The organism is Streptomyces melanosporofaciens (assembly GCF_900105695.1).
GTDB lineage: Bacteria > Actinomycetota > Actinomycetes > Streptomycetales > Streptomycetaceae > Streptomyces > Streptomyces antimycoticus.
This window is the reverse complement of record NZ_FNST01000002.1, coordinates 4,566,100-5,027,472: the sequence shown is the minus strand read 5'-3', so window position 1 is coordinate 5,027,472 and position 461,373 is coordinate 4,566,100. Positions and strand designations below refer to the sequence as shown.

Here is a 461,373-nt window from a genome sequence, read left to right as displayed (position 1 = left end):
CGTATGCGCGGATCGGCACGAGCCCGCTGGAGCTCACGCGCACGGTCGAGGCCGAGATCCGCCATCTGCACACCCCGTCGCTGAGCGACAAGCTGCCCGCGGTCGACCAGTTCTATCTGCATGCCGCGGTGGACGATCTGCGCCCCGGGACGACCTATTACTACGGGGTCGGTCACGCGGACCGCGACCCGGCCGAGCCGCGGCACTTCTCGTCCGTGGGCACCTTCCGCACCGCGCCGGAGCGGCCGGGGACGTTCGTCTTCACCGCCTTCGGCGACCAGGGGGTGAGCTATGACGCGCTCGCCAACGATCAGCTCATCCTTGGCCAGAACCCGTCGTTCCATCTGCACGCCGGGGACCTGTGCTACGCGGACACCACCGGCCACGGGAAGAAGACCGACCTGTACGACGCCCGGGTCTGGGACTCCTTCCTCGCCCAGACCGACTCGGTCGCGGCGAGCGTGCCGTGGATGGTGACGACCGGCAACCACGACATGGAGGCGTGGTACTCCCCCGACGGCTACGGCGGCCAGCTCGCCCGCTGGTCCCTGCCGGACAACGGCCCGGACCCGCGCAAGGCGCCCGGTGTCTATTCGTTCGTCTACGGGAACGTGGGCGTGGTCGCCCTGGACGCCAATGACGTCTCGTACGAGATCAGCCCCAACAAGGGGTACACCGACGGGGCGCAGACCCGCTGGCTGGACCGGCGCCTGGGGCAGCTGCGCAAGCGGCCCGGCATCGACTTCCTGGTGGTCTTCTTCCACCACTGCGCCTACTCCACGACCAGCGCCCACGCCTCGGACGGCGGGGTGCGCGACAGCTGGGTGCCGCTGCTCGAGAAGCACCAGGTGGACCTGGTCATCAACGGCCACAACCACGTCTACGAGCGGACCGACGCGATCCGGGGCGGCAAGGTCGCCCGCCGGGTCCCCATCGAGGGAAGCGCCGACGCGGTGCGCGACGGGATCGTCTATGTGACGGCGGGCGGGGCGGGCGCGAAGCTCTACGAGTTCCCGGTGCCCGACAGCTACGAGGGGCACATCAAGGACCTCGACGAGGTGAAGACCTACCACTGGACGAAGGACGGGGAGAAGAACCGTGACAGTGCCGACTGGTCCCGGGTCCGCTACACCGGCTTCTCCTTCCTCGCCGTGGAGGTGGAGCCGGGCCCCCGCCCCAGGCTCACGGTCACGGCCCTGGCGGAGTCGGGCGAGCGGGTGGACCGCTTCGAGGTCACCCGGCCCCGGCGTCAGTGACCGGTGGAGCCGCCGTTGTCACGGCGGTCGAGGGCGCGCTGCAGTGCGGCGGCGGCCTTCTTGCGGTCGGTGTCGTCGGTCTTGCGGCGGATCCTGCGGACAGTCGTCTCGGCCATGATCACATCTCCTCTGCTGAACCCCGGTGGACCGGGAGGAAGGAAAACTCCCCGAGAAGGTGGCTGCCGGAAGGGGCGGGGGCCTGGGTGCGGCAGGGGTCACCTGCGCCTGTGCACGGGCCACGGCCGCCATCGCTGGATGCAGCGAGACGTTCGGCTTCCACAAAAGTAGGGCAGCGGAGCGTCAGTGTCTGCACAATTAGTCGGACGTCCTACTATCTGAGACGCGAACAGGGTGACATCGGCCACTGACCCAGGGTGATCAAGTCTCCGCACCGTGCCGATAGTCGAGGCCGACCCCCGTCCGACCTCGACCACGGCGGCCGATCGCAGGTCGTCGCGGGCGATCCCGCGCCTGGTTACCCACGTAAACTGCGGTAAATAGTGCCTACTTGACTGCTTGACGCTAGCACCGCCGCGCGTCGGGCGTCCACAGATTTCCCCCTCCGCGCCCCGGAGCGCACGCCGCCCCCGAACCGCACTGAAGCGGTCCGGGGGCGGGGTCACGGGGCGGGCGGGCTCGGCCCGTCCGCTCGGGCGGTCAGCCCATGTGCGGGTAGCGGTAGTCGGTCGGCGGGACCAGGGTCTCCTTGATCGAGCGGGTGGAGGTCCAGCGCATCAGGTTCTGCTTGGCGCCCGCCTTGTCGTTGGTGCCGGACGCGCGGCCACCACCGAAGGGCTGCTGGCCGACGACGGCACCGGTCGGCTTGTCGTTGATGTAGAAGTTGCCGGCCGCGAAGCGCAGCGCCTCGCAGGTGGCGGCGGCCGCCGCGCGGTCCTGGGCGATGACGGCGCCGGTCAGCCCGTAGGGGGCGGCCGACTCCATCTGCTGGAGCATCGCGTCGTACTGATCGTCCTCGTAGACGAAGACCCCGAGGATGGGGCCGAAGTACTCGTCCTTGAAGATCTCGTTCTCCGGGTCGGTGGAGGCCAGCACGGTCGGGCGGACGAACCAGCCCTCGCCGTCGTCGTAGCTGCCGCCCGCGACGACCTCGACCGTCGGGTCGGACTTCGCCCGGTCGATCGCGGCCTTGTTCTTGGCGAAGGCGCGCTCGTCGATGACCGCGCCCATGAAGTTGCCGAGGTCGGTGACATCGCCCATGGTCAGCCCGTTGACCTCGGTGGCGAACTCCTCCTTGAGGCCGTTCTCCCACAGCGAGCGCGGGACATAGGCACGGGAGGCCGCGGAGCACTTCTGGCCCTGGAACTCGAAGGCGCCACGGGTCATCGCCGTCTTGAGCACCGCCGGGTCGGCGGACGGGTGGGCGACGATGAAGTCCTTGCCGCCGGTCTCACCGACCAGCCGCGGATACGTCTTGTAGTTCTCGATGTTGTTGCCGACCGTCTTCCACAGGTACTGGAAGGTCTTGGTCGAACCGGTGAAGTGGATGCCCGCGAGGTCCGGGTGGGCCAGGGCCACCTCGGAGACGTCCTTGCCGTCGCCCGTGACCAGGTTGATCACGCCCTTGGGCAGCCCGGCCTCCTCCAGAACCTCCATCAGCAGCACGGCGGCGTGCGTCTGGGTCGGGGACGGCTTCCAGACCACCACATTGCCCATCAGGGCGGGGGCGGTGGGGAGGTTGCCCGCGATGGCGGAGAAGTTGAAGGGGGTGATCGCGTAGACGAACCCCTCCAGCGGCCGGTGGTCGCTGCGGTTCCAGACGCCGGGCGAGTTGGTCACCGGCTGCTCGGCCAGGATCTGGCGAGCGAAGTGGACGTTGAACCGCCAGAAGTCGATCAGCTCACAGGGAGTGTCGATCTCGGCCTGCTGCGCGGTCTTCGACTGGCCCAGCATGGTGGAGGCCGCGAGCGTCTCCCGCCAGGGGCCGGAGAGCAGGTCGGCGGCCTTGAGGATGACCGCGGCACGGTCGTCGAAGCTGAGCGCGCGCCACGCCGGGGCCGCGGCCAGGGCGGCGTCGATCGCGTCCTGCGCGTCCGCTTGAGTGGCGTTGGCGTAGGTGCCCAGGCGGGCGGAGTGCTTATGCGGCTGGACGACGTCGAAGCGCGCCCCCGCTCCCATCCGCTTCACGCCGCCGATGGTCATCGGCAGGTCGATGGGGTTCTCGCCGAGCTCCTTGAGCTTGGTCTCGAGGCGGGCACGCTCCGGGGTGCCGGGCGCGTAGGTGTGCACCGGCTCGTTCACCGGCACGGGGACCTGGGTGACGGCGTCCATGATGGCCGTTGTCTCCTTCGATCGTCGGGTTGCGAGGTCTGCGATGCCGAGAGCGGTCAGCGACGGCCGACCAGCGAGCGCAGGAAGAATGTGAGGTTGGCGGGGCGCTCCGCGAGGCGGCGCATGAAGTACCCATACCAGTCTGTGCCATACGGGACGTAAACCCGCATACGGTGACCTTCCGCCACCAGCCGCTCCTGCTCGGCCACGCGGATCCCGTACAGCATCTGGAATTCGTACTCGTCCAGCTTGCGCCCGAGCCGGTGCGCCAGATCCTGGGCGATGGCCACCATCCGCGGATCGTGCGAGCCGATCATGGGATAGCCCTCACCGGCCATGAGGATCTTCAGGCAGCGCACATAGGAGCGGTCCACCTCGCGCTTGTCCTGGTAGGCGACGCTCGCCGGCTCGTTGTACGCGCCCTTCACCAGCCGCACCCGGGAGCCTTCCCCGGCCAGCGCCCGGCAGTCGTCCTCGGTCCGGAAGAGATAGGACTGGACGACGGCGCCGGTCTGCGGGAAGCGGGTGCGCAGCTCGCCGAGGATGGCGAGGGTGGAGTCCACGGTGGTGTGGTCCTCCATGTCGAGCGTGACCGTCGTGCCCGCCGCGGCGGCGGCCTCCACGACCGGGGTCACATTGGCCAGCGCCAGATCGTGCCCCCCGGGCAGCGCCTGTCCGAAGGCGGAGAGCTTCACGGACATCTCCGCGCGCCCGGCGAGCCCCTCGGCGGCCAGCGCCTCGGTCAGCGCCAGATAGGCGTCACGGCTGCGCAGCGCCTCGACCCGGTCGGTCACGTCCTCGCCCAGATGGTCCAGGGTGACGTCCAGGCCACGGGCGGTCAGCGACCGCACCGAACCCAAGGACTCGGTCAGCCGCTCCCCGGCGATGAAACGGTCCACCATCGGGCGGGTGACCGGCGCGGCCGAGACGAGACGGCGGATGGCGGCACTGCGCGAAGCGGCGAGCAGCACGGGTCCCAGCACGGGGCACCTCCACGATGACGGCCGACGAACGGCATCAACAACTCACCGTGAAACTTAAGGATGGCTCGGATCCCGGACCATCGACAGCTGTCACGCATCCGTGGCCGGGATCTCAGACATCTGTATGAGAATGTGAGGGGTGAAACCGGGAAGAGGCGGGACCCATGCGCGACGACTACCAGCAGCTGGTGGACGAGATCACGGCGGTGCTCCGGGCCCCCGCGACCCTGGAGAACCGCGACTTCGCACTGATCGCCTTCGGCGCCCAGGACAGCGAGGACCGCGATGACACGGAGGAGCCGGCGCTCGACCCGGTCCGCACCCGCTCGATCCTCCAGCGCCGCTCGACGGCGGCGGTCCGGGCCTGGTTCGAGGCGTTCGGGATCGCACGGGCGCAGGCGCCGCTGCGGATTCCGCCCGACCCGGCGGCCGGGGTGTTCATGGGCCGTATCTGCCTGCCCGTCCGGCACCGCGGAGTGGTGCACGGCTATGTCTGGCTGCTGGACGACGGCCATCTCTCCGATCTGGAGCTGGGCGGACCCCTGCGCACGCCGGACCCCCGGCTGGCCCGCGCGATGGAGACCGCGGACCGCATCGGGGCGCTGCTGGCGGCCGAGGCGCGGGCCGGGGAGGAGCTCGGCGAACTGCTGCGCGATGTGCTGACCGGGCCGCCGGCCGGCCGGGACGCCGCCCGCGCCGGGCTGCGGACCGCGCTGCGCGGAGCGGGCGACGGGCCGCTGGCACTGGTGGCGGTGGTGCCGTGGACGCCGGGGACCGGCGAGGACGCGGACCATCCCGGGCTCCCCCACCTGCCGAGCATCGTGGCCGCGTGCGCGCTGCCCGGGACCGCGGCGGCCGGGGCGGGGCTGGCGACGCTGGTCCGGCTGCGCGCGGCCACCGCCCTGGACCCGGCCCGTACGACGGCCGAACAGCTATTGCGCTCCCCCCGGGCCACCACCGGCTCTCCGGACGGGGCGCAGCCCAGGCCGGCCGCGGGGGTCAGCGCTCCCCGGCGCGGGCTGGAAGAGCTGCCCGCCGCCTGGCAGGAGGCCCTGGCCGCCGCGCGGGCGGCCCACGCCGATACGCGCCTGGGACCGGTCGCGGAGTGGTCCGCCATCGGCCCGTACCGTCTGCTGGCCGCGCTGCCCGAGCTGCGGCCCGACGCCGCCGTACGCCCGCTGCTGGAGCCCGCTCACGCCGAACTCGCCCGCACCGCCGAGACCTTCCTCGACTGCGCGGGCCAGGCCGGGCGCACCGCCGCGCGGCTGGGCATCCACCGGCAGACGCTCTACTACCGCCTGTCCCGGGTGCGGCAGCTCACCGGTCTCGACCTGGACGCGGGCGAGGACCGGCTGCTGCTCCATATGACCCTCAAGGCCGCCCGTCTCGGGCCGCCGCGGCGCTGACCCCCTCAGCCCGCGGGGGACGCGGGGGCGTCGGGCGCCGGGAGTGCGTCGGGGCCCGCGGGGACGTCGCCGACGATCCGCCGCATCGCCTCGACGAGGTCATGGGCGCCGGGCATGAGCTCGGGGTCGATGGCCATCTGGACGATCATGCCGCTCACCAGCGTCATATAGAACGAGCCCATGACCCGCGAGGTCTCCTCGTCGACGTCGCGCTCGTCGATGCCGTGGATCAGCCCCACCAGCCCCTGGCGTCCCTCCGGTTGGGCCCGGCCGAAGGCCGCGCGCAGCTCGGGGTCGTGCCGAACCTGGAGGATGGCCTCCAACTGGGACTGCCACATCGCCTGGTGCTTGCCGAACAGTTCGAGCACCCGGGTCCAGCGGGTCTCGAACCGCTCTCGCAGCGCGGTGTCCTGATCGCCGCCCGCCGGGTCGTCCACCTCCAGGGACCGCTGGACGTCATCGGCCCAGTCGCCCATCGCCGCGAAGAGCGCCTCCCGCATCAGGGCGTCCTTCGAGCCGTAGTGGTAGCCGATGGAGGCCAGGTTGGCGCCCGAGGCGGCCACGATGTCCCGCGCCGTCGTACGGGACCAGCCCTTCTCCTCAAGGCAGCGCTTGGCCCCGGCGAGCAGATCCTCTCGATGTCCCATGGCGCCAGGGTATCCCGATCCCATACGACCGTCCTAGACACCTGTATTACACGGCCGTACTAGACAGGCGTTTAAGACGCTCGTATATTCACCGCCATGACCTCGACCTCCACCGGCCCGCGCGCCGGGCGCAAGGAATGGACCGCCTTCGTGGTCCTGATGCTTCCGCTCCTCCTGGTCTCCATGGATGTGTCGGTGCTGTACTTCGCGGTGCCGGCCATCAGCCGGGAGCTGCACCCCAGTTCCACCCAGCAGCTATGGATCTTCGACATCTACGCCTTCGCCCTCGCCGGGCTGCTCATCACCATGGGAGCGCTGGGCGACCGCTTCGGACGGCGGAAGCTGCTGCTGTTCGGGGCCGCGGCCTTCGGCGCCGCGTCCGTCGCGGCGGCGTACGCACAGAGCGCCGAGATGCTCATCGCCGCACGGGCGGTGCTCGGGATCGGCGGCGCGACGCTGATGCCGTCGACGATGGCGCTGATCCGCAATCTCTTCCTTGACGAGAAGCAGCGGGCCACGGCGATCGCGATCTGGTCGTCGGCCATGGCGGGCGGCATCGCGCTGGGCTCGGTGCTGAGCGGGGTGATGATCGAGCACTTCTGGTGGGGCTCGGTCTTCCTGATCAACGTCCCGGCGATGGTGCTGCTGCTGGCGCTGGTGCCGCTCCTGGTGCCGGAGTTCAAGGACCCGAAGCCCGGGGCGTTCGATCTGCCGAGCGTGCCGCTGTCGCTGGCCGCCGTGCTTCCGGTGATCTACGGACTGAAGAAGATGGCCGCCGACAACGGCGTCAGCCCGATCCCGCTGCTGTGCATCGTGGCCGGTCTCGCCATCGGCGCCGTCTTCCTACGGCGTCAGCGCACCCGCCGCGACGCGATGATCAGCCCGGAGCTGTTCCACCACCGCGGCTTCGGCCCGTCGATCGCGCTCAACACGCTGGCCACCTTCGCCATGATGGGCTCGGCCTACTTCACCACCCAGTATCTGCAGTCGGTGCTCGGCAAGGGCCCGCTGGAGGCGGCGCTGTGGAGCCTGGCCCCGTCCGTCTGCGTCGGCATCGCCGGACCGGCGGCGGCCGCGGCGGTCCAGCGCGGCGCCAACCGGGCCCATGTGATCGGCGCCGGCTTCGTGACCGGGGCCCTCGGCTACGGGATTCTGGCCCTGGCCGGCACGGACGCGCTGTGGACGGTGCTGATCGGCGCCGCCGTCCTGGCCAGCGGGATCGTCATGGTGATGTCGCTGGTCACCGACATGGCGATCGGCACCGTCCCGCCGAAGCGGGCCGGTTCTGCGGCCGCGCTGCTGGAGACGGGCCAGGAGTTCGGCGGCGCGATGGGCATGGCGGTGCTCGGCAGCGTCGGCACCGCCGTCTACCGGAGCGATGTCAAGGACTCGCTGGGCGGCGGGCTGTCCAGCGGCGCGCTCGACCAGGTGCACGAGACGCTGGGCGCCGCCGTCGCGGTGGCGGGCAAGCTGAAGGGGCGGACCGGGGAGCAGATGCTGGACGCGGCGCGCGAGGCGTTCACCCACGGGATGCGGATCGCGTGCGGGGCCGGGGCGGTGGTCCTGGTGGCGGCCGCGGTGCTGGCCCTGGTGACGTTGCGTCGGCTGGAGGCGGCGGGGCCCGTGACTGGCGGCGCGGCCACGGCCGGGGATGTGCCCTCGACCGGCACGGATGTGCCCTCGACCGGCTCGGGTGTGCCCTCGACCGGCTCGGGTGTGCCCTCGACCGGCACGGGTGTGCCCTCGACCGGCACGGACGAGACGGCGGACCGCGGCGAGACAGCGGATCGCCGCGAGACGGTGAGCGAGGCGAGACGGTGAGCGAGGCGGCGGCGCCGGGGCGCTGAGCCGTGGCCCGCCGGAGGGAACCTCGCCGAGGTGGGGTCCCCTCCGGCGTTCCGCGCGAGGCGCGTTGACCGTTACGCGCGGCGCGTGACGGCCGTACGCCTCGAATCCGTATCGAACACGACGGCAACCATCTCCCGCCCGGCGGCAACCAGAGGACGGCGGCGGGACGACACGGCCGCCCGAGGGCTGAGCAGCCCCACGCGAGAGGAGTGACGCACCGTGCGCATCACCAGAGCGTTAGCGGCGGCCGGACTCGCCGCCGCCTTCCTGATCGGCGCGGCCCACACACCGCGGGCCGTCGCGGGCGAACTTCCGGGCGCCACACGGTTCTTCAACGACCCGGACGCGCTCGTCAACAAGTGGGTCGCCGCCAATCCGGCCGACTCCCGCCAGCCGCGCATCGCCTCGCGGATCGCCAGTCAGCCGCAGGCCCTGTGGTTCTCCCGGTACTCCCCCGGCACCGTCACCGCGGATGTCCGCAAGGTCACCTCCGCCGGGTCCGCCAAGGGCGAGACCCCTGTCCTGGTGACGTATCAGATCCCCAACCGCGACTGCGGCGGGGCCTCGGCGGGCGGTGCGCCCGACCTCGCGAGCTATGACGCATGGGTGCGCGCCTTCGCCGCCGGGCTGGGCAGCGGGCCCGCGATCGTCATCCTCGAACCCGACTCGATAGCGCTCATCAGCTGCCTCTCCCCCTCCGAGCTGAGCGGCCGCTATGCGTCACTCGGCCGCGCGGCGACCGCCATCCACGCCGCGAACCCCAACGCCCGGGTGTACTTCGACGCCGGGCACTCGGCCTGGAACAGCGCCGCCGTCCAGGCATCGCGGCTTCGCTCGGCCGGGGTGCTGACCAGCGGCGACGGCATCTACAGCAATGTCTCCAACTTCCGCCGCACCGCCGATGAGGTGGCCTTCACCAAGAGCGTGCTCGCCCAGCTCGGCACCTCCTCGGGGCTCACCGCCGTCATCGACACCAGCCGCAACGGCAACGGCCCCGCCCCCGACAACACCTGGTGCGACCCCCACGGCCGCAAGGTCGGCGAGAACCCGACGGCGAACACCGGCGATCCGGCCATCGACGCCTATCTATGGATCAAGCCGCCGGGCGAACTGGACGGCTGCGCGGGCGCGGCGGGCACTTTCTCACCGGACTACGCATACGAGCTGGCGGGCTGAGCGCACCCGACCTCGGTCACAGGTGGTCGATCTCGGTGAGGTCGATGTCGATGGTGAACGGGACCGAAACCTTCAGCTGGTCATGGTGGATGCTGGTGGGCACGTAGGTGCGGGTCACCGGGTCCAGCTCGAAGACATGGACCACCGGACGGCGCCCGTCGCCCTTCTCGACCAGCCAGAAGTGCCGAATCCCCGCCTCGGCGTAGAGCTGCGGCTTGCGCTTGCGGTCACGGTCCTCGGACTCCGGGGACACGACCTCCACCGCGAGCACGGCATCGGCCGCGTCATAGCCCGTCTCGTCCGCCTCCGCCGATACGGCCTCCGCGCGCAGGATGGAGATGTCGGGCTCGGGCCGGTTGCGCTTGTCGAGGGCGATGGTCATCTCGCGACGCACCCGCAGCGACCTTGGTGCCAAGGCTCGGAGAGCGGGGACCAACAGGTCCATGACCAGCGTGTGAAAACTCCTCTGCGGGCTCACGAAGACAAGGCTCCCGTCGATCAGCTCAGTGTGCGGCGGGAGCTCCGGCATGCGGTCAAGATCATCTGCAGTGAATCCGCCCGGGGGCGGAAAAGCCCAGGCCGGAAGCGGTTCAGCAGTCATGGTTCCTCCCATGGACGGGATTCTGGCCGCGTGACCAAGGGTAGCGGGCAGGAACGCAGGAGACGCCACCCACACGAGTGGGGCGGCGCTCACCGTTGACCCGTGCCGACTATGCGCCCAGCCCGCGCAGGAACACCTCGAGCCCCCCGAAGAACTCCCGCTCCACCCCCACGCTCCGCGCCTGGCGCGCCGTTTCGGCCATATACGGGAACGCGTCGGGCGGCAGCTCGGCGATCGCGACCGTGCCCGCGCCGGACAGCGGCCCGAGGTGTTCGAGCTGGATCGCCCCGATCACATAGCCGAGCAGGGCGCGCAGGGCGAGGACCCGCCGTTCGCCGTCCAGGCCCGCCTCGGTGAGGATCGCCAGCGCCGTCTCCGACCAGCGCAGTCCGCTGGGGGAACGGTGCCGGTGGGTGAGCGTCAGCGGGAGGACCGCGGGGTGGGCGATGATCGTGTCGCGCAGCCGCCCGACCATGATCCGGAGCCGGTCGTCCCAGGGGGCTCCGGGCTCCGGCGGCGTGGTGTCGACGGCGCTGAGGACGCGCTCGACCAGCAGCCCTTCGAGCTCCTCGCGGTCGTCGACATAGCGATAGAGCGCCATCGTGCTCATCCCGAGTTCCTTGGCGACGGCACGCATCGAGAGCCCGGCGAGCCCCTCGCGGTCGAGGACGGAGAGGGCGGCCGAGGCGAGCTGATCGGGGGTGAGGGAGCGGGGACGTGGCATGGCGGTTGACAGCGTACGGCATACGCTTACGCTGGTAGGCGTATGCCGTACGCTTACGAAAGGGGGCTCCCGTGGAGCCCGGTTCCGTCGTCGCAGCCCGCACCCTCACCCCCGTGACCGGCCCGGACGTCGCCGTCCCCGACTCCGGCCGGCTGATCCACCTTCAGTTCCGGCGCTTCGCCGGATGCCCCGTATGCAATCTCCATCTGCGGTCGATCGTGCGGCGCCATCAGGAGATCGAGGCGGCCGGAGTCCGGGAGGTGGTGGTCTTCCACTCCCCCGCCAAGGAGTTGCGGGAGCATACGGACGAGCTGCCGTTCGCCGTCGTCGCCGACCCCGGGAAGCGGCTCTACCGGGAGTTCGGGGTGGAGCAGGCGCCCAGGGCCCTGCTCAGCCCGCGCGCCTGGGGGCCGATCGCGCGGGCGCTGCTGACCGGCGTATGGGCGGTGGTCCGGGGCCGGGAGAAGCTCCCCGCGCCCAGCCAGCCCGGGGGCCGACTGGGGCTGCCCGCGGACTTCCTGATCGGCGGGGACGGCCGCGTCATCGCCGCCAAGCACGGCGAACACGCCTATGACCAGTGGTCGGTGGACGAGCTGCTGGCGCTGGCCGCCCGCGCACCGCGCCCCGATCCGGCCCCCTGACCCACCACCGCCGCAGGCCCTCCGCTCCGGGGGTGGAGCGAAGGGCCCGCGGGAGGCGAGGCACCGTCAGCCCAGGTGCGCGGGGAGCGGGGTGGCGCCTTCGGCACCCGGCTCCCGCACGGGACGCGGGGTGTTCATCAGCAGCGCGACGACCACCGCGGCGCCCACGAGAATCGCGGAGGAGACGACGAAGGCGTGCGAGAAGCCCTCCACCAGACCGGCCTTGGCGGTCCGCGGTGTCATCCGCGCGGCGTGCGAGGCCATGTAGTCGGAGGTCGCGCTGGTGGCGATGGTGTTGAGCATCGCCGTGCCGATCGAACCGCCGATCTGCTGGGCGGTGTTGACGGTGGCGGAGGCGACGCCCGCGTCCCCCTCCCCCACCCCATGGGTCGCGTAGTTCATCGAGGGCGCCATCACCAGGCCCATCCCGAAGCCGACCAGGAGCTCGGCGGGCAGCACCCCCGCCGCGTACGAGCTGTCGACGTCCAGGGGCACCAGCAGCGCGACACCGGTGGCCGCGATCAGCAGACCGGGCGCCACCAGCAGGCGCGGCGGCACCTTGGGGATGAGGCGGGAGGCGACACCGCCCGCGCCGACCAACACCGCCCCGGTCATCGGCAGGAACGCCACACCGGTGAGCAGCGCCGAGTACCCCTTGACGAGCTGCATGTAGTACGTGAGGAAGAGGAACATCGCGAACATGCCGACCACCGAGAGGCCGACCGCCAGATAGGCGCTGCCACGGGTGCGGTCCCCCACCACGCGCGGCGGCAGCAGCGGCCGCGCCACGCTCCGCTCCACCAGGACGAAGGCGAGGAGCAGCACCGCGCCCACGATGAGCAGTCCGGTCACCAGCCGGGAGTCCCAGCCCTCGGACTCGGCCTCGCTGCATCCGTAGACCACGGCCACCAGCCCGCACACCGCCAGCAGCACACCGGGGATGTCGAAGCGGGCCCGGCCCTCGGCGCGGGTGTCGGTGGGCAGCACGGACCAGCTGAAGGCGGCGACGACGGCGATCGGCACATTGACGTACAGGCACCAGCGCCAGTCCAGGTACTCGGTCAGCAGCCCACCGAGGACCAGCCCGATCGCACCACCGCCCGCCGCGATCGCGCCGAAGATGCCGAACGCCTTGGCGCGTTCACGGGGCTCGGTGAAGTTCACCGCGAGCAGCGACAGCGCCGAGGGGGCGAGCAGCGCGGCGAACGCGCCCTGGAGGGCGCGGGCCGAGAGCAGCGTCTCGAACCCGGAGGCGGCGCCGCCGAGCGCGGAGGCCCCGGCGAACCCCAGCAGGCCGATGAGGAAGGTGCGCTTACGGCCGGTGTAGTCCGCGATCCGGCCGCCGAGCAGCAGCAGACTGCCGAACGCCAGGGTGTAGGCGGTGATGACCCACTGCCGGTCGCCGTCGGAGATGCCGAGGTCCTTCTGGGCCGACGGCAGGGCGATGTTCACGACGGTGATGTCGAGGACGATCATCAGCTGGGCCAGGCCGATGAAGACGAGTGCGAGCCAGCGCCGGGGGTTCGCCTCGGGTGGCGTCTTTGAGGGCTGGGACATGACCATGCCTTTCTGGTCGTGGCGAAGGCGAACGGAACGGGAGATCAGTCGGCGTCGGAGTCGCCGGAGTGGTCGGAGCGCGCGGCGCGGGCGTCGTCGATCACTCGCTCCCGGAGGAGCTTGAACGCCGCGGCGTCGACGGCCGGGCCGCCGAGCGGGGTGGTGGGCCGCGGGGAGCCGGTGGGGCGCAACCCGTCGATATAGACATCCAGTTGGCGATGGGCGAGGGCGTCATCGGCGGCGAACCGGCCGCCGCCGGGCAGCGGCCGCGACAGCCGCATGATCATCATCGTGATGTCGCCGAAGACGACATCGAGCCGGATCAGTCCCTCGGCCTGGGCGCGCAGTAGCAGCGCGTCGATCGGGTCGACGACATCGCCGGGGACGCCGTCGAGGATCTCGGCGACGGTGAAACGGCCCAGCAGCGCCGGCATCACCGAGCCGATCTTGAGATCCAGGGCGGCGTGCATGAAGCGGCGCAGCGCGAGATGGGCGTCGTCCTCCTCGGCGGCGGCCCGGCTCCCGGCCTCGACCAGCGCGCTCAGCACCTCGATGGCGACCCCTCGATGCAGATCGTCGCGGTGCGGAAACCGGCGGTAGAGGGTCGCGATGCCGACCCCGGCGCGCCGGGCTATCTCATCCAGCGGGGCATCGGGCCCTTGATCGGCGAAGACCTCGCGGGCGGCGCGCAGGATCTGCTCCCGGTTGCGCCGCGCGTCGGCGCGCATGGGCGGGACGTCGGCAAGGGCGTCGGCGTCGGTGTATGCGGACACGGGGCTCTCCTGACAGCGCATACGAAAGCTATGTGGAGAAATTTTCTCCACATAGCTGTGAGCGTAGCGAGCCGACCCGCATTATTCAACACGCGATGAAAAAGATCCGGAACCCCTCCGGCAGGCCCTGCCGCCAGGGCCGCACAACGATCTGGGCCCGGCCCCCGCCGAAGCGGGGACCGGGCCCAGATGGGTGACTGACTATGCGGCTCAGACCAGATTGACCGAGCGGGCCGAGGAGGCGCCGATCTCCTCGGCGATCTCGGTGAGCACCGGCTGCGGAATGGTGTCGTCCACCGTGAGCGCCACCAGCGCGGCACCGCCCGCCGCCGCTCGCGAGACCTGCATCCCGGCGATGTTGATACCCGCCTCGCCCAGGATCCGGCCGAGCGTGCCGACCACACCCGGGCGGTCGGTGTAGCGGAGGAAGGCCATGTGGTCGGCGAGCGCCAGATCCACGTCGTACTCCCCGACCGCGACGATCTTCTGCTGGTGCTTGGGACCGGCCAGCGTGCCGGAGATCGAGACCTCCTCGCCATCCGACAGGGTGCCGCGCACGGTCACCACATTGCGGTGCTCGCTCGACTCCGAGCTGGTGGTCAGCCGCACCTCGACCCCGCGCTCCTGCGCGAACAGCGGGGCGTTCACATACGACACGGTCTCGTCGACGATGTCCTCGAAGACACCCTTGAGCGCCGACAGCTCCAGCACCTTGACGTCGTGCTGGGTGATCTCGCCGTACACCTCGACATCGAGGCGGACCGCGACCTCGCCCGCGAGTGCGGTGAAGATCCGCCCCAGCTTCTCGGCCAGCGGCAGCCCGGGGCGCACGTCCTCGGCGATGACGCCACCCTGGACGTTCACCGCGTCCGGGACCAGCTCGCCGGCCAGCGCCAGCCGCACCGAGCGGGCGACCGCGATGCCCGCCTTCTCCTGGGCCTCACCGGTGGAGGCGCCCAGATGCGGGGTGACCACCACATTGTCGAACTCGAACAGCGGGGACTCGGTGCACGGCTCCTGGGAGAAGACGTCCAGCCCGGCCCCGGCCACCCGGCCCTCCTTGAGGGCGGCGGCCAGCGCCACCTCGTCCACGATCCCGCCGCGCGCGGCGTTGACGATCCGGAGCTCCGGCTTGACCTTGTGCAGCGCCTCGTCGCCGATCAGGCCGACCGTCTCGGGGGTCTTGGGGAGGTGGACGGAGATGAAGTCGGAGACCTCGAGCAGCTCGTCCAGCGAGAGCAGCTTCACGCCCATCTGCGCGGCCCGCGCGGGCTGCACATACGGGTCGTACGCGACGACCTTCATGCCGAAGGCGGACATCCGCTGGGCCACCAGGACGCCGATACGGCCGAGGCCGACGACGCCGAGGGTCTTCTCGCTCAGCTCCACACCGGTGTACTTGCTGCGCTTCCACTCGCCGTTCTTCAGCGCGGCACTGGCCTGCGGGATGTTGCGGGCCGTGGCCACCAGCAGACCGCAGGCGAGCTCGGCGGCGGTGACGATGTTGGACGTCGGCGCGTTGACGACCATGACGCCGGCCTTGGTGGCGGCCGAGACGTCCACATTGTCCAGGCCGACGCCCGCGCGAGCGACCACCTTCAGCTTCTTCGCCGCGGCGATGGCCTCGGCGTCGACCTTGGTCGCGCTGCGGACGAGGATCGCGTCCACACCGGCGATGGCGGGAAGGAGCTCGGCTCGGTCCGCCCCGTTGCAGTGCCGGATCTCGAAGTCCGGGCCCAGGGCGTCGACCGTCGCCGGAGAGAGCTCTTCGGCGATGAGTACGACAGGTTTACCAGTGGAAGCAGTGCTCACGTGGTCTTCAGTCCTCACTAGTCCTCAGCGGACGGCCGTCCCGACGGCCGCTGGCGGTGAAGGGGTCAGCCGCGTGGAAGACGCACGACGCTGTGAGCCTGACGCGCTTGCTGTTGTTGAGTGTAGTGGCGGTCGGGCCTACGTCATGTGCCGTTGCGGCAGGATCACCCGCACGTGGTGGTGCGCGGTGGACAAAGCGCGAACCGGGTGCGGCGGGGGTTCAGGGAACCCCCGCCGCACCCGGGGCACGGCCGCCGCGCCGCCAGGCGCGGTTACGCCTCCTCGTCCACCCAGCTCATGAGCTTGCGCAGCTCCTTGCCGGTGGTCTCCAGCAGGTGGTTCTCGTCGGCCTTCTTCAGCTCGTTGTACTTCGGCAGACCGGCGTTGTACTCCGCCATCCAGTTCTTGGCGAAGGTGCCGTCCTGGATCTCACCGAGGAGCTTCTTCATCTCGGCCTTGGTGGAGTCGTTGATGATCCGCGGACCGGAGACGTAGTCGCCCCACTCGGCGGTCTCGGAGATCGACCAGCGCATCTTCTCCAGGCCGCCCTCGTACATGAGGTCCACGATCAGCTTGAGCTCGTGGAGGCACTCGAAGTACGCGATCTCCGGCTGGTAGCCGGCCTCGACCAGGGTCTCGAACCCGGCCTTGACCAGCGCCGAGGTGCCGCCGCACAGGACCGCCTGCTCACCGAAGAGGTCGGTCTCGGTCTCCTCGGTGAAGGTGGTCTTGATGACGCCGGCGCGGGTGCCGCCGATGCCCTTGGCGTACGAGAGGGCCAGCTCGAAGCCGTTTCCGGTGGCGTCCTGCTCGACGGCCGCGATACACGGCACGCCGCGGCCCTCCTCGTACTGGCGGCGGACCAGGTGGCCCGGGCCCTTGGGGGCGACCATGCAGACGTCCACATTGGCCGGGGGCTTGATGAAGTCGAAGCGGATGTTGAGGCCGTGCCCGAAGAACAGCGCGTCGCCGTCCTTCAGGTTGTCCTTCACCGACTCCTCGTAGACCTTCGCCTGGATCGGGTCCGGGACCAGGATCATGATCACGTCGGCCTCGGCGGACGCCTCGGCGGGGGTGACCACGCGCAGGCCCTGCTCCTCGGCCTTCGCCTTGGACTTGGAGCCCTCGTGCAGACCGACCCGGACATCGACGCCCGAGTCGCGCAGCGACAACGCGTGCGCGTGCCCCTGGCTGCCGTAGCCGAGGATTGCGACCTTACGGCCCTGGATGATGGACAGGTCGGCGTCGTCGTCGTAGAACAGCTCGGCCACTTCGGGAACTCCTAGCGTGTGGGTTGTGCTTCCCACCGTATGACGGGCGGGCGGGGGAAGGTTTCGGGGTCTCGCCATACGGTCCGGCGCGCGGTGCGCGCCGGACCATGATCCCCGCTGGTGGGGCGGGTCAGGCGGACCGGTCGAGCGCGCGCAGGCTCCGGTCGGTGATGGAGCGGGCGCCGCGCCCTATGGCGATGGTGCCGGACTGGACCAGCTCCTTGATGCCGTACGGTTCCAGCATCCTGAGCATGGCCTCGAGCTTGTCGCTGCTGCCGGTGGCCTCGATGGTGACGGCCTCCGGGGAGACGTCCACGGTCTTGGCGCGGAAGAGCTGGACGATCTCGACGATCTGGGAGCGGGTCTCGTTGTCGGCGCGGACCTTCACCAGGACCAGCTCCCGCTGAATCGCCTGGCCGTCCTCCAGCTCGACGATCTTCAGCACATTGACCAGCTTGTTGAGCTGCTTGGTGACCTGCTCCAGCGGCAGCTCCTCGACATTGACCACGATGGTGATCCGGGAGATGTCGGGGTGCTCGGTGACGCCGACGGCCAGTGAGTCGATATTGAAGCCGCGGCGGGAGAACAGTGCGGCGATCCGGGCGAGGATGCCGGGGGTGTTCTCCACCAGGACGGAGAGCGTGTGCTTGGACATGGGCTCGGTCTCTCTTCTTCTCTCGGTCCTGATCTCAGTCGTCGTCGCCGTCGCCGAAGTCCGGGCGGGTGTCGCGCGCCGCCAGGATCTCGTCATTGGAGGTGCCGGCCGCGACCATCGGCCAGACCATGGCGTCCTCGTGGACGATGAAGTCCACGACCACCGGGCGGTCGTTGATCGCGTTGGCCTTCTCGATCACGGCGTCGAGGTCGGCCGGGTCCTCGCAGCGCAGCCCGACGCAGCCCATGGCCTCGGAGAGCTTCACGAAGTCGGGGACGCGGGTGCCCAGGCTCTGCTGGGCGGGGGCGTCGGGGCCGGAGTGCAGGACCGTGTTGGAGTAGCGCTGGTTGTAGAAGAGCGTCTGCCACTGGCGGACCATGCCCAGCGCGCCGTTGTTGATGATCGCGACCTTGATCGGGATGTTGTTCAGCGCGCAGGTGACCAGCTCCTGGTTGGTCATCTGGAAGCAGCCGTCACCGTCGATCGCCCAGACCGTACGGCCCTCGCCGGCGCCGGCCTTGGCGCCCATGGCGGCCGGGACGGCGTAGCCCATCGTCCCGGCGCCGCCCGAGTTCAGCCAGGTCGCGGGGGTCTCGTAGTCGATGAAGTGGGCGGCCCACATCTGGTGCTGGCCGACGCCCGCGGCGAAGATCGTGCCCTCCGGCGCCAGCTGCCCGATCCGCTGGATGACCTGCTGCGGGGAGAGGCTGCCGTCGGTGGGCTGGTCGTAGCCGAGCGGGTAGGTCTCCCGCCACCGGTTCAGGTCCTCCCACCAGCCGCTGTAGTCACCGGCGTGGCCCGCGTCGTGCTCGGCCTGGACGGCGACGACCAGGTCCGCGATGACCTCGCGGGCGTCTCCGACGATGGGCACGTCGGCGGCGCGGTTCTTACCGATCTCGGCCGGGTCGATATCCGCGTGGACGATCTTGGCGTACGGGGCGAAGGAGTCCAGCTTGCCGGTGACGCGGTCGTCGAACCGGGCGCCGAGCGCCACGATCAGATCGGCCTTCTGCAGGGCGGTCACGGCGGCGACGGTGCCGTGCATGCCCGGCATGCCCAGGTGGAGGTGGTGGGTGTCGGGGAAGGCACCCAGCGCCATCAGGGTGGTGGTGACCGGCGCCCCGGTCAGCTCGGCCAGCACCTTCAGCTCGGCGGTGGCCTGGGCCTTGATCACGCCGCCGCCGACATACAGCACCGGGCGCTCGGCCTGGGTGATCAGGCGGGCGGCCTCGCGGATCTGCTTGGCGTGCGGCTTGGTGACCGGGCGGTAGCCGGGCAGCTCGATCTGCGGCGGCCAGGAGAAGGTGGTCCGCGCCTGGAGCACGTCCTTGGGGATGTCGACCAGGACCGGGCCGGGACGGCCGGTGGAGGCGATGTGGAACGCCTCGGCGATCGTGCGGGGGATGTCCTCGGCCTTGGTGACCAGGAAGTTGTGCTTGGTGATCGGCATGGTGATGCCGCAGATGTCCGCCTCCTGGAAGGCGTCCGTACCGATGGCCTTGGACGCCACCTGGCCGGTGATCGCGACGATCGGGACCGAGTCCATATGGGCGTCGCCGATGGGGGTGACCAGGTTGGTCGCTCCGGGGCCCGAGGTCGCCATGCAGACGCCGACCTTGCCGGTGGCCTGGGCATAGCCGGTGGCCGCGTGGCCCGCACCCTGCTCATGGCGGACGAGCACATGCCGGACCTTTGAGGAGTCCATCATCGGGTCATAGGCGGGGAGGATCGTGCCACCGGGGATGCCGAAGACGGTGTCGGCACCCACTTCCTCGAGGGAACGGATGAGGGACTGCGCGCCCGTGACGTGCTCGACGGGGGCGGACTGCGGTCCGCCGCTACGGGGCCGAGGCTGGGGGTGATGGGACCCGGGGGCCTGCTCGGTCATCGGCATTCTCTTCTCGAAGATGAGGTTCGGTGCGGGAGGGTGAGGGCGGGCGGTGCACCGGGTGCCGGTGCAACAAAAAACCCCTCGTGCCGTAAGGCAAGCGAGGGGAGCGCGCCGGTGAGGGTCCGCAGGGCTTCAACGGGCCCTGCTCAGCCGACGCGCTGTCCAAGTACGAGAATTCGGGTGCGCATGGCTCCGACCCTCCCCCCGGCGCATATCGAGTGTCAAGTGGGTGGGACGGGCGTCTCAGTATTTGAGCGGGTCGGCGGATGGGTGTGCGGCTCCGTGCGGCGCGGACCATGGGATCCGCCATGGCCGGTGTGACCGCCGTATCGGATCGGCAGGGCGCCGCCGACGAGCAGCGGCGGCTCCGAGCGGGGGACGGGATAGCCGCCGCGCAGCAGGGCCCGGCGCAGCCGGTGCTCGTCCAGCGGTCCGCTGAAGGCCGCCCCTTGGGCGTGGGTGCATCCCATACCGCGCAGGGTGACGATCTGCTCGGGCAACTCCACCCCCTCTGCGATGGACTGCATTCCGAGATCTCCGGCGATCCTCAGCAGCCCAGCGGTGATCTTGTGGAGCCGTGAGGACTCGACCACGCCCTCGACCAGCCCGGGGTCCAGTTTCAGCACATCGATGGGGAGCCTGCGCAGCGCCCTGATCGCGGCATAGCCGCTGCCGAAGCCGTCCAGGGCGATCCGCACCCCCAGGCGGCGCAGCGCGCCGAGGCGGTGCTCGAGCTCGTCGAGCGGCACCCGTGGATCGCTGTCGGTCAGCTCCAGGATCAGCGCGCCGGAGGGCAGCCCATGGCGGGCCAGCAGGGTCTCCACGGCCTTGGGCGGCAACGACTTGTCGACCAGCCGGCTCGCGGGGAGCCGTACGCAGACCGGGACCGGATGGCCGTCGCGGCGCCGCTGGGCGGCCTGCTCGACGGCCGCCTCCAGCATCCAGCGGGACAGCTCTGCGGTGCGGGCCGTGTCCTCACCTCCTCCACGGCCGTTGTCGGCGACCCGGAGGAACTCGGCGGGGGTGAACAGGATCCCCTGGGCCGAGCGCCAGCGGGCCTGCGCCGCGACCGCGGTGATCCGGCCGCTGGTCAGCTCGACGACGGGCTGGTGCAGCAGCACGAACTCCCCGTCGTGCAGGGCGGCGCGGAGTCTGGTGGCGACCTCGGCGCGGCGCGCCACCTCGGCCTGCATCTGCGGTGCGTACAGCTCGACGCGGTTCTTGCCCGCGGCCTTGGCGCGGTACATCGCCAGGTCGGCGTTGCGCATCAGGGCGCCGGGGCTGGTGCCGGGCTCGGCGAAGGCGACGCCGATGCTGGCGGCCACGCGGACCTCGGTGCCGCCCTCGACCCGGTAGGGCTGGGAGAGCCGGACCCGCAGCCGGTCGGCGATCTCCATGATGCGCTGCTCGCGGGCGCCCACGTCCCCCGCGCCGTCGCCGTCGCCGATGATGAGGGCGGCGAACTCGTCGCCCCCGAGCCGGGCCGCGCAGTCGCCGGACCCGGACCGCACGGACTCCTGGAGCCGGCGGGCGGCCTGGACCAGCAGCTCGTCACCGGCGTGGTGGCCGACGGTGTCGTTGACCGCCTTGAAGCCGTCGAGGTCGATGAAGAACACGGCGGTGCCGGCGTCCGTACGGCGGCGGCCTCCGACGGCGTGCCGGACCCGCCGGGTGAACAGGGCGCGGTTGGGCAGATCGGTGAGCGGGTCGTGCTCGGCGTTGTGCTGCAGCTGGGCCTGGAGCCGGACCCGCTCGGTGACATCGCGGCTGTTGAAGATCAGCCCGCCGTGGTGGCGGTTGACCGTGGACTCCACGTTGAGCCAGTCGCCGGAGCCGGAGCGGAAGCGGCACTCGATGCGCGTCGTGGGCTCCTGGCCCGGTGAGGCGGCCAGGAAACGGCGGACCTCGTGGACCACCGACCCGAGGTCCTCGGGGTGGATGAGGGAGGCCAGCTCGGAGCCGACCATCTCGTCCGCGTCGCGGCCGTAGACGCCGGTGGCGGCCGGGCTGACGTAGCGGAGGATCCCGGTGGGTGCGGCGATCATGATCACATCGCTGGAGCTCTGCACCAGGGAGCGGAAGTGGTTCTCCTTCTCGGCGAGCTCCTGGGTGAGCCTGATGTTGTCCATCAGCATGATCGCTTGTCGGACGACGAGCGCGAGCACGACCGCGCAGGCGGTGGAGAGCACCACCCCGTCGATCGGCCGGCCGTCCATCACGTTGAACAGGACCCCCAGGGTGCAGACGGCGGCGGCGAGATACGGCGCGAGTGCGGCGAGCGAGCCCGCGATGGGGACGCTCTGCTGCGCGGGACGGCGCGCCGACGGCGGCTCCTGGGCGGCCTCGCGGCGGGCCACCCACGGGGCGTAGGCCAGCAGCGCGGAACCGGCGAACCATCCGGCGTCGAGTATCTGCCCGGAGCGGTAGTGCTCGCGCAGCAGCGGTGAGGTGAACAGCGCGTCGCACAGCACGGTGAGCGCGAAGGCGGCGATCGCGGTGTTGACCGCGGAGCGGTTGCCCGTCGAGCGCCGGAAGTGGAGCACGATCACCATGCTGACGAGCACGATGTCCAGCAGCGGATAGGCGAGCGCCAGGGCCCCGCGGGCCACGGAGGCGCCGTCCCCGCCGAACTGCCCGGTGTGGGCGAGCGCGAGGCTCCAGGAGAGGGTCACCAGCGATCCGGCGATCAGCCAGGCGTCCAGCCCCAGGCAGATCCACCGGGCCCGGCTGGTGGGGCGCTTGGCGAGCACCAGCATCCCGACGATGGCGGGCGGGGCGAAGAGCAGGAAGCAGAAGTCGGCGGCGGACGGGGTCGGCACGGGGTGGCCGAGCACCACCTCGTACCAGCCCCATACGGCGTTCCCCAGCGCGGCCATGGCCGAGGAGGCGGCGAACAGCAGCCAGGCCGGGCGCAGTCGGCCGGCGTGCCGGCGGCCGTGCCACAGACAGGACAGCGCGGCGGCGAGCGCTGCCGCGCTCAGTCCGAAGTCACCCATGACAAGGGAGAGTTGGGTCGATCCCCAGCCGAGGATCGCACCCGCCGCATACCCGCCGCAGACCAGGGCGAGGACCACTTGCGGTAACAGCCCGGCACCGCCGCCGGAGACCGACGGCCGCGCGAGCACCGCTCCCGTGGCGCTCACTGGACTGCCATCCACTGCGTGGCGGACCACTGGCGCCGCGGGGACCCCGGGAGCGGTATCCCCGTGGGGCTCATCGAGTTGGAGATCCGCGCGGCTGCGCGGAAATGTCGCGGTCGACGCCTGAGCTGCGTCGGGTTGTCGGTCCATCGGCCATACATCGCCCGTCGCCCCCCTCGAGTTCCGGTCCATCGCTGACGCCGTCAGGTCAGTGGCGCAGCCCCCGCTCGGGACGATACACCAGACTGGTCACTCAGGGACATAGGCCATCTACGGTCCGTAACCGACTACAGCGTTGTATATACGCAGTGGAGTCAATCGGTGCCTGTATGTGCTGCCAGAGGCATGTCTACCCCGTCGTGGCGACGAGATGTGCCAGCGACTCGCCGCGTGCGAAGCGGTTCAGCTGATCCCTCAACAGCCGCTTGGCGCGCGGGAGGAAGGCGGACGTGGGGCCGCCCACATGCGGGGAGATGAGCACCCCTGGAGCGTGCCACAGCGGATGCCCGGCGGGCAGTGGTTCGGGGTCGGTCACATCGAGCGCGGCCCGCAGCCGGCCCGACTCCACCTCGGTGAGCAGGGCTTTGGTGTCCACGACCCCGCCTCGGGAGACGTTCACCAACAGCGCCCCGTCCTTCATCCGCGACAGGAACTCCGCCCCGGCCAGGCCGCGGGTGGCCTCGGTGAGCGGGGTCACCAGCACCACCACATCGGCTTCCGGAAGCAATCGGGGCAGTTCGTCGATCGGATGCACCGGGCCGCGCTCGGTCGTGCGCGGGGAGCGCGCGACGCGCGCCACCCGCTCGCACTCAAAGGGCACAAGCCGGTCCTCGATCGCGCTACCGATGGCCCCGTAGCCGACGATCAATACGGACTTGTCGGCGAGCGCCGGGCGGAAGCCGGAGCGCCACTCCTCGGCGTCCTGGCCCCGGACGAAGTCGGGGATACCGCGCAGCGAGGCCAGGATGAGGGTGAGGGCGAGCTCGGCGGTGCTCGCGTCGTGCACCCCGCGTGCGTTGCAGAGCCGCACCCCGGGCGCGAGATCCGCCAGCGCGGGTTTGATGTGGTCTATTCCGGCGGTGAGGGTCTGCACCACCCGCAGGTTGGTCATGGCCGGCAGCGGGCGGGTGCACACCTGCGGCGGCTTCATGTACGGGACGCAGTAGAACGCGCAGCGCGCCGGGTCGGTGGGGAAGTCGGGGCCGCCGTCCCAGTGGGCGTATTCGAGGGTGTCGGGCAGGCCGTCGATCTCCTCGGGCGGGATGGGCAGCCACACCAGGTCGCGCGCTTCGGATGAACCCTGAGTCGCATCGTGCTGGCGGAACGTATCGCTGTGATCTGCACTCATGCCAGGAGGCTATGCGATCACCGGCAGCCTGCAGAGGTTAGTTTGGGGTCCGAGGGAACGGGAGGGGTCAGGCGAGGTGAAGCGCAGGAAAATCGGAGCGGCGGCGCTCGAAGTGGGTGCGATCGGCCTGGGGTGCATGCCGATGAGCTGGGCGTACACCGCTTCGCAGCGCAGTGGCGAGACTTCGGTGCGCGCCGTGCACACCGCGCTCGACTCGGGCGCGAGCCTGCTGGACACCGCGGACATGTACGGCCCCTTCACCAATGAGCTGCTGGTGGGGCGGGTGCTCAAGGAGCGGCGGGGGGACGCCTTCGTGTCCACCAAATGCGGGCTGCTGGTGGGCGAGCAGCACATCGTGGCCAACGGGCGGCCCGGCTATGTGAAACGGGCCTGCGACGCCTCGCTGCGCCGGCTGCAGACCGATGTGATCGACCTCTACCAACTGCACCGGGCCGACCCGGAGGTGCCCATAGAGGAGACCTGGGGCGCGATGGCGGAGCTGGTCGCGGCCGGGAAGGTGCGGGCGCTGGGGCTGTGCGCCGTGGGTGCGCGGGCGCAGCGGAGGTCGGGCGCGCGGATGCACGACGCCACGGTGCGCCAACTGGAGCGGGTCCAGCAGGTCTTTCCGGTCAGCTGTGTACAGGCGGAGCTGTCGGTGTGGTCGCCCGATGCGCTGGAGGCGCTGGTGCCGTGGTGCGCCTCGCGCGGGGTGGGCTTCCTGGCGGCGATGCCGCTCGGCAACGGCTTCCTGAGCGGGACGCTGACCCCGGGGCAGGGCTTCGAGCCGGACGACATGCGGGCCCGGCATCCGCGGTTCACGGCGGAGATGATGGCCGCGAACCAGCCGATCGTGGCCGGTCTGCGACGGGTCGCCCAGCGGCACGGGGACGAGGTGACCCCGGCGCAGGTGGCCCTGGCCTGGCTGCTGGCGCAGGGGCCGCATGTGGTGCCGGTGCCGGGGACGAAGCGGGAGCGGTGGGCGGCGGAGAACTGCGCTGCGGCCGATGTGCCGCTCTCGCACGAGGACCTCGCGGAGATCGCGGAGCTGCCGCCGGCGCGGGGGTCGTGGGACTGAGGTGCCGCGGGCGGGCGGCCGGGGTGGGTGGGCGCCTGGTCCGGGTGCGCGCCTGGTCCGGGCCCGGTTCGGAGATGGGAACCCGGCGCGGGGCAGCGGTGTATAAGAATCAGTGCCGTGCCGCGGCACACGTGCCCATGGAGAGGAATCCGACCGTGCGACGTCCTCGCGTGACCTCTGTACTCGCCGCCGCTGCCGCCGTGTTGCTCGTGGCGGGCTGCTCGTCCGACGGCGACAGCATCACCAGACCGGGCGGCCGCTCGTCCGCGCCCTCGAAGCCGGGCGGCGGGGGCTCCTCGGGCGCGCCGTCGCCGACGGAGTCCGCGGCGCCCGCGAAGGGCTCGGTGAAGGTGGTGCGCACGCTCACCACGAAGCTGGACTCCCCCTGGGGGCTCGCACCGCTGCCCGGCGGGGATCTGCTGGTCTCCTCGCGGGACACCGGGAAGATCTTCAAGGTCTCGGCGGACACGGGGAAAAAGACCGAGGTGGGGTCCGTCCCGGGCGTCTCCGCCGCCGGTGAGGGCGGGCTGCTGGGGCTGGCGGTCTCCTCCGATTTCGGCGCGGACCACATGGTCTACGCGTACTTCACCACCGACTCGGACAACCGCATCGTCCGCATGGTGTACGACGACAAGCGCCCCGCGGGCGATCAGCTGGGCGCCCCGGACACGATCTTCAAGGGCATCCCCAAGGGCGCGATCCACAATGGCGGCCGTATCGCCTTCGGCCCGGACAAGATGCTCTACGCGGGCACGGGAGAGAGCGGTGACCGCGGGCTCGCCCAGGACATGGACTCCTTCGGCGGCAAGATCCTGCGGATGACCCCGGACGGCGAGCCCGCGCCCCGCAATCCGGACGCCCAATCGGTCGTCTACTCCTGGGGTCACCGCAATGTGCAGGGCCTGGCCTGGGATGCGGACAAGCGGCTGTGGGCCTCCGAGTTCGGCCAGGACACCTGGGACGAGCTCAATCCGATCGAGCCGGGCAAGAACTACGGCTGGCCGGAGGTCGAGGGCCAGGCCGGTAAGAAGGGCTTTGTCGATCCGGTCGAGCAGTGGAAGCCCGAGGACGCCTCGCCGAGCGGAATCGCCTTCGCCAAGGGCTCGATCTGGATGGCGGGGCTGCGCGGTGAGCGGCTGTGGCGTATTCCGCTGAAGGGCGACAAGCCGGTGGCGAAGCCGCAGTCGTTCCTGGACGGGAAGTACGGACGGCTGCGCAGCGTGGTGGCGGCGGACGACGGGGGGCTGTGGCTGACGACGAGCAATACCGATGGGCGCGGCAAACCGGGCAAGGAGGACGACCGGATCCTGCGGCTGGAGGTCCGCTGAGCGGAGAGAGTCCGCTGAGCGGGCGGCGAACCGGCCGATCCTGCCACCGAGTTCGGGCGGACATGTCGCGGCGTGCCCGTTCTGTGAGCGGTCTGCCTACACTGGCAGCAGCCGCATGCCTACGGGGGTCGTCATGTTCAACCTCATCGAGGAGCTGTTCGCGCCCGGCCGCAAGCACACCGAGGAAGAGCGCAACCGGCTGGAGTACACGCTCGACGAGACGGGCAGCAGCGACCCGGGGAAGGGCCCTGTGGACCTCGACTCCGGCCGGGTGGTGATCCGCCCCCGCAAAGAGGGCTGACCCGGCGAGGGTCAGCGCGCAGCGCGGGCTGTGAGCGCCCGTCCGGTCAGCGCGCGCGTCCGGTCAACGCCCAGTGCGTCCTGTTAGCGCGCATCCCATCAAGCGTGCGCATCCCGTCAGCACCTCCGTGCGTCCGGTCAACGCCCCGCGAATCCCGTCAGGGCGCCGTCCCGTCGGCCCGCGCGTCCCGGCGCCCCGCGCCTCCTGTCACGCGCTCAGCGCGCCGCCGCGCCGTCGGTCAGGCCGTCCACCAGCCGCAGCCGATGGGCCACGGCGGCCGCCTCGCCCCGGCCCGAGACGCCCAGCTTGGCCAGGATGTTGGAGACATGGACGCTCGCCGTCTTGGGCGAGATGAAGAGCTCCTCGGCGATCTGGCGATTGCTGCGCCCCGCGGCGACCAGCCGCAGCACATCCCGCTCCCGGGGTGTCAGCCCCAGCTCCTCGGCCGGATCGGCGGGCTCGGTGGGCTCGGTGGGCTCGGCGGCAGGGACCGGGGTGCCAGGGGCCTGGGCACCCGGGACCGAAGAACCAGCAGCCAGGGAGCCCGGGGCCGGGGGCAGCGCGGGGGTGCGGGGCAGGGACGGGTCGAGCGCGGGGCGGGTCGCGGCGGACGCCAGGGGCAGCCGGGCACGCCGGGCCAGCAGCTCGATCTCCTCGCGCAGCGGGCGGGCGCCCAGCCAGTCGGCCACGGCATGCGCCTGGACGAGCAGTTCGGCGGCGTGCTCGCGATCGGCCTGGGCCGGGGCGCCCTGGGCCGGGGCGCCCTGGCCCGGGGCGCCCTGGCCCAGGGCGAGCAGCGCCTCCGCCCAGCGGTGACGGGCGCGGGCCAGCGGATACGGGCGGTCCAGCGCGGCGAAGGCGTCCGTGGCCTCGGCCCACAGGTCGGGCCGGTCCCGGCCCTCGGCGCGCTCCAGTTCGGCCTGGAGCATCGCCGCGTAGGCCCGCCATACCGGCACGGGCTGCGCCACCCGCTTCGCGGCGGCCCGGAGGCGGGCCAGCGCCTCGCCCCGGCCCGGCCCGGCCGTGGGCAGTCCGCGCGCGGCCGACTCGGCCGCGGCGGCCGTGTACAGCAGCGGCCAGGCGTAGCGCTGCATCCCGGTCGGGAAACCGGCCTCCACGACCTGGTCCAGCACGGCCCGGACCTCCAGTATCCGGCCGCGCGCCGCCGCGAGTTCGATGGCCCGGCCCGCGGCCTGGAGGGTGTACTGCGGTTCGGGGTCGTGGGCGCCGTAGTGCTCACGGGCGGCGGCCAGCTCGCGCTCGGCGGTGTCCCATTCGCCGCGCGCCAGCGCCAGTTGGGCGAGCCGGTTGGCGGCGGTGCCGCGCGGCTTGGTGCCGAGGGCGAGCCGCCGGGTCTTCAGGGCCGCCACCTGCGCCTCGTCCCAGCGGCCCAGGGAGAACAGCGACTCGGCCAGATTCCCGTACACCCAGGCACGGGAGTCCACCAGGCCGACGCGGTCCAGGATCCGGGCGCCCTCCTCGGCGGTCTCCACCGCCTCGGCCGACCGACCGGCCCCCTCCAGCGCCGAGGCGAGATTGACATAGCACCGCCCCAGGACGCTGATGTCGCCGAGGGCCACGGCCCGCCGGCAGACCTCGCGCATCTCGGCCAGCCCGCGCTCGGTGTCGCCGGAGTCACCGGTGAAGTAGCCCAGCGTCAGCCGGGCGTTCAGCTCCGTGCTCTCGGCGCCGACCATCCGGGCCAGCTCCACCGCCCGTTCGGCGGCCGCCAGGCCCTCCGGCCCGGGCCGATGCGTCATCGTCCAGCCCGCCACCTGCGCCATGACGTCGGCGTGCACGGGGGACGGCGGCAGCCCCCGCACCAGCTCCTGGGCGCGGCTCAGCTCCGCCCAGCCGTCCCCGCGTGCCAGGCCCTCCATCAGCTTGGCCTGCTGGGTCCAGAACCAGGCGGCCCGCAAAGGGTCACGACCGCTTCCGTCCAGCGCCCGCAGTGCCCGCTTGGCGACGGCCAGCGCCCGCTCCCGCTGCCCGGACATATGCGCGGCCACCACCACCTCGGCGAGCAGATCGAGCTGGCGCAGCGCCTGGTCCTCACAGCCGCAGGCGGGGTACACCTCGGCGTAGTCCACGGGCCGCTGCGCCTCCCGTATCTCCTCGGGGGCGTCCTCCCACAGCTCCATGGCCCGCTCCAGCAGCCGCAGCTGCTCCGCGTGGGCGTACCGCCGCCGGGCCTCGACGGACGCCTGGAGCACGGCGGGCAGGGCCTTGGCGGGGTCGTGTGCGTGGTACCAGTAGCTGGCCAGCCTGGCTGCCCGCTCATCGGCCCGCACCAGCGCGGGCTCGGCCTCCAGGGCCTGTGCGAAGCGCCGGTTGAGCCGGGAGCGCTCCCCGGGCAGCAGATCGTCGACGACGGCTTCGCGCACCAGCGCGTGCCGGAAGCGGTAGCCGCTGTCGTCGGCCGTGGGGCGCAGGATGTTCGCCCCGACCGCGGCCCTTAGCGCGTCGATCAGCTCGTCCTCGCCCAGCCGGGCGACCGCCCGCAGCAGTTCGTACTCCACGGAGGAGCCGCCTTCGGCGAGGATCCGCACCACCCCCTGGGCCTCCTCGGGCAGCGCCTCGACCCGCACCAGCAGCAGATCGCGCAGGGATTCGCTGAGCCCGGTGCTACAGCCCTCGTTGAGGGAACGGGCGATCTCCTCCACGAAGAAGGCGTTGCCGTCGCTGCGCTTGAAGATCCGGTCGACCAGGTCGCGCTCCGGCTCGGCGCCGTTGATCCCGGTGAGCTGGGCGTGCACCTCGCCCCGGGTGAAGCGGGACACCTCGATGCGCCGCACCTCGCGCATCCGGTCCACCTCGGCGAGGAAGGGGCGCAGCGGATGGCGGCGGTGGATGTCGTCGGAGCGGTAAGTGGCCACGACCAGCAGCCGGGCGCTGAGCAGCGAGCGGAAGAGATAGCCGAGGAGTTCGCGGGTGGAACGGTCGGCCCAGTGGAGATCCTCGATGGCGACGACGAGGGTGCGCTCCGCGGCCAGCCGCTCCAGCAGCCTTACGGTGAGCTCGAACAGCCGGGCGCGGCCGTCCTCGTCGTGGGACGCGCGGTCGGTCTCGCCCAACTCGGGCAGCAGCCGGGCCAGTTCGCCCTCCTGCCCGGCGGCGGCCCCGTCCAGCTCGGTGCCCAGTTTGCGGCGCAGTGAGCGCAGCACGGTGGACACCGGCGCGAACGGCAGCCCGTCGGCCCCCATTTCCACACAGCCGCCGACCGCCGCGACGGCTCCGGCGGCCACTGCCGAGGCCAGGAACTCGTCGATAAGCCGGGTCTTGCCGACCCCCGCCTCCCCACCGACCAGCAGCACCTGCGGCTCGCCCGCGGTGGCGCGGGCCAGCGCGTCCTCGAGGGTGGCCAACTCCTGGGCGCGACCGACGAACACCGGGCTGACAGACGTGGTGAACACGTCGTCGAGCATCGCACAGGGCCCTGACACCGCGGCACCGGCTTTTCCGGCCCCCGCCGCCCCGGCGCCCGCTACCTCAGCTCCCGCTACCTCGGCCCCCGCCCCGGCACCTGCCGCCTCGGCCCCCGCCCCGGCGCCCATGACGAGCCGCATGGCCCGGCCCTCCCTCAGGCCGCCGTGCGGTACGACCGTGGTGAGCGATGGCCGCGCCACCGCCGGACCGGCCTCACCCGCCCTCCGGACTCACGCTCGGCCGACCGGCCGCCGGTCTCCTCCACCGCCTCGCGGACCATCCGGTGAGCGGCGGCCTCCCGCAGCAGCTCGGCCTCGCGGATCCGGTGCAACTCGTAGTGCAGCATGATGTTCTCCCTGGTGACGAGGGTTTCGTGGAATGCGTCCACTCTCGTCGCCCAGGAGGGTCCGGCGCATCGGGAGGCTGCCCGATCTTCGCTCCGCCCAGGGCCTTAGGCACCCTGCCCGCACGGCTGAGGAAGCCTGAGGAAGGGCCTTAGTGCGGAAGAGGGTCCTTAGGGCAGAGGAGGCGCTCCTTAGGGCACAGGGAGGTCCTTAGGGCACAGGGAGGTCCTTAGGGCACAGGGAGGTCCTTAGGGCGCAGGGAGATCCTTAGGGAACCGGCGACCGTTCCGTACCGGCCCGCGCCGCCCCGCTCCCCGACTGTCCCGGCAGCGACACGGGCACCGGCACCGGTCCGGACGCCCGTCCCTCGCCGCCGCCCTCCGCCTCGATGCTGATCTTCGGCAGCAGCCGCTCCAGCCAGCTCGGCAGCCACCAGTTGGCGCCCCCGAGCAGATGCATCAGCGCGGGCACCAGGAGCGTACGGAGGACGAAGGCGTCCAGGGCGACCGCGGCCGCCAGCCCGATGCCGAACATGGCGATGATCCGGTCATCGCTGAGCACGAACGCCGAGAAGACCGCGATCATGATGACGGCCGCGGAGTTGATGACCCGGCTGGTCTCGGCGAGCCCCACCCGGACCGCGGTGCGGTTGTCGCGGGTGCGCCGCCACTCCTCGTACATCCGGCTGACCAGGAAGACCTGGTAGTCCATGGAGAGCCCGAAGAGTACCGACACCATGATCACGGGCAGGAAGGGCTCGATGGGGCCCGCCCTGCCCAGCCCCAGCAGTTCGCTCCCCCAGCCCCATTGGAAGATCGCGACCACCACGCCGAAGGACGACGCGACGGCGGCCACATTCATGACCGCCGCCTTGATCGGGATGCCGATGCTGCGGAACGCGAGCAGCAACAGCACACATCCCAGCGCCACCACCACCCCCACGAACAGCGGCAGCTTGCCGACGATCACCGCGGCGAAGTCGTCGTAGCCCGCGGTCAGCCCGCCGACGTACACCCGCAGCGAGCTGCCCTCCTCGGCCCGGGGCAGCACCTCGGCGCGCAGCCGTCCGACGAGGTCGGAGGTGGCCCGCGACTGCGGTGCCGTCTCGGGGACGACCGTGATGACGCCGGTGTCGCCGCTCCCGCCCAGGTCGGCGGCGCTCACCGAGGCGACCCCGTCGATGGTGCGCAGGACCTTGGGCAGTTGGGTGAAGGCCATACGGTCGTCGGCCCCGTCGATGCTGCCCATCAGCGTCAACGGCCCGTTGAAACCTGGCCCGAACCCGTCGGCCAGCAGGTCGTACGCCCGTCGCGTGGTCGAGGCCGAGGGGCCGTTGCCCTGATCCGAGGTGCCCAGGTGGAGCGAGAAGGTGGGGAGGGCGAGCAGCGCGATGAGGGCGGCCGCGGTCGCGCCCAGCAGCTTGGGGCGGCGTTCGACACAGATCGCCCAGCGGGCGCACAGGCCCTTGGTCGCCGTGGATTCCGGCCCCCGCTCGGCCAGCCGTCTGCGCTCCCGCCGGCTCAGGGCCCGCATGCCGATCAGGCCGAGCAGCGCGGGCAGCAGGGTGAGCGAGGCGGCGACCGTAAGGGCGACGGTGAGCGCCGCCGCGACCGCCACCCCGTTGAGGAAGGACAGTCGCAGGACCAGCATGCCGAGGAGCGCGAGACAGACGGTCGCCCCCGCGAACACCACCGCGCGCCCCGAAGTGACCACCGCGCGCTGTGCGGCCTGTTCGATCGACAGCCCCCGCCGCAGCCCCCTGCGGTGCCGGGTGACGATGAACAGCGCGTAGTCGATCCCCACACCGAGGCCGATCAGCATGCCGAGCATGGGCGCGAAGTCGGCGATGGTCATGGCGTGGCCGAGCAGTCGGATGGCCGCGTACGCGGTGCCGACGCCGATGAGCGCGGTGGCGATCGGCAGCAGTGTCGCCACGAGCGAGCCGAAGGCGAGGAAGAGGACCACAGCGGCCACGCCGACCCCGATGGCCTCGCTCAGATGGGCGGATCCGGTCCGCTCGGTGAGCCCGGCGCCCGCACCTCCCATCTCGACCTCCAGGCCCCGGGCCCCCAGGGCCGCGGAGCGCGCCGTGTCCAGCACCCGGCGCACCTCCGCCTCGCCCAGGTCGGCGGCGGGTTTACGGAAGACCACGGTGGCGTAGGCGGTGTGCTGGTCGGCGCTGATCCGGCTGGTGTCGCCGGAGCCGTAGGGGCCGGTCACGGAGGCGACGCCGGGCAGGTCCGCGACCTGCCTCAGCGCCGCCGTCATCCGCCGCTCGACCCCCGGCGCGCGTACAGTGCCCGCGCCGTCCTTGGTGTGCCAGACGATGGTGTCGCTGTCCCCCGCCCGGTCCGGCAGCCGCCGCTCCAGCAGGGCGGAGGCCTTGGAGGAGTCGGTGCCGGGGATGTCGTAGTCGTTGGAGTACGCGGACCCGGTCACGGCCGCCGCCGCGGCGACCCCCGCGAAGGCGGCCAGCCACAGCGCGATGACGATGGCGCGGCGCCTGAGACACCAGCGGGCGAGTGCGGCCATCGCTGCCTTCCGGTTCGGGCGCCAGGGGCGGCGTGATGTGGTTGTGACCTGAGCACTCTGTCAGGCGGATAAGATCCTTTGTCCCCTTTGTGGGCTTCACCACATGAATGAGCGGGAAGTCGGAGAGCATGACTCCTGCCGCGTCCCGAGGCCGCCGCCCGCGTATCGGCATCGGCGGTATGCACATCGAGTCCAGCACCTTCAGCCCGCACCGCGCCGGCTACGACGACTTCCGTGTCACCCGCGACGCGGAACTGCTGGACCGTTACGCCTGGGCCCGGTCGGACGGCGATCTGGCCGGGCGCGCCGAGTGGGTGCCCTTGCTCCACGCCGTCGCGCTCCCCGGCGGCCCGGTCGAGCGCGAGACCTACGACCGGATCAAGGGCGAGCTGATCGAGCGGCTGCGCCGGGCCGGTCCGCTCGACGGGCTGGTGTACGACATCCACGGCGCGATGAGCGTGGTGGGCCTGGAGGACGCCGAGGGCGATCTCACCGAGGCCGTACGGGAAGCGATCGGGCCCGACGCGCTGATCTCCGCCGCCATGGACCCGCACGGCAATGTCTCCCGCCGCTTCGCCGGCCGGCTCGATCTGCTCACCGCCCACCGTCTCGCCCCGCACGAGGACGCCTGGGAGACCCGCGAGCGCGCCGCCCGCAAGCTGGTGGAGCGCCTCGACTCCGGCCGGGGCCGCCCGCATCTCGCCTGGGTGCAGATCCCGGTGCTGCTGCCCGGTGAGCGCACCAGCACCCGTCTGGAGCCCGCCAAGTCGCTGTACGAGCGGCTGGCCGCCGTGGAGGCGATGGACGGCGTCGTGGACGCGGCCATCTGGGTGGGCTACGCCTGGGCGGACGAGCCGCGCTGCCGGGCGGCCGTGGTGGTGACCGGCGACGACCCCGTGCTCGCGGTCGAGCAGACCCGCTCCCTGGCCCGCGAGTACTGGGATGTGCGCCGCGACTTCGCCTTCGTCGGCCCCACCGGCGGCGCCGACGCATGCATCGCCGAGGCCGTCGCCTCCTCCGCCCGCCCCTTCCTGATCAGCGACTCCGGCGACAATCCCACGGCCGGAGGCGCCGGGGACCTCGCCTATATGCTCGGCCGGCTGCTGGCCAACGAGGATCTGGCCGCCGGCCGCGCCACCGCCCTGCACCCCGGGATCACCGATCCGGCGGCGGTCGCGGCGTGCTTCGCCGCCGGGCCGGGCGCGACGGTCCGGCTCCGCGTCGGCGGCGGGATCAGCCGGGGGACGGCGGACCATGCCGAGCCCTACGAGCTGACCGGCGAGGTGGTCGCCCTGCGCCGGGACGACCCGGTCGGCGGGGATCTCGCGGCGGTGCGGCACGGGGGCGTCACGGTGGTCCTGGTCAGCCGCCGCAAACCGTTCCACACCCTGGCCGACTTCGGCGAGCTGGACCCGCGCGGCCATGACCTCGTCGTCGTCAAGATCGGCTACCTGGAACCCGAGCTGTACGACCTGGCGGCGGACTGGCGGCTCGCGCTCACTCCCGGCGGCGTCGACCAGGATCTGACCCGCCTGGGCCACCGGCGCCTCGCGCGGCCGCTGTACCCGTTCGACGACGAGGGGTTCGAGGTCCCCCATCTGGAGCCGCTGCTGCTCTAGGGGTGTCCGGCGGATCGTGGCGCCTGCGGCGGGTCGCGCGGCGGAGCCGCATATCGATACTTCCCGCTACCCGCCCCTTCCCACCGCCTGACAATCTGCGGCTCCGCCGCGTGCGGGGCTCCGCCCCAGACCCCGCGGCCGGACACCCCGGAGGTGCGCGGGCATCCGCCCGGTCATCCGCCGCGTCGGCGCGCCGACCGCGATCAACTCGCCGATGCAGGGGTTCATGGCGCGACGGTCGGCATGTCGCCCCCGGGGTCCGGGGCGAAGCCCCTGGTAGCGGGAAGGGGCGGGAGGGGAAAGACCCACCGGACAGCGCGGAAGGGCGCATACGACGGCGGCGGGGTGCGCCCTCGCGCACCCCGCCGCCGTCACGGACCAAGAGACGAACGTCAGCCTTCGACGCCCAGCTTCTCCAGGATCAGCTCACGCACCCGCGCCGCGTCCGCCTGGCCGCGCGTGGCCTTCATGACCGCGCCGACCAGCGCACCCGCCGCCGCGACCTTGCCGCCGCGGATCTTGTCGGCGATGGCCGCGTTGGCCGCGATCGCCTCGTCCACGGCGGTGCCGAGCGCACCCTCGTCCGAGACGACCTTCAGCCCGCGCTTGGTGACGACCTCGTCCGGGCCGCCCTCACCCGCGAGGACGCCCTCGATCGTCTGGCGGGCCAGCTTGTCGTTGAGCGAACCCTCCTTGACCAGTGCGCACACCCGGGCGACCTGCGCCGGAGTGATCGGCAGCGCCGCGAGCTCCACACCGTCCTCGTTGGCGCGGCGGGCCAGCTCGCCCATCCACCACTTACGGGCCTGGTCGGCCGGGGCGCCCTCGTCGATGGTGGCGGTGATCAGGTCGATCGCGCCCGCGTTGAGCACCGACTGCATCTCGTGCCGGGACAGGCCCCACTCCTCGCGCAGCCGGTTGCGGTACACCCGCGGCAGCTCGGGAAGCCCGCCGCGCAGCTCCTCCACCCAGGCACGGGTGGGGGCGACCGGCACCAGGTCGGGCTCGGGGAAGTAGCGGTAGTCCTCCGCCTCCTCCTTGACCCGGCCGGAGGTGGTGGAGCCGTCCTCCTCGTGGAAGTGACGGGTCTCCTGGATGATCGTGCCACCGTCGCCCAGCACCGCGGCATGGCGCTGGACCTCGAAGCGCACCGCCCGCTCGACCGACCGCAGCGAGTTGACGTTCTTGGTCTCGGAGCGGGTGCCGAACTTCTCGACGCCGTGCGGGCGCAGCGACAGGTTCACATCGCAGCGCATCTGGCCCATTTCCATCCGCGCCTCGGAGACCCCGAGCGACTTGATGAGCTCGCGCAGCTCGGTCACGTACGCCTTGGCGACCTCCGGGGCCTTCTCCCCGGCGCCGACGATCGGCTTGGTGACGATCTCGATCAGCGGGATACCGGCCCGGTTGTAGTCGAGCAGGGAGTGCTGGGCACCGTGGATACGGCCGGTCGCGCCACCCACATGGGTGGACTTGCCGGTGTCCTCCTCCATATGGGCGCGCTCGATCTCGACGCGGAAGACCTCCCCGTCGACATCGACGTCCAGATAGCCGTTGTAGGCGATCGGCTCGTCGTACTGCGACGTCTGGAAGTTCTTCGGCATGTCCGGATAGAAGTAATTCTTCCGGGCGAAGCGGCACCATTCGGCGATCTCGCAGTTGAGCGCGAGCCCGATCTTGATGGCGGACTCGACGCCGGTCGCGTTGACCACCGGGAGCGAGCCGGGCAGGCCGAGGCAGGTGGGGCAGGTCTGCGTGTTGGGCTCGGCGCCCAGCGCCGTGGAGCACCCGCAGAACATCTTGGTCTTGGTGCCGAGCTCGACATGCACCTCGAGCCCCATCACGGGGTCGTAGGCGGCCAGGGCGTCCTCGTACGACACCAGTTCAGTGACGGTCACGGAAAAACTAACCTCTCAGTCCGCGAGGACGTCGTCGTCGCCCATGCGCTTGAGCTCGCGGACGAGCAGGGCGACGCCGGTGACGATGGCGGCGGCCGAGACCACCGCGTCGGCCAGCTGCAGCTTGTCGTTCTCGAAGCGGGCCTTCTTGACCTGCTTCGCCACGCTGACCGCGCCGAACAGCGAGCCCGCGATGGACAGGTAGGTGCCGGGCCGGGACTTCTTGAAGCCCTTGGCCTTCTTGATCGCACTCATAGTGACGGTGCCTCCTCGATCAGCGGATGGCCCCACTTGTCGGCGAGCGCGGCCTCGACCGCGGCGCCGACCTTGTAGAGCCGGTCATCGGCCATGGCGGGGGCGATGATCTGCAGTCCGACCGGCAGACCGTCCTCCGGCGCCAGACCGCAGGGCAGTGACATGGCCGCGTTCCCCGCGAGGTTCGTGGGAATCGTGCACAGGTCGGCCAGATACATCGCCATCGGGTCGTCGACGCGCTCTCCGATCGGGAAGGCGGTGGTCGGGGTGGTCGGCGAGATCAGCACGTCGACCCGCTCGAACGCCTTCTCGAAGTCACGCTTGATCAGCGTACGGACCTTCTGCGCGGAGCCGTAGTACGCGTCGTAGTAGCCGGAGCTGAGCGCATAGGTGCCGAGCATGATCCGGCGCTTGACCTCCGCGCCGAAGCCCTCCGCACGGGTGAGCGCGGTGACCTCCTCCGCGGACTTGGTGCCGTCGTCGCCCACCCGCAGGCCGTAGCGCATGGCGTCGAAGCGGGCCAGGTTGGACGAGCACTCGGACGGCGCGATCAGGTAGTACGCGGCCAGCGCCTTGTCGAAGGACGGGCAGGAGATCTCCTCGATCTCGGCGCCCAGCTCCCGCAGCAGCTCCACCGACTCGTTGAAGCGCTGCATGACGCCGGCCTGGTAGCCCTCGCCCGCGAACTCCTTGACGACGCCGATGCGCATGCCGCGCACGCTTCCGTTGCGCGCGGCCTCGACGACGGCCGGGACCGGCTCGTCGATGGAGGTCGAGTCCATCGGGTCGTGCCCGGCGATGACCTCGTGCAGCAGCGCCGCGTCCAGCACGGTGCGGGCGCAGGGGCCGCCCTGGTCGAGCGAGGACGAGAAGGCCACCATGCCGTAGCGGGAGACCCCGCCGTACGTCGGCTTGACCCCGACCGTGCCGGTGACGGCGGCCGGCTGGCGGATCGAGCCGCCGGTGTCGGTGCCGATGGCGAGCGGGGCCTGGAAGGAGGCAAGCGAGGCGGAGGAGCCGCCGCCGGAGCCGCCGGGGATACGGGTGAGGTCCCAGGGGTTGCCGGTGTGGCCGAAGGCGCTGTTCTCGGTCGAGGACCCCATGGCGAACTCGTCCATGTTGGTCTTGCCGAGGATGACCACGTCCGCGTCCCGCAGCCGCTGGGTCACCGTCGCGTCGTACGGCGGGATCCACCCTTCGAGGATCTTGGAACCGACCGTGGTCGGGATTCCCTTGGTGGTGAAGATGTCCTTGAGCGCGAGCGGGACACCGGCCAGCGGGCCCAGCTCCTCACCGCGCTCCCGCTTCGCGTCGACGGCGCGCGCCTGGGCGAGCGCCCCCTCACGGTCCACGTGCAGGAAGGCGTGCACCTTCTCGTCGACGGCCTCGATACGGGCCAGATGCGCCTCGGTCACCTCGACGGCGGTGACCTCGCCGGAGGCGATCCTGGCGGCGATCTCGGCCGCGGTGAGCCTGGTCAGGTCGGTCACGGTGGTCACTCCTCCCCCAGGATCTGCGGCACCTTGAAACGCTGCTGCTCCTGGGCCGGGGCGCAGGCCAGGGCCTGCTGCGGGGTCAGGGACGGACGGACCTCGTCCGCGCGCATGACGTTGGTCAGCGGCAGCGGGTGGGAGGTCGGCGGTACGTCTTGGTCGGCGACCTCGGAGACGCGGGCGACCGCGCCGATGATGTCGTCCAGCTGTCCGGCGAAGTGGTCCAGCTCTTCGGCCTTCAGCTCCAGACGCGCCAGCCGGGCGAGGTGGGCGACCTCCTCGCGCGTGATGCCAGGCATGCAGCGATCCTCAAAGTGAGTGTGGAGTGTTTCGGCCCCAATCCTATGGCTCTCCACACACGGCGCGCGAAAGGCTTTGGTGCACCCGCGTCACGGGCGCTCCCTCAGCGGGGAGGAACGGGTGGGCACAACGCACCCACCGGCCCGCGGCCGACGACGTAACGCCCGGGGGCGCCCGGGGGCGGCGCCCTCATGTCACTGGCTGATCCGCGTCTTCCTCCGCGGGAGCCTGCGCCTGGTCCGACGGCTCCGCCGTCTCGCGATGCCAGCCGCCCTCGCCCCGCGCCCGCAGCCACGCCGTCGTCTCGTCCGGCGGCATCGCGGCGGCCACCAGCCAGCCCTGCACGGCGTCGCAGCCCAGATCCCGCAGCCGCTCCCAGGTCTCGTCGTCCTCGACGCCCTCGGCCACCACGAGCAGGCCCAGCGAGTGGGCGAGGTCGACCGTACAGCGGACGATCTCGGCGTCCTCGTTGTCCACGGCCAGCCGGGCCACGAAGGAACGGTCGATCTTGAGCTCGCTCACCGGCAGCCGCCGCAGATGGACCAGCGAGGAATAGCCCGTCCCGAAGTCGTCGAGCGACATCTTCACGCCGTGGCCGGTGAGCCCGGCCAGGGTGTCGGCGGCCCGCTGCGGGTCCTCCAGCAGGACGTGCTCGGTTATCTCCAGCTGCAGGGCGCCCGCGGGGACGCCGTGCCGGGCCAGCCGCCCGGCGACCGCGCCCGCGAAGCCGGGGGTGTGGACATCGCGCGGCGAGACATTGACCGCGACCGGCACCTCGAGGCCGTCGGCGCGCCAGCGCGCGACCTGGCCCAGCGCCGTCTCCAGGACGTACTCGGTCAGCCGGGGCATCAGCCCGGAGCTCTCGGCCATGGAGATGAACTCGTCCGGCGGCACCCTGCCCCGGTCCGGGTGGACCCAGCGCACCAGCGCCTCCAGGCCCGCCACATGCCCGTCGAAGCCGACCTTGGGCTGGTAGTGCAGCTCGACGTCGCCCGCGTCCAGGGCGCGCCGCAGATCGCCGAGCAGACCGAGCCGGTCGGGGGTGTTGCCGTCCCGCCGGGCCTCGTAGAGCTCGACTCCGCTGCGGTCCCGCTTGGCCTGGTACATCGCGACGTCGGCGCGGCGCAGCAGCCCCTCGGCGTCCAGTGCGTGGTCGGGGTAGACGGCGACCCCGGCGCTGGCCTCCAGCACCAGGGTCAGCCCGTCCAGGTCGAGGGGGGAGCCGAGGTCGCCGACGAGGACGCGGGCGCTGCGCTGGGCACTGGTGAGCGAGTCGGTGGTGGGCAGCAGCACCGCGAACTCGTCGCCGCCGAGCCGCGCCACCTCCGCCCCGCGGGGCAGAGCGAGCCGCAGCCGCTCGGCGATCTGCAGCAGCAGCCGGTCACCGGCCAGATGGCCCAGGGTGTCGTTGACCGAACGGAAGCGGTCGAGGTCCAGCAGGACCAGCGCGGTGCGGGTGCCGGCCCGCTCGGACTCGTCCAGCGCGGTCCAGGTGCGCTCCAGCAGCCACTGGCGGTTGGGCAGCCCGGTGAGCGGGTCGCGCAACTGCTCCTCGGCGCGGACCCGGGCGATCCACAGCGTGGAGTCCAGGGCGACCAGCGGCACCGCGAACAGCGGGAGCAGCAGCGGGGTGTCCCCGGCGACGACCACGATGAGCGGGGCGATGCCGAGGAGTGCGATGCCGACGAGGGCCTGCCGGAAGAGGGCGGTGCGGGCGACGGTGGGCAACCCGGCGCCGGGCGGGGCGAGGGAGCACCACAGCAGGGCGCGGGTCACCGCGAGATAGACGAAGGCGGCCAGGGCCGTCTGGGGGATGGCGGAGACGTCCCAGGTGTCGGTGCGCCAGGGGTGTTCCACCGAGGGGGTGGTGCCGAAGGCGGCGAGGGTGAGGGCGGCCGCGCCGACCCCGAGAATGTCGACCGCGCCGTGCAGGGCGGCCTGCCGCCATCGGTGCCGGCGGGCGGCGCCGACCAGGACGACCACGGCGAGGCTGACCAGCACGGCCGGGATCCAGCCGTAGAGCAGCAGCGCGGCCAGGGTTAACGCGGCCCCGGAACCGGTGCCGCCCCACCAGCGGTCGCGCCCGAGGGCGACCAGATGGCCGACGATGATTCCGGTGAGCACGGCGAGCGACCAGCCCACGGTGCCGTCGGGAAAGAGCGCATTGCCCGCGTCGAGCACTCGGAATACCCCGATGCCGAGTGCGAAAGCCGCCATGGCGACCGCCGCGGCCGGCAGCGCGGGCAGCACGGCCCGGCGCAGCCGCGACGCCGGGGCGGCGCTTTCGGTCGGTTTCATACCCGTCCCTCTCACAGCCGGCGGTGCCAGCGCCACGGCGGGCACACACCTCAACAGTAGGCGGCAGAAGGGGAAGACGGGCGGCGATCGGCGACGGTTCCCCGAATGCCGCCCGACGATCCATGACCTTCTGCTATGCGCTGTAAGGGTGATGCCCGCCGGCTGTACCCGGGAAGTGCTCCCAGTCGTAATCCGGCCAGCTTTGCACCCACCGGGCGGACAAGATGGCCGGACCACTGCGCCGGATGGGTGGAGCGGCTACTCCAACCGCCGCTCCACGGGCCATCCGTGCTACTCCGCGGACTCTTCCGGAGGCGTCATCGCGACCTCTCTCGCCGCGTCCGGTCCCTGTTCGAGGAGGACGCCAAATCCGTCCTCATCGAGCACGGGAACCTTCACCTGCATGGCTTTGTCGTACTTGGAGCCCGGATTGTCGCCGACTACTACGAAATCGGTCTTTTTCGAAACCGATCCGGTGACTTTGGCACCACGGCTCTGCAGCGCCTCTTTGGCCCCATCTCGGGTGTACGACTGGAGTGTTCCGGTGACGACGACGGTGAGGCTCTCCAGCGGACGAGGGCCTTCGTCCTCGCCGCCCTCCTCCTCCAGCCGGACCCCGGCCCGCCGCCATTTCTCGAGGATCTCGCGGTGCCAGTCGACCGCGAACCACTCCTTGACCGAGGCGGCGATGGTCGGCCCCACCCCCTCCACGGCCGCCAGCTCCTCCTCGCCCGCCTCGGCGATCCGGTCCAGCGAGCGGAATTCACGGGCCAGTGCGGTGGCGGCGACGGGGCCGACATGACGGATCGAAAGGCCGGTGATGATCCGGGCCAGCGGGCGCTCCTTGGCCGCCTCGATATTGGCCAGCATCGCCAGGGCGTTCTTCTTCGCCTCGCCCTTCTGGGTGGCGAAGAAGGTGACGACCTTCTCCTCGCCGGTCTCCGGATCGCGCTTGGGCAGTCCGCTGTCCGGGTCCAGTACATACGACCGAATGGGCAGCAATTGTTCGATCTTCAGGTCGAACAGATCACCCTCGTCCTTCACCGGCGGATCGGTCGGTTCCAGCGGCTGAGTGAGGGCGGCGGCGGCGACATAGCCGAGGTTCTCGATGTCCAGCGATTTCCGCCCGGCGAGATAGAAAATCCGCTCGCGCAGCTGCGCCGGGCAGGACCGGCTGTTGGGACACCGCAGATCGACATCGCCCTCCTTGGCGGGCTGCAGCGGTGTATCGCACTCGGGACAGGCGGCCGGCATCACGAATTCCCGCTCGCTGCCGTCCCGCAGATCGACGACCGGACCCAGGATTTCCGGAATGACGTCGCCCGCTTTGCGCAGCACCACGGTGTCACCGATCAGCACACCTTTGGCCTTGACGACATCCTGGTTGTGCAGCGTCGCGAATTCGACCTCCGAACCCGCGACCGTGATCGGCTCGACCACCGCATAAGGCGTCACCCGCCCCGTGCGCCCCACGCCCACCCGGATGTCGACCAGCTTGGTGTTGACCTCCTCGGGCGGGAACTTCCAGGCGATCGCCCAGCGCGGCGCCCGCGAGGTGGAGCCCAGCCGGCCCTGCAGCGGGATCTCGTCCAGCTTGACGACCGCGCCGTCGATCTCGTGCTCCACCGAGTGCCGGTGCTCGCTGTCCCCGTAGTACGCGATGTACTCGCGCACGGCCTCGATCGTGTCCACCACTTTGAAGTGGGCGGCGGTGGGCAGCCCCCACTCGTGCAGCAGCTCGTACGCCTGCGACAGCCGGTCGATGTCGAAGCCCTCGCGCGCTCCGATGCCGTGCACCACCATGTCCAGCGGCCGGGACGCGGTGACCTTCGGGTCCTTCTGGCGCAGCGAACCCGCCGCCGCGTTCCGGGGGTTGGCGAACGGCGGCTTGCCCGCCTCGACCAGCCCGGCGTTGAGCTCCTCGAACCGCTCGCGGGCCAGGAAGACCTCGCCGCGCACCTCCACCAGCGCCGGGATCCGGTCGCCCGTCAGCCGGTTGGGGATCTTGGCGATCGTGCGCACATTGGGGGTGATGTCCTCGCCGGTGCGGCCGTCACCACGGGTCGCGGCACGGGTCAGCCGCCCGTGCTCATAGGTGAGGTTGACCGCGAGGCCGTCCACCTTCAGCTCGCACAGGAAGTGGTACGCGCCGCTGCCCAACTCCTTGGCGATGCGATCCGCCCAGGTGGCCAGCTCATCGTCGTCGAACGCGTTGTCCAGGCTGAGCATCCGCTCGCGGTGCTCGACCTCGGTGAACTCCGTTTCGTACGCGCCCGCGACCTTCTGGGTCGGCGAATCGGGCGTACGGAGCGCGGGGGTCTCCTCCTCCAGCGCCTCCAGCTCGCGCAGGAGCTTGTCGAACTCCGCGTCGCTGACGACGGGCGCGTCCTTCACGTAGTACCGGAAGCGGTGCTCCTCGATCTGCTCAGCGAGCCTGGCATGCCTCTCCCGCACCTCGGCGGGGACCTTCGACTGCTGTTCGCCGGCCACCGTGTCGTCCTCCCGTTACTCAGGGTTGTCCGCGAGCGATCTCGCCGCCTGAACGCAGTGGGCCAGCGCGGCGCGGGCGTACCCGGGCGAGGCGCCCGCGAGCCCGCACGACGGGGTGATCACCACGGATTCCGCGAGAGTCTCCGGTGACAGCCCCAGCCTGCGCCACAGCGTCCTGACACCACTGACGCTACCGGCAGGGTCCGACAATGGGGCATCGGTGCCCGGTACCGCGCCGATGAGCAGCGCCGTACCACCTTCCACAGCCTCCCCGATCGCCTCCTCCTCACTCTCCGTGAGTAGCGACAGAGGAAAGGAGATCCCCTCGACGCCCGCGCGGCGCAGCAGCCCGAACGGCACGGCAGGCGCGCACGAGTGCACCACCACCGGCCCGCCGGCCGCCTCCACCAGAGTCCGCAGCGCCCCCTCGACCACGCCCCGGTCCACGGCGGCGTGGGTGCGGTAGCCACTGGCGCTGCGGATGCTCCCGCGCAGTACCGAGGTCAGCGACGGCTCGTCGAGCTGCAGCACCACCTCGGCGCCCGGCACCCGGCGGCGCACCTCGGCGAGATGGGCGCGGCACCCTTCGGCGAGCGAGGCCGTCAGATCGCGGCAGGCGCCCGGGTCGCTCAGCGCGACCTCGCCGCCGCGCAGTTCGAGGGAGGCGGCCAGGGTCCAGGGGCCCACGGCCGACACCTTGAGCGCCCCCTGGTACCCCTGGGTGAACTCCTCCAGCGCATCGAGGTCCTCGCCCATCCAGGCGCGGGCCCGCCGGGTGTCGCGGCCGGGCCGGTCGCTGATCCGCCAGCCGCTCGGCTCCACATGCGCGTACAGCTCGACCAGCATCCCGGCGGTGCGCCCGATCATGTCCGCGCCGGGCCCCCGCGCGGGCAGCTCCGGGAGATACGGCAGGGCCTCCAGCGACCCGGTGACGGTCTTCACTGCCTCCCGCGCGTCGCCGCCCGGCATCGACCCGACGCCGCTCGCGGCCCCCGGGCCCCAGTGGTGCGTGTTGCTGCTCTTGTCGCTCACCCGCGAAGCCTAAGCGCTCCGCTGGGGGTGCCCCGAAGTGCCGTCGGTCGTCTGCGGCGTCGTTGTGGCTGGTCGCGCCCCCGCGGCGGAGCCGCATATCGACACAGCCCCGCGCCCCTTCGGGCGCTTAGCTGCGGGGGCGGACCTGAATGTCGGTGATTTCGGCGTCGCGCGGCAGATCGAGTGCGGTCAGGATGGTCGTCGCCACGGTCCCGGGCTCCATCCAGCGCTCCGCGTCGTACTCCTTGCCCTCCTGCTGGTGCACCTTCACCTGCATCGGGGTGGCCGTACGCCCCGGGTAGACCGTGGTCACCCGCAGGCCGTTGCCGCTCTCCTCCCAGCGCAGCGCGTCGGCCAGCGCCTTGAGTCCGTGCTTGCTGGCGGCGTACGCGGCCCACTGGGCGTTGGCACGCAGCCCGGCGCCGGAGTTGACGAAGATGACATGCCCCTGGGCCAGCCGCAGTTGCGGCAGCAGCAGGCGGGTCAGCTCGGCGGGGGCCACGAGGTTGGCGTTGAGCTGGCGGGTCCACGCCTTCGGGGTCAGCTCACCGACCTCGCCCAGGTCGACCACCCCGGCGATGTGCAGCAGCGAGTCGAGGCGGTCGGGCAGCGTCTGGTGGCCCAGCGCCCAGGAGAGCCGGTCCGGGTCCGCCAAGTCGCCGACGACCGTCCGCACCCCCGGGAACCGCTCCGTCAGCTCCTTCGCCCGCCCGGCGTCCCGCGCCAGCAGCCACAGCTCCTCGCCACGCTCGGCCAGCCGCTCGGTGATCGCCGCGCCGATGCCCGAGCCTGCCCCAGTGATCAGATGCGTTCCCATGCTCCCCAGCTTGCCTCACCGCCGGACGCGCCCCGACAACGGTCCCGGCTTGGCGCGATCCCATGCCCGAAACCCTGGCGGACTTCCCGCCGGGCGCCCCCGTCCTGTAACGGGACCGGTAATGGCACCGCGGCTCAGACGGATTCCAGATACGTCATGACCTCGGCCCCGCTCTCCGCGAAGAAGACGAGCTCACTGAGCGGAATCGGCAGGAACCGCTCCTCCTCCATCCGCTGGAACTGCTGCTTCAGCCCGTCGTAGAACCCCGCCGCGTTGAGCAGCACCACCGGCTTGATGTGCAGCCCGTGCTTCTTCAGCTCCAGGATCTCGGTCGCCTCGTCCAGCGTCCCGGTGCCACCGACCATGACCACGACCGCGTCGGCTCGGGCCAGCAACTCCGCCTTGCGCTCGGCGAGGTCCTTGGTGATCACCATCTCGTCGGCGCCCTCCCGGGCCTTGGCGGCGAGGAACTCGACCGAGATCCCGACCAGCCGCCCCCCGTGCTCCTGCACCCCGTCCGCCATCACCTTCATCAGCCCGACATCGGACCCACCCCAGACCAGCGTGTGGCCGCCCTTGCCGATCAGCTCGGCGAATTCGCGGGCGGGGACGGTATAGCGGTCATCGAGGTCGGCGGCGGAGCAGAAGACGCAGATGTTCATGCCCGCCACTCTACGAGCCGGGTCGGACACCCTCAGCCGCCCCGCGCCACGGGTCGCGCCGTGCGGCGGATCTTTCCCCTCCCCGCCCCTTCCCGAAACTGGGGCTCTGCCCCAGACCCGAAATCCGGGCTCCGCCCCTTCCCGCAGCATCGGTATGCGGCTGCGCCGCGTGGCAGGGGCTTGGCCCCCGGGCCACGGGGTCCAGGGGCGGAGCCCCTGGTTACGGGAAAGGGCGGGGAGGGGAGCAGCACGCCGCAGGCGTCAAGACCCGCACGGCCCCCCCTCGACGCTCTGTCGCCGCGTCCGGCCTCATACCCCGTGGACGGAGCCCACGTAGGCAAGCACCGCCGCCGCGCCATCCTCCGCGCCGATCGCGTCGGCGAGCTCGGCCGCCCGGCGCCGGAGGGCGGGCTCGGTCAGGCAGGTCGTGATCGCCGCGCCGAGGGATTCGGCGGTCAGCGCGTCGAGCGGCAGCGGCCGGGGGGCCACGCCGAGCCGGTGCAGCCGCGCCGCCCAGAACGGCTGGTCGGCCATGGCGGGCACCGGCACCGCGGGCACCCCGGCGCGCAGTCCGGCCGCGGTGGTGCCCGCTCCGGCGTGGTGGACGACGGCGGCCGTGCGCGGGAACAGCCAGTCGTGCGGGAGGTCGCCGACCGTAAGGACGTCATCGCCCGCCGCGGCGAGCCCGGCCCAGCCCGTCTGCACCACCGCGCGCACGCCCGCCCGGGCCACCGCCGCCGTCACCAGCTCGCCCAGCCGCTCCCCCTCGCCCGGCGCCATGCTGCCGAACCCGATGAACACCGGCGGCGGACCGGCCCGCAGGAAGTCGACCAGTTCGGCCGGGGGCCGCCAGTCGCGCGGCCGGGCGGGCCACCAGTAGCCGGCCACCTCGACCTGGGACGGCCAGTCCGCCGGGCGCGGTACGACCAGCGGGCTGAAGCCGTGGAAGACCGGCCGGATGTCCGCTCCCGTCGGCTGCGAGGTGACGGTCGGCAGCCCGAGCCGGGCGCGCAGCCCCGCCACAGCCCCCGCCTGGAGCGCCCCGGCATCCGCCAGCAGCCTCATGCCCGCCGCCAGGTTGCCGTCCGGGCCCAGGTCGTCGCCGCCCTCCGCGCCGGCCGGCGGGAACTCCCGCGTGGCACAGGCCGGTGCGAGATAGGTGCCGATGACGGGGATGCCGTACGCCTCACCGGCCGTCCGGCTGAGCGCCGCCGGGCCGAACGCGGTGAGCACCAGGTCGGCCCCGTCCGCCGCGGCCACCACCCCGTCGGCGAGCCGGTCCAGGAACGCCGCCATCGCCGCCCGCGTCTCCTCCCACGACGCGGCCCGGGCCCTGGTGCGGATCAGCTCCCGCGGGTCGCCCGGCAGCGGCCGGTGGTCCAGGCCGCATCCACCGACGAGCCCGGCGAAGGGCGGATGGGCGGCCACGGCCACCTCGTGACCGGCCGCCAGCAGGCGCCGCCCCAGGCCCGTATACGGGGCGACGTCGCCTCGCGAACCGGCGGTCACGATCAGAATCCGCATGGATGATCCTCCTCGGCGAGTGCCGCCCCGCGCATACTCGGACGGCGGCGTTCGCCACGGACGCTAAGGGCTCCTGCGCGGGGGAGGTTCAAGCGGCGGTGACGGGCGGCACGCACGGCGGGAACACGGGCGCCACACAAGGCGGGAACACGGGCGGCACGCACGGGGGGAACACGATGGGCATCGGCGAGTTGGCCGGGCGCACCGGACTGCCGGTGAAGACCATCCGCTACTACTCGGACATCGGGCTGCTGCCCGAGAGCGCACGCACCCCGGGCGGCCACCGCAGATACGCCGCGGACGCGCTGCCCAGGCTCCGGCTGATCCAGCGCCTCCGTGCGCTCGGCACCCCCATCGCCGCGATCGCCCCGGTCATGGCGGGGGAACGCTCACTGGCCGAACTCGTCGTGCGCGAACTGGACGCGGTCCAGGAACAGTTGCGGGAGGCGACATGGCGCCGGGAGGTGCTCCGCGCGCTGGACGACTGCCCCGCGCCGGAACGGCCGCGCCGCCTCACCCTGCTCGCCGGGGTGGGCAGCCCGGACGACGCCCACGATCGGCTGGTGCGGTACTGGCGCTGGGCGCTCCCGGCTGGTCTGCCGCGCCGCTTGGCCCAGGCCGTCATCGACGGCGCGGTGCCCGCGCCACCGGCCGACCCGACCGCCGCGACCGTGCTCGCCCACGCCGAACTCCACGCCCTGGCCACCGCGGCCGACCGGCGCCGGCAACCGCAGCCGCACCAGGTCGGCGACGTCGCGTCGTTCTACGCCGGCCTGCTGGACGCCTGCGCGCTGGCGGGCGAGGCCCTGGTCTCCGGCTGTCCGGAGCGGCGCGCCGAAGCGCTCGGCCACTTCGTGCGCACCTACGCCCGCATCGACGGCCATGACGACACACCGGCGTTCCGCGCGCATCTGCGCGCCCTGTTCCGTCGCGGCACGCGCGCCGGTTCGTTCTCGCTGCGCTACTGGCGACAGGCCCTCGCCGTCACCGGCGAGGCTCCGTCGCCGTCCGCGGCCTCCGGCCAGGGACACCTCGCGGCACCGCTCGCCGCCCTGCACCAGCAGGTCTCGGGCCTCTCCCTGACCGCGAACACCGGGTGAGCGCCCGGGGGTGGCCGGTGGCGGGGCGGGCCCGCCACGCCGGCCACCCGGCGGGGATCAGCGGGTGAAGTGGAAGATGCCCCAGGTCACATGGCGGTTTGTGCCGCCGTCGACCCAGTTGCTGAGGCCCTTCTTCATATGGGTGAGGTAGTCGGCGCTGACGTGTTCCGTCAGGCCGTCGGCCTCCTGGCGGCGGGTTTCTTCCAGCACCCGCGCGTAGTGGGTGATCAGTTGCTCGCGGTGCTCCTGGAAGCCGCCGGCGACCTCGGTGAAGCCGAGCCGCGCCAGTTCATGGCGGTAGAACTCGGGCGACCCCATGGTCTCCAGATGGATGCGGTCCAGGATGGGACGGAGGGTTTCGGCGGGGCAGCCGTCGGCGGCCATGGGGTCGGTGAAGATGAGGTGACCTCCGGGGCGCAGGACGCGGGCGGCCTCCTCCAGGGGGCGGGCCCGGTTGCCGCTGTGCAGGAACGCGTCCTGGGACCAGACGACGTCGACGCTGTTGTCCGGCAGCGGGATCCGCTCGAAGGAGCCGTCCAGCACCTCGATGGCCTCGGTCAGCCCCCGCTCGGCGTTGAGCGCGCGATGGCGCTCGTTCTCCACCTCGCTGAGGTTGAGCGCGACGACACGGCAGCCGTACGTCTCCGCCAGATAGCGTGCGGAGCCGCCGAAGCCCGCCCCGAGGTCGAGGACGACGGATGACTCGGTCAGGTCGAGCTTCCCGGCCATCCGGGCCACGGTGCGCCTGCTGGCCTCGGCGATCGGCTCGTCGGGCCGGTCGTAGATGCCGATGTGGATGTCCTCGCCGCCCCAGACATGCCAGTAGAAGGCGTCGGCGTCCGAGGAGTTGTAGTAGTCGCGGGCGGTGCCGACGGCTCCCGCGTACTCCCCCTCGCCGGTGGCCGGAGCGGCCGGTCCGGCCGGCTCGTCCGTCGCGATGTATTCCTTCTCCGCGACGTGGATGAAGAAGTCGGGGCGCTCCGTCCGGTAGGTGTGCTGGAAGTCGCCGTACGTCTCGATCCGCTGGAAGCCGACCTCCTGCATCAGCCTGCGCGTGTAGTCCTTGCGCAGCGGAAACATGTTGAGGTGGTAGACGGATTCGTCGGGGAAGCTGTAGCGCATGCGCACCAGCCCCTCGTCCACGTACTCCGGTTCGACGGCGACGTCTTCTCCGCAGTAGTAGTAGACGTGCTTGCTGCTGTAGCCGCGATCGAGGATCGCGTCGTAGTTGCGCTGGTCCAGGACCAGGATTCCGTCGTGCTTGAGCATGGCGTAGAACTCCGCGAGCGCCTTGCGCCGGTCGCGCTCGGAGAACAGATGTGTGAAGGAGTTCCCGAGGCAGACGATGGCGTCGTACTCGCCGTGGGCGTCGCGGTTGAGCCAGCGCCAGTCGGCCTGGACGACGCGGAGAATGTGGTCACCGTGCTTGAGCCCGTTGGCGAACGCCTGGGCGAGCATCTCGCCGCTGCCGTCGGCGCTCACGGTCTCGAATCCGGCCTCGAGCAGCCGGACCGAATGGAAGCCGGTCCCCGTGGCCACGTCGAGGACCTTCTTGACGCCGCGCTCGCGCAGCAGGTCGATGAAGAACGTACCCTCGCTCTCCGACCTTCGGTCCCAGTCGATCAGCGAGTCCCACTTTTCGACGAAGCTGGGTACGTACTCCTCTGTGTAGTGATCAGTGTCCCTGACATCAACTGGATTGTTGCCAAATTTCTGTACAGGTTGCGCAGAAATAACGGAACCTCCGGTGCTGAGACAGCGGACCACGGCACCCGTGTCCGCGTGGCGCATTCCCAGATTCACGTGGCGCATGCCACCGGAATGGCCGAACGCACGTTAATTTCAGAGAAACTGATTGCGCCAAACGGAGATAATCCACCCCATCCTGACTTTCGGCTTCTTTCTTGCCAAAAGCGGATATTCTCCCTTGTTGAAAGGGGATATCCTCCGGGGCCCGGCGGCCCCTCTAGGAGGCGACCACCTGGGCGCGCTCGGTCGTGGCGATGGTGGCGGAGCCCACCACCCGGGTGTCGTCGTAGAGCACGATCGCCTGCCCCGGGGCCACGCCCCGCACCGGCTCGGCGAACGTCACCCGCAGCCCGGATACCCCGATCGGCTCGGCTGTCACCTCGGTCTCGCCGCCATGGGCGCGCAGCTGGGCGGTGTAGCTGCCGGGGCCCACCGGAGGGGCTCCGCACCAGCGCGGCTTGATGGCGGTCAGGGCGGCCACGTCCAGGGCCTCGACCGGGCCGACCGTGACCCTGTTGTCCACCGGGGAGATGTCCAGGACATAGCGCGGCTTCCCGTCGGGCGCCGGGTGGCCGATGCGCAGCCCCCGGCGCTGGCCGATGGTGAAGCCGTACGCGCCCTCGTGGGTGCCCAGCTTGTGCCCGTCCTCGTCGACGATGTCGCCCTCGGCGGTGCCGAGATGACCGGCCAGGAAGCCCTGGGTGTCGCCGTCGGCGATGAAGCAGATGTCATGACTGTCGGGCTTCTTGGCGACCGCCAGGCCCCGCCGCTCGGCCTCAGCGCGGATCTCGTCCTTGGTGGTCAGGGTGTCGCCGAGGGGGAACATCGCGTGGGCGAGCTGGCGCTCGTCGAGCACGCCGAGCACATAGGACTGGTCCTTGGCCATATCGCTGGCGCGGTGCAGCTCACGCGAGCCGTCCGCACGCTCCACGATCGTGGCGTAGTGCCCGGTGCAGACGGCGTCGAAGCCGAGCGCGAGCGCCTTGTCCAGCAGCGCGGCGAACTTGATCTTCTCGTTGCAGCGCAGACACGGATTGGGGGTACGGCCCGCCTCGTACTCGGCGATGAAGTCCTCGACCACGTCCTCACGAAAGCGCTCGGCGAGGTCCCACACATAGAAGGGGATGCCGATCACATCGGCGGCGCGCCGGGCGTCCCGCGAGTCCTCGATGGTGCAACAGCCGCGGGCGCCGGTGCGGAACGACTGCGGGTTGGCGGAGAGCGCGAGATGGACGCCGGTCACATCGTGGCCCGCCTCGGCCGCCCGCGCGGCGGCGACCGCGGAGTCCACACCGCCGGACATGGCGGCGAGAACGCGCAGCCGACGGCCGTCGCGGGGACCTGTGGGCGCACCGGGGAAGTCAGTCATAACCCGACCAGCATAAGTCGCTCCCTGTCCAGCGACTAAATGGGTAAGTAGCCGGTCGGCCACCGCCCCCGCTCAGCTCGCGCGGGCCCCCTCCAGCACCCGCTGGACGAGGTCCAGGGTCTGGTCGGCGTCCTTCCCGAGATAGATCAGATCGACGAAGGCGTGCTGGATGCCCGCCTCCCGCCCGGCCCGGACCAAGGTCGTCGCGATGTCGTCCACGGAGGCGCCGGCGCTGGGATTGACGCGCAGGATCGCGTCGAACGCCGCCGGGTCCCGGCCCTCCCGCTCGACCGCTTCCCGCACCCCGCCCAGCCCCTCGGCGAGGGTGGCGATGGGGTCGGGGGCGCCGGGCGCCGCCGGGACGACCGCGATGGGCAGCCAGCCGTCGGCGCGCCGGGCCACCCGGCGCATGGCCGCGGGCGCGAAGGCGGCGAGGTAGACGGGCGGATGGGGGCGGGAGGCCGGTTTGAGGTCGACATGGGAGGCGGGCACGGTCCAGTGGTCCCCGCGGTACTCGACCGGGTTCCGGGTCCACCAGGCGTCCAGCGCGTCGAGGCATTCGTCGAGGCGCCGGCCGCGCTCGGCCATGGGGACGTCGACCGCCTCGTACTCCTCGGGGGACCAGCCGGTGCCGAGACCGACCAGCAGCCGGCCCGCGCTCAGCACGTCGATGGTGGTCAGGGTGCGGGCGAGCACCGCGGGCGGGTACCAGGGGGCGTTGATGACATCGGTGCCGAGCTGAACCCGCTCGGTGGCCGCGGCGGCGGTGGCCAGCACGGTGAAGGGATCCAGCGCGGCGCGGAATTCCGGCGGGATCACATCGGTGCCCGCGTAGCCGACGATCGGGTCCACCGGGGCGAGCAGGCGGTCCCCGACCCACAGGCTGTCCGCGCCGAGCTCCTCGGCCCGGCGGGCGAACCGCGCGATGTCCTCGGGGTGGTGGGCCAGCGGCCCGAACTGGGGAAGGGCGAATCCGATGCGCATACCGTCAGCTCCTCGTCGAGCGGATGGACACATTCCAGTGGATACGTTCCGGTGGACACATTCCGGTGGATGCGTTCCGAGGTACGGAGCCCCGGAAACAGCGATACCTCAGAGACAGTTCAACGTTCATCTACCCGGACGGCCAGAGGGCCGTCGCTCGGAACGAAGGCTTCTGGCCATGATCCCGGCGGCCGGAACCGGATGCCCTCCCCCGCGCGTTGAGCGTTCCGTGAGCGAGAGCACCACCGGCGGTGGACGCCGCGTCAGCAGGCGCACCCTCCTGATCGGGGGCTCGGCGGCCGGGCTCGGCGCGGCCGGGGTCGCGGGCTATGCCGCGCGGGACGAGCTGTCCCGAATGTGGTGGCGGCTGCCCGGGATCGAAAAGCCGCGCAAGGCGGGCGCGGTCGACCAGCCGGGCGCGGAGTGGATCGCGGCCTCGGGCGCGAACTGGCGGTGGGCCGACCGGCCGGACGACTACCCCATCGACCGGGTGGTGATCCATGTGGTCCAGGGCAGCTACGACGACGCGGTACGGGTCTTCCGGGACCCCGGACACCGCGCCGCGGCGCACTATGTGGTGCGCCGCGACGGGCATATCGCTCAGATGGTGCGCGAGCTGGATGTGGCGTTCCACGCGGGCAACCGCCCGTACAACGAGCGCAGCATCGGCATCGAGCACGAGGGGTTCGTGAGCGAGCCGAGCTCCTTCACGGACGCGATGTACCGCGCCTCGGCACGGCTGACCGCCTCGATCTGCGAGCGGTACGGCATACCGCGGGACCGTGAGCACATCGTCGGCCATGTGGAGGTGCCGGGCACCGATCACACCGACCCGGGCCGCCACTGGGACTGGGACCGCTATATACGGGCGGTGCGAGCGGTGCGCCTGCCACGGACGCCGACGTAGGACGCCCGCGAACGGCGGCTCAGGCGCCGTGGACCGCTCGGGCCCCGTGGAGGGCTCAGGCGCCGAAGACGACGGCGAGCGGACGGCCCGCGCCGTCGCCGCTGGCGGGCCTGCTCGCCCGGTTGTCGCCGATGTAGAGCTTCTTACCGGTGTAGATCATGGTGCAGTCCCCGTAGACGTCCATGCCGGACTCCGCGTCCTTCATGTCGTCCGGATGGGTCTGGAGCGTCTCCATCTCGAAGGTCTTGGGGTCGACGCGCACGACCCCGCCGGCCTCGCTGTACATGGAGCCCAGATAGGCGATGAGGGCGCCGTCGTCATCGGTCCGGATGGGGATCAGCGACCTGCTCTCCGCCATCTTCGTCTTCCCGGTCTCCTTGCCGGTCTTCAGGTTCAGGCCGCTGATCCGCTCGCCCGGGCCGCCGTGGTCCACGTCCACCTCGGAGGAGAGGTAGAGGGTGCTGCTCGCCTTGTCGAGGGCGAGCTCGGCGCAGCCCTCCACGCTCGTGGCCGGGCAGTTGGGCTGGTATCCCTTGGCCAGGACGTCGATCGTGCTGAGCAGCTTGCCCTGCTTGCCGCTGTCGTCGATGGTCAGGATGTCCGTGGTGCCCGTCCCGGCGTCCGAGTCGCCGGTGTCGACGGCCACGACGAGCGGCGCGGTGGAGATCACATGCGCGTATTCGACCTTCTCGTCCAGCTTGTAGGACGAGGTCACCTCGCGGGTCTTCGGGTCCACCGTCTGGACCTCCAGCCGCTCGGTGCTGGAGTCCTCGCTGTCACAGCCGCGGATCGCGACGATCTTGTCATCGCCGCCCGCGTAGCCGTTGTCGTCGCAGTCCGCGAGGTAGGCCGGCTTCCACAGCGGCTTGCCGTCCAGCGACCAGGCTCCCCCGCCGCCGGTGCCGCCCGCGGCGACGGTGCCGCCGCCGATGGTGACCTCGTCGAACTGCACCCCGGCGTTGCCCTCGCTGTCCGACCCCTCCTTCTGCCAGACCAGCTTGCCCTTCTTCAGGTCGACCAGCCCGACCCGGGTGCACAGCGCGTCCTCGCCCGCGCCGTCCCGGAACAGGACCGCGGTCTGCCCCTCCTTGGTCATATGCGGAGAGGCCCAGCAGAGCTGCCCGCCGAGCGGGATCTCCCACCGCGACTTGGCGCCGTCGAGCGAGTAGCCGACGATCTTGTTGACGTCGCCCTTCACAAAGGTCGTGTCCGTGACCCAGGTGCCCATGGTGTTGGTCTCCTTGCCGACCTTCGGCATGGCGACCTTGCCCAGCGTCTTCGCCTGGGCGCCCTGGGACGACCCGCCGTTCTTACCGCCGTCGTCATCGTCTCCGGACCCGCAGCCGGTCACCAGGGCGACGGCGAGGGCTCCGCCCACGATCAGCTTCAGGGCGGGCTTGGCACGCCGCCCCCGCGACGGCGGCCGCTGCGCCCCCTGCGACTGCGGGGGCTGGTGCGACGGGTGGTGCGGCGGCAGCGAAGGCTGCGACATCGATGAACTCCTGGATTTCCCCGTGAAGAAAACCTGTGCGCTTTCCGCGCATGCCAGGTCCGTTGACGGGGAAATCCTTTCCCACGGCTCTCCGCCATTTCAAGCGGAGAAGAGTGTTCCGTAGGTTATGTGAAATGGCCGCCAGAACAATTCGAATTCCGTGGTTATGATGTGGCGGTCCGAGGGGCGGAGACATCGGCCGATGCCCCGCCCCGTCAGCTGAGCCCCGCCCCGCGCGCCCGCTCCACCGCCGGGCCGATCGCCTCCGCGACGGCCTCGACATCGGCCTTGGTCGAGGTGTGGCCGAGCGAGAAGCGCAGGGTGCCGCGGGCCAGGTCGGAGTCGCTGCCGGTGGCCAGGACCACATGGCTGGGCTGGGCGACACCGGCCGTGCAGGCCGAGCCCGTCGAGCATTCGATGCCCTGCGCGTCCAGCAGCAGAAGCAGCGAATCGCCCTCGCAGCCGGGAAAGGAGAAGTGGGCATTGGCGGGGAGCCGGCCCTCCGGATCGGGGTCGCCGCCGAGAACCGCGTCGGGCACCGCCGTACGGACGGCGGTGATCAGCGCGTCGCGCAGCGCGCCGATCTCGCGCGCGAAATCCTCGCGGTGCTCGGTGGCATACGCACCGGCGACGGCGAAGGCGGCGATGGCCGGGGTGTCGAGGGTCCCGGAGCGCACCTGACGCTCCTGGCCGCCGCCGTGCAGCACGGGCACCGGCGTGTGCTCACGGCCGAGCAGCAGCGCGCCGATGCCGTAGGGGCCGCCTATCTTGTGACCGCTGACGGTCATCGCGGCCAGCCCCGAGGCGGCGAAGTCGACCTCGATCTGACCGAACGCCTGGACCGCGTCGGCATGCAGCGGAACGCCGAATTCGGCGGCGACCGCGGCGAGTTCACGGACCGGCTGGACGGTGCCGATCTCGTTGTTGGCCCACATGACGGTGGCGAGGGCGACGTCCGAGGGGTCGCGGGCGATCGCCTCGCGCAGCGCGTCGGGGTGGACCCGCCCGAGGGGGTCGACCGGCAGCCATTCGACCCGGGCGCCCTCGTGCTCCGCGAGCCAGTCGACCGCGTCGAGCACGGCGTGGTGCTCCACGGGGCTGGAGAGGACGCGGACGCGGGCCGGATCGGCGTCCCTGCGGGACCAGTAGAGCCCCTTGATCGCGAGGTTGTCGGCCTCGGTCCCGCCGGCGGTGAAGACGACCTCGCTCGGGCGGGCACCCAGCGAGGCGGCCAGGGATTCACGCGACTCCTCGACGGTACGACGGGCACGCCGGCCGGCGGCGTGCAGCGAGGAGGCGTTGCCCGTGACGGCGAGCTGGGCGGTCATCGCCTGCACCGCCTCCGGGAGCATCGGAGTGGTGGCGGCGTGGTCGAGATAAACCATGGTGGCCTCGATTCTACGAGGCGTTGGGGGGTGCGTAGCGGGTGCGCGTGCGGACGGTCTTCTCGCGGCCTGTATCGCACCGCATCGCGCGGCCCCTCGACAGCGACGGTAAGGACCGTCTACGTTTTTACTCATGACAGCCACTGAGTGGAAAACCGAGTGGACGCTGGACCGCACCTACCGCAGCTCCTCCGGCGAGGTCCGCTGGGCCGCGCTCGGCGCGCCGGACGCGCCGCCGGTCGTGCTGCTGCACGGCACGCCGTTCTCGTCGTTCGTGTGGCGCGGCGTGGCCCGTGCGCTGGCCGACCGGCACCGGGTGTTCGTCTGGGACATGCCGGGCTACGGGGCCTCCGAGAAGCGGGCGGACCAGGACGTCTCGCTGGCCGCCCAGGGCCGGGTCTTCGGCGAGCTGCTCGACGCGTGGGGGCTGACCGGGGCCGGGGCGGAACCGGCCGTCGTCGCCCATGACTTCGGCGGATGCGTCGCGCTCCGTGCGCATCTGCTGCACGGTGCGCGGTATCGCCGGTTGGCGCTGGTGGACGTGGTGGCGTTGGCGCCTTGGGGGTCGCCTACGTACCGGCTGCTCGGCGCTCATCATGAGGTCTTCGGGCAACTGCCGCCCGAGCTGCACCGGGGTCTGGTGCGCGAGTACGTCCGCTCGGGAAGCGCCACGGGCCTCCCCCCGCAGGTGCTGGAGCGGATCGTGGAGGGCTGGTGCGGCCCGGAGGGCCGGCCCGCGTTCTACCGGCAGATCACGCAGAACGATCAGCGGTTCACGGATGAGATCGAGGGCCGTTACGGCGAGATCCGCCTGCCCGTGCTGGTCTGCTGGGGTGCGGAGGACGCCTGGATTCCGGTGGAGCGGGGGCGGGAGCTTGCCTCTCGCATCCCGGGGGCGCGGTTTCGGCTGATCGAGGGTGCGGGGCATCTGGTGCAGGAGGATGCGCCTGCCGAGCTGGCGGTTGCGCTGAGCGGGTTCCTCGGCGACGGCTGAGGTTGCGCCTACGGCGATTGCTCCCCTGCCCCGCCCCTTCCCGATACGCGGCTCCGCCGCGTGTGGGGCTCCGCCCCGGACCCCGGTCCTCGAACGCCGGACGGGCTGGGTTTCAGCCACTCACCCGGAGAAGTTCGGCGGCCAGGAGGCCGATGTGGTGGCGCCAGGCTGTTTGGGCTTCGGTGCGTTCCGCTTCCGCGTCCGCCGGGCCGGTCTGGGTCAGGATGAGGCGGGCGCCGTGGCCGGTGCCCTGGGTGAGCTCCCAGCGGACCGTTCCGGCGGGGCGGCCGTCGCGCTCCCAGGCGTAGGCGAGCACCCGGGGCGGATGCGCCTCGGTGATCGGGCCCGCCGGGACCGCGTCCGTACGGAAGCCGAAGGGGACCGGCGCCCCGGCGGCCGGTTCGGGGATGTCGTCGGCCGGGCCGGTCAGCGTCCGCCAGACCGTCTCGGCGGGGCGGACCAGCTGGCGCTCGAAGCGCAGCCGCCAGCCGCCGTCCTCGGTGGTCTCCACCGCTCCCTCGGCCAGGCCGAACGCCTCGACGTACTTCTCGTGCAGCTCGGCCATGTCGCCGTGGGCGATCTCCTCGCCGCCCAGCAGGGCCGCAAGACCGGTGATGCAGGCGTGCCAGCCGGAGGCGAAGCTGGCCGCGCCGAAGCGGTCGCCGAAGGTGTGGGTGAGGGTCAGCACACAGCCGTCGCCCTCGGGGCGCAGCTCCCAGCGGAGCTCGTCCTCGCCCCAGGTGAAGGCGAAGACGTGGGGCGGGTCGAGCTCGGTGACGAGGCCGTCCATGTCCGGGGCCTCGCGCCCGGGGAAGACGAAGCCCATCCGGCCGCCGGTCTTGAGCTCGACCTGGACCTCGGAGGGGAACCAGTGGACGAGCTGGGCGGGGTCGGTCAGCGCTCGCCAGACCTTCTCCGGGGGATGGGCGAGCCGGCGCTCCAGGCGCAGGGCCGAGCGGCCGCCGCCGGTCTGGGCAAGGGTGTCCTTCATGGCGCTTCTCCGTCGAGTGCGTCGGGTACGGCGGGTGCGGCGGGTTCGCCGGTCGCGTCGGGGGAATCCGGCATCGTGTCCAGATGTCGTTCGAGCGCGTCGAGACGGTCGGTCCACAGCCGACGGTACGGCGCGAGCCAGGCGTCCACCTCGGCGAGCGGCTCCGGGCAGAGCTCGTACCAGCGGCGCTGGGCGTCCCGGCGGACCCGCACCAGACCCGCCTCGCGCAGCACCCGGAGGTGCTTGGAGGTGCCCGGCTGGGTGAGCCCGAGATGCTCGGTCAGCTCACCGACCAGGCGGGGCCGCTCCAGCAGGAGGTCCAGGATCTGCCGACGGCTCGGCTCCGCGAGCACATCGAACGGTATGGCCATGACCTCAACATAACGACCCGGCTATATAACCGCAAGGGCATTCACACTGGGTGCGGCCCGCGCCCCGATCCCCTCAGCTCTCCTCCGTCGCCGTACTGCGCCGGTTCCACGCCCGCGGCGCCCGCCAGCCGAACCGCATCGCCAGCAGCCGCACCACAAACGTCACGGCGGCCGCGAGCGCACTCGTGGCCGCCGTGAGGGCGTCGAAGTGGAGCAGCAGCGCCGCTATCGAGGAGCCGAGGATGGCCGGGACGGCGTACAGGTCCCGGTCCCAGCGCAGCAGCGAGGGCACCTCATGGGCGAGCAGGTCGCGGATCACACCGCCGCCGACCGCCGTGGCCATGCCGAGGGTGACGGACGCGGTGACGCCGAGCCCGAAGTCGTGCGCCTTCATCGTGCCCTCGACGCAGAACAACCCGAGGCCCGCCGCGTCGAAGACCCCCACCGCCGCGGTGATCCGCTCGACCTCGGGGTGGAGGAAGAAGACGATGCCGGTGGCCACGAGCGGGGTGAGGAAGTACCCGAGATCGGTGAAGGCGATGGGCGGCACCGCGCCGATCACCAGGTCGCGGAAGATCCCGCCGCCCAGCGCGGTGGCCTCGGCGAGCACCGCCATACCGAAGACATCGAAGTTCTTCCGCACGGCGAGCAGCGCGCCGGACATCGCGAAGACGAAGATCCCGGCGACTTCGAGCGCGTGCTGGACGGACGGGGTGAACAGTTCGATGAGCACCCGACATTGTTATCCGCGGATGCCCCCGGTCCCGTCCGGGCCCCGTCCCGTCTCAGCCTTCGGTCTTCTTCGTCACCTTCCGTGCCGCCTCGGCACCGGGCTTCTCCTGCGGCGCCTGATCGGCAGCGTTCTCCGGGTGGTGGCAGGCCACCTGGTGGCCGGTGGCCAGCGTCACCAGCGGCGGCTCCTGGCTCTTGCACACCTCGGTCGCCTTCCAGCACCGGGTGTGGAAGCGGCAGCCGGACGGCGGGGAGATCGGCGAGGGCACATCGCCCTTGAGCAGGATCCGCTCCCGCTTGGCGCGCCGCTTGGGGTCCGGCACCGGCACCGCGGACAGCAGCGCCTTGGTGTACGGGTGCATGGGACGCTCGTAAAGGTCCTTGCGGTCCGCCAGCTCGACGATCTTCCCGAGGTACATCACCGCGATCCGGTCCGAGACATGGCGGATGACCGAGAGATCATGCGCGATGATCACGTACGTCAGGCCCAGCTCGTCCTGGAGGTCGTCCAGCAGGTTGACCACCTGCGCCTGGATCGACACGTCCAGCGCCGAGACCGGTTCGTCGGCGACGACCAGCTTGGGCTTGAGGGCCAGCGCCCGGGCGATGCCGATGCGCTGCCGCTGACCGCCGGAGAACTCGTGCGGATAGCGGTTGTAGTGCTCGGGGTTGAGCCCGACCAGCGCCAGCAGCCGCTGGACCTCCGCCTTGACGCCGCCCTCCGGGGTGACGCCCTGCAGCCGGAAGGGCGCGCTGACGATCGCGCCGACGGTGTGCCGGGGGTTCAGCGACGAGTACGGGTCCTGGAAGATCATCTGGACGTCACGGCGCATCGGCCGCATCTGAGCGGTGTTCAGATGCGTGATGTCCTTGCCCTCGAACTCGATCTTGCCCGAGGTGGGTTCCAGCAGCCGGGTGACCAGCCGCCCCATGGTGGACTTGCCGCAGCCCGACTCGCCCACCACGCCCAGGGTCTCCCCCGGCCGGACGTCGAAGTCGAGCCCGTCGACCGCCTGCACCGCACCGCCCTGCCGCTGCAGCAGCCCCTTCTTGATGGGGAAATGCTTGACCAGACCCGACACCTTGAGCAGGGGCTCGGGCGACGTCGTCGCCTTCTCCGGGACCGTCATCTTCGGATCCTTCGTGTCGGTCACAGCTTCGGCGCAATCTCTTCGGTCCAGATCCGGGTGCGCTCCTCCTGCGACATATGGCACGCGGAGAAGTGCCCGCCGCCCGCACCCTTCCCGCGCAGCTCCCTGAGCTCCGGCCGCTCGGTGCGCGTGATGTTGTCCTTCGGCACATCGGCGTACGGGCAGCGCGGGTGGAAGGCGCAGCCGGACGGCACATTGATGAGGCTGGGCGGGGAGCCCTTGACCGGGATCAGCCGCTCGGTCTGGTCGCGGTCGATACGGGGCATCGAGCCCAGCAGCCCCCAGGTGTACGGATGCTGGGGCTCGTAGAAGACCTTCTCGGCCGGGCCCCGCTCGACACAGCGGCCGCCGTACATCACCAGCAGATCGTCGGCGAGCTCGGCGACCACGCCCAGGTCATGGGTGATGACGATGACCGCGGAGCCGAACTCCTTCTGCAGATCCCGGATGAGGTCCAGGATCTGCGCCTGGACGGTGACGTCCAGGGCGGTGGTCGGCTCATCCGCGATCAGGAGCTCGGGGTTGTTGACCAGTGCCATCGCGATCATGGCGCGCTGGCGCATACCGCCGGAGAACTCGTGCGGATAGCTGTCCACGCGCTTGTCGGGCTGCGGGATGCCGACGCGGTCCAGCAGCTCGACCGCGCGCTTGCGGGCCACCTCCTTGGTGACCTCGTTGTGCACCCGGTACGCCTCGATGATCTGGCGGCCGATGGTGTAGTACGGGTGCAGCGCGGACAGCGGATCCTGGAAGATCATCGACATCTCGCGGCCGCGCAGCTTGCGCACCTCGTCGGGGTCGGCGCCCAGCAGCTCCTGGCCGTTGAGCCAGATCTCACCGGAGATCCGCGCCTTGCGGCGACCGTACTGCCCGGCGGTGTGCAGCCCCATGATGCCGAGCGAGGTGACGGACTTGCCGGAGCCGGACTCGCCGACGATGCCGAGGGTCTTGCCCTTCTCCAGCCGGAAGCTGAGCCCGTCCACGGACTTCACCAGACCGTCGTCGGTCGGGAAGTGGACGTGCAGATCGCGCACCTCGAGGAAGGCGGTGGGGGCGGGCGAGCCCGCCGCGGCCACCTCGCCCACGGCGGCGGTGCCGGTGGCCGGCAGATCGCCGTTCCCGGGCTGTCCGGAGGGCTTGGTCAGGTCGGTCATCCGAGCCTCACTCGCGGGTCGATGACGGCGTACAGGAGGTCCACGACGAGGTTGGCGATCACGATGAAGACGGCCGCGATCAAGGTGACGCCGAGGATGACCGGCAGGTCCTTCTCGGTGATCGCGTTCACCGCGAGCCGCCCGAGGCCGGGCAGGTTGTAGGTGGTCTCGGTGAGGACCGCGCCGCCCAGCAGCGCGCCCAGGTCGAGACCGAGCAGGGTGAGGATCGGGGTCCAGGTCGAGCGCATCGCGTGCCGGCCGATGACCACCCGTTCTCGCAGGCCCTTGGCGCGGGCGGTGCGGATGTAGTCCTCTCCCATGATCTCCAGCATGGTGGCCCGGGTGAGCCGGGCGTACATCGCCGCGTAGAGGAAGGCGAGCGTGATCCACGGAAGGATCAGGCTCTCGAACCACATCGCCGGATCGTCACCGAGCCCCTTGTAGTCCACGTTGACCCACTTCAGCGAGTAGCTGAAGATCGCCAGCGAGAGCAGACCGGTGAAGTAGATCGGCAGCGAGACACCGGCCAGCGCGACCGTCATCGCCGAGCGGTCCCACAGGGTGCCCCGGCGCAGCGCGGAGACGACACCGGTGGTGATGCCGCCGACCAGCCACAGCAGGCAGGCGCCCGCGGCGAGCGAGAGGGTCACCGGCATGGCGTCGGTGAGCTGCGGCCACACCGCCTGCTCGGTGCGGAAGGAGTAGCCGAAGCAGGGCGCCGGGCAGTGGGTGACGTCGGTACCGCTGGCGTAGTCCCGGCCGACGAAGAGGCCCTGGACGAAGTGCCAGAACTGCACGAGGACCGGATCACCGAGGCTGAGCTTCTGCCGGATGCCCTCGATGGCCGCGGGGTCGGCCTGCTTGCCGACGAACAGCAGCGCGGGATCGGAACCGGCCCACTTCGGGATCACGAAGAAGATGGCGAAGGTCGTGAGGGTGACGACCAACAGCATCACGACGACGGCGAACAAGCGCCGGATGAGATAAGCAAGCACTGTGCGCGGCCCGGGGGTGGCCCGTGATCCCGGTTGAGGGGGATCACGGGCCACCACCCGCGGCCATCACCTGCCCTTCGGGCCTATCGGGTGCGGCGATGGTGGGGTGTGCGACGGGTCAGGTGACCTGTCGTCACTTGACGACGCCCAGCTGGGAGTAGTCGTAGCGGCCGTTGTAGGCCGCCGACGAGAAGGCGTTCGTCAGCCGCGAGCTGCGCCAGGTGATGTTCTTCTCGTAGATGAACGGCATCTGCACGGCCAGGTCGCTGACCTTGTGGTTCATCTTCTGGTAGATCGCGCCCGCCTTGTTGGGGTCGGTCTCCTTGAGCGCGTCGTCGAAGTACTGGTTGATCTCCGCGTTGTTGGTCTCGGAGACGTTGTAGTTACCGGTCTGCTCGATGAAGCGGCCGTCGATCAGCGGCTGGGAGAAGCCCTGGCCGGTCGGGAAGTCGGGGCCCCAGCCGGTCATGGACAGGCCGTAGCCGCGCTTCTTCATCACCGACGGCGAACCGGTGATGCTCGCGGAGGTGCTGCCCTGGATCGGCTCCACGTTGAGGCTGATGCCGACCTTCTTCAGCGACGCCTGGAGCGCCTCGGCGGCCTCGACCTCGGCGGGCTGGTCGTTGCGGGCCACGATGCTGGTCGAGAAGCCGCCCGGCTTGCCGCACTGCTTGAGCTCGTCCTTGGCCTTGGCCGGGTCCGCCTTGCCGCCGCGCTTGAGGATGCCGTACGGGTCGTAGTCGTCCGCGCCCTTCACGCTCTTGGGGAGCATGTTGGTGGCGATGTCACCACCGGCCTGCGGGCCACCGCGGGTGGTCTGGAGCGACTTGTAGTCGGTGCCGTAGATGACCGCCTTGCGGCAGTGGATGTTGTTGAACGGCGCGACCTTGGTGGTGAAGTCGACGTACCGGACGAAGCTGGTGGTGATGTTGTCGACGTTGCCCTTGTGCTGCTTGAGGGCGTCGTTACGACCCGAGGGGGTCATACCGGTGGCACTGAGGAAGACGTCGTAGTCGCCCTTGATCAGCAGCCGGTCTATCGCCTCGAGGTTGGAGTTGAAGGTGACCGAGATCTTGTCCGGCAGGGCCGGGCGGATCGGGTCGGACGCCTTCTTCCAGCTGGTGTTGCGGACCAGGGACAGGCTCTTGCCCGGGCTGTACGACTGGACCTTGTACGGACCGGAGGAGAACGGCCGGTTGGTGTACTTGGCGCCGGTGTCCTTGTCCGCCTTCACCGGGGAACCGGTCGGCATCGCGAGCATCTGCTCGAAGTCACCGTTGGGCTTGGCGAGGTTGAAGACAATGGTCTTGTCGTCCGGCGTCTGGATCGCCTTCAGGCCCAGCTTGTCCTTGGACTTGTCCTTGTACGGGCCCTTGTACTCGCTCTTGGGGTCCAGGACCTGGCGCAGATAGCCGGGGCCGCCGGAGACGACGTCCTTGGCCCAGATGCGCTCGATGCCGTACTTGACGTCCTTGGACGTGATCGGGGAGCCGTCCTCCCAGGTGATCCCGTCGCGCAGGGTGTAGGTGTAGGTCTTACCACCGTTTGTGATCTTGCCGGTGGAGGTGGCGAGATCCGGGACCAGCTCGTTCGCGGCGTTGCCCGGCTTCGGCGCGTAGGAGATCAGTTGGCGCGCGTAGAAGCGGGAGAAGTCCCAGGCGAACCCGTAGTACTGACGCTGCGGGTCGAGGGAGTCGAACTCCTGCTTGTTGATGAACTTGAGGGTGCCGCCCTTCTTGGCGGACTTGGCTGCGACACCCTTCACCGCGGCGTTGAACCCGGCGCCCGAGCCCTCGTCGTCGGAACCGCCGCCACCGCAGCCGGCGGTGGCCAGCAGGGCGCCGACGACAGCCGCCGCTCCGGCGATCCGCCTGCTTCTCGAGAGCCGTTTCATAGTTGCTGCAACCTCCGGGTTAGCGGTCCTAGGCATGGCGCCGCGGAATACCTTGGGGAGCCTTCTGCCGGATGCGGCAGGGGCTGCTGATGCGTTCGAGTACGGCCGGGCGGCCGTGTGCCGCACCGTCATCGGGTGCCCTTCGGATCCAGTGCGTCGCGGACGCCGTCGCCGAAGAGGTTGAAGGCCAGCACCGTGACGAAGATCGCCACACCCGGGATGATCATGAACATCGGGTCGTCCTCATAGGTGCCGACCGCCTTGGAGAGCATCTGCCCCCAGGAGGCGGTGGGCGGCTTCACGCCCGCGCCGAGGAAGCTGAGCGCGGCCTCCGTGAGGATGTTGGTGGGGATCATCAGCGTCGCGTAGACGGTGATCGGCGCCACCAGGTTGGGCAGCAGCTCGCGGAAGAGGATGTAGCGCCGGCCGGCGCCCAGGCTCCGCGCGGCCTCGATGTACTCCTTCTCGCGCAGCGACAGCGTCTGGCCGCGCACGATGCGACCGACGTACGGCCAGCCGAAGAAGCCGATGACCGAGACCAGGATGGCGATGCGCACCCCGCTGCCGGTCAGTCCCAGCAGGTCGTTGGGGAGCACCGAGACCAGGGAGATGATGAAGAGCAGCTGCGGGAAGGCCAGCAGCATGTCCATCACCCGGCTGATCACCGAGTCCACCCAGCCGCCGAAGTACCCGGCGATGATGCCGAAGATGGTGCCGAGGACCACCGCGACCACCGCCGCGAGGAAGGCCACCAGCAGCGAGATCCGGGCGCCGTAGACGACGCGGCTGAAGACGTCGCGGCCGTTGGACGGCTCCACGCCGAAGAGGAAGTCCGAGCTGATACCGCCCATGGACCCCTTCGGGGTGCCGAACAGCGGGTCGATCTTCTCCTGGTGGAACTCATTGGGCGGATGCCCGAGCAGGCTCACGATCAGTGGAGCGAAGATCGCCACCAGAACCAGGAAGACGACAACGATGCCACCCGCCAGCGCGAGCTTGTCCCGCTTCAGGCGTGTCCAGGCGATCTGCCGCAGCGATCTGCCTTCGACGGACGCTTTGACCACATCCGCCGCTACATCGGCAGTCGCCACCGGATCGCTGTCCGTGCTCGTGCCGTGCAATGGTGCCGTCATCGTGGTGGAGACCCCTCTCGACCGGTGGTGACCGGCCCACGACTCGCCGCTGTGGCGGCTTCGTTCACAACCCGGGTGAAAGTCGCGTTCTGGTACGGAACCTTCTCGGAAGGGGTCGTACGCAGGAACCGCACCCCTTGGAGCGGGAGTCTTCAACGCGTTTGTGATCACCCGCCAGTACTCCCGGGCAATGGATGCCTAACCGTGATGTGAGGAGTACCGCTCCGCTATACGGACGGTCGCGACACGAGAACGCAGCAGTAACCTCGCGCCCGCTATGGGATGTTCGGCCCCAAAGGCCCGGAAGGCCGGGTGGGCAATCCCGTCAATCGGTGCGCGGAGCAGCGGGTCGGTGGCGGATCGGCGGATCGGCGGGTCGGAACGGAGGGATCGGTACCGGCTCGCCGAGGCTGCGGATCAGTAGGCGGGACGCGGCGGCGGGTAGCCGTAGCCGTAGGACGGCGCGGCGGGGGCGGTGCCATAGGCGTCGCGGTCGAAGAAGGGCCGGGCGTTGGCCCGCATCCACAGGGCGACGGGGTCGTACTCGTCGGAGAGCGCGACCGTGGAGACCGGCAGCCCGTCCGGCACGGCGGTGATCGACTGCTCCATCATCACCCGCACCGACTGCACCGCCGGTGGGCTGCTGTCGTAAAGATCCAGCCCGATGGCCAGATACGGAGCGCCCAGCGCGGGCTGCACCCAGACCCGCCGCAGCGACCGCACGGCGGTGGTGCGATGCGCGTTCTGCCCCAGCAGGGCGTAGAACTGCGGGATGTCGATGGCGGGTTCGCTCAGCCGCAGCGGCCCGGCGGGCAGCCGGTCCAGACCGCCCGCGATCCGGCGCAGATCCGGCCACGGGATGCCCACTCCGCCGCCGCGGGCGTGGGGGTTGAGCCAGAGGCCATAGCGGTCGCGGTAGAGCGAGTCGGCGATGAGGCGTCCGTCGACCACCTCATGCGCACGGTTCCAGCCACTGGCGGCCAGTTCCTGTGCGGAGGTCACGCACGGGGCGTAACCGAGGCCGTCCACATCCATGTTCCCGTACTGGGCCTCGGGCGTGCCGGGCGCACCGTGCCACAGCAGCATCCAGACCTGGCCCTCGCCGATGGCCTGCAGCAGCGCCTCGTAGGCGTCGTACCGGCCGGGAGCGACCTGCTGCAACGCTCGCTCAACCTGGCCGGCCGCCGCCCCCCAATCCGCGCCCGCGCTCACCTGGGTCCGCCCCTTCTCTCGCCCTTGTCCCGCACCTCACCGGGGAGCGTGCTCGCACCCCTCCTGGTCATCAAACCAGCTTACGGGCCCCCGTAGCGGACCCTGGGGTGAGTCACAGATCACGGTCGTAGAACGGCCGTACGCGCCCCATCATCCAGTCGACCACCGGATCCCCCTGCGCCACGTCCAGCAGCACCAGCTGGACCTTCCACCGCACGGGCACCACGCCGAGGGCGCGGCCCAGCGCGTCCACCGCCCGCGCCTGGCCCTCGGGGCCGGGGGCGTCCAACTGCACGCCGACGAAGAGCGCCGGCTCGTCGCCCTCGACGCTGGCCAGCGCGCGCCGGGCGGTCCGCACCCCGGTGCCCTTGGCGAACTCGATCCCGGCGGCGGCCAGGAAGTCCACCGGCTCGTCCTGCCAGTCCGGTTCGAAGAGCCGCACCCGCCCACCTGTCGCCGGGCCGTCGAGCTCGCTACGGCCGGCACGGCACAGCTCCCGGACGGCGGGCGGAGGCAGCGGTACGACCACCGCACCACCGGGGTTCACCGCGATGCCGAGCTGGGGCGGCAGGCCGCGGGCGAACTCCACGGCCGGGGCGATGGTGAAGGACATATGGGAGCCGACGAGCTGCAGGAACTGCTGCTCGGAGCTGAACACCGGGACATACGCGGCGCCCTCGATCTCCACCGTGGGCAGATCGAGGCTCGGGCTGCCCGGGCCACCGCCGTTGGGCAGCGGAACCCAGACATGGCTGCGGGAGAGTGTCTCGACGATGCGCGCTCCGACCCCGGGGACGTCGATCGAGGCGGCCATCACCTCTTCGAGCTCATTGCCGGGAAACGCCGGAAACGCGGTCTGCGCGCCGTCGGGGAATCCTCCGTGAGCCGGGGCCATGCCGTACTGCTCCGGGAAGCTCATCTTCGTCCAACCGCCATCTCGTCCTACCTGCCCAAAGCACCCTAGCGGCTGGGCGGCCCGGGGCCGGCGGGGGCGGCGTCATCTCCACAGCACTTCCCCACCTCGCCCGGCCCCGCGCCGCCGTCACACTGGGTGATGCCCCGGTGGCCGATTTCCGGCCAAGGTCACCCGGCGTTTTCCCCTCGCCCCCGGGGAGGGGGAACACCCGTCTCCTCCGGTGCGGGGCCCGCTTCCGGTGCGGGGCCCGCTTCCGGTACGGGGCCCGCTTCCGGTGCGGGGCTCACTCGAAGGAGATGCAGCGCAGCTCGCTCGCGGTCGAGCGGTCCAGCAGCACCGCCGAGGCGCACCCCTCCGGGGCCGCCCCTCCTCCATCCCCTCGATGAGCCGCCGCATCGCGCGCCGATGCCGGCCGAAGGCATAGCCGGAGACCCCGCGACCTCGGGCGGCCTGGCCCTCCAGGGCCACCGTGGCGTCCACGTCCAGCAGCACCATATGGAGGCTGCGGCCCCGGCGCCGCGCGTCCCGGGCCAGCCAGCGGCGGACCCACGGCAGCGCGCCGCAGTCGTGCACCACGACGCTCACATCCGAGCGCAGTGCCCGGCGCAGCCCGGCGTAGTGGGCGTACCGGACCAGCGGGCGGTAGAGCGCGTACGGCAGCCAGCCGGGCATCCGGCGCTCCCACGCCTCCCGGGTGTTCTGCGAGTCCACCCGGATGACGACCGCGCCCGTCCCGTCCAGGAGGGGCACCGTCCGATTGATCAGCGTGCTCTTGCCGGCTCCCGGCAGCCCGGAGGCGACCAGCACGTCCCCCACCGGGAAGCGCAGCTCACGCCGGTCCGCACCGCCGCCTCGCACCGGGCCGCGCAGATCGTGCACCGCGATGCGCCGGCCGGGGATGGCCGTCGACCCGGAGGGCATGCGGCCACGCCGTGCCGGCAGGAGCCTTTGTGCGGTCTCGTATGTTCCCTGCCCATGCACCGTGATCGTCCTCCCAGGTCGGTCAACGCTGCTCGTACCCGCAGAGTGTCAAGAAAAGGTAATGTCCATCAAGGCTGCCTCTGCCCGATCCGGCCGGAGCCGCCCCGATCGGGGCTTCCTTTCTCGGCCACGCATGCGATGATGTGCGCGCAACTCCATACCGGCCGCTTGAATCCGCGCGGGAGAGTCCTTGGTCACCGGCAATGAGCCGGGTGCCCGGGGCGCCGAAGGAGCAAGTCCTCCCTTGAATCTCTCAGGCCCCGATACCGCGTGGACGAGGCAGATCTGAAAAGCGAGCCGCGGGCGCGGCTCCACCCAAGGTGCAAGCCGGGCCCCTTACGGGCGTCACGGCGAACCTCTCAGGTTCCGATGACAGATGGGGAGGACGCACGCGTCCTTGCCGTCCGTCCTCGCCGTCGCGCGACCCCGATCTCCTGGAGCCTGAATCGTGACCGACGCCCCGCCCACCCCACGCCGTACCGCGCTGGACGCACGGCACCGTGCGCTCGGCGCCACCATGACCGACTTCGCCGGCTGGGACATGCCGCTGCGCTACGGCAGTGAGCGCGACGAGCACACCGCGGTGCGCACCCGCGCCGGGCTCTTCGATCTCTCCCATATGGGTGAGATCTCTCTCATCGGTTCGCAGGCCGGGCAGGCCCTGGATCACGCACTGGTCGGCCGGCTGTCCGCGCTCGCCGTGGGCCGCGCCCGCTACACGATGATCTGCGACGACGAGGGCGGCATCCTGGACGACCTGATCGTCTACCGCCTCGGGGACGAGGAGTTCCTGGTCGTGGCCAACGCCTCCAACGCCCAGGTGGTGCTGGACGCGCTGACCGAGCGGGCCGGCGGTTTCGAGGCGACCGTAAGGGACGACCGCGACGCGTATGCGCTGATCGCAGTCCAGGGGCCCGAGTCCCCCGGGATCCTGGGGAGCCTGACCGACGCCGACCTGGAGGGGCTCAAGTACTACGCCGGGCTGCCGGGCACCGTCGCGGGCGTCCCCGCCATGATCGCCCGCACCGGCTACACGGGCGAGGACGGCTTCGAGCTGTTCCTGGCGCCGGACGACGCCGAGCGGGTCTGGGATGCGCTGACCGAGGCGGGCGCCCCGGTGGGCCTGGTGCCCTGCGGTCTGTCCTGCCGGGACACCCTGCGTCTCGAGGCGGGGATGCCGCTGTACGGGAACGAGCTGACCACCGACACCACCCCCTTCGACGCGGGGCTCGGCCGGGTGGTGAAGTTCGACAAGCCCGGCGACTTCGTCGGCCGCCGGGCCCTGGAGGCCGCGTCCCGTGAGGCGGACACCGTCAGCCCGCGCACCCTGGTCGGCCTGGTCGCCGAGGGCCGCCGGGTGCCGCGCGCCGGATACGCCGTGGTGGCCGCCGACGGCTCACAGATCGGCCGGGTCACCTCCGGCGCGCCCTCGCCGACGCTGGGCAAGCCGATCGCGATGGCGTACGTGGACCCGGAGTACGCGAAGCCCGGCACCGAGGGGGTCTCGGTGGACATCCGGGGCACCCGGGAGCCGTACGAGGTCGTGGCGCTCCCCTTCTACCGGCGCGAGCGCTGAGCGGTTCCGCCGCAACGCGTCGCGCCCCACCGGCGTCCTCCCATGGACCGGCACCGAGACCGTCGGCTGGACCGGCACCGAGTCCCTCGGCGCCGCATCCACCGGCGTCACGTCGCGCTGACACCGCACCCACCGGTGTCACACCGCGCAGGCACGCACCCCCCGGCGCCGCACCCCCCGGCACCGCACCCACCGGCGTCGCGTCCCACCAGCTAAGACCCGTTTCCCAAGCACTCCCCCGTATCCAGGAGAATCGGACCATGAGCAACCCCCAGCAGCTGCGCTACAGCAAGGAGCACGAGTGGCTGTCGGCCGCCGACGAGGACGGCGTGTCGACGATCGGCATCACCGAATTCGCGGCCAACGCGCTCGGCGATGTCGTCTATGTCCAGCTCCCGGACCTCGGCTCGACCGTCACCGCCGGTGAAACCTGCGGAGAGCTGGAGTCCACCAAGTCGGTCAGCGACCTGTACTCGCCGGTCTCCGGTGAGGTCACCGAGATCAACGAGGACGTGGTGAACGACCCGGCGCTGGTGAATTCCGCTCCCTTCGAGGGCGGCTGGCTGTTCAAGGTGCGGGTGACGGGCGAGCCGGAGGAGCTGCTCTCCGCCGACGCGTACACCGCCTTCGCCGAAAACTGACCCTCCTCTTCCGATCGGGACCCTGATGTCGCTTCTCAACAGCTCCCTGCACGAGCTCGACCCGGACGTCGCCGCCGCCGTCGACGCCGAACTCCACCGCCAGCAGTCCACCCTGGAGATGATCGCCTCGGAGAACTTCGCCCCGGCGGCGGTCATGGAGGCCCAGGGCTCGGTCCTGACCAACAAGTACGCCGAGGGCTACCCCGGCCGCCGCTACTACGGCGGCTGTGAGCATGTCGATGTGGTCGAGCAGATCGCCATCGACCGGGTGAAGGAGCTCTTCGGCGCCGAGGCGGCGAACGTCCAGCCGCATTCGGGCGCCCAGGCCAACGCGGCCGCGATGTTCGCCCTGCTCTCCCCCGGCGACACCATCCTGGGGCTGAACCTGGCGCACGGCGGTCATCTGACCCACGGCATGAAGATCAACTTCTCCGGCAAGCTCTACAACGTGGTGCCCTACCACGTGGACGCCGAGACCGGTCTGGTCGACATGGACGAGGTCGAGCGGCTGGCCAAGGAGCACCGCCCCAAGCTGGTGATCGCGGGCTGGTCGGCCTACCCCCGCCAGCTCGACTTCGCGGCCTTCCGGCGGATCGCGGACGAGGTCGGTGCGTACCTGATGGTCGACATGGCCCACTTCGCGGGTCTGGTGGCGGCCGGGCTGCACCCCTCGCCCGTACCGCACGCCCATGTGGTGACCACCACCACCCACAAGACCCTGGGCGGTCCGCGCGGTGGCGTGATCCTCTCCACCGCCGATCTGGCCAAGAAGATCAACTCGGCGGTCTTCCCGGGTCAGCAGGGCGGCCCGCTGGAGCATGTCATCGCGGCGAAGGCGGTCTCCTTCAAGGTCGCCGCGGGTTCGGCCTTCAAGGAGCGCCAGGAGCGCACGCTGGAGGGCGCCCGGATCCTCGCCGAGCGCCTGGCCCAGCCCGATGTGCGGGAGGTGGGCGTCGCCGTCCTGTCCGGCGGCACCGACGTCCATCTGGTCCTGGTCGATCTGCGCGACTCCGAACTGGACGGGAGGCAGGCCGAGGACCGGCTCCACGAGGTCGGCATCACGGTCAACCGCAACGCGATCCCGAACGACCCGCGGCCCCCGATGGTCACCTCGGGTCTGCGGATCGGCACCCCGGCGCTGGCCACGCGCGGTTTCGCCGCGGACGACTTCCGCGAGGTCGCCGACGTGATCGCGCAGACGCTCAAGCCGTCCTACGACGCGGAGGCGCTGAAGGCCCGGGTCACCGCCCTGGCCGACAAGCACCCGCTGTACACCCATCTGTCCGAGTAACCCCGGACACGGGGGCGCGCCCGCCCTGGCGCGCCCCCGCCGCACCACCCCCGCACGGCCCGCACGCCTCCCCCGCGTGCAGACGAAGGAGTCCCCCGGTGGCCATCTCCGTATTCGACCTCTTCTCGATCGGCATCGGCCCGTCCAGCTCGCACACCGTCGGCCCGATGCGGGCCGCGCGGATGTTCGTCCGCCGGCTGAAGAACGAGGGCCTGCTGGCCCACACCGCCTCCGTGCGCGCCGAGCTCTTCGGATCGCTGGGCGCCACCGGTCATGGCCATGGCACGCCGAAGGCCGTGCTGCTGGGTCTGGAGGGCAACTCCCCGCGCACCGTCGACGTCGAGGCGGCCGACGGTGAGGTGGAGCGCATTCGCACCACCAAGCGGCTGCGGCTGCTCGGCGCCGAGATCGGGTCCGGTCAGGAGATCGACTTCGACGCGTCGACCCAGCTGATCCTGCACCGCCGCCGCTCCCTGCCGTACCACGCCAACGGCATGACGCTGCTCGCGTACGACGCCGAGGGCCATCCGCTGCTGGAGAAGACCTACTACTCGGTCGGCGGCGGCTTCGTGGTGGACGAGGACGCGGTCGGCGAGGAGCGCATCAAGCTCGACGACACCGTCCTCACCCACCCCTTCCGCACCGGCGACGAACTGCTGCGGCTCTCCCAGGAGACGGGGCTGTCCATCTCGGCCCTGATGCTGGAGAACGAGAAGGCGTGGCGCACGGAGAAGGAGATCCGGGACGGCCTCCTGGAGATCTGGCACGTCATGGAGGCGTGCGTGGCGCGCGGCATGTCCCAGGAGGGCATCCTCCCCGGCGGCCTCAAGGTCCGCCGCCGCGCCGCCACCGCCGCCCGCGCCCTGCGCTCCGAGGGCGACCCGGCCGCCCGCGCCATGGAGTGGATCACCCTCTACGCCATGGCGGTCAACGAGGAGAACGCGGCGGGCGGACGCGTGGTCACCGCCCCCACCAACGGCGCGGCGGGCATCATCCCCGCCGTCCTGCACTACTACACGCGCTTCGTGCCGGGCGCCGACGAGGACGGCGTCATCCGCTTCCTCCTCGCGGCGGGCGCCATCGGCATGCTCTTCAAGGAGAACGCCTCGATCTCCGGCGCCGAGGTCGGCTGCCAGGGCGAGGTCGGCTCCGCCTGCTCCATGGCCGCCGGCGGCCTCGCCGAGGTCCTCGGCGGCTCCACCGAACAGGTGGAGAACGCCGCCGAGATCGGCATGGAACACAACCTCGGCCTCACCTGCGACCCCATCGGCGGCCTGGTCCAGATCCCCTGCATCGAGCGCAACGGCATGGCCTCGGTCAAGGCGGTCACCGCCGCGCGGATGGCCCTGCGCGGCGACGGCCGCCACCATGTCTCACTCGACAAGGTCATCAAGACGATGAAGCAGACGGGCGCCGATATGAAGGTCAAGTACAAGGAGACGGCGCGGGGCGGGCTCGCGGTGAACGTCATCGAGTGCTGAGGGCGGCGGCTCCGGCCGGGTCCGGCCGCTTCGGATGAGTGCCCGTCGGATGTCACACTCCGGCGCGCTGCTCTGTCGCACCTGCGGAAGGTCATTCGACCCCAGCCGCGACACGATGGAGAAGCCCGCCATGGCCCGTATCTCGCTCGCTCCGCCCAGCACGCTGCTCAACCGCATCGGCGCCTGGTACTCCCGGCGCACCTACGGCAAGGTGCTCGACCCCGGCCTGGCCATCGGTCACAACGGGCGGGTGCTGCTCACCTACGTCCGGCAGGAGCGCTCTGCCGCCAAGTGGAACCGCCTCGACCCGGGCCTCAAGCACCTCGCGGTCATGGCCGCGGCGGCCAGGATCAACTGCTCGTGGTGCATGGACTTCGGCCACTGGGAGGGCGACGCCCTCGGCCTCCCGATGGACAAGATCTCCAAGGTCCCGCAGTGGCGCGAGCACCAGGACGCCTTCACCGAACGGGAACTGCTCGTCCTGGACTACGCCGAAGCGATGACCGAAACCGAACCCCGCGTCACCGACGAGCTCGCGGCCACCCTGATCGAGCGGCTCGGCGAGGCCGCCTTCGTCGAACTCACCGCCATGGTCGCCCTGGAGAACTACCGCTCGCGCATCAACAGCGCCTTCGGCCTGACCAGCCAGGGCTTCTCGGACGCCTGCGAGGTACCGTCACGGACGTGATCGACGCGACCACCTTCGAACGCCACCGGCGGATGCTGTTCGGCATCGCCTACCGCATGCTCGGCAGCGTCGCCGATGCCGAGGACATGGTGCAGGACACCTGGCTGCGCTGCAGTCAGGTGACCACCCCTGTGGACAATCCGGTGGGCTATCTGGCCCGTACGGTCACCAACCTCGCGCTCAACCGGCTCACGTCCGCCGCCGCCACCCGCGAGCAGTACGTCGGCCCCTGGCTGCCCGAACCGCTGGTCACCCAGCCCGACGCCGGCGAGGAGGTGGAGCTGGCCGAGTCGGTCTCGCTCGCCCTGCTCGTCGTCCTCGAAACCCTCTCGCCGTTGGAGCGGGCGGTCTTCGTGCTCAAGGAGGTCTTCGGCTTCTCGTTCAAGGAGATCGCCGGAATGCTGGAGCGCGGCGAGGCGTCCGTACGCCAGGTGGGCCACCGGGCCAGATCACATGTCCAGGCCCGCCGACCGCGCTACGACACACCGGCCGAGGTGCGGCGCCAGGTCACCGATGAGTTCCTGGCCGCCTGCCTCGGCGGCGATCTCAACCGGATGATGGAGCTGCTCGCCCCCGACGTCACGGCGTGGAGCGACGGCGGCGGCAAGGTGAAGGCCGCCCTCCGCCCGCAGCAGGGCGCCGACAAGGTCGCCCGCTTCCTCGCCGCCGTCGTCAACCAGCCGATGGACGACCCCCAGGTGCACACGGTCGACGTCAACGGCCTCCCGGGATTGCTCATCACCGCCGCGGGCCGCCCGGACACCGTCGCCTGCGCCGAGGTCGAGGACGGGCGCATCACGGAGATCCGCATCATCCGCAACCCGGACAAGCTGCGGCATCTGCCGCCGCCGTAGTGCGCTGGGGGCGCCGCACACCGGCGAACAGGTCGTCCTCGGGAATCGCGACGTCGATGTCGACGTCCACGTCCACGTCCACGTGGGACCGGGCCAGGTGATAGTCCTCAGTGGGCCAGACCTCGCGCTCGATGTCACGATCATGAAGCATGAACCCGGCGTTCGGGTCGATCTGCGTGGCGTGCGCGAGCAGCGCCCGGTCCCTGGTCGCGAAGTACTCCGCGCACGGCACCCGCGTGGTGATCTCCAGCCCGGCCGCGGGCAGTCCGGCCAGCACCTCCCGCATGCCCGAGTCCATGCCCCGCGCGGTCATGGCGTCGTGCAAGGCCCGGAACCAGGGCCGCGACAAGCCGCCCTGGTAGTACAGCTTCAGTGGCCGCCAGGGCGAGCCCGCCTCGGGATGGCTGCCCGCCTCCCCCGCCGCGTCGAAGGCGGCGACCGTCACCTGATGGGTCCTGATGTGGTCCGGGTGCGGATAGCCGCCGGTCTCGTCGTACGTGACGACCACATGCGGGCGGAAGCTCCGCATCAGCCCCACCAGGCGCCCGGCCGCCTCCTCCAAGGACGCGAGCGCGAAGCAGCCCTCGGGCAGCGGCTCGCCCGGCCCCGGGAGCCCCGAGTCGACGAACCCCAGGAAGTGCTGCCGCACCCCCAGGATCCGGCGGGCCTCGGCCATCTCGACCCGCCGGATCGCGGCGAGGTCCTCCCGCACACCGGGCCGGTCCATGGCGGGGTTGAGCACATCGCCACGCTCCCCTCCGGTGCACGTGACCACCAGCACCTCCACCCCCTCGGCGGCGTACTTGGCCAGCGTGGCCGCGCCCTTGCTGGACTCGTCGTCGGGGTGGGCGTGCACGCTCATCAGACGCAGGTTCAAGCGCACTCCTCGGATGGTTCGTGGTGACTGACACACCGAAAACTAGCCCGAACCAAAACTTAGGTCAATCATAAATTTAGCCCCGTCCATGCGAGGATGGGGCCATGACAGCAGGACTGCGTGAGCTGAAGAAGCGGCAGACGCGCCAGATGATCTCCGACACCGCGACCCGGCTCTTCATGGAGCACGGCTTCGAGGCGGTGACCATCGCCGAGATCGCGACGGCCGCCCAGGTGGCCAAGATGACGGTCACGAACTACTTCCCGCGCAAGGAAGATTTGGCCCTCGACTACCACGAGACCATCACCACCGCCCTGGCCCGGACCGTCGCGGACCGCCCGACCGGCGCATCGGCCCTGACCGCGCTGCGCCGCGCATATCTGGCCGCGGCCGAGCGTCACGACCCCGTCGTCGGCTTCTCCAGCCCGGAGTTCGCCCGCATGCTCGCCGACAGCCCCACCCTGACCGCGAGACTCCGCGAACTGCACGACCAACGCGAAGAGGCCCTGGCCGAAGTCCTCACCACCGAAACCGCCACCACCCCCGACGACCCCACCCCCCGAGCCGCCGCCGCCCTCCTCACCGCCGCCCACCGCACCCTGTTCCACCACGTCCAGGCCCTGACCCGGGCAGGCCACCCCAACGAGGAGATCGCCACCGCGACAACCCGCTCAGCCGAGAAGGTCTTCGACCTGCTGGAGCCGTCGTTGGGCGACTACGCGGTGCGCTGAGAGCGCTCCGCCGACCCGGCCGAACCCCGACTCAGCGCACATCCGAGGTCTGAGCCGTCAGAGCTGACCGAGGTCGATCCGCACCGGAAACGGAGCCGCGACCTTCACCACACCGGTGAACACGTCTCCCTCCCGATAGGTCTTCGTCGCGGGGTCGAGGACGTAGGTGTAGACGAGCGGGACGCCGGTCGCCGCCTGCTCGATCCGCCAGTAGAAGGCGATGTCCGCCTTGGCGTACTGGTCCACCTTCACAATGCGGTCGGTGGTCTCCGAACCGGGCACGCGCGGGACAACGGCAGCACCATCGAGCTGGGTTCGCTCCTGCTGTTCGCGTCGGCCACGCCACTGGCCCTGATGGCGGCGGTGCTCTACCGGCGGCTGCGAGCGCTCGGCATCACCGCACCGGGCTCGGCGATCACGCTGGTGGGCGGGGTGCTGGCGGCCGCGGCGCTGAGCGGCAGCGCGCTGTTCGGCTGGGCCGGCGGCCGTCTGCCCATGGACGCCGATCCGGCCCTGGCCCGCGCACTCGCCGACCTGTCGTTCCTGTCCGGTGGCGTCGCCTACTCGGTGACGTTCGCGATGCTCGTCTCCGGCCTCTCAGTGACCGGGCTGATGACCCTCCTGCTGCCTCGCCCGCTCACCTGGACCGGGCTGGCGCTGGCCGCCGCGGGCATGGTCTCGCTGCTTTCGCTGATCGCCGACCCGTTCGGCTACCTGCTGCCGGTCGTCCGCTTCGGCGGGCTCATCTGGCTGGTCATCACCGCGTTCCTGCTGCCCCGCACCCGCCCGTCCCGGCACCAGTGAGCGTCACCAGTGAGCGTCGGACGCGCGGACCCGCCGACGACACGCACAGAGCGCCGGTCCAGAGGCCACATGACCATGAACTCCCTTGTACGTGACCGCTGTTCGACTTAGCGTGACGGATCACTGGCAACGTTGAGGGGGCTCGGGGCGTGGCGTTCTGGATGGCTGCGACGTCGGTATGGGCTGTGTTGCAGCTGTTGTTGCTGTCCTGGCCGGTGCGGACCGTGCGGTGGCCGACGGTGCTGCTCGCCTTCGGAGTGGGGGCGTACGGCTGCGGCGTGCTGTCGATGGCACTGGAACTCGTGGTGGCGCGGCAGTTGGCGACCGCGCGGGAGAAATCGCTGTCGGGCGTCATGGATGTGGTGTCGTGGACGACGGCTCCGGTGGTGGAGGAGCTGATCAAGATCGCGCCGCTCCTGGTCGCGGGGTGGGCACTGCGCAGGCGGATGCAGTGGGGTCTGGCGGACTTCGTGGTGCTGGGCGGCGCCGCCGGGGCGGGGTTCGGTCTGCTGGAAAAGCTGCTGATGTACGCCGAGTCCGCGGGTAAGGCCGTTCCCACGGATGACGGGGGCTGGCAGATCGCGGGGGGACTGTTCGACCCCCCGTACGTTCCCGGCCTCGGACAGATCCTCGGCAGTTGGTTCCCCTCATCGACCGGCACCGTCGAAGTCGGGGGTCCGGCACTCCCCTACGAGGTACACATCTTCGCCAGCGCGCTCGGCGGGCTGGCGGTGGGCCTGCTGTGGTGTGGTGCCCGCGTCCTGACCCGGATCGCGGCCCTGGTGCCGCTGGCCGGGGCGGTGGCGATCCACTGGGTGACCAATTACGCCGCGGCCTTCCCGGGCGACGAGACCGCGATGGAGTGGCGGGAGCGGCTGGCCGGGGACTGGGGCCTGTGGATCATCCTGGGATGCCTTGCCGTCGCGTGGATCTGGGATCTGCGCCGGTCCCGCCTGGGCCGGCGGCACCAGCCTGATGTGGTGCTGGCTGCCGAACGCCAGGGCCAGGCCGCCCTCGAAGCTCTCCTCGGGTACGCCCTGCTGCGCCTTCCGGCCACCTGGATCATCGCCCTGGGCTACGCCCGGCAGCGCCGAGCGCTGCTGTACGCCGCGGCCCACCCCCGCAGCCGCCCGGAGAAGCTGGAGCCGCTGCGCGAGTCCGTCGCCCAGCAGACCCACCGTATGGACGCGACCCACAGCCAGGAGGCATGGCGTGGCGTGACCTTACGGCAGCTGTGGCGCCGGGCCCGGGAGCAGCGCCCCCGCCGGCCGCGCCACGAGAAGGTTCTTCTGGTGCTCAGCCTGTTGCTGGCCGTCCCCTCCCTGCTGTATATGGCGGTGGGCTCCTTCCCGTCCACGAAGGATCTGCAGGAGTACTTCACCGGGGGGACCGGACTACGGATTCTGGTCGGTGTCGGCCTGGCCGGGCTGGCCCTGACCCTGTGGCGCCTGATCTCCGCCGTAAGCGGCTACCGGGCCGCAAGCGCGTCTCCGCTGGGCGAGGCCGTCGCCCTGGTCCAGTTCCGGATCGCCGTCTGCGCGGGCTCGCTCGTCGTCGGCGTCCTGTTGCTGTCCCGCTGGTCGGCGATCGCCGACGGCGAGGCCCCTCTGGCGGGCTACCGCATCCTGGGCACCGATCGCTTCCTCCTGGAAAAGCTCCTCGAAACCGGCCTCCCTCTCCTCCTCACCCTCGCCATGTTCGCCATGCCGTACGCGCTGCCGCTGGAAGTCGCCATGGGCGGCGGGCTGGCGGAGACCCTGCTGGTGGGCCTCGCCCCGCGCGCCCTGGCCCCGGTCGCCTCACGCATCGGGGCGAGGCTGGCGGCGCGTGAGGCGACGCAATGGGCGCGCGGCGCTCTCCGGAGCCGTGGCCGGGGGTTCTTCTCCCGAACCTGGGACCGGGTGCGGCACGGCCGTACCGATCCGGTGGATGTGGCGACCGGGCGGATGTTCCTGCCGCAGACGGATGTGGAGCTGCCGGGTGTGCTGCCCCTGGTGTTCTCCCGCCGGGTGGACTCCGGATACCGCGCCGGGCGGTGGTTCGGCCCGACCTGGGCCTCGACGGCGGACCAGCGACTGGAGTTCGACGAGCAGGGCGTGGTCTTCTTCACCGAGGACGGTCTGCTGCTGGCCTATCCGCATCCGGTGCCGGGCGGCGCCGCGGTCCTGCCCGCGGAGGGGCCGCGCTGGCCGCTGGCACGGACGGCGGACGGCGGTACGTACACCCTCACCGAACCGGATGCCGGGCTCGTCCGCACCTTCACCCCGTACCGCGACGAGGCGCTCGCGCTCCTGAGGGAGATCACCGACCGCAACGGCAACCGCGTCACCTTCACCTACGACGCTTCCGGCACCCCCCTCGAAATCCTCCACAGCGGTGGCTACCGGCTGCGGCTGACGTCGGAGCACGAGCGGATCACCGGCCTGTGGGTGGGGGACGTACGGGTGAGGGGCTACGGCTACACCGACGGCCATCTCACCGAAGTGACGGGCTCCTCGGGGCTGCCGCTGCGTTTCGTCTACGACCGGGCCGGGCGGGTCACGTCCTGGATCGACACCAACAATCGCTGGTACTCCTACGCCTACGACGAGCACGACCGGGTCACCGCCGAGGGCGGCGAGGGCGGCCACTACACCCTCCGCATCGGCTACGACGAGGTCGACCCGGACTTCCCCGGTCTGAAGGTCACGACCCTGACCTCACCGGACGGCGCCGTCACCCGCTATCTGATCGACGAGGCGCACCAGGTCGTCGGTGAGATCGAAGGGGCCGGCGCGGTCAGCCGCACCATGTACGACGAAGCGGGCCGTACGGTAGCCGAGACCGACCCGCTGGGCCGCACCACCGGCTTCCGCTACGACGAGCACGGGCATCTGACGGCCGTGATCCGGCCGGACGGCAGCGAGATCGGCGCGGTGCTCGACGCACAGGGCAACCTGGCGCAGATCACCGATCCGGGCGGCGCGATATGGCGGCAGACCTTCGACGCGGCGGGCAACCGCACCACGCTCACCGACCCGCTCGCCGCCACCACCCGCCACCTCTACGACGAGCGCGGGGGCCTGCTCGCCGTCACCGACGCGCTGGGCGCGACGACCCGGGTGCGCTGTGACGCGGCCGGGCTCCCCGTCGAGATCACCGACCCGCTGGGAGCCACGACCTGCTACCAGCGGGACGCGTTCGGCCGCGTCGTGGCCGAGACGGACCCGCTGGGCGCGGTGACCCGCTACGAGTGGAGCCCGGAGGGCAACCTCCTGCGCCGCACCGGGCCGGATGGCTCGGCGGAGTCCTGGACGTACGACGGCGAGGGCAACCGCACCACCCACACCGACCCCGTCGGCGGCACGACGGTGTACGAGTACACCCACTTCGACCTGCTGTCGGCCCGCACGGGCCCGGATGGCGTTCGCTACGAGTTCGAGCATGACGCGGCGCTGCGGCTGACGAGGGTCACCAATCCTCAGGGCCTGAGATGGAGTTATGAGTACGACCTGGCTGGCCGCCTGGTTGCGGAGACGGACTTCGACGACCGCGAAGTGCGGTACGCCTACGACGCAACGGGCCATCTCACAGCCCGGACTGACCCGTTGGGCCGGATCATCACGTATGAGTACGACCTGCTCGGCCGCCTGATACGCAAAGCGTCCGTCGACCGCACCACAACCTTCACCTACGACCCCGCCGGACTCCTCACCTCAGCTGCCGACCCGGACGCGGAGGTCGTCTACCAGCGCGACCGCCTGGGCCGGGTGACCTCCGAAATGGTGAACGGCCGCGTCCTGACGCACAGCTACGACCCCCTGGGCCGCCGCACCCGCCGCACCACGCCCACGGGCGCCATCACGACCTACGCCTACGACGCGGCGGGCAACCGCACCGCCCTGACCGCCGGGAACCACACCCTCGCCTCGGCACACGACGCGGCGGGCCGCGAGACCACGCGCCGCGTCGGCGACGCCCTCACCCTCACCCACACTTGGGACCCGCTCGGCCGCCTGACCACGCAATCGCTGACCGGAGCCTCCGGCAATATCCACCACCGGGCGTACACCTATCGAGCCGACGGCCACCTGATCGGAGTGGACGACCACCGGTCGGGCCGACGCACTTTCGGCCTGGACGCGGCGGGCCGGGTGACGACCGTCCACGCCCACGACTGGACCGAGACCTACGCCTACGACGAGGCGGGCAACCAAACGCACGCGGCCTGGCCGAGCACGCAACCCGCCCAGGAGGCGACGGGCCCCCGCACCTACATCGGCACGCGCATCACCGGCGCGGGCTCGATCCGCTACGAACACGACGCGGCTGGCCGCCTCACCCTCCGCCAAAAGACCCGCCTGTCGAAGAAGCCCGACACCTGGCGCTACACCTGGGACGCAGAAGACCGCCTGGTATCGGTCACCACGCCCGCCGGCACGGTCTGGCGCTACCGCTACGACCCCTTCGGCCGCCGCACCACCAAACAACGCCTCGCGGCCGACGGCGAAACCGTCCTGGAGCAGACGGATTTCACCTGGGACGGCCCCACCCTCATAGAACAGACCACCACCACCCCGGACGTCCCCCACCCCGTCACCCTCACCTGGGACCACGAGGGCTTTCACCCCGTAGCCCAGACCGAGCGCATCACCGAAGCCACCACCCAACGCGAAATCGACACCCGATTCTTCGCGATCGTCACCGACCTGGTGGGCACTCCCACCGAACTCATCGACGAATCAGGCACCATCGCCTGGCGCACCCGCTCCACCCTCTGGGGCACCACCACTTGGGCCGCCGACAGCACGGCCTACACCCCACTCCGCTTCCCGGGCCAATACTTCGACCCCGAAACCGGCCTCCACTACAATTTCCACCGCTATTACGACCCGGATTCCGCCCGCTACCTCTCCCCCGACCCTCTGGGCCTATCCCCCGCCCCCAACCCGGCAACCTACACCCAGAACCCCCACACCTGGTTTGATCCCCTAGGACTATCCCCATGCCCAGGCGGGAACCATAATTGGGCCGGCAACCCCGCTGAACACGCTCGACTCAAGCGCTTTTACGAACAAGCCCAGAAATACGGGAAGGCCGGCTTCAGGGAACTAGAAAACGGAAGATTCCGCTTCTACGGAAAGATAACGCCCGCAGCGAAGGAAGGCGAAATAATGGGACGCCGACTCGTCCGAGAGTGGGATCCCGCAACTGACTCCACTCGCATTTGGCACGAATCACTGGATCACAGCGGAAGGGTGCGCATCACAAGGCCCGACGTGAAATTCACAGGCGGCAAAAAGGTGCATTACCTGTTCGACGACACCGGAAAGCTCATAGGAACATTCTAGGAATCCCATGAACCTGAGGAATGAAATCATCGAAAGACTAACGGCACTTACCGAAGGCACCAGCCCCCCGGAGGACGTTTCCGAATGGGCGACTTCCACAATGGAGGGCGACGCCCCGGACCTACTGGACGCCGATATCTGGCAAGCGCTTGACCGTCTGAGCGGGGCAGACCTCAAGTCTGACCCGACAACCTACCTGCACAGCACAGAAGACTACTCGGAGTGGCTGCGCGAGTTCAGGGAACAATAGAAGGGAAGGGTGGGAATTCACCGGTTCGCAGAGCGGTCGTGAACGTGTCCCACGCCTCCACCGGGAAGACGAGGGCGGGGCCTGCCGGGTGTTTGCTGTCGCGGACGGGGACGACACCGGCAGTGGTGGCTATGGAGGGCGCGAACTCCACGCACTGGCCTTCGTCTCCGCTGCTGTAGCTGGACTTGACCCATTCAGCACCGGACAGGTCGAGGGCGGTGTTCATCGTGTGTAGTCCTCCATCAGTCTGCTGATCACGGCCAGCGAATCGTCCGGCGACAAAGCCGAAGCCCTGATTCGGTCGTACCTGGCAGTCGCGAGGTCCACTTCTGCCGGTGAATCGATCGTCTGGCCTGCCATGGCTGTATCTGCGTACACAATGCTCGGTCCATCGTCGAACGTCAGAAGGGTGAAGCTCCCCGGCACCGGAGGTGCTCCTGCCGAGAACGGCAGCAACTGAAGTGTGATGTGCGGAGACTCTGCTACAGCTAGGAGATGGGCGAGTTGGGCCCGCGCCACTTCCCTTCCTCCCACCCCAGCACGCAGACACGCCTCACTCAGGACGCACCACAGCAACGGGGGCGCATCCCGCTCCATCACCTCTCTTCGCTGCAATCGTCTGGCCACCCTTGCGTCGATCTGGTCGGCGGTATCCCGAGGATGTGCGGACCGGAACACCGCTCGCGCGTACTCGGGCGTCTGCAACATGCCCATGATGAGCGTCGCCGAGTAATCCAGGACGCTGACCGCCTGCCGCTCCAACTGCACGTACGGCACGAACCAGTCCGGATAGCCATGCTGGCTGGCCCGCTTCCGCAGGCGCGCGAACAGGCCCGGCGTGCCGAAGACCCGATCGCACGCGTCGGCGAACTCGGGGCTGGCCAAGCGCTCACCCGCCTCCACCTTGGCCACATATTGCTGCCCGTAGTTGGCCTTCAAGCCCAACTCCCGTTGGCTCAGCTCCGCCTGCATCCGCCAGGTCCGCACCTCGGCTCCGAGGAACGCCGCCCCGCTGGACGGTTCCTGGCCTTCTTTGGCCTCACTCACCTGTGGTTCTCCCCTCACCCCAAACCTCTTGGTGTGCCCCGATCCCTGTTGCGCGCGGCCCCGCACGGCAACGCTTGCCGAGGCGCTCGCGGAGCGCCTCGGCGTTTCTCAGGAGCAGTAGCCCTCGCGCAGCAGCGCGTTGATTCGCTTGCCGTTGGCCACGGTCACTTTGTGCTGGGCGGTGCTGAAGCGGCGTGCCGCTGTCTCGTCGGGGTTCGCGGCCTTTCGGCGGAGGTCGAAGCACTGTTCTCCGGCCTTCTTGATATCCGACGCGGCCCCGAGCGCGGGGTCGATGTCGCGTAGGGCGCTTTGGAGTTCAAGGGCGCGGAGGCCCAGCATGTCCTCCTTGGCCTGGTCGCCGGCGTCCGACGGGACCTCCACCGGAAGCCTGTGGTCGGTGGGCGGAGCCGAGGGGGTGGCGGGGCTCGTAGAAGCCTTGGGGGTTGGGGGGCTCGGGGTCGCCGATGTCATGGCCGGGCTCGGCTTGTCCGAGGACGCCTCGGGTCGCTCGCCATCGGTGCCGCATCCCGTCAGCAGCAGCACGGTGGCCGCGCCGAGGGCGGCGGAGGCAGCGAGCGTGTCGCGCCGTCGGGTGGAGGGCTTCCCGCGCATGGCTTGGCTCCCGTGGGTGGAGCTGAGGGCCTTCCTCAGCGGGATCAAGCTGGCACGTCCCGTGCGGGACCGGTCCCGGGGTGCCCGGACGGATCTCGTCACTTCCTCCGCGGGCTGTCGACTCCGGACGCCGCCGAGTCGTGGTCGCTCGGCCCCTCGACGGGCGGCTGGAGGACCGGGTGGGCGAGGGGCGCGAGCGGAAACCGAAGCTCGTCGTGCCCAGTTGGGCGGCATCACAGGGCCCGGGGGATGGCCGAACCCTCGGGTCCGCCGATCTTCTCGCCCGCTCCCCCGGCGTGGGCCCCCGAACGGCTGCGGACCGAGATCCCGTCCCAGTAGGGTCCTCCGTACGAGAGGGGGAATAACACCCGTGTATTCACTCGTTCTTGACCCGAGGTAGGCGCCATGCTGCACGGCATCGACGTGAGTTCGTACCAGTCCACCTTCGACCCGGACGGGCTGGCCTTCGTCTTCATCAAGGCCACCGAAGGACGGTCGTACATCAACCCGAAGCAGACCTCGCAGGCGTCCCGGGCGCGGAAGGCGGGATGCGTCGTCGGCTTCTACCACTTCCTGTGGCCGGGCAACATCACCGCGCAGGCGCAGTACTTCGTCGAGAAGTGCGCGTCCCAGAAGCACGATCTGCTCGCCGTGGACTGGGAGACCACCGGTTCCGGCACCCGCGCCAGCAACGCTGAGAAGGACCGGTTCATCCGCGAGGTCAAGAAGCTGCGTCCCACGCACCGCGTGATGCTCTACTGCAACCGGAGCTTCTGGCTCAACTACGACACCACGTCCTACGCCGGAGACGGCCTGTGGATAGCGGACTATGTGACGGCGGGCAAGCCGCGCATCAAGGCGAAGTGGCGGATCCACCAGTACACCGACCGCCCGCTGGACAAGGACGTGGCGAACTTCTCCAGCAAGGCCGCGCTGCAGGCCTGGGCCGATCCCAGCCGGGCGGCGCTCACCGCGGAGGAGACGGAGGACGCCGAAGACGTCCACCTCACGGAGGGTGTGGGCGACACGGGCGAGGCCGAAGGTGGCGAGGAGGCGCGGGAGGGCGGGGCCTGACCGGGCCCTCGGGGTGTTGTCGGTGGGTGCGCCTACGCTGCCCGGTATGAGTTACGCAGACCTGCGCGAACTCCGCAGCGCGCTCACCACCGCGTCGGACATCGCCTTCTCGCTGGACGCCGCGCCCTCCGGGCCGGAGACCGAGCTGCTCACCGACGCCCTGCGCCGGGCGCTCGCCGCCGCGGGGTCGCTGACCGCCGAGCGCGGTGCCACGGGCTGCCCGGAGCATCCGCGCGGGGCCGTCGATCCGCTGTACGGGGATCCGGAGGACCCGCTGCCGCCCGGCTACGGCCGCTGTCTGCTGTGCAACGACCGCAGACGGCGGGCGAGCGCACAGCGGCGCGGCTGGCGCTGACGCGCCGGCCGTGCCGCCATGCGGCCCGTTGCCGCCGTGCGGCTGCCGTGCGGCTCGTTGCCTTGCCGCCGTGCGGCCCGGTCAGGCGGTCTTGCTGCCGTCCTTGTTCTGAGCCGCCCAGAACTCGTCGAAGGTGAGCAGCCCGTCACCGTTGCCGTCGTGGGCGTTGATGACGGCCTGGGCGACGGGTTCCGTGACGTACGGGTCCCCCAGCTGCGCCATCACGCTCTTGTACTCGGCCGCGGTGATCTGGCCGTCACCGTTGAGGTCATACCGCTCGAACGCCTTGCGCGCCGCCTCGATATCCGCCACCTGTTCCGCCCCTTCCGTGCGTGTGCTTGACCCGCACAGATTAGCGGTCGGCGGCGGCCGGCCCATCGGCCGCGTCACGATGTACACGACATAAGCGGCGCGCGCGGCGTCCGGTTGGTTCGCCGGGTTCGCTACCTTCGCCAGGTTCGCGGCGCGGAGGCTTTGTTGACCAGGGACATATAGCGGTCCCAGTCCCACAGCGGGCCGGGGTCGGTGTGGTCGGCTCCGGGGACCTCCACATGGCCGATGATGTGGTCGCGGTTCTTGGGGATGCCGAAGCGGTCGCAGACGGCCGAGGCAAGGGCGGCGGACGAGGCGTACATCTCGTCCGTGAACCACTTGGGGTCGTCCACCCAGCCCTCGTGCTCGATGCCGATGCTGCGGTTGTTGTAGTCCTTGTTGCCGGCGTGCCAGGCGACGTCCTTCTCCCGGACGAACTGCCCGATGTAGCCGTCGGCCGAGGCGACCATGTAGTGCGTGGAGACCTGCTTGGCCGGGTCCTGGAAGATCTTCATCGCGTCCGGGAAGGTCTCCTGCGTCACATGGATGACGATGAAGTCGATCGGATACGAGGTCGGGCGGCTGGAGACGCGGTAGTTGGATGGGGAGGCCGGGATCCAGTGGGTGGGGGGATAGGCGGCCGCGCGGCGGCGACGTCTGTCGTCGGCGTGGGCGGCGGTGGCGGTAGCGGCGGTGGCGGTGAGTCCGGTGGCGGCGGTGGCGAGATAGGCGCCCGAGCGGAGCAGGGCGCGCCGGGTGGAGGTGCGGCCGTGCGCTTCCATGGGGGATCTCCCGAATGGCGTAGCCGGGACAAAGGGGGGTGAAACGTGGGGGTGTGACGCGCGTAGCGCTGTTCCATGGTGCGTGCTGGGCAGGGCCATGCCAAGAACCGACGGGCAAAGAAAGATTTCGTGTCACGGTCTGGACCACTGGAGATTCATCAGAAAGAGGTCGACAACAAAGGAAAATTGCGCCCCTACCCGCCATTAGCAAGGCAAGTGTTACAGCTCACCTTGGATCGGCTTGGAAGTGATCTACCGTCTCTGCGATAGTCGGGGCCGCGACCCCATTGACCCGAGCGAGGTCGCTTCCCCCGAATGCCATGACGAACACCCCTTTCGTGCCATGGCCGGGGACGAAAAGAGGTCCCCGTGTCGTCGGCGTACGACGACGCGGGGACCCTTTTCACACGCTGGGCGCCCCACTCGCTCGGCGCCGAGGTCCGCACCCGCGCTCATCCGGTCAGTTTTCGGCCACCCGCATCTCGAACCAGGTCGTCTTGCCGCACGGCAGCAGATCGACCCCCCACCGCTGGGAGAGCTGGTCGACCAGCGTCAGCCCGCGCCCGCTGGTGTCGAGCTCCCCCACCGGCAGCAGACACGGCAGCCCCCGGGAGGGATCGCGGACCTCGACCCGCAGCCAGCCGCGCCGCCGCAGCATCCGCAGCCCGAAGGTGCGGGCGCCGGTATGCCGTACGGCGTTGCCCACCAGTTCGGAGACGAGCAGCACGGTGTGCTCGGCGAGCTGAAGACCCAGCCCCCAGTCGCGCGCCACCACGAATTCGGCCAGCCGGCGGGCGGTCGCCGCGGACTCGGGACGGGAGGGCAGCCGCACCTCCTCGGCCGCGGGGTTACCAAAGAGGTCAAGCGCCCTGCGGGCCCGCTCGTCCTCGACGGACGGCACCCCCCGCACCGCAGCCGTACCAGTGCGCTGCTGCGGCTGCTCCATTCCCTCCAAGCCCGCCATGCCCCCCATCATGGCCGCCCAAAAGGTCATCCGGGGCGGAACCGTGGGATCCCGAACACCGGAGCCCCAGGCTCCACAAAACCGATCCGACATATGCCAACGGCAGTTGGGGCACCACAACACCCCGGCTGACCAGCGATGTCACCGCGCGTACGCGTGATCACCCAGCGTACCGGAACGGGGCATACAGAGGCCGACCGTTGGCGAAGAAAATTCGCTCGCACGGGGCATACCCGGCTCCGTGACCCGGCCGAGACGATCGGAACCGGTCGGATGTCAGCGGAACGTGGCCTTACCCGGCCCGTCCTCGACAAAGCTGCGCATCCCGATCTCCCGGTCCTCGGTGGCGAACAGCCCGGCGAACCAGGTCCGTTCGATGGCGAGGCCGCTGTCGAGATCCGTCTCCAGCCCCCGGTCCACCGACTCCTTGGCCGCGCGCAGCGCGATCGCCGGGCCCCGGGCCAGCCGCGCCGCCCAGGCGTGGGCCTGCTCGTAGACCTCCTCGGCCGGTACGATCCGGTCCACCAGGCCGATGGTGAGCGCCTCGTCGGCCTTGACCTGGCGGCCCGTGAAGATGAGGTCCTTGGCCTTGGCCGGGCCGACCAGCCGGGCCAGCCGCTGAGTGCCGCCCGCGCCCGGGATCAGGCCGAGCAGGATCTCGGGCTGGCCCAGCTTGGCGTTCTCCGCGGCGATCCGGAAGTCGGCGCACAGCGCCAGCTCGCAGCCGCCGCCGAGGGCGTAGCCGGTGACGGCGGCGACCACGGGCTTGGGGATCCGGGCCACGGCGGTGAAGGACTCCTGCAGATCACCGGAGCGGGCCACCATCGCGGCGTGGTCCATCTCCCGCATCTCCTTGATGTCCGCGCCGGCCGCGAACACCTTCTCGCCGCCCCAGATGACCACGGCGCGCACATCGTCGCGGTGGGTCACCTCGGCGGCGAGCTCCCGCAGCCGGTCCTGGGTGGCGGTGTCGAGCGCGTTCATCGGGGGGCGGTCAAGGCGGAAGGTGGCAACGCCGTCGGCAACCTCGAGATTCACAGTCATGAGCGCAGGTTAGCGTCCGCTAACACGGGAGCGGAGGGCCGGGGGCGGTGCCATAACGCGGGGACGCAGGGACGCTTGGGGGCCGGAGCCGGGGCACCAGGGCGCCCCGGCTCCGGCGCGGGGTCATGCCTTCCACTTCTCCCAGGACATGTTCCAGCCGTTGAGCCCGTTGTCCGGCTGGACGGTCTCGTCATGCGAGTTCTTCACGATGACCACATCGCCGATGATCGATTTGCGGAAGAACCAGGACGCCGGGGTGGCGGAGTCCCCGCCGCCGCGCTGGTCGAACAGGCCCACACAGCCGTGGCTGACATTGGACGAGCCGAACGTGGCCTGGCCCGCCCAGTAGTTGCCGTGGATGAAGGTGCCGGAGGTCGACAGGCGCATCGCATGCGGCACGTCCTTGATGTCGTACTCCCCGTCGAAACCGACCGTGGCGCCGTCCATCCGCGTCACCGGATGCTTCTCGCTGATCACCATTTTGCCGTTGTAGGTCTCATGGCCGGGCGCGCCCGAGGTGATGGGGATGGTCTTGATGGTCTTGCCGTCCCGCTTGACCGTCATCTTCTTGGACTTGGCGTCGACGACCGAGATCTGGCTGCGGCCGATGGTGAACGTCACCGACTTCCGCTGCTCGCCGTACACCCCCGGCCTGCCCTCGACTCCGTCCAGATCCAGACTGAGCGTCACCTTGGTGCCGGGCTTCCAGTACTTCTCCGGGCGGAAGTCCAGCCGGTCGTTGCCGAACCAGTGGCTCGCGAGCGGCACCGAGGGCGAGGCGCTGACCTTTATCCCCTTCTCCACGGCCGCCGGGTGGGTGATACCGCGGTTGAAGTGGAGCGAGACGGGCATGCCGACGCCGACCGTCGAGCCGTCCTCCGGGGTGTAGATGCCCACGAAGGTGTTCTTGGGGCGCAGGGTGGTGAAGGTCGCGTGCCGGGTCGTGGTCAGGCCATGGGTGTCCTTGGCGACCGCGTCCACGGTGTAGGTGGTGTCCGAGCGGAGATGGGCGGCGGGCAGCCAGCTCTTTCCGTCCCCGCCGACCTTCCCCTCGACCGCGGCGCCCTTGGCGTCCTTGACCTTGACCGAGGACAGGGTGCCCCGCGCCGAGGTGACCTTCAGCGCACCGCTGGTGTCCACGCCCTTCGCGCCGTCCTCGGGCGCGATCGTCACCACGGCCCGCGAGGTCTTGGGCCGGCTGTCGCCCTTGCCGTCCTTGCCCTTCCTGCCGTCGTCGGAGCCACCGCCTCCGCCGCACGCGGCCACTGCCATGAGCAATGCCCCGAGCAGCAGCGCGAGAAGCCCCTTGCGGCCGCCGCGCGCCGCCCCCGGTATCCACCGCACCGTCACCACAGCTCTCCCTCCCCCGGAGCCGCGCCCCGCGGCAAGCCCGATCACGCGCAGGGCGCGCCTGGCGATAGGTAATCACACGCCACCGACAGTGGACTTCCCCTCGTTGGTCACGGTTCAGTCGCAGGCAGGAGCCGGTCACGGGACGATCGGCCCGTGCCGGGCAGCGGTGGAGTGCGGGGAAACGTGCGAGTCGGCGCGATTGCGGGCAGAACAGGTGGGAGAGCGTGGGCCAGGGTCCGTGCGGTACGGGACACCGCGGGGCCCGCCGGCCCGCCATGAGGTGCTGCCCGCCTTCCCTCCGTCGGGGCGGGGGCGGTTGGCCACGAGCCGCGGAGGCCGATGTGTCCAGTGCAGCCGGGCAGGAGACACGCGACGGCGTCCCCGGACGCCCCTCGGCGACGGCGGTGGGCCGTCTCGTCGGCCACCGCCCCACGGCGCTCGCCCCGCGGCCCGACCGGAGCGCCGCCCCGGCGGCGGGCCCCGCCGTCCGGCCGGGCAGCCCGGAGCCGCTCGGCGCCCGCCCCTGCCGGGGGCCGGACGGGGTGTGGGGCACCAACTTCGCGCTGTGGGCGGGCGGTGCGGAGGCCGTCGACCTGTGTCTGTTCGACGACGACGGCCACGAGCTGCGCTGTCCGCTCACCGAGCTCACCCATGAGGTCTGGCACGGCTTCGTGCCCGGTGTGCTGCCCGGCCGGCGGTACGGCTACCGCGTGCACGGCCGCTGGGACCCCTGGACCGGCGCCCGCTGGAATCCGGCGAAGCTGCTGCTGGATCCGTACGCCCGCGCCGTGGACGGGGACTTCGCGCTGCCCGCGGAGGTCTACGGACATATGCGGGACTGGCCGCAGCAGCATGTGGCGGACACCGTCCGGGACGACCGCGACTCCGCCCCGTACGTCCCCAAGGGCGTGGTCGTCGGCGACGACACGGCGGACGGCGCGCCCGACGAGTGGACGGAGGACCGGCGGCCCAAGACGCCCTGGGCCGAGTCGGTGATCTACGAACTCCATGTGCGCGGCTTCACCATGCGCCACCCCGGGGTGCCGCCCGAACTGCGCGGCACCTACGCGGGGCTGGCGCATCCGGCGGCGATCGAGCACCTGACCCGGCTCGGGGTCACGGCGGTCGAGCTGCTGCCGGTGCATCAGTTCGCCCACGAGGACCATCTGCTGCGACGGGGCTTACGCAACTACTGGGGCTACAACTCGATCGGCTACTTCGCGCCGCACGCCGGATACGCGGCCGGCGGCACGCGGGGCCAGCAGGTCGGGGAGTTCCGGCGGATGGTGCGCGCCCTGCACGCCGCCGGGATCGAGGTGATCCTCGACGTCGTCTACAACCACACCGCCGAGGCCAATGAGCTGGGCCCCACCCTCTCGCTGCGCGGTGTCGACAACCGCGGCTACTACCGCCTGCAGCAAGATCCCCGCCGCTACGCCGACTTCACCGGCTGCGGCAACACCCTGCACGTCCTGCAGCCACAGGTGCTGCGGCTGATCACCGACTCGCTGCGCTACTGGGTCACCGAGATGGGGGTGGACGGCTTCCGCTTCGACCTGGCCAGCGCGCTCGCCCGCGCCACGCACGGCGTGGACATGCTCTCGCCCTTCCTGGCCGTGATCGCGCAGGATCCCGTACTGCGCCGGGTGAAGCTGATCGCGGAGCCATGGGACGTGGGCTCCGGCGGCTATCAGGTGGGCGCCTTCCCGCCGCTGTGGGCGGAGTGGAACGACCGCTACCGCGACGCGGTGCGGGACTTCTGGCGCGGGGCGCTGCCCGACGCCCGCGATCTGGGCTACCGGCTCTCGGGCTCCAGCGATCTGTACGCGTGGAGCGGCCGCCGCCCGTACGCCTCGGTCAACTTCATCACCGCGCACGACGGGTTCACCCTGCGCGACCTGGTCTCCTACGAGCACAAGCACAACGAGGCCAACGGGGAGGGCAATCGCGACGGCACCCCCGACAACCGCGCCTGGAACTGCGGCGCCGAGGGCGAGACCGACGCCCCGGAGATACGGGCGCTGCGCCGCCGCCAGCTGCGCAATCTGCTGGCCACCCTGCTGCTGTCCACCGGGGTGCCGATGCTGGTCGCGGGCGATGAGCTGGGCCGCACCCAGGGCGGCAACAACAATGCGTACTGCCAGGACAACGAGACCGGCTGGCTCGACTGGTCGCTGCTGGAAGACCCCGGCTGGCGCGCCCTTACCGAGCTCACCGCCCGGCTGATACGGCTGCGCCGGGCCCATCCGGTGCTGCGCCGCCCGGCCTTCTTCTCCGGCCTGGCCCGGCCCCCGGAGGGACTGCGCGATCTGGCGTGGTTCACCCCACACGGCACCGAGATGGCCGAATCCGACTGGTACGCGCCGACGACCGCCCTCGGGGCCTATCTTTCGGGCCGCGATCTGCCCCAGCGCGATCCGCACGGCGCCCCGGTCACGGACGACAGCTTCCTGGCCCTGCTGCACGCGGGCCCGCGGCCGCTCTCCTTCACCCTGCCCGGACCGCCCTGGGCCCGGGGGTACGAGCTCCTCCTGGACACCTCCCGTGAGGACCAGGAGGCACCCCCGGGCACACGGCTCGCGGCGGGCGCCCCCATCGAGCTTCCGGCGCGCTCGGTCCTGCTGCTGCGCGCCCTCGACGCCACGGACCTACGCCAAAAAACCGAGTGAGCACTGTCGGTGGCGGACCGTAGTCTCCCCACTGATGGCTGTGACGAGTGAACCCCGCGCCCAAGAAGGCGGTGCCGCCCCGCGGCACCGCTCAGCCACGCGTTCGCTCCTGCGGCTGTGGCCCTATGTGCGGCCGGTGCGGGTGCGGCTGTTCGGCGCGGCCGGGGTGGCGGTCGTCGCCTCCTGTCTGGGGCTGGTCATCCCGCTGGTCCTGAAGTGGATGGTGGACGGGCCGGTGGCCCACCGGGACCCGGGCGGAGTCTGGCTGGGCGGTGCGCTGCTGCTCGCCCTGGGCACGGCCGAGGCCGGGCTCTTCGGCCTGCGGCGCTGGCTGGTGGGGCGGCCCCTGGCCTCCGTCGAGGCCGCGATGCGCGCCGATCTCTACCGCCATCTGCAGCGGCTGCCGGTCTCCTTCCACGACCGCTGGGCCTCCGGCCAGCTGCTGTCGCGGGCCACGACCGATCTGATGCTGCTGCGGATGTTCCTGGCCTTCCCGCTCACCTTCCTGGTGGTGAACGGGGTCACCATCCTGGCCGGATTCGCCATCCTGCTGTCGCAGGAGTGGACGCTGGGCCTGGTCCTGGTGATCCCGGCGGTGCCGCTGGTGATCCTCTGCTCGCTGTTCGAGACGCGGTACGCGACGGTGGCCCGCACCGTGCAGGACCAGACCGGCGATCTGACGACGGTCGTCGAGGAGGGCGTGCTCGGTGTCCGCATCGTCAAGGGCTTCGGCCGCCACCGCAGCCAGGCCCGCGCCTTCCGTGTCCTGTCGGAGCAGGTCCGCTCCACCGAGCTCCACAAGGCGCGGCTGCTGGCCACGCTCTGGGCACTGATCATGACCCTGCCGGAGCTGGCGATCGGCGCGGCGCTGGTGCTCGGCACGATGCGGGTGGCCGACGGGGATCTGTCGGCGGGCACGCTGGTCGCCTTCCTCTCCACCGCCCTGACGCTGCGCTGGCCCGTGGAGTCCCTGGGCTTCCTCCTCGCGATGAGCCAGGACGCGGCGACGGCCACCGACCGCTATTTCGACGTCATGGACGCGGAACCGGCCACCGCGGCCGACCGGCGGCCCGCAGGGGCGGTGCGGCGCGGCGAGGACGGCGAAGGCAGCGAGGGCGGCCAGGACCGCGAGGGCGGGCTCCGGTTCGAGGGGGTGGAGTTCGCCTACGCGGACGCGCCGCCGGAGGAGCCGCCCGTGCTGCGCGGGGTCGATCTCCACATCCGGCCCGGCGAGACCATGGCGCTGGTCGGGGCGACCGGATCCGGAAAGACCACCCTTACCGCTCTCGTCCCCCGGCTGCAGGAGATCACGCGCGGGCGGATCACCCTCGACGGCCGGGACATCACCGCCCTCCCCCGGGAGGAGCTGCGCGCCCTGGTGGCCGTCGCGTTCGAGGAGCCCACGCTGTTCTCCGCCACCGCCGGTGAGAACGTCCTCATGGGCGCGAGCGACGCGGGCCGGGAGGAGCTGCTGCGAGCCCTGAAGGTGGCGCAGGCCGATTTCGTGCACACCCTGCCGGAGGGCACCGACACCGAGGTCGGCGAGCAGGGGCTGAGCCTGTCCGGCGGTCAGCGGCAGCGGCTCGCGCTGGCGCGGGCCGTCGTGGGCAGCCCGCGGTTCCTGGTGCTCGACGATCCGCTGTCCGCCCTCGATGTGCACACCGAGGCGCTGGTGGAGGCGGCACTGCGGCAGGTGCTGGCGGCCACGACCGCGCTGGTCGTCGCGCACCGGCCGTCCACCGTGCTGCTCGCCGACCGGGTCGCGCTGCTGTCGGAGGGCCGGATCACCGCCGTCGGCACCCATCAGCGGCTGCTGCGGGAGAGCGCGGAGTACCGGTCGCTGATGTCCGGGCAGGAACGCGAGGAGGGGGAGAGCAGACCATGACGACGGTCGAGGAGGAGCGGGAGAGCACGGACGACGAGGGCTGGGGCGAGGACAGCGACGAGGGCCGGGCGCCGTCGTCCGACCCGTTCGACCGCGATGTCCTGCCGGTGCCCAAGGGCGCGTCGCCGGCTCTGCTGCGTTCGCTGCTCTCGCCGCGCCGGCGGCGGGTCTGGCTGGCGGCCGTCCTGCTGCTGCTCCAGCAGGCCGCCGTGCAGGCGGGTCCGCTGCTCGTCGCGTACGCCATCGACCATGCCGTGCCCGCCCTCCGCGACGGCGCCCACGGCCCGCTGATCGCCGTCGGCGCGGTCTATCTGGGCTGTGCGCTCGCCTCCGGGACGCTGCAGTACGCGTTCATCCGCTTCTCCGCCCGGATCGGCCAGGACGTGCTGCTGGATCTGCGCGGCCGGATCTTCCGCCATGCCCAGGCGCTGAGCGTGGACTTCCACGAGCGCTACACCTCCGGCCGGCTGATCTCCCGCGCCACGACCGATGTCGAGTCCCTGCGCGAGTTGCTCAGCGAGGGGCTGGAGGAGCTGCTCGGGGTCGCGCTGTCGGTCGTCTACATCTCCGTCACGCTGCTCTATCTCGACTGGGGGCTGGGCGGGGCGGCCGTGCTCTCCTTCTGGCCGCTGTATCTGCTGATCCGCTCCTTCCAGCGGCGCTCCATGCGGGTGTACCGCAAGCGGTCGACGGCGATCGCGGCGGTGATCGTGACGTTCACCGAGACCATGAACGGCATCCGCCCCGTGCAGGCGTTCCGCCGCGAGCGCGCCAACGACACGCGCTTCCGCGAGCTGAACCACCGCCATGAGCGCGCCAACGGGGACGCGATCCTGGAGATGGCCCGCTATGTGGTCAGCTCCCGGCTGGTCGCCAACGCGGCGGTGGCCGCCCTCGTGCTCTGGGGCGCCTACCGGGTGGCCTCCGGTTCGCTCGCACTCGGGGTGCTCGCCGCGGCCGCGCTGTATCTGCGCAGGCTGTACGACCCGATCGACCGGCTGGGGATGTTCCTCAACTCCTACCAGTCGGCGGCCGCCTCGCTGGAGAAGATCGCGGGCCTGCTGGCCCAGCGCCCCTCCGTCCCCGAGCCCGCCGGCCCCAAGCCACTGCCGCCGCGCCCGGCGAAGGCCCCCGGCCGGGAGGTGGTCTTCGACGGGGTGCGCTTCGCCTATCGCACCGGCGGCGAGGTGCTGCCCCGCTTCGACCTCACGCTGCCCGCCGGGCAGACCCTCGCGGTGGTCGGGGCGACCGGGGCGGGCAAATCCACCCTCGCCAAGCTGCTGGCCCGCTTCTACGACCCCAGCGAAGGGCGGGTGCTGCTCGACGGGGTGGACCTGCGCGATCTGGCCATGCCCGAACTGCGGCGCGGTGTGGTCATGGTGACGCAGGAGGCGTTCCTGTTCTCCGGCACGATCGCCGAGAACATCGCCATCGGCCGTCCCGACGCCACCCGCGCCGAGATCGAGCAGGCGGCCAAGGCGATCGGCGCACACGACTTCGTCGCCGCCCTGCCCGACGGCTACGACACGGATGTGCGCAAGCGCGGCGGCCGGATCTCGGCCGGCCAGCGCCAACTGGTCGCGTTCGCCCGCGCGCTGCTCGCCGACCCGTCGGTCCTCATCCTCGACGAGGCCACCTCCTCCCTCGACATCCCGGGCGAGCAGGCGGTGCAGCGCGCCATGGACACGGTGCTGCGCGGCCGTACGGCGGTCATCATCGCCCACCGCCTGTCGACCGTCGAGACGGCCGACCGGGTGCTGGTCATGGCCGACGGCCGGATCGTCGAGGACGGCTCACCGGACCGCCTGATCGCGGGCGAGGGTCGGTTCGCGGCGCTGCATCAGGCGTGGCGGGACAGCCTGGTGTGACGAGCCGGCCGGCCTGGAAGCGTTGACGTACGCACGCCGGATCGCGGCCAGGACAGAGGTTCGTCGAGTCCACGACGGAACAGGTCGCAGCGCTACTTGCGCGTGCGCGACGCCTGTGAGAGCGCGTCGACGGTTACCCCCACGATGGCCAGGAGCTGCGCCGGGCTCGCCCCGGCTCTGCTCATGACGGCGAGAGACTGGTTCACGGCGGCCACGTGTTCAGCGAAGGTATCGGCGTCCCGGTCGGTCAATCGGCCTGCCTTCAGTGCGGCGCGTAGACGCAAGCGCTGGAAGCCCAGTGCCTCCTTCGCGCGAGCCGCGACACTCCGGCTCAGCACCGGAATCGCCATGGCCGATTGGGCGACCAGGCATCCGTCCGGCAGTTCGGGATCGGCGATGCGCGCGAGGGTGACGTCGAAGAACGCACGAACGGCTGTAAGAGGCTCGGAGGCCGCACACGACAGGGCGGCGTCGTACTTGTCGCCATAGCGCGCGGCATAGCGATCCAAGCAGCGCAGGAAGAGCGTGTCCTTGTCGCCGAGCGAGGAGTAGATGGAGCTGCGGTTCAGGCCGGTTGCCCGGGACAGATCGTCCACTGAGGTGTCGGCGTAGCCCGCGCGCCAGAACTGGATCATCGCGGCGTCGAGTGCCGTGTCCATGTCGAATTGCTTCTTGCCTGCCACGTGGCACTTCCTTGCCGGTGTGTCGATGTTCCGTGTCGCGCCGCACCATTCTATCTTGAACCAATCGGTTCAAGATGTGTTAGCGTCCAAGCACGGTCATGGCCGGGCGTCCCCCACAGCGCGACATTGTTCGTCCAGCCCGGGCTCGTCGTCCCTGTCCTGCTCCTGGGCCTCACCGATCAGGCCGTCGGGCCCCGGACGTCGAGCAGCGCGCCGGCCGCTCCCGGCATCCGCACTGCGCTCGTGGGCCCAACCCTCGGGCGAAGCTCCGAACCAGAACACCCGACCCCGACGGAGGATCCCCGTGACTGACCCTGCGACCAGCGCCCGGCCCGTCCGCGAAAGTAACCCTGTCCCCGATCTGCCCCTGCACGACCTGGCGGGATTCACTCACTGCTGGGTTGACGCCGACGGCGTCCGCCTTCATGCCGTCGAAGGGGGCCGGCCGACCGGCCCGGCCATTGTCCTGCTCGCCGGATTCCCGCAAACCTGGTGGGCATGGCGAAAGGTCATGCCCAGCCTCGCCGGCCGGTTCCACGTCATCGCGATCGACCTGCCGGGTCAGGGCCACTCCGAGCGCCCGGAGCGCAGCTACGACACGCACACGGTCGCCGCGCACGTCCACGCCGCCGTGAAGTCTCTCGGAGTGTCGACTTACTGGCTGGTCGCCCACGACATCGGCGCCTGGGTCGCTTTCTCCCTCGCACTCCGATTCGAGAGCCAACTGCGCGGGGTCGCTTTGCTCGACGCCGGGATTCCCGGCATCACCCTCCCCGAAGCGATTCCCACCGACCCGGATCGGGCGTGGAAGACCTGGCATTTCGCGTTCCACCTTGTGCCCGACCTGCCCGAGACGCTGCTTGCCGGCCGCGAACGGGACTACGTCGGCTGGTTCCTGACAGTGAAGGCCCTCTCTCCCGACACATTCGAGGACGCCGAACTCGACCACTACGCAGCGGCCGTCGCCGCCGACGGTGGCCTCCGCGCTTCCCTCGCCTACTACCGGGACGCCGCCGAGTCGGCGCGCAAGAACCACGAGGCGCTCAAGCGGCAGCACCTGACGGTGCCCATCCTCGGAATCTCCAGCAGCCACGGCTCCATCCCGGACATGGCGGCCTCCGTCAGCCCCTGGGCCGACGACGTCACCGGAATCGTCGTGCCCGACGCTGGACACTTCATCCCCGATGAGCAGCCCGAAGCCGTCGCCGCCGCTGTAGCCGATTTCATCCTCGACGGCGACTGACACCGGTCAAAACTCCGGCCCGGCGACGTCCAGCCCTGCGAGGGATCCCTTACGGACGCGCAGCCGCCGGGCGGAAGCCTTACGGCTGTTCAGGTTCAGCCGCCGTACGCGTACGAGGCGAGCAGTCCGACGGCGAGTACCGGGTCCACGACCGGGACGCCCAGCCGCTCCTCCAGCAGCGGGCGGATGCCGATGGTGTTGAGGCCGGTGCAGGCGAGGAGCAGGGTGTCGGCGCCCGACGCGACGAGCCCGGCCGCGGCCTCCAGCACCGCCGCGGGCCCCTCCGGGGCGAGCAGGTCGGTGGTGCGGTGGACGCCGTCGGGGCGGGCGGAGGCGGCGAAGTGGTCGCCGAGCACGGCGCGCACGGCGGGCGGTGCCTCGTCCCGGATACCCAGCACCCCGACCCGGCGGCCGAGGCCCAGGGCTACGGCGGCGGCCGCCGAGCCCGCGCCGATGACGGGGATGCCGACGGCTTGGCGGGTCTTCTGGAGCGCCGGATCGGCGGCGCAGCTGATGATCAGCGTTTGCGCCCCGGCATCGGCCAGCTCCCGCGCGAGGTCCACGATCTTGGGTTCGGCGCGGGCCTCGGAGTCGTCGTCATGGACGCCGTGGGGCTGGCCGGGGATGCACCGCGAGACGGTCGGCAGACCGTAGCGCTCCTCGATGGCCGTGCCGTGGGTGGCGACGGCGGCAGGGTCCTCGCTGGTGAGGACGCGGATCACCCCGATGGGCCGGGCGGCGGCAGATGCGGACGCGGGCACGGGTACGGACACGGGCGAGGGCGTGGACACGGTGGACCTCCGGTGGGTGGGGCGCTGCGGGGCGGGCGGAGGGTGCGGGTGGGCGTGCGGAGGCGTTACGGGGTGGGCGGGTACGCGGAAGCCTTACGGGGCGCGGGTGCCCCGAGGCGTTACGGTGGCGGCTGAGTGCGCGGAAGCCTTACGGGGCGCGGGTGCCCGGAAGCGTTACGGGGCGGCAGGCTACGCGGAAGCCTTACGGGGCCGCCGGTGCCCCGAGGCGGTATGGGGCCGACGGCGTGCGGCCGGGTGTGCGGCGGCGGCCCGGCGCTCGTCACGCCGAGGCCGCCACCACCTCTGCCGCCATGCGGACGGCGATGGCACGGGCCAGCAGCACGGGGCGGCCCGCGGCCCGCACGGCGGCGGTGCGCATCTGTTCCGTGTAGCCGATGCAGTCCAGAACGAGCCAGGAGCTGCCGCGGTCGGCGAGGGTGCGCGTGGCGGCGGCGATGTCGTCCAGGACGCGCTCGGCGGGGCCGTACGGATCGGCGGTCGCGGCCTGGACCCGGCCGGGCAGCAGCTCCGCCCAGCGGCGGGAGACATCCTCGGCCTGGGCGGGGTGCGGGCAGACGATGCCCACGGGGTCGGTGCCCACGGTCGCGGCGACGGCCTGCTGCACCAGCGGTTCGGCGAACAGCAGCGGCTGCCGGGCCCGCACCGCGGGAAAGCGGCCGGTGCACAGCAGCAGGGTCGCGGCGGCGCCGTCCCGCTCCGCGCGGGCGACCGCGTCCGTGATGCGCGGGACGATCGCCCCGTGCCCGAGCAGTACCGAACGGCCGTCGCGCAGCCGGGAGATCAGCGGCGCCTCGCCGTCCTCGGGGGCCAGCAGCCGGCGGGTCGCCGCCTCGGCGTCGCCGTCGAACCGTTCGGCGTCGAGTGCGCCGTGCTCGACCAGGCGCACCCCGGGCAGCAGCGGTTCGGCGTCCGGGCGGAGGTCGGCGCGCGGGGCCTGGCCGATGGTGACGAGGCCGAGGGCCGGGGCGCCCGCCGGGTGTTCGGGGCCCACGGTCTCCACGGTCTCCCTGGTCTCCCTGGTGTCCACAGCGTGTACGTCCTTTCTCACTGAGCCTTTCTCACTGGGCCTTTCTCCTTGGGCCTTCCTCACGCACCTTCCTCAGGGCCTTCCTCACAGGGCCTTGGTGAGCTGGCCCACGTCGTTGAGGGAGCTACCGGCGACGAGTCCGGCGCCGACCAGCGACAGGTCGTTCTCGGCCTGCTCGTCGGACTCCTTGCGCGCCTCCGCGTCGGCGATCCCGCGCCGCCGCCACAGGGTGTAGAGCTGACGGACGACCAGGGCGCCGAGGACCATCCAGCCGGCCTGGGGCGTGGCCACCAGAAGTCCGGTGGCCAGCAGGACGCCCATCTGCCGGGAGGGTCCGCCGAGGAGCTGGACGAGCGCGCCGGGGATCGCCCACAGCAGCATGGTGGTCATGGTGCCGGGTTCGAGGCCGGTCTTGATGGTGGTGACGTAGACCTCGGCGACCGGCGGCACCTTGCCGTCGGAGAAGAAGGTCTTCCAGGCGACGGCGACGACGACCAGCGCGACGCCGAAGCCGACGAGCTGGGCGAGGTACTGCTGGCGCCGCCCCTCGATCTCGAAGGGGCGCCAGGGTGCGGCGTCCCGGCGCAGCAGCCAGCCCGCCTTGAAGTCGTAGCCGAGGTCGGCGAAGGCGGGGCCGGTGGAGGCCGTATAGCCGACCAGCAGGGCGAGCGGCACGGTCGGGATGTGCAGCACCAGACCGATGATCAAGAAGATCAGGGTGACGGCGAAGGCCGGGAACCAGCCGGAGTGCATCGCCGCCAGCCCCACGATCAGCTGGTGGACGATGGCGGCGACACCGGCCAGCAGCACCCAGCCGACCAGGGCGGGCAGGGAGAGCCCGCCCACCACACCGCCCGCGATCGCGACCACGATCGCGCCGCAGACGAAGAGGCCCATGCCCTCCAGCAGTCCCCTGCGCAGCTGGGGGGCCTGGACCGTAAGACCGCCGTCGGCATCCGGACCGTCGACGGCCGAGCCGTCGGAGACCGGACCGTCGGCGGCCGCCTTCGCCCCGCCCTTCCGTGTCCGCATCAGCAGCAGCGCCTGCGCCAGGGCGACGAGCCCCGCGCCGATCATCAGCCCGTGCGGCACATGGCGCGCGCCCAGGTCGAAGCCGAACTCGGGGGCGTACTGCCCCACGGTCAACCCGACGCCGAACATGGCGAGCGCCCAGATGTTGCCCAGGAACCCCACACCCGCGGCGCTGGTCGGCAGCTTGAACAGCGCGCCGACGAAGCCGATCACCGCGCCCGCGCCCAGGATCGCGGCCTTGCGCCCACCGGTGTCCCCGGCCTTGATCGTCTCGGCCGCCGCGATCCCGGCCGGCCACGACCCGGTGGCGGGCAGCAGCTTGGAGTCGAACACCCGGTACAGCACCCAGCTGTCGACGGCCAGGCCGATGACGGCCCCGCCGAGCATGGGCCACACCAGGTCGTTACGCCCCAGCGCGAACGGCACCGCGATCGGGGTGAGCAGCGAGTTGGCCGCGGCGAAGGTGGAGCCGGAGATCGCCGACTGCACCAGGTTCTGCCGGTGCTTGGAGCGCATCCGGGTCAGCACGCCGACCGGGATACGGCCGATGAGCATCGCCACCAGGGCGCCGATCACGGCCGTGTTGGGCGACACCCCGAGCGAGGTGATCAGCACGATGCCGATCAGGGCGCCGAGGACCGACAGCACGATGGTGAGGACGAGGGTGACCGGCTCGAAGGCTCTCGGGTGCGATCGCGGTGGGGCGTCCGCGGCCGCGGCGTCGGCGCCGGCCTGGGGGTTCGGGTTCATGGGGACTCCTGCGGGGTCCGGTGGGGACGGGTCGGTCACCCGACCGCTGGGGACGGGTCGGTCACCCCGCCGGGGTGAGGGCCTGGAGGTGGGTCATGGGTCCGTACAGCTCGACCAGGCGCGCGAACTCCTCGGGGTCCAGGAAGCGGGCGACGCCGCGTCCGAACTCCTTCGCGGTCTCGACCGCGAACCGGGCCGCGACCGCGATGTCGGTCTCGTGGCTGGCGCCGGTGGCGCATCCGGCCACCGCCGAGCCCGCCGTGATCGCGAGGCCGACGACGGGGGCGGTGGTGGCGACGGCGGGCTGGAGGATGGAGTTGAGGTGGTGCACTCCGTTGCCGTACGGGGTGATGTCCTGCGTGGTGATCGGCAGGATGCGCGCCGACTCGCCGGTCACGCTCTCCAGGACGGCCACCAGATCCTCGCTGACCCGCAGGATCCAGCCCTGGCAGACCGTCGGCGACAGGGCGACGCCGCGGTGGTTGAGCAGCCGGTTGCCCTTGGTGGTGTCGATGGAGACGACCGCGTCCATCGCGGGCGAGATCTCCTCGCGGTTGCACGTCAGCGTGTCCACCGGGGAGTCCATGAAGGGCACGGGGTCGTGTGGCTGGGTGGGGGCCCAGCCGGAGACGTGGGTGGAGAGCGTGACATCGCCGTCCAGGACGTCGCCGCGGGCGTGCATGTCCAGCAGCTTGGCCGCGGCGGACAGCGCCGCCACCGCCCCGTCGGCGTCCGAGACCAGCCCGATCCGCTCCGGGCGGGCCCCGACTCCGCCGAGCCGGCCGAGGATGCCCAGGGTCGGGGCGTCGCCGCCGCCCAGCTTGCCGCGGCGGCCGGGGACGGTGACGGAGACGAAGTCCGTGCTGCCCTTGTCGCCCTCGACGGTGCGCACCTCGACCTGGGGCGCCGTCTGCGGGTCGGCTCCGGCCGCGGCCTGGACCGCGCGCAGATGGTCGGCGAGGAGGGCGCCGCTGGTCTGCGGCCGGTCGAGGAGTTCGATGATGTCAAGGACGTGTTTGAGCACGGCTGGCCTCTCACGGCGGGGTGATGCGGTTGGTGATGTGGTGGGAGATGCGGTCGGTAAGGCGGTCACGGACGCCGTCGGCGATGTGATCGGCAGATGCGGTCGGTAAGGCCGTCGGCGATGCCGTCGGTGAGGCGATCGGTCATGCCTCGGTGAGGCGATCGGTGACGTCGGTGGCCCGACCGGACGAGCGGGGGAAGCGGCGCGCGGGGCGGGCACTGCCACCGGGCACCGGCCTGGCCGGGGATCCGCCCGGCCGTCGGCTCCGCCAGGGTCCGCCCGGCGTCGCGCTGTGCGCAATGTTTTCTCGATATCCGAGAATGTTTACTCTTTCGTCATGCCTGAACAGAAGCCCGTAACCGGCGCCCCGCCCCTCCAGACCGCGGACCGCGTGCTGAACGTGCTGCTCGCCTTCGACCGCGAGCGCCCCGAGTGGGGCGTCACCGAGATCGCCGAGGAGTTCGGGCTGGACAAGTCGGTGGCCCAGCGGCTGCTGGCCGCGCTGGCCTACCGGGGCTTCCTGGTCTCCGACAAGCGCTCACGCCGCTATCGGCTGGGCCCGGCGGTGTGGCATCTGTCCTGGGTGTGGGAGCGGGGCGGCGGCATGGCCAGCCTGGCCCGGCCGATCCTGGAGGCGCTGGCCGAGGCGGTCGGGGTGAACACACTGTTCGCGGTCCCGGACGGGGTGCACATGCGCTGCGTCGCGGCGGTGGACGGGGCCACCGGCCCGCTGCGCTACTACGTGCTGGCGGGCGAGCTGTACCCGGCACACGCCGGCGCCACCTCCCGCGCCTACTTCGGTATGCTCCCGCCCGGTGACCGGGCCGTGCTGCTGTACGGCCGCCCGATGGCGCGCTTCAGCGAGCACACACCGACCGATCCGGTGCGGCTCGAAGAGCGCTTCTCCCAGGTGCGGCGCGACGGCTACGCCTACTCCGAGGGCGAGTACGATCCGGACAGCGCGGCGCTCGCGGCGCCGGTTCTGGTGGGCAGACGTCCGGTGGGCACCCTGACTCTGGCCGCCGCGCCCGAGGTGCTGCGCCCCCGCCGGGAGCAGCTCATCGCGCCGCTGCTGCAGGGCGCCGCCGATCTGGGCAGGCTGCTGACGCCGACCCGGCCGCGACGCGCTCCGCGACGCTAGCGGCGCCGAGCGGCGCCCCTCCGCGCGGCGTACCGCCCACTCCGACAATTCGCCCCAAATCCCCCACTTCCCCTCACCGCCCCGGCCCTCCGTACCGCCGTTCCACTGTTCCGCCGTTCCGCCGTTCCGCCGTTCCGCCAGAAAGGCCCCCTCATGCAGTTGCTGCTGCTGTCGAACTCCGCCGCGCCCGGCCGCGGCTACCTGGACCACGCACTCGAGGAGATCGCCTCGGCACTGGACGGCGCGCGCCGGCTCGTCTTCGTGCCGTACGCGCTGGCCGACCACGACGGCTACACCGCCAAGGTGGCCACGGCCCTGGAGCCGCTGGGCGTGGAGGTCACCGGTGCGCACACCGCCGACGACCCGGCCGGGCTGGTGCGCGGGGCGCAGGCGGTGTTCGTCGGCGGCGGCAACAGCTTCCGGCTGCTCAAGGCGTTGCACGAGCGCGATCTGGTCCGGGCGATACGGGAACGGGTAACCGCGGGCGCGGTCTACATGGGCTCCAGCGCGGGCACCAACATGGCCTGCCCGACCCTGCGCACCTCCAATGACATGCCCATCGTCCAGCCGCCCACCTTCGAGGCGCTGGGGCTGCTGCCGTTCCAGATCAACCCGCACTACCTCGACGCCGAGCCGGACACCGCCCATATGGGCGAGAGTCGGGCCCTGCGGCTCGAGCAGTTCCTGGAGGAGAACGACGTCCCCGTGGTCGGGCTGCGCGAGGGCACCTGGCTGCGCCGGGACGCGGACCGGCTGACGCTGGGCGGCATCGACGCCGGGGCGATCCTCTTCCGCAGGGATGAGGACCCGGCGGAGCTGCGCCCCGGTGCCGATCTGAGCGCGCTGCTGCGGGAGGAGTCGCGCTTCGACTCCGCCGCGCACTCCTCCTGACCGCGGGGCCGGGCGTCTCACTCACCGACCGAGCCGTCGGCCAACTCCCGTACGACATCGAGCTGTCCGGCGTGGCGGGCGTACTCCTGGAGCAGGTGGAAGAGGATCCAGCCGAGCGTCGGGGCCTCGGCCTCGGTGGCGAACCGCCCGCCGGTGGCCGCCCGCCGCTCCAGCGGTACGCCCGCGACGGTCGCCCGCGACCAGGCGCACTGCTCCTCGTACCGCGCCCGCACCTCGGCGGACTTCACGCCCTCGGGGACATGCCATCGGTCCTCGGGGCCGCGGTCGCCCCAGGGGTCGTCCACCGCCTCGCCCAGGAATCCCCAGCGCAGCCAGCGCCGTTCGACATGGGTCAGATGGTGGAGCAGTTCCAACGGGGTCCAGCCGGACGGCAGTCGGCTGGTGCGCAGCTCGTGCTCCGAGAGGCCATCGAGCTTGTTGGGCACGAGGGAGCGGAAGTAGTCGAGATAGGCGCAGAGCATGTGGTGAGGCCCGGTCAGCGCATGCGGAGGCTCGTCGATCGGGTTCACGGGGCCGGACATGGGGGCGATGCTACGGAACGCCACCGACATCGGGCATTGCCGAATTTGACCGTAAATCACCGTCATACGAACACGGCATAGCTGTCAACGGACGCTTTCCGGACAAGTTCTTGTCGCGATCCTGACAGGTCAAGTCCAGTGGTGCCACTCTTCCCTCGGCCGGGGGCGCAGCACATTCCCACAGCGTGACGCCGCTCTCCCGCCGTACCCCCAGCCCCCGGTCGCACCGCGGCCGCGCCCCGTCGTTCGTCTGCGGCAGGGCGCACCCGGTAACGCCAGGGGACGGTAAACCCGCTCTGCCCCGCTCTGCCCTGCCCTGCCCGGACGGCGACCCAGCCGCCCGGTCGTCCCGGCCGTGCCACCGTGCGGCCAGCGCAGAAGGAGTCAGCGTGAGATCCCTCCCCCAACGGCACCTCAGACCCAGCACCCGCAGATCCGGTCGCACCCCAGGTCAGCGAGGAGTGGCGACCGGCGCGCTGGTCGTCGCGGCGGCGATGATCGGCGTCGGCTTCCAGAGCGGCACCGCCGCCGCCCGCCAGGACGGCGCCGCGGACCGCCCCGCCGCCCGCACGATATCCGGCGCCCCCGACCCCGGCGCCCTCCCCGTCAAGCTCTCCCCCGCCCAGCGCGCCGAGCTGATCCGGAAGGCCGACGCCGCCAAGGGCACGGCCGCCAAGGGGCTCGGGCTCGGCGCCAAGGAGAAGCTGGTCGTCAAGGACGTCATCAAGGACGCCGACGGCACCACCCACACCCGCTACGAGCGCACCTACGCCGGACTGCCCGTCCTCGGCGGCGATCTGGTCGTCGACCGGGCGAAGAGCGGTGCGCGGCTGACCGTCGCCAAGGCGACCAAGGCCCGGCTGACCGTGCCGACCACCACCGCCGCCGTCGCGCCCGCCACCGCCGAGAAGGCCGCCGTGAAGGCGGCGAACGCGCAGGGTTCGCGGAAGACCGAGGCCCAGCGGGCGCCCCGCAAGGTGATCTGGGCCGCGAAGGGCACCCCGACCCTCGCCTATGAGACGGTCGTCGGCGGCCTCCAGGAGGACGGCGCCCCGAACGAGCTGCACGTCATCACCGACGCGGCCACCGGCACGAAGCTGTTCGAGTTCCAGGGTGTCAAGAAGGGCACCGGGAACAGCCAGTACAGCGGCCAGGTGACCCTCGGCACCTCGGGCAGCGCGGGCTCGTACAACCTCACCGACTCCGGTCGCGGCAACCACAAGACGTACAACCTCAACCGCGGCACCTCGGGCACCGGCACGCTCTTCACCGACGCCGACGACGTCTGGGGCAGCGGCACCACCTCCGACGCCGCGACCGCCGGCGTGGACGCGCACTACGGCGCCGCCGAGACCTGGGACTACTACAAGAACGTCCACGGCCGCACCGGCATCAGGGGCGACGGCGTCGGGGCGTACTCCCGGGTCCACTACAGCAGCGGCTATGTCAACGCCTTCTGGCAGGACGCCTGCTTCTGCATGACGTACGGCGACGGCTCGGGCAATGCCAAGCCGCTGACCTCCATCGATGTCGCCGCCCACGAGATGAGCCACGGGGTCACCGCGGCCACCGCCAACCTCACCTACAGCGGTGAGTCCGGCGGGCTCAACGAGGGCACCTCCGACATCTTCGCCGCCGCCGTCGAGTTCTACGCGAACAACGCGAGCGACCCCGGGGACTACCTCGTCGGCGAGAAGATCGACATCAACGGCAACGGCACCCCGCTGCGCTACATGGACAAGCCCAGCAAGGACGGGGCCTCCAAGGACAGCTGGTACTCCGGTGTCGGCAATGTGGACGTCCACTACTCGTCCGGCATCGCCAACCACTTCTTCTACCTGCTCTCCGAGGGCAGCGGCACCAAGGTCATCAACGGCGTCAGCTACGACAGCCCGACCTACGACAACCTCCCGGTCGCCGGCATCGGACGGGGCAACGCGGAGAAGATCTGGTTCAAGGCCCTGAGCCAGCGGATGACCTCCAACACCAACTACGCGGGCGCCCGTGACGCCACGCTGTGGGCGGCGGGCGAGCTCTTCGGCCAGGGCAGCGCGCAGTACAACGCGGTGGCGGGCGCCTGGGCCGGGGTCAACGTCGGCACCCGGATCGCCGACGGTGTCACCGTCACCCCGCCCGGCGCCCAGACCAGCATCGTCAACCAGGCCACCAGCCTGCAGATCACCGCGACCAGCTCCAACCCGGGCGCGCTCTCCTACGCGGCCAATGGACTGCCCGCGGGCCTGTCGATCAACTCCTCGACCGGCCTGATCTCCGGGACCCCGACCACCGTCGGGTCGAGCCAGGTGACGGTCACGGTGACCGACTCGGCCGGCAAGACCGGCACGGCGGCCTTCACCTGGACCGTGAACACCAGTGGCGGCAATGTCTTCGAGAACACCGCGGACATCGCCATCCCGGACGCGGGTGCGCCGATCACCTCGCCGATCGCGGTGAGCCGGGCCGGCAACGCGCCGTCCAACCTCCAGGTGGGCGTGGACATCGTGCACAGCTACCGCGGCGACCTGGCGATCGACCTGATCGCCCCGGACGGTACGGCCTACCCGCTGAAGAGCGCCAGCCTCTTCGACTCGGCGGACGACGTGCGGACCACGTACACCGTGAACGCGTCCTCGGAGACCGCGGTCGGCACCTGGAAGCTGCGGGTCCAGGACATGTACGCGCAGGACACCGGCTACATCAACAGCTGGAAGCTGACCTTCTGACCGAGCCGTGAGGCTCCCTCAGGACAGGCGCCGCCAGGGGTCGACCCGACTCCCCCTGGCGGCGCCTCTTTTAGTTTCAAACACTGAAGTCGAGCTGTCCGGATTCCGAAGGTTGATCAGCATTCAACGAACATTTTCCCTTCGACCTGTCGTGAAACCCGTGACATGTCCCGGACTTGTGTGACAGTCTGCCCAACGCATTACGCATCAGTACCTCTTGTTCAGCACCGGGCCGCACTTCCCCGCAGCCCGGCGCTGACCCCCCACAGCAACGAGGAGATCGCGTGCGCAAGACCTTCAGCATGCCCATATCCGGTGCCGGCAAGCGGCGTTCGGTGATCGCGGCCGGTACCGTGGTCGCCGCGGCGGCCCTGCTCGCCTCGGGAATGACCACCGGCACCGCGGGTGCCGCACCGGCCAAGTCCGGTGGCCAGCCCACGGCGCTCACCGCCTCGGCCCGCGCCGAGCTGCTCCGCGAGGCCAACGCGACCAAGGCGGACACCGCCTCGTCGCTCGGCCTCGGCGCCAAGGAGAAGCTGGTCGTCAAGGACGTCATCAAGGACGCCGACGGCACCACCCACACCCGCTACGACCGCACCTACGACGGTCTGCCCGTCCTCGGCGGCGACCTGATCGTCCACCAGGCCAAGGGCGGTGACGTCAAGAGCGTCACCAAGGCCACCAAGGCCACCGTCAAGGTCGCCTCGACCGCGGCCGGGATCGCCCCGAGCACCGCGGCCAAGGCCGCCGTCAAGCTGGCCAAGGCCGACGACACCACCCAGGCGGCGGCCGACCAGGCTCCGCGCAAGGTGATCTGGGCCGCCACCGGCAAGCCCGTGCTGGCCTACGAGACCGTCGTCGGCGGGGTGCAGAAGGACGGCACCCCGAACCAGCTGCACGTCATCACCGACGCCGCCACCGGCAAGAAGCTCTACGAGTACCAGGGCATCGAGACCGGCAAGGGCGAGAGCGAGTACAGCGGCTCGGTCGAGCTCGGCACCAGCAAGGAAGGCAGCGGTTACACCCTGACCGACGCCGACCGCGGCGGCCACAAGACCACCAACCTGGAGAACGGCGAGGAGGGCGAGGGCAAGGCGTTCACCGACGACGACGACAACTGGGGCACCGGCAAGCCGGACGACCCCCAGACCGCCGCCGTCGACGCCCACTACGGCGCCGCCGCCACCTGGGACTACTACAAGAACGTGCACGGCCGCGACGGCATCGCCGGCGACGGCAAGGGCGCCTACTCCCGCGTGCACTACGGCGACAACTACGTCAACGCCTTCTGGGACGACAGCTGCTTCTGCATGACCTACGGCGACGGCGAGGGCAACAAGGCGCCGCTGACCGCGCTCGACGTGGCGGGTCACGAGATGAGCCACGGCGTCACCTCCAAGACCGCGGGCCTGGAGTACAGCGGCGAGTCGGGCGGCCTCAACGAGGCCACCTCCGACATCTTCGGCACCTCGGTGGAGTTCAACGTCAAGAACTCCACCGACGTCGGTGACTACCTCATCGGCGAGGCGATCGACATCAACGGCGACGGCACCCCGCTGCGCTACATGGACAAGCCCAGCAAGGACGGGCAGTCCGCGGACGAGTGGTCCGACGGCGTGGGCGACACGGATGTGCACTACTCCTCCGGTGTCGCCAACCACTTCTTCTACCTGCTGTCCGAGGGCAGCGGCGCGAAGGAGATCAACGGTGTGAAGTACGACAGCCCCACCTCCGACGGCTCCAAGGTCGAGGGCATCGGGCGGGACAAGGCCGAGAAGATCTGGTACAAGGCCCTGACCACGTACATGACCTCCAACACCGACTACCACGCCGCCCGTGAGGCCACGCTGAAGGCCGCCACGGACCTCTTCGGTGCCGACAGCGCCGAGTACAAGGGCGTGGACGCCGCCTGGGCCGGGGTCAACGTCAAGTAGGACCAACCCAGTTCGTCGCACGACACTTTGCCGGTGCCCGGGGCCTCAGGCCCCGGGCACCGGTATGTTTTTATCCACGGCAAAGCGGCATCTTTGTCGCGTTGGGTGGAACCTTCGCCCAACTCCCCATCACAACTGGAGATACGCGTGGATTCACGTTCGACGTCAGCGATATCCGGCATATCACGTCTCAGACGCTCGCGCACCGCCCTCGCCGCCGGAGCGGCGACCCTGGCCGCCTCCCTGCTCGCCGCCGGCGCCACCGCCGGTTCCGCGAACGCGGCCGCCCCCTCGGCCTCTTCGGCGTCCTCCGCCTCCCGGGCCGACGCCTCCGCCGTCTCGCTCTCCCCCTCCGTCCGCGCCGAGCTGCTGCGCGAGGCGGGGGCGACCGCGGTCTCCACCGCGAAGTCGCTGGGGCTCGGGGCCAAGGAGAAGCTGGTCGTCAAGGACGTCATCAAGGACGCCGACGGCACCACCCACACCCGCTACGAGCGCACCTACGCCGGATTGCCCGTCCTCGGCGGCGATCTGATCGCCCATGAGTCCGCGAGCGGAGCCTCCCAGGGTGTCGACAAGGCGACCGACGCCGATATCGAGGTCGCCGACACCAGCGCCGCCGTCGCCCCCTCCGGCGCCCAGCGGTCCGCCCTGAGCGCCGCGCAGGCCGCGGGCGACAAGGAGACCGGTGCCAAGGCCGCACCGCGCAAGGTGATCTGGGCCGCCACCGGCAAGCCCACACTCGCCTACGAGACGGTCGTCAGCGGGGTCCAGAAGGACGGTACGCCCAGTAAGCTGCACGTCATCACCGACGCCGACACCGGCAAGAAGCTGTATGAGTTCCAGGCCGTCGAGAACGGCACCGGCACCGGTCAGCACAACGGCAAGGTCACCGTCGGCAGCGTCCGCAGCGGCAGCCAGTGGATGCTGAAGGACGCCCCGCGCGGTGGCCACCAGACGTACAACCTCAAGCACGCGTGGGAAGACACCAAGAAGGGGTCGGCGTTCTACGACGCCGACAACGTCTGGGGCAACGGCAAGCCCACCATCGCGCAGACCGCCGCCGTGGACGTCCACTACGGCGCGGCCATGACCTGGGACTACTACAAGTACGTCCTCGGCCGGAACGGCATCAAGGGCAACGGCAAGGCCGCGTACTCCCGCGTCCACTACGGCGACGCGTACGAGAACGCCTTCTGGGACGACGACTGCTTCTGCATGACCTACGGCGACGGCGCGGGCAACAAGAAGCCCCTCACCGCGCTCGACGTCGCGGGCCACGAGATGAGCCACGGGCTCACCTCGGCCACCGCCAACCTGGAGTACAGCGGCGAGTCCGGCGGGCTCAACGAGGCCACCTCCGACATCTTCGGCACCGCCGTGGAGTTCTACGCCAAGAACGCCAAGGACCCCGGTGACTACCTCATCGGCGAGAAGATCGACATCAACGGCGACGGCACGCCGCTGCGCTACATGGACAAGCCCAGCAAGGACGGCCTGTCCTACGACTACTGGAAGAGCGGTGTGGGCAACGACGACCCGCACTTCACCTCCGGTATCGCCAACCACTTCTTCTACCTGCTGGCCGAGGGCAGCGGCCGTAAGGTCATCGGCGGGGTGACCTACAACAGCCCGACCAAGGACGGCCGCACCGTCAAGGGCATCGGCCGGGCCAAGGCCGAGAAGATCTGGTACAAGGCCCTGTCCTCGTACATGACCTCGACCACCAACTACGCCAAGGCGCGCACCGCGACCCTCAAGGCCGCGAAGGCCCTGTACGGCGCGAGCAGCGCCGAGTACAAGGCGGTCGACAACGCCTGGGGCGGCGTCAACGTGAAGTAAGCCCCTCCGGTCGGCCGGGCGGGGGCTCCATGCCCGCCCGGCCGACCGGTGACCCCGCCTGCGCCCCCTACCGCCCGCCGACCGCCAGCTGACACGCCCGCTGGTTCTCCGCGGCGGAGCAGGGCAGATGACCGTGCTTCTCGACGAGGTTGCGCCCGGTGTCGCCCGCCAGATAGTCGAGGAATTTCGAGGTCAGGGAGTTCGGGGGCGGCGCGGTGTAGGTGTAGGCGTACTCCGGCTCCCAGAAGGAGTACGTCCGCTCCCGCACCGCGTCGATGGAGGGCTTGCGTCCCTCCAGGGCCACCAGATGGAGGGCCCCCTTGCGGGCGCTCTCCTCGGCGGAATGCAGCTCGGCGTATCCGATCGCGCCGGGTGTGCTCGCCACCGTCTTCAACACCTCGCCCGTGCTGTCGAGTTCACAGCGGATGACATGGTCCCTGGCGAATTTCGGGATCCGGCAGTTGTCGGACGTCCGGGAGATCTCATTGCCGCCCAGCACCCGGTTCTCGAACACCCCGCGCGTTCCGGATTTCGCGTCCCGGCTCACCAGCCGCACCGGCAGATCGGGGCCGCCGTGCAGCTGATTCCAGTTGGTGATCCGGCCGGAGTAGAGCCCGCGGAGATCCTCGAGGGAGAGATCCGTTACCCGGACGTCCTTGTTCACCACCACGCCGAAGACGGACAGCGCCACCAGATGCTCCTTGAGCCGGGAGTTCCCGTCTCCGTCCGGGCCGTCGGAGAAGGCCAGATACGCCGGGAATCCGTCCTTCGCCGCCTCCCCGGCATCGATCAGCGTTTTCGTACCGCGTCCACTGCCCTGCGCCTCCACGGTGACCTGGGCGCCGCGGCAGTCGCTCTGATATGCCGCGCCCACATCCTGGGTGACCGGCTTGAACGCGGTCGAACCGACGATCGTCAGATTCCCCTCCGCACATCCGCGCGGCAGCGGATCGTCCCGCAACAGCTGTGTGCCGAAGGGCTGGAGGATCAGCAGCGCCAGCAGGCTGCCGATCAGCCCGAGCACCCGGTTGCTGGGCCGCCGGAACTTCTCGTTGTTCCGGATCCTGCCTTCCTTGATCCGCCCGCCCACATGCGGCGGCTTGTCGGTCCCGGCACCCGTCAGCAGCACCAGCAGCTTGAAGTGATCCCCCTTGTTCAGCGGCACCCTGGGCAGCGAGATCTCATTGCCCTCACAGACCAGCCCGGGGTTCTCAGGGGTCCCGTGCTGCGGAAGGTGGCGCAGCAGATCCGGATGGCTGGGCTCGGTGACCGCCACATCCCGCACGATCCGATTGGGAAAGGTCGCGGTGAGCCCGCGGTGGTTCGTCGCGGGTGCGGTGATGTAGTCGTCGGCGTCAAGGCTGCGGAATCCGTCGTTCTCGATCCGCAGCAGGACGAGTGAGGCCCCGGCCAGATCCGGGGTGTTCTCCAGCATCCGCAGCCGCTGATGAACCGGCCCGTCCTGAGTACTGTCGTCTATCAACGTGTCCATCTGCACGCGATAGCCGATACGCTTCCGCCCGGGAATCAGCCGCTCGTACGAGAGCCCCCCGAGCGTGACGATCACGCCGAGAAGCGCCAGCAGATTCTCGGGCGCCGTCAGCTGTTCCAGCCACTTCACGATTTCCCCCCGTGCATGCCATGGCTTCAGGGGGGCGAATGTACGCTCCAAGAACGCTTATGGGGCCGATGTGGCCCACCTCTCATGCAATGTTCGTCCCGCGTTCAACGACCCTTGCCGCGGGGGCCCGAACGGCCCGACGGCACCGCGCGGCAAGCTCGTCCCCCAGCCGCACGGCACCGCTGCCTGACGCGACGTCAGAGATCGTCCGGCAGGCGGAGGATGGGATCGAAGGGACGCTTCTGGAAACCGGTCCGTAGATTGCGGCAGTTCGGCGCCTTGCACATGAAGACGTCCTCGACGCTCTTCCGGCGCGTCTGGTTCTTCACCCAAGCCTTCTCGCTGGCAGTGAGACGCCGGTGCAGCTCATCAGTTCCACAGGTGTAGCAGTACATCTTCTGGTCTCGCACAACACCTCCTGAAACGGGCGGACAGCCAATCCGCGAGCCTATAAGACACGTTGGGCGACGGACAGCACCGAACAGGACAACTCGGACCGGGGAGGGGTCCCGAGGCAGGCGCGAGACCATCCCGGCTGGTGGCCGAGGCGTCCCGGCCCCATGACCCACGGCGGAAGCGGGATGACATGCACGACGAGAGCACCTATCGCCAACGCCGAACCGCCTGGTGGGCGAGCGGCATCGGCGCGGCCGCGCTGGTCGCCGTGGCCGCCCTCGGCGGTTGCTCGTCGTCGCCTCCCGGGCTGGTCGAGAGTGCCGACAAGAAGTGCGACACCATCACCGACCGTTTCACCGGGGACCTGGCCTACGGCAAGACGCTCGGCTCGGATGACCTGACGAAGATCCGCAAGCGGAACACTCTGATCAGGGACCTGCGGAAGGAAATCAAAGAGCTGCCCCAACCCGATTCCACGGCCGACCGGACCGCGCTGAACACCTGGCTGGGCAAGCTGGACGCGTACGCGAAAGAGCTGTACACGATGCACAGCACAATTCCGAACCTCAAACCCGGCGTGGAACTGCTGCTCGCCATGACCGCCAACATCGTGAAGGACAGCGCGGAGGAGGCCGGGGCGGCAGCCAAGAAGGCCGGTTTGCACAGCTGTGCCCACGTCAAGCGGTGGGAGTACCTGGTACCGGACTGATCCCTTCAGCATTGCCAACGGGGCAGGGAATCTCGGGGCGCAGACGGTGCGGACTGCACGCGATCAGGCACACGGACAGGAACCTCTGTCCCGTGAGATACCAGCCGCCGACCACGTCCTCACCGCTCGCCACTCGTTCGCCGGCGCGGGCAACCGCCTCTGAGAGCCGGATGGCGTCCCGTTCACGCTCCGACGCGAACGCCGCTGCGGAAGCGCGCACTTGCTGACCGGACCACGAGGCTGCCTGCTGTGCATCGCTCCAAGTCCCCTGGACGAAGGAGGCCGGTTTGAGCAGCCAGTGGGCACATTCCAAGGGAACGACTTTGCTGGATCTGAACTCCGGGTGCAAGGGACGCCGGGGACCGTCCCTGAGCAATTCATGTGCGGACCCCAGCCAGATGTAACCGTGGTGATGCATGCGCTCGCTCTCTCGGTGAGAGCAGCCCCCACAAGGGGTGAGGGCCGCTCGCCTACATCACGCGGCTACTGCCGACCGCAGCCGTCCCCGTCACCACATCCGCCTTGCTGGCCACCCTCGGTCGGCCCGTCGTCCTCCGGGTCCTGTCGGACGGCGGCCTTGAATCCGCGTAAGCGCATGGAGATGATTCCCTTCGGTGCTGTCGACGCGGGGACTCTCCTCGCGCCGTCGTGCACATGCACCCGTTCCGCGCTGGGCTCGACCTGCCAGGGCTCCGGTCCAGCCGGGACGGGGGTCTTCAGTAAGGCCTCACCTCACGGCGGCCTTCTTGGTCTGTTCCTCCAGGGCGGCACGCATGAGGATTTCCGCGAGCCGGTTCGCACTGTCGAGCGGAATACGGCCGAGGGCGACCGTGGGGTGACCCGAGACCGTCACCTCGCCCCGCAGGACCGGCCAAAAAGGGCGTCGCCCTTTTCACCGTGGGGCATGGCCACGTCCGGGGTGAAGCCGAGACGGCCCAGAGCCCTCCGGAGCAGTTCAGCGACGGCTCTCGCGTCCTCCCCGGCCGCTCGGTGACGCTCGGAACGCATGGCGTCGATGGCCTCTTCGGTGATTCTCATGGCTGCCAACTTCTCCGCACGAGTGGGTGACGGAGACGCTATGGAGCGCACTCATGGCTGCTCAACGCGATTGCTCGAAGTTGCTCGACGATCTCGCGCGAGCCGGAGATTGGCTTCCTCTCAAGGGAGCGCAGAGCAACACGCACGGGTGAATGATCGTCGCAATCCCGCGCAATCACCTGTCCCTTCGACGTTATCCACGACATTCTGATGACCTGATCGACCACCCAAGGGAGGGGAAACGCTATGGCGTTAAGGTTCCTCGGCACGACGTCCGAGCACGGCAACTGCCCAACGCTCTACGAAATCGAAGAAACCGGCGATCTTATCGTCCAGGGAGATCTGCTCACCGACCCCAAACACCTTGCCCAGCTCCGAGACGTCAAGGAGTCAGAGGCATTCGTCGTCATCCCACGCGAGTTGCTGACTCGTTACGCACCCAAGGAGTAGAAAACGTGCCCGACCTCGTTCCCTTCGAAGATGTCTCCCACTTCTTCGAGGACTTCAAGCACACTGCATGGCGGCTGGAAACACAGCGGGGTTACGCCTCCGACCTCGCCAGCCCCAACTGGCCGCGCTTCCAGTGCGGGGAGACCCTCGGCTACAACCCGGACAGCCCCTGGCACGTCAACGTCCGCGAACAGACCATGCAGGGCAAGCGCTTCGAGCGAGTGCGGCTGGTGGACCAGCCCCCCACAGAGGGGCAACGGTTCCTGCTCGCGTCCGGGCTCGGCAACGTCGAGGCCGGAGAGGACATCCGGAACCTCTACCGGTCGGACGCGCAGCGTATCGGCTTGCCGGACTACGACTTCTGGCTGTTCGATTCCCGCTCCGTCATCAAGTTCGTCATCGACAGCGAGGGAACGACCCTGGGCGTGCACGTCCTGGAGGACGCCGAATCAGTGGTCCGCGCGTGTCAGATCCGTGACGCCGCATGGCACCACGCCGTGCCCACGAGGGAGTTTGAAGCACAGGTACCGTCGTCCGTGTGAGCACTGACTTCCAGGCCGGCCGTATCGCCCTCGGTGCGCGGCTACGTGAGCTGCGCACCGAGGCCGGTCTCAATGGCAAGGAGCTGGCGGCCCGACTCGGCTGGCAACGTTCGAAGGTCTCAAGGCTGGAGAACGGCAGACAGACCGCTACCGTCATAGACCTCGAAGCATGGGCCGATGCGGTTGGCGCTCGGACTCAAGCCGGGGACCTGAAGGCGCGCCTCCGCGGCCTCGAATCACAGCAGCGATCGTGGCGGCGCCAGCTCGCCTCTGGCCATCGCGGCGTACAAGAGAAATACGTCGTCGAGTACCGCCGAACGTCGACCGTTCAGGGCTATGAGGCCACCGTCATCCCGGGCTTGTTCCAGATTCCGGAGTACGCACGGTGCCTGCTGCTACAGAACGCCGAGCTGATGCGGACGCCTCGGGACACCGAGGAGGCGGTACGTGCACGCGTCAAGCGTCAGGAGGTTCTCTACGAGCCGGGCAAGCACTTTGACATCCTCATCTGGGAGGGCGTATTGCACGCCCTGATCTGCCCCCACGACGTGATGGCGGCACAGCTTGACCGGCTCGTCGGCCTCATCGGAATGAGCAGCGTCTCATTCGGCATCGTCCCTCTCGGTGCACCTCTCAAACTCACGCCCAAGCACGGTTTCTGGATCTTCGACGACGAGCGCGTGATCGTCGAGACGATCAACACCGAGCTCCATCTTGAGTCGGCAGACGATGTCGCCCTGTACAAGCGCGTCTGGGAACGGCTGAGCGAGACCGCCGCCTACGGAGCCCAAGCGCACCGTCTCATCGCACGTGCGAGGGCCTGTCTGACTCGCCCGTAGATCCCCATCCGCACCGAGTCATCAGGAACGGAGAGCGCGGGGGGGCAAGGTCCATGGCCTCGCTCGGCCCCGATGTGGCCGTCTAGCCATCCTGGCCTCCGCGCCATGTGGCCCGGACCCGGCGCCACGCCTCGATGACGGCGGGGACTTTGGACAGGAGCTCGGCTGCCATGGTGAGTATCAGCCCGGCCAGGCCGAATGCGGCCAGCACGAGCAGGGTGACGGTGTCCCAGTCCACCAGTTCTCACACCCCTCAGTCGGGTGGTCGAACCGATGGCCCGGCAGGCTCAGCCCGACCACCTCGTACGGTGGTCAGCTGAGGTCCTGCCGACGTCCAAGATCTCAATACGTGCAGACGGAGAGCGTCGCTCTCCGGGACCGTCGGCAATTCCGGCCGCCACGCGGGCGGCGGCCGGCTCTTTTCGTGCACCCCGAGACGTCGGACATGGGGCGACACTTTCCCCCGTGCCGGACGGTCCACGGTCAGTTTAGCCGCCGAAGGCTCAGCGCATCAGGACTCCCGCCGCCTCGGTCACGGAGTCGCAAGGCAGTGCGGTGAGGCCCAACTCGGGGGTGGAGGCCAGGAGGTGGTGGGTGGGGAGGATGCGGACCGTGTAGCCGAAGGGGCCGGTACGGTCCAGGGCGAGGGGGCCTTCGTAGAGGCGGCGGCCCTCGGCGTCGGGGCCTGTGGTGGGTTTGAGGGGGACGTGGGTGGCGTCGGTGATGTGGTCGGTGTCGTCCACGCGGCCCGCCACCGCCTGGACCTCCACGTCCGCCGGGGCCAGTCCGGCCAGGCGCACCCGGACCCGCAGGGAGAGTGTCGAGCCGAGTTCGGCGGCGCCGGCGGAGGCGGGTGGGGTGAGGTGGGCCTCGACGTGGTCGACGGCGACGCCCGGCCAGGCGTCGCGGATGCGGGACTTCCAGGTGGCCAGTTCGGCGGCCGCCACCGGGTCCAGCGCGCGGTGGGAGCGGGCGGCCGGGGCGTAGAGCCGCTCGACGTATTCGCGCACCATGCGGCCGGCGAGGACCTTGGGGCCGAGGGTGGTGAGGGTGCGGCGGACCATGTCGATCCAGCGGCCGGGGAGGCCATCCGGGCCGCGATCGTAGAAGCGCGGGGCGATCCGCCGTTCCAGCAGGTCGTAGAGGGCGGTGGCCTCCAGGTCGTCGCGGCGGGTCTCGTCGATGGCGTCGCCGTCGGCGGTGGGGATGGCCCAGCCGAAGTCCGGGTCGTACCACTCGTCCCACCAGCCGTCGAGGACGGAGAGGTTGAGACAGCCGTTCAGGGCGGCCTTCATGCCGCTGGTGCCGCATGCCTCCAGCGGGCGCAGCGGGTTGTTGAGCCAGACGTCGCAGCCGGGGTAGAGCTGCTGGGCCATGCCCATGCCGTAGTCGGGCAGGAAGACCAGGCGGTGGCGGACCCGGGGGTCGTCGGCGAAGCGGACGAGTTCCTGGACCAGGCGCTTGCCGCTGTCGTCGGCCGGATGGGCCTTGCCCGCGACGACGATCTGGATCGGCCGCTCGGGGTGGAGCAGCAGCTCCATCAGCCGCTCCGGGTCGCGCAGCATCAGGGTGAGCCGCTTGTAGGAGGGGACGCGGCGGGCGAAGCCGACGGTGAGGACGTCGGGGTCGAGCACCCCGTCGATCCAGCCGAGCTCGGCGGTGCCCGCGCCGCGCTGCCGCCAGGAGTCGTACAGCCGCTGCCGGGCCTCGGCGACCAGCCGCTTGCGCAGGGTGCGGCGCAGCTCCCACAGCTCGGCGTCGGGCAGATGGCCGAACTGGCGGGCGCCGAGCCGGGTGACCTCGGGGGCCGTCCAGGTGGGTGCGTGCACCCCGTTGGTGATGGAGGTGATGGGCACCTCCTCGGGGTCGAACCCGGGCCAGAGCCCGGCGAACATCTCCCGGCTGACGCGGCCGTGCAGCGTGGACACCCCGTTGGCGCGCTGGGCCAGGCGCAGCCCCATCACCGCCATGTTGAAGAGGTTGGGCTCACCGCCGGGGTAGGTCTCCATGCCGAGCGCGAGGACCCGCTCGACCTCGATCCCCGGCAGCTCGGCATCGTCGCCGAAGTGGCGGGCGACCAGCTCGCGGTCGAAGCGGTCGATGCCGGCGGGGACGGGGGTGTGGGTGGTGAAGACGGTCCCGGCCCGCACCGCCTCATGGGCGGTGCCGAAGTCGGCCCCGTCGGCGATCAGTTCGCGGATGCGCTCCAGGCCCTGGAATCCGGCGTGGCCCTCGTTGGTGTGGAACACCTCGGGGTCGGGGTGGCCGGTGAGCCTGCAGTACGCGCGCACGGCGCGGACGCCGCCGATGCCCAGCAGCATCTCCTGCAGCAGCCGGTGCTCACTGCCGCCGCCGTAGAGCCGGTCGGTGACATCGCGCTCACCGTGGCCGTTCTCCTCCACGTCGGAGTCGAGCAGCAGCAGCGGCACCCTGCCCACCTGAACGTGCCAGACGCGGGCGTGGAGCGGACGGCCGCCGGGCAGGGTGAGCGGGATCCGCACGGGCCGGCCGTCCGCCCCGCTCAGCGGGGTGAGCGGCAGTTCGTTGGGGTCCAGGACCGGATAGTGCTCCTGCTGCCAGCCCTCGCGGGAGAGCGACTGCCGGAAGTAGCCGTGACGGTAGAGCAGTCCGACGCCCATCAGGGGCACGCCGAGGTCGCTGGCGGCCTTGAGGTGGTCACCGGCGAGGATGCCCAGGCCGCCGGAGTACTGGGGCAGGGCGGCGGTGATCCCGAACTCCGGCGAGAAGTAGGCGATCGCGGCGGGCAGTCCGGAGGGTGCGGATGCGCCTGGGGGTACGGACGGTACGGATGCGCCTGGGGGCGCGGACCCATCGGAAGGCACGCTCTCGCCGGGTCCCGGCCCCGCGCGGTCCTCCGCGGCGGTCCGCCCCTGGTACCAGCGCGGGCCGGTCAGATAGTCGTGCAGATCGTCCGCGGCCGCCGTAAGACGCCGCAGAAAGGAGCGGTCCTCGGCGAGGTCCGCCAACCGGGAGACGGGCACGGTGCCCAGCAGCCGTACCGGGTCCCCGCCCGACTCCCGCCATCCCTCGGGGTCCACGGACTCGAAGAGCTCGCGGGTCTCGGGATGCCAGGACCAGCGCAGATTGCGCGCCAGCCGGTGGAGCGGTCGCAGGGGCTCCGGAAGCACCGGGCGCACGCTGAATCGACGAATGGCCTTCACCCTTCGACGGTAGCGGCCGACGAGTCCCTGTTTCGGCTGTTTCGCCCCGCTCCCGAGAAGTCGGCCCGAAGGCGGCAACCTTTCCGGCCAAGGGGGCGACTAGGGGGCACACCTTCCCCCCATGCCTTGGAGGACCACGTGCGCTCTCGGGACAGTTCGCACACTCCACCCCCCGCCCATCCGCCCGGATCCGCCCCACCGACGAGCCGGAAGGGGCTGACCCGCGGCCGGATGGTGGCCGCCGCCTGCGTGGCGGGTGCGCTGACCGTCACCACCCTGACGGGCGTCTCGGGGGCCGCCGAGACCGCGGGAGCCCCGAAAGCCGGGGCCGGAACCAAGGCGGCGGCCCAGCTGGAGAAGCTGGACCGGGGGCTGGTGAGCGTGCACACCGGCAATGACAACCTGGTGAGCTGGCGCTGGCTGGCCACCGATCCGGATGACGTGACGTTCAACCTCTACCGGGGCGCCGTCAAGGTCAACTCCTCCCCCGTCACCACCACCAACTACCTCCACAAGGACGCCCCCAACAGCGCGGACTACACCGTGCGGGCCATCGTGGGCGGGGTCGAGCAGCCCGCCTCGCCGAGCGCGATGCAGTTCCGCCCGGGGTACTACGACGTGCCGATCTCACCGCCGACGGGCGGTTCCGGCTACACCTACGAGGCCAATGACGCCTCGGTCGGCGACCTCGACGGCGACGGCGATCTGGACTTCGTCCTCAAATGGCAGCCGACCAACGCCAAGGACAACTCGCAGTCGGGCGTCACCGGCAACACCGTCGTGGACGGCTACACCCTGCAGGGGCAGCGGCTGTGGCGGATCGACCTGGGCCGCAACATCCGCTCGGGCGCGCACTACACCCAGTTCCAGGTGTACGACTACGACGGCGACGGCCAGGCCGAGGTCGCGATGAAGACCGCGGACGGCACGGTCGACGGCGCGGGGAAGACCATCGGCAGCGCCTCGGCCGACTACCGCAATTCCGGCGGCTATGTGCTCAGCGGGCCCGAATATCTGACGATTTTCAACGGGCGCACGGGCGCCGCGATGAGCACGGTGGACTACGTCCCGCCGCGCGGCACCGTCTCCTCGTGGGGCGATGACTACGGCAACCGCGTGGACCGCTTCCTGGCCGGGACGGCGTATCTCAACGGCTCCACCCCCTCGCTGATCGAAGCGCGCGGCTATTACACCCGCACGGTGATCTCCGCCTGGAGGTTCAGCGGAGGGCAGCTCACCCGTCAGTGGACGTTCGACACCAACAGCTCCACCAACACCGGCAAGGGCTACGACGGCCAGGGCAACCACGCGCTGGCGACCGGGGACGTGGACGGCGACGGCAGGGACGAGATCGTCTACGGCTCGATGGCCGTGGACGACAACGGCTCGGCGCTGTGGACCAACAGACACGGCCACGGCGACGCCGCCCACCTCGGCGACCTCGACCCCGCGCGGCCGGGCCTGGAGTACTTCAAGGTGGACGAGGACTCCTCGAAGCCGGGCTCGTACTTCGCCGACGCCCGCACCGGCCAGGTGCTGTGGTCCACCGCGTCGGGCGGCGACAACGGGCGCGGCGCGGCCGACGACATCTGGGCGGGCAACGACGGCGCCGAGATGTGGTCCGCGCGGGACGACCAGATCCGCGACGAGGGCGGCGGCGCCAAGGGCCGCAAACCGTCCTCGATCAACTTCCTGGCCTGGTGGGACGGCGATCCGGTGCGCGAGCTGCTGGACGGCACGCATATCGACAAGTACGGCACCGGCAGTGACACCCGGCTGCTCACCGGCGCCGGGGTGCACTCCAACAACGGCACCAAGGCCACCCCGTCGCTGTCCGGCGACATCCTCGGCGACTGGCGCGAGGAGGTGGTCTGGCCGACCGGCGACAACAAGGCGTTGCGGATCTACTCCACGCCGTACGAGACCGACCGGAAGATCACCACGCTGCTGCACGACCGGCAGTACCGCGAGGCGCTGGCCTGGCAGAACACCGCCTACAACCAGCCCCCGCACCCCAGCTTCTTCCTCGGCAACAAGATGGCGACCCCGCCGCGGCCGGCCATCACCACCCCCTGAACCCCCTGAGCCCCCTGAACCCCTTTCCCCCGCACACCCCGACAAGGAGATCCGACATGGCTGAACAACGCACCAGGCACCGCGCGATAGCCGGCGTCCTCGGCGCCGTCACCCTCACCGCGGGCGCGATCACCACCGGGCTGACCCTGCCCACGGCCTCCGCCGCCACCTGGCCCACCCCCAGCGGCACCCCGCAGGCGGTCTCCAAGACCATCAGCGTCAGCGGGACCACCGACGGCGGTATGAAGCGCTACTACGGCTCCGGCGACCTCGGCGGCGACGGCCAGGAGGAGGACCAGGGCCCGCTCTTCGAGCTGAAGGACGGCGCCACCCTGAAGAACGTCATCATCGGCGCCCCGGCCGCCGACGGCGTCCACTGCGAGGGGAGCTGCACCCTGCAGAACGTCTGGTGGGAGGACGTCGGCGAGGACGCCGCCACCTTCCGCGGCACCGGCAAGACGTTCAACGTGATCGGTGGCGGCGCCCGCAAGGCCGCGGACAAGATCTTCCAGTTCAACGGCGGCGGCACGCTCACCATCTCGAACTTCGCCGGCCAGGACTTCTCCACCTTCGTCCGGTCCTGCGGCAACTGCTCCTCGCAGTACAAGCGCACCATCAATGTGAGCAACTCCGAGATCACCGCCCCGGGCAAGGTCATCGGCGGGATCAACACCAACTACGGCGACTCGCTGACCCTGCGCGGCATCACCATCGTCGGGGACAGCAGCAAGAAGATCGTCCCGTGCCAGAAGTACATCGGGAACAACACGGGCGACGAGCCGAGCAAGAACGGCAGCGGCCCCGACGGCACCTACTGCAAGTACAGCTCCTCCGACATCACCTACCGGTGATCGCCGCCTGGCCACGAACCGCCGCGCGCCGTGCCTGACCCTCACAGGGACAGGCACGGCGCGTGCCCATGCCGGACACTGGGGGCATGGACGCACCTGCCGAGCTGGGAAGTTTTCTGCGCACCCGCCGCGCCGGGCTGCGCCCCGAGGACGTCGGCCTGGTCGCGTACGGGACCCGGCGCCGCGTCCCGGGGCTGCGCCGCGAGGAGCTGGCGCAGCTGGCCGGGGTGAGCGTGGCGTACTACACCCGGCTGGAGCAGGGCCAGTCCACCGGCGCCTCGGACGGGGTGCTGGACGCCGTCGCCCGCGCGCTGCGGCTGAGCCCGGACGAGCGGGCGCACTTGAGCAATCTGGCCCGTCCGCCGCGCGCCGCGCGCCGTTCCGCGCCACGCGCCGGCTCCGCGCGCCCGGCGACCCGGCGGCTGATCGCCGCGATGGACGGGGTACCGGCCGTGGTCCTCGACCGCCGCTTCGACGTGCTGGCGTGGAACCCGCTGGGGCACGCCCTGATCGCCGGGCATCTGCCCGCAGGCGCGCCCGAGCGGCCCGCCGCCCGGCCCAACACCCAGCGGATGCTCTTCCTCGATCCGCACACCCGTGAGCTGTATCCGGACTGGCAGGGCGAGGCGCGGCGGGCGGTCTCCTCGCTGCGGGTGGCGGCGGGCGCGCACCCCGACGACCTGCGGCTCGCCGAGCTGATCGGCGAACTGTCCATGAAGAGCGCGGAGTTCGCGGCGTTGTGGTCGCGCCATCCGGTGCGCCGGTGCGCGTTCGGCACCAAGTCCTTCCACCACCCCCTGGTGGGGCCGCTGGAGCTGGACTTCGAGATGACCCGGCTGCCGGACTCGGGGGGCCAGGGACTGCTGATGTACGGGGCGGAGCCGGGTTCGCCGTCGGAGGCGGCGCTGCGGCTGCTGGCGCGGGAGGCCGTCACGTTTTACGCCCCCTGATGCGCCCTTGTCGGGATCTTTCCTCTCACGCGAGGCTTGCGCCGTCGAGTTGGGGAGGGGATCGCTCCATGGCATGCGCATCTGCGGGCCGTCGGCGCAGGGTGGGGGCGTCGGCCGCCGTCGTCGCGGTGGTCCTGGTGGCCCTGTCGCCCACCCAGACCGTTCCCGCCCAGGGGGTCCAGGCCACGGGCGGGGCCGGGACCCACGGCTATATCGTCGCCCTGAAGCGGGGCGCGGGAGCGCCCGCGGCGGCGTCCGGGGCGGGCCGGGCGCTGGTCGAGCGGTACGGGGCGCGGGTGCGCCGGGTCTACGGCTCGGCGCTCAACGGCTATGCGGTACGGGCGAACGCGGCGCAGGCCGGGCGGCTGGCGGCCGATCGGCGCATCGCCTCGGTGACCCGGGACGAGCGGGTGTCCCTGCGCTGGACCCGGTTGCGGCTGCCGGCCCCGCCCCGCCGCCAGGCGCGGCCGCCGTGGGGCCTGGACCGGATCGACCAGCCGGACCGGCCGCTGGACGGGGCGTACACCGCGCCCGGCGGCGGCGGGCGCGGCACCACGATCTATGTCATCGACTCCGGGGTCCGCGCCTCCCATAAGGACTTCGCCGGTCGGGCCCGCTCCGGCTGGGACTTCGTGGACGACGATTCGGTGGCCGAGGACGGCAACGGGCATGGCACCCATGTGGCCGCCACGGCGGCGGGCACCCGTTATGGCGTGGCGAAGAAGGCCGCGATCGTGGCCGTCCGGGTGCTGGACGACCGGGGCGAGGGCACCATCGCCCAGGTGCTGGCCGGTATGGACTGGGTGCTGCGACACGCCAGGCGGCCCGCGGTGGTCAATCTGAGCCTGGGCTCGGCGGCGGCCACCCCGCTGCCCGAATGGGACGCGGCGGTGCGGACGGGGATCGCCGCCGGTCTGGTCTTCACCGTGGCGGCGGGCAATCAGGACCGGCCCGCCGCCGCCTTCTCCCCGGGCCGGGTGGCGGGGGCGCTCACGGTGGGCTCGACCGACCGCGCCGACCGGCGCTCGGGCTTCTCCAACTGGGGCCCCGGAGTTGACCTGTTCGCGCCCGGCGACCGGATCGTCTCGGCGTCGAACGCGAGCGATACGGCGACCAGGACGCTGTCGGGCACCTCGATGGCCGCCCCGCATGTCGCGGGCGCCGCCGCGCTGTATCTGGCCGGCCACCGCTTGGCCACTCCGGCCCAGGTCGGCGCGGCGCTGATAGCCGGGGCGAGCAGGGGCCGGGTACGCGGCGCGGGGGCGGGCTCACCGAACCGTCTGCTGTGGGTGGCCAACTGACGTAGCAACAGAACGCGTCGGGTGGACGGCCCCGCCTACGGGCGGGGTCGATTCACGCACCCGGCGTTACGGACCGGTAGTTCACGGGAACCCGGATTGTCTCCCCGTTCCACAGGGGAAGGCTTTCCCCGCGCGCCCCCCATGGCCGACCTCATCCGCCCACCAGAGTGAACGCGGACAGGAGCTGTCATGCCCGCAACCCATCGCCCGGCGGCAAAACCGATACAAAGGACAAAAGCCGCCCTAGCGTCTCCATCCGCAACGCCGTCAGGTGATCCTATGATCGGTCGCATTCCCATTCTGGATATCCGCCCGCTGATCGACTGCGGCCGCCGCCCCGCCAAGGCGGTGGTGGACGAGACCTTCGAGGTCAGCGCCACCGTGTTCCGGGAGGGCCATGACGCGGTCAACGCCAATGTGGTCCTCCGCGATCCGTCCGGGCGCTCGGGCCCCTGGACCCCGATGCGCGAACTCGCCCCCGGCACCGACCGCTGGGGCGCCGAGGTCACCCCCGGCGCGCCCGGCCGCTGGACGTACACGGTCGAGGCATGGAGCGATCCGATCGCCACCTGGCGCCACCACGCCCGGATCAAGATCCCGGCCGGGATCGACACCGATCTGGTCCTGGAGGAGGGGGCCCGGCTGCATGAGCGGGCCGCCACCGGAGTGCCCAAGAACGACGGCCGGGAGGCGGTCCTGGCGGCCGTCGACGGGCTGCGCGACGAGCGCCGCCCGGTGGCCGACCGGCTCGCCGCGGCGCTCGCGCCCGATGTGACCGCGGCCCTCGACCGCCACCCGCTGCGGGAGTTGGTCACCTCCTCGCGCCCGATGCCGCTGCAGGTGGACCGGGAGCGTGCGCTGTTCGGCTCCTGGTACGAGCTCTTCCCGCGCTCGGAGGGGGCCAGGGTGGCCGAGGGGCGGCGGCCGGTCAGCGGCACCCTGCGCACCGCCGCCGAACGGCTGCCCGCCCTGGCCGCCGCGGGCTTCGACGTCGTCTATCTGCCGCCGATCCACCCCATCGGCACCGCCTTCCGCAAGGGCCCCAACAACACGCTCTCCGCCGGCCCCTTCGACGTGGGCTCCCCGTGGGCCATCGGCTCGGCCGACGGCGGCCATGACGCGATCCACCCGGACCTCGGCACCCTGGAGGACTTCGACCATTTCGTGGCCCGCGCCCGGGAGCTGCGCATGGAGGTCGCGCTGGACTTCGCGCTCCAGTGCTCCCCGGACCACCCCTGGGTCACCGAGCACCCCGAGTGGTTCCACCAGCGCGCCGACGGCACCGTCGCGTACGCCGAGAACCCGCCCAAGAAGTACCAGGACATCTATCCGATCGCCTTCGACCGGGACTTCCACGGCCTGGTCCGGGAGACCGAGCGGGTGCTGCGCTTCTGGATGGAGCACGGGGTGCGGATCTTCCGGGTGGACAATCCGCACACCAAGCCGGTGGTCTTCTGGGAGAAGGTGCTCGGCGACATCCACCGCACCCACCCCGATGTCCTCTTCCTCGCCGAGGCGTTCACCCGCCCGGCGATGATGAACACCCTCGGCGCGGTCGGCTTCCACCAGTCGTACACCTACTTCACCTGGCGGAACACCAAACAGGAGCTCACCGACTACCTCACCGAGCTGGCCGGGGACGCGGCCGCCTGGATGCGGCCCAACTTCTTCGTCAACACCCCCGACATCCTCCACGCCCACCTCCAGGAGGGCGGCCGCCCCGCGTTCGAGGCGCGGGCCGTGCTCGCCGCCACCCTCTCCCCCACCTGGGGCGTCTACGCGGGCTACGAACTGTGCGAGAACACCCCGGTGCGCGCGGGCAGCGAGGAGTACCTGGACTCGGAGAAGTACCAGCTACGGCCGCGCGACTGGGCGGCGGCCGAGCGCGAGGGCAGAACGATCACCCCGCTGCTCACCCGGCTGAACCGGCTGCGCCGCCGCCATCCCGCCCTGCGGCGGCTGCGCAACCTCAGATTTCACCACGCCGACAACGATTCCGTCATCGTCTACTCCAAGCGCGCGGGCGACTCGTGTGTGGTCACGGTCGTCAACCTGGACCCTCACCACACCCAGGAGGCGACGGTCTCGTTGAACATGCCGGAACTCGGCCTCGAGTGGCATGAGTCCGTCCCGGTGCGCGACGAGCTCACCGGCGAGACCTATCACTGGGGCAGGGACAACTATGTGCGCCTGGAGCCGGGGCGTGAGGTGGCTCCGGCACATGTGCTGTCCCTGCGACCGTCCTCACCGATCGGAGGGTCACCCACAACATGATCGTCAATGAGCCCGTACCGGACACATTCGAGGACACGCCCGCGAAGGACCGTGATCCCGACTGGTTCAAGCGCGCCGTCTTCTACGAGGTCCTGGTCCGCTCCTTCCAGGACAGCAACGGGGACGGCGTCGGCGACCTCAAGGGCCTGACGGCCAAGCTGGACTACCTGCAGTGGCTGGGCGTGGACTGCTTGTGGCTGCCGCCGTTCTTCGCCTCACCGCTGCGCGACGGCGGCTATGACGTCTCGGACTACACCGCCGTGCTGCCGGAGTTCGGGGACCTCGCGGACTTCGTGGAGTTCGTCGACGCCGCGCATCAGCGCGGGATGCGCGTGATCATCGACTTTGTCATGAACCACACGAGCGACCAGCATCCGTGGTTCCAGGAGTCCCGCAGCGACCCGGACGGACCGTACGGCGAGTACTACGTATGGGCCGACGACGACAAGCAGTACCAGGACGCGCGGATCATCTTCGTCGACACCGAGGCGTCCAACTGGACCTTTGATCCGGTACGCAAGCAGTACTACTGGCACCGCTTCTTCTCGCACCAGCCGGACCTCAACTTCGAGAACCCGGCCGTCCAGGAGGAAGTACTGGCCGCCCTGCGCTTCTGGCTGGACCTGGGCATCGACGGATTCCGGCTCGACGCCGTCCCGTATCTGTATGCCGAGGAGGGCACCAACTGCGAGAACCTCCCCCGCACCCATGAGCTGCTCAAGCGCGTCCGGGCCGAGATCGACGCCCACTACCCCGACACCGTGCTGCTGGCCGAGGCCAATCAGTGGCCGGAGGACGTCGTCGACTACTTCGGCGACTTCACGGCGGGCGGCGACGAATGCCATATGGCCTTCCACTTCCCGGTGATGCCGCGCATCTTCATGGCGGTGCGGCGCGAGTCCCGCTATCCGGTCTCGGAGATCCTCGCCAAGACCCCGGCCATCCCCTCCGGCTGCCAGTGGGGCATCTTCCTGCGCAACCACGACGAGCTGACGCTGGAGATGGTCACCGACGAAGAGCGCGACTACATGTACGCGGAGTACGCCAAGGACCCCAGAATGCGGGCCAACATCGGCATTCGCAGGCGACTGGCCCCCCTGCTGGACAACGACCGCAACCAGATCGAGCTGTTCACCGCGCTGCTGCTGTCCCTGCCCGGCTCCCCGATCCTCTACTACGGCGACGAGATCGGCATGGGCGACAACATCTGGCTCGGCGACCGCGACGCCGTGCGCACCCCCATGCAGTGGACCCCCGACCGCAACGCGGGCTTCTCCTCCTGCGATCCGGGACGGCTGTTCCTGCCGACCATCATGGACCCGGTCTACGGCTATCAGGTCACCAATGTCGAGGCGGCCATGAGCAGCCCGTCCTCGCTGCTGCACTGGACCCGCCGGATGATCGAGATCCGGAAGCAGAACCCCGCCTTCGGGCTCGGCTCCTTCACCGAGCTGCCGTCCTCCAACCCGGCGGTCCTCGCCTTCCTGCGCGAGGCCCCCTCCACCCGGGACGGCGAGGACGACCTGGTGCTGTGCGTGAACAACTTCTCGCGCTTCGCCCAGCCCACCGAGCTGGATCTGCAGTCCTTCGCCGGCCGCCATCCGGTCGAGCTGATCGGCGGGGTCCGCTTCCCGGCCATCGGGGAGCTGCCGTATCTGCTGACCATGGCCGGCCACGGCTTCTACTGGTTCCGGCTGCGGCGCAACGAGGCGATGGGGCACTGGACCGACTGAGGCGCCCCGAAGGGGCGCGGGGCACCGGGGCTCCGCCCCTGTGCCCCGGGGTCTGGGGCGGAAGCCCCGCCTTCCAGCCCCTCCGGCGTTTGAGGAGCGGGGTCTGGGGCGGAGCCCCAGTTGTGGGAAGGGGCGGGGAGGGGACAGCCCGCCGCAGGCGCCAAGACCGCCGTGTGGTTTCGGCCGGGCACGGCATCCGCTCCTCCGTACACGTCCATCTCGGGCGCGTACGGGCGTTTTCGACCCCCCGTCATGGGCACTCTGTACTCACACGCGCCACCGGCGGACCCGATCGCGTACACCGAGCTCGCCGTACGGACGATCCTCGCCCGACACGTCCCGCACCGTCGCACAGTCAATGCCGCAATCCGGGACACTTTGCCCTGATCTGTCGTGTGCCCGGGGAAAGGACGCGACGCCATGCCGGAAGCTCCGCTCTCCCGGGGGGCACAACACCCGCCGCCCGCCGTACCGCGGGACCAGCCCCCGACGTCCGCCACCCGCACCGCCACGGCCGCGGGCCCGTCCGGGCTGCTCGCCTCGCTCGCGCCGCTGCTCGCCGAGTGGCTGCCCCGCCAGCGCTGGTTCGCGGGCAAGGGCCGTCCCGTCACCGGCTTCGCGCTGGTCTCCGCGACCGAGCTGCTGCCGTGGCGGGCGGGCGGCGGCATGCCCGGGCTGCTCCATCTGCTGATCCGCGCCCAGCAGCCGGAGCCGCCCGGCCACCGGCACGGCTTCGGCTGCGGCCACCGGCGCGGGGCGGCGGCCAGCGACTGCTACCAGCTCCTGCTCGGGGCGCGCCCCACCCTTCCGCCGCCGCTCGCCCCCGCGCTCATCGGCCGGCCCAGTGGCGGGCCGCTGGACGGGCAGACGGTGTACGAGGCGCTGTTCGACCCCCGGCTCACCACGCTGCTGCTGGAGCGGCTGCGGATGCCCGGGCGGCTCGGCCCGCTGCGCTTCGTACGGGAGCCGTCCAGCGCGATCCCCTCCGCGCTGCCGCCCCGGGTGATGACCGCCGAGCAGTCCAACTCCTCGGTGATCTATGGCGATACGTTTATTCTCAAACTTTTCCGCCGGGTCAGCCCCGGCACCAACCCCGACCTCGAACTCCCCCTCGCGCTCGCCCACACCGGCTGCACCCGAGTGCCCGCGCCCGCCGCCTGGTTCGAGGCCGAGCCGCCGGCCGAGGGCGCCCTGCCCCCGCCGGAGCCCGTCACCCTGGGGGTGCTGCAGCCCTTCCTGACCGGTTCCCGGGACGGCTGGCAGCTCGCGCTCGACGCCCTGGCCGCCGACGGCGACTTCACCGGGGCCGCCCACGCACTGGGGCAGGCGACCGCCGAGGTCCATCTGGCGATGGCCCGCGCCCTGCCCACCTCCGTGCTGCGCCGCCCGCAGATCGACCATCTCGCCGCCGCCATGAGCGAGCGCCTGGACTCGGCCGCCGCCGCGGTGCCCGCCCTCCAGCCGTACCGCGCCGAGCTGCACGGCGCGTACGAGGACCTGGCCGCGCTGGGGCGCGCGGGCCGCACCTGGGCGGCCCAGCGCATCCACGGCGATCTGCATCTGGGGCAGGCGCTGCTGACCGGGGACGGCGGCGGTGGCGGAGGCGGGCGGTGGTCGCTGATCGACTTCGAGGGCGAGCCGTCCCGTCCGCTGGCCGAGCGGCGCCGCCCGCAGCCGCCGGTGCGCGATATCGCGGGCATGCTGCGGTCCTTCGACTACGCGGCGGCCGTGGGACGCCATGAGCGCCCGCAGGAGTGGGCCGGCCGCACCCGCGCCGCGTACTGCGCGGGCTATGCGGAGGCGTCCGGCACCGATCCGCGCGACGAGCCGGAGCTGCTGCGCGCCCATGAGACCGACAAGGCCGTCTACGAAGTGCTCTACGAGGCGCGGCACCGCCCCGACTGGCTGTCCGTGCCGATGACCGCGATCCGCCGCCTCGCCACCGCCCGCGCCTGACCCATGGGGCCACGGGCGGCACCGGCCCCGGCCCGGCCCCGGGCCCCGGCTCCCACGGACCGCCGCCGCACGGTCCCCGCCCGCTCCCCCGCTTCCGACCGTCCGACGCCCGACACCTCCGGGAGGACCACCCCGTGACCGCACGACCGCCCTCCGGCCAGCACCCGTCCGACGAGGGACCGGGCCACCCACCCGCCGCCACGACCGGTCCGGCGGTCCCGGGAGTCCCCCCGACGTTCCTCCCCGGCCACACCGGCCCCCGTCCGCAGCCCGAGCGCCGCGCCGCGCGCCCGGCCCCCGAGGACGCCCCGGGGCGGGCCCCGTCCCCCCGGGAGGACCCCGCGTCCGCCGAGTCGGCGGGCATCAAGCCCGCGCCCCACCGGGAATCCCCCGACGCGGCCGCCGCGACGGCGAACCGGCAGGAGGCCGCCGACCGCGGCCACCCCGGCCGCGAGGCGCGGGTGTCCTACGGTGCCGCGCCCGTGCCCCGCGCGCCGCGCGCGGACCAGGCGCGGCACGACGAGTCCGACGGCGCGGCCGAGCCGTCGCGCGTCGCCGGGCGGCCCGTGGCCGGGGGCGGCGGGCAGGCTGACGAGGTGTACGACGAGCACGGGGTGCGGCCCGCGCCCGCACTCGGGGACGAGGAGCGGCGGCGGCTGCTGACCGGGGCGCACCACGCACCGCACGACCTGCTCGGCGCCCACCCCGTGCGCGGCGGTGTGCTCTTCCGCTGCCTGCGCCCGTACGCCCGGTCGGTGACCGTCGCGGCCGCCGGGCTGCGCGCCCGGCTGCGGGCCGAGGGGGACGGGCTGTTCTCCGGGGTGCTGCCGCTGCGGGAGATCCCGGAGTACCGGCTGCTGGTGACGTACGAGGACGCCGAGCTGGAGCTGCACGACCCGTACCGCTTCCTGCCCACCCTCGGCGAGCTCGATCTGCACCTCATCGGCGAGGGCCGCCACGAGGAGCTGTGGCGGGCGCTCGGCGCGCATCCGATGACCCACCAGGGCGTGTCCGGCACCCGCTTCACCGTATGGGCGCCCAATGCCCTCGGGGTGCGGCTGACCGGCGACTTCACCTACTGGGACGGCACCGCGCTGCCGATGCGCTCACTCGGCGGCAGCGGCGTGTGGGAGCTGTTCCTGCCCGGTGTCGGCGAGGGCGCGCTCTACAAGTTCGAGATCACCCGGCCAGACGGCGGCCACTCCCTGCGCGCCGACCCGATGGCGCGGCGCACCGAGTGCCCGCCCGCCACCGCCTCCGTCGTCCATGCCTCGCACCACCGCTGGGGGATGACGCGTGGCTGGCGAGCCGGGAGGGCGGGCGCGTCCATGAGCTGCCGTTCTCCGTCTATGAGGTGCATCTGCCTTCCTGGCGGCCGGGGCTGACCTATCGGCAGCTCGCGGAGCAGCTCCCGGCGTACGTGAAGGACCTCGGCTTCACCCATGTCGAGCTGATGCCGGTGGCCGAGCACCCCTTCGGCGGCTCCTGGGGCTACCAGGTCACCGGTTTCTACGCGCCCACGGCCCGGCTGGGCACCCCCGACGACTTCAAGCACCTGGTGGACACGTTGCACCAGGCGGGCATCGGGGTGCTGGTGGACTGGGTGCCCGCGCACTTCCCCAAGGACGCCTGGGCACTGGCCGAGTTCGACGGCCGTCCGCTGTACGAGCCCGCGGATCCGCTGCGGGCCGCGCATCCCGACTGGGGCACGCTGGAGTTCGACTACGGGCGCACGGAGGTCCGCAACTTCCTGGTGGCGAACGCCGTCTACTGGTGCGAGGAGTTCCATATCGACGGTCTGCGGGTGGACGCCGTCGCCTCCATGCTCTACCTCGACTACTCCCGCGAGCCCGGCCAGTGGACGCCCAACGCGCACGGCGGCCGGGAGAACCTGGACGCGGTCGCCTTCCTGCAGGAGATGAACGCGACCGTCTACCGTCGCTGCCCGGGTGTGATCACCATCGCCGAGGAGTCGACCGCCTGGGACGGGGTCACCCGGGCCACCCACCATGCGGGCCCCAGCGGCTTCGGCGGCCTCGGCTTCGGGCTGAAGTGGAACATGGGGTGGATGCACGACTCGCTGGCCTATCTCGCGCATGAGCCGGTGCACCGCGCCTACCACCACCATGAGATGACCTTCTCGATGGTGTACGCGTACAGCGAGAACTACGTGCTGCCGATCTCGCACGACGAGGTGGTGCACGGCAAACGGGCCCTGGTGTCCAAGATGCCCGGCGACTGGTGGCAGCAGCGCGCCAACCACCGCGCGTACCTCGGCTTCATGTGGGCCCATCCGGGCAAGCAACTGCTCTTCATGGGGCAGGAGTTCGCCCAGGGCGCCGAGTGGTCGGAGGCCCACGGGCCCGACTGGTGGCTGCTGGATCCGTCGTACTCCGCCGAGCCCGACCACCGGGGCGTCCGCGATCTGGTCCGCGATCTGAACCAGGTGTACGCGGCCACGCCCGCGCTGTGGCAGCGGGACACCGACCCCGAGGGCTTCTCCTGGATCGAGGGCGATGCCCGCGAGGACAATGTCTTCGCCTTCCTCCGCTTCGACGCCGACGGCTTCCCGCTGCTGGCCATCAGCAACTTCTCCCCGGTGGTCCGCCAGGACTACCGCATCGGGACGCCGGAGGCGGTGCCGGTGTGGCGCGAGGTGCTGAACACCGACGACGGGCGGTACGGCGGCAGCGGTGTGGCCAACGCCGAGCCGCTGAAGGCCGAGCCCACGGGGTGGCACGGGCGTCCGGCCTCCATCCTGCCGGTGCTGCCGCCGCTGGCCACGATCTGGCTGCGGCCCGCCTGAGCCGCACGCCGCCTGAGCCGCCCCGCCCGATCCCTACGTCCCGTCAGCCGTCGGCCCGCCCAGCCGGGTGAGCCCGTCCCGGAGCCGCTGGGCGTCGGGGTGGCCGAGGGCGTCGAAACGAGTCAGGGCCCGCTGCCAGCTGTCGCGGGCCCCGGCCCGGTCCCCGGCGGCCAGCTGCGCGCTGCCGAGCCGGTGCAGGGACTCGGCCTCCCGGACCCGCTCGCCCCGGCCGCGCCGCAGCTCCACGGCGTGCCGGTAGCACCTGATGGCCTGCTGGTGGTCGCCGATGTGCTGATAGGCGTAGCCGAGGCTGTCCCAGGCCGCGGACTCCCCACGCCTGTCCCCCACCTCCCGCATCATGGTCAGCGCCTTCTCGCAGTGGACGAGGGTCTGCTGGAAGTCGCCCAGCATGGCGTAGGCCCAGCCGACGTTGTTCATGGCGTACGCCTCGCCGCTGCGCCGGCCCGCCGCCCGGTACAGCTTCAGGGCGCGCAGCGCGTGGTGCAGCCCCTCGTCATGGCGGCCTTCCCGCTCACCGGCGAAGTTGAGCGCGCCATGGGCCAGGGCCTGGCCGACGGCGTTACCGGTCTCGCGGTGCAGGTTCAGGGCGCGCACCAGATGGCCGCGGGCCCGGTCGTAGCGTCCCATCCGCAGATCGGCGAGGCCCAGGCCGTAGCAGGCGTGGGCCTGGCCGGTGAGGTCGCGGATGCGGTGGGCCGAGCCCAGGGCACTCCGGTGGACGGTGCGCTGATCGTGCCAGTGGCCGCGCTGGTCCAGGAACTCCATCAGCGACCAGGCCAGTTGCCAGGCGTGGGTCTCGAATCCGGTCTCGGCGGCCTGCTGCAGCGCCGCGATCAGCGCCGGATAGGTGAGGCTGAACCAGAGCAGTGCCTGGGCGTGCCCCGCGAACTCCCCGACGCTGACCCCGGGCCGGACCGGCTCGACCTCGATGGGCTCCCGGTGCGGGGTGAACGCCGCCCCGGCGGCCACGGCGGTGTGCAGATAGTGGTCGAGCAGCCGGTGCAGCGCGGTGTGGCGCTCCTCCTGCCCGTCGTACGCCCGGGTGAGCTCCACGGCGTAGGCGCGCAGCAGATCGTGGAAGCCGTACTGGCCGGGGGCGCGTTCGGTGATCAGATGCGCCCGGGTGAGCTGGACCAGCAGCCGGCGCGCCTGCGGAACCGGGACCCCCACCAGGCTGGCGGCCGCGGGGGCCGCGATGTCGGGGCCCGGGTGGACGCCGAGCAGCCGGAAGAGCCGGGCGGCGTCGGGGCCCAGGGTGTGGTACGACCAGGAGAAGACGGCCCGGACATCGGTGGTGGCGTCCCCGCCCTCGAACGCGTCGAGGCTGCCGCGGGCGTCGCGCAGCTCCCCGGCGAGCGCCTCCAGGCCGAAGCGGGGGTGGGCGGCGGCGCGGGCGGCCACGATGGCGAGCGCGAGCGGCAGCCCGGCGCACACCGTGATCACCTCCGCCACGGCCTCGGGTTCGGCGGCCACCCGCTCGGCACCGACCCGGCTGATCAGCAGCTCGCGCGCCTCGGCGCGGTCGAGCAGATCCAGCGGCAGCGGCTGGGCCTGCTCCGCGACGACCAGGCTGGTGAGCTCGTTACGGCTGGTCAGCACCACCAGACAGCCGGGGGAACCGGGCAGCAGGGGCCGCACCTGCTCGGCGTCCCGGGCGTTGTCGAGCAGGATCAGCATCCGGCGGTCGGCCACCAGGCTCCGGTACAGGGCGGTCTGCGCCTCGACGGTCGCGGGGATCCGGTGGGCGGGCACCTGGAAGGCGTCCAGGAGGCCCCGTACGGCCTCGGCGACGGTCATGGCCGAGTCGGTGGGGCCGAAACCGCGCAGGTTCAGATAGAGCTGACCGTCGGGGAACCGGTCGCGGACGCGGTGGGCCCAGTGCACCGCGAGGGTCGTCTTGCCGAGGCCGCCGCTGCCCGCGATCACGGTGATCAGCGCGGCCGTGGGCGCCCGCCCGCCGCCCTCGCCCGAGCCCGCCCGCAGCAGGGCGTCCAGCCCGGCCAGTTCGCGCTCCCGGCCGGTGAAGTGGGCGACGTCGGAGGGGAGTTGCTGCGGCACGGCGGTGACGACGGAGATGGGCTCGGCGGCGGAGGCGGGTGGAGCGGTGGGCGGATCGGCGGAGGCGGGTGGGGAGGCGAGTTCGGCGGCGGGCCCGGCAACGAGCTCGGGCGCCTCGTCGGCGGCCGGGGCACCCTCCGCGGCGGGGGCCGGGGCGGGCGCCGCGTCGGACGGCGGCGCCGCCGCGGGAGCGCTCCCGTACGATCCGGGCGGGCCCGCCCAATCCCCGGACCGGCTGTCACGACCGTCCCGGCCGTCTCGACCGTCCCGGCTGTCCTCAAGCGCCTCCCGGTGCAGCCGCTGCAGCTCGTCGCCGGGCTCGATGCCCAGCTCCTCCACATACCTCCGGCGGGTGGAGCGGAACAGCGCGAGGGCGTCGGCCCGCCTGCCGCCACGCCGCAGCGCCTCCATCAGCAGCGCCACCGAGCGCTCCCGCAACGGGTGTTCGGCCACCAGGGCGGACAGTTCCGTGGCGGCCTCGTGGTGCCGACCGGAGCGCAGATCGATCGCGGCGAGCTCCTCGACCGCCGTACGCCGCTCCTCCTCCAGCCCGGCGCCCAGGGTGTCGGGGAGCCAGCCGCCCGCGACATCCGCCAGCGCGGGCCCGCGCCACAGCTGCAGTGCGGCGCGCAGCAGTTCCCCGGCCCGGTCCTCGGCGCTCTCGGCGAACCCGGCGGTCGACCCGGCGGCCCCGGCGACCGACCCGATGGCCCCGGCGGCCCCGCTGTCCTTGGGAGCCTCCCGGGCGGCCCGTACCAGATCGCGGAACCGGTGCAGATCGACCTGCTCACGCGCGGCGGTCAGCGAATAGCCCTTCGCCGAGGTCGTCAACTCGGCCCCGGGCAAGGCGGAAAGGATCCGCCGCAGCTTGGAGATTTGCACCTGTACGGCGTTTCGCGCGGACCCCGGCGGGTCCTCGCCCCATACTGCCAACACCAGCCTGTCGACGGACACCACGCGGCCGGAGGCCATCAGCAGCATCGCCAGAACAGACCGCTGCTGCGCGGCGGTCGGCCCCAGGAGACGCTCGCCCTGCCATATTCCGACCGGTCCCAACAGGCGAAACTCGGTCCCATCCACACACTGCCCCCGTTGGTACCAGAGATTTCACTGTGACCATGTGGAAGCCTACCCACGGGTTCGGGTCAGCGAGGCATCAGCGGGATATCAGCGGCTCGTAGCACCCTACGGTCATCGAGGGCCCCATGGGCATCAGAAGCTCACCCGGTCACCGCGGCGGCGGCGACCGAACCGGAAGTGTCCGGTCCGGGGCCCTCATCCACCAATGAACGGGGGACAGCATGGCAGTGAGGTGCCGAGGAGGCGGCTCATGACCACGGCTGAAGGAACACGAAGCACACCTCGGATCGGCGAGCTTGTCTACGACCTCGAACGCGAGGCCATGGGCCGCGTCGCCTACGTCGACACCGGCGGCAACGTCGCCTGGGTCAAACCCCTGCATGAGGGCCCCGAATGGACGGCCCTCCCGGAACAGCTGCGCCGCGCGCCGGACGGCGAGCGCTGAGGCGCCTTCGGCGCCGAATGGACCGCCAAAGGGCAGTGGCGGCGTAGCAATGGCGGCGTCTCGCGTCTTCCAACGGGGGGAAGACGCGGGGCGCCATTCGCCGTGTATACGCAACGCGCGGGTGCGCACCGCGTGGGTGCGCACCGTATGCGCTCGTAAAACGCCCGCGGCCCTGCCCCGATTCAGGAGGGCAGGGCCGCGGCGCGCGCAGGGTGTCAGGCGGGCACGTGCTCCTTCGCCGTGTCACCGTCACGCCGCTCGGGGAGGGTCTTGCCCTCGGCCCCGTCGGAGTCCTCGGCGGCCGGGCCGTGGCCGCCGCCGTGGCGCGCGAAGCCCTCGGCGTCGAACGGCAGCCGTCCGCCCAGGACTTCGTTCATCCGCTCCTTGTCGATCTCCTTGGTCCAGGTGCCGACCAGGACGGTCGCCACCGCGTTGCCCGCGAAGTTGGTGAGGGCGCGGGCCTCGCTCATGAAGCGGTCGATGCCGACGATGAGGCCGACGCCGTCGACCAGTTCGGGCCGGTGCGACTGCAGACCGCCCGCCAGCGTCGCCATGCCCGCGCCGGTCACACCGGCGGCGCCCTTCGACGCGACGATCATGAAGACGAGGAGGGATATCTGCTGGCCTATGGAGAGCGGGTCGCCCATGGCCTCGGCGATGAACAGCGAGGCCATCGTCAGGTAGATGGCGGTGCCGTCCAGGTTGAAGGAGTACCCGGTGGGGACGGTGATACCGGCCACCGGCTTGCTGACGCCCGCGTGCTCCATCTTCGCGATGAGCAGCGGCAGTGCCGACTCGGAGGACGACGTCGACAGGATCAGCAGGAACTCGCGCGCCAGGTACTTCAGCAGCAGGAAGATGTTCACGCCCGCGACCAGCCGCAGGATCGTCCCGAGGACGAGGAACACGAACAGCGCGCAGGTCACATAGAAGCCGATCATGATGACCGCGAGCGCCTTGAGCGCGTCCAGACCGGTCTCGCCGACCACGGCGGCCATCGCGCCGAAGGCGCCCACCGGAGCGGCCCACATGACCATCGACAGCAGCTTGAAGACGAGCTGCTGTATGTGGCCTATGCCGCGCAGCACCGGCTCGCCCGCCTTGCCCATCGCCTGGAGGGCGAAGCCCGCGAGGAGGGCCACGAACAGGGTCTGCAGCACCTCGCCCTCGGTGAAGGCGGAGACCAGCGTCTTCGGGATGATCCCGAGCAGGAAGTCCGCCGTCGACTCGGAGGCGCCCTCGGCCTGGCTCTGCCCGGCCTCGGCCGCGTCATGGCTCATGTGCAGGCCGCTGCCCGGCTCCAGGAAGTTGCCGACGACCAGGCCGATGGCGAGGGCCACGGTCGACATCACCATGAAGTAGCCGAGCGCGAGACCGCCGACCGCGCCGACCTTCGCGGCCTTGCGCACCGAGCCGACCCCGAGCACGATCGTGCAGAAGATGATCGGCGAGATCAGCATCTTGATCAGGTTGACGAAACCTTCGCCGATCGGCTTGAGCTCCACCGCCGTATCGGGGGCCGCGAAGCCCACGAGGATGCCGAGCGCCACCGCGCCGATGACGGCGAGGTAGAGGTAGTGAATCCTTTCTTTCTTCGGCTTCGTCCCGTCCGGCTCCGTACGCCCTGATGCGGGCGGCGTGGTGTCCGCAGCCACGGTGCTGCCTCCTTCTCATCTGCCGTCCAACTGTCCCGGCGCTGTACTGTGTGCGGCTCGCACACCGCCTTGAACGGTCCCGGCGACTATGCCCCACGCTGTGATGGGGGTCACCCTTCCGTTCATTTCGTTCATACAAAGATCCGTGTGCAGACTGATGGCCATGCGCATCCCCCACCCACGGAGCCTGGCCGGCCAGCTCTTCGCGATGCAGGTCGTGCTGGTCGCCGCCCTGGTGGCCGGATGCGCCGTCTTCGCCTACGTCACCGACCGCGAGCAGGCGGTGGTGGCCGCGCGGCAGCGGGCGACGGCCGCCGCGGTGGCCGTCGCCGACTCCCCGTCGGTCGCCGAGGCCGCACGGTCCGAGGACCCCACCGCCCGGCTCCAGCCGTATGCGGAGAAGGTGCGCCGGCATACCGGCGTCACCTTCGTCACGATCATGGATACCCACGGTGTGCGCTGGGCGCACCCCGATCCGCGCCAGATCGGCGCCACCTACCTCGGCCACATCAAGCCCGCGCTGCGCGGCCGGATCTTCGACGAGACGTATACGGGCACGCTCGGCTCCTCGGTGCGCGTGGTCGCCCCGGTGCGCGACGACCGCGCCGGCGGCCGGATCACCGCGCTGGTCAGCGCGGGCATCACCGTGGACACCATCAGCGCCCAGGTGCGCCGCCAGCTCCTCGCGCTGCTCGGTGTGGCGGCCGCCGCGCTCGCGATCGGCGGCCTGTGCGCGTATGTCATCAACGCCCGGCTGCGCCGCCATACGCACGGGATGAACGCGGACGAGCTGAGCCGGATGCACGACTACCACCAGGCCGCGCTGCACGCCGTGCGCGAGGGGCTGCTGATGCTCGACGGCGGGCGGCGGATCGCGCTGATCAACGACGGCGGGCGGGAGCTGCTCGGCCTGCCCGAGGACTCCGTCGGCCGCTACGTCTCCGACCTGGGCCTGCCGCCCGCGCTGACCGGAGCCCTGCTGGCCACCGAGCCGCGCGTGGACGAACTGCATCTGACCGCGGAACGGGTCGTGGTCCTCAACACCTCCCCGGTGAGCAGTGGGGAACAGCGCGGCACGGTCGTCACCCTGCGCGACCACACCGAGCTCCAGGCGCTCTCCGGCGAGCTGGACTCGGTGCGCGGCTTCGCGGAGGCGCTGCGCTCCCAGGCCCATGAGGCCGCGAATCGGCTGCATGCCGTCGTCTCGCTGATCGAACTGGGCCGGGAGGACGAGGCGGTCGACTTCGCCACCGCCGAGCTGGAGCTGGCCCAGGCGCTGACCGACCAGGTGGTGGGCGCGGTCGCCGAACCGGTGCTGGCCGCGCTGCTGCTGGGCAAGGCGGCACAGGCCAACGAGCGCGGCGTCGAGCTCGTCCTCGCCCCCGACAGCCGCATCGACGACGGCGTCCTCCCGCCCGGCCTGCCCGCCCGCGACCTGGTGACCATCCTCGGCAACCTCATCGACAACGCCACGGACGCGGCCGCCGAGGGCGTCGGCCACGGCGGGGCACCCCGCAGCGCCCGCGTCACGGTCACCGCCCGAGCGGACGGGGGCGAGCTGACGCTGCGCGTCGCGGACACCGGCGCCGGGCTGGACCCGGCGGCGGCCGAGGAGGTCTTCCGCCGCGGCTGGAGCACGAAGTCCCCGGGCCGCGGCCTGGGCCTGGCCCTGGTCCGCCAGGCGGCCCGCCGCAACGCGGGCACGGTGGAGGTATCGGCCGCCCCGGGCGGCGGCGCCGCATTCACGATCCGCCTGCCTTTGGCGACTCCGGCCACCACACCGTGACCCCCTTCACGGCCCGGCACTGCCCTCCGGTCGACCAGCCCGCGGCCAGGGGCCACATTCAGCCGCCCGCGGGCGGGAAATCGGGGCGCCGAAGGCCCGTGGCACGGGCGGCAGGGGAATCATCACCGTAGAGATCTGGCCACCCGCGGTTACCCTCCGTAAATTGGAGCCCTAAGCCTTCCGCGCACCCCACCGCGCTGCACCGCACTGCGCCCCGCACCCGAGAGGAATCCGTCCATGAGCCCGCCGCAGGCGAAACCGGGGGATCCGGCGCCGATCCGGGTTCTCGTCGTCGAAGACGACCCCGTCGCGGCGGACGCGCACCGGATGTACGTCGACCGCGTCCCCGGCTTCGCCGTCGTCGGGACCGCGCGGAGCGGCGGGGACGCCCAGCGGCTGCTGGAGCGCACGCCCGCCGATCTGCTGCTGCTGGACCTCTACCTCCCGGACGGGCACGGCCTCCAGCTCGTACGGGCGCTGCGCGCGGCCGGGAACGGGGCGGATGTGATCGCGGTCACCTCGGCCCGGGACCTGGCGATGGTCCGCGACGGGGTCTCCCTCGGGGTCGTGCAGTACGTGCTGAAACCGTTCACCTTCTCCACCCTCCGGGACCGTCTCCTCCGGTACGCCGAGTTCCGGGCGACCGCGGGCGAGGCCAGCGGGCAGGACGAGGTGGACCGCGCACTGGCCGCGCTCCGGGCGCCGCAGCCCGCCGCGATGCCCAAGGGGCTGACCCAGGCCACCCTGCACGCGGTCACCGAGGCGCTGCGCGGCGCGGAGGAGGGGATCTCGGCCGCGGCCACCGCCGAGACCGTGGGCATCTCCCGGATCACCGCCCGCCGCTATCTGGAACACCTGGTGGAGGCGGGACGAGCCGCCCGCGCCCCGCACTACGGGCAGATCGGCCGCCCCGAGCTGCTCTACCGCTGGCTCAGCGAGCACTAAGGGCGGCCGTCTCCGGTCGCGATCGCGGCTTCGTACGCCTGCTGCAACCGCTCCGAAGCAGTGGGGCTCTTCGGGCTTTCGCGCGTGACGCCGAGGTGGATCTCGCGCAGTTCGTCCATGAGCTCATCGACGAGGTGCGGGGAGCCTTCCGCGAGGAGGCGGGCACGCACCGCCAGTTCCGGGGTCGTGGGGCGGTGCCGCAACCCCCACGCGCCGAGGGCGACCATCACCGGGAGAGTCTGGATGCCGGCTTCGGTGAGGGTGTAGGTCGCTTTCTGGCCACGCGTGGCACCGTCCCGGCTGAGCAGCCCTCCCTCGACGAGCTTGCGCAGCCGGCCGGCGAGGATGTTGGACGCGATGCCCTCCTCGCTCCGGGTCAGCAGATCGCGGAAGTGACGACGTCCACCGAAGATCACGTCGCGCAGCACGATCAGCGTCCACGGGTCTCCCAGGACCTCCACCGCGGCGTTGATCGCACAACCCGAACGCGGCTCCTCACGCATCGCGTCCCCACCTCCTGACTGATTGCAACCCGCAACTCCTCCATCGTAGAGTTCATCAACCAGTTGCAGTTCGCAATCACTCATCGGAGGTAGGCCGCATGGCCAGGGCCCGAGTGCACAACTTCTTCGTCTCCCTCGACGGCTACAGCGCGGGCGGGACCATCACGATCGACCAACCCATCGGGGATGCGGAGAGGCTCTTCGCGCGCTTCGACGGGCGGTTCATCCACGGCGTGGACGTCGCGGATGAACCGATCACCCTCGATCGCGCCCTCACGAGCACCTGGGGGCAAGGCATCGGGGCCGAGATCATGGGCCGGGGCAAGTTCGGCCCGCAGACCGGCGAGTGGACCGACGACGACTGGCGAGGCTGGTGGGGCGACGCACCCCCCTTCCGCACGCCCGTGGTGGTACTCACCCACCATCGACGTGACCCCATCCACTTCGACAACGGGACGAGCTTCCACTTTCTCGACGCCACTCCCGAGGACGCACTCGCCTACGCCCAGGACCTCGCCGACGGCCGGGACGTTCGCATCGGCGGCGGCCCCTCCACCGTCCGGCAGTTTCTGACGGCCGACCTCATCGACTTCATGCACCTGGTCACCGTGCCCATCACCCTCGGCACCGGGGTCTCGCTGTGGGACGGGAAGGCCGAGGTGCAGGACCGCTTCACCATCGAGTCGGCGACCTCGGCCAGCGGCCTCACCCACCACTTCTGGAACCGGACCACCACCGGCTAGCCCGGCCCGGCTCCGCCGAGCCCCTGGGTGCCGGGAAGGGCTGTGCGGTCGAATCTCGCCCGATAGGAAAGTTTCCTATCCGACATCTTGTCGCGGCCATGCCGCCTCGCTAGGTTCAGCCTCGCCAGATTGCGCCTCGCTCGACCCCCTCCCACCCCCCACCAGGAGGCTCTGTCAGCCATGCCTCGAACCCGGCATCACCGCAGACTCGCCCTCGCCGCCGCCGTCGGCATGCTCGCCGCGGGCGTCACCACGGCGGCCACCGCGCAAGCGGCGCCGCAGCACACCGCCACCGCCGCCGCGCCCAGCGGGCTCAACGGGCCCTACCTCTACCTGGGCTGGGGCTCCCCGCCCAAGGCCACGGACGTCATGTCGGCGACCGGCACCACGCAGTTCACGATGGCGTTCATGCTCTCCGACGGCGGCTGCAACCCCAAGTGGGACGGCTCCCGCGCACTCACCGGCGGCAACGACCAGTCGACGATCAACTCCATCCGCTCGGCGGGCGGCGATGTCACCGTCTCCTTCGGTGGCTGGAGCGGTAACAAGCTGGGCGAGAAGTGCTCCTCCGCCTCCGCGCTCGCCGGCGCGTACCAGAAGGTCATCGACGCCTACCAGCTCAAGTCGATCGACATCGACATCGAAGCGAGCGAGTTCGAGAACGCGACGGTCCGCCAGCGCGTGGTCGACGCGCTCAAGACGGTCAAGCAGAAGAACAGCGGCATCAAGGTGTACGTCACCTTCGGCACCACCACGACCGGCCCCGACGCCAACGGCAAGGACCTGGTCAAGCGCGGCGCCACCGCCGGGCTCGACGTGGACGGCTGGGCGGTCATGCCGTTCGACTTCGGCCAGGGCTCCCTCGACATGGCGGGGGCCACCAAGTCGGCGGTGGACGGTCTGAAGAACACCGTGGCGAGCGCGTACGGCCTCTCCTCCGACGCCGCCTACCGCAAGGTCGGCTTCTCCTCGATGAACGGCAAGACCGACGTCGCGGGCGAGACCATATCCCTGAACAACTTCAAGGACATGGTGTCCTACGCCAAGAGCCACCACCTGGCCCGCGTCAGCTTCTGGTCGCTCAACCGCGACCGCAAGTGCGGCTCCGGCACCGACGGCGACGCCTGCAGCGGGATCGACCAGGGCACGTACGACTTCACCAAGGTGCTCGCGGGGTACAACGGCTGAGTCCGGCTGCCACCGGCTGAGCCACGCCCCCGTACGCCCGGGGCGTACGGGGGCGTACACCCGCGGCGGCGTTCGATCAAGTGACGATCCAGGTCACGGGGATTGACCTTCCGTTGAAGCCGACCTTACGGTCAGCGCGCAGCCCACAGAGGCCAGCAAGGAGGTCGTGCCCGTGCGCCCCACCGCCCCACTGATCCTCGCCGCCACCCTCGCCGCCACCGCAGGACTCACATCCTGCGGTGGCGGTTCGGGCAGCGACCCGGACACCGTCAAGGTCGTCTACAACCGCTCCACGGACAACAAGATCCGCTTCAAGGACAACCATCTGGCCGAGGTGAAGAAGCAGTTCGAGAAGGCCAACCCCGGCAAGAAGGTCAAGCTGGTTCCGATCCAGGCGCAGGACAACGACTACGCCACCAAGGTCCAGCAGATGATGCGGTCCCCAAGACCGCACCCGACCTGGTCTACGAGGACACCTTCCGGATCAACTCGGACATCAAGGCGGGCTATCTGCGCCCCCTCGATACCTATCTGGCCAAGTGGAAGACCTGGGACCAGTTCGTCGACACCGCGAAGGCGGCGGCCAAGGCCGAGGACGGCAAGACGTACGGCGTCCCGGACGGCACCGACACCCGCGGCCTCTGGTTCAACAAGAAGATCTTCGCCAAGGCCGGACTGCCGGCCGACTGGTCGCCCAAGAACTGGGACGACATCCTCAAGGCGGCGCGCACGATCAAGCAGAAGGTCCCCGGCGTCACCCCGCTCAACACCTACACCGGCAAGGCCCCGGGCGAGACCTCCGTGATGCAGAGCTTCGAGATGCTGCTGTACGGCACCGGCGAGGCGGGCGGGCACCCGCTCTACGACCCCGGCGCCAAGAAGTGGGTCACCGGCGGCAAGGGTTTCCAGGACGCGCTGAGCTTCCTCAAGACCGTCTACTCCGAGAAGCTCGGCCCGGACATCTCCGACGCCCTCGATCCCAACGTCGGCACGACCGTCTTCAGCGAATGGCTCCCCGAGGGCAAGCTGGCCATCGCCCTCGACGGCTCCTGGCTGGGCCAGAACTGGCTGAAGACCGGCGGCAAGCCGTGGCCCGAGTGGTCCAAGACGCTCGGCCAGGCCCCGATGCCCACCCAGAACGGGCAGGCGCCCGGCAAGGTCAGCATGTCCGGCGGCTGGACGTGGGCGATCACCGCCAAGTCCAAGAACCCCGATCTGGCCTGGAAGTTCATCCAGCAGCTCCAGACCAAGGACAACGCGGTCACCTGGGACATCGTCGACGCCCAGATCGCGGTCCGTAAGGACGTCGCGCAGGACCCGAAGTACACCTCCTCCATGCCCGGGATCACCTTCTTCACGGGCCTGGTGAAGTACACCCACTACCGCCCCACCACCCCCGTCTATCCCCAGGTCTCCACGGCGATCGGCGAGGCCATGGAGGCGGCGACCACGGGCGACGCCTCACCGGAGAAGGCCGCGAAGTCCTACGACGACCAGCTCACATCCATCGCCGACGGCGCCACGGTGGCGGCGAGCGGCCAGGGCTGAGGGCCCCGATGGCAACCGTGACCAAAGTGGCGGCGGCCCCGACGGAGACCCCGGCCCGCCCGGGCCCCCGTCGCGGCCGCCCCCTGCGCTGGCTCCCGCTCGCCCCCGCCACCGTCATGCTGCTGCTCTTCCTCGGTGGCCCCATCGCGTACTGCGTCTATATCGCCTTCACCAATATGCAGCTCACGGGCGCGTCCTCCACGGACTTCGTGGGGCTGGACAACTTCCGGCGCGCCTTCGGGGACGACGACTTCCGCAACGCCGTCGTCCTCACCCTCGTCTTCACCCTGCTCTCCTCCCTCGTCGGCCAGAACACCCTGGGCCTGGCCCTCGCCGCTCTGATGCAGCGCGCCTCCCGCCCGGTGCGGACCCTGACCGGCGCGATCGTCATCGCGGCCTGGGTCGTCCCCGAGATCGTGGCGGGCTTCCTGCTGTACGCGTTCTTCCGCCGCGAGGGCACGCTCAACGCCCTGCTGGACTGGCTGGGCCTGCCGTCCCAGAACTGGCTCTACACCCTGCCCATCCTCGCCGTGTCCTTCGCCAACGTCTGGCGCGGCACGGCCTTCTCGATGCTCGTCTACTCCGCCGCCCTGTCCGAGATCCCCAAGGAGATCACCGAGGCGGCGGAGGTCGACGGCGCCGGCGGGCTGAGCCGCTTCTGGCACATCACCCTGCCGATGATCCGCCGCTCCATCGGCACCAATCTGATGCTGAACACCTTGCAGACGCTGTCGGTGTTCGGCCTCATCTGGGCGATGACCCGAGGCGGCCCGGGAAACCGCAGCCAGACGCTCCCGGTCTTCATGTACGACCAGGCGTTCAACAAGTCCCTCATCGGTTACGGCACGGCGGTGGCGCTGCTGTTGCTGCTGGTGGGAGCCCTGTTCTCGCTGGTGTATCTGAGGCTGATGCGCGAGGAGGTCTGAGCCCTCACTCTGAACTCCGTCCCGAACCCCGCCGGGGCGATGGACCCGGCCGGATCCCCAGGGGCGGTTTCCACGCCGGTGGGGGCTTCCGCCTCGGTGGCCACGCCTTCCGTCCGCACGCCGAGGCCGGACCCGGGGGCCGCGAGCGCGGCCCCCGTCAGCACCGCCGCGACCAGCAGGGCGCACACCGCCGCCGCGGCGCTCATCGACGGTCCGGTGCCCGACGCCGGGCTGATGTCCCTGTCTGTGATCACACCCTCAACTGTCCGCGGAGACGGCCGCGTTCCCATGACGTACGTCACCCCGCCGCCTCCGCGTCCGATCGGCCACGGACAGGCGGTCGGCCACGGACAGCCGGTCGTCCACGGGCAGGCGGTCAGCCGCTGGTGCGCGTGCGCCGGCGGTGGGCCTTCTGCCGGCACGCCGCCCCGCAGAACCGCGCGGGGCGGCCCGCGCGGCTGATTGCGGTCGCCGGGCAGCGGGCCACGCTCACCGTCCTTGTGGGAGGTGGCCCTCGGCGAGGGCGGCATGGAAGTCCGCCCAGGTGGCGGGGGTGAACCTGAGTATCGGACCGGCGGGGTTCTTGGAGTCACGTATCGCTACGACGCCCTGCACGTTCGTGGCTACCTCAACACACTCCTGCGTTCCATTGCTGTAGCTCGACTTGCGGAAATCGAAGGTCGTCATGAGCTCACAGTTTCTTGATCAGCGCCCCGATGAAGGTGCGGGACTGGGCCTCGGAGAGCGCAATCTTCGCAGTCTCATCGAACAGTTTTGCGTGCTGCGCGGCGCCATCGCCACCCTCCACCCACATTTCGGATAGCGGCAGCTCCATGTAGACCACGTCCATGGCTCCGGGCTCGGCGAATGAGAGGACGTTGAAGGAGCCCGTGAGCCCCGCGACGAGTCCGGCACTGAACGGGAGTACCTGGATGGTGACGTTCGGCCGCTCGCCCCAGTCGAGGAGGGCCGACAACTGCTCACGCGCCATCTCGGGTTCGGCGCCGGGAATGCGCAGCGCCGCTTCCGGAACGATGGCCCAGAGGGAGAGTGGCGACTCACCCGAAAGCCTGCGCTGCCGCGCGGCTCGGGCGGCAGCGAACTCCTCCACGCGGTCCGGATGCTCATCCGGCACGGTCACTCGGCGCACTGATCGTGCGTAGCCAACGGTCTGGAGCAGGCCCGGGATGAAAGAAACCTGCCACGCCTTGATCGCGGTGGCAGCATTCTCCAGCGGCACGTACTCCTTCATCGTGCCGGTGAACGCGGCCTCGTTCCACCAACCCTTCGCCTTACGGCGTTCCCGGTCGATGCGCGCCAGTTCCAGCAGCGCGCCCACCGTCGCAGGGTCGTTGGCGCCGTACAACGCGCACAGGGCGCGGATGTCCGGGTCCCGGACGGGAACCCACCCGCCCTCCATCTTGGCGACCTTGCCCGTCGAAGCGCTGAGCGCCTTCGCCGCATGCGTCTGCGTCAGGCCCGCTCGGGCCCGGAGGCTCATCAGCTCGGCGCCCAGTCTCCTCCCCAAGACGCTTGATGTGCTGTTCCCTTGGGTGGACTGACCCTCTGTCACCGCTTACCTCTCCTCCGTGATGTGACGCCAGTCTGGAGCGTAGCGAAGCACCCCGCAAGGCAGATCGGTTGAATTTTCCTCAGTGGAGTTGAACCGATCACACCGACGGGGCTACGGTCCGTAATGAACCGCTCACACAGGGACGTCAGTTGGCGGACGGACTCCGCCCTGCCCTGCCCACTGGAGGTACGCGATGGCATTCGCGCCCCAAGACCCCCGGATCCCGGACCCCAGCGACCCCGTCGTCGACGAGGGCCGCGTCGACTACGTCCCGACACCGATAAGCGTGACCAGGGCCCGCCGGCACGCCACCCGACTGATCTCCGAGTGGGGGCACCCCGCATTCGCCGACGACGCCGCGCTCATCGTGTCCGAGCTGGCCACCAACGCCGTGCGGCACGCCCGCATCCCCGGGCGGCTGTTCCGGGTCCAGCTCACCCTCACCAAGACCCGCTTACGCATCGCCGTATCCGACCCCCGGGGCGAGCGACTCCCCCGCCCCCGCCATCCGTCGCCCCGCGACAGGCACGGCCGTGGCCTGCCCATCGTCCGTACGCTCGCCGCACGTTGGGGCGTGCGGGAGCGGACCGTAGGCAAGGAGATCTGGGCCGAGCTCGACCTGACCGGCTCACCGACCCAAACCGAGCCCTAACAAAAGCTGCGTGCCCCGCAGATTTGCGGAGCGCGCAAAAATTGCTACTCTCATCGCATGGGACTGCGAGAGCGCAAGAAGGCCCAGACGCACGCGGCGCTGAGCTGGGCCGCGATCCGGCTGACCGTGGAGCGGGGGTTCGACAAGGTCAAGGTGGAGGACATCGCCGAGGCGGCCGGTGTCTCGCCGCGTACGTTCAACAACTACTTCTCGAGCAAGGCCGAGGCGATCGCGTTCCGCCATCTCGATCGCTTTCTGCGCATCGCGGAGGCGCTGCGCGAGCGGCCGGACGAGCCGCTGTGGGACGCGATCACCGACTCCGTACTGCTGCAGTTCGCTGCGGACGCGGAGTCGGTGGCCCATCCCCCCGCCGCCGACGTGGCGCAGTGGACGGCCGGTGTGCGCGTGATGGTCGCCGAACCGGCCCTGCGTGGCGAGATGCTCCGCGCCGGAGCGATCGCCGAGGCCGAGATCGCGGCGGCCATCGCCGAACGCACCGGCGGCGACCTCGATCAGGACCTGTACCCGCACCTCGTCGCGTCGGCGGTGGTGGCCGCCGTACACACCGCCATCGCCCACCATCTCCGCACCAATCCGCCCGTGCCGGTGCGCCCCCTGCTCATGGACGCCCTCGCCCGGTTCGCGACGGGCCTGTCCACCCCATAAACCATCTGCCCCGAAGGGGAATTCATGATCGAGGTCGTCATCGCAGGCGCGGGGCCCAACGGCCTGATGCTCGCCTGCGAACTCGCCCTGGCCGGTGTGCGCCCGGTCGTCCTGGAACGCCTCACCGAACCCACCGACACACAGCGTGCGAACGGCCTCGTGGGCCAGGTCATCCGCATGCTCGACCGGCGCGGGCTGTACGAGCGGCTGGCCACACCCGGCACCACGCCCACACCGGCGCCCCGTTTCACCTTCGGCGCGTTCCCGCTCGACCTGAGCGATCTGCCGGACAACCCGCTGTACACACTGCTGGTGCCACAGCTCCGGATCGAGCGGATGCTCACCGAGCGCGCGGCGGAGCTGGGCGTCGACATCCGGCGCGGCCACGAGGTCATCGGGCTGACGCAGGGCGAGAAGTCGGTGACGGTCGAGCTGCGCGAGGGGGTGCCGATCGAGGCGGAGTTCCTGGTCGGCGCGGACGGCGGGCGCAGCACGGTCCGCAAGCTCACGGGCATCGACTTTCCCGGCGTGACCAGCGACGACTCGGTGTCGCGCACCGGACATGTGAGCGTGCCCGCAGACCTGATCGGCCCGGACGGCAGCCTCACCGTGCCCGGTTTCGGCGCCATCCCGCCGTTCCAGCATCTGCGCACCGAGCACGGGCTGATCGCCTGGGCACCGTCCCCGGACGGCGACCCGAAGCTGACCACCGTGGAATGGGGGCAGCCCCCCGAGGGCGAGGCATCGCTGGACGAACTGCGGGCCGGCGCCCGCCGGGTGCTCGGCACGGACATCACCCTCGACCCGCCGACCGGGCCGGGACCACACCTGATGCGGCGGCTGTTCGGCGGCAACACCAGGATCGCCGAGCGCTACCGCGCGGGCCGTGTCCTGCTGCTCGGCGACGCCGCGCATGTGCACTCGGCGATCGGCGGCCCGGGGCTCAACCTGGGCCTCCAGGACGCGGTCAACCTCGGCTGGAAGCTGGCGGCGGAAGTCCGCGGCCACGCGGCGGAGGGGCTACTCGACACATACGAGTCGGAACGACATCCGGCGGCGCGGCGAGTCGCCATGCACACGCAGGCGCAGTCGCTGCTGATCCAGCCGGGCGGCGAGGTGACGGCGCTGCGCGAACTGTTCGGCGAACTGCTCGACCAGCCCGCGACCCGGCAGCACATCGCGGGGCTGCTCGCCGGCGCGGACATCACGTACGACATGGGCCCGGCGACCGGCCCGCTCGTCGGCCACTGGGCCCCGGACCTCCCGGGCCTGCGCGACCTGACCCGCACCGCGCGCCCTCTCCTCCTGGACCCCACCGCCACTCTCGACCCGGGCCCCTGGTCACCCCACGTGGACACCGCGCCCGCCCCCGGCCTGGACACCGCCCTACTCCTGCGGCCCGACTGCTACATCGCCTGGCAGGGCACGACGAACGACGGCTTGCACGAGGCCCTGGCGACCTGGTTCCGGGCCGCCTGAGCGACGGGCCGCGGTGGCTGCCAGGGCGCGTGCCGAATCGACACGCGCCAAGGGCCACAAAGAACCGCGCGGGCGCCAGGGCATCAGCCTGGCGCCCGCACACGCGGTACTCAGTTCGCGTGCGGCCGACCGTCTCGGACCCATGTCACCACGACCAGAGCCGCGGTGACGTACATCAGGACGCTGAAGGTGCCTACGGATTCGACGTACTGCTCGTAGCCGTCTGCGCGCAGCTGAAGCGCGAGGGAACCGAGCGCGGTCCCAAGCGCTGCCGTAGTGGCGGCCATGGCGACGAACGGGGCCTTCGTCATGGGTACTTCCTCCAAGCCACGAGACGATTGATCAATGCTGAGGCTACACGCATGTGCGATATCACTGCCGGAAGCGGTTGTGGACGGCCGGGCGTCCGAACTCCCGACGAGGGCGCCGCGCAACCACCCGTCGGCTATGCCTCCGCCACCACCACGTACAGCGTCGCCGAGGCGAAGAACGGGCGGTGGGCGAGGTGGTGCAGCCAGACGGCCGCCTGGTACTCGCTGAGGTAACCGGCCTCGACGGCGCGGCGGGTGGTGCGCTCGAATCCGAAGACCCGGTCCGCCGCGCGGACATCGCGGAAGACCTGGGTGACCGGAATGACCTCCGGCACGCGGAACCCGGCGTCGGTGGCGAGACGGGCGAGCTGGCGGCCGATGGCGGCGTTGCGGATCACCTGCTCGGTGATATGGCGGGTGTAGGCGCGGGAGAGCGACGGGTGGGGGTGGTCGACGGCGAGGGTGTCCCAGTCGGGCTCGCCCATCACCAGCCGCCCGCCCGGCCGCAGCACCCGGTGGAACTCGGCCAGGGCCCGCGCCGGGTCGTCCACATGCTGCAGCACCCGGTCGGTGCAGGCACGGTCCACCGCGGCGTCGTCCAGGGGGAGGGCGTGGACATCGCCCCGCCGCAGCTCGACGCACCGATGCGCGGCGGTGCGCGCCGCCGCCGCGTCCAGCATCTCCTGGTCGCGATCGACCCCGATGACCGTACCGCCGGGGCCGACCGCCTCGGTGAGGGCGGGAAGATCGGCGCCGGGGCCGCAGCCCGCGTCCAGGACGGCCAGCCCGGCCCGCAGATCGAGCGCGTCCAGCAGCCGCCCCTTGTAGTCGCGTCCGGCGTCGCTCGCGGCGAACCGGATGAGGTAGTCGGCGGACGCGGGCCTGGTGGTCTCGAAGACGGACGCATCGGCAGAGGTCATGGGCGTCAGTCAAGCAGAGCCGCCTCGCGGAGGCGGCCGCTTCCGAGCGCGCACCACGGATCCCACTACGTGATGCGGCGGCGCGGCGGAGGGCGACCCGGGAATTCTTATCCATTCGCGCTGCATCGCCGGACCCGCTCCGCGCCCCGCAACTACCGTGCGACCAACCATGTTTGAGGGCAACCGGTCGAAAAAACGCCAGGAATCCAGCCATGTGGCCCGAGGGGGCCGGCACAAGCGGTCCCGTGACCCGCGCGCGCACTGGCTGCTTCTGCTCCTCGTCCTTCCCGTCATGTTCGGCCTGCTGATGTTCCAGGGCTGGACCACCCATGAGGTCGACGCGGCGAAGGCGCGGCGCCCCTGCGCCAGCCCGGTGCCCCGGGCCCTGGCCGACGGTGGGCCGGTGGTGCAGATCAACGGCGATCAGGTGCGGACCGTGGGCATGCCCGCCGGAACCGTCGCGCTCACCTACGACGGCGGGCCCGACCCCGCCCAGACCCCCCGTCTGCTGGACCTGCTGCGCAGATACGACGCGCGGGCCACGTTCTTCGTCTCCGGCGCCAAGGCCGCGCAGTACCCCGACCTCGTACGCCGGATCCGCGCCGAGGGCCATGAGCTCGGGTCGAACACCTACACCGGCGCCGACATGGGCACCGCCTCCCCCGGCCGCTCCCGGATGGAGCTGTCCCTCACCGAGTCGGCGCTGGCGGGTTCCGTGGGGGTCCAGCCGAGGCTGCTGCGGCTGCCGCTGACCACCGATGTGGACACGCTGTGCGGCGACGAGTGGCAGGCCGCGCGGCGGGTCGCCGCGGAGGGGTACGCGCTGGTGGCCGCCGACCGGTCGGCCAAGAAGCCCGCGCAGGGGGTGGTCCGGCAGTTCAGCCAGACCGACACCGCGTATCAGGAGACCGAGAAGCTGCTGAAGGACCCACGGGCGAAGAGGTTCACCACGGTGACCGGCGGGCTCGGCGTGCCCCCGGTCGACGTGCCGGTCTCCGGCCTCGAACGCTGGGAGGGCAAGGCGCTGATCCGGGTCGCGGCCATCGGCCGTGGCTTTGTGTCCACCATGACCTGGGTGCTGGGGATCGCCGGGGCGCTGGGGGTGCTGCGGCTGCTGATGCTCGTGTTGTTCGCCCGCACCCATGTCCGGCGGCTCACCCGCTTCCGGCCCGGCGCGCCCTGGCTGCGCGAGGTCAACGAGCCGGTGACGGTGCTCATCCCCGCGTACAACGAGGAGGCGGGCATCGAGGCCACCATCCGGTCGCTGCTGGCCTCCACCCATCAGCGCCTGCAGATCGTCGTGATCGACGACGGCTCGACGGACCGTACGGCCGATATCGCCGCGAGCGTCGACGACCCCCGGGTGCTGGTGGTCCGCCGGCCCAACGCGGGCAAGGCCGCCGCCCTCAACACCGGGCTGGCCCACACCCGGCACGACATCGTGGTGATGGTCGACGCCGACACCGTCTTCGAACCGGACGCCGTCCACCAGCTCATCCAGCCCCTCGCCCACCCGGCCATCGGCGCGGTCAGCGGCAACACCAAGGTCGGCAACCGGCGCAGTCTGCTGGGCCGGTGGCAGCATCTGGAGTACGTCTTCGGGTTCAACCTCGACCGGCGGATGTTCGAGGTGCTGGAGTGCATGCCCACCGTGCCCGGCGCGATCGGGGCCTTCCGGCGGGACGCGCTGATGGGCGTCGGCGGCGTCAGCGAGGACACCCTCGCCGAGGACACCGACCTGACGATGGCGCTGTGGCGGGCGGGCTGGCGGGTGGTGTACGAGGAAACCGCCGTCGCCTGGACCGAGGTGCCCACCTCCCTGCGCCAGCTCTGGCGCCAGCGCTACCGCTGGGGATACGGCACCCTCCAGGCCATGTGGAAGCACCGCCGCGCGGTGGTCTCCCTGGGCTCGGTCGGGCGGTTCGGCCGCCGGGGGCTCAGCTATCTCACGCTCTTCCAGGTGCTGCTGCCCCTGCTGGCGCCCGTGATCGACCTCTTCGCGCTGTACGGTGCGCTCTTCCTGGACCCGGGGCAGGCGGCCGGGGTGTGGTTGGGCTATCTCGCGATCCAGATGGTCTGCGCCGGGTACGCGCTGCGGCTGGACGGTGAGCGGATGCGGGCGCTGTGGTCGCTGCCGTTCCAGCTCTTCGTCTACCGGCAGTTGATGTATCTGGTGGTCATCCAGTCCGTGGTGGCCCTTCTGCTCGGGACGCGGCTGCGGTGGCACCGCATCCAGCGTTCGGGAACGGCCGCCCAGGCGCTGGGCGAGGCGCCGGCGTACCGGAGCCTGACATCGAAGTGACGTACGGCGACCGGGTCCGCGTTCAACGCCGGACCGAAGTTGTCATAGCTCTATGAAGCGACGGCGGGCGCCTCCGGCCGCTGGGCAGACTGCGCCCATGAGCGATCGGTTGGACGGGTGGGCCGCCGCGAACCGGCCGTCGGGGCGGGCCTGGGACATCTCCACGGCGGAGACGCAGAGCATCCCCGTGCAGGGCACCCCCGGGCAGGGCACTCCCGTGCAGGGGGCCACCCAGGGCATGCCCGCGCAGGGAGCCCCAGGCGTCCCGACGAAACCCGCCCCGTACCGCAGGGGCGAGGAGACCCTGGCCACCCCCGCACTCACCCCCACACCCGAACCCGACCCCACCCTCACCTCCACCCCCACCGTCCGGCGCCGCGCCCCCAAGGAGCCGCTCAGCCGGCGCCGCCGGATCACCCGGCTGGCCATCGTGACCGCCTCCGCGCTGCTCCTCGCCTCCGGCAGCGCCTACGTCTGGGCCGACACCCAGCTCAACCGCGAGGTCGACCTCGGCAAATCACCGGACCGCCCACCGCCCGGCAAGGGCACCAACTACCTCATCGTGGGGTCCGACAGCCGGGAGGGCCTCTCCGAGCAGGCCAGGAAGAACCTGCGCACCGGCTCGGCCGAGGGCCGCCGCACCGACTCGATGATGGTGCTGCACACCGGCTCCAACGGCACCACGATGATGAGCCTGCCGCGCGACTCCTGGGTGACCGTCCCGGGGTTCCTCCGCCCCGACACCGGCAAGACCTTCGCCCCGTCCCGGAACAAGCTGAACGCGGCGTACTCGATGGGCGGCCCCGATCTCCTCGTCTCGACCATCGAGCGCAACACGGGGCTGCGCATCGACCACTACGCGGAGATCGGCTTCTCCGGGTTCGTGGATGTCGTGGACGCGGTCGGCGGCGTACGGATGTGCGTGGACCGCGACATCAAGGACCCCAAATCCGGGCTGGACCTGCAAAAGGGCTGCCACACCCTCGACGGCGCCAAGGCGCTCGCCTTCGTCCGCCAGCGCAAGCAGGAGGCCAAGGGCGACCTGGGCCGCACCCAGAACCAGCAGAAGTTCCTGGCAGCCCTCGCCGACAAGGCCGCCACACCGGGCGTCCTGGCCAACCCGTTCGCGGCCTTCCCGACCGTACGCGCGGGCCTGGACACGCTCATCGTCGACAAGGACATGGGCCTGCGGAACCTGATGTCCCTGTTCGAGGCGATGAAGGGCGTCACCTCGGGCAACGGCAGGCAGCTCAACGTCCCGGTGTCCAACCCCAACCTCCGGACCTCCAAGGGCAGCGCCGTGCAGTGGAACGAGACGCAGGCGAGGCGCCTCTTCGACCAGCTACGGAACGACCAGCCGGTGACGATCGCCCCGCCGGCACCGTAAGGAGACGCCGCAAGCACACACACGCCGTAAGCACACGCCGTAGGTCGAGCGAACCGCGCACGCGTCTTCCCCAACACGAGCCGCAACCGGTTTCATGGACGGCACGCTGATCGACTGCGCTCGCAAGCGCGCGAGGAGGTCCGAGGTTGTCCACGCTCTCCGCCCGCCCCGCCCGCCCATGGCCCGGCTCCGCCACGTCCCGCCCGCGCCCCCGCTGGTCCCCGAGCAGGCGCCGCCGACTGGCCGCCGACGCCGCGCTGCTGCTCATCGCGGCCGCGTTTCTGCTCCCGCTCGCCTGGCTGGTCCTGGCCTCCATCGACAGCGACGCCACCCTGCGGGTCTCGGCGCCCGGCTCGCCCACGCTGGACAACTTCTCGGCGGTGTGGACGGACGAGATCACCTTCACGCCGATGCTCAACAGCCTGCTCCTGTGCGGCGGCGCCACCATCCTGACCGTCGCCTGCGCCGCGCTGGCCGCCTATCCCCTCTCCCGCTTCCGCTCCCGCGTCGTGCGCCCGTATCTGCTGGCGGTGCTCTTCACCACCTGTCTGCCGATCACCGCGATCATGGTTCCGGTCTACGGACTCTTCGTCCAGGTGGACCTCATCGACACCATGTCCGGCACGGCGCTCTTCCTCGCCGCCTCCCAGCTCCCCTTCGCCGTCTGGCTGATGAAGAACTTCATGGACGGCGTGCCGGTGATCCTGGAAGAGGCCGCCTGGACCGACGGCGCCTCCTGGCTGCAGAGCCTGACCCGGGTCATCCTGCCGCTGATGGGCCCGGGCATCACGGTGGTGATGATCTACAGCTTCATCATGATGTGGGGCAACTTCTTCGTCCCCTTCATGCTCCTGCTCTCCCCCGAACAACTCCCCGCCTCAGTCTCGATCTTCACCTTCTTCGGCAACTACGGCCAGGTCGTCTACGGCCAGCTGGCCGCCTTCTCGATCCTCTACTCCACGCCCGTGCTCCTGCTCTACGTCCTGATCTCCCGCCGCCTGGGCGGCGGCTTCGCCCTGGGCGGCGCCGTCAAGGGATGACGGCGGCGCCGCGGCTACGGGGTGCCCGGCGGTACGTCTTCCCCTCCCCGCCCCTTCCCGATACCAGAGGCTCCGCCCCTGGACCCCAGAAGCGGAGCCCGCCACGCGGCGGAGCCGCCATATCGATGCCCCGGCAAGGGGTGGGGAGCCGAGATGCCCGCCCGCCCATTCCCGCTACCGGAGGGGGCTGGGGCAGAGCCTCAGTTACGGGGAAGGGCTCGGAAGAGACCCCAGGCGCGGAGCCCGCCACACGACGGAACCGCCATATCGATGCCCCCGGCAGGGGGCAGGAGGCCAGATGCCCGCCCATTCCCGCCACCGGGGGGCTGAGGCAGAGCCCCAGGCACGGGAAAAGGCGCGGAGGGACCCCCAGAGGCGGAACCCGCCACGCGGCCGAGCCGCCACATCGACGCCCCGGCAACGGGCAAGGAGGCCAGATGCCCGCCCATTCCCGCCACCGGGAGCTGAGGCAGAGCCCCAGGCACGGGAAAAGGCGGCGAGGGACCCCCAGAGGCGGAACCCGCCACGCGGCCGAGCCGCCACATCGACGCCCCGGCAACGGGCAAGGAGGCCAGATGCCCGCCCATTCCCGCCACCGGGAGCTGAGGCAGAGCCCCAGGCACGGGAAAAGGCGGCGAGGGACCCCCAGAGGCGGAACCCGCCACGCGGCCGAGCCGCCACATCGACGCCCCGGCAACGGGCAGGAAGGCCAGATGCCCGCCCATTCCCGCTACCGGAGGCCTGAGGCAGAGCCCCAGGCACGGGAAAGGGCGCGGAGGGACCTCAGAGGCGGAGCCCGCCACGCGGCGGAGCCGCCGTGTCGATGCCCCGGCAACGGGCAGGGAGGCCAGATGCCGCCCGCCCGTTCCCGCCCCGGGGGCTGGGGCGGAGCCCCAGTTGCGGGAAGGGGCGGGGAGGGGAACAGCCCGCCGCAGGCGGCACAGTCCGCCGGACGTCCCCGATCCGACCCCGTGGTTCAGCCCTTGGGCAGGCTCGGCGCCGCGCAGCCATGGTGTTGGGCCGAGGCGGTGGCGAAAGCCGCCAGGGCTGCGCGTTCGTAGGCGAGGTCGGGGCGGCGGCGGGTTTCGCCGTCGGCGTCGGCGGCGCGGATGAGGTAGAGGGCGGACTCGGCGCCGCGCGGGCAGGTGGCGCCGGCCCAGTAGGCGCTCTGGCCGAGCCGCCCGGCGGGCTTTTCGGCGGGGGTCACGTTCTCGTAGTCGTAGTCCCGGGTGTACTGGGAGCGGGCGTCCTCCGCGTACGGGCCGTAGTACGCCTCAAGGCGGTAGAGCGGTGAGCCTTCCCGCGTGCCGAGGACGCAGCTCTCGCGCGGTGCGCGGTCGCGGGCGGTCTCGCGGGCCGTGGAGACGGCGGAGCGGGAGGCGGTGGGGACGGCCGCGCAGGTGCCCTTGGCGCCGAGCAGCGGTTCGTACTCGTCCTCGTTCACCGGCAGGCCGACGCTGCGGAGGGGTGTGCCCAGGCGGGCGCCGCAGCCCCAGTGGTCGTTGGCCGCCTCGGCGGTGGCGGTGGCGGTGCGGACGAAGTCGGGGCGGGTGGCGGGGTCGTCGAGGGTGGTGGCGCCGCGCAACGCGGTCTCGACGGTGATCAGCAGGCTGTCGCCGCGCCGGGCGCAGTCGAGGAACACGGCGGTGGTGGCCGTACCGTCCTCGGCGTCGCCCAGCCGTGCGGTGTCGGTGGCGAAGAGGCCGGACCAGCCGTTGCCGAGGGGGACGGGAAGCGTGTGGCTCGCGGGTACGGCGGCGTAGAGCTCGCCGTATCCGTACTCTGCGCGGGGGCGGGGCGAGCCCGCGATGGTGACGGCGATGTGGCCGGTGCCCTCGGCGGCGATCCGGCAGCGGACGGTCAGGCTGTTGGCCCGCTTGCCGCCGCTTTTGGCTGTCTTGTCGCCGCTTTTGGCCGCCTTGTCGCCGAAGGCGCCCTCGGTGCGGTTGGTCACGTCCAGTGCGGCGTCCTCGCCGAGCACCGCGCGGACCTCGCCGACCGGAAGCACCCCGTCGCACGCCCCGTCCAGCGCCCGGTCCTCGCTGCCCGCGAACCAGACGATCGCTCCGGTGAGGGCGGCCAGCGCCACCACGACGGCCGCCAGGGCCCGGACCCGGCGCCGGGTGAGTGTGGGTCGGGTCAGTGCCACTGCTCCACCTCCCCGAGCACCTTGGTGTCACGGCAGTCCGCCGACGCGGGCCAGCCGTCCTCGGCGTCGAGATAGCGGTCGAGGACCGTACGGGCGGTGGCGGAGAGCCTGGTGCGGTCCTTGCCGCTGATGACAGCGGTCTCGCCGTCCCCGAGCTGGATCTCGGGGAGGACGGCGACCCGGTGGTAGGTGCTGCGGCCGCCGCACACCGACCTTGCCCACAGGGCGAGTTGGGGCCGTCCGGCGTAGGAGGAGACGCGGTCCTCCTGCCGCAGCACACCACGATCGGCGTCCGCCTCGGAACCGGCTTCCGAGGGGCTTTCGCCCTCCTGCGCTCCCCACCCGGGCACATGGCCCTCGCGTTCATAGGAGTTGTAGGCGGACCGGCCGAGGACGCCCGACCAGCTCGCCGCCTCGACCTCGGTGACCTGCCACTCCTTCGGGCGCGGGCGCCGGCCGGCGTTCTTCTCCACGTCCCACTCCCCGGCGCAGGCGCTCAGGCCGGTGGACTCCTGCAGATCGCCGAGGGTGGTCCAGGCGCCGGAGGCGATGCCAGGGAGCGAGGAGCCGTCGATCCACTCGCATTTGCGCAACGCCCGGCCGGGCGCGCCATGGGTCTCGTCCGTGTCCACCACGGTTTTCGGCATCGTGAGCGGGCCGGAGCCGCAGTGCTGGGCCTTGGTGAGGACGTTGGCGACCTGTACGGCGGTACGGAAGCCGAGGAGCGCGGTGGCGCGGTCCGGCTTGCCGCTCCGCGACGTCGCCTCGTCGGAGTCGTCCGCCTCGTCGGCCCCGTTGGTCCCGTCCGTCACCCGGGCCGTCACATACAGATCGGTCGTGGGCCGGACCCGGCCGCCGAGCCCGCCCAGGCAGTCGGTCACCAGCCAGGCTCCCCGCTTCCCGTACTGGCCGGTGGTGCCCGGTGCCACGAAGGTGCCGCGGCCACCGGCCGGTTCCAGGAGGTCCCGGGTCTCGACGGCCTGGGGGACATCGGACACCAGCGCCTCGGCATGGACCGTGACCCCGTAGCCGTCTCCCCACGACAGCGAGCAGTCCAGCAACGAACGGCTCTCCTGCCCCGGGGCGAGCATCGTGCCGTGCTCTCTGAGCTTGCCCGGCCGCTCGTCCCGCACCAGCCGTTCGAGGTCCCCGTACGGCAGGGTGCCGTCACACGCCTTCCTCAACTGGGCCTGGTTGGCGGCGAGATGGCCGCCGCCGCTGTCCCGGGTCGCGAGGACGGTTCCCGCGATCCCCACTACCGCCATCAGTACGACGAGGGGCGTGCGGCGCTGCCACACACGGCCCCATAAACCACGCATCCCGCCCTTAACTCCTTACATCCCCTGACCAGTTCCCCCTTGATCAGGCGGGGACAGTATCAGAGAGGCGGGGGCACGGCGGCGGCGCGGCTATCCCTTCGCGCCGGAGGGCTCCTTCTTCGCCCCGGAGGGCTCCTTCTTCGCCCCGGAGGGCTCCTCTTTCGCCCCGGAGGGCTCCTTCTTCGGCCCGGAAGGCTCCTCCTTCACCCCCGAGCCCACCGGGTCGAAGCGGAAGACCTGTCCCGGGGCGCCGGACCGGCACGGCAGTTGGACCACATGGGCCCAGCGCCGGGTCGTGCCGTCGGGCAGCCCCAGACACTGGCCGGTGTGCGCGGGCCGCAGCCGGAATCCCTTGGTGGGCCGATCGACGGCCTCCAGCCGGAACTCCTCGCCCGCTCCCCTGCTCTCGCAGTAGTCGTCGCCCAGCCAGGCGCCCTCGGCCTTGCTCTGGCCCATGATTCCGGAGCAGCCCAGGCCGTGCTCGGGGTGCAGGGTGGCGATCCGCCACAGCCCGTCGTCCAGGCGCTTGAGCGAGAACGAGGGAAAAACCTCCTCGCACGGCGCCTGATAGACCCAGGCGATCTTGTCCTGGGGACGTTCGGACAGACACAGCGAGGAGTGGACGGCCCGGATCCGGTACTTCCCGGGCGCGGGCGCGGGCGCCGGACCGTCCGAGGAGACCGCCGCGGACCCGCCCTTGCGGCCCAGTCCGTCGCCCTCGCCGCCGCCGTCGTCGTCGCTCGCCCGCCAGACGAGCACGGCCGCCGTCGCGGCCACGGCGGCCGTCGCGGCCACGGCGGCCGTCAGCGCGAGCACGGCACTCGGCATCCGCGTACGGGAGCGCCGGGGGCTCGCCTCGGGCGTACGGGAGGCGGTGGGCACGGTCGGCGGCGCCGGTGAACCGTGCTCAAGTGGCTCGACCGAGGCGGCATCCGCCGCGGCCTCCGCGAGGGGGCCCGCCCCCGGTTCGGCGGCGCGCGTCGCGAGGTCCTTACGGACGGCCAGCCAGACGGTGAGCTCCGCCGGCCCCGCGCCACAGGCCCGTACGAAGGCCGCGACCAGTTCCTCGCGGGGCAGCGTGGTGCGCCCGAGCATATTGGCGATGGTGCTGCGCGGCAGGATGTCCCCGACCGCGTCGGCCCGCGCGGCCAACTCCCGGTAGGTCAGCCGGGACCAGTCCTTGAGCGCCTGCAGCGCGGCGATGAACTCGCGGGCGCTCTGTGCCCGCCGTGGATCCGGAGCCCTGTCGGCATCGGCCATCTACGGTTCTCTCCCCCGCCCCTGTGTCCCGCCCCTGTGTCCCGGGCCTGTCCGGGACTGCTCCGGGGCATGTCCCGGACAAGGGACAGCCTTGTTCACTCCGGCGGTTCGTTCAAGAGTGAACCTCGCCAACGGCGCACGGCCACGGCGGACTTGATCTTCCACGGGGGGATGATCAAGGCCGCCACGGCCGACGAGAGAGCCGACGAGAGGCGAGAGCGCCCTCAACCAGCAGAAGCAAGCAAGCGCCTGACGGCTCAGAAGACCGACTCGGCCTCGTCCATCCGGTCGACCGGAACGGTCTTGAGCTCGGTGACCGCGTTGGCGATCGGCACCATCGTGATGTCCGTGCCGCGCAGCGCGGTCATCATGCCGAAGTCGCCGCGGTGCGCCGCCTCCACGGCGTGCCAGCCGAAGCGGGTGGCCAGCACGCGGTCGTACGCGGTGGGCGTGCCACCGCGCTGCACATGGCCCAGGATGACCGGGCGGGCCTCCTTGCCCAGGCGCCGCTCCAGCTCGGCCGCGAGGCGGTTGCCGATACCGGTGAACCGCTCATGGCCGTACTGGTCGATCGCGCCCTTCTGGTACTCCATGGAGCCCTCGGCCGGGTGCGCGCCCTCGGCGACGCAGATGACGGCGAACTTCTTGCCGCGGGAGAACCGCTCCTCGACCATCTTCACCAGCCCGTCGACCTCGAAGGGCCGCTCCGGCAGGCAGATGCCGTGGGCGCCGCCGGCCATCCCGGACTCCAGCGCGATCCAGCCCGCGTGGCGTCCCATGACCTCGACGACCATGACCCGCTGATGCGATTCGGCGGTGGTCTTCAGCCGGTCCATCGCCTCGGTGGCGACGCCGACGGCGGTGTCGAAGCCGAAGGTGCGGTCGGTGGAGGAGATGTCGTTGTCGATCGTCTTCGGGACGCCGACGATCGGCAGGCCCGCGTCGGAGAGCATCCGCGCGGCGGTCAGGGTGCCCTCGCCGCCGATCGGGATCAGCACGTCTATCCCGTAGTCGCGCGCGTGGTCCTTCGAGGTCTCGCACGCCTCGCGCAGCCGGGCGCGCTCCAGCCGTGAGGAGCCGAGGATGGTGCCACCGCGGGCGAGGATGCCGCTGACGGCGTCGAGGTCCAGCTTGCGGTGACGGCCGTCGAGAAGTCCCTTGAAGCCGTCCTCGAACCCGATCACCTCGTCTCCGTGGCCGGCGACCGCGCGGTGCACCACCGACCGGATCACAGCGTTGAGGCCGGGGCAGTCGCCGCCTGCGGTGAGAACTCCGATGCGCATCGTGCTGTGTCTCCTGCTCCCTACGGGTAGATGTGAGCCAGTCCGATTGTTTCATGGGCGAGGTAGTGCTGTATCCCCCGAGCGGCCAGCGCCTTAATCACGGTCGCAGGTATTGTCAAGAGGACCGGGCCGTTCAATGTGGCCAATTTGTGTCCCATGGGCGCACAAACGGAAAACACCCAAGAACGCCAGAGGAACGGAGAGTGCGCGTGACACGCAGCGTGTACGTGACCGGAGTCGAGCGTGGCGACGGACGCCAGGTCGTGGAGCTGGGGGTGATGGAGCTCCTGACCCGTCATGTCGACCGGGTCGGGGTCTTCCGCCCCCTGGTGCACGACGGCCCCGATCGCCTCTTCGACCTGCTGCGGGCGCGCTACCGGCTCAGCCAGTCGCCGGAGTCGGTCTTCGGCATGACGTATCACGAGGCGGCCACGCTCCAGGCCGAGCGGGGCGCCGACGAGCTGGTCTCGCAGCTCGTCGGCCGCTTCCACGAGGTCGCCGACGCGTATGACTACGTCCTGGTGCTGGGCAGCGACTACGCGGCCACCAGCCTCCCCGACGAGCTGGGGCTGAACGCACGGCTCGCCAATGAATTCGGCGCCTCGGTGATCACGGTCGTCGGCGGGCAGCGGCAGACCGCCGAGTCGGCCGGCGCGGAGGCCCACAACGCCTACCGCGCCTATGAGGCGCAGGGCTGCGATGTGGTCGCGGTGGTCGTCAACCGGGTGGTGCCCGGGGACCGCGAGGCCATCGCCGAGCGGCTGGCCGCCAAGCTGCCGGTCCCCAGCTATGTGCTGCCCGAGGACCCGTCGCTGTCCGCGCCCACCGTCTCCCAGATCGTCCGCACGCTGGGCGCGGAGGTGCTGCTCGGCGATCAGACCGGGCTCTCCCGGGATGTGCGGGACTTCGTCTTCGGCGGCGCGATGCTGCCGAGCTTCCTGCCCGCGCTGACCGAGGGCTGCCTGGTGGTGACGCCCGGGGACCGCGCGGACCTGATCGTGGGCGCGCTGGCCGCGCACAGCGCCGGCTCCCCGCCGATCGCCGGGGTGCTGCTCACCCTGGACGAGCGGCCGGGCCCGGACATCCTGGCGCTGGCCTCGCGGCTGGCCCCGGGGACCCCGGTGGTGTCGGTGGCGGGCGGGTCCTTCCCGACGGCGGCCGAGCTGTTCGCCATCGAGGGCAAGCTCACGGCGAGCGCGCCGCGCAAGGCGGAGACGGCGCTCGGCCTCTTCGAACGGCATGTGGACACCGCCGCGCTGACCGAGCGCATCTCGGTGGGCCGCTCGGCCCGGGTCACCCCGATGATGTTCGAGCGCGAGCTGATCGAGCGGTCCCGGTCCCGGCGCCGCCGGGTGGTGCTGCCCGAGGGCGCGGAGGAGCGGGTGCTGCGCGCCGCCGACGTACTGCTCCGCCGCGATGTGTGCGATCTCACACTGCTGGGCGAGGAGGACGCGATCCGCAAGCGCGCGGCCGAGCTCGGCATCCAGCTCGCCGAGGCGCAGATCGTCGATCCGCAGACCTCCCCGCTGCGCGAGCGCTTCGCCGAGGGGTACGCGAAGCTGCGCGCCCACAAGGGCGTCTCCTACGAGCTGGCGTACGACGTGGTGGCCGACGTCTCCTACTTCGGCACCCTGATGGTCCAGGAGGGCCTGGCCGACGGCATGGTCTCGGGCGCGGTGCACTCCACCGCCGCCACCATCCGGCCCGCCTTCGAGATCATCAAGACCGCCCCGGGCGCCGAGATCGTCTCCTCGGTCTTCTTCATGTGCCTGGCCGACCGGGTGCTGGTCTACGGCGACTGCGCGGTCAACCCGGACCCGGACGCCGAGCAGCTCGCGGACATCGCCATCCAGTCGGCGACGACGGCCGCCCGGTTCGGGGTGGAGCCGAGGATCGCGATGCTGTCGTACTCGACCGGCACCTCGGGCTCCGGCGCGGATGTGGACAAGGTCCGCAAGGCGACCGAGCTGGTCCGCGAGCGCCGCCCCGATCTGCTGGTGGAGGGCCCGATCCAGTACGACGCGGCGGTGGACGCCGCCGTCGCGGCGACCAAACTGCCCGACTCCGAGGTGGCGGGCAACGCCACCGTGCTGATCTTCCCGGACCTGAACACCGGCAACAACACCTACAAGGCCGTGCAGCGCTCGGCGGGCGCCGTCGCGGTCGGCCCGGTGCTGCAGGGTCTGCGCAAGCCGGTGAACGACCTGTCCCGCGGGGCACTCGTCCAGGACATCGTCAACACCGTCTCGATCACCGCCATCCAGGCCCAGTCCCCGGCATCCCCCGCAGAGAAGGCGCAGTCCGCGTGAACGGCTCCCGAGTCCTCGTCCTCAACTCCGGCTCCTCGTCCGTGAAGTACCAGCTTCTGGACATGGCCGACGGGTCCCGGCCCGCCTCCGGCATCGTGGAGCGGATCGGTGAGGGTCCCGTCGCCGACCATGCGGCGGCCCTCAAGCAGGTCGCCGACGAACTGGCGGCCCAGGGGCTGGGCCTCGACTCGCCCGAGCTGGCGGCGGTCGGCCACCGGGTGGTGCACGGCGGCACCCGGTTCACCGAGCCGACCCTGATCACCGATGAGGTGGTCGAGGAGATCGAGAAGCTGATCCCGCTGGCCCCGCTGCACAACCCGGCCAATGTCACCGGGATCAAGGTGGCCCGCGCGCTGCGCCCGGATCTGCCGCAGGTCGCGGTCTTCGACACGGCGTTCCACTCGACCATCCCGGAGGCGGCGGCGCGCTACGCGATCGACGTGGCGACCGCCGACCGATGGGGGGTGCGGCGCTACGGCTTCCACGGCACCTCGCACGCGTATGTCTCCCGGGCCACCGCCGCCCTGCTGGGCAAGGACCCGGCCGAGGTCAACACGATCGTGCTGCACCTGGGCAACGGGGCCAGTGCCTCGGCGGTGCGCGGCGGCGTCTGCGTGGAGACCTCGATGGGGCTGACTCCGCTGGAGGGCCTGGTGATGGGTACCCGCTCGGGCGACATCGACCCGGCGGCGATCTTCCATCTGTCCCGGGTGGGCGGCATGTCGACCGATGAGATCGACACGCTGCTCAACAAGCGCAGCGGGCTGGCCGGGCTGTGCGGGGACAACGACATGCGCGAGATCGGCCGCCGGATGGGCGAGGGCGACCAGGCCGCGCAGCTCGCCTTCGACATCTACATCCACCGACTGCGGAAGTATGTGGGCGCGTACACCGCGGTACTCGGGCGGGTGGACGCCATCGCGTTCACCGCCGGTGTGGGGGAGAACTCCGCGGCGGTACGGGAGGCGGCGATGCGCGACCTCACCGCGTTCGGCATCGAGGTGGACGGCGTCCGCAACGCACTGCGCTCCGCCACGGCGCGGCTGATCTCCACGGAGTCCAGCCGGGTCGCGGTGGCCGTGGTGCCCACCGATGAGGAGCTGGAGATCGCCAGCCAGACGTTCGACCTGGTCAGCGCCTAGCCTCCGGTTCCGGCACCGCTGTGCCCAAGACTGAAAAATTCCGCTCCGAAACAAACCGATAGGATCTGCCTCATGCGCCGTTCCAAAATCGTCTGCACTCTGGGCCCCGCTGTCGACTCCTACGACCAGCTGAAGTCCCTCATCGAGGCCGGGATGAACGTGGCCCGGTTCAACATGAGCCACGGAACCCACCCGGAGCATGAGGAGCGGTACCACCGCGTCCGCAAGGCATCCGAGGAGACCGGGCACGCGGTCGGCGTCCTCGCCGACCTCCAGGGCCCCAAGATCCGTCTGGAGACCTTCAAGGACGGACCCGTGGAGCTGGTCCGCGGGGATGAGTTCATCATCACCACCGAGGACGTGGAAGGTGACCGCACCATCTGCGGCACCACCTACAAGGGGCTGCCGGGCGATGTGTCCAAGGGCGACCAGGTCCTGATCAACGACGGCAATGTCGAGCTGCGGGTCACCGCCGTCGAGGGCTCCCGGGTCCGGACCATCGTCATCGAGGGCGGGGTGATCTCCGACCACAAGGGGATCAACCTGCCGGGTGCGGCGGTCAATGTGCCCGCGCTGTCCGAGAAGGACATCGAGGACCTGAAGTTCGCCCTGCGGATGGGGTGCGACATGGTCGCCCTGTCCTTCGTCCGGGACGCGTCCGACGTCCGGGACGTCCACCGCGTCATGGACGAGGTGGGCCGCCGGGTGCCGGTGATCGCCAAGGTGGAGAAGCCGCAGGCGGTCGCCAATATGACGGACGTCGTCGCGGCCTTCGACGGGGTCATGGTGGCCCGTGGCGACCTCGCGGTGGAGTATCCGCTGGAGAAGGTCCCCATGGTGCAGAAGCGGCTGATCGAGCTCTGCCGCCGCAACGCCAAGCCGGTGATCGTCGCGACCCAGATGATGGAGTCGATGATCACCAACTCCCGGCCGACCCGCGCCGAGGCGTCCGACGTCGCCAACGCGATCCTGGACGGCGCGGACGCCGTGATGCTCTCCGCCGAGTCCTCGGTCGGCTCGTACCCGATCGAGACGGTCAAGACGATGTCCCGGATCGTCCAGGCCGCCGAGCAGGAGCTGCTCTCGCGCGGTCTCCAGCCGCTGGTGCCCGGCAAGAAGCCGCGCACCCAGGGGGGCTCGGTGGCCCGCGCGGCGTGCGAGATCGCCGACTTCCTGGGCGCCAAGTCGCTGGTGGCCTTCACCCAGTCCGGTGACACCGCCCGCCGGCTCTCCCGCTACCGCGCCCAGCAGCCGATTGTGGCCTTCACCACGGACGCGTCCACCCGCAACCAGCTCACCCTGAGCTGGGGCGTGGAGTCCTTCGTGGTGCCCTATGTCGAGCACACCGACGCGATGGTCGACCTGGTCGACGCCGAGCTGCTGAAGCTGGGCCGCTACTCCGCGGGCGACACCATGATCATGACCGCCGGTTCGCCTCCCGGCGTCCCCGGCACCACCAACATGGTCCGGGTGCACCACCTGGGCGGCGCGAGCCGGTAACGCGCCGAACACGACCGTGGGCACCGTCTCCGAGTGGAGGCGGTGCCCACGGTCGTTTCCCTCCCGGAGGAGGGGCGTGCGGCTCCCGAACGGGCCGGTGATCTCGCCGGGTCACTCCCCGGTCTTGAACAGATGCATGCCCGGTACGGTCAGGTCGCCACCGAACTGGCCGGCCTGCGTGACCGTGACATCGGTGAAGAACACCTCGGGGATGTTGACCGGCGGCGGGCTCTTGGGGCTGAAGGTGATCGGGATGAGTCCCAGCAGGTTCCCCTTCAGCTCCTCGGTGTACATGGTCACCGTGCCGTTGCGGATGGTCGAGGTGGACCCTTCGCGCGCCTGCACATGGGTCGTGGTCCCGGCCGGGCCCACCACCAGCTGGTGCAGATCCTTGATGTCCACACCCGAGGCGGTGAACTTCAGGACCTTCTTGACCTGGCCGCCCTGCGTCTTGACCTCCACGATGCCCTTGTAGTCCAGGCCGTGCAGGCTCAGCAGGGTGCTCCTGAGGGTCCAGGGGTCCTCGGGCAGCAGGCTCGAGGTCGGCTCGGTCTCGGCGTTCTCGTACGCGTCGGCGTCGAACTCGGGGCAGGGGAACGCCTCCTTGCCGTTCGCGTCCTTCGAGGCGGACGAGGAGGGCTTCGGAAGGGCCTTGTCCGCCGTGTCCTTGGCGTCCTCGACGGTCTTCCCCACCCCGTCCACGGTGTCCTTGACGCCCTTGCCCACCTTGTCCACCGTGTCCTTGACCGGATCGGTGAGCTTGTCGGAGCCCTTGGACTTCGACGGGGAGGGCGACGGCGACGAGCTGGGCTCCTCGCTCGACGAAGGGCTCGGCGAGGCGCTCGGCTCGGCCGACTCCTTGGCCTTCTCCTCGGGCGTCAGGATGTCGTGGAGCGCGTCCCCGAGACCCAGCGGGTCCAGGGGGTTCTTGGACTTCGACGGGCTCGGCGAGGCCGACGGCTCCTCGTCCCCGGCACCGGACGACGGCGCGGAGGAGGAACGGGACGGAGACGGCGTGGAGGTGGCCTTGTCGTCGTCCGAGCCCGCCTTGCCGTCCGAGGAGTCCTCAGAGCTCTTGGAGCCGTCCTGGGAGCCCTTCTCGGGCGAACCCTTCGCGTCCGCGCCCTTGTCGTCCTTGGAGTCCTTGTCAGCCTTGTCGTCGCTTTGCGAGTCCGAGGCGTCCTTGCCGCCCTTGGAGTCGTCCTTGTCCGCCTCGTCCGGCTGGGACACACACGGCCCGGCCTTGTACCGGTCCTCGGGCCGCGGGTTGGCCGAGGCGAGCTGCGGAGTGAGCCCCATGCCCATCAGCACGGCCGTCGGCATCGCGGCCAGCGCTATGGCCTTGCCGGCGGGCACCTGAAGGCGGGTGAGTACCGACTTCTTCGGTGCCGCGTGCCGCGGGCCCGTTCTGACCCGGCGCGGGCTCACTCCCTCCGGCTGCTCGGGTCGGTCTTCACCCCGCACGGTGCCTCCCATTCCTGGCTTCCTGGTCCGGTGCGGACCCGGCCCCGGCCGGTTCCGGCACGTTGTCACCGTTCCCGTCGTCCTGCGGCGCCGCTCCCGGCCCCTCGGCCGGCTGCGCGGAGGGAGTCTCACCCGGTGCCCAGGAGATGCTCATGCCGCCGCCGAACAGCGCGAGCAGGAATCCCATCAGGAAGCCGCCGAAGTTCGAAACGGGGATCGACACCAGGCCGAGCAGGATCGTGGCGACTCCGGCGAACACCCGCACCATGGGCTGGAACCACATGGTCAGGCCCAGGACCACCAACAGCACCCCGATGATCAGCGAGGCCGATCCGGCGGTGGTGGACATGTTGATGGTGAATCCGCCCGCGTTGACGTCGTTGTACGGGAAGTACATGATCGGCAGACCCGCGAGCAGGCTCAACAGCCCGGCCCAGAACGGGCGCTGCCAGCGCCACGCCCTGAAGGACTCCCGCCAACGGCTGATACGGTCACTCGCCCCCGGCGACTCGGCACTCATCGAAAACAGCTCCCTGGGGCTGGCGATCGGTGTGATCGCGGTTGTTCTACAGCAGTACTAGCGTGGCGCATACGCGCTGCTGGTCGATGCCCGGGTGAGGGGCAGCGCCGCGGCCCCTCACCCTCAGCTCAACGGATCAGAAGCACTCGTTCTTGCCCTTGCTGACCTTCATCGAAAGGCCGGAGAGCTTGAACGTGCCCGCACTGGTCGCCCAGGCGGTCTGCTTCACACCGACCAGCGTCGCCGAATCCGACTGCTGGCCGAACGAACCGGGATCGGCCGCATCGCCCTTGTTGATGCCAGGGCCCTTGTGCGCGTCACCCGCCGCCACACCGATGTCGATCCCGCGGAACGTGGCGTCCGCGTTGAGCTGATCGAGATCGATGAAGAGGTTCTTGGCCTCGACCTGCTTGCTGCCGTTGCCTGCCGTCAGCTTCAGCGACACATCGCCGAAGACGGGAACCGGGATCACGACGGACTGGCACAGGCCCTTGAGCTTCGCGCTCTTGAACGCCGACACCGCGACGGGGATCTTCTTGCCCCCGTGCTGGGTGTCCAGCGCGCCGTACTGCGCGAACCCGGTGCCGTCGAGCCGGTCGACCGAGACCTTGAACTGCTGACCGGACACGTTGAACGAGGCCGCGAGCGCACCCTGGGACAGGGCGACGCCGATCGCGGCCGTGGCAGCAACGCTCGGCACCATGACAACGGCGAACCGCTTCCATCTGGTGCCGCCACGAGCCACGGACTCCATGACTTTCCTCCTTCTCGGACGTACATCTCCGGCCGGGGCGAACCCCGGACCTGGGATGGGAGAAGTGCTACGTCCTCGGGAAGGAGAGCGCCCACGTCTCACAGGCGCACACCGCACCCGCAACACCGGCGATCACCCCCGAGCGACAACCACTGGCCACGCAATCTCGCGCAACCTCCTGGACAGGCCCTGCCTTTTGGGCAGAGACCCCCCTGTCCACGGCCGACGCCACTGCCGTCGGCCTGCCCGGTGGGGACCCAACCACACCGACGCGCCGACCGGATGCCGAGCTACGGGGGGATGGACCGAGCTTGGCCGATCGTGGTCCATTCCCGGCCCGGGCACAAGGGGTTCGTTACTAGCGAGTAACGGACGGATAACCGAACTGCGGCAGGACGGTCGAGATCGGGCACGCAGGGTTGCCGGACTGTGACCGGAAAGAGAGGGAGATTTACTCCAAGACCGGACAAAGCCCGAGCCCGCATTTACTGGCAGTAACAGCGACCGCGTTTACCAAGTTTTGGTAAAGAGCGGCCGCTGTGTTGTTTGAGGAGCCCGAGGTCAGAACAGCACGCGCGCCAACGCGCCGCGCGCCGCCACCACTCGGGGGTCCTCACCGCCGATCACCTCGAACAGACTCAGGAGATGAACGCGGGCCGCGTCCCGATCGTCCCCGGCGGTGCGACGCACCGTGTCCACCAACCGCCCGAAGGCGTCTTCCACATGACCGCCCACCAAGTCCAGGTCGGCCGCCGTGATCTGGGCCTTGGCATCCGCGGGGTTCTCCGCGGCCGCCTTGCGCGCCTGCGTGGCGTCCACTCCCTGAACGCGCTCCAGCAACTGGGCCTGGGCCAGGCCCAGCTTCGCCTCGTCGTTGGCCGGGTCGTCGGCGAGCACGCTCTGGTACGCCCGCACCGCACCGCCCAGGTCCCCGGCGTCCAGCGCCTGATGGGCCGCGCCGAGCGCGGTCTCCTGCGGCGACTCGGGGACCTCCGGGGCGGCCTCCTCCGCACCCTCGTCCTGGGCGCCGGGTTCAACAGGTGTACCCACGATGCCGAACTGCTGCTCCGCCGCCTGGATGAGCTGGTCCAGCACCTGGCGGATCTGCGCCTCGGGCGCGGCACCCTGGAAGAGCGGCACCGGCTGGCCCGCGATCACCGCGAAGACCGCGGGGATGCCCTGGACGCCGAACTGCTGGAAGAGCATCTGGTTGGCGTCGACGTCGATCTTGGCGAGGACGAACTGCCCGGCGTACTCCGTCGCCAGCCGCTCCAGGATGGGACCGAGCTGCTTGCACGGCTCGCACCACTCGGCCCAGAAGTCGATGACGACCGGCACTTCGGTGGAGCGCTGCAGGACGTCCTGCTGAAAACCCGCTTCGTCGACATTGAAGATCAGACGGGCGGGCGCCGCGGCGCCCCCGGAGCGGGCCGCCTGGGCCCGCGCCTTCTCCGCCTTCTGCTTCGCTTCTCCGGCCGCCTTCACCGCGGCGAGGTCGACCACTCCACTCATGGACATGTTCCGTGGCTGCATGGTCCTATCCTCCCCTCTTCCCCCGGTGAAGGGAAAAGCGCATCGGCCGATGGCCCGGCCGTGGCACACCCTTACGCTACGAGCCGTAGCGTAACTCACCCGGGACGGTGTGCGGTACTGGCGGGTAGGGTGCCGCGCATGAGCCCGTCCGCACGCCGCACCGGGCGCCCGCGCAGCGCCGAGGCCGACCGAGCCATCCTGGGCGCCACCCGTGCCGCCCTGGTGGAACTGGGCTGGGCGAAGTTGACGCTGGGCGATGTGGCGGCCCGTGCCGGGGTCGCCAAGACGACCCTCTACCGCCGCTGGGCGAGCAAGTGCGAGCTGGTGGTGGACGCCATCGCGGCGGTCTTCGACGAACACCTGGAGGCGACCGACCGCGGCAGTCTGCACGCCGATGTGGAGGCCGTGGTGATCCGGCTGGGGGCGCTGCTGGAGCGCCCCGAGACGGGCACCGCGCTGATGGCCGTCATCGCGGAGGCCATGCACGACGAGACGCTGCGCTGCCGGGTCCGCTCGGCGATCGTGGACCGGCAGAAGCGGCTGGTCATGGTCGGCCGGGAGCGCGCCCGGCTCCGCGGTGAGCTGCCGCGCGAGGAGGACCCGGAGGAGTCGGCACGCCACGCGGACCTGATCTTCGACACGGTCGCCGGGGCGGTGCTCCACCGGCTGATGATCAGCGCGGAGCCGGTGGACCCGCGGTGGGCGCGGGACTTCACCGACCTGCTGCTGTACGGACTGACCGGGGCGGATCCCGGCGGCGCCGCGGCCGGCCCCGCCCCGGACGGGGCTCAGAAGCCGGCCGGCTCCGTATAGATTCCCCACTCCTCGCGGAGGGCGTCGCAGATCTCACCGAGGCTCGCCTCGGCGCGCACCGCCTTCAACATCGGCTCGATCGTGTTGGAGCCCTCGCGGGCGGCGGCGACCAGCGCCTTCAGCCCCTCGGCGAGCTCGGCCTCGTCCCGGCCGGCCTTACGGGCGCCCAGCACCCGCACCTGCTCGCGCTCGACCTCGTGGCTGACCCGCAGGATCTCCAGATCACCGGTGACCGAGCCCTCGTGGCAGTTGACGCCGACGACCTTCTTGTCCCCCTTCTCCAGGGACCGCTGGTAGCGGAAGGCCGATTCGGCGATCTCGCCGGTGAACCAGCCGTCCTCGATGCCCTGGAGGATGCCGGCGGTGATCGGCCACTGGGGCTGCTGCCCGTCCGGCACCGTGCGGCGGCCGCGCTCCTTGATCTGCTCGAAGATCTTCTCGGCGTCGGCCTCGATCCGGTCGGTCAGCGCCTCGATGTACCAGGAACCGCCCAGCGGATCGGCCACATTGAGGACCCCGGTCTCCTCCATCAGCACCTGCTGGGTGCGCAGGGCGATCTCGGCGGCCTGCTCACTGGGCAGCGCCAGGGTCTCGTCCAGGGCGTTGGTGTGCAGCGAGTTGGTGCCGCCGAGGACCGCCGCGAGGGCCTCCACCGCTGTCCGCACCACGTTGTTGTACGGCTGCTGGGCGGTGAGCGAGACCCCGGCGGTCTGGGTGTGGAACCGCAGCCACTGCGCCTTCTCGGTTTTCGCCCCGTAGACATCGCGCATCCAGCGGGCCCAGATCCGGCGGGCGGCTCGGAATTTGGCGATCTCCTCGAAGAAGTCGACATGCGCGTCGAAGAAGAAGGACAGCCCGGGCGCGAAGGTGTCGACGTCCAGCCCGCGGGAGAGGCCGAGCTCCACATAGCCGAAGCCGTCGGCGAGGGTGTACGCCAGCTCCTGCGCGGCCGTCGCCCCGGCCTCGCGGATGTGGTACCCGGAGACCGACAGCGGCTTGTACGCCGGGATGCCCTCGGAGCAGTACTCCATCAGGTCGCCGATCAGCTTCAGATGCGGCTCGGGCGGGAAGAGCCACTCCTTCTGCGCGATGTACTCCTTGAAGATGTCCGTCTGGAGGGTGCCGTTGAGCCGCGAGATGTCCACGCCCTGGCGCTCGGCGGCGACCAGGTACATACAGAAGACGGGGACGGCGGGACCGCTGATGGTCATCGAGGTGGTGACGTCGCCGAGCGGGATGTCCTTGAAGAGGATCTCCATATCGGCGGCGGAGTCGATGGCGACACCGCAGTGGCCGACCTCGCCGAGCGCGTGCGGATCGTCGGAGTCGCGGCCCATCAGGGTCGGCATGTCGAAGGCGACCGACAGCCCGCCGCCGCCCGCCTCGAGGATCATCTTGTAGCGCTCATTGGTCTGCTCGGCATTGCCGAACCCGGCGAACTGGCGGATGGTCCAGGCCCGGCCCCGGTAGCCGGTGGCGTAGAGGCCACGGGTGTACGGGAACTCGCCGGGCCAGCCGATCCGCTCGAACCCCTCCACGGTGTCGCCCGGGGCGGGTCCGTAGACCGGCTCGACGGGGTCCCCGGACAGCGTGGTGCGCGTCCAATCCCTTGGGGGCTTCGCCCCCGAACCCCCGGCCGCGTCGCGCTTGTGTGCCGCGTCGTACCGGGCCTGCCACCGTCGGCGGCCCGCCTCAATGCCTTCGGCGTCCATGCTTCAAAAGTACTAGGACGTCCTAGTAATTGTCGACGCCAACGCGCCACAGTGGGCCGATCGGGGGTACTCCACTCCCCGGCCGCGCGCCTCATCCGACCCCGGACGGGACGCGCGGAAGGGACGCGCGGAAGGGCTGCAAACCGCCGGTCAGACCTGCGCGGGCGCGGGCTCGGCGCCGCTGACCAGCGGCTCCACCTCGCGGGTGACCTTACGCTCGACGAAGAACGCGGCCGTCGGGATGGTGCCCGCGACCAGGACCCACAGCAGCTTGCCGAACGGCCATTTGGCCTTGGAGCCGAGGTCGAAGGCGAAGACCAGGTAGATGATGTAGAGCACGCCGTGGATCTGGGAGACCACGAGCGTGAGGTCCTCGCCCGTGTCGAAGCCGTACTTGAACACCATGCAGGTGCAGAGCACGAGCAGCATCACTGCGGTGACGTAAGCCATGACCCGGTAGCGGGTCAGCACGCTGCGTTTCATGCCCTGAGCGTAACCGCCCGTTCCGGGGCGATCTTCGCCGCCCCCGGGTCTTGGTCAGCCGTCCTCGAAGTCCTCCGCGGCGACCCTCAGCGGGCGCAGCATCTCGAAGATCTTGCCGCAGTCCTCGGCGTCGTAGACCCCGAGCCCGAATTCCATCGCCATCAGATCGCGGGTGGCCGATTCGACCACCTCACGGCCCCGGTCGGTGATCGAGGCCAGGGTGCCGCGGCCGTCGTTGGGGTTCGGCCGCTTGTCGACCAGACCCGATGTGACCAGGCGGTCCACCGTATTGGTGACCGAGGTCGGGTGGACCATCAGCCGCTCGCCGATCTTGGACATCGGCAGCTCGCCGGACTTGGAGAAGGTGAGCAGCACCAGCGCCTCATAGCGGGCGAAGGTCAGTCCGTACGGTCTGACGACCGCGTCGACCTGGCTGAGCAGAATCTGGTGGGCCCGCATGATCGAAGTGATCGCGCCCATGGAGGGCACGGACCCCCACCGCTGCTTCCAGAGCTCATCGGCACGGGCGATGGGGTCGAACGACAGGCTGAGCGGCTTCGGCACACCACCGACCCTACCGGCCGGTCATATCGTGGTCAGCCCCATCTCACACTTCGGGCCGGGCGGGCCCGGGGACGGTGCGCCGCACCTCCAGCGCCACCAGCAGCGAGCACAGCGCCCCGCAGCCACCCGCCGTCGCGGCGACGACATGGACCGGTACGAACTCGGCGACCGCGCCGGAGACCGCCATGCCAAGACCCTGCGCGGTCATCAGCCCGGCCGTCAGCACCGTCATCGCCCGGCCGCGCAGTTCGTCCGGTACGGCCGCGAGAAACCACTGGTCGAGGCCGAGGCTGTAGGCGATACCGCAGCCGGTCAGCATCTGCAGGGCCAGCGCCCAGCCGAACGAGGGACGGACGGCGTACCCCAGGGCGGGCAGCATCGCCAGGACGCCGACCGGCAGCGTCAGCCGGGCCCGGGCCCGCGGCCCCAGCAGCGAGCCCACCAGCGCCTCACTGGCGATCGCGCCGACCGGCATCCCGCACATCAGCAGCCCGAGCCCGACCGAGCCGAGTCCCAGCCCATCGGAGTACGGCGTCAGCAGGACTTCGGGCATCACCACGAACATCGGCGGCACCCACGACAGCAGCATCAGCGCCCGGATCCTGCGGTCCGCGAACAGCCGCCGCATCCCGCTCAGCGAGTCCCCGAACAGGGGGCACCTCCCAGCGGTAGCTGGGGGAGCCCCGCCGCCGACCACCTGCCGGGCGGGGCGGCGGCGGGTGCCGAAGCGGAGCACCAGCGCCGAGCCGACGAGCGCCACCGCCGTGAGCGCCAGCGCGGCCCGCGGCGAGACGGCGGCCAGCAGCAGCCCGCCGACCCCGAACCCGGCGAGCTGCGCGGTCTGGTTGGTGATCCGGATGACCGAGCGGCCCAGGACGAAGGCGTCGCCCTCGCCGAGGATGTCGCCGAGCGTCGCCGACCGGGTCCCGCTGAACACCGGCGAGATCGCGGCGGGCACACAGCGCAGCGCCAGCAGCGCGGCCACCGGCATCCCCGGCACCACCATGGCGGCCACGCATCCGGCGTGCACCAGATCGCAGACCACCAGCACCCGGCGGGCCGGGAAGCGGTCGGCGACGGAGGACAGCAGGGCGCCGCCGATCACATACGGCAGCATCGAGGTGGCGAACGTCAGGGCGCTGAGCAGCGGCGATCCGGTGAGCCGGAAGACCAGCACGGAGAGCGCGAGCTGGCCGACCACCTCGCCGAGCATGGAGACCAGATGCGCGGCGAAGACGGCCCGGAACTCCCGGACCGCGAACACCGCCCCATAGCCAACGCTCCCCGGACCCCGCGGCGGCCCCTGGTCGTCACCGGGCGCGAGCTCGGGTCGGGAGGCGTGCGCGTCGGGGCGCGACTCGGCAGGGCCCGTCGTACCGGGCCCGGGGGGCGTTGACATGCCGGAAGCGTGCCCGTATGGGCGGGGCGGGCTCTAGTGTTTCGGCCAGAGCCGAATCTTCGCGATCGGGGGGGCGGGACCATGCCACTGCATATGCATTTCGGCGCCGCCGATCTGCTGCGCTGCCGGTTCGCGATCTCGCCCCTGTGCCAGACGCACGAGGCGGTGCGCACGCTGCGCCGGACCGAGCGGCACGGCTACCATCTGCCCTGGCTGCGGCGGGTGCGCAAGGCGGTGACCGGGCTCGATCTGTCGGAGCTGTGGCTGCTGATGCCCGGGCGGGGCGGCTACACCCCGGACTTCCTGGGCCCGCCGCCGGAGGTGCCGTACGCGCCGTTCGAGGACGAGCTGGCGCGGATGCGGGCCACGGACCCCGCCGCCGCCCACCGGGAGCTGGTCCTGTCGCTGGCGTGCACCCCGGGGGCCGCCGAGTCCCCGCGGGGCCGGGCGATGCTGGCCGATCCGGCGCGGGCCGTGCAGCGGCTGGCCGATGTGACCGAACGGGCCTGGCGGGCCCTGGTCGCCCCGGACTGGCCCCGGCTGCGGGCCCTGCTGGAGGCCGATATCGGCTATCGCTCCCGGCAGTTGGCCGACGGCGGCCTGGAGCGGCTGTTCGCCGATCTGCGCCCCGCGCTGCGGTGGAGCGACGGCACGCTCACCATCCGTACCTCCGCGCTCCCCGCCCGGACGCAGGACCTCGACGGCCGCGGGGTGCTGCTGATGCCCAGCGTCTTCGTCTGGCCGGATGTGGTGAGCGGCTTCGCCCCGCCGTGGCAGCCCACGGTGATCTATCCGGCGCGCGGGGTCGGCGGGCTGTGGCGGGAGCCGGACGCGGAGGGCAGGGACGCGCTCGTACGCCTCCTGGGCGCGGGCCGCGCGGCGGTCCTCGCCGCTCTGGAGGAACCCGCCTCCACCTCGGCCCTGGCCGCCCGCCTCGGCCTCGCGCCCTCGTCGGTCTCGGCGCATCTCGCGGTGCTGCGCGCCGCCGGACTGCTCAGCTCACGGCGCCAGGGCCATCAGGTGCTGTACGAACGCACGCCGCTGGGCATGGCCCTGGTGGGCGGGGGCTGAGCGGCCCCGAGGCGGTCAGTCGGTCTCGGTCAGTGAGTCAGTCGGACAGATGGCGCTCGACCGTCTCGACCTTGGAGGTCAGACCGTCCGTGACGCCCGGGCGGATATCGGCCTTGAGGACCACCGAAACCCGGGGCGCCCGCGCCTCCACCACGGCGACGGCGCGCTTGACGACGTCCATGACCTCGTCCCACTCGCCCTCGACCGAGGTGAACATCGCGTCCGTACGGTTCGGCAGCCCCGACTCACGGACCACCCGCACCGCGTCGGCGACGTACTCCCCCACATCCTCACCGACGCCCAGCGGCGTCACCGAAAAGGCGACGATCATGCGTTGACCACGCCCTCCTTACGGGCGCGGGCCGCGATCACACCGGCCTCGGTCTCCCGCTTGAGCTTGCGCTCGGCGAAGAAGCCGCCGGTGGGCAGGACGGAGAGGACGAAGTACAGGGCCGCGGTCTGCCACTTCCACTTGGCGCGGTTCCAGGCGTCCGCCCAGAAGACCACGTAGAGGATGAAGAGCACGCCGTGCACCATGCCCATCACCGGCACCGCGTTGAAGTCCGAGGTGCGCTTGAGCACCGAGCAGATGAGCAGCAGCAGGAACGACACGGCCTCGGGCGCGGAGACCAGGCGGAGCCGGCGCAGCGCGGTGGCGGTCTTGAAGTCCACGAGAGCACCTTCGTGTGAAGAGGGGTACGGCAGAACACAGACCGGCTTGTGAATCTATGCACAAGCCTGCGCCCATTGTCGCAGCTTCGCGGGCGATCATGGCCCGGGGGGCACCCCATGCCCCCGGCGCTCCCTGTCCGCCGACGTCAGAGCCCGCTACCGTCGGCTCCGTGGCTCAGTTTCGGCTCCAGGGAAGCAGGGTGCTCGCGGTCGACCTGACCGGCGACTCCGTGAAGGCCAAGAACGGCGCGATGGTCGCCTACGAGGGGGATATGACCTTCAAGAAGAAGACCGGCGGCGGGGAGGGGCTGCGCGGGATGGTGACCCGGCGGCTCACCGGAGAGCAGATGGCGGTCATGGAGGTGAAGGGGCACGGCACCTGCTACTTCGCCGACCGGGCGAGCGAGATCAACCTGGTGTCGCTGCACGGCGAGAAGCTCTATGTGGAGTCCAGCAATCTGCTGTGCACGGACTCCGCGCTGCGCACCGGCGCCTCCTTCACCGGGCTGCGCGGCTCCGCCCAGGGCAACGGCCTGTTCACCACGACCGTCGAGGGCACCGGCCAGGCCGCGCTCGTCTCGGCCGGCACGGCGATCGTGCTGCGCGTCACCCCGCAGACCCCGCTGCAGGTGGACCCGGGCGCGTACCTCGCCCACACCGGCGGTCTCAAGCAGCACTTCCAGACGGGGGTGAACTTCCGGGCGCTGATAGGCGAGAGCGGCGGGGAGTCCTTCCAGATCCGCTTCGAGGGCGACGGACTGGTCTACGTCCAGCCCAGCGAACGCAACACGATCGGGGGTGAGCTCTGATGCCGTTCACCTTGCTCACCTCCCGCATGGTCGAGGCCCAGGTGCTCCCCGGGCAGACCCTGTTCAGCCAGCGCGGCGCGATGCTCGCGTACCGCGGGGACGTACGGTTCACCCCCAGCATCACCGGCGGGCAGCGCGGGGTGCGGGGGATGATCGGGCGGCGGATCGCCGACGAGGACACCCCGCTGATGACCGTCGAGGGCCAGGGCACGGTGATGTTCGGGCACGGCGGCCATCACGTCCAGGTGATCGACCTGGCCGGCGACACCCTCTACGTGGAGTCGGACCGGCTGCTGGCCTTCGACGGCTCGCTGCGCCAGGGCACGATGTTCATGGGCTCCCAGGGCGGCGTGATGGGCATGGTGCGCGGCCAGGTCACCGGACAGGGGCTGTTCACCACCACCCTGGAGGGGCACGGCTCCGCGGCGGTCATGGCGCACGGCGGGGTCCTGGAGCTACCGATCGGCCCGGGACGTCCGGTGCATGTCGATCCGCAAGCCTATGTCGCCCACCGGGGTGATGTTCGCAATAAGCTCTCGACGGCGATCGGCTGGCGCGAAATGGTGGGCCGCGGCTCGGGGGAGGCGTTCCAACTGGAGCTGTCCGGCACCGGCATGGTCTATGTCCAGGCATCGGAGGAGAAGCTGTGAACGGCCCCGTCATCCACGACGCCTGGACGCTGCCCGTCGACGACAACATCAATCCGTACGCCTTCAGCGTGGACCTGAACGGCCAGTGGTTCCTGCAGAAGGGGAAGATGGTCGCCTACTACGGGCAGATCGACTTCCATGGCGTCGGTCTCGGCCACCTCGACCACCTCATCGCGTACAGCTTCCACTCCCCACTGCACGCGGCGGACTGGGTGGTGGCCGAGGGTCAGGGAAAGATGGTGCTCGCCGACCGCGCCTTCGACGTCAACTCCTATGACCTGGACGACGGCAACCTCTCCATCCGGTCCGGCAATCTGCTGGCCTTCCAGCCGTCGCTGTCCCTGAAGCAGTCCATCGTCCCGGGCTTTCTCACCCTCATCGGCACCGGGAAGTTCGTGGCCGCGTCCAATGGGCCCGTGGTCTTCATGGAGCCGCCGATCCGGGTGGATCCGCAGGCCCTGGTGGGCTGGGCGGACTGCCCGACACCGTGCCACCACTACGACCACCAGTATCTGCGCGGGTTCCTCGGGGCCGTCAGATCGCGCACGGGGATCGGGGGCGCCTCGGGCGAGGAGCACCAGTTCGAGTTCGTGGGCGCGGGGACCGTACTGCTGCAGTCCACGGAGCAGGTCGTCGCCGAGATATCGGTCGGCGAGACAGGGGGTACCGGTTCGTGAGCGCGAACATGCGGAGTGTAACGTCGAACAGGTGACCTCTAGCCCGATACATCCATTGGTTCGGAATTCAACTTCTATAGGTAGAATACATCCCATGGAGACCGAGAACGGCACGCGCTGGCTCAGCGATGAGGAACAGCGCGCGTGGCGCACCCACCTGGATGTCAGCCGGCTGCTGACCTACCAGCTCGAAAAAGACCTGCAGCCGTTCGGCCTGACCATGAACGACTACGAGATCCTGGTCAACCTCTCGGAGTCGGAGGACCGCCGGATGCGGATGAGCGATCTCGCCTCCGCGACCCTGCAGTCCAAGAGCCGGCTGTCCCACCAGATCACCCGGATGGAGAACGCCGGCCTGGTCCGCCGCGAGAACTGCGAGTCCGACCGACGGGGGCTGTACGCCGTGCTGACCGAGCACGGCTGGGAAACCATGCGCAAGGTCGCACCCCACCATGTGGCGTCCGTGCGCAGCCACTTCATCGATCTGCTCGCGCCGGAGGACCTCAAGGCGCTGTACGGATCGCTGGTGCCCGTCGCCGAGCATCTGCGCGCCCAGCGGGGCCGGGTCTAGGTAGGAACCCGCAGCTCGAACAGGGCACCGCCCTCGGGTGCCGCCCGGACGGCCAGGGTGCCGCCGTGGCGCACCGCCACGTCCCGCGCGATGGCGAGGCCGAGCCCGGCCCCGCCATCGTCGCGGCTGCGGGCGTCGTCGAGCCGTACGAACCGCTCGAAGATCCGCTCCCGCTCGCCCTCGGGCACCCCCTGGCCGTCGTCCGCGACCTCCAGCACGGCCCACCGGCCCTCCTCGCGCACCGCCACCCGCACCCCGCCCCGGGCGTGCCGCTGCGCGTTGTCGACCAGATTGCCCAGCACCCGGGCCAACTGCCCGCGTGACCCCGGCACCGCCACCGGCGCCACCTCCATACGCACCGGCACCCGGTCCCCCGGCCGCTGGGCCAGCTCCTCGCGCACCAGCGCGTCCAGCGCCACCGGCGCATGGGCGGGCCGCTCCCCCGCGTCCAGCCGGGCCAGCAGCAGCAGATCGGCCGCCAGCCGCTGCAGCCGCACCACGTCCTCCACCGCGCCGTCCAGATCCAGCAGCTCCGGATGGGCGGCGCCCACCTCAAGCTGGGTGCGGAGCGAGGCCACCGGGGAGCGCAGCTCATGGGAGGCGTCCGCCACGAAGGCCCGCTGCCGCTCGACCGACGCCTGAAGCGCCGTGAGCGTCTCGTTGGTGGTCCGGGCCAGCCGCGCCACCTCGTCGTACGACCCCGGCACGGGGACCCGCCGGGACAGATCCGTACTCGCGGTGATGGCGGCCATCTCCCGCCGGATGCCCTCCACGGGCCGCAGCGCCCGCCGGGTCACCAGCCAGGTCACCCCGGCCACGACCACCAGCAGCAGCGGCAGCCCGATCAGCATCGCCTCCCGCACGGTGCCCACCGCGCCCTGCTCGGTGGCCAGCGGCGCGCCCGCGTAGACCGTGACGTCCTCACCACGGGCGTCGGTGACCTCCAGGGCAGCCCAGCGGTACTCCGCGGTCTCGCCGTCGATCCGGGCCGTACCGGCGCTGTACTCCGGCGTCGAGGAGACCTCCCCCGCGCCGTCGTCGTCATGGTCCTCCCCGGCCGCCGCGACCGGCCGCACCGAGGAACTGCCGGTGCCCGTCACGGCCTGGAGATCGTCACTGACCGCGCGCACCCGGTGGTCCTCGTCCACGATCTGCACCGGGGTGTCGTCCCCCAGGTCCAGCTCCCGGTACGCCACCCCACCGGCGACCTTCGAGGCGACCGCCCGGGCAGTAGCCCCCGCATCCACCTCGGCCCGGTCCGCCAGATTGCTCCGCAACACCCCGAGCACCGCGAGCCCCGCGGCCACCAGCGCCACCGCGACCACCACGGTCGCCCCCAGCGCCGCCCGCGCCCGTACGGAACCGAAGACCTTACCCACGGAGCCGATACCCCGCTCCCCGCACGGTCTCGATCAACCCGGCGCCCAGCTTCCGGCGCAGGGCGCTGATGTACACCTCGACGATATTGGGGTCGCCGTCGTACGCGAAGTCCCAGACGTGCTCCAGGATCTCGGCCTTGGAGACCACGTCCCCGGGCCGCAACGCCAACTGCTCCAGCACGGAGAACTCCTTCGCGGTCAGCGCGATCTCACCCCCACCCCGCTCCACCCGGCGCGCACCCCGGTCCACCGACAGCTCCCCGACCCGCACCACCGGCGACGCCCCGGCCCCACGCCGCCGCAGCAGCGCCCGCACCCGGGCCACCAGCACCACATACGAGAACGGCTTGGTCAGATAGTCGTCGGCGCCGGTATCGAGCCCCTCGGCCTCGTCGTACTCGCCGTCCTTGGCGGTGAGCATCAGGATCGGCACATCGCTCCCGGCCGCCCGGAGCGCCCCGCACACGTGGTAGCCGTTCATCCCCGGCAGCATGATGTCGAGAACGATCAGGTCGTAGTCGCCCTCCCGCGCACGGTGCAGCCCCTCGCGCCCGTCGTGGACGACATCCACGGCGAACCCCTCGGCCTGCAACCCCTTGGCCAGCGACAGGGCCAGCCGCCGCTCGTCCTCCACGATCAGCAAACGCATACCGACCAGCCTCCCAAAGCGAACCTGAAGATCTCTTCAGGTGGCTTCAGCTCAGCTTCAGCATCACTCCCCGATGGTGGTTGACGTCCGAACACGACCCGGGGAGGAACCCTCATGAAGCGCAACATCGTCATCGCATCGGTCACCGCGGCCGCCCTGCTCACGGGCGGCACGGCGGTCGCCGTGGCGGGCACCGGGGCGAACGGCGCGCAGACGTCGTCCACCGAGGCGACGACCCACGCCACCGACGCGTCCGGGGCCACCCACGCGTCCTTCTCCGACGCCGCACGAGCCGCCCTGAAGGCGGTCCCGGGCACGCTGGACTCCCTCGACCGGGACCACGGCGCCCGGACCACCTGGGACGCGGAGATCCTCGGCAAGGACGGCAAGTGGCACGAGGTCACGCTGGACGCGTCGACCGGCAAGGTCCTGAACCAGCACATCGACAGGGACACCGACGCCGAGGACGCCGCCGAGGCCAAGGCCCTGCGGAACGCCGACGTCTCGGCCACCGAGGCGGCCCGGAAGGCCGCGTCCAGGGGCACGGTGACCTCCGTGGAGTTCGACGGCGACCGCACCCAGGTGTGGGAGGTCGAGACCGTCAAGAACCACAAGGAGCGTGACCTGAACGTGAACGCCCAGTCGGGCAAGGTCACCCAGGCCCCGTCCGACGACGACGGCGACGACGACTAGGGGCAGCCGCCGACGAGACGGGAGGGGTGGGGAGCACCGAGTGCGGGCATATGCGGCTCCGCCGCGTGGGGGCTCCGCCCCCTCACCCCCGCCGGGGCTCCGCCCCGGACCCCGCTCCTCAAACGCCGGAGGGGCTGAATTCACGCCCCCCGGGCGGACAGGCGCCCGGTGCCACCGGCGGCTAGCCGCGAGACGGTGGGAGGGGGCGGGGTCGCAGGGGTGGTGTCCTGGACGCTTACGTGTATCTGTGGCGCCAGCCCCCGGGGCAACCCGGCTCCGTCACCCCTGCTCCGTCACCCCCGCCACCAGCTCATCCGCCGCCGTATACGGATCCAGCTCACCGGCCACGACCCGCTCCGCCAGCGCCCCAACCGCCGATCCCCGTGCAGATCGCCGATCCGCTCCCGCAGCGCCGTCACCGCGATCGTCTCGACCTCGCCCGCAGCCCGCCGCATCCGGCGCTCCGCGAGCACACCATGCTCCTCCATCCACGCACGGTGCTTCTCCAGCGCCTCGACGACCTCGTCGATCCCCTCGCCCCGCGCCGCCACGGTCTTCACGATCGGCGGCCGCCAGTCCCCCGGCGCCCGCCCCTCGCCCAGGCCCAGCATGTGGTTGAGCTCGCGAGCCGTGGCATCGGCCCCTTCCCGGTCGGCCTTGTTGACCACGTACACATCGCCGATCTCCAGGATCCCGGCCTTGGCCGCCTGGATCCCGTCCCCCATCCCCGGCGCGAGCAGCAACACACTGGTATCGGCCTGGGCGGCGATCTCGACCTCGGACTGACCGACGCCCACCGTCTCCACCAGCACCACATCGCACCCGGCCGCGTCCAGCACCCGGATGGCCTGCGGGGCCGCCCAGGCGAGCCCGCCGAGGTGACCGCGCGTGGCCATGGAGCGGATGTAGACGCCGAGGTCGGAGGCATGCTCCGACATCCGTACGCGGTCGCCGAGGAGCGCCCCGCCGGAGAACGGCGAGGAGGGGTCGACGGCGAGGACGCCCACCCGCTTGCCGATCCGCCGGTAGGCGGAGACGAGCGCGGAGGTCGAGGTGGACTTGCCGACGCCCGGCGAGCCGGTCACCCCGACCACATACGCGCCCCCGGCCAGCGGAGCGAGCGCGGCCATCACCTCGCGCAGTTGCGGCGAGGCGCCCTCGACCAGCGAGATGAGCCGGGCGACCGCACGCGGCCGCCCCTGCCGCGCCTGCTCCACCAGCGTGGGCACATCAGCCATGGGTGCCGTATCTCCTTATCGCTGCATCACAACGGAAACCGTGGCCCTGCGAGGGCAAACCGCCGGCAGGCGATCTGCCTACAACCGCCTACTCCCCCGTCGGCACCCGCAGGATCAACGCGTCTCCCTGCCCACCCCCACCACACAACGCCGCCGCCCCGGTCCCGCCCCCACGCCGCCGCAGCTCCAGCGCGAGATGCAGCGCGATCCGCGCACCGGACATCCCGATGGGGTGGCCGAGGGCAATCGCGCCCCCATTCACATTCACCCTTTCGGGGGAAACACCTAGATCCTTCATGGACTGCACGGCGACCGCGGCGAACGCCTCGTTGATCTCGATGAGGTCGAGATCGTCGACCGTCAGCCCCTCCTTGCCCAGGGCGTGCGCGATCGCGTTGGACGGCTGCGACTGGAGGGAGTTGTCGGGTCCCGCCACATTCCCGTGGGCGCCGATCTCGGCGATCCACTCCAGCCCCAGCTCCTCGGCCTTGGCCTTGCTCATCACGACGACCGCGGCGGCCCCGTCCGAGATCTGCGACGACGTGCCCGCCGTGATCGTCCCGTCCTTGGCGAACGCGGGCCGCAGCCGGCCCAGCAGCTCGGCGGTGGTCTCGCCGCGGATGCCCTCGTCCTTGTCGAAGACCACCGGCTCGCCCTTGCGCTGCGGGATCTGCACGGGGGTGATCTCGGCGTCGAAGAGGCCGTTCTTCTGCGCGGCCGCGGCCCGCTGGTGGGACTGGGCGGCGAACTCGTCCTGCTCGGGGCGCTGAATGCCCAGCCGGGTGTTGTGCTTCTCGGTGGACTCGCCCATGGCGATGGACTCGAAGGCGTCGGTCAGTCCGTCGTGCGCCATCGCGTCGAGCATCTCGATCGCGCCGTACTTGTAGCCCTCACGGGACTTGGGGAGCAGATGGGGGGCGTTGGTCATGGACTCCTGCCCGCCCGCGACCACGATGTCGAACTCGCCCGCGCGAATGAGCTGGTCGGCCAGGGCGATCGCGTCCAGCCCGGAGAGGCAGACCTTGTTGATCGTGAGGGCGGGCACGCTCATCGGGATGCCGGCCTTGACCGCCGCCTGCCGGGCCGGAATCTGCCCGGCGCCCGCCTGGAGCACCTGCCCCATGATCACGTACTGCACCTGCTCCGCGCCGACCCCGGCCCGCTCCAGCGCGGCCTTGATCGCGATTCCGCCCAGGTCCGCGCCTTCGAGCGAGCGCAGGCCGCCGAGCAGCCGTCCCATGGGCGTCCGGGCGCCCGCCACCATCACAGAGGTCGTACGAGTCATTGGTGCGTCCCCTTCACGAGGAGAAGGAAGTTAACGAGGGTTATCGTCAATGTACTGACGAGTACCCGCGCGGTCACCGGCCCATCGGTGTGATCGCGCGCACGTTGCGTAACCGGCTGTGCGGCGGTGCACTGTTCCCATGCTGACGAGAATCGACCACATCGGGATCGCCTGCTTCGACCTCGACAAGACTGTTGAGTTCTACCGTGCCACGTACGGCTTCGAGGTGTTCCACTCCGAGATCAACGAGGAGCAGGGCGTCCGCGAGGCCATGCTCAAGATCAATGAGACCTCCGACGGCGGGGCCTCGTACCTGCAGCTCCTCGAGCCGATCCGGGAGGACTCCGCGGTCGGCAAGTGGATGGCCAAGAACGGTGAGGGCGTCCACCACATCGCCTTCGGCACCGCCGATGTCGACACCGACTCCGAGGCCATCCGCGACAAGGGCGTCCGGGTCCTCTACGAACAGCCCCGCCGTGGCTCGATGGACTCCCGGATCACCTTCCTCCACCCCAAGGACTGTCACGGTGTGCTGACCGAGCTCGTCACCGCCGCGGACCCCGCCGCCCACAAGGGCGAAGAGGATCACTGAAGCGGACCACTGACCTACCCCTTCCCCGGCCGGTAGAGTGCAGCATCGGCCGGGGTACGGAATCGGAAAGGGATCGGGGTCCGGCCCGGGCTACGCCGATGATCTGACACCATTTCTTCGGAAGGGCCAGCTCCGGTCCGACCCGGCACGCACTTCGCCTGGTCGATACCGCAAGGGAACCGTCGAGGAACCCCTGGGCACCGCAAGGGACCACGGGGGACCACGAGGGTGACGGAGCCGGCCGCCAACGCGACCAGGGGACGGATGGGACCGCGCAGTGCGGGGCTACGACCGCTACGAGCCTGACGATCAGCTCTCCAAGTTCGAAGCCGAGATGGAGCGGCTGAAGACCGAGCGTGAGAAGGCCGTCCAGCACGCCGACGACCTCGGCTACCAAGTCGAGGTGCTGCGCGCCAAGCTGCATGAGGCGCGCCGTAACCTGGCGGCCCGCCCCGCCTACGACAGCGCCAACGTCGGCTACCAGGCAGAGCAGTTGCTGCGGGACGCCCAGCTCCAGGCGGACCAGTTGCGCGCCAACGCCGAGCGTGAGCTGCGCGAAACCCGGGCGCAGACCCAGCGGCTGCTCCAGGAGCAGGCCGAGCGGCAGGCCCGGCTGGAGGCCGAGCTGCACGCCGAGGCCGTGGCCCGGCGCCAGCGGCTGGACCAGGAGCTGGCCGAGCGCCGCGCCACCGTCGAGTCGCATGTCAACGAGAACGTGGCCTGGGCCGAGCAGCTGCGGGCCCGTACCGAGGCGCAGGCCCGCCGACTCATGGACGAGTCCCGGACGGAGGCCGAGCAGGCCCTGGCCGAGGCGCGCGCCGAAGCGCAGCGCATGACCGAGCAGGCCCGTCAGCGGCTGGGCTCCGAGGCGGAGGCCGCCCGTGCCGAGGCCGAGGCGATTTTGCGCCGGGCCCGTAACGACGCCGAGCGGCTGCTGACCAACGCGGGCACCCAGGCCCAGGAGGCCACCGACCACGCGGAGCAGCTGCGCACCACCACCGCCACCGAGGCGGACCAGGCCCGTCGTAACGCGGCCGAGCAGACCCGCGCCGCCGAGCAGCGGATGCAGGTGGCCGAGCAGGCGCTGCGCGAGGCGCGCAGCGAGGCCGAGAAGGTCGTCACCGAGGCCAAGGACGCGGCGGCCAAGCGGCTCGCGGCCGCCGAGTCGGACAACGAGCAGCGCACCCGTACCGCCAAGGCGGAGGTCGCCCGGCTGGTCGGCGAGGCCACCAAGGAGGCCGAGCGGCTGCGGGCCGAGGCCGAGCAACTTCGGGACGACGCCCGCGCCGAGGCCGAGCGGATGGTCGCCGAGGCGGGCGACGACGCCCGGGCCAGGGCGGCCGAGGACTCGGCGGCCCAGCTCGCCAAGGCGGCCCGGAGCGCCGAGGAGGTGCTGACCCGCGCCTCGGAGCAGGCGCAGGCCACCACCAAGGCGGCCAGCGACGAGGCCGAGCGGATCCGGGGCGAGGCCGAGGAAGAGGCGGACCGGCTGCGGGCCGAGGCGCACGACACGGCCGAGCAGCTCAAGGGCACGGCGAAGGACGACACCAAGGAGTACCGCGCCAAGACCGTCGAGCTGCAGGAGGAGGCCCGCCGGCTGCGCGGCGAGGCCGAGCAGCTCCGGTCGGAGGCGGTCGCCGAGGGCGAGCGGATCCGCACCGAGGCGCGCCGGGAGGCGGTCCAGCAGATCGAGGAGGCGGCCAGCACCGCCGAGGACCTGCTGACCAAGGCGAAGGCCGACGCGGAGGAGACCCGCTCGGGTGCCACCGCCGAGAGCGAGCGGGTGCGCACCGAGGCCATCGAGCGGGCCAACGCGCTGCGCCGGCAGGCCGATGAGCTGCTGAAGCGGGCCCGCACCGAGGCCGAGGAGCTGGTGACCTCGGCCGAGGAGCAGGCCGAGCGGGTCAAGTCGGAGGCGTCCACCGCGGCCGAGGAGCTGCGCGAGGAGGCCGAGCGGGCCGCCGAGGACCGCCGTTCCGAGGCCGAGGGCGAGCTGAACCGGCTGCACCAGGAGGCCGAGCAGCGGCTCTCCTCCGCCGACGAGGCGCTGCGGGACGCCCGCACCGAGGCGGAGCGGCTGCGCAAGGAGACCGCCGAGGAGATCGAGCGGCAGCGCACGGAGTCCGCCGAACGGCTGAACGCGCTGCGCCAGCAGGCGGAGGACGAGGCCGTACGGCTGCGCGACGAGGCAGCAGCGGACGCGTCCAACGCGCGCGCCGAGGGCGAGTCGGTGGCCGTACGGCTGCGCGGCGAGGCCGCCGCGGAGGCCGAGCGGCTGCGCTCCGAGGCCCAGGAGACGGCCGACCGGGTGCGGGCGGAGGCGGCGAGCGCCGCCGAGCGGATCGGCGCCGAGGCCGCGGAGGCCCTGGCCGCCGCCCAGGAGGAGGCGGCCCGCCGCCGCCGCGAGGCCGAGGAGCTGCTCGCCGACGCCCGCGAGGAGGCGCAGGAGGAGCGGACGGCGGCGCGGGAGCAGAGCGAGGAGCTGCTGGCCGCCGCCCGGAACCGGGTCTCCGAGGCGCAGACCGAGGCGCAGCGGCTGGTCGAGGAGGCCGAGCGGCGCTCGGCCGATCTGGTGGCCGCCGCCGAGCAGACCGCGCAGCAGGTGCGGGACGCGGTCGCGGGGCTGCACGAGCAGGCCGAGCAGGACATCACGGCGCTGCGTACGGCCGCGGAGCACGCCGCGGAGCGGATGCGCGGCGAGGCGCAGGGCGAGGCCGACCGGGTCCGCGCGGACGCCCAGGCGGAGCGGGAGCGCGCCTCGCAGGACGCCACGCGGGTGCGGCGGGAGGCCCAGGAGGAGTCCGAGGCCGCCAAGTCGCTCGCGGAGCGCACGGTCGCCGAGGCGATCGCCGAGTCGGAGCGGCTGACCGAGCAGGCCCGCGAGGAGGCCGGCAGGCGCCGCGCCGAGGCGGCCGAGCAGGCGGACCGGCTGGTCACCGAGGCCACCCACGAGGCCGAGCGGCTGCGCGCGGAGGCCAACGAAACGCTCGACGAGGCGCGCCGTTCGGCCCACAAGTCCCGTGCCGAGGCGGCCGAGCAGGCCGATACGCTGGTCGGCGGCGCGACCGAGGAGGCCCAGCGGCTGGTCTCGGAGGCCACCATGCGGGCGCAGGCGCTGCGTACCGAGGCGTCCGACGCCCGGGCGACGGCGGAGCAGGACGCGGCCCGCACCCGGGCCCAGGCCCGCGGCGACGCCAACAACATCCGCTCGGAGGCGGCCGAGCAGGCCGACCGGCTGGTCGCCGAGGCCCGCAACGAGGCCGAGCGGCTGCATGCGGAGGCCAGCGGCGAGGCGGAGCGGCTGCGCACCGAGGCCGCGGAGACCGTGGGTTCGGCGCAGCAGCACGCGGCGCGTACCCGCGCCGAGGCCGAGCGGATCGAGACCGAGGCGGCGGCCGAGGCGGAGCGGATCCGCAACGAGGCGCAGGCCGAGGCCGACCGGCTGGTCGACAGGGCACGCGAGGACGCCAACAAGCGGCGCTCCGACGCCGCCGAGCAGGCCGACCGGCTGGTCACCGAGTCCTCGGCGGAGGCCGAGCGGCTCACCTCCGAGGCGCAGGAGGCCGCGCTGCGCACGGCGACCGCGGCCGAGGAGCAGGCGGACACCATGGTGGGCGCGGCCCGCCAGGAGGCCGACCGGCTGATCGCCGAGTCCACGGCCGAGGCCAACGCCATGGTGGAGAAGGCCCGTACGGACTCCGACACGATGCTCGGCGAGGCCCGGGGCGACGCCACGGCCATCCGGGAGCGCGCCGAGGAGTTGCGCACCCGTACCGAGGCCGAGGTCGAGGAGTTGCACGAGCGGGCCCGCCGGGAGTCCGCGGAGCAGATGAAGGCCACCGGCGAGCGGGTCGACAAGCTGGTCGCGGCGGCCACCGCGCAGCTCATGAAGGCGGAGGAGAAGGCCAAGTCGCTGGTCGCGGAGGCGGAGAGCGAAGCGAGCCGGGTGCGGATCGCGGCGGTGAAGAAGGCCGAGGGTCTGCTCAAGGAGGCCGAGCAGAAGAAGACCGAGGCCGAGCGGGAGGCGGAGCGGCTCCGTCACCAGGCCACGGACGAGGCACAGCAGATCGTGGACGAGGGCAAGCGCGAGCTGGAGTTGCTCAAGCGACGCCGCGAGGACATCAACGCGGAGATCTCCCGTGTCCAGGACGTGCTAGAGGCGTTGGAATCCTTCGAGACCCCCGCGTCGGGTGGCGCGGGCGGCAAGGAGAACAACGGAGTCAAGACAGCGGCGGGCGCGGGTGCGACGAGGAGTGGAAAGCGGTCGGAGGGGTAACCGTAGGCGGGGGACGAGGGTCGGCTGTGCCCGTCCGCGTCAATTTCGCGTAACTCTCGCGTCAGTCTGCGTCCATCACGGCATGTCCGTATCATCCCGACGAGTGACGAGGTCTCCGTCTTACTGCCACTCAAAAGGCTGGACATTCTGCAGATCAAACCGACGTTGACTCGATGACACGCCGCTCGGACCCCTAGGATTCCCTCTATCACCTCACCGGTCTCTTTCGACAGGAACCCCATGAGCGACACTTCCTCCCCCTTCGGCTTCGAGCTCGTGCGGCGTGGGTACGACCGCGGTCAGGTGGACGACCGCATTTCCAAGCTCGTCGCCGACCGTGACAGTGCACTGGCCCGTATCACCTCTCTGGAAAAGCGCATCGAGGAGCTGCACCTCGAGACGCAGAACGCTCAGGCCCAGATCAACGATTCGGAGCCGTCCTACGCGGGGCTCGGCGCCCGGGTCGAGAAGATCCTTCGTCTCGCCGAGGAAGAGGCGAAGGATCTGCGCGAAGAGGCTCGGCGCGCCGCCGAACAGCACCGTGAGCTGGCCGAGTCGGCCGCCCAGCAGGTCCGCAACGACGCCGAGTCGTTCGCCGCCGAGCGCAAGGCGAAGGCCGAGGACGAGGGCGCGCGGATCGTCGAGAAGGCGAAGGGCGAGGCGACCACGCTGCGCCAGGAGGCGCAGAAGGACGCCCAGTCCAAGCGCGAGGAGGCGGACTCCCTCTTCGAGGAGACCCGCGCCAAGGCCGCGCAGGCCGCCGCCGACTTCGAGACCAACCTCGCCAAGCGCCGCGAGCAGTCCGAGCGCGACCTGGCCTCCCGTCAGGCCAAGGCCGAGAAGCGGCTCGCGGAGATCGAGCACCGCGCCGAGCAGCTGCGCCTCGAGGCCGAGAAGCTGCGCACCGACGCCGAGCGCCGCGCCCGCCAGACGGTGGAGACCGCGCAGCGCCAGGCCGAGGACATCGTGGCCGACGCCAACGCCAAGGCCGACCGGATCCGCAGCGAATCCGAGCGCGAGCTCGCGGCCCTCACCAACCGCCGCGACAGCATCAACGCCCAGCTGACCAACGTCCGCGAGATGCTGGCCACGCTGACCGGCGCCGCCGTGGCCGCGGCCGGTGCCCCGGGCGAGGACGAGGCGGCCACCCGCGGCGTCCCGGCCCAGCAGTCCCGGTGACCCTAGGTCCCAACGGAGCGTACGATGCCCCGCGCCGCCACGAGCGGCGCGGGGCACGCGCATGTCTGGGGAAAGCAACCCGAGTTCGGCCCGCACCGCGCCCGACCCCGCGCACAGTACCGGCCGCACCGCGCCCGACCCCGCGCGTCACCCAGCCCCTCCGGCGCGGACATTCCAGCCCCTCCGGCGCTTGAGGAGCGGGGGTCCGGGGGCGGAGCCCCCGCACAGGCCCAGGGCGGAGCCCGGGCAACCCGGCCCCTTCGGCGCGTGGGAAAACCCAGCCTGTCCGGCGCTTGAGGAGCGGGGTCCAGGGGCGGAGCCCCGGCCGGGGCCGGGCCGGGGCCCGGTTTCGGGAAGGGGCGGGGCGGGGGAGACACCCCTCCGTGACCGACCGCACCCTCCCCACCCTCGGCTACACCGACATCCCCGCCAAACACCCCCTCACCTACCCCGGCCGCCCCATCACCCGCCCCACCCTCCTCACCGCAGGCGAGCTATGGGAGCTCACCCCCACAACACGGGGCGACCGCCTGGGCACCTGGACAGTCGATACAAGCCCCGGCGGAGCGCCGAAAGAAGACCGGGAGCCCCTCGACGCCATCCTCACCGCCCTCGGCCACCCCCCAACCGCCACCCGCCACCCCCTCATCGCGGTCGGCTCCAACGCCTCCCCCGCCCAGCTGCACCACAAGCTGTCCCGCCCCGGCCACCCGGCCACCGTCCCCATGGTCCCGGTCGACGTGCACGGCATCGCGGTCGGCTGCTCGGCCCATATCGCCCGGTACGGCTACGTGGCCTCCGCCCCGTACACGGCGCCGGGAGCCCGTACCCCCCTGGTCATCAGCTGGCTGGACACCGAGCAGCTGGCAGCCGTGGACGCGACCGAGTACCCCAACTACCGCCGCGTCCTGCTGTCCGGCACGGAGTACCCGATGGTGATGCCGTCCGGCGAGCGCCTCGGCGGCGCGTATCTCTACGTCGGCGAGCGCGGAGTGCTGATGTCCCCGGACGGCACCGAACGTCCCCTCCCCGGCGGAGGCGACCAGAGCGCCCTGCTCACCCGCCTGCTCGCCGGTTCGCCGCGGCTGCGCGAACTCCTCGGGCCCGACCCCGGCACCTGGGTCGCCCGCGCGGGCGCCGACCCCGCCGTACGGAAGTCCGGCACCCGGATCTTCGAGGAGGAGGGCTGGGCGCTGCCGCAGCCCGACCTCCTCCGCTGCCCGGAGGACGAGCCCGACGCCCCCGGCGCCCCCAGAGACCCCGCAAACCTCACAAGCACCACAGACCCCACAAGCACCACAGACCCCGAAGCCTCCGCAGGCTCCGCAGGCCCCAAGAGTTACGGTGCGCTCACATCTCCCGAATAGTGGGAACCGTCAACACCCCGGCTATCCTCCTAACCCTCACCGGGGGCGAGCACGCCCGACCCATGCTCATGAGGGGCGGAGAATGATCGAGGCAGTCGGTCTGACGAAGCGCTACGGCGCCAAGACGGCCGTGTACAACCTGTCCTTCCAGGTGCGGCCCGGCGCCGTCACCGGATTCCTCGGGCCCAACGGGTCGGGCAAGTCCACCACGATGCGGATGATCCTGGGCCTCGACGAGCCCACCGCAGGCCATGTCACGGTCGGCGGCTACCCGTTCCGCAAGCTGCCCAACGCCCCCCGCCAGGTCGGCGCGCTCCTGGACGCCAAGGCGGTGCACGGCGGTCGCAGCGCACGTCACCATCTGCTCTGCCTGGCCCAGCTGTCCGGGATCCCGGCCCGCCGGGTCGACGAAGTGCTGGGCGTGGTGGGATTGCAGAACGTGGCGCGCAAGCGCTCCAAGGGCTTCTCGCTCGGCATGGGCCAGCGTCTGGGCATCGCGGCCGCCCTCCTCGGCGACCCGCAGGTGCTGCTCTTCGACGAGCCGGTCAACGGCCTGGACCCCGAAGGCATCCTCTGGGTCCGCAACTTCATGAAGCAGCTGGCCTCCGAGGGCCGCACCGTCTTCGTCTCCAGCCATCTGATGAGCGAGATGGCGCTCACCGCCGACCATCTGATCGTGATCGGGCGCGGTCAGCTGCTCGCCGACATGAACGTCAAGGACTTCATCTCCTACAACTCGGCGGACTTCGCACGCGTCCGCACCCCCGAGGGCGACCCGGGGCAGCGCGAGAAGCTGACCGCCGCGCTGAGCGAGGCGGGCGGCCAGGTGCTCCCCGAGCAGGACGGCGCGCTGCGGGTGACCGGGCTGCCGCTGCCGCGCATCAGCGATCTGGCGCATGGGGCGGACGTCCGGCTGTGGGAGCTCTCCCCGCACCAGGCGTCGCTGGAAGAGGCGTACATGCGGATGACGCAGGGCGCGGTGGACTACCGCTCGACCGTCGACGAGCGCGCCGCCCTGCAGCAGCAGATGCCCGGCGCGGTGCCGCAGGGCGCGCCGTACGGCTATGCGCCGGGCGCTCCGGGAGCGCAGGGCGCGCCGATGGGCTTCCCGCCGGGAACCGTGCTGCCGGGGTACGCCGAACCGCCGGCCCCGCCGCAGTCGCAGCCGCACGCTCCGGGCATGGCCATGTCCGGAGCCCCTGCCGCTCCGGCCGCCCCCGCAACACCGCCCCCGGCTCCCCCCGCTCCCCCGGCTCAGCCGCCCGCGGCGCCCCCCGCCCCCGCCGATCTGACCAAGAGCGACAACGAGGACGACGCCCGATGACGACCCCGTACCAGCACCAGTCCCAGGCGCCCGTCCCCCCGCAGGCCCCCCAGGGCCCTCCGCAGGGTCCTCCCCAGACCGCCCCGCAGGCAGCCCCGCAGATGCCGCCGCAGGCCCCGCACCAAGCGGCCCCGCACCACCACGCTCCCCAGGCGTACCAGCAGCCGGTGCCGTCCGGGCCCCCGTCGCAGCCGTACGCCGGTATGGGCCCGTACACCTCGCCAATCCCGGTCCGGCGCACCCACCTCGGCAACGCCCTCGCCTCCGAGTGGACCAAGATCAAGTCGGTGCGCTCCACGATCTGGACGCTCGGCGTCATGGTCGCGCTGGTGCTCGGCATCGGACTCCTGGTGTCGGCGACCACGAACGACGCCGACTACCGCACCCTCCCGACCACCCTCCCCGGGTTCTTCGGCACTCTGCTCGGCCAGCTGTGCATCGTCACCCTCGGGGTGCTCGTGATCACCTCCGAGTACGGCACCGGGATGATCCGGACCACCCTCACCGCCTCCCCGCAGCGCTCACGGGTGCTCACCGCCAAGGCGCTGGTCTTCTTCGCGCTCTCGTTCACCACCACGACCGTCTCGCTCGCGCTGGTGGCCTACGCGAGCATGGGGATGCACAGCGGGCCCGAGGTCACGGAGCCGACGAGCGACCAGATCCTGGGCGCGACCGTCGGCGCGGGGCTCTATGTGTCGCTGCTGGGGCTGCTCTCGCTGGCCGTCGGAGCCATCCTGCGGCACTCCGCGGGCGCGATCACCACGATGCTCGGTGTGGTGCTGCTGCCGGCCATCCTCCCCGCGTTCCTGATGATGTCGGACAGCCTGCGCGACCTGGGAAAGAAGATGCTGGAGTACTCCTCGCCCCAGTCGCTGGCCTCCCTCTTCCGCATCGACGAGGGCCTGAACAGCGGCTGGCCCCAGCTTTCGGCGCTGGCCGTGATCACGGCGGCGGCGATGATCGCCGCGTATGCGCTGCTGGAGAAGCGCGATGTGTAGCGCTCCGTAATCCTTGTAGAGCTCGAGGCCCGAGTCAGTATCGCGGTGCGTTACGGGACCGCTGGAGCTTGGCGCTCCGGCGGTCCCGTGCGCTCCAGCACGCCTTGTGCCAGTGGCGCCGGTCGTCCGCGCCCATGTGCTGCTGCCAGGCGACCACATGCGCCACCCCCGGTGGAATCTCCTGGTCACAGCCCGGGCAGCGGTAGTGCTTGGCGGCCGCCCCACCCCCGACCTGCCGGACCACCCACTCCTCGCCCTGCCAGGTCTCCATGCGATCGAGGCCGTAGCGATTCGCACTCTCGTGGCCGACGGGCTTCTCGCCGCCTCGGGGGCGGTTTCGGCGTGGAGACACGGGGCACCTCGACAGAACTGTGACTAACGGACTGTGACCAGCGTACGCGCTACGGTCACCGTCCTGGAAAGTCGTCGTCCACACTCATCCTCTGATCATCATGAAAAATTCATGCCCGGCCGTGCCCTTGGCACGTGTCAGGCGTTAATGCCTACAAGGGGGATGCCCGCGCCGGCACATCAGCCGCGACAAGGAGGCAGGGATCACGATGGATGTGGGGGCTTTCATCCTGGCCGCTCAATTCCCAGGCCAGGGACAGGAGGAGGCGCTGCACCGGGCGGTGCGGTCGGCCGAGCTCTCCGAGGAGGCGGGGCTGGACGCGGTCTGGGTCGCCGAGCACCACTTCGTTCCGTACGGGGTCTGCCCGTCCGCGGTCACCCTCGCCGCGCTCCTGCTGGGACGTACCCGCCGGATCGGCGTCGGTACGGCGGTGAGCGTACTGCCGACCGCGCATCCCGTCGCGCTGGGTGAGCAGGCGGCACTGCTCCATCTCCTCTCCGGTGGCCGGTTCACGCTCGGAGTCGGCCGTGGCGGCCCCTGGGTGGACCTCGAGGTCTTCGGCTCGGGGCTGCGGGCGTACGAGCGGGGGTTCCCCGAATCACTCGATCTGCTGTTGCGCTGGCTGCGCGAGCCACGGGTGGGGGCGGACGGTGAGCGGTTCGCCTTCCGCGAGGTGGCGGTGGTGCCGCGCTCCGACGACGCCCTCGCCGGGCCGGCCGTGGACGCCCCGCCGGTGGTCGTCGCCTCCACCTCGCCCGCCAGCGTGCGGCTGGCCGCCGAGCGCGGGCTGCCCATGCTGCTCGGCATGCACTGCGGGGACGAGGAGAAGGCCGAGGTGGTGGGCCTGTGGCGGAAGTCCGCGCTGGAGGCGGGCCGTTCACCGGAGGACGTCGAGGCGGTGGCGGCGCGCCATGTCTCGGCCGGGGTGGTGCAGATCGCGGACGACCGCTCCGCGGCGGCCGAGATCCTCACCAAGGCGATGCCCGGGTGGTTGCGGCAGGGTCTTGAGGCGCACGTGACGGTCGACGGCCGGGAGCGCCGGATGCGCGACCCGGTCGCCTATGCGGAGCTGCTGTGCGAGCTGCATCCGGTGGGATCGCCGAGGCTGTGCGCCGACCGGCTGGCGGCGACCGCGGAGCGTACCGGGATCCGCCGGTTCGCGCTGCTGGTCGAGGGGTCGGGCGATCTGATCGCCACGGAGGAGAACGTACGACGGCTCGGAGGTGAGGTGCTGCCGCTCCTGCGCTGATACACCTCCCCCTGGTGGAGCGGCAGCGGACATCCCGTCAGCAGTCGCGGAGTTCGGGTGACTGGTTGAGCAGCTGCCCCCGGACCGAGGTGAAACGGGCGAGGCGTTCGTCGGCGGATGCGTCCATCGGGAAGACGGCCACCCGGTGACAGTTCTGGAAGGCCAGCCGCACCCCGAAGTGGCGCTGCAGCGCGCCGCGTATCGCGTCACTGGCGAGTGCGCGAAGCAGTTGACCGCGTGCCTGCTCATCGGGCGGCGGCGTCTGGTTGTCGGCGAACTCCCCGCCGTCCACCTTCAGCTGGGCCACCAGCGAGCTGATCATCTCCCATGCGTAGGGTAGGGAGTTCCGGACGCAGTCGACGAAGGCTGCTTCGTCGACCTCGCCTCGCTCGGCCTGTTCGAGCAGGGCCGGTGAGACGTCGAGCGACATGGGTTCTCCTCTCGCGACCCCGCGAGCGGGGTCTCAGGGATGGGAAGGGCGGACGGCGACGCAGCGTACCCGTCCGACGACCGCCCGCTTCAACGGTAATTCGGCCACTCCGCCCGCACCAGGAGAATGGGCACACAACCAGCCATCCCCGAAGGGGTCCATCGCCGGACGAATCGCGTCGGGCGGCGGTGGTCGAGTAGCGTTGCCGACCATGCGTCTCGTCATCGCCCGGTGCTCCGTGGACTACGCCGGCCGCCTCACCGCCCACCTCCCCTCGGCACCCCGCCTGATCCTCGTCAAGGCCGACGGCAGTGTGTCCATCCACGCGGACGACAGGGCCTACAAACCCCTCAACTGGATGTCTCCGCCGTGCACGCTGAAGGAAGGCGACGACGATGTGTGGACGGTCGTGAACAAGGCGGGCGAGAAGCTCATCATCACCATGGAGGAGGTCCTCCATGACTCCTCGCATGAGCTCGGCGTCGACCCTGGCCTGATCAAGGACGGTGTGGAGGCCCATCTGCAGGAGCTGCTCGCCGATCGGATCGAGACACTGGGCGATGGCTGGACACTTATTCGGCGTGAATACCCCACTGCTATTGGTCCCGTGGACATTCTCTGCCGCGACGCGGACGGGACGACGGTCGCCGTGGAGATCAAACGCCGTGGTGAGATCGACGGTGTCGAGCAGCTCACCCGCTATCTCGAACTCCTCAACCGGGACCCGCATCTCGCCCCGGTGAAGGGCATCTTCGCCGCCCAGGAGATCAAGCCCCAGGCCCGCGTCCTCGCCACGGACCGGAGCATCGGCTGCGTGGTGCTGGACTACGACGCGCTGCGGGGCATCGAGGACGACAAGCTCCGGCTGTTCTGACACGGGGCTGACGCGGGGGCGCCGGGGCCGTCGGGCCCCGGCGCCCTTCTGTCGTACGGGGGCGACGAGATCACGCCACGGGGGCGGGGCGCCGTCTGGCGTGATGGCGCCCATGGCCCGCGGCCCCCGCGGCCCGTGCCCCCGTACAGCGCTCCCGGCTAGGCGACCGGAGAGGCGGTGCCCGGCGCCGTGTGGGTCGTGGGCGCGCTCGCCGTCGTGGAGGTGTCGCCGGTGGGGGTCTGCGTCGGGGCGGAGGTCGTGGGCGTCGGCTTGGTGGGCTCGCCGGTCGGCGTCGGCGGCTTGCTCGTCGGCGGCTTGGTCGTCGGCCGCGGACCGCCGGTCGTGGGGTCCGACGACGGCGGCGAGGGCGGCTCCTCGGTGTCGGAGGGCGAGCCGCTGGTGGACGACGGGTCGCCCGACGCCGTGGTGCCGCTGGGCGAGCCACTGCTGCTCGGCGCGGTCGGGGAGGTGGATGCCTTGGGTGTCCCGCTGAGGCCGGGCTGGGGGCCCTGGCCGGTGCCGTGGGTGGGCTCGTCGGCGGTCAGGCCCTTGTCGTCGTCCTGCTGAGAGGCCGACCGGTCCGGCTTGACCTTGTCGGAGGGGCTGTCGGAGTCGTCGCCCGACGTGGCGCCCAGGGTCACGACGGTGCCGAGCACGGCCACCAGCAGCACGCCCGCGGACGCCGCGACCACATTGCGCCGGGCACCCTGCACCGCCAGCCGGCGCAGACCCCGCGGCTCGTCGCCCGAGGGCCCGGCGGAGGCGGGGGCCGAAGCGGAGGCCAGGGGCGCGGGAGTGGCGGAGGCGGCCACCGTGGTGCGGGAGACGGCCGGGACCACCGCCGTCACCGCCTTTGCCGGGGCCGGGGTGCCCGTGGCAGGCATCGGTGTCGTCGTGGCCGCCTTCGGGGTGACGATCGTGGTCTCGGTGTCGCCCGGTGCGGCGCCCGCGGCCGGAGGCGTCACGTCCTCGCCCTTACGGCTTCCGCCGCCCGCCCCGAACGCCCCGGCCATGGCCGATCCGGGCGAGCGGTCGGCGACCAGCGCCAGCGCGCGCCGGCCCGCGACCGTGCCCCGCTTGTCCGCGAGGACGCCCCGCAGCCCGATGGACGCCTCCAGCTCGGCGCGGGCCCGGTCCGGATGGCCCGTGCACAGCGCGAGGACGCCCAGCTCATGGTGGAAGTACGCCTCGTCCGCGACCTGTCCGGCCAGCCGCGCGGCCTCCTGGCCGTGCCGCACCGCGCGCTCCCAGGCGCCCCAGTGCAGCGCCGCCGCGAAGGCGGGCGCGGCGGCGCGGGCTAGGAGGACGGCGGCGTCCGCGTGGCCCGCCTCGCGGCTGCCGATGAGCGCGGTCATCGCCGCGAGGATCGCGTCGGCCTCGGCGGCGACGCGCTCGGGGGCCACCGAGGGGTGCCCGGCCCACCAGGCGTAGTGCCCGGCGACGGCATGGGCGCGCCCGGCGTCCGCGTCGGCGTAGCCCTCCTCCGCGAGCTGGGCGGTGACGCGCGCCGCCAGCCGGTGGTGCGCCCCGGCCGCGGTGACGAGGCCGCAGCCGAGCAGTTCGCCGAGGGCGGCGTCCGCGTGGGTGTCCGCGGACAGCGCGCGCAGATGCACCTGGTGCGGGCATTCGCCGCCGAGCGCGACCGCGAACCGCAGGGCGTCGTGGGCCGCCTCGCTCAGCCGTCCGGCGAGCAGCGCGGCGGGGGACGCCGCCTCGGCGATCGAGGGCAGCGGGACGTCATGGCCCCCGCCGGCCTCGCGCGCCGAGGGGTCGTCGCGCAGGGCGTCGCGCTGTCGCAGCAGCGCGCCCGCCTGGACGAAGCGCAGCGGCAGCCCCTCGGACTCGAACCACAGGTCGGCCGCCCAGCTCGCCTCGTCCTCCTCCAGGGGCCGTCGTGCGGCCCGCGCCAGCAGGTCGAGACCGGCCGTACGGCTGAGCCCGGAGAGGAAGACCTCTTCGAGGTGGGATTCGGCGGAGGGCGCCGGGACATCGGGGGTGGCGGAGATCAGGAACGCGCATTCGGGGGTCGCGTCGAGGAACTCGTCCAGCGCGGTGCCGCCGAACTCGATGTCGTCGAGGACGACGACCGCGCCGACCCCCTGGACCGCCTCCAGCAGCTCCGCGCGCTCGGGCCGGTACAGCGGGGCGCTGAAGACGGCGGCGTAGAGGTCGTGGAGGAGGTCGGCGGGGGTGCGGTGGTAGCCGGAGAGGCGTACGACACCGTCGGGCGCGAGCCGCTCGCAGTCGGCGGCGACGGCCTCCAGCAGGGTGCTGCGGCCCGAACCGGAGGGCCCGGTGACCCGCACCGAGCGGCCGCGGGCGAGCAGCCGGGCGAGCCGCTCCCGCTCCTCGTCGCGCTCCAGCATCGGCAGGTCGGGCAGGACGGTGCCGGAAGGACGCGGCGCGGCGGCGGCGTGGCGCAGCTCGGCCCGCTCGTCGGGGCCGTGGCGCTCGGGCCGGGCGGGGCGCTCTCCGGGCGGGCAGGGTTCTATCTCGCTGCCGTCGACGGGGTTGACGGTGAGCAGGTAGTCACCGGTGACGATGCGCGCGGTGCGGGCGGGAGGCGCAGAAGGATCAGAGGAAACGGAGGATACGGAGGAGGCGGAGGAGCCGGGCACCGGGCTGCCCGGCGGAGGCGTCGGTATATCCCCCGGCAGCCCCGGCGCGGGCGGGCGCGACGGCGAGCCGGCGCCGGGAGTCTCCGCGGCAGGCGGCGCACCGGACGCCGCACCCGGCCCGGACTCGTCCCAGCCGTGCTCCTGCGATCCGCGGTTCTTCGGGTCCATGGTCCTTGCCCCCCAGATGCGTGGCGTGCTGTAAGGCTCCCCGGCCTGCCTTCGCTTCTGGTCCGGTGCCGCCGTAGGGAATGTGTCCGGCATCCACCGAACCCCGGGCCGTATCACACGGCCTGGACCTGCTCACAGTATCCACCGCGCGGGAGGGGGCCCACGCCGCCCCGGGTAACCCAGCACCCCCGGATATCCGGCCCGCACGGCTCACACTCGCGGCAGTGACTCCGCCTCCAGCCCGCCTTCGATCGCCAGGATGCGATGCAGCCGGGTGGCCACCAGCAGCCGCTGCATCTGGGGCGGCACCCCGCGCAGCACCAGCCGTCTGCCCACCCGGCCCGCGCGGCGGTGCGCGCCCATGATCACCCCGAGCCCGGTGGCATCCCAGGAGTCCAGTTCGGTCAGGTCGAGAACGAGATCCCCGCCGCCGGCGTCGACGGCGGTGTGCAGGGCCGTACGGGCGTCCGCCGCGCTCCGGACGTCCAGTCGGCCCCCGACGACCAGCTCGGCGTGGTCGCCCCTGATGTGCATATGCGCTCCCCTATACGGTGCGTCGTGTCGTCAATGCGCCATTTCTGTCTACAGAACTGACTGCCTCTCACACGCGGAAGTTGCCGTCTGTAAGCGAACCGATACCGAATTCACCCAGGAGGGTGAGTTCCGGGCCTGGCGCCGCACCAGGGCCCTCAGTAGCGGTAGAAGCCCTCGCCGCTCTTACGGCCGATGTCCCCCGCGTCGACCATCCGGCGCATGACCTCCGGCGGTGCGAACTTCTCGTCCTGCGACTCGGTGTAGATGTTGTCGGTGGCGTGCAGCAGAATGTCCACGCCGGTCAGGTCGGCCGTCGCGAGGGGCCCCATCGCATGGCCGAAGCCCAGCTTGCAGGCCGTGTCGATGTCCTCGGCCGTGGCGACCCCCGACTCGTACAGCTTCGCCGCTTCCACGACGAGTGCGGAGATCAGCCGGGTGGTGACAAAGCCCGCGACATCGCGGTTGACGACGATACAGGTCTTGCCGACGCCCTCCGCGAACTCCCGTGCGGCGGCCAGGGTTTCGTCACTCGTCTTGTGACCGCGGACCAGCTCGCACAGCTGCATCATCGGCACGGGCGAGAAGAAGTGGGTGCCGACCACCCGCTCCGGGTTCCGGGTGGCCGCGGCGATCTTGGTGATCGGGATGGCGGAGGTGTTCGAGGCCAGGATCGTGTCGTCCTTGACCAGTTCGTCGAGGGTACGGAAGATCTCCCGCTTGACCTCGACCTTCTCGAAGACCGCCTCCACCACGACATCCGCGTCGGCGGCCGCGTCGAGGTCGGTCGTGGTGGTGATCCGGCCCAGCGCCCGCTCGGCCTCCTCGGCCGCCAGCTTGCCCTTGGAGACGAACTTCTCGTACGAGGCCCTGATGCCGTCGGTGCCGCGGCGCAGCGCCTCATCGGTCACATCGCGCAGCACCACGTCCCAGCCGGCCTGGGCCGAGACCTGCGCGATACCGGACCCCATGAGTCCGGCTCCGATGACCGCGAGCTTCTTGGCCACGACACACACCCCTCTGTTCCATCTGATCTGGTCAACAGTCCGATGTGCCGGACCTTAACGCCCGTTCACCCCTGCGGGCAGCCCCTCGTAACGCGCGTCACGGTGTGTTCTTCACCGCATAGTTGAGCACCGTGTCGCTGAGAAGCGATTCCATGACATCGACGTTGCGGAGGGCGTCCTCGGCGACCTCGTCCACGCCGCCACCCTCCGCGAGCCCGCGGATGATGGAGCGCAGGACGGCGTTCTGCAACCCGATGAGCTGGTGCGCGATGAACTCGGGCGTCGGGTCCCGCGGGTCGGCGGTGGCCTCCTCGCGCAGGGTGGCACCGAGCTGGTGGACCGTCCGGCCCTGGATGGCGAAGAGTCTGGCCATCAGCGTCGGGGACTCCACGATGACCTGACGGAACTGCTCATAGCCCTCGGTCAGCCCGACGTAGGCGTGCCGTTCGCGGATGTCCTGGCGCAACTGGTCCATCAGCGCCTGCGCCGCCGACCGTCCGGCCGCGCGCTCGCGGACGAGCCGGGAGGGGCGGTCGACGACCTCCTCCTCGCGGTCGACGAAGAGGTCCTCCTTGGCCGGGAAGTAGTTGTAGACCGTGTTGACGGAGACCTCGGCCGCCTCGGCGATCTCCGCGATCGTGACCGCGTCGAAGCCGCGCTCCATGAACAGCCCGGTCGCGACGTCCGAGATGTGCTGCCTGGTCTGCCGCTTCTTCCGCTCCCTGAGTCCTTCCGCCATGACTTCATCCTAGCTTCGCTGGTGCTGCTTGATTTTTGGGGTCGTTGCAAAATTAGTGAGTCTCTGTTTTTCTGAACCGCATGGCAGTCATCACGACGAACGGCCTCACCCACACCTTCCGGACCAAGCGCGGCCCCGTGACCGCCGTGCGCGGTATCGACCTGACCGTCGAGCGCGGTGAGATCCTCGGCTTCCTCGGGCCCAACGGGGCGGGCAAGACCACCACGCTGCGCATGCTCACCACGCTGCTCCCGCCCACCGGCGGCAGCGCCACCGTCGCCGGGCGCGACCTCGCCCGCGATCCGGCGGGGGTGCGCCGGCGGATCGGATACGTGGCGCAGGCCGGCGGGGTCGATCCGACCGTCTCCGTACGGGAGGAGCTGGTCACCCAGGGGCGGCTCTACCGGATGAGCAAGGCCGAGGCGACCGCCCGCGCCGGGGAGCTGGCCCGGGACCTGGGCCTCGCCGACCTGCTGGCCCGCCCCTGTGCCGCGCTCTCCGGCGGGCAGCGGCGGCGGCTGGACATCGCCCTCGGCCTGGTCCACCGGCCCGAGATCCTCTTCCTGGACGAGCCGACCACCGGCCTCGACCCCGGCAGCCGCGCCGATCTGTGGGAGCTGATCCGCAGGCTGCGCTCCGAGCACGGCATGACGGTCTTCCTGACCACCCACTACCTGGACGAGGCGGAGGCGCTGGCCGACCGTCTGGTCATCGTCGACCAGGGCCTGGTGGCCGCCGAGGGAACGGCGGAGCGGCTCAAGGCCGAGTACGGCGGCTCACCGGACGCCACCCTCCAGGAGGCCTTCATCGCCATCACCGGGCGCGGCACGGCCCCGCAGAGCCCCGCCCCGCTCGCCGTCTGACGCGCGGTCACCCAGAGCGCCCCAAGCCCCGCGAGAAGCCCCCAAGGAAGGCCCCATGCCCCACGTCGTCTCCGACACGGCCCTGATCTTCGGCCGCTACGCCCGCCAGACGCTGCGCTCCAAGCCCGCCCTGATCTTCGGGATGGTCCAGCCGCTGCTCTTCCTCGTCTTCTTCGGCCCGCTGCTCACCGATCTGCCGCTGGGCGGCCGGGCCGGCTCCTGGCAGACCGTCGTCCCCGGAATCCTCGTCCAACTCGGCCTGTTCAGCGCCTCGTTCACCGGAATCGGGCTGATCCTCGAACGGCGCACGGGCGTCATGGAGCGGATGCGGGTCACCCCGGTCAGCCGGCTGGCGCTGCTCATGGGCCGGGTGCTCAAGGACGTCGCCCTGCTGCTGGTGCAGTCCCTGCTGCTGGTGTGCGTCGCCGTGGTGCTCGGGCTGCGCGCCCCGGTGCTGGGCGTGGCGATCGGCTTCGTCTTCGTCGGCGTGCTGACCGTCTCGCTCGCCTCGCTCTCCTACGCGCTGGCGATGCGGGTGGCGTCCCCCCAGGGCTTCGCGCCGGTCATCAACTCCATCACCCTGCCCGCGATGCTGCTGTCCGGGATTCTGCTGCCGATGTCGCTCGGGCCCCGCTGGCTCGACATCGCCTCGCACTTCGTGCCGTTCCGCTATCTCGTGGACGGGGTGCGGGCCGCCTTCGCGGGCGAGTACGGGGACGGGAAGATCGCGCTGGCCTCGCTGGTCGCCTCCGGGCTCGCGGTGGTGGCCGTCACCCTCGGCGCACGGCTCTTCCGGCAGGCCGGGGCGTAGTCCCGCCGCGTAGGCTCGGACCCATGGTCAATCTCACCCGCATCTATACGCGTACCGGGGACACGGGCACCACCGCCCTCGGCGATATGAGCCGCACCGCCAAGACCGATGCGCGGATCGCCGCGTACGCCGACGCGAACGAGGCGAACGCCGCGATCGGGGTGGCCATCGCGCTGGGCCAGTTGCCCGCCGAGATCGTCAAGGTGCTGGTCCGCGTCCAGAACGACCTGTTCGACGTGGGCGCGGACCTGTGCACCCCCGTGGTGGAGAACCCGGAACACCCCGCGCTCCGCGTCGAGCAGGGCTATATCGACAAGCTGGAGGCGGACTGCGACGGCTTCCTGGAGGGTCTGGAGAAGCTGCGCAGCTTCATCCTCCCGGGCGGCGCCCCCGGCGCCGCGCTGCTGCACCAGGCGTGCACGGTGGCGCGCCGCGCCGAGCGCTCCACCTGGGCGGCGCTCGCCGAGCACGGGGAGTCGATGAACGCGCTCACCGCCACCTATCTCAACCGGCTCTCGGACCTGCTGTTCATCCTGGCCCGCGCGGCCAACAAGGAGGTCGGCGACGTCCTGTGGGTCCCGGGCGAGAACCGCTGAAACCCCCGGTCCCGTCGGCCCCGGCGCTACGCGGATGCGCGGCCGGGGCCGACGGGGCGGGGGCGGGGCTCGGTGACCTGCCCGCTACGGGGGTTAGCGGGCAGAGGAAGCCGAGCGCTCCCGCTTGGGAAAGAGTGTGTAGCTGAGCGCGATGGCCACGTTGATGCCGATCAGGAACAGCATCTTGATCTGCCAGTCGCGCAGCGAGCCGATCTCGCCGTCGTCGCCGACGTACCAGATCGCGCCCTGGAGCAGGGCGATGGCGATGACCGCCGCCAGCACCCAGCGGCCGGCCGTCTTCCACTCGTGCAGCGTCTTCGCCGCGCCGTACTTGGCCGGCTTGACCGGCGGCGGGCCGCCGAAGAAGCGGTGGGCCACCCGGGCGTCGACCCATTTGATCGTCGAATGGCCGAGCGCGGCCGAGTATCCGATGTAGACCGCGGCGAGGCCGTGCTTCCAGTCCGGTTCGGCGCCGTTCCGCAGGTCGATCACGGTCGTCACGAACAGCACCAGCTCCAGCAGCGGCTCGCACAGCAGCACCGCGGTGCTGGCCTTCGGCATCTTCGCCACGTACCGCAGCAGCAGCCCGATGGCCAGCAGCACCCAGAAGCCGACCTCACAGGCGATGATCAACGCGACAACCACGATGTTTCCTCTCTCGCTCTGCCTTGGCCCCAACCCTCTCCCGACGATCAGGGCGCCCGCGTCGTCGTCGGCGATGAAACCCGGCTGCATCCTTCGATGTACGCCGCCGGGCGGCGGCCCCGGACCCAAGGGGGAGGCCCACCCGGCGCGCCACATGGTGTGATGGGTGCCATGCCGTCCCGTCCCCACCTCCCTCGCCCCCACCGGCATGACGTCCTGATCGGCCTCTGTGGACTGCTCGGCGGGGCCCTGATGTGGGCGGTGGGGGTGCACAACAACCAATCGTTCTTCCACACGCCCCGATGGCTGGGGCTGATCGCGCTGGTCGTGATCTCGGCGGCCGTGCTGCTGCGCCGCTCCAGGCCCCTCATCGGTCTGGGTGTGGGGACCGCCGCGCTCGGCGTCGACATCCTCAGCGGCGGGCTGGCCGTGACGTTCCTGATCTACACCGACCTGGTGTACGCGGCCGTCATGTACTCCGGTCCCCTTGCCGCCCGGCGCATCCCCCAGATCTGCGGGCTGCTCACGGGGCTGGCGACCGTGGTGCCGCTGGCCATCTTCGGCGACCCGGTGGCGCTGCTGGTCGGCCCGTTCGTCGCGCTGCTCACCCTCACCCCGGCGTGGACCGGGACGGTGGTCCGCAACCACCGCGAGGAGGCCGCGGCGGCCCGTCTGGAGGCGGAACGCGTCGCCCTGCTGGCAGAGTTGGACCGGCGGGAGGCGGTCGCCTCCGAGCGCTCCCGGATGGCGCGCGAACTCCACGACATGGTGGCGAACCACCTGTCGGCCATCGCCATCCACTCCAGCGCCGCGCTCTCCCTGAAGGACCCCGCCGCGACCGACGAGGCGCTCGGCGTCATCAGGGAGAACAGCGTGCGGGGCCTGGCCGAGATGCGCCGGCTGATCGGGCTGCTGCGGGACCCGGGGGACACCGCGGAACCGGTCGCCATCTCCACGCTCGACGCGCTCGACACCCTGCTGGACCAGGCCCGCGCCAACGCCCGCCCCGGCGGGCAGGACATCGTCCTGAGCGACGAGCGGCCGGCCGGCGCCGACCCGCTGCCCGCCCCGGTCGAGCTCGCCGCGTACCGCATCGTCCAGGAGTCGCTCACCAACGCCCTCAAGCACGCCGCCCCCGGCCGGGTGGACGTGACGCTGGCGCATCGCGCGGACGGCCCGCTCGAAGTCAGCGTCATCAGCCCCTACGGCGACCGCTCGGGCCCCCGGGCACCCGGCTCCGGCACCGGGCTGATCGGGATGCGCGAGCGGGTGAACCTGCTCGGCGGCACCCTCGACGCCGGACCCGTCACCGGGCCCCGGGGCATGGTGTGGCAGGTGCGGGCCGCGCTGCCCCGGGGTGACGAGAGCGCGCAGAGTGTGCCATGACCCTTCGACGACCAGGAGCCACCGTGACCCCGCCCGCCCCGCCCTCCGGCACCGCGTCCGAGCCGATCCGGGTTCTGGTCGCCGAGGACCAGAGCGCGGTGCGTTCCGGGCTGGTGCTGATCCTGCGGTCCGCCCCCGATGTCGAGGTGGTCGGCGAGGCGGTCGACGGCCTCCAGGCGGTGGAGATGGCCCGGGCGCTGCGCCCCGATGTGGTGCTGATGGACGTCCAGATGCCACGGCTGGACGGGGTGTCGGCGACCCGCCAGGTGGTCGCCGAACAGCTCGCCGATGTGCTGGTGCTCACCACGTTCGACCTCGACGAATATGTCTTCGGGGCGCTGCGCGCGGGCGCCTCCGGGTTTCTGCTCAAGGACAGCGAGGCGGCCGATCTGATCGAGGCGGTCCGTACGGTGGGGCGTGGCGAGGGGATGATCGCCACGGCGGTGACCCGGCGCCTGATCGCGGAGTTCGCCCGGCCCCAGGCCGCCCCCTCCCCCACCGCGCCCAGCCCCGCGGCGCTCGCCTCGCTCACCCCACGGGAGCGGGAGGTGCTGGCCTGTCTCGGTCAGGGGCTGTCGAACGCGCAGATCGCGGCGCGGCTCAGCATGGCGGAGGCGACGGTGAAGACGCATGTCAGCCGGCTGCTGAACAAGCTGGAGCTGCGCAGCCGGGTCCAGGCCGCGGTGCTGGCCCAGGAACTGGGTGTGCGGTAGCGAGTAGGGGGCCGCGGGTGATGAGGTGGCTAGGCGACGTTGACGCGCTGGCCGGGGGGCGCTGCCTCCAGCCAGGCCAGGAAGCCGGTCAGGGCGTCCTCGCTCATGGCCAGCTCCAGCCGGGTGCCGCCGTGCCGGCAGGCGAGCACCACCGCGTCGGAGAGCAGCGCCAGCTCCTCCTCGCCCTTGGGAGTGCGCCGCTCCAGTACCTCGATCGAGGCGCGCTCCAGCACCCGCCGGGGCCTGGGCGCGTAGGAGAAGACCCGGAACCACTCGACGCGGTCGCCGTTGTAGCGGGCGACCCCGTACACCCAGCCCTTGCCGCTGGTCTCGGATTCGCTTGCGGGTGGGTCCCAGCGCAGGGAACAGTCGAAGGTTCCGCCGGACCGCTGGATCAGCCGCCGCCGGAGACCGAAGACGAAGAGTCCCACCACCACCAGCGCGACGACCACGCCGCCTACAAGCAGAGCGAGGACCATCTTCACCGACCTCCTCGCGTCATCCGGAAAAACCGCACCTGCATCGCCTCAGCCGCGGACCGCTGAAAGGGCTCCAGCGAGGTCCGCGGCTGAGGTTTTCCGACCGTACGTGACAGGCTCAGTGCGCTCCCGCCACCGCGCGCAGCCGGACGTCGGCGCGCCGCTCGGCGGCGGCGTCCGCCTCCGACTTGGCACGCTCCAGCGCCCGCTCCGCGCGCTTGACATCGATCTCGTCGGACAGCTCCGCGACCTCGGCCAGCAGTGAGAGCTTGTCGTCCGCGAACGAGATGAACCCACCGTGCACCGCGGCCACGACCGTCCCGCCGTCGACCGAACGGATGGTAACCGGGCCGGACTCCAGCACACCGAGCAGCGGCTGGTGGCCGGGCATGACGCCGATGTCACCCGATGTGGTGCGCGCGATGACCAAGGTGGCCACACCGGACCACACACTACGGTCCGCCGCGACCATCTCGACCTGCAGCTCAGCAGCCAACGTGGCTCCTCGGGTCTCTCCCCGCCGGGTCGGGCAGGGCTTTCGTCAAAGAATAACGGGCGTACGGAGAGGGGTGGGACCGGGCCCACCCCTCTCGCGGAGCTACGGGGCTCAGGAGACGCCCAGCTCCTTGGCCTTGGCCTTGAGGTCGTCCAGGCCACCGCACATGAAGAACGCCTGCTCGGGGAAGTGGTCGAACTCACCATCGGCGATCGCGTTGAACGCGGCGATGGACTCGTCCAGCGGCACATCCGATCCGTCGAGGCCGGTGAACTGCTTCGCCGCGTGGGTGTTCTGCGACAGGAAGCGCTCGATACGGCGGGCGCGGAAGACGGTGAGCTTGTCCTCCTCGCCGAGCTCGTCGATGCCCAGAATGTTGATGATGTCCTGGAGGTCCTTGTACTTCTGCAGGATCGACTTCACGCGCGAGGCGCAGTCGTAGTGATCCTGCGAGATGTAGCGCGGGTCCAGGATCCGGGACGTCGAGTCCAGCGGGTCCACCGCCGGGTAGATGCCCTTCTCCGAGATCGGCCGGGAGAGCACCGTGGTCGCGTCGAGGTGCGCGAAGGTGGTCGCCGGGGCCGGGTCGGTCAGGTCGTCCGCAGGGACGTAGATCGCCTGCATCGAGGTGATCGAGTGACCACGGGTCGAGGTGATGCGCTCCTGCAGGATGCCCATCTCGTCGGCCAGGTTCGGCTGGTAGCCCACCGCGGAGGGCATCCGGCCGAGCAGGGTCGAGACCTCGGAACCGGCCTGGGTGAAGCGGAAGATGTTGTCGATGAAGAACAGCACGTCCTGCTTCTGCACATCGCGGAAGTACTCCGCCATGGTCAGACCGGCCAGGGCGACGCGCAGACGGGTGCCCGGGGGCTCGTCCATCTGGCCGAAGACCAGCGCGGTCTGCGGGAGCACGCCGGACTCGGCCATCTCCTCGATCAGGTCGTTGCCCTCACGGGTGCGCTCGCCGACACCGGCGAACACGGAAACGCCCTCGTGCAGCTTGGCCACACGCATGATCATTTCCTGGATGAGCACGGTCTTGCCGACGCCCGCGCCGCCGAACAGGCCGATCTTGCCGCCCTTGACGTACGGGGTCAGCAGGTCGACGACCTTCAGGCCGGTCTCGAACATCTCGGTCTTGGACTCGAGCTGGTCGAAGGCCGGGGCCTTGCGGTGGATGGACCAGCGCTCGGTGACCTCGGACTCGGCCTCGGGCTCGTTGAGGATCTTGCCGAGGGTGTTGAACACCCGGCCCTTGGTGACATCGCCGACCGGCACCGTGATGCCGTCGCCGGTGTCGGTCACCGCGGCCTGGCGGACCAGACCGTCGGTGGGCTCCATGGAGATGGCGCGGACCAGGCCCTCGCCGAGGTGCTGGGCGACCTCGAGGGTCAGGGTCTTCTTCGCCCCCTCCTGGGAGGGGTCGGCGACCTCGACCTGCAGCGCGTTGTAGATCTCCGGCATCGAGTCGACGGGGAACTCCACGTCGACGACCGGGCCGATGACCCGCGCGACGCGGCCGGAGGCCACAGCGGTTGGCTCAACAGTGGTGGTCATAGTGTCAGTCACTCCCCGCAGAGGCGTCGGCCAGGGCACTCGCGCCACCGACGATCTCGCTGATTTCCTGGGTGATGTCGGCCTGGCGGGCCGCGTTGGCAAGTCGCGTGAGCGACTTGATGAGCTCTTCGGCGTTGTCGGTCGCCGACTTCATCGCCCGCCGGGTGGCCGCGTGCTTGGAGGCGGCGGCCTGCAGCAGGGCGTTGTAGATACGCGACTCGACGTACCGCGGCAGCAGGGCGTCGAGGACGTCCTCCGCCGACGGCTCGAAGTCGAACAGCGGAAGGATCTCGCCCTTCGCCTTCTGCTCGTCCGCCTTCTCCTCGAGGCTGAGCGGCAGCAGCCGGTCGGTGACCGGCGTCTGCGTCAGCATCGAGACGAACTCCGTGAACACGATGTGCAGCTCGTCCACGCCGCCGTCGGCCGTGTCCTTGAGGACAGCGTCGATCAGCGGGCCCGCGATCTTCTTGGCGTCCGCGTAGGTCGGGTTGTCGGTGAAGCCGGTCCACGACTCCGTGACCTTGCGCTCACGGAAGCCGTAGTAGGCGACGCCCTTACGGCCGACGATGTAGGCGTCGACCTCCTTGCCCTCGCCGGTGAGCCGCTCGGTGAGCTGCTCGGCCGCCTTGATGACGTTGGACGAGTAGCCGCCGGCCAGACCACGGTCGCTCGTGATGAGCAGCAGCGCGGCCCGCGTCGGGTTCGTCGCCTCGGTGGTGAGCGGGTGCTGGGTGGTGGAACCGGTGGCAACCGCACCCACCGCCCGGGTGAGCTCACTGGCGTACGGACTCGACGCGGCCACCCGGCGCTGCGCCTTGACGACGCGCGAGGCGGCGATCATCTCCATCGCCTTGGTGATCTTCTTGGTCGCAGAGATGGACTTGATCCGCCTCTTGTAGACCCGGAGCTGGGCACCCATGCTCAGCCCTCGCCCAGCAGCTTGCCGTCCGAGGTCTCGAACTGCCGCTTGAAGCCGTCGACCGCCTCGCCGAGCGCCGCGATCGTGTCGTCGGACATCTTGCCGCCCTCGACGATGCTGGTCAGCAGCGACTTGTGCTCACGGTGGAGGTAGTCCAGCAGCTCGCGCTCGAAGCGGCGGATGTCCTCGACCGGGACGTCGTCCATCTTGCCCGTGGTGCCGGCCCAGATGGAGACGATCTCGTCCTCGGTGGAGAACGGGGCGTACTGCGACTGCTTCAGCAGCTCGACCATGCGCGCACCGCGCTCCAGCGACGCCTTGGAGGCCGCGTCCAGGTCGGAGCCGAAGGCGGCGAACGCCTCGAGCTCGCGGTACTGGGCGAGGTCCACGCGGAGCCGGCCGGAGACCTGCCGCATGGCCCGGTGCTGGGCGGAGCCACCGACACGGGAGACCGAGATACCGACGTTCAGCGCCGGGCGCTGACCGGCGTTGAACAGGTCCGACTCCAGGAAGCACTGGCCGTCGGTGATGGAGATGACGTTGGTCGGAATGAAGGCCGACACGTCATTCGCCTTGGTCTCGACGATCGGCAGACCGGTCATCGAACCGGAGCCCATCTCGTCGGAGAGCTTGGCGCAGCGCTCCAGCAGCCGGGAGTGCAGGTAGAAGACGTCACCCGGGTAGGCCTCACGGCCCGGCGGGCGGCGCAGCAGCAGGGACACGGCGCGGTAGGCGTCGGCCTGCTTGGACAGGTCGTCGAAGACGATCAGGACGTGCTTGCCCTGGTACATCCAGTGCTGGCCGATGGCCGAGCCCGTGTAGGGGGCGAGGTACTTGAAGCCCGCCGGGTCGGACGCCGGGGCGGCGACGATGGTGGTGTACTCCAGGGCACCGGCCTCCTCCAGCGCTCCGCGCACGGAAGCGATGGTGGAGCCCTTCTGGCCGATGGCGACGTAGATGCAGCGGACCTGCTTCTTGGGGTCGCCGGAGCGCCAGTTGTCGCGCTGGTTGATGATCGTGTCGACGCACAGCGCGGTCTTGCCGGTCTGCCGGTCGCCGATGATCAGCTGGCGCTGGCCGCGGCCGATCGGGGTCATGGCGTCGACGGCCTTGTAGCCCGTCTCCATCGGCTCGTGCACCGACTTACGGTCCATGACCGTGGGGGCCTGCAGCTCAAGGGCGCGGCGGCCCTCGGTCTCGATCTCGCCGAGGCCGTCGATCGGGGCACCCAGCGGGTCGACCACGCGGCCGAGGTAGCCCTCGCCGACGGCGACCGAGAGAACCTCGCCGGTGCGGTGCACCTGCTGGCCCTCCTCGATGCCGCTGAACTCTCCGAGGACGACCGCGCCGATCTCGCGCTCCTCGAGGTTGAGGGCGAGGCCGAGGGTGCCGTCCTCGAACTTCAGCAGTTCGTTCGCCATGGCCGAGGGAAGACCCTCGACCCTCGCGATGCCGTCGCCGGCAACGCTGACCGTCCCGACCTCCTCGCGCGAGGCCGCGTCCGGCTGGTACGCCTGGACAAAGTTCTCCAGCGCGTCCCGGATCTCCTCCGGCCGGATCGTGAGCTCCGCCATCTGGGTTCCCTGCTCTCCTTGTTGGGCCCGAAGTGTCTGACCACGGCCCAACTCGGGCCGCTTACATGCTTGTTGAGTTGGTGGCTGTGTCAGCCGGCCATCCGGCGGGTCGCCTCGTCGAGGCGGTCCGCGATGGTCCCGTTGATGATCTCGTCGCCGATGCGCACCGAGATCCCGCCGAGGACCTCCGGGTCCACGTCGAGGTTGAGGTGCATCTTCCGTCCGTACAGCTTCCCCAGTGCCTCGCCGAGCCGCTGCTTCTGCCGGTCGCTGAGCGGCACCGCGGAGGTGACGACCGCGACCGTACGGTCCCGGCGCGCCGCCGCCAGCTTGGACAGCTCGTCGAGACCTGCCTCCAGGCTACGACCCCGCGGGTGGGTCACCAGACGGATCACCAGCCGCTCGGTCACCCGGTCGGCCCGGCCGCCGAGCAGCTCGCGGACCAGCCCGGCCTTGGCCGAGACGCTCGCGCGCCGGTCGGTGAGCGCGCCCCGGAGCTCGGACGAGGAGGAGACGATCCGGCCGAACCGGAACAGCTCGTCCTCGACGTTGTCGAGGGCACCCGTCCGCTCGGCCGCCACCAGGTCGGCGGCGCTGGCCAGCTGCTCCAGCGCGTCCACCAGGTCACGCGAGCGCGACCAGCGGGAACGGACCAGGCCGGAGATCAGGTCGATGGACTCGCCGCCGACCTGTCCGCCCAGCACCCGCGCGGCCAGCTCGGCCTTGGCCTCGCCGGGCTGCGCCGGGTCGGTGAGGACCCGGCGCAGCGAGACCTCGCGGTCGAGCAGCGCGGTGACGGCGGCCAGCTCCTCGGCGAGCTTCGACGCGTCGACGGAGGTGTTGTCCGTCAGGGCGTCGAAGCGCTCGCGCGCGGCTGCCAGTGCCTCCCGGCTCGCTCCGTTCATCGGCCGGCCTCGGCCTTCGAGCCGTCGTTCGTCCTGGAAGCCTTGTCATCGAGTTCGTCGAGGAACCGGTCGATGGTGCGGCTCTGCCGGGCCACATCCTCGAGCGACTCGCCGACGATCCGGCCGGCCAGGTCGGTGGCGAGCCTGCCCACGTCCTGGCGCAGGGTCTGAGCGGCCTGCTTCCGATCGGCCTCGATCTGGGCGTGACCGGCGGCGATGATCTCCTCACGCTGCCGCTGGCCCTCCGCGCGCATCTCGGCGATGAGCGCGGCGCCCTGCTCCTGCGCCTCCTGGCGCAGTCGCGCGGCCTCGTGACGGGCGTCGGCGAGCTGGGCTCGGTAGTCCTCGAGGACCTGCTGGGCTTCGGCCTGAGTGGCCTCGGCCTTCTCCATACCGCCTTCGATCGCCTCACGGCGCTCGTCCAGAACCCGGTTGATGTTCGGGAGGAGCTTCTTGGCGAGGAAGAAGAAGACGATGGCAAAGGCGATCAGGCCGATGACCAGCTCCGGGATCGGCGGGACGAGAGGGTTCTCACTCTCCTCGGCCGCCACCTGTACCAGGGCGTTCACATCAGTGCCTTCCGTCGAAAAGGGCAATCAGTAAGTGGAGATCACTTACCGAACACGAACGGCATGACGATGCCGATCAGGGCCAGCGCCTCACAGAAGGCGAAGCCGAGAATCTGGTTGGCACGGATCAGGCCGGCGGCCTCGGGCTGACGGGCCAGGGCCTGGGTGCCGTTACCGAAGATGATGCCGACGCCGACGCCGGGGCCGATGGCCGCGAGGCCATAACCGATGGAGCCGAGGGAGCCGGAAACACCTGCGGCGAGGTCCACAGCGGACATGCTGTTTCTTCCTTCTCTTTCGCGGACCGGTGGGGGTTGGCCACCGGACGTCTCTTGGACGAGGGGAGCGGGACGCTCAGTGGTGCTCGGCGAGCGCGCCCTGGATGTAGGTGCAGGCCAGAAGCACGAAGACGTACGCCTGAACGGCCTGGATGAACAGCTCGAAGGCGGTCATGACGATGGTCATCACGAACGAGACACCGGCGTAGGCGATGCCGATGCCGTTCAGCAGGTACCAGCTCGCGACGGTGAACATCACGATCAGCAGGTGGCCCGCGAACATGTTGGCGAAGAGCCGGACCGCGTGGGTGAACGGCCGCACCAGCACGTTCGAGAAGAACTCGATCGTCATGGCGAGCGGCAGCACCGCTCCCAGCGACTTGTCATAGCCGGTGATGTTCTTGAAGCCGCCGACGAAGCCGTGCTTCCGGAACGTCAGGCTCATCCACAGGATGTAGACGATCGCGGCGAGCCCGGCCGGGTAGGCGATGATCGACGTCACCGGGAACTGGGCGACCGGAATGACCGACCAGAGGTTCATGATCCAGACGAAGAAGAAGATCGAGACCATGAGAGGGACATACTTCTCGCCCTCCTTCTTGCCGAGCGCCTCGTAGACGATCCCTCGGCGTACGAAGTCGTAGCCCGCCTCACCGACCATCTGCAGCTTGCCCGGGACCACCTTGGCCCGGCCGAAGGCCGCCCAGAAGAACCAGACGATGGCGATGGAACCGAGCAGGGCGAGCAGCATCGGCTTGTTGAAGTCGATGCCGCCGACCGTGAAGAGCGGCTCGAACTTGAACGAATGTTGTCCGGGTGCCGGGAAGCCGCACCCATCGAAGATGTGGCAGTTCGTCTCGAAGGCGAGCGTCTGGTCAGAACTCACCGCGAGCTCCTTCAGCGTGGCGCATGGGTACGGCAACCTCGTTGTGTCGGCGCGGCGCACGGCCACGGAGCGGCACTGGACTGGTCATACGGATGTCGAAGCGAATGGTCGGCACATGGCCGAGTGGTGTGTCGGGCATCAGCTGCATGGGCCGCCGATTCCGTCCCGTGGAATCCGGGGGTTCAGCTACCTGCGCCTGCTGTGCCTCAGATGGCACCGGACGATAGCAGGTGAGCGCACATGCTCTTATCCCGGCCCTACTTCTCACGATGGAGACCCGGCGGGAGCGGACTTCTTCGCCCCCTCGGGCTTACGTTCGTCCTCGGATTCGGGCTCCACGTAGAGGATCTTGGCCTTCATATGCGCGCGGGTCTGGGCGCCGATCCATACCAGGGTCGCGGCGAGCAACGCGAAGGCGAACGCTTTGGTGCTGAACAGCGTGGTGTTCTTGAACACCCGAGGATGACCGCCACCAGCAGGAACTGGGTCATGTAGAGCACCAGGCCCATTGCCTGGAAGAGGTGCGGGAGGTACTTCGCGGTGCGCTGCAGCACGATCAGGCCCATCGCCATGACCGCGCCGGCGACCACCGCTCCGAAACCCGCACCGATCGCGCCCTTGCCTCCGGCGAGCACAGAACCGACAGCGGCGGCGACCACCCCGACAACGGCGGTGGGCACGGCGCAACTCAGGAGCGTTCTGGCGTCGTTGGACTGCATGAAGGGTTTCTCCGGCAAGTGTCGGAAGCAACGATTCGTCGTGGACGAGCGTATCCCCGGGGACAGAGGAGACCTCACGACGAAGAGCCGTCGCCCTACGGCCCCTCGGGTCTAAGCACCGGGTTTAGTGAACGGTATCACAAACTATTTGATGAGGTCTTTACCCTTCTGATGTGCTGCACGTCACACGGGAGAGTTATCGGCTGGGTACCGTGCTGACGCCGTCCTGTGATCTTCGGCGCTCTCTCCGGACCGTTCCCGCCGGCACTTTCTGGGGGAATTACCAGCGCGGTTACTGGGGTGAGCCGATCCTGCGGCGGTGGGTGAAGCGGGACCGGTCGCCGATCGCGGTGGCGCCGTTCACACCGCCGTTCGCCCCGCCGCTCGCGCTGCCGTTCACACCGCCGTTCACCCCGGAGCCCACCGGCTCGGGCGCGGCCATCTCCGGATCCGACGGTGCCAACCCGGCACCGGCCACGGCCGCCACCGGCTCCGCGGGCACCTCGGCGCCCTGCTCGGCCCGCGCGATCCGGTTGGCACGGCGGTAGCGCGGCGGAACGAATGCCTCGGCCCAGCGCGGAACCCGCGGGGTGAACCGAGGCAGCAGCAACAGCACCAGCCCGACCCCGCTCAGCGCGACGATCGCGAGGACGAACCACACACCGGCCGAGTTCACCGAGTACGCCACGGCGCCGAAGGCGATCAGCGCCGACCAGAAGTACATGATCAGGACGGCCCGGCTGTGCGAGTGGCCGATCTCCAGCAGCCGGTGGTGCAGATGGCCGCGGTCCGCGGCGAACGGCGACTGGCCCCGCCAGGTGCGCCGGACGATGGCCAGCACCAGGTCGGCGAAGGGCACCGCGATGACGGTCAGCGGCAGCAGCAGCGGGATGTAGACCGGGACGGTGGCGTGCACCGCGGCCTGCTCGGACCCCTCGAACAGCTTCATCGCGTCCGGGTCGACCTGGCCGGTGATGGAGATCGCGCCCGCCGCCAGCACCAGCCCGATCAGCATCGAGCCCGAGTCGCCCATGAAGATCCGCGCGGGGTGCGCGTTGTGCGGCAGGAAGCCCAGGCACATCCCCATGAGGACGGCGGCGAACAGGGTGGCGGGCGCGGCCGCCTCCAGGCCGTAGCCGTACCAGATGCGGTAGGCGTACATGAAGAACGCGGCGGCGGCGATGCACACCATTCCCGACGCCAAACCATCAAGCCCGTCAACGAAGTTGACCGCGTTGATGGTGATGACGACCAGGGCGACGGTCAGCAGCGTGCCCTGCCAGGGCGTCAGCGACACCGGCCCCACACCGGGCACCGGAAGCCACAGGATGGTCAGACCCTGGAGCACCATCACACCGGCGGCGATCATCTGGCCGCCGAGCTTGATCAGCGCGTCCACGCCCCACTTGTCGTCCAGCACGCCCAGCAGCCAGATCAGCCCGGCACCGGACAGCAGCGCCCGTGGCTCGTTGGAGACCTCGAAGACGTCCTTGAGGTTGGTCAGATGGGCGGCGACCAGCAGCCCCGCGCACAGCCCGCCGAACATGGCGATGCCACCGAGCCGCGGAGTGGGCTCGCGATGCACATCACGGGCGCGGATCTCCGGCATCGCACCGGCCGCGATGGCGAATTTCCGCACCGGCCCGGTCAGCAGATAGGTGACCGCGGCCGTGATGCACAGAGTCAGCAGGTATTCACGCACAGGCTGCCCCAGAGGTATCGCTGGCCATCACAGCCTCACACCTTATGCGTGTCGGACGCCTCGCGGTGAACGTACTTACAGACGTCCTACACCTTCGGATGGTTGCATGATTCGGACCTCGTCCGGATAGGGCGGAAATCTCCCGGCCAGTTCCGCCACCTTTTCCCGTACCACGCCCTCGTCCCGCAACACGGTTCCCATCAGGGCCGCTATCCGCTCCATTTCCGGCGCTCCCATTCCCTGGGTGGTCACCGCGGCGGTGCCCAGCCGGATCCCCTTGACGCATCCCCGGGGCTCGGTGGCGGACGCCAGCGCGCAGGTGTCCAGGACGATCCCGGCGGCCGCGCAGCGGGCCTTCGCGGTCCGTCCGTCCAGGCCCAGCGGGGCCGTGTCGGCGGTGATCATATGGGTGTCGGTGCCGCCCGTGGCGATCGCCAGACCCTCCGCGACCAGGGCGTCCGCGAGCACCCGGGCATTGGCCACCACCCGCCGCGCATAGGCGGTGAAGGCGGGCGCCGCGGCCTCGCCGAACGCCACCGCCTTGGCCGCGACGGTGTGCATCTGGGCGCCGCCCTGGGTGAACGGGAACACCGCCCGGTCGACCCGCTCGGCGAGCTCCGCACCGCACAGCAGCATTCCGCCGCGCGGCCCGCGCAGCACCTTGTGTGTCGTTGCGCACACCACATCCGCGTACGGCACCGGGGACGGCGCCGCCTTTCCCGCGACCAGACCGATCGCATGGGCGGCGTCGGCGATGAGATACGCGCCCACCTCGTCGGCGACGGCACGGAAGGCGGCGTAGTCCAGATGGCGCGGATAGGAGATGGAACCGCAGACGATCGCCTTCGGCCGGTGGGCGTGGGCGAGCGCGCGGAGCTGCTCGTAGTCGATCAGGCCGGTCGCCGGATCGACGCCGTAGCCGATGAAGTCGAACCAGCGGCCGGAGAAATTGGCGGGTGAGCCATGGGTGAGATGGCCGCCGTGCGGCAGCGCCATCGCCAGCACCGTGTCCCCGGGCCGCAGCAGCGCGGCGTAGGCGGCCAGCACCGCCGAGGATCCCGAATGCGGCTGCACATTGGCGTGCTCGGCGCCGAACAGGGCCTTCGCCCGGTCCTGGGCGACCCGTTCGGCGATGTCCACGATCTCGCAGCCGCCGTGGTGGCGGGCGCCGGGATAGCCCTCGGCGTACTTGTTGGCCAGTGGTGAGGCGAGCGCCGCCAGCACGGCCGGCGAGGTGAAGTTCTCGGCCGCGATCAGCTGGAGGCCGCAGGAGACGCGGTCGATCTCGCTCAGGATGATCCCCGCCAGCTCCGGGTCCTGGCGGGCGAGCGCTCCGAAATCGGGGCCCCGGGGAGTGACGGCCATGGCGTGCTCACAGCCTTGGGAGGGGACGGCGGGTCGTCGAAGGTGGTCACCCCCAATGTAGGCCCCGCGAGCCCTCGTGGCGCGCCGTGAGCCCCGGAAAACCCCCGCCCGCGCGCCATCGGCCCCGCCGGGGGGCTACGCGGGGGCGGGGACCCCCGTCAGGGCCGTGACGACCGGGTCCAGGGCCTGGTTGATCTCGTCCCCGATGGAGCGGAAGAAGGTGATCGGCGCCCCGTACGGATCGTGCACCTCGTCCGCGTCCTCGGTGGGCGCCAGCAGCCAGCCGCGCAGCGCGGCCGCCGCCTGCACCAGGGCGCGGGCGCGCTCCACCACACCGCCCGCCTCCTCCGGATCGGGCAGCGTCGCGGGGTCTATGGCCCGCACCAGCCGGGTGAACTCCTTGAGCGTGAAGGTGCGCAAGCCCGCCGAATGCCCCATCGAGATGACCTGCGCCCGGTGGTCGCGGGTGGCGGTCAGGACCAGGTCGGCGCGGATGACGTGCTCGTCCAGCAGCTCACGGCCGAGGAAGCCCGCCGGGTCGGCGCCGAAGTCGGTCAGGACCGTCGCGGCGTGCGCCTCCATGGGCGCGCCCTCATGGCCCCAGGTGCCGGCGCTCTCCACGATCAGACCGCGGGTGCGGACGGTGCCGAGGCGGTGCGTGAGGGCATGCCGGGTCAGCCGCTCGGTGATCGGTGAGCGGCACACATTGCCGGTGCTGACGTGGAGGATGCGGAAGGTGGCCTCGGGCTTCTTCTCACGGTGTTCCGCTATGCCACGCCCCTCAGGGGCTGTCAATTCGCCACCTCGAGGTCGGGTACGACCTCGCGGAGCTGCTCGGCGGAGAGCGCGCCCGCCCGGAGCAGCACCGGCACCTTGCCGGTGACGTCGACGATCGAGGAGGGCACGGCGGCCGGGGTCGGCCCGCCGTCGAGGTACACCGAGACGGAGTCCCCCAGCATGTCCTGCGCGGCGTCGCAGTCCTGCGGAGAGGGGTGTCCGGTCAGATTGGCGCTGGAGACCGCCATCGGGCCGAAGTCCGTCAGCAGCTCGATCGCGACCGGGTGCAGCGGCATCCGCACCGCGACGGTGCCCCGGGTCTCCCCCAGGTCCCAGGTGAGCGAGGGCTGGTGCCGGGCGACGAGGGTGAGCGCACCGGGCCAGAAGGCGTCGACCAGCTCCCAGGCCATCTCGGAGAAGTCCGTGACCAGGCCGTGCAGGGTGTTCGGGGAACCGACCAGCACCGGGGTGGGCATATTGCGGCCGCGGCCCTTGGCCTCGAGCAGATCGCCGACCGCCTCGGCGTTGAAGGCGTCCGCGCCGATCCCGTAGACGGTGTCGGTGGGCAGCACGACCAGTTCGCCGCGGCGGACGGCGGAGGCGGCCTCGCGCAGGCCGGTCTTGCGGTCGGTCGCGTCCCCGCAGTCGTATCGCCGTGCCATCTTTAACGGACCTCCTCGTACGTGGCCAATGTGTGGTGCGGTGCCGCCGTCACGGCATGGCCTTCCGCGCGGTGGCGAACCGGGGCCGGTTGTTCAGGTCGGGGTGGTCGGCGGCGTCCGCCCAGCCACGCTCCTCCGTGAAGATCCACGGCACCTGGCCGCCCTGGGTGTCTGCGTGCTCGATGACCACCACGCCCCCGGGGCGCAGCAGCCGGTGGGCGGTGCGCTCCAGGCCACGGATCACATCGAGGCCGTCCTCTCCGGAGAAGAGCGCGAGCTGGGGGTCGTGGTCGCGGGCCTCCGGCGCCACGTACTCCCACTCGGTCAGCGGGATGTACGGCGGGTTGCTGATGACGAGGTCCACCTGTCCGTCGAGCTCGGGCAGGGCCGTCAACGCGTCCGCGTGATGGAGAACGACGCGGGACCCCTCGACGTTCTTGCGGGCCCAGCGCAGGGCGCCCTCGTCCAGCTCCACGGCGTGCACCCGGGAGCGCGGCACCTCCTGGGCGAGCGCCAGGGCGATGGCCCCGGAACCGGCGCACAGATCGACGATGAGCGGTTCGACCACGTCCATCGCCCGGACCGCGTCTATCGCCCAGCCGACCACCGACTCGGTCTCCGGCCGGGGCACGAAGACCCCGGGGCCCACCTGGAGTTCCAGGTAGCGGAAGAAGGCGCGGCCGGTGATGTGCTGAAGGGGCTCGCGGGCCTCGCGACGGGCGACCGCCTCCCAGTAGCGGGCGTCGAAGTCGGCGTCGGGCACGCCGTGCAGCTCTCCCCGCTTGACGCTGTGCACAAAGGCGGCGAGCTCCTCCGCGTCGAAGCGCGGTGAGGGCACGCCCGCGTCGGCCAGCCGCTGAGTGGCCTGCGCCACCTCGGCGAGCAGCACGTTCACTGAATTCCTCCAGCCGGTCCGGACAAGAGCACGAAGCCTACGACGGTGGGTGGCTCAGCCCGCGGCCGCCAGCTTGGCGGCCGCGTCGGCGTCGACGCACGCCTGGATGACCGGTTCGAGTTCACCGTCGAGCACCTGGTCCAAGTTGTACGCCTTGAAACCGACTCGATGGTCCGAGATCCGGTTTTCCGGGAAGTTGTACGTACGGATGCGCTCGGACCGGTCGACGGTGCGGACCTGGCTGCGGCGGGCGTCCGACGCCTCCCGCTCGGCCTCCTCCTGGGCCGCGGCCAGCAGCCGCGAGCGCAGGATGCGCAGCGCCTGCTCCTTGTTCTGGAGCTGGCTCTTCTCGTTCTGGCAGGAGACGACGATGCCGGTGGGCAGGTGGGTGATGCGCACCGCGGAGTCGGTGGTGTTGACCGACTGGCCGCCGGGGCCGGAGGAGCGGTAGACGTCGATCCGCAGGTCGTTGGGGCCGATCTCGACCTCGACCTCCTCGGCCTCGGGCGTGACCAGCACACCGGCCGCGGAGGTGTGGATCCGGCCCTGGGACTCGGTGGCGGGCACCCGCTGCACCCGGTGCACCCCGCCCTCGTACTTCAGCCGGGCCCAGACGCCCTGGCCGGGCTCGGTGGCGCCGTTCCCGCCCTTGGTCTTCACCGCGACCTGGACGTCCTTGTAGCCGCCGAGGTCGGACTCGTTGGCGTCGAGGATCTCGGTCTTCCAGCCGACGCGCTCGGCGTACCGCAGATACATCCGCAGCAGGTCGCCGGCGAACAGCGCGGACTCCTCGCCGCCCTCTCCGGCCTTGACCTCCAGGATGACGTCCTTGTCGTCGCTCGGGTCGCGGGGGACGAGCAGCAGCCGCAGCCGGTCCGTCAGCTCCTCGCGGGACAGCTCCAGCTCCTTGGCCTCGTCCACGAAGTCGGGGTCGTCCTGGGCCAGCTCCCGGGCGGTCTCGATGTCCTCCCCGGCCTGCTTCCAGGCGCGGTAGGCGGCGATCACCGGGGTCAGCTCGGCGTAGCGCTTGTTGAGCCGACGCGCCTCCCGCTGGTCTGCGTGGACCGCGGGGTCGGCGAGCCGCTTTTCGAGGTCGGCGTGTTCGCCGATCAGTTCCTCGACCGCCTCGAACATCGGGGGGCTCCCTGGGTGGTCTGCGTGGGGGTGGTGCGGAGAAGAGGTGCCGGAAGGGCCGGTGACGACAAAACGCCGGTCCGGTCGCCCCAGGGAAGGGGCGACCGAAGACCGGCGCCGTGCGGGTCGCTACTTCTTGGCGGACCCGGCGTTCTTGCCGAAGCGGGCCTCGAACCGCGCCACGCGGCCACCGGTGTCGAGGATCTTCTGCTTGCCCGTGTAGAACGGGTGGCACTCGGAGCAGATGTCGGCACGGATGGCGCCGCCGCTCACGGTGCTACGGGTGGTGAAGGAGGCGCCACAGGTGCAGCTGACCTGCGTCTCGACGTACTCCGGGTGGATGTCGCGCTTCAAGGGAATCTCCTAGGTTCGGGAGGGCACCGGGTCGACGGGCGGGATGCCTGTCGTGAACCGGGACCGACGATCCAGTTTGCCAGTACTGGCCGCATCTCCCAAAACCGGGGGTCGGGCCGGGATATTCCCGACCCCTCCCGGGAGGCTATTCGACGACCTTGCCCGCGTCGGTGGCGTCGCCCGCGGAGCCCTTGGTGGCCGAGGCGGGGACCGGCTGGTCGTTGCGGAGCGCCGTCCATATGAGCTTGGCCTTGCGCTCCATGGGCAGCACCCGGGCCGGGTTCTGCGGGTCGTACTCGACGGGCAGCGTGGTCATCTTCATGTCGCCCGAGCCGATGCCCTTCATGGATTCGGCGAAGCCCTTCAGCTTGCTCACCGAGGCCAGCTCGGAGTCGGTGGTGAGCGCCTTGGTGGAGGTGTCCGCGAGGTCGTAGAGCTTCTTCGGGTTGCCGAACACGTCGACGTGCTTGACCTGGTCCAGCAGCGCCTTGACGAACGCCTGCTGGAGCTTGATCCGGCCCAGGTCACTGCCGTCGCCCACGCCGTGCCGGGTGCGCACCAGGCCCAGGGACTGCTCCCCGTCCAGCGTGTGCGGGCCGGGCTCCAGGTCGAGGTGGCTCTTCGGGTCGTGAATCGGGGCGGTGGTGGTGAGGTTGACGCCGCCGAGGTCGTTGATGAGCTGCTTGAAGCCGGAGAAGTCGACCTCGAGGAAGTGGTCCATGCGTATGCCGGTCATGGACTCGATGGTCTTGATGGTGCAGGCCGGGCCGCCGGCCTCGTACGCGCTGTTGAACATCGCCGCCTGCACGGCGGGCGTCTCCTGCCCGCCCTTGGTGGTGCAGGACGGCCGCTGTATGAGGGTGTCGCGCGGGATGCTGATGACGCTGGCCTTCTTGTGGCCCTTGTAGACGTGGACGATCATCGCCGTGTCGGAGCGCGATGTGCCCTCGTCCGTGCCGTACTTCGCGTTCTTGCCGGCCCGGGAGTCGGAGCCGAGGACGAGGATGTCCATCGAGCCGTTGTCGACGTTCTTGGGGCGGTCGGCACCGAGGGCGGCGTTGACGTCGACGCCGGTGAGGTTCCCGTTCAGCTTGTAGTAGAGGTAGCCGAGTCCGGCACCGCCCAGGACCAGCACGGCGGCCAACGTCCACACCGTGTAGAGCACGGCCCTGCGGCGCGTGCTGGGCCGCTTGCGGCGGCGGCCCGACGTCGCGCCGCGGGCGCGGTGGCGGCCCGGCGTCACCGGTGCGTTGCTGCTGTCCTCGGCCATGTGCTCCTCAGTCCTCTATGTGCTGCCCGAGTACCCCCTGCCGTCACGGTCAGGCGTGGCGTCGCGGTTTCGCGGTGGAGCCTGCCTGTGTTCCGGCCCCGTATTCCGACCTGACAGATGGAAGGCCGTGCGCCAGGGTTGCATACGTGCCATGGCCGGTTTTCGCGCGGGCCGCCGGGCGCTCCGTTCGTCCCCTTCGTCCGCCTTACCGCTCTGACCTGCACTTTCGCGGGCGATAACATGATCAGGACCGGTCCGTGGCCCGGCTTGCCGCTGTGGCTCACCTCTCACCGAACGCGGCGAGGCCCCCGCGGTGCGGGGGGCCTCGTCTACGGAGCGTTCCGGAAGATACTCGCTCAGTCGCCGTTGTTGCCCGGAGTGGGCGTGGTCTTGGCGATCTGCATCAGGAACTCGGCGTTGGACTTCGTCTGCTTCATCTTGTCCAGCAGCAGCTCGATCGCCTGCTGGGAGTCGAGCGCGTGCAGCACCCGGCGCAGCTTCCAGACGATGTTCAGCTCCTCCGGCGCCAGCAGGATCTCTTCCTTACGGGTGCTGGACGGGTCGACGTCCACCGCCGGGAAGATGCGCTTGTCGGCGAGCTTCCGGTCGAGCTTGAGCTCCATGTTGCCGGTGCCCTTGAACTCCTCGAAGATCACCTCGTCCATCCGCGAGCCGGTCTCGACCAGCGCGGTGGCCAGGATGGTCAGCGAGCCGCCGTCCTCGATGTTGCGCGCGGCGCCGAAGAACTTCTTCGGCGGGTAGAGCGCGGTCGAGTCGACACCACCGGACAGGATGCGGCCGGAGGCGGGCGCCGCCAGGTTGTAGGCACGGCCCAGGCGGGTGATCGAGTCCAGCAGGACGACCACGTCATGGCCCAGCTCGACCAGGCGCTTGGCCCGCTCGATCGCCAGCTCCGCGACGGTGGTGTGGTCCTCGGCCGGGCGGTCGAAGGTCGAGGAGATGACCTCGCCCTTGACCGACCGCTGCATGTCGGTGACCTCTTCCGGCCGCTCGTCGACGAGGACGACCATCAGATGGCACTCGGGGCTGTTGCGGGTGATCGCGTTGGCGATCGCCTGCATGATCATGGTCTTACCGGTCTTCGGCGGGGCCACGATCAGACCGCGCTGCCCCTTGCCGATCGGCGCGACCAGGTCGATGATCCGGGTCGTCAGCCCGCCGGCCTCGGTCTCCAGACGCAGCCGGTCCTGCGGGTAAAGCGGCGTCAGCTTGCCGAACTCCGGCCGCCCGCGCCCGGTTTCGGGCGCCATGCCGTTGACCGAGTCCAGCCGCACCAGCGCGTTGAACTTCTCGCGGCGCTCGCCCTCGCGCGGCTGACGGACCGCACCGGTGACGTGGTCGCCCTTGCGCAGACCGTTCTTGCGGACCTGGGCGAGCGAGACGTAGACGTCGTTCGGGCCCGGGAGGTAGCCGGAGGTCCGGATGAACGCGTAGTTGTCGAGGATGTCGAGGATGCCCGCGACCGGGATCAGGACGTCGTCCTCTGACACCTGCGGCTCGTTGCCGAAGTCGTCGCGGCCACGGCGGCCACGGCGGTCCCGGTAGCGCCCGCGGCGGCCGCGGCGGCCGCCGTCGAAGTCGTCATCGCTCTCGTCGGGGCGCTGCTGGGCCTGGCCGCGCCCGTCGCGCTGCTGGCGGCCGCCGCCCTGCTGGCCGTCGTCGCCCTTGCCGCGGCGGTCGCCGCGGTCCCCGCGGTCGCGCTGACGCTCCCGGCGGTCGCCCTTCTGGCCGCGCTCCTGGCGGTCACCGCCCCTGGCGCCCTTGCCCTCGGCGGTGTCGACGGCGGCCTCGGCCTTCCCGTCGCCCTTGGGCTCGGTCCTGGTCTCGGTCTTGGCGGAGGCGTCCGTACGAGTCTCCGTCTTGGTCTCGACAGCGGTGGCCGTGCCCCCGGCGTCAGGGGTGGTGGCGGGCGCGGTGGCGCGGCGACGGCGGCGCTCACCGGCCGGCTGCTCATCGCCCGCGGGCTCACCGGGCTGGCCCGGGATCTCGATCTGCTGCTGGGCGACGGCCTTCTCCTCGGCGTCGGCCTTGTCGGCCTTCTCCGCCTTCCCGGCGGACTTCGAGGACTTGGCGCCGCCGGCCTTCTCCTCGGCGTCATCGCCCGTGCGGGTCCGCGAGGTGGCGCGGCGCTTGGGCTTGGTCGCGCCTTCCGCGGCGGACGGGGTGCTCTCGGCGCCCTCGGCGGAGCCGGAGCCCGCGGCCTGCTTCTCCTTGATGACCTCGATCAGCTGGCCTTTGCGCATCCGTGCGGTGCCCTTGATGCCAAGGCTCGAGGCGAGCTGCTGCAGCTCGGCCAGGACCATGGCGTCAAGGCCGGTGCCCGAGCGGCGTCGCCGCGGGGCAGCGCCAGTGGCAGCACCGGTGGCGGGCGCGGAAGCGTCCGTGGCGGGCGCGTTGTTGCCGACACCGCTGTCGGAGGTGCCGGAGGCGTTCACGCCCATCAGATCGGTGGTGTCGCTCACGAAGGGTCCTTCCCTGGAGCGGGCGTCGGCCTGTCTGGCTCGGCGACCGGTTGTGCTGTCCGGCTGTGGTCCTTCCGTAACGGACCGGGCCGGGGCGGTGGTCCGCCGGGGTACGGCGGAGAGATCAATTCATGGTTCCGACGCGGTGGAGGGTTCACTGAGATCCGCCACGCCGATTCCGGAGCGTGCTCGCTACTGCTCAGGCAGGCTGCTCAGGCAGTGGGGGAGGCTCCCGGAAGAAGGGTGGTCCCGGATGGGGACACTGAGCACCTCGCCTCCGAATAGATCCAAGAGGCATCAAGTGCTGACTTGAGGTTAACACTACCGGATCCAACAAACATTCCCCCTTTCCAAGACCGGCTATCAAGTATTCCCGGGTCCGGGACTCCCCGGACCGGGGTGTCAGGTGAGCGGCAGGACGCTCGCCCCCCCGGCGTCGAGAGCCAGCCGGTTGGCCGCCCACCCCTCGCCCGCCAGTCGTGCGACCTTGTCGGCCGCACCGTCCTCGACCAGCGCGAGCACCGTGGGGCCCGCACCGGAGATGACCGCGGGGACGCCGTCCGTCCGCAGTCGGTTCACCAGGCTCACGCTCTCGGGCATCGCCGGAGCACGGTATTCCTGGTGCAGCCGGTCCTCCGTCGCCGCCAGCAGCAGCTCGGGACGCCTGGTCAGGGCCTCGACGAGCAGTGCGGCCCGGCCCGCGTTCACCGCCGCGTCCACATGCGGGACGGTGCGCGGCAGCAGCCCGCGGGCGGTCTCGGTGAGCACCGGCCGGCCAGGGACGAAGACCACCGGAACGATGGAATCCGCAGGGTCCATCCTGATCGCCCGGGCGGACCCCGCATCCGTCCAGGCAAGGGTGAAGCCGCCGAGCAGACAGGCGGCGACATTGTCGGGGTGGCCCTCGATCTCGGTGGCCAGCTCCAGCACCGCCTCGTTGTCGAGCCGCTCGGCGCCACCTATGGTCACCGCGCGCGCGGCGACGATCCCGGCGCAGATGGCGGCGGAGGAGGAGCCCAGGCCCCGGCCGTGCGGGATGCGGTTGGCGCAGACCACCTCGAGGCCGCGGGGCTGCCCGCCCAGCAGGTCGAAGGTGGTGCGCAAGGAGCGTACGAGCAGATGGCTCTCGTCGCGCGGCAGCGTCTCCGCGCCCTCGCCGGCGATGTCGACGTGCAGACCGGAGTCGGCCACCCGGACCACCACGTCGTCGTAGAGGCCCAGGGCCAGGCCGAGGGCGTCGAAGCCGGGACCGAGGTTGGCGCTCGATGCGGGGACGCGCACTCGGACGGCGGCGGCGCGGAACGCTGGACCGGCCATCGCTCGATGACTCTCCTTGTGGTTACGTGCGATTGCTCGAAGAGGTACGGAACACCGCGGGGGCCGCGACACGTACGGCGACGCCGCGCAGAGGCGAGCGCTCTGCGTCGGGGCGGATTCAGTACAGCCTATCGAAGGAAGGTTCTGTGGCGACATAGGGCGCACGGGAGGCGCACGATGCGTGTCGCGCTCCCTGCAACCATCCGCGACCACTCTACTGGGTCGCCGCGCGCGCCCTCGCGCTGCTCTGCCACCACTTGAGTGGATCTTTGGAGAACGACCTGGAGGAGGCCCGGCGAGCCGCGCGACGGCGGCCCGCCGAAACCCTCATGGCCCCAGGTCGCGGCCCCGATCGGGCCGGGCAGGACCACGCCGTGCCGAGACCCGCGCGGGGCCGGATCAGACCAGCCCGAGCCGTACGGCCGCGGCGTCCGCGTCCACCGGGACCACGACCGGCTGCGGCGCTCCCGCCACCGCCCAGTCCGGGTCCTTGAGCCCGTTTCCGGTCACCGTGCAGACAATGCGCTGGCCCGGGTCGACCAGCCCCTGCTCGGCCGCCTTCAGCAGACCCGCCACGCTCGCCGCGGAGGCCGGCTCCACGAAGACGCCCTCCTGCGCGGCGAGCAGCCGGTAGGCGGCGAGGATCTGACGGTCGGTCACCTCGTCGATGAAGCCGCCCGACTCGTCGCGTGCCTGCTCGGCAAAGGTCCACGAGGCCGGGTTGCCGATGCGGATGGCGGTGGCGATGGTGCTCGGCTCCTTGACCGGCTCACCGCGCACGATCGGCGCCGAGCCGGACGCCTGGAAGCCCCACATCCGGGGCGTACGGGAGGCGCGCGGCTCGCTGTCGGCGAACGGCGCCGCGTACTCCTTGTAGCCCTTCCAGTAGGCGGTGATGTTGCCCGCGTTGCCCACCGGCAGCACATGGATGTCGGGCGCGTCCCCGAGCATGTCCACGATCTCGAAGGCGGCGGTCTTCTGCCCCTGGATCCGGGCCGGGTTGACCGAATTGACCAGCGCCACCGGGTACTTCTCCGACAGCCCGCGCGCCAGCGTCAGGCAGTCGTCGAAGTTGCCGTCGACCTGGAGGATCTTCGCGCCGTGGACGAGCGCCTGGCCCATCTTGCCCAGCGCGATCTTGCCCTGCGGGACCAGCACCGCGCAGACCATCCCGGCCCGTACGGCATACGCCGCGGCCGAGGCCGAGGTGTTGCCGGTGGAGGCGCAGATGACGGCCTTGGCGCCGGCCTCCTTGGCCGCGCTGATGGCCATCGTCATCCCGCGGTCCTTGAACGACCCGGTGGGGTTGGCACCCTCGACCTTGAGGTGGACCTCGCAGCCGGTGCGCTCGGAGAGCACCTGCGCGGGAACCAGCGGCGTACCGCCCTCGCGCAGGGTGACGACGGGCGTCGTCCCGCTCACCGGGAGACGGTCGCGGTACTCCTCGATGATGCCCCGCCAGCCGTGCCACTGGCGGGTGCCGGACATTCGAGGCCCGGCGTCGGCGATTGCGTTCATGATTTCCCTTACTCTCCGCTCACCCTCTGTTCGGCCTCAGCGCGGCCGCTACCCGGCCTCTACTCGCCCTCGACCCGCATGATGCTCGCGACATCGCGGACGGTGTCGAGCCGGCGAAGCGCCTCCACGGTCGACGACAGCGCGGCGTCGCTCGCGCGGTGGGTCACGACGACGAGGGACGCCTCGCCGTCCTTCCCCTGCTGGCGGACCGTATCGATGGACACGCCATGCTCGGCGAAGACTGTGGCGACCTGTGCGAGAACTCCCGGTTTGTCGGCGACGTCCAGGCTGATGTGGTAGCGAGTGATCACATCGCCCATCGGGCTCACCGGAAGCCTGCTGTACGCGGACTCCCCCGGTCCGGTGGCCTCCGCCAGCTTGTTGCGGCAGGCGGCGACGAGGTCGCCGAGGACGGCCGAGGCGGTCGGCGAACCGCCCGCGCCCGGTCCGTAGAACATCAGCTGCCCCGCGGCGTCGGCCTCCACGAAGACCGCGTTGTACGCCTCGCGGACGGAGGCGAGGGGGTGGCTCAGCGGAATCATCGCCGGATGCACCCGCGCGGTGACCGAGCGGCCGTCGGCGGCCCGCTCGCAGATCGCGAGCAGCTTGACGGTGCAGCCCATGCGCTTGGCGGAGGCGATGTCGGCGGCGGTCACCTCGGTGATGCCCTCGCGGTGCACATCGTCGAGGGTGACCCGGGTGTGGAAGGCGATCCCGGCGAGGATCGCGGCCTTCGCGGCGGCGTCGAAGCCCTCGACATCCGCGGTCGGGTCGGCCTCGGCGTAGCCCAGGGCCGTGGCCTCGTCCAGCGCCTCGCTGTAGCCGGCGCCGCTGCCGTCCATCCGGTCCAGGATGAAGTTGGTGGTGCCGTTGACGATGCCGAGGACGCGGTTGACCTTGTCGCCGGCGAGCGACTCGCGCAGCGGCCGCACCAGCGGGATCGCCCCCGCGACCGCGGCCTCGTAGTAGAGGTCCGCACGGCGCTGCTCGGCCGCGGCGTGCAGCGCGGCGCCGTCCTGGGCGACCAGCGCCTTGTTGGCCGACACCACGCTCGCGCCGTGGTCGAAGGCGGTGGTGATGAGGGTGCGGGCGGGCTCGATCCCGCCGATGACCTCGACCACCACATCGATGTCCCCGCGCTTGACCAGGGCCGTGGCATCGGTGGTCACCAGCTCCGCCGGCACCCCTTCCCGGACCCGGCCGGGGCGCCGCACGGCGATCCCGGCCAGCTCGACCGGGGCCCCGATGCGCGCCGCGAGATCGTCCGCCTGCGTCGTCATGATGCGCGCCACCTCTGAGCCGACCACTCCACAGCCCAGCAGCGCCACTTTCAGCGGACGCGTACGCATCATCCGACCTCGTTTCTCATCCATCGCGTTCATGCATCAGCGCGTTAGTGCACCAGTCTCAGGCACTGGACGGGATTTCCTGTCCCAGGTCCAGTATCCGAGATCCTTTTCTCGCTAGCCGACATCGAGCCGCAGGAGATCTTCCTCCGTCTCGCGCCGGACGATCTCGCGCGCCTGCCCGTCCCGTACGGCGACGACGGGCGGCCGGAGCGCGTGGTTGTAGTTGCTCGCCATCGAGCGGCAGTACGCGCCGGTGGCGGGGACGGCGATCAGGTCGCCGGGCGCCAGATCGGCGGGCAGGAAGGCGTCCCGTACGACGATGTCGCCTGACTCGCAGTGCTTGCCGACGACGCGGGAGAGCATCGGCTCGGCGGTGGAGGCGCGGGAGACCAGCGCCACGGAGTACTCCGCGTCGTAGAGCGCGGTACGGATGTTGTCGGACATCCCGCCGTCGACGCTGACGTACGTCCGCAGCCCCGGCAGCTCCTTGACCGTGCCCACCTCGTAGAGCGTGAACGCGGTCGGCCCGACGATCGCCCGCCCCGGCTCGACCGACAGCCGCGGCACCGCGAGCCCGGCCGCGTCGCACTCCCGGTGGACGATGTCGCGCAGCGCCTTGGCGATCTCATGCGGCTCGCGGGGATCGTCCTCCGAGGTGTACGCGATGCCGAGGCCGCCGCCGAGGTCGATCTCGGGCAGCTCGACACCGTGCTCGTCCCGGATCTCCCCCAGCAGCCCGACGACGCGGTGGGCGGCCACCTCGAAGCCCGAGGTGTCGAAGATCTGCGATCCGATGTGCGAGTGGATCCCGATGAGCTCCAGCCCGTCGAGCTTGAGCGCCCGCCGTACGGCCTCGGCGGCCAGCCCGCCCGCGAGCGGAATGCCGAACTTCTGGTCCTCGTGCGCGGTCGCGATGAACTCGTGGGTATGCGCCTCCACACCCACGGTGATCCGGATCTGCACCCGCTGGCGCTTCCCGAGCCGGTGGGCGATGTGCGCGACCCGCGCGATCTCCTGGAACGAGTCGAGCACGATCCGCCCGACGCCCGCCTCGACGGCCCGCTCGATCTCACCGGTGGACTTGTTGTTCCCGTGCAGCGCGATCCGCTCGGCGGGCATCCCGGCGGCGAGCGCGGTCGCCAGCTCCCCGGCGGAGCACACGTCGAGGTTGAGCCCCTCCTCGGTCAGCCAGCGCACGACGGCGCGGGAGAGGAAGGCCTTCCCGGCGTAGAACACGTCGGCGTCCTCCCCTTCTCCCTTCTCCCCCTTCTCCCCCTTGAACGCCTCCCGCCAGGCCCGGCAGCGGGCCCGGAAGTCGGCCTCGTCGAGGAAGTAGCCGGGGGTCCCGAACTCCTCCGCGAGCGTCTTGACGTCGATCCCGCCGACGGTGGCGACGCCGTCGGCGTTCCGGCCGACGGTACGGGACCACACGCGGGGGTCGAGCTGATTGAGATCGGCGGGCGGCGCGGCGTAGTGCCCCTCGGGAAGGACATCGGCGTGGCGGGGCCCGGCGGGGTGGGCGGAACGGCTCATGCTGTCTCTGCTGTCTCTCTCAGGTCTTACAGATGCAGGTCTTACAGATGTTCGGGTGCGCTGATGCCGAGCAGATGCAGGCCGCCGGCGAGCACCGCCCCGGCGGCGTCGGCGAGGGCCAGCCGGGAACGGTGGACGGCCGAGGGTTTGCGCCCGCCTGCGGGAAGCGCCGGGCAGGCGTCATGGAACCGGAAGAAGCCATCGGCGAGGGCGACGAGCTGCCGCGCGAGCCGATCGGGCGCACGGTGCCGGGCGGCGGCCTCGAGGGTGCGGGGGTAGTCGGCGAGGAGAGCGAGCAGGGCGGTCGCGGCGGGGTGGCGGTAGGCGCCGGGCTCGGCGGGGGCGTCGTGGGACTCGGACTGGGGCTCGGGGATGATGCCGAACTGGCTGGCGTTCCGCATCAGGGCCCGGGTGCGGGCGTGGGCGTACTGAACCCGGAAGAGGGCGTTGTCCTCGCGCTGGGAGAGCAGGTGGGCGGGGTCGAGATCGGGCAGATCATGCCCGGCAGGCCGGAGCAGCGCCCAACGGGCGGCATCGGGCCCGAGGCGGGTGAGCAGATCACGCCCGGAGACCGGAACGGCCCGCACGACGGGCCCGTCACCAGGAACAACGACTCCCCCGGTGGCGTGGACGAGCCCCCGCACCACATGAGCGACGAGCGCGGCCCGCACCTCATCACCGGCCCCAAGCGGAACCGACACCCCGGCGAGCGCATCTCCGTGCCCGTAGCGGAGCCCCTGGGAAAGGACGGCCCGCACGAGCTGAGCATGAGAAGTGCCCTCAAGAGTGATGTTGAGGAAACCAGGGTCGGCGATATCAACGCGGGCGATCCCGGGAGCGCGCACAAGCCGCCGCCGCAAAACCTCGGCGATAACGAGCGCATCCCCCTCACCCCTGGCCAACAGCAGGGCGACATTGGTGGCGTAATCCCCACACCCGGGCCGAGGAGGAGTCCGCACCTTCACCCGCTCCGGCACGGCAACGCACAGCTCGTCGTCCTCAACGGCACGACGCACGGTGTGCAGCACAGTGCGGGAGAGCTGGGCGGGAGTCACGGGACCAGCGTATGGGAGGAGGGGGGTACGAAAGCGAACCGGTTTCGCCCATCGGACGAGCGCACGGGGCGCACCGACACGAGCCAGAGCCGAGACCCTCAGCCCGCCAGCGACGGGTCGGCCCTGGGGCCCACCACTACCCGGTGGGCCCCACAACCGGCTCGGCATCACCAGGAGCCGCCGCACCGGCCGCCCCCTGCCGCATCAGCCTCCGCACGAGCTCGACAAGATCGACGGGCTCGAAGGGTTTCGCGAGGAAGGCATCGACGCCCAGTGCCTTCCCGCTATCCATCTCGTACTGCGTACACGCACTGATGATCGCGACGGGCACATGACACGTTCGAGCATCAGCGCGCAGCCTCGACGCCGTATGCAGCCCATCGAGTCTGGGCATCACAACATCGAGAGTGATCACATCGGGCCGCACCTGGTGAACGATCTCCAGGCACTCGGCACCATCGGCCGCGGTCACGACCTCGAAGCCCTCCAGCTCGAGGTTGACCCTGATCAGCTGCCGGATGACCTTGTTGTCGTCGACGACAAGGACCCGGCCGGACAAGCCAGGCACACCCTGAAGAGTAGGCGCGCAGCCACGACCGCGTCCGGGTTTTCCCCACTTCCGCCCCGTGCGGGGGACCTTTCCCCAAGACCCCTGCACCCCCACCTCCACATGCGGTATACGCCCCTCCGCTCCCCCTCCCACCAGCTCCCGATAACCGTTCATGACCACCCTCTGCGAGCTGATAGTGTTCTACCTGTCGCCGCGAGACAGCAGCGACAAGGCCCCCGTAGCTCAGGGGATAGAGCAACGGCCTCCGGAGCCGTGTGCGCAGGTTCGAATCCTGCCGGGGGCACTCAGGGGATGGGAATGAATGCGACGGTTATGTCGCGTTTGTCCACCCCGGGTGTCATGATCGGGTGCCAGCACTTCGCTGCGGGCGCCCGATTTTTTGTTCCACGGGTCCAGCTCACGGGTGACGGCCACCAGTCCATCAAGCAGATGCCCCGGGATCGTCACCCGTAGGGTCACTTCTTCGCGGGGCCGGCTGTAGCGGACCTCCAGCCCGAAAGCGTCGTAGAGCCGCCGCTGGATCTCCTCCGGGACCAGGGCGAGGTCGATGTCGAGGTGCGGGAGCGCGTCCAGCAGGGCAGCGCTGTCGACGGAACGCACCTCCGGCTTCGGGGCTTCCAGACGGGCCAGCTGCTCGGCGAGCACTGCACCTCAGCCACACGCATCTGAGGCGCGAGCGCACCCCGCACCCGAGCCATCACCGAGCCAGTACCGGTCCACCTCGGCGGTACGGACGCACACAGGAGCAGGTGCTCCAAGATCCTCGGGCGCGCTCCCCCACATCGGGTACACGACCGCGACCACCGCGGGGCACGGGGTACACCCCGAGAGCACCGCTCCCGCCCGCCCAAACCCCGTGGTATCGGCCGCCAGGCCGACAGGACACCCGAACTCGGCCCGCGACCACACGCACCGGCGCGGGCGCACAGCACCCCGCTCGCACCCCAGGAGCCGCCCCGAAGAAGCCAGAAGCGAGGTGCTCCTGACCCGCACCTCACCAGCCCGCCACGGGACCCGTACAGAACCCACGCTGCACATGAATCCCGCAGGGAGAAGGCATCCACCACAGCTCAGCAGCCGAGCAGCCAGCAACACGCGATCCGCGCAAGCCCGGCCGCGCTGACCAGTAGATCGGGATGCTTCGCTTTACCGATATACAGTCGCCCTCGCCAGCAGCCGGCTCGTCAACAGCCTGGCCTGCGGTGATGCCCGGCACGGGGGTGTCGCATCCAAGGACGGCCCCGGACACGCCGATGGAAACGACGGGGAAACGCCAGCGGGCCACCTCCGGTCAACCCACTCGCCGACGCCTCAACCACGCACCTCATTGCCTAAAACAGCCCTCCCCACTGGCCGGCAGAGGCAAGGCGATCCAGGCTGCCGTCGCGCCCCGCAACCGGCGGAACCCCCAGGCCTCGCTGGTGAGTTCATGCACGATATGCAACCCCCGCCCGCGCTCTGACAACAACGCGCACAGCGCCTCCAGACCGCCGCCCCGGTCTTCCTCCACCGGCACAAACAGAGCACCCACCGCAAAGGACGGGATCTCGGGCATCCTCGGATCGTGATTCACTACTTCGCAGATGACATGCGACGCCGCCCCCGCACCCGCAGCTCATACGGCCCCACCGCGTGCTCGACGGCGTTCGCCACCAACTCCGATACGGCCAGCACGGCATCGCTCACCGCCCTGCCGACATACCCCAGACCGCCCAGGGGATACCCCAAAACGGCCCGGGCACGAGCCGGAGCCCCTGGCTCGCCATCACGCCAACGCCACAACACGACCGGTGCGCCATCCGACATGCCCGACGGACTCATCGCTGCCCGCGCCGAGCCGCGTGACACCCACGCCGGACACGGCGATGTCGCCCCGCACCGGGCCGTATGACGGTCCAAACCCCGGGCTGCCTCCGGGTCCCCCACTGTGCTCACCGCCGATCCCGAGAACCTCACGGCACTGTGCATCGCACACGTCACCATCATCAAGATCTCACGACGCGCCCCTCGAGCCCCGTCGCGCGTACCTCACGCGCACGGCGAGCCAACACGATGCCGGTCGTCCGGCACACCGCTGGTGTCCACACAGGGCACGGTGATCCCCACCCGTGTAGTCCACAGGGACGACGGACACGTCCGGCCGCGCTCGGGGGCCCGGCGAACCAAGTAGTAAGGGGCGCAGGGCTACCCACTCACGGACCCTGCTTTACCCCGGCCGGAACCAGGCTGGCCAGCATGGCCCGAGTCTCGGGATCGGTTGAGTAGAGTACGGCGCCGGCCAGTCCTCGGGTGAGCAGTACTTTGTATGTGTTGCGTATGAGGCGGTCGAAAGCTTCGGGCGTTGCCTTTTTCACGGTGTGGTCCTTGCTCTCTCCACGAACAGCACGCCACCCATCGCCGCGCCACACCAGGTCGGGACCGAAGATCACGCCATTCCAGGCGTACTCGAATCCTTGAGCCGTATAAATGCAGCCGATTTGCCCGAAGCCTGACGAATCTGTGGCCCACAGCGAGGAGGCGGGCGCCCCACCTAGGGGTTGCTCACTTCTGAGGTTCCAGGGCCTGCGCCATGCGCCAATGACCACGTCGTCGACCAAGCTGCCGTCAGTTCCCGGGTCGCTCCATGGCCAGCAGAATCCCGCTGTCATACGAGAGGTGTAGCCGGAATCTTGTCGGCAGCGGAGGTAGCTCTCCATCTCTTGGGGCGATTCGGCGGCGAGCAACTCGAAGTTGTCCTCGGGCTGCCACTGAATCGGGCCACCGGGCTCAAGGCCGAGGAGGCGGAGGACCCAGTTTTCGTAGGCGCGGCTCCCGCCGCACCGGAACTGGCTGTTGAGATCGACATGGCGCACAACACACCCGCGCGCGTGAGCAGCCTCGTCGATGGTCTTGATACTTCCCATCTCGCCCGGCCTGACCACCTGATGCTCGTCGAGCAAGAAGACCGGGACCCTGGCTGCGTCGATGAGTTCCTCAACTTGCCTTCGATCGCTCCGATGCCCGGCGTACGTGTCCTGTCTTGCCGACCGCTGTCGAATGCGATGGGCTTCGTCACAGATCAAGACGTCCAGCCCGTTTTGTTCAGCATCTGTGAAGTCGAAGAAGTACCGGAAGAGCTTTGGGATGCGGTCGTTCTTAGTGCCGAGGACGTGCCGGAGAGTGGTGGTGAAAGACTTGGATCCGGTGGCGTGGAAAGCGCTTCGCCCGTTCCTGAAGAGGTGCCCCATTAGGTGCAACGCAATGATGCTCTTACCCGAACCAGGCCCCCCGGTTATCACTATCACTTCCTTCTGGTTTGACTGCCGTGACAGGTTCGCTGCCCGCTTGACCAAACGAGCCGCTACCTCTTGCTCATCCATCAAGAGGAACTGGCCGCCGTCGACTATCTCGGCAGCAGCGGCACGCATCAACTGACGACCGGGAGCCTGAGGGCTGGCCAGGAGAGCATCGCCCTCTGGGGAACCGTCCAAGCCTGAAAGACAGGTTTGGAGATACTGAATAAATTCGCCGCGGGATGTGTCTGTGAAAAGTTGCGCCCTCGCGTCGGGCAATCTGAATAGTTCACTGACACCCTGATCGACTGCGTTGTGCAGATAGGCCACGCCCGCGACGGCGTCCTCCTGATCACTCAGCACATTGGTGAAGTCCTGAAGGTAGTCGCAGTAGCGGCGTACCTGGGCCACGGGATGTAGGGCGGGGCGGTTGCCCATTCCCTTGACCAAGCAGAGGTTGTCAGTGCCAGGAACGAGGCGCGCTTCACTCCACTGCTTGAGCTCGACGATGACATAGGACGGTCTGCCCGTCGTGGGGTGTGAGCCAGCAAGGACAACGTCTGCACGCAGGCTGGTAAGGGGCAATTGGTGCTCGATCAGCACCTCGACGTCATCAAGCCCCGCATCGCACAGAACTTCCGCCAGGGCTGGGAGGCTGTTCTCCCACGAGCAGCGTTCGCTGTCCGACGGGTTCTGGAAGAGTAGGGAGCGGTACTTCTGCGCGAGCCGCTCGAAGAGGGCTCCGTCATTGCACCGCTCGAACAGTGCACGTGCGGACATGCGAAGAAGAGGCACGGACGATCTCCGTAAGGGCGGTGGACACGACGGCGAGAGGGACTCGCGGTGGGGGCTCCTGGAACCCCCTGAAGGTGCATCCCGGCAATCAGGCGAGCGGCAGTCGGTACTCGAAGCTGCGCGGCCTCAGGTCCTCGTCAGCCGGCGCCCAGTCATGGAGGTGCAACACCCTGCCGCCACTCGTCGTGTAGTCGCCGGCCCGAATGTCCACCTTGATGTCGCTGACCACAAACAGGTCCACGGTGTTCTGCGGATTCCGGGCGTGCTCGACCTCGTTGATCGTCAGGTCGACGCTCGTAGCCGCTCCTGTCGTCCCCTTCACCTCAACACGGCGCTCTGCCCCGTGACGAGTGCAGTGGAGGTCGTACGGCTTGCCAAGGCGTTCCACTGTCCAGCCCTCCCCCTCGTAGTGAGCGACTGCCATGTCCTCTGCATGCAGTTCGATGGCTTTACGCTTCTTGGGATCGGAGACGAAGCCCGCTCCGCTGGAGCCTGACTTCGATGGCTTGGGCGGTTTCACCTGCTCTGCTGTGAAGCCGGAGGTGCGGTTCAGAGCCACCGTCTGCTGTTCGGACCAGTTCGTGGGGATCCCGGCCAGATCGAGCAATGGCTGCGGATCCATGTCGACGAGCATGCCTATGCCTTGCTGAGTCCCTGAAACACGTATGGCGTCACTGGCGGCCAGTCCAAGCGGCCCGTCCTCGTCGAGGCGGACTGCGCGGAGTACAGCCAATGGCTCGATGCCGAAGCGCACCGGGTACTTGATGGCGTTCTCGGCTTCCTCGTCCGGCCAGTGAGGAGCTTCTGCCTCGTAGAAGTTCTCACGCACCTCGAAGAGGTACAGAGTGATCTTCTTGGTGCTCCACTTGTCGAGCTGTACCCGCGGCCCCACTCCCGTGGCCAGCACGGCGAAGCGTGGCCGCGCGGACCGGTACTCGGGCTTCCACCGAGGAAACCCCCAGGACCGGGTTTCGATCCCGTGCTGCAGGTTGCGCCTCGTTTCGGGCTTTTGGCCGACGTGGACCATCACGAAGGAGGCCGTCTGCGACAGACGGTGGAGGGGGGCAGGAACGTCGTTGCTGCTGTCCTGATGCCTCGACAAGTGCCTATCTCCGTGATCGCCTGCCGCTGCGCCGATCCCCACGATCGACTGAGCTCCATGACCATTCCGCATGGCAATCAGATTTTCATATAAGTGAGGCCATCAGTTGGCGACTTGCCGATACAAACCAGATGCGCCCCTGGGGGCGGCGAGCACGGTGGCGCCGCCTCGACCCCCAGCACCTCACAGCCCTGTGCGGCGGACACGTCACCCTCATCAAAGCCGGACGGCGTGCCCCTCGCGCCCTGCCGGACGCACCACACGCGCACGGCGAGAGCCGACACGATGCGGGTCGTCCAGTCCGCCGCTGGTGTCCGCGCGCTGAAGGTCTGCGCGTAATCCATGGGGACGGCGGACGCGGCGGACCACGCTCGGAGGCCTCGGTGAACCAAGTCGGTGGCGAGGCAGCCTGGTTCCTTCACCACCCAGCGGCCCCACCACAGCAGAGCCGCCGGGCCGCGACAGGGGCCGCGAAGGGCGGCCCCGTGCGCAGCGGCCGAAGCGCCGGTCGTCTACTTGCCCCTTCGATTCACCGGGACGGTCGTCTGGATCACCAGCTCACCGCCCAACAACGGCTCGGTTCGTCCTCATTTACCGCGCCCCCGCCCCTCCCTCCACTCCGTCGCGGGGTTGGTCGCCGGTCACCCCAAGTGGTGGTCGCAGTCGCACTTCGGCGCGGTCGCCCGCCGGGTCGACCAGATCGCGGTGATGTCCTACGACACGGCGCTGCCGCTGGAGAGCCTGTACGGGGCTATGTGGCCCAGCAGACGCGACTGGCCCTGGAGGCGACCCCGCGCGGCACCGACCTGCTGATGGGCCGCCCGGCCTTCCACACCGACGACATGGGCCACCATGAATCGGCCGAAACGGTGGCCGCCGCCGCCCGGGGCGCCCGCCTCGGCCTGAGCCGCGAGGACGCTCACCGCGAGCGGTTCGGCGTCGCGCTGTACGGGGACTTCGCGGCGACGCCGGGTGACTGGGCCGCGTACCGGAGGAACTGGGGCGCGCCGAACTGACAGTGCCGGGATGCGTTCACAAAGGTCCAACACATTGGTAATGCGCTGGTCACTCGGTAAGCCCAAGTCCTTCGGGGAGACCCAGGAGAACTTGCCGACGATCCTCATCCCCGGCTTCTTCACCCATCTGGGTAATGATCGAGATCAGTTCCGCTCCTTCACTGCCTGATCTGCCCCTTCGACGAATTATCCGACGCCTATCCCATGGATTCGCCCGGTCGCGATCACGCGCGCCAGAAGCGCGGCACCGCTCACGGGACTACTGTTCGCTCCATCGTGCGATCTCGCCACCCGGCATGCATACCACTCGACTCCCGTTCGGCCCCACAAGCCCCCAAGCCTCGTAATCGGAATTCGGAGCTACAGCCAATTCCGCACCGCTCCCGAACGAGATAAGCAGATCCCCATTGCTTCGCGCCTTAGCCGAGATAACCGTATCGTGCATGAGGCTCACCAATCGGGCAGCAGTAGCACCTGGGGATTCCGGATCAAACAGGACAAGATCCCCACCGGGCGCCTGGACGCTTGCGTCTGTCTCCACACGCACCTCGTAATCCTCACTGGTGAGGAGCGTGAGAGCCGCGTCGAAACAGATATGGGTGACTGATTGGCCTCGGAGGTTCAGGTCCATGCCCACCGTCCTGCTGGCCCCACCGTTGCCTTCAGCCCTTGTCCGCAGAGATGAACGTCACCGTGAGCGATTCACCGGACGCGGCAACAATGCGGGATCCTCCCTCAAATTGGAGCTCAACTTGGACCAGATCTCCATACTCATTGAGCTGTTTCTCCACAGCATTAATTTTGCCGAGGGTTTCTGAGGAAAGGGCCGGAACATCACGATAGGCCCATTCATCGGGGGGATAACACCACTTGGGGAGCTCTGGCCAGTCACCTTTTTCGATACGCAGAGTCCAGTCTGTCCCACAGGTCAGGTCCAGCGAACCGGATTCCTTGAAAATCAGCTCAATGGCCTCCGGGGACGCTGTCGCATCGCTCTCCTCAGGGAGGTAATAGATACCCTTGACCGCCACGACCGTGTAATCAGTAAGGGAGTCAAGCCGCATAGGCCATCACCCTCCTTCCCCGTGAACCACGTCCGCATTCGCGAACCATCCATTCGGCCTATCCTGCGGGAACATTGTAACGAATTCCCCGTCGGCCTTAGTGACCAGAAGGTCTTTCCCCTTCCGGTAGAAGAGGTAGTCTTCGCCTCCTCCGCTCTGGGGGTTCCATGAACCTTGCCGGACCTCGTCCGGGTCGTTGTGGATGGCGCTCATTCGGTCGCGGAACCATGTCCTGGAGCTTCCGTCAGCAGGATCCAGGCTGTAGTCCTGAGCGTGCTTACCCCACTTCTTACCGAACTGCTTTTCGTTTACGCTGAGATTGGGACGCTTCGTGCACGACAGCCCTTGAGCGTCGAACCACGCCATCGGATTGACCACATATCCGTGGTGATTAGGGGCAGGGTCCAGGCCCAGCGGGTCGGGGGTGACGTAGCGGGCCGTTTCGGGGTCGTAGTGGCGGAAGTAGTTGTAGTGCAGGCCCGTTTCGGGGTCGGCGTATTGGCCGGGGAAGCGGAGGGGGCAGTCGACCGTTGATCCGCTCGCCCCGGTGGGGAAATCTGTGCCCCAGAGGGTGGTGCGGCGTTGCCAGGCCAGGTCACCGGCCGCGGTGACCAACTCCGTTGGGGTGCCGACCAGGTCCGTGATGATGGCGTGGAAGCGTGGTGTGGTGTCGTCGTCGGCGCCGGTGAATTTCTCTATGAGGGATTCGCCGGGCTCACGCACCAGTGACGTGTGGTCGGTTTGGGTCAGGGGGCGGTGGGTGTCCGGGGCGTAGTCCCAGGTGGTGTGGTTGCCCTCTGGTGTGGATTGTTCGGCGAGGCGGGTGTCTTCCCATGCGAAGGTCACCGATTCCGCGACCGTGCCGTCATCCGCCAGGCGCTGTTTCGATATGCGGCGGCCGAGGGGGTCATACGTGTAGTGCCAGTGGTCGCCGTCCGGGGTTGTCGCGTCCGTCAGGCGGTCTTCGGCGTTCCAGGTGTAGGTCCAGGTCCGGGTCTGGCCGTTGAGGAGTTTGCGGGTGCGGCGGGTGAGACGGCCCTGGGCGTCGTGTTCGTACGTCGTGCGGCCCGCTCGGTGGATCACCGTGCCGGTGAACTCGCGGTCGCCGGGGGACGCGTGGTCAGGGGCCGTGGCCTGCGTCAGGTTGCCCGCCGTGTCGTAGGCGTACGTCTCGGTCCAGCCGTGCGCGTGGACCGCCGTCACGCGGCCGGACGGGTCGAGGTCGAAGCGGCGCGTGCCCGAGGTGAGTTCGCGGATCTCGGTGAGGTAGCCGTCCGGGCGGTAGGCGTAGGAGCGGTGTTGGAGGATCCGGTTCGCCTCGTTGCCACGGCCCTCGGCGATTGTCTGGGTCGTCAGGCGGTCTGACCTGTCCCAGGTCTGGGTCAGTCGCACCGCCTCGCCGATGCGGCGTTCCGTCTCCCGGCCCGCCTCGTCGTACGTGAGGGTCAGGGTCCCCGCCGTCCCGGTGCGCAACGCGGCGGGGCGGCCCGCCTCGTCGTAGGTCCAGACGCTCCTCAGGCCCGAGGGCGTCATGCGTTCGGTGCGGCGGCCCACGGCGTCATACGCGTACGTCGTCGTCCGACCGTTGACCGTCTCCGACCGGACCCGGCCCAGCGCGTCCCGTTCCAGGGTCAGCTCGACGTCCGGATTCGCCGCTCGCGTCAGGGCGCCCTGCGCGTCGTAGGCATACGTCGTCCGTGCGCCCGCCTCGTCGCGTTGTTCCGTCGTGCGACCCAGTGCGTCCCGGGTGAAGTGCAGCGTTTCGCCCGCGCCGTTAGTGCGGGTCAGCAGGTCGCCCGCCGGGTCGTGGGTGTAGGCCACGGTACGGCCGTTGAAGTCGGTCTCGGAGGTGAGCCGGCCCGCCGGGTCGTAGCTGTAGGTCCAGGTCAGACCCTGGGGATTGGTGACCTTGGTCAGCCGCAGCTCGGTGTCGTAGGAGAAGGCGTACCTCGCACCGTCCGGCTCCGTACGCGTCGCGGGGACGTCGAAGTGGGTGGACGTCTGGTGGGTGGTGTGACCCGCCGGGTCCGTGTGGGTGAGGAGGTTCCCCTCGCCGTCCCAGGTCCAGCTCTCCCGGGCGCCGTCCGGCTCCTCCCGCCACGCTGGCTTGCCCTCGGTCGTCCAGCCCATACGGGTCGTATGGCCCAGCGGATCCGTCGCCTCCACCACCCGGCCGAAGAGGTCCCGGCGGACGCTCGTGGTGTGGCCCAACGGGTCCGTTACGGCGATGGGGAGCCCGGCCGGGTCCGGGGTCAGGCGCGTGGTGTTACCCAGCGCGTCCATCACCTCGGCCAGGTGGCCCCGCTCGGTGTAGCCGTAGGCCGTGGTCGCCCCCACGGGGTCGGTCGTCGAGAGGAGGTTCCCCGTGTCGTCGTACGTGTGGCGCCATGTCCCGCCGCCCGGCTCGGTCACCTCCACCGGCAGGCACAGCGCGTTGTACGTGGCCCGGGCCTCGCTGCCGTCCGGCAGGGTGACGCCGGTCAGGTTGCCGTCCTCGTCGTACGCGTAGTGGGTGGAACGGCCCAGGGGATCCGTCACCGCGATCCTGCGGTCGCCGCGCGCGTCCCACTCCGTCAGCGTGGTGTGGCCCAGCGGATCGGTCTCCTCGATCAGCTGCCCGTCGGCGTTGTAGCGGTAGGTCGTGCGGTGGCCCAGCGAATCCGTGTAAACCGTCGTCCGCGCCTCGTCGTCATACTCCAGGCCGCCGTTGAAGACACCGTCGCTGCCCTCGGTGCGCACCACCCTCCCGTCCGGCCCGTACACATACCGGAACGACGTGCCATTGCGGTCCGTCCAGGATGTCACCCGCCCCTCGCCGTCGTAGGTGAACCGCAGCGGCTCGCCACTCGAGTTGATGACCTCGGTGAGGTTGCCCGCTTCGTCGTAGCCGTAGCGCATCACCACCGTGCCGCCCTCTCGGGTCTGCTCGGGCGCGTAGACCGACGGCGGCTCGTCGAAGAGCCGCAGCGCGGTGACCCGCTGGCCCTCGGTGTCGACGACCAGGTAGTAGCCGCCGGAGTGGCGGACGGCCAGCGGGGCGCCGCTCAGGGCGCGTTCGATGTCGATGCGGGCGCCGTTGCGGTCCTGGAGGCTCTCCAGGGCCAGGTAGACCGCGCCCGGCTCCTCCGTGGCGGCGGGACGGACGAACGTCCGCACCACACCCGTCTCCGGATCGGTGACCGTCATGACGCCGTCCGGTTTGCCGTCCCACTCCAGCGGCCACCGCGCGCCCTTCGCGGGCAGCGTCGGCACGCCCGGCTCCGGTACCGGATACACCAGCCGCATCCCGTCCGCGGCGGCGAACACCACGCCCTCCGCGTCCAGTTGGATCCGCTCGTCCAGCAGGCTGGCCCAGGTCGGGCCGAACCACACCCCGCCCCGGTACGAGGACACATGAGTACGCTCGAACACCAGCGACAGCGAACCGGGCAGCGTCAGATCGGTATGCTCCATCAACATCGCACCCGTCGCGATGTCGATCGGCTCACCCGTGCACGGGCACTTCTTGGCCGGGCGGGCGGCCGGGCCCTCCTCGACCAGGTTCGGGCGCAGCGAGGGCACCTTCGGCGGCTTGAGCAGGTCCGGGTCGCCGGTGAGCTTCGGCATCACACCGGGCTTGAGCACCCCCAGCCCGGCCCCGAAGATCCCGCCGTCGATCATGCCGTCCCTGGCGGCCTGATTGACCTCGTCCAGGCTGAAGCCCTTCTGCTGCCCCAGGGCGATCTTCACCGGCTGGGCCACCGCCGCGTCGATCGTCACCGACAGCACACTGGTGAAGACCGCGCCCGTCAGCATCTCCGCCGCGATGACGGCGACCGCCTCCTCCACGGCGACGCCCAGGCCGGCGGCCATGGCGATGATCTCCGCCGCTACTCCATCGGAGGCGCCCCCAGTGACGATGGTCAGCAGCCCGCCGCCAACGAGCGCGACGGCATCGATGCTGATCTGAGTCCACAGCTTCTCGATCGCGTCATCGACCGTGTCGGCGAACTTGTCCAGCGCCTTGGCCATGTTCCGGGCCGACTTGGCGAGGTTGCTCAGCCAGCCCTCGTCCTTGCCCTTGGCGTAACGCCCCCAGAAGATCTCGAAGGCATCGATCGCCTCACCCTTGTTGTGGTGGATGAGCGTCGTGGCCGCCTTGTCGGTCGCGACCCGCACATCGTCCACGCTGTCGGCGAACGTCCGCCAGGCGTCGGCCGCGTGGCGCAGCGTGCCGGAATTGGCGTCCGGCCACCACATGCCCAGCTTCATGAGGAGGGCCTTCGCCTTGTCCTCGATATCGCTCCCGAAACTCACCGATGACCGCCCGCGCCCGGACCCTGGTCATGACCCGAGTCGTGCTTGGCCTTGGTGAACATGCCCTCGACGAGCTTGTCGTTGTCGACATGGCCATCAGCCATGTCGTTCATCGCCTCATAGATGCTGGTCAGCCCGAGGACGAGAATGCCGGCCGCCGACTCGATGTGCTTCTGGTTCGGCTTGTACTGCTTGCCGAAGTCGTTACCGGGCTTGTCATCCCCCCACGGTTCCCCATAGCCGTCCAGCGTCGTGATCAGCTTGGTCAGCGCCTCACTCAACTTCACCGACTGGTGGTGGAACGTCGGCGCGACGGACTTGATGTCCGCCACCTTGATGTCCAGAACTTTGCCGCCGCCTCCGGTGCCCATGCGACGTCCCCCCTCGGCCGAACGAACGTGTGGCAAAAGGTTCATCATATGAAGGTGTGAACGAGGCTCGGCCAATCAGAGGTATGGCATGTGCAAAGCCGTCGTCATATGTGTCAGCCAGGTCGAGCGCTCGCTGTCTGCTGCCATGAGGTCAGGGGTAGGTTCAATTCCTGTCGTCCCGAGATGTGATCAGCGGGTTTGCCCGAAACAGCAGGCGCGCTGGTGATATTCGGGTGCCCCGTGGCGGCGAACGTGATGACCCAGCTCTTCGGTCGATCTCCTCAGACGGACGCTCGAATAACGCGGACGGGTCAGCCTCCCAGGCACGGGCCATGTCTGCCTCCGGTCGAGGTGGTCCGAGCACGCTGTGGCTACACAGTGCAGCCAGGGCCGTACCCGACGGTGAGAGGGTTGCCTCACGGCCAAGCCGCCTGGTGGTGGCGTGGGAGCCGCCTGAGGTGGCTCCCACGCGGTGCGGGCGGAGCGCCGGTCGGTTACGTGCGCGCTCGGTGCACCGGCACCGGGAAGGCCGTCTGGATCACCACCTCACCGCCCACCAATGGGTCGGTTCGTCCCCATTTACCGGGTCCCGCGCCGGGGGCACCTTGAAGAAGGTGCCAGCAGACCCCGCCATCAGCCCAGAGGCTGAGTGCGGGGTCTTCGCGTATGTGCGGCCGGATGCCACCGAACGCAGCCTTCTGCCAGTGATCACGTTGTAATGACGTGTTGATCTTCGGCGGCTCCCCAGCACGTCAACGCACCGCGCCCCCTCACCGCGTGGTTCTGCAGCCCCGACGCAGCAACAACAGCGCACCCGCCTCGTCGAAGTGCCGCGCGACATCGGCACAGGAAGACGAGATTCTGGGGCTACTGGACGGTGAAGGCGTCGGCCAACGTCACGGCTTCCCTCAACACCACCAACCGCGTCCAGGCATCATGTACCGATGGATCAGGGTCTGGCTGCGGTGCTGGGGGCAACGGTTGGCGTGGTAGGCACGCTGGGCACGGCCTGCCTCACATACTTGACCGCTAGACATCAGGCGCGCGACCAGGGACGCGTAGCCCATGCCCAGACGGTCAGGGACGAACGTCGAGCGACATATCTTGAAGTGCTGACCGCAGGTGAAATTCTGGCATCCGAGTGCGCTAAATCCTGGAAGTGGATAACCGAAACAGAACCCAATCGCGTAATTTCGGACACACTGAAAGCGCACACGCAATTAGAAGCCGCGATGCGAAACCTTGAAAAGGCCGCTAATCGCGTTAAACTTGCAGGACCCGTCGATGCGATCCATCGAATGGACCTTCTCCTCATGGCAGCAGGCCGAGAGATGTGGGCCGTAAGGGATAGATTGGAGTCCGGTGGCGGAGGCATGCCGCACTCCAATGAATATCTCGAGAGCAAGGCCGAACGCGAAGAGGAAACGAGGCAACTTGTCATCTGGGCGAGAACGGAGCTAGACAAGGTCCCGCATTAGTACGTCGTCGCGGCCCCCTCCGCCATGGATATCTCTGCAGCTCAAAGCAGACTGAGGACCGCACCAGTGTCTTCAGCCGGCGAGAAGCAGGATGCACAGGAAAGCTGGCTGAGGGCTACGGAGGACCAAGTTAATAAGGCCAGAGACATTCGATCAGGCCCCCAATGCGAGTTATGCGTCAGCATTCATCCTTCAGCCAGCGCCTAGGTACACCGCCTCTTCCCACCGGTTGGCATGGAGGTGAAGGGACCCCCGGATTTCCTCCGAGGGTCCCCTCACCTGGTTATGGAGTAGCAGGCCCTGTCAAAGGAAGGATGGATCCGTCTCCAGCTCCCCTTCTACAAGTCCTTTCATGATCCGGTCGTTCATCTCGGCCTCCTGGCCATCGATGCACTTGGCGTAGATCTTGAGCAGCACGTCCACCGAGTAGCCGGCCCGCGCTGCGACCTCCGGGGCGGAAACCCCGGAGTTGAGCCACTGGGACACGCATGCGTGCCACAGCGACGGCCGTGCGCACAGCCCCCGAGCAAGCCGGGGATACTGGTCTGATTCAGGTGGAAGCCCGTGGCGGTGGCGGTCCGAGACCTCGAAGATCTCAGCTGGATGGGGCTGTTGGAGGTCAAGGGTGAGCACCTGGCCATCACGCCGCGCGGAAGGGCAGCGCACTTCGAAGCCGAGTGCGCCGCGCTCTCGGCGCGCCTGGCCGAGGTAAGCGTCTTCGCCGACACCCTCCAGCAACGCACACCCTCACTCGGTGCAGAACTGCACGCGCTCCGCCAGCTCGCCGACGGGGCATGGAGCGTGACGGAGGCAGTGGCGTACGTGGAGCGTTGTGCCCGCTGACCAGGCACTACGCCTCCTCGCCGGCCTCGGGGAGTACGACTCCGCGGTGGGGTTTGCGGGCCTTGTCGGAGACCGGCAGGATGCCGACCTTCTCAAGGTCGATTGTAGTAATCGTGGGAGCGGCGAGGACGCGGTCCAGCAGGTCCTGCTGAGCGGGCGCGAGGTCAACTAGTCGGCGCAGCACGGAGAGCAGTTCTCTGAGCTCCCGTGACCAGTCGGCTGGCCAGGACTCGACATGCAGGTCGCCCAGGGGGCTGGTCTTGCGGCTGCTGGAGTTGGCTTTTCGGTAGCCGAACCATTTCTTGATGATCTGCATGCCACCGACGTCATAGTTCCATACCTCGGCGGGGACAGGGCTGACGTGCCCGCCGCCCAAGTGCAGGGCGTGATGCCCTGAACCCACACAGCTACAGCCTTTTCGGGAAGGTCCAGACGTCTGCCCCGGCCTGGCCGGTGCGCGCCCTATTCCTGACTTCGGTTTCTTGCTCTCCTGGAAGAGCGACCGTCTCGCTGGTCGGAGGGGGAGGGTGAGGCGTGGGTACGTCATCGCGGTGGCCAGGTCCCGGCGGCCGTACGGGCATGGCGGCTGAGTGGAGTCGCGCGAGCGGACGTGTCTCGGCCTGGCGGCCGGGCCCTGATGCCGTGGCGAGGCTGGACGACATCGCCGCGGAGCACGTGGCGGTGCTCCACAGGACCCTTCGGGAGGAGCCGACGGCCTTCGGTCTTTACGAGGCGGCCTGCGCAGCCGGGGAGCGGCTGACCACCGCCGTGGACGCCTGGGCAGTGAGCCGGGACGGCGATGAATTCGCCGCCCGCTTCACCGCCACCGTGGGAGGCGAAGGCGGCACCGTGACGGACGCCGCCGTACGACGGGCCGCCGCGGCATCCGCCCGTCGCCTCCTGGAGCGGCATCCCGAGGCCGGTAAGCCCGGCGACAACGGTTTGTCCGGCGAGGTGTTCTGCCTCCTCTACCGAGGCTTCTTCGCCGGTGTCGTGTCTGAGTTCCTGCGTACCGCGATCGCCGAAAAGGTCAAAATCACGGTCCCACTGCTGCCCGCGCTCGATCCCGAGGACCATCTCGCCGACTGGATAGCCGAGCACGTACTGCGTCTGCTGCCGGACCCGTGCGAAGAAGCCGAACAGTTAACAGAGTCGGAGGAGAAGACGGATCAGGTCGCGTCGGCGGTCGGGGATCCGATCGGTTCCCTGCGGCTCGTTGCGCATGGACTCGTTCCCCGAGCGGCCGGCCGGGCGCTGGGTCTGCTTTCCGGCGGACCGAACGGGGATACGGACGGCACACCGTACGAGGGGGAATCCGCCGCATGACCGAAGCGCACACCCGGCTCTTCTGGCTCTCCCGTCCAGACGCCGAAGCACCGCCGATGCACTGGCAGCCCCTTCACGACGCCATGTACTGGGAACGCCCGTCACGCGGGCCGGACCGACGACCGTTGTTCGCCCCCGCCCCGGACTGGGCGGATGATCTCCAGCGGGTGGCACGCGCCGTCTTCGCGGCGGACCGGTACGCCCGCCGCGCCAAAAGCTTCGACCACTGGACCCGCCGCATCACCCTCTCCGTGCCCGTCGCCCGTCCCGAGCGATGGGACCGGGCCCTGGCCTCCCTGACGGCCGTTCTGGAGACCGTGACGGGCGACCTGTGGGAGGTCGTCTTCCGGCCCTTGCACGGGAAGTCGGTTCGGGAAGGGCCCCTCACCTTCACCGACGAGGACTACGCGCACGATGTGGCCCTGTTCTCCGGCGGTCTCGACTCCCTCGGTTGGGCAGCCCAGCAGGCCGCCCTGCCCTTTGCCCGCGCCCTGCTCCTCGTCACCTTCGAGGAACGGAACTTCGAGGCGCTGCAGGATCAGGTGTACGAGGCCGTACGCGGGCTGCGGCGACGCCCGGTACGGCGTCTCACCCAGAGCCAGACGGTACGCAAACCACGCGGCAGCGGCATCGAGCTGGAACTCACCACCCGCTCGCGCGGCCTGCTATACGCGGCGACCGCCGTGCACGCGGCCGCAGCGGAGCACGTCCCCGTAGTCCACCTTCCGGAGAACGGCCAACTCGCCCTCAACCCACCGCTGTCCGCCGCCCGGGCCGGAGCCTGCTCGACCCGCTCGGTGCACCCCTGGACACTTCACCACCTCAACCGGGTGATCTCCGAGGTCGCGGAGCCCGGATCCGCGATACGCGTCGAGAATCCCTTCGCGACGCTCACCAAAGGTGACGTCTGTGCGGCAGCCCATGACGCGGGTATGTCGCAGCGGGTGCTGGAGGCAACTCTGAGCTGCGGCGCTCCCCCCGACCGCCGACCCGCTGGGCCCGCACTCGCACACTGCGGCCTTTGCTACCCGTGCCTGGTGCGCCGCTCGGGCCTGCTACACGCGTTCGGCGAGGACCGCACGCCGTACGCGGCTGATCCCTGGGACCCTGCCCTGCCCGCTTCCCGTACCGGCAACTGGCAGGCCCTGCGGCGGTGGCTGGACACCGAGTGGAGCATGCTCGATCTGGTGGCCGACGCCCCACTACCGCCCGATACGCAGCCTGCCTCACTCATGGAGGTGGTCGAGCGGGGCAGGGAGGAACTGCGGGCGCTGATCGCATGGGCGGGCAAGAGGACGCCGCGGAAAGCGTCGTGATCCGTACCCGTTTCACGTTCGGCCCGGGCCGACCTCGTCCGGCTCCAGTCGCTCCCCTCACGTCCGAGTGCCGGCTTCTGCGCTGCGGGCGAGGACGTAGCCGGTTTCGGGGTCGTCCGGCTTGCTCACAGCACCACGTGAATCGAGCCAGGTCGACTGGAGCACACTCAAGATGCCACAGGGAGCATGCGCTGTAGCATAAAGGGCATGAGTGAGCCTACACAGAAGTATTCGATCACGATGCCGCGGGACATCGCAGAAGCCGCTCGCGCACGCAGCGGGCCGTCCGGCCTGTCCGCCTACGTCGCCGCGGCCGTGGCCCGCCAGATCGAGCGGGACAACCTCAACGAACTCATCGCGGTCGCCGAGGCCGAGCACGGGCCCATCACCGACGAGGAAGTCCAGGCACTCCGAGACCAACTCCAACAGGCCCATAGGAAGCAGGCGCACGACGGAGCGAACGCCGCGTGACGCGCTCCGCTGCCGTACCCGGCGGCACCCTGGTCCTCGACAGCGAAGGACTCGCCAAGGCCGTACTACGAGACCGCGCGGTCACCGGATGGCTCGCCCTGGCCCGCGCCGACGACATGCGGGTGATCACCAGCGCCGCCACCCTCGTGGAAGTGGTCCACCCCCGGATCAACCGGCCGGCGTTGGAGTGGACGCTCTCCCGCATCGTCGTCGAGCCGATCACCGAGATCCTCGCTCGCCACGCCGCTGCCCTCCTGGCCGACACCGGCCTGCACGGACACAAGTACGCCATCGACGCCATGCTCAGCGCCACCGCCCTCGCCGCCCCCGGGCCCGCCACAGTGCTCACCTCCGATCCCGAGGACCTCATGGCGCTGTGCGGCGGACGCGTCACCGTCATCAAGATCTGACGGCGCGCTCCCCGCGCCTGCCGGACGTGCGCCGCACGCGTGGGACCCGTGAGGCGCCCCCGTAGGCCGCCGCAGGCCGAAGCGCCGATCGTCTACTTGCCCGCCCGACGCACCGGGACGACCGTCTGGATCACCAGCTCATCGCCCACCAACGGCTCGGTTCGTCCCCATGTACTGCGTCCCCCGCCGGGGCCACCTCGCACGAGGTGCCAGCAGACCCCGCCATCAGCCGAGACGCTGAGTGCGGGGTCTTCGCATATGTGCAGCCGGGGACGACTACAGGCGAAGAGCCCCCCAATTCGCCATGATCTGCATGGCGCCCCACTACGGCCTACGGCGTGGCCGCCGGGCATCGCAGCGGGTCGATGCGACGCCCGGCGGCTCTCAGGCATCAGGCCTTGCGCTTGAGGGTCTCCCGGATCCAGTCCGCGTAGGCGGGCACATTGGTGTAGAGGCCCGGCCCGGCCGAGCACGCGACTCCCGGGGCGCCTGGGCCCGAGGTGGCTCCGACGAGCTCCCACCGCCCGTGCCGGCCCCTCTGGAGTTGCGGCCCACCGGAGTCCCCGAAGCACGCCATGGCCTCGGGCACGCGGCTGATCGTGCACAGCCGGGTCCGGTCCGCGTAGCCGGGGGCGCATTCGGCGTCGGCGCCCCTGCGCGTCTCGAGCTCCCGCAACCGCTCCGCGAACTTGAGTTCGGTGTCGACGGTGGTGCCGAATCCCAGGATCCGGGTCGGGGTGCCGGGCTGTCCGGCCCGCTCCGCGATCCGGATGGGCTTCTCGGCGACCGGGCGGTCCAGACGGACCAGCGCGATGTCGTGCTGGTTGGCGGCCTTCCCGTCACCGTTTACATAGCCGGGGTGGATGACGGTCCGCTCGATCGCCCGGACGGTTCCCCCGGACTTCCGCTCCTCGCTGCCGATCCGGACGATGCCGTCCAGCTCAAGGCCGTCGCCCTGTACGCAGTGGGCCGCCGTCAGCACCCACTGCGGATCGATCAGCGACGCCCCGCAGGTACCGTCGTACAGCCCGTGCTTCGGGGCCGACTCCGGGATCGTCGCCATGAACGGGTACTGCTCCGTGGGATCGGTCCCGTTGACGATCGCTCCGGCGCTGCCGGTCATCAGGGTGGCGCACGCCGCGACGGCGAGAACGCCGACGGCGGTGATCCGCGCCCCACGGCGGCGGACCGACTTCAAGCTGAACATCCAGAGTTTCCTTCGCTCGTAGATCCGGATGCGTCCACCCTGCTTGGTCAAGGTCCACCGGGCCATCCGGGTAGCGAGCCCGAACACGGTAGGGATAACCCCCCGTCCGTCCCCATCCCCGTCCTGGGACGGCACATCTCGCTGGACGGACGGTTCGGCCGACCGCGCGGGGGGGCAGCTCGGTCGTGGCGGCCGAGGACGAGGGACTGCGGGCGGGCCAGGGTGCTGGTTTCGCCCGAATCGGGAGCAGAGCCATGTTTCCGGCGCTATCCTGCCCGCCAGCTAAAGCGCTCAGACTCGCCTACTACGGCGCTCAGTCACAGGCCGTTGGCCTGCGGGAAGCACACAACCGCACGTTTCCTGGCGAGCGCTGCTGACGACCGGAGGAACGCACCCCCATGAACGACCAAGTTGCGTCAGCGCTGATATCTGGGCTGGTCGCGTTAGTTGTGGGCGGGACCACCGGTGCCCTGACGTGGTTTCAAACCCGCAGAGATCAGAACAAGTGGCGCGTCGACCTCAAGTCCGCATGGGCACTCGAACTCCATAAGGCCTGCCTGGCGTCGGCCACGCCGTCACCCCGGGCCCACGGGTGCGCCCAGCAGCTCCCGCATCGACTCCGCCGCACGGACGGCCGCGTCGGCGCAGCAGTTGTTGAACAGGACGTGGACCTCGTCGGCCCGTTCTGCCATTCCGCGGAGGCGCGGGACCCACTCCGTCAGTTCGTCCGTGGCGTAGGTGTGGCGAAACCGCTCTTCCTTGCTGCCGGAGCCCCAGGCGTCGTTGCGGCCGTGGAAGCGGGCCACCGCGAGGCGGGGTGAGGTGACCGGAGTGACCGGGGGTATGGAGGCGGGCAGCTTCTGGGTCATGTCCACGGCCACGGCGGACATGTCCCAGTCCTTGAGCAATGCCTCGGTCTCGGCCCGCTCGTCCTCCTGCCACCAGCCGGGGTGACGGAACTCCACGGCGACGGGCCAGTCCGCCATGCGCTGTGCGCATTGGGCGAGGAACGGCTTCGCCTGTGCGTCGTCCGGGGCGAACCAGGGTGGGAATTGGAAGAGCAGGGTGCCGAGGCGCCCTGCCTTCTTCAACGGTTCGAGCGCTCCGCTGAAGCGCTGCCACACCTCGTCGAGCAGCCCCGGATCGATGGCTGCGGGCCTCGGGCGGCCACCCCTTCGTCCGGCCAGTGCGGGGCGCAGGTCGGCGGGCAGGGCATTCGGGGTCGTCGGGTGCCCCGTGAGCAGGGAGAACGCCTTGACGTCGAAGCGGAATCCGTCCGGGGTGCGCTCGGTCCATAGGGCGCTGTTACGGGCGCTGGGCAGGGAGTAGTACGTGGCGTCGACCTCCACCACCGGGAACTGGGCGGCGTAGTGCCGCAGCCTCCCCTCCGCGTCGCGCAGCCCCGGCGGGTACCAGCCGCTGGACACCAGCGCGCGGTCCGTCCATGAACAGGTGCCGACCAGAATCTCGCCCATCCCTGCCGACTACCCCGGGTCGGGGCGGGCGGCACTGCCAGGGAGGAGGTCAACCGGTTTCGGGTTCTGGGCAGTTCGGGGCCGGTCGGCGCTTCGGGTGGGGTGTTGCCGCCGCGGCTCCAGGTTTCGAGGTCTTGTCGTCCGGGAAGCAGCCATCTTGGGAGCGCTCCCACCCATCCCAATCACTCCCCCGAGGACGATGGAGGAAGATCGCGAAATGATTTGTCATGAACGCGGCAATTCCTTACGTTGGGCGTCTCGCGCCCTTGGCCTGCTGGCCGCGGCGCTGCTGTGCCTGATCCCGTGGTCCACCACCGCGAGCGCCCATGGATCGGTCGTCGACCCGGCCTCCCGCAACTACGGCTGCTGGCTGCGCTGGGGCGACGACTTCCAGAACCCTGAGATGGCGCAGTTGGACCCCATGTGCTGGCAGGCCTGGCAGGACAACCCGAACGCCATGTGGAACTGGAACGGGCTGTACCGCAATGGCTCCGCCGGTAACTTCCCGGCGGTGATCCCGGACGGGCAGCTGTGCAGCGGTGGCCACACCGAGGGCGGCCGCTACAACTCGCTGGACACGCCCGGCGCCTGGCAGACGACGAACATCGGCGGCAAGTTCACCGTCAAGCTGTACGACCAGGCCAGCCACGGTGCGGACTACTTCAAGGTGTATGTGTCCCGCCAGGGGTACGATCCCACCACCCAGCCGCTCAAGTGGAGTGACCTGCAACTGGTCACCACGACCGGCAAGTACGCCCCCAGCCAGAACTACGCGATCGACGTCAGCACCTCCGGTTACACCGGTCGCCACGTCGTCTACACGATCTGGCAGGCGTCGCACATGGACCAGACGTACTTCCTGTGCAGTGACGTGAACTTCGGCTGAGCGGCCCCCTTAACGCTCAGGCTCCAGCACCACGACCCCGCCGGATGCACGGACGCGCCCCGTCCGGCGGGGTCAGCTCGGCCGGATCAACTGCCGTGCGACGTAGTTCATGTGCTGGAGATGGCCGACCTGAATCCACTTCTCGGCGTTGCCTGAGCCGGCCGAGCCGTCGCCGTAGGCGCAGGTGTGGAGCCAGCGTTCACCGTCGCTCGATGTGGTGTCCTCGATGCCACGGAAGGAGTCGGACGTCACCATCCGACGGGCCATCGCCCGGACCCGGGCGGCACGGTCGGGACCCCTGAGGGGCGCCCGGGCGATGAGGAAGTCGTGTGCGGCAGTGTAGCGGAGCAGACCGTACGGGGGGCCGTAGGGCCGGGCGGAGACGTTCGCGCTGTGCGCGTGTTCCACGGAGTAGTCGCCGTAGATCAGTGGGCCCGGGAATTCCGGGCGGGAGGCGCGGACCGACTGGTGGATTTGCCAGTCGTGGCGCCGGGAGATGCGCGTCGGCCGCCCATCCGGGTGGTCCCGGTCGCGGGGGAAGGCTCCTCCGGTGAGGACGACCGTGCGCCAGGGGACCAGGGTGGCAAGGACGTCTACGCCGACGAGGGCGAGTTTGGCCGCTTCGGCGGCGTCCGCGACCATGCCGATGTCCAGAAGGAGGTCGAGCCGCGACGGGGGCAGACGGAGTTGGCCGACCAGGGCCAGGAGGTCCTCGGAGCGCGATTCGTCCCGCGCGGCGTCGAGCAATACGCGTATGCCGATGCCTCGTCCGCTGAGGGAGGCGAGGTCGGCGGCATGGCGCTGGAGGGCGGGGGCTCGCTCCGGGCCGGTGACCAGGCGTAGCTCGCTTCTGGTCGCCACGTGCCACAAGCCGATGGCCGACGCCTCGACGTGCCGCTCGATGTGAACGGGGTCCACCCAACCGGCGAGCCCGCCCATCGCCTTGATGAGGTTGTCCATGCGTGCGGTGAACCAACGGCCCAGCTCCGGCGAGTCGGTGTCCGGGTCCGTTGCGAGGCTCGCCCCTCTGGTGCGCTCCGGCCCGACGCGCGGAACGACCGTCCACAGCGGTGCGACACGTCGTCGTACTTCTGTCGCCAGGCCCGCGTAGGCGTCCCATGAGCTCCGGCGCGTCGGCAGTACGGGTACGTAGATCGGCTCGACCATCGCGGATCCCCCCTCGACCCCGCTGAATCGCTCCTGGTTGAAGGATGAAGAGGGAGGGCCCGGTATCGGAAGGGCGCAATTGCGGCAGAGCGCAGTTCCGGCCGGTGATCGGCTCCGTCACGCGGAGCAGATCACACTGGAGGTTCTTGTGAGCCGTATGAGTCCTGTGACGGCCCCGATCACAAATGGCCGAAATGGCACAGGAAAGCAAGTAGTCAAACACTCAAATAATTGCTCTCCGTGACCGGGACCCCTACAATCCGTTGCCGTGCATGCCTGGGCCGTCGCGGCGCCAGCGGGAGTCAGGGCGGAAAGGTCTACGGGAGGCGGATGATGGCTCGTCGTTCATGGGATGCGGACCCGTCCGCGTCATTCGTGCGTCGGTTAGGGAAGTCACCGAGCGAACTGGGCACTACCGGCGACCACGACGACTGCCCCGATATCTGGCAGCTCGACAACGGAGATATCGCCGTCATCGGACGAGACCTCACCGATGCGTATCGGTCTCGTCTGCCCGTGGATGTCCGCATCGCCATGGATGAGCGGCTCGTCGTGATTCCGGGAAATACATTGAGCGCGGCGAAGGCGGAGATTCCTGATGCTTAGCCTTGAGCTTCCTGTTCTCGATGTCTCGCAGGGTGATCGGCTGTCACGGGACGCCTACAGGGCCGACTTCCGCGAGCGTGTGTGGGATGACGAGGGCCATGACTCGTGGAAGCTGGAGCGGCAACAGCATTTCCAGGAGCCCGGCAGCGACAGCTGGAAAGCTTTTTCGCAGGGCGATTGGGAAGGCGCTCTGCGGCTCATTGAGCAACGACGTGACGGACTGCTGCAATACATGGGCGAGGCGGCCAAGCGGAACTTCAGCCTCTATCGGGTGCGGGTCGTGGAGGAGCCGATCGTTCCCTACCTCCATTGGGAACTGCACCTCTTGCGACTGCGGGCCGAGTGCGGCGAGCGGATCAGGGTGGTCGGCCCTGAGCACATCAAGGGGTTCGAGGAGAGCGGGCCGCTGCCGGAGCTGGTTTCGCTGGGTGGCCGGACGCTGTACAAGGTCGTTTATGACAGTCGGGGAATCAGCGATGGTGCGGTGCGCTTCGTTGATCCGGACGTGCTGACACGGTGGGAGGAGTTCATCGAGGGGCTTTATGAAGCCGGTGAAGAGATGAGTTCTTACTTTGAGCGCAAGGTGGCCCCTTTGCCGCCCCCGACAGCTGCGGAGTAGACGATCAACGAGGACAGAGAGCGGGAAGGCGCCCAGGAAGAATCCCCGCAAGCGCCGGAATCCCCGCAAGCGCCGCAGTCCCAGGGGCCGCATGGGACGCAGTCGCAGCTGTCGGGGTCCGCGGGTGTGTGACCGCGCCGGGGAGGCGAGGCTTCTGGAGAGCCTGGGCATGGCCTGCCGGCAGTCGCACCGTCCGGCGGAGGCGGCGCGGTACCACGAGGGCGCCCTGGCGGTGCGTCGTGAGCTGGGTGACCGGCTGGGGGAAGCACTGTCGCTGAACGCGCTCGGGCTGGTCCATGTGCGGACACGGCAGTTGGAGGCGGCGAAGCAGCGTTTCACCGAGGCGCTGGCCCTCTTCCGGGAGCTCGGAGCGTCCGAGTGGGAGCCCACGCTGCTCGCCAATATCGCCACGGTGGGCTACGAGGCGGGTCGGCTCGAGGAGGCCTCTCGGGTCGTTCACGAGGCGTTGACCACGATGCGGGAGCGGGGCGACAAGGGCGGTGAGGGCAACGCCCTGCGGATTCTGAGCGCCGTACAGCGGGAGCAGTGCGCCATACGGGACGCCCTGGAGTCCGCCGGGAGCGCCGTCGAGATCGCCCGTCGGCATCGCAATCATGTCTGGGAGGGGTATTGGCTGCTGGACCTCGGGCAGGCCGAGGTGGCCGACGGCCGCCCCGAGGACGCCTTGGTCTCATATCAGCGGGCCACAGTGCTGCATCGGCAGCTCGGGGACCGATCGCGGGAGGCGCGTGCCTGGAACGCCGCCGGTGAGGCGTACGGCCGACTGGGCCGATTCGAGGAGGCGGCCGCGTTCCACCGGCGGGCGGCCGCGGCCCATCGCGAGCTCGACGACCACTGGCAGTTGGCACTCGCACTCGACGGCCTGGCCAGTGCGCTGCGCGGATCCGGGGGTAGTGGCGCGGAAGAGGAAGCACGGCGGCACTGGGAGGAGGCGTCGTGCACGCTGGCGGCGTACGACGATGCGCGGGCGGTCGAACTGCGGAGCCGGATCGATGCTGCCTTGGGGGCGTCTCAGCCCTGAGGCCGCCGAGCCCCGGGCCCGGGCCCTCGGGCGGGTGCGCGTCAGGCCATGGGGCACGGAAGGTCCGGGGCCCAGTGGTTCGGGGAGCACGTCACCAGGGCCAGGGAGAGGAATGAGGTGCGGCCCAGGTAGAAGCCGAAGGAGACGTCTGTGCCGTGGGTCAGGCGGTCGGCGGCCGTGGTGACCAGGCGGGCCAGGCGGGCGGTGTCGGCTTCCTGGTGGGAGAGGAAGCCGGGGGCGTGTTCGGTCAGTTCGCGGCCCAGCCAGGCCGCCGCGTCCTTGGGCTCCTCGAACGTGGCGCGGATGAGGGCCGGGGACTTCAGGAGCCAGAGGGACGTTTCCAGTGGGGGGAGTTCCGAGTGGCGGAAGGTTTCCAGGAGGGTGCTGTAGCGCTCCTTGTCCTCGCGGACGTACGCCTCGTCCTCCCCCGTGACCGGCGGGTGGGGGCGGTCGGGTGGGCGGCGGAGGGCCTCCCGGTCGAACAGCTCCTTCTCACCCAGCCACGAGTACGCGTGGATGTGCACGCGTCAGGGGTTCCCTCCGGGGGGTTCCCGGAAGGCCCCTGATGGGGTGATCCCTGCTGTGGCGGCTGTGGCCCCCCTGCCGCGTCGGCTGTGGTCGCCGCCGTGCCGCCTTTGGCTTCGGTTTTCTACTCCGATATCTCGATCTTCGCGACCGCGTCGTAGAACGACAGATGGTCCTTGATCTCCGCCACCTTCTCGATCGGCTGCGGGTACGCCCACACCACGTCCGGCCGGGGCTCCGCCTCGTCGCCTGCCGCGCCGCGGTAGGTCCAGTACGCGGCCTCGCCCTTGAAGGGGCAGGTGGTGTGGGAGTCGGTCGGCTGGAAGAGGGTCAGGTCCACGTCCTCCGGGGGGAGGTAGTAGCGGACCGGGAGACCGGTCTCGTGGACGAGCAGGGGGCGAGTCGACTCGGCGACGACGCGGCCGTCGATCGTGACCGTGACGTGCTGGGAGCCGCGCTCCACGTCTACGCGGTGTCCGCCGGTGCCGGTGGTCTGCGGGTGGGAAGCGGGGGTGGTCATCTCTTCCTGGCCTCCTCGGTATGCGGTTCGGTTCCGGGTGGGTGGGACACTTCTTCGGGTGTCTCCCGGGTGGGGTGACGCCTGCCGCGTTTTCCGGGTGGCACCTTCCGGTGTTTTCCGGGTGGCAGCTTCCGGTGCTTTCCGGGTCGCACCCTCCGGTGTCTCCCGGGTCGCACCTTCCGGTGCTTTCCGGGTCGCACCCTCCGGTGTCTCCCGGCTGCTGCCCGGTGTGACAGGCGTCATGTCTCCTGTGTGCGGCAACGTCCTCGGCGCCGCCGTCATTCCGGAGGCGTTACCCGTCATTCCGGAGGGCGTTACGCCTCGCCCGGCTCGCGGGGCCAGACCCGGCCCTCCTGGCGCTCCACCTCGCGGTTGAAGCGGGTGAGGACGTCCTCGAGGCGGGCCACCTCATCGGAGGGCCACGACTCCAGCAGCCGGGACAGGTCGGTCTGCCGGCACGTCCGTTCCGACGCCATGCGGTCGGCGCCCTGCGGGGTGATGCGGAGCTTGCGGGCCAGGCCGCCGTCCGGGTCCGGGATGCGTTCGACGAGGCCGGCCCGGAGCAGGGCGCCGGTCTGGCGGTTGACGGTCGAGACGTCGAGCTGGAACGCGTCGGCCAGCTGGCCGATGGACATCGCGCCCTCGGCGTCGAGGCGGGAGAGGAGCAGATAGCCGGAGCGGTCCAGGCGGGTGGGGACGGCGCAGGGCTCGTCGGTGCAGCGATCCGGGTGGGGCTCCTTGAGGGCCGCCGGGCCGGTGTTCGGCTGTGCCGGGGCGTCCTGGGCCTCCGTCGCCTGGCCCTTTCGTTCGCGAGGTGTCAGGACTGAACACCTGGCCACCAGCATGAGCTCGCGCTCCAGCCGCTCCAGCCGCCGATCCGGCACGATTCCTCCTCGCCTCCCCCGCGCCCCTCATTGGAAGTGTGCACGATACACGTCGTGTGTAGGATACACATCTCTCATCGTTCCACTTTTCGCACATCTCTCGAAATCTCTTTGGAGGCGGCATTCGCATGCCCCAGTCAGCCCCACCTCGCGTCGCGGAACGTCTGAGCGCCGCGCCGTCCGGCACGCCGCTCCCGCGGGAGGTCGGCGGTGGCTTCGTGGCGGTGCTCGCGTTCTGCGGTATCGCCGTGTCCGTCATGCAGACGCTGGTCGTTCCGCTCGTCACCGAGCTGCCCCAGCTGCTGCACACCACCAGCTCCAACGCGTCCTGGGTGGTCACCGCCACCTTGCTCGCCGGCGCCGTCTCCACTCCGGTCATGGGCCGGCTCGGGGACATGTTCGGCAAGCGCCGGATGCTGATGGTCGCGTTGGCGCTGATGGTCATCGGCTCGCTGACCTGCGCCGTCACCTCCGACCTGGTGGTGATGGTGATCGGCCGGGCCATCCAGGGCGGGGCCATGGGGGCCATTCCGCTCGGCATCAGCATCATGCGGGACGAGCTGCCGCCGCAGAAGCTGGGCTCGGCGATGGCTCTGATGAGCTCGTCGCTGGGCATCGGCGGTGCGCTGGGGCTGCCCGCCGCCGCGTTCGTGGCCCAGCACACCAGCTGGCATGTGCTGTTCTACGGGGCCGCGGGGCTGGGCCTGATATCGATCGCCCTGGTGCTCTCCGTCATCCCGGAGTCCTCCGTCCGCACCCCCAGCCGCTTCGACGTCATCGGGGCGCTCGGGCTGACGGCCGGACTCGTCTGTCTGCTGCTGCCCATCACCAAGGGCGGTGACTGGGGTTGGACGAGCGGCACCACGCTCGGGCTGTTCGGCGCGGCCGTCGCGATCCTGCTGCTGTGGGGCGTCTTCGAGCTGCGCACCGCCGAGCCGCTGGTCGATCTGCGGACCACGGCGCGGCGTCAGGTGCTGCTGACCAACCTCACCTCGATCATGGTCGGCTTCTCGTTCTACGCGATGTCGCTGATCCTTCCGCAGCTGCTGCAGCTCCCGAAGGCCACCGGTTACGGCCTGGGCCAGTCGATGGTCATGGCGGGGCTCTACTTCGCCCCGATGGGCGTGGCGATGATGCTGGTCTCGCCGCTGTCCGCGCGGATCAACGCCGCGAAGGGGCCGAAGGTCTCGCTGGTCCTCGGGCTGATCGTGATCGGCGCGACGTACGGCGCGGGCCTGGTGATGATGGACTACATCTGGCAGATCGTGGTGCTGTCCACCGCGCTCGGCATCGGCATCGGCATCGCGTACTCGGCGATGCCCACGCTCATCGTCAGCGCCGTTCCGGCCGCCGAGACGGGGGCGGCGAACGGGCTCAACACCCTTATGCGGTCCATCGGCATGTCCACCTCCAGCGCGGTGGTGGGTGTGATCCTGGCGCATCAGACGACCGATTTCGGCGGGGTGGCGCTGCCGAGCAAGGACGGGTTCCAGACGTCGTTCCTGGTGGCGTGTGCGGCCTCGGTCGGCGGTCTGCTGATCGCCGTGTTCCTGCCGGCGCGGCGGCGCGCCGGGCTGGCGGGCTCGGCTCCCGTGGCCGCCTCGGCGCCCGCGCCCGCGACGGACTCCGCCCCGGTCGCCGACTCCGCACCCGTTGCCGCCCCCGCGCTCGTGGGCGCCCCGGCCGCCGCAGCCACCTCGGCCGCCCCGGCCGCGACGGAGACCGCGACAGAGGTTGCGGCAGGGGCCGGGGACCTCGCCTACGCCGAGTACGCGGCGGAGGACGTGTCCGCCCTCACCGGCGGCGTCATCCACGGCCGGGTCCTCGGCCCCGGCGGCACCCCGCTCGCCGACGCCGCCATCACCCTCATCGACACCGGCGGCCGTCAGCTCGGCCGTACGGTCACCGGCCGCGACGGCCGGTACCGCGTGCCCGCCCCGGACACCGCGAGCGTCGTCCTCATCGGCTCGGCCACCGGGTACCAGCCGCAGGCCGCCACGCTGCTGGTGACGGACCTGCCCGTGGTCTGCGATCTGCGGTTGTCCGGCGGGGGCGGGCTGACCGGATCCGTACGGGCCGTCGGCGGGGAGCCGCTGGCCGGTGCGACCGCCACGGCCACCGGGCCCGAGGGCGAGGTGGCGGCGACGGCGACCGCCGACGAGAAGGGCGAGTTCGCGCTGCCGGAGCTGACCCCGGGGACGTACACGCTGACCGTGGCCGCCGCCGGGCACCGGCCGTACGCCACCCAGGTGGAGCTCACCATCGGTGAGCCGGTGCGGGTGAACGCGGAGCTGCCGCCGGCGGCCCGGGTCCGGGGCACCGTACGGGACCGGGGCGGCCGGCCGCTCGGGGACACCCGGGTCTCGCTGCTGGACGCGTCCGGTGATGTGGTCGGCCAGGTCATCACCGGCGGCGACGGGTCCTTCGGCTTCGAGGCGCTCACCGGCGATCACTACACGGTGGTGGCCAGCGGCTACGCCCCGGCCACCCGCCAGATCACGGTCGGCGGCGCGGCGGGCACCGAGCGGCGGGATGTGGACTTCCTGCTGGGTCACGGCGAGGAGTGAGACGGGCCGCTCCCGAGCCCGGAGCTTGGGGCGGCCCCGTATGCAAGCCCGGAGCTTGAGGCGGCCCTGTCGTCTCACGCTCCGGGGCCGCCGCTGAAGGCTCTACGACGAGGGCAGGCCCGTCGGGCGAGGGCAGGCCCGTCGGGTCAGCGGTGAGGAGCAGCGCCCCCGGGCGCTGCTCCTTCTCATTCCTCCTCCTCGGGGAGGCTCTCCCACGCCTCGCCCTTCCGGTACAGCTCGTAGCCCTCCTCATCCGCGATGGACTCCGCCTGGGCGCGGCTGCGCACGGAGATCTCATACGTGTGGCTGTCGACGGTCGCGTGGACGCCCGAGCCGTCGGTGACCGTCTCGATCGCATGCGTCTCGTAGATGACGCGTCCCGGCTCGCATTTGCTCCAGACCACATGCATGCTCACTGCCATCGGACCCACTCCCGCGCAGACGAGTCCCCTGGTTTCAGGGTCTCACCTGAGCGCCTGGTCCACATGGCTTGACGTGGCCCCATGCCCCGACGAGGCCCCCGTCCGGCCGGAAGCGGCGACGGTCCCCCGGCTGCCGAAGAGCGCCATGGTCGCCAGGGCGAGGACCACCAGCGCGCCCCCGAACCACATCACACTGGGGACCGCGATCCCGTCCGCCGCCCGGCCGCCGAGCAGCGCGCCCAGCGCTATCGCCACGTTGAAGACCCCGACGAACAGCGCCGACGCCGCCTCCCGCGCGTCGGGCGCCGCGTGCAGCACCCAGGTCTGGCAGGTCACCGACACCCCGCCGTACGCCAGGCCCCACACCAGCAGCAGTACGGCCGCCCCGGCCGTCGTGGAACCGGCGACCGGGATGAGCAGCTCGGCCGCCGCGAGCAGGGTGAAGATGACCATGAGGGTGCGGCGCGGATCGCGGTCGGCGGTGGTGCCGGCCAGGAAGTTCCCGGCGATGCCCGCCACGCCGTACGCCAGCAGCAGGGTGCTGATCAGGCTCGTTCCGACCCCGGCGACGTCCTCGAGCACCGGGCGGACGTAGGTGTACGCCCCGAAGTGGCCGGTGACCAGCAGCAGTGTGGTGATGAGGCCGGTTCGCAGCCGGACGTTGCGGAACAGCCCGGGCACCTCGCGCAGCCGGATCGTCCCGGCCGTGGGCAGCGGCGGCAGGGTGACGGCCATGGCGGCGGCCACGGCCAGCGACAGGGCGGCGATGGCGGCGAACGCGATCCGCCAGTGGACCAGATCGCCGATGAGCGTCCCGATCGGCACCCCGAGCACCGAGGCCACCGCGATACCGCTGAAGATCAGCGTGGTGGCGTGGCCCACGGACCGCTCGGGCACCAGCCGCACCGCGAGCCCGCCCGCGATCGACCACACCCCGCCGATGCTCACCCCGACCAGCACCCGGGCGAACAGCAGGACGGCGAAGCCGGGCGCGAGCGCGGACAGCAGATTGGCGACGGCCAGCAGCCCCATCAGACCGCACAGCACCAGCCGCCGGTCGAAGCGGCCGACGGTGACGGTGAGCAGCGGGGCGGCGAACGCGGCGACCAGACCGGGCACGGTCATGGCCAGGCCCGCCGTACCGTCCGAGACGCCGAGCGCGGAGCCGATCGAGGTCAGCAGGCCGACCGGCAGCATCTCGGTGGTGACCACCGAGAAGGTGCCGACCGCGACGGCGACGACGGCGAGCCAGACCCTGAGCGGCGAGCGCAGCACCGGAGGTGACCCGGATGTGCCTGCCGGAGCGGTGAGTTCCGTGCCAGTGGACATGTCTTCAGCGAACAGCCGTGCCCCTGCGGGAACAACGCCGAAGTTCTCAGACTTCAATGAGCGAGGCTCATCAATGCGGGTCAGCACGAGCCGCATTCACGCGATGCGCGTTAAGTGCGATGCGCGTCGGCACGAGCGCGATCCACGGGGGAGGCCATGTCCGGGTTGGAGATCCGCGAGCTGGAGTGCTTTCTCGCGCTGGGCGAGGAGCTGCACTTCGGGCGCGCGGCGAAGCGGTTGTACATCTCGCAGAGCAGAGTGAGCCAGCTGCTGCGGTCCCTGGAGCGCCGGATCGGCGCCCGCCTGCTGGAGCGCACCAGCCGCCGGGCGCGGCTGACCCCGCTCGGTGAGCGGTTCCTGGCCGATCTCCGGCCCGCCTACGAGGCGCTGTACGGGGCCGTCGAGAGCGCCCGCGGGGCGGCGCGCGGGGTGGAGGGCGTGCTGCGAATCGGGTTCCAGGGGGCCGCGGATGAACGGGTGACGGCGGCCATCGCCGCCTTCCGGGACCGCCACCCCGGCTGTGAGACGACGACCGTGGAGGTCCCGCTGGCCGATCCGTTCGGCGCGGTGCGGGCCGGTGAGGTGGACGCCGCGATCGTGTGTCTGCCGGTCGCCGAGCCCGATCTGGTCCTCGGCCCGGTCTTCTCCAAGCAGCCCCAGACGGTGGTGGTCTCCGCCCGCCATCCGTTCGCGGGCCGCGCCCGGGTGGACGCCGAGGCGCTGGCCGACTGCCCGCTGATCGGCCCGTCCGCTCCCGCGCCGCGCTACTGGCACGACGCGATGGCGCCCGCCGCCACGCCGGGCGGGCGGCCCATCCCGCGCGGGCCGCGGGTGCACACGCTCCAGGAGGGGCTGGCGGCGGTCGCGGCGGGCCGGGGCGGGATGCTGCTGTGCGCCCCGACGGCGGAGTATCACCGCCGCCGGGACATCACCTTCGTACCGGTCGAGGGGGTGCCGGACTCGATGCTCGGCCTGGTGTGGCGGCGGGCGGACGAGACGGCGCGGATACGGGCGTTCGGGCGGGCGGTGGAGGAGCTGTGCGCTTAGGCGGCGGCCTCTGCCACCTCCGAGCCGTCCCCCCTGCCGGGCGCCGTGGTCCTCCTGGGCCCTCCCCGTGCCGGGCCCCGGCCCGCGCCAGGTCCGCGTATCGGCTAAGCGCTCCGCGGGAAGTGCCGCGAGGTGCGATCGTTCATCCGCGGCCGTGTCGTGGCCGGTCGCGCCGCGCGGCCGAGCCGCATATCGACACAGCCCCGCGCCCCTTCGGGGCGCACCCGAACCGCACCGGACTTCATCGAGGCCGCTCAGCCCACATCCCTGCGCATGCACACCCGTGGCCAGCGGTCCAGCCCATGGCCCGCCTCGCAGCGCCGGATCTCCCGCAGGCCAGGAGTCAGCTCGGCCTCGGTCAGGGTCCGGAAGCCGCACCGTGCGGCGTAGTACGGGGCGTTCCAGGCCACGTCCACGAAGGTGGTCAGGGTGAGCGCGGGGACGCCGTCGCCGGCGGCCCGCACCGCGATGTGGTCGATCAGGGCCCGTCCCACACCACGGCGGGCACTGTCGGGGTGGACCGAGATCTGCTCGATGTGGACGTTTCCGTCGACGGGGTCGGTGATCAGGTAGGCCATCGCCCGGTCGGCGTCGTCCACCGCGACCCAGGCCCGTCCGGCCCGCTGGTAGCGGCTCAGCTCCTCCAGGCTCAGGGGCTCGTCATCGGCGACTTCGTCCATCCCGATGTCCCGGAAGCAGAGTCCGGCGGCGCGCTCTATGTCCTGGAGGACGGGGAGTTCTTCACTGGTGCTCGTTCGAATCCGCACCCCACCATCATCCTCCGGAACGCCGGAACAAAGGTGTGCCCCCCACCGCCGTGGAGAGCACCCTTCGGCCGTTCCTTCATATGAAGGCATATGAACGCCACCGGACCGAGGACACCCCAATGACCTCGGCCTTCTCCGCTGGCGGTGATCAAGAACCTACCAAGGACGCTGGTTCGAGGGGAGGTTGCGGGGGCCACGAAGTCTCGCATCGGCTCACGCGGCCCCATGTGGCCTCATGCCTCGGCCGCGCCCTCGGCGATCGCCTCCTCGACCTCGCCCGTGCGCGCCGCCTCCTCCGCCGCGAAGCGTCGTTGGTCCAGCCGCTCGGCGAGTTCCTCGTCCTGGCTCATCAGCAGGTCGAGGTTGCTGTCGCCCAGCTCCAGCACGCCCATGTCGACATACGCCCGCTGGAGCCGCTCGCCCCACAGCCCGATGTCCTTCACACAGGGGACGATCCGGCTGAACAGCAGCTTGCGGAACATGTGCAGGAACGGCGACTGCTCGCAGTACTCCTCGGCCTCGGCCTTGGGGATGCCGAAGTTCTCCAGGACCTCCACCCCGCGCAGCCGGTCGCGCATCAGGTAGCAGCCCTCGATGACGAACTCCTCGCGCTCCCGCAGCTCCGCGTCGCTGAGCTGCCGGTAGTAGTCGCGCAGGGCCATCCGGCCGAAGGCGACATGGCGGGCCTCGTCCTGCATGACGTAGGCGAGGATCTGCTGGGGCAGCGGCTTGTCGGTGGTGTCGCGGATGAGGCCGAACGCGGCGAGCGCGAGGCCCTCGATGAGCACCTGCATGCCCAGATAGGCCATGTCCCAGCGGGAGTCGCGGAGGGTGTCGCCGAGGAGGGTCCGCAGATCGGTGTTGATGGGGTAGAACGTGCCGAGCTTGTCGTGCAGGAAGCGGCTGTAGAGCTCGGCATGGCGCGCCTCGTCCATGGTCTGGGTGGCGGAGTAGAACTTCGCGTCGAGGTCGGGCGCGGCCTCGACGATCCGGGCCGCGCACACCATCGCGCCCTGTTCGCCGTGGAGGAACTGGCTGAACTGCCAGGCGGCGACGTGATGCCGCAGCTCGCCCTTGTCCCGCTCGGTCATCCGGTCCCAGTGGCGGGTGCCGTAGAGGGCGAGCGACTCATCGGGGGTGCCCAGGGGATCGTACGGATCCACCTCCAGGCCCCAGTCGATCCGCTTGACCGCGTCCCACTGCTTGTCCTTGCCCTTCTGGTAGAGGGCGAGCAGCCGGGCCCGGTGGTCGTCGTACTCCCAGTTGAATCGGGCGGCGCCACCGGCGGGCACCTGCCACAGGGGGTCCCCGGGATCCATCGCGTAGAGCTCTTGCGTCGACACCGACGCCTCCTTCGCCTCGCTCCCCCGTGAACGGATGCGTACTCGGCAGGCTCACATGACCGTTACTCGCCGGTCAATAAGACCTCCCCAAGGGATTGACGCCCTTGCTGACGCAGAGTCTCATAAGAGATATCCACCGGTAACCCATCCCATCGGCGTTTGTCCGAGCCACCAGTGAGGTGCCCTCAGCGATGACCACCACGACCGAACCGCCCGCGCTCCGGGACGCGCTCGGGCTCATCAAGGACCGCGAACGGGTCGCGGAGCGACTGCTCGAATCCTCCGCCAAGCACTCCTTCGACCCCGACACCGAACTCGACTGGGACGCGCCGTTCGAGCCCGGCAAGTGGTTCTGGCCACCGGAGCTGGTCTCGCTCTACGACACACCCATGTGGCGGCGGATGTCCGAGGAGCAGCGGCAACTGCTGGCCCGGCACGAGGCGGCGGCGCTCGCCTCGCTGGGCATATGGTTCGAGATCATCCTGATCCAGCTCATGACCCGGCACATCTACGACAAGCCCGCGACCAGCGCTCATGTGCGGTACGCGCTCACCGAGATCGCCGACGAGTGCCGCCACTCCAAGATGTTCGCGCGGCTGATCACCAAGAGCGGCACCCCGGCCTATCCGGTCACCCGGCTCCACCACAACCTGGGCCGGATCTTCAAGGCGATCTCCACCACGCCCGGTTCGTTCACCGCGACCCTCCTCGGCGAGGAGATCCTGGACTGGATGCAGCGGCTGACCTTCCCCGACGAGCGCGTGCAGCCGCTGGTGCGCGGGGTGACCCGGATCCATGTGGTCGAGGAGGCGCGCCATGTGCGGTACGCACGCGAGGAGCTGCGCCGCCAGATGCTGCGGGCGCCGCGCTGGGAGGCGGAGCTGACCCGGATCGGTTCGGGCGAGTTCTCCCGGATCTTCTCGCAGGCGTTCATCAACCCCAAGGTCTATTCGGATGTGGGGCTCGACCGGCGCGCGGCCGTCGCTCAAGTGCAGGCCAGCGCCCATCGCCGTGAGGTGATGCGCAGCGGCGCCAGTAAGCTGACCGAATTCCTCGACGACGTCGGGGTGATGCGGGGTGTGGGCCGCCGACTGTGGAAGAGCTCGGGGCTGCTGGCCTAGGGGCGGGACCAAAGGGCGCGGGACCGGGACCAAGGGGGCATCCGCTTCGTCACCCTGGCCGGTTACGCTGCCAGGCATGACGACAGGCAGCGGCACCGCTTCGGCGCCCCCGGAGGCGACACCCCCGGCGGAGGCGAGCGCCGCCGTGCGCCCGGCGGCGGAATCCCCGGCCACCGCCCGCCCGCCGGCCGCCCGGCGGGGGAGCTACCGCAGGCTGAGCGTCGAGGCCCGGCGGGCCGAACTCCTCACCGCCGCGCTCGGACTCTTCGCCCATCGCGCGCCCGAGGACGTGTCGCTGGACGATGTGGCCCTGGCCGCCGGTGCCTCCCGTCCGCTGGTCTACCGCTACTTCCCGGGCGGTAAGCAGCAGTTGTACGAGGCGGCGCTGCGCAGCGCCGCCGATGAGCTCGAACGGTGCTTCGAGGAGCCCAGGAGCGGTCCGCTCAGCGGCCGGCTGAGCCGGGTGCTGGACCGCTATCTGGCCTTCGTGGACGAACACGACGCGGGGTTCAGCGCGCTGTTGCAGAGCGGCAGCGTGGTCGAGACCTCGCGGACGAACGCGATCGTGGACGAAGTGCGGCGGGCGGCCGCCGAGGAGATCCTGCTCCATCTGGCGGTCAAGGGGCCCGGTGCGCGGCTGCGGATGATGGTGCGCACCTGGATCACGGCCGTCGAGGCGGCCTCGTTGATCTGGCTGGACGAGGGGAAGCAGCCGCCGGTGGAGGAGCTGCGCGACTGGCTGGTGGACCAGTTCGTGGCGATGCTGACCGCCACCGCGACCACCGATCCGCAGGCGGCCCGGGTGATGCGGGCCGCGCTCATCATGGAGCCCGCCGAGGGCCCGGTCGGGCGGCTGGCCCGCCGTGTTGTGCCCGCGCTGGGCGAGGCGTCGCATCTGCTGTGACGAGTGCGATCGGTGACGGGTGCGATCGATGACTGCCGTGGCGGGCGCGGCCGGTGACGGCCGGGGCGCGGGCGATGCTGTGAGACTGGTGCGGTGAGAAGCGAGGAGACGCCCTTTGTGGGCGGGCCGCTGGACGGCCGGGTGCTGCCGGTGCTGGTCGGCCTCACCGGCCAGCCGCCGAAGACCTACGAGGTGCCGGTGGAGAACGAGGCGGACGAACCGCCGACGGTGTATGTCTACCGCAGGGTTCCGGCCGCCACCTCCAAGCGGCTGGGCCTGGTCCGGGGCTGGGCCTATGAGTACGACCCGGAGGGAAAACCGGGCGGCGGGCTGAAGTGGCCGTGGTCCAAGCCGAGCTGACGGCCCGCCGGACGGGTGACCATATTCGCCCGACTCGCCCACAATTCTCCTGAAGATACGAACGTCATGCCACGATCCTGCTGAGCTGGACGCCGAACAGAGGCGTCAGTGAGCCGGAGGTGATCACGTGTCAGGACGGATCGTGGGCTCGGTCTGCGCGGCGGCGATCACGGCGACCGCCGCGCTGGTGCCCGCCGTTCCGGCGGCCACGGCGACGGCCGCCCCCTCCCGCCCCGCCGACCGGTCCGTGTCCGAGCTGCTGACGCAGCTCAAGACGCTGTACCGGAAGGCCGAGGAGGCGACGGAGACGTACAACGCGACCGAGGAGAAGCTGCGCAAGCAGCGCACCAGAACCAGAGAGCTCACGGCCGAGCTCGTGCACGCCCGTACGGAGCTCGCCGACAGCCACGACGACGCGGGACGGCTGGCCCGTCAGCAGTACCAGGGCCACAGCACGCTCTCCTCCTACGCCTTTCTGCTGACCCTGCTCACCCCCCATCCGGAGAGCGCCGCCGACGAGGCGCGTGAGCTGGAGCGGGCGGCCGGCCGCGAGGCCGCCCTGATGCAGCGGCTGACCAGGGGCGAGCGGCGCGCCGACACCATCGCCACCCGGGCACGGACCGCGCTGGACAAACAGCTCTCCCTGACGGCGAAGCGGAAGAAACAGCGGGACAAGGTGGAGAAACAGCTCCGCTCCATCGAGAAGCTGCTCGCCGCGCTGAGCGCCCGCCAGATCGCCCAGGTGGCGCAGCGCGAACGCGAGGAGACCGCGAAGGCACAGCGCAAACTGCTCGACTCCGGGGCGCTCGGCCCCGCGAAAAGCGCCTCGCCGCCCGCCCCCGCCCCAGGGGGCGGCACCCGCACCACCCCGGCCCCCGGGCCCAGCCGGGCCACCCCGGCGGGCACCCCCTCCCCGGTCGCCACCGTCACCGCGCCCCGCCCCCGCCGGGCCCCCGGCCGCCCCGGAATGGCGACCGCGGAGGCCGGGAAGCGGGCGCTCGCCTACGCGCTGAACCAGATCGGCAAGCCGTACGTCTGGGGCGCCGAGGGACCGAACTCCTTCGACTGCTCGGGGCTGACCTCCTCCGCCTGGGCGCATGCCGGGCGGCTCATTCCGCGCACCAGCCAGGAGCAGTGGCGCCGGCTGCCGCGGGTGCCGCTCAACAAGCTGCGTCCCGGCGATCTGGTGATCTACTACAAGGGCGCGAGCCATGTGGCGATGTACGCGGGCAACGGCCAGGTGGTCCAGGCGCCGCGCCCCGGCCAGCGGGTGAAGCTCTCCCCGCTCGCCTCCAATCCGCTGCACGGCGCGGTGCGCCCGGGTCCGGCCACCGTGGCCAAGCGCTGAGCGCCCCGGCGACGCCGGTGTCAGCCGACGTACCGAATGGCCCCGGCCTCGACCCCCGCCCGGTCGGCGGCCCCGGCCTCCTCACAGAGCTCAGCCTCCTCACAGACCTCAGCCTCGGCTTCGGCCTCCGCGGACTCGGCCTCTTTCCTGACCGCGTCCAGATAGGCGGCCGTCTTCTCCGGCTCGTAGAAGAAGTTCTCGAAGTCGGAGGGGTCGTCGAAGCCGTTGGCGATGCGGTGGGCGACGGCGGGGAAGGCGGCCCCCGCCCCGAGGAGGTTCACAAGGTGCTCCGGCGGCGGGCCCAGCATGGCGTTGGTCCACTTGGTGACGTGCCGCGCGGTCTCCCAGTAGCGGTCGAAGGTCGCCCGCATCCACTCCTCGTCGAACGGCCGGTCGCCGTGCTCGACGATGCTCTCCAGATAGGCCGCCGCGCATTTGGCCGCCGAATTGGAGCCCTGCCCGGTGATCGGGTCGTTGGCCACCACCACATCGGCGACGCCCAGGACCAGCCCGCCGCCCGGCAGCCGCCCGACCGGGTTGCGCACGGTCGGGGCGTACCCCCCGGACAGCGTGCCGCCCGCGTCCGTCAGCTCGACCTTGGTGGCACGCGCGTACTCCCACGGCGTGAACCGCTCCATCAGCTCCAGGACGCGCGCCAGATGCTCCGAGGGGTCGGTGATGCCCTGGAAGACGTCGGCCGGACCGCCCGGGACGCCCTCCCAGAAGAGGATGTCGGCGCGGCCGGTGGTGGTGAGCGCGGGCATCACGAAGAGCTCGCCGACACCGGGGACGAGATTGCAGCGCACCGCCTCGAGGCCGGGGTGCTCGGGGCGCGGGCCGAGGCCATGCACATAGGCGACCGCGAGGGCGCGCCGCGGGGTGTCGTGCGGGGAGCGGGCGGTGTCCCGGCCGAAGAGCGAGACCAGTTCGCCCTTGCCCGCGGCCACCAGCGCCAGGTCGTACTTCCTGTCGAGGACGTCCAGGTCGGAGACGGCGGCGCCGTGGATGACCACCTGGCCGCCGCGCTGCTCGAACGTCTCCATCCAGCCGGCCATCTTGATCCGCTGGTCGACGGACTGGGCGTGGCCGTCCAGCCGGCCGACCCAGTCGATGACCCGCGGGTGGGCCCGGCCCTCGGAAGCCGGCGGCCCGGCGACGGAGACTCCGAGGCCTTCGACCCGGGGCGCCCGCTCCTCCCAGAAGTTGAGCTCCAGATCGCGCTCGTGCTCCAGCGCGGTGTGGAACATGCACTGGGTGGACATCACCCGTCCGCCGCGGATCTCATCGGACGTCCGGTTGGACATCAGCGTGATCTCGTAGCCCTTGGACTGCAGGCCGAGAGCGAGTTGGAGGCCGGACTGACCGGCACCCACGATGAGTATCTTCCGCATGGCTGTCGACTCTCCCTCACGCTCGGACCGGTAAAGGGAATGGAGCATTCCATCCCGCGGGCGGAGCTGAGGTTACGTCACTCGGGTGAGGCGTCAACGGCGTGTCTCACCAGCGCCAGCAGCGCGTCCACGACCGCGATCCGGCGCCGGGCGTCCATCATCACCACCGGCACCGTGGACGCCACGGAGAGCGCGTCGCGCACGTCCTCGGGCTCGTAGAGCGGGGTCCCCTCGAAGTGGTTGACCGCCACCACATACGGCAGGCCGAGGCTCTCGAAGTAGTCCAGCGCCGGGAAGCTCTCGTCCAGGCGCCGGGTGTCGACCATCACCACCGCGCCGATGGCCCCGCGCATCAGGTCGTCCCACATGAACCAGAAGCGCTGCTGGCCGGGGGTGCCGAAGAGATACAGGACCAGATCGTTCTCCAGCGTGATCCGGCCGAAGTCCATGGCGACGGTGGTGGTCAGCTTCTCGGGCGTCGCCTCGAGGTCGTCCACGCTCTCGCTGGCCTGCGTCATCAGCGCTTCGGTCTGCAGCGGAGTGATCTCCGAAACCGCACCGACGAAGGTCGTCTTGCCGACCCCGAACCCTCCCGCTATCACGATCTTGGTGGCGATCGGCGCGCGGGAGCGGTCCGTCTGCCACCTCTGGAGCACCTCCTCGGCCCCGGGTATCCCGGCCCCGGGTATCTCCGACGTCGCCGGCGGGGTCGCCGTGATCGTCTCAGAGCCTGCGAAGTCCACTGAGCACCCTTTCGAGCAACGCGCGGTCCGGCTGGCCGGGGCCCCGCCCGGTGCCGTAGACGCGGATCTTTCCCTGGTCGGCCAGGTCGCTGAGCAGGACGCGCACCACCCCGAGTGGGATCTTGAGCATCGCGGAGACCTCCGCGACGGAGCGCATCCTGTCGCACAGTTCGATGATCGCCCGGATCTCCGGCATCATCCGGGCGTTCAACCCACTGGGGGCCAGGTCGAGCCGTCCGTCCGGAGACTCCAGCGACGCCACGAAGGTCTCCACCAGCAGCACATGGCCGGAGCGGGTGCGACCGCCGGTGAGCGAGTACGGACGTACGCGAGCGGGTTTACGGGCGGGCCGGCTGGACCCGGCGGCCGTCACTGTGCGTGCTCCAGCGACCTGCGTAGTTCATTGCGGAGTTCGGGGGTGAGCACATGTCCGGCCCGGCCCACGAACAGTGCCATGTGATAGGCGACGACGGTCATGTCGCAGTCGGGCGTGGCATGCACCCCGAGCAGTGAACCGTCACTGATCGACATGACGAACAGACTGCCCTCGTCCATCGCCACCATCGTCTGCTTGACGCTGCCGCCGTCCATCAGCTTCGCCGCGCCGAGCGTGAGGCTGCCGACTCCCGAGACAATCGTCGCGAGATCCGCACTGGAGCCCTTGGGGCCGTCCTGTGCCGCCGGATCGGACGACGCCCCATGGTGCCGTGTGTCGGAGGAGAGCAGCATCAGCCCGTCGGTCGAGACGACCACAACCGAGCGGACGCCCGGCACCTCCTCCACCAGGTTCGACAGCAACCAGTGCAGATTACGGGCCTCGCGACTCAACCCGTACGTACTACTGGGCGCATTCACCCGCGTGCCTCCTCAACCGTGCCACCCTCGCTCTGCGCCCCCGTTTGTCCTGCTGTTCCCCGCTGCCGCCGCGCGGGCTCGCCACGGGCGGCGACCTCGGCGGCGGCGTCCCGGCGTCCGTCGCGGGCGCCGCGCTGGAAGCCACCGAGGCGGCGCCGCAGCTCTTCCGCGTTCACCGAGCCGGTCCGCTCCCGTGAATCGGGCTCCCGGAGCGCCACGTTCCGCGGTGTGCGTTTGGGAAGCCCCTTGTCGGTGCGCGCCGCTTGGTCCTCCGGGCGGGCGTGCTGGTCGGGGCCGATGGCGTACGGATCGACGGGGGCCGACTCAGCGCCCGCCGCCGGGCCGCCGACCGCCGGGCCCCAGGCGTCCGCGCCCACCGGGCGGATGCCGTGGCGGCCGAACCGCCGGTCGAAGTCCTCGTAGTCGTCGCCGTCGGCGCGGTCCGCACCGTCCGCACGACCCTCGCGGCCATCACGACCCTCGCGGTCGTCGTGGTCCTGATGGCTCTCGCGGCTCATGCGATGGAGGGTCAGCTCCATCGTCCGCTCCACGGCCGGCACCTCCGGCTCCTCGGCCGGGGCGGCCGGGGCGGTCTGGGGTGCCGGGGCCGCCTGGGCGGCCGGGGCCGGGGCGTCCGCGCCCTGCCGTGCGCCGTCCCGTCCGTCGGCCCGGGCCGACTTGGGGACGCGCTTGGGCAGGGTGGGCAGCGCACCGCCGTTCCCCGGGCTCGGGTGGCCGCGCGGCGGCGTGGGCTCCATGGGGTAGTCACGGCCCGCGTCCGCGGTCTGCCCCCACTGCTCGGCGGGGACGGTCCAGGAGGCACCCGGCTCAAAGTCCGAGGCCGCCTCGACGGGCGTGGGCTCCGGGTCGAGCGCGGGCTCGGGCTCCGGCTCGACGGCCTGGGGCGCCGGGTCCGGCTCCGCGGGCGGCGCGACCGGCTCGGCCGACGGCTCGGGGCCGACCCCCGCCGCGGCGCTCGCGCTCGGCACACCCGCCTGGTCCCGGGCGACCGAACGGGTCTGCCCGGGAAGCGTGTTGGAGTTCGCCTCGGCCTCGGAGCCCGGGAAGCCCGGGAAGGACGACGGTCCGGTGCCGCCGAACGTCGCGCCCACGCTCACCGGCGGGGCGGGCGGCAGCCCGGCGCCGGGCGGACCGGCCGGGAGGATCTTCGTCGGGAGGACGACCACGGCGGCCACCCCGCCCGGCTGCTGCTCGCGCAGCTGCACCCGGATGCCGTGGCGCGCGGCGAGCCGGGTCACCACATACAGACCGAGGCCCAGCGGGTCCTCCGGCTGGGGGCCCTGGCAGTACTCCGGCACCGGGTCGGCGAGCCGGGTGTTCAGCTCCAGGAAGCGCTCGGGCGTCATGCCGATGCCCTCGTCCTGGACGGAGAGCATGACCTCGCCGGATTCCAGGAGCCAGCCGGAGATCTGGACCGCCGCGTCCGGGGGAGAGAACGATGTCGCGTTCTCCAGGAGCTCGGCGATCAGGTGGCTGACGCTGTCCGCGGCGAACCCGGCGACCTGGGCATGCGGCGGCAGCGCCTGGATCTGCACCCGGTCGTACCGCTCGACCTCGCTGATCGAGGCGCGCAGCACATCCAGCAGCGGCACCGGCCCCGGGTGGGTGGCCTTCTGCTCGGAGCCCGCGATGACCAGGAGGTTCTCGCCGTAGCGGCGTATCCCGGTGGCCAGGTGGTCGAGCTGGAAGAGCGTCTCGAGGCGGTCGGGGTCCTGCTCCCCCTCCTCCAGGGACTCGATGATGGCGAGCTGGCGCTCGATCAGGCCCAGCGAGCGCAGCGCGAGGCCCACGAAGCTGCCGTGGACCCGGGCCCGCAGCCCCTCCAGCCGGGTGGCGACCGCGTCCCGCTCGGCGCGCAGCCCGTCCCGCTCATCGGCCATCCGCTGCCGCTCGCCGACGAGCCGGGTGCGCTCGGTCTCCAGCTCGGCGACCCGCTCGTACGCCCGCGCGGCCTTGGCGTGCAGCTCGTTGACGGCCCGTACGGCGTCCGCGTACTCGTCGTCGCGGCCCTTGAAGGCGACCGGCTCCTCGGCCGCCGGATCGGCCGCGACCCGCCGGGCGCCGAGCCGCAGCGCGGCCAGCGGCCGGGTCATCGAGCGGGCGCTGTGCACCCCGGCGCCGAGGGCGACCAGCAGGGCGGCGCCGACGATGCCGATGCGCAGCTCGAGGTCGGTGACCTCGTCGTCCCGCAACCGGGCGAGCTGGGCGGCCTCGGAGGAGGCCAGCGAGGACTGCGCGCCGCGCATCCGGTCGATCCGGGTGTCCAAACCGGCCTCGACGCGGTCCTCGTCGAGGAAGAAGTCATTGCCCGCGAAGCGGTTCTGGTCGGTGAGCCGGGCGAGATAGCGCTCGGCGTCGCTGACCTCGGTGCCGTTGACGGTGCGGTCGTAGGCGTCGCGCATGGTGGCCGGGGCGAGCTGCTCGAAGTCGGCCAGCGCGGACTGCTCGCGGAGGTTGGTCCGCTGGGCGGCGGAGACCAGCGTGGGCTGGCCGCCGCCCGCGTCGAGCGCGGCCAGCAGCAGTCCGCGGGTGGCGGACGCCTCCTCCACCGCGCGGCCGAGCGGGGCCAGCGCGGCGGTGGCGCCGGACTCGGCGTCGGCGGGGAGCCGGCGGGCGAGGGTGTCGGTGATCCCGTTCAGCGCCTGGACGGTCCGGGTGTACGAGGTGAAGACGTCGAGGGCCGAGCCCTTGCCGGTCAGCGCCTGCTGCCGTACTTCGGGAAGGGCGTCGAGGAGCCGCCGGACCGACGCCGGGACCTGCCCCCGCACCTCGCGGACGCGGCGGTCGACCCGGGCCCGCATCTCCTCGGAGACCCCGCGGCCGGAGGCGGTGGTGCGCCCGTCGGCGACATACCGCGTCATGGCGTCGCGCTCGTCGGCGAGGGCGTGGGCGAGGGTCACCGCGCCGCGGTTGGTCTCGGCGAGGTCGACGAGCCGCTGGGCGTCGGTGGTGTCATCGAGGGCGAGCAGGACCGCGGGAGTCCCGGCCCCGAGGACGGCGACGGAGACGAGGGCGACCGACGTGGTCAGCCGACGACGGACGCGTGCGGTGTGCCGTCGCTGCGTCGCCTCGTCCTGGCGTGGCTCGCTTACCGCATCGCGTGTGGTGCCCCGAAGCCGCTTCTTCCGCACCGGTGCTCACAATCCATTCTCGCCCGACCGCTCTGTGGACCAGAGGTGACGACGGATCAACAATTGTGTTTCCCCACCTCTGGTAGGGATTCCGACCCTTTCAGGACGGGTCTGGGGCGGGCATGCATCACCCACCCGGCCACCCGAACGAGTGAACCGCATTGGGTAGTTGACCACCAACTTTGACGCGCGGCCATACCCTCCCGCCACCTTACGCGGATTGGTAAAGACCTCACCGCCCTGACAAGATGCCCACCCGCAGCTTCCCAGAAGTGTCAATCCCTCCCCAATCAGGCAGCCCGGAAACCGGCGAGGGATTTGGTACGGACCAACGCCCGCCCAGCTCACCACGGCGGCGGTGATCAACGGCGGTCCGGCAGACTGAGGGAATGCGCATCGAACTCGCGACCGCCCCCGGCGATCAGCAATATCCCAACGAGGACTACGCATCGGTAGCCCTTCCGGCCTCGGGGAGCGGCGGCGCGCTGGTGGTTCTGGACGGGGTGACTCCGCCCGCCGGCGACGACGGATGCGTACACAGCGTGAGCTGGTTCACCGCGCGGCTCGGCGGATCGCTGCTCGAACTGTCCGGTTCGCGACGGGATATGCCCCTGACACAGTGCCTCTCGGAGGCGATCACCCGAACCGCCGCGTCACATAGTTCAACGTGTGACCTTTCTCACCTTCTCACCCCGCAGGCAACCGCCGTCGCGGCGCGCTGGGACGCCGAGCGGATCGAGTATCTGGTGCTCTCCGACTCGGTGTTGCTCATCGAGCGGGCCCACGGCGGAGTGACTCCGGTACTGGACGACCGCATCGACCGGCTACGGGCCGAGGGCCGGCGGCTCGCCCCGCTGCGCAACGCGGAGGGCGGCTTCTTCACCGCCGCCGCCGACCCCGCGGTCTCCGACAAGGCGGTCGCCGGGGAGTTCCCGCGCGGCGAGGTACGGGCGCTGGCGGCGCTCACCGACGGGGCGACGCGCTGGGTGGAGCGGTTCGGCGAGGGCGACTGGGCCGAGTGCTTCGCGCTGCTGCGCAAGGAGGGCCCGCAGGCGCTGATCGACCGGGTGCGGGCGGCCGAGCACGCCGATCCGGACGGTACGGCGTTTCCGCGGGGGAAGACCCACGACGACGCGGCCGTGGTCTTCGTGGAGCCCTGACCGACGGGGGCGCCCCCGTCGGACTGCCGTGCGGGGCCGAGTAGCGCGGTTGCCACATCCGCGTCGCCGGATGCGCGGGGGTCGCCGATCCTGGCGTGTATGAGCGCCTTACTCCTGCGCCGCCCGCGCCGCTGGACCGGCATCCCCGGCCTCCTGCGCCGCACGCGCGGCCTGACCGGGGTCCTCGGCCTCCTGCTCCGCGTTCAACCGGTGCAGCAGTCTGGCGAGTTCGGCGACCTCGTTGCGCTCCCACGCGGCGAGGCGGCGGGCGTACCGCGCCCGCCGGGCGACCCGTACGGCGCGGAAGCGGCTGCGACCCTCCTCGGTCAACTCCATCAGGAAGGCGCGGCCGTCCGCCGGATCGGGCGTCCGCGTCACCAGACCGAGCCCCTCCAGAGCGCGGAGCTGACGGCTCATGGTGGCCTTTCCGACGCCCACGAAGCCCGCGAGGTCGGTGGCGCGCTGCGGACCCGCGTCCTCCAGCCGCATCAGCAGCCCATAGGCGGCGGATTCGAGCTCCGGGTGGACCTCCCGGGCCAATTCCCCCGAGGCGGCACGGGCTCTGCGGAGGAAAACCGCCAATTCGCGCTCCAGAGCCAGGAATGCATGGTCCACACCAATGCCGCCCACGGTGCCACCCGCACCCTGCTCGGGTGGCAATGCCCCGTTGTTGTGCACGTCAGAGCCCTCTCCGGGTTTTCACTTCGTGAAAGTTTCTACCACGCGCGGTTGTTACCGCAGCTCCACCAGTATTTCGCAGGATTAGACCAACGGCATCACACCCTCCCCCTTCCGTCGGCCTATCTACGCCCGTAGCGTCAGTCCTGACATGGTCATACCAATCTGACCCTCTCTCCCCCCACCGAGGCTTCGGAGGCAACGCCATGCTCGTGCACAGACCTGGTTCGGTCCGACGCGCCCTCAGCGCGCTGATCGGAATCCTCGCCGCTCTCCTCGCCATGACCATCGCTCTGCCCGGCGCGGCATTCGCCGCCCAGGGCCAGGGCGACAAGGCCATCCCCCACCCCGAGGACGACTGGGCGGGTTCACAGATACTCAAGCACGAGGGCGGATCCACGGCCGGCGAGGCGCCCACGGGGCTGCTCGCCACCGTCGAGGGCGTGGACGTCAGCAGCCACCAGGGCAATGTCAACTGGTCGACGCTGTGGAGCAGCGGGGTCCGGTTCGCCTACGTCAAGGCCACCGAGGGTACGAGCTACACCAACCCGTACTTCGCCCAGCAGTACAACGGCTCGTTCAACGTCGGCATGATCCGCGGCGCGTACCACTTCGCCCTGCCGAACAATTCGAGCGGCGCCGCCCAGGCCAACTACTTCGTGGACCACGGCGGCGGCTGGTCCAAGGACGGCAAGACGCTGCCGGGCGCGCTCGACATGGAGTACAACCCCTACGGCGCGACCTGCTACGGGCTGAGCGCCAGCGCGATGGTCAACTGGATCAAGTCCTTCAACAGCACCTACAAGGCGCGCACCGGCCGCGACCCGGTGATCTACACCTCCACGAGCTGGTGGAAGACCTGCACGGGCAACTCCGCCGCCTTCGGTGGCGTCAACCCCCTGTGGATTCCGCGCTACGGCTCGTCCGTCGGCGAGCTTCCGGCGGGCTGGGGCTTCCACACCATCTGGCAGTACACCTCGTCCGGCCCGACGGTCGGCGACCACAACAAGTTCAACGGCGCCATGGACCGGCTGCAGGCGCTCGCCAACGGCTGAGCCCGCGCCTCCTCACCCCCACATCCGGCGCGTCCGCCCTCCGGTGTACGGACAGGTCTGTCTGTACGCTGGAGGGCGTCGGTCGTCCTACGGCCAAGTCAAGGAGCATGATCATGAGCACCGCCCGCCCCTCCGCCCATGAGCGGATCCTGTCCACCGCCACCGCGCTGTTCAACGCCCATGGGGTGCGCGGTGTCGGGGTGGACCGGATCATCGCCGAGTCGGGTGTGGCCAAGGCGACGCTCTACTCCCACTTCCGCACCAAGGACGATCTGGTCCTGGCCTATCTCCACAGGTCGGACCAGCACTGGCGGGGGGCGCTGCGGGAGGCCGCCGAGACGGCCGGCGCCGATCCCCGGGACCGTCTCGTCGGAGTCTTCGACGCGCTGATCGCGACGACCGAGCGGGACGGTTTCCGCGGCTGCGCGTTCACCAGGACCGCGGGCGAGACCGAGCCGGGCACCGCCCCGCACGCCACGACGGCCGAGCACAAGCGCGCCATACGGGCCTGGCTGACCGAGCTGGCCCGGGAGGCCGGGGCCGCCGACCCCGAGCGGCTCGGCCTGCAGATCTCCGTACTCGTGGACGGGACGATGGCCGCGGCCGCGCTGGAGCCGAGGCCGGAGTTCGCGGAGGCGGCTCAGGACGCGGCGCGGGCGCTGGTCGCGGAGGCGTGCCCGGCGCGGGTGTAGCCCTCGTACACAGCGTCCGGCTCTCGTACGCAGCGCGGCTCCCGTACGTACGCGAAGGGCCCGGCCGCACCCATGAGGTGCGGCCGGACCCTTCGCCGTGTCGCGCGGCCGGGCGTGACGCGTGGCTCAGACGGCGGTCAGCTCGCGCTCCCGTATCACGCCGGAGGCCAGCAGCTCGCGATAGCGGTCCTGGTAGGCGGCGAGCTCGGCGTCGTCGAGCGTATGGGAGCCGTGCACGATGAGCGGCTCCTCGTAGCGCATCCCGGTGAGATGGGCGGTGTTGTCGAAGGGCCTGAGCAGCTCGACGACCGGGAAGCGGTGGAGCCCGTCCGGCCGGTACTGCTCCTCGGCGGAGCCCGTCGAGGTGGCGATGAGCAGCGACTTGCCGTGCAGTGAGGTGCCGCCGGTGCCGTAGGCGAAGCCGCGCAGGAACACCTCGTCCAGCCACTTCTTCAGCAGCGGTGGCGCCGAATACCAATAGAAGGGGAACTGCAGCACGATCCGGTCGTGCTGCAGCAGCAGCCGCTGCTCGCGCTCGACATCGATCCGCAGATCGGGATATTCGGCGTAGAGGTCATGGAAGGTGATCCCGTCCACCGGCCGGGCCGCCTCGGCGAGCGCGGCGTTGACGCGGGACGTGGCGAGGTTGGGGTGGGCGAGGACGAGCAGGGTGCGCGGCACGGATCCCTCCGGGACAACAGGCATGAACAGACAGGTCTGTCTGCTTCCTTTTCGAAGCTACCAGACAGACCTGTCTGGCTGCCAACGAGGCCCGGCCCCGTCCCGGGTCAGCCGCGCCCGGGCACAATCACCTGCCCCTGCGCCGTCCCTTCGACGACCTGCGCATACGCCTGAGCCACGGTCTCCGCGGGGATCCCCTCGGTGGGGTCCATGCCCAGCTTCTCCAGGGTTTCCCGCACCCATCCCGGGCAGATCGCGTTCACCCGCACGCCGCGCTCCATCTCGATCACGGCGGCTCGGACGAAGGCGTCGAGCCCCGCGTTCACCAGCGCGCCGAAGGCCCCGCCGGGGGTGGGCTTCTCGAAGACCCCACTGGTGAGGGTGATGGACCCGCCGTCGCGGAGGTGGTGGAGGGCCCGGCGTACGAGGGCGACCTGGCCCAGCAGCTTGGCGTCCAGACCGGTGGTGAACTCCTCGTCCGAGGCGTCCCCGCCGAGCGGGGTGAGCGCGCCGGAGGCGGCGCAGCAGACGACGGCGTCGACGTCCTGGACGGTCGCGAAGAGGTGGTCGAGGGTGGCGGGGTCGGCCATGTCGACGCGCACGGCGCCGGTGGCGCCGGTGCGGGAGGCCCGTACGACCTCATGCCGACCTTCGAGGGCGTCCGCCACGGCACGCCCGATGGTTCCTGTCGCTCCGATCACGATGACGTTCATGCGGCTCAGCGTGCCGGAGAGCGGGGCGCGCCGCCTGGCCCTGTGGGAACCAGGCAGCGGGGAGCGGGTCAGTCGCGGGGGAACTCGTCGGTCGTGAGCGTCAGGTCGACGACGGTGTTCGTCAGATCCACCTCACCGCCGAAGGGCACCGTTCGTTCGTTGAGGTAGGCGCCGTCCTTGGGCTCGGTGAACAGGTGGCACCTGCCGGTGTAGGGGTCAATGATCAGATAGACGGGAACCTCGGCAGTGGCGTATGCCGACTTCTTGGGGCCGTAATCATTGGCACCCGTGCGCTTTGAGATCACCTCGGCCACGAACTCGACGTCCTGATGACACCACTGGCCCTTGGAGTTCTTGACAGCTCCCTCGGCGATCAGCGTGACATCGGTCGCGAAGCCGTTGAGGTAGCCGGGATAGTCGATGCGGACATCCGACAACACGTTCACGTCCACCCCGAAGCGATCTTCGAGAGCCCGCACGATCCTACGGATGATGTACCAATGCACGTCCCGCTGCGGCGACATGAAGATGTTCCCCTCGACAATCTCAACCTTGATTCCCTCGGGGACGGGCATCTTCTCGAGCGCCTCGAACATCGCGTCCAAGGTGAGTTCGTCGCTGCTGTCGGCCATCTCGATCCTGTCAATCGCCATGACGGTCACCGTGCCGCTCCTCCCCGCCGCGAACACAGAAACCGCGGCCGGTCAGTCCAACGATACGCACGGCCGACAGGTCACGCGTGGCCCGGAATCCCGTTCGACACGGGGTTCCGGGCCACGGCGCCACCGGCAGCGTCCGTCACGCCGCTGCCGGAACCTCGGGGACGGCCGCCCGGGCGGGTTCGAGGGCCAGCTCCAGGACTCGGCGGACATCCGAGACCGGGTGGACGTCGAGCTTGTCCAGGACCTCGGCGGGGACGTCGTCCAGGTCGGGCTCGTTGCGCTTGGGGATGATCACGGTGGTCACCCCGGCCCGGTGCGCCGCCAGCAGCTTCTGCTTGACGCCGCCGATGGGCAGCACCCGCCCGGTCAGGGAGACCTCGCCCGTCATCGCCACGTCCGGGCGCACCTGGCGGCCGGAGAGCAGCGAGGCCAGGGCGGTGGTCATGGTGACGCCCGCGCTCGGGCCGTCCTTGGGGACCGCGCCCGCCGGGACGTGGAGGTGGACGCCGCGCTCCTTCAGGTCACCGACCGGCAGCTCCAGTTCCGCGCCGCGGGAGCGCAGGAAGGAGAGCGCGATCTGGGCGGACTCCTTCATGACGTCGCCGAGCTGACCGGTCAGGTTCAGCCCCGCGCCGCCCGTCTCCGGGTCGGCCAGCGACGCCTCCACGAACAGCACGTCACCACCCGCGCCCGTGACCGCGAGCCCGGTCGCCACGCCGGGGACGGCGGTGCGGCGCTCGGCCGGGTCCTGGGCGGACTCGGGGGTGTGGTGCGGCCGGCCGATCAGCGGGCGCAGCTCCTCCACACCGACGGTGAAGGGGAGCTCGCGCTCGCCGAGCTCGTGCTGGGCCGCGACCTTGCGCAGCAGCCGGGCGATCGAGCGCTCCAGGGTCCGTACGCCCGCCTCGCGGGTGTACTCGCCCGCCAGCTTGCGCAGCGCCTCGTCCGCCACCGTGACCTCGCCCGGCTCCAGGCCGGCCCGCTCGAGCTGACGGGGCAGCAGGTGGTCACGGGCGATGGTGACCTTCTCGTCCTCGGTGTAGCCGTCCAGGCGCACCAGCTCCATACGGTCCAGGAGCGCCTCCGGGATGGCCTCCAGGACGTTGGCGGTGGCGAGGAAGACCACGTCGCTCAGGTCGAGTTCGACCTCCAGGTAGTGGTCGCGGAAGGTGTGGTTCTGGGCCGGGTCCAGGACCTCCAGCAGGGCCGCGGCCGGGTCGCCGCGGAAGTCGGAGCCCACCTTGTCGATCTCGTCCAGGAGGACGACGGGGTTCATGGAGCCCGCCTCCTTGATGGCCCGGACGACCCGGCCGGGCAGCGCTCCCACGTAGGTGCGCCGGTGGCCGCGGATCTCCGCCTCGTCGCGGACGCCGCCGAGTGCGACCCGGACGAACTTCCGCCCCATCGCACGGGCGACGCTCTCGCCCAGACTGGTCTTGCCGACTCCGGGCGGGCCCACCAGGGCCAGCACCGCACCGCCGCGGCGGCCGCCGACGACGCCGAGGCCCCGGTCGGCGCGGCGCTTGCGCACCGCCAGGTACTCGGTGATCCGCTCCTTGACGTCGTCCAGGCCCGCGTGGTCGGCGTCGAGCACGGCCTTGGCGCCCTGAATGTCGTACGCGTCCTCGGTGCGCTCGTTCCAGGGCAGCTCCAGGACGGTGTCCAGCCAGGTGCGGATCCAGCTTCCCTCGGGGCTCTGGTCGCTGGACCGCTCCAGCTTGTCGACCTCCTTGAGGGCCGCCTCGCGCACCTTCTCCGGCAGATCGGCGGACTCGACCCGGGCCCGGTAGTCGTCAGCCTCGTCAGCCTCGGCCCCGGTTCCGCCGTTCAGCTCGGCGAGTTCCTTACGGACGGCTTCGAGCTGGCGCCGCAGCAGGAATTCGCGCTGCTGCTTGTCGACGCCCTCCTGGACGTCCTTGGCGATCGACTCGGCGACATCCTGCTCGGCGAGGTGGTCGCTCAGCCGGGTGACGGCGAGCTTCAGCCGGGCCACCGGGTCGGTGGTCTCCAGCAGCTCGACGCGCTGGGCCACGCTCAGGAAGGGCGAGTAGCCGGAGTTGTCGGCGAGCTGGGCGACATCGTCGATCTGCTCCACCCGGTCCACGACCTGCCAGGCGCCGCGCTTGCGCAGCCAGCTGGTGGCCAGCGCCTTGTATTCCTTGATCAGTTCGGTGACGGCACCGGGCAGCGGATCGGGCACGATCTCCTCGACCGTGGTCCCCTCCACCCACAGCGCCGCCCCGGGTCCGGTGGTCCCGGCCCCGATGCGGACGCGGCGCACACCGCGGATCAGCGCGCCCGGGTCGCCGTCGGAGAGCCGGCCCACCTGCTCGACGGTGCCGAGCGTGCCGATGCCCGCGTACGTGCCGTCGACGCGCGGCACCAGCAGCACCTTCGGCTTACCGCTTCCGCTCCCACTGGAGCGTGCGGCGGCCTGGGCGGCCTCCACCGCGGCGCGTACCTCGGTATCGGACAGGTCCAGCGGCACCACCATGCCGGGCAGCACGACCTCGTCGTCCAGAGGCAGTACGGGCAGGGTGAGCGGTGTGGACAGCGAAGCCATGATCTCCCCTTCGGCAGGCAACTTGAGTCGGCGGGACTCAAATAATCAATGCCCACTCAATGCACGGAGGGGCCTCAGGTGTTCCCAGACGCTCGTTCGCTGTGAGCGAAGCCGTCCTCGGCGGCTGCGCTGTCCTCCGAGGAGGGCCGCCACCTGGTGTTTCGCCGGACATACGGCCAGCAGACGACGCCGATCAGCAGGGCGAGCCCATGGCCCCACTCGGTGAGCGGATCGAAGTCGACGAGGCTCCCGGCAGCGAGCGCGAGGCCGATCCCGCCGAGCAGCGCCCAGCGCAGCCGGGGCACCAGCAGCCCGGCGAGCGCGGCGGCGCAGGCGATCAGGCCGTAGCTGACCCCGTAGTCGAGGCGGCGCAGCGAGCTGTCCGGGAGATGCCCGACGGCGACGGAGGCGGCCACCGGAAGCTCGGTGAGCAGCGTCGCCAGCACATGGCCGAGCAGGAACACCCCGGCGGTCCGCACCCCACCGATGCGCCGCTCCAGCGCGCCGAGTACCAGGGGAAAGACGACTAGATAGGGCGAGGTGACCCCACCCACCGCCCACAACGCGCTGACCAGCAGCGTCAGCAGCGGCCGCTGGGAGAGGTGGGACACGTCGGTGCTGGAGTCCGCGAGCAGATCGTGCACGGTGCCGGGGTCGCCGAGGCGGGCGTAGAGCCCGGTCCCGAGCAGGACGAGTGTGTAGCCGAGGGTGAACGGCACGCGGATGAGCGTGCGCGGCAGCCGGTTGAGGCGGGGCGGCTTGCTGAGGCCGACCGCTGTGGCAGCCGTAAGGCGGCCATGACCCGCCCCGGCGGCCGTAAGGCGCTCGCGCGGCTCCCCGGCCGCCGACCCCTGCGGCGTACTGGCCCCGGCGGCGGCCGGCCCGGTGCGCCCTGCCGCCCGCCGCCGACCGGCCGTGCCGACGCACGGATGAGCGGCGGCGGCCGCCTCTTGCCCACTCGGGTCACCGCCGTCCGCCACCCGCGCGCCCGGGACGGCTGGACGGCTCGCCTGGCCGCTCGGCAAGGGCCCCGCCGCCCCAGCGGCATCCGCGCCTTCGGGCTCCGCGTCCGTCGTCCCGCGTATCGATGTCGTCAACGCCCGCGCCCCTTCCTCACTCCCTCTGCACTCCGCATATCCGCGACGACGGGAACAACAACCCGGCGGCCGTGAGTCATGTCACCGTGGCGCCGGCTGTGACGCGGGCGACGTCGCGCCGCCGGACCGCCGGTGGAATCGGTTGGACCGGCGCGAGGGGCCGGCGCGAGGATGGCGGCATCAGGACCACCCCGGGAGGACCCACCCCATGCAGCCGCAACCGCAGCCGCCGTACGACCTCCACCCCGCCGACGACGACCGGCCGGTGACCGTCGACCGCCGGGAGGGTCCGTACGGCGAAGTGGTGCTGCGGCGGCGCGGTGGCGGGGAGCCGTCGGGGGACGCCGTCTTCGAGATCATCGCCAATGGGTGCTTCCTCATGGACACCTCCGACGGCCGCTCCGAGCGGCTGCTCATCCGCGCCGCGCTCGGCGCGCTGCCCGCCGACCGGCCCTCCCCCGCGCTGCTCATCGGCGGGCTCGGCGTGGGGTTTTCGCTGGTCGAGGCGGTGGCGGAGCCCCGGTGGGGGCGGATCGCGGTGGTCGAGCGGGAGGCGGCGGTGATCGACTGGCACCGCGAAGGCCCCCTGGCGGCCGTGACCGCCGGGGCGCTGGCCGATCCGCGCGCCGAGATCGTCCACGCCGATCTGGTCGCCTGGCTGCGGACCGGCCCGCAGACCCCGCGGGCCCCGCAGACCTATGACGCGCTGTGCCTGGACATCGACAACGGACCCGACTGGACCGTCACCGAGGACAACGACGGCCTCTACTCCCCCACCGGACTCGCCGCCTGCGCGGAGCGCCTCGCACCGGGCGGAGTGCTGGCCGTATGGTCGGCGCAGCCGTCACCCGCGTTCGAGGAATCTCTCCGTAATGCCGGGTTCACGCAGGTGCGTACGGAAGAGGTCACCGTTGCCCGGGGTGTTCCCGACGTCGTGCATCTTGCCGTTCGGGGCGCGTAGCAAAGCCGCGTACGCTGGCTTTACGCTTGCTTGCCTACCAAACGCGGCTGAGCGATGACCAGGCGCGAGCCGCGGGTTTCACCGGAAGACGCAGGGGCGGGCGTATGGAGCAGACTCACAACGGTCACAACGGGGCCGCCACGACCACCCCTGGCGCACAGCGCCGGGTCCTCGTCGTCGAGGACGATCCGACCATAGTGGACGCCATCGCGGCCCGGCTGCGTGCCGAGGGGTTCCAGGTCCAGACGGCGGGAGACGGTCCGGCGGCGGTCGACACGGCCGAGGCGTGGCAGCCCGATCTGCTGGTCCTCGACGTGATGCTGCCGGGCTTCGACGGCTTGGAGGTCTGCCGCCGGGTGCAGGCCCGCCGTCCGGTGCCCGTGCTGATGCTGACCGCGCGCGACGACGAGACCGACATGCTGGTGGGGCTCGGGGTCGGTGCCGACGACTACATGACCAAGCCGTTCTCCATGCGCGAACTGGCCGCGCGGGTGCATGTGCTGCTGCGGCGGGTGGAGCGGGCGGCGCTGGCCGCGCACACCCCGCGCAGCGGGATCCTGCGCCTGGGCGAGCTGGAGATCGACCACGCCCAGCGCCGGGTGCGGGTGCGCGGTTCGGATGTGCATCTGACCCCGACCGAGTTCGATCTGCTGGTCTGCCTGGCCAACACCCCGCGCGCGGTGCTCTCGCGTGAGCAGCTGCTGGCCGAGGTGTGGGACTGGGCGGACGCCTCGGGCACCCGCACCGTGGACAGCCACATCAAGGCGCTGCGCCGGAAGATCGGCGCGGAGCGGATCCGTACGGTGCACGGCGTCGGCTACGCCCTGGAGACCCCGGCGGCATGAGGAAGGGCCGCTGGGCGCGCAGGGTTCCCGAGGTCTGGCGGGTCCCCGGGGCCCGGGTTCCCAAGGTCTGCCGGATGTACGCCGGCCCCAGGGGCCGGCGGGCGTGGTCCCGCGCCACCTGGGCCCGGATCTGGGAGGCGCTGCGGCCCTTCGACCCGTACCGCTCGGTCAAGGCGGCACTGGGGGCACTGGTCATCGGCTCGGTGATCATCACCACCTGGCTGGTCTTCGCGGCGGTGCACTCCGATACCGAGCTGCGCGTGATCACCATCTTCTCGATCATCGCCTCGCTGCTGATCACCCAGTTCGTGGCCCACGGGCTGACCGCCCCGCTGGACGAGATGACCGAGGTCACCCGGGCGATGGCGAACGGCGACTACACCCGGCGGGTGCAGGCGGCGCAGCGCCGGGACGAGTTCGGCGACCTGGCGACCGCGTTCAACCGGATGGCGGCCGATCTGGAGGCGGTGGACACCCACCGCAAGGAGCTGGTCGCCAACGTCTCGCATGAGCTGCGCACCCCCATCGCGGCCCTGCGCGCCGTGCTGGAGAACGTGGTGGACGGGGTCTCGGAGGCCGACCCGGAGACCATGCGGGTCGCGCTGCGGCAGACCCAGCGCCTGGGCCGCCTGGTGGATCAGCTGCTCGATCTCTCCCGCCTCGACAACGGGGTGGTGCCGCTGCACGCGCGGCGGTTCGAGGTCTGGCCGTATCTGGCCGGAATCCTCAAGGAGGCCAGCATGGCCAAGGGCGCGGAGTCCCAATCGGGCGCGCACACCCGTACGGACGTCCACCTCAACCTGGACGTCTCGCCGCCCGAGCTGACCGCCCACGCCGACGCCGAGCGGCTGCACCAGGTGATGGCGAACCTCATCGACAACGCGGTCAAGCACAGCCCGGCGCACGGCCGGGTGACCGTGCGGGCCCGGCGCGGTGACGGCGGCCCGGAAAGCCTGGAGCTGGAGGTGCTGGACGAGGGTCCCGGCATCCCGGAAGCGGAACGGCACCGGGTCTTCGAGCGGTTCAACCGGGGCGGGCTCTCCCCCGACAGTGCGGCGGCCGGGGGCCGCCGCCCGGGCCCGCCCAGCGACGGCGGCACCGGTCTGGGGCTGGCGATCGCGCGCTGGGCGGTGGACCTGCACGGCGGGCGGATAGGCGTGGCGGAGTCCCCGCGCGGCTGCCGGATCAAGGTCAGCCTCCCCGGACCGGCCCCGGAATCCAAACCGGCCATCCCCTGAGATCAAAGGTGAAGTAAAGTCGACCCTGTCGCGCACATACGAGCGGCAGGGGTGCACGTTTGCGCTGCCCGCGTGAGGAAACACACGAAACTCCGGGTGTTTCCCGGTGAGTCATGCGCTGAAACCCGCCAATCAATGTGACTTGCGCGACGATGACCAGTGCGGCCTGCACGTAAGGGTCCAAGGGGCGTAGCCTTAATTCCCGCTGTCCACCACCTTAGGAAGCGGAAGAGGGCGGTTGCCGCCGTGTCGCCACAGTCCCCCAACACCTCGAGCGTCTCGACCGATGAACAGGACGGGCAGGGAAGTAACCCTGCCGCTGCCTTCGGCCCCAATGAGTGGCTCGTCGACGAGATCTACCAGCAGTACCTCCAGGACCCGAACTCGGTCGACCGAGCCTGGTGGGACTTCTTCGCCGACTACAAGCCGGGTCAGGACACCGGCTCCGCGGTGGCCACGCCACCACAGGGAGTAGCCGCGAGCGCCGCCCCGGCGGCTCCGGCCCAGCCGGCGGAGGCCAAGCCCGCCGTCCCGGCCGCGAAGCCCGCCGAGGCCAAGCCCGCCGCGGCGGCCCCGGCCGCCCCGAAGCCCGCACCGGCGCAGCCCGCGGCCCCCGCCGCGAAGGCCGCCCCGGCGGCTCCGGCGGCCCCGGCCAAGCCCGCTCCGGTCAAGCCGACCCCGGCCGAGCCGACGGTCTCCAAGAAGGAGCCCGCCGCGCCCTCCGTCGGCCCCGAGCTGGTCACGCTGCGCGGCCCCTCCGCCGCCGTGGCGAAGAACATGAACGCGTCGCTGGAGCTGCCGACGGCCACCTCGGTCCGCGCGGTCCCGGTCAAGCTGCTGTTCGACAACCGCATCGTCATCAACAACCACCTCAAGCGCGCCCGTGGCGGCAAGGTGTCCTTTACGCACCTGATCGGCTACGCCATGGTGCAGGCGCTGAAGGCGATGCCCTCGATGAACCACTCGTTCACCGAGAAGGACGGCAAGCCGACCCTGGTCAAGCCCGAGCACATCAACCTCGGTCTCGCCATCGACCTGGTCAAGCCCAACGGTGACCGTCAGCTCGTCGTGGCCGCGATCAAGAAGGCCGAGACGCTCAACTTCTTCGAGTTCTGGCAGGCGTACGAGGACATCGTCCGCCGCGCCCGCTCGGGCAAGCTGACGATGGACGACTTCACCGGCGTCACGGCCTCCCTGACCAACCCCGGCGGCATCGGCACCGTCCACTCGGTGCCGCGGCTGATGCCCGGGCAGGGCCTGATCGTCGGCGTCGGCGCCATGGAGTACCCCGCCGAGTTCCAGGGCACCTCCCAGGACACCCTGAACAAGCTGGGCATCTCCAAGGTCATGACGCTGACCAGCACCTATGACCACCGGGTGATCCAGGGCGCCGCCTCCGGCGAGTTCCTGCGGATCATGAACCAGCTGCTGCTCGGCGAGAACGACTTCTTCGACGAGATCTTCAAGGCGCTGCGCATCCCCTACGAGCCGGTCCGCTGGCTCAAGGACATCGACGTCAGCCACGACGACGACGTCACCAAGGCGGCGCGGGTCTTCGACCTGATCCACTCCTACCGGGTCCGCGGCCATGTCATGGCCGACACCGACCCGCTGGAGTACCGCCAGCGCAAGCACCCCGACCTGGACATCATCGAGCACGGGCTCACCCTGTGGGACCTGGAGCGCGAGTTCGCGGTCGGCGGCTTCGCGGGCAAGACCATGATGAAGCTGCGCGACATCCTGGGCGTGCTGCGCGACTCGTACTGCCGCACCACCGGCATCGAGTTCATGCACATCCAGGACCCCAAGCAGCGCAAGTGGATCCAGGACCGCGTCGAGCGCAACCACGACAAGCCGGAGCGCGAGGAGCAGCTGCGCATCCTGCGGCGGCTGAACGCGGCCGAGGCGTTCGAAACCTTCCTGCAGACCAAGTACGTCGGCCAGAAGCGGTTCTCCCTGGAGGGCGGCGAGTCCGTCATCCCGCTGCTGGACGCGGTGCTGGACGCGGCCGCCGAGTCGCGCCTGGACGAGGTCGTCGTCGGCATGGCCCACCGCGGCCGGCTCAACGTCCTCGCCAACATCGTCGGCAAGTCGTACGCGCAGATCTTCCGCGAGTTCGAGGGCAACCTCGACCCGAAGTCCATGCACGGCTCCGGCGACGTCAAGTACCACCTGGGCGCCGAGGGCACCTTCACCGGCCTGGACGGCGAGCAGATCAAGGTCTCGCTCGCCGCGAACCCCTCCCACCTGGAGGCCGTGGACCCGGTCCTGGAGGGCGTCGTCCGCGCCAAGCAGGACATCATCGGCAAGGCCGGCACCGACTTCACCGTGCTGCCCGTCGCCCTCCACGGCGACGCGGCCTTCGCGGGCCAGGGTGTGGTCGCCGAGACGCTGAACATGTCGCAGCTGCGCGGCTACCGCACCGGCGGCACCGTGCACATCGTGATCAACAACCAGGTCGGCTTCACCGCCGCCCCGGCCGCGTCCCGCTCCTCGATGTACGCCACGGACGTCGCGCGCATGATCGAGGCGCCGATCTTCCATGTGAACGGCGACGACCCGGAGGCCGTCGTGCGCGTCGCGCGGCTCGCCTTCGAGTTCCGCCAGGCGTTCAACAAGGACGTGGTCATCGACCTGATCTGCTACCGCCGCCGCGGCCACAACGAGACCGACAACCCCGGTTTCACCCAGCCGCTGATGTACGACCTGATCGACAAGAAGCGCTCGGTGCGCAAGCTCTACACCGAGTCGCTGATCGGGCGCGGCGACATCACCCTGGAAGAGGCCGAGCAGGCGCTGCAGGACTTCCAGGGCCAGTTGGAGAAGGTCTTCACCGAGGTCCGCGACGCGGTCTCGGCCCCGGCCCCGGCCGAGGTCCCCGAGCCGCAGGCGGAGTTCCCGGTCTCGGTCCAGACGGGCGTCTCCCAGGAGGTCGTCAAGCGGATCGCCGAGTCCCAGGTCAACACCCCCGACCGGATCACCGTCCACCCGCGGCTGTTCCCGCAGCTCCAGCGGCGCGCGGCGATGATCGAGGACGACTCGATCGACTGGGGCATGGGCGAGACCCTCGCCATCGGCTCGCTGCTGATGGAGGGCACCCCGGTCCGGCTCGCCGGTCAGGACTCCCGCCGCGGCACCTTCGGCCAGCGCCACGCGGTGCTGGTGGACCGCGAGACCGGTGACGACTACACCCCGCTGCTGTACCTCACCGAGGACCAGGCGCGGTACAACATCTACGACTCGCTGCTCAGCGAGTACGCGGCGATGGGCTTCGAGTACGGCTACTCGCTGGCCCGTCCGAACGCGCTGGTCATGTGGGAAGCGCAGTTCGGTGACTTCGTCAACGGCGCGCAGACCATCGTGGACGAGTTCATCACCTCGGCCGAGCAGAAGTGGGGCCAGACCTCTGGTGTCACGCTGCTGCTGCCGCACGGTTACGAGGGCCAGGGGCCGGACCACTCGTCGGCCCGTATCGAGCGCTTCCTCCAGCTGTGCGCGCAGAACAACATGACGGTCGCCGCGCCGACGCTGCCGTCGAACTACTTCCACCTGCTGCGCTGGCAGGTCCACAACCCGCACCACAAGCCGCTGGTCGTCTTCACCCCGAAGTCGATGCTGCGTCTGAAGGCCGCGGCGTCGAAGACCGACGAGTTCCTCAACGGCTCCTTCCGTCCCGTCATCGGCGACGAGACGGTCGACCCGGCCGCGGTGCGCAAGGTGGTCTTCTGCTCCGGCAAGGTCTACTACGACGTGGCCGCGGAGCGGGACAAGCGCGGTGCGAACGACACGGCGATCATCCGCCTGGAGCGGCTGTACCCGCTGCCGGGTAAGGAGCTGCAGGCCGAGATCGCCAAGTACTCGGGTGTCGAGAAGTACGTGTGGGCGCAGGAGGAGCCGGCCAACCAGGGTGCCTGGCCGTTCGTCGCCCTCAACCTGATCGACCACCTGGAGCTGTCGGTCGGCGCGGACGTCCCCGCCGCCGAGCGCCTGGTCCGGGTCTCCCGTCCGCACTCGTCCTCGCCCGCGGTGGGGTCGAACAAGCGGCACCAGTCGGAGCAGCAGGCGCTGGTGAACGAGGTCTTCGAGATCTGATCCACCCCGTTCGAACCCGGAAGGCCCGGTCCCGCGATGCGCGGGGCCGGGCCTTCCGGCCGTTCGGCCGGGTCAGATGGGCAGCGGCTCGAAGTCCCAGACGGAGCGGGTCCCATCGCGGGCCGCCATGGTCTCCGGGTGATCCGGCCCCAGGACGGCATCCAGGCCGCCCAGGGCCACCTCCTCGATCACGTCCGCCTCGTCGCGTCCGCCACGGATCACCCGCAGATCCGCCGCCAGCCCGATCTGGGCCAGCAGGGTGAGCGGATGCCGTTCGCCGAGCGCCTCGGCGGCGCGCAGCGCGGTCTCCCGGCTCATGGCGCAGGCGTCCTCCGGCTGCCCCATCGCGTGGTACCTGGCGGCGGTGTTGAGCGCGATGCCCAGTGTCCAGGGGTGGCGCTCGCCGAGGGCAGCCGACATGTCCGTGAGCGAGGCGTCCAGAACCCTCACCGCGAGCCCCATGGGCAGGGTGAGCGCGTGGTTCGCGCGGGCACCGATGGTGTACGGGTGCCGGTCGCCCAGAGCGGCCCGATAACGCGCCACGGTCTCCTCGGCGATGCTCCCGGCCCGCCCCAGGTCGCCCTCGCGCCGGAGGTCGCGGGCGACTCCCGTCCCGATCATCAGCGTCGGCGGGGCGTCCTCGCCCAGCAGGCGCGTCGCCCGATGCGACAGGGCATGGATGTCGATATCGCCCTCCCCGTCACACCTCCACAGGTGGTACAGCGCGGTCAGGGTCAGCGGATGCTCGGTGCCCAGCACCGCGACGTGCCGATGGACGCTGGTCGCCTGAAGCTCCAAGGCGTCCCGGTGACGGCCGGACAGCCGCAGGTCGTACGCGTGCTCCGTCTCGCACGCCAGCGTCACCAGCGCCGTCGGGCCCAGCTCCGCCCGCGCGCTGTCCAGCGCGTGCCCGGACAGCTCCGTGGCCTCGGCGTAGGAGCCGAGCATCCGCAGCGAGCGGGACAGGCCGCGCTGAGCGTTCCGCGCCTCCGCACCGTCCTGCGGACACGTGACGGCACACAGGTCGCGCTGTCGGCGGGCGAGTTCATACGCCTCGTCATAGCGGGCCAGGCCCCGCAGATCCGTGCCGAGCCGGGCCATCGCGACGAGTCTGCCCGGCGCGTCGGACCCGCCCAGGCCCTTCAGCACCGCCCGGTCCAGCGCCTCGGCGGCGGCGTAGTCCCCGGCCTCGCGCAGCAGCGCGGCCCGGCGCGCGGCCAGGTCCGGATGGTCGCCCGCCGCGCGTTCCGCGAGGTGCCGGCCCGTCGCGTAGTCGCCGCTCAGGGTCAGATAGGTGAGGAACCCGACGACCAGCCGGCGCGAGGCGGCGTCCGGTGACTCCAGCGCGCCCGACTGCTCCAGGTACGGCACGAGCCGGGCGTAGCGCGGCCAAGTCGCCGGGTCGTCGGGGCGCCGCGGATCGGCCGCGACGAGGGCGCCGCGGACGACCCGGGCGTCCTTCTCCCGCTTGTCCTCCGGGGTCCGGCGCCGCACCGCGTCCCGTACGAAGCGGCTCATCCACACCGCCTCGTCCTCCAGCGTCGACCGCCGCATCACCGACCACTGGGCCAGCTTGCCGATGGCCAGCTCCAGTTGGCTGGGGTTCTCCAGGAGCGCCGCCACCGCCGGGGAGACCTGGCCCGCCGGGATGGCCCGCAGCAGGGCGAGCGGCACCGGGCCGGGGCCGAACAGGGCGCACACCCGCAACAGTTCGGCCGCCGCCTTCGTGGTCTCCCGCAGCCGGGTGATCAGATCCTTGAAGGCGGCGTGGTACGGCATCGGGTAATCGGCGGCGGACCGTACCGGGTTGGGCTCGCCGTCGCTCACCATGCGCACGTACTCGGCGACGGGCGTGGACGCGCCGTCCAGCCAGCCCGCCGTCTGGTCCAGCGCCAGCGGCAGGTCCTCGACGGCCGCCGCCAGCCGGTCCGCGTCCTCGGATCCGATGCGCGGCGCCCGGCGGCGCACCAGGGCGACGCTCTCCGCCCGGTGCAGCGGCGGGACCTCCAGCAGCTCGGCGTAGTGGTCGGCCCAGGCCCGGTTGCGGGAGGTGATCAGCACATGGCCGCCCCCGGCGGGCAGCAGACCGGCGATGGCCTCCGGGTCGTCGGCGTCGTCCAGGACGATCAGCCAGCGCCGGTACGGATCGCCCCGGCGCAGCGCCTCCAGCGCGGCGCGGGCCAGATCCGCGTCCTTCGCGTCCTGACGGACGCCGACCTCCCCGAGCACCCTCACCAGAACGGGGGCCAGCGCGGCGAGCCGCGCCTCCAGCGGGGGCCGCCCGTCCACGGTGCTCCACCAGACGACGTCGTACCGGGCGGCGAAGCGGTGGGCGTACTCGGCGGCGAGCTGGGACTTGCCGATGCCCGGCGGCCCGACGAGGGCGACCACGGCGGTGTCGGCGGGAGCGGCGTCCAGCCGGTCGTACACCTCGGTGAGCAGCGCGTCCCGCCCGGTGAACCGCGGATTGCGGCGCGGCACACCGCCCCAGACGTCGGGGACCTGCCCCGAGTCCGTCGGTGTGCGGCCGCCGGGGTCGGCTTCGCCGCCCCGTAACGCCGCCAGCTCCCCTTCGAGCCGCCGGGCCCGCTCCTGTGCGGCGATGGCCTGCTCCTCCGCGAGCCTGAGCCGGTGCGAGACCGGGTCCTCGGCCACGGCCTTCGCCCCGGCCGCCTCCTCCTCCGTCTGCAGTTGGTGTTCCAGCGCCTCGCACCGCCGCTCGGCGTCCAGCGCCTGCCGCCGGGCCTGGGTCAACGCGTCCTGAAGGCGGGCGACTTCTTCCCGCAGCCGGTCCCGTTCGGCCGTCAGGTCCTCGCGCTCCTGCCGCAGACGGTCCAGCTCCGCGCTCCGGGCCTCGCGGTCGGCCGCCGCGACCGCGATCCGCCGCTGCTCGACCTCCATCTCGGCGATGCGCTGCTTCCGCACCAGCAACGCCTCCGACAGCGCCTCCGCCCGCACCTCGGCCTGTTGGCGCTGCCGGTCGGCGTCGGCGAGTTGGTCGCGCAGCCGCTGAAGCTCCCAGCCGACCTTGTTGGTGGCCTGCAACGCCCGGCGTTGCAGGGTGTGCACATGGGCCATCACCTCGGTCGAGGAGGGTCGTCCGGCGGCCTTGGCGGCATGGGTGAGGAGCTGGTCCACGAATTCGGCGGGTGGCACCACCGTGCCGTTCAGATAGCGCGAGACGGTCCCGGCGTCGTAGTGCAGCCGTACGGCGAAGACCCGCAGCGACACCCCGACCGCGCCGAACAGCTCCCTGAGGCTCTCGGCCAGCGCCCGGCACTCCGGTCTCACCTGCTCGGGGATCGGCTTGAGATCCCCGATCCGCCGCGCCGCGCCCGGCTCCGGCACCAGCTCCCCGCCGACGGGTCCGTCCTCCACGGGTCGCCCCTCCCCCGTTGCGGCCGCTCTGCAACGCGTGCGGGCTGCCGCAACGCCCCAGAGCCCGCACATCGTGAAACGTACCCCCGGCGCCTTGGCCGGTTTCACGAAAGCAGGTCAACGATGCCGAACCGTCCCCGCCCCGCCCTTCTCACCCTCACCGCCGCCGTGCTCTCCGGCGCCGTCCGCGCGCTGGTGTCCTGGCTGCTCAGCCGGACGACGCAGTGACCGCGGCCCGGTCGCCGGAGGCGATGGCCAGCCGCTCGGCGAGTTCGTCGCGCACCCGGGCGAGGGTGGCTATCCGGTCGTCCAGGACGCTCAAGCGGCGGCGCCCGACGTTCAGCATGGCCTCGGAGGGGCGGCTGCCCGGCAGGTCGCCGTCCAGGCAGGCGCCGAAGTGCTCGATGTCCTCCAGCGTGAGCCCGGCGTCCAGCAGATAGCGGATGTTGGCCACCCGCCGGATCGCCCGCTCGTCGTAGACCCGGTAGCCGTTGACCGCGCGTGTGGAGCTCAGCAGCCCTCGCTCCTCGTAGAAGCGCAGGGCCCGGGTGGTGGCACCGGTGGCCTTCGCCAACTCCCCTATCCTCATGCGGCGACACTACCCGCGGCCGGGGCCCCCTGTTCTTTCCCCTCCCCGCCCCCTCCCGCTGCCAGGGGCTCCGCCCCTGGACCCCGGGGGGCGACGAGCCGACCGCCGCCGCGATCAGCTCATCGGCCAGGGTCTCGACCGCGCCCCCTGCGGGGCGGTGGTCGAGCCGTCGGCCGGTGACCGGGCGGACGCCCGCGCCATCCAGGTCGTCCGGCCGGGGTCTGGGGCGGAGCCCCCGGTCGCGGGAAAGGGCGGGGAGGGGAGAAGCCCGCCGCGGGCGGCACGATCCGCCGGGCGCCTCCTAACCCACCAGCGCCCCGCCGTCCACGGGCAGGACCACGCCGGTGGTGTAGCCCGCCTCGGGCCGGGCGAGCTGGGTGATCCAGAAGGCGACCTCGTCCACCCGGCCGAGCCGCCGCAGCGGGACGTGCTCGATCAGGGTCGTCCGCAGGGCGTCGATCTGCTCGGTGTCGAGCCCCTGGTGCCGCCCGATCGAGGTGGCGATGGGGCCGGGGGCCACACCGGCCACGCGCACGCCGCGCGGGGCGAGTTGCACCGCCCAGCTCCGTGTCAGCGTGTCCAGGGCGGCCTTCAGCGCGGCGTACAGCTCCGTGCCGGGCATCGGCCAGCCGCGCCGGCCGATCGCCGTACTGACGTTGATCACCACACCGGCGCTCTCGCTCAGATGGGGAACGGCGGCCTCGGTGAGGTACATCGGCGCGAGCAGGTTGACGGCGAGCATCTCCTCCACGGCTTCCCGCCGGATGTCCCCGAGCGGCGTCTGCCGGACCACGGCGGCGTTGTTGACCAGCACGTCGAGGCGGCCGAACGCCTCCAGCGCGGTGTTCACGATCAGTTCGGCGGCACCCGGCGCCGCGACGTCGGCCACCAGCGGCCGGATGCCCGGGGCGTCGGCGGCCGTCTCGGCGAGCCGGGCCGCCGTCCGGCCGACCACCAGGACCTGGGCGCCCTGCTCGGCGAAGGTCCGCGCGGCGGCCCGCCCGATCCCCGTGCCCCCACCGGTGACGATCACCGCTGTGCCGTCGAAGTGTGCGGCTGTCATGTCTGTCATGCCAACGCACCGTAAACATTGACGCCCGCGTCAAGGTCAACTCCGGCGGCCCTCGGATCGCTCACCGGGCCGCGGCGCCGCATATCCTGGGCGGGTAGATCCACACCATCCCTACCGGAGCGACCCTTGTACTTCACCGATCGCGGTATCGAGGAGCTGGAGCAGCGACGCGGCACCGAGGAGGTCACCTTCGAGTGGCTCGCCGAGCAGCTACGGACGTTCGTCGACCTGAACCCGGACTTCGAGGTTCCGGTGGAGCGGCTGGCGACCTGGCTGGCCCGGCTGGACGAGGAAGACGACGACGTCTGAGGGCGACGCCTCAGCCCGACCACACCTGAGCGCCAGGCGGCCCTACCGGCCACCCGTCACGCCACCACCGGACCGCGCCCCGGCGCCCCCGCCTCGTGGTCCAGCCGGGGGTCGGACACCAGCACCGCCTGCTGCAGCCGCTGCAGCTTCGCCGAGGGTTCAAGACCCAGCTCCTCCGTCATCGTCATCCGCAGCCGCTGATAGACCGTCAGGGCGCGGGTGCGCTGGCCGGAGCGGTGGAGGGCGAGCATGTACTGCCCGTGCATGCCCTCGTGGAAGCGGTGCTCCACGACCAGCGAGGCGAGGTCGCTCAGCACCTCCAGATGGCCGCCGAGCCGCAGCCGGGTCTCGATCCCGCGCTCGGTGACCGTGAGCCGGGACTGCTCAAGCCGGGCGACCTCCGCCTGCAGCGGGCGCCCGTGCGGGGTGACGTCGACCAGGGCCGGGCCCTGCCAGAGGGCCAGCGCCCGCCGGAAGGAGAGGTCCGCCGTCCGCTCGTCGCCGGCCTCCAGCGCGCCTTCGCCCTCGGCGACCAGTGCGCGGTACTCATGGACGTCGAGCTGGCCCGCCCCCACCACCATGGCGTAACCGCCGGGCCGGGTCTGCAGCACATCCCGGGTGACGGCGGCCGACGGCATCCCCAGCACCTCGGCGAGCAGCTTGCGCAGGTGCAGGATGTACGTCTGCAGCGTGGTCAGCCCGGTACGCGGCGGATGGTCGCCCCACAGCTCGGCCATCAGCGACTGCACCGGCACCATCCGGCCGGCGTGGAGCAGCAGCAGGGACAGGACCTTGCGCGGCTTCATCGCGCTGGGCACCCCGGACCGGGCGCCGAGGCCGACTGTCAGCGGTCCGAGCACGCTCACCCGCATGGGTGGCACCTCTCTTCGGGCTTCATGGGCGGTAGGCACGGACGAGCAGGTCGGCGGCGCCTTCGCAGACGGCCGCGGCCGCCGCGTCGGCGAGCGGGCAGGTGCCGTACATCGACTGGTAGAGCCCCTGCTGGACGATCAGGGCCACGAACTGGCGGGCGGCGGTGGCCGGTTCCGGTACGTTCAGCTCGCCGCGGCCGGTGCGCCGGCCGAGCATCTCGGCGAGGTACGTCACCAGCTGCTGGGGCTCCCCCTCGGCGCATGCGGGGCGCAGCGAGGGGTGGCGGGCGACCTCGGCGATGACCAGGCGGCGCAGTGCGGAGGCCCGTTCGTCGAGGAGTACGGCGAGCACCCGGTGGCCGAAGTGGATCAGCGCGGTGCGGGCGTCGCCGTCGTCGTACGCCCCGGGGGGCTCGGTGCCGTCCGGTCCGAGGGCGTATGGGGAACCGGCGGCGAAACCGGCCGCGACCCGCTCGCGCTCCTCCTCGACGGCGGCGATGAACAGCCGTTCCTTGTCGCCGAAGTGGTTGTAGACGGTCTGCTTGGACACGCGGGCCTCGTCCGCGATGACGTCCACGCTCGCCCGGTTGTATCCCTCGCGCAGAAAGACGGCCACGGCCGCCTCCAATATCGCCTGCCGCTTGGCGGGCTGGGGGCCCGCGGGCCGTCCCGCGGCGCTGCGCCGGGGACCGCTGTCCGTCCGCAACGGCCCAACCTCCTCGCTCCGAGCCGGTCTTGCCCTCGATGGACGTGTGAGTCTAGCCTTCGTTTACTGCAATGGACTAGCCCGTCCAGTCCAATTAATTCATCGGCAGATCATGTCGTTTCCTCACCGCTTCACAAGGAGAGCTCCCATGAGCGCACCGGAGAGCAGCGGGGCCCTGAGCCCCCTCACCCTGGCACCGGAGGCGCAGCGGCAGCTGTTCCTGGAGGCCCGGACGGCCAACACCTTCACCGACGAGCCGGTGACGGACGAGCAGGTCCGCGCGATCCACGAGCTGGTCAAGTACGCCCCCACCTCGATGAACCAGCAGCCGCTCCGGGTGGTCCTGGTGCGCTCGGAGGAGGCGCGCGGCCGACTGGTGGCGCATATGACGGGGCGTAACCAGGAGAAGACGGCCAAGGCGCCGCTGGTCGCGGTGCTCGCCGCGGACCTGGACTTCCATGAGGAGCTGCCGCGGCTGGTGCCCTTCATGGAGAACCCGCAGCAGATCTTCGCCGACCCCGGCATGCGGGAGGCGTCGGCACGCTTCAACACCGCGCTGCAGGTGGGCTACTTCATCCTCGGCGTGCGCGCGGCGGGGCTCGCCGCCGGGCCCATGATCGGCTTCGATCACGCGGCCGTCTCCAAGGAGTTCTTCGAGGACGGGCGGCACGCGGCGGTCTGTGTGGTCAACATCGGCAAGCCGGGTCCGGACGCCTGGATGGGCCGGCTGCCGCGGCTGGAGTACGAGGAGGTCGTCCGCACGGTCTGAGACCTCTTCCGGAAGAAGACCTCTTCCGGAAAGAACGGCCGTCCGCTCCCGTGCCTTCTCGGCGCGGGAGCGGACGGCCGGCGGGGCTTATCGGTTTCGGTCAGCTCTCGATCAGTTCATGGAACGCCACGGTGTCGAAGATGTCCTCCATCCTCGCCGCCTTGCCGTCCCGCATCGTCCACGAGTGGACGAAGTCCAGCGTCACGGTCGTACCGCGGCGCGAGGTCACCTCTCGGGTGCCGAACACCACGACCCGGTCGCCCTGCTCGATGAACTCTTTCGGCGCCAGCTTCATCCCGCCCAGCACGGTCGGCACATGGGCGAGGAAGTCCTTGATCCCCGCATGGCCCAGCTTGGTGCCGCCGAGCCCGTACTTGGCCATTCCCTCCGGATGGACCCACTCCACATCGGGGTGCATGCCCGACAGGATCCCCTCGATGTCGCGGTCGCGGAAACCCGCGTAGGAGGCGCGAATGGCCTCGATGTTCGCTGATGCCATGGTGGTCGCCACTCCTCAGACGGCGGTGTGCCGCGGCTCGGACGGAAGGTGCTCGGGGTGGAGCGCCTGGAGCGTACGCCGCACGCCCTCGCGCCACGGCACCCGGCAGGGGCCGGTGATCTCGCGCCGCCGGGTGGGGTCGAATTGATAGGTCTCGCGGGTGACCTCGCTGGGCACGAGCCGGGCCCGCACCCCGGTGAGCTCCTCCAGATGGCGCACGCAGTCGGTCATCCCGACCGCCTCGTCACCGCCCCAGTTGACCAGCGTGGCCGGGGCCGAGGCGGCCTTCCACAAATGGGGGACATGGGCGACGAGATCATCGGTGTGGAGGAGCGAGCACCAGTTCTGGCCCTCCATGGGCACCGGTATCGGCTCGCCCGCGAGCATCCGCTTGAAGTAGAGCATCGGCACCCCGCCGTAGCCGCCGGGGCCGTAGGCGATGTTGAGCCGGGCGATGGTCGTCGGCAGGTTCAGCACCCGGGCGAACGCCCGTGCCGCACCCTCGGCGGCGATCTTGCCCACCGGGTAGGCGGGCAGCCAGTCGGCCACCCCGTCGACGGGGTCGTCCTCCGTGTACGCGTGGTCGAGGGTCTGCCGCTTGTAGAGCGCTCCGGTGGAGACGAAGAGGAACGCCTCCGCCCGCCGGCAGTGGCTCATCAGCCGGCCGGTGGCCACCGAGTTGACCTCGATGGCCGCGTTGACGTCGCCGTCCTCACCGCGGCGCACCGCCGAGTGGAAGACATGGGTGAAGTCGTCCGGCAGCCCCTCGTACGCGGCCGCGCCCAGGTCGTTCATGTCCCAGTGGAACGTGGTGATCCCCTGGTCGTTCAGCTCCTTCTCGATACCGGGGGTGCCGAACCGGCCCAGACACCACACCTCATTGTGCTCGGCCAGCGCCTCGGCCACCGGCCGGGCGACCTGCCCGGTGCCCCCGGTGACCAGGATCTTCTTGCCTTCCACCCTGCTCTTCTCCTTGTGCCTGGCCCGCTCGGGCCGCTGCCTGGCCCGCTCGGGCCTATGCCTGGCCCGCGGTCCGGGCCCGGTCGGCGTCGCCCAGCGCACGGTCGAGTTCCCTGCGCAGAACCGCCTGGAAGGCCGCGACATGCCGCGGGCCCATCAGTGTGTAGTGCTCACCGGGTACGTCCAGATACCGGTTCGGCTCCGTGGTGTGCTCGTCCCACCGGCGCAGCTCGTTCTCCAGCCAGTCCTCCTTGGTGCCGCGCAGCGGGATCGCGTAGAAGACCGTCATGGAGCGGGTGGTGCCGCTGGGCTGGTAGTCGCGGCCCAGGGCGGTGAGGCCATGGGCCAGCTCCGCCCAGGCGGTGAACGTGTCGAGGTCCAGGTCGAGTTCGTCCAGCCGGCCGCGCGGGGCGATCCGCAGCAGATGCGCGAGCTGCTCCTCGCGGGGCAGGGGGCGCAGCTCGGCCGGGAGGTCGAGCGACTGTTTCTTGTTGATCAGGTCGAGGAAGAAGGCCAGGTTGGTCGCGGTCTCGACGAAGTCCAGCTCCTCCATGCGGTACTTGATATGCGGCGGGAGGTTGAAGCTGCCGACGAAGTCGACCCGCTCGCCCTGGGCCTCCAGCGCCTTGGCGATCTCGAAGGCCACGGCGCCGCCGTAGGAGTAGCCGGCGACGGCGTAGGGGCCGTGCGGCTGGCGGGCGCGGATGGCCTCCACATAGCACTCCACCATCTCCTCGAAGCTGGTGAAGGGCTTCTCGTGCTCGTTGAAGCCACGGGCGCGCAGCGCGTAGAACGGCCGGTCGCCGACGAAGTACTTGGCGAGGTTGACGAAGACCAGCACCTCGCCGACGCCGGGGTGGACACAGAACAGCGGGGTCTTCTCGCCGCCGGTCTGCAGCGGTACGACCGGGTCGTACACCGCCGCGCCGGGCGCGCCGCCGTCGCCGAGCCGGGCGGCGAGCTGCCGCACCGAGGGCGCCGTGAGCACCGTGATGACCGGCAGGTCCGCCACGCCAAGACGCCGGTGGACCTGGCGGCGCAGCCGCAGGATGTCCAGCGAGGTGCCGCCCAGGTCGAAGAAGCTGGCGGTGGCGCTGATGCGCTCCGGGACGGTGTCGAACATCTCGGCGTAGATCTCGGCGAGGATCCGCTCGCTCTCGCCCTCGGGCGGGGTGTGGCCGCCGAGCCGGCGGGTGGTCAGCTCCGCGACCCGCTCGATGACCTCGTCGTATCCGCCGGACTCCAGACGGTGCCGCATCCGCCGGCGCAGCGTCTTGCCGAGGCTGGTCTTGGGGAAGGCCTCCTTGGGCAGCGGCAGGATGAGGAAGGGCCGGAAGCCCCAGTGGATCACGACGGTGGAGCGCACCGCGGTGATCATGCGGTGCAGCCCGGCCTCGTCGTCGTCCGCCGGTTCGGGGCTGACGGCGATGACCAGTTGCTCGGTGTCGCTGCCGGGGCGGCGGGTCGGGAACGCCGCCACAAAGCCGCTCGCCACGTCGTCGAGCTGCTCCAGGGCGGCCTCGATCTCATGGCTGAAGTAGTTGACGCCATTGACGATGACGCTGTCCTTGCTGCGCCCGACGAGGGTCAGCCGGCCCTCGTCGATCCGGCCCAGATCGCCGCTGCGGAACCAGCCGTCGGGGGTGAACGCCGCCTCGGTGGCCGCCTCGTCGTGGTAGTAGCCGCTGGTGATCATCGGCCCGCTGAGCTGCAGCTCGCCGATCTCGCCCGCGGGCAGCGCCCGGTGGTCGTCGTCGGCGACCCGGATCCGCAGCCCCTCGACGGGGGTGCCGAGGTTGGCGAACTCCTGGCCCACATCGGTGACCGGGAACGCTCGGTTGTAGATCGATCCGGCGCAGGTCTCGGTCATGCCGAAGGCGGGCCAGAGGGCTCCCTCCCGCAGTCCATACGGAGCGTAATGGGCGAGGAATGCCTCACCGGTCGCGACGACATTCGCCTCACCGCCGCTCACGATATGGCGCAGCGCGCTGAGATCGAGCCCTTCTCCGCCCGCCGATATCTCCTCCGCTATCTCGTGGACGGAGGAATTGAGCGGGCCGAGGAGGAAGTTCGGCGTAAAGGTCATCGTGACCTTGTGGCGGGAGATGATCCGGAGGAACCGCAGTGGCTCCTCGAGAATGACCGCGGCTTCCGCGTGCAATTGCTCGGCGCCCACGTACAGCGGCAGCATATGCGCTTCCAGGAGCGCGGCCACATGGTCGTAGGAAATCCAGTTGAAGGTGGTGTCGGCGGCGGTGAGCTGTTGTTTCCCCGCCTTTCCGACCATCGACGCCAGGATATTTCCATGGGTGAGCGTGACCGCCTTGGAATTCCCGGTGGAGCCGGAGGTCAGCACCAGCAGCGCGAGGTCCTCCGGGGCCGCGGAGTGCACGGCGGGCGACTGCCCGCGCTCGGCGTCGGAGGGGTCCGCGGCCTCGTCGCGCAGCTCCTCCACCACGGCCACCGCGAGGCCGGGCACCTCCGGCAGCTCGGCGCGCATCGCCTCGGTGGTCACCAGCAGGGGCCCGCCCAACAGCCCGTTGACGTGGGTGAGCTGGGCCGACCAGCGGGCCGGGTCACCGGAGATGGCCACCATCGGGCAGGGCACGAAGCCGCCCAGCAGACAGGCCCAGAGGACGGTCAGGAATTCCGGCTGGCGGTCCAGCAGCAGGGCCACCGTGTCCCGCGGGCGCAATCCCCGGCCCCGGAGTGCGAAGAGGAGGCCGAGCGCCGATTCCAGGAGTTCCGGGTAGGACTGCCGCACGGATTCACTCGCCGTGGGGCCGACCAGATAGCGCACCCCGGAATGGGCGTGATCGCGCGCCGCCCGCACCAGCAACTGGGCAACCGAGAGCGGCTCCGAACCTTCCTCCGGTGCCGATGGTGCCGAGGTATTCAAGGGTTGTGACGTCATTCCCCCACGGCCCTCTTCCTTCCCGATTCTGAGGCCACGAAGGTAACAGTCCCGAACATTTGTCTCCACGACGCTCCACCAGTGCTCTAGCGAGACTCTAGCGGCGAATTCCCGGGAAGCAGGATTTTCTCGAAGAAGGGTGATCCGGTCCACAGGGAACGATGGCTGCGCCACGCATCCGTCGTCGGCTCGCGCGATTGCGGCAGGGACGCGGGCACTCCGGAGGTGGCCGCCGCCGGGGCGGGCGACAGCCGGGCGCCACCCTCCCGGGCCGGGGCCGGTCCGGGCTTGACTCCGCAGGACCGCGATATATCGTGTTCAGTAGAGACACGATATGTTGCGTCGTCGTGACGCGCCGCACGTCCAGTCAGGGGAGGCCAGGGATGTCAGCCGGATCACAGTGGTCGATCACCGCACCACAGAGGCTCACCTTCGACGACCCGGTGTCGGCCCTCGACGTCCGTATCGCGGGCGGCACGGTCAATGTGGTCGGCACCGACCATGGCCCCGCCCGCCTCGAGGTCTCGGAGATCGACGGCCCGGCGCTGAAGGTCGGCCATGTCGACGGCACCCTGAGCGTGGCCTACGACGACCTCTCCTGGAAGGGCTTCCGCAAGTGGCTCGGGCAGTGGAACCGCACCGCCCATGTCACCCTCACCGTGCCCGTCGGCACCAGCGCCACGGTCGGCGTGATCGGGGGCTCCGCCGTGGTCTCCGCACTGGCCGGCCGCGCCGAACTGCGCGGTGTCTCCGGGGACTTCACCCTGCTCGGGCTGACCGGGCCGGTGCGGGCCGAGACCGTCTCCGGCCGGGTCGAGGCGCAGGCCGTCACCGGCGATCTGCGGTTCCACTCCGTCTCCGGCGGCCTCACCGTCATCGAGGGCTCCGGGCCCTCGGTACGGGCCGAATCCGTCAGTGGCGATATGGTGCTCGATCTCGCCCCCGCCCCGAAGTGCTCCGACATCAACCTCACCACCGTCTCCGGGGAGATCGCCATCCGGCTGCCGCACCCCGCCGACGCGGAGGTCGAGGCCAACACGGCCACCGGTTCGGTCTCCAACGGCTTCGACGATCTGCGGGTCAGCGGCCAGTGGGGGCCAAACGGATCACCGGGCGGCTGGGGGCGGGCAAAGGCAGCCTCAAGGCCACCACCGTCTCGGGCGCCATCGCGCTGCTGCGCCGTCCGCCGTCCGAGGACGACACGGACACCACCGACGGCACCCAGGGAAAGGTCCTCTGATGCCCCCCGTATTCGCCCACGGCCGACTGCGCCTGTACCTGCTCAAGCTGCTCGACGAGGCGCCGCGCCACGGCTACGAGGTCATCCGTCTGCTGGAGGAGCGGTTCCAGGGGCTGTACGCGCCCTCGGCCGGCACCGTCTATCCCCGGCTGGCCAAGCTGGAGGCCGAGGGCCTGGTGACCCACACCACCGAGGGCGGCCGCAAGGTCTACTCCATCACCGACGCCGGACGCGCCGAACTGGCCGACCGCGGCGGTGAGCTGGCCGATCTGGAGCTGGAGATCCGCGAGTCGGTCGCCGAACTCGCCGCCGAGATCCGGGAGGACGTCCGCGGCTCCGCGAGCGATCTGCGGCGGGAGATGCGGGAGGCCGCCCAGCAGGCCCGCGCCTCGGGCGGCACCGGCGGCTCCCAGGAGAAGCACGGCCCGTGGGAGGGGCCGTGGGGCGACAAGGAGACCTGGCGGCAGGCGAAGGAGGACATGCGGCGCGCGAAGGAGGAGTGGAAGGAGCAGGCGCGCCGGGCGAAGGAGGAGAGCCGACGGGCCCGGCAGGACGCCCAGCGCGCCCGTAAGCAGGCCAAGGACGCACAGGACTTCGCGCGCGAGGAGGTCCAGCGGATCGCCCGGCGGGTCCAGGAGCAGACGCAGGAGCACATCCGGGCGGGCGACTGGCAGCAGGCGGTGCGCGAGGGGCTGGCCGAGGTGTCGCGCGGCATGAGCCGCATCTCCCGCCAGGGCACCTCGCGCTCGGACTGGGGCTGGGGCTGGGACGACGAGACGTCCGGACCGGAAACCAAGGTCGAGCGGATGGACATGACCAAGCCGAAGGGCGGCGGCGAGGAGGAGAAGCCGACCGGCGGGGACGGCGACAGCGGCAGCGGCGCGGCCGGAGTTCAGGAGCCCGAGTGGGCCAAGGACTTCACCCCCTCGGACACCCCGGCCCGCGATCTGGAACGGCTGCTCGACCGGCTCCGCGACGACATCCGCGACGCGGCCCGCGACCACGGGGTGACGGACGCCCAACTGGCCGACGCCCGCCACCACCTGGGGACGACCGCGGCACGGATCACCGCGCTGCTGCGGGGGGAGCGGTCCTAGGTCTGTCCGGCGGGCCTTGACGCCTGCGGCGGGCTGCTCCACTCCCCGCCCCTTCCCACAACTGGGGCTCCGCCCCGGACCCCGGCGTCTGGGGCGGAGCGCCCTGCCACGCGGCGGAGCCGCACATCGACGCTGCGGGAAGGAGCTACCCGCGCCCAGGCGTGTCCGGCGGATCGTGCCGCCCGGGGCGGGCTGATCCACTCCCCGCCCCGGGGCCCGGGGTCCAGGGGCTTCGCCCCTGGTAACGGGGAGGGGCGGGGAGGGGAAAGCATCGATATGCGGCTCCGCGCCCCTGGTCGCTTGACCTGAACCGCGGTTGAAGTCTCAGGATCGGGGTCGGAGGGGCGCACCACGGGGGAGCGCCCCTCCGACCCCAATGCCTCTCCCCCGGCTCGTTCGGCTTTCCGACGTCCCCAACCGCGAGGAGACTGCCATGTCCGCCCCGACCAGCTCCGGCCCGCTGCCCGATCTCACCCGGCCCGATGTGGGCGCCGCGCTGTTCAGCACCTGGAGCGTGGGCACACCGGAACGACAGCGGGCCGCGGTCGACGCCATCGCCGCCACCTGGGACAGCCGCCCCTGGCCGGCACCCGAGCTGCTCTCCTACAACGTCTACGCCGGTACGGACGGCGATACGCTGATGCACCACTCCCAGTGGGTCAGTGAGGCCGCGTACCACGCCTTCGTCCGGACCCAGCGCCAGGAGCGCAACGACGCGATCGACAGCGCGGTCCCGGACCTCAAGCGGCTCGGCCTCTCCTCCTATCGCCACTACCGCAGCTTCCAGGCACCGGCCGCCCACAGCGATACGCGGGACCCCGGGTCGGCCCCCGGGCTGATCGTCGTGGTCGAGATCGACTTCGACGACCCCGATCCCGAGCTCCGCCGGTCCTGGACCGACCTGGTCATCGAGGCCCTGGAGAACGAGCCCGACCCGGGCCTGATCTCCGCCGACTTCCATCTGATCGTCGACGGCGAGCGCCATCTGAGCACCGACCGCGCCCGGGTGCTCAACTACGCCCGCTGGAGCAGCGCGGAGACCTATGAGGCGGCCATGGCGGCCGATGGGCCGCGCGGCGGCGGCTCGACCCTCTGGGACCGGGTGCGCGACTTCCCCGGTCGGGTGGGGGCCTCGTCCCGCTCCTATCACTTCCGGCGGAGCTTCGTACCGCCGTCGGCGGCGTCCGGGAATTTTGCGAATTCGCCGGAGCGCGAGGCCCGGTAGATCAACGCGCGGGCTCCGCGCCAAAGCCTCCGGCATATGCTCGCCGCCCTCTCGGCGTCCTCTCGGCGTCCTCTCGCCGCCCTCTCGGCGCGGACCGGATCCATCGGGTCTGTTCGAATTCCCCGCGAATCCCCGGCCCCCATTGCGGCCGTGGAGGGCGGCTCGGTATCCGGCCGTGAAGGGCGGCACGGTATTCAGACCGTCAATACGACCTTGCCGAACAGATCGCCGCCCGCCATCTTCTCGAACCCCTCACGGGCCCGGTCCAGCGGCAGCACCGAGTCGATCACCGGTCGGACACCGCGGGCGGCGCAGAAGCTCAGCAGGTCCTCCAGCTCGTCCTTCCCGCCCATCGTGGAGCCGACGACCTTCAGCTCCAGGAAGAAGATCCGGTTGAGCTCGGCGGCCTTCGGGTTGGGGCCGCTGGTGGCGCCGGAAATCACCAGAGTGCCGCCGGGCTTGAGGGACTTCACCGAATGCGACCAGGTCGCGGCGCCCACCGTCTCGATCACGGCGTCCACCCGGCGCGGCAGCCGTTCCCCCGGTTCGTACGCGCTCTCGGCGCCCAGCTCGACGGCGCGGGCCCGCTTGGCCTCGTCACGGCTGGTGGCCAGCATCCGCAGTCCGGCGGCCGCGCCCAGCACGATCGCGGCGGTGGCCACACCGCCACCGGCGCCCTGGACCAGGACGCTGTCGCCGGGGCGCACCCCCGCGTTGGTGAACAGCATGCGGTACGCGGTCAGCCAGGCCGTGGGCAGACAGGCGGCCTCCTCGAAGGAGAGCTCCTTGGGCTTGGGCAGCAGATTCCAACTGGGGACGGTCACCTTCTCGGCGAAGGTGCCCTGGTAGCGCTCGGTGAGGATGGAGCGGGGCTCCTTCGGGCCGACGCCGTGTCCGCTCTGGCCGATGACGGAGTGGAGGACGACCTCGTTGCCGTCCTCGTCGATCCCGGCCGCGTCGCAACCGAGGATCATCGGAAGCGACTCCTCGCCGAGGCCCACACCGCGCAGCGACCACAGGTCATGGTGGTTGAGCGAGGCGGCCTTGACGTTCACGGTCGTCCAGCCGGGCCGCGCCTGCGGCTCGGGGCGCTCCCCCAGTTCGAGGCCGCTCAGCGGCTGGTCACGGTCGATACGTGCGGCATAGGCAGCGAACATGATCCCGACCTTAGGCCGCACGGCGACCCCACGGAACCACGCCACGGTGTGACCCCGCTCGCCCGCCGCACACAAGCCCACGGGCCGGGCCGCCCCTCGGATGAGGGGCGGCCCGGCCCGTAATGGCACAGCCCGCGATGGCCCGGCGCCCGATGGCACAGCCCGCGATGGCCCGGCGCGCTAGTGGCACCTGGGCCCCGGCGGGCGTCAGCGGCGGGCGACGCCCTCCGCGCGGGCGGCCGCGGCGACGGCCGCGGTCACGGCGGGGGCGACCCGGTCGTCGAACGGCGAGGGGATGACCTTGTCCGCGCTCAGCTCATCGGCCACCACCGCGGCCAGCGCCTCGGCGGCCGCGAGCTTCATGCCCTCGGTGATCCGGGAGGCCCGGACCTGGAGGGCGCCCGCGAAGATGCCGGGAAAGGCGAGGACGTTGTTGATCTGGTTCGGGAAGTCGCTGCGCCCGGTGGCGACCACGGCCGCGTACCGGTGGGCGACGTCCGGGTGGATCTCCGGGTTGGGGTTGGCCATCGCGAAGATGAAGGCGCCAGAGGCCATCTTCGCCACCGCGTCCTCCGGCACCGTGCCGCCGCTGACGCCGATGAAGACGTCGGCGCCGTCCAGCGCGGCCTCCAGGGATCCGGTGAGCCCGGCCTTGTTGGTGAAGCCGGCCAGCTCGCGCTTGACGTCGGTGAGGTCCTCGCGGTCCTGGGAGACGACGCCCTTGCGGTCGCACACGGCGACATCGCCGATGCCGGCCTCGGTGAGGATCCGGGCGATGGCCACACCGGCGGCGCCCGCTCCGGAGATGACGGCGCGAAGCTGGCCCAGCGCGCGGTCCGTCAGCCTGGCGGCGTTGCGCAGCGCGGCGAGGGTGACCACCGCCGTGCCGTGCTGGTCGTCATGGAAGATCGGGATGTCGACCCGCTCCTGGAGCTTGCGCTCGATCTCGAAGCAGCGGGGCGCGGAGATGTCCTCCAGATTGACGCCGCCGAACGAGGGCGCGAACCGGGCGACGGTCTCCACGATCTCGTCCACGTCCCGGCAGTCGAGCGCGATCGGCACCGCGTCCACCCCGCCGAACTGCTTGAAGAGGATCGCCTTGCCCTCCATGACCGGGAGGGACGCCTCCGGGCCGATGTCACCGAGCCCCAGCACCGCGCTGCCGTCCGTCACCACGGCGACGACCTGGGACTTCCAGGTGTAGTCGTGGACCAGCTCGGGCTGCTCGGCGATGGCGCTGCAGACCTTGGCCACGCCCGGTGTGTACGCGAGGGACAGATCGTCCCGGTTGCGCACGGGCACGGTCGCCTGGACGGCCATCTTGCCGCCGCGGTGCAGGGCGAAAGCCGGATCGAAGGGCTCTCCGCCGCTCACGCCGTCGGCTCCTTCGCCACTGCCGCTTGTGCTGTCGCTGCGAGGATTGACCATCTCCGCTGCCACTGTTTGACCCCTTTGTCGTTTTTCTGTCGAGGGTATCCGCCCCAGGTTCGGAGCGGGCGGGCACCGCGTCGTCCCATTCAGCGGATGACCACCGCATGGGTCTGGGTACGAACGCCGGGCGCGTCGCACACACGCCCTGAGCCCCGGGTGAGGGGTGCCGTCTGTTCTACCTGAAGCGCGCGTCGAGCGACGAGCGAGTTCTGGTGCGGTGACGCCGGAAAGCCAGGCATTACGGCTGAAGGCGGGCGAATCTCCAGGGAAAGTCCATGCCTCCGTCACGCGCTGTTCTCCGCGTGATCATGAGCCCGCCCCGCGCCTCCGGCCGCCACTGTCCGGCCGGTGCCGCTGTCCGGTTGTGCACCACGGGGATCGCCCGTTATCCGATTTTGACATGGCCGGCGGTCCGCACGGGCCCGTCCGATGACAAGATGCCCCAATCACACGAGATCGCGACACTCACAAACGTGTTCCCCAGATCTCACCCCCTCACCCTGCCGGAGGAACCAGCATGACCGCCAGCTTCACGCCCCGTGGGGCCACCCTGAAGTCCCGGATGGCCTCCGTCGGCGCGATAGCGGTGGCAGGCGCCTTGCTGCTGACGGGCTGCGGCGACCAGACCGACAAGGCCACCGGTGGGTCGAACACCAACGCGGCCCCGCTCTTCAACCAGCTCCCCAAGGAGATCCAGAGCGCCAAGGTGATCAAGGTCGGCTCGGACATCAACTATCCGCCGGTCGAGTTCAAGAAGAACGGCGAGGTCATGGGCATCGACCCGGACATTGCCGACGCGCTCGGCAAGCAGCTCGGGGTGAAGTTCGAGTTCAACAACGGCACCTTCGACACCCTGCTCTCGGGCCTGCGCTCCAAGCGTTACGACATCGCCATGTCGGCCATGACCGACAACAAGGGCCGCCAGGAGGGTGTGGACCCGGACACCGGCAAGAAGGCGGGCGAGGGGGTCGACTTCGTCGACTACTTCACCGCGGGTGTCTCCATCTACACCAAGAAGGGCGCCAACACGGGCATCAAGACGTGGGGCGACCTGTGCGGCAAGAAGATCGTCGTGCAGCGCGGCACCGTCTCCCACGACCTGGCCAAGTCCCAGTCGAAGACCTGCCAGAAGAACGGCAAGGGCAAGATCTCGGTCGAGGCGTTCGGCAATGACACCGAGGCCCAGACCCGGCTGCGCGGCGGTGGCGCCGTCGCCGGCTCCAGCGACTTCCCGGTCGCCGCGTACGCCGTGAAGACCTCCGGTGGCGGCAAGGACTTCGAGCTCGTCGGCGAGCAGGTGGAGGCGGCCCCGTACGGCATCGCCATCGCCAAGAAGAACACCCAGCTGCGCGACGCCATCAAGCAGGCCCTCGCCCTGATCATCGCGAACGGCGAATACGACAAGATCATCGCGAAGTGGGGCGTCAAGGAAGGCGCGGTCACCAAGGCCATCATCAACGGCGGCAAGTGATCCGGCCCTCCCCCGTCCGCGCTCGCGCTGAAAGGCACCATCCGTGACGACAAAGATTGACAAGGCGGGTCCGGTCGACGCCCCGCCGCCGGCGCCGGAGAACATCAAGGCCATCCCGGTGCGGCACTACGGCCGCTGGGTCTCCGCGGTCATCACCATCGCCGTGCTCTTCCTGCTCATCTCCGCGTTCGCCCGCGGCGATGTGAACTGGGGCGCCATCCCGGACTACTTCTTCGACGGCGAGGTCCTCAGGGGCGTCCGCAACACCGTCTGGATCACCATCCTCTCGATGGTGCTCGGCGTGGTCCTCGGCATCATCCTCGCGGTGATGCGGCTGTCGAAGAACCCGGTGACCGCCTCCATCGCCTGGGGCTACATCTGGTTCTTCCGCGGCACCCCGGTCTATGTGCAGCTACTGGTCTGGTTCAACCTCGGCCTGGTGTTCGACTACATCAACATCATGCCGATCTACAAGGACGAGTGGTCGGACTTCATGACCCCGTTCCTGGCCGCCCTGCTGGGCCTGGGCCTGAACGAGGCCGCGTACATGGCCGAGATCTGCCGGGCGGGCCTCCAGTCGGTCGACGAGGGTCAGTCCGAGGCCGCCCAGGCGCTCGGCATGAGCCACGCCAAGACGCTGCGCCGGGTGGTGCTGCCGCAGGCGATGCGGGTGATCGTGCCGCCGACCGGCAATGAGTTCATCAACATGCTCAAGACCACCTCGCTGGTGATCGCGGTGCAGTACTGGGATCTGCTGCAGGCCACCTCCGAGGTCGGCCAGAACTCCGGCGCCACGGCGGAGATGCTCTTCCTGGCGGCCGCCTGGTACCTGATCCTCACCTCGGTCCTGAGCGTGGGCCAGTACTACCTGGAGCGCTACTACGCGCGCGGCTCGAGCCGCAGCCTGCCGGCCACCCCGCTGCAGCGGGTCCGGGCCAATCTGCTCTCCTTCAGCAACCGCTCCGGAGGTGTCGGCGCATGACCGCCATGGTGAAGGCCGAAGGCGTCCACAAGTCCTTCGGCCCGGTGCAGGTCCTCAAGGGCATCGACCTCGAGGTCGCGCCGCGCGAGGTGTTCTGCCTGATCGGCCCGTCCGGCTCCGGCAAGTCCACCTTCCTGCGCTGCATCAACCACCTGGAGAAGATCAACTCCGGGCGGCTGTACGTCGACGGCGACCTGGTCGGCTACCGCCAGAAGGGCGACAAGCTCTACGAGCTCAAGGACCGCGAGGTCGCCGAGAAGCGGCGCGACATCGGCATGGTCTTCCAGCGCTTCAACCTCTTCCCGCACATGACCGCGCTGGAGAACGTGATCGAGGCGCCGGTCCAGGTCAAGCGCGAGACCAAGGCGGTCGCGCGGGAGCGCGCGCTGAAGCTGCTGGACCGGGTGGGCCTCGCCGACAAGGCGGCCAACTACCCCTCCCAGCTCTCCGGCGGCCAGCAGCAGCGCGTCGCGATCGCGCGGGCGCTGGCGATGGAGCCCAAGCTGATGCTCTTCGACGAGCCCACCTCGGCGCTCGACCCGGAGCTGGTCGGCGATGTGCTCGATGTGATGCGCGGGCTCGCCGAGGACGGCATGACGATGATCGTCGTCACGCATGAGATGGGCTTCGCCCGCGAGGTCGGGGACTCGGTCGTCTTCATGGACGACGGCGTGGTGGTGGAGTCCGGGCACCCCCGGGAGGTGCTGACCAATCCGCGGCACGAGCGGACGAAGTCGTTCCTCTCCAAGGTGCTGTAGGGACTGTCGCGGCCGTGAGGGCGGTACGGGCACCCGCCCGTACCGCCCTCACGCACACCGCACCGGGGTCACTTCAGCCCGAGCACCATCGCGTCCGAGGGCGAGCACCATACGGCCCGCGCCTCCCCGAAGCCGCCCTCGCGCAGCGCCTCGGCATGCCAGGCGACGGACTGCGTCTCCCCGTCCGCGTGGTCGCCGTCGGCCGGATTACCGAAGATGGTGAACCGCTCGGCCACCGGTCCGGCCAGCACCTCGTCCCGTGCGGCGGCCTGCCACCACTGGGCCCAGTCCTGGGCGCCCCCGGCCTGGGCCCGGGCCTGCCGCTCCTTCCGGAACGCTTGGTCGGCGGCGTTGAGCCGGGGCGTGGCCGGGTCGGGCATATGGTCCGCGTTGAGGAACACCCCGCCCTCCCGAACGACGCCCGCGATCTGCCCGTACAGCACCCGCAGCTCGTCCGAGCGCAGCCAGTGGAGCGCCGTGGCGGTCAGGACGGCGTCGTACGTACGGTGCGGCAGCCGCCCGGCCCACCCGGGGTCGCGCAGATCGGCGGTCACGAACTCGGCGCGCGGCTCGGCCGCGAAGTGGCCGCGGGCGATCGTCAGCAGCGCGGGGTCGAGGTCCACGCCGGTGCTGGTGGCGCCCGGGAACCGGCGCAGCGCCCGGTCCGAGATACTGCCCGTGCCGCATGCGAGGTCCAGGATCCTCGGCTCGGGGCCGACGACGCCTTCGACCGCGTCGAGCATCACCCGGAACCGCTCCTCACGATCGGGGAGGTACCACTCCTGCTGCCGGTCCCAGCTCCGCTGCCACGCCTGCCAGTCCGCCACGGCGACGGTGTCCGTCATCGAGCCCCTCCAAGCCATGCGTCGTAAGCCATGCGTCATCGTCTCCGGCGCAGCCGCCCCGTAATACTCTCGTAGGCAGAACGCCTCTTACCCGACTCTAGATGCCCCGTCGTAAGGACCACAAGTGGAACTGGCTTATTACTCGGATCTCGCCGTGCGCCTGGTCAACAGCGAGGAGCCAAACCGCGGCACCGACACCCTGACCTCGGTGGAGGCCGTGCGGGCGCTCTTCGGGGAGAGCCGGCAGGCGGCCCGGCGGGCGACGGACGCCGATGTCACCCGGCTGAGGTCGGTCCGGGCCCGGCTGCGTGCCGTCTTCGAGGCGGCGGCGGGCGGCGACGAGGTCCTGGCGGTGGACCTGCTGAACGCGCTGCTCATCGAGTTCCCGGTGAGCCCGCAGATCTCCGGCCATGAGACCCGTGACGACGACGGCCGCCCCAAGTGGCATATGCATATCGCGGACTACGCCGCCAACGCGGGCTCCGGATACGCCGCGACCGCCTCGATGGGGCTGGCCTTCCACCTCACCGAACTGGGCGCCGACCGGCTGGGCATCTGTGAGGCGTCACCCTGTCGCAACGCCTATCTCGACACCTCGACCAATCGGTCCCGGCGCTACTGCTCCGACCGCTGCGCGACCCGCGCCAATGTGGCCGCCTACCGCGCGCGCAAACGCCTGGACGCCGAGCGGTCGGCCGGCGCCGAGCGCAGCCGGCGCCAGGACCGCGAGCCCACCGGCCGCACCGCGGACACCGCCCAGAAGACCAGCCCGGCCACGGACCGCTGACCGCGGCGCCCGGCGCCCGGCCGCGGCCGCAGCCGCAGCCATGCCCGGGCGACCACCAGCTCGTCCGGCACGACGCCGAACTCCCGGCTGTCGTTCTCCACGTACGGGTTGTCGCCCTTGACCCACCAGCCGCCCTCGCGCCGCTCCACCGCGCGCTTGACGATCAGCAGGTCCTGCCGGAACGGATGGCGCACCACCACCACGTCCCCCGGGCGCACGGGCGCCCCGTAGCGGACCACCAACTGGTCGCCGGGGTACAGCGTCGGCTGCATCGACGGGTTGTACACCTCCGCGAGCCCGATCCGCAGCAGTCCGCGCTGGTCGCGGTCGGGCTCCTGCCCGCGATCGCCCAGCTGCTCCCGCATCACGGCACCTCCGGTCCTCAACCCCGCACCATCACGATCCCAGGCATCCCAGACTGTCACCGGACTTTTGACCTAAGCCCCCCGGGGCACCCGAGAAAAGGCTTCCCCCACGGAGTAATCTCGCACCTGAGAAGACGATCACGAATGGAAGGACAGCTCTATGCTCTCCCGCCTGTTCGCCCCGAAGGTTCAGGTCAGCGCGCACTGCGACCTGCCCTGCGGTGTGTACGACCCGGCCCAGGCTCGTATCGAAGCCGAGTCCGTCAAGGCCATCCAGGAGAAGTACCAGGCCAACGAGGACCCGCACTTCCGCGCCCGTGCCACCACCATCAAGGAGGAGCGCGCGGAGCTCGCCAAGCACCACGTCTCGGTGCTGTGGAGTGACTACTTCAAGCCCCCGCACTTCGAGAAGTACCCGGAGCTGCACCAGCTGGTCAACGACACCCTCAAGGCCCTGAGCGCGGCCAAGGGCTCGACCGACCCGGCCACGGGTCAGAAGGCCCTGGACTACATCGCCCAGATCGACAAGATCTTCTGGGAGACCAAGAAGGGCTGACCGCTCTTCCCTTGTATGGCCAGACCGCACCCGAGCCGCCCCGAGTGGCCCGGGTGCGGTCTTTTGTTCGGGGGAACGTCCCTGACGGGCGCGGGGGTTGACCGGCCCCCGCCCGCTCACCCCGGCGGGCTGATCCCCGCCACGGCCAGGCCCAGCAGCCGGTCCGCCTCGGCGGTGGGGTCCGGGTGGTGCTGGGTGGCCAGCGCGATCCCGGCGATCAGGGTGACCAGGTCGACCGCGGTCGTCCCGGGCGCCATCACACCGGCCCGCTCGGCTCGCCGCAGCAGCGGCTCACCCGCCTCTGCGAGCGTGTTGACGCAGGGGTTCGCATGCTCCGGATCGAGCTCCCCGTTCCGCAGCAGCGCGGTGGCCAGGCCCTGCACCGAGGCGGAGTAGACGGTGAGCGCGCCCAGCCACTCCAGCAGCGCGGCCCGTACGTCCTCTTCCTTCGCGAGTTCCCGGGCGCGGGCGGCCAGGACCTCGATCCGCTCGCGGAAGACGGCCTCCAGCAGGGCGCCGCGGGTGGGGAAGTGGCGGCGCACGGTGGCCGAGCCGACTCCGGCGGTGCGGGCGATCTGTTCCAGGGAGGCGTCGGCGCCGTGCGCGGCGACCTCCTCCTCGGCCACGGCGAGGATGCGCTCGTAGTTGCGCCGGGCGTCCGCACGCTGGGCGGGCATGGCGTCACCTCCGGGTTGCTAAGTGGCGGGGCCCTCCGTATCGTACCGAGAGGTAAGTGGCGGGGCCCGCCGTTTAACGTCCGTGCAGTCGACAAGTCGATACCCCCATGCCCGAGGAGCAGCAGCATGCCCATGAACTCCCCGACCTCCGCCCCGTCCGCGCCCGTTCTGGTCACCGGCGCCACCGGACAGCAGGGCGGCGCCACCGCCCGCGCCCTGCTCGCGGCGGGCGTTCCCGTACGGGCCCTGGTCCGCGACCCGGCCACCGAGCGGGCCGAGGCCGTGGCGGCGCTCGGCGCCGAGCTGGTCACCGGCGACCTGCTCGACCTCGACTCGGTGCGGCGGGCCGCCGAGGGGGCGCGCGCCGTCTTCTCGATCCAGATGCCCGATCTGAACGACCTCCAGGGCGACTCCGAGTGGGTCCAGGGGCGCAATCTGATCGACGCCGCGCGGGACGCGGGAGTGGCGCAGTTCGTCCACACCTCCGTCTCCGGCGCCGGACAGCACCACACCGCGCCCGGCTGGGCGGAGGGCCGCTGGGCGGCACTGGAGCACTACTACGCGACCAAGACCGGCCTCCAGGACCGGGTCCGCGAGGCGGGCTTCCGCCACTGGACGCTCCTCAAGCCCGCCTTCTTCATGGAGAACTTCCTGTCCCTGCTCCCGAACGGGCCCGAGGGCGGCCTGGCCACCGTCCTCCAGCCCGGCACCGAGCTCTCCCTCATCGCCGTCGCCGACATCGGCACGGCGGCCGCCGCGGCCTTCGCCGACCCGGAGCGGTTCCATGAGGTCGAGCTGGAACTGGCGGGCGAGTGCATGACGATGACCCGGGTCGCCGAGATCCTCTCCGACGTCGTGGGCACCCAGGTGACCGCCCCGTCGATGACCGCCGACGAGGCGCTCGCCGCCGGGATGCCGGAGTGGGGCGCCGGGCATGTGTGGCTGAACGAGGCCCGCCAGCCCGCCCGCCCCGCGTTCGCGCGCGCCCTCGGCCTCCCGCTCACCGGCTTCGCCGAATGGGCCGGGCGGCATCTGCGGCCCGCGGCCGCCTGACCCGCCTGAGCCACCTGACCGGAAGCCCCGTCCGCTCCGGCCCCGGCTGTGGTTGATGCCCGGACCGGAGTGGACGAGTCTGGAAGGGAGCCCTGGTGGACGGACCCGGTGCCGTCCCCGGAGGGATGGCGACCATGATGCGCCACGACAGCGGCTCCGCGCGGGAGCGGGACGGCTTCGGCGGAACAGACGAAACGGATACGGCGAGGGCCACCGTCAGCGATGACGGCACGCTGACCAGCTGGAACGACGGTGCCCGTCGGCTGCTCGGCTATCCGCCCCCGCAGGTCGTGGGGCGGCCCGCCGCCGAGCTGCTGGCCGATCCGGCCCGCGCGGCGGACGCCGGGGCCCGCCGCGCCCGCGACCGGCTCACCCGGTGGCACGGGACGATGGCGCTGCGCCACCAGGACGGCCACGAGATGGCGGTGCGGCTGCTGGCACACCGCAGAGGGCCGGAGGGCGACTGGCTGCTGGTGGCCGCGGCCCCCGGGCGGAGCTGCCCCCCGAGTCCTGGAACGACGCGCTGATGCTCTGGGCCTACGCACAGTCGCCCTGTCCGATGGCGATCTACGACGCCGATCTGCGGCTGCGCAAGGTGAACTCCCAGATGGCCCGCGTCGTCGGACTCCCCGAAGCGGAGATCCGCGATCTGCGGCTGTCGGAGATCGGGGGCAAGCTCCAGAGCGAGCAGCTCGAAGGGGTCATGCGGCATGTGCTGACCACCGGCGAGCCACGCGAGGTGGAGACCTGCCTGCGCACCGGCGGCGAGACCAAGGAGCACGCCTGGTCGGCCGCGTTCACCCCGCTGAAGGCGAAGGACGGCCAGGTGTACGCGGTCTGCATGGCGGCGCATGACATCACCGAGCAGTATCTGGCCCGCCAGCGGCTGCTGTTGCTGAGCGCGGCCAGTGAACGGATCGGCAGCACCCTCGACATCGACCACACCGCGCAGGAGCTCGCCGACGTCTGCGTACCGCGGCTGGCCGACTACGCCAGCATCGACCTGCTGGACCGGCTGGCCCAGGACGACGAGCTGCCGTCCGGGCCGCTCACCGGCTCGGTCGTGCTGCGCCGCGCCGCCCTGCAGTCGCTCTACGAGGGCTGCCCCGAATCCGTGGTGCCGGTGGGGAAGGTGGACACCTATCCGCAGGTCTCGCCGATGGCGGAATGCCTGGTGGTGGAGCGGCCCCTCATCTACGCGACCACCGACCCCGTGATCACCAAATGGGGTGCACTGAAGCCCGCCCGCGCCCGTTCCATCCGGCGGTTCGGCATTCACTCGATCATGGCGGTGCCGATCCGGGCTCGGGGGACGACGCTCGGGGTGGCCATGTTCGCCCGTCACCACACCCCCGAGCCGTTCACCCAGGACGATGTGGTGCTGGCCGAGGAGATCACCACCCGGGCCGCCGTCTGCGTGGACAACGCCCGCCGCTTCACCCGGGAGCGCGACACCGCCCTGGCCCTGCAGCGCAGCCTGCTGCCGCGGACCCTCCCCCAGCCGCCGGCCGTCGAGGTCGCCTCCCGCTATCTGCCCGCGGGCCCGTTCGCGGGGCGGGCGGGGACTGGTTCGACGTCATCCCGCTCTCCGGGGCACGGGTCGCGCTGGTCGTGGGCGATGTGGTCGGCCACGGCATCCAGGCGTCGGCCACGATGGGCCGGTTGCGGACGGCGGTCCGCACCCTCGCCGACGTCGATCTGCCGCCGGACGAACTGCTCACCCACCTGGACGACCTGGTGATCCATCTGGCCGCGGAGACCGGGGCCGAGGAGTCCACCGGGGATGTGGGCGCCACCTGTCTGTACGCGGTCTACGACCCCGTCTCGCATCGCTGCTCACTGGCCGCGGCCGGGCACCCGCCCCCGGCGCTGGCCAGGCCCGACGGCACCGTGGAGTTCCTTCCGGTGCCGGCCGGACCGCCGCTGGGGGTCGGCGGACTGCCCTTCGAGTCGATGGAGACCGAGCTGCCCGAGAACGCCGTGCTCGCCCTCTACACCAACGGGCTGATGGCCATATGGAACCGCGAGATCGACGAGGGCCGGCTGCTGCTGACCCATGCGCTGGCCCACCCCAGCGGATCCCTGGACGGCACCTGCGACGCCGTTCTGCACACGCTCCTCCCCGACGGGGGCGCGCTCGACGACGTCGCGCTGCTGCTCGCCCGCACCCGCTCCCTGGACGAGGCGCACGTGGCCACCTGGGACGTGCCCGCCGACCCGGCGTGGGTGGCCCGCTCCCGCCGGGACGTGACGGAGCGGCTGACCGAATGGGGCTCGACGAGGCCGTCTTCACCACCGAGCTGGTCGTCAGCGAGCTGGTCACCAACGCCATCCGGCACGCCGTCCCGCCCATCCGGCTGCGGCTGATCCATGACCACTCGCTGATCTGCGAGGTCACCGACTCCTCCAGCACCGCCCCGCATATGCGCCGCGCCCGCACCTTCGACGAGGGCGGCCGCGGGCTGCTGCTGGTCGCGCGGCTCAGCCAGCGCTGGGGAAGCCGGCAGACCGCCGAGGGCAAGACGATCTGGTCGGAGCAGAGCCTTCCGGTCGGGCTGCCCACCGGGCTGCCGGGCCTGGGCTGAGCGGTAGGGGCGGGGCCCTCAGGGCTGTACAGGGCTGTACAGGGCTGTCGGCCCGCGTCAGAAGCGCCAGCGCGTCTGGCCGTACGCGCCCTTGCGGAAGCCGAACGCCGTGGCCGGGGCGACCCGGAACACCAGGGCCGTATGGCCGTCGTGGTGGAAGGCGCCGTCGCGCACCTGGAAGGTCCACTCCTCGCCGTACTTCGCCACGTAGGCCGCCGCGATCCGCTGGAGCGTGGCGTCCTCCCGCACCGGCTCGGCCTCGCCCTCGACCACCAGGTCCAGCCCCTCGTGCAGCACACCCGCACCCGTCGTCAGGACGCAGCGCGGATTGTGCGCGAGGTTGCGGGCCTTCTGTTCCTCGGGGCCGGTGCAGAAGCAGAGCGCGCCGTCGAACCAGACGGCGATGAGCGGGGTGACATGGGGGCGGCCGTCCCGGCGGACGGTGGACAGCCAGTACAGCTCCGCCGCCGCCAGCGCCGCACGCCCCTCCGGCCAGGTGGTGGCGGTGGCGTCCGGACCGCTGAAGCGGGTGTCCAGCGCGGTCTGCGGATCGTGCTCCGTGCTCATCTGCTCGCTCCTCGGGTGGCGTGGCCCGCGGTTCCGGTGCAGTCCCGTGTGCTTGGACCGCCCGGCGGAGCGAAACTCATCGCTCGCCTCCGCCCGCCCCTTTGGAGGGGGGTTACGAGACCTCGGCCGGCCCGGCGAGGTCCAGGACGTCGAGCGCGTCGCGGGCCCGGGGCTCTTGGAAGCGCAGCAGCGGGCTCTCGTTGCGGACCAGCCACTGGCGGTACGCGGAGCTGGCCCAGGCGATCTCGAAGTACGCGTCCGCCAGGTCGCCGAAGAGGGCGTCGACGTCGAGCGGGGCGCCGCGCGCGGTGTCAGGGCCGGCGGCTCCGGTGGCCTCGGTGTCGGCCGGGAGCGCCGTGTCCGGGTCGGGTCCGGCGGCCCCGGTGCGGGCCGCCGGGGCCGCCCGTGAGGCCAGGAACAGCCGGACCGTCAGCGGATCCCCGTGCAGCGGACGGACGGCCACGCCCTGACGGGACCGCGCGGTGGGCTGGCAGGGGGTGACCACCTCGCCCGAGGCGACCAGGTCGGCGGCGGTCAGATAGTCCCCGTACACCACCCTCGGATTGAGCCCCGCGGCGGCCAGGACCCGGCGCAGCCCGGGCCCCTCGCCGTCCACGCTGGGGTCGACCATCCACTGGTCGGCGGCGAGGTCGGCGAGCCGCACCGCGGGCCGCGCGGCGGCCGGATGGGTTTCGGCCAGCGCCACGAACTGCGGCTCCCGCTCCACGAGCATCCGGCGCTCCACGCCCTCGGGCACCCGCAGCGGCGCGCCCTCGACCTCGTGCACGAAGGCGACGTCGAGCTGGTTGGCGGCGACCATCTGCAGCAGCGCGTTGGCGGAGACGTCGATGTGGATGGTGGTGTCCGCCTCGGGATAGCGGTCGCGGAGCCTGCGCAGCCAGCCGACCACGGCCCGGCTGCCGGTGCTGCCGATGCGCAACCGGGCATCGGCGGTCTGTCCCGCCTCCAGCCGGACCTCGCTGAGCAAGGCGTTCATCTCGGCCACGATCGGCCGGGCGCGGCACAGCACGGACCGCCCCAGCGGGGTCGGCCGACTGCCGGTGACCTCCCGCGAGAACAGCCGGCCGCCGATGGTGTTCTCGATGCGCCGGAGCTGGGTCGTCAAGGATGGCTGGGTCATGCCCAGTTGGCGCGCCGCCTTCCGTAGGCTGCCGGTGTCGGCGATGGCGCACAGTGCACGGAGGTGCCTCACCTCGAGCTCCACGGCGGGAGCATATCTGCGCCCTTGTCGGTCACACCAGACTCTGAAACCACTCCAACCCATATCGGAATCGATCAATCGGTGGTCAAACACCGGTCAACGGGACGTCAAACTGTCATCTTCGCCAAGGGCTTGAGAGCCCGGCGAGGGATATGCCTTCGTACTATCACCAGTTGATATCTCCGCGTACGGCTCGATCTCCTCAAGACTCGGCGTCAGCCAAGAGTTCATCCCAGGGCCCCGGCCGCCACCCCACACGGCGACCGGGGCCCGAGGACGATGAGGAGCCCCCCACATGTCACTCCCCAAGCTCGCGCTGTCCGCGACCCTCGGCCTCGGCCTGGCGGCCGCCCTGTCCGCCGTGCCCGCCTCCGCGGCCACGCCCGACCACTCCACGACCCAGCGCAGCGCCGCGGCCGCCGGCTACACGGCGAGCGGCGAGGAGAAGGCCGACACCGACGCCTTCATCAAGGCCGTCATGAAGTCGGCGCTGGCCAAGCAGGCCAAGGCCCCCCGCGGGGCGGCCGCCGTCACCGTGACCTACGACGCCAGCCAGGCCCCGACCTTCCAGGCGCAGATCTCCCGCTCCGCCCAGATCTGGAACTCCTCGGTGAGCAACGTGAAGCTGCAGGCGGGCAGCAACGCGGACTTCAGCTACCGCGAGGGCAACGACCCCCGGGGCTCGTACGCGAGCACCGACGGCCACGGCAGCGGCTATGTCTTCCTGGACTACGCCCAGAACCAGGAGTACGACTCGACCCGGGTCACCGCGCACGAGACCGGCCACGTGCTGGGTCTGCCGGACCACTACGAGGGCCCGTGCAGCGAGCTGATGTCCGGTGGCGGCCCCGGCCCGTCCTGCACCAACTCGCAGCCCGACCAGGCCGAGATCAGCCGCGTGAACCAGCTCTGGGCCAATGGCCTGGCCAAGCTCGAGAAGCAGCTGGCCAAGTCCCACTGAGCCCGCTGAGACCGCCAAGCCACTGATCCTCTGGATCAGGGCCTGACTGCCCGCACCCGGTTCCCGACGCCGAGTGCGGGCGGTCGGCGTGTACGGGGCCGTCCCCCGCGTGCGCTGGGCCCTGGCACCCGGCAAGCGCACGGGAAGCGACGCCGCCTCCGGCCGGAGGTACCGTATAGACACCAGGAGCATTTCGCACAAACCGGCCGGATTCCCTCCAGCTGGGGCCCGGCCCCAGGGAGTGAGCACCATGGAGACCCTGATCACCGTGGTCGTCATCCTCGCGCTGATCGGGGTGGGCGCGCTGCTGATCCACCGGACCAATGTCCAGAACGGCAACCGCATGTCCGCCGAGGGCCACGACGATTCCCCGGCCGGCGGGCGGCCGCACCATCGCGCCTGGGGCCGCCGGCGGCAGCCCCGGGGCCAGCGGGTCACGCCTCCCCAGGACCGCCGTACCTGAGTCCGGCCGTATCCCGTCCGCATCCCGGCCGTATCCCGGCCTTGCGAGGCGCCCTACTCCTCCGCGCGCAGCGCCTCGTCCAGCGTGGCGACCGGCTGAAGCACATCCAGCATCCGCCCGGCCCGCAGGGTGCGGAGGATCAAGGCGTTGTCGCAGACCAGCCGCATCCGCCCGGCCCGCTCCCCTGCACGCCGATGGGCCCGGCACAGCAGTCCCAGGCCCGAGCAGTCGAAGAAGGCGGCCGGCCGTAAGTCCACGATCACCGCGGGCTCGTCCCCGGCCGTGGCCGCGTCCAGCGCCGGTCCGACACTTCCCACCCCGGCGATGTCGATCTCACCGTGGAGCTCCACGACGGTGTACCCGCCGACCCGGTACGTACGGGCGCGGGGAGCGGTGACGTCGGCGGCGGCGCCGTCCTGAGCGGCCGGATCACCCGCCCCGCCCACGGGCTCCCGTGCGGCGTTCTGGGCACCGCGCTCCAGCGGCGCCGGCGCATCACGGGGAGCGCCTTGCTGCGTCATCGCGATATCCCCTCGGAACGGCACACTGCCCCCTCTCACCTTCGTCAGGGTCCCGGAAGCGGGCAGGGTCGGGCATCGGGTGTGAATCCGCCGGGTCCTTGGGCGACGTCTCGCGAGCGTAAAGGGGTGACCCCCGGTTACAGAGGTAGGGACGCAGCATTCCGCCGGTGAATACCGCTCGTTCGAGTGAATTTCGGTTCTTACTATTGACACTTGGTCAGATGCGACTTAGGTGAAGGCATCACCGCCCCCTCCGGTCGCCGGACCCGCCACCCCCGCGATCGCCGGAGTCAGATCCTCCAGCACCTCGAACGCGTCGTCCAGCCGGACCATGCGCAGCAGCCGCACAAACCGCGGTTCGTCGATGACGAGCCGCAGCCGCCCGTCCCGCTCCAGCACGCGATTGCGCAATCGGCACAGTAACGACAATCCGGCACAGTCCAGGAAGGTGACCGGCCGTAGGTCCAGGACCAGATCCGGACACCGTGCCTGGATGAGGGAATCGAGCCGAGCCACGATCCGCCCCGCGGCGAAGATGTCCAACTCTCCCGCGATCTCGGCGACGGTGACACCGCCGAGTGCATGGACCCGGACGCCGAAGGCGGGCCGATCATCGAACATGCAAGCCTCCTTGACCTGGTGGAGGCGCGCGACACCGGAGCCCGCGGCCACGCCGGTCATCGCCGGGGTCCAGGCCGGCCCTTCAGTAGATGACATACCCATCTACCCGGCTGACCAGTCAACGAACGATGCGGCACGTGTCGTTGGCCTATTAAGGCCCCTCGGGCTCGAACTGTTACTCACCGGTAGAGCAGAGATCTTCTCAAGTCCATCAAAAGCCGTGAGCATGCCATCCGGCAATCGCCTCGAAGCGAAGGATGTGACCGATGACAGCAGGACGCGTGCGATCACGGCGGCTGGGCATGACGACGGTGGTCGTGGCCCTCGCCATCGGCGTCGGCGGAACCGCCACCACGGCGACCGCCGCCACGCCCGGCACCACCGCCACCACGGCGGCCCCGGCGGCGCCGTCGAGCGCCACCGCCGCCGAGGACGTCGACTACGAGACCTGGCAGCGTGACGTTCGCGCCATCATCGACGAGCAGGCCCGCCCCTACCTCGAGGAGCGCACCGCCGACCCGTCGGGCGAGAAGCAGGCCATCGTCCTGGACATCGACAACACCTCGCTGGAGACGGACTTCGGCTTCACCTTCCCCCAGCCCCCCGTCGAGCCGGTCCTGAAGCTCTCCCAGTACGCGCACGACCGCGGCGTGGCCGTCTTCTTCGTCACCGCGCGGCCCGGCATCATCTCCTGGCCGACCGAGTACAACCTGGAGAAGGTCGGCTACTCGGTCGCCGGTCTGTACGTACGCCACCTGCCGGACCTCTTCCGACACGTGGCCGACTACAAGACCGCCAAGCGGGCGGAGACCGAGAAGAACGGCTACACGATCATCGCCAACATCGGCAACAGCCCCACCGACATCAGCGGCGGCCACGCCGAGAAGTCCTTCAAGCTCCCGGACTACGACGGCCGGCTCTCCTGAGTCACGGTCGGGTCATCCCCTTCCGCCACCGCTCATCGCCCCCGCCGGGGGAATGCCGAAAACTCCAGATCTTGGCGCCCAAGATTGGTGAGTAGACCGAGCGCACGGCAGGTCTGCTCCGCTCAAGACTGGACACACCGCAGACTGTGCGTCGAGATCTCCGCAAACGGCGCGGATACGTCGGCACTGGCGCGAAGGGGATGACCGATGACCGGCTCACACGTACTGGCACTCGGCCACTACCAGCCCGCGAAGGTGCTCGGCAACGACGACCTCGCGGCCATGGTCGACACCAGCGACGAGTGGATCCGCAGCCGGGTCGGCATCCGCACCCGGCATCTCGCCCGCCCCGACGAAACGGTGGACGAGATGGCCGCGGCGGCCGCCGCCAAGGCGCTGGCCCACAGCGGTCTTGCCCCCTCCGACATCGACCTCGTGCTCGTCGCCACCTGCACGGCGATCGACCGCAGCCCCAACATGGCGGCCCGGGTCGCCGCCCGGCTCGGGCTCGCCCACCCCGCCACCATGGACCTCAATGTGGTGTGCGCCGGTTTCACCCACGCCCTCGCCACCGCCGACCACACCATCAGGGCCGGGGCGGCCACCGCGGCCCTGGTGATCGGCGCGGACAAGTTCAGCGCGGCCACCGACTGGACCGACCGCTCCACCTGCGTCCTGACCGGCGACGGCGCGGGCGCGGCCGTGGTGGTGGCCGCCGAGCGGCCGGGCGTCGGCCCGGTGGTGTGGGGCTCGGTCCCGGAGATGGGCGGCGCGGTCCGTATCGAGGGCACACCGCCCCGCTTCGCGCAGGAGGGCCAGACCGTCTACCGCTGGGCCACCACCCATCTGCCGCCGATCGCGCGGGAGGTGTGCGCACGGGCCGGGATCTCCCCGGAGGAGCTGGCCGGGGTCGTGCTGCACCAGGCCAATCTGCGGATCATCGAGCCGGTCGCCCAGAAGCTGGGCGCGGTCAACGCGGTGATCGCCCGCGATGTGGTGGAGTCCGGCAACACCTCGGCGGCCAGCATTCCGCTCGCCCTCTCCAAGCTGGTCGAGCGCGGGGAAGTGGCCTCCGGCGCCCCGGTGCTGCTCTTCGGCTTCGGCGGCAATCTGTCGTACGCGGGCCAGGTCATCCACTGCCCCTGACGGCGCCCAGACCGGCCCCCCGCATGACGTCCGATTCGTTCAAGACCGGCCGTCGGCCCGCTGCCTACGCTGCCCGTATGACAGCACGATTCAACGCCATCGGCCTGGTCGTCGCCGACCTGGCCACCTCCCTCGCCTTCTACCGCCGCCTCGGCCTCGACATCCCGGCCGAGGCCGACGCCCAGCCGCACGCCGAGGCCGCCCTGCCCGGCGGGGTGCGGCTGATGTGGGACACCGTCGAGACGGTGCGCTCCTTCGACCCGGAGTGGACGCCGCCGAGCGGCTCCCACCAGGTGGCGCTGGCCTTCGCCTGCGACAGCCCGGCCGATGTGGACAAGACCTACCAGGACCTCGTGGGCGCGGGCGTACGCGGCAAGAAGGAGCCGTGGGACGCGCCGTGGGGCCAGCGCTACGCGACGGTCCTCGACCCCGACGGCAACAGCCTGGACCTCTTCGCGGCGCTACCCTCCTGACCCCTGGAGCAGACGGCCCAGGGGGACGCCGGTCAGGGTCCTGACCTCGCGGGCGAGATGTGCCTGGTCGGCGTAGCCCGCCGTGGCCGCGACCTCGGCGAAGGGGACGCCGGTGCGCGCGAGGTCCAGGGCCCGGTTCAGCCGCAGCACCCGGCCGAGCGTCTTGGCGCCGTAGCCGAACGCGGCGAGGGAGCGGCGGTGCAGCTGCCGCTCCCCCAGCCCCACGGCGGCGGCGATTCCGGCCACGCCCGTCCCGCGCGAGACCCCGGCGACGATCGCGGCGAGCACCGGATCGGGCGGCTTAGCCGTCCGCAGGCGGCCCAGGGCAGCCTCCTCCAGCAGACGGCCCTGGACCGCCTGCCGCACCGCCGTCCGCTCCGCTTCGGCGATCCGCTCGGCGTCGGCGATCCGCTCTGCCAGCCGCCGGACCTCCGCGCCCGGCCAGAGCGCGGCCAACGGCACGAGCTGATCGCGGAGTTCATGCGCCGGTACGCCGAGTACGGCGGGGCCCTGACCTGGGGCGAAGCGCAGGCCCACGGCGCGGGTGCCGGGCGGGCCGGGGGCGAGACGAGCGCGGGTGTCCGGCCCGGCGACCAGCAGCTCGCCGTCGGGTCCCGCCTCGGCCCAGATCAGATCCGTGCAGCCGTCCGGGAGCACCCGCTGCGGTCCGGTGCCGGCCGTACGGGTCCACACCGCGGCGCCACGGCCGATCAGCGCCCTTCGCTCGCGGTACGCGCACTCCCGGTCTTCGCGTTCCCAGCGTTCCCGTTTTTCGCGCTCCCGGTGCTCGCTCAAGGGACCTCGCGCAGATACATCGCACCGCACGAATGACAGAAGGGCCCCGAGTCACCCGTGGCCCACAGATCGGCGGCCTGGGTCTCGGCGTCCGGGGCCAGCTCCCGCCCGCACATCGCGGTCGTTCCGTTGCCGCGGACCATGTGCCAGATCTTGACGGGCGCGCCCGCGACCCGGCCGGAGCTGCCCTCCTCGTATTCGGCGCGCATCTCGTGCAGCATGGCGGTACACCTCCTGCTCACCACCACTACTTCTCCATGCTCCCGCCACGCCAGGCCGAGCGCCACCTCCGCCGCCGCACCCGCCGCCACGCTCCGCCGCCGCTAGAAGACGGACCAGCCGGTCAGCGTGGTGAAGTGGTCCAGGGCGGCCACTCCGGCCACCGAGTTGCCCCGGGCGTCCAGGCCGGGGCTCCAGACGCACAGCGTGCAGCGGCCGGGGACCACCGCGACGATGCCGCCGCCGACGCCGCTCTTGCCGGGCAGCCCGACACGGTAGGCGAAGTCGCCCGCCGCGTCGTACGTACCGCAGGTGAGCATGACCGCGTTGACCCGCTTCGCCTCGCTCTGCGACAGCAGCCGCGAGCCGTCCGCGCGCAGCCCGTGGCGGGCCAGGAAGCCCCCGGCCAGGGCCAGGTCGCGGCAGCTCATCTCGATCGAGCACTGCCAGAAGTAGTGCTCCAGGACGGTCGGCACCGGGTTGTGGAGGTTGCCGTAGCTCGCCATGAAGTGGGCGACGGCGGCATTACGGTCGCCATGGGCGGACTCGGAGACGGCGACCTCCTGGTCGAAGGCGAGGTCCGGATTGCCGCTCTCGGCGCGCAGGAAGTCCAGCATGGTGGTGCTGGCGTCGCCGGTAAGGGTCTGCAGCCGGTCGGTGACGACCAGCGCCCCGGCGTTGATGAACGGATTGCGCGGGATGCCGTTCTCGTACTCGAGCTGCACCAGGGAGTTGAAGGGGTTGCCCGAGGGCTCCCGGCCGACCCGCCGCCACAGCTTCTCGCCGTCGTCGGCGAGGACGAGCGCGAGGCTGAACGCCTTGGAGATGGACTGCACCGAGAACGGCCGCTCCCAGTCGCCGACCCCGGTGACATGGCCGTCCACGTCGGCGAGGGCGATCCCGAAGCGGTCCGCGTCCACCGAGGCGAGCGCCGGGATGTACTGCGCCACCCGGCCCCGGCCGATCTGCGGTTTCACAAGGGCCGCGACCTCGTCCAGCACTGCCTGGTAGTCCATGGTGCGGTGCGTCTCCCGGTGCGATGTGGAACGGATGGACCGGCTCGCACGATAACGCGCCCCCCACCTCCCATCACCCCATGTGTTTATGTGCGTGCGATGGGTAAGCAAGCGGGTGAACGAGGCGGGCCGCGACCGGGGCCCGCCGTACGAGCGGAACGGAGGCGCTCATGGCCTCACCCATGTCCGCGGGGGACTTCCTGGCGGCGCTGACGGACGAGGGCGTGCGGGTGACGCAGGTCGGCGACTGGCGGGACCACAACAGAAACCACAAGGGCCCGTGGGGCCCGGTGCACGGGGTGATGATCCACCACACCGTCACCTCCGGCACCGAGCAGACGGTGGAGATCTGCCGGGACGGCTTCGAGGGGCTGCCCGGCCCGCTGTGCCACGGCGTGATCGCCAAGGACGGCGGGGTCCATCTGGTCGGCTACGGCCGCGCCAACCACGCCGGTCTCGGCGACGACGACGTCCTGCGGGCGGTGATCGCCGAGCGGGCCCTGCCGCCCGACAACGAGGCGAACACCGACGGCAACCGCGCCTTCTACGGCTTCGAATGCGAGAACCTGGGCGACGGCGAGGACCCGTGGCCCGAGGCCCAGCTCGACGCGATCGCGCGGGCCGCGGCGGCCGTGTGCCGCCATCACGGCTGGACCGAGCGCTCGGTGATCGGCCACCTCGAATGGCAGCCGGGCAAGGTGGATCCGCGCGGCTTCACCATGGCCGCGATGCGCGACCGGATCCACGAGCGGCTCAAGTAGCACCCTCGCCTACGAGGTGTCCCGGTGGCCCTCTCAGCAGGGCCCGGGGCGAAACCCCACCCCCCAGCCCCTCCGGCGCTTGAGGAGCGGGGCCCGGGGCGAAACCCCACCCCCAGCCCCTCCGGCGCTTGAGGAGCGGGGTCCGGGGCGGAGCCCCAGTTGTGGGAAGGGGCGGGGAGGGGAGCAGCCCGCCGCAGGCGTCACGATCGGCCGGACACCCCCCAGCACCGGGTACGGCAGGCGGCCGCGGAGGGGCGGTGAGCCTCAAGCCCCCTCCTCCGCGGCCCCCTCCCGGTAGAGCGCCGCCTCCTCCAGGTCCAGCCGCCGCAGCAGCGACCGCAGCATCTCCTCGTCGATCCGCCGGGCGTCCCGCAGGTCCACGAACACCTTCCGCTCGGCCTCGATCATCTCCCGGGACAGCCTCCGATAGGTGTCGTCCGCCGATTCGCCGGTCACCTCGTTGACCGCCCCGAGCCGCTCCCATACGGCGTTGCGGCGCTGTTCCAGCACCGTGCGCAGCCGGTCGGCGAGCGGCGGCGGCAGGGCGTTGCGCTCATCGTCGAGCAGCTCCCCCAGGCGGCTCTCGGCCGCCAGTGACGCCTGGTTCTGCGCCTGTGCTTCGGCGAGCGTCTCGGCCCGTGGATCGCGGCCCGGCAGCCCGAGCAGCCGGATCAGGGAGGGCAGGGTGAGCCCATGGACGACCAGGGTGCCGATGACGGTCGTGAAGGTCAGGAAGAGGATCAGATTGCGGGCCGGGAAGGGTTCCCCGCCGTGCATGGTCTGCGGGATCGAGAAGGCGATGGCCAGCGAGACCACCCCGCGCATCCCGGCCCAGCCGACGACGACCGGCGCGGTCCAGTTGGTGCCGGGCTCGCGCTCGCGGATCCCGGGGAAGAGCATGCGCGGCACGAAGGTCGAGGGGAAGACCCAGATGTAGCGGGCGGCCACCACGGCCAGGAAGACGACGGCCGCGTACCAGGCGGCCTCGTCCGCCCCGTACTCCCCCAGACCGCCCACCACGACCCGCAGTTGCAGCCCGATCAGCGCGAACACCGCCGACTCCAGTACGAAGTCGATCATGCGCCAGACCGCGGCCTCCTGGAGCCGGGTCGCGAAGTCGACCTGCCAGGAGTGGTGTCCGAGGTAGAGCCCGACCACCACGACGGCCAGCACACCCGACGCCTCGAACTGCTCGGCGGTGGCGTAGGCGACGAAGGGGATGAGCAGCGAGAGGGTGTTCTGCAGCAGCGGGTCCCGCAGCCGGATGCGCAGCCAGTGCAGCGGCACCATCAGGATCAGACCGACCACGACGCCGCCCACGGCCGCGAAGGCGAACTCCCGCACGCCCTCGGCCCAGCTGACGCCCTCCCCCACCGCCGCGGCCAGCGCCACCCGGTAGGCCGTGATCGCGGTCGCGTCGTTGAACAGGGACTCGCCCTGGAGAAGCGTGGTGAGCCGGGAGGGCAGCCCGATCCGGCGGGCGATGGTGGTGGCGGCCACGGCGTCCGGCGGCGCGACCACCGCGCCCAGCACCAGGGCGGGGGCCAGCGGCAGCCCCGGGATCACCAGATGGGCGACCACGCCGACCGCGACCGTGGCGAAGAGCACATACCCGACCGAGAGCAGCGCGATGGGCCGCAGATTGGCGCGCAGATCCAGATACGAGCTGTCCAGCGCGGCGCTGTGCAGCAGCGGCGGCAGCACCAGGGGCAGCACGATATGCGGGTCCAGGGTGTAGTCGGGCACCCCCGGGACGTACGAGCCGACGAGCCCGACCACGACCAGCAACAGCGGCGCGGGCACCGGGGTCCTGCGGGCCGCGCCGGCGACCACCGCGCTGCCCGCGACCAGCATCAACAACGGCAATACGTCCATCGACCGACCCGTCCCCGCCGGTCGTGCCGACGGTCGTCCATGTGATCCGCCCACGCGGCGCTTTAGTCTGGCAATCATGAGCGAGTGCCTGCATGTTCCCGCACTACCGCGCCCCGAGCCGGAGCCGCGGTCCGACACCTGTCCCGAATGCCTGGCGGTGGGCAGCCACCCCGTCCAGCTGCGGAAGTGTCTGGTCTGCGGCCACGTGGGCTGTTGCGACTCCTCGCCGTACCAGCACGCGACCCGGCACTTCGAGGAGACCGGTCATCCGGTGATGCGCAGCTTCGAGGAGGGCGAGGAGTGGCACTGGTGCTACGTGGATCAGCTCATCGTGTAGGCCCGGCCTCGCGAACGCCCTGGTCTTGGCGTTTTCCGCGCATTGTGGGAGATCGACCTCCGCGTTTGTCGGCCCGGGCCGCTAGCCTTCACCACATGATCCGATCAGCGAAGCCGTCCGACGTTCCGGCGATCCATGCGATGATCCGCGAGCTGGCGGACTACGAGCGGGCTCCGCAGGAGGCGAAGGCCACCGAGGAGCAGCTGCGCGAGGCGCTCTTCGGGGCGCATCCCGCGGTGTTCGCGCTGATCGCCGAGGAGACCGGCGGCGCCGGAGAGCCCGGCGGGCCGGTGGGGTTCGCCCTGTGGTTCCGTAACTTCTCCACCTGGACAGGCACCCATGGCGTGTACCTGGAGGACCTGTACGTCACCCCGCGGGCCCGCGGGGGCGGCCACGGCAAGGCGCTGCTCGCCGAGCTGGCGCGGATCTGCGTGGAGCGGGGCTATGCCCGTTTCGAATGGTCGGTGCTCGACTGGAACGAGCCCGCGATCGGCTTCTACACCGCGCTCGGCGCGGAGCCGATGGACGAATGGACGGTGCGCAGGCTCTCGGGAGAGCCTCTGCGAGAGCTGGCCGCTCAGGCCATGGGCACCGCCGTGACCAGCGATTACCTGAGTGAGGCGACATCTCTTTCGAATTGAGACCGCAAACCCTCTAGCCACGCTGCGTACTCATGTGCTTACTATGAGTGATATCGCGGCTCTGTGGGCCGGGGTTCACCCGTGATGGGGGCCGTGCTTCGTCCGGGCGACACCGAACCGCAGATCGCGATAGCGTCGCAGCCAAAGTACATACAGCGCCGGTCCGTCCACCCTCCACCATAAGGGTTCGGGGCCGACGCTCCAATCAGCTCAGCTCAATCAGCTTGTGTCACCTTGGAGGTGAGGGTGTCCCAGATCGCAGGCGAGCCCGGGACCCAGGACTTCGTGGAAGTCCGGCTGCCCGCTGCGGGTGCCTATCTGTCGGTGCTGCGTACGGCGACCGCCGGCCTCGCAGCCCGCTTGGACTTCACCCTCGACGAAATCGAGGATCTGCGTATCGCCGTGGACGAGGCATGCGCGATCCTGTTGCAGCAAGCCGTGTCCGGCAGTGTGCTGAGCTGCGTCTTCCGCTTGATCGACGACGCACTGCAGGTCACCGTCTCGGCTCCCACCACTGACGGCCGCGCCCCCGAGCGCGACACCTTCGCCTGGACGGTGCTCTCCGCGCTGGCGGGCAAGGTGGACTCGACCGTGGCCGAGGACCGAACGGTCAGCATCAGCCTGTACAAGGAGCGCGGCGCCGGCCCCGGACAGCCGTGACGGAAAAAGGGGGCTCCGTGAGCACTGCATCATCGCGGGGAGTGGGTACCCCGGCCATCCCGCACCCGCCGGCCCGGCCGCATCCCGCGGACTCGGAGGCGGCAGGAGACCGACCAGAGCGGGCGGACCACATGGATCAGCACGAACAGGTGCATCAGCAGCACGATCCACATGACCGGAGCGGCGCGCGGGCGATGTTCCTCGAGCTGCGCGGGCTGCCGGAAGGCTCCACCGAGCGGGCCGAGCTGCGCAACAACCTCGTGCGTATGCATCTGCCGTTGGTGGAGCACCTGGCCCGGCGCTTCCGCAACCGCGGTGAGCCGCTGGACGACCTCACCCAGGTCGCCACCATCGGGCTCATCAAATCCGTGGACCGGTTCGACCCGGACCGCGGGGTGGAGTTCTCGACCTATGCGACACCCACGGTCGTCGGCGAGATCAAGCGCCACTTCCGCGACAAGGGCTGGGCGGTGCGGGTGCCGCGCCGGCTGCAGGAGTTGCGGCTGTCGCTGACCACCGCCACCGCGGAGCTCTCCCAGCGCCATGGCCGCGCTCCGACCGTCCATGAGCTGGCCCAGCATCTGTCCATCTCCGAGGAGGAGGTGCTGGAGGGGCTGGAGTCCGCCAATGCCTACAGCACCCTGTCCCTGGACGTCCCGGACACGGACGACGAGTCCCCGGCGGTCGCCGACACCCTCGGCGCGGAGGACGAGGCACTGGAGGGCGTCGAGTACCGCGAATCGCTCAAACCGCTGCTGGAGGATCTGCCCCCGCGCGAGAAGAAGATCCTGCTGCTGCGCTTCTTCGGCAATATGACGCAGTCGCAGATCGCGCAGGAGGTCGGCATCTCCCAGATGCATGTCTCCCGGCTGCTGGCCCGCACACTCGCGCAGTTGCGCGACAAGTTGCTGGTCGAGGAGTAGCGAGCGCATCCGGCCCACGGTGCCCGGGGCTTCCCGGGCACCGGCCGTGCGGACACCTACCGGCTGTGTCCGGCTAGGCGTCGCGGGGGCCGATGCCGAGGGCCTCGGTCGCCGTCGGGTTGATCAGCAGCGCCATGACGGCGAGGGCCGCGATGGCGGTGGCCACCCCGGCGGCGATCAGCCCGCCACCGTTCTGCACCAGCGTCCAGGCCACCGGCAGCGCCATCAGCTGGGTGATCATCGCGGGGCCGCGGCTCCAGCGGCGCCGCAGCCACAGCCCGCGGGCCGCCAGCAGCGGCAGCAGGGCCAGCGCGACCACGGTGACCCCGAGCATCTCCGCCTGCTGGGGGCTCTCCGGGTCGCCGGTCAGCCCCATGATCAGTACGTAGACGCCGAACCCCAGCAGCACCACGCCCTCCGCGGCGGCCAGCACCGCGGCGACGGTCAGCCGGGTGGGGCGGGGCCCGGTGGGCGCGGCGTCGGCGGCAGCGGCGCCGGTCGCCTTGGCGGCGGCCCCGGCCTCCGGCCGGGCCGTGGCCTGCTGCGCCGCGGCCTTCCGCTCGGTCGCCTTCCGCGCCGTGGACCTCTGCGCCTTCTTCGCGGTAGCGGACTTCTTACTGCTCACCCCCGCAGCCTAGCCGTCTCCGGGCCGCCGGGACCCTACCCCCCTCGGGCCGGTCGGTCCGGATAGGTAGGCTGGCGCGCATGCGCGCGCTTCTTGTGGTCAACCCGGCAGCAACCACCACCAGTGCCCGCACTCGGGATGTTCTGTTCCACGCACTCGCCAGCGATCTGAAGCTGGACGTGGTGACCACCGAGTACCGGGGCCATGCGCGCGATCTGGCCCGGCGGGCGGTCGACGGCGGCACGCATGAACTGGTCGTGGCCCTCGGCGGCGACGGCACCGTCAACGAGGTCGTCAACGGACTGCTCCATCACGGCCCCGCCCCGCGCGAGCTGCCCCGGCTCGCGGTCGTTCCGGGCGGCTCCACCAATGTCTTCGCCCGCGCGCTCGGGCTGCCCAATGACGCCGTCGAGGCGACCGGCGCCCTGCTGGACGCGCTGCGGGACGGCACCGAGCGCACCGTGGGCCTCGGGCTCGCGGCCGGCACCCCCGGCACTCCGGACGAGTCGGTCCCGGCCCGCTGGTTCACCTTCTGCGCCGGGCTCGGCTTCGACGCGAGCGTCATCGGCCGGGTCGAGCAGCAGCGCGAGCGCGGCAAGCGGTCCACCCATGCGCTCTATATACGGCAGATGGTGCGGCAGTTCATCGGGGAGCCGCATCGGCGGCAGGGCGCCATCACCATTCGGCGGCCGGGCCAGGACCCGGTCGAGGGGCTGGCGCTGTCGATAGTCTGCAACACCTCCCCGTGGACGTTCCTGGGCAACCGTCCGGTCTACGCGTCCCCCCAGGCGTCCTTCGACACCGCCCTCGACGTGCTGGGACTCACCAAGCTGTCGACGTCGGCGGTGACCCGCTACGCGACCCAGCTGCTGATGTCGACGCCCGAGCGCGGCCCGCGCGGCAAGCATGTGGTGGGGCTCCACGACGTGGAGGACTTCACCTTGCAATCCCAGGCGCCACTGCCGTTCCAGATGGACGGTGACCATCTGGGACTGCGTACGAGCGTGACGTTCACAGGCGTACGCCGTGCACTGCGTGTGATTGTGTGAGTGAGAGCGCAAAAAGTCCTTCCACTCGAACGTTTAGGCTGGCCTCCACCCACCGGAAGTACGGCTGTGACCGAGTCGACACCAAGGAATCAAAAAAAACTTTCCGGAAGGGGTTGTATCCGCCGCCGAGGTTTGCGAGTCTCTTCTTGGCGATCGGGACGGCCTCCAGAAGGCCCCCTTGAGAGCCCGAACCCCCACCTCATTCCACGGGACTGCACCAGCCCCAACTGGTCGGCGTCCCTACCCTTGCGGGGGGATTCGTGAAAGCGTTCACATTCACAAGCAACGAGCCCGCAATACGAGGAGATGGAGCAGCCATGGACTGGCGTCACAACGCCGTTTGCCGCGAGGAAGACCCCGAGCTGTTCTTCCCCATCGGCAACACCGGTCCTGCGCTGCTGCAGATCGAGGAAGCCAAGGCCGTCTGCCGCCGCTGCCCCGTCATGGAGCAGTGCCTGCAGTGGGCGCTTGAGTCCGGCCAGGACTCCGGCGTCTGGGGTGGCATGAGCGAAGACGAGCGCCGCGCCATGAAGCGCCGTGCCGCTCGCAACCGGGCACGCAACGCCAGCGCCTGAAGCCCGCACCCCGTGGCCCCCGAGCCGCAGCGCGTAGTACCCCCGATGCGCACAGCACATTGAGCTTTGAGCCCCGGACCAGATGGGTCCGGGGCTCAGTGCTTTCCGGGGTACGGGGCTACGACCCACCGGGAGTTGCCCGGATGTGGTCAGCGTCTCAGTGCTTCTCGGCACGCACCGGGAAGTCCAGCACCACACGGGTGCCCCGCTCCGGCGCGGGCACCATGTCGAACGTGCCGCCCAGTTCCCCCTCCACCAGGGTGCGGACGATCTGCAGACCCAGGTTTCCGGCCCGCTGGGCGTCGAACCCCTCGGGCAGTCCGCGCCCGTCGTCCTGGACGGTGACCACCAGCCGGCTCTCCTCACCGGCGCCACCGCGCACCGCCGAGACCTCGACCGTGCCCTGCTCCCCCGGTCCGAAGCCGTGCTCCAGCGCGTTCTGCAGCACCTCGGTCAGGACCATGGACAACGGGGTGGCGACCTCGGCCTCGAGAATGCCGAAGCGCCCGGTGCGGCGGCCGGTCACCTTTCCGGGCGATATCTCGGCCACCATGGCCAGCACCCGATCGGCTATGTCGTCGAACTCGACCCGCTCATCGAGGTTCTGGGAGAGGGTCTCATGGACGATCGCGATCGAGCCGACCCTGCGCACCGCCTCGTTGAGCGCCTCCCGCCCCTGCGCCGAATCCATCCGGCGGGCCTGCAACCGCAACAGAGCGGCCACCGTCTGGAGGTTGTTCTTCACCCGGTGGTGGATCTCCCGGATGGTGGCGTCCTTGGTGATCAACTCGCGCTCGCGTCGACGCAGTTCGGTGACGTCCCTGAGCAGCACCAGCGAGCCGATGTGCAGCCCCTTGGGCTTGAGCGGAATGGCCCGGAGCTGGATGACCCCGTCGCCGCCCTCGACCTCGAACTCCCGGGGCGCCCAGCCGCTGGCCAGCTTGACCAGCGCCTCGTCCACCGGGCCGCGCACCGGGGCGAGTTCGGCGGTGGTCTTGCCCAGATGGTGGCCGACGAGGTCGGCGGCGAGCCCGAGCCGGTGGTAGGCGGAGAGCGCGTTGGGGCTCGCGTACTGGACCACCCCGTCCGCGTCGAGCCGGATCAGCCCGTCGCCGGCGCGCGGTGACGCGTCCATGTCGATCTGCTGATGGGGGAACGGAAACGATCCGGCGGCGATCATCTGGGCCAGGTCGGACGCGCTCTGGAGATAGGTGAGCTCCAGCCGGCTGGGGGTCCGTACGGTCAGCAGATTGGTGTTCCGCGCGATCACCCCGAGGACCCGGCTCTCCCGCCGGACCGGGATGGACTCCACCCGGACCGGCACCTCCTCGCGCCACTCGGGGTCGCCCTCCCGGACGATCCGGCCCTCGTCGAGGGCGGCGTCGAGCATGGGACGGCGGCCTCGGGGCACGAGATGGCCGACCATGTCGTCCTGGTAGGAGGTGGGCCCGGTGTTCGGCCGCATCTGCGCCACCGAGACATACCGGGCGCCGTCGCTGGTGGGGACCCACAGCACCAGATCGGCGAACGAGAGGTCGGAGAGGAGCTGCCACTCCGAGACCAGCAGATGGAGCCACTCGAGGTCGGAGTCGTCGAGTGCGGTGTGCTGGCGGACGAGGTCGTTCATGGAGGGCACGTTGCGAGCCTACCCTCACCGGTGGATTAGCCTATTCGCGCATAAGCATGGACAGACAGCAGTGGTCTAGTCCAGAATATCGAGCACTGCGATCTTCCGCTCTCCCCGCACAGGAGGGCGGATCGAGGAGCCCGGAGCGCTCTGCCCTGACCGCCCGGGGTCCTCAGGTCGGCCGCTCGGCCGATGCAACTCCGGGCTGCGGTGCCGGGTGGGTTGAGGGTCCCGCCCTGGCGCCGCGGCCCGCGGGTGTCCCACCCGTCGTACCTCAGACTCCCGAGCACCCGGCGTACTCAGGCTCCCGCGCCTCCTCGAAGGCCGCGGGAGCCTTTTCCGTGCCCCCAGCAGTACGCCAGGCCGTACGCCTCAGCGGGTCTCCGTCACCTTCGCCAGCGCCCTGGGCGCGTCCGGGTCCTGGCCGCGCGCGATGGTGACCTCGTACGCCAGCATCTGCAGCGGGAGGATCTCCAGGATCGGCTGGAGCTCCTCGGCGACCCCGTCCGTCGGCAGGGCGAACCCGGCCGAGGCCCGCTCCACCTCCGACGCGCTGCCGATGACGACGAGGTCGGCGCCCCGGCCGCGCAGCCGCTCCAGGACCGGCTGCAGCGCCTGGCCGCCCTTGCCCTCGGTGACGATCGCGATCACCGGCGAGATGTTGTCGACCATGGCGAGCGGACCGTGCAGCAGATCGGCGCCGGAGTAGGAGAGCGCCGGGATGTAGCTGGTCTCCATCAGCTTCAGGGCGGCTTCCTTGGCGGTCGGATAGCCGTAGCCCCGGGAGGTGAGGACCATCCGCTCGGCGAAGCGGTAGCGCGCCGCGAGCTGCCGGACCTCGTCCTGGCGGTCGAGGATCTGCTGGGCGAGGTCGGGCAGCACCTTGGCGGCCGCGCCGTCGCCGCCGCGCAGCCCCTCCACGAAGAGGTAGAGGGCGAGGAGTTCGGCGGTGTAGGTCTTGGTCGCGGGCAGCGCCTTCTCCGGCCCGGCCAGGACGTCGATGTGGAATTCGGAGACGGCCGCCAGCGGCGAGTCGGCGTTGTTGGTGACCGCGAGGGTGATCGCACCGGCCGCGCGGGCGGCCTCGGTGGAGGCGACCAGGTCCGGGGAGCCGCCGGACTGGCTGACGGTGATCACCAGCACATCGGTGAGGTCCGGCTGGGCGCCGTACGCGGTGGTGGTGGACATGGAGGTCAGACCGCACGGCTTGCCGAGCAGCACCTCGAGCAGGTACTTGGCGTACAGCGCCGCGTTGTCCGAGGTGCCGCGGGCGGTGAGGAGGACGAAGCGCGGGTTGCGGGCGGCGATCCGCTCCGCGACCTCACGGATCCTCGGGGCGCCCTGGTCGAGGATGCGGCGCAGCACGGCGGGCTGCTCGGCCATCTCGCCGGACATGATCCGGCCCGGCTGGTCGCTGCGCTGGGCCGTCGTCGTGGCGGACATGCTGGGTGCCTCCAGGTGGCTCTGTGCCGGCTGTGCTCGGTGGGGCTGGGGATCAGTCCCCGGGGTGGTCACCGGCGCCGATGCCGACGATCACCTCGGCCGCCGCCCGTCCACACACCCGGGCGGCGCCGTGGGTCGCGATGTGCAGCGCTCCGGCGGGCGGCGCCTGGGGCACTCCCATCTCGACGACGACCGTCTCCGGCCGGGCGGCGAGCAGGGCGTCCAGCGCGTCGGCCATCCAGGGGTGCCGGTGGACATCGCGGACCACAGCGACGATCCTACGGTCCGCCGCGGTGTCGAGCATATTTTCGATCAGCGCGGGGACGCCCCCGGCCTCGGCGTCCTGCCGCCCGTAGGTGGCGGCCTGGGTGCCGGGGCGCAGCCGGGCCAGTTCGGCGCCGACGCCCCAGGGGGTCTCCTCGCCGACGGCGATGTTGGCGACCGGGGTGAAGGCGGCGACGTAGGCGGGCCCGGTCACCGGCTCGTACGACAGCCCGGCCGGGGTGACTCTGAGCGCCCGGCGCGCGGCGGCGAGCCCCACCCCCGCGGCGGGCTCGATGCCATGCGCCGCGCGCGGTCCCGCGGAGTGCCGCGTCCACTGCCCCAGGGCGCGCACCCGCGCGGCCGCCTCGGCCAGCCGCTCCTCCGCCAGCCGTCCCTCGATGACGGCCGTGACCAGCGCGTCGCGCAGCCGCAGCACGGTGTCCTCGTCGGCGAGTCCGCCGCCCACGCAGATCGCGTCGGCGCCCGCGGCGATCGCCATGACGCTGCCGTGCTCGATGCCGTACGCGTCGGCGATGGCCCGCATCTCCATACCGTCGGTGACGATCAGCCCGTCGAAGCCGAGGCCGCCGTCGGCCACGGGCCGGCGCAGCAGGCCGTGCAGCGCGGCGGGGCTGAGGGTGGCGGGCAGGTCGGGGTCGAGCACGGGCAGCAGGATGTGCGCGCTCATCACGGCCTTGGTCCCGGCGGTGACGGCGGCGCGGAAGGGCACCAGTTCGCGGGCGGTCAGGGTGTCGAGCCCGGCGTCGATGCGCGGCAGCGCGTGGTGGGAGTCGACGGCGGTGTCGCCGTGGCCGGGGAAGTGCTTGGTGCAGGCGGCGACCCCGGCGCTCTGCAGGCCCTCGATGTACGCGGCGGTGTGCCGGGCGACGAGCCCGGGTTCGGCGCCGAAGGAGCGCACGCCGATGACCGGGTTGTCGGGGTTGGAGTTGACGTCGGCGGAGGGCGCCCAGTTGAGGTTGACTCCGCATTCCGCGAGGCGGCGGCCCAGCTCGCGGGCGACGGCCCGGGTCAGCTCCGGGTCGTCGACGGCGCCGAGCGCCAGGTTGCCGGGGAAGGAGGACCCGGCGCGCACCTCGAGCCGGGTGACGTCACCGCCCTCCTCGTCGATGGCCACCAGGACGTCGTCACGCTCGGCGCGCAGCTGGGCGGTGAGGGCGGCGAGCTGCTCGGGCGAGGTGATGTTCCGGCCGAACAGGCCGACGGAGGCGAGCCCCTCGCCGAGCCGCCGCAGCAGCCAGTCGGGGGCGGTGGTGCCGGTGAAGCCCGGCTGCAGAACGGTGAGAGCGTCGCGGGTGAGGGTGGCGGAGTCATGCGCGAGGGTCGTCATAAACCGGGATCATCCCTTCACAGCGCCGGAAGTGAGCCCACCGACCGCCTTGCGTTGCAGAAACAGGAAGAGAACCAGGATCGGGATGGCGAACAGCGAGGCCGCCGCCATGGTGGCACCCCAGTCGTCGCCGAAGGCGGTCTGGAAGCTGGACAGCCACAGCGGAAGCGTCTGGGCCTCCGGGTCCTTGTTCAGGATGAGGACGAGCGGGAATTCGTTCCAGGCCGTGATGAAGCCGAAGAGCGAGGTGGCCATCAGACCGGGCGCCAGCAGCGGAAAGATCACCCGGACGAACGCCTGCGGACGGGTGCAGCCGTCGACCATCGCCGACTCCTCCAGCTCCTTGGGGATCGCGGCCACGTAGGCGCGGAGCGTGAGGATCGTGAAGGGCAGCACCATGACCATGTAGAACAGGGTCAGCGGAAGCAGGCTGTTCAGCATGTCGCCGTCGCGGACGAGCATGTAGATGGCGATGACCAGGACTTCCCAGGGCGCCATCTGCGCGATCATGAAGGTCACCAGGAAGCCGCGGCGCCCCTTGAACCGCATCCGGGCCAGGGAGAACGCCGCGAGCAGCGCGATCACCAGCGAGAGGGCGACCGCCGAGAGGGTCACGGTGAGCGAGTTGCCCACCAGCGTCCAGAAGTTCTTGGCGTCCAGGGCCTTCTGGAAGTGGTCCAGGGTGGCACTGGTCGGGAACCACACCGGGTCCTCGGTGATGACGTCCGAGGTCGGCTTGAAGGCCGTGGTGAACATCCAGTAGACGGGGAACGCGAAGCCGATGAAGAGCACGACGGCGGTCGCGTTGGGCCACAGCCGGGCGAGCGGCGAGCGCTTCACAGCTCGTCCTCCTCTTGCCTGAGCACGATCCGGAGGTAGTAGGAGGTCAGCGCCAGCAGGACGGCGATGGTCAGCAGCGAGATCGCGGCGCCCATGCCGTAGTGCTGATTGCCCACGCCCTCGATGAAGGCGTAGACGGGGAGGGTTTCGGTGAGCCGGTCCGGGCCGCCCTCGTTGATCGCGAAGACCTGGGTGAACGCCTTGAAGACCCAGATGACTTCGAGGAACGTCGTGGCCAGCAGAAACGGCTTGAGGAAGGGGAACGTCACCGAGGTGAAGCTCTTCCAGGTGCCGGCGCCGTCGAGCGCGGCCGCCTCGTAGAGCTCACCGGGGATGGTGGTGGTCGCGGCGTAGAGGTTGATCGCCACGAAGGGGATCGACTGCCAGACGATCAGCACGGTGATGATGAAGAAGGTGGAGAACTGGCTGCCGGTCCAGTTGTAGTGCGCCATGGAGTGCCAGCCGAGCGCGTCCAGGACCCAGTTGACCACCCCGAAGCGGGCGGCGAAGAGCCACTGGAAGACGGTGGTGCCGGCGATGGGCGGCATGGCCCAGGCGAGCACCAGACCGACCGAGAGCAGCAGCCGCATCTTGCTGCCGAGGCGGGCCAGCAGCAGTCCGATCAGGGTCCCGAGCAGCATGATCAGCACGACGTTGACCGCGGTGAAGATCACCGACCGGAGGGTGACCCGCCAGAAGTCCTCGCTGGTCAGCGTCTCGCGGTAGTTGTCGACGCCGTTCCACTCGGTGAGGTGCTGGATGAGCTGCCGCATATTGAGGTTCTGGAACGACAGCAGGCCGTCCTTGACCAGCGGCCAGCCCAGCAGCAGCACGGTCGCCACCAGCGCGGGCAGCAGCAGGAGGTACGGGGCGGCGCCGGTCAGCCGTCCGCGCCCGGGCGTGCCCGGGGCCGGGCGGCGGGGGCCTGGCGGCTCCCCGCTCCGGCGGACCCCGGCCGCCGCCGGGCCGGGGTCCTGGCGTTCGGTCGCTACGGACATTCGGCTCAACGCTCCTGGCTGAGGCGCTTGTTCAGCTCGTCCTCGACCGACTTGGCCGCCTCCGCGGGCGACTTACCGGTGAGCACCGCGGTCATATAGGTCTTGACCGGGTTCGGGGCGTTCTCCACCGGGGCCCATTCGGGGATCAGCGGGGTGGTGCCGCCGGTCGCGGCGGCCGGTGCGGCCGCCAGCCCGGCGGGGTTGCCCTTGAGCTGCGCCTGGAGCGCCTCCTTGTTGGGGATGACACCGCCTTCCTTGGCGAGCTGTCCCTCGTAGGTGTCATTGAGCGCGATCTTCAGGAACTCCTTGGCCAGCTCCTGCTTTTCGCTGCCCGCGGCGACCGCGAGGTTGGAGCCGCCGAGGAAGACGCCCTCCGGCTTGCCGGCGGTCTCACCCGGGATGGTGAAGTAGCCGATGTCCTTCTCGATCTTCGGGTTGGCCTTGATCGCGATACCGGCTTCCCAGCCCATGCCGATGAAGGCGCCGGTCTTGCCCTTGGCGAAGACCTCGCCCTGCTGCGGGGTGGCCTCGTCCTTGTCCTTGGGGGCGTTGCTGAAGGACTGGTACTGCTTGTAGATGTCCATGGCCTTGGCGACCTTGGGGTCGGCGAGGTTGGAGACCCACTTGTCGCCGTCCTTCTTGACGAGGTCGGCGCCGGTGCCGATGGTCAGCCCGTCGAAGAAGTACCAGTTCTGACCCGGGAGATAGAGCGGCTCGGCGTCCGTCTTCTTCTCGATGGTGTCGAGGTCCTCGAAGAACTCGGTACGGGTCTTGGGGGTGCCCTTGATCCCGGCCTCGGCCCAGATCTTCTTGTTGTAGAGGACGACCCGGTTGGCCGCGTACCACGGCGCCGCGTACTGCTTGCCGTCGTAGACCGCGGACTTGTTGATCGACTCCGACCAGTCGGCGCCGATCGACTTCTTCAGGTCATCCAGTTCGGCCAGTCCGCCGGTCTGCGCGTACGACGGCGTCTGGGTGTTGCCGATCTCCAGCACATCCGGCGGATCGGATTCCGAGAGCGCGGTGGTCACCTTCTGCTGAATGCCGTTCCACTGCTGGATCTCCAGCTTCAGCTTGGCGCCCGTCTTCTTCTCGAAAGCGGCCTTGACATCCTTCGTCCAGCCGTCGGGCGCGGAGCCGTCCATCGCCCAGACGGTCAGCGTCTCGCCCTTGAAACCATCCGCTCCGGCCTTGTTGTCATCGCCGTCGGACCCACAGGCCGCGACGGATACCAGCATTGCCGCGACACCCGTCGCCGCTATGAGCCCACGCTTCACAGCACTCTCCTCAGAAGGCCGGATGAGGGGTTTAATGGTCCAGACCAGTGCCCGCAGCTTGGCCTAGACCTTTTGGGGTGTCAAGGGTGTATAAGAGTCACCGGCGGCTCCGTTACCGGACCGACACTTCCCGACATCCGGACCGAGCTGATGCCCGGAGCCGGGACCGTGCCACGATGTGAGGCGCTGGATTCTTCAGGAGACCGGTGACGGCGGCAGACGCCGGTGACGGCAGTGGACCAGGAGTCGGAAGGGCGCGCGATGGAGACCGAGGGGGCAACGGCGGCAGCGGCGGCCATCACGACGGCCGAGAGCGACGGCAACGGCTCCGCTGGGGCGCGTACCGCACGCGTCCCGAAGTACTACCGCCTCAAGCGCCACTTGCTGGACATCACCGAGACCCTGCCACCGGGCACCCCGGTCCCGCCGGAGCGCACCCTGGCCGCCGAGTTCGACACCTCGCGCACCACCGTGCGCCAGGCGTTGCAGGAGCTGGTCGTCGAGGGGCGGCTGGAGCGGATCCAGGGCAAGGGCACCTTCGTGGCCAAGCCCAAGGTCTCCCAGGCGCTGCAACTCACCTCGTACACCGAGGACATGAAGGCCCAGGGCCTGGAGCCCACCTCCCAGCTCCTGGACATCGGCTATGTCACCGCCGACGACCGGCTCTCCGGACTGCTGGACATCGCCACCGGCGGGCGGGTGCTGCGCATCGAGCGGCTGCGGCTGGCCAGCGGTGAGCCGATGGCGATCGAGACCACCCATCTGTCCGCCAAACGCTTCCCCGCGCTGCGCCGCAGCCTGGTGAAGTACACCTCGCTCTACACGGCGCTGGCCGAGGTGTACGACGTCCGCCTGGCCGAGGCCGAGGAGACCATCGAGACCTCGCTGGCCACCCCGCGCGAGGCGGGCCTCCTGGGCACCGATGTGGGGCTGCCGATGCTGATGCTCTCGCGCCATTCGCGGGACGCCTCCGGGGAGCCGGTGGAGTGGGTGCGGTCGGTCTACCGCGGGGACCGCTACAAGTTCGTGGCCCGGCTCCAGCGGCCGAACGGCTGAGCGACGGTCCCCTCGGGGCGCGCCGCGACTGCGCCGCGCCACGGCGACCTGCTTTCTTTCTCATACCGATATACGGACGGGTAGTGACGACCGCCGGGCCGGGGGCTTAGATTTCCTGCGCATTACACAAATGATCAGCTGGAACCCAGGTGATCGACTGTGACGCAGGTGATGAGCCGAGGGGACTGGAGCCCGCCGCATGTCAGACACGTCCGCTTCACCCGGCAGGAGACCGGTCGTGACGCCTACGCGCGTCGTGGCCGCTCTGTGCCTGATCGCACCCTTTGTCGGGATGCTCTGGGTCGGCTCGTACGCCAAGGTCGAGCCGACCCTCATCGGGATCCCGTTCTTCTACTGGTACCAGATGCTCTGGGTACCCGTCTCGGCCGTGCTGACCTCGGTCGCCTACGTCCTGGTCCGCCGTGAGAAGCGGGCCCGCAAGGGGGGTGAGTCGGCATGAACGGCGGAGTGAACGGCGTCGCACTCGCCGTCTTCATCTTCTTCTTCGTGGTCGTCACGGTCCTGGGGTTCCTGGCCGCGCGCTGGCGCGCCGCCGAAAACGCCAACAACCTGGACGAATGGGGACTGGGCGGCCGCAGCTTCGGCACCTGGATCACCTGGTTCCTGCTGGGCGGCGACCTCTACACCGCGTACACCTTCGTCGCCGTCCCGGCGGCGATCTACGCGGCGGGCGCGTCCGGCTTCTTCGCGGTGCCGTACACCATCCTGGTCTACCCGCTGATCTTCACCTTCCTGCCGCGCCTGTGGTCGGTGTCCCATAAGCACGGGTATGTCACCACGTCGGACTTCGTCCGCGGCCGCTTCGGCTCCAAGGGGCTCTCGCTGGCCGTCGCGGTCACCGGCATCCTCGCGACCATGCCGTACATCGCCCTCCAGCTCGTCGGCATCCAGGCGGTGCTGGACGTGATGGGCGTCGGCGGCGGGGAGAACACCAACTGGTTCATCAAGGACCTGCCGCTGCTGATCGCCTTCGGCGTCCTCGCCGCGTACACCTACTCCTCCGGGCTGCGCGCCCCCGCGCTGATCGCCTTCGTCAAGGACACCCTGATCTACATCGTCATCGCGGTGGCGATCATCTACATCCCGATCAAGCTGGGTGGCTTCGACGACATCTTCAGCGCGGCGAACGACAAGTTCACCAAGGCGGGAGCGGGATCGCTCGCACCCCCGGCGGAGGGCCAGTGGGCCTACGGCACCCTCGCCCTGGGCTCGGCGCTCGCCCTGTTCATGTATCCGCACTCGATCACCGCGACGCTCTCCAGCCGCAGCCGCGAGGTGATCCGCCGCAACACCACGATCCTGCCGCTGTACTCCCTGATGCTGGGGCTGCTGGCGCTGCTCGGCTTCATGGCCATCGCCGCCGGGGTCCAGGTCGAAAACGGCCAGCTGGCCATCCCCCAGCTCTTCGAGGACATGTTCCCCGACTGGTTCACGGGCATCGCCTTCGCCGCGATCGGCATCGGCGCCCTCGTCCCGGCGGCCATCATGTCGATCGCCGCGGCGAACCTCTTCACCCGCAACATCTACAAGGACTTCCTGCGGCCGAACGCCACGCCGGAGGAGGAGACCAAGGTCTCCAAGCTGGTCTCGCTGCTGGTGAAGGTCGGCGCCCTGATCTTCGTACTGGGCATGGACAAGACCGTCGCGATCAACTTCCAGCTCCTGGGCGGCATCTGGATCCTGCAGACCTTCCCGGCCCTGGTGGGCGGCCTGTTCACCCGCTGGTTCCACCGATGGGCACTGCTGGCGGGCTGGGCGGTCGGCATGGTCTACGGAACGTGGAAGGCGTACGACACCCCGAGCGGCACCCAGAAGCACTTCGGCAACACCGCCGATATGCCCGCCATCGGGGAGATCGGCTACATCGGCTTCACCGCGATCGCGCTCAACGTTCTGGTGACCGTCGTCCTGACGGTGGTGCTGCGGGCGGTCAAGGCCCCCGACGGCATCGACGAGACCACCGCCGCCGACTACAAGGCGGACGCGGGCGACCCGGGCGTCCAGGTCGACCTCCCGCCGGCCACGGCGGGCTCCCCGGGCGGCCACTGACGCCTGACGGCGGGCCGCGCTGGTTGACGGCTTGACGGCGAAATGGGCCGTCGGCTCCCCCTGACTGAGGGGAGCCGGCGGCCCGTTCGTGTGAGTACGGGTACCTACGGCGGAATGAGGGGGCGCGCGGATCCGGGGCGCCGGGACCGGGACCTACCGTCCGGTATATGAACGAGAGCGAGGTGCCCGCCGGAAAGGGCCGCAGCCGGCGGGGCGTCGGGTGTTGCAGTGTGCTGACGCTGGCCGCGACCGGGATCGGCTGGCTCGCGTACGCGAGCGTCGATTCGACCTACCCCGACGTCGACCCCGAGAAGCGGGCGCGTCAACTCTCGGGTTACTCCCGGGACGCGTATGCCGCGCTCGGCATGGACCGCACCGTGGAACGCGGCTACGCCGATGTGCACAACTACAACAGGTACGACTCCAACTCCTGCTACCCGGACGGCCTGTTCAGCATCGCCGACCCGCCCGTGGAAGGCGCGTACCAGCTGATCCACGCGTGGTCGATGGGAAAGGTGGACCGGGCTGAGGCGCTGCCCGCGCTGCGCAGAGCGCGGGACCACCTCAAGGCGGAGGGGTGGCGCATCACGCACTTCGGGAAGGACGAGCAGCTCGAGGAATGGAGCGTCGAGGCCGAGCGTGACGGCGGCTTCAGCACCGGGGTCACATGGGAGGCGGAGTACCACCGGCTCAACGGAGGCAGCGGTGGGCCCTGCGCGATGGACCCCGGCTGGCCGGAGGAGAAGCGGAAAGAGGAGATGGAGCAGGGATACAGCGGTTCCTACGACGGGCCGACCCTGAACTTCCCCCCGGCGCTCACCCCGGCCAGGACGCCCGGCGGGCGTCAGGCGGCGATCTCGTAGGCGTCGCGGGGCGGCTGCGGTGCGAGTTCGAACCAGAGCAGCTTGCCGCTCCGCCCGAAGAGCTCGTCGGCGAGGGCGTAGCCGCCCCAGTTGTCGGCGCAGATCCGGACGATGAGCAGGCCGCGTCCGTAGGTGGCCTCGGTGTTCGCGGCGAGGGCGCACGAGCGGTCGAAGAGGGCCGGGGCTTGTCGAAGGGCGGCGGGATATCCGGATGGGTGTCCCACACGCTGATCCGCAGACGCCCCTCCTCCACGGCGCGGATGCGCATTTCGGCCGGACCGGTCGTGTTGCGGTAGGCGTTCGTGACCACCTCACTGGTCACGAGGGTCGCGGGGTCGGTGAGGCCGCCCATGCCGTGCCGGCGTACATCGCGCACGTGCCCGACAGCGTGAGGGCGGGGGACGGCCCGCTACGGTGTCACCATGTCTGACGAGGAGACCCTGTGGACTACCTCGCCGTTCGGATCAGTGGCGGGGTCGGCCGGCTCACCGGCCGACCCCGTCTGTCAGTGGCTGCTGAGCAGGCCGAGCACCTCGTCGTAGCTGCCGTTCGCTTCGGCGAAGCGGAGGAGCTTCACGTTCTCGACGAGGATCTCGTCGGCGTCGGGCCGGGTTTCCAGGAGGGTCATGACCTCGGAGAGGTAGTCCTCCAGCGGCATCGCGTTCTCCGCGTTCTCCTGGCCCATGAGCGCGGTGCGCACCGCCGGCGGCACCAGCTCGATCACCTGGACGCCGGTGTCCGCGAGCTGGACGCGGAGGGCGGAGGTCAGCGAGTGGATCGCCGCCTTCGTGGCGCTGTAGGTCGGGGTGAGCGGCAGCGGCACGAAGGCCAGGCCCGAGGAGACGGTCATCAGCGTCGCCTCCGGCTTCGCGGCCAGAAATTCCGTGAACCCGGCGATCAGGCGCAGCGGGCCGAGCAGGTTGGTGTCGACCGTGGCCTCGGCCGTGCCGAGGAAGTCACCGGTGTGGAAGTCCTCCGGCCGCATGATCCCGGCCATGGTGATCAACACGTTGGTCTCGGGGAAGCGGGTCTGGACCGTCTCGGCCGCCTTCTTGACCGAAGCGGGGTCGGTGGTGTCGATCACGACGGACTCGACACCGGGGTGCTCGGCGGTGATCCGGCGCAGTTGCTCCTCGCGGCGTCCGGCGATGATGACCTTGTTGCCCGCCGCGTGGAAGCGCAGGGCCAGGCCGAGACCGATGCCCGAGGTCGCGCCGGGGATGAAGATGGTGTTTCCGCTGATTTTCACGGTGTGGGGCCTTGTCTCTGGACGTTCTTGGGGTGGCCCCAGTCGACCCGGCGCCGCGGTGCGCAACAAGGACACGCTTATCCACTGATCGGCAGACCATGGATAAGCCTCGGCCCCGTCGGCACACTGGTCGGGAGTGAGGGATCGCGGCATGTCGGCGGCCGCCGCGGCGGGAAAGAGCGGCAGGGAGGAGAAGGCCATGGATCGCACGGAACTCGCGCAGTTCCTCCGGGGCCGCCGTGAGGCCCTCCAGCCCGAGGACATCGGGCTGCCGCACCGGGCCCGGCGGCGCACCCGCGGCCTGCGCCGGGAAGAGGTCGCCGAACTATCCGGTATGTCCACCGACTACTACGCCCGCCTGGAGCGGGGAACCGGCCCGCAGCCCTCCGAGCAGATGATCGCCGCGATCGCCCGCGGACTCCGCCTGTCCCTGGCCGAACGCGATCACCTCTTCCTGCTCGCGGGCCACGCCACACCCCGGCGCACCCTGCGCGCCGATCACATCAGCCCGGGGCTCATGCGCATCCTGGACCGGCTGCGGGACACCCCGGCGCAGATCATGGGCCCCCTTGGCGAGACACTCGTCCAGACCCGGCTGGCGACGGCGCTGCTCGGTGACCAGACCCGCTACACCGGCCCGGCCCGGAGCGTGGTCTACCGGTGGTTCACCGACCCCGCGTCGAGGCTGATCTACCCGGCATCCGACCACCCGGCCCACGGCCGCGTCTTCACCGCCCAGCTGCGGCGCACCGCGGCCCGGCAGGGCCCGCACTCACCGGCCGCGGACCTGGCCCGCCGGCTCCTGGACGAGAGCGAGGAGTTCGCGGCCATCTGGAACGAGCACGAGGTCGGCCTCACCTACACCGACGAGAAGCGCTTCGCGCACGCCGAGGTCGGCGAGCTCACCCTCCACTGCCAGTCGCTCCTCGACCCCGACCAGGACCACGCCCTCCTCGTCTTCACGGCCACACCCGGCACGGAGAGCTACGAGAAGCTGCAGGTCCTGGAGGTCATCGGCACTCAGCAGCTCGAACGGACGTCGCCGGTCACCGGGCCCTGACGGAAGGGGGCCCGGTGACCGGCGCGGTTCGGCCGGATGTGCGCGTCAGACGTAGAGGAAGCCGCCGGGGACGGTGACGGTCCCGGTGGCCGTCACGAGCGTGACGGTCGCGGTGCCGGGCACCCCGGGCGGGGTGACGCCGGAGACCGTGGTGGCGGTGGCGACCACACCGGTGGCGGGGACGCCGTTGAACAGCACGCCCAGCACGCCGCCGAGGTTGGTGCCGTTGATGGTGAACGGGGTGCCGCCGGCGGCGGGTCCGGTGGTGGGCGTGATGGTGGTGGGCACCGGGGCGGGCGGTGCGACGAAGTAGGTGAAACCGCCGGGGACGGTGGTGGTGCCGCCCGGGCCGCTCAGCACGACGGCGACGTTGCCGCCCGCGGGCGGGCCCGGCGGGGTGATACCGATCAGGCTGGTCCCGCCCGGGTTGATGGTCAGGATGGCCGACGGGACCCCGCCGAAGGTGACACTGGTGACGCCGGTCAGATTGGTGCCCGTGATCAAGTACAGGGTGCCGCCGGTGGTCGGTCCCACGGTCGGGGTGATGGAAACGGCGGTGGGCGGCGTCGGCGCCACATAGGTGTACACCTGGCTGTTGCTGGTGCCGGCCGTGGTGGTGACCAGGACCTGGACGGACCCGGGCGCGTGCGGCGGGGCTATCACCACGACGATGTCGTTGGTGGGATTCCCCGGCCACCCGCCACCGCCCCAGCCGCCGCCACCCCAGCCGCCGCCCCAGTCACCATCCCAGCCGCCGCCACCGGAACTGCTCTGGCTGACGATCTGGGCGGGCACGCCGCCGAAGGTCACGCTGATCACGTTGCGCAGGTTCTGACCGTTGAGCTGGACGAGGTTCCCACCGGCGGCGGGGCCCGAGTTGGGCACCACGGACAGCAGCAACGGCGGCCCCACCTGCGACGGGGGCCAGTTGGCCGCAGTGGGGGCGGCGGTCGCGAGAGCGGTCGAGGTCATGGTTGTTCCTCCCGGGAAGGGTTGGGGTGATATGCGCCGACGGCATGCCGATGTCGTGGGCAAGCCGCTGGTCAACGCCTCGTCGTCGCCGCGCGGTCGAGGCAGGCCGGCACCGGAGGAACGGAAAGCCGCCGGGCGGCCGGTCAGGGCGCGGGATCGATGCGCCGGATGAGGGCGGAGCTACGGGACGAACGTCCGGCTCCTGGATGGCCTACGAGGTATGAGGCACCCTCGGCGGCACGTTTCCAGTTATCCACGCCCACCCCCGTCGCTCAAGGTTCCGGGGCTGCCATCACTCGTTTGGCGCATCTGGGCGCGCCTGGCGGCGAGCTTGTATGACAAGCGCTCCGCTATTCGGGGGAACGCGCGGCCGGAGTATGGCCTGCCGTCCTCCACCGTGCCTCTAATGAGTGACATCGGCAGTGCCAGCCCGTGCGGGACCACCCGGGGAGGGAGCGATCCGATGAGCCTCGCCGCATTCCTCCTCGCCCTCGGCACCACCTGCCGTATCACCCGCTTCATCACCAAGGACACGCTGGCGGCGGGGTTCAGAACCTGGGTCGCCGACCGCTTCGGCGACGACTCCCGGCCCTCCTACCTCGTCAACTGCGGCTGGTGCACCAGCACCTGGGTCGCCGGCGCCATCGCCGTCTACGCCTCCTTGCTGCACACCACCGCGTGGTTCCACCTCCCGGCGACCGCCCTGACGCTCTCCTACCTCGCCGGGGTCGCCTCGCGGTGGCTGGACTGACACCGACCCGTACTGGACTCGAGGGAAAGGAACGGCAGCCATGGCCTGCAACTGCGGCGGAGGGGCACGTGCCCCGCGACCCGTTGTCGTCTATGAGTTGACGCTGCCGGACGGCACGGTCCGGCGCTATTTCACCTATCAGGAGGCCGACGCCGCCAATAAGCGCGCGGGCTCCACCGGAGTGATCAACACCGCCGTCCAGTGACGGCGAGGCCCGGCGAGTGGCGGTGAGGCCCGGCGAGTGACGGCGAAGACCGGGGCCGGACAATGACGGCCCCGCTGTCAGTGGTGTGCGGCAGACTGCGGCCATGGACATCACGATCAGGCGCGCGCGGGACGAGGAACTGGACGCAATCGGCGAGCTCACCGCGCAGGTGTATCTCGGGGACGGGCTCCTGGACTTCGGGGACAGTGATCCATATCTCACCACCCTGCGCGACGCCCGGCGCCGGGCCGCCGAGGCCGAGCTGCTGGTCGCGGCGGACGCGGCGAGCGACGAGGTGCTGGGGGCCGTGGCGTTCGCGGTGTACGGCGGGGGGTATGCGGAGCTGGCCCGGCCCGGCGAGGGCGAGTTCCGGATGCTGGCCGTGCGGCCGCAGTCGCGGCGGCGCGGGGCGGCCGAGGCACTGGTGCGCGCCTGCCTGGACCGGGGTCGCGCGCTGGGACTGCGGCGGATCGTGATCAGCAGCCAGCAGTCCATGACCGCCGCCCACCGGCTGTACGAGCGGCTGGGATTCGTGCGGGCCCCGGAGCGGGACTGGTCGCCGATAGCCAAGTCGGACCTCACCCTGTGGGCGTTCACGGTGGAGCTGTGACGACCGGCGGCGCGCGCCCCGGGCCGGGGGCTCGCGCGCGCCCACGGGCTCGCGTGCACGCCCCGCCACGGGCCGCCACGGGCCCCAGGTCACGGGCCACCTCCGGAACGCATTAGCACATTCATGCGAAACTCCGCACCTCGCGACACAAGATATGGGGGTGGGTGCGTCGGCCGACACAAGATGTATGCTCGTCCTCGCTGTCGCCGCAGGGGAATCCGGTGGGAATCCGGAACTGTCCCGCAACGGTGTACGTGTGCGCTTATGCGGCGTGCCCGTAAGTCCGAGCACCTGCCGACGGCCCTGTGTGAACACGTCCCCCGGCCTCGAGGGTTGGGCCGATGGACGCTGCGTGGAGTGCCTGACGTACGAGGAGTGCGGCAGCGGCATGCCCGTACGCGCCCATCGCACCCCCTCGTGGCCCCGGCCGAGCGAGGGAGAGCACCTCAGTGACCATCGCGCCCGCAGATCCGGTTTCAGAGCAGGCGGTTTCTCAGGCAGCGCACGACGCGCCCGGAACCGCCCTGCTCCGGACACTTACCGGACTCACCGCCGATCTGCCCGCCACCGACCCCGGCAAGGTCGCGGCCGCCGCCCTGCGCGGCCGCCATCCCGGCTCGGACGAGGCGGAGTTGCGTGGCCTGGCGACCGAGGCGGCGGCCGGGCTGATCGCCGAGGAGCCGGAGTACTCGCGGCTGGCCGCGCGGCTGCTGGCGCTCACCATCACGGAGGAGGCGGCCGGACAGGGCGCGGTCTCCTTCTCCACCTCCGTCCAGGTGGGCCACCGCGAGGGCCTGCTGGCCGACTCCACCGCGGAGTTCGCCGCCGCCCACGCCGCACGGCTGGACGCGCTGGTGGAGCGGGCCCTGGCCGACGGCGCCGACAAGCGCTTCGGGTACTTCGGACTGCGCACCCTCTACAGCCGCTATCTGCTGCGCCACCCGATCACCCGTCAGGTGATCGAGACCCCACAGCATTTCCTGCTGCGGGTGGCCTGCGGGCTCGCCGAGGACCTCTCGGAGCGGGCGCTGGACGAGGTGGCCGAGCTGTACCGGCTGACCAGCACGCTGTCGTATCTGCCCAGCTCCCCCACGCTGTTCAACTCCGGCACCCGGCATCCGCAGATGTCGTCCTGCTATCTGCTGGACTCGCCGCTGGACGAGCTGGACTCGATCTACAACCGCTACCACCAGGTGGCACGGCTGTCGAAGCACGCGGGCGGCATCGGCCTGTCCTACTCCCGTATCCGGGCGCGCGGTTCGCTGATCCGGGGCACCAACGGGCACTCCAACGGCATCGTGCCGTTCCTGCGCACGCTCGACGCCTCGGTGGCCGCCGTCAACCAGGGCGGCCGGCGCAAGGGCGCGGCCTGCGTCTATCTGGAGACCTGGCACGCGGACCTCGAGGAGTTCCTGGAGCTGCGGGACAACACGGGCGAGGAGGCCCGCCGCACCCACAACCTCAACATCGCCCACTGGATCCCGGACGAGTTCATGCGCCGGGTCGAGGCGGACGCCGACTGGTCGCTGTTCTCCCCGGTCGACGCGCCCGCTCTGGTGGACCTGTGGGGCGATGAGTTCGACGCCGCGTACCGCAAGGCCGAGGCCGAGGGGAAGGCCGTCAAGAAGGTCCCGGCGCGGCAGTTGTACGCCCGGATGATGCGCACCCTCGCGCAGACCGGCAACGGCTGGATGACGTTCAAGGACGCCGCCAACCGCACCGCCAACCAGACCGCCGAGCCCGGCAGGGTCGTCCACTCCTCGAATCTGTGCACCGAGATCCTGGAGGTCACCAACGACGGCGAGACCGCCGTGTGCAACCTCGGCTCGGTCAACCTCGCCGCGCACCTGGACGAGGACGGGCAGCTCGACTGGGAGCGCCTCGACGCCACCGTCCACACCGCCGTGACCTTCCTCGACCGAGTGGTGGACATCAACTTCTACCCCACGGACGAGGCCGGTGCCTCCAACTCCCGCTGGCGGCCGGTGGGCCTGGGCCTGATGGGGCTGCAGGACGTCTTCTTCCGGCTGCGGCTGCCGTTCGACTCGCCCGAGGCCAAGGCGCTCTCCACCCGGATCTCCGAGCGCATCATGCTCGCCGCGTACGAGGCGTCCTGTGAGCTCGCCGAGCGCCACGGCCCGCATCCGGCCTGGTCCGAGACCCGCACAGCGCGCGGTGTGCTGCACCCGGACCACTACACGGACGCGGTGGCCACCTGGCCGGAGCGCTGGGAGGCGCTGCGCACCCGGATGGCGAAGTCCGGGATGCGGAACTCGCTGCTGCTGGCGATCGCGCCGACCGCGACCATCGCCTCCATCGCGGGCGTCTACGAGTGCATCGAGCCGCAGGTCTCCAACCTCTTCAAGCGCGAAACGCTCAGCGGGGAGTTCCTGCAGGTCAACTCCTATCTCGTGGACGACCTCAAGAAGCTGGGCGTCTGGGACGCCCAGACCCGTGAGGCGCTGCGCGAGTCCAACGGCTCGGTCCAGGAGTTCTCCTGGGTGCCCGCGGACGTACGGGACCTGTACCGCACTGCGTGGGAGATCCCGCAGCGCGCCCTGATCGAGATGGCGGCGGCCCGCACCCCGTACCTCGACCAGAGCCAGTCGCTGAACCTCTTCATGGCCTCGCCCACCATCGGCAAGCTCAGCTCGATGTACGCGTACGCCTGGAAGCGCGGCATCAAGACCACGTACTACCTGCGCTCGCGGCCGGCCACCCGGATCGCCCAGAGCGCCCGTGGCGGCGGCGCCGCGGCCACCGCGCCCACCCCTGCCCCCATCCCCGTACAGCAGGCTCCGGCCGAGGCCGACGCGATCGCCTGCTCCCTGGAAAACCCCGAGTCCTGCGAGGCCTGCCAGTAATGTCCCCCACGTCCCAGAAGAACCTGCTCGACCCGGGCTTCGAACTGACCCTGCGGCCGATGCGGTACCCGGAGTTCTACGACCGCTACCGCGACGCGATCAAGAACACCTGGACCGTGGAGGAGGTCGACCTCCACTCCGACGTCACCGACCTCGCCAAGCTCTCCCCCGGTGAGCAGCATCTGATCGGCCGTCTGGTCGCCTTCTTCGCGACCGGCGACTCGATCGTGGCCAACAACCTGGTGCTCACGCTCTACAAGCACATCAACTCCCCCGAGGCGCGGCTGTATCTGTCACGGCAGCTCTTCGAGGAGGCGGTACACGTCCAGTTCTATCTGACGCTGCTGGACACCTACCTCCCCGACCCGGACGACCGCGCCGCGGCCTTCGCCGCCGTCGAGAACATCCCCTCCATCAGGGAGAAGGCGGAGTTCTGCTTCCGCTGGATGGACTCGGTGGAGAAGATCGACCGGCTGGAGAGCAAGGCGGACCGCCGCCGCTTCCTGCTCAATCTGATCTGCTTCGCGGCCTGTATCGAGGGGCTGTTCTTCTACGGCGCCTTCGCGTATGTGTACTGGCTGCGCTCGCGCGGGCTGCTGCACGGCCTGGCGACGGGCACCAACTGGGTGTTCCGCGATGAGTCGATGCACATGGAGTTCGCCTTCTCGGTCGTGGACACCGTCCGCGAGGAGGAGCCGGACCTCTTCGACGACGAACTCCAGCAGCAGGTCACCGACATGCTGAAGGAGGCCGTCGAGGCGGAGCTGCAGTTCGCCCGCGATCTGTGCGGGGACGGGCTGCCGGGCATGAACACCGCGTCGATGCAGGAGTATCTGCAGTGCGTGGCCGACCAGCGCCTGATGCGCCTCGGCTTCCCCGCGGTCTTCGGCTCGGAGAACCCGTTCTCCTTCATGGAGCTGCAGAACGTCCAGGAGCTGACCAACTTCTTCGAGCGCCGCGCCTCGGCCTACCAGGTCGCGGTCGAGGGCTCGGTCGCCTTCGACGACGACTTCTGATGCAACAGGGCGGGCTCTGATGCAACAGGGCGGGCCGGACCCCGCGTGGGTCCGGCCCGCCCTGTGAGCTGCGGCACACTCAGTCGTTGGGCACCGTCTCATAGCGGGCGGTGCCCTCCGCCATCTGCTTCAGCACATCCTTACGGTCGCGCTTGGACAGCCGGTCGATGTACAGGTAGCCGTACAGGTGGTCGGTCTCGTGCTGCAGACAGCGCGCGAAGTAGCCGGTGCCGCGCACCGCGATCGGCTCACCGTCGAGGTCCTGGCCCCGCACCACCGCGTAGTCGGGACGGGCCAGCTCCATGTAGGCCGTGGGGACCGACAGACAGCCCTCATTGGAGTCGTCCAGCACCCGGCGGTCGGCGGGCAGCTCCTCCAGCACCGGGTTGCACACCACGCCCACATGGCGAACGCCCTCGTCGTCCATGCAGTCGTAGACGAAGACCTTGAGGTCGACACCGATCTGGTTGGCGGCCAGGCCCACGCCCTCCGCCGCCCGCTGGCTGGCGAACATGTCGTCGACGAGCCGCGCCAGCTCCTCGTCGAACACGGTCACGTCCCGGCACTCCTTGTGCAGGACCGGGTTGCCGTACACGGTGATCGGGCGGGCGGTGCCGCGCTCGCGGAAGGCCCGCTCACGCTCCTCGCAGTCCTCCGTGTCCACGATGAAATCGTCGACCACCTGCTGTTTCGTCCCTTGCTGCGACATCGTCCGCCGTGCGCCTTCCTTCAACCGTGATGCGTCGCCCTACAGGGTACGGGCACGACGCGGCAGGGTGCGGTGCGGTTACGCGCTGTGAGCGGGCTTCCACGGGCCCTGGTGGGGCGACGAGCCGACCGCCGCCGCAGCGGATGACCGGGTGGATACCCGCACAGGTCATCCGGGCCATCCGACCGGGGCCCGGGGCGGAGCCCCGGTTTCGGGAAGGGGCGGGGAGGGGACAGCCCGCCGCAGGCGTCACGGCCCGCCGCCCCCTGGGCCCCCAGGACAGCCGCCAGCCGGTCAGCAGACCTCTTCCAGATCCCGCCACTCACGCGTGTCCGGGCTGTCGGCGACCCACCCGTCCAGCAGCCCCCGCACCAGCCCACCGGGCGCCGCGATCCCGCATTCGCGCTCGGGCACCCACAGCGAGCCCGAGCCCGCCATACGGTGGCCCAGCGGCCCGGGGTGGCCCGGTTCACTGTGGTCGTGCGGGTCCAGATGCTCGCCCTCGCCCTCGTCGCTGGGCATCCGGCTCTCCGAGCAGGAGCGGCACAGCAGCCGCACCGACGACGACCAGTCCTCGGCCGCGAAGCCCGCGTCCGCCGCGAGTCGCTCCAGGGCGTCCCGGTCGGCCTCGGTGGCCGCCTCCAGCAGCACCACCCAGGTCGGCACCGGGGACGGCGCCCACAGCTCGATCTCGTCGAAGACCGGGTACGAGGGGCCCGCGGAGGTCACGCGCTCACCGTGCGGTACGCCATCGTGGAGCACCACCTCGCCCCAGCGCCGCCCGGACGACGGCAGCGGGATGGACAGCACCTCGATCCGGGCCGGGTCCAGCCGACGGCCCCAGACGACCTCGGCCTCACCCTCCGGGGACAGCCTTACCGCCGCGCTGCCCAGCTCCATGCCGAGCGGCTCCCCGGACGCGGACGCCTCTCCGGGCACCTTCAGCCCGTACGCCTGCCAGGCGCGGCGGGCCAGCGGCCAGTCCTGCAGCGCGGTGGCCGCGATTCCCACGTTCCACCAGTCCGGAGCGCCCGTCTCGCGGTCCAGCAGCGCGACCGCCCGCAGCCCCGCGGCGCGCGCCTGCTCCCAGTCGTGCCGGAACTTGTGCAGCAGCGCCAGGTTGAACCAGGACTCCGACAGCCACGGCTCCAGGTCGGCGGCGCGGGTCAGCAGCGCTCCCGCGTCCTCGTACCGGCCGTCGCCGATGAGCGTGAACGCACGGTCCGTGGCCTGCCGCCATGAGGCGGACGGCCGGTGCCGTACCTTGCCGAAGATCTTCACGATTCCCGCCTGCCGGTATCGAAGTCGTCCCGTACCAGATGCCTTCGCGGACGGCGTCGCCCTCCCTTGAAGACAACCTGCCACACATTCGCGGACATCTCAGCCCGGCCCCTCACCCTCCGGCCGGGATGCGAAGCCCTCCACACCTCCTTGCCACCGGCCATTCGGCCTGGCACCCCTCTCCTCGCATCCAACCATGCCCTTCGGGAGCCCCGCTTATTACCGGCGAGTTCTCACCGGGGCCGGCCGTACACCTGGCGCGACAGCACCGTGGCGAGCGTCTCGACCACTACGGGATCGAAGTCGCGCGCCGTGGCCAGCCGCAGCCGCTCCAGGGCGCGCAGGGCGGCCACCCCGGCCGCCCCTTCGGCTCCGGGCCCGCTGACCAGCTCGGTATACGCGTTCACCGCGCGCACGATACGCGCGGCGAGCGGCTGCTCGCGGTACGGGTCCGCCTGGCGCTCCACCACCTGTGCCACCTCGGCGGGTACCCCGGTCTGGCGGACCACAGCGCCGCCGAGCAGCGCGATTTTGCGCTGCTCGGCGGCGGACAGCGGCTCGGTGGCCCCGGCGGGCACCGGGTCCAGCAGCGAGAGCTGGCCGATGTCGTGTATCAGCGCCGCGTACTCCAGCACGGTCAGCCGGGGCTCGGAGAGCCCCAGCTCACGGCCGACCGCCCGGCTGAGCGCGGCCACCTCACGGGCGTGGCCCGTCGGGGTGTACCCGGCTATCTCGGTCGACCGGGCCAGGGAGGCGATGGTCTGGCGGTAGGTGGCCCGTATCCCCGCGTAGCGGCGGTAGGAGTACTGGATCAGCAGCAGCGGCACCGCCAGCACCGGCACCGGCCACAGCCCGGCGACGGCCACGGTGAGCGGCATCACCACCGCGGTCGCGCAGACCGCCGCCGCAACGCCCGGCAGCGACCGCAGCTCGTCACGGAGCAGCGGTCCGTAAGGCCAGCCGGTACGGGCGCGGGCGAGCGCGGCGGCCAGGACGGCGTCGCACAGGGCGGTCAGGGCCAGCAGGGTGAGCAAATAGCCGACGAGATACGGGCTGTGGCCGAACCAGGAGCCCAAGAGGCCGGTCCGGTGCAGCGGTTGGAAGCAGACGGCGGCGAACGCGACGGTCAGCACCCGGCGGGCGGTGTGGCCGGGGTCGACCGGGCAGCCGAGCGCCAGGGGCGCCACCAGACCGGCCAGGGAGGCGGCCACGACGACGGTGACCACCTGGAGGACACCGTGTGTGGTCGGCTCCCCGCCGAGCCGCCCGAGCAGGGCGTAGGCGAGGGCGCCCGCGGCGGCGACGGGCGCGGGCTCACCACGCGGATCGGGCACCCCGCTGCCCCCCGGAAGCGCGGGCGGAGCCTCCACGCACCGGATGGCCTCCCCTACGGCGATGAGCGCCCCAAAGGCGAGCGCCGCCTCCGGCTGCCGCACCCCGTGCCACTCGGTCCACACCAGCGCGACCACGGCAAGCGCCCCGGCCGCGCCGTAGACGGCGACGACGGTAAGGCCGGCGTGACGGCGCCCCGATATCCGCTCCCGAGCCGCCACGCCCTTTTCGCGGCCGCTCGCGCCGCGGCTCGCCCAGCGGACGCCCACGCCGCCCTTACGGACGCCCGAGTCCGTAGGGGGCGCGGTCTCGCGTCGCTGTCGGCGGGCGCGGTGGAGGGCTCGGTCGTGTCGTTCCGCGAGCCGGCCGAGGCTGCCGTGGAGGGCGTTCGGAAGGCGGGGTGCGGCCCGAGCCGCGGCGGGGCGGGCCGCTCTGGACGGCCACTGGGCCGCGCTCTCGTCCCGGTCGCGCGGTCCGGGGCGGTCCGGGCCACGGGCCTCGCCGCCGCCCGAGGCTTCCGGGGCACCCGAGGCACCCGAGGCGTCCGGGACGCCCGGGGCGTCCAGCGGGCCCGGGACACCCGACGCACCCAGCACGTCCGAGGCACCCGGTGGGCCGGGCTCTCCCCCGGCCCGCGCCGGGGCCGTCCCGAGGGCGGAGCCGCCCGAAGCGGCGCGGCGCGGACGCCGGGCGGGCCGGGAGGCCCGCCCCGGGCCGTCCGGGACACCCGGGCCGTCCGGGACACCCGGGCTGCCCGGGGCGTCCGGGCCGGGCTCTCCCCGCCCCCGCGCCGGGGCCGCCCCGGGGGCCGGACCGTCCGGAGCGACGCGGCGGGCACGCCGGGCGGGCCGCGGGTCCTCGTCCGAGCCGCCGGGCCCGGCGGGCGGCTCTTGGGTGGGGCTCATGGCGCACCGCCGGGGCCGCCGTGGCCGGGGCGGGGCTCGGGGGCATCCGCCGGGCCGGGGGCCGCCGCGCGTACCAGCGGCGGCAGCTCCAGCGGCGGGCTCAGGGGATCTGGCGGGACGTTTCCGCGCTCCTCGGGGGCGTCCGCGGTGACCGCCGCATGCCAGCCGTGGCGGTCCAGGGCGGTGCTGAGGGCCCGCACCATCCGGGGGTCGAACTGCGAACCCGCGCACCGCTTCAGCTCCTCCACGGCCGTGTCCACCGGCCGGGCCCTGCGGTACGTACGCGTCGAGGTCATCGCGTCGAAGGCGTCCGCCACCGCGACCACCCGGGCGAACTCCGGAATCTGCGCCCCGGCGAGCCCGTACGGATAGCCGCTGCCGTCCAGCCGCTCATGGTGGTGGAGGATCGCGGCCCGCGCCTCGCCCAGGAAGCCGATGCCGCGCACCATCTCGTCGCCGTACTCGGGGTGGAGCTCGATCACCCGGCGCTCATCGGGGGTGAGCGGACCGTTCTTCCGCAGCAGCCGGGTCGGCACGCCGAGCTTGCCCACGTCGTGGAGGATGCCCGCGATCCGCACCGCCTCCAGCCGGTCGCCGCTCATGCCCAGCTCACGGGCGATCATCGCGGAGGCCCGGCCGACACGCTCGCTGTGGCCCCGGGTGTAGCGGTCCTTGATGTCGACCGCCTGGACCAGGGCCCGGATGGTGGCCTGATGGGCGGCGCTCTCGCGGCGGTAGAGCACGAAGCCGCAGGCGCAGACGTACATCGGCAGCAGTACCAGCAGGGCCGCCGCCGGTCCGTAAGGGCTGCGCCACAGCACCGCCATGGCGAGCGCGGCGGGCCCGTGCACCAGATACGGGGCGAGGGCGCCGGGCAGCCGGCCGCACCAGGCGGCGCGCGGGGAGTGGCGCTCGGCGGTGACCAGCACCCCGCCCTCCAGGGCGGTGGCGGTCAGCCCCAGGACGAGCGCGGCGGCGACGGCGGCCGCCAGGACGTACGCGAAGCCGGGCGTACCGGATGCCTCGGCGGCGGGTGCCAGGGCGGCGGGGACCTGCGCAGCGGGGTCCTGAGCGCCGCCACCGAGCTCCCACAGGGCGCCGAGGGCCCGCGGGCCGCGTAGAGCCGCGAAGGCGCACGAGGCGGCCCAGACGGCCAGCGAGAGCCGTGCGGCACGCCAGGCCCGCCGCGCCCCGGCCGGGGGCCGCTCCACGCGGGCGAGCAGCGCCCCGGGCACGGCGACCAGCGCCGCGGCGGCGGGCGGCAGCAGAAAAGCCCCGGCCAGAAGGACGGGGCTGCACCATTCGGGCCAGCGGGCGCGGACCCTGGAGCCCACCGCGTGCACCACGGCGAGCAGGGCGGCCGTGGCCCAGGGGACGGCCGCTCCGGGCCGTACGGCCGGGGCGGCGCAGAGCCCCCCGGCGAGCACGGCGCACAGGACATAGGCGCGCGCCCCGTGGGGAAGTGCCCGCACGGTGTCCTCCTCCCCATCCACGTCCGTTGCGCCGCCCCTCCAGGACGGGGGCGGGTCAGGTGGTTGGGGAGCTTAGGCCGGACTGGGGCGGATGAGATCGGAGGGACTGTCCTATTACACCCCTTCGAGTGATGATCTGATCACCGAAGGTGGGACCGGGAACCCGTCCGACTCGTCGAGGATGATCCGGCCGGTCGAGGATCAACGGACGGTCGATCGACGGACGGTCGAAGGGCAGTCGTCACCGGACAGTCGATCGACGAACGGTCATGACCGACGATCCACCGGCGCTCGAGGCCGGACGTCACTCCTGGGCGGTGGTCGGAGCGTTCGTCTCCGCGGTGACCTCACGCTCGGGCACCACCTGCCCGGCGCGGATCAGCTCGATCCGCCCCATAACCTTCGAACGGAGGTCGCTGGGCACGTCGTCCTGGCCACAGCACCGCGCCACGAGCTTCTTCACGGCCTTCTCGAGGCCGTACTTCTCCAGGCACGGAGAGCACTCGTCGAAATGCACCTCGAACTTGGCGCAGTCGCCGTCCGGCATCTCGTGGTCGAGGAACTCGTAGAGGTGATCGAGAACCTCGGAGCAGTCCGTCTCATGCGGCTCTCCGCAGCTCATGAGTCCGCGCCTTTCCGATCGTGCGACTCGTCCGCCCCGGCGGCCGCGCCCGCGGGGACCAGCCCGCGCCCACGGGCGTAGTCCTCCAGCAGATCGCGCAGCTGGCGGCGTCCACGGTGCAGTCGGGACATCACCGTACCGATGGGTGTACCCATGATGTCCGCGATCTCCTTGTAGGCAAAGCCCTCGACGTCCGCGAGATAGACCGCGATGCGGAACTCCTCGGGGATGGCCTGAAGGGCTGCCTTGACGTCGGAGTCGGGCAGGTGGTCGAGGGCCTGCGACTCGGCAGAGCGAAGACCGGTCGACATATGCGACTCGGCGCGCGCGAGCTGCCAGTCCTCGATCTCCTCGGCCGCGCTGCGCTGGGGCTCCCGCTGCTTCTTGCGGTACGAGTTGATGAAGGTGTTGGTCAGGATGCGGTACAGCCACGCCTTGAGGTTGGTGCCCTCGCGGAACTGGTGGAAGGAGCCGTACGCCTTGGCGTACATCTCCTGCACCAGGTCCTCGGCGTCGGCCGGGTTCCGCGTCATCCGCAGCGCGGCCGAGTACATCTGGTCCAGGAAGGCAAGGGCGTCCCGCTCAAAGCGCGCGTTGCGCTCCGAGGACGTCTCCTGTGACCGCTCGACCGGCTCTCCCTCGGTAACGCCGTCGGTCCCTGCGTCGGTCCCAGTGACCTGACCCACCTCCTCCAGCTTCGCGTCGGGTCCGGATGTGGACCCGCTCGAATCGGAGAATAGACGACGATCCGGTGCGCCCGCCGCTCCGATCTTCACAGCCTGTGCCGCCTGCAGCTGCGACCAGTCGAGGTCAGCGCCGTGCGGACGGGCCGGGCAAGCAAGCGAACCCATGCGGGGAACTCCCTTTCCTCGTATTCCGCGTATCAGTGCCTCTTACACGGTGAGTACCAACGGCCCTTACAACACATGCCCCGTCCGTCCCATTCCCGCGCCCGGCGCCGGGCCCCGGCTCCCCCGGTCCGCGCAGGTCAGGCCAGAGCGCGCGGCAGCCAGTCGGCGACGGCGCCGGTGATCAGGGCGAGCGCTTCCGGCTCGTCGAGGTCCGCCGATTTCGGCAGGCCGAAGCCGTGATCGCCGTACGGCACGGTCACCAGCTCCATGTCCGCGGGCAGTCCGGGGAACTCCTCCGGCCGTCCGAAGGGGTCCCGGCCGCCCTGGACGATCAGCGTCGGCACCCCCGTGGCCAGCAGCTCATCGGCCCGGGACCGCTCCGGCTTGCCCGGTGAGTGCAGCGGGAACGACAGCGCCAGCACGGCCTTGGCGCCCAGCTCCCGGGCGGTCCGGCAGGCCACCCGCGCCCCGGCGCTGCGGCCGCCCGCCACGATCGGCAGCCCGGCCTTCTCCAGCGCGGGCCACAGGGCGCGCCATCCGGTGTCCAGGGTCGAGGGCGCGGGCGCGATCTTCTTGCCCGCCACCCGCCACGGCTGCTCGACCAGCGCGACGCTCGCCCCGCGCCCGGGGAGCACCCCGGCCAGCGCGCGCAGGTCGCGCGCCTCGATGCCCCCGCCGGCGCCGTGACTCGCGGCGAGCAGGACATGGGCGCCGGGCGCGTGATGCCAGGTGATCCGGGCGTCTCCGGCCGGGGTCGGCACCGTCTCGGTCGTCACCTCGGGCGATTCCGTCTTCTTGGCGGCCATCAGAACAGAGTGCCCTCCTCCGGGGCCTCGAGCTCCTTCAGCAGCTCGGGGCCGTTGTTACGGACATCACTCACCCCAGTCGCCACCGGGTAGGCCCGCAGCAGCCCGGAGGGCGGCGGCGCCAGCAGCGGCAGCAGGTCGTCGGGGTCGGTGCGGGCGGGATCCAGCCAGGAGGCCCAGCGGTCCTCGGTGAGCATCAGCGGCATCCGCGGGTGGATGTCGGCGAGCGACCGCGGCCCCTCGTCGTGGCTCACGCCGCCGAAGGGCTCCTTGTCCGCCTCGGTCGTGATCACCGTGCAGGTGACCCACCACGACCGCGGATGATCGTCCGGCAGCGTCCGGTCCCGCCAGAACTCGTACAGCCCGGCCATGGCCATCACCGAGCCGTCCACCGGGGTCACGAAGTACGGCTGCTTGCGGGGCCGCTTGCGCTTGCCCTTCTCCTCCAGCTGCCGCTCCTGCGCCGCGGTGACCCACTCGTAGTAGCCGTCGGCGGGCAGGATGCAGCGCCGGGAGGCGAACGGGCGCCGGTAGGAGGGCTTCTCGTGCACGGTCTCGGCCCGTGCGTTGATCATCTTTGCGCCGCCCTCGGGCGACTTCGCCCAGGAGGGCACGAGCCCCCACTTCAAAGTCCTGAGCTGGCGAACCGGGCGCGGCTCGTCGGCGTCCTTGAGGGGGCGTTCGAGCACCGCGTACACGTCCTTGGTGGGCGCGACGTTCCAGTCCGGCGCCAGAGTCTCCTCCGGTTCCCACTGCTCCACTCCGAAGATCCCGACGAGATCCTCCGGCTTCCGGCTCGCTGCGTATCGACCGCACATAGGTGCCACACTGCCACGACCCCTACCGACGCGAGGAGCCGCCCGCACATGGACGCAACGAACGCCGCCGATCTGTGGGACCGAGTGACCGGCGCCCAGCCCGACCCCACCACCTGGCTGGTCGTCTCCACCGGTGTGGTCGCGCTCGCGGTCGTCGTCTTCCGTACCGCCTGGCGAATAGCCCGTAACGCCGTCACGATCGCCCACGAGGGCGGCCACGCCCTGGTGGCCCTGCTCAGCGGGCGGCGGCTGGACGGCATACGGCTGCACTCGGACACCTCGGGACTGACCGTCTCCCGCGGCAAGCCCACCGGCCTGGGCATGATCCTCACGGCGGCGTCCGGCTACACCGCCCCGTCCCTGCTGGGCCTCGGCGGCGCCTGGCTGCTGGCGGCGAACCACATCACCTTGCTGCTGTGGGGGACGACGGCGCTGCTGGTCGCGATGCTGGTGATGATCCGCAACGCGTATGGCGTCCTTACGGTCGTCATCAGCGGGGCCGCCTTCTTCCTCGTCTCCTGGCTGACCGGGCCGGACGTCCAGGCGGGATTCGCGTATGCCGTGGTCTGGTTCCTCCTCCTGGGGGGTGTGCGTCCGCCCTTCGAGCTCCAGCGCAAGCGCCGGCACCAGGGCGCGTACGACTCCGACCCCGACCAACTGGCCCGGCTGACGGGCATTCCGGCCGGCGCCTGGCTGCTGCTCTTCCACGTGGTCTCGCTGTGTTCGCTGCTGGCCGGCGGGCGCTGGCTGCTGGGGCTGTGACCCGTACGCGCGTCCGGCGCGCCACCCCCGGCGCATAGCGCGTCGCCCTCCGCGCCCGGTAGCAGCGCCGTGTTTCGACTGGGTTTCGCCACTTTCGATCAAGATTGGCACTCCGGGCGAACCACTAAAGTGAGACCCATGACCGGCATTGAGACCTCCCCGGGCGACCACACCGCCCTCTGGCCCGCTCCGACCGCCGATGGAGCGGTGGACGCGACCGTCACCGTGCCCGGATCCAAGTCGGTTACCAACCGCGGTCTGATCCTGGCCGCGCTCGCCGCCGAACCCGGCTGGCTGCGCCGCCCGCTCCGCTCCCGCGACACCCTCCTGATGGCCGCCGCGCTGCGTGCCATGGGCGTCGGCATCGAGGAGACGGTGTCCGACGGCGCCCTCGGCTCGGGCGGCCCCTCCGGCGGCGGAGAGGCATGGCGGGTCATCCCGGCGGGGCTGCACGGCCCGGCCACCATCGACGTCGGCAACGCCGGCACCGTGATGCGCTTCCTGCCGCCGGTCGCCGCCCTGGCCGACGGCCCCGTCCACTTCGACGGCGACCCCCGCTCCCATGAGCGCCCGCTGAACGGCGTGATCGACGCGCTGCGCGCCCTCGGCGCCCGCATCGACGACGACGGCCGCGGCGCGCTGCCGATGACCGTGCACGGCGGCGGGGCGCTGGACGGCGGCCCGGTCCGCATCGACGCCTCCTCGTCCTCCCAGTTCGTGAGCTCGCTGCTGCTGTCCGCGCCGCGCTTCAACCAGGGTGTCGAGGTGCGCCACATCGGCGCCGCGCTGCCCTCCCTGCCGCACATCCGGATGACCGTCGACATGCTGCGCGCGGCGGGCGCGCGGGTGGACACCGCGGAGGCGGGCGGCGAGCGGGGCGTCTGGCGGGTGGCGCCGAGCGCGCTGCTCGGCCGCGACCTGGTCGTCGAGCCCGATCTGTCCAACGCGGCGCCGTTCCTGGCCGCCGCCATGGTCACCGGCGGCCGGGTGACCATCCCCGACTGGCCGGAGCGCACCACCCAGCCCGGGGACGAACTGCGCCGGATCTTCACCGAGATGGGCGGTGCCTGCGAGCTCACCGACGCCGGGCTGACCTTCACCGGAACGGGCCGGATCACCGGCATCGACGCCGATCTGCACGAGGTCGGCGAGCTCACCCCGGTGATCGCGGCGGTCGCGGCGCTGGCCGACTCCGAGTCGGTGCTGCGCGGCATCGCGCACCTTCGGCTCCATGAGACCGACCGGCTCGCCGCCCTCGCCAAGGAGATCAACGAGCTCGGCGGGGACGTCGCCGAGACCGAGGACGGTCTGCGGATCCGCCCCCGGCCGCTGCACGGCGGGATCTTCCACACCTACGAGGACCACCGGCTGGCCACCGCCGCCGCCGTACTCGGCCTCGCCGTCGACGGTGTGCTGGTCGAGAACGTGGCCACCACCGCCAAGACCCTTCCCGACTTCCCCGGCCTGTGGTCCGGGATGCTCGACGCGACGACGACCTCGGCGCGGAGATCCTGAGAGCCTGGACTCATGCGCCGCTACGGCAAGCACACCGACGAGGATGACGTTCGGGTCCGCCCCAACCGCAAGGGCAACCGGCCGCGCACCAACATCCGCCCCAAGCACGAGGACGCCGCCGAGGGGTTCGTGCTGACGATCGACCGCGGCCGGCTCACGGTCCTGGTCGAGGACCGCACCATCACCGCCATGAAGGCCCGCGAGCTCGGCCGTAAGGGCGTCGTCGTCGGCGACCGGGTCGCGGTCGTCGGGGATCTGACCGGCGACAAGGACACGCTCGCCCGGATCGTACGGGTCGAGGAGCGCACCTCCGTCCTGCGCCGGACCGCCGACGACGACGATCCGTACGAGCGGGTCGTGGTCGCCAACGCCGACCAGCTCGCGATCGTGACCGCGCTCGCCGATCCGGAGCCGCGTCCGCGCCTGATCGACCGGTGTCTGGTGGCCGCCTTCGACGCGGGGCTCGAGCCGCTGCTCGTGCTCACCAAGTCCGATCTGGCGCCCGCCGAGGAGATGCTCAAGACCTATGAGCCGCTCGGCATCCCCTTCGTCGTCACCAGCCGTGACGAGCTGGCCGACGGCGACGCCGCCGACCGGGTGCGGGAGCGGCTGACGGACCGGATCACCGTCTTCGTCGGCCATTCGGGGGTGGGCAAGACCACGCTGGTGAACGCGCTGGTCCCGGACCACCAGCGGGCCACCGGCCGGGTGAACGCGGTCACCGGCCGCGGCCGCCACACCACCACCTCCGCGCTCGCGCTGCCCCTGCCGGACACCAAGGGGTGGGCGATCGACACCCCGGGCGTACGGTCCTTCGGGCTGCACCATGTGAATCCGGCGCGGGTCATCCAGGCCTTCCCGGACCTGGAGCCGGGCACCGAGGGCTGTCCGCGCGCCTGCAGCCACGACGAGCCGGACTGCGCGCTGGACCAGTGGGTGGCCGACGGCCACGCCGAACCGGCCCGGCTGTACTCCCTGCGACGGCTGCTGGCCACCCGGGAGCGGCGGGAGGGCGACTAGGGCCTGTCCGGGGAGCGGCCCGCCATAGGCGCTCAAGATCCGAGGGACACCTCTTGGGGGAGCGTGTTTGCCGTCCACCCGGGACGGTAAATGGATAATCGCATCAAGGAGTCAGGCGGCCGGGCGTGTCCCGGGCGAGGGCAGCCGACGGCGACACGGGAGGGCATGTCTATGGCGTGGCTGCTGGTCGTGGTCGCCGGGCTTCTCGAAACGGGCTTCGCCGTCTGTCTCAAGCTCTCGCACGGCTTCACCCGCCTGTGGCCGACGGTCGCGTTCTGCGCGTTCGCGCTCGGCAGCTTCGGGCTGCTGACGCTGTCGCTGAAGAAGCTCGACGTGGGGCCCGCGTACGCGGTGTGGACGGGGATCGGGGCCGCCGGGACCGCGATCTACGGCATGATCTTCCTCGACGATCTGGTCTCCATGCTCAAGATCGTCTCCATCAGCCTGGTGATCATCGGCGTGATAGGGCTCCAGCTCTCCGGCTCGGCCCACTGAGCCCGGCCGCCGGGTCGGCTCAGGCCAGCACCGTGCGCACCATACGGGCCACATCCGCCGCCGGGGCGGGCGCCACCACGTACGACAGGGCCAGCCTGGCGACCGCCTCACAGGCCAGTGGCAGCTCTACCGCACCGGGCGGCCAGTCGCCCGCCAGCAGCCGCACCGCGCGGTCCCGCGCCTGGCCGAGCAGCTCGCCCGGCGCGGGCAGCGGGCCGGGCGATGCCGTCCTTACGGATGTCACGGACGTCACGGACGTCGGCAGCCGGTCGTTCCAGCAGCCCGTGAGCACCGCCCGCACCAGTGGGTTCTCGGTCGCCGAGCGGACTGTCCACACCGCCGCGGCGGCCAGCCGCTCCCTGGGGCCCGCCGCGCCGGGCGCCCCGGACAGCGCCCGCTCGACCCCGCTCAGATATGCGTCGGCCTCGCGCCGCACCAGAGCGCGGGCGAGGCCCTCCTTGCTGCCGAACTCGTTGTAGAGGGTCTGCCGGGAGACCCCGGCCGCCGCCGCGACCTCGGCCATCTTGACCCTCGGCCATGGACGGCCCTCGAGCGCGGCGAAGGCCGCGTCGAGTAAGGATTCACGCGCTGCGGGCATCGTCGCCTCCCAGAGCGGGCATCGCCGCCTCCCGGCGGCATGTGCCCGACAGAATTGACGGGCCGCCAGATGAAGTCAAGAGCCCCGCACGGGCCGACCCGTACGGCCCCGGTCCCTGGTCATGTGGAGTCGCGTGGCTCCGGGTCTCTTCCGCTCGATACTGTTCGGCCATGCCCGACTACCACGATGACCTGCGTCTCGGCCATGTCCTCGCCGACGCCGCCGACTCGACCACCATGGAGCGGTTCAAGGCGCTCGACCTGAAGGTCGAGACAAAACCCGATATGACGCCGGTGAGCGAGGCCGACAAGGCGGCCGAGGAGCTGATCCGCAGCTCCCTCCAGCGCGCCCGGCCGCGCGACGCGGTGCTCGGTGAGGAGTTCGGCAGCGAGGGCAGCGGCCCGCGGCGCTGGGTGATCGACCCGATCGACGGCACCAAGAACTATGTGCGCGGGGTCCCGGTCTGGGCCACCCTGATCGCCCTCATGGAGCGCGGTGAGGGCGGCGACCGGCCGGTGGTCGGGGTGGTCTCCGCGCCGGCGCTGGGACGCCGCTGGTGGGCCGCCGAGGGGCTGGGCGCGTACGCCGGGCGCAGCCTGTCCTCCGCGTCGCGGCTGGCGGTCTCGAAGGTGAACAACCTCTCCGACGCCTCGTTCGCCTACTCCTCGCTCAGCGGCTGGGAGGAGCGCGGCAAGCTGAACGGTTTCCTCGATCTGACGCGCACCTGCTGGCGCACCCGGGGCTACGGCGACTTCTGGCCGTACATGATGGTCGCCGAGGGCTCGGTCGACATCTGCGCCGAACCGGAATTGTCGCTGTGGGACATGGCGGCCAACGCGGTGATCGTCCAGGAGGCGGGCGGTCGTTTCACCGGGCTCGACGGCATACCGGGCCCGAACAGCGGCGACGCGGCGGCGTCCAATGGGCTGCTGCACGGGGCGATGCTGGACTATCTGCGCTCCTGAGGGGCTTCACGGTGGGCTCTCGGGAGCTATGGGGAGCCCTGAGAGCCCACCGGCGTGCGAGCCGGACGAGAACCGGAGTGTGAACCGGAGCGCGGCGCGCGCTCAGCGGCAGGGTCGGCCTCCGCGCGCCCTTGTTGGATCCACCAAGGCATGTGAACATGAGAATCCAGGACCTTGTGAACTTGTGCATCCATTCACAGGCGCCTCCGGCGCCGGGCATTCTCGAATGGGTTTCACCAAGGAGGTGGCTCCATCCATGCCCATGCACGTCCGTGACGCCATGAGCTCGGTGGTCCTCACCATCGGCCCCGCACACACGCTCCGTCAGGCCGCCCGGCTGATGTCCGCACGCCGGGTCGGATCGGCCATCGTGCTCGATCCCGACACCTGCGGCCTGGGGATTCTCACCGAGCGCGACATCCTCAACTCAGTGGGGGCGGGCCAGGACCCCGACCAGGAGACCGCGCACGACCACACCACCGCCGATGTCGTCTTCGCCGCCCCCGGGTGGACGCTGGACGAGGCGGCCCGCACGATGACCCAGGGCGGCTTCCGCCATCTGGTCGTCCTCGACGCGGGCGGCCCGGTCGGGGTGGTGTCGGTGCGCGACATCATCCGCTGCTGGGCTCCGATCCCCCAGACCGTACCGGCCTGAGGCGGAACCGGAACCGGACTTCGCGCCCGGCACACGAAGAGGCCGGAGCCCAACGGCGTCCGGCCTCTTCGGTTGATACGACAAGCGTCCGTCAGCCGCGCAGGGCCTGAACCGCGGCCTCCAGCCGCTTGCCGTAGTCGGCGTCCGCCTTGCGGAAGTTCTCGATCGCCCGCTGTGCGATGTCATCGCGGGAGACCTTGGCGATGAACTGCGCCAGATTCTCGATCAGGCGCTCCTTCTCGTCGTCCGACATCAGCCGGTAGAGGTTGCCCGCCTGGACGAAGTCGTCGTCCTCGGCATGCGAGGGCGCCTCGTGGTCACCGGTCCGGCCGGAGACCGGGGAGGACTGCCACAGCGGCCGGCCGGTCTCCGCCGGACCACCGAAGCTGTTGGGCTCGTAGTTCTTCGCGCCCGCGTGCCGACCGTCGTACAGGAAGCCGTCCCGGCCGTGGGTGCGCGCCTCGGCCGCGTGCGGACGGTTCACCGGCAGGTGGTCGGCGTTGATGCCGACGCGGTAGCGGTGGGCGTCGCCGTACGCGAAAAGGCGGCCCTGGAGCATCTTGTCCGGGGACGGGCCGATGCCCGGCACGAAGTGGGCCGGCGAGAAGATCGACTGCTCGACCTCGGCGAAGATGTTCCGCGGGTTGCGGTTCAGCTCCAGCTTGCCGATCTCGATCGGCGGGTAGTCCTCGTGCGGCCAGACCTTGGTCAGGTCGAACGGGTTGAAGCGGTAGTTCGCCGCGTCGGCCGCCGGCATGATCTGCACCTGCACGGTCCAGGTCGGGAAGTCACCGCGCTCGATGGCCTCGCGCAGATCGCGCTGGTGGCTGTCCGGGTCCAGACCGGAGGTCTCGGCCGCCTCGGCGGTCGTGAGGTTCTTGATCCCCTGGTCGGTCTTGAAGTGGTACTTCACCCAGAAGACCTCGCCCGCGGCGTTGTTCCACTGGTAAGTGTGCGAACCGTAGCCGTTCATGTGGCGGTACGAGGCAGGGATGCCGCGGTCACCGAACAGCCAGGTCACCTGGTGGGTGGCCTCGGGCGAGAGACCCCAGAAGTCCCAGACGTTGTCCGCCTCCTGGGAGCCGGTGTACGGGTCGCGCTTCTGAGTGTGGATGAAGTCGGGGAACTTGATGGCGTCCTTGATGAAGAACACCGGGGTGTTGTTCCCGACCAGGTCGTAATTGCCGTCCTCGGTGTAGAACTTCAGCGCGAAGCCGCGCGGGTCACGCACCGCGTCCGCCGAGCCGAGGTTGCCGGCGACCGTCGAGAAGCGCAGGAACGTCTCGGTCTGCTTGCCGACCTCGGAGAGGAACGACGCGCGGGTGTACTTGGTCACGTCCGCGGTCACGGTGAAGGTGCCGTACGCACCGGCTCCGCGGGCGTGCACGATCCGCTCCGGGATCCGCTCGCGGTTGAAGTGGGCGAGCTTCTCGATCAGATACTGGTCCTGGATGAGGACCGGACCGCCGACGCCCGCCGTCTCGCTGTTCTGGTTGTCCGCCACCGGAGCCCCGGACTCCGTGGTCAGCGGACCAGTGATGTTGTCCTGGACCGTCACGTGCGCCTCCTGCGTACTCGCATTCTGTCCCTTGGTCTGGGGCTGCTCTCGATCCTACATTGGACAATGTCTAAGTCAAGAAGCGTTGGAAACTCGTACCCGATCTGGTCAAGGACTCGTCCGCTGCTACCCTTGTCCTTATCTGACTGATAGGTGAATGGCATGAGTGACCTGCTGGAACGGCTCAGGGGACGCGGCTGGAGGCTGACGGCGCAGCGGCGTGTCGTCGCCGAGGTCCTCAACGGGGACCATGTGCACTACACCGCCGACGAAGTCCACGCGGCGGCGGCCGAGCGACTGCCCGAGATCTCCCGCGCGACCGTCTACAACACCCTGGGCGAGCTCGTCTCGCTCGGTGAGGTGATCGAGGTCACCACGGACGGCAGGGCCAAGCGCTACGACCCGAACGCACACCACGCGCATCAGCACCTGGTGTGCGCGAAGTGCGGCACGATCCGCGATGTCCACCCCTCCGGCGATCTGCTCGCCGACCTGCCCCCGCAGGAGCGCTACGGCTTCGCGGTCTCCGCGGTCGAGGTGACCTATCGGGGTCTGTGCCCCGACTGTGCGGCCTGAGAGCGCCGCGACAGACGGCCACAACAGACGAAAGGCCCGGATCCTGGAGGATCCGGGCCTTTCGTTGTGGTAGCGGGGACAGGATTTGAACCTGCGACCTCTGGGTTATGAGCCCAGCGAGCTACCGAGCTGCTCCACCCCGCGTCGTTGTGTTGCAACCTTAACCCGGGGTGGACAGCAGGAGCAAACCGGTTACCGGCGGGACGCCCGCCGGTGGCTCCGGGCCGGGGTTCCGGCCCGGAGCACAACGCCCTGAGCTGCTGTTATGCCGCGAGCCGACGCTAGGCCGTGAGCTCCTGCTGCAGCGCGTCCCGCAGCCGCGCCGCGCGCTCGGCGACCTCCGCGGGCCCCAGCTCGACCGCCCGCGCACTCCACCGCTGCCCCTCGGTGAGCGCCCCGCGGCGGGCCGCGAGCAGCGCGAGCCGCAGCGCGGCCCGGCCGTGCCCCGCCTCGGCGGCACGCGTCCACCACAGGGCGGCCTCCGGCTCGCTGCCCTCCCGGGCCAGCAGCAGCCCCAGGTTGAACGCGCCGTTGCTGCTGCCCGCCTCAGCCGCCGCCCGGTACCAGCGCGCGGCCTCGACCACGTCGCCGCGCGCGGCCGCGAACATGCCCACCCGCACCTGGGCCCGCCGGTGGCCCTGGCGCGCGGCACGCTCGTACCACTCCTCGTACTCGGGGACGTGCGGCCCGGAGCCGTCGTCCGGCGGCGGGGTCGGGAAGCGCGTCCCGGACGAGCTGCCGAGGCCGGTGCCGGTCGCCGGATCGCCGCCGACCGACGAGCGGTCCAGCAGCGCGGCCAGCCGGAAGGCGCCCTCGGCACTGCCACCGCCCGCGGCGCAGCGCAGATGGCGCTCGGCGCCCTGGAAGTCGCCGTCCCGCTGCAGGGCGAGGCCGACCTGCAGCGCCGCCTCGGTGTGCCCGGCGGCGGCGGCCCGCTCGTACCACTGCCGGGCCGCCCGGCCCTCGCCCCGGCCCGCGTACAGGATCCCCAGGTTGAACGCGGCGTCGACGCTGCCCGCCTCGGCCGCCTTGGAGAACCACGGCTCGGCGCCCGCCGCGTCGCCGCGCTGCAGCAGCATCACGGCGACCGCGTTGGCGGCCTCGCGGTGGCCCGCGTAGGCCGCGCGGCGGTACCACTGCTCGGCCTGTGCGGTGCGGCCCTGCTCGGCGCAGAGCAGCCCGAGGTTGTAGGCGCCGTTGATGTCCCCGGCGTCGAGCGCGGCGCGGTACCAGCGCTCGGCGGTCTGGGTCTCGCCCCGGTCGGCGTGCAGCGCGCCGAGCGCGTTGGCGGCGTTGCCGTCGCCGTCCTGGGCCGCCCGGTGCCACCAGACCGCCGCGCTGTCCGTGTCGCCCGCGTCGCGCAGCAGGAAGCCCAGCGCGCAGGCGGCGCGGGACTCACCGTCCTTGGCCGACATCAGGTACCAGCGGCCGGCCTCCTTGGTCTCACCGCGCTTCTCCAGCAGCGTGCCGAGGTGGAGGGCGGCGCGCCGGTGGCCGCGCGCGGCGGCCTGCCGGTACCACTGCTCGGCCTCCTCCCGCCCGGCCCCGTCGGCGCCGCGGCGGCGCTCGGCCACCGGCTCGTCGCCCTCGTCGCCGCGGTCGTCCAGGATGCGGGCGAGCCGGTACGCGGCCTCGCGGTGGCCGCGCTCGGCGGCCGTGCGGAACCAGCGCTCGGCGCCGATGTCGCTGCGGTGCTCCAGCAGATCGCCCAGCGCGTACGCGCCCAGGGTGTGGCCGGATTCGGCGGACTGGCGCAGCCAGTACTCCGCGGCGGGCTCATCGCCCCGCTCACGGTGGTGACGGCCCAGGGCGTGGGCCGCGGCGGCGGATCCGGCGACGGCGGCTATGCGCCACCAGCCGGCCGCCTCGTCGGCGTAGCCGCGCTGGTGCAGCAGGACGCCGAGGTTGTTGGCGGCGGCGCGATCGCCCGCCGCGGTGGCTCCCCGCAGATGCGGTTCCGCGCCGTCGACGTCACCACGGCGCAGCAGCAGCGCGCCCAGTGCGCTCATCGCGGCGGTGTCACCGGCCTCGGCTGCACGACGGTGCCGGGTCTCCTCCTCGGCATCGTCATGCGTGTGCGCAAAACGCCCTGTCTCCAACAGACTGACCCTGTCCCCCATAAATCCCATCGTGGCATCACCCGCATCCGGCGTACACCTGGTATACCGCAGCCGAGGAGGTCACTTCAGCGTTTTGTCGACATGCCCACAGAGAGACAACCCAAACGCTTGTATCCGCATTCCCCGAGTGGACGCTCGCAGAACACACAACAAGGCCCGGATCCTTGCGGATCCGGGCCGTGTCTGTCAGTAGCGGGGACAGGATTTGAACCTGCGACCTCTGGGTTATGAGCCCAGCGAGCTACCGAGCTGCTCCACCCCGCGCTGTGTTGCCACCACCGTATCACGGTGCGCGGGGTCGGCCGCCCGGCCGTTCTCGCAGGTCGTCAGAGGGTCAGCCGCCCTTCTTGCCGGAGCCGTCACCGGCGCTCTGGCTCTGTGGCTGGTTCTGCTTCTGCCCCGGCTTGTCGCCCGCCTTCTCCTCCGCCTTGGCGGCGCGGTTCAGAGCGTCCCTCAGATCGTCCTGGGCCCTGCCGTACGCCTCCCAGTCCTGCGGCTGCTTCTGGAGCGCGTCCTGGCCGTCCTGGTACGCCTCCTGGGCGTCCTTGAGGGCTTCCTTCACCGTGGGGTTCGCGCTCGACGGCGGTTCCTGCTCGCCGTCGCCCGGTGGCCGCTGCTCCTCGGACGACTCGCCGAAGACGGCGTCCAGGGCCTCACCCAGGGTGTCCTTGAAGACGGTCTCCTTGCCGTAGGAGACGCCCACCTTCTTCAGCAGCGGGTAGTTGGCGCTGCCACCGCGGGCGTAGACCGGCTCGATGTACAGGAAGCCGTCGTCCAGTGGCACGGTGAGCAGATTGCCGTACTCGATGTCGGAGTCGGTGCCTCTGAGGTTCCGGACGAACTCGGCGACCTCCGGATCACCGTTGAGCTCGCTCTGCACCTGCTGTGGCCCTGGCACGTTGGAGGTGACCTTCAGCAGTCTTATCGTGCCGTAGTCCTTGCTGTTGGCATCCGCGTCGATCGACATGAACGCGCCCAGGTTGGGACGCCCGTTGGGGGTGAAGGTCGTCGTCAGCGAGAACGTCTGCCCCTTCTGGTCGGGCATCTTCATGCTGAGGTAGTACGGCGGTACCGCGTTCCCGTCCTTGTGGGTCGGGTCCTCGGGGACCTGCCAGGCGTCACTGCCGCTGTAGAACTGCGTCGGGTCGGTGACGTGGTAGCGGGTCAGCAGCTCGCGCTGGACCTTGAAGAGGTCCTGCGGATACCGCAGATGCTCCATCAGGTCCTTGCTGATCTTCTCCTTGGGCTCGACCGTGCCCGGGAACGCCTTCTCCCAGGTCTTCAGGACCGGGTCCTTGGTGTCCCACTCATAGAGCTTGACCGTGCCGTCGTAGGCGTCCACGGTCGCCTTGACCGAGTTGCGGATGTAGTTGACCTTGTTCTGCTGCGCGACCACCGAACGGTCTCCGTCGCTCAGCGAGTCGGCCGTGCTGTCGCCCAGGGTCGTCCGCGAGGCGTACGGATAGCCGTTGGTCGTGGTGTAGGCGTCGACGACCCACTTGATCCGGCCGCCCACCACCGCCGGATAGGCGTCGCCGTCGATGGTCAGCCAGGGGGCGACCTTCTCGACGCGCTCCTTGGGGGTGCGGTTGTACAGGATCCGCGAACCGTCGCCGATCGCGCCCGAGTAGAGGATCTGGGGCTCGCCGAACGCCACCGCGTAGGCGGCGCGGTTGACCGGGTTGGAGAGGCTGACCCCGCTCTTGCCCTTGTAGCTGGTGGTCTTCTCGCCGTTCTTCTCGTAGTCGAGCTCCTTCTGGGGGCCACCGACTATCGAGTACTGATCGGTCTTCTCGCCGTAGTAGACCTGCTGCTTGTAGGTGCCGACCCCGCCGCCGCTGGAGCTCTTGGTGGGCAGCCCGGACTCGGTGAAGTCCGGCGAGCCGGCCGGGTCCGCGTTGGGATCGGTCGTGGTGCCCTTCGCCGCCACCATGCCGTAGCCATGGGTGTAGGTGAAGTGGTCGTTGATCCAGTTCCGCTTCGGGATGCCGTTGAGGTTCAGCTCGCGCACACCGACGACGGTGTCCTGGTCCTTGCCGTCGGCGCCCTTGTAGCGGTCGACGTCCAGCGTCGAGGGGAACTGGTAGTACTTCCGCTCCTGCTGGAGCTGCTGGAAGGTCGGCGAGATGACGCTGGGGTCGATCAGCCGGTAACTGGCCGTCGTATTGGCGTCCTTACGGAGCTTCTCGCCGCCCTCGCTGGCGTTCTTGCCGGAGTAGTCCGCCACCTTGGAGTCATCGATGCCGTACGCCTGGCGCGTGGCCTCGATGTTCTTCTGGATGTACGGCGCCTCCTTGGCCTGCTCGTTCGGCTGGACCTGGAACTTCTGCACGATCGCCGGGTAGAGCCCGCCGATGAGGATCGCCGAGAGCACCATCAGCCCGAAGCCGATGACCGGCAGCTGCCAGGTGCGGCGCCACAGCGTCGCGAAGAAGAGCACCGCGCAGATGGCCGCGATGCAGAACAGGATCGTCTTGGCGGGCAGATAGGCATTGGCGTCCACATAGCGCAGACCCGTCCAGTTGCCCGTCGCCTTGAAGTCGCTGGACTTCACCGCGAGGCCATAGCGATCCAGCCAGTACGCCACCGCCTTGAGCGCGACGAAGACGCCCAGCAGCACCGACAGATGGCCGGTGGCCGCGGCGGTCGCGCGGGCGCCCGGGCTGGTGACCCGCAGGCCCCCGTAGAGGTAGTGCACCAGGGCGGCGGCGATGAGCGAGAGCACCGTGGCCGCGAAGCCGAAGCTCAGCAGGAAGCGGTACCAGGGCAGATCGAAGGCGTAGAACGCCACGTCCTTGTGGAACTGCGGGTCCTTCTGGCCGAAGGGCACGCCATTGACCCACAGCAGCCAGATCCGCCACTGGCCGGCCGCCGAGGCGCCCGCGATCAGCCCGACCAGGGCGGTGACCGCGAGCAGCACCCACTTCTTGAACGGGGCGATGCCCATCCGGTAGCGGTCCAGGCTCTGCTGCTCCATGGACATCGCGCTGAGCGGCGGCCGCAGCCGGTGCGCCAGCCAGATGTTGATCCCCACCGCCGTGGCCATCAGCACGCCGAAGACGAAGAACAACCCGATCTTCGTCTTCAGGGTCGTACTGAAGACGGACGAGTAATGAAGCGAGCGATACCAGAGCCAATCCGTCCAAAACCCGGCAAACATGACAAAGAGCATGGCCAATACGGCCAGCACGCCCAGGGTCATGAGCAGGGTCCTGGCACGCCGGGACGGTCGGCCGACTCTCATCCGCGGCCCCGTCGGGCCTCCGCCGCGGTCCGGCATCTGGAAAGCCAAGGTGCGCACCTCGAAGTTCGCTGTCGATTGAGGGACCCTGAACTCCAGGGCCCACCTGATGCAACTTACTCAGGCTTTACTCAGTTCCCGTTTCCGGGTCCGAACAGGGCACGATATGAACCATGTCCAACGCAACCCCCGGCACCGACCCGCTGGCCTCGAATCCTCTGACCCGAGCCGTCCTCGAAATTGACGAGTACGCCTCAGGGCTCGGCTGGGACCAGCCCGCCCGGCTCTTCGCCCTCGTCGACACCGCCCGGCTGCGCGCCGAGGAGCCCGGCCTCGCCTCCCAGCTCGGCCTTGACGAGGGCGGCGGCGAGGAGATCGCCTCCCTGACCCCCATCGAGCAGGACGAGCTGCCCTCCGGCGCCCCGCTGGACGAGTTCCTCGCCACCATCGCCTGGCCCGACGCCGTGACCGGCTGTGCCCTGACCGTGGAGCGGCAGATGCTGCCGCCGTCCGCCGAGGGCTCCGTGCCCAAGGGCCTGGCCGACGCCGAGCTGGCCAAGTGGGTCGCCGAGCACCCGGACCGCCAGGAGGTCCGGATGACCGTCGCCGTGCTGCGGGACGGCACCCGCGAGTCGGCCCTGCGGCTGCGGGAGAAGGACTCCCCGACCGAGGTGCTCACCGGCGCCGGCCTGGTGCCGGGACTGGCGGACGCGCTCAGCGCCACCTTCGCCACCGACTGACCGCCGAGCGGGGGGCGCCGCTCAGCCCGTCGTGCACTTCGGCAGACCGGCGGTGTCCCCCTTACGGATCTTCTCGAGCGCCTTGAGGGCGTCGTCGATCGTGTGCACCTTGACCAGCCGCAGCCCGCCCGGCACGTCCTTGGCGGCGGCCGCGCAGTTCTCCTTGGGCGTGAGGAAGTAGCGGGCGCCCGCGTCGCGCGCGCCGATCGTCTTCATCTCGATCCCGCCGATCGGGCCGACCGTGCCCTTGTCGTCGATGGTGCCGGTGCCCGCGATGTACTTCCCGCCGGTGAGATCCCCGGACGACAGCCGGTCCACGATCCCGAGCGCGAACATCAGACCCGCGCTGGGCCCGCCCACGTCCGCCAGCTTGATGTCGATCCGGAACGGGAAGGTGTAGTCGACCCCGGCCTGGATGCCCACGATGGCGCGCGAGCGGCCCTGGTCCGCCTTCGCGGTGGTGATCGTGACGCGCTCCTCACCGGTGGGCTGCTTGCCGCGCTTCTCCGCCGCGGCCACGTCCTTGGCCGGGACGACCGAGAAGGCCACCTTCTGGCCCGGCTTGTGCTTGGTGACCAGCTTGGCGACGTCATCGGGCTCGTGCACCGCCGTGCCGTCCACCGACTTGATCACATCGCCCGCGTGCAGCTTGCCCTGGGCCGGGGCGCCCTTCTGGACGGCGCCGACGATGACATGCGCGGTGACCGGCTTCTTCAGCGCCCGCAGCGCCGCGACCTTGGCGGACTCCTGGGACTGGGTGAACTCCTCGGCGTTCTGCTGGTCGACCTGGTCCGGGGTCTTGCCGTCCGGGTAGAGGGTGCTGTGCGGCACGACCACGTCATCGTGCGCCAGCCAGCCGTAGACGGCCTCCACGAGGTTCATCCGGTACTCGGAGCCGGTGACGCGGACCGTGGTCATGTTCAGATGGCCGCCCGTGGTCTCGCAGTTCTTGCGGCCCGAGATCTGCAGCACGCACTCCCCGTTGTGCTCGCCCAGGGTGTTGTACGTCGGCCCGGGAGACATCTCCGCGTACGGCACCGGAATCAGCACTCCGGCGCAGAGCAGCGCGATCAGCATCAGAAGGGAGGCGAGCATCGTCGCAGTGCGGCGTGGCATGGAACGACAGTACGGGACCCGTCCGTCAGTCCACCGTCGGGGCCGTCCGTACGAGGGGCGGCGCGGACGGGGCGCGGTCAGGCCGCGGCGTCCGAATCGGAGGGCCGGCGCTCCATCGCCTCGCGGAAGCGAGCGTATCCGGCCAACTCAGCTACGTCCCCCCCGGACTTCCGATTTACGGCTCGGGCGGCTATGCCCGCGTATATCGCCGCGGCTATCGCCGCGAACAGCGGAATGAGCAACCAGAGAAGCGCACCCACAGCAGCCTCCCGACCCCTGGAAAAATCGCGGTCGACGACCGCGACTGACAGATGAGCAGATTAATCCTCTGCCAGGTCAACGCTCACGGCAGGGTGGGGGTTACGCAAGCGGAGTACACCCTTCCGTGCCCAACCGCCCTCCCGTCACCCGACCACCACCCCTCAACGAGGCGCTACGCGCCCACCCGCCCTCCCGTCACCCGACCACCACCCCTCAACGAGGCGCTACGCGCCCACCCATTCTTCGGTCCCATCCGCGAAGGACTGGTGCTTCCAGATCGGCACCTCGCGCTTGAGGTCGTCGATCAGACGGCGGCACGCGGCGAACGCCTCCGCGCGGTGCGGGCAGGAGACGGCCACCACCACGGCCAGATCGCCGATCACCAGATCGCCCACCCGGTGCACGGCGGCCAGCGCGCGGACCGGGAAGTCGGCCACGACCTTCTCGGCCACCCGGCGCAGCTCGGCCTCGGCGGTCGGATGCGCGGAATAGCCGAGGGCGCCGACCTCCGCGCCTCCGTCGTGGTTGCGCACGGTGCCCACGAACAGCGCCGTACCGCCCGCCGCGGCATCGCCCACCGCCCCGAACACCTCGTCGACGGAGAGGGGTGTGTCACGGACGGCGAGCAGCCGGATGGGGTTGGCGGCCGCGAGTTCGCCGGGGTGATCGTACGAATGTGCCATGCCGTCCATCGTGCCGCACCGTCCCGTCCTCACGTAATACCGGATCCCGGAAAGCGTCTTCCGATACAGGCCCGTCTGGGTCAGGCCCTGTCGGGCCCGCTCCAGGCCTCTCAGGCCCGGCGGCGCGCCTTACGGGCGCGGCGCACGATCGCCGCGGTGCCCACCAGGGCCACGGTCGCGCCCGCGGCGCCGAGCGTCGTGGCGTCCTTACGGCCCAGGCGCCGGCCGGCGACCGTATGGCGGCCGGAGACCTCCTCCAGCAGCTCCGCCAGGACCTCCTCGTTGGTCCAGCGCGGCCGCCAGCCCGCCGCGTGCAGCCTGCTGCCGCTGATCGCCCACGGGTGCATGGTGTACGCGAGATCGCCGGCCGGGGACGGCGTCAGGCCGAGCCGGTGCAGCCGAGAGGCGGCGCCCAGGGCGACCGCCGAGGGCAGCTCCATGCGCCGGATTCCGGACAGCTCCTCGACCTCCTCCTGCTCCAGCCAGCCCTCGCAACCGACCGCCAGCTCGCCCTCGACCTTCTCCAGGGCGGCGTATTCCAGCGCGCCGACCAGGTCCTCCACATGGCAGAACTGCCAGGTGGGACGGGATCCGGCGACGACCAGCAGACGCGGTGACTCGAAGTAGCGGGTGAGCGCGGTGTCCGTGCCGCCGACCAGGATCGCCGGGCGCACCACGGTCACATTCAGCCCCGGATGCGCTCGGGGCGCGCGCTCCCCGAGCCGCTCGATCTCCAGGAGATCGCCGACGCCGGTGGCCTCGGCGGTCGCCCGCAGCTCCGCGTCCTCGGCGAGCGGCACCGCGTTGTCCGGGAGCGCCCCGTAGACCATCGCGGAGGTGCACAGCACCACCCGGCGCACCCCGGCCGCCGCGGCGGCCGTAAGGACGGTCTGGGTGCCGCGCACGTTGTAGGCGGTGCGGGCGGCGGAGTCGGTGCCCAGGTCCAGGTCGACGGCGAGGTGGACCACCACGTCCGCGCCGCGCAGCTTCTCGGCGATGGCCGGATCGCGGACGTCCAGCACATGCCACTGCGCCTCGCTCACCTCACCCCGGCGTTCATCGATGGCCAGGACCTGCTTGACCTCTTCGGACTCCGCGAGCCGCTGCGTGAGCAGGGCACCTGGGCCCGAGGCGGCACCGGTCACCGCCACGACGGGTCGTCGTGCGGTGCGAGCCGTATCGTTTCGCGCAGCGCGAACTTCTCGGTCTGGGGAACTCACCGGGCGTCTCCAGCGGTTGTCTTCAGTACGGAGCGCATGTACGCATACGTACCAGGTGACGCCCATCCTGCCGCAGGGCGGCGATCAGCGAAGCACCGAGCCCGGAAACCGGCGAGGTGTCTAGGCTGGGTGGTGATGTCGGGCATCCGCCACCGGCCCGGGAGCCGGTGGCCCAACGAGCCGAGGAAACCCGTGAGTGACACCCCATTCGGATTCGGCCTTCCGCCGGAGGAGCCGGAGGACGGCGACGACGGCAAGAAGAAGGGCGGCCAGGGCGGCGAGCAGGGCCCCGCGAATCCCTTCGGGTTCGGCGGCGGACCCGGCGGAGCGGGCGGCGCGGACAATCCGTTCGCCGCGATGTTCGGTTCGCTGAATCCGGGCGACCTGGGCGCCGCCTTCCAGCAGCTCGGGCAGATGCTCTCCTACGAGGGCGGCCCGGTGAACTGGGACATGGCCAAGGACATCGCGCGCCAGACCGTGGCGCGCGGCACCGCCGACGGCAGTAAGGACGAGAGCGTCGGCCCCGCCGACCGTGCCGCGGTCCAGGAGGCCGTGCGCCTGGCCGACCTGTGGCTGGACGGCGTCACCTCGCTGCCCTCGGGCTCCGGGAGCGCCGTGGCCTGGAGCCGCGCCGAATGGGTCGAGGCGACCCTGCCGGTGTGGAAGGACCTGGTGGACCCGGTCGCCGAGCGGGTCGGCGCCGCCATGGGCGATGTGCTGCCCGAGGAGATGCAGGCCATGGCCGGCCCGCTGCTCGGGATGATGCGCTCGATGGGCGGCGCCATGTTCGGCACCCAGATCGGGCAGGCGCTGGGCGTACTGGCCGGCGAGGTGGTCGGCTCGACCGATATCGGGCTGCCGCTGGGCCCGGCGGGCAAGGCGGCCCTGCTGCCGGTCAACATCGCGGCGCTCGGCTCCGGCCTCGGTGTGCCCAAGGAAGAGGTCCGGCTGTATCTGGCCCTGCGCGAGGCGGCCCACCAGCGGCTCTTCGCCCATGTGCCGTGGCTGCGCTCGCACCTCTTCGGCGCGGTCGAGGGGTACGCCCGCGGCATCAAGGTCGACACCGCCAAGCTGGAGGACGCGGTCGGCCAGCTCGACCCGACCCACCCCGAGCAGCTGCAGGAGGCACTGCAGCAGGGCATGTTCCAGCCCGAGGACACCCCCGAGCAGAAGGCCGCGCTGGCGCGTCTGGAGACCGCTCTGGCGCTGGTCGAGGGCTGGGTGGACGCGGTGGTGCACGCCGCCGCCAAGCCGCATCTGCCGTCCGCCGACGCCCTGCGCGAGACGCTGCGGCGGCGGAGGGCGAGCGGCGGCCCCGCCGAGCAGACCTTCGCCACGCTGATCGGCCTGGAGCTGCGGCCGCGCCGGCTGCGGGACGCCTCCCGGCTGTGGGCCTCGCTGACCGACGCCCGGGGCCTGGAGGGGCGCGACGGGCTGTGGGCGCACCCGGACATGCTGCCGACGGCGCAGGACCTCGACGACCCGGACGGCTTCGTCCACGGCGAGCAGCTCGACTTCTCCGAGCTGGACAAGATGCTCGGCGAGGCGGCGGGCGGTGAGGACCGTAAGGACGGCCCCGAGCGCCCCGACCTCCGCAAGGACGACCCCGACCGTCCCGACCTGCGTAAGGACAGCGAGGGCAGCGAGGACGACGACCGGGGCGACGGCGAGAAGTGAGTTTGCACCAGGACGCGGCGCGGGTGCTCACCGAGTGGCCCGCGCCCGATGCCGCCCAGGAGCGGCTGCGGCAGCATTACGGCGACCATCTGGCCGCGTATCCGAACGGCATGTGGAAGGCGTGCGGGGACGGCCACATCACGGCGAGCGCGCTGGTGGTCGACCCGGAGCGGGAGCGCGTGCTGCTCACCCTGCACCGGAAGCTGCGGATGTGGCTGCAGATGGGCGGCCACTGCGAGCCGGACGACGCCACGCTCGCGGGCGCGGCGCTGCGCGAGGCCACCGAGGAGTCCGGGATCGAGGGGCTGACGCTGCTGCCGGGCGGCCCGGTGCGGCTCGACCGGCACCACACTCCCTGTGCCTGGCATCTGGACGTCCAGTACGCGGCGGTCGCGCCCCGGGGCGCGGTGGCGGCGATCAGCGATGAATCACTGGATCTGCGCTGGTTCGGCTACGACGAGGTGGCGGACGTGGCCGATGAGTCGGTGCGGCACCTGGTGACGCGCACCCGCGCGCTGCTCTGAGGAGCGCGGCGGCCGCGAACCGGGCGTCCGCGGCCGCCGTGCTCCATCAGCGTGACCTCGGTCAGTTGCTGAAGATGTTGCCCTGGTTCTGACCGCGGGCGCCCTGCTGGCCCATGCCGAACTGCGCGGCCATGCCGCCCCCGACCACCGCGTTCTGCGGCGGGAGCAGCTCACTGGGCTGCACCAGCGCGTAGCCCTGGCCGAGGAAGCTGAGCTCCCATCCCTCGCCGGTGTTGCCGCGCCGCCGCCAGACGCCCGAGGAGTGCGTCTGGGCCTGCATCTGGACCCGCAGCGAGCTGGACCAGGCGACGATGGCGTCCGCGTCGACGTTGACGTACTTGTCGGGGGTGACCTGGAGCAGCAGCGGCTGCCCCGAGGTCATCAGCGCGACCTTGCCCTGGCCGGAGATGTTGAGGTTGTACTTGCCGGAGCCGGAGATCCCGTACTGGCTGTCCACCGCGATCGTCTCCCAGTGCAGCGTGGAGTCGAGTGCGAGCACATAGGAGCTGTCGACGGTCAGCCCGTCGTGGTCCACGTCCATCACATGGATGTGCTGGGCGAGGTTGGCCAGGTAGACCGTGCCCTGCCCGGAGCAGCGCATCAGGTCCAGGCCCTCACCGGCGCGGCTGCGGGTCATGCGCTGCCCCGGCGTCTGGTACTCGCCGTCGAACTCGATGAGCCCCTGATAGGCGACCATGCTGCCCTTACGGGCGAGCACATCCTCATGGCCGCTCAGGGCGACCCGCAGGAGCTGCGGGTTCTGCAGCGCGTAGCGGTCCTGCGTCTGGGCCTCGGTGAAGGCGAAAAGCGGGCTCTGCATCTGGTGTCCCTCCCCCTCAGCCCCGGGCCCGGAGCCGGTCGGTGCTGTCCTCACTGGGCTGTACGACGACGAAGCCCTGCCCGGAGAAGCCGAGCTGATATGCCTCGCCGCTGCCCCGGCCGATCAGGGACGACGCCTTGAAGCTGCGCTTGCCCTTCACCTTGAGCCCCGAGGACCAGGCCACGAGTGCGTCCGGGTCCACATAGGTCTCGTCCTCACCGCGGCCGCAGTCGACCACGATGGGGGTGCCGCGGGAGGTCAGGGCGACCCAGCCGGTGCCGGAGACGCCCACGTTGAACAGGCCCTGCCCGGCGAACTTGGCGATGCCCTTGACCCGTTCGACGCCCCACCGCAGGTGCGCGTCGAAGGCGAGGAGGTTGGTGCCGTTGACCGACAGCGCGTCCCCGTTGAGGTTGATGCAGACGACGTTGGCCCCGTAGTCGGCGAGGTAGAGCAGCCCGTCGCCGCTGCACCGCATCAGCGGGGCGCCCTCGCCGGTCAGCCACTGGGAGGCCATCTGACGTACCGCGGGCGGGTTGGGCTCGTACTGGACGAAGCCCTCGTAGGCCACCATCGAGCCGGTGCGGGCGAAGAGGTCCTGGCCGCTCTGCATGGCGACCTTGAGCATGCTGGCGCCGTGGTTCTCCATCCGGGCGGCGACCGGGGCGGGTGCGAAGCCCGAGATCATTTGCTGGTCCATGACGGGCTCCTTCAGACCTCGTAGGGCTGGACGACGATGAAGTTGCCGGGCGCGCCACGGAACTGGAGGTTCACGGTCTCCCCGCTGTGGCCGGGGTAGGCGCTGCGGCGCAGCCGCACCTGGCTGGAGATGATCACCTGGGATCCGGCGGACCACGCCACGATGGCGTTGCTGTCGGCGAAGGTGGTCGGCGTGACGGGGAGGACGACCGGGGTGCCCTCGGTCTTCACCACGACGGTGCCGGTGCCCTGGAACTGCATGGTGAACAGCGCACCGCCGGGGATGCCATGGCCCTCGATCCGGCGCACCTCGTGGTGCAGCGACTCGTCGAAGGCGAGCACGTTCTCGGCGGCGACACAGATGGCGTCGCCCTGGAGCTCGATCGGATGGAGTTCGGCGGCGTTCTCGGCGAGGAAGACCTGGCCCTGGCCGGTGCAGCGCATGAGCTGCATCTCCTGGCCGGTCGCGTTGCCGACGATCCGGCCGCGGAAGCCGGCGCCCTTGTAGCTGAAGTCGACCTTGCCCTGGTAGAGCACCATCGTGCCCTGGCGGGCGAGCACGGGCTGCCCGCCGACGCCGAGGTCGACCCGCATCAGCCGAGGGTTCTGCGGCGTCCAGCGCTGGCCGGTGGGCGCCTCGCGGTACTGCGCGAGCGCGGCCTGGAGCCCGGGCGCGCCACCGGCGCCTTGGGGGACGCCCATGGCCTGCGGCTGACCGTAAGGAGCGGGCTGGCCCGACTGACCGGGCTGACCGGCCTGGCCGGGGTACGGCTGGGCGGGCGGCTGGCCGTACGGCGCGGGGGCGGGCGGGGTCTGGCCCGGCGGCTGCCCGAAGGGGGCCTGCTGGCCCGGGAACTGGCCCGGCGGTGGGGGCGGCGGCACCTGGCCGGGCGGGGGCACCTGGCCGGGGCCGGTCGGCGCGATGGGTGCGGCGATCGTCGGGGCGCCGTGCATCTGCGGGGTGCCGACGGCGGGCGGCTGAACGCCCTGAGGCGGCGTGCCCTGGGGCGTTCCCTGCGGGGGCGTACCCGGGGCGGGCACCCCTTGGGGCGGCATCCCCTGAGGCGGCGTTCCCTGGGGAGGCGTTCCCTGGGGAGCGCCGAACGCGGGGGCGGGCTGTGGCGCGGGCGGCGCCGGGGCGGCCGGGGCAGCGGTCGCGGCCGGGGGTGCGAAGCCCGGGGCGGGGGCCGCCTGGCCGGGCGGTGCGAAACCGGGCGCGGCGCCCTGGGCGGGCGCGGGGGCGGGCTCCTCCTCGGCCACCTCACCGCCGAAGTTCTTGAGCAGCGCGTCCAGTCCCCCGTCGAAGCCCTGTCCGACGGCGGCGAACCGCCAGACGTCCTTGAGGTAGAAGTCGCCCAGCATCACCGCGCGTTCGGTGCTGAACTCCGAACCGGTGAAGGAATACCGGGCCACCTCCTCGCCGCCCGCGACGATCCGGATATAGCCCGGGCCGATCTGCGACATCTGCCCCGCGCCGTCGAGGGTCGCGGTGAAGGAGAGCTTGTGGATGGTGGAGGGGATGCTGTCGAGCGTGACGCGGAACGAATCCGTGTCACCGGCCTGCGCCCCGAGTTGCTGTATCGCTTCTTCAGGGGACTTCGGCTGGTTGAAGAAGATGAAGTAGCGGTCGTCCGACAGCCGCTCGTCCGCGTCGAGCCCGAAGCAGCTGATGTCGAACGTCAGACCGGGCCCGGCGATCTGCACCCCGACGTACAGATCCCTCCCGGCCGTCAGATCACTGATCCTGGCCTTGTGGCCGCGCTGGAATTCCCTGGCCATACGTTAGGACCGTCCCCCATCGACGTACCGGTGAGTGCATTGCGCGCCAGGCTAGCCGCTGCCGCCGACTATGAGCGACGCCAAGGAGCACGGGTCTGGTTCCGTTACGGCACGGGAGCGGTTCCGTTACGGCACGCGCGTCATCCCCTACGGCTGGTCGTCCCCGGGCCCGGTGAGGTGCGGCAACCGCCCGGCGGCGACCACTCCTTCGAGATAGCCCCGCGCCCGCTCGGTCCGCGGATACGCCTCCAGGAGCTGCCAGAAACGCCGCCCGTGGCCCGGCACCAGCAGATGGGCCAGCTCGTGGAGGAGCACATAGTCCACGACGTACTCCGGCATGCCCTGGAGCCGGTGCGAGAGCCGGATGCTGCCCTCGGCGGGGGTGCACGACCCCCAGCGGGTGTTCTGGTTGGTGACCCAGCGGACGGTGGCGGGCCGGGCCCGCCCGCCCAGGTACTGGCCGGAGAGCAGCTCGGCGCGGGCGGCCAGCTCCGCGTCGCCCAGCATCCGCTTGCTCTCCTGCGCGGCCAGCTTGTCCAGCATGACGCTCACCCAGCGCTGCTCCTCCGCCTCGGACATCCGGGCGGGGATGAGGACGACGGTGCGGTCGCCCTCGCGATAGGCGGAGACCGTCCTGCGCCGCCGGGTGCTCCTGCGGACCTCGACCGCGCTCGCGCCCGAGCCTCGGCTCTGCGGGCTCGGGACGGTGCGCGGTGCGCTCGCGGCGCTGCGGGGGTTCTCCCCCGCGGTGCGAGAGGACGGATCGGCGGGCACGCCCCGACGTTACCCGGTGGCCGCGGGGGAAGTCCCGCCCCGCACCTTGTTGCGGACCGAACCACTCCACGGTGTGCACGGCTTGTACGACCGGTGTTCGTACGACTTATTCCACCGCCTGTGGATAACGCTCTGCGGGCTCCGGGCGCCCACCCGCATGCTGAGGGCGGCGCGACGGAAGCGTGCAACGGAAGCGACCCAACGCAGTTCGACGCGAAAAGTGATGAATAGGTAAGTACAGGCACGAAGAGGCACAGAACATCAAACGGGGGGACGGCGATGCATCCGATGCTCAAGCCCGCGCTGCGGCGCGGCTGGCGGAGCCGGGACACGGTCCAGTTCGGGGTGGCCCGGGCGCATGCGGTGGTGATGGGGCCGGTGGACACGGCCACGGGCAGCTTTCTGGAGCTGCTGGACGGCACCCGCGGTCTGCCGCTGCTGCGGCAGGAGGCCCGGGCCATCGGGCTGCCGGAGGGGCGGGCCGACGCACTGGTGGACCGGCTGGCGGCGGCCGGTCTGCTGGACGAGCCGAGGGACGGCGGTGAGCCCGCCGCGGCCCTGGACCGGCTGCGGCCCGACGCGGGGGCACTGTCGGTGCTGCATCCCGAGCCCGGGGCGGCGGCACGGCTGCTCGCCGCGCGGCGGGCGATGCGGGTTCAGGTGCGGGGCGCCGGTCGGGTCGGGGCGGCGGTCGCGGCCGCGCTGTCGGGCTCGGGGATCGGCCGGGTCGATGTGGTGGACGGGGGTGTGTCGAGCCCTGGGATGTGGCTCCCGGCGGGCTGTCCGCCGATCAGATCGGGGAGCGCCGGGATGTGGCCGCGCGCCGCGTGGTGCGACAGACCGCACCCGGTCCGCTGCCGCGTCGGTCGGCGCGGGAGCGGACCTCCGCAGAAGAGCGGACCCCCTCGGGAGAGCACGGTCTGGCGCTTGTGGTGATCGCCCCGCGTGACGGCCTCGCCGCGTACGCACCGGATCCGGACCCGGCCCAGCCGCTGCTCGCCGCCGGGACACCCCATCTCTACGCGGGAGTCATCGAGGCCACGGGGGTGGTGGGGCCGCTGGTGGTGCCGGGCATGACGCCCTGCGCGGGCTGTGCAGCGGCGGGCCGTGCCGAGCGGGAGCCCGTCTGGCCGCGGATGCTCGCGCAGTGGCGGTCCGGGCGCCGGCGGACCGCCCCGGCCTGTGACGCGGCGCTGGCGATGGTGGTGGCGGGGCTCACCGCGGTGCAGGCACTGGCCTTCCTCGACGGCCGCCCCTCCGGTGGCGCGGGGGTCCGGTGGGAGTTGGCGCTTCCCTCCCTCGTCTGGCAGGCGCGTCCGGTCGTAGCACATCCCGGATGCGGTTGCGGAGCGGCCGGGGAGGAGGATGCCGTATATGCCTCGGCCGCAGAGGCACCGCACGCGACAATGTCCGGGTGACCCACGTCCGTGGAGTGGGCGACGGGGGCCCGGGGGCCACCCTCCGGGATGGCACGGCTGTAGTTGGAGGGGCGCATGACCGATCTGCCGCGCAAGGCGATCACCCGTACCGCCAAACTGGCGGCGCTGCCCTTGGGATTCGCGGGGCGCGCCACGTGGGGGCTCGGGAAGCGGATAGGGGGACGGCCGGCGGAGATGGTCGCGCGCGAGGTACAGCAGCGCACCGCCGAGCAGATGTTCAAGGTCCTCGGTGAGCTCAAGGGCGGGGCCATGAAGCTCGGGCAGGCCATGTCGGTCTTCGAGTCGGCACTGCCCGAGGAGATAGCCAGGCCCTACCGGGCGGCGCTGACCAAGCTCCAGGAAGCGGCCCCTCCCATGCCCAGCCGCACGGTCCACACGGCGCTGGAGGAGCGGCTGGGCCCGGACTGGCCGGAGCTGTTCCAGGAGTTCGACGACAAGCCGGCGGCGGCCGCCTCGATCGGGCAGGTGCATCGGGCGGTCTGGCACGACGGTCGCGTGGTGGCGGTCAAGGTGCAGTACCCGGGGGCGGGCGAGGCGCTGCTGTCCGACCTCAACCAACTGAGCCGGTTCGCCCGGGTGCTGGGACCGCTGGTGCCGGGGCTGGACGTCAAGCCGCTGATCGCGGAGTTGCGCGAGCGGGTCGCCGAGGAGCTGGACTACGAACTGGAGGCGGCGTCCCAGCGGGCCCATGCGGAGGAGTACGCACAGGACACGGAGATCGTGGTGCCCGAGGTGGTGCACCAGAGCGATCAGATACTGATCACCGAATGGATGGAGGGGATTCCGCTCTCCGAGGTGATAGCCGACGGCACCCAGGAGCAGCGGGACCGCGCCGGGCAGTTGCTGGCCCGCTTCCTGTTCTCGGGGGCGTCCCGCACCGGGCTGCTGCACGCCGATCCGCATCCGGGGAACTTCCGGCTGCTGACCGGTGACGTCCCGGATGGACCGCCGGAGCGGTGGAAGCTGGGGGTGCTGGACTTCGGCTCGGTGAACCGGCTCCCGGAAGGGCTTCCGGAGCCCATCGGCATCGCACTGCGCATGGCGCTCCAGGGCGATGCCATGGGGGTCTACGAGCTGATGCGCGGGGAGGGCTTCGTCAAGCCCACGATCGAGATGGACCCGGACGACCTGCTGGACTTTCTGCTGCCGATGCTCGAACCGGCCCAGGTCGACGCGTTCGTCTTCGACCGGCAGTGGCTGCGCAGCCAGGCGGCGCGGGTGGCCGATCGTCACTCCCCCGTCTATGAGCTGGGCAATCAGCTGAATCTGCCGCCCGCCTATCTGCTGATCCACCGGGTGACCCTGAGCACCATCGGGGTGCTGTGCCAGTTGGGCGCCACGGTGCGGTTGCGGGATGAACTCGAAGCGTGGGTCCCCGGCTTCGCCGAGGGGCTGGAGCCCGAGGACGGCGTCGAAGAAGGCGCCGAAGCCAAAGCCGAAGAGGGCGCCGGAACCGGAGAAGGTTCCGAGGCCGAAGTAGACGCCGGAACCGAAGAGGCCACCGAAGCCGGAGAGGCCGCCGGAACCGGGGAAGCCGCCAAGGCCGAAGAAGGCGCCGGGACCCGGGAAGCGGCCGCCGAAGCCGCGCAAGGCGCCGAGGAGAAGTCCAAGGCCGCGGAGACCTCGGCCTGAGCACGCGCGCCGCCCGGCCGGGTCTCTGCCGCCGGGTGGCGTCGCCCCGGAGCGCGGGCGCTTCGGGGTAGCCAGAGGGCCGGTCCGATCGGACCGGCCCTCTGTGGTCACGCGACGGGTCGGCGTATGACCCGTCAGTGTGTGGTGATGTCAGCCCCGACTCTGGTCGGTGCCGCACCTGGTGGTCACTGCATGACCGCGATGGCCAGGGCACGGCGGGCGCGGAGCGAGGCTCGCTCCGCGCGGCGCTGCATCCGGCGCGCGGCGGCGAGCCGAGCGGCGGGCCGTTCGGACTCGGCCTCCTGCAGCCGGTCGTGCATATGCGCACGCGCCAGGGCTTCTTGGATGAGTTGCATCTCTCGGTTCCTGTTCTGGCGCGACTCGGGCGCGCCGGAGGTTTCTGGTGCCGGGGTGTCGGAGACCGGTGGGGTCATCGTCGGGACCTGCTTCATGGGGTCGTGCGTCGCTGGGCGATCGATGGTGCCGTTGGTGCTCATGCCGCAACCGGGTTCTTACGCGGACGGCCACGCGGCCGCTTGCGGGCCACCACCACGCCCTGGACGAAGAGCTCGCCGCCCCAGACGCCCCAGGGCTCACGGCGGTCCTTGGCACCGGCGAGGCAGGCCTCACGCAGCGGGCAGGTCTGGCACAGCGACTTCGCGTACTCGACGTCGGCCGGGGACTCGGCGAAGAAGACCTCCGGGTCGTACGAACGGCACGGAACGGCTACACCCAGGTTCTCGATGGCCTCATCGAGTTCGGTGAGGGCGGTGAGCGGGGTCAAGGGGTCCTCCGAGGAGTCAGGCGGTGGGTTCAGGTCGGTCGATGCGGACGGGGCGTGTGCGTTGAGTTGCACGGTGTGTGGTCCTCGTCTCTTCGGTCCGGCTGGTGGCCGGGCTCTGGCAAATCAAAAGGGCCGCGGATCCCGGTGTGGGTTCCGCGGCCCTGGAAGGTGCCGACCTGATCCTGGATCAGGCTGGATAACTCCAGGGTTCGAGCCTGCGGAAGGCCCACGTCTTGTGGTGCTGCTGCTGCGTCCGGGATTCGGCACCATTGGCCACAAAGGCATAGGCCATTGCCTGTGCCACTGCCGCTACCGCAGGTGCCTGGATCGGTCGCTCACTGAGGCGCGCCTCATTGACGCCGGGCATACCGGTGCCAGGAAGCGCGGAGCCGAGCAGGCAGGTGGCGACGACCGATCGATCGGCCTTTTTGATGGTGTTGATGAAGCTGATCATTAGTCTTCGCCTCCTCTCGGCGTCTCAGGGACCGATCGAAACCAGTCCGGGTGTTCAGTACAACACGGAATCCTTGGCTCCTGGAAGGGCCGTTGTCTCCGTGCTCGGAAGGCTATGGGTATGGCCTCCGCGCGCGCAAACTATTTTTCCGTCGAGTTTTGCCAAGGGTCACCCGAATGGCTTCCCCCGGCACCGTCGTCGCCCTCGCCGTCGACCGCCGAGGGCAGTTCCCGCCCCGCGCACAGCGCGAGGACGTCGGCTCCGAACCGGTCGAGCTTGCGCCGTCCGACACCGGCGATGCGGGCGAGCTCCGATGCGGTCTCCGGAACGGCCTCGGCGATCGCGAGCAGTGTCTTGTCGGTGAAGACGCAGTAGGCCGGCTGCCCCAGCAGCCCCGCCTGCTCCGCCCGCCAGTCGCGCAACCGCTCATGGACCGCCTCGTCCAGCTCGGACGGGCAGCCCTCGCAGCGCATCAGCTTCATCTCGCCCGCGTCGGTCAGCGCCCGGCCGCACACCCGGCAGTGGACCGGACCGCGCCGCCTGCGCACCGCGGCGCCCCCGCCGCCCGGGGCCGCCGTCCCGCGCTCGATCCCGCCGGCCCCGCCGAGGCTGCGGGCGCCCACGGCCTGGGAGCCGGGTCGCAGCCCGTTGAGAAAGCGGGTGGGGCGGCGGGAGGCCCGGCCGCCCGGAGCCCGCGAGAGTGCCCAGGACAGCGTCAGATGGTGACGGGCACGGGTGACCCCCACATAGAGCAGCCGGCGCTCCTCCTCGATCTGCTCGTCCGTCTTGGCGTAGGTGATCGGCACCATCCCCTCGGTGAGACCGACCAGGAAGACGGCGTCCCATTCGAGGCCCTTGGCCGCGTGGAGTGAGGCGAGGGTCACACCCTCGACGGTCGGGGCGTGCTGTGCCGCCGCCCGCTCGTCGAGCTCCGCCACCAGATCGGAGAGCGTGGCCCCGGGGCGGCTGCCCGCGAAGTCGTCGGCGAGCCGCACCAGGGCGGCCAGGGACTCCCAGCGGTCGCGCACCGCGCCCGATCCCGCCGGGGGCTCGGGCGTCCAGCCACGGGTGCCCAGCACGGCCCGCACCTGGGACGGGATGTCGGCATCCACCAGCGCCGGGTCGGCACTTTTCCCGCGGGCCGCCCCGCGCAGCAGCAGCCCCGCCTCGCGCACCTCGGGCCGCTCGAAGAACCGCTCGGCGCCGCGCAGCTGATAGGGCACCTGGGCATCGGCCAGCGCCTGCTCATAGAGCTCCGACTGGGCGTTGACCCGGTAGAGGACCGCGATCTGGCTCGCCGGGACGCCGCCGCCCCCCTGCTCGACCGGGGTGATCAGCTCACGGATCCGGCGGGCGGTGCCCTCGGCCTCGGCCGGCTCGTCCGCATAGGCGGCGTAGACCGGGTCGGGGCCCGCCTCCCGCTGGGAGACCAGCTCCAGCCGGTGCTCGGCGGCCCGGCCGCGGGCCTGGGAGAGCAGCCCGTTGGCCAGGTGGACCACCTGGGGGGTGGAGCGGTAGTCCCGGATCAGCTTGACCACCGTGGCCCCGGGGTGGCGGGTGCGGAAGTTCAGCAGATGGTCGGGGGTGGCGCCGGTGAAGGAGTAGATGGTCTGGCTGGCGTCGCCGACCACGCACAGGCTGTCCCGGTCGCCCAGCCACAGCTCCAGCAGCCGCTGCTGCAGCGGGCTGACGTCCTGGTACTCGTCGACCACGAAGTGCTGGTACTGACGGCGCACCTGATCGGCGATGTCGTGCCGCTCCTGGAGCACACCGACCGTGAGGAGCAGCACATCCTCGAAGTCGATGACGCCGCGGTCGCGCTTCAACTGCTCATATGTGGCGTAGATCCGGCCGATCTCGGCGGCGTCGCGGGGGGCCTCCCGACCGGATTTGGCGGCCACGGCCGGATAGTCCTCGGGGACGGTCTGGGTGACCTTCGACCATTCGATCTCGCCGGTCACGTCCCGCAGCTCATTGCGGTCCAGCCGGACCCGGCACCGCGCGGCGGCCTCGGCCACGAGCTGCACCTTGCGCTCGACCAGCCGCGGCACCTCACCGCCGACCGCCTTGGGCCAGAAATACTGCAGCTGGCGCAGGGCCGCCGAGTGGAACGTGCGCGCCTGCACCCCGCCCGCGCCGAGCTGCCGCAGCCGGCCGCGCATCTCCCCCGCCGCCCGGTTGGTGAAGGTGACGGCCAGCACGCTGGCGGGCTGGAGCATGCCCGCGCGCACCCCATAGGCGATCCGGTGGGTGATGGCGCGGGTCTTGCCGGTGCCGGCTCCGGCCAGCACGCATACCGCGCCGTGCAGGGACGTCGCCACCTCGCGCTGCTCGGGGTCGAGTCCGTCGAGCACCGCGTCGGCGTCACGCGGCGTGGCCGCGTAGGCACCCGGTGCGGAGCCCTGCGGGAACAGAGTGGAGGACGTTGCTGCAGTCACCCCGCCATGCTGCCAGGTCCCCTGAGGCGCCCGATGCCGGTTGTCCACAGCCATGGCCTTCCGGTCATATGAATCCGGGAATGACCGGCGGAAGGTGAGCGTTCACCTTCTGCCCACCCACCACGACCCCGAGGAGAGCGAAGACCGATGTCCGGCACTGTGACGATGTACAGCACCACCTGGTGCGGCTACTGCCGACGCCTGAAGGGGCAGATGGACCGCGAGGGCATCGCCTACACCGAGATCAACATCGAGCAGGACCCGGAGTCCGCGGCCTTCGTCGAGAAGGCGAACGGTGGCAACCAGACCGTGCCGACCGTTCTCTTCCCCGATGGGTCGACCCTGACCAATCCGTCCCTGGCGCAGGTCAAGGCCAAGGTCGGCGTCTGAGTCAGCCCCGCGGCAGCGGCTCGCCGTACCAGAGCTCGATCAGCCGGGCCGCGATCGAGATACCGGACGGAGGCAGGACCTCCCCGGACTCGATCGCGGCCCGCAGGTCGTCCCGGGAGAACCAGCGCGCCTCGTGGATCTCCTCCCCGTCCACCTGGATCAGGGAGGATGTGGCCTGCGCCATGAAGCCGAGCATCAGGCTGGACGGGAAGGGCCACGGCTGGCTGGCCACGTACTCGACCTCGCCGACCGTGACGCCCGCCTCTTCCGCCACCTCGCGGACCACGGCCTGCTCGATCGACTCGCCCGGCTCCACGAAGCCCGCCAGCGTCGAGAAGCGCCCCTCCGGCCAGTGCACTTGGCGCCCCAGCAGCGCACGGTCCTGCTCGTCCCGCACCAGCATGATCACGGCAGGGTCGGTCCGCGGGTAGTGCTCGGCCCCGCACGCGGGGCAGCGGCGGATATGGCCCGCCGCCGCGATCATCGTGCGCTCACCGCAGCGTGAGCAGAAGCGGTGCAGCCGCTGCCAGTTCTCCAGCGCGACCGCGTGCACCAGCAGCCCCGCGTCGCGCTCGGACAGCAGCGCGCCCGCCTCGCGCAGCCCGGCGGGGCGTGCCGACTGGTCCATCCGCCCCGGCAGGGAGTCCTTCTGCAGCGCGAAGTAGCGCACGCCCTCCTCGTCGGTACCCAGGAAGTAGCGGTGGGTCTCGGTGGGCGGGGCCTCGAAGGACGGGGTCATGACGAGTTCGGTGCGGCCGTCCGGGGCATCGTCGACCAGGGCCTGGCCGCCGGAGACCACGAAGACACGCGTCGTCGGGTGGCTCCACGCCGCCGCCAGCCACGCCTCGTCCAGGCGGTGATGCGCGGAGCGGTCGATGCCGCTCGAGGCAGCGAGCGTGATCGGCCGGTCGGTGGCGTGGTCGGTCCAGGTGGTCACGGTTGCTTCCAACTCCCCCAGCGAAATGGGTGGTTTACGTACATGAGCGAGCTATTCCCGTCCGTTCTCGGCGAGATCGTCCCAGAGATGGGCGGCCGTCTCGGCACCCTTCATGAGCAGGCCGAGCTCGACCTTCTCGTTGGGCGCGTGCCAGCCGTCGGACGGCACCGAGATGCCCAGGAAGAGCACCGGGGAGCCGAGGACGTCCTGGAGATCGGCGGCGGGGCCCGATCCGCCCTCTCGGGTGAAGCGGATCTCCTGGCCGAAGGCGCGCCCCATGGCCCGGACGACCGACTGGAGCGCGGGGTGGTCCAGCGGGGTCAGACAGGGACGGGTGGCGCCCCAATAGGTGATCTCATGGCGGATACCGGCGGGGAGCCGGGCGGCGACCCAGTCCCGCACGGCCGCCTGGACCTTCTCCACGTCCTGGCCCGCCACCAGGCGGAAGGACAGCTTCAGCTGGGCGGCCGAGGGCACGATGGTCTTTCCGCCCGGCCCCTGGTAGCCCCCGCCGATGCCGTTGACCTCGGCGGTCGGACGGGCCCAGATCCGCTCCAGGGTGGAGTAGCCCGCCTCGCCGAGCGTGGCCCGCGAATGCGCGGTCCGCAGCCAGCCCGCCTCGTCGAAGGGCAGCTCGGCGAAGAGCGCGCGCTCGCGGTCGGTCAGCTCCACGACGCCGTCGTAGAAGCCGGGGATGGCCACCTTACGGTCGGCGTCGTGCAGCGCGGCGGCCAGACGGGCGGCCTCGGTGGCCGGGTTGGGGACCGCGCCGCCGAAGGAGCCGGAGTGGATGTCCTGGCCGGGGCCATGGAGATCGATCTGACAGTCGACGAGGCCCCGCATGCCGGTGCAGACGGTCGGGGTGTCCTCGGACCACATCCCGGTGTCGGAGACGATCACGGTGTCGCAGGCCAGCCGGTCGGCGTGCGCGCGGATCAGCTCGGGGAAGTGCGGGGAGCCGGACTCCTCCTCGCCCTCGATCAGCAGCTTGAGGTTCACCGCGGGCGCGCCGCGGCCGGTCACGGAAAGGTGCGCCCGTATCCCCAGGGTGTGGAAGAGGACCTGCCCCTTGTCGTCGGCGGCGCCGCGGGCGTAGAGCCTGCCGTCCTCGATGACGGGCTCGAAGGGGTCGGTGCGCCAGCCGTCCTCGCGGTCGGCGGGCTGGACGTCGTGGTGACCGTAGACGAGCACCGTAAGGGCGTCGGGATCGCCGGACGGCCACTCGGCGAAGACGGCCGGGGCGCCCGGTGTGTCCCATATCTCAGCCACCGGGAAGCCCGTCGCGGCCAGGTGGTCCCTCAGCCACTGGGCGCTGCGCCGGACGTCGTCGGCGCGGGCCGGGTCGGCGGATACGGACGGGATGCGCAGCCACTCGGAGAGTTCGGCGAGAAAGGCGGCGCGATGGCTGTCCACATAGGCGCGGACGGCGTTGTCCGTGTCCGGGGTGTTGCTCATGGATGTGAGCCTATCCGGCCCGCGTCGGGACGCGGGCGGGGGCCTCCGGGGTGCTCATGAGCGCTCGCTCTCGGTGACGGTTTCGGCGTCGATACGGTCATTCCCGGTCGCGCCCTGGTCCACGGCTCCGTCCCCGGCCACGCTCACGTCCCCGTCCTCCGGCTCGCCGAGCGTCCCGCCGCCGGTCTCGCCGCCCGGCTCCCCGAGCAGGACGCGCTCGAGCCCGGCCCGGCCGGGCAGCCCGGCGGGGCGCACGACCTCACCGCTGCGCACGTACACGAACGCCGCCGTGACCGCCGACAGGGGCAGTCCATGCTGCTCGGCCCAGGCGAGGCGGTAGATGGCCAACTGGAGCGGGTCGGCGTCCTGGGAGCGGCCGGTCTTCCAGTCGACGATCTCGTAGCGCGGGCCGCCGTCGGGGCCCGTCCCCGACGCGCGGTACACCGCGTCGATCCGGCCGCGGATGATGCGGCCCGCCAGGGTCAGCTGGACCGGCACCTCCACGCGGTAAGGGGTGCGACGGGCGTACGGCGTGCGCGCGAACGCCTCCTTGAGCGCGGTCAGATCCCGCTCGTCGGCGATCTCCGCCTCGTCCTCCTCGCCACCCGGCAGCTCGTCGGGGCCGAGGAAGGGCAGCGACAGCGTCTCGAAGCGCGCTTCGACCCAGGCGTGGAAGCGGGTGCCGCGCCGCGCGGCGGGGCGCGGCGGCCGGGGCATGGGGCGGGCCAGCTCTCGCGCGAAGCCGTCCGGGTCGGCGGCGAGACGCAGCAGCTGGGAGGCGGTGAGCGTCCCCGGCAGGGGCACCTCGTGCACGGTCTCGCGGGCGCGGCGCAACTCCCCGGCGAGCGCGTCCAGATCGCGGTCCCAGGAACTGGCCAGCCGGGCCTCCTCGGGCGCCAGCTCGTCCTCGGCCGGTTCTCGCGTGATATCCGGCACACCGGGTTCCGGTGCGCCGTAAGGATCGAGGCGCGGGCCGTCGCCGTACGGCTCGTCCTCGTATGGCTCATACGGCTCGTCGGCCGCCTCACCGTACGGGCCCTCGTCCGTGTCCTCGTACGACGCCTCGTAAGGGTCCTCCGGAGGCTCGGGCCACTCCGGGTCCTCCAGGGGCTCAGGCTCCTCCGGTGGCTCCAGGTCGTCCAGGGGCTCGGGGAACGGGTCCCCGTCAGCCGAGGGGTGCCCCCCGTCATGCGCGGTCGGCCTCTCCCCCGCCGTCTCGATGCGCGCCAGATGGGCGAGCACCACATCGGCGGCGCGGCGCCGGTGGCGCAGCGCCGCCGGGTCCAGCGGAAGCGGCCAGGCCCGGTCGGCCGCCGACTCCCGCAGGGCCGGGTTCTCGGCGCCCTCCTCCGGCGGCTCGGCCCATGCCTCGACCTCGCCGTACCCCGCCTCACAGTGCTCGCGCAGCGCGTCCAGGAAGGCCGACGGGCCGCGCGGCCGCTTCTGGGTGGGGCCCCACCAGTGGCCGGAGCCCAGCAGCAGCGACCGCGGCCGGGTGAAGGTCACATAGCCCAGCCGGAGCTCCTCGGTCCGCTGATGCCCCTTCATGGCGTCCTTGAAGGCCGCGATCCCCTTGCTGTCCCAGGCGGTGACGTCCGGGAGGGTCCGCGCGTCCCCGCGCAGCTCATGCGGCAGGACCTTCGCGTTCGCCGTCCAGGACTCGCGGGACTGTTCGCTCGGGAACTGCTTGGCGACCAGCCCCAGCACCGCCACCACATCCCACTCCAGCCCCTTGGACTTGTGGGCGGTGAGCACCTTGACCGTGTTCTCGCCGCCGGGGAGGGCGTTGTCGAGCCCCTTCTCGTACTGCGCGGCGGTGCGCAGAAAGCCGAGGAAGCCCTGCAGGGTGGCCTCGCCCTCCACGGCCGCGCCGCCCTCCCGGCCCGCGAAGGCGGCCGCGACGTCCAGGAAGTTGCCGAGCGTCTCGCGGCGGCGCGCGGCCAGGGCGTGCGGTGAGGCGGAGAGCTCGACCTCGAGGCCTGTGGTGGCCAGGACCCGGTGGAGCACGTCCATCAGCGGATCGGCCAGTGTGCGGCGCAGTTCGCGGAGTTCGGCGGCGAGGCGGGCGAACCGGATCCGGGCCTCGGCCGAGAAGGGCAGTCCGTCGTCCGGGCCGCCGCCCGCCTCCAGGAAGGTGTCGAGCGCGTCGGCGAGGGAGATCACCTCGGAGGGGTCGGTGCCCTCGACGGCTCCGGCGAGCCGTAGGTCCGGATCGTCCTCCGCACCGTCCGGCCCGCCGTGGGAGACCAGCGCGCGGGCGCGGCGGCCCAGCAGCGCGAGGTCGCGGGGGCCGATCCGCCAGCGCGGCCCGGTGAGCAGACGGACCAACGCCGCGTTGGCCCCCGGGTCCTGGAGGACCTCGCAGACGGCCACCAGATCGGCGACCTCCGGCAGATGCAGCAGCCCCGACAGGCCCACCACCTCCACCGGAACATCCCGCTCCACCAGGGCGCCCTGGATCTGCGCGAAGTCACCCGCCGTACGGCACAGGACCGCGATCTCACCGGGCGGGGTGCCGGTGCGCACCAGGTGGGCGATGGAGTCGGCGAGCCAGGCCAGCTCCTCGGCGTGGGTGGGCAGCAGGGCGCAGCGCACCGCTCCGTCCCGTTCGGCGCCGGGTGCGGGGCGCAGCGCCTCGACGCCCTCGTGCATCGCGCGCAGCGGGGCGGCCAGCCCGTTGGCGAGGTCCAGGAGGCGGCCGCCGCTGCGGCGGTTCTCGCTGAGCGCGAAGCGCCGCGCCGGGCTGCCGTCGGCGTGCGGGAAGTGCTCGGGGAAGTCGTCCAGGTTGGCCACGGAGGCGCCGCGCCAGCCGTAGATGGCCTGACAGGGGTCGCCCACGGCGGTGACGGGGTGTCCGGTGCCGCCGCCGAAGAGACCGGACAGCAGCAGCCGCTGGGCGACCGAGGTGTCCTGGTACTCGTCGAGCAGGACCACCGCGAACTGCTCGCGCAGGATCCGGCCGACCTCCGGGTGGTCGAGGGCCAGGGTGGCCGAATGGGCGATCTGGTCGCCGAAGTCGAGCAGATCGCGGCGCCGCTTCTCCTCGCGGTACGCCTCGACCAGGCCCAGCAGCTCCTGGCGGGCGTGGGCGGCCTCGGGCACCTTGCGCAGCGCCTCGTTGGTGAGCCGCGCCCCCTCCAGGGTTCGCAGCAGCTCGGTGTCGTACGTGCGCAGCCGCCCGGCGGGGACGAGGTGCTCGGCGAGCTCGGCGTCGAGCGCGAGCAGATCGGTGACCAGGTCGGAGAAGGGGCGGGTGAGCGCCGGATACGGGCCGGGGGCCGAGCGCAGGACGCGTGCGGCGAGCTGGAAGCGGGTGGCGTCGGCGAGCAGCCGGGCGCTCGGCTCCAGGCCGACGCGCAGCCCGTGGTCCTTGAGCAGCTGTCCGGCGAAGGCGTGGTAGGTGGAGATGACGGGCTCGCCCGCGGCCTCCTCGGTGGCGCCCGGATCCGGGTCCTGGTCCACGATGCCGGCCGTGACGAGGGCCTTACGGACCCGCTCGGCCAGCTCCCCGGCGGCCTTGTTGGTGAACGTGAGGCCGAGCACCCGGTCGGGCGCGACCTGGCCGGTGCCGACCAGCCAGACGACGCGGGCGGCCATCACCGTGGTCTTGCCGGAGCCCGCCCCGGCGACGATCACCTGCGGGGCCGGCGGTGCGGTGATGCACTCCACCTGCTCCGGGGTGAACGGGATCCCGAGAAGTTCCTTGAGCTCCTCGGGATCGGTGATGCGGGCTGACACTCCAGTGAGGCTATCGGTGCCCACCGACATGCCCCGCCGCCCCGGTCAACGGCCGCCCTGAGGTCCGGGCCTGGTACGCGAAAGCGTCAGTCGACCACATGGCGCCCCTCCGCCCGGGCGCTGCACGCGCCGCGGAAGGCGCAGCGCTCGCAGTGGTCGCCCGTGGTCGGGGTGAACCGCTCGTCCAGGACGCGCCCGGCCGCGGTGGCGAGCAGCTGTCCCACCCACTCCCCGTCCGGCGGCTCCTGGGCCTGGACCTTGGGGACGTCGTCGCCGCCGTCCTTCTTGGCGGCGCCCTGCCGGAGCTGGACGAGCTCCGCGCCGCCCGGCTCGGGGCGCCCGCCCTCGAAGAGGTCGTCGACGGCGCCCTCGCGCACCGCCAGCTGATAGGCCGCCAGTTGGGGGTGGTGCTCGACATCGCCGCGGGTCACGGCCTGCTTGCCGGTCTTGAAGTCGACGACGTAGGCGCGCCCCTCGCCATCCCTCTCGACGCGGTCCATGCTGCCGCGGATGCGCACCTTGTAGACGTCGGCTTCGAGCGTGACGTCGAAGGAGTGCTCGGTGGCGACCGGGGTGCGGCCGCCGCGCTCCATCACATGCCAGTGCAGGAAGCGCTCCAGGGCGGCTCGTGCCTGTTCCTTCTCCTGCCGTGACTTCCAGGGGGCGTCGAAGGCGAGCGCGTCCCATACGGAGTCCAGGCGCTCCATGAGGACCGCGAGATCGGCCGGGGTGCGGCCGGAGGCGACCTCGTCGGCCAGGACGTGCACGATATTGCCGAAGCCCTGGGCGGCCGTCGAGGGCGCGTCCGCCTTCACCTCGCGCCCCAGGAACCACTGGAGCGAGCAGGTGTTGACGAGCTGGTCGAGCGCGCTGCCCGACAGCGCCACGGGCCGGTCGCGGTCGCGCAGCGGGACCTCGCTGTGGGTCGGCTCGTGCAGCCCCCACCAGCGGTGCGGGTGGGCGGCCGGAACCAGCGGCCGGCCCTCCTCGTCGCGCAGCGCCGCGAGCCGCGCCAGCCGGCGCGCGGCGGCGTCGCGCAGCGCCTCCGAGGCGTCCGGGTCGACGGTGGTGGCGCGCAGTTCGGCGACGAGCGCGGCGACGGACAGCGGGCGGCGCGGCCGCTGGGTGACGTCGGTGGGCGGGACGCCCAGTTCGGCGAGGAAACGGGAGGGCTGGTCCCCGTCCTCGGAGGCGGCCTTGACGGCGGTGACCACGAGCCGCTCCTTCGCGCGGGTCGCCGCCACATAGAACAGCCGCCGCTCCTCGGCCAGCAGCGCGCCCGGCGGCAGCGGCTCGGCCAGTCCGTCCCGGCCGATCCGGTCGGCCTCCAGGAGCGAGCCACGCCGCCGCAGATCGGGCCACAGCCCCTCCTGCACCCCCGCGACGACCACCAGGGCCCATTCGAGCCCCTTGGAGCGGTGGGCGGTCATCAGCCGTACGGCGTCGGGGCGGACCATCCGGCGGGAGAGGGTGTCGGCGGCGATGTCCTGGGCGTCGATCTCCTCCAGGAAGTTGAGGGCGCCACGGCCGCCGGTGCGCTCCTCGGCGCGGGCGGCGGTCTCGAACAGCGCGCACACCGCGTCGAGGTCGCGGTCCGCGTTCCGCCCGGCGGTGCCGCCGCGCCGCGCTGCCCGCTCCAGCCGGCCGGGCCACGAGGTGCCGTCCCACAGTTGCCACAGCGCCTGTTCGGCGGTGCCGCCCCGGGCCAGCGTCTCCCGGGCGGTGCGCAGCAGCAGCCCGAGGTTCTGGGCGCCGCGCGCGTACGCCGGGTCGTGGACGGCCAGCCGCTCCGGCTCGGCGAGCGCCTCGGCGAGCAGGACGTCGGAGGGGCGCGGCACCGCCCGTCCGGTAGACCGCTCCTCCTCGCGCAGCGCGCGGCCCAGGCGGCGCAGATCGGCGGCGTCCATACCGCCGAGGGGCGAGGTGAGCAGGGTCAGGGCGGTCTCGACGCCGAGGACCGCGGACAGTCCGCCGCTGTCCGGCAGCGCGGCCGTGGCGGCGGCCCGCAGCGCGGTCAGCAGGGGAGCCACGGCGGGTTCATGGCGCAGCGGGATGTCATCGCCGTCCACCTCGACGGGGACGCCGGCCGAGGTGAGCGCCCGGCGCACACCGGGGATCGAGCGCCCCCCGGCGCGCACCAGGACGGCCATCTCGCGCCAAGGCACCCCGTCCTCCAGATGGGCGCGGCGCAGGATGTCGGCGACGTTGTCGAGCTCGGCGCCCGCGGTGGGGTACGTGTACGCCTCGACGCGGCCGCCGTCGCGGACGGCCGCGAGCTCCCGATGCGCCCTTACGGCTCGCGCGGGCAACCGGGTGAGCGGCATCCGGCCGGCGATCCGCCGGGTGGCCGCGAGCAGCGCGGCCCCCGAGCGTCGGGAGACGGTGAGGACCTCCATGTCGGCGGGCCGCCCGTCCGCCCGCGGGAAGTCCTCGCGGAAGCGGAGGATGCCGCCCACGTCGGCACCGCGGAAGGCGTAGATCGACTGATCGGGGTCGCCGAAGGCGAGCAGGGTCCTGCCGCCGCCCGCGAGCGCCCCCAGCAGCCGGCCCTGGGCCACGTCGGTGTCCTGGTACTCGTCGACGAACACGGCGTCGTACCGCCCCGCCAGCTCGGCCGCGACCTCCGGCCGCCCGGCGAGCAGCACCGCGCGGTGCACCAGCTCCGCGTAGTCCAGCACCCCCTGGGCGTCCAGGACGTCGAGGTACTCGGCGAGGAAACCGGCCGCGGCGGACCAGTCGGGGCGCCCGGTGCGCTCGGCGAACTCCCCCAGCGCCCGTGGGCCCAGGCCCAGCTCCCGGCTGCGGGCGAGCACCGCGCGCACCTCGTCGGCGAAGCCCCGCGTGGTCAGGCAGGCGCGCAGGTCGTCGGGCCAGCGGACGAAGGCCCGGCCCTCGCGCGCCAGCTCGGCCTGCCCGGCGAGCAGCTCCCTGACGACGACGTCCTGCTCCGGTCCGGAGAGCAGCCGCAGCGGATCGACGAACAGGTCGACGTCCTGGTGGGCGCGGACCAGGGCGTAGCAGTAGGAGTGGAAGGTCGTGGCCCGCGGGGCGCTCGCGCCGCCCAGGCGCGCGGCCATGCGGTCGCGCAGCTCGACGGCGGCCTTACGGCTGAAGGTGAGCACCAGGAGCCGCTCGGGGTCCGCGCCCTCGCGCACCCGGCGGGCCACCGCCTCCACGAGCGTCGTCGTCTTGCCCGTGCCGGGCCCGGCGAGCACCAGCAAAGGGCCGCTCCGATGCTCAACCACAGCGCGCTGCCGTGCGTCCAGGACAGGAAGGGTTCCTGGCTCCGGCCGACGACGGAGCAGGCGGTAGACGCCCGAGGCCGACTGCCGTGAGGAGGGCTGCCGCGCCTGCCGCTGTCGTGGAAGGGACGAGGGGGAGGAGCTCACGTTGGATCGCCGGTCCTGGTGGGTTGGCTGGGTGCGGGACAGCCTCTCATGCACGGCGGGGCCTCACCCTTATGGCTGTGGATACCGTCGGTACGACGACCGCGGGCCCGGAACGCCACCGGCTGTGGTCCCGTCACCGCATGCGGCCCCACTACCGGCCGTGGTCCTGCCCGCCCCCGTCCCACCGCGCCCTGGCCATGTCGATCCGCGGCACGTGGCCCTCGGCCGAGCGCGCCGCCTCGCGCAGCGGGGTGCCCTCCTCGCGGTAGTGGTCAAGAGCGCGCAGCTCATGGCCGGGCAGCAGCACACCGTCCGCGCGCACCACCCGCCACCACGGCACGGCGCCCCCGTAGAGCGCCATCACCCGCCCCACCTGGCGCGGCCCGCCCTCCTCCAGCCATTCCGCGACGTCCCCGTAGGTCATCACCCGGCCGGAGGGAATCGACTCGGCCACGTCCAGCACCCGCTCGGCGTACTCGGGCAGCTCGTCGGCGCCGTCCCCGTCCGCCGGCTCCCTGGTCTCCCTACGCTCTCGACTCATCCGCCCCATCCTGCCGCACCCCTCCGACAGCCCCGCCCACAGCCGCGCCCACGGCCCCGCAGAGCGCCCCGCGAGCGGTGGCGAGAGGCCCGCTCGGGGGCGGATCGCGGTTCGATCACGCATTGTGCGGGAATCCTCAGCAGGGCGTACCATTCGGGGTTCACGTCCCCGAAATGCACCCTGATGCCCCCCTCCGCAGCCCGGGCATGCCACCATCTTCCGGGCGGTGACTGGTGATACGAGATCAAGAAGAGACGGCGAAGCAGCAGGGTGCGCAGCCTCCGGAGGAGGAGGCCCGCACCCCGGAGTCGTTGCCGCACTCCAAGGCGCCGTCCGGCGGCCGGCAGGAGCCCCCGGAGGCAGGGGATGACTGCGGCCCGGACGGACCGGAGGGCCATGTGGACCGGGTCTCCGGGGACGAGCCGCTGCTGCCCGCCCGTGTCCACCGCCCGGCCGATCTGCTGCGGCTGCTGCTCGGGGTCCTCGGCATGGCCGTCGTCCTGGCCATCGCGGCCTTCGCCCATGGCACCACCGCGGGGCTGGAGAAGGACATCGGGCACGGCGCCAACCAGGCGCCCCCGCTTCTGATCGACTTCGCGGGGCTCACGGCCGGGGTGGCCGTCCTCGTGCTGCCGGTGGCCTTCGCCTTCGAACGGCTGATCAAACGGGACGGGCTGCGGATCGCCGACGGCGTGCTGGCCGCGGTGCTGGCCCACGGAGTGTCCCTCGCCACAGACCTCTGGGTCGCCCGAGCCGCCCCCGACTCGATCCGCGAAGCGCTCACCCAGCCCGCGCCCGGCGGCGCCTTCAGCGACCCCGTGCACGGCTATCTCGCCCCTGTCATCGCCTATATGACGGCCGTCGGCATGGCCCGGCGCCCGCGCTGGCGGGTGGCCATGTGGTGCGTCCTGCTGCTCGACGCCTTCGCGGTGCTCGTGGGCGGCTACACCACACCGTTCTCGATCATCCTTACGGTGCTCATCGGCTGGGCGGTGGCATACGGCACGCTCTACGCGGTCGGCTCCCCCAATGTGCGCCCCACGGGCCAGAACCTGCTCGGCGGGCTGCGCCGCGTCGGCTTCAACCCGGTCAGCGCCATGCGCGCCGAGGAGCCCGAGGACGAGCACGGCGGCCACGGCGACCGGAGCCGCCGCTATCTGGTCACCCTGGAGGACGGCCCGCCCCTGGACGTCACCGTGGTCGACCGGGAGCAGCAGGCCCAGGGCTTCTTCTACGGCGTCTGGCAGCGGCTGACCCTGCGCACGATCACCCCGCCCCGCAGCCTCCAGTCGCTGCGCCAGGCCCTGGAACAGGAGGCGCTGCTCGCCTACGCGGCCATCGCGGCCGGGGCCAACGCGGCCAAGCTGATCGCCACCTCCGAGCTGGGCCCGGACGCCGTGATGCTGGTCTACGAGCATGTCGGCGGGCGTCCGCTGCACGCCCTGCCGGACGAGGCGATCACCGACGAGCTGCTGGCCGGGGCCTGGCACCAGGTCCAGGCGCTCCAGTCGCGGCGCATCGCCCACCGGCGGCTGGACAGCGACGCCCTCCTGGTCGACCGCAACGGCACGGTCATCCTTACCGACCTGCGCGGCGGTGAGATCGCGGCCGGTGACGTGGTGCTGCGGATGGACGTCGCACAGCTGCTGACCACCCTGGGCCTGCGCGTGGGCGCCGAGCGCTCCGTGGCCGCCGCGGTGGCGGTCCTCGGCCCGGACGCGGTCGCCGACAGCCTGCCGCTGCTGCAGCCCCTGGCGCTCGGCCGGGGCACCCGCGCGACCCTGCGGCAGCTCGCGCGCGAGCGCGCCCAGCGCCAGCGGGACGCCGTCCTGGAGGCGTCCCACGCCGCCAAGGAGGCCAAGGAGGCGAGGGAGGCCGAGGAGGCGCCCCAGGAGGCCGGGGCCCCGGAGGCGGCCACCAGCGACCGCAGGACCAGCAAGGCCGAGAAGCAGGCGGAGAAGCGCGCCATAGAGGAGGCGATGGAGGACGCCCGCGAGGAGGATCTGCTCTCGCAGATCCGGCAGCAGGTGCTGCTGGTGAGGCCGCAGGCGCCGATAGAGCCCGAGCGGCTGGAGCGCATCAAGCCGCGCACCCTGGTCAGCTTCTGCGCGGGGGCCTTCGCCGCGTACTTCCTGCTGTCCCAGTTCACCCATCTCAAGCTGGGCGCCCTGGTGGGCGAGGCCAACTGGATCTGGGTCGTCTTCGCGCTCGTCTTCTCCGCGCTCACCTATCTGGCCGCGGCGCTGAGCCTGCTCGGCTTCGTCCCGGAGAAGGTGCCGCTGCCGCGGACGGTGCTGGCGCAGGTCGCCGCCTCGTTCGTGAAGCTGGTGGCGCCCGCGGCGGTCGGTGGCGTCGCCCTCAACACCCGCTTCCTGCAGCGCGCGGGGGTGCGGCCGGGGCTCGCGGTGGCCAGCGTGGGCGCCTCCCAGCTCTTCGGGCTCGCCAGCCATATCGTGCTGCTGCTGACGTTCGGCTATATCACCGGCACCGAGCGCACCCCGGCGCTCTCGCCGTCCCGGACCGTGATCGCCGGGCTGCTGACGGCCGCCGTGCTGGTCCTGGTGGTGACCGCGATCCCCGTCCTGCGGAAGTTCGTGTCCACCCGGGTGCGGTCGCTGTTCGCGGGCGTCGTCCCGCGCATGCTGGATGTGCTGCAGCGGCCCAAGAAGCTGCTCACCGGCATCGGCGGCACCCTGCTGCTGACCGCCGCCAACGTGATGTGCCTCGACTCCGCGATCCGGGCGTTCGGCGGTGAGCTGAGCTACGCGAGCATCGCCGTCGTCTTCCTCGCGGGCAACGCCCTGGGGTCGGCGGCCCCCACCCCCGGCGGTGTGGGCGCGGTCGAGGCCGCCCTGATCGCGGGTCTGACCTTCGCCGGGCTGCCGTACGAGACCGCGGCGCCCGCGGTGCTGCTCTTCCGGCTGATGGTCTTCTGGCTGCCGGTGCTGCCCGGCTGGGTGGCCTTCACCCACCTCACCCGCAAAGAGGCGCTGTAGGGGCCCTGGAGGCCCCGCCGGAGCCCTCCCGCGGGCACCGGCCGCCCGGCACCCCTCTCACTCGTACGCCCCCGCTGTGCGCGCGCGGGGCGCCCGCCGCCCGCAGGATGGCGATACGCCGCCACCCCCGGGAGGGCCGCCGTGTCCCGACCTCTGCGCCTCGGTGCGCTGTCCACCGCCCTGCTGCTGGCCGCCCTGGCCGCCGGATGCGGTGGCGGCGGCGGACGGCCGGACACCTCGGCCCGTCAGAAGCTGAACTGGTCCAGCTGCCCCGCCCCCTCCCCGGACCAGGACGCGGCCGCCACCAAGGCCCCGGGCGGGCAGTGGGAGTGCGCGACGCTCCACGCGCCGTTGGACTACCGCAAGCCGCACGGCCGGACCATCGGCATCGCCATGATCCGCGCCAAGGCCACCGACCGGCGCCACCGGATCGGCTCGCTCATCTTCAACTTCGGCGGCCCCGGCGGTTCCGGCGTGGCCACCCTCCCGGCCCTCGCCAACAGCTACAAACAGCTGCGCACCCGCTACGACCTGGTCAGCTTCGATCCGCGCGGGGTCGGCCGCAGCAGCGGGGTGCGCTGCCTGGGGGACCGGCAGCTCGACGCCTACTACGCCGCCGACTCCACCCCGGACAACAAGACCGAGGTGAAGAGCCAGCTCCGCCGGGTCAAGACCTACGCCGCCGCCTGCGAGAAGAACTCCGGCCCGATCCTGCCCTACGTCGGCACCACCAACGCCGCCCGGGACATGGACCTCATGCGGAGCGTCCTCGGTGACAAGAAGATGCACTACTTCGGCGTCTCCTACGGCACCGAACTCGGGGGCGTCTACGCCCATCTGTATCCCAAGAAGGTGGGGCGGGCCCTCTTCGACGGGGTCGTGGACCCCATGCAGACACCCGAGCAGGGCGCGCTCGCCCAGGCCAAGGGGTTTCAGCGCGCCCTGAGCGACTATCTGAAGGCGTGCACCAAGAGCACCGTCTCCAGCTGCCCCACCCAGCCCCGGATCCGCACCCTGCTGAAGCGGCTCGACGGCCGTCCGGTGCGCGGCTACGGCGGCCGGAAACTGACCGAGTCCCTGGCCGACGGCGGGATCGCACAGTCCCTGTACTCCCGGGACTACTGGCAGTACCTCACCCAGGGGATCGCCGGCGCCCAGCAGGGCGACGGCAGAATCCTGCTGGCCCTGGGCGACGCCTTGAACGGCCGCGGCCCGGACGGCCGCTACAGCACCCTGCAGTCCGCGCTGACCGCCATCACCTGCGCCGACTTCAAGCAGCGCTATACGGTCCCGGACATCGAGCGGAAGCTCCCCGCCTTCCGTAAGGTCTCCCCCGTCTTCGGCGACATGATGGCGTGGGGCCTGACGCAGTGCACCGACTGGCCGGTCCGCGGCGCCTGGACCACACCCGACGTCAGCGCCAAGGGGGCCGCCCCGATCCTGGTCGTCGGCAACACCGGTGACCCGGCCACCCCGTACGAGGGTGCGGGGCGGATGGCGAAGGAGCTGGGGCCCGGGGTCGGGGTCGAACTCACCTACAAGGGCGAGGGCCATGGGGCCTACGACGGCGGCAACGCCTGCGTCCGAAAGACCGTCAACGCCTATCTGCTGCAGGGCAAGGTGCCGGAGAAGGGCAAGGTCTGCGGCTAGGGTCTGTCGTTTGGATCACGCCGCAGATACGCGTGCCAGACCCCGCGAGCCCGGCCTGATCCAAACGACAGACCCTGGACCCGGGTCCGCGCCCGGGCCCGCCCTCACGAACCGTGACGGCATTGAGAAGAAGTACGGACGATTCCGCCCCCGCCTCCTCATAGGATCTCCGGATATGCCGAGTTCCCCACGCACCATACGGACCAGGGCGCTGGTCTCCATGACCGCCATGGTCGCCCTCATCGCCGTCGCGGGCTGCGACGGAGACGGGGGAAGCGAGCAGGGCAAGGCCTCGGCCAAGCCCTCGGCGCCGGCCCCGGCCGCGCCCTCGGGCTCCGGGCTGCCGGGCTCGCTCACCGCTCAGAAGCTCAACTGGTCGTCCTGCCCCGCCCCGACCGCGATCCAGGGCACCGGTGAGAAGCCCGGAGGCGAGTGGGAATGCGCCACGCTCAAGGCTCCGCTCGACTACGCGAAGCCCAAGGGCGAGACGATCGATCTGGCCATGATCCGTGCCAAGGCCAAGGGGCCGGGCAAGCGCATCGGCTCCCTGGTGTTCAATTTCGGCGGACCCGGCGGCTCCGGTGTCTCCTCGCTCCCCGGTTTCGCCGCCTCCTACGACACCTTGCGCTCCCGCTATGACCTGGTGAGCTTCGATCCGCGCGGGGTCGGGGAGAGCGCCGGGGTGACCTGCCAGAGCGACAAGCAGATCGACGCCTCCGACTCCGTCGACGGCACTCCGGACGACGACGCCGAGGTCAAGACGGCGATGGCGGACGCCAAGGCGTTCATCAAGGGCTGCCAGAAGCGTTCCGGCACGGTGCTCGCCCATGTGGACACCGTGAGCGCCGCTCGCGACATGGACCTCATGCGGCAGGTGCTCGGCGACGACAAGCTGTCGTACTTCGGTATCTCCTACGGCACCGAACTCGGCGGCGTCTACGCCCACCTCTTCCCGGGCCGGGTGGGACGCGCGGTCCTGGACGCCGTGGTCGACCCCACCGAGGACCCCGAGCAGGGCTCCTACGGCCAGGCGAAGGGGTTCCAGCTCGCGCTGGACAACTACCTCAAGGACTGCGCCAAGAAGGGCGCGGCCTGCCCGACCGGCGGCGACCCGGCGGCCGGTACGGACCGGATCGTCGACTTCCTGAAGCGGCTCGACAAGAAGCCGCTGTCCACCGAGAGCGGCCGCAAGCTCACCCAGGACGGGGCGCTGAGCGGTATCGCCGCCGCGCTCTACGACAAGGAGAGCTGGAAGTACCTGACGCTCGGGCTGCAGGAGGCGATCCAGCTCGACGAGGGCAATCTGCTGCTCGCGATGGCGGATTCGATGTCCGGCCGCGACGATGACGGCCACTACAGCAACATCAACGCCGCCAATGCCGCGATCAACTGCGTGGACGACAGACAGCGTTACACGGTGACCGATGTGAAGGCGCAGCTTCCGCGCTTCCGTAAGGCGTCACCGGTCTTCGGCGAGTATCTGGCCTGGGGCCTGCTCGGCTGCACCGACTGGCCGGTGGAGGGCACCACGGACACCCCCGACGTCAGCGCCAAGGGCTCGGCGCCGATCCTCGTGGTCGGCAACACCGGCGACCCGGCCACCCCGTACGAGGGGGCGCGGAAGATGGTCAAGGAGCTGGGCGCGGGCGTGGGCGTCGAGGTCACCTACAAGGGGCAGGGCCATGGCGCGTACAACAGCGGCAACACCTGTATGACGAAGACCGTGAACGCCTATCTGCTGGACGGGAAGGTGCCCGCGAGCGGCACGACCTGCCGGTGACACGACCTGCCGGTAAGGGACCCCCGGAGCATTCAAGAGGCCCGGATCGCCGTGAGAGGCTCATGGAACGGCCAGGGGGCCGGATCGCCGTCGGCACGGCGGTCCGGCCCCCTGGTGCGCGGTGCGTCAGGAAATCAGTAGACCGGCTTGTCGGGCTCGATCTGGTTGACCCAGCCGATCACGCCACCGCCCACATGGACGGCGTCGGAGAAGCCCGCGGACTTCAGGACGGCCAGGACCTCCGCCGACCGGACACCCGTCTTGCAATGCAAGACGATCTTCTTGTCCTGCGGCAGGTCCTGGAGGGCGCCGCCCATCAGGAAGTCGTTCTTCGGGATCAGCCGGGCGCCGGGGATCGAGACGATCTCGTACTCGTTCGGCTCGCGGACATCGATGATGTCGATGCTCTCGCCGTCGTCGATCCACTCCTTGAGCTGCTTGGGAGTGATCGTCGAACCGGCCGCCGCCTCCTGGGCCTCCTCCGAGACCACACCGCAGAACGCCTCGTAGTCGATCAGCTCGGTGACGGTCGGGTTCGGACCGCAGACCGCGCAGTCGGGGTCCTTGCGGACCTTGACCTGGCGGTAGGTCATCTCCAGGGCGTCGTAGATCATCAGGCGCCCGACCAGCGGGTCCCCGGTGCCGGTGAGCACCTTGATGGCCTCGGTGACCTGGATCGAGCCGATGGAGGCGCACAGCACGCCCAGCACGCCGCCCTCGGCGCAGGACGGGACCATGCCGGGGGGCGGGGGCTCCGGGTACAGGCAGCGGTAGCAGGGACCGTGCTCGGACCAGAAGACCGACGCCTGGCCGTCGAAGCGGTAGATCGAACCCCAGACGTACGGCTTGTTCAGCAGCACGCACGCGTCGTTGACCAGATAGCGGGTGGCGAAGTTGTCGGTGCCGTCCACGATCAGGTCGTACTGGGAGAAGATCTCCATCACGTTGTCCGCCTCGAGGCGGCCCTCGTGCAGCACGACGTTGACGTACGGGTTGATGCCGAGGACCGAGTCACGGGCGGACTCCGCCTTGGGGCGGCCGATGTCCGCCTGGCTGTGGATGATCTGGCGCTGCAGATTGGACTCGTCGACCTCGTCGAACTCCACGATGCCGAGCGTGCCCACGCCGGCCGCGGCGAGGTACATCAGGGCCGGAGAGCCGAGGCCGCCCGCGCCCACACAGAGCACCTTGGCGTTCTTCAGCCGCTTCTGCCCGTCCATCCCGACATCCGGGATGATCAGATGGCGTGAGTACCTGCGGACCTCGTCGACGGTGAGCTCGGAAGCCGGCTCGACCAGCGGTGGCAGCGACACGGGGACTCCGTAAGGGAAGGGAGCAAACGGTTCACCCCCGCGTGAGCGGGGAGGTTTTCTTCTCGTAACACTGCCACGCCCCATCTCATTCCATGACACGTGGTCCGAGTCGCGAGACGATTTCGTCCCAGTAGCCGGGCAGGGCCTTCCAGGGGGAATCCGCGCAGGTCCGCCCCTCAGGATGGGCCGTACGGTCGGTGAAGTAGATCGTGCCCGCGCCCTGCCAGCGGGCGATCCTCAGCGCTTCCCCGAGATGGCGGCGGGGGACGCCGTGCACCTGGTGGCAGAACCGTTCGGGCGGATACCCCGCCGTCCACTCGGCCACCTGTGACCAGCGGTAGTCCGCCCACGAGCCGCGGAAGGTCACCAGCTGATCGGCGAGCTCCATATAGCCCTCATGCGGGTGGATGCCCTGGCCGAGGACCAGATACGCCCCGCCCAGCAGCGCCCGCAGCGTGGCCACCGTACGGCGGACGTCCGGCAGACCGGGGCGGTCCACCGGGCAACGGTCCAGACAGAAGCCGTCGACCTGGTACCAGTCCAGAAAGTGGTTCGCGTCACTGATCAACTCGCCGAAGGGGCGGGTGCCGCACCGCAGATCGAGGTGGCCCAGCACCCGTACGCCCGTGGCGCGCAGCCTCGACGCCGCCGTAAGGCAGTGCGGATCCCTGCTCGTGCCGGGGCCGCGGGAGACATTGAGGACCGCCCAGTGCAGGGGCGTGCCGGGGCGGGTGAGCTCGGCCCACTCGGTGGGCGCGACCAGGGGGTGGGCGTAGCCGGGCACGCCGAAGCCCAGCCGGTCGGCGATGGCCGGGGCGTCCTGCGAGGGGCCCGCGGGGATCAGATGCGACATGCCGCCTCCATCCAGATGTCGGCGAGGGACTCCTCCAGCGGAATCCGGGAGCGCCAGCCGAGCCGGTCGCGGGCGGTGCGCACATCGGCCTGCTGCCAGCTGCCGCAGCCGTCCGGATAGGGATAGGTGGTCGCGTTGCCTGAGCCTCCCGGGATGCCGCCGTGCTCGCCCGCCGTCTGGGGGTGAGCGGGCGCGTGGCCGTGGGCGGTGGCATGGGCGTGGGCCGTGCCATGGGGATGAGCGGGCGCCGGGATATGGCCGGCGGCGGCCGGGACGCGCCCCGGCGGGCCGTCGATCTCGTGCAGGGCGCCGCCGAAGCCCGCGACCCTGGCGAGCACGGAGGCCGCCTCGCGCAGCCGTACGGCGCGCCCGCTGCCGATGTTGACGACACCCTGCGCGGCCGACAGCGAGGCCGCGTGGACCGCCCGCGCCACGTCCCGTACGTCCACGAAGTCGCGCTGCACGCCGAGGCCGCTCAGCTTGAGCTCGCTCTCCCCGGACTGCATCGCGCGCCGCATCGCCTCGGCGAGCCGCCCCAGCGGCGAGCCGGCCGGAGTGCCGGGCCCCACGGGCGAGAAGACCCGCAGCACCACCGCGTCAAGACCGGAGCCCAGCACCAGCTCGGTCGCGGCCAGCTTGCTCACGCCGTACGGGCCGCCGGGGCGCGGCACGGCGTCCTCGGCGGTCGACGAGCCGGGCTGCGAGGGCCCGTACTCGGCGGAGCAGCCGATCTGGACGAGGCGGGCGCCGCAACCGCTGCGGCGCAGCGACTCGCAGACGGTGGCCACGGCGACGGTGTTGTGCCGGGTGAGCTCGCGCGCCCCGCCGCGGGTCGCCCCGGCGCAGTTGATCACGACGCCGGGGTGGACCGCGTTGAGGAAGCGGGTGAGCGCCCCGGGGCTGCCGTTGGAGAGGTCGAACCGCACATCGGCGTCATCGCCGCGCCCGAGCGCGGTGAGCTGGACGGCGGGGTCGGCAAGCAGGTGTTCGGCGACATAGCGGCCGAGAAATCCGCCGGATCCGAGCAACAGGACTCTCATCGGTCGCGCCTCCCCGTGCGGGCGCGCTGATCGGTCGTGTCGCAGCTCATGTGGTTGCTCCTCGGACTCATTTAAGGGGGAAGGACGGGGGGTGGCGGGTTCGGTGGGCGCCTTACGGGGCGCGGTTCGGGGCGGTGCCGGTGGCAGGGGCGGTACGGGCGGTACGCGCGCCGGGGCCGCCGTGGGCGGAGGCCCGGCACAGGGCGCCGAACGCGTGGATCAGCAGCGCGAGCGCGGCGGCGCCGCAGGCGGCCGCGGGGATGGCGGCCGTGCCGTGGGCGGCGGTCAGCCGTGCCACGGGCGCGCCGAGCGGCGCGGCGCCCGGCAGCCGGGCGGCCGCGGCCGTCGCCAGGGCCACGGCCTGGACCGCGCAGGCGGCGGCGATGCCGATGAGCGCGGCCCTGCGGAAGCCGTGGACGGCGAGCAGCCGGGCGAGGAACAGCAGCCCGCAGAGGGCCAGGACGGCCGCCTCGGCCATCGAGGGCGGCGTGGCGACGGGAGGTGATCCGGGTACCGCGAGCCGGGCCGCGAGCACCAGAGCCGCCAGAGCGCAGAGGAAGGCCGTCACCACGCCCGCGAACATCGGGCGCACCGCCGCCGCGAACTCCTCAAGACCACGGCTGACCGCCAGCTGGCGGCGCGCCCTTACGGCGAACCAGCGGGCACACCACGCGGCGGGCGCGACGGCCAGGGCGAGGAGGGTGGCGGCCTGCGTCGCGGGCGCCGCTTCGTAGGGGCGGCGCCCGTCGAGGAACCCCGTGAGCAGCCAGTCCCCGACGGCGGCGTAGCCGAGGAGCCAGCCGGCGCCGAGGACGTAGGCGATACGGCCCCCTCGTCCGCTCCCATGGACACGCAGGGGCCCGCGGCGCAGGCACAGCCACAGGGCGATGACCGTCAGGGCGGCGCCGCCCGCGCCCACGACGAGGCCGACGGTGGCGTCCTTACGGATGGCATCGACGCGGAGGGCGGCGAAGGCGGTCGCCGCGGACAGGGCGCCCGGCAGCAGCCACAGCACCCCGAGCGCCATGCGCGCCGCCGGTGCGCGCCCCGGCGCGGGGACGGCCGGGGGCGCGGGCTCCTCGGCGCGCGGCACCCGGGCGTACAACTCCTCGGCGAGCGAGAAGACATCGCGGTGCCGGAAGCGGGCGGCGGTGCGGTCCGTCACACCGTGGGCCTCCAGCCCGGCGGCGATCTCCAGCGGATCGACGGCGCGGGCGCACAGGTCGTGGTGGTGGTGCATCAGCGCCCGCACCGGATCGGCGGGCCCCCGCCGCCCCTTCCCCTGCCCCCTCCCGGCGCCGGTGCGCGCGGATGCCTCGTCCGGCCGCCGGGAGACCGGCACCCGGACCTCGGACAGGGCACCGAGGCCGCGGTCGGAGGAGGCCGGATCGAACCGGCCGTTCCACCGGGGAGGCGTGGTCATGCGCCCTCCTCGGACGGCCGCGGGCCCACGCCCAGCGGCTCACGCGGCGGTGGGGTGGCCCAGGTGGGGGTGTGTTCCGGGGCGGAGCGGGAGGCGAGCGGGCCGGGCAGCCAGTGGCCGAAGCCGTCGCCGTCGCGACCCGCGGTCCAGCGCCCCGGGACATGGGCCTCGGCGGGGCGGGCGAACGGCAGCGGGCCGCCGCCCTCACCGACCTCCTCGCGCCGCACCGGGCAGTGCGACATCAGCTCCAGATAGATCCCGCGGAAGGCCGCGACGTTCTGCTCGACGGTGAAGAGCTCCAGCGCACGGGCGCGCGCGGCGGCGCCCAGGCGTGCGCAGCGCTCGGGGTCGCCCAGCATCGCCAGGCAGGCGTCCGCGAGCGCCCGCGGATTGCGCGGGGGTACCACGAGCCCGGTGCCGCCGATGACCTCGCACACCGCGCCCACATCCGTGGACACCGTGGCCCGGCCGCAGAACATCGCCTCGACCAGTCCGACCGGGAAGCCCTCGACCACGCTGGACAGCACCACGATGCCGCCGGCCCCATAGGCGTCGGCCAGGGTCGGCACCTCGGGGTCGCCGAGCCGCTCGAAGGAGACCGGGTTGTCACCGGCGGAGTGGGCGTCCGCCGCCTCGTCGGGGAAGAGATGCTCGGCCAGCGCCCGGCAGTGGGCCGGATAGCCGTCCGTCTGCGGTTCCTCGCCGCGCCGGGTCTCGATGATCCTCAGCCGGGCGTCCGGCTGCCACCTGCGCACCTCCGCGAAGGCGTGCAGCAGGGCGATGACGTCCTTGGAGGGCTCGATCCGGCCCACCCACACCAGCGTCCGGTCGTCGCCGCCTGACGGGGCCGCACCCTGCTCGCCGACCTCCGCGAAGCGGGCGGCGTCCATGCCCGGGTAGACGGTGCGCAGCCGCTCCCGCTCGGCGCCGCACCGCTCCTGCCAGCGGCGCGTATGCGTATTGCCCGGGGTGATCAGATCCGCCCGGGCGTACGCCTCGGCGGCCAGCCGGCCGTGGAACCCGGCCAGCAGGGTCCGTACGGGCCCGGGGAGCGGCCGCCCGCCCGCCGCGCCTGCCGCGCCCGCCAGATAGCACTCGCGCAGCCGTGCGCCGTACTCGGTGAGCAGCAGCGGTGTGCCGAAGCGGCGCTTGGCCAGCAGCCCGGGGAGCACCGCCGCGCCGCCGGTCGCGGCGTGGCACAGATCCACTCCGGACAGCCCCGGATCGCCTCCGGCGCCGTCGCCGTACCAGTCGAGCGACAGCGGGCGCAGCGCGCGCTCCAGCACCTCGGTGACGGTCAGCAGATCGGCGACCCGCACCTGGTGGGTGCCGTGGGGCGCCCCGAGGGTGCGGCAGGCCCGCTCCAGCGTCCTTACGGCGTCCTCGGAGCGGAGCGCGGCGGGTAGTCCGCCGTACTCCCCGGCGAGCTCCGCGAGGCCGTGGAGACCATTGGCGAAACGGTCCGCCTCGGCAGTGGAGCGGCCGGGCACACCGGAGCCATGGGGCGCGCCGGAACCGTAAGGCGCGCTGATCGCCGCGGCCAGCTCCCCGAAGTGCTCGGCGAACCGCCGCCGCTGCCGACGGCCGCCCCACCCGCCCCGCCGGCGCTCCGGCTCGCCCCACAGCGGCGCGGTGCGCACCAGGCCGACGTGGCGCGGCAGATCGCGCCGGCCGCCGGCCTCCTGGCCGGGGCCGCGGCTGAGCGCGTACACCTCGAACTCATGCTGGGCGAGCCCGCGCACCAGCCGGTCGCACCACACCCGCGCATCACCGATCGCATACGGATAGCCACCCTCCGTAAGCAGTCCCACGCGCATGAGCGCACCCCCGATCTCCCAAACGGGCCGTCGAACTGCCGCCGTCACCGGCGGCGGCCGCCGTCAGGCAGCGGGAGCACGTTATGCGCGCAGAGCCCCGGCGCGACGGACGGTTGTCCGTCGCACCACCGGAAGGGGTGAACGCACGTGACCTATCGGGAATTCAGGCGTTGCGACGCGCTATATGGGCCGGTGCGGGGCCGTCAGCCCTTGGGGAACGGCCAGGCGTTGGGCCGGCAGGTGGCGCCGTCCGTCGACAGGAACTTGGTCTGCTGCATCATCACCGGCGCCAGCGCGCCCTGCTTGGAGCAGATCTCGTGGTTGTGGCCGAGACGGTGGCCGACCTCGTGGTTGATGAGCATCTGGCGGTACAGGTGCATCTTGTCGTCGCCATAGGTCCTGGCGCCCTGCGCCCACCGATAGGCATTGATCATGACGCGCTCGGTGGACGCCGAGTCGCAGGAGACGTTGTCCTCGGTGGTGTCGAGGCCGGACTTGGCACACCACACCGCCGTGGTCCCGGGGCTCGCGAGCGTGATGACGAAGTCCGCATGGCCGGACGAGACCCGCTCGAAGGTGCGAACGCCGCCGTGCGCCCAACTGCGGTCGTCGTTGAGCGTCTTGTGCACGGCCTCGGCGAACAGCTCGCCGTCGAGCGGCAGCCCCTTCTCCACATCGACGCGGTAGCGCATCACCTGGCCCCGGCCGGGGGCCTTGTCGTGCCCACCGACGGCCTGGAAGGAGCCGGAGCCGCGCAGCTTGGCGTCGAGCGGGAAGACGGTCGCCATCTTCGCGTCGTAGGTGACGGGGGCCGGCGGGCGCGCCGAGCGGGCCGCCCCGCGGCCGTCGTCGGCGCGGGAGTCGGGGGCGCCACGGGAGTCGGCGTCGCCGCGCTCCGGGCCGCCCCGGGCCTGCGTCTTACCGCCGCTGTGCGGTCCGCTCGCGACCTGTCCGGCCACCACGACGGCCAGCACGGTGGTCACGGCCGCGGCGGCGACACCGGTGAAGGTGCGCCCTTTACCGCTCTTGGTGACGCCGCGCGCCCCCTTGCCCCCGGGCCCCGTCTCGTCGTCGTCCGGTCCGCTCCCGCCGTCGCCGCCGGAGCCGCCGCCGATCCCGTCGGAGGGGGTGGCCGCTCCGCGCGTACGGCGCTGCGGGGGGACTCCGCCCGGCGCCCCTGCGGCGAAGACGTCATCGCCGTCGCAGTCCAGGGCGTCGGGGGTGTCGAACGCCTCGACGTACTCCTTGCGCGGGCCGGGCATCAGACCGGCCGCGCCGCCCGTGCCGCCCGTGGTCGGGCGCTGCGGCGGGTTCATGGTGCGCATGCCGTAAGGGGGTCGCCGGCCGCCGGGAGCGCCGGGGCCCCCGGCCCCGCCCGGACCGCCGCCGCGGCCACCGACCGCGCCCCAGCCGCCGCCCGCCTCGCGCTGCTCGGGATGCCCGCCCCTGGTGCGTGCCGCGGGGCCGCCCGCTCCGTAGGGCAGCCTCGGCACGCCCTGCGGCGGGGTCACGGCGGGATCCACGGCACCCGGCCCCGCCGCGGCGCGGCGCCGTCCGGTGCCCGGTCTGTCGTCCTCCGGGGCCGTGCCGGATGCGATGTGCTCGACGAACTCGGGGCCCGAGCCGTGCCCCTGTCCGGAGCCCGCCGCCGCGGACCGGCGCTCCCGGCCCTCCTGGCTGCCACGTGCGCTGTGTTTACCCACGCGCCGCACCGCTCCCGTCCGCGCCGGACGCCGGTAGGGCCTCCCGCGCCTTCCGGCTGTCCCGGTCATCTCGTTCTTCAACGCCATCGAGCAGCTCGCGCATCCCGCGCGCCACCGCTTCGGGATACTCCATCATCGCCACATGCCCGGCGTCCAACAGCGTCAGCAGACGCGAGTCGCGGAAGGTGGCGTTCGCCCGCTGCGCCATCCTCACGGACACCAGTTGGTCGCGGCCGCCATAGACGAGCAGCGTCGGGGCGAGCACCCGCTCGGCCTGGCGCCACAGAGAGTGCTGGCCGCCCAGGGTGTACGAGTCAACGACACCCCGTGCCGAGCGGCTCAGCGCGTCCCAGAAATACGGGAGGGCGAGCCGGCGCTCGAACTCCTCGACCGCGTAGGCGAAGTCCTCTCGGCTGACAAGAGACGGGTCACCGAAAGTGAGGAACATCACTTCGCGGGTGCGCCGCTCCGCGTCCCAGTCCCTCGTCATGCGGGTGAACAGCCGGGTCACCCCGGGCACCGCGAGCAGACCGGTCGGCACCGCCGTGCGCTGCGGGCGCAGCTCGGGCAGCGCGGGCGAGACAAGAGTGAGGGTGCGCACCAGATCCGGCCGCACCGCCGCGACGCGTGTGGTGATCGCGCCGCCCATCGAATTGCCGACGAGATGGACGGGCCCGCGATCCCGCGCGTCGAGATAGCGGATCACGGCACGGGCATGGCCGGTTATGGAGTAGTTGCCGTCGTCCGGCGGCGGGGAGTCGCCGAAGCCGGGGAGGTCGAGCGCCTCGCCCTCCACCCGGTCGGCCAGCAGCTCCATGAGCGCCGACCAGTTCTGCGAGGAGCCGCCGAGGCCGTGCACGAAGAGCGCGGGCGGCAGCCCGGAGGCGGACGGCGGACGGCAGCGCACGGTCATCGTGAGCCCCGGAAGGGAGGCGGTCCGCAGCTTCTCACCCGCTCCGACCCGCACGGACCTCGCGGGCGGCACCGCCGCGACGATGCGGGCTTCCGGCGGCTCGGTCGAAGACATGCGCCAATGTTACGAGACGATCACGCGCGCGACCGTGTGTTCGCGCTCACAGACCGCGTAGCGTCCGAAAGTGACCTCTCCTAGGCTCGTAAGTCACAGGGGCGATCGCCTCGCCCCTGGGTAGTCGCCAGTGGGTAAGCCGTCAGCAGGACGCCCACCACGGGTGGCCGTCAGTGGCAACCGCCACAGGGCACAGGGAAGGGGAGTACATGTCCATCGACCCAACCGACCCCGACACCTTCGAGGACTCCGTCGAGAACACCGACGAAACCGCCGTGTACGACGTCGAGGCTCCCGAGGCGGACGCCGCCGAACAACATCGCGAGGTGATCGCCCGCCGCGACGAACCGCCCAGGACGGACGAGTTCGTGGAAGCCAACGAGGCCGACCGCGCGGAACAGGCCCGGGTGGTCGAGGTGAACGAGGAGGACTACCGATGACCTGCGTTATTTGTGGGCTTTTCATAGAGTCCGGTCCGTGAAATTCTCCGCACGAACCGCGCGCCGCGCTGTTACCGAAAAGTACGATGGCGGACGCGATGGACATCGCGCATAGGGATCATTCATTGGGAGGCGGCGTGACAGCCATCGAGCAGACCGAGGCGCGCCCACGGGGTACGCGCCTTCCGCGCCGAGCCCGACGTAATCAGCTCCTGGGGGCCGCTCAGGAGGTCTTCGTGGCCCAGGGCTACCACGCGGCCGCGATGGATGACATCGCCGAGCGCGCCGGGGTCAGCAAGCCGGTGCTCTACCAGCACTTCCCGGGCAAGCTGGAGCTCTATCTGGCCCTGCTCGACCAGCACTGCGAGTCCCTGCTGCACGCGGTGCGCACCGCGCTCGCCTCGACCACCGAGAACAAGCAGCGCGTCGCGGCGACCATGGAGGCGTACTTCGCCTACGTCGAGGAGGAAGGCGGCGCCTTCCGGCTCGTCTTCGAGTCCGATCTGACCAACGAGCCCGCGGTGCGCGAGCGCGTGGACCGCGTCTCGCTGCAGTGCGCCGAGGCGATCAGCGAGGTCATCGCCGAGGACACCGGGCTGTCCAAGGACGAATCGATGCTGCTGGCCGTGGGCCTCGGCGGGATCTCCCAGGTGGTCGCGCGCTACTGGCTCTCCAGCGAGAGCGAGGTGCCGCGGGAGTCCGCTGTGCAGTTGCTCACCTCGCTGGCCTGGCGCGGTATCGCGGGCTTCCCGCTGCACGGGTCCGAAGGCGGTCACTGAGCGCCGGGGCGCCCTTTCCGGCCACGCGGGCGCGGGGCCGCGGTAGCCGCGAGCGCTCGGGGCCGCTGAGCGCTCAGGCCCCCTGGGCCCTCGGGGTCGCGAGGGGGCGTGTTCGCGGCGGCGGGTGTGTTCGCTTCTGGCGTGCGCCCGCGGCCCCCGGCGGGTGTCCCGGCACGGCTAGTGTGTGCTGGGTACAGCGCGGATGGCCGCGCTACCCCAAATGACCGTCGGAGGGACAAGGCCGTGGAGGTCAAGATCGGCGTGCAGCACGCGCCCCGCGAGATCACCTTGGAGAGCGGGCAGTCTGCCGAGGAGGTCGAGCGCCTGGTGGCCGAGGCGCTCGGCGGCAAGGCTCAGGTGCTGATCCTGGAGGACAGCCACGGCCGCAAGGTCCTGGTCCCGGCCGACCGGCTCGCCTACATCGAGCTCGGTGAGCCGAGCGCCCGTAAGGTCGGTTTCGGCGCGGCCTGACGTATTCAGCCGACAGCGGCGGGGTTTGGTGGAACATTCCACCAAACCCCGCCGCTGTTTGTGCGCGCGCTCGCACGCCCCCGGCACTCCGGGCACCACAGACCGCCCCCGTGGGCAGGGTTGCCCCCGGTCGGGCGCGGGTAGGACGGGTCCGACCGACACGTGATCACGTGTCGGTTCCGATCCGCTTACGGGAAGGACGCGCCAATGCTGTTCTGGGAAGCGCTCGCCTCGGTACTGATCGGTCTCGTCATCGCGTACGGGGCGCTCCACCGGCTCCCCCGAAGGCTGCCCGCGCGGCGCCTCGTCCTGGCCACCGGCCCCGCCGCCGCGCTGCTGGGCGCTCTGCTGACCCATACAGTGCTGGGCTCCGGGCACACGGCGCCCGTGCTGCTCGTCGCGCTCGGCTTCGCCGCTGCCCTGCTGTCGCTGCTCATCCGCCCCGCCAGGACGCGCCGCCGGCGTTCGGTCACGGCGTAGGCCCTGCCCGGCCGCTTTTCGCGGGCCCGCGAAGAGCCGGCACGGCGCCCCCGGCTTTCGCCGGGAGGCGCCCCACGCACCGGACGCGCGGGCCCCGCGGCGTCGGCCGCTGAGGTCACAGGCGCGAAGATCCCCGCCGTAAGGGTCTAGGCGGCGAGTCCCAGGGCGGCCATCCGCTTGGTGTGGGCCTCGGTGATCCGTGAGAACATCCGGCCCACCTCCGCCAGGTCGAAGCCGTCCGCCAAACCGCCGACCAGCATCGTGGAGAGCGCGTCGCGGTCCGCGACCACCCGCTGGGCCTGCGACAGCGCCTCGCCCATCAGCCGCCGCGCCCACAGCGCCAGCCGCCCGCCGACCCGCGGATCGGCCTCGATCGCGGCACGCACCTTCTCGATCGCGAACGAGGCGTGGCCGGTGTCGTCGAGCACCTGGAGCACCAGATCGCGGGTGTCGGAGTCCAGCCGGGCCGCGACCTCACGGTAGAAGTCACTGGCGATCGAGTCGCCCACGTACGCCTTGACCAGGCCCTCCAGCCAGTCGGACGGCGCGGTCTGGCGGTGGAACCCGTCCAGGGCCGCCGCGAACGGCTCCATCGCCGCCGTCGGCTCCTCGCCGACCGCCGAAAGCCGGCCCCGAAGCCGCTCGAAGTGGTGGAACTCGGCGGACGCCATCTTCGCCAGCTCCGCCTTGTCCTCGAGGGTGGGCGCCAGCTTGGCGTCCTCCGCCAGCCGCTCGAAGGCGGCCAGCTCGCCGTAGGCGAGGGCGCCGAGCAGATCCACCACGGCGGCCCGGTACTGCGGATCGGCGGCCGCCGTGTCCCAGTTCTGGGCGGCGATCCCGGTGGGCTCCGGGGCCTTCTCCCCGCTGCCCTCCCCCGAAGCTGCGTGGTCCCCGGCGGGCGTCTCAGGCGTGTCAGGCGTCTCCATGGAGCGCACAATAGCCCGCTCCGCGCCCCGGGGAAGGCCCTGGTCAGCCATGCCCACGGATGCCCCGCATCGGACTGCCCGGTCACAGATGCGTGCTTCCGGGGTACAGTGATAAATGCGCCCGTCGAGTATCGGCGGGTTGTTCCACGAATGCGGATGCCCGGTCGGTGGCCCGATCGGCTCCAAACCCGACCGCCCTCCGCGCGGCGCGCATCACCTATGCGCACGGCAGGAGGGACCCGCTCGCGGCGTGAGCGCTCGAGCGAAGGCCGTGGTCCCGCGCCGAACCGGCCATCCCCAAGGCCGGTGCACCCGGGCGCCGTGCGACCCCCTTCGCCGCTTCTCGCCGCGTCTCACAGAAGAGGCAAGCATCCTGACCACTTTCCGAGAACTCGGGATCCTCCCCGAGACGGCCGAGGCCCTGGAAGCCGTCGGCATCACGTCCCCGTTCCCCATCCAGGAGATGACGCTTCCGGTTGCCCTCTCCGGCACCGACGTCATCGGCCAGGCGAAGACCGGCACCGGCAAGACGCTGGGCTTCGGCCTGCCCCTGCTGGAGCGCGTTGTCGTCTCCGCGGACGTCGAGGCGGGCCGGGCCAAGCCCGAGCAGCTGACCGACGCCCCGCAGGCGCTCGTGGTCGTCCCCACCCGCGAGCTGTGCCAGCAGGTGACCAACGACCTTCTGACCGCCGGTAAGGTCCGCGCGGTCCGCGTCCTGTCGATCTACGGCGGCCGCGCCTACGAACCGCAGGTCGAGGCCCTGAAGAAGGGCGTCGACGTGGTCGTCGGCACCCCGGGCCGGCTGCTGGACCTGGCGGGCCAGAAGAAGCTGCGGCTCTCCTCCGTCAAGGCGCTCGTCCTGGACGAGGCCGATGAAATGCTCGACCTGGGCTTCCTGCCCGACGTCGAGAAGATCATCCAGCTGCTGCCCGCCAAACGCCAGACGATGCTCTTCTCGGCCACCATGCCGGGCCAGGTCATCTCGCTGGCCCGGCGCTACATGTCGCAGCCCACGCACATCCGAGCCACCGCGCCGGACGACGAGGGCGCGACCGTGGCCAACATCACCCAGCATGTCTTCCGCGCCCACTCCTTGGACAAGCCGGAGGTCGTGGCGCGGGTGCTGCAGGCCGACGGCCGCGGCCTCGCGATGATCTTCTGCCGTACGAAGCGGACCGCCGCCGATATCGCCGATCAGCTCGCGCGCCGAGGCTTCGCCTCCGGCGCGGTCCACGGCGACCTCGGCCAGGGAGCGCGCGAGCAGGCGCTGCGCGCCTTCCGCAACGGCAAGGTCGACGTGCTGGTGTGCACCGACGTCGCCGCGCGCGGCATCGACGTCGAGGGCGTCACGCATGTGATCAATTACCAGTCGCCCGAGGACGAGAAGACCTATCTGCACCGCATCGGCCGTACGGGTCGCGCGGGTGCCTCGGGTATCGCCATCACGCTCGTCGACTGGGACGACATTCCGCGCTGGCAGCTCATCAACAAGGCGCTGGACCTGGCGTTCCATGAGCCGGAGGAGACGTACTCCACCTCCGAGCACCTCTTCGAGCTGCTGAACATCCCCGAGGGCACCACCGGTGTGCTCCCGCGTGGTGAGCGCACCCGTGCGGGGCTCGCCGCCGAGGAGATCGAGGACCTGGGCGAGACCGGAGGCCGGGGTGGCCGCGGCCGCCGGGCCGCCGCTCCCGCCGCGGAGGAGCGCCCCCCGCGCAACCGCCGGGTGCGCCGCCGTACCCGCGGCGGTCTGTCCACGGACGGCACGGGCGCCCCGGAGGGCGCGGCGGCGGCCGAGTCCGCCGCCGACACCGCCGAGGGTGCCACCGAGCCCCGTCGGCCCCGCCGACGCCGCCGTACGCGCGGCGGTGCCGCGACGGCCCACCCCGAGGCGGCCACGGCCGCCGTCGACACGGCGGAGGCGGCCCAGCCGGAGGCGGAGCCCGTCGAGGCGTCCGCGAAGCCGCGCCGCCGCCGCACCCGGGGCGCCGCCAGGACCGCCGAGGCGGCGACGGCGGCCGTCGAGACGGCCGAGGGCGCCACGCGGGAGTCCGCGGGCGCCGTCGCCGTCGAGTCGGCACAGACCGCGGTGACGACGGTGGAGGCCACGGAGACTGCCGTAGAGGCACCCACCAAGCCGCGCCGCCGCACCCGCGCCAAGGCCGCCGAGGCGGCCCAGACCGCCGTGGAAACGGCCGAGGGCACGACGGACGCGGTGAAGGCCGTCGAGACCGTCGAGGCGCAGTCGGAGGCCGTGGAGGCCCCGGCCAAGCCGCGCCGCCGCACCCGCGCCAAGGCCGCCGAGGCCGTGGAGACGGCCGAGGGCACCGCCGAGGCGGCCACGCCCCGACGCCGCACCCGCGCCGCCACCAAGGCCGACACCGCCGACGCACAGCCGGAGACGGAGGCCACCGAGGCCCCCGCCAAGCCGCGGCGCACCCGCGCCAAGGCCACGAAGGCCGCGGAAGCCGCTGTCGACACGGCCGAAGGCACCGTCGAGGCCACCGACGCCGCCGAAGCAGCCAAGCCGCGCCGCCGTACGCGCGCCAAGACCGCGGACGCCGCGCAGGCGGCCGTGGAGACGGCCGAGGGCACCGCCGAGGCGGCCACGCCCCGACGCCGCACCCGCGCCACCGCCAAGGCGACCGCCGACGCACAGCCGGAGACGGAGGCCACCGAGGCCCCCGCCAAGCCGCGGCGCACCCGCGCCAAGGCCGACACGGCGGCACCGGCGGTGGACGAGGCCGAGGCCGCGCCCGCCAAGCCCCGGCGCCGTACGCGCGCCAAGGCCGCCGAGGCCGCGGCCGAGGGCTGACGCACGACCGCGCCACAGCGCATGGCCAGGGGCCCGTTCCGCGACACCGCGGGGCGGGCCCCTGGGCGTTCACGTACCGTTTCCCGCGACCTGTATAGCCTCATCCCATGAGCAGGCCGCCCTTTCTCACACTGCCCGCGGGCGCCCGTGCGTACCGCCTCCGGACCGCGCGCGGGGAGTTCGCCGTCCATGACGCGCGGCCCGCTTCGGCCGCGTGCGGGACCGTCCTGCTGGTCCCGGGGTTCACCGGGAGCAAGGAAGACTTCATCGCGCTGCTGGAGCCGCTCTCCTCGGCCGGCTTCCGGGTCGTCGCCATCGACGGGCGGGGGCAGCACGAGAGTCCCGGCCCCCGTAAGGAGGCCGCGTACGCCCAGGACGAGCTGGCTAAGGACCTGCTCGCGCAGGCCACCGCCCTGAGCGCGGCGACCGAGGACCCGGTCCATCTGCTCGGGCACTCGCTCGGCGGGCTGATCGCGCGGGCGGCCGTACTGCGCGACCCGGGGGCGTTCGCCTCGCTGACGATCATGAGTTCCGGCCCGGCGGCCATCTCCGCCCCGCAGTGCGCCCGGATCAAGCTGCTGATCGACGCGCTGACCGTGATGGACATGGAGTCCGTATGGCAGGCGATGCGCGAGCTGGATCCGCCCGAGGCGGCCGACGCGGCGACACCGCCCGGGGTGGCGGAGTTCCTGCATCAGCGCTGGCTCGGGACCGTACCGGAGCAGCTGATCGTCACCGGACGGCAGCTCTCCGATGAGCCGGACCGGGTCGATGAGCTGGCGGCGCTGCGGCTGCGTACCCATGTGCTCTCCGGTGAGTCGGACTACGCCTGGCCGGTGCCGCTGATCGACGAGATGGCCAAACGGCTGGCCGCCCGCCGGACCGTGATCGAGGGCGCCGGGCACTCCCCAACACCGAGCGGGCCCATCCCACCGCCGACGCCCTGGTCTCCTTCTGGCGCGACGCGGGCTGAGCGACGCGGGCTGAGCGACGCGGGCTGACCGACGCGAGCCGAGCGACGCGGGGCCGCGCCAAAGGCGGCTCGGAAGCGCTCCGAAAGGCTCAGTACTGCGCCTGCAGATGCTCCCAGAAGCCGTCCCGCAGGGCGCGCCGCAGATCGGCGTGGGCACGCAGCGAGAGCCGCAGCAGCCCCTCCGCGTCGATCAGCAGCTCCTGGTCCACGGAGCCGGGCAGATACGGATGGCCCGGCAGCAGCTCCGCGAGCGTCTCGCGGCCGCGTGCGGACAGCCACTGGGCGGCGATCTGCGCCCCGACGAAGCGCACCTCGTCCCGGGTCGGGGCGGGCCCGCACAGCGGCGAGTCGCCGTTCAGCTCGTAGCCGGTGGCCCGCCGGGTGACGTACGGCTTGCAGAAGTCGAGGTCGAAGGTGCGCTGGCTGTCGACCTCCCACAGCAGCGGCTCGGCCTGGTTGCGCCCGTCGAGGGCCTCGATGCCCCACAGGTGGACGCGTGCGCCGTAGCCCTGGGCCGCCTCGACGGCGGAGACCAGGTCCTCGTCGCCGCCGATCAGCACGGCGTCGCCGATGGCGCGGTGGCGGGCGAGGGATTCCAGGTCGGAGCGGATGAGCGAGTCGACGCCCTTCTGCTGGTTGTTGGCGTTGAGGTTGCCGAGCCGGACCTTGACGTCGGGCAGTTCCGCGATGCTCTGCTGCTCCGGGGTGTGGATCCGGCGCCGGGCGCCGTCGAACCAGTAGACGCGCAGCAGCCTGCTGTCGGGGAAGATCGTGCGCGCCTTGTCGATGAACGCCTCGATGAGCCCCTCGGCGTCCAGCTCGAACGCCCGGCGGTCCTCCGTGCCCGCGACGAGCCGGCCGGCGGCCGCGTAGACATACCCCGCGTCCACGAAGATCGCGTGCGTCGAGGGCGTGGTCGCGACCTCGGCGAGCACGCGTTGCAGCAGCTCGTTGGTGCGCTCGATGCCCGCGACGATCGAGGCGAGGTCTGGTTGGCCCGGAGGCATCGCTTCACTCATACGCGGTTCATTCTCCGGGCGGCCGTGTGAGGGGCACAACCGGACCCCGCGCTGGCCACCAGCAGATACTTAGGCTGCGAAAAAATTTTATTAGCGTAGGGAATGTTTCTGGGGGCCCCTCTCGTTGAACACGTACAGGAGGGCGCGGCAGCGAAGCTGCGCGACTCCGTACACATCAGTTCTCCTTCAGGAGGATCAGACGAAGGGAGAAGCCACTTGCGCTTCGAGATCATGCGCCTTGACGATGTCGATGGAAATGCCATCGAGAGCACCGTCGTAGACGCCGCCTCCGTCAACCGGATCGTGCAGCAGGCCGCCGCTATCGGCCAGCGCATCTACATCCGTCCAGCCGAGACCGCCGCCCGGTAGTGCCGTAAGGCCCGCCGGCAGCACAGAGCGTCGAGCGCCCCCGTACCGCGACGGTACGGGGGCGCTTGTGGCATCTCAGGCGGTATGGGCCACCTGGAGGACCCCGTTGATGATCTGCTGGACCGCGATGGCGGAGAGCATCATCCCGGACAGCCGGGTGACCAGCACCACTCCCCCTTCCTTGATCACGCGAATGATCAGCAGCGAGTAGCGCATGGTGAGCCACAGCACGACATGCATGGCCACGATCGCGGACCACACCGCCACCTGATCGGCGAGCCCGGGCGCGTGCTGGACGGCGAGGATCACCGAGACGATCGCGCCCGGCCCGGCCAGCAGCGGCATGCCGAGCGGGACGAGCGCCACATTGACGTCCTTGGTCTGGCTCGGCTCGTCGCTCTTACCGGTCAGCAGGCTGAGCGCGATCAGCAGGAGCAGCAGCCCGCCCGCGATCATCAGCGCGGGGACGGAGACATGCAGATAGTCGAGGATCTGCTGACCGCCGATGCCGAAGACGGCGATGACGCCGAAGGCGACGGCCGCGGCCTGGCCCGCCATCCTGCGCTGCACCTTGGCCGGACGGCCCGAGGTCAGCGCGAGAAAGATGGGTGTGATGCCCGGCGGGTCCATGATCACGAAAAGGGTGAGGAAGAGGGAGCCGAAGACGGCGACGTCGAACACGGTGAATGGCCTTGCGGGGACGGGCAGCGGTGCGCCGCTGATGCGGTACGGGAAATGGAGGGAAGGCGGGGAGAAGGGAAGCCGGGAGGAGGGGAGGGACGGCGGGAGGGGCGTGCTCAGCCGCCCGCGCCCGGCACCGGGAAGGCGCCGGTGGCCCGGCGCACGATCTCCCCGTAGACCTCGGGATCGGTCGTGTACTCGCCGAGCCGACAGGTCTTACGGCTGCCGTGATAGTCGCTGGAGCCGGTGGCGAGCAGACCGAGCTCGGCGGCGAGGCCGCGCAGCCGCGCGCGGGTGTCCTCGTCGTGGTCCATGTGGTCGACCTCGATACCGTCGAGACCCGCCGCCGCCAGCTCGCCGATCGCGCTCTCGGGTACGCACTGGCCCCGCTTGACGGCCCGCGGATGCGCGAAGACCGCGACCCCGCCGGCGCCCTTGATCAGCCGGATCGCCTCGAAGGGGTCCGACTCGTGCTTCGCCACATGCGCCCGGCCGCCGTCGGCCAGCCAGTCCTGGGTGAAGGCGTCCGAAACGCTCTCCACGACGCCCAGCTCGACCAGCGCGGTGGCGATGTGCGGCCGTCCGACGGCTCCGTCCCCGGCGATCTCCGCCACCCGCTCCCAGGTGATCGGCACGTCCAGCTCGCGCAGCTTCGCGACCATCGCCTGGGCCCGGGGCACCCGGTCGTCACGCACCAGCTCGCGCTCGGCCGCCAGCTCGGGCTCGCCCGGGTCGAAGAGGTACGCCAGCATGTGCAGGCTCACCCCGTTCAGGCGGCAGGACAGCTCGGCGCCGGTGACCAGGGTCAGCCCGGAGGGCAGCGCCCGCGTCGCCTCCGCATAGCCGCCGACGGTGTCGTGGTCCGTGAGCGCGACGACGTCCAGCCCCGCGGCGGCGGCATTGCGCACCAGCTCGGCGGGGGTGTCCGTACCGTCCGAGGCAGTGGAGTGGGTGTGCAGATCGATGCGCACGGCACGGGCTCCAAGCTGCGTTCGGGACGGACCGGTGGGACGCCCCAGCATAACCACGCCCGAAGATGCCCGGGTCAGCGCCCCTTGACCTGTGCTGAAGCCGCCACCAGCGGCGAGGCTCCGACGGTAGGACTTCGGCCGCGGGGCGGATCAGGGCGAGAGCAGCCTCGGTGAGAGCGCCCCGCAGGGGACCAGGTCGACCTCGGCCCCCGCGTCCCGCAGATCGGTGAGCACCATCTCGTCGTACATCAGCAGCCCGGTCTGCTCGGGCCAGACGACCGCCCACAGCCACAGCCCGCACGCCTCGCCCGCGAAGACGGCGCGGTCGTCCGGGGTGCCTTCGACATGCCACAGCGGGGTGGGCCGCCCGGCGGCCAGCACCTTGACGTGCGGCGGCTTGTCGACCCGCATCCCCGGCCCCGGATCGGGCCCCGGGATGCCCGCGAAGCGCGCGCCGAGCCCGACGCCCAGCTCCTCGGCGATCAGCAGCAGCTCCCCCGGGCCGCCCAGCGGTCCCGGGCCGGAGCAGGCCACGGCGGTGGCCCGGCCGCCGCTACGGTCGTCCCCGGCACAGGCCACACCGGTGAACAGCCAGCCCACGGGCAGCGGCCACGGCATCCATACGGGCACCCGGGCGCGGTTGGTGACCACCACGAGCGCTTCGACGCTCGGCGGAACGACCGGCTGTTGAGGGTGCACCGTGCCGTGCACTCCGCACTGCCAGGAGTCGGCGAAGAGACCGGGTGCTCGCACCCGGCCACCGCATTTCGGGCAACTGGGTTCGCCCCTCATAGGCCCCCACGGTCCTCCCCGGTCGTCGTCGCGTCAAGGACGATCACCCGTCCGGAGGGCACTTCCCGCAGGAGTTCCCGTCCGGCGTCCCGCAGACGTTCCCGTCCGGCGCCCCGCCCGGGAGGGACGGGCCGTCGCCGCCGACGTTCTCCGGGCTCCGGAGACCCCGCGACCGACGTCCTGACGGCCCTCAGCCCGTCAGCGGCACCTCGGATCGCACCGGGTCGCGCAGATCCGTACCGTGCCGCAGCCAGCGGTCCTGGAGGGCGCCGGCGCCGTGCACCCGCTTCCACGCCGCCTCGTTCGCGGTCATCGGCAGCATCGGCAGGAAGCGCACCGGCTCCATCGGCTCCAGCAGCTCCAAGTCCTCGACCAGACCGCCCGGTTCGGCGACCAGGACGGAGCTGAAGGACGCCCCGGGCCACAGCGGCCCGCCGAGTTCCAGCGACGCGCCGGGGGTCACCACGACCCCCTCGACCTGAGGAGAGGCGGCCAGCACGGCGAGCGGGCGGAGCACCTCGTCGAGGATGGCCAGGTCGGGGCCGCGGCCGCCGGCCCGTACGGTCAGCACCAGCTCGGCGCGCGGCCCGCGCAGGGGGTCGGCGACGGCGGCGGTCGGGCTGGTCATCGGATGGTCCGACATGCCGAGAGTGGCGTAGCGGATCACATCGCTCTCGTCCCGGAATCGCAGCACGTCAATGCGGTCCGTACCGACGAAAGTGATAGCGGCGCGGGCGTCCGGCTCGCCCAGCGCCGTGATCAACCGGGCCTCGACCAGCTGAAGAACGTCTGACATGCGGTGAGCATAGATCGCGTATCGAACGGGCAAAGCGGCGACGTAACGCTTCTGCCGACTGATAGCCTTAATCCCTGCCCAGGGAGTTACACGTCGTCCCTCATGGGGGACCGGCCGGAGGAGGTGGGGCTGCGGTGGATCCTAGTCGACCGTGCAGTACCGACAGTTCTCCCGTCGTTTCCCGTTGGTATGCGAATCCATGATCTGAAGCCTTCCGTACCCCGCCCCCGGCGGTGAAACACGCGAAGCCATCTCGCATCCAGGGCATCTGACGGTAGAGCGCCTTCGTACCGCTTTGTTCAGTTCCGCGAACTTCCGTCAGCGCCATCGCACGGAGCGCCGCCCGCTTTGCGGACGTACGGGCACCGGGTGTCGTACGTCCACCTTCCGGGCGCAGCGCTGCGCCGCGCGCCCGCCGCTGACGGCCGGCCCGTGAAGGAGCCCGTCATGTCGATGATCCGTGACCTGCGTGCAGCCGTCCGCCCCGCCCTGCGCCGGGGCCGTACCTCCAGCGAGTACGACGCGACGCGTGACCCGTCGGTCACCAGCGCCGTGGTCGACTGCGGGGTCTACCGCGACGGCAAGCGGGTCAGCGACCACGTGAGCCCGGCGAAGGCCATGGAGCGGGTCCGCGAGGAGGGCGGATTCGCCTGGATCGGGCTGCACGAGCCCACCGAGCGCGAGTTCGCGGGGATCGCCCAGGAGTTCGGGCTGCACCCACTGGCGGTCGAGGACGCGGTGCAGGCCCATCAGCGGCCCAAGCTGGAGCGGTACGACGACACCCTCTTCACCGTCTTCAAGACCATCCACTACGTCGAGCACGCCGAACTCACCTCGACCAGCGAGGTGGTGGAGACCGGTGAGGTGATGTGCTTCACCGGCCGGAACTTCATCGTGACCGTGCGGCACGGCGGCCAGGGCTCGCTACGCGCCCTGCGCCACCGGCTCCAGCAGGACCCCGAGCTGCTCGCCAAGGGCCCCTCCGCGGTGCTGCACGCCATCGCCGACCAGGTCGTCGACGGCTATCTCGCGGTCGCCGACGCGGTCCAGGACGACATCGACGAGGTCGAGATCGATGTCTTCTCGGCCGCGACCTCCCGGCGGGGCGGCGACGCGGGGCGGATCTACCAGCTCAAGCGCGAGGTCCTGGAGTTCAAGCGGGCCGTCTCGCCGCTGCTGCGGCCGATGCAGCTGCTGAGCGAGCGGCCGATGCGGCTGGTGGACCCGGACATCCAGACCTACTTCCGGGATGTCGCGGACCATCTGGCGCGGGTCAACGAGCAGGTGCTGGCCTTCGACGACCTGCTGAACTCGATCCTCCAGGCCAATCTGGCGCAGGCCACGGTCGCGCAGAACGAGGACATGCGGAAGATCACGTCCTGGGCGGCGATCTTCGCCGTGCCGACGATGATCGCCGGGATCTACGGCATGAACTTCGACTACATGCCGGAGCTGCGCTGGAAGTTCGGCTACCCGACCGTGCTCGTCGTCACCGTGGGCATCTGCTTCGCGATCCACCGCGGCTTCAAGCGCAACGGCTGGCTGTAGGGACAACGGCCGACCGCACGGCCGGACCGCGAGCGGACGGAGGCCCCTGTCGGCCGGGCCCGTCCGAGGTGGCCTTCATCGGCCTGGGCGGGGCTTCCTGCCGTCCGCCATGATGACCAGCGCGAGCCCGCCGAGGATCACCGCGAGCGCCGGGTAGGCGGCCACGGGCGGCATCTGGCCCAGCCACAGGGCCGCGATCAGGGCCGCCCCCGGCGTCTCCAGCAGGATCGCGGTCGAGGTGATGGAGGGGCCGAGACCCTTGACCACCCGGTTGATGAGGGTGTGCCCCAGCAGTTGTGCGGTGACCGTCAGCACGGCGAGCTGCAGCCAGGTGGTGCCGCTGTAGCCGCCGAGCCGCGCGCCCGCCACCAGGCAGGTCAGCAGCAGGAGCACGCTGGTGGTGGCGTAGCAGACATAGGCGTACGCGGTGGTGCTCACCGAACGGCGCACCTCCGCCCCGAGCAGCACATACCCGGCCGCCGCCACCCCGCCCAGCAGCGCGAGCGCGTCGCCCAGCAGGGCGCGCGGGGAAGCGGACAGATCGACGCCGGTGAGGATCACCACGCCGAGGATCGCCAGCCCCATGCCCAGCCAGGCGAGCGTGGGCAGGCGGTGGCCGCGCAGCCGCAGCAGCAGCGCCGTCCAGACGGGGGTCGTGGTCACCAGCGCGGTCGAAGAGGCCACGGAGGTCATGTGCAGGCTCGGCAGCCAGGCCCCGAAGTGCACCGCGAGCAGCGCCCCCGCCCCGACCGACAGCAGCGCCGCCCGGCGGCCCATCCCGCGCAGCTCGCCCCGGTGGCGCCACAGCGCGAACGGGGTGAGCGCGCCCACCGCCATGGCGTTGCGCCAGAAGGCGATGGCGAGCGCGGGCGCCACCGTCGCGGCGGCCAGCGGCGCGGAGAGCGAGACACCGGCGATGGCGACCGTAAGGAGCGCGATGTCGACGGGAACGCCACCACCGGGACGGCCGCCGTCGCCGGGTGCGGCGGGGGCGGTGGTGTGGGCTGGGGTGCGCGCGGCGCGGGCGGTGGGCACGGCGCCAGCGTAAGGCGCATGAGCAGGCGACGGAACTGACATTTCACAGGCTGGGACGGGTGCCCGACTGGCCTAGGCTGTCGGCATGACGCAGACGCCGATGGACCGTGCCCTTGTCGAGGAGGCGGCCAAGAAGTCCGCCCTCATCTGGGTCCAGGGCACCGAGGGCGCCCCGCGCGCCCTGTGGCACATCTGGCACGAGGGCGCGGTCTGCCTCGTCGGGGACGGGCCCCAGGAGCAGCCCCTGCAGGGCCTCGGACTGACCGACGGCGCAAGCGCCACGGTCACTGTGCGCAGCAAGGACAAGGGCGGGCGCCTGGTCGGCTGGCCCGCGCGGGTGGTCGAGCTGGCCCCGGGGAGCGAGGCGTGGACCTCGGTGGTCGACGAGCTCAAGGGCAAGCGGCTGAACGCGCCGGACGCCGACCGCATCGCGGAGCGCTGGGCGTGCGAATGCCGGGTGCTGCGGCTGGAGCCCGCGCCCGGAGCGCTCGCCGAACACCCCACCGGCTCCCTGGCGGCGACCCCGCTGCCGTCCCCGGCGACCACCCGCCGGCCGATCCCGGCGGCGCTCCCAAAGCTGCTCGCCCGCCGCAAGAAGCGCGCCCGTGGCGCCCGTAAGGACGCGTCGTAGCTGTTCGTAGCTTCTGACGCCGGGTAAGGCCGCGTCCTGGGTCCGCACCCGTAAGGCCGCGGTCCAGCCCTGACGCCCGCCGTAAGGACGCGCCCTGGCTTCAAGGACGCGCCCTCGCCCTTACGGCCGTGCTCGCGGCTACAGCGCCCGTAGGGCCGACTACGGCGTCTCCGGGATCTGCTGCCCGTAGTCGAGCACATGGCCCTTCTCCGGGGCGGCGAGCTTGAAGCCCTTGTTCCAGTCTGCGAGCTGGATCACGCCCGCGCCGCCCGCCCGCTGCAGCCGCAGCGGATAGGGCCGGCCCTCCAGGGAGACATCGAGCGATCCCCCCTCACCGGCCTTGCCGGCGCTGATGCGGATCGTCCGTACGCCGTCCACCTGCCCGTGGTCGCCGGTGGCGACCTTGCCGTGCAGCCCGAGCAGCCCGTCCAGCAGCAGCTTCATATCGGTGAAACCGCTGAGCCGCTGGTAGGAGGGGTCGCCGGAAGGGACCTTCACATACTTGTCGTCCAGCTTCCCGGCCGCGTCGGCCGCGCCGCTGTGTCCCTCGTCCCCGCCGTCGTGGGACCAGAAGCCCGCGTCGGCCTTGAGGTAGAGCTCCTTGCCGACGCGCAACAGCTCGAAGCTGGAGCCCTTGGTGGAGACCTGGCCCGTGCCGCCGTCGGCCTTGAGCCGCATGTTCAGCTTGTAGGTGGCTCCCTGGGTGACGAGCGTGCCGGAGAGCCGCACCGAACTCGCGCCGGCGACCGCCTGACGGACCTTGCTCTCGATCTTCGTGGCGGGGAGCTTTCCCACGCCGTTCGTCCCCGCGTCGGGGTCCTTTTCCCCACCGCCGCCGCCACACGCGGCGAGCGTGGCGGCCAACCCCGCGCACATCGCCGCAACGACAGCCCTGTTCCGGGTGCGCACGTCCGCTCTGCCTCCTGATGCCGGTGCAGTAGGGCAGCGTACCGGTGCCGTCCCGCGGTGTCCGCAGGGTGCCGTACCGCCCTCGCCCGGCGGCAGGGCAGGTGCGGGCACGTTAGCCTGAACCCGGTGAAGAGCGGATCATTACGTTGAAGCACCACAAAGCCCCATATACGAGGGGAGGCAGGGCATGCCGGCAGGCGCCCCCCGGGTCTTCGTCTCGCATCTCGCGGGCGTCGCCGTCTTCGACCCGAACGGCGACCAAGTGGGGCGGGTGCGCGATGTCGTGGCGATGCTGCGGCTGGCCGGCCGCCCGCCGCGAGTGCTCGGCCTGGTGGTCGAGGTGGTCGGCCGCCGCCGGATCTTCCTGCCCATGACGCGGGTGACCGGTGTGGAGTCCGGTCAGGTCATCACCACCGGTGTGCTCAACATGCGCCGCTTCGAACAGCGCCCCACCGAGACCCTGGTCCTCGGCGAACTGCTCGACCGCACGGTGCACCTGGTCGAGACCGGCGAGCCGGTGACGGTCCTCGACGTGGCGATGACCCAGCTGCCCGCGCGCCGGGAGTGGGAGATCGACAAGGTCTTCGTGCGCCGCGGCAAGACCGGCGCGCTGCGCCGCCGCGGCGAGGCGCTGACCGTGGACTGGTCGGCGGTCACCGGCTTCTCGCTGGAGGAGCAGGGCCAGGGCGCGGAGAACCTGCTGGCCACCTTCGAGCAGCTGCGCCCCGCCGATCTGGCCAATGTGCTGCACCACCTGTCCGCCAAGCGCCGGGGCGAGGTGGCGGCGGCCCTGGACGACGAGCGGCTCGCGGACGTCCTGGAGGAGCTGCCCGACGACGACCAGGTGGAGATCCTCGGCAAGCTCAAGGAGGAGCGCGCGGCCGACGTCCTGGAGGCCATGGACCCCGATGACGCGGCCGACCTGCTCTCCGAGCTCCCCGAGCCCGACAAGGAGCGGCTGCTGGACCTGATGCGCCCGCGCGACGCGGCGGACATGCGGCGGCTGATGTCGTACGAGGAGGGGTCGGCGGGCGGTCTGATGACGACCGAGCCGATCGTGCTGCGCCCGGACGCCACCATCGCGGACGCCCTCGCCCGGGTGCGCAACCAGGACCTGACGCCCGCGCTCGCCGCCCAGGTCTATGTGTGCCGCCCGCCCGACCAGACACCCACCGGCCGCTATCTGGGCACCATCCACTTCCAACGGCTGCTGCGCGACCCGCCGTTCACCCTCGTCGGGGCGTCCGTCGACACCGATCTGCCGACGCTGCCGCCGGACACCCCGCTGCCCGTCATCGCCGGCCATCTGGCCATCTACAACCTGCTCGCGGCGCCCGTCGTGGACGAGACCGGCTCCCTGCTCGGCGCCGTGACGGTCGACGACGTGCTGGACCATCTGCTGCCCTCCGACTGGCGGGAGCGCGAGCTGTACGCCGGGATGGCGCTGCCGGAGGCCGCCGATGGACGGTGAGGGCGTCCGGCTGGACCGGCCCAAGGAGCGGCGCCGCAGCCCGCTGCCGCGCTGGGACCCCGAGGCGTTCGGCAAGGCGTCGGAGCGGATCGCGCGCTTCCTGGGCACCGGGCGGTTCATCGCCTGGATGACCGCCTTCGTCGCCTTATGGCTGGCCTGGAACATCCTGGCGCCGCCGCGGCTGCGGTTCGACCCGTTCCCGTTCATCTTCCTGACGCTGATGCTCTCGCTCCAGGCGTCGTACTCCGCCCCACTGATCCTGCTGGCCCAGTACCGCCAGGCCGACCGCGACCGCGTCAATCTCGAACAGGACCGCAAGCAGAACGAGAGGTCGATCGCCGACACCGAGTTCCTCACCCGGGAGATCGCGGCGCTGCGGACGGGCCTGGGCGAGGTCGCCACCCGCGACTGGCTCCGCGACCAGCTGGAGGACCTGCGCCGGGAGCCGGACGGCGGACGGAGCGCCCCGCGGCCCGGCGTCCACGGCGAACCCCCGCCCGAGTGAGGAACGTGACCGCCGACGGCCATCCCGCGTCCCGCCCGCGGCGCCGTACCATCTCCGTATGGCTACCGACACCCTCCCAGCGCCGAGCGAAGACGCGGTACGCGCCGCGCTCGCGACGGTCAACGACCCGGAGATCCACAAGCCGATCACCGACCTCGGCATGGTCAAATCCGTCGAGATCGCGGCGGATGGCTCGGTCGCCGTGGTGGTCTACCTCACAGTCTCCGGCTGTCCGATGCGGGACACGATCACCAACAGCGTGCGGACGGCGGTCGCCGAGGTCGAGGGCGTGACCGGAGTCACGGTCGAACTCGATGTGATGAGCGACGAGCAGCGCCGTGAGCTGGCCACCTCGCTACGCGGCGGCCAGGCCGAGCGCGAGGTGCCGTTCGCCAAGCCCGGCTCGCTGACCCGGGTCTACGCGGTGGCGTCCGGCAAGGGCGGCGTCGGCAAGTCGTCGGTGACGGTCAACCTGGCCGCCGCGCTGGCCGCCGACGGGCTCAAGGTCGGCGTGGTGGACGCCGACATCTACGGCCACTCGGTGCCCCGCATGCTGGGCGCCGACGGACGGCCCACCCAGGTCGAGAACATGATCATGCCGCCGTCGGCGAACGGCGTGAAGGTGATCTCGATCGGGATGTTCACCCCCGGGAACGCCCCGGTGGTCTGGCGCGGCCCGATGCTGCACCGCGCGCTCCAGCAGTTCCTGGCCGATGTCTACTGGGGCGACCTCGATGTGCTGCTCCTCGACCTCCCCCCGGGCACCGGCGATATCGCGATCTCCGTGGCCCAGCTGGTGCCCAACGCCGAGATCCTGGTGGTGACGACGCCACAGCAGGCCGCCGCCGAGGTCGCCGAGCGGGCCGGTGCCATCGCCGTCCAGACCCATCAGAAGATCGTCGGCGTCGTGGAGAACATGTCCGGGCTGCCCTGCCCGCACTGCGACGAGATGGTCGACGTCTTCGGCACCGGCGGTGGCCAGGTGGTCGCCGACGGGCTCAGCCGGACCACTGGCACGACGGTGCCGGTGCTGGGCTCCATCCCGATCGACGTACGGCTGCGCGAGGGCGGCGACGAGGGGAAGCCGGTCGTGCTGACCGACCCCGACTCCCCGGCGGGCAGTGCGCTCAAGGCGATCGCGGGCAAGATCGGCGGACGGCAGCGCGGCCTCGCGGGCATGTCGCTGGGCGTCACCCCGCGCAACAAGTTCTAGCGCCAGGTTCTGAGCGCGCGCTCGGCCACGGCCTCACGGCTCAGGGGCGGCTTCCTCGGGAAGCCGCCCCTGAGCCTTTGGCGCCTGCCTTACGAGTCGTAGCGGGTGATGTCCTTGACCACCGCGAACCCCAGGCCGTAGGCGCTCATCCCGCGCCCGTACGCCCCGATGTGCACGTCCTCGCCCGCCGTTCCGGCCAGCACCCAGCCGTACTCCGACTCGCGGTAGTGGAAGTCGGTCGGCACTCCGTCCACCGGGAGCGAGAGCTGCGACCAGCTCTCGCCCGCCAGATCGTCCGCCAGCTCCCAGGCGATCGCGGTCTGCTGGTCCAGCCAGTCCTGGCGCAGCGCCCGCTCCATCCGCGTCGGCCAGGTGCACGACAACAGACCGGAACCGGCCAGCCAGGCGGCCGAGGAGACCGAGGTGGCCTCCAGCTTGCCGGTGCCGTCGGCGCTGTCCCGCCCCGGGCGGCTGGCGACGGTGACAACCACCGTGAAGCGCTGCTGATCCATATCGGTCTCGACGCGCAGCGACGGCTCCTCGCCATGGCCGGTCGAGCCGTACTCGACGATGCCATCGGCCGCCGCGCCCACCTGCATCAGCCAGCGGGGGCCGGTGAACGCCTCGTCAAGCCCGTACCAGGGAAAGCCGGCCATCAGATAGCCGTCGACGCTCCGCCGGGCGTCGGCGGGCAACCCCTGCGCAGCCGCTGCCACCCCTCGTTCCCCTAGCCGACCCGTGGTCTCCATGTGCGCGCGGCCTCCTCGTTGCCCTGCGTTGTGGGCGGCCCGCCCCCCTCGGGCGACCCTCACCCCGGACAAAGGGAGGATAGCCATACGGGTCAACCAGGCCGGGCATACGGGGGGATCAAGTGGCGTCGGAGTCGAAAGGCGGACGCTCCTCGCGGCTCGGCTCCTCGCGCTTGCGCAGCAGGTCAGGCGTGCTGGAGTCGCCCTTGGACAGGGACGGCGGGGTGGGGTTGGAAGCCCCTGAAGAGCCCTGCGGCGGATCACTCTCCCGGCCGTGCACCGCGTCGGCGACCTCCGCCATCTCCTTACGGAGGTCGAAGCCGTTACGGATCTCCTTCAGGCCGAGCTCATCGGAGTCCAGCACATGCTTGCGCACGAAGGTCTTGGGGTTGAGGTCCTCGAACTCGAAGTCCTTGAACTCCGGCCCCAGCTCGGAGCGGATGTCCTCCTTGGCGCTGTCGGAGAACTCCCGGATCTTCCGGATGAACTGCGAGACATCCCGAATCACCTTCGGGAGCTTGTCCGGGCCGAAGACGAGCACCGCAAGGACAACGAGCGCGACAAGCTCGAGAGGTCCTATGTCCAACACCTTGCAGCTCCTCAAGACGTCTGGGGCCCCGGCCTGGGCCACTCAACACCGTACCTGGCGGCGGGGTCGGCGCGGGAGACGGCCGGGCCAACATCGCGCGTCAGCCGCTGCTCGCCGAACCCAGCGTCAGCTCCGCGGTGCGCGTCTTGCCGCCGCGCTCGACGGTGAGCGCGAGCCGGTCACCGGGGCGGTGGCTGCGGATCTTCACGATCAGCTCCTGTCCGCTGTGCACAGGGACGCCGTCCACCTCCGTGATCACGTCACCGGCCTTGATCCCCGCCTTGTCTCCGGGGCCGCCGGAGGTGACCGGCGGGCCGCTGCCGGCTCCCTTGGTGTTCACCCGGGCGCCGTCGCCCGTGTAGCCCATGTCGAGGGTCACGCCGATCACCGGATGGGTGGCCTTCCCGGTGTTGATCAGCTCCTCGGCGACCCGCTTGCCCTGGTTGATCGGGATGGCGAAGCCCAGGCCGATGCTGCCGCCCTGGCCGCCCCCGAGGCCCGAGCCGTCGTCGGCCGCCCGGATCGCGCTGTTGATCCCGATGACCCGGCCCTTGCGGTCCACCAGGGGGCCGCCGGAGTTGCCCGGGTTGATCGGGGCATCGGTCTGCAGCGCGTCGACATAGCTGACGTCGCTGCCGTCCTCCTTCTCGCCGCCCGCGGTGATCGGGCGCTCCTTGGCGCTGATGATCCCGGAGGTGACGGTGCCGGCCAGATCGAACGGGGCGCCGATGGCCACGACGGGGTCGCCGACGCGCACGGAGTCGGAGTTGCCCAGCGGCAGCGGGGTGAGCCCGGAGACGCGGTCGACCTTGACGACCGCCAGGTCATAACCGGCGTCGCGGCCGATGATCTCGGCCTTGGCGTCCTGGCCGCTGTTGAACGTCACCGATATGTCGCCGTCCGCGCCGGCGGGCTGGACGACATGGTTGTTGGTGAGGATATGGCCCTGCTTGTCGAGGACGAAGCCGGTGCCGGTGCCCTCCTCCGAGCTGCCGCGCACATGGATCGTCACCACGCCGGGCAGCGAGGCGGCGGCGATCCCGGCGACGCTGCCCGGGGCCCTGGCCTCCTTCTCGACCGGGGCCTGCGGCAGCTTCACATCGACGCCCCCGGAGGCGTTGTCCCGCTCCGCGTACGCGCCGATACCGCCACCGACGCATCCCGCGACCAGGGCGATCAGCAGCACGGCGATCCAGGCGCCGCGGCGGGAGACCGTCTTCCGCGTCTTGGGGGCGGCGGGCGACGGGACCACGGCCCAGGGGTCGTAGCCGCGCCACTGGGCGGTCGGGGCGGGCTGCGCCATCGCGGCGGGGGGCCGGTGGGGCTCTCCGGGACCCACCGGGAGCTGGGTGCCGTGCGGCGGGGTCATCCCGGGGTGCGACGGCATGGGCACGGGCGCGCTCTGCCCCGGTACGGGGCCCGCGGCGGGCGGCAGGGTGGTGCCGTGGGGCGGGGTCATCCCGGGGGCCTGAGGCGGCGTCTGGGCCATTCCGGGGGCTTGCAGCGGCATCTGAGCCGTGCCGGGGGGCTGGGGCGGGGCCTGGGCCATTCCGGTTGCCTGAGGCGGTGCCGGGGCGATTCCGGGCGGGACATGCGTGCCCTGCGCGGGGGTCGCCACCGGGTGCTGGACGGGCGGTGCCGGGGCCCAGGGCCCGGGGCCGCCGTAGGGCGGGGTGCTGTACGGGTCGGGCTCATGCAGCGGCCGGGGCGCCGCCTCCTCGGGCGCGCGGGCCTCCACGGGCGCGTCCACCGGCTCCGGCGGCGCCTGCGCGGCGGCAGCCTCCGTACGCTCCTCGGCGCCCTCCGCCGCATCGCTCGACCGGTCGCCGGGTCGTGCGGCCACCGGGCGGCTCCACCACTTCGGCTTGGGAGCCTTCGGCTCGTCCATGATCTCCCCTTTTTTGAGGGCTCGGTTCGCCTCCGGGGCGCCTCAGTCTCCCCCGGCTACCGCTGGGAGGTACCCCCTGTCGACGGTCGACAGCGACGCGCCCCTTCGGCTCGCCCCCAGCTACCGCTGGGAGGTGACCCCCGGCCGGTCAGCCCAAGCACCCGGACACACTACGGCGCCCTTCGGCTTACCCCAGCCACCGCTGGGAGTGCCCCCGGCCGGTAAGGCCAAGCATCCGGGACCAGGGCACCGCCCCTCGGCTCACCTCCCGAGCCGCGCTGCCCGGAGCCGATTCAACCAGGTCCGTCGGCGCTCGCGCAGCGCGGACGAAAAGACCTTGTCATGATCGGCAAAGAGACGGGCGGCCGGCGACATCGCGCCGTCACCGCCGTCGCACTACTTCGGGGGCGCGCTGACCCCGAGATACGGCGAGCCGCCCGACGTGGGCCGGGACGGGACCTCCAGCTGGGTCGGCGCGGGGGCCGGGGGCGTGGAGTTCGCTGTCCGCAGCAGCTCCGTGACCGAGAGGATCGGCTGTATCAGCGGATTCAGCGCCGCCCCGACGGGCTGGCGCAAAGCCGGTGGATGCGGGGTGGCCGTCGGGGACGGGGTGCCCGTCCGGGTGTCCGTGGTGGCCAGCAGCCCCACCTCCTGGCGGGTCCGCTCCCGCACGCCCGTGCTCACGGCGGCGTCGGCCTCGACCGGGGCGACCGCGGTGTCGGCACCGTCGGCCGAACTTCCCGGGGGGTCGACCGCCGCGTCCAGCGGAAGGGCGGCGCCGAGCGCGAAGGCCGCCAGCGAGACCGCTCCGGCCGCCGCGAAGGCGAACCTGCGGCGCGGGGCGGGGCGCTCGACCTCATGGATCCTGAAGCCGCGCTGACGTGAGGCACGGGCCGATGCCGCCGGTGCGATCGCGGTGCCCGGGGGCATCGCGGGCACGAAGGCGAACGCCCGCTCCCGTCTCTCCTCCGGCTCCCGGACATCACGCAGCTCGCGCACGTCCCGTGGGGTGCCGCGCATCTCACGCGGGCCGAAGACGCTCGGGCCCCCGAAGGGGGAGCCGCCCATACCGTCGTCGCCCGCGGCCGGGAGGCCCTGCAGACGCGCCAGAAAGCCCTCCGACGGTGCCGGGGGCGCCGTCTGGGCGAACACGTTTTTCAGCCGACGCTGAGCATCGGCTTCCGCCTTGCACTTGCAGCAGGTGGCGAGATGGGCGAGGACGCGCTCACGCGCGTCATGCCCCAGCTCACCGTCGACCAGAGCCGCAAGGCGGTCGCCGAGATGCTGCTCGGCGGGGGACGGACCGCCTGATCGGGTCACGCGATTCCGACCTCCCCGCTCAGCCGGGGGGCCGTGACACGCGGCGCCACCGCGGCGACCTCATGCTGCTGACCGGTCCGCGCCGCGGGGGCACGGTGCTGCAGCGCCTTGCGCAGATGCGAGCGGCCGCGGTGGATGCGGCTGCGCACGGTGCCCAACTTGACGCCCAGTGTGGCAGCGATCTCCTCATAGGACAGCCCCTCGATGTCACAGAGCACCACGGCGGCGCGGAACTCCGGGGCGAGGGTGTCCAGCGCCTGCTGCACATCGGCGTCGAAGTGGGTGTCGTTGAAGTGCTGCTGGGGAGAGGGCTCACGGCTGGGGAGCCGCTCCGCCGCGTCCTCGCCGAGGGCGTCGAAGCGGATGCGCTGCCGACGGCGGACCATGTCGAGGAAGAGATTGGTGGTGATGCGGTGCAGCCAGCCCTCGAACGTGCCCGGGGTGTACGTCGACAGCGAGCGGAAGACGCGGACGAACACCTCCTGGGTGAGGTCCTCGGCGTCGTGCTGGTTACCGGTGAGCCGGTACGCGAGGCGGTAGACCCGTGCGCTGTGCGTGCTGACGATCTCCTCCCAGGTAGGAGGCGTCCACGCCGGCGCGTCCGCGTCCGTGGCGAAGGTCGCGGTGGTGGCGGGCTCGGCGAGGGGCGCACCTCCCGTGCCCTTTGGGCTACGGGGGCGAGAACGGTCAGCGGTGTTGGTCACGGATTTCGGCTCGCCCACTGACCTGCGAAAGCGCTTCAGCACTCGCCGGTCACCGGCCGCAGCCGCACCTCCCCTGTCGGCTCTGGTGGTGTCCAGTAGAGCCCCTACCATATCCACCTCGCCCGTTAGCTCCGGATAAGCATTTTTGACCTGCATTTGGTCGTGGTCCATACGGTCCCCCCGGCTTCTACAACGCCTGGTCCCATCTGCGGGTTCCCGTGCGCAGCGGATACAGTCACCGTTGCGCCAACTACGGGGACAGGAGAGGGACATTACCGGCAACCGGCAGACGAGCTGGGCGTTCGCCGACGCATTCGTCGCCGAGGACGAAGCCCTTCACTGGGCCCGTGACCGGGCCCGGGAGGCAGGGCTGCGCTCGGTGTCGGCGGGCACCGGCGCCGCGCTGCGGCTGCTCGCTGCCGCCGCCGATGCCAAGGTCGTCGCCGAGATCGGCACCGGGACGGGCGTCTCGGGGATCCATCTGCTGCGCGGAATGCGCCCGGACGGCGTGCTGACCACCGTGGACACCGAGCCGGAGATGCAGCAGTTCGCCCGGCAGGCGTTCCGCGAGGCCGGGTTCACCGGGAACCGGGCCCGCTTCATCCCCGGCCGCGCCCTGGATGTGCTGCCCCGGCTGGCCGACGGCGGATACGACCTGGTCTTCTGCGACGGCGACCGGCTGGAGTGCCTGGACTACCTCGCCGAATCGTTGCGTCTGCTGCGGCCCGGCGGGCTGGTCTGCTTCGAGGGGGTCTTCACCAACGGGCGGACCGTGGACTCCGCCGCCCAGCCCACGGAGGTGCTGCGGGTGCGCGAGCTGCTGCGGACCGTACGGGAGTCCACCGTGCTGCAGTCGTCCCTGCTGCCGGTCGGCGACGGCCTGCTCTGCGCGGTCAAGCGGGGCTGAAACGGCCGGCCCGGCCGGGCGGCCGCCTCATGGCGGAACCCCCGGAACCCCTTACATGCGCTACCCCGGCGGTCGGTACCTGACGTACCGGCCGCCGGGGCAGCGCGCGGGTGATGGTGGGCCGCAAGCCGTCAGCCGACGACCTTCTTCAAGGCGTCGCCGAGGGCGTCGGCCTCGTCCGGTGTCAGCTCGACGACGAGCCGACCGCCGCCTTCGAGCGGAACGCGCATGACGATGCCCCGCCCCTCCTTGGTCACCTCGAGCGGGCCGTCGCCCGTCCGCGGCTTCATGGCCGCCATGCTCGTTCCCCTTCCTGAAACCAGCTCATCGCAGCCGACAACCCAGGTGTCACCGGCATCGAACACGTTGCTTCACTCTCATTATCCCGCATGGCATGACCCGATGACCAACATCGGTCGGCAACGCCTGTACGAGGCGCTCCCCCAAAACCACCCAATTCGGGGAGGGGGTCGGGGTAGCGTACGCCCGCCGTCACCGAACGAAGGGTCGGTTCTTTGACGCAGGTCACATGTCGGTCGGTCATGATCTCCGGCATGCTGTGCGCTGACCGCCGCGGCGGGTCCCTTCCCGGGCCCTCCGGTGCGGCCGCCGCCCGAGCCACCCGCCAACTCGCCTCGCCTCACCGCCGGAGGACCGCCATGGCCGACACCGTGCTCTACGACCTCGCCGAGGGCCTCGCGACGATCACGCTCAATCGTCCCGACGCGATGAACGCCCTGAACATCGACACCAAGGTGGCGCTGCGCGACGCGCTGCTGCAGTCCGCGGAGGACCCGGCGGTGCGGGCGGTGCTGCTCACCGGCTCCGGGCAGCGGGCCTTCTGCGTCGGCCAGGACCTCAAGGAGCACATCGGTCTGCTGGCCGCCGACCGTGACGGCAGCGGCGAGGGCTCGACCATGAGCACGGTGGCGCTGCACTACAACCCGATCGTCACCGCGATCGCCGGGATGCCGAAGCCCGTGGTCGCCGCCGTCAACGGCGTCGCGGCGGGCGCCGGGGCGGGCTTCGCCTTCGCCGCCGACTACCGGATCATCGCCGACACCGCCTCCTTCAACACCTCCTTCGCCGGGGTCGCGCTGACCGCCGACTCGGGGGTCTCCTGGACCCTTCAGCGGCTGATCGGATACGGCCGCGCCGCGGATCTGCTGCTCTTCCCGCGCGGTATCGACGCCCAGGAGGCGCTCGACCTGGGCATCGCCCACCGGGTGGTCCCGGCCGACGAGCTGGCCGCCGAGGCGGCGGCGGTCGCCCGGCGGCTGGCCGAGGGCCCCACCGCGGCCTATGCGGCGCTCAAGGAGTCCCTGGCCTTCGCCGCGGGCCACACCCTCACCGAGTCGCTGGCCATGGAGGACGAACTGCAGCGCCGCGCGGGGGCCTCGGACGACCACGCCATCGCGGTGAACGCGTTCGTGAACAAGGAGAAGCCGAGGTTCACCGGCCGCTGACCGACTCGCCCCGGCCGCCGGCGGCCGGGGCTCAAGCGCGTCGCGGCCGGGGCTCAGAGCGGCTGTGGCGATCAGACCGCGTCACGGCCGGGGCGATCAGACCGCGTCGCGGCTGTGGCAGTCGGCCAGATGGTCGTTGACCAGGCCGCATGCCTGCATCAGGGCATAGGCCGTGGTGGGGCCGACGAAGCGGAAGCCGCGCTTCTTGAGGTCGCGGCTGAGGGCCGTGGACTCCGCGGTGATCGCCGCGACATCGGTGGCGGTCCGCGGGACGGGGCGGCCGTCGGGGGCCGGGGCATGGGACCAGATCAGCTCGTCCAGCTCACCGGGTGCCAGGGCCGCCGCGGCGCGGGCGTTGGAGATCGTGGCGGCGATCTTGGCCCGGTTGCGGATGATCCCGGGGTCGGCGATCAGCCGCTGCTCATCGGCCTCGGTGAACTCCGCGACCTTCGCGATCGAGAAGTCGGCGAAGGCGGCCCGGAACCCCTCCCGGCGGCGCAGGATCGTCAGCCAGGACAGCCCGGACTGGAACGCCTCCAGACAGATCCGCTCATAGAGCGCGTCATCGCCATGGACCGGGCGGCCCCACTCCGTGTCGTGGTAGACGCGGTAGTCGGCCATGGTCTCGGCCTCCAGCCCCCAGGGACAGCGCAACAGACCGTCCGGCCCCGGAACCACACCCTGCCCGCTCATGCGCCATGCCCTTCGTAGCCGTGTCCCTCGAAGCCGCGCCCGTCATATCCGCGCCCCTCGAAGAGATTTCCCTCGAAGCCGTCCTCGTCGAAGCCGGGCCACTCGGGGCCCTGGCCCTCGGGGCCGCCCCGCCCGAAGCCGTGGTCGCTCTCCGGGGCCGACAGGGGGTCGGGGCCGGGCCCGGGGGGCGACGACGACTTCGGGTGCGGGCCCGCGAGCGCCGCCTCCAGCTCGGCGATCCGGGCGTCGCGCTCGGCGAGCTCGGCACCGAGGCGGCCCAGCACATCGTCGACATCCGCCATCCGGTAGCCCCGCAGCGTCATGGGGAGCCGCAGCGCCTCCACGTCGGCGCGCGCCAGCGGCCGGTCGGCGGGCAGCGGCTCGTCCAAGCGGTCCGGGGGCGCCTCGGTGAGCGGGCCGTCACCACCGCCGACGACGGCGAGCGTGACCCCGCCGACCACCACGACCAGCGCGATCAGCAAGAACAAGAACACGGTGATCGTCTCCCCGTCAGATGCATGGTTGAGTCTGTGTCCGTCGGCCTCGATAACTGTCTGCCCCGATCGTGCCATGCCCCTCCGACAGTTATCGTCGCTGCCCGCAACCTGGAAGAAGACATGAAGGAAGTTCGGATGCTGCGGCTGGGACGACGTGAGTTCGGCGAGAACGAGCGGGTGATCATGGCGATCGTGAACCGGACGCCCGATTCGTTCTACGACCAGGGGGCGACCTTCCGCGACGAGCCCGCCCTGGCCCGCGTGGAGCAGGCCATCGCCGACGGCGCCGCGATCATCGACATCGGCGGCGTCAAGGCCGGACCGGGTGACGAGGTGAGCGCCGAGGAGGAGGCGCGCCGCACAGTGGGCTTCGTGGCCGAGGTGCGCAGGCGCCATCCGGACGTGGTGATCAGCGTGGACACCTGGCGCCATGAGGTCGGCGAGGCGGTCTGCGCCGCGGGCGCGGATGTGCTCAACGACGCCTGGGGCGGGGTCGACCCCAAGCTGGCCGAGGTCGCCGCCCGCCACGGCGTCGGGCTGGTGTGCACCCACGCGGGCGGGGCCCGGCCGCGCACCCGCCCGCACCGGATCGGCTACGACGATGTGGTGGAGGACATCCTGCGGGTCACCCTGGACCTCGCGGAGCGCGCCCTCGAACTGGGGGTGCGGCGCGACGGGATCATGATCGACCCGGGCCATGACTTCGGTAAGAACACCCGCCACTCACTGGAGGCGACGCGCCGGCTGGGCGAGTTGACGGAGACCGGCTGGCCCGTCCTGGTCTCGCTGTCCAACAAGGACTTCGTCGGCGAGAGCCTGGACCGGCCGGTCAAGGAGCGGCTGATCGGCACGCTCGCGACGACCGCCGTATCGGCCTGGCTGGGGGCCCGGATCTACCGGGTGCACGAGGTGGCCGAGACCCGTCAGGTGCTGGACATGGTGTCGTCCATCGCGGGCCACCGGCCCCCGGCGGTCGCCCGCCGGGGACTGGCCTGAGGAAGCCCGCCGCGGACCGGCCGGGCGGGCGGGGACCGCCCCGCCGGGCACCGGCCCGGCGGGGCGCGAGGAGCCCGCCGTCAGACGCCGGACTCCTTGGTGACCAGGTCGATCACTTCGTCGATGTCGTCGGTGAGGTGGAACAGGTCCAGATCGTGCGGGGACGCCTTGCCCTCCGCGATCAGGGTGTTCGTGAGCCAGTCGACCAGGCCCTTCCAGTAGGCGCTGCCGAAAAGGACGATCGGGAAGCGGGTGACCTTCTTGGTCTGGACGAGGGTGAGCGCCTCGAAGCACTCGTCGAGCGTGCCGAGCCCGCCGGGCAGCACCACGAACCCCTGGGCATACTTCACGAACATCGTCTTTCGCACGAAGAAGTAGCGGAAGTTGACGCCGATGTCGACGTACGGGTTCAGGCCCTGCTCGTACGGCAGCTCGATGCCCAGGCCGACCGAGACGCCGCCCGCCTCGGTCGCGCCGCGGTTGGCGGCCTCCATCGCGCCCGGGCCGCCGCCGGTGATCACCCCGAAGCCCGCCTCGACGAGGGCCCGGCCGATCCGCACCCCCGCCTCGTACTCCGGGGACCCCTCGGGCGTACGGGCGGAGCCGAACACGCTGATCGCCGGGCCGAGCTCCGCCAGGGTGCCGAAGCCCTCGACGAACTCCGACTGGATGCGCATCACCCGGAACGGGTCCTCGTGCACCCAGTGCGTGGCCCCCCGGGTGTCCAGGAGCCGCTGATCGGTCGTCTCGGGTCGCATCTGGTGGCGGCGGCGCACGACCGGGCCCAGACGCTGCTCGTGCAGCGCTCGCTCTTCTTCGGCGTTGCCCACTGTGTGCTCCCTTCGCCAAGACCAAGATCTGGTCAAAGATCTGTGGTTCAGAGTAGGCCCCCCGGGCGGCTTCGAGCCGAAATCCCGGCCACGCTCACCCACCGAACCGCTGATCACAGGTCCAACGGCCGCCCGGTGCCGCCGGCGGGTGCCCGACGGACCTAGACGCCTGCGGCGGGCTGCTCCCCGCCCCTCCCCGGCACCCATCCATTTGCGGCTCCGCCGCGTGCGGGGCTCCGCCCCAGACCCCGGTGCCGGGGGCGGAGCCCCGGCGGGGGCCGAGGGCCGGGCCCCCTCGCGGCGGCACTCCAGCCCCTCCGGCGATTGAGGAGCGAGGTCTGGGGCGGAGCCCCAGGGTCGGGAAGGGGCGGGGAGGGGAAAGACGCGCCGGGCCCCCGCGCCGGGTCCGGCCGCTCGGCGCGGCGCTAGCCGACCAGCCAGGCCCGCAGTCGTTCTTCGGCCTCCAGGACGGCCGCGACCGGTACGTGCTCCTCGCGGGTGTGGGCCAGCTTCGGATCGCCGGGCCCGTAGTTCACCGCGGGCACGCCGAGCGCCGAGAAGCGGGCGACATCGGTCCAGGCGTCCTTGGGGGCCACCTCCACCCCGAGCGTCGCCACCAGCGCGGCGGCCGACGGGTGGGCGAGACCGGGCAGGGCGCCGGGCGCGCTGTCGGTGAGCTCGATGTCAAAGCCGGTGAAGACCTCCCGGACGTGCGCGAGCGCCTCCTCCTCGGAGCGGTCGGGGGCGAAGCGGAAGTTCACCGTCACCGTGCAGAAGTCCGGGATGACGTTGGTCGCGTGGCCGCCGTCGATCCGTACCGCGTTGAGGCCCTCGCGGTAGGTGAGCCCGTCGATCTCCGCCCGCCGGGGGACGTAGCCGGCCAGCCGGTCCAGGATCGGCGCGGCCTTGTGGATGGCGTTCTCACCGAGCCAGCTCCGAGCGGAGTGGGCGCGCCGCCCCTGCGTGCTCACCCGCACCCGCAGCGTGCCCTGACAGCCGCCCTCGACCTTGCCGTCGGTGGGCTCCAGCAGCACGGCGAAGTCCCCGGCCAGCCACTCGGGGTGATTCCTGGCCAGCCGCCCCAGCCCGTTGAGCTCGGCGGCGACCTCCTCGTGGTCGTAGAAGACGAAGGTGAGGTCGCGGTTGGGCTCGGGCACGGTCGCGGCCATGCGCAGCTGTACGGCGACGCCGGACTTCATGTCGGAGGTGCCGCAGCCCCACAGCACGCCGTCGTCGTCGAGGCGGGAGGGCACGTTGTCGGCGATCGGCACGGTGTCCAGATGGCCCGCCAGCACGACCCGCTCGTCCCGCCCGAGGTTCGTACGGGCGACGACGGCGTCCCCGTCCCGGTCGACGGTCAGATGCGGCAGGGCCCGCAGGGCCTGCTCCACCGCGTCGGCGAGCGCCTTCTCCTCACCGCTGACCGAGGGGAAGTCGACGAGCCGGGCGGTGAGCCGGGCCGCGTCCAGGGACAGGTCGAGTTCTGGGTGTGCCATACGGCCGACCCTAGCCGGTCGGCCCTGATCCCCGACGGCCCCGGCCCGTCGACCCCGGGCGGCCCAGCCCGGCGACCCCGACGGCCCCGGCCCAGGCGGCCCAAGCCGCTCGCGACGTGGCGTTCCCCACCCCGCGCCCGTGATCCGGCGGAGCCGCGCGAGCTCCAGTACCGTGTGGCGCGTGCCCCTGTCCGTCTTCTCCCACCGTGCCCGGCTGCTGCGGGCCGCGGTCGCCTGTGGCGTACTGCTGGCGCTGGCCGGATATCTGGCGGCGCAACTGCTGACGGGTGGTGTGGGACCGCCGCGCTGTGTCGTACGGGCGAACGGCGAGGATGTGCGGCTGTCCCCCGAACAGACCGTGAACGCCGCCACGATCGAGGCCGTGGCCGCCTCCCGCGGACTGCCGGAACGGGCCGTCACCATCGCGCTGGCCACCGCCCTGCAGGAGTCGGGGCTGCGCACCATCCGCCACGGGGACCGGGATTCCCAGGGGCTGTTCCAGCAACGCCCCTCCCAGGGCTGGGGCAGTGTGCGGCAGATCCGCGACCCGGTCTACGCCGCCGGGAAGTTCTACGACGACCTGGTGCGGATGCCCGGCTATTCGCGGCTGCCGCTGACGGTGGCGGCGCAGCGCGTGCAGCGCAGCGGTTTCCCCCAGGCGTACGCCAAGCACGAAACCGAAGCGGTGGTGCTGACCGGCGCCCTCACCGGCCGCTCCGGGGCGGCCCTCAGCTGCCCGGGGCCGCCGGACGACGGCCACGCGGGCGATCCGGCGCGGGTACGGGCATCCCTGAAGCGGGAGTTCGGCTCCGAGACGGAGGCGCGGCCGGCCTCGGCCGGGCACGGCGGCGGCAAGCAGGCCGCCCCCTCGCCGCACACGGTGGTGGTTCCGGTGCCGAAGGCGGCGGCTCCGGGGCGCGCGGGGCAGCGCGGCTGGGAGATCGCGCACTGGGCGGTGGCCCACTCGGACGAGTTGCGCATCGAACGTGTCTCTTACGGCGAGCGCGAATGGAACGCGCGGAATTCCGCGGCGGGTTGGCGCCCTGCCAAGGGGATTTCCGGGGCGGAAGTGCGGATCGTCACCATGCGATAGCGCATGGAATCGCCGCAGTTCAGGGCGGCTTACGGCGCATTGTGCGGCACGTGCGGAGGAATGGCCCGGGCGTATTACACGCAGAACCGGATAATGCGACGCATTGCCAACTCTTTGCCTTGTCTCACCGCAACCTTCGCGGGGTTCACGCGGTATTCACAGCGTCCGAATCGCCGGGCACCGCACGCCAATTGTCCCTCCGCCAAAGGAGAACCATGTCCCTCCCTCTCACCCGTCGGATCGCCCGCGCCGCACTGCTGGTCGCGGCGAGCGCGGCAC

General features: G+C 71.1%; 392 protein-coding genes, 3 tRNA genes, 13 pseudogenes and 2 riboswitches (2 of these 410 cut by a window edge). Of the genes and pseudogenes, 172 read left to right on the top strand and 236 right to left on the bottom strand.

Translation table 11 applies throughout. The features are described from left to right. Window positions 1–1,256, top strand: the 3' portion of a protein-coding gene (locus BLV72_RS24620; protein WP_093464897.1) for a purple acid phosphatase family protein. The gene continues 328 nt to the left of window position 1, outside the view; 1,256 of the gene's 1,584 nt are visible here — the last part of the coding sequence; the start codon falls outside the window, past its left edge; it ends in the stop codon at window positions 1,254–1,256. Here BLV72_RS24620 and BLV72_RS51100 read toward each other — a convergent pair. The 3 genes from BLV72_RS51100 to BLV72_RS24605 all read right to left on the bottom strand — a co-directional run bounded on the left by BLV72_RS51100 (window position 1,250) and on the right by BLV72_RS24605 (window position 4,528). Continuing rightward, on the bottom strand, window positions 1,250–1,372 hold the full coding sequence (locus BLV72_RS51100) for a hypothetical protein (protein ID WP_086706647.1): 123 nt from the start codon (window positions 1,370–1,372) through the stop codon (window positions 1,250–1,252). The two genes, BLV72_RS24620 and BLV72_RS51100, sit on opposite strands and share 7 nt — an antisense overlap. 541 nt (window positions 1,373–1,913) lie before the next feature. Continuing rightward, window positions 1,914–3,545 (bottom strand): L-glutamate gamma-semialdehyde dehydrogenase, encoded by a 1,632-nt coding sequence (gene pruA, locus BLV72_RS24610; RefSeq protein ID WP_093464895.1) that lies wholly within the window; start codon window positions 3,543–3,545, stop codon window positions 1,914–1,916. Window positions 3,546–3,601: 56 nt separating this feature from the next. Then, window positions 3,602–4,528: a proline dehydrogenase family protein gene (locus BLV72_RS24605; protein WP_059144148.1), complete on the bottom strand. Its 927-nt coding sequence runs from the start codon at window positions 4,526–4,528 to the stop codon at window positions 3,602–3,604. Window positions 4,529–4,692: 164 nt separating this feature from the next. On the opposite strand from BLV72_RS24605, the gene BLV72_RS24600 reads away from it, so the two are divergent. After that, window positions 4,693–5,934 carry a PucR family transcriptional regulator gene (locus tag BLV72_RS24600; RefSeq protein ID WP_093464893.1) on the top strand — a complete coding sequence of 414 codons (1,242 nt, stop codon included), beginning with the start codon at window positions 4,693–4,695 and terminating at the stop codon, window positions 5,932–5,934. Between the two features lie 5 nt (window positions 5,935–5,939). Here BLV72_RS24600 and BLV72_RS24595 read toward each other — a convergent pair whose 3' ends face one another. Continuing rightward, on the bottom strand, window positions 5,940–6,581 hold the full coding sequence (locus BLV72_RS24595) for a TetR/AcrR family transcriptional regulator (RefSeq protein WP_208905712.1): 642 nt from the start codon (window positions 6,579–6,581) through the stop codon (window positions 5,940–5,942). Between the two features lie 96 nt (window positions 6,582–6,677). Between BLV72_RS24595 and BLV72_RS24590 the strand changes: the two genes are divergently transcribed. Together BLV72_RS24590 and BLV72_RS24585 are read left to right on the top strand one after the other, a co-directional pair. Then, the gene (locus BLV72_RS24590) at window positions 6,678–8,402 is read left to right on the top strand and encodes an MFS transporter (RefSeq protein ID WP_093464890.1); all 1,725 of its coding nucleotides are present in this window, start codon (window positions 6,678–6,680) and stop codon (window positions 8,400–8,402) included. Between the two features lie 246 nt (window positions 8,403–8,648). Further along, a complete protein-coding gene (locus BLV72_RS24585) occupies window positions 8,649–9,605 on the top strand; it encodes a glycoside hydrolase family 6 protein (protein ID WP_093464889.1) in 957 nt (318 codons plus the stop codon). 16 nt (window positions 9,606–9,621) lie between these two features. Here the strand turns inward: BLV72_RS24585 and BLV72_RS24580 are convergent, their stop codons facing one another. Next, window positions 9,622–10,206 (bottom strand): Uma2 family endonuclease, encoded by a 585-nt coding sequence (locus BLV72_RS24580; protein WP_093464887.1) that lies wholly within the window; start codon window positions 10,204–10,206, stop codon window positions 9,622–9,624. A gap of 109 nt (window positions 10,207–10,315) precedes the next feature. Next, a complete protein-coding gene (locus tag BLV72_RS24575) occupies window positions 10,316–10,930 on the bottom strand; it encodes a TetR/AcrR family transcriptional regulator (protein ID WP_093464886.1) in 615 nt (204 codons plus the stop codon). Between the two features lie 71 nt (window positions 10,931–11,001). Between BLV72_RS24575 and BLV72_RS24570 the strand changes: the two genes are divergently transcribed. Further along, window positions 11,002–11,571 (top strand): peroxiredoxin-like family protein, encoded by a 570-nt coding sequence (locus tag BLV72_RS24570; RefSeq protein WP_093464884.1) that lies wholly within the window; start codon window positions 11,002–11,004, stop codon window positions 11,569–11,571. A gap of 66 nt (window positions 11,572–11,637) precedes the next feature. Here the strand turns inward: BLV72_RS24570 and BLV72_RS24565 are convergent, their stop codons facing one another. The 8 genes from BLV72_RS24565 to BLV72_RS24530 form a co-directional block, all read right to left on the bottom strand. Continuing rightward, the gene (locus BLV72_RS24565; protein ID WP_093470524.1) at window positions 11,638–13,128 is read right to left on the bottom strand and encodes an MFS transporter; all 1,491 of its coding nucleotides are present in this window, start codon (window positions 13,126–13,128) and stop codon (window positions 11,638–11,640) included. A gap of 44 nt (window positions 13,129–13,172) precedes the next feature. Continuing rightward, on the bottom strand, window positions 13,173–13,901 hold the full coding sequence (locus BLV72_RS24560; protein WP_093464883.1) for a TetR/AcrR family transcriptional regulator: 729 nt from the start codon (window positions 13,899–13,901) through the stop codon (window positions 13,173–13,175). 210 nt (window positions 13,902–14,111) lie between these two features. Beyond that, window positions 14,112–15,713 carry a phosphoglycerate dehydrogenase gene (serA, locus tag BLV72_RS24555; protein ID WP_093464881.1) on the bottom strand — a complete coding sequence of 534 codons (1,602 nt, stop codon included), beginning with the start codon at window positions 15,711–15,713 and terminating at the stop codon, window positions 14,112–14,114. 272 nt (window positions 15,714–15,985) lie between these two features. Next, complete coding sequence (ilvC, locus tag BLV72_RS24550) at window positions 15,986–16,984, bottom strand: ketol-acid reductoisomerase (protein ID WP_059144139.1); 999 nt, start codon at window positions 16,982–16,984, stop codon at window positions 15,986–15,988. A gap of 130 nt (window positions 16,985–17,114) precedes the next feature. Then, window positions 17,115–17,639, bottom strand: coding sequence for an acetolactate synthase small subunit (gene ilvN, locus BLV72_RS24545; RefSeq protein ID WP_037948468.1), 525 nt, complete (start codon window positions 17,637–17,639; stop codon window positions 17,115–17,117). Window positions 17,640–17,673: 34 nt separating this feature from the next. Continuing rightward, the gene (locus BLV72_RS24540; protein WP_093464879.1) at window positions 17,674–19,527 is read right to left on the bottom strand and encodes an acetolactate synthase large subunit; all 1,854 of its coding nucleotides are present in this window, start codon (window positions 19,525–19,527) and stop codon (window positions 17,674–17,676) included. 224 nt (window positions 19,528–19,751) lie between these two features. Next, window positions 19,752–22,673, bottom strand: coding sequence for a putative bifunctional diguanylate cyclase/phosphodiesterase (locus tag BLV72_RS24535; protein WP_093464878.1), 2,922 nt, complete (start codon window positions 22,671–22,673; stop codon window positions 19,752–19,754). 346 nt (window positions 22,674–23,019) lie between these two features. Continuing rightward, window positions 23,020–24,018: a 2-hydroxyacid dehydrogenase gene (locus BLV72_RS24530; RefSeq protein ID WP_208905711.1), complete on the bottom strand. Its 999-nt coding sequence runs from the start codon at window positions 24,016–24,018 to the stop codon at window positions 23,020–23,022. 76 nt (window positions 24,019–24,094) lie between these two features. Here BLV72_RS24530 and BLV72_RS24525 point away from each other — a divergent pair, with 76 nt between their 5' ends. The 3 genes from BLV72_RS24525 to BLV72_RS47380 all read left to right on the top strand — a co-directional run bounded on the left by BLV72_RS24525 (window position 24,095) and on the right by BLV72_RS47380 (window position 26,722). Beyond that, window positions 24,095–25,093, top strand: a complete 999-nt coding sequence (locus BLV72_RS24525; RefSeq protein ID WP_093464876.1) for an aldo/keto reductase — start codon at window positions 24,095–24,097, stop codon at window positions 25,091–25,093. Between the two features lie 137 nt (window positions 25,094–25,230). Beyond that, complete coding sequence (locus BLV72_RS24520; protein ID WP_167746397.1) at window positions 25,231–26,421, top strand: PQQ-dependent sugar dehydrogenase; 1,191 nt, start codon at window positions 25,231–25,233, stop codon at window positions 26,419–26,421. Between the two features lie 115 nt (window positions 26,422–26,536). Further along, on the top strand, window positions 26,537–26,722 hold the full coding sequence (locus tag BLV72_RS47380; protein WP_143059803.1) for a DUF6191 domain-containing protein: 186 nt from the start codon (window positions 26,537–26,539) through the stop codon (window positions 26,720–26,722). Between the two features lie 215 nt (window positions 26,723–26,937). Here BLV72_RS47380 and BLV72_RS24515 read toward each other — a convergent pair whose 3' ends face one another. The 3 genes from BLV72_RS24515 to BLV72_RS24505 form a co-directional block, all read right to left on the bottom strand. Next, window positions 26,938–30,288, bottom strand: a complete 3,351-nt coding sequence (locus BLV72_RS24515) for a helix-turn-helix transcriptional regulator (RefSeq protein WP_093464873.1) — start codon at window positions 30,286–30,288, stop codon at window positions 26,938–26,940. Between the two features lie 14 nt (window positions 30,289–30,302). Beyond that, window positions 30,303–30,536: a hypothetical protein gene (locus BLV72_RS24510; protein ID WP_093464872.1), complete on the bottom strand. Its 234-nt coding sequence runs from the start codon at window positions 30,534–30,536 to the stop codon at window positions 30,303–30,305. Between the two features lie 223 nt (window positions 30,537–30,759). Then, window positions 30,760–33,024: an MMPL family transporter gene (locus tag BLV72_RS24505; protein WP_093464870.1), complete on the bottom strand. Its 2,265-nt coding sequence runs from the start codon at window positions 33,022–33,024 to the stop codon at window positions 30,760–30,762. 128 nt (window positions 33,025–33,152) lie between these two features. Here BLV72_RS24505 and BLV72_RS24500 point away from each other — a divergent pair, with 128 nt between their 5' ends. After that, a complete protein-coding gene (locus BLV72_RS24500) occupies window positions 33,153–34,643 on the top strand; it encodes a M81 family metallopeptidase (RefSeq protein ID WP_093464869.1) in 1,491 nt (496 codons plus the stop codon). A 392-nt stretch (window positions 34,644–35,035) separates the two neighbouring features. Here BLV72_RS24500 and gatB read toward each other — a convergent pair whose 3' ends face one another. From gatB to BLV72_RS24450, 10 genes are all read right to left on the bottom strand, one after another. After that, on the bottom strand, window positions 35,036–36,541 hold the full coding sequence (gene gatB / locus BLV72_RS24495) for an Asp-tRNA(Asn)/Glu-tRNA(Gln) amidotransferase subunit GatB (protein WP_059144128.1): 1,506 nt from the start codon (window positions 36,539–36,541) through the stop codon (window positions 35,036–35,038). A 15-nt stretch (window positions 36,542–36,556) separates the two neighbouring features. Further along, window positions 36,557–36,796 (bottom strand): hypothetical protein, encoded by a 240-nt coding sequence (locus BLV72_RS24490; protein WP_014055101.1) that lies wholly within the window; start codon window positions 36,794–36,796, stop codon window positions 36,557–36,559. Then, entirely contained in the window at window positions 36,793–38,286 is a 1,494-nt protein-coding gene (gene gatA, locus BLV72_RS24485) for an Asp-tRNA(Asn)/Glu-tRNA(Gln) amidotransferase subunit GatA (RefSeq protein WP_093470523.1), read from the bottom strand. Before gatA ends, BLV72_RS24490 begins: the two co-directional genes overlap by 4 nt. A gap of 5 nt (window positions 38,287–38,291) precedes the next feature. Then, window positions 38,292–38,588 carry an Asp-tRNA(Asn)/Glu-tRNA(Gln) amidotransferase subunit GatC gene (gatC, locus tag BLV72_RS24480; protein WP_014055099.1) on the bottom strand — a complete coding sequence of 99 codons (297 nt, stop codon included), beginning with the start codon at window positions 38,586–38,588 and terminating at the stop codon, window positions 38,292–38,294. A 190-nt stretch (window positions 38,589–38,778) separates the two neighbouring features. After that, window positions 38,779–40,887 carry a putative bifunctional diguanylate cyclase/phosphodiesterase gene (locus BLV72_RS24475; protein ID WP_093464867.1) on the bottom strand — a complete coding sequence of 703 codons (2,109 nt, stop codon included), beginning with the start codon at window positions 40,885–40,887 and terminating at the stop codon, window positions 38,779–38,781. Between the two features lie 291 nt (window positions 40,888–41,178). After that, entirely contained in the window at window positions 41,179–43,377 is a 2,199-nt protein-coding gene (ligA, locus tag BLV72_RS24470; protein WP_093464866.1) for an NAD-dependent DNA ligase LigA, read from the bottom strand. A 15-nt stretch (window positions 43,378–43,392) separates the two neighbouring features. After that, window positions 43,393–44,346, bottom strand: coding sequence for a methionine synthase (locus BLV72_RS24465; RefSeq protein WP_093470522.1), 954 nt, complete (start codon window positions 44,344–44,346; stop codon window positions 43,393–43,395). A gap of 190 nt (window positions 44,347–44,536) precedes the next feature. Then, window positions 44,537–45,226 (bottom strand): SDR family oxidoreductase, encoded by a 690-nt coding sequence (locus BLV72_RS24460; RefSeq protein WP_093464864.1) that lies wholly within the window; start codon window positions 45,224–45,226, stop codon window positions 44,537–44,539. Window positions 45,227–45,360: 134 nt separating this feature from the next. Continuing rightward, window positions 45,361–45,888, bottom strand: a complete 528-nt coding sequence (locus BLV72_RS24455) for an LOG family protein (protein ID WP_093464863.1) — start codon at window positions 45,886–45,888, stop codon at window positions 45,361–45,363. A gap of 309 nt (window positions 45,889–46,197) precedes the next feature. Then, window positions 46,198–47,412 (bottom strand): glycosyltransferase, encoded by a 1,215-nt coding sequence (locus BLV72_RS24450; protein WP_093464862.1) that lies wholly within the window; start codon window positions 47,410–47,412, stop codon window positions 46,198–46,200. 176 nt (window positions 47,413–47,588) lie between these two features. Between BLV72_RS24450 and BLV72_RS24445 the strand changes: the two genes are divergently transcribed. Next, window positions 47,589–48,512, top strand: coding sequence for a helix-turn-helix domain-containing protein (locus tag BLV72_RS24445; protein ID WP_244320949.1), 924 nt, complete (start codon window positions 47,589–47,591; stop codon window positions 48,510–48,512). Window positions 48,513–48,569: 57 nt separating this feature from the next. Here BLV72_RS24445 and BLV72_RS24440 read toward each other — a convergent pair whose 3' ends face one another. The 3 genes from BLV72_RS24440 to BLV72_RS24430 all read right to left on the bottom strand — a co-directional run bounded on the left by BLV72_RS24440 (window position 48,570) and on the right by BLV72_RS24430 (window position 52,614). Continuing rightward, window positions 48,570–50,324, bottom strand: a complete 1,755-nt coding sequence (locus BLV72_RS24440) for a glycine/sarcosine N-methyltransferase (RefSeq protein WP_079059368.1) — start codon at window positions 50,322–50,324, stop codon at window positions 48,570–48,572. Window positions 50,325–50,478: 154 nt separating this feature from the next. Then, window positions 50,479–51,630 (bottom strand): tRNA 2-thiouridine(34) synthase MnmA, encoded by a 1,152-nt coding sequence (gene mnmA, locus BLV72_RS24435; RefSeq protein WP_093464859.1) that lies wholly within the window; start codon window positions 51,628–51,630, stop codon window positions 50,479–50,481. A 72-nt stretch (window positions 51,631–51,702) separates the two neighbouring features. Beyond that, window positions 51,703–52,614, bottom strand: coding sequence for a TIGR03619 family F420-dependent LLM class oxidoreductase (locus tag BLV72_RS24430; protein ID WP_093464857.1), 912 nt, complete (start codon window positions 52,612–52,614; stop codon window positions 51,703–51,705). A 178-nt stretch (window positions 52,615–52,792) separates the two neighbouring features. On the opposite strand from BLV72_RS24430, the gene BLV72_RS24425 reads away from it, so the two are divergent. Further along, window positions 52,793–53,521, top strand: coding sequence for an N-acetylmuramoyl-L-alanine amidase (locus BLV72_RS24425; protein WP_425288392.1), 729 nt, complete (start codon window positions 52,793–52,795; stop codon window positions 53,519–53,521). A 55-nt stretch (window positions 53,522–53,576) separates the two neighbouring features. On the opposite strand, the gene BLV72_RS24420 is transcribed toward BLV72_RS24425, so the two are convergent. Next, a complete protein-coding gene (locus BLV72_RS24420; RefSeq protein ID WP_244320947.1) occupies window positions 53,577–55,013 on the bottom strand; it encodes a PQQ-binding-like beta-propeller repeat protein in 1,437 nt (478 codons plus the stop codon). A gap of 215 nt (window positions 55,014–55,228) precedes the next feature. Continuing rightward, window positions 55,229–56,398 (bottom strand): cysteine desulfurase family protein, encoded by a 1,170-nt coding sequence (locus BLV72_RS24415; protein ID WP_093464854.1) that lies wholly within the window; start codon window positions 56,396–56,398, stop codon window positions 55,229–55,231. A 133-nt stretch (window positions 56,399–56,531) separates the two neighbouring features. Here BLV72_RS24415 and BLV72_RS24410 point away from each other — a divergent pair, with 133 nt between their 5' ends. Further along, window positions 56,532–57,392: an alpha/beta fold hydrolase gene (locus tag BLV72_RS24410; protein WP_093464852.1), complete on the top strand. Its 861-nt coding sequence runs from the start codon at window positions 56,532–56,534 to the stop codon at window positions 57,390–57,392. Between the two features lie 112 nt (window positions 57,393–57,504). On the opposite strand, the gene BLV72_RS24405 is transcribed toward BLV72_RS24410, so the two are convergent. The 11 genes and pseudogenes from BLV72_RS24405 to BLV72_RS24355 all read right to left on the bottom strand — a co-directional run bounded on the left by BLV72_RS24405 (window position 57,505) and on the right by BLV72_RS24355 (window position 68,862). After that, complete coding sequence (locus BLV72_RS24405) at window positions 57,505–58,383, bottom strand: SRPBCC family protein (protein ID WP_093464851.1); 879 nt, start codon at window positions 58,381–58,383, stop codon at window positions 57,505–57,507. Further along, window positions 58,380–58,754, bottom strand: a complete 375-nt coding sequence (locus BLV72_RS24400) for an ArsR/SmtB family transcription factor (protein ID WP_093464849.1) — start codon at window positions 58,752–58,754, stop codon at window positions 58,380–58,382. The genes BLV72_RS24405 and BLV72_RS24400 overlap by 4 nt, the downstream gene beginning before the upstream one ends. A gap of 73 nt (window positions 58,755–58,827) precedes the next feature. Then, window positions 58,828–59,487, bottom strand: a complete 660-nt coding sequence (locus tag BLV72_RS24395; RefSeq protein WP_059144113.1) for a trimeric intracellular cation channel family protein — start codon at window positions 59,485–59,487, stop codon at window positions 58,828–58,830. 52 nt (window positions 59,488–59,539) lie between these two features. Further along, window positions 59,540–60,616 (bottom strand): ABC transporter ATP-binding protein, encoded by a 1,077-nt coding sequence (locus BLV72_RS24390; RefSeq protein ID WP_093470520.1) that lies wholly within the window; start codon window positions 60,614–60,616, stop codon window positions 59,540–59,542. Between the two features lie 20 nt (window positions 60,617–60,636). Beyond that, window positions 60,637–61,791, bottom strand: a complete 1,155-nt coding sequence (locus tag BLV72_RS24385; RefSeq protein WP_244320945.1) for an ABC transporter ATP-binding protein — start codon at window positions 61,789–61,791, stop codon at window positions 60,637–60,639. After that, the gene (locus BLV72_RS24380) at window positions 61,788–62,762 is read right to left on the bottom strand and encodes an ABC transporter permease (RefSeq protein WP_093464848.1); all 975 of its coding nucleotides are present in this window, start codon (window positions 62,760–62,762) and stop codon (window positions 61,788–61,790) included. The genes BLV72_RS24385 and BLV72_RS24380 overlap by 4 nt, the downstream gene beginning before the upstream one ends. Window positions 62,763–62,919: 157 nt before the next feature. Then, window positions 62,920–64,680 (bottom strand): ABC transporter substrate-binding protein, encoded by a 1,761-nt coding sequence (locus BLV72_RS24375; protein WP_208905708.1) that lies wholly within the window; start codon window positions 64,678–64,680, stop codon window positions 62,920–62,922. A 128-nt stretch (window positions 64,681–64,808) separates the two neighbouring features. Next, the gene (locus tag BLV72_RS24370; protein WP_093464845.1) at window positions 64,809–65,813 is read right to left on the bottom strand and encodes an ABC transporter permease; all 1,005 of its coding nucleotides are present in this window, start codon (window positions 65,811–65,813) and stop codon (window positions 64,809–64,811) included. A gap of 417 nt (window positions 65,814–66,230) precedes the next feature. Continuing rightward, window positions 66,231–67,025: an enhanced serine sensitivity protein SseB C-terminal domain-containing protein gene (locus tag BLV72_RS24365; protein ID WP_093464843.1), complete on the bottom strand. Its 795-nt coding sequence runs from the start codon at window positions 67,023–67,025 to the stop codon at window positions 66,231–66,233. 112 nt (window positions 67,026–67,137) lie between these two features. After that, entirely contained in the window at window positions 67,138–67,944 is an 807-nt protein-coding gene (locus BLV72_RS24360) for an enhanced serine sensitivity protein SseB (protein ID WP_425288391.1), read from the bottom strand. Window positions 67,945–68,224: 280 nt separating this feature from the next. After that, window positions 68,225–68,862, bottom strand: a pseudogene (locus BLV72_RS24355) (AAA family ATPase). Window positions 68,863–69,091: 229 nt separating this feature from the next. Continuing rightward, window positions 69,092–69,201, top strand: a riboswitch (glycine riboswitch). Between the two features lie 169 nt (window positions 69,202–69,370). Here BLV72_RS24355 and gcvT point away from each other — a divergent pair. From gcvT to BLV72_RS24325, 6 genes are all read left to right on the top strand, one after another. Continuing rightward, window positions 69,371–70,498 (top strand): glycine cleavage system aminomethyltransferase GcvT, encoded by a 1,128-nt coding sequence (gene gcvT / locus BLV72_RS24350; protein ID WP_093464842.1) that lies wholly within the window; start codon window positions 69,371–69,373, stop codon window positions 70,496–70,498. 260 nt (window positions 70,499–70,758) lie between these two features. Beyond that, entirely contained in the window at window positions 70,759–71,139 is a 381-nt protein-coding gene (gcvH, locus tag BLV72_RS24345) for a glycine cleavage system protein GcvH (RefSeq protein ID WP_093464841.1), read from the top strand. Window positions 71,140–71,164: 25 nt separating this feature from the next. Then, on the top strand, window positions 71,165–72,430 hold the full coding sequence (glyA, locus tag BLV72_RS24340; RefSeq protein WP_093464840.1) for a serine hydroxymethyltransferase: 1,266 nt from the start codon (window positions 71,165–71,167) through the stop codon (window positions 72,428–72,430). Between the two features lie 98 nt (window positions 72,431–72,528). Continuing rightward, window positions 72,529–73,911, top strand: coding sequence for an L-serine ammonia-lyase (locus BLV72_RS24335; protein WP_093464839.1), 1,383 nt, complete (start codon window positions 72,529–72,531; stop codon window positions 73,909–73,911). A gap of 49 nt (window positions 73,912–73,960) precedes the next feature. Continuing rightward, a complete protein-coding gene (locus BLV72_RS24330) occupies window positions 73,961–74,599 on the top strand; it encodes a carboxymuconolactone decarboxylase family protein (protein ID WP_342030670.1) in 639 nt (212 codons plus the stop codon). Continuing rightward, window positions 74,596–75,453: an RNA polymerase sigma-70 factor gene (locus tag BLV72_RS24325; protein WP_093464837.1), complete on the top strand. Its 858-nt coding sequence runs from the start codon at window positions 74,596–74,598 to the stop codon at window positions 75,451–75,453. The genes BLV72_RS24330 and BLV72_RS24325 overlap by 4 nt, the downstream gene beginning before the upstream one ends. Here the strand turns inward: BLV72_RS24325 and mca are convergent. Next, window positions 75,410–76,315, bottom strand: a complete 906-nt coding sequence (mca, locus tag BLV72_RS24320) for a mycothiol conjugate amidase Mca (RefSeq protein WP_167746612.1) — start codon at window positions 76,313–76,315, stop codon at window positions 75,410–75,412. The genes BLV72_RS24325 and mca overlap by 44 nt on opposite strands. A 119-nt stretch (window positions 76,316–76,434) precedes the next feature. Between mca and BLV72_RS24315 the strand changes: the two genes are divergently transcribed. After that, on the top strand, window positions 76,435–77,061 hold the full coding sequence (locus BLV72_RS24315) for a TetR/AcrR family transcriptional regulator (protein WP_093464834.1): 627 nt from the start codon (window positions 76,435–76,437) through the stop codon (window positions 77,059–77,061). Between the two features lie 57 nt (window positions 77,062–77,118). On the opposite strand, the pseudogene BLV72_RS24310 reads toward BLV72_RS24315, so the two are convergent. Then, window positions 77,119–77,340 (bottom strand): annotated as a pseudogene (locus BLV72_RS24310) (Uma2 family endonuclease); the annotation flags it as partial. Window positions 77,341–77,415: 75 nt separating this feature from the next. Between BLV72_RS24310 and BLV72_RS24305 the strand changes: the two are divergent. After that, window positions 77,416–77,865 (top strand): hypothetical protein, encoded by a 450-nt coding sequence (locus tag BLV72_RS24305; protein WP_208905706.1) that lies wholly within the window; start codon window positions 77,416–77,418, stop codon window positions 77,863–77,865. A 161-nt stretch (window positions 77,866–78,026) separates the two neighbouring features. Further along, window positions 78,027–83,195 (top strand): DUF6531 domain-containing protein, encoded by a 5,169-nt coding sequence (locus BLV72_RS24300; RefSeq protein ID WP_143059802.1) that lies wholly within the window; start codon window positions 78,027–78,029, stop codon window positions 83,193–83,195. Between the two features lie 236 nt (window positions 83,196–83,431). Here BLV72_RS24300 and BLV72_RS24290 read toward each other — a convergent pair whose 3' ends face one another. From BLV72_RS24290 to BLV72_RS24280, 3 genes are all read right to left on the bottom strand, one after another. Next, the gene (locus BLV72_RS24290; protein ID WP_093464830.1) at window positions 83,432–83,671 is read right to left on the bottom strand and encodes a DUF397 domain-containing protein; all 240 of its coding nucleotides are present in this window, start codon (window positions 83,669–83,671) and stop codon (window positions 83,432–83,434) included. Beyond that, entirely contained in the window at window positions 83,668–84,492 is an 825-nt protein-coding gene (locus tag BLV72_RS24285; RefSeq protein WP_093464828.1) for a helix-turn-helix domain-containing protein, read from the bottom strand. The genes BLV72_RS24290 and BLV72_RS24285 overlap by 4 nt, the downstream gene beginning before the upstream one ends. Before the next feature lie 108 nt (window positions 84,493–84,600). Beyond that, window positions 84,601–85,104 carry a hypothetical protein gene (locus tag BLV72_RS24280; protein WP_093464827.1) on the bottom strand — a complete coding sequence of 168 codons (504 nt, stop codon included), beginning with the start codon at window positions 85,102–85,104 and terminating at the stop codon, window positions 84,601–84,603. Window positions 85,105–85,509: 405 nt separating this feature from the next. On the opposite strand from BLV72_RS24280, the gene BLV72_RS24275 reads away from it, so the two are divergent. Both BLV72_RS24275 and BLV72_RS24270 read left to right on the top strand, forming a co-directional pair. Then, window positions 85,510–86,178 (top strand): glycoside hydrolase family 25 protein, encoded by a 669-nt coding sequence (locus BLV72_RS24275; protein WP_093464825.1) that lies wholly within the window; start codon window positions 85,510–85,512, stop codon window positions 86,176–86,178. Between the two features lie 46 nt (window positions 86,179–86,224). Next, the gene (locus BLV72_RS24270; RefSeq protein ID WP_078643828.1) at window positions 86,225–86,533 is read left to right on the top strand and encodes a hypothetical protein; all 309 of its coding nucleotides are present in this window, start codon (window positions 86,225–86,227) and stop codon (window positions 86,531–86,533) included. Between the two features lie 81 nt (window positions 86,534–86,614). Here the strand turns inward: BLV72_RS24270 and BLV72_RS24265 are convergent, their stop codons facing one another. From BLV72_RS24265 to BLV72_RS24245, 5 genes are all read right to left on the bottom strand, one after another. After that, window positions 86,615–86,845 carry an EF-hand domain-containing protein gene (locus BLV72_RS24265; protein WP_093464824.1) on the bottom strand — a complete coding sequence of 77 codons (231 nt, stop codon included), beginning with the start codon at window positions 86,843–86,845 and terminating at the stop codon, window positions 86,615–86,617. Between the two features lie 131 nt (window positions 86,846–86,976). After that, window positions 86,977–87,627 (bottom strand): N-acetylmuramoyl-L-alanine amidase, encoded by a 651-nt coding sequence (locus BLV72_RS24260; RefSeq protein ID WP_093464822.1) that lies wholly within the window; start codon window positions 87,625–87,627, stop codon window positions 86,977–86,979. A 460-nt stretch (window positions 87,628–88,087) separates the two neighbouring features. Next, window positions 88,088–88,591, bottom strand: coding sequence for an ATP-binding protein (locus BLV72_RS24255; protein WP_167746396.1), 504 nt, complete (start codon window positions 88,589–88,591; stop codon window positions 88,088–88,090). 276 nt (window positions 88,592–88,867) lie between these two features. Further along, complete coding sequence (locus BLV72_RS24250; RefSeq protein WP_093464819.1) at window positions 88,868–89,635, bottom strand: enoyl-CoA hydratase/isomerase family protein; 768 nt, start codon at window positions 89,633–89,635, stop codon at window positions 88,868–88,870. 123 nt (window positions 89,636–89,758) lie between these two features. Next, entirely contained in the window at window positions 89,759–90,985 is a 1,227-nt protein-coding gene (locus BLV72_RS24245) for a L,D-transpeptidase (protein WP_093464817.1), read from the bottom strand. A gap of 344 nt (window positions 90,986–91,329) precedes the next feature. Between BLV72_RS24245 and glgX the strand changes: the two genes are divergently transcribed. The 3 genes from glgX to BLV72_RS24230 are packed head-to-tail and all read left to right on the top strand — an operon-like array spanning window position 91,330 to window position 97,410. Further along, a complete protein-coding gene (gene glgX / locus BLV72_RS24240) occupies window positions 91,330–93,657 on the top strand; it encodes a glycogen debranching protein GlgX (RefSeq protein WP_093464816.1) in 2,328 nt (775 codons plus the stop codon). A 34-nt stretch (window positions 93,658–93,691) separates the two neighbouring features. Continuing rightward, window positions 93,692–95,542 carry an ABC transporter ATP-binding protein gene (locus tag BLV72_RS24235; RefSeq protein WP_093464814.1) on the top strand — a complete coding sequence of 617 codons (1,851 nt, stop codon included), beginning with the start codon at window positions 93,692–93,694 and terminating at the stop codon, window positions 95,540–95,542. Continuing rightward, a complete protein-coding gene (locus BLV72_RS24230) occupies window positions 95,539–97,410 on the top strand; it encodes an ABC transporter ATP-binding protein (protein WP_093464813.1) in 1,872 nt (623 codons plus the stop codon). Before BLV72_RS24235 ends, BLV72_RS24230 begins: the two co-directional genes overlap by 4 nt. A gap of 92 nt (window positions 97,411–97,502) precedes the next feature. Here the strand turns inward: BLV72_RS24230 and BLV72_RS24225 are convergent, their stop codons facing one another. Continuing rightward, window positions 97,503–98,093, bottom strand: a complete 591-nt coding sequence (locus BLV72_RS24225) for a TetR/AcrR family transcriptional regulator (protein WP_093464811.1) — start codon at window positions 98,091–98,093, stop codon at window positions 97,503–97,505. A gap of 304 nt (window positions 98,094–98,397) precedes the next feature. Here BLV72_RS24225 and BLV72_RS24220 point away from each other — a divergent pair, with 304 nt between their 5' ends. Further along, on the top strand, window positions 98,398–99,336 hold the full coding sequence (locus BLV72_RS24220) for an alpha/beta fold hydrolase (protein WP_093464810.1): 939 nt from the start codon (window positions 98,398–98,400) through the stop codon (window positions 99,334–99,336). 95 nt (window positions 99,337–99,431) lie between these two features. Here BLV72_RS24220 and BLV72_RS24215 read toward each other — a convergent pair whose 3' ends face one another. The 4 genes from BLV72_RS24215 to BLV72_RS24200 all read right to left on the bottom strand — a co-directional run bounded on the left by BLV72_RS24215 (window position 99,432) and on the right by BLV72_RS24200 (window position 103,981). Further along, entirely contained in the window at window positions 99,432–100,109 is a 678-nt protein-coding gene (locus tag BLV72_RS24215; RefSeq protein WP_244320942.1) for an aspartate/glutamate racemase family protein, read from the bottom strand. A 298-nt stretch (window positions 100,110–100,407) separates the two neighbouring features. Further along, window positions 100,408–101,175 carry an AroM family protein gene (locus BLV72_RS24210; protein WP_093464808.1) on the bottom strand — a complete coding sequence of 256 codons (768 nt, stop codon included), beginning with the start codon at window positions 101,173–101,175 and terminating at the stop codon, window positions 100,408–100,410. Between the two features lie 84 nt (window positions 101,176–101,259). Beyond that, window positions 101,260–102,957 carry an OPT/YSL family transporter gene (locus BLV72_RS24205; protein ID WP_093464807.1) on the bottom strand — a complete coding sequence of 566 codons (1,698 nt, stop codon included), beginning with the start codon at window positions 102,955–102,957 and terminating at the stop codon, window positions 101,260–101,262. A gap of 61 nt (window positions 102,958–103,018) precedes the next feature. After that, on the bottom strand, window positions 103,019–103,981 hold the full coding sequence (locus BLV72_RS24200) for a DUF1177 domain-containing protein (protein WP_093464805.1): 963 nt from the start codon (window positions 103,979–103,981) through the stop codon (window positions 103,019–103,021). A 337-nt stretch (window positions 103,982–104,318) separates the two neighbouring features. On the opposite strand from BLV72_RS24200, the gene BLV72_RS24195 reads away from it, so the two are divergent. Next, entirely contained in the window at window positions 104,319–105,122 is an 804-nt protein-coding gene (locus tag BLV72_RS24195) for an IclR family transcriptional regulator (RefSeq protein WP_093464804.1), read from the top strand. Window positions 105,123–105,275: 153 nt separating this feature from the next. Continuing rightward, window positions 105,276–106,013 carry a dipeptidase PepE gene (pepE, locus tag BLV72_RS24190; protein WP_093464802.1) on the top strand — a complete coding sequence of 246 codons (738 nt, stop codon included), beginning with the start codon at window positions 105,276–105,278 and terminating at the stop codon, window positions 106,011–106,013. Window positions 106,014–106,030: 17 nt separating this feature from the next. Here pepE and BLV72_RS24185 read toward each other — a convergent pair whose 3' ends face one another. Next, on the bottom strand, window positions 106,031–106,555 hold the full coding sequence (locus BLV72_RS24185) for a DinB family protein (RefSeq protein ID WP_167746395.1): 525 nt from the start codon (window positions 106,553–106,555) through the stop codon (window positions 106,031–106,033). A gap of 494 nt (window positions 106,556–107,049) precedes the next feature. Here BLV72_RS24185 and BLV72_RS24180 point away from each other — a divergent pair, with 494 nt between their 5' ends. The 3 genes from BLV72_RS24180 to BLV72_RS24170 all read left to right on the top strand — a co-directional run bounded on the left by BLV72_RS24180 (window position 107,050) and on the right by BLV72_RS24170 (window position 113,051). Beyond that, window positions 107,050–109,278, top strand: a complete 2,229-nt coding sequence (locus BLV72_RS24180; RefSeq protein ID WP_093470515.1) for a M4 family metallopeptidase — start codon at window positions 107,050–107,052, stop codon at window positions 109,276–109,278. A 302-nt stretch (window positions 109,279–109,580) separates the two neighbouring features. After that, a complete protein-coding gene (locus BLV72_RS24175) occupies window positions 109,581–111,212 on the top strand; it encodes a M4 family metallopeptidase (RefSeq protein WP_167746611.1) in 1,632 nt (543 codons plus the stop codon). 147 nt (window positions 111,213–111,359) lie between these two features. Beyond that, a complete protein-coding gene (locus BLV72_RS24170) occupies window positions 111,360–113,051 on the top strand; it encodes a M4 family metallopeptidase (RefSeq protein ID WP_093464798.1) in 1,692 nt (563 codons plus the stop codon). Window positions 113,052–113,118: 67 nt separating this feature from the next. On the opposite strand, the gene BLV72_RS24165 is transcribed toward BLV72_RS24170, so the two are convergent. Continuing rightward, on the bottom strand, window positions 113,119–114,672 hold the full coding sequence (locus BLV72_RS24165) for a phosphate ABC transporter substrate-binding protein (protein WP_093464796.1): 1,554 nt from the start codon (window positions 114,670–114,672) through the stop codon (window positions 113,119–113,121). Between the two features lie 197 nt (window positions 114,673–114,869). After that, entirely contained in the window at window positions 114,870–115,082 is a 213-nt protein-coding gene (locus BLV72_RS24160) for a hypothetical protein (RefSeq protein ID WP_093464795.1), read from the bottom strand. 176 nt (window positions 115,083–115,258) lie between these two features. On the opposite strand from BLV72_RS24160, the gene BLV72_RS24155 reads away from it, so the two are divergent. The 4 genes from BLV72_RS24155 (at window position 115,259) to BLV72_RS24130 (ending at window position 118,646) form a co-directional block, all read left to right on the top strand. After that, on the top strand, window positions 115,259–115,777 hold the full coding sequence (locus BLV72_RS24155; protein ID WP_093464793.1) for a hypothetical protein: 519 nt from the start codon (window positions 115,259–115,261) through the stop codon (window positions 115,775–115,777). 1,284 nt (window positions 115,778–117,061) lie between these two features. Continuing rightward, window positions 117,062–117,265: a hypothetical protein gene (locus BLV72_RS24140; protein ID WP_093464789.1), complete on the top strand. Its 204-nt coding sequence runs from the start codon at window positions 117,062–117,064 to the stop codon at window positions 117,263–117,265. Window positions 117,266–117,270: 5 nt separating this feature from the next. Further along, entirely contained in the window at window positions 117,271–117,807 is a 537-nt protein-coding gene (locus BLV72_RS24135; protein ID WP_093464787.1) for a DUF6879 family protein, read from the top strand. After that, window positions 117,804–118,646 carry a helix-turn-helix domain-containing protein gene (locus tag BLV72_RS24130; RefSeq protein ID WP_093464786.1) on the top strand — a complete coding sequence of 281 codons (843 nt, stop codon included), beginning with the start codon at window positions 117,804–117,806 and terminating at the stop codon, window positions 118,644–118,646. The genes BLV72_RS24135 and BLV72_RS24130 overlap by 4 nt, the downstream gene beginning before the upstream one ends. 82 nt (window positions 118,647–118,728) lie before the next feature. On the opposite strand, the gene BLV72_RS48040 is transcribed toward BLV72_RS24130, so the two are convergent. After that, the gene (locus BLV72_RS48040; RefSeq protein ID WP_167746394.1) at window positions 118,729–118,884 is read right to left on the bottom strand and encodes a hypothetical protein; all 156 of its coding nucleotides are present in this window, start codon (window positions 118,882–118,884) and stop codon (window positions 118,729–118,731) included. Between the two features lie 265 nt (window positions 118,885–119,149). Further along, complete coding sequence (gene glgP, locus BLV72_RS24125) at window positions 119,150–121,828, bottom strand: alpha-glucan family phosphorylase (protein ID WP_093464784.1); 2,679 nt, start codon at window positions 121,826–121,828, stop codon at window positions 119,150–119,152. A 231-nt stretch (window positions 121,829–122,059) separates the two neighbouring features. Here glgP and BLV72_RS24120 point away from each other — a divergent pair, with 231 nt between their 5' ends. From BLV72_RS24120 to glgB, 8 genes and pseudogenes are all read left to right on the top strand, one after another. Continuing rightward, window positions 122,060–123,904 carry a rhamnogalacturonan lyase gene (locus tag BLV72_RS24120; RefSeq protein WP_244320941.1) on the top strand — a complete coding sequence of 615 codons (1,845 nt, stop codon included), beginning with the start codon at window positions 122,060–122,062 and terminating at the stop codon, window positions 123,902–123,904. Window positions 123,905–123,960: 56 nt separating this feature from the next. Then, the gene (locus tag BLV72_RS24115; protein WP_093464781.1) at window positions 123,961–124,755 is read left to right on the top strand and encodes a pectate lyase; all 795 of its coding nucleotides are present in this window, start codon (window positions 123,961–123,963) and stop codon (window positions 124,753–124,755) included. An 86-nt stretch (window positions 124,756–124,841) separates the two neighbouring features. Next, complete coding sequence (locus BLV72_RS24110; RefSeq protein WP_093464780.1) at window positions 124,842–125,705, top strand: helix-turn-helix domain-containing protein; 864 nt, start codon at window positions 124,842–124,844, stop codon at window positions 125,703–125,705. A 68-nt stretch (window positions 125,706–125,773) separates the two neighbouring features. Beyond that, window positions 125,774–127,006, top strand: coding sequence for a S8 family peptidase (locus tag BLV72_RS24105; RefSeq protein ID WP_093464778.1), 1,233 nt, complete (start codon window positions 125,774–125,776; stop codon window positions 127,004–127,006). Between the two features lie 279 nt (window positions 127,007–127,285). Then, window positions 127,286–129,280: an alpha-1,4-glucan--maltose-1-phosphate maltosyltransferase gene (locus tag BLV72_RS24100; protein ID WP_093464776.1), complete on the top strand. Its 1,995-nt coding sequence runs from the start codon at window positions 127,286–127,288 to the stop codon at window positions 129,278–129,280. Then, window positions 129,277–131,013: a maltose alpha-D-glucosyltransferase gene (treS, locus tag BLV72_RS24095; RefSeq protein WP_059148552.1), complete on the top strand. Its 1,737-nt coding sequence runs from the start codon at window positions 129,277–129,279 to the stop codon at window positions 131,011–131,013. Before BLV72_RS24100 ends, treS begins: the two co-directional genes overlap by 4 nt. A 420-nt stretch (window positions 131,014–131,433) precedes the next feature. Continuing rightward, entirely contained in the window at window positions 131,434–132,969 is a 1,536-nt protein-coding gene (locus BLV72_RS24090) for a maltokinase N-terminal cap-like domain-containing protein (protein WP_093464775.1), read from the top strand. Between the two features lie 596 nt (window positions 132,970–133,565). Beyond that, window positions 133,566–135,775, top strand: a pseudogene (glgB, locus tag BLV72_RS24085) (1,4-alpha-glucan branching enzyme). Between the two features lie 33 nt (window positions 135,776–135,808). On the opposite strand, the gene BLV72_RS24080 reads toward glgB, so the two are convergent. Beyond that, a complete protein-coding gene (locus BLV72_RS24080) occupies window positions 135,809–138,910 on the bottom strand; it encodes an AfsR/SARP family transcriptional regulator (RefSeq protein ID WP_244320939.1) in 3,102 nt (1,033 codons plus the stop codon). Between the two features lie 274 nt (window positions 138,911–139,184). Between BLV72_RS24080 and BLV72_RS24075 the strand changes: the two genes are divergently transcribed. After that, on the top strand, window positions 139,185–139,379 hold the full coding sequence (locus tag BLV72_RS24075) for a hypothetical protein (RefSeq protein WP_093464772.1): 195 nt from the start codon (window positions 139,185–139,187) through the stop codon (window positions 139,377–139,379). 215 nt (window positions 139,380–139,594) lie between these two features. On the opposite strand, the gene BLV72_RS24070 is transcribed toward BLV72_RS24075, so the two are convergent. Beyond that, window positions 139,595–141,034 carry a cation:dicarboxylate symporter family transporter gene (locus BLV72_RS24070; protein ID WP_093464770.1) on the bottom strand — a complete coding sequence of 480 codons (1,440 nt, stop codon included), beginning with the start codon at window positions 141,032–141,034 and terminating at the stop codon, window positions 139,595–139,597. A 163-nt stretch (window positions 141,035–141,197) separates the two neighbouring features. On the opposite strand from BLV72_RS24070, the gene BLV72_RS24065 reads away from it, so the two are divergent. Further along, window positions 141,198–142,820: a sensor histidine kinase gene (locus BLV72_RS24065; protein ID WP_167746393.1), complete on the top strand. Its 1,623-nt coding sequence runs from the start codon at window positions 141,198–141,200 to the stop codon at window positions 142,818–142,820. Between the two features lie 237 nt (window positions 142,821–143,057). Continuing rightward, window positions 143,058–143,765, top strand: coding sequence for a response regulator (locus BLV72_RS24060; RefSeq protein WP_093464769.1), 708 nt, complete (start codon window positions 143,058–143,060; stop codon window positions 143,763–143,765). Here the strand turns inward: BLV72_RS24060 and BLV72_RS24055 are convergent. After that, window positions 143,762–144,268 (bottom strand): winged helix-turn-helix transcriptional regulator, encoded by a 507-nt coding sequence (locus tag BLV72_RS24055; protein ID WP_093464767.1) that lies wholly within the window; start codon window positions 144,266–144,268, stop codon window positions 143,762–143,764. The two genes, BLV72_RS24060 and BLV72_RS24055, sit on opposite strands and share 4 nt — an antisense overlap. Window positions 144,269–144,366: 98 nt before the next feature. On the opposite strand from BLV72_RS24055, the gene BLV72_RS24050 reads away from it, so the two are divergent. The 4 genes and pseudogenes from BLV72_RS24050 to BLV72_RS24035 all read left to right on the top strand — a co-directional run bounded on the left by BLV72_RS24050 (window position 144,367) and on the right by BLV72_RS24035 (window position 148,673). After that, the gene (locus BLV72_RS24050; protein ID WP_093464766.1) at window positions 144,367–145,011 is read left to right on the top strand and encodes a dihydrofolate reductase family protein; all 645 of its coding nucleotides are present in this window, start codon (window positions 144,367–144,369) and stop codon (window positions 145,009–145,011) included. Window positions 145,012–145,191: 180 nt separating this feature from the next. Next, window positions 145,192–146,199, top strand: a complete 1,008-nt coding sequence (locus tag BLV72_RS24045; RefSeq protein ID WP_093464764.1) for a chitinase — start codon at window positions 145,192–145,194, stop codon at window positions 146,197–146,199. Between the two features lie 172 nt (window positions 146,200–146,371). Next, window positions 146,372–147,747, top strand: a pseudogene (locus BLV72_RS24040) (extracellular solute-binding protein). A gap of 8 nt (window positions 147,748–147,755) precedes the next feature. Then, window positions 147,756–148,673: a carbohydrate ABC transporter permease gene (locus tag BLV72_RS24035; protein WP_093464762.1), complete on the top strand. Its 918-nt coding sequence runs from the start codon at window positions 147,756–147,758 to the stop codon at window positions 148,671–148,673. Window positions 148,674–149,162: 489 nt separating this feature from the next. Here BLV72_RS24035 and BLV72_RS24030 read toward each other — a convergent pair whose 3' ends face one another. Beyond that, on the bottom strand, window positions 149,163–149,360 hold the full coding sequence (locus BLV72_RS24030) for a DUF397 domain-containing protein (protein WP_093464761.1): 198 nt from the start codon (window positions 149,358–149,360) through the stop codon (window positions 149,163–149,165). Window positions 149,361–149,364: 4 nt separating this feature from the next. After that, on the bottom strand, window positions 149,365–150,246 hold the full coding sequence (locus BLV72_RS24025; RefSeq protein WP_093464759.1) for a helix-turn-helix domain-containing protein: 882 nt from the start codon (window positions 150,244–150,246) through the stop codon (window positions 149,365–149,367). 193 nt (window positions 150,247–150,439) lie between these two features. Between BLV72_RS24025 and BLV72_RS24020 the strand changes: the two genes are divergently transcribed. Genes BLV72_RS24020 through BLV72_RS24010 form a run of 3 tightly spaced genes read left to right on the top strand, consistent with a single transcriptional unit; the run spans window position 150,440 to window position 153,043 of the window. Next, window positions 150,440–150,898 carry an ATP-binding protein gene (locus BLV72_RS24020; protein ID WP_093464758.1) on the top strand — a complete coding sequence of 153 codons (459 nt, stop codon included), beginning with the start codon at window positions 150,440–150,442 and terminating at the stop codon, window positions 150,896–150,898. A 57-nt stretch (window positions 150,899–150,955) separates the two neighbouring features. Then, window positions 150,956–151,564 (top strand): acyl-CoA-like ligand-binding transcription factor, encoded by a 609-nt coding sequence (locus BLV72_RS24015; protein WP_093464756.1) that lies wholly within the window; start codon window positions 150,956–150,958, stop codon window positions 151,562–151,564. A gap of 24 nt (window positions 151,565–151,588) precedes the next feature. Then, window positions 151,589–153,043 (top strand): FAD-dependent monooxygenase, encoded by a 1,455-nt coding sequence (locus BLV72_RS24010; protein WP_093464755.1) that lies wholly within the window; start codon window positions 151,589–151,591, stop codon window positions 153,041–153,043. A 110-nt stretch (window positions 153,044–153,153) separates the two neighbouring features. On the opposite strand, the gene BLV72_RS24005 is transcribed toward BLV72_RS24010, so the two are convergent. Continuing rightward, window positions 153,154–153,354 carry an SCO3870 family protein gene (locus tag BLV72_RS24005; protein ID WP_093464753.1) on the bottom strand — a complete coding sequence of 67 codons (201 nt, stop codon included), beginning with the start codon at window positions 153,352–153,354 and terminating at the stop codon, window positions 153,154–153,156. Window positions 153,355–153,488: 134 nt separating this feature from the next. Continuing rightward, complete coding sequence (locus BLV72_RS24000; protein WP_093464752.1) at window positions 153,489–154,274, bottom strand: methyltransferase domain-containing protein; 786 nt, start codon at window positions 154,272–154,274, stop codon at window positions 153,489–153,491. A gap of 169 nt (window positions 154,275–154,443) precedes the next feature. On the opposite strand from BLV72_RS24000, the gene BLV72_RS23995 reads away from it, so the two are divergent. The 3 genes from BLV72_RS23995 (at window position 154,444) to BLV72_RS23985 (ending at window position 159,003) form a co-directional block, all read left to right on the top strand. Beyond that, a complete protein-coding gene (locus BLV72_RS23995) occupies window positions 154,444–156,576 on the top strand; it encodes a bifunctional polysaccharide deacetylase/glycosyltransferase family 2 protein (protein ID WP_093464751.1) in 2,133 nt (710 codons plus the stop codon). 97 nt (window positions 156,577–156,673) lie between these two features. Continuing rightward, a complete protein-coding gene (locus tag BLV72_RS23990; protein WP_093464749.1) occupies window positions 156,674–157,963 on the top strand; it encodes an LCP family protein in 1,290 nt (429 codons plus the stop codon). 146 nt (window positions 157,964–158,109) lie between these two features. Continuing rightward, the gene (locus BLV72_RS23985) at window positions 158,110–159,003 is read left to right on the top strand and encodes a carbohydrate ABC transporter permease (RefSeq protein WP_425288390.1); all 894 of its coding nucleotides are present in this window, start codon (window positions 158,110–158,112) and stop codon (window positions 159,001–159,003) included. A 976-nt stretch (window positions 159,004–159,979) separates the two neighbouring features. Here BLV72_RS23985 and BLV72_RS48035 read toward each other — a convergent pair. From BLV72_RS48035 to BLV72_RS23965, 4 genes are all read right to left on the bottom strand, one after another. Then, window positions 159,980–161,152, bottom strand: coding sequence for a hypothetical protein (locus BLV72_RS48035; RefSeq protein WP_093464748.1), 1,173 nt, complete (start codon window positions 161,150–161,152; stop codon window positions 159,980–159,982). Then, window positions 161,143–162,471: a hypothetical protein gene (locus BLV72_RS23975; RefSeq protein WP_093464746.1), complete on the bottom strand. Its 1,329-nt coding sequence runs from the start codon at window positions 162,469–162,471 to the stop codon at window positions 161,143–161,145. The genes BLV72_RS48035 and BLV72_RS23975 overlap by 10 nt, the downstream gene beginning before the upstream one ends. A 90-nt stretch (window positions 162,472–162,561) precedes the next feature. Continuing rightward, the gene (locus BLV72_RS23970) at window positions 162,562–163,731 is read right to left on the bottom strand and encodes an XRE family transcriptional regulator (protein WP_093464745.1); all 1,170 of its coding nucleotides are present in this window, start codon (window positions 163,729–163,731) and stop codon (window positions 162,562–162,564) included. A gap of 257 nt (window positions 163,732–163,988) precedes the next feature. After that, complete coding sequence (locus BLV72_RS23965) at window positions 163,989–165,014, bottom strand: 6-phosphofructokinase (RefSeq protein ID WP_059147632.1); 1,026 nt, start codon at window positions 165,012–165,014, stop codon at window positions 163,989–163,991. A gap of 209 nt (window positions 165,015–165,223) precedes the next feature. Between BLV72_RS23965 and pta the strand changes: the two genes are divergently transcribed. The 3 genes from pta (at window position 165,224) to pyk (ending at window position 169,965) form a co-directional block, all read left to right on the top strand. Next, on the top strand, window positions 165,224–167,323 hold the full coding sequence (gene pta, locus BLV72_RS23960; RefSeq protein ID WP_093470512.1) for a phosphate acetyltransferase: 2,100 nt from the start codon (window positions 165,224–165,226) through the stop codon (window positions 167,321–167,323). Continuing rightward, window positions 167,320–168,465, top strand: coding sequence for an acetate kinase (locus BLV72_RS23955; RefSeq protein WP_093464744.1), 1,146 nt, complete (start codon window positions 167,320–167,322; stop codon window positions 168,463–168,465). Before pta ends, BLV72_RS23955 begins: the two co-directional genes overlap by 4 nt. Before the next feature lie 72 nt (window positions 168,466–168,537). Further along, window positions 168,538–169,965: a pyruvate kinase gene (pyk, locus tag BLV72_RS23950; RefSeq protein ID WP_093464742.1), complete on the top strand. Its 1,428-nt coding sequence runs from the start codon at window positions 168,538–168,540 to the stop codon at window positions 169,963–169,965. Window positions 169,966–170,076: 111 nt separating this feature from the next. Here the strand turns inward: pyk and BLV72_RS23945 are convergent, their stop codons facing one another. The 4 genes from BLV72_RS23945 to BLV72_RS23925 form a co-directional block, all read right to left on the bottom strand. Then, window positions 170,077–171,441 (bottom strand): hydrogenase expression protein HypF, encoded by a 1,365-nt coding sequence (locus BLV72_RS23945; RefSeq protein ID WP_093464741.1) that lies wholly within the window; start codon window positions 171,439–171,441, stop codon window positions 170,077–170,079. After that, window positions 171,419–171,949, bottom strand: a complete 531-nt coding sequence (locus BLV72_RS23940; protein ID WP_093464739.1) for a DUF6114 domain-containing protein — start codon at window positions 171,947–171,949, stop codon at window positions 171,419–171,421. The genes BLV72_RS23945 and BLV72_RS23940 overlap by 23 nt, the downstream gene beginning before the upstream one ends. Window positions 171,950–172,085: 136 nt before the next feature. Further along, window positions 172,086–172,703, bottom strand: coding sequence for a DUF6230 family protein (locus BLV72_RS23935; protein WP_059147638.1), 618 nt, complete (start codon window positions 172,701–172,703; stop codon window positions 172,086–172,088). Window positions 172,704–173,264: 561 nt separating this feature from the next. Then, window positions 173,265–174,236: a tetratricopeptide repeat protein gene (locus BLV72_RS23925; protein ID WP_093464738.1), complete on the bottom strand. Its 972-nt coding sequence runs from the start codon at window positions 174,234–174,236 to the stop codon at window positions 173,265–173,267. Between the two features lie 138 nt (window positions 174,237–174,374). Between BLV72_RS23925 and BLV72_RS23920 the strand changes: the two genes are divergently transcribed. After that, a complete protein-coding gene (locus BLV72_RS23920; protein ID WP_093464736.1) occupies window positions 174,375–175,049 on the top strand; it encodes a TetR/AcrR family transcriptional regulator in 675 nt (224 codons plus the stop codon). Here BLV72_RS23920 and icmA read toward each other — a convergent pair. The 4 genes from icmA to BLV72_RS23900 form a co-directional block, all read right to left on the bottom strand. After that, the gene (gene icmA, locus BLV72_RS23915; RefSeq protein WP_093464735.1) at window positions 175,025–176,761 is read right to left on the bottom strand and encodes a coenzyme B12-dependent isobutyryl-CoA mutase large subunit; all 1,737 of its coding nucleotides are present in this window, start codon (window positions 176,759–176,761) and stop codon (window positions 175,025–175,027) included. The genes BLV72_RS23920 and icmA overlap by 25 nt on opposite strands. A 150-nt stretch (window positions 176,762–176,911) precedes the next feature. Beyond that, complete coding sequence (locus tag BLV72_RS23910; RefSeq protein ID WP_079059741.1) at window positions 176,912–177,244, bottom strand: DUF3817 domain-containing protein; 333 nt, start codon at window positions 177,242–177,244, stop codon at window positions 176,912–176,914. 54 nt (window positions 177,245–177,298) lie between these two features. Then, the gene (locus BLV72_RS23905; protein ID WP_093464733.1) at window positions 177,299–177,808 is read right to left on the bottom strand and encodes a MarR family winged helix-turn-helix transcriptional regulator; all 510 of its coding nucleotides are present in this window, start codon (window positions 177,806–177,808) and stop codon (window positions 177,299–177,301) included. A 43-nt stretch (window positions 177,809–177,851) separates the two neighbouring features. Then, on the bottom strand, window positions 177,852–179,207 hold the full coding sequence (locus tag BLV72_RS23900; protein WP_093464732.1) for an MFS transporter: 1,356 nt from the start codon (window positions 179,205–179,207) through the stop codon (window positions 177,852–177,854). Window positions 179,208–179,288: 81 nt separating this feature from the next. Here BLV72_RS23900 and BLV72_RS23895 point away from each other — a divergent pair, with 81 nt between their 5' ends. Then, the gene (locus tag BLV72_RS23895; RefSeq protein WP_093464731.1) at window positions 179,289–180,278 is read left to right on the top strand and encodes an ArsR/SmtB family transcription factor; all 990 of its coding nucleotides are present in this window, start codon (window positions 179,289–179,291) and stop codon (window positions 180,276–180,278) included. A gap of 37 nt (window positions 180,279–180,315) precedes the next feature. Here BLV72_RS23895 and BLV72_RS23890 read toward each other — a convergent pair whose 3' ends face one another. Together BLV72_RS23890 and BLV72_RS23885 are read right to left on the bottom strand one after the other, a co-directional pair. Next, window positions 180,316–180,609, bottom strand: a complete 294-nt coding sequence (locus BLV72_RS23890) for an MTH1187 family thiamine-binding protein (RefSeq protein WP_093464729.1) — start codon at window positions 180,607–180,609, stop codon at window positions 180,316–180,318. Beyond that, window positions 180,606–180,950: a DUF3817 domain-containing protein gene (locus tag BLV72_RS23885; protein WP_093464728.1), complete on the bottom strand. Its 345-nt coding sequence runs from the start codon at window positions 180,948–180,950 to the stop codon at window positions 180,606–180,608. Before BLV72_RS23885 ends, BLV72_RS23890 begins: the two co-directional genes overlap by 4 nt. A gap of 170 nt (window positions 180,951–181,120) precedes the next feature. Between BLV72_RS23885 and BLV72_RS23880 the strand changes: the two genes are divergently transcribed. The 4 genes from BLV72_RS23880 (at window position 181,121) to BLV72_RS23865 (ending at window position 183,657) form a co-directional block, all read left to right on the top strand. After that, the gene (locus BLV72_RS23880; protein WP_093464727.1) at window positions 181,121–181,759 is read left to right on the top strand and encodes an AIM24 family protein; all 639 of its coding nucleotides are present in this window, start codon (window positions 181,121–181,123) and stop codon (window positions 181,757–181,759) included. Next, a complete protein-coding gene (locus tag BLV72_RS23875) occupies window positions 181,759–182,409 on the top strand; it encodes an AIM24 family protein (protein ID WP_093464726.1) in 651 nt (216 codons plus the stop codon). The genes BLV72_RS23880 and BLV72_RS23875 overlap by 1 nt, the downstream gene beginning before the upstream one ends. Beyond that, complete coding sequence (locus tag BLV72_RS23870; RefSeq protein ID WP_059147647.1) at window positions 182,406–183,086, top strand: AIM24 family protein; 681 nt, start codon at window positions 182,406–182,408, stop codon at window positions 183,084–183,086. The genes BLV72_RS23875 and BLV72_RS23870 overlap by 4 nt, the downstream gene beginning before the upstream one ends. A 94-nt stretch (window positions 183,087–183,180) precedes the next feature. Next, entirely contained in the window at window positions 183,181–183,657 is a 477-nt protein-coding gene (locus BLV72_RS23865; RefSeq protein WP_093464724.1) for a MarR family winged helix-turn-helix transcriptional regulator, read from the top strand. Here BLV72_RS23865 and BLV72_RS23860 read toward each other — a convergent pair. Next, entirely contained in the window at window positions 183,654–185,036 is a 1,383-nt protein-coding gene (locus BLV72_RS23860) for a sensor histidine kinase (RefSeq protein ID WP_093464723.1), read from the bottom strand. The two genes, BLV72_RS23865 and BLV72_RS23860, sit on opposite strands and share 4 nt — an antisense overlap. After that, window positions 185,029–185,685 carry a response regulator transcription factor gene (locus BLV72_RS23855; RefSeq protein ID WP_078643697.1) on the bottom strand — a complete coding sequence of 219 codons (657 nt, stop codon included), beginning with the start codon at window positions 185,683–185,685 and terminating at the stop codon, window positions 185,029–185,031. The genes BLV72_RS23860 and BLV72_RS23855 overlap by 8 nt, the downstream gene beginning before the upstream one ends. Before the next feature lie 114 nt (window positions 185,686–185,799). Here BLV72_RS23855 and BLV72_RS23850 point away from each other — a divergent pair, with 114 nt between their 5' ends. After that, window positions 185,800–186,378 (top strand): PepSY domain-containing protein, encoded by a 579-nt coding sequence (locus tag BLV72_RS23850; RefSeq protein ID WP_093464721.1) that lies wholly within the window; start codon window positions 185,800–185,802, stop codon window positions 186,376–186,378. Between the two features lie 279 nt (window positions 186,379–186,657). On the opposite strand, the pseudogene meaB reads toward BLV72_RS23850, so the two are convergent. Continuing rightward, window positions 186,658–187,616: pseudogene (meaB, locus tag BLV72_RS23845) on the bottom strand (methylmalonyl Co-A mutase-associated GTPase MeaB). A gap of 88 nt (window positions 187,617–187,704) precedes the next feature. Beyond that, window positions 187,705–188,883 (bottom strand): acetyl-CoA C-acetyltransferase, encoded by a 1,179-nt coding sequence (locus BLV72_RS23840; protein WP_093464720.1) that lies wholly within the window; start codon window positions 188,881–188,883, stop codon window positions 187,705–187,707. Window positions 188,884–189,040: 157 nt separating this feature from the next. Between BLV72_RS23840 and mce the strand changes: the two genes are divergently transcribed. The 6 genes from mce to BLV72_RS23810 all read left to right on the top strand — a co-directional run bounded on the left by mce (window position 189,041) and on the right by BLV72_RS23810 (window position 198,637). Continuing rightward, window positions 189,041–189,493 carry a methylmalonyl-CoA epimerase gene (gene mce / locus BLV72_RS23835; protein WP_059147653.1) on the top strand — a complete coding sequence of 151 codons (453 nt, stop codon included), beginning with the start codon at window positions 189,041–189,043 and terminating at the stop codon, window positions 189,491–189,493. A gap of 277 nt (window positions 189,494–189,770) precedes the next feature. Then, entirely contained in the window at window positions 189,771–193,769 is a 3,999-nt protein-coding gene (gene scy / locus BLV72_RS23830) for a polarized growth protein Scy (protein ID WP_093464718.1), read from the top strand. A 240-nt stretch (window positions 193,770–194,009) separates the two neighbouring features. Beyond that, window positions 194,010–194,948: a coiled-coil domain-containing protein gene (locus BLV72_RS23825; protein WP_078643689.1), complete on the top strand. Its 939-nt coding sequence runs from the start codon at window positions 194,010–194,012 to the stop codon at window positions 194,946–194,948. Window positions 194,949–195,331: 383 nt separating this feature from the next. Further along, entirely contained in the window at window positions 195,332–196,315 is a 984-nt protein-coding gene (locus BLV72_RS23820; protein ID WP_244320936.1) for a hypothetical protein, read from the top strand. Between the two features lie 82 nt (window positions 196,316–196,397). Next, on the top strand, window positions 196,398–197,639 hold the full coding sequence (locus tag BLV72_RS23815; protein WP_093464717.1) for an ABC transporter ATP-binding protein: 1,242 nt from the start codon (window positions 196,398–196,400) through the stop codon (window positions 197,637–197,639). Continuing rightward, the gene (locus BLV72_RS23810) at window positions 197,636–198,637 is read left to right on the top strand and encodes an ABC transporter permease (RefSeq protein ID WP_208905705.1); all 1,002 of its coding nucleotides are present in this window, start codon (window positions 197,636–197,638) and stop codon (window positions 198,635–198,637) included. Before BLV72_RS23815 ends, BLV72_RS23810 begins: the two co-directional genes overlap by 4 nt. Before the next feature lie 34 nt (window positions 198,638–198,671). Here the strand turns inward: BLV72_RS23810 and BLV72_RS23805 are convergent, their stop codons facing one another. Beyond that, a complete protein-coding gene (locus BLV72_RS23805) occupies window positions 198,672–198,989 on the bottom strand; it encodes a hypothetical protein (RefSeq protein WP_059147802.1) in 318 nt (105 codons plus the stop codon). A gap of 208 nt (window positions 198,990–199,197) precedes the next feature. On the opposite strand from BLV72_RS23805, the gene BLV72_RS23800 reads away from it, so the two are divergent. Continuing rightward, complete coding sequence (locus tag BLV72_RS23800) at window positions 199,198–200,238, top strand: LLM class flavin-dependent oxidoreductase (protein ID WP_093464715.1); 1,041 nt, start codon at window positions 199,198–199,200, stop codon at window positions 200,236–200,238. Window positions 200,239–200,275: 37 nt separating this feature from the next. Here the strand turns inward: BLV72_RS23800 and BLV72_RS23795 are convergent, their stop codons facing one another. Continuing rightward, complete coding sequence (locus BLV72_RS23795) at window positions 200,276–200,668, bottom strand: SCO5389 family protein (protein WP_037951008.1); 393 nt, start codon at window positions 200,666–200,668, stop codon at window positions 200,276–200,278. 211 nt (window positions 200,669–200,879) lie between these two features. On the opposite strand from BLV72_RS23795, the gene nucS reads away from it, so the two are divergent. Next, on the top strand, window positions 200,880–201,542 hold the full coding sequence (nucS, locus tag BLV72_RS23790) for an endonuclease NucS (protein WP_203348529.1): 663 nt from the start codon (window positions 200,880–200,882) through the stop codon (window positions 201,540–201,542). Window positions 201,543–201,700: 158 nt separating this feature from the next. On the opposite strand, the gene BLV72_RS23785 is transcribed toward nucS, so the two are convergent. The 4 genes from BLV72_RS23785 to BLV72_RS23770 form a co-directional block, all read right to left on the bottom strand. Beyond that, entirely contained in the window at window positions 201,701–204,328 is a 2,628-nt protein-coding gene (locus BLV72_RS23785) for an ATP-binding protein (protein WP_093464714.1), read from the bottom strand. Between the two features lie 210 nt (window positions 204,329–204,538). Then, entirely contained in the window at window positions 204,539–204,862 is a 324-nt protein-coding gene (locus tag BLV72_RS23780; RefSeq protein WP_014054940.1) for an STAS domain-containing protein, read from the bottom strand. A gap of 155 nt (window positions 204,863–205,017) precedes the next feature. Further along, window positions 205,018–205,866, bottom strand: a complete 849-nt coding sequence (locus BLV72_RS23775; protein WP_093470509.1) for a 3-hydroxyacyl-CoA dehydrogenase family protein — start codon at window positions 205,864–205,866, stop codon at window positions 205,018–205,020. Window positions 205,867–205,963: 97 nt separating this feature from the next. Beyond that, window positions 205,964–206,605: a TetR/AcrR family transcriptional regulator gene (locus BLV72_RS23770; RefSeq protein ID WP_093464712.1), complete on the bottom strand. Its 642-nt coding sequence runs from the start codon at window positions 206,603–206,605 to the stop codon at window positions 205,964–205,966. A gap of 80 nt (window positions 206,606–206,685) precedes the next feature. On the opposite strand from BLV72_RS23770, the gene BLV72_RS23765 reads away from it, so the two are divergent. From BLV72_RS23765 to BLV72_RS23755, 3 genes are read left to right on the top strand one after another with little or no spacing between them, the layout of a single operon-like run. After that, a complete protein-coding gene (locus tag BLV72_RS23765) occupies window positions 206,686–207,468 on the top strand; it encodes an ABC transporter ATP-binding protein (RefSeq protein WP_093464711.1) in 783 nt (260 codons plus the stop codon). A gap of 55 nt (window positions 207,469–207,523) precedes the next feature. Next, the gene (locus tag BLV72_RS23760; protein ID WP_093464709.1) at window positions 207,524–208,279 is read left to right on the top strand and encodes an ABC transporter permease; all 756 of its coding nucleotides are present in this window, start codon (window positions 207,524–207,526) and stop codon (window positions 208,277–208,279) included. A 23-nt stretch (window positions 208,280–208,302) separates the two neighbouring features. Then, complete coding sequence (locus BLV72_RS23755) at window positions 208,303–208,875, top strand: cob(I)yrinic acid a,c-diamide adenosyltransferase (RefSeq protein WP_093464708.1); 573 nt, start codon at window positions 208,303–208,305, stop codon at window positions 208,873–208,875. Between the two features lie 93 nt (window positions 208,876–208,968). Here BLV72_RS23755 and BLV72_RS23750 read toward each other — a convergent pair whose 3' ends face one another. Continuing rightward, window positions 208,969–209,520, bottom strand: coding sequence for a hypothetical protein (locus BLV72_RS23750; protein ID WP_093464706.1), 552 nt, complete (start codon window positions 209,518–209,520; stop codon window positions 208,969–208,971). A gap of 171 nt (window positions 209,521–209,691) precedes the next feature. On the opposite strand from BLV72_RS23750, the gene BLV72_RS23745 reads away from it, so the two are divergent. Beyond that, window positions 209,692–210,906 (top strand): sensor histidine kinase, encoded by a 1,215-nt coding sequence (locus BLV72_RS23745; RefSeq protein WP_093470508.1) that lies wholly within the window; start codon window positions 209,692–209,694, stop codon window positions 210,904–210,906. Next, window positions 210,903–211,619 carry a response regulator gene (locus tag BLV72_RS23740; RefSeq protein WP_425288389.1) on the top strand — a complete coding sequence of 239 codons (717 nt, stop codon included), beginning with the start codon at window positions 210,903–210,905 and terminating at the stop codon, window positions 211,617–211,619. The genes BLV72_RS23745 and BLV72_RS23740 overlap by 4 nt, the downstream gene beginning before the upstream one ends. A gap of 29 nt (window positions 211,620–211,648) precedes the next feature. Here BLV72_RS23740 and BLV72_RS23735 read toward each other — a convergent pair whose 3' ends face one another. The 25 genes and pseudogenes from BLV72_RS23735 to BLV72_RS23615 all read right to left on the bottom strand — a co-directional run bounded on the left by BLV72_RS23735 (window position 211,649) and on the right by BLV72_RS23615 (window position 237,983). Continuing rightward, window positions 211,649–212,098 carry a DUF2550 domain-containing protein gene (locus tag BLV72_RS23735; RefSeq protein WP_059147806.1) on the bottom strand — a complete coding sequence of 150 codons (450 nt, stop codon included), beginning with the start codon at window positions 212,096–212,098 and terminating at the stop codon, window positions 211,649–211,651. A 118-nt stretch (window positions 212,099–212,216) separates the two neighbouring features. Further along, entirely contained in the window at window positions 212,217–212,594 is a 378-nt protein-coding gene (locus BLV72_RS23730) for a F0F1 ATP synthase subunit epsilon (protein WP_093464703.1), read from the bottom strand. A 111-nt stretch (window positions 212,595–212,705) separates the two neighbouring features. Next, window positions 212,706–214,151, bottom strand: coding sequence for a F0F1 ATP synthase subunit beta (atpD, locus tag BLV72_RS23725; protein ID WP_093464702.1), 1,446 nt, complete (start codon window positions 214,149–214,151; stop codon window positions 212,706–212,708). A 4-nt stretch (window positions 214,152–214,155) separates the two neighbouring features. Next, the gene (locus BLV72_RS23720) at window positions 214,156–215,070 is read right to left on the bottom strand and encodes a F0F1 ATP synthase subunit gamma (RefSeq protein ID WP_093464700.1); all 915 of its coding nucleotides are present in this window, start codon (window positions 215,068–215,070) and stop codon (window positions 214,156–214,158) included. 2 nt (window positions 215,071–215,072) lie between these two features. Beyond that, a complete protein-coding gene (atpA, locus tag BLV72_RS23715) occupies window positions 215,073–216,644 on the bottom strand; it encodes a F0F1 ATP synthase subunit alpha (RefSeq protein WP_093464699.1) in 1,572 nt (523 codons plus the stop codon). Between the two features lie 89 nt (window positions 216,645–216,733). Then, window positions 216,734–217,549 carry a F0F1 ATP synthase subunit delta gene (locus tag BLV72_RS23710; RefSeq protein ID WP_093464697.1) on the bottom strand — a complete coding sequence of 272 codons (816 nt, stop codon included), beginning with the start codon at window positions 217,547–217,549 and terminating at the stop codon, window positions 216,734–216,736. Further along, window positions 217,546–218,118 (bottom strand): F0F1 ATP synthase subunit B, encoded by a 573-nt coding sequence (locus BLV72_RS23705; protein ID WP_093464696.1) that lies wholly within the window; start codon window positions 218,116–218,118, stop codon window positions 217,546–217,548. Before BLV72_RS23705 ends, BLV72_RS23710 begins: the two co-directional genes overlap by 4 nt. A 41-nt stretch (window positions 218,119–218,159) precedes the next feature. Then, a complete protein-coding gene (locus BLV72_RS23700) occupies window positions 218,160–218,396 on the bottom strand; it encodes an ATP synthase subunit c family protein (RefSeq protein WP_093464694.1) in 237 nt (78 codons plus the stop codon). A gap of 76 nt (window positions 218,397–218,472) precedes the next feature. Continuing rightward, on the bottom strand, window positions 218,473–219,297 hold the full coding sequence (gene atpB / locus BLV72_RS23695; protein WP_093470507.1) for a F0F1 ATP synthase subunit A: 825 nt from the start codon (window positions 219,295–219,297) through the stop codon (window positions 218,473–218,475). Between the two features lie 249 nt (window positions 219,298–219,546). Further along, window positions 219,547–220,001 (bottom strand): annotated as a pseudogene (locus tag BLV72_RS23690) (Cg1360 family ATP-synthase-associated protein). Between the two features lie 292 nt (window positions 220,002–220,293). Beyond that, entirely contained in the window at window positions 220,294–221,715 is a 1,422-nt protein-coding gene (locus BLV72_RS23685; protein ID WP_093464693.1) for an MraY family glycosyltransferase, read from the bottom strand. A 63-nt stretch (window positions 221,716–221,778) separates the two neighbouring features. Beyond that, entirely contained in the window at window positions 221,779–223,068 is a 1,290-nt protein-coding gene (locus tag BLV72_RS23680) for a serine hydroxymethyltransferase (RefSeq protein ID WP_093464691.1), read from the bottom strand. A 135-nt stretch (window positions 223,069–223,203) separates the two neighbouring features. Beyond that, window positions 223,204–223,863, bottom strand: coding sequence for an arsenate reductase/protein-tyrosine-phosphatase family protein (locus tag BLV72_RS23675; protein WP_059147678.1), 660 nt, complete (start codon window positions 223,861–223,863; stop codon window positions 223,204–223,206). Further along, on the bottom strand, window positions 223,860–224,507 hold the full coding sequence (locus tag BLV72_RS23670; protein ID WP_093464690.1) for an L-threonylcarbamoyladenylate synthase: 648 nt from the start codon (window positions 224,505–224,507) through the stop codon (window positions 223,860–223,862). Before BLV72_RS23670 ends, BLV72_RS23675 begins: the two co-directional genes overlap by 4 nt. Window positions 224,508–224,556: 49 nt before the next feature. Beyond that, entirely contained in the window at window positions 224,557–225,402 is an 846-nt protein-coding gene (gene prmC / locus BLV72_RS23665) for a peptide chain release factor N(5)-glutamine methyltransferase (RefSeq protein ID WP_059147679.1), read from the bottom strand. Window positions 225,403–225,456: 54 nt separating this feature from the next. Continuing rightward, a complete protein-coding gene (gene prfA / locus BLV72_RS23660; protein ID WP_093464688.1) occupies window positions 225,457–226,536 on the bottom strand; it encodes a peptide chain release factor 1 in 1,080 nt (359 codons plus the stop codon). Window positions 226,537–226,665: 129 nt separating this feature from the next. Continuing rightward, window positions 226,666–226,890, bottom strand: coding sequence for a 50S ribosomal protein L31 (rpmE, locus tag BLV72_RS23655; protein ID WP_059147681.1), 225 nt, complete (start codon window positions 226,888–226,890; stop codon window positions 226,666–226,668). 145 nt (window positions 226,891–227,035) lie between these two features. Beyond that, window positions 227,036–228,160: an LCP family protein gene (locus BLV72_RS23650; protein WP_093464687.1), complete on the bottom strand. Its 1,125-nt coding sequence runs from the start codon at window positions 228,158–228,160 to the stop codon at window positions 227,036–227,038. Between the two features lie 356 nt (window positions 228,161–228,516). Next, the gene (rho, locus tag BLV72_RS23645; RefSeq protein ID WP_093464685.1) at window positions 228,517–230,643 is read right to left on the bottom strand and encodes a transcription termination factor Rho; all 2,127 of its coding nucleotides are present in this window, start codon (window positions 230,641–230,643) and stop codon (window positions 228,517–228,519) included. A 402-nt stretch (window positions 230,644–231,045) separates the two neighbouring features. Next, window positions 231,046–231,960, bottom strand: coding sequence for a homoserine kinase (gene thrB, locus BLV72_RS23640; RefSeq protein ID WP_014054912.1), 915 nt, complete (start codon window positions 231,958–231,960; stop codon window positions 231,046–231,048). A 399-nt stretch (window positions 231,961–232,359) separates the two neighbouring features. Continuing rightward, window positions 232,360–233,478, bottom strand: a complete 1,119-nt coding sequence (thrC, locus tag BLV72_RS23635) for a threonine synthase (protein ID WP_244320934.1) — start codon at window positions 233,476–233,478, stop codon at window positions 232,360–232,362. Window positions 233,479–233,537: 59 nt separating this feature from the next. Next, window positions 233,538–234,830: a homoserine dehydrogenase gene (locus tag BLV72_RS23630; RefSeq protein WP_078643647.1), complete on the bottom strand. Its 1,293-nt coding sequence runs from the start codon at window positions 234,828–234,830 to the stop codon at window positions 233,538–233,540. A gap of 111 nt (window positions 234,831–234,941) precedes the next feature. After that, a complete protein-coding gene (gene lysA / locus BLV72_RS23625; RefSeq protein ID WP_093464682.1) occupies window positions 234,942–236,360 on the bottom strand; it encodes a diaminopimelate decarboxylase in 1,419 nt (472 codons plus the stop codon). Between the two features lie 41 nt (window positions 236,361–236,401). Beyond that, window positions 236,402–237,415 carry an ArgS-related anticodon-binding protein NrtL gene (nrtL, locus tag BLV72_RS23620; protein ID WP_093464680.1) on the bottom strand — a complete coding sequence of 338 codons (1,014 nt, stop codon included), beginning with the start codon at window positions 237,413–237,415 and terminating at the stop codon, window positions 236,402–236,404. 136 nt (window positions 237,416–237,551) lie between these two features. Next, a complete protein-coding gene (locus tag BLV72_RS23615; RefSeq protein ID WP_232546197.1) occupies window positions 237,552–237,983 on the bottom strand; it encodes a response regulator in 432 nt (143 codons plus the stop codon). 214 nt (window positions 237,984–238,197) lie between these two features. On the opposite strand from BLV72_RS23615, the gene BLV72_RS23610 reads away from it, so the two are divergent. Continuing rightward, window positions 238,198–238,269 (top strand) — tRNA-Arg (locus tag BLV72_RS23610). 1,041 nt (window positions 238,270–239,310) lie between these two features. Here the strand turns inward: BLV72_RS23610 and BLV72_RS50055 are convergent. From BLV72_RS50055 to BLV72_RS23595, 3 genes are all read right to left on the bottom strand, one after another. Next, window positions 239,311–239,541 carry a hypothetical protein gene (locus BLV72_RS50055; protein ID WP_244320932.1) on the bottom strand — a complete coding sequence of 77 codons (231 nt, stop codon included), beginning with the start codon at window positions 239,539–239,541 and terminating at the stop codon, window positions 239,311–239,313. Between the two features lie 637 nt (window positions 239,542–240,178). Then, complete coding sequence (locus tag BLV72_RS23600) at window positions 240,179–242,038, bottom strand: DUF2075 domain-containing protein (protein WP_244320930.1); 1,860 nt, start codon at window positions 242,036–242,038, stop codon at window positions 240,179–240,181. Between the two features lie 103 nt (window positions 242,039–242,141). Next, entirely contained in the window at window positions 242,142–243,197 is a 1,056-nt protein-coding gene (locus BLV72_RS23595; protein WP_244320928.1) for a protein NO VEIN domain-containing protein, read from the bottom strand. Between the two features lie 534 nt (window positions 243,198–243,731). Between BLV72_RS23595 and BLV72_RS23590 the strand changes: the two are divergent. After that, window positions 243,732–244,171, top strand: a pseudogene (locus tag BLV72_RS23590) (hypothetical protein); the annotation flags it as partial. A 259-nt stretch (window positions 244,172–244,430) separates the two neighbouring features. Here BLV72_RS23590 and BLV72_RS52060 read toward each other — a convergent pair. From BLV72_RS52060 to BLV72_RS23575, 4 genes are read right to left on the bottom strand one after another with little or no spacing between them, the layout of a single operon-like run. Beyond that, window positions 244,431–244,802: a DUF6188 family protein gene (locus tag BLV72_RS52060; RefSeq protein WP_425288388.1), complete on the bottom strand. Its 372-nt coding sequence runs from the start codon at window positions 244,800–244,802 to the stop codon at window positions 244,431–244,433. 31 nt (window positions 244,803–244,833) lie between these two features. Continuing rightward, on the bottom strand, window positions 244,834–245,235 hold the full coding sequence (locus BLV72_RS23585; protein ID WP_093464676.1) for a hypothetical protein: 402 nt from the start codon (window positions 245,233–245,235) through the stop codon (window positions 244,834–244,836). A 6-nt stretch (window positions 245,236–245,241) separates the two neighbouring features. Further along, window positions 245,242–249,531: a DUF6531 domain-containing protein gene (locus BLV72_RS23580; RefSeq protein WP_244320926.1), complete on the bottom strand. Its 4,290-nt coding sequence runs from the start codon at window positions 249,529–249,531 to the stop codon at window positions 245,242–245,244. Continuing rightward, the gene (locus BLV72_RS23575) at window positions 249,528–249,902 is read right to left on the bottom strand and encodes a hypothetical protein (protein ID WP_093464674.1); all 375 of its coding nucleotides are present in this window, start codon (window positions 249,900–249,902) and stop codon (window positions 249,528–249,530) included. The genes BLV72_RS23580 and BLV72_RS23575 overlap by 4 nt, the downstream gene beginning before the upstream one ends. A gap of 944 nt (window positions 249,903–250,846) precedes the next feature. Between BLV72_RS23575 and BLV72_RS47370 the strand changes: the two genes are divergently transcribed. Then, on the top strand, window positions 250,847–251,380 hold the full coding sequence (locus BLV72_RS47370; protein ID WP_143059800.1) for a hypothetical protein: 534 nt from the start codon (window positions 250,847–250,849) through the stop codon (window positions 251,378–251,380). A 303-nt stretch (window positions 251,381–251,683) separates the two neighbouring features. Here BLV72_RS47370 and BLV72_RS23570 read toward each other — a convergent pair. Then, window positions 251,684–251,899 (bottom strand): annotated as a pseudogene (locus BLV72_RS23570) (tyrosine-type recombinase/integrase); the annotation flags it as partial. A 45-nt stretch (window positions 251,900–251,944) separates the two neighbouring features. Here BLV72_RS23570 and BLV72_RS48030 point away from each other — a divergent pair. Next, window positions 251,945–252,223 (top strand): hypothetical protein, encoded by a 279-nt coding sequence (locus tag BLV72_RS48030; RefSeq protein ID WP_167746269.1) that lies wholly within the window; start codon window positions 251,945–251,947, stop codon window positions 252,221–252,223. A 7-nt stretch (window positions 252,224–252,230) separates the two neighbouring features. Here BLV72_RS48030 and BLV72_RS48025 read toward each other — a convergent pair whose 3' ends face one another. Next, complete coding sequence (locus BLV72_RS48025; protein WP_167746392.1) at window positions 252,231–252,770, bottom strand: type ISP restriction/modification enzyme; 540 nt, start codon at window positions 252,768–252,770, stop codon at window positions 252,231–252,233. Window positions 252,771–252,865: 95 nt separating this feature from the next. On the opposite strand from BLV72_RS48025, the gene BLV72_RS23560 reads away from it, so the two are divergent. The 4 genes from BLV72_RS23560 to BLV72_RS23545 all read left to right on the top strand — a co-directional run bounded on the left by BLV72_RS23560 (window position 252,866) and on the right by BLV72_RS23545 (window position 255,746). After that, the gene (locus BLV72_RS23560) at window positions 252,866–253,549 is read left to right on the top strand and encodes a hypothetical protein (RefSeq protein ID WP_093464671.1); all 684 of its coding nucleotides are present in this window, start codon (window positions 252,866–252,868) and stop codon (window positions 253,547–253,549) included. Then, window positions 253,546–254,865: a 7-cyano-7-deazaguanine synthase gene (locus BLV72_RS23555; RefSeq protein WP_093464670.1), complete on the top strand. Its 1,320-nt coding sequence runs from the start codon at window positions 253,546–253,548 to the stop codon at window positions 254,863–254,865. Before BLV72_RS23560 ends, BLV72_RS23555 begins: the two co-directional genes overlap by 4 nt. 207 nt (window positions 254,866–255,072) lie before the next feature. Beyond that, window positions 255,073–255,336, top strand: a complete 264-nt coding sequence (locus tag BLV72_RS23550) for a CopG family transcriptional regulator (RefSeq protein ID WP_093464668.1) — start codon at window positions 255,073–255,075, stop codon at window positions 255,334–255,336. Continuing rightward, window positions 255,333–255,746 (top strand): DNA-binding protein, encoded by a 414-nt coding sequence (locus BLV72_RS23545; RefSeq protein ID WP_093464667.1) that lies wholly within the window; start codon window positions 255,333–255,335, stop codon window positions 255,744–255,746. Before BLV72_RS23550 ends, BLV72_RS23545 begins: the two co-directional genes overlap by 4 nt. A gap of 391 nt (window positions 255,747–256,137) precedes the next feature. Here the strand turns inward: BLV72_RS23545 and BLV72_RS23540 are convergent, their stop codons facing one another. Together BLV72_RS23540 and BLV72_RS23535 are read right to left on the bottom strand one after the other, a co-directional pair. Beyond that, window positions 256,138–256,953, bottom strand: coding sequence for a S1 family peptidase (locus BLV72_RS23540; RefSeq protein ID WP_093464665.1), 816 nt, complete (start codon window positions 256,951–256,953; stop codon window positions 256,138–256,140). Window positions 256,954–257,528: 575 nt separating this feature from the next. Next, the gene (locus tag BLV72_RS23535) at window positions 257,529–258,428 is read right to left on the bottom strand and encodes a DUF72 domain-containing protein (protein WP_093464664.1); all 900 of its coding nucleotides are present in this window, start codon (window positions 258,426–258,428) and stop codon (window positions 257,529–257,531) included. Between the two features lie 217 nt (window positions 258,429–258,645). Here BLV72_RS23535 and BLV72_RS23530 point away from each other — a divergent pair, with 217 nt between their 5' ends. Continuing rightward, window positions 258,646–259,314: a lytic polysaccharide monooxygenase auxiliary activity family 9 protein gene (locus BLV72_RS23530; protein WP_093464662.1), complete on the top strand. Its 669-nt coding sequence runs from the start codon at window positions 258,646–258,648 to the stop codon at window positions 259,312–259,314. 72 nt (window positions 259,315–259,386) lie between these two features. Here the strand turns inward: BLV72_RS23530 and BLV72_RS23525 are convergent, their stop codons facing one another. After that, window positions 259,387–260,481 carry a beta family protein gene (locus BLV72_RS23525; RefSeq protein WP_093464661.1) on the bottom strand — a complete coding sequence of 365 codons (1,095 nt, stop codon included), beginning with the start codon at window positions 260,479–260,481 and terminating at the stop codon, window positions 259,387–259,389. Window positions 260,482–260,814: 333 nt separating this feature from the next. Between BLV72_RS23525 and BLV72_RS23520 the strand changes: the two genes are divergently transcribed. The 3 genes from BLV72_RS23520 to BLV72_RS23510 all read left to right on the top strand — a co-directional run bounded on the left by BLV72_RS23520 (window position 260,815) and on the right by BLV72_RS23510 (window position 262,748). Continuing rightward, window positions 260,815–261,087 carry a hypothetical protein gene (locus tag BLV72_RS23520; RefSeq protein ID WP_093470504.1) on the top strand — a complete coding sequence of 91 codons (273 nt, stop codon included), beginning with the start codon at window positions 260,815–260,817 and terminating at the stop codon, window positions 261,085–261,087. Beyond that, on the top strand, window positions 261,080–261,706 hold the full coding sequence (locus BLV72_RS23515; RefSeq protein ID WP_093464659.1) for a DUF6879 family protein: 627 nt from the start codon (window positions 261,080–261,082) through the stop codon (window positions 261,704–261,706). The genes BLV72_RS23520 and BLV72_RS23515 overlap by 8 nt, the downstream gene beginning before the upstream one ends. 91 nt (window positions 261,707–261,797) lie before the next feature. After that, the gene (locus BLV72_RS23510; RefSeq protein ID WP_093464657.1) at window positions 261,798–262,748 is read left to right on the top strand and encodes a tetratricopeptide repeat protein; all 951 of its coding nucleotides are present in this window, start codon (window positions 261,798–261,800) and stop codon (window positions 262,746–262,748) included. Window positions 262,749–262,789: 41 nt separating this feature from the next. On the opposite strand, the gene BLV72_RS23505 is transcribed toward BLV72_RS23510, so the two are convergent. The 3 genes from BLV72_RS23505 to BLV72_RS23495 all read right to left on the bottom strand — a co-directional run bounded on the left by BLV72_RS23505 (window position 262,790) and on the right by BLV72_RS23495 (window position 264,677). Then, window positions 262,790–263,272: a hypothetical protein gene (locus BLV72_RS23505; protein WP_093464656.1), complete on the bottom strand. Its 483-nt coding sequence runs from the start codon at window positions 263,270–263,272 to the stop codon at window positions 262,790–262,792. Between the two features lie 125 nt (window positions 263,273–263,397). Beyond that, window positions 263,398–263,793, bottom strand: a complete 396-nt coding sequence (locus BLV72_RS23500; RefSeq protein ID WP_208905704.1) for a DUF427 domain-containing protein — start codon at window positions 263,791–263,793, stop codon at window positions 263,398–263,400. Window positions 263,794–264,107: 314 nt separating this feature from the next. Beyond that, on the bottom strand, window positions 264,108–264,677 hold the full coding sequence (locus tag BLV72_RS23495) for a MarR family winged helix-turn-helix transcriptional regulator (RefSeq protein ID WP_244320924.1): 570 nt from the start codon (window positions 264,675–264,677) through the stop codon (window positions 264,108–264,110). A 128-nt stretch (window positions 264,678–264,805) separates the two neighbouring features. Between BLV72_RS23495 and BLV72_RS23490 the strand changes: the two genes are divergently transcribed. Further along, the gene (locus tag BLV72_RS23490; RefSeq protein ID WP_093464654.1) at window positions 264,806–267,244 is read left to right on the top strand and encodes an MFS transporter; all 2,439 of its coding nucleotides are present in this window, start codon (window positions 264,806–264,808) and stop codon (window positions 267,242–267,244) included. Between the two features lie 185 nt (window positions 267,245–267,429). Here the strand turns inward: BLV72_RS23490 and BLV72_RS23485 are convergent, their stop codons facing one another. Both BLV72_RS23485 and BLV72_RS23480 read right to left on the bottom strand, forming a co-directional pair. After that, the gene (locus tag BLV72_RS23485) at window positions 267,430–267,666 is read right to left on the bottom strand and encodes a hypothetical protein (protein WP_014054887.1); all 237 of its coding nucleotides are present in this window, start codon (window positions 267,664–267,666) and stop codon (window positions 267,430–267,432) included. A 42-nt stretch (window positions 267,667–267,708) separates the two neighbouring features. Next, the gene (locus BLV72_RS23480) at window positions 267,709–268,995 is read right to left on the bottom strand and encodes an MFS transporter (RefSeq protein WP_093464653.1); all 1,287 of its coding nucleotides are present in this window, start codon (window positions 268,993–268,995) and stop codon (window positions 267,709–267,711) included. A 156-nt stretch (window positions 268,996–269,151) separates the two neighbouring features. Between BLV72_RS23480 and BLV72_RS23475 the strand changes: the two genes are divergently transcribed. Beyond that, window positions 269,152–270,042: a LysR family transcriptional regulator gene (locus tag BLV72_RS23475; RefSeq protein WP_093464651.1), complete on the top strand. Its 891-nt coding sequence runs from the start codon at window positions 269,152–269,154 to the stop codon at window positions 270,040–270,042. Window positions 270,043–270,296: 254 nt separating this feature from the next. On the opposite strand, the gene BLV72_RS23470 is transcribed toward BLV72_RS23475, so the two are convergent. Continuing rightward, the gene (locus BLV72_RS23470) at window positions 270,297–270,809 is read right to left on the bottom strand and encodes a GNAT family N-acetyltransferase (RefSeq protein ID WP_093464650.1); all 513 of its coding nucleotides are present in this window, start codon (window positions 270,807–270,809) and stop codon (window positions 270,297–270,299) included. 233 nt (window positions 270,810–271,042) lie between these two features. Beyond that, window positions 271,043–272,152: a ferritin-like domain-containing protein gene (locus BLV72_RS23465; RefSeq protein WP_093464648.1), complete on the bottom strand. Its 1,110-nt coding sequence runs from the start codon at window positions 272,150–272,152 to the stop codon at window positions 271,043–271,045. Between the two features lie 191 nt (window positions 272,153–272,343). Between BLV72_RS23465 and BLV72_RS23460 the strand changes: the two genes are divergently transcribed. From BLV72_RS23460 to BLV72_RS48820, 4 genes are all read left to right on the top strand, one after another. Further along, entirely contained in the window at window positions 272,344–273,273 is a 930-nt protein-coding gene (locus tag BLV72_RS23460; protein WP_093464646.1) for an AurF N-oxygenase family protein, read from the top strand. A gap of 76 nt (window positions 273,274–273,349) precedes the next feature. After that, window positions 273,350–274,177, top strand: coding sequence for a TetR/AcrR family transcriptional regulator (locus BLV72_RS23455; RefSeq protein ID WP_244320922.1), 828 nt, complete (start codon window positions 273,350–273,352; stop codon window positions 274,175–274,177). Between the two features lie 93 nt (window positions 274,178–274,270). Next, entirely contained in the window at window positions 274,271–274,537 is a 267-nt protein-coding gene (locus BLV72_RS23450; RefSeq protein WP_093464643.1) for a hypothetical protein, read from the top strand. Between the two features lie 127 nt (window positions 274,538–274,664). Continuing rightward, window positions 274,665–275,885: a C40 family peptidase gene (locus BLV72_RS48820; RefSeq protein WP_208905703.1), complete on the top strand. Its 1,221-nt coding sequence runs from the start codon at window positions 274,665–274,667 to the stop codon at window positions 275,883–275,885. Window positions 275,886–275,905: 20 nt separating this feature from the next. Here BLV72_RS48820 and BLV72_RS23440 read toward each other — a convergent pair whose 3' ends face one another. The 5 genes from BLV72_RS23440 to BLV72_RS23420 all read right to left on the bottom strand — a co-directional run bounded on the left by BLV72_RS23440 (window position 275,906) and on the right by BLV72_RS23420 (window position 282,026). Further along, window positions 275,906–277,276: a styrene monooxygenase/indole monooxygenase family protein gene (locus tag BLV72_RS23440; RefSeq protein WP_093464642.1), complete on the bottom strand. Its 1,371-nt coding sequence runs from the start codon at window positions 277,274–277,276 to the stop codon at window positions 275,906–275,908. Window positions 277,277–277,353: 77 nt separating this feature from the next. Beyond that, the gene (locus BLV72_RS23435; RefSeq protein WP_228054154.1) at window positions 277,354–277,965 is read right to left on the bottom strand and encodes a GTP-binding protein; all 612 of its coding nucleotides are present in this window, start codon (window positions 277,963–277,965) and stop codon (window positions 277,354–277,356) included. 34 nt (window positions 277,966–277,999) lie between these two features. Beyond that, the gene (locus tag BLV72_RS23430; RefSeq protein WP_093464640.1) at window positions 278,000–278,392 is read right to left on the bottom strand and encodes a DUF742 domain-containing protein; all 393 of its coding nucleotides are present in this window, start codon (window positions 278,390–278,392) and stop codon (window positions 278,000–278,002) included. After that, window positions 278,389–278,874 carry a roadblock/LC7 domain-containing protein gene (locus BLV72_RS23425; RefSeq protein WP_093464639.1) on the bottom strand — a complete coding sequence of 162 codons (486 nt, stop codon included), beginning with the start codon at window positions 278,872–278,874 and terminating at the stop codon, window positions 278,389–278,391. The genes BLV72_RS23430 and BLV72_RS23425 overlap by 4 nt, the downstream gene beginning before the upstream one ends. Then, window positions 278,871–282,026, bottom strand: coding sequence for a sensor histidine kinase (locus tag BLV72_RS23420; protein ID WP_093464637.1), 3,156 nt, complete (start codon window positions 282,024–282,026; stop codon window positions 278,871–278,873). The genes BLV72_RS23425 and BLV72_RS23420 overlap by 4 nt, the downstream gene beginning before the upstream one ends. A gap of 389 nt (window positions 282,027–282,415) precedes the next feature. On the opposite strand from BLV72_RS23420, the gene BLV72_RS23415 reads away from it, so the two are divergent. Further along, window positions 282,416–283,186, top strand: a complete 771-nt coding sequence (locus BLV72_RS23415) for a protein phosphatase 2C domain-containing protein (protein WP_093464635.1) — start codon at window positions 282,416–282,418, stop codon at window positions 283,184–283,186. Window positions 283,187–283,294: 108 nt separating this feature from the next. Here BLV72_RS23415 and BLV72_RS23410 read toward each other — a convergent pair whose 3' ends face one another. After that, window positions 283,295–283,864 (bottom strand): MarR family winged helix-turn-helix transcriptional regulator, encoded by a 570-nt coding sequence (locus BLV72_RS23410; RefSeq protein WP_093464633.1) that lies wholly within the window; start codon window positions 283,862–283,864, stop codon window positions 283,295–283,297. Between the two features lie 206 nt (window positions 283,865–284,070). Between BLV72_RS23410 and BLV72_RS23405 the strand changes: the two genes are divergently transcribed. Continuing rightward, window positions 284,071–284,919, top strand: a complete 849-nt coding sequence (locus tag BLV72_RS23405) for a lysozyme (protein WP_093464632.1) — start codon at window positions 284,071–284,073, stop codon at window positions 284,917–284,919. Between the two features lie 113 nt (window positions 284,920–285,032). Then, a complete protein-coding gene (locus BLV72_RS51095) occupies window positions 285,033–285,611 on the top strand; it encodes a TetR/AcrR family transcriptional regulator (RefSeq protein ID WP_093470500.1) in 579 nt (192 codons plus the stop codon). 126 nt (window positions 285,612–285,737) lie between these two features. On the opposite strand, the gene BLV72_RS23395 is transcribed toward BLV72_RS51095, so the two are convergent. The 5 genes from BLV72_RS23395 to BLV72_RS50045 form a co-directional block, all read right to left on the bottom strand. Further along, a complete protein-coding gene (locus BLV72_RS23395; RefSeq protein ID WP_093464630.1) occupies window positions 285,738–286,292 on the bottom strand; it encodes an NAD(P)H-dependent oxidoreductase in 555 nt (184 codons plus the stop codon). A gap of 107 nt (window positions 286,293–286,399) precedes the next feature. Then, window positions 286,400–287,005, bottom strand: coding sequence for a short chain dehydrogenase (locus BLV72_RS23390; RefSeq protein WP_093464628.1), 606 nt, complete (start codon window positions 287,003–287,005; stop codon window positions 286,400–286,402). 68 nt (window positions 287,006–287,073) lie between these two features. Then, window positions 287,074–287,667, bottom strand: a complete 594-nt coding sequence (locus BLV72_RS23385) for a Uma2 family endonuclease (RefSeq protein ID WP_093464627.1) — start codon at window positions 287,665–287,667, stop codon at window positions 287,074–287,076. Window positions 287,668–287,803: 136 nt separating this feature from the next. Further along, window positions 287,804–290,230, bottom strand: a complete 2,427-nt coding sequence (gene lon / locus BLV72_RS23380) for an endopeptidase La (RefSeq protein ID WP_093464626.1) — start codon at window positions 290,228–290,230, stop codon at window positions 287,804–287,806. Window positions 290,231–290,304: 74 nt separating this feature from the next. Continuing rightward, window positions 290,305–291,327 carry a rhomboid-like protein gene (locus tag BLV72_RS50045; protein ID WP_244320921.1) on the bottom strand — a complete coding sequence of 341 codons (1,023 nt, stop codon included), beginning with the start codon at window positions 291,325–291,327 and terminating at the stop codon, window positions 290,305–290,307. A gap of 208 nt (window positions 291,328–291,535) precedes the next feature. Here BLV72_RS50045 and BLV72_RS23370 point away from each other — a divergent pair, with 208 nt between their 5' ends. From BLV72_RS23370 to BLV72_RS23355, 4 genes are all read left to right on the top strand, one after another. After that, entirely contained in the window at window positions 291,536–292,288 is a 753-nt protein-coding gene (locus BLV72_RS23370) for a spermidine synthase family protein (RefSeq protein WP_093464624.1), read from the top strand. A gap of 104 nt (window positions 292,289–292,392) precedes the next feature. Beyond that, on the top strand, window positions 292,393–293,133 hold the full coding sequence (locus tag BLV72_RS23365; RefSeq protein WP_086709713.1) for a response regulator transcription factor: 741 nt from the start codon (window positions 292,393–292,395) through the stop codon (window positions 293,131–293,133). A 74-nt stretch (window positions 293,134–293,207) separates the two neighbouring features. Next, the gene (locus tag BLV72_RS23360; protein WP_093470499.1) at window positions 293,208–294,371 is read left to right on the top strand and encodes a HAMP domain-containing sensor histidine kinase; all 1,164 of its coding nucleotides are present in this window, start codon (window positions 293,208–293,210) and stop codon (window positions 294,369–294,371) included. Between the two features lie 246 nt (window positions 294,372–294,617). Continuing rightward, window positions 294,618–298,463: a multifunctional oxoglutarate decarboxylase/oxoglutarate dehydrogenase thiamine pyrophosphate-binding subunit/dihydrolipoyllysine-residue succinyltransferase subunit gene (locus BLV72_RS23355; RefSeq protein WP_093464623.1), complete on the top strand. Its 3,846-nt coding sequence runs from the start codon at window positions 294,618–294,620 to the stop codon at window positions 298,461–298,463. A gap of 72 nt (window positions 298,464–298,535) precedes the next feature. On the opposite strand, the gene fxsT is transcribed toward BLV72_RS23355, so the two are convergent. The 3 genes from fxsT to BLV72_RS23340 all read right to left on the bottom strand — a co-directional run bounded on the left by fxsT (window position 298,536) and on the right by BLV72_RS23340 (window position 303,502). Continuing rightward, complete coding sequence (fxsT, locus tag BLV72_RS23350; RefSeq protein ID WP_107417445.1) at window positions 298,536–301,841, bottom strand: FxSxx-COOH system tetratricopeptide repeat protein; 3,306 nt, start codon at window positions 301,839–301,841, stop codon at window positions 298,536–298,538. Window positions 301,842–302,049: 208 nt separating this feature from the next. Beyond that, complete coding sequence (locus BLV72_RS23345) at window positions 302,050–302,430, bottom strand: MerR family transcriptional regulator (protein ID WP_093464620.1); 381 nt, start codon at window positions 302,428–302,430, stop codon at window positions 302,050–302,052. A gap of 301 nt (window positions 302,431–302,731) precedes the next feature. After that, a complete protein-coding gene (locus BLV72_RS23340) occupies window positions 302,732–303,502 on the bottom strand; it encodes an SDR family NAD(P)-dependent oxidoreductase (RefSeq protein WP_093464618.1) in 771 nt (256 codons plus the stop codon). Window positions 303,503–303,628: 126 nt separating this feature from the next. Between BLV72_RS23340 and BLV72_RS23335 the strand changes: the two genes are divergently transcribed. After that, on the top strand, window positions 303,629–303,811 hold the full coding sequence (locus BLV72_RS23335) for a DUF6104 family protein (RefSeq protein WP_078643568.1): 183 nt from the start codon (window positions 303,629–303,631) through the stop codon (window positions 303,809–303,811). Window positions 303,812–303,867: 56 nt separating this feature from the next. On the opposite strand, the gene BLV72_RS23330 is transcribed toward BLV72_RS23335, so the two are convergent. Beyond that, on the bottom strand, window positions 303,868–304,683 hold the full coding sequence (locus tag BLV72_RS23330; protein WP_093464617.1) for an AfsR/SARP family transcriptional regulator: 816 nt from the start codon (window positions 304,681–304,683) through the stop codon (window positions 303,868–303,870). Window positions 304,684–304,705: 22 nt separating this feature from the next. Then, window positions 304,706–305,389, bottom strand: a complete 684-nt coding sequence (locus tag BLV72_RS23325; protein ID WP_093464616.1) for a TetR/AcrR family transcriptional regulator — start codon at window positions 305,387–305,389, stop codon at window positions 304,706–304,708. 148 nt (window positions 305,390–305,537) lie between these two features. Between BLV72_RS23325 and BLV72_RS23320 the strand changes: the two genes are divergently transcribed. Next, the gene (locus BLV72_RS23320) at window positions 305,538–306,158 is read left to right on the top strand and encodes a malonic semialdehyde reductase (RefSeq protein WP_059147750.1); all 621 of its coding nucleotides are present in this window, start codon (window positions 305,538–305,540) and stop codon (window positions 306,156–306,158) included. 100 nt (window positions 306,159–306,258) lie between these two features. On the opposite strand, the gene BLV72_RS23315 is transcribed toward BLV72_RS23320, so the two are convergent. From BLV72_RS23315 to BLV72_RS23305, 3 genes are read right to left on the bottom strand one after another with little or no spacing between them, the layout of a single operon-like run. Then, window positions 306,259–306,657 carry a nuclear transport factor 2 family protein gene (locus BLV72_RS23315; protein WP_093464614.1) on the bottom strand — a complete coding sequence of 133 codons (399 nt, stop codon included), beginning with the start codon at window positions 306,655–306,657 and terminating at the stop codon, window positions 306,259–306,261. Window positions 306,658–306,672: 15 nt separating this feature from the next. Then, the gene (locus tag BLV72_RS23310) at window positions 306,673–307,617 is read right to left on the bottom strand and encodes an NAD-dependent epimerase/dehydratase family protein (protein ID WP_093464613.1); all 945 of its coding nucleotides are present in this window, start codon (window positions 307,615–307,617) and stop codon (window positions 306,673–306,675) included. Window positions 307,618–307,672: 55 nt separating this feature from the next. Next, window positions 307,673–310,531: a non-ribosomal peptide synthetase gene (locus BLV72_RS23305; RefSeq protein ID WP_093464611.1), complete on the bottom strand. Its 2,859-nt coding sequence runs from the start codon at window positions 310,529–310,531 to the stop codon at window positions 307,673–307,675. A gap of 383 nt (window positions 310,532–310,914) precedes the next feature. Between BLV72_RS23305 and BLV72_RS23300 the strand changes: the two are divergent. The 3 genes and pseudogenes from BLV72_RS23300 (at window position 310,915) to BLV72_RS23290 (ending at window position 314,093) form a co-directional block, all read left to right on the top strand. After that, window positions 310,915–311,771: pseudogene (locus BLV72_RS23300) on the top strand (DUF4097 family beta strand repeat-containing protein). Continuing rightward, window positions 311,771–312,868 (top strand): PadR family transcriptional regulator, encoded by a 1,098-nt coding sequence (locus BLV72_RS23295; RefSeq protein WP_093464610.1) that lies wholly within the window; start codon window positions 311,771–311,773, stop codon window positions 312,866–312,868. Before BLV72_RS23300 ends, BLV72_RS23295 begins: the two are co-directional and overlap by 1 nt. A 433-nt stretch (window positions 312,869–313,301) precedes the next feature. After that, window positions 313,302–314,093 carry an antibiotic biosynthesis monooxygenase gene (locus BLV72_RS23290; RefSeq protein ID WP_093464608.1) on the top strand — a complete coding sequence of 264 codons (792 nt, stop codon included), beginning with the start codon at window positions 313,302–313,304 and terminating at the stop codon, window positions 314,091–314,093. A gap of 194 nt (window positions 314,094–314,287) precedes the next feature. Here BLV72_RS23290 and BLV72_RS23285 read toward each other — a convergent pair whose 3' ends face one another. Then, the gene (locus BLV72_RS23285; RefSeq protein WP_093464607.1) at window positions 314,288–315,250 is read right to left on the bottom strand and encodes a zinc-binding dehydrogenase; all 963 of its coding nucleotides are present in this window, start codon (window positions 315,248–315,250) and stop codon (window positions 314,288–314,290) included. Window positions 315,251–315,457: 207 nt separating this feature from the next. Continuing rightward, entirely contained in the window at window positions 315,458–316,690 is a 1,233-nt protein-coding gene (locus BLV72_RS23280) for an NAD(P)-dependent malic enzyme (RefSeq protein WP_093464605.1), read from the bottom strand. Window positions 316,691–317,198: 508 nt separating this feature from the next. Between BLV72_RS23280 and BLV72_RS23275 the strand changes: the two genes are divergently transcribed. From BLV72_RS23275 to BLV72_RS23265, 3 genes are read left to right on the top strand one after another with little or no spacing between them, the layout of a single operon-like run. Continuing rightward, window positions 317,199–318,152, top strand: coding sequence for an ABC transporter substrate-binding protein (locus BLV72_RS23275; protein WP_093464604.1), 954 nt, complete (start codon window positions 317,199–317,201; stop codon window positions 318,150–318,152). Window positions 318,153–318,195: 43 nt separating this feature from the next. Then, window positions 318,196–319,134, top strand: coding sequence for an amino acid ABC transporter permease (locus tag BLV72_RS23270; protein ID WP_093464602.1), 939 nt, complete (start codon window positions 318,196–318,198; stop codon window positions 319,132–319,134). 5 nt (window positions 319,135–319,139) lie between these two features. Beyond that, the gene (locus tag BLV72_RS23265; protein WP_059147812.1) at window positions 319,140–319,892 is read left to right on the top strand and encodes an amino acid ABC transporter ATP-binding protein; all 753 of its coding nucleotides are present in this window, start codon (window positions 319,140–319,142) and stop codon (window positions 319,890–319,892) included. A gap of 68 nt (window positions 319,893–319,960) precedes the next feature. Here BLV72_RS23265 and BLV72_RS23260 read toward each other — a convergent pair whose 3' ends face one another. After that, window positions 319,961–320,737 (bottom strand): class I SAM-dependent methyltransferase, encoded by a 777-nt coding sequence (locus tag BLV72_RS23260; protein WP_093464601.1) that lies wholly within the window; start codon window positions 320,735–320,737, stop codon window positions 319,961–319,963. Window positions 320,738–320,861: 124 nt separating this feature from the next. Between BLV72_RS23260 and BLV72_RS23255 the strand changes: the two genes are divergently transcribed. Further along, window positions 320,862–321,524, top strand: coding sequence for a CGNR zinc finger domain-containing protein (locus BLV72_RS23255; RefSeq protein WP_093464599.1), 663 nt, complete (start codon window positions 320,862–320,864; stop codon window positions 321,522–321,524). Between the two features lie 104 nt (window positions 321,525–321,628). Here BLV72_RS23255 and BLV72_RS52055 read toward each other — a convergent pair. Beyond that, a pseudogene (locus BLV72_RS52055) lies at window positions 321,629–321,796 on the bottom strand (S24 family peptidase); the annotation flags it as partial. A 253-nt stretch (window positions 321,797–322,049) separates the two neighbouring features. Between BLV72_RS52055 and sodN the strand changes: the two are divergent. After that, entirely contained in the window at window positions 322,050–322,445 is a 396-nt protein-coding gene (gene sodN, locus BLV72_RS23245) for a superoxide dismutase, Ni (protein WP_037965025.1), read from the top strand. A 116-nt stretch (window positions 322,446–322,561) separates the two neighbouring features. On the opposite strand, the gene BLV72_RS23240 is transcribed toward sodN, so the two are convergent. After that, window positions 322,562–323,122 (bottom strand): TetR/AcrR family transcriptional regulator, encoded by a 561-nt coding sequence (locus BLV72_RS23240; protein WP_093464596.1) that lies wholly within the window; start codon window positions 323,120–323,122, stop codon window positions 322,562–322,564. A 126-nt stretch (window positions 323,123–323,248) separates the two neighbouring features. On the opposite strand from BLV72_RS23240, the gene BLV72_RS23235 reads away from it, so the two are divergent. Next, window positions 323,249–324,175, top strand: coding sequence for an NmrA family NAD(P)-binding protein (locus BLV72_RS23235; protein WP_093464595.1), 927 nt, complete (start codon window positions 323,249–323,251; stop codon window positions 324,173–324,175). A 134-nt stretch (window positions 324,176–324,309) separates the two neighbouring features. Next, a pseudogene (locus BLV72_RS23230) lies at window positions 324,310–326,760 on the top strand (SpoIIE family protein phosphatase). A gap of 57 nt (window positions 326,761–326,817) precedes the next feature. Here the strand turns inward: BLV72_RS23230 and BLV72_RS23225 are convergent. Together BLV72_RS23225 and BLV72_RS23220 are read right to left on the bottom strand one after the other, a co-directional pair. Beyond that, a complete protein-coding gene (locus BLV72_RS23225; RefSeq protein ID WP_093464593.1) occupies window positions 326,818–327,327 on the bottom strand; it encodes a pyridoxamine 5'-phosphate oxidase family protein in 510 nt (169 codons plus the stop codon). A gap of 112 nt (window positions 327,328–327,439) precedes the next feature. Further along, entirely contained in the window at window positions 327,440–328,540 is a 1,101-nt protein-coding gene (locus BLV72_RS23220) for a LysR family transcriptional regulator (protein WP_093470498.1), read from the bottom strand. A gap of 304 nt (window positions 328,541–328,844) precedes the next feature. On the opposite strand from BLV72_RS23220, the gene snpA reads away from it, so the two are divergent. Next, window positions 328,845–329,510 (top strand): snapalysin, encoded by a 666-nt coding sequence (gene snpA / locus BLV72_RS23215; RefSeq protein WP_093464592.1) that lies wholly within the window; start codon window positions 328,845–328,847, stop codon window positions 329,508–329,510. 250 nt (window positions 329,511–329,760) lie between these two features. Further along, window positions 329,761–329,973 carry a hypothetical protein gene (locus tag BLV72_RS23210; protein WP_093464590.1) on the top strand — a complete coding sequence of 71 codons (213 nt, stop codon included), beginning with the start codon at window positions 329,761–329,763 and terminating at the stop codon, window positions 329,971–329,973. Window positions 329,974–330,026: 53 nt separating this feature from the next. Here the strand turns inward: BLV72_RS23210 and BLV72_RS23205 are convergent, their stop codons facing one another. Continuing rightward, window positions 330,027–330,494 carry an STAS domain-containing protein gene (locus tag BLV72_RS23205; protein ID WP_093464589.1) on the bottom strand — a complete coding sequence of 156 codons (468 nt, stop codon included), beginning with the start codon at window positions 330,492–330,494 and terminating at the stop codon, window positions 330,027–330,029. Window positions 330,495–330,722: 228 nt separating this feature from the next. Beyond that, the gene (locus tag BLV72_RS23200) at window positions 330,723–331,115 is read right to left on the bottom strand and encodes an STAS domain-containing protein (protein ID WP_093470497.1); all 393 of its coding nucleotides are present in this window, start codon (window positions 331,113–331,115) and stop codon (window positions 330,723–330,725) included. A 266-nt stretch (window positions 331,116–331,381) separates the two neighbouring features. Between BLV72_RS23200 and BLV72_RS23195 the strand changes: the two genes are divergently transcribed. The 3 genes from BLV72_RS23195 to BLV72_RS23185 all read left to right on the top strand — a co-directional run bounded on the left by BLV72_RS23195 (window position 331,382) and on the right by BLV72_RS23185 (window position 333,660). Beyond that, a complete protein-coding gene (locus tag BLV72_RS23195) occupies window positions 331,382–332,041 on the top strand; it encodes an HAD family acid phosphatase (RefSeq protein ID WP_093464587.1) in 660 nt (219 codons plus the stop codon). A 207-nt stretch (window positions 332,042–332,248) separates the two neighbouring features. Continuing rightward, a complete protein-coding gene (locus BLV72_RS23190; protein WP_093464586.1) occupies window positions 332,249–333,187 on the top strand; it encodes a beta-ketoacyl-ACP synthase III in 939 nt (312 codons plus the stop codon). 77 nt (window positions 333,188–333,264) lie between these two features. Continuing rightward, window positions 333,265–333,660 (top strand): VOC family protein, encoded by a 396-nt coding sequence (locus BLV72_RS23185; RefSeq protein ID WP_093464584.1) that lies wholly within the window; start codon window positions 333,265–333,267, stop codon window positions 333,658–333,660. Here the strand turns inward: BLV72_RS23185 and BLV72_RS23180 are convergent. The 3 genes from BLV72_RS23180 to BLV72_RS23170 form a co-directional block, all read right to left on the bottom strand. Further along, window positions 333,649–334,374, bottom strand: coding sequence for a helix-turn-helix domain-containing protein (locus BLV72_RS23180; protein WP_093470496.1), 726 nt, complete (start codon window positions 334,372–334,374; stop codon window positions 333,649–333,651). The two genes, BLV72_RS23185 and BLV72_RS23180, sit on opposite strands and share 12 nt — an antisense overlap. Window positions 334,375–334,451: 77 nt before the next feature. Further along, complete coding sequence (locus BLV72_RS23175) at window positions 334,452–334,676, bottom strand: hypothetical protein (RefSeq protein ID WP_059147773.1); 225 nt, start codon at window positions 334,674–334,676, stop codon at window positions 334,452–334,454. Window positions 334,677–334,778: 102 nt separating this feature from the next. After that, window positions 334,779–335,690 (bottom strand): glutaminase, encoded by a 912-nt coding sequence (locus BLV72_RS23170; RefSeq protein WP_093464583.1) that lies wholly within the window; start codon window positions 335,688–335,690, stop codon window positions 334,779–334,781. 170 nt (window positions 335,691–335,860) lie between these two features. Between BLV72_RS23170 and BLV72_RS23165 the strand changes: the two genes are divergently transcribed. Further along, the gene (locus tag BLV72_RS23165; RefSeq protein WP_174887427.1) at window positions 335,861–336,451 is read left to right on the top strand and encodes a peptidoglycan recognition protein family protein; all 591 of its coding nucleotides are present in this window, start codon (window positions 335,861–335,863) and stop codon (window positions 336,449–336,451) included. A gap of 264 nt (window positions 336,452–336,715) precedes the next feature. Here BLV72_RS23165 and BLV72_RS23160 read toward each other — a convergent pair whose 3' ends face one another. Further along, window positions 336,716–338,326 carry a Na+/H+ antiporter gene (locus BLV72_RS23160; protein ID WP_093464581.1) on the bottom strand — a complete coding sequence of 537 codons (1,611 nt, stop codon included), beginning with the start codon at window positions 338,324–338,326 and terminating at the stop codon, window positions 336,716–336,718. A 76-nt stretch (window positions 338,327–338,402) separates the two neighbouring features. On the opposite strand from BLV72_RS23160, the gene BLV72_RS23155 reads away from it, so the two are divergent. From BLV72_RS23155 to BLV72_RS23140, 4 genes are all read left to right on the top strand, one after another. Continuing rightward, the gene (locus BLV72_RS23155) at window positions 338,403–338,663 is read left to right on the top strand and encodes a UBP-type zinc finger domain-containing protein (protein WP_059147777.1); all 261 of its coding nucleotides are present in this window, start codon (window positions 338,403–338,405) and stop codon (window positions 338,661–338,663) included. Between the two features lie 95 nt (window positions 338,664–338,758). Next, window positions 338,759–339,304, top strand: a complete 546-nt coding sequence (locus BLV72_RS23150; protein WP_093464580.1) for a GNAT family N-acetyltransferase — start codon at window positions 338,759–338,761, stop codon at window positions 339,302–339,304. A gap of 246 nt (window positions 339,305–339,550) precedes the next feature. Next, the gene (locus BLV72_RS23145; RefSeq protein ID WP_014054819.1) at window positions 339,551–339,964 is read left to right on the top strand and encodes an ATP-binding protein; all 414 of its coding nucleotides are present in this window, start codon (window positions 339,551–339,553) and stop codon (window positions 339,962–339,964) included. A 17-nt stretch (window positions 339,965–339,981) separates the two neighbouring features. Continuing rightward, on the top strand, window positions 339,982–340,887 hold the full coding sequence (locus BLV72_RS23140) for an RNA polymerase sigma factor SigF (RefSeq protein WP_372458320.1): 906 nt from the start codon (window positions 339,982–339,984) through the stop codon (window positions 340,885–340,887). Between the two features lie 73 nt (window positions 340,888–340,960). Here BLV72_RS23140 and BLV72_RS23135 read toward each other — a convergent pair whose 3' ends face one another. Beyond that, a complete protein-coding gene (locus tag BLV72_RS23135; RefSeq protein ID WP_093464577.1) occupies window positions 340,961–341,512 on the bottom strand; it encodes a hypothetical protein in 552 nt (183 codons plus the stop codon). Window positions 341,513–341,592: 80 nt separating this feature from the next. Here BLV72_RS23135 and BLV72_RS23130 point away from each other — a divergent pair, with 80 nt between their 5' ends. Both BLV72_RS23130 and BLV72_RS23125 read left to right on the top strand, forming a co-directional pair. Next, the gene (locus BLV72_RS23130) at window positions 341,593–342,561 is read left to right on the top strand and encodes a diacylglycerol/lipid kinase family protein (RefSeq protein WP_093464575.1); all 969 of its coding nucleotides are present in this window, start codon (window positions 341,593–341,595) and stop codon (window positions 342,559–342,561) included. Between the two features lie 317 nt (window positions 342,562–342,878). Next, window positions 342,879–343,136, top strand: coding sequence for a WhiB family transcriptional regulator (locus tag BLV72_RS23125; RefSeq protein ID WP_014054815.1), 258 nt, complete (start codon window positions 342,879–342,881; stop codon window positions 343,134–343,136). 157 nt (window positions 343,137–343,293) lie between these two features. On the opposite strand, the gene BLV72_RS23120 is transcribed toward BLV72_RS23125, so the two are convergent. The 6 genes from BLV72_RS23120 to BLV72_RS23095 all read right to left on the bottom strand — a co-directional run bounded on the left by BLV72_RS23120 (window position 343,294) and on the right by BLV72_RS23095 (window position 350,933). Next, on the bottom strand, window positions 343,294–344,763 hold the full coding sequence (locus BLV72_RS23120; RefSeq protein ID WP_093464574.1) for a sensor histidine kinase: 1,470 nt from the start codon (window positions 344,761–344,763) through the stop codon (window positions 343,294–343,296). Between the two features lie 372 nt (window positions 344,764–345,135). Next, on the bottom strand, window positions 345,136–346,206 hold the full coding sequence (locus BLV72_RS23115) for an SIS domain-containing protein (RefSeq protein ID WP_093464572.1): 1,071 nt from the start codon (window positions 346,204–346,206) through the stop codon (window positions 345,136–345,138). Between the two features lie 52 nt (window positions 346,207–346,258). Then, window positions 346,259–347,818 carry a glycoside hydrolase family 3 protein gene (locus tag BLV72_RS23110; RefSeq protein WP_093464571.1) on the bottom strand — a complete coding sequence of 520 codons (1,560 nt, stop codon included), beginning with the start codon at window positions 347,816–347,818 and terminating at the stop codon, window positions 346,259–346,261. 9 nt (window positions 347,819–347,827) lie between these two features. Further along, on the bottom strand, window positions 347,828–348,658 hold the full coding sequence (locus tag BLV72_RS23105; RefSeq protein WP_093464569.1) for a carbohydrate ABC transporter permease: 831 nt from the start codon (window positions 348,656–348,658) through the stop codon (window positions 347,828–347,830). Continuing rightward, window positions 348,655–349,656: a carbohydrate ABC transporter permease gene (locus BLV72_RS23100; RefSeq protein ID WP_093464568.1), complete on the bottom strand. Its 1,002-nt coding sequence runs from the start codon at window positions 349,654–349,656 to the stop codon at window positions 348,655–348,657. Before BLV72_RS23100 ends, BLV72_RS23105 begins: the two co-directional genes overlap by 4 nt. A 5-nt stretch (window positions 349,657–349,661) precedes the next feature. Continuing rightward, window positions 349,662–350,933 (bottom strand): extracellular solute-binding protein, encoded by a 1,272-nt coding sequence (locus BLV72_RS23095; protein WP_093464566.1) that lies wholly within the window; start codon window positions 350,931–350,933, stop codon window positions 349,662–349,664. A 261-nt stretch (window positions 350,934–351,194) separates the two neighbouring features. Here BLV72_RS23095 and BLV72_RS23090 point away from each other — a divergent pair, with 261 nt between their 5' ends. The 4 genes from BLV72_RS23090 (at window position 351,195) to BLV72_RS23075 (ending at window position 354,922) form a co-directional block, all read left to right on the top strand. Next, the gene (locus BLV72_RS23090; RefSeq protein WP_093470494.1) at window positions 351,195–351,989 is read left to right on the top strand and encodes a GntR family transcriptional regulator; all 795 of its coding nucleotides are present in this window, start codon (window positions 351,195–351,197) and stop codon (window positions 351,987–351,989) included. A gap of 199 nt (window positions 351,990–352,188) precedes the next feature. Then, window positions 352,189–352,449, top strand: a complete 261-nt coding sequence (locus BLV72_RS23085) for a DUF3311 domain-containing protein (protein WP_093464565.1) — start codon at window positions 352,189–352,191, stop codon at window positions 352,447–352,449. After that, complete coding sequence (gene mctP, locus BLV72_RS23080; RefSeq protein WP_093464563.1) at window positions 352,446–354,059, top strand: monocarboxylate uptake permease MctP; 1,614 nt, start codon at window positions 352,446–352,448, stop codon at window positions 354,057–354,059. Before BLV72_RS23085 ends, mctP begins: the two co-directional genes overlap by 4 nt. A gap of 167 nt (window positions 354,060–354,226) precedes the next feature. Further along, the gene (locus BLV72_RS23075) at window positions 354,227–354,922 is read left to right on the top strand and encodes a hypothetical protein (protein WP_093464562.1); all 696 of its coding nucleotides are present in this window, start codon (window positions 354,227–354,229) and stop codon (window positions 354,920–354,922) included. Here the strand turns inward: BLV72_RS23075 and BLV72_RS50035 are convergent. Further along, a complete protein-coding gene (locus BLV72_RS50035) occupies window positions 354,904–355,146 on the bottom strand; it encodes a hypothetical protein (RefSeq protein WP_244320920.1) in 243 nt (80 codons plus the stop codon). The genes BLV72_RS23075 and BLV72_RS50035 overlap by 19 nt on opposite strands. Window positions 355,147–355,427: 281 nt before the next feature. Further along, the gene (locus BLV72_RS23065) at window positions 355,428–356,171 is read right to left on the bottom strand and encodes an SDR family oxidoreductase (RefSeq protein ID WP_093464560.1); all 744 of its coding nucleotides are present in this window, start codon (window positions 356,169–356,171) and stop codon (window positions 355,428–355,430) included. 199 nt (window positions 356,172–356,370) lie between these two features. On the opposite strand from BLV72_RS23065, the gene BLV72_RS23060 reads away from it, so the two are divergent. Then, window positions 356,371–357,231: a helix-turn-helix transcriptional regulator gene (locus tag BLV72_RS23060; RefSeq protein WP_093470493.1), complete on the top strand. Its 861-nt coding sequence runs from the start codon at window positions 356,371–356,373 to the stop codon at window positions 357,229–357,231. 45 nt (window positions 357,232–357,276) lie between these two features. Here the strand turns inward: BLV72_RS23060 and BLV72_RS23055 are convergent, their stop codons facing one another. After that, window positions 357,277–358,203, bottom strand: a complete 927-nt coding sequence (locus BLV72_RS23055) for an IPT/TIG domain-containing protein (RefSeq protein ID WP_208905702.1) — start codon at window positions 358,201–358,203, stop codon at window positions 357,277–357,279. A 463-nt stretch (window positions 358,204–358,666) separates the two neighbouring features. Here BLV72_RS23055 and BLV72_RS23050 point away from each other — a divergent pair, with 463 nt between their 5' ends. From BLV72_RS23050 to BLV72_RS23035, 5 genes are all read left to right on the top strand, one after another. Beyond that, on the top strand, window positions 358,667–358,954 hold the full coding sequence (locus BLV72_RS23050; RefSeq protein WP_093464559.1) for a hypothetical protein: 288 nt from the start codon (window positions 358,667–358,669) through the stop codon (window positions 358,952–358,954). A 40-nt stretch (window positions 358,955–358,994) separates the two neighbouring features. Beyond that, window positions 358,995–359,159, top strand: a complete 165-nt coding sequence (locus BLV72_RS48020) for a DUF7196 family protein (protein WP_165449185.1) — start codon at window positions 358,995–358,997, stop codon at window positions 359,157–359,159. Window positions 359,160–359,262: 103 nt separating this feature from the next. After that, the gene (locus BLV72_RS23045; protein WP_093464557.1) at window positions 359,263–359,769 is read left to right on the top strand and encodes a GNAT family N-acetyltransferase; all 507 of its coding nucleotides are present in this window, start codon (window positions 359,263–359,265) and stop codon (window positions 359,767–359,769) included. Between the two features lie 153 nt (window positions 359,770–359,922). Beyond that, window positions 359,923–360,082: riboswitch (cobalamin riboswitch) on the top strand. 136 nt (window positions 360,083–360,218) lie between these two features. Continuing rightward, entirely contained in the window at window positions 360,219–362,633 is a 2,415-nt protein-coding gene (locus tag BLV72_RS23040; RefSeq protein ID WP_093464556.1) for a ribonucleoside-diphosphate reductase subunit alpha, read from the top strand. After that, window positions 362,633–363,649, top strand: a complete 1,017-nt coding sequence (locus BLV72_RS23035) for a ribonucleotide-diphosphate reductase subunit beta (protein ID WP_059147798.1) — start codon at window positions 362,633–362,635, stop codon at window positions 363,647–363,649. Before BLV72_RS23040 ends, BLV72_RS23035 begins: the two co-directional genes overlap by 1 nt. 79 nt (window positions 363,650–363,728) lie before the next feature. Here BLV72_RS23035 and def read toward each other — a convergent pair whose 3' ends face one another. The 8 genes from def to BLV72_RS22995 form a co-directional block, all read right to left on the bottom strand. Continuing rightward, window positions 363,729–364,358 (bottom strand): peptide deformylase, encoded by a 630-nt coding sequence (gene def / locus BLV72_RS23030; protein WP_059147799.1) that lies wholly within the window; start codon window positions 364,356–364,358, stop codon window positions 363,729–363,731. Between the two features lie 294 nt (window positions 364,359–364,652). Next, on the bottom strand, window positions 364,653–365,639 hold the full coding sequence (locus tag BLV72_RS23025) for a tetratricopeptide repeat protein (RefSeq protein WP_014054791.1): 987 nt from the start codon (window positions 365,637–365,639) through the stop codon (window positions 364,653–364,655). A 233-nt stretch (window positions 365,640–365,872) separates the two neighbouring features. After that, window positions 365,873–367,174: an HD-GYP domain-containing protein gene (locus tag BLV72_RS23020; RefSeq protein WP_093470491.1), complete on the bottom strand. Its 1,302-nt coding sequence runs from the start codon at window positions 367,172–367,174 to the stop codon at window positions 365,873–365,875. A gap of 698 nt (window positions 367,175–367,872) precedes the next feature. Beyond that, a complete protein-coding gene (locus BLV72_RS23015; RefSeq protein ID WP_093470490.1) occupies window positions 367,873–369,348 on the bottom strand; it encodes an HD-GYP domain-containing protein in 1,476 nt (491 codons plus the stop codon). Window positions 369,349–369,652: 304 nt separating this feature from the next. Continuing rightward, a complete protein-coding gene (gene rsrA / locus BLV72_RS23010) occupies window positions 369,653–369,970 on the bottom strand; it encodes a mycothiol system anti-sigma-R factor (RefSeq protein WP_093464555.1) in 318 nt (105 codons plus the stop codon). Next, on the bottom strand, window positions 369,967–370,656 hold the full coding sequence (locus tag BLV72_RS23005; protein ID WP_043235475.1) for a sigma-70 family RNA polymerase sigma factor: 690 nt from the start codon (window positions 370,654–370,656) through the stop codon (window positions 369,967–369,969). The genes rsrA and BLV72_RS23005 overlap by 4 nt, the downstream gene beginning before the upstream one ends. A gap of 302 nt (window positions 370,657–370,958) precedes the next feature. Continuing rightward, complete coding sequence (locus BLV72_RS23000; protein ID WP_093464553.1) at window positions 370,959–371,627, bottom strand: alpha/beta hydrolase family protein; 669 nt, start codon at window positions 371,625–371,627, stop codon at window positions 370,959–370,961. Continuing rightward, on the bottom strand, window positions 371,627–372,445 hold the full coding sequence (locus BLV72_RS22995) for an SOS response-associated peptidase (protein WP_093464552.1): 819 nt from the start codon (window positions 372,443–372,445) through the stop codon (window positions 371,627–371,629). Before BLV72_RS22995 ends, BLV72_RS23000 begins: the two co-directional genes overlap by 1 nt. A 48-nt stretch (window positions 372,446–372,493) precedes the next feature. Between BLV72_RS22995 and BLV72_RS22990 the strand changes: the two genes are divergently transcribed. The 4 genes from BLV72_RS22990 (at window position 372,494) to BLV72_RS22975 (ending at window position 376,237) form a co-directional block, all read left to right on the top strand. Beyond that, window positions 372,494–373,207: a M50 family metallopeptidase gene (locus BLV72_RS22990; RefSeq protein ID WP_014054784.1), complete on the top strand. Its 714-nt coding sequence runs from the start codon at window positions 372,494–372,496 to the stop codon at window positions 373,205–373,207. A 138-nt stretch (window positions 373,208–373,345) separates the two neighbouring features. Further along, complete coding sequence (aroA, locus tag BLV72_RS22985) at window positions 373,346–374,722, top strand: 3-phosphoshikimate 1-carboxyvinyltransferase (RefSeq protein WP_093464551.1); 1,377 nt, start codon at window positions 373,346–373,348, stop codon at window positions 374,720–374,722. A gap of 12 nt (window positions 374,723–374,734) precedes the next feature. After that, window positions 374,735–375,742 carry a ribosome small subunit-dependent GTPase A gene (rsgA, locus tag BLV72_RS22980; RefSeq protein WP_093464550.1) on the top strand — a complete coding sequence of 336 codons (1,008 nt, stop codon included), beginning with the start codon at window positions 374,735–374,737 and terminating at the stop codon, window positions 375,740–375,742. Window positions 375,743–375,913: 171 nt separating this feature from the next. After that, window positions 375,914–376,237 (top strand): DMT family transporter, encoded by a 324-nt coding sequence (locus BLV72_RS22975; RefSeq protein WP_014054781.1) that lies wholly within the window; start codon window positions 375,914–375,916, stop codon window positions 376,235–376,237. A gap of 19 nt (window positions 376,238–376,256) precedes the next feature. On the opposite strand, the gene BLV72_RS22970 is transcribed toward BLV72_RS22975, so the two are convergent. Next, a complete protein-coding gene (locus tag BLV72_RS22970; RefSeq protein ID WP_093464548.1) occupies window positions 376,257–376,835 on the bottom strand; it encodes a TetR/AcrR family transcriptional regulator in 579 nt (192 codons plus the stop codon). A gap of 170 nt (window positions 376,836–377,005) precedes the next feature. Between BLV72_RS22970 and hisN the strand changes: the two genes are divergently transcribed. Both hisN and BLV72_RS22960 read left to right on the top strand, forming a co-directional pair. Continuing rightward, the gene (hisN, locus tag BLV72_RS22965) at window positions 377,006–377,800 is read left to right on the top strand and encodes a histidinol-phosphatase (protein WP_093464547.1); all 795 of its coding nucleotides are present in this window, start codon (window positions 377,006–377,008) and stop codon (window positions 377,798–377,800) included. Window positions 377,801–378,062: 262 nt separating this feature from the next. Further along, window positions 378,063–378,455, top strand: coding sequence for a CBS domain-containing protein (locus BLV72_RS22960; protein ID WP_093470489.1), 393 nt, complete (start codon window positions 378,063–378,065; stop codon window positions 378,453–378,455). Window positions 378,456–378,546: 91 nt separating this feature from the next. Here the strand turns inward: BLV72_RS22960 and BLV72_RS22955 are convergent, their stop codons facing one another. Beyond that, window positions 378,547–380,013, bottom strand: coding sequence for a catalase (locus tag BLV72_RS22955; protein WP_093464545.1), 1,467 nt, complete (start codon window positions 380,011–380,013; stop codon window positions 378,547–378,549). Window positions 380,014–380,175: 162 nt separating this feature from the next. Here BLV72_RS22955 and BLV72_RS22950 point away from each other — a divergent pair, with 162 nt between their 5' ends. Then, on the top strand, window positions 380,176–380,589 hold the full coding sequence (locus tag BLV72_RS22950; protein ID WP_093464544.1) for a Fur family transcriptional regulator: 414 nt from the start codon (window positions 380,176–380,178) through the stop codon (window positions 380,587–380,589). A 67-nt stretch (window positions 380,590–380,656) separates the two neighbouring features. On the opposite strand, the gene BLV72_RS22945 is transcribed toward BLV72_RS22950, so the two are convergent. From BLV72_RS22945 to BLV72_RS22930, 4 genes are all read right to left on the bottom strand, one after another. After that, window positions 380,657–380,733, bottom strand: a tRNA-Met gene (locus BLV72_RS22945). Between the two features lie 137 nt (window positions 380,734–380,870). After that, entirely contained in the window at window positions 380,871–382,718 is a 1,848-nt protein-coding gene (locus BLV72_RS22940; RefSeq protein ID WP_093464542.1) for a tetratricopeptide repeat protein, read from the bottom strand. A 181-nt stretch (window positions 382,719–382,899) separates the two neighbouring features. After that, a tRNA-Met gene (locus BLV72_RS22935) sits at window positions 382,900–382,973 on the bottom strand. Window positions 382,974–383,043: 70 nt separating this feature from the next. Then, window positions 383,044–385,989, bottom strand: a complete 2,946-nt coding sequence (locus tag BLV72_RS22930; protein ID WP_093470488.1) for a UPF0182 family membrane protein — start codon at window positions 385,987–385,989, stop codon at window positions 383,044–383,046. A gap of 134 nt (window positions 385,990–386,123) precedes the next feature. On the opposite strand from BLV72_RS22930, the gene BLV72_RS22925 reads away from it, so the two are divergent. Beyond that, window positions 386,124–386,690, top strand: coding sequence for a PPA1309 family protein (locus tag BLV72_RS22925; protein WP_093464541.1), 567 nt, complete (start codon window positions 386,124–386,126; stop codon window positions 386,688–386,690). A gap of 21 nt (window positions 386,691–386,711) precedes the next feature. Here BLV72_RS22925 and BLV72_RS22920 read toward each other — a convergent pair whose 3' ends face one another. The 3 genes from BLV72_RS22920 to BLV72_RS22905 all read right to left on the bottom strand — a co-directional run bounded on the left by BLV72_RS22920 (window position 386,712) and on the right by BLV72_RS22905 (window position 389,970). After that, complete coding sequence (locus BLV72_RS22920) at window positions 386,712–387,806, bottom strand: YlbL family protein (protein ID WP_093464539.1); 1,095 nt, start codon at window positions 387,804–387,806, stop codon at window positions 386,712–386,714. Between the two features lie 485 nt (window positions 387,807–388,291). Further along, window positions 388,292–388,750 carry a molybdenum cofactor biosynthesis protein MoaE gene (locus BLV72_RS22910; protein ID WP_093470487.1) on the bottom strand — a complete coding sequence of 153 codons (459 nt, stop codon included), beginning with the start codon at window positions 388,748–388,750 and terminating at the stop codon, window positions 388,292–388,294. Window positions 388,751–388,860: 110 nt separating this feature from the next. Then, window positions 388,861–389,970, bottom strand: a complete 1,110-nt coding sequence (locus BLV72_RS22905; RefSeq protein WP_093464536.1) for an NAD-dependent epimerase/dehydratase family protein — start codon at window positions 389,968–389,970, stop codon at window positions 388,861–388,863. 192 nt (window positions 389,971–390,162) lie between these two features. Between BLV72_RS22905 and BLV72_RS22900 the strand changes: the two genes are divergently transcribed. Further along, window positions 390,163–391,647: a zinc-dependent metalloprotease gene (locus tag BLV72_RS22900; RefSeq protein WP_093464535.1), complete on the top strand. Its 1,485-nt coding sequence runs from the start codon at window positions 390,163–390,165 to the stop codon at window positions 391,645–391,647. Continuing rightward, a complete protein-coding gene (locus BLV72_RS22895) occupies window positions 391,644–392,171 on the top strand; it encodes an NUDIX hydrolase (RefSeq protein ID WP_093464533.1) in 528 nt (175 codons plus the stop codon). Before BLV72_RS22900 ends, BLV72_RS22895 begins: the two co-directional genes overlap by 4 nt. A 61-nt stretch (window positions 392,172–392,232) precedes the next feature. Here the strand turns inward: BLV72_RS22895 and BLV72_RS22890 are convergent, their stop codons facing one another. The 4 genes from BLV72_RS22890 to BLV72_RS22875 form a co-directional block, all read right to left on the bottom strand. Further along, window positions 392,233–392,991, bottom strand: coding sequence for an AIM24 family protein (locus BLV72_RS22890; protein ID WP_093464532.1), 759 nt, complete (start codon window positions 392,989–392,991; stop codon window positions 392,233–392,235). A gap of 16 nt (window positions 392,992–393,007) precedes the next feature. Next, window positions 393,008–393,691 carry an AIM24 family protein gene (locus tag BLV72_RS22885; RefSeq protein WP_093464531.1) on the bottom strand — a complete coding sequence of 228 codons (684 nt, stop codon included), beginning with the start codon at window positions 393,689–393,691 and terminating at the stop codon, window positions 393,008–393,010. Between the two features lie 11 nt (window positions 393,692–393,702). Beyond that, on the bottom strand, window positions 393,703–395,469 hold the full coding sequence (locus BLV72_RS22880; protein WP_093464529.1) for a TerD family protein: 1,767 nt from the start codon (window positions 395,467–395,469) through the stop codon (window positions 393,703–393,705). A gap of 147 nt (window positions 395,470–395,616) precedes the next feature. Then, window positions 395,617–396,243: a M48 metallopeptidase family protein gene (locus BLV72_RS22875; protein ID WP_093464528.1), complete on the bottom strand. Its 627-nt coding sequence runs from the start codon at window positions 396,241–396,243 to the stop codon at window positions 395,617–395,619. A gap of 279 nt (window positions 396,244–396,522) precedes the next feature. Between BLV72_RS22875 and BLV72_RS22870 the strand changes: the two are divergent. After that, window positions 396,523–397,661 (top strand): annotated as a pseudogene (locus tag BLV72_RS22870) (ThiF family adenylyltransferase). 75 nt (window positions 397,662–397,736) lie between these two features. After that, a complete protein-coding gene (locus BLV72_RS22865; RefSeq protein WP_093464527.1) occupies window positions 397,737–399,314 on the top strand; it encodes an ABC1 kinase family protein in 1,578 nt (525 codons plus the stop codon). 185 nt (window positions 399,315–399,499) lie between these two features. Here BLV72_RS22865 and BLV72_RS22860 read toward each other — a convergent pair whose 3' ends face one another. From BLV72_RS22860 to BLV72_RS22845, 4 genes are all read right to left on the bottom strand, one after another. Then, the gene (locus BLV72_RS22860) at window positions 399,500–399,811 is read right to left on the bottom strand and encodes a hypothetical protein (RefSeq protein WP_093464526.1); all 312 of its coding nucleotides are present in this window, start codon (window positions 399,809–399,811) and stop codon (window positions 399,500–399,502) included. Then, window positions 399,808–400,170, bottom strand: coding sequence for a WhiB family transcriptional regulator (locus BLV72_RS22855; protein ID WP_093464525.1), 363 nt, complete (start codon window positions 400,168–400,170; stop codon window positions 399,808–399,810). The genes BLV72_RS22860 and BLV72_RS22855 overlap by 4 nt, the downstream gene beginning before the upstream one ends. 115 nt (window positions 400,171–400,285) lie before the next feature. Next, a complete protein-coding gene (locus BLV72_RS22850) occupies window positions 400,286–400,552 on the bottom strand; it encodes a hypothetical protein (RefSeq protein ID WP_093464523.1) in 267 nt (88 codons plus the stop codon). A gap of 140 nt (window positions 400,553–400,692) precedes the next feature. Then, window positions 400,693–402,990 (bottom strand): ATP-dependent DNA helicase UvrD2, encoded by a 2,298-nt coding sequence (locus tag BLV72_RS22845; RefSeq protein ID WP_425288387.1) that lies wholly within the window; start codon window positions 402,988–402,990, stop codon window positions 400,693–400,695. Window positions 402,991–403,137: 147 nt separating this feature from the next. Here BLV72_RS22845 and BLV72_RS22840 point away from each other — a divergent pair, with 147 nt between their 5' ends. Beyond that, window positions 403,138–403,380, top strand: a complete 243-nt coding sequence (locus tag BLV72_RS22840) for a mycoredoxin (RefSeq protein WP_020868579.1) — start codon at window positions 403,138–403,140, stop codon at window positions 403,378–403,380. Window position 403,381: 1 nt separating this feature from the next. On the opposite strand, the gene nudC is transcribed toward BLV72_RS22840, so the two are convergent. From nudC to BLV72_RS22815, 5 genes are all read right to left on the bottom strand, one after another. Further along, the gene (nudC, locus tag BLV72_RS22835; protein WP_167746389.1) at window positions 403,382–404,317 is read right to left on the bottom strand and encodes an NAD(+) diphosphatase; all 936 of its coding nucleotides are present in this window, start codon (window positions 404,315–404,317) and stop codon (window positions 403,382–403,384) included. Between the two features lie 51 nt (window positions 404,318–404,368). Beyond that, the gene (locus BLV72_RS22830; RefSeq protein ID WP_093464520.1) at window positions 404,369–405,772 is read right to left on the bottom strand and encodes a dipeptidase; all 1,404 of its coding nucleotides are present in this window, start codon (window positions 405,770–405,772) and stop codon (window positions 404,369–404,371) included. Window positions 405,773–405,826: 54 nt separating this feature from the next. After that, window positions 405,827–409,510: an ATP-dependent helicase gene (locus BLV72_RS22825; RefSeq protein WP_244320919.1), complete on the bottom strand. Its 3,684-nt coding sequence runs from the start codon at window positions 409,508–409,510 to the stop codon at window positions 405,827–405,829. Between the two features lie 86 nt (window positions 409,511–409,596). Then, window positions 409,597–412,815 (bottom strand): ATP-dependent helicase, encoded by a 3,219-nt coding sequence (locus tag BLV72_RS22820; protein ID WP_244321426.1) that lies wholly within the window; start codon window positions 412,813–412,815, stop codon window positions 409,597–409,599. Between the two features lie 235 nt (window positions 412,816–413,050). Next, a complete protein-coding gene (locus BLV72_RS22815; RefSeq protein ID WP_093464516.1) occupies window positions 413,051–413,440 on the bottom strand; it encodes an MGMT family protein in 390 nt (129 codons plus the stop codon). A gap of 233 nt (window positions 413,441–413,673) precedes the next feature. On the opposite strand from BLV72_RS22815, the gene BLV72_RS22810 reads away from it, so the two are divergent. The 3 genes from BLV72_RS22810 to BLV72_RS22800 all read left to right on the top strand — a co-directional run bounded on the left by BLV72_RS22810 (window position 413,674) and on the right by BLV72_RS22800 (window position 419,866). After that, window positions 413,674–416,436 (top strand): lysylphosphatidylglycerol synthase transmembrane domain-containing protein, encoded by a 2,763-nt coding sequence (locus BLV72_RS22810; RefSeq protein ID WP_093464514.1) that lies wholly within the window; start codon window positions 413,674–413,676, stop codon window positions 416,434–416,436. A gap of 141 nt (window positions 416,437–416,577) precedes the next feature. Then, window positions 416,578–418,086 carry an alpha/beta hydrolase gene (locus tag BLV72_RS22805; protein WP_093464513.1) on the top strand — a complete coding sequence of 503 codons (1,509 nt, stop codon included), beginning with the start codon at window positions 416,578–416,580 and terminating at the stop codon, window positions 418,084–418,086. A gap of 175 nt (window positions 418,087–418,261) precedes the next feature. Beyond that, window positions 418,262–419,866 (top strand): alpha/beta hydrolase, encoded by a 1,605-nt coding sequence (locus BLV72_RS22800; RefSeq protein ID WP_093464511.1) that lies wholly within the window; start codon window positions 418,262–418,264, stop codon window positions 419,864–419,866. A gap of 134 nt (window positions 419,867–420,000) precedes the next feature. On the opposite strand, the gene moeZ is transcribed toward BLV72_RS22800, so the two are convergent. From moeZ to BLV72_RS22765, 7 genes are all read right to left on the bottom strand, one after another. Next, window positions 420,001–421,179, bottom strand: a complete 1,179-nt coding sequence (moeZ, locus tag BLV72_RS22795) for an adenylyltransferase/sulfurtransferase MoeZ (protein ID WP_093464510.1) — start codon at window positions 421,177–421,179, stop codon at window positions 420,001–420,003. Between the two features lie 85 nt (window positions 421,180–421,264). After that, window positions 421,265–422,032: a spherulation-specific family 4 protein gene (locus BLV72_RS22790; protein WP_093464508.1), complete on the bottom strand. Its 768-nt coding sequence runs from the start codon at window positions 422,030–422,032 to the stop codon at window positions 421,265–421,267. Continuing rightward, window positions 422,020–423,072, bottom strand: a complete 1,053-nt coding sequence (locus BLV72_RS22785) for an SDR family oxidoreductase (RefSeq protein ID WP_093464507.1) — start codon at window positions 423,070–423,072, stop codon at window positions 422,020–422,022. Before BLV72_RS22785 ends, BLV72_RS22790 begins: the two co-directional genes overlap by 13 nt. Before the next feature lie 112 nt (window positions 423,073–423,184). Then, the gene (locus BLV72_RS22780; RefSeq protein ID WP_093464505.1) at window positions 423,185–424,495 is read right to left on the bottom strand and encodes a hypothetical protein; all 1,311 of its coding nucleotides are present in this window, start codon (window positions 424,493–424,495) and stop codon (window positions 423,185–423,187) included. After that, window positions 424,492–426,312: a DUF3492 domain-containing protein gene (locus tag BLV72_RS22775; protein WP_093464504.1), complete on the bottom strand. Its 1,821-nt coding sequence runs from the start codon at window positions 426,310–426,312 to the stop codon at window positions 424,492–424,494. Before BLV72_RS22775 ends, BLV72_RS22780 begins: the two co-directional genes overlap by 4 nt. Before the next feature lie 203 nt (window positions 426,313–426,515). Beyond that, window positions 426,516–428,024 (bottom strand): DUF3152 domain-containing protein, encoded by a 1,509-nt coding sequence (locus tag BLV72_RS22770; protein WP_093464502.1) that lies wholly within the window; start codon window positions 428,022–428,024, stop codon window positions 426,516–426,518. Then, complete coding sequence (locus tag BLV72_RS22765) at window positions 428,008–429,042, bottom strand: alpha/beta fold hydrolase (protein WP_093464500.1); 1,035 nt, start codon at window positions 429,040–429,042, stop codon at window positions 428,008–428,010. The genes BLV72_RS22770 and BLV72_RS22765 overlap by 17 nt, the downstream gene beginning before the upstream one ends. A 209-nt stretch (window positions 429,043–429,251) precedes the next feature. On the opposite strand from BLV72_RS22765, the gene BLV72_RS22760 reads away from it, so the two are divergent. The 4 genes from BLV72_RS22760 to BLV72_RS22745 all read left to right on the top strand — a co-directional run bounded on the left by BLV72_RS22760 (window position 429,252) and on the right by BLV72_RS22745 (window position 431,212). Further along, entirely contained in the window at window positions 429,252–429,482 is a 231-nt protein-coding gene (locus tag BLV72_RS22760; protein ID WP_093464499.1) for a hypothetical protein, read from the top strand. Window positions 429,483–429,619: 137 nt separating this feature from the next. Beyond that, window positions 429,620–430,261 (top strand): TetR/AcrR family transcriptional regulator, encoded by a 642-nt coding sequence (locus BLV72_RS22755; RefSeq protein ID WP_093464497.1) that lies wholly within the window; start codon window positions 429,620–429,622, stop codon window positions 430,259–430,261. Window positions 430,262–430,504: 243 nt separating this feature from the next. Then, on the top strand, window positions 430,505–430,732 hold the full coding sequence (locus tag BLV72_RS22750; RefSeq protein ID WP_179959813.1) for a DUF3107 domain-containing protein: 228 nt from the start codon (window positions 430,505–430,507) through the stop codon (window positions 430,730–430,732). Window positions 430,733–430,939: 207 nt separating this feature from the next. Then, window positions 430,940–431,212, top strand: a complete 273-nt coding sequence (locus BLV72_RS22745; RefSeq protein WP_093464493.1) for a hypothetical protein — start codon at window positions 430,940–430,942, stop codon at window positions 431,210–431,212. Window positions 431,213–431,358: 146 nt separating this feature from the next. Here BLV72_RS22745 and BLV72_RS22740 read toward each other — a convergent pair whose 3' ends face one another. Further along, a complete protein-coding gene (locus tag BLV72_RS22740; RefSeq protein ID WP_425288531.1) occupies window positions 431,359–432,147 on the bottom strand; it encodes a ferritin-like fold-containing protein in 789 nt (262 codons plus the stop codon). Between the two features lie 454 nt (window positions 432,148–432,601). Between BLV72_RS22740 and BLV72_RS22735 the strand changes: the two genes are divergently transcribed. Together BLV72_RS22735 and BLV72_RS22730 are read left to right on the top strand one after the other, a co-directional pair. Beyond that, the gene (locus BLV72_RS22735; protein WP_093464489.1) at window positions 432,602–434,953 is read left to right on the top strand and encodes a DEAD/DEAH box helicase; all 2,352 of its coding nucleotides are present in this window, start codon (window positions 432,602–432,604) and stop codon (window positions 434,951–434,953) included. Window positions 434,954–435,060: 107 nt separating this feature from the next. After that, window positions 435,061–435,926, top strand: a pseudogene (locus BLV72_RS22730) (alpha/beta fold hydrolase). A gap of 89 nt (window positions 435,927–436,015) precedes the next feature. Here BLV72_RS22730 and BLV72_RS22725 read toward each other — a convergent pair. Then, complete coding sequence (locus BLV72_RS22725) at window positions 436,016–436,945, bottom strand: NYN domain-containing protein (RefSeq protein WP_043235464.1); 930 nt, start codon at window positions 436,943–436,945, stop codon at window positions 436,016–436,018. 216 nt (window positions 436,946–437,161) lie between these two features. On the opposite strand from BLV72_RS22725, the gene BLV72_RS48015 reads away from it, so the two are divergent. Beyond that, complete coding sequence (locus tag BLV72_RS48015) at window positions 437,162–437,314, top strand: hypothetical protein (protein ID WP_093464487.1); 153 nt, start codon at window positions 437,162–437,164, stop codon at window positions 437,312–437,314. 75 nt (window positions 437,315–437,389) lie between these two features. Here the strand turns inward: BLV72_RS48015 and BLV72_RS22715 are convergent, their stop codons facing one another. The 4 genes from BLV72_RS22715 to BLV72_RS22700 form a co-directional block, all read right to left on the bottom strand. Continuing rightward, a complete protein-coding gene (locus BLV72_RS22715) occupies window positions 437,390–437,995 on the bottom strand; it encodes a MarC family protein (RefSeq protein ID WP_014054731.1) in 606 nt (201 codons plus the stop codon). Window positions 437,996–438,111: 116 nt separating this feature from the next. After that, window positions 438,112–438,966 carry a PHP domain-containing protein gene (locus BLV72_RS22710; protein ID WP_093464485.1) on the bottom strand — a complete coding sequence of 285 codons (855 nt, stop codon included), beginning with the start codon at window positions 438,964–438,966 and terminating at the stop codon, window positions 438,112–438,114. Between the two features lie 150 nt (window positions 438,967–439,116). Beyond that, window positions 439,117–439,758: a DUF6758 family protein gene (locus BLV72_RS22705; protein WP_059145236.1), complete on the bottom strand. Its 642-nt coding sequence runs from the start codon at window positions 439,756–439,758 to the stop codon at window positions 439,117–439,119. A 190-nt stretch (window positions 439,759–439,948) separates the two neighbouring features. Then, on the bottom strand, window positions 439,949–440,554 hold the full coding sequence (locus BLV72_RS22700) for a suppressor of fused domain protein (protein ID WP_093464483.1): 606 nt from the start codon (window positions 440,552–440,554) through the stop codon (window positions 439,949–439,951). A 447-nt stretch (window positions 440,555–441,001) separates the two neighbouring features. Between BLV72_RS22700 and BLV72_RS22695 the strand changes: the two genes are divergently transcribed. Beyond that, complete coding sequence (locus BLV72_RS22695) at window positions 441,002–442,102, top strand: magnesium and cobalt transport protein CorA (protein WP_093464481.1); 1,101 nt, start codon at window positions 441,002–441,004, stop codon at window positions 442,100–442,102. 75 nt (window positions 442,103–442,177) lie between these two features. Here the strand turns inward: BLV72_RS22695 and BLV72_RS22690 are convergent, their stop codons facing one another. Then, window positions 442,178–443,137 carry a DMT family transporter gene (locus BLV72_RS22690; protein ID WP_244320918.1) on the bottom strand — a complete coding sequence of 320 codons (960 nt, stop codon included), beginning with the start codon at window positions 443,135–443,137 and terminating at the stop codon, window positions 442,178–442,180. An 85-nt stretch (window positions 443,138–443,222) separates the two neighbouring features. Here BLV72_RS22690 and BLV72_RS22685 point away from each other — a divergent pair, with 85 nt between their 5' ends. After that, window positions 443,223–443,768, top strand: coding sequence for a hypothetical protein (locus tag BLV72_RS22685; protein WP_093464478.1), 546 nt, complete (start codon window positions 443,223–443,225; stop codon window positions 443,766–443,768). Window positions 443,769–443,927: 159 nt separating this feature from the next. On the opposite strand, the gene BLV72_RS22680 is transcribed toward BLV72_RS22685, so the two are convergent. Next, on the bottom strand, window positions 443,928–444,677 hold the full coding sequence (locus tag BLV72_RS22680; RefSeq protein WP_093464477.1) for a hypothetical protein: 750 nt from the start codon (window positions 444,675–444,677) through the stop codon (window positions 443,928–443,930). Window positions 444,678–444,864: 187 nt separating this feature from the next. Here BLV72_RS22680 and BLV72_RS22675 point away from each other — a divergent pair, with 187 nt between their 5' ends. Genes BLV72_RS22675 through BLV72_RS22665 form a run of 3 tightly spaced genes read left to right on the top strand, consistent with a single transcriptional unit; the run spans window position 444,865 to window position 447,866 of the window. Beyond that, window positions 444,865–446,148, top strand: a complete 1,284-nt coding sequence (locus BLV72_RS22675) for a magnesium transporter MgtE N-terminal domain-containing protein (RefSeq protein WP_093464475.1) — start codon at window positions 444,865–444,867, stop codon at window positions 446,146–446,148. Further along, a complete protein-coding gene (locus BLV72_RS22670) occupies window positions 446,138–446,653 on the top strand; it encodes a DUF1003 domain-containing protein (protein ID WP_093464474.1) in 516 nt (171 codons plus the stop codon). Before BLV72_RS22675 ends, BLV72_RS22670 begins: the two co-directional genes overlap by 11 nt. Window positions 446,654–446,711: 58 nt before the next feature. Continuing rightward, window positions 446,712–447,866, top strand: coding sequence for an Mrp/NBP35 family ATP-binding protein (locus BLV72_RS22665; RefSeq protein ID WP_093464472.1), 1,155 nt, complete (start codon window positions 446,712–446,714; stop codon window positions 447,864–447,866). 89 nt (window positions 447,867–447,955) lie between these two features. On the opposite strand, the gene BLV72_RS22660 is transcribed toward BLV72_RS22665, so the two are convergent. The 5 genes from BLV72_RS22660 to sigE form a co-directional block, all read right to left on the bottom strand. Beyond that, complete coding sequence (locus tag BLV72_RS22660) at window positions 447,956–448,615, bottom strand: hypothetical protein (RefSeq protein WP_093464471.1); 660 nt, start codon at window positions 448,613–448,615, stop codon at window positions 447,956–447,958. Window positions 448,616–448,733: 118 nt separating this feature from the next. Beyond that, entirely contained in the window at window positions 448,734–449,204 is a 471-nt protein-coding gene (locus BLV72_RS22655) for a sec-independent translocase (RefSeq protein ID WP_093464469.1), read from the bottom strand. A gap of 100 nt (window positions 449,205–449,304) precedes the next feature. Beyond that, entirely contained in the window at window positions 449,305–451,092 is a 1,788-nt protein-coding gene (locus BLV72_RS22650; RefSeq protein ID WP_093464468.1) for a trypsin-like peptidase domain-containing protein, read from the bottom strand. A gap of 396 nt (window positions 451,093–451,488) precedes the next feature. Next, window positions 451,489–452,412 (bottom strand): anti-sigma factor family protein, encoded by a 924-nt coding sequence (locus BLV72_RS22645; RefSeq protein ID WP_093464466.1) that lies wholly within the window; start codon window positions 452,410–452,412, stop codon window positions 451,489–451,491. Then, on the bottom strand, window positions 452,409–453,227 hold the full coding sequence (gene sigE, locus BLV72_RS22640) for an RNA polymerase sigma factor SigE (protein ID WP_079059467.1): 819 nt from the start codon (window positions 453,225–453,227) through the stop codon (window positions 452,409–452,411). The genes BLV72_RS22645 and sigE overlap by 4 nt, the downstream gene beginning before the upstream one ends. Before the next feature lie 130 nt (window positions 453,228–453,357). On the opposite strand from sigE, the gene BLV72_RS22635 reads away from it, so the two are divergent. Continuing rightward, window positions 453,358–454,023 carry an O-methyltransferase gene (locus BLV72_RS22635; protein ID WP_093464465.1) on the top strand — a complete coding sequence of 222 codons (666 nt, stop codon included), beginning with the start codon at window positions 453,358–453,360 and terminating at the stop codon, window positions 454,021–454,023. Window positions 454,024–454,154: 131 nt separating this feature from the next. On the opposite strand, the gene BLV72_RS22630 is transcribed toward BLV72_RS22635, so the two are convergent. Further along, window positions 454,155–454,322, bottom strand: a complete 168-nt coding sequence (locus BLV72_RS22630) for a DUF3117 domain-containing protein (protein WP_003966491.1) — start codon at window positions 454,320–454,322, stop codon at window positions 454,155–454,157. Window positions 454,323–454,682: 360 nt separating this feature from the next. Between BLV72_RS22630 and chcB the strand changes: the two genes are divergently transcribed. Next, window positions 454,683–455,489 (top strand): 2-cyclohexenylcarbonyl CoA isomerase, encoded by an 807-nt coding sequence (gene chcB / locus BLV72_RS22625; protein WP_093464463.1) that lies wholly within the window; start codon window positions 454,683–454,685, stop codon window positions 455,487–455,489. A gap of 96 nt (window positions 455,490–455,585) precedes the next feature. Here the strand turns inward: chcB and BLV72_RS22620 are convergent, their stop codons facing one another. Both BLV72_RS22620 and BLV72_RS47360 read right to left on the bottom strand, forming a co-directional pair. Next, on the bottom strand, window positions 455,586–456,182 hold the full coding sequence (locus BLV72_RS22620) for a DNA-3-methyladenine glycosylase I (protein WP_093464462.1): 597 nt from the start codon (window positions 456,180–456,182) through the stop codon (window positions 455,586–455,588). Beyond that, the gene (locus BLV72_RS47360) at window positions 456,179–456,676 is read right to left on the bottom strand and encodes a DivIVA domain-containing protein (protein WP_167746388.1); all 498 of its coding nucleotides are present in this window, start codon (window positions 456,674–456,676) and stop codon (window positions 456,179–456,181) included. Before BLV72_RS47360 ends, BLV72_RS22620 begins: the two co-directional genes overlap by 4 nt. A 138-nt stretch (window positions 456,677–456,814) precedes the next feature. Between BLV72_RS47360 and folP the strand changes: the two genes are divergently transcribed. After that, window positions 456,815–457,675, top strand: coding sequence for a dihydropteroate synthase (folP, locus tag BLV72_RS22610; protein WP_059145252.1), 861 nt, complete (start codon window positions 456,815–456,817; stop codon window positions 457,673–457,675). A gap of 80 nt (window positions 457,676–457,755) precedes the next feature. Here the strand turns inward: folP and BLV72_RS22605 are convergent, their stop codons facing one another. Together BLV72_RS22605 and dapE are read right to left on the bottom strand one after the other, a co-directional pair. Then, complete coding sequence (locus BLV72_RS22605; protein ID WP_093464461.1) at window positions 457,756–458,505, bottom strand: LOG family protein; 750 nt, start codon at window positions 458,503–458,505, stop codon at window positions 457,756–457,758. A gap of 425 nt (window positions 458,506–458,930) precedes the next feature. Continuing rightward, entirely contained in the window at window positions 458,931–460,001 is a 1,071-nt protein-coding gene (gene dapE, locus BLV72_RS22600; RefSeq protein WP_093464459.1) for a succinyl-diaminopimelate desuccinylase, read from the bottom strand. 172 nt (window positions 460,002–460,173) lie between these two features. On the opposite strand from dapE, the gene BLV72_RS22595 reads away from it, so the two are divergent. Beyond that, window positions 460,174–461,094: a VldE C-terminal domain-containing protein gene (locus tag BLV72_RS22595; RefSeq protein WP_093464458.1), complete on the top strand. Its 921-nt coding sequence runs from the start codon at window positions 460,174–460,176 to the stop codon at window positions 461,092–461,094. A gap of 215 nt (window positions 461,095–461,309) precedes the next feature. Next, window positions 461,310–461,373, top strand: partial view of an ATP-binding protein gene (locus BLV72_RS50020; protein WP_244320917.1) — the 5' portion only. The gene runs 491 nt beyond the window's last position; the window shows 64 of its 555 coding nt (coding positions 1–64); the start codon lies at window positions 461,310–461,312; its stop codon lies beyond the right edge, outside the window.

Coding starts and splice junctions, on each gene's coding strand:
- BLV72_RS51100 (WP_086706647.1), bottom strand. CDS start 1,372: ATGGCCGAGACGACTGTCCGCAGGATCCGCCGCAAGACCGACGACACC.
- pruA (WP_093464895.1), bottom strand. CDS start 3,545: ATGGACGCCGTCACCCAGGTCCCCGTGCCGGTGAACGAGCCGGTGCAC.
- BLV72_RS24600 (WP_093464893.1), top strand. CDS start 4,693: ATGCGCGACGACTACCAGCAGCTGGTGGACGAGATCACGGCGGTGCTC.
- BLV72_RS24595 (WP_208905712.1), bottom strand. CDS start 6,581: ATGGGACATCGAGAGGATCTGCTCGCCGGGGCCAAGCGCTGCCTTGAG.
- BLV72_RS24590 (WP_093464890.1), top strand. CDS start 6,678: ATGACCTCGACCTCCACCGGCCCGCGCGCCGGGCGCAAGGAATGGACC.
- BLV72_RS24580 (WP_093464887.1), bottom strand. CDS start 10,206: ATGACTGCTGAACCGCTTCCGGCCTGGGCTTTTCCGCCCCCGGGCGGA.
- BLV72_RS24575 (WP_093464886.1), bottom strand. CDS start 10,930: ATGCCACGTCCCCGCTCCCTCACCCCCGATCAGCTCGCCTCGGCCGCC.
- BLV72_RS24565 (WP_093470524.1), bottom strand. CDS start 13,128: ATGTCCCAGCCCTCAAAGACGCCACCCGAGGCGAACCCCCGGCGCTGG.
- ilvN (WP_037948468.1), bottom strand. CDS start 17,639: ATGTCCAAGCACACGCTCTCCGTCCTGGTGGAGAACACCCCCGGCATC.
- BLV72_RS24540 (WP_093464879.1), bottom strand. CDS start 19,527: ATGACCGAGCAGGCCCCCGGGTCCCATCACCCCCAGCCTCGGCCCCGT.
- BLV72_RS24530 (WP_208905711.1), bottom strand. CDS start 24,018: ATGAGTGCAGATCACAGCGATACGTTCCGCCAGCACGATGCGACTCAG.
- BLV72_RS24520 (WP_167746397.1), top strand. CDS start 25,231: ATGGAGAGGAATCCGACCGTGCGACGTCCTCGCGTGACCTCTGTACTC.
- BLV72_RS47380 (WP_143059803.1), top strand. CDS start 26,537: ATGCCTACGGGGGTCGTCATGTTCAACCTCATCGAGGAGCTGTTCGCG.
- BLV72_RS24515 (WP_093464873.1), bottom strand. CDS start 30,288: ATGCGGCTCGTCATGGGCGCCGGGGCGGGGGCCGAGGCGGCAGGTGCC.
- BLV72_RS24505 (WP_093464870.1), bottom strand. CDS start 33,024: ATGGCCGCACTCGCCCGCTGGTGTCTCAGGCGCCGCGCCATCGTCATC.
- BLV72_RS24500 (WP_093464869.1), top strand. CDS start 33,153: ATGACTCCTGCCGCGTCCCGAGGCCGCCGCCCGCGTATCGGCATCGGC.
- BLV72_RS24490 (WP_014055101.1), bottom strand. CDS start 36,796: ATGAGTGCGATCAAGAAGGCCAAGGGCTTCAAGAAGTCCCGGCCCGGC.
- gatC (WP_014055099.1), bottom strand. CDS start 38,588: ATGCCTGGCATCACGCGCGAGGAGGTCGCCCACCTCGCCCGGCTGGCG.
- BLV72_RS24475 (WP_093464867.1), bottom strand. CDS start 40,887: ATGAAACCGACCGAAAGCGCCGCCCCGGCGTCGCGGCTGCGCCGGGCC.
- BLV72_RS24465 (WP_093470522.1), bottom strand. CDS start 44,346: ATGCCGGGCGGCGACGCGCGGGAGGCAGTGAAGACCGTCACCGGGTCG.
- BLV72_RS24460 (WP_093464864.1), bottom strand. CDS start 45,226: ATGGGAACGCATCTGATCACTGGGGCAGGCTCGGGCATCGGCGCGGCG.
- BLV72_RS24455 (WP_093464863.1), bottom strand. CDS start 45,888: ATGAACATCTGCGTCTTCTGCTCCGCCGCCGACCTCGATGACCGCTAT.
- BLV72_RS24450 (WP_093464862.1), bottom strand. CDS start 47,412: ATGCGGATTCTGATCGTGACCGCCGGTTCGCGAGGCGACGTCGCCCCG.
- BLV72_RS24445 (WP_244320949.1), top strand. CDS start 47,589: ATGGGCATCGGCGAGTTGGCCGGGCGCACCGGACTGCCGGTGAAGACC.
- BLV72_RS24440 (WP_079059368.1), bottom strand. CDS start 50,324: ATGCGCCACGTGAATCTGGGAATGCGCCACGCGGACACGGGTGCCGTG.
- mnmA (WP_093464859.1), bottom strand. CDS start 51,630: ATGACTGACTTCCCCGGTGCGCCCACAGGTCCCCGCGACGGCCGTCGG.
- BLV72_RS24430 (WP_093464857.1), bottom strand. CDS start 52,614: ATGCGCATCGGATTCGCCCTTCCCCAGTTCGGGCCGCTGGCCCACCAC.
- BLV72_RS24425 (WP_425288392.1), top strand. CDS start 52,793: ATGATCCCGGCGGCCGGAACCGGATGCCCTCCCCCGCGCGTTGAGCGT.
- BLV72_RS24420 (WP_244320947.1), bottom strand. CDS start 55,013: ATGTCGCAGCCTTCGCTGCCGCCGCACCACCCGTCGCACCAGCCCCCG.
- BLV72_RS24415 (WP_093464854.1), bottom strand. CDS start 56,398: ATGGTTTATCTCGACCACGCCGCCACCACTCCGATGCTCCCGGAGGCG.
- BLV72_RS24410 (WP_093464852.1), top strand. CDS start 56,532: ATGACAGCCACTGAGTGGAAAACCGAGTGGACGCTGGACCGCACCTAC.
- BLV72_RS24405 (WP_093464851.1), bottom strand. CDS start 58,383: ATGAAGGACACCCTTGCCCAGACCGGCGGCGGCCGCTCGGCCCTGCGC.
- BLV72_RS24400 (WP_093464849.1), bottom strand. CDS start 58,754: ATGGCCATACCGTTCGATGTGCTCGCGGAGCCGAGCCGTCGGCAGATC.
- BLV72_RS24390 (WP_093470520.1), bottom strand. CDS start 60,616: ATGACGGTCCCGGAGAAGGCGACGACGTCGCCCGAGCCCCTGCTCAAG.
- BLV72_RS24385 (WP_244320945.1), bottom strand. CDS start 61,791: ATGACCGACCTGACCAAGCCCTCCGGACAGCCCGGGAACGGCGATCTG.
- BLV72_RS24375 (WP_208905708.1), bottom strand. CDS start 64,680: ATGAAACGGCTCTCGAGAAGCAGGCGGATCGCCGGAGCGGCGGCTGTC.
- BLV72_RS24370 (WP_093464845.1), bottom strand. CDS start 65,813: ATGACGGCACCATTGCACGGCACGAGCACGGACAGCGATCCGGTGGCG.
- BLV72_RS24360 (WP_425288391.1), bottom strand. CDS start 67,944: ATGAGCTTCCCGGAGCAGTACGGCATGGCCCCGGCTCACGGAGGATTC.
- gcvH (WP_093464841.1), top strand. CDS start 70,759: ATGAGCAACCCCCAGCAGCTGCGCTACAGCAAGGAGCACGAGTGGCTG.
- glyA (WP_093464840.1), top strand. CDS start 71,165: ATGTCGCTTCTCAACAGCTCCCTGCACGAGCTCGACCCGGACGTCGCC.
- BLV72_RS24330 (WP_342030670.1), top strand. CDS start 73,961: ATGTCACACTCCGGCGCGCTGCTCTGTCGCACCTGCGGAAGGTCATTC.
- mca (WP_167746612.1), bottom strand. CDS start 76,315: ATGAGCGTGCACGCCCACCCCGACGACGAGTCCAGCAAGGGCGCGGCC.
- BLV72_RS24315 (WP_093464834.1), top strand. CDS start 76,435: ATGACAGCAGGACTGCGTGAGCTGAAGAAGCGGCAGACGCGCCAGATG.
- BLV72_RS24305 (WP_208905706.1), top strand. CDS start 77,416: ATGGCGGCGGTGCTCTACCGGCGGCTGCGAGCGCTCGGCATCACCGCA.
- BLV72_RS24300 (WP_143059802.1), top strand. CDS start 78,027: ATGGCTGCGACGTCGGTATGGGCTGTGTTGCAGCTGTTGTTGCTGTCC.
- BLV72_RS24290 (WP_093464830.1), bottom strand. CDS start 83,671: ATGAACACCGCCCTCGACCTGTCCGGTGCTGAATGGGTCAAGTCCAGC.
- BLV72_RS24280 (WP_093464827.1), bottom strand. CDS start 85,104: ATGCGCGGGAAGCCCTCCACCCGACGGCGCGACACGCTCGCTGCCTCC.
- BLV72_RS24275 (WP_093464825.1), top strand. CDS start 85,510: ATGCTGCACGGCATCGACGTGAGTTCGTACCAGTCCACCTTCGACCCG.
- BLV72_RS24270 (WP_078643828.1), top strand. CDS start 86,225: ATGAGTTACGCAGACCTGCGCGAACTCCGCAGCGCGCTCACCACCGCG.
- BLV72_RS24260 (WP_093464822.1), bottom strand. CDS start 87,627: ATGGAAGCGCACGGCCGCACCTCCACCCGGCGCGCCCTGCTCCGCTCG.
- BLV72_RS24255 (WP_167746396.1), bottom strand. CDS start 88,591: ATGGCGGGCTTGGAGGGAATGGAGCAGCCGCAGCAGCGCACTGGTACG.
- BLV72_RS24250 (WP_093464819.1), bottom strand. CDS start 89,635: ATGACTGTGAATCTCGAGGTTGCCGACGGCGTTGCCACCTTCCGCCTT.
- BLV72_RS24235 (WP_093464814.1), top strand. CDS start 93,692: ATGGCTGTGACGAGTGAACCCCGCGCCCAAGAAGGCGGTGCCGCCCCG.
- BLV72_RS24230 (WP_093464813.1), top strand. CDS start 95,539: ATGACGACGGTCGAGGAGGAGCGGGAGAGCACGGACGACGAGGGCTGG.
- BLV72_RS24205 (WP_093464807.1), bottom strand. CDS start 102,957: ATGAACCCGAACCCCCAGGCCGGCGCCGACGCCGCGGCCGCGGACGCC.
- BLV72_RS24195 (WP_093464804.1), top strand. CDS start 104,319: ATGCCTGAACAGAAGCCCGTAACCGGCGCCCCGCCCCTCCAGACCGCG.
- pepE (WP_093464802.1), top strand. CDS start 105,276: ATGCAGTTGCTGCTGCTGTCGAACTCCGCCGCGCCCGGCCGCGGCTAC.
- BLV72_RS24185 (WP_167746395.1), bottom strand. CDS start 106,555: ATGTCCGGCCCCGTGAACCCGATCGACGAGCCTCCGCATGCGCTGACC.
- BLV72_RS24180 (WP_093470515.1), top strand. CDS start 107,050: ATGATCGGCGTCGGCTTCCAGAGCGGCACCGCCGCCGCCCGCCAGGAC.
- BLV72_RS24175 (WP_167746611.1), top strand. CDS start 109,581: ATGCCCATATCCGGTGCCGGCAAGCGGCGTTCGGTGATCGCGGCCGGT.
- BLV72_RS24155 (WP_093464793.1), top strand. CDS start 115,259: ATGCACGACGAGAGCACCTATCGCCAACGCCGAACCGCCTGGTGGGCG.
- BLV72_RS24140 (WP_093464789.1), top strand. CDS start 117,062: ATGGCGTTAAGGTTCCTCGGCACGACGTCCGAGCACGGCAACTGCCCA.
- BLV72_RS24120 (WP_244320941.1), top strand. CDS start 122,060: ATGGTGGCCGCCGCCTGCGTGGCGGGTGCGCTGACCGTCACCACCCTG.
- BLV72_RS24115 (WP_093464781.1), top strand. CDS start 123,961: ATGGCTGAACAACGCACCAGGCACCGCGCGATAGCCGGCGTCCTCGGC.
- BLV72_RS24110 (WP_093464780.1), top strand. CDS start 124,842: ATGGACGCACCTGCCGAGCTGGGAAGTTTTCTGCGCACCCGCCGCGCC.
- BLV72_RS24105 (WP_093464778.1), top strand. CDS start 125,774: ATGGCATGCGCATCTGCGGGCCGTCGGCGCAGGGTGGGGGCGTCGGCC.
- BLV72_RS24100 (WP_093464776.1), top strand. CDS start 127,286: ATGATCGGTCGCATTCCCATTCTGGATATCCGCCCGCTGATCGACTGC.
- treS (WP_059148552.1), top strand. CDS start 129,277: ATGATCGTCAATGAGCCCGTACCGGACACATTCGAGGACACGCCCGCG.
- BLV72_RS24090 (WP_093464775.1), top strand. CDS start 131,434: ATGCCGGAAGCTCCGCTCTCCCGGGGGGCACAACACCCGCCGCCCGCC.
- BLV72_RS24075 (WP_093464772.1), top strand. CDS start 139,185: ATGACCACGGCTGAAGGAACACGAAGCACACCTCGGATCGGCGAGCTT.
- BLV72_RS24065 (WP_167746393.1), top strand. CDS start 141,198: ATGCGCATCCCCCACCCACGGAGCCTGGCCGGCCAGCTCTTCGCGATG.
- BLV72_RS24060 (WP_093464769.1), top strand. CDS start 143,058: ATGAGCCCGCCGCAGGCGAAACCGGGGGATCCGGCGCCGATCCGGGTT.
- BLV72_RS24055 (WP_093464767.1), bottom strand. CDS start 144,268: ATGCGTGAGGAGCCGCGTTCGGGTTGTGCGATCAACGCCGCGGTGGAG.
- BLV72_RS24050 (WP_093464766.1), top strand. CDS start 144,367: ATGGCCAGGGCCCGAGTGCACAACTTCTTCGTCTCCCTCGACGGCTAC.
- BLV72_RS24045 (WP_093464764.1), top strand. CDS start 145,192: ATGCCTCGAACCCGGCATCACCGCAGACTCGCCCTCGCCGCCGCCGTC.
- BLV72_RS24035 (WP_093464762.1), top strand. CDS start 147,756: ATGGCAACCGTGACCAAAGTGGCGGCGGCCCCGACGGAGACCCCGGCC.
- BLV72_RS24030 (WP_093464761.1), bottom strand. CDS start 149,360: ATGACGACCTTCGATTTCCGCAAGTCGAGCTACAGCAATGGAACGCAG.
- BLV72_RS24020 (WP_093464758.1), top strand. CDS start 150,440: ATGGCATTCGCGCCCCAAGACCCCCGGATCCCGGACCCCAGCGACCCC.
- BLV72_RS24015 (WP_093464756.1), top strand. CDS start 150,956: ATGGGACTGCGAGAGCGCAAGAAGGCCCAGACGCACGCGGCGCTGAGC.
- BLV72_RS24010 (WP_093464755.1), top strand. CDS start 151,589: ATGATCGAGGTCGTCATCGCAGGCGCGGGGCCCAACGGCCTGATGCTC.
- BLV72_RS24005 (WP_093464753.1), bottom strand. CDS start 153,354: ATGACGAAGGCCCCGTTCGTCGCCATGGCCGCCACTACGGCAGCGCTT.
- BLV72_RS24000 (WP_093464752.1), bottom strand. CDS start 154,274: ATGACCTCTGCCGATGCGTCCGTCTTCGAGACCACCAGGCCCGCGTCC.
- BLV72_RS23995 (WP_093464751.1), top strand. CDS start 154,444: ATGTTTGAGGGCAACCGGTCGAAAAAACGCCAGGAATCCAGCCATGTG.
- BLV72_RS23990 (WP_093464749.1), top strand. CDS start 156,674: ATGAGCGATCGGTTGGACGGGTGGGCCGCCGCGAACCGGCCGTCGGGG.
- BLV72_RS23975 (WP_093464746.1), bottom strand. CDS start 162,471: ATGCGTGGTTTATGGGGCCGTGTGTGGCAGCGCCGCACGCCCCTCGTC.
- BLV72_RS23970 (WP_093464745.1), bottom strand. CDS start 163,731: ATGGCCGATGCCGACAGGGCTCCGGATCCACGGCGGGCACAGAGCGCC.
- BLV72_RS23965 (WP_059147632.1), bottom strand. CDS start 165,014: ATGCGCATCGGAGTTCTCACCGCAGGCGGCGACTGCCCCGGCCTCAAC.
- pyk (WP_093464742.1), top strand. CDS start 168,538: ATGCGCCGTTCCAAAATCGTCTGCACTCTGGGCCCCGCTGTCGACTCC.
- BLV72_RS23945 (WP_093464741.1), bottom strand. CDS start 171,441: ATGGGAGGCACCGTGCGGGGTGAAGACCGACCCGAGCAGCCGGAGGGA.
- BLV72_RS23940 (WP_093464739.1), bottom strand. CDS start 171,949: ATGAGTGCCGAGTCGCCGGGGGCGAGTGACCGTATCAGCCGTTGGCGG.
- BLV72_RS23935 (WP_059147638.1), bottom strand. CDS start 172,703: ATGGAGTCCGTGGCTCGTGGCGGCACCAGATGGAAGCGGTTCGCCGTT.
- BLV72_RS23925 (WP_093464738.1), bottom strand. CDS start 174,236: ATGCAGCCACGGAACATGTCCATGAGTGGAGTGGTCGACCTCGCCGCG.
- BLV72_RS23920 (WP_093464736.1), top strand. CDS start 174,375: ATGAGCCCGTCCGCACGCCGCACCGGGCGCCCGCGCAGCGCCGAGGCC.
- icmA (WP_093464735.1), bottom strand. CDS start 176,761: ATGGACGCCGAAGGCATTGAGGCGGGCCGCCGACGGTGGCAGGCCCGG.
- BLV72_RS23910 (WP_079059741.1), bottom strand. CDS start 177,244: ATGAAACGCAGCGTGCTGACCCGCTACCGGGTCATGGCTTACGTCACC.
- BLV72_RS23900 (WP_093464732.1), bottom strand. CDS start 179,207: ATGTCAACGCCCCCCGGGCCCGGTACGACGGGCCCTGCCGAGTCGCGC.
- BLV72_RS23895 (WP_093464731.1), top strand. CDS start 179,289: ATGCCACTGCATATGCATTTCGGCGCCGCCGATCTGCTGCGCTGCCGG.
- BLV72_RS23890 (WP_093464729.1), bottom strand. CDS start 180,609: ATGATCGTCGCCTTTTCGGTGACGCCGCTGGGCGTCGGTGAGGATGTG.
- BLV72_RS23875 (WP_093464726.1), top strand. CDS start 181,759: ATGCCGTTCACCTTGCTCACCTCCCGCATGGTCGAGGCCCAGGTGCTC.
- BLV72_RS23865 (WP_093464724.1), top strand. CDS start 183,181: ATGGAGACCGAGAACGGCACGCGCTGGCTCAGCGATGAGGAACAGCGC.
- BLV72_RS23855 (WP_078643697.1), bottom strand. CDS start 185,685: ATGCGTTTGCTGATCGTGGAGGACGAGCGGCGGCTGGCCCTGTCGCTG.
- BLV72_RS23850 (WP_093464721.1), top strand. CDS start 185,800: ATGAAGCGCAACATCGTCATCGCATCGGTCACCGCGGCCGCCCTGCTC.
- mce (WP_059147653.1), top strand. CDS start 189,041: ATGCTGACGAGAATCGACCACATCGGGATCGCCTGCTTCGACCTCGAC.
- BLV72_RS23825 (WP_078643689.1), top strand. CDS start 194,010: ATGAGCGACACTTCCTCCCCCTTCGGCTTCGAGCTCGTGCGGCGTGGG.
- BLV72_RS23815 (WP_093464717.1), top strand. CDS start 196,398: ATGATCGAGGCAGTCGGTCTGACGAAGCGCTACGGCGCCAAGACGGCC.
- BLV72_RS23810 (WP_208905705.1), top strand. CDS start 197,636: ATGACGACCCCGTACCAGCACCAGTCCCAGGCGCCCGTCCCCCCGCAG.
- BLV72_RS23800 (WP_093464715.1), top strand. CDS start 199,198: ATGGATGTGGGGGCTTTCATCCTGGCCGCTCAATTCCCAGGCCAGGGA.
- BLV72_RS23795 (WP_037951008.1), bottom strand. CDS start 200,668: ATGTCGCTCGACGTCTCACCGGCCCTGCTCGAACAGGCCGAGCGAGGC.
- nucS (WP_203348529.1), top strand. CDS start 200,880: ATGCGTCTCGTCATCGCCCGGTGCTCCGTGGACTACGCCGGCCGCCTC.
- BLV72_RS23785 (WP_093464714.1), bottom strand. CDS start 204,328: ATGGACCCGAAGAACCGCGGATCGCAGGAGCACGGCTGGGACGAGTCC.
- BLV72_RS23780 (WP_014054940.1), bottom strand. CDS start 204,862: ATGCACATCAGGGGCGACCACGCCGAGCTGGTCGTCGGGGGCCGACTG.
- BLV72_RS23770 (WP_093464712.1), bottom strand. CDS start 206,605: ATGGCGGAAGGACTCAGGGAGCGGAAGAAGCGGCAGACCAGGCAGCAC.
- BLV72_RS23765 (WP_093464711.1), top strand. CDS start 206,686: ATGGCAGTCATCACGACGAACGGCCTCACCCACACCTTCCGGACCAAG.
- BLV72_RS23760 (WP_093464709.1), top strand. CDS start 207,524: ATGCCCCACGTCGTCTCCGACACGGCCCTGATCTTCGGCCGCTACGCC.
- BLV72_RS23755 (WP_093464708.1), top strand. CDS start 208,303: ATGGTCAATCTCACCCGCATCTATACGCGTACCGGGGACACGGGCACC.
- BLV72_RS23745 (WP_093470508.1), top strand. CDS start 209,692: ATGCCGTCCCGTCCCCACCTCCCTCGCCCCCACCGGCATGACGTCCTG.
- BLV72_RS23740 (WP_425288389.1), top strand. CDS start 210,903: ATGACCCTTCGACGACCAGGAGCCACCGTGACCCCGCCCGCCCCGCCC.
- BLV72_RS23735 (WP_059147806.1), bottom strand. CDS start 212,098: ATGGTCCTCGCTCTGCTTGTAGGCGGCGTGGTCGTCGCGCTGGTGGTG.
- atpD (WP_093464702.1), bottom strand. CDS start 214,151: ATGACCACCACTGTTGAGCCAACCGCTGTGGCCTCCGGCCGCGTCGCG.
- BLV72_RS23720 (WP_093464700.1), bottom strand. CDS start 215,070: ATGGGTGCCCAGCTCCGGGTCTACAAGAGGCGGATCAAGTCCATCTCT.
- atpA (WP_093464699.1), bottom strand. CDS start 216,644: ATGGCGGAGCTCACGATCCGGCCGGAGGAGATCCGGGACGCGCTGGAG.
- BLV72_RS23710 (WP_093464697.1), bottom strand. CDS start 217,549: ATGAACGGAGCGAGCCGGGAGGCACTGGCAGCCGCGCGCGAGCGCTTC.
- BLV72_RS23700 (WP_093464694.1), bottom strand. CDS start 218,396: ATGTCCGCTGTGGACCTCGCCGCAGGTGTTTCCGGCTCCCTCGGCTCC.
- BLV72_RS23680 (WP_093464691.1), bottom strand. CDS start 223,068: ATGGCCGTCACTCCCCGGGGCCCCGATTTCGGAGCGCTCGCCCGCCAG.
- BLV72_RS23670 (WP_093464690.1), bottom strand. CDS start 224,507: ATGGCACGGCGATACGACTGCGGGGACGCGACCGACCGCAAGACCGGC.
- prfA (WP_093464688.1), bottom strand. CDS start 226,536: ATGTTCGAGGCGGTCGAGGAACTGATCGGCGAACACGCCGACCTCGAA.
- BLV72_RS23650 (WP_093464687.1), bottom strand. CDS start 228,160: ATGGCCGAGGACAGCAGCAACGCACCGGTGACGCCGGGCCGCCACCGC.
- thrB (WP_014054912.1), bottom strand. CDS start 231,960: ATGGCCGGTCCAGCGTTCCGCGCCGCCGCCGTCCGAGTGCGCGTCCCC.
- thrC (WP_244320934.1), bottom strand. CDS start 233,478: ATGAACGCAATCGCCGACGCCGGGCCTCGAATGTCCGGCACCCGCCAG.
- BLV72_RS23630 (WP_078643647.1), bottom strand. CDS start 234,830: ATGATGCGTACGCGTCCGCTGAAAGTGGCGCTGCTGGGCTGTGGAGTG.
- lysA (WP_093464682.1), bottom strand. CDS start 236,360: ATGAGCCGTTCCGCCCACCCCGCCGGGCCCCGCCACGCCGATGTCCTT.
- BLV72_RS50055 (WP_244320932.1), bottom strand. CDS start 239,541: ATGCCCGAGATCCCGTCCTTTGCGGTGGGTGCTCTGTTTGTGCCGGTG.
- BLV72_RS23600 (WP_244320930.1), bottom strand. CDS start 242,038: ATGTCCGCACGTGCACTGTTCGAGCGGTGCAATGACGGAGCCCTCTTC.
- BLV72_RS52060 (WP_425288388.1), bottom strand. CDS start 244,802: ATGGACCTGAACCTCCGAGGCCAATCAGTCACCCATATCTGTTTCGAC.
- BLV72_RS23585 (WP_093464676.1), bottom strand. CDS start 245,235: ATGCGGCTTGACTCCCTTACTGATTACACGGTCGTGGCGGTCAAGGGT.
- BLV72_RS23575 (WP_093464674.1), bottom strand. CDS start 249,902: ATGGGCACCGGAGGCGGCGGCAAAGTTCTGGACATCAAGGTGGCGGAC.
- BLV72_RS47370 (WP_143059800.1), top strand. CDS start 250,847: ATGGATCAGGGTCTGGCTGCGGTGCTGGGGGCAACGGTTGGCGTGGTA.
- BLV72_RS48025 (WP_167746392.1), bottom strand. CDS start 252,770: ATGACGTACCCACGCCTCACCCTCCCCCTCCGACCAGCGAGACGGTCG.
- BLV72_RS23555 (WP_093464670.1), top strand. CDS start 253,546: ATGACCGAAGCGCACACCCGGCTCTTCTGGCTCTCCCGTCCAGACGCC.
- BLV72_RS23550 (WP_093464668.1), top strand. CDS start 255,073: ATGAGTGAGCCTACACAGAAGTATTCGATCACGATGCCGCGGGACATC.
- BLV72_RS23540 (WP_093464665.1), bottom strand. CDS start 256,953: ATGTTCAGCTTGAAGTCGGTCCGCCGCCGTGGGGCGCGGATCACCGCC.
- BLV72_RS23535 (WP_093464664.1), bottom strand. CDS start 258,428: ATGGGCGAGATTCTGGTCGGCACCTGTTCATGGACGGACCGCGCGCTG.
- BLV72_RS23530 (WP_093464662.1), top strand. CDS start 258,646: ATGATTTGTCATGAACGCGGCAATTCCTTACGTTGGGCGTCTCGCGCC.
- BLV72_RS23525 (WP_093464661.1), bottom strand. CDS start 260,481: ATGGTCGAGCCGATCTACGTACCCGTACTGCCGACGCGCCGGAGCTCA.
- BLV72_RS23520 (WP_093470504.1), top strand. CDS start 260,815: ATGGCTCGTCGTTCATGGGATGCGGACCCGTCCGCGTCATTCGTGCGT.
- BLV72_RS23515 (WP_093464659.1), top strand. CDS start 261,080: ATGCTTAGCCTTGAGCTTCCTGTTCTCGATGTCTCGCAGGGTGATCGG.
- BLV72_RS23510 (WP_093464657.1), top strand. CDS start 261,798: ATGGGACGCAGTCGCAGCTGTCGGGGTCCGCGGGTGTGTGACCGCGCC.
- BLV72_RS23500 (WP_208905704.1), bottom strand. CDS start 263,793: ATGACCACCCCCGCTTCCCACCCGCAGACCACCGGCACCGGCGGACAC.
- BLV72_RS23490 (WP_093464654.1), top strand. CDS start 264,806: ATGCCCCAGTCAGCCCCACCTCGCGTCGCGGAACGTCTGAGCGCCGCG.
- BLV72_RS23485 (WP_014054887.1), bottom strand. CDS start 267,666: ATGGCAGTGAGCATGCATGTGGTCTGGAGCAAATGCGAGCCGGGACGC.
- BLV72_RS23480 (WP_093464653.1), bottom strand. CDS start 268,995: ATGTCCACTGGCACGGAACTCACCGCTCCGGCAGGCACATCCGGGTCA.
- BLV72_RS23475 (WP_093464651.1), top strand. CDS start 269,152: ATGTCCGGGTTGGAGATCCGCGAGCTGGAGTGCTTTCTCGCGCTGGGC.
- BLV72_RS23460 (WP_093464646.1), top strand. CDS start 272,344: ATGACCACCACGACCGAACCGCCCGCGCTCCGGGACGCGCTCGGGCTC.
- BLV72_RS23455 (WP_244320922.1), top strand. CDS start 273,350: ATGACGACAGGCAGCGGCACCGCTTCGGCGCCCCCGGAGGCGACACCC.
- BLV72_RS23440 (WP_093464642.1), bottom strand. CDS start 277,276: ATGCGGAAGATACTCATCGTGGGTGCCGGTCAGTCCGGCCTCCAACTC.
- BLV72_RS23415 (WP_093464635.1), top strand. CDS start 282,416: ATGCGCATCGAACTCGCGACCGCCCCCGGCGATCAGCAATATCCCAAC.
- BLV72_RS23405 (WP_093464632.1), top strand. CDS start 284,071: ATGCTCGTGCACAGACCTGGTTCGGTCCGACGCGCCCTCAGCGCGCTG.
- BLV72_RS51095 (WP_093470500.1), top strand. CDS start 285,033: ATGAGCACCGCCCGCCCCTCCGCCCATGAGCGGATCCTGTCCACCGCC.
- BLV72_RS23390 (WP_093464628.1), bottom strand. CDS start 287,005: ATGAACGTCATCGTGATCGGAGCGACAGGAACCATCGGGCGTGCCGTG.
- lon (WP_093464626.1), bottom strand. CDS start 290,230: ATGGCTTCGCTGTCCACACCGCTCACCCTGCCCGTACTGCCTCTGGAC.
- BLV72_RS23370 (WP_093464624.1), top strand. CDS start 291,536: ATGCAGCCGCAACCGCAGCCGCCGTACGACCTCCACCCCGCCGACGAC.
- BLV72_RS23365 (WP_086709713.1), top strand. CDS start 292,393: ATGGAGCAGACTCACAACGGTCACAACGGGGCCGCCACGACCACCCCT.
- BLV72_RS23360 (WP_093470499.1), top strand. CDS start 293,208: ATGTACGCCGGCCCCAGGGGCCGGCGGGCGTGGTCCCGCGCCACCTGG.
- BLV72_RS23345 (WP_093464620.1), bottom strand. CDS start 302,430: ATGAGGATAGGGGAGTTGGCGAAGGCCACCGGTGCCACCACCCGGGCC.
- BLV72_RS23340 (WP_093464618.1), bottom strand. CDS start 303,502: ATGACAGACATGACAGCCGCACACTTCGACGGCACAGCGGTGATCGTC.
- BLV72_RS23330 (WP_093464617.1), bottom strand. CDS start 304,683: ATGCGGGTGAGCGTGCTCGGACCGCTGACAGTCGGCCTCGGCGCCCGG.
- BLV72_RS23320 (WP_059147750.1), top strand. CDS start 305,538: ATGAGCGCACCGGAGAGCAGCGGGGCCCTGAGCCCCCTCACCCTGGCA.
- BLV72_RS23315 (WP_093464614.1), bottom strand. CDS start 306,657: ATGGCATCAGCGAACATCGAGGCCATTCGCGCCTCCTACGCGGGTTTC.
- BLV72_RS23305 (WP_093464611.1), bottom strand. CDS start 310,531: ATGACGTCACAACCCTTGAATACCTCGGCACCATCGGCACCGGAGGAA.
- BLV72_RS23295 (WP_093464610.1), top strand. CDS start 311,771: ATGCCCCCCGTATTCGCCCACGGCCGACTGCGCCTGTACCTGCTCAAG.
- BLV72_RS23290 (WP_093464608.1), top strand. CDS start 313,302: ATGTCCGCCCCGACCAGCTCCGGCCCGCTGCCCGATCTCACCCGGCCC.
- BLV72_RS23285 (WP_093464607.1), bottom strand. CDS start 315,250: ATGTTCGCTGCCTATGCCGCACGTATCGACCGTGACCAGCCGCTGAGC.
- BLV72_RS23275 (WP_093464604.1), top strand. CDS start 317,199: ATGACCGCCAGCTTCACGCCCCGTGGGGCCACCCTGAAGTCCCGGATG.
- BLV72_RS23265 (WP_059147812.1), top strand. CDS start 319,140: ATGGTGAAGGCCGAAGGCGTCCACAAGTCCTTCGGCCCGGTGCAGGTC.
- BLV72_RS23260 (WP_093464601.1), bottom strand. CDS start 320,737: ATGACGGACACCGTCGCCGTGGCGGACTGGCAGGCGTGGCAGCGGAGC.
- sodN (WP_037965025.1), top strand. CDS start 322,050: ATGCTCTCCCGCCTGTTCGCCCCGAAGGTTCAGGTCAGCGCGCACTGC.
- BLV72_RS23240 (WP_093464596.1), bottom strand. CDS start 323,122: ATGCCCGCCCAGCGTGCGGACGCCCGGCGCAACTACGAGCGCATCCTC.
- BLV72_RS23235 (WP_093464595.1), top strand. CDS start 323,249: ATGCCCATGAACTCCCCGACCTCCGCCCCGTCCGCGCCCGTTCTGGTC.
- BLV72_RS23225 (WP_093464593.1), bottom strand. CDS start 327,327: ATGAGCACGGAGCACGATCCGCAGACCGCGCTGGACACCCGCTTCAGC.
- snpA (WP_093464592.1), top strand. CDS start 328,845: ATGTCACTCCCCAAGCTCGCGCTGTCCGCGACCCTCGGCCTCGGCCTG.
- BLV72_RS23210 (WP_093464590.1), top strand. CDS start 329,761: ATGGAGACCCTGATCACCGTGGTCGTCATCCTCGCGCTGATCGGGGTG.
- BLV72_RS23205 (WP_093464589.1), bottom strand. CDS start 330,494: ATGACGCAGCAAGGCGCTCCCCGTGATGCGCCGGCGCCGCTGGAGCGC.
- BLV72_RS23200 (WP_093470497.1), bottom strand. CDS start 331,115: ATGTTCGATGATCGGCCCGCCTTCGGCGTCCGGGTCCATGCACTCGGC.
- BLV72_RS23195 (WP_093464587.1), top strand. CDS start 331,382: ATGACAGCAGGACGCGTGCGATCACGGCGGCTGGGCATGACGACGGTG.
- BLV72_RS23190 (WP_093464586.1), top strand. CDS start 332,249: ATGACCGGCTCACACGTACTGGCACTCGGCCACTACCAGCCCGCGAAG.
- BLV72_RS23185 (WP_093464584.1), top strand. CDS start 333,265: ATGACAGCACGATTCAACGCCATCGGCCTGGTCGTCGCCGACCTGGCC.
- BLV72_RS23175 (WP_059147773.1), bottom strand. CDS start 334,676: ATGCTGCACGAGATGCGCGCCGAATACGAGGAGGGCAGCTCCGGCCGG.
- BLV72_RS23170 (WP_093464583.1), bottom strand. CDS start 335,690: ATGGACTACCAGGCAGTGCTGGACGAGGTCGCGGCCCTTGTGAAACCG.
- BLV72_RS23165 (WP_174887427.1), top strand. CDS start 335,861: ATGGCCTCACCCATGTCCGCGGGGGACTTCCTGGCGGCGCTGACGGAC.
- BLV72_RS23160 (WP_093464581.1), bottom strand. CDS start 338,326: ATGGACGTATTGCCGTTGTTGATGCTGGTCGCGGGCAGCGCGGTGGTC.
- BLV72_RS23155 (WP_059147777.1), top strand. CDS start 338,403: ATGAGCGAGTGCCTGCATGTTCCCGCACTACCGCGCCCCGAGCCGGAG.
- BLV72_RS23150 (WP_093464580.1), top strand. CDS start 338,759: ATGATCCGATCAGCGAAGCCGTCCGACGTTCCGGCGATCCATGCGATG.
- BLV72_RS23130 (WP_093464575.1), top strand. CDS start 341,593: ATGCGCGCGCTTCTTGTGGTCAACCCGGCAGCAACCACCACCAGTGCC.
- BLV72_RS23125 (WP_014054815.1), top strand. CDS start 342,879: ATGGACTGGCGTCACAACGCCGTTTGCCGCGAGGAAGACCCCGAGCTG.
- BLV72_RS23120 (WP_093464574.1), bottom strand. CDS start 344,763: ATGAACGACCTCGTCCGCCAGCACACCGCACTCGACGACTCCGACCTC.
- BLV72_RS23115 (WP_093464572.1), bottom strand. CDS start 346,206: ATGTCCGCCACGACGACGGCCCAGCGCAGCGACCAGCCGGGCCGGATC.
- BLV72_RS23110 (WP_093464571.1), bottom strand. CDS start 347,818: ATGACGACCCTCGCGCATGACTCCGCCACCCTCACCCGCGACGCTCTC.
- BLV72_RS23100 (WP_093464568.1), bottom strand. CDS start 349,656: ATGTCCGTAGCGACCGAACGCCAGGACCCCGGCCCGGCGGCGGCCGGG.
- BLV72_RS23090 (WP_093470494.1), top strand. CDS start 351,195: ATGGAGACCGAGGGGGCAACGGCGGCAGCGGCGGCCATCACGACGGCC.
- BLV72_RS23085 (WP_093464565.1), top strand. CDS start 352,189: ATGTCAGACACGTCCGCTTCACCCGGCAGGAGACCGGTCGTGACGCCT.
- mctP (WP_093464563.1), top strand. CDS start 352,446: ATGAACGGCGGAGTGAACGGCGTCGCACTCGCCGTCTTCATCTTCTTC.
- BLV72_RS23075 (WP_093464562.1), top strand. CDS start 354,227: ATGAACGAGAGCGAGGTGCCCGCCGGAAAGGGCCGCAGCCGGCGGGGC.
- BLV72_RS23060 (WP_093470493.1), top strand. CDS start 356,371: ATGGATCGCACGGAACTCGCGCAGTTCCTCCGGGGCCGCCGTGAGGCC.
- BLV72_RS23055 (WP_208905702.1), bottom strand. CDS start 358,203: ATGACCTCGACCGCTCTCGCGACCGCCGCCCCCACTGCGGCCAACTGG.
- BLV72_RS23050 (WP_093464559.1), top strand. CDS start 358,667: ATGAGCCTCGCCGCATTCCTCCTCGCCCTCGGCACCACCTGCCGTATC.
- BLV72_RS48020 (WP_165449185.1), top strand. CDS start 358,995: ATGGCCTGCAACTGCGGCGGAGGGGCACGTGCCCCGCGACCCGTTGTC.
- BLV72_RS23045 (WP_093464557.1), top strand. CDS start 359,263: ATGGACATCACGATCAGGCGCGCGCGGGACGAGGAACTGGACGCAATC.
- BLV72_RS23035 (WP_059147798.1), top strand. CDS start 362,633: ATGTCCCCCACGTCCCAGAAGAACCTGCTCGACCCGGGCTTCGAACTG.
- def (WP_059147799.1), bottom strand. CDS start 364,358: ATGTCGCAGCAAGGGACGAAACAGCAGGTGGTCGACGATTTCATCGTG.
- rsrA (WP_093464555.1), bottom strand. CDS start 369,970: ATGAGCTGCGGAGAGCCGCATGAGACGGACTGCTCCGAGGTTCTCGAT.
- BLV72_RS23000 (WP_093464553.1), bottom strand. CDS start 371,627: ATGGCCGCCAAGAAGACGGAATCGCCCGAGGTGACGACCGAGACGGTG.
- BLV72_RS22995 (WP_093464552.1), bottom strand. CDS start 372,445: ATGTGCGGTCGATACGCAGCGAGCCGGAAGCCGGAGGATCTCGTCGGG.
- BLV72_RS22990 (WP_014054784.1), top strand. CDS start 372,494: ATGGACGCAACGAACGCCGCCGATCTGTGGGACCGAGTGACCGGCGCC.
- aroA (WP_093464551.1), top strand. CDS start 373,346: ATGACCGGCATTGAGACCTCCCCGGGCGACCACACCGCCCTCTGGCCC.
- rsgA (WP_093464550.1), top strand. CDS start 374,735: ATGCGCCGCTACGGCAAGCACACCGACGAGGATGACGTTCGGGTCCGC.
- BLV72_RS22975 (WP_014054781.1), top strand. CDS start 375,914: ATGGCGTGGCTGCTGGTCGTGGTCGCCGGGCTTCTCGAAACGGGCTTC.
- BLV72_RS22970 (WP_093464548.1), bottom strand. CDS start 376,835: ATGCCCGCAGCGCGTGAATCCTTACTCGACGCGGCCTTCGCCGCGCTC.
- hisN (WP_093464547.1), top strand. CDS start 377,006: ATGCCCGACTACCACGATGACCTGCGTCTCGGCCATGTCCTCGCCGAC.
- BLV72_RS22960 (WP_093470489.1), top strand. CDS start 378,063: ATGCACGTCCGTGACGCCATGAGCTCGGTGGTCCTCACCATCGGCCCC.
- BLV72_RS22950 (WP_093464544.1), top strand. CDS start 380,176: ATGAGTGACCTGCTGGAACGGCTCAGGGGACGCGGCTGGAGGCTGACG.
- BLV72_RS22940 (WP_093464542.1), bottom strand. CDS start 382,718: ATGGGATTTATGGGGGACAGGGTCAGTCTGTTGGAGACAGGGCGTTTT.
- BLV72_RS22930 (WP_093470488.1), bottom strand. CDS start 385,989: ATGCCGGACCGCGGCGGAGGCCCGACGGGGCCGCGGATGAGAGTCGGC.
- BLV72_RS22925 (WP_093464541.1), top strand. CDS start 386,124: ATGTCCAACGCAACCCCCGGCACCGACCCGCTGGCCTCGAATCCTCTG.
- BLV72_RS22920 (WP_093464539.1), bottom strand. CDS start 387,806: ATGCCACGCCGCACTGCGACGATGCTCGCCTCCCTTCTGATGCTGATC.
- BLV72_RS22910 (WP_093470487.1), bottom strand. CDS start 388,750: ATGGCACATTCGTACGATCACCCCGGCGAACTCGCGGCCGCCAACCCC.
- BLV72_RS22890 (WP_093464532.1), bottom strand. CDS start 392,991: ATGCAGAGCCCGCTTTTCGCCTTCACCGAGGCCCAGACGCAGGACCGC.
- BLV72_RS22885 (WP_093464531.1), bottom strand. CDS start 393,691: ATGGACCAGCAAATGATCTCGGGCTTCGCACCCGCCCCGGTCGCCGCC.
- BLV72_RS22880 (WP_093464529.1), bottom strand. CDS start 395,469: ATGGCCAGGGAATTCCAGCGCGGCCACAAGGCCAGGATCAGTGATCTG.
- BLV72_RS22865 (WP_093464527.1), top strand. CDS start 397,737: ATGACCGATCTGCCGCGCAAGGCGATCACCCGTACCGCCAAACTGGCG.
- BLV72_RS22860 (WP_093464526.1), bottom strand. CDS start 399,811: ATGAGCACCAACGGCACCATCGATCGCCCAGCGACGCACGACCCCATG.
- BLV72_RS22850 (WP_093464523.1), bottom strand. CDS start 400,552: ATGATCAGCTTCATCAACACCATCAAAAAGGCCGATCGATCGGTCGTC.
- BLV72_RS22840 (WP_020868579.1), top strand. CDS start 403,138: ATGTCCGGCACTGTGACGATGTACAGCACCACCTGGTGCGGCTACTGC.
- BLV72_RS22830 (WP_093464520.1), bottom strand. CDS start 405,772: ATGAGCAACACCCCGGACACGGACAACGCCGTCCGCGCCTATGTGGAC.
- BLV72_RS22815 (WP_093464516.1), bottom strand. CDS start 413,440: ATGAGTCGAGAGCGTAGGGAGACCAGGGAGCCGGCGGACGGGGACGGC.
- BLV72_RS22800 (WP_093464511.1), top strand. CDS start 418,262: ATGCCGAGTTCCCCACGCACCATACGGACCAGGGCGCTGGTCTCCATG.
- BLV72_RS22790 (WP_093464508.1), bottom strand. CDS start 422,032: ATGTCGCATCTGATCCCCGCGGGCCCCTCGCAGGACGCCCCGGCCATC.
- BLV72_RS22785 (WP_093464507.1), bottom strand. CDS start 423,072: ATGAGAGTCCTGTTGCTCGGATCCGGCGGATTTCTCGGCCGCTATGTC.
- BLV72_RS22780 (WP_093464505.1), bottom strand. CDS start 424,495: ATGACCACGCCTCCCCGGTGGAACGGCCGGTTCGATCCGGCCTCCTCC.
- BLV72_RS22775 (WP_093464504.1), bottom strand. CDS start 426,312: ATGCGCGTGGGACTGCTTACGGAGGGTGGCTATCCGTATGCGATCGGT.
- BLV72_RS22765 (WP_093464500.1), bottom strand. CDS start 429,042: ATGTCTTCGACCGAGCCGCCGGAAGCCCGCATCGTCGCGGCGGTGCCG.
- BLV72_RS22760 (WP_093464499.1), top strand. CDS start 429,252: ATGTCCATCGACCCAACCGACCCCGACACCTTCGAGGACTCCGTCGAG.
- BLV72_RS22745 (WP_093464493.1), top strand. CDS start 430,940: ATGCTGTTCTGGGAAGCGCTCGCCTCGGTACTGATCGGTCTCGTCATC.
- BLV72_RS22735 (WP_093464489.1), top strand. CDS start 432,602: ATGACGCTTCCGGTTGCCCTCTCCGGCACCGACGTCATCGGCCAGGCG.
- BLV72_RS22725 (WP_043235464.1), bottom strand. CDS start 436,945: ATGAGTGAAGCGATGCCTCCGGGCCAACCAGACCTCGCCTCGATCGTC.
- BLV72_RS22705 (WP_059145236.1), bottom strand. CDS start 439,758: ATGAGGGGCGAACCCAGTTGCCCGAAATGCGGTGGCCGGGTGCGAGCA.
- BLV72_RS22700 (WP_093464483.1), bottom strand. CDS start 440,554: ATGTCAGACGTTCTTCAGCTGGTCGAGGCCCGGTTGATCACGGCGCTG.
- BLV72_RS22695 (WP_093464481.1), top strand. CDS start 441,002: ATGTCGATGATCCGTGACCTGCGTGCAGCCGTCCGCCCCGCCCTGCGC.
- BLV72_RS22685 (WP_093464478.1), top strand. CDS start 443,223: ATGACGCAGACGCCGATGGACCGTGCCCTTGTCGAGGAGGCGGCCAAG.
- BLV72_RS22675 (WP_093464475.1), top strand. CDS start 444,865: ATGCCGGCAGGCGCCCCCCGGGTCTTCGTCTCGCATCTCGCGGGCGTC.
- BLV72_RS22670 (WP_093464474.1), top strand. CDS start 446,138: ATGGACGGTGAGGGCGTCCGGCTGGACCGGCCCAAGGAGCGGCGCCGC.
- BLV72_RS22665 (WP_093464472.1), top strand. CDS start 446,712: ATGGCTACCGACACCCTCCCAGCGCCGAGCGAAGACGCGGTACGCGCC.
- BLV72_RS22660 (WP_093464471.1), bottom strand. CDS start 448,615: ATGGAGACCACGGGTCGGCTAGGGGAACGAGGGGTGGCAGCGGCTGCG.
- BLV72_RS22650 (WP_093464468.1), bottom strand. CDS start 451,092: ATGGACGAGCCGAAGGCTCCCAAGCCGAAGTGGTGGAGCCGCCCGGTG.
- sigE (WP_079059467.1), bottom strand. CDS start 453,227: ATGGTAGGGGCTCTACTGGACACCACCAGAGCCGACAGGGGAGGTGCG.
- BLV72_RS22630 (WP_003966491.1), bottom strand. CDS start 454,322: ATGGCGGCCATGAAGCCGCGGACGGGCGACGGCCCGCTCGAGGTGACC.
- chcB (WP_093464463.1), top strand. CDS start 454,683: ATGGCCGACACCGTGCTCTACGACCTCGCCGAGGGCCTCGCGACGATC.
- BLV72_RS22620 (WP_093464462.1), bottom strand. CDS start 456,182: ATGAGCGGGCAGGGTGTGGTTCCGGGGCCGGACGGTCTGTTGCGCTGT.
- folP (WP_059145252.1), top strand. CDS start 456,815: ATGCTGCGGCTGGGACGACGTGAGTTCGGCGAGAACGAGCGGGTGATC.
- dapE (WP_093464459.1), bottom strand. CDS start 460,001: ATGGCACACCCAGAACTCGACCTGTCCCTGGACGCGGCCCGGCTCACC.